Genomic DNA, 461373 nt, shown 5'->3' with positions numbered 1-461373 from the left:
ATCGGGATGCCGTAAATATGCTCCAGCGTTTCGCTTTGCATGATCTCAGCCGGATTTCCCTGGGCAATCATTTCCCCACCGCGCAGCGCCACCAGATGATCACAGTAGCGGGCGGCCATATTGATGTCGTGCAGAACGGCGATCACCGTCAGGCCTCGCTGCTGGCTCAGGCGATGAATCAGCGCCAGCACGTCGACCTGATGGGCAATATCAAGTGCGGAGGTGGGTTCATCCAGCAGCAGGCAGCGGCTGTCCTGGGCGACCAGCATGGCAATCCACGCGCGCTGCCGCTCGCCGCCCGAAAGGCTGTCCACCAGACGGTGGGCAAAAGGCTTAAGGCCAACCAGCGAAATCGCCTCTTCAACAAGCTCGCGGTCCGCCGCGCCAAAGCGCCCTAGCGCCCCGTGCCACGGGTAGCGTCCTATCGCCACCAGCTCACGCACCGTCATGCCTTCTGCGGCAGGCAGCTGCTGCGGAAGATAAGCCACCTGGCGGGCGAACGCCTTGCTGTTCCAGTCGTCCAGAGGCCTATCGTTAAGCAGGATCTCCCCGTCCGACTGCTTCTGGTGGCGGCCAAGCATTTTCAGGAGCGTGGACTTACCGGAACCGTTGTGGCCAATCAGGCCCGTGACTTTCCCCATCGGGAAGGTGAACGAGAGGGGATGGAGCAGCGTACGACCCGGCACGCGGAAGGTGACGTCAGAAAGGCTGAATGTGGTATCGGGATGGGGGTGTTTGTCCTGCATGGGAACCCAACTTGTTGATGGATGCGGCGAACCGCCGCATCCTGAGAGCGATTAGAAGCGGAAGGTCGCGGTTGCAACCACCTGACGTTCTGCACCCCAGTAGCAGGCGTAGTCGCGGTAGCAGCTGGAGACATACTCACGATCGAACAGGTTGTTAACGTTCACCCCAACGGACGAGCCAGGCATACCGAAGCGCGCCAGATCGTATTTCACCATCGCATCCGCTACCGTGTAGCTCGCTACGTTGAAGGCTTCGTTAGTCTGCGGGCCAGTAGTATAGAAGCTGGACGTAGAGCCAACATAGCGCGCACCTGCGCCAAAGGTTAATCCGCTGAGCGCCGTTTCGTGGAAGGTGTAGTCAGCCCACAGGGAGGCCATGTTGCGCGGCACTTCCGCAGGACGCTTGCCTTCATACAGCGTGTCGTGGGTGTACTCGGCGTCGGTAAAGCTGTAGGCCGCGGTCACGTTGATGTTCGCGTTAACGGCCGCTTTCGCTTCCAGCTCAAAGCCGCGGGAGCGAATTTCGCCACCCTGCACGCTGAAGGCGTTGTCAGTAGGATCGACAGTCAGGTTGTTGTCTTTCGTCAGCTGGTACACCGCTGCGGTAATCACAACCGGTAGATCTTTCGGTACGTATTTCACACCCGCTTCGTACTGTTTGCCCATCGAAGGATCGAACGGTTTACCCTGTTTGGTCGCACCCGATACCGGCTCGAAAGATTCGCTGTAGCTGATGTACGGCGCGATACCGTTATCGAACACGTAGTTCAGGCCGCCGCGCCAGGTGAACTGCTCGTCGTTGATTTCCGCAGTAGTATTGCTGGAGCGCGTCAGGGTAGACGTTTTCGCAAAGTCGTAACGACCGCCCAGGGTCAGCACAAATTTGTTCCATTCTGCCTGATCCTGTACGTACAGACCGGTCTGCTCCTGACGGTTCAGGACTTCGTACGGGAAGAAAGTCACCACGTTAGCATTACCATACTGCGGGTTATGCATATCGATTGGGCTGGCAGAGCCATAATCCGCATCGATGTCGTTACGCATACGCATGTAATCCACACCGGTTAACAGGGTGTGGTCGACCGCGCCGGTTGCAAATTTAGCCTGCGCCTGGGTATCAACGGTGAAGTTGTTCAGGTCTTCATCGGAACGCACGTAGGCGCGGCTGATTTTGCCCGGGGAGATATAGCCGTTGCCATACACGGAGTCGTACAGCGTATGAACCTGCGTGTAGCGCAGGTTCTGACGCACAGTCCAGGTATCGTTAAATTCGTGTGCGAAGCTGTAGCCCACCATCTGCTGACGGCGCGCCAGCTTGTTGCTGTCTTCACCTTCGTTGAAATCAGTTGGCAGCTTGTGTTCGTTACCGTTCGCGTCTTTATAGGGCACCACAGTGCCTTCACGCGGTAGCCAGCCGTAGTAACCGGCATGCGGGTCGCTCTGGAAGTTGCTCAGGAAGGTGAAGTCGGTTTTGTCATCCGGACGCCAGCTGAAAGAGGGGGCGATAGCGTAGCGGTTAGACTTCACCATTTCCTGCTGCGCGTTTTCACTGCGGGCAAGGCCGGTCAGACGATAGGAGTACACGCCGTCGTCGTCCAGCGCGTCGCTGAAGTCAAAACCAGTCTGCCACAGGTTATCAGTGCCCATTTTGAACTGGATTTCTTTCAGCGGTTCGGTAGTCGGACGCTTGCTGACCATGCTGACAACGCCACCCGGGTTGCTCTTCCCGTAAAGGACGGATACCGGGCCGCGCAGCAGCTCAACGCGCTCCAGGAAGTAAGGGTCCATGGAGGCTTCGGAGTAGTTATCGCCCTGAAGTTTCATGCCGTCCAGATACTGGTTGGTATTGACGGTCGAAGAGGTCGTGAAGCCACGGATAGACACAACGTCATAGGCAGATGAGCTGCCGCGAGTAGAAAATACGCTCGGCGTATAGCTCAGAGCGTCTTTAACGGTCTGCGGCTGTTTGGTTTCCATCTCTTCACGTGTCACAACAGAAATAGACTGCGGCGTCTTTTCAATTGGCGTGTCGGTTTTGGTGGCGGTCACGGTACGTTTTGCCGCAACGGTAGCAGCAGGGCCCAGCGGATCTTCCTGCGCGACAGGTGCCGCAATAACGGTAATGGTGTCTTCTTTCTTGGTTGCGGTATCCGCGGCGAAGCTCGATACGCTGACGCCGCCCAGGGTGGCCGCAACGAACAGTGCAAGTTGACGAACTGAGGTGTTAACTGTAAGTCCCACGAGTGAACGCGCCATTGTATAATCTCTGATGAAGTGAAGAATGATAACCTAAACGATAATTATTATTATGCCGCAGAATAATAGACGAAACGGAAAGCGCATAGCAAGCGGATCACAACCCTGACGGGGCTGAGGGAATAATAATTAACCAGAGGGATTGTGCGGGGATAGAAAAAAGAAAAGCCCCCGTGGGAAACGAGGGCTTTGCGGGCATATCAGGCCTGATTATTTACTGCCAAACATATCCTTGATCCAGCCGGCAACGCCGTCGCTCTCTTCCTGCTTCTGAGGCTGCTGCTGTTGCTGCTGTTGTGGCTGCTGCTGAGGCTGCTCAGAAGACTGGTCGAACGGGTTGTTCGTCTGCTGCTGTTGCAGGCTCTGCTGGCAAAGCGCATCCGGGTTCGTTGTCCAGACAGGCAGGGTACGCGTCTGACCGCCGCTGCACTGGAAGTTACCCGCGTCATCCACACCCATATCCACAATATCTTCCGGCTGCGTTAGCGTCAGCGGGATCGGCGTTTGCGCCGCGAGATAGCGCTGGTAAAGCGCCATCGCACCGCTTGCGCCGTACAGCTTCGTTGGCTGGTTGTTATCGCGCCCCACCCAGGTGATGGTCACTTCTTTGCCATCAATGCCCGCAAACCAGGTATCCACGTTGTTGTTGGTGGTCCCCGTTTTACCGGCCAGGTGAAGCTTCGGATATTTACCGCCCAGCGCACGCCCTGTACCACGGGCCATAACCTGCTGCATGGTATAGAGCGTCATGTAAGCCGCCTGCGGTGGCACCGCCTGCTCTGCTTGCGGGAAGCTCTGATACAGCACCGTGCCGTCTTCGGCGATAACCGAGCGCAGCGCGGAAAGCGTTGCGCGGCTGCCGCCGCTGGCGATGGTCTGAAACGCCTGTGCGACCTGAATTGGCGTCAGGTTCAGCGCACCCAGAATCATGGCCGGTACCGGGTTCAGATGATCTTTCGGCACGCCCAGTTTAGTCCAGGTATCCGTGATGGCCGGCAGGCCAATCGCCATGCCAAGGTTAACCGTTGGCACGTTCATGGAGCGCGCTAACGCATCCACCAGCATAACCTGGCCGCTGAAACGTTTATCGTCGTTCTGCGGGGACCAGACCTGGCCGTTAGGCTGGCGCAGGGAGATTGGCGCATCCGCAATCCAGGTGTTCAGGCGATAGGTATCCGGCTTGCTTAAGGCGGTCAGATAGGTCGCCGGTTTCGCCAGCGAGCCGATTGAACGGCGCGCCTGCATGGCACGGTTAAAGCCTGCAAACTGCGTTTCCGCCCCGCCGACCATCGCGCGCACTTCACCGGTATAGCGATCAACGATAACCATTGCCGCTTCCAGATCCTTCAGCTTACGGGAGGCACGCAATACCGGTACGCCTTCGCTCACTGCTTTTTCCGCCGCATCCTGAGACACCGAATCGAAGGTGGTGAAGATCTTCACGCCGGAGAGATCTTTCACTTTGTCACCCAGCTTCGCCTGCAGTTCGTTACGCACCATTTGCATAAAGGCTGGCTGCGGTGAAATCACCCCACCGCGCGGCTGCACGCCCAGAGGACGCGCGCTCAGCATGTCGTAAAGCTCCTGATCGATAACCTTCTGCTCCTGCAGCAGGCGCAGCACCAGGTTACGACGCTCAAGCGCCAGCTTCGGATTACGCCACGGGTTATAGATCGACGCCCCTTTCACCATGCCCACCAGCAGCGCCTGCTGATCGAGGCTCAGCTCCTCAACCGGGCGGCCGAAGTAGTAGAGGCTCGCGAGCGGGAAACCACGAATTTCGTTGTCGCCGCTCTGGCCGAGGTAGACCTCGTTCAGGTACAGCTCAAGAATACGATCCTTGCCGTAGCGGGCATCCATGATCAGCGCCATGTACGCTTCGTTCGCCTTACGCCAGTACGTTCTTTTGCTGGAGAGGAACAGGTTCTTCACCAGCTGCTGCGTCAGGGTGCTCGCCCCCTGCACCGTACGGCCTGCCGTCAGGTTCGCCAGCATGGCACGGCCAATAGAATAAAGGCTGATGCCGTCGTGCTCGTAGAAGTGGCGGTCTTCGGTGGCAATCAGCGTATCCACCAGCAGATCCGGGAAGCCCGTACGCGGCACGAACAGACGCTGTTCGCCGTTTGGCGAAGAGAGCATGGTGATCAGGCGCGGATCCAGACGGAAGAAACCGAAGCTGCGGTTGTTATCCATGTTCTGGATCGACTCGAGGCGGTCGCCGTCAAAGACAAGGCGCGCGCGGATCTGTCCTTCTTTGCTGTCCGGGAAATCAAACGGCCGACGGATCATCTCGATGCTGTTGGCCTGCACGGTAAACTCACCCGGCCGCGTCATGCGCGTGACCTGGCGGTACTGCGTGGCTTCCAGCAGGTTCACCATCTCTTTTTTGCTGTACGGCATGTCCGGCTCAAGGTTCACCATGCGGCCATAGACTGCCGCTGGGAGCTGCCAGACTTTACCGTCGATGCGGCTGCGGATCTGCTGGTCCAGATAGACCCCGTAGATCACAAACAGCACCACAAAGACGACGAACAGCTTCAGCAGGAACCATAGCCAGCGGTGTTTCTTCCGTGGCGGACGGCCTTTACCGCCCCCCTTCCCTTTACGTGGTGGCATCGGTTCCTCGTCTTCATAATCATCTTCGTAATCATCGTCATACTCTTCTTCCCTGACCCGACGACGGCTTACTTTTTCTTTCGCGGGACGAGAGGGTTTCCCCTTGCGTCCAATAGGTTCGCGGTCATTCCCCGCCATTGCTTTCTCCACCAAATATAAGGCGCACGGCCTGATTCTCCTTTCTTCCACGGCTTGCGGAAGAAGAAATCTCTCAAAGTCACTGGTACTTTTTGGTACGCCTTGTCGGCAGCGCATCGGCCGGAGAGTCCGGCCATACATGCTTCGGATAGCGCCCTTTCATCTCTTTTTGCACCTCCCTGTATGCCCCGTTCCAGAACGCGGTCAAGTCACGCGTGACCTGTAGCGGGCGCTGCGCGGGAGAGAGCAGCTCAAGCACCAGCGGTACGCGCCCCTCGGCAATCACCGGGGTTTGCGCTTCGCCAAACATTTCCTGCATTCGTACCGCCAGCGCGGGAGGATTGTCCTCATCGTAACGAATGGTAATCTGGCTACCGGTCGGCACAGTGTAATGAGTTGGCAGCACAGTATCCAGACGTTGACGCTGTGACCAGCCGAGCCAGTTTTGTATCGCCCTGGTAAGATCGATATTTTTCAGGGCGCGCAGGGAATGGACGCCGTTCATTTCCGGCAGCAGCCAGTCCTCTAAATCACGCAGCAGCGCCTCGTCGCTCATTTCAGACCATTCTTGCTCAGGCAGCCATTTTGCCGCGCAGGCCAGCCGAATACGCAGCTGCTGCGCCTGCGGCGTCCAGTTCAGCACGCTCAGCCCCCGCTCGCGAATACCGTTGAGCATCGCCCGATGCAGCTCCTCTTCAGACGGTTTCGCCAGCGGCTGCACTTTTACCACCAGCTGGCCAATCTGCTGGCGGCGAAACGCCTTCAGCGTGCCCTGCGTTTCGTCCCACTCCACGGAGTCGCTTTGCCCGAGCAGCGCAGGCACGCTGGCAATGAGCTCGTCGATGTCCAGCGGCAAAGCCTGAAGCATTCGCGCATCCGGCGTCTGGCTGCCCTGTAAAAGCAGCGGCGCTAACAGCCATTCATAGCGGGTGAGCGCATCATCCTGATTTAACATTGCGCCCATGCCGTTCGCCAGCTGGTAGCGACCTTCCTGCCCACGTCTGCGGGCAATGCGGTCGGCAAAGGCGCAGGCGAGCAGCGGCCCTGCCAGCGAGATATCCGCCTGACCGCCACGACTGTTCAGACGCTTCAGAAGCCTGGCGCTGCGCTGCTGCCAGTTATCCTGACGGCGGCTGAAGGCGTTGCGTAAATCGCTGTCCTGACCGCGCGGCGGCTCTTCCAGAATTGCCGCCAGCCTGGCCGCGGTGGCCTGTTCATCGGGTGTTCTGGCGGCAATCAACATTGCCGCTAAACGGGGATCGTTGCCAAGCTGCGCCATTTTCTGGCCCGCCGGGGTCAGGCGATCCTGCTCATCCAGCGCGTTCAGCTGACGTAAAAGCTTCCGTGCCGCATGCAGATTAGCCGCAGGCGGCAGATCCAGCCAGGTAAGCTGCTCCGGCTGCTGACAGCCCCACTGTAAAAGCTCAAGCAGCAGGCCGGAAAGATCGCTTTGCAGGATTTCCGGCTCGCTTTGCGCGGCGGCGCGTTCGGCCTGTTCCGCGCTGGTGAGATGCAGGCAAATACCCGGTTCGAGACGCCCGGCGCGGCCCGCGCGCTGGGTCATGGAGGCCTGGCTGATGCGCTGGGTTACCAGGCGGGTCAGCCCGGTTCGCACGTCAAAACGGGCGACACGCTCCTGCCCGCTGTCCACCACCAGGCGGATACCTTCAATCGTCAGGCTCGTCTCGGCAATGTTGGTTGCCAGCACGACCTTGCGCGTGCCCGACACGGCTGGAAGTATAGCTTTACGCTGTTCGCTTAGCGGCAGCGCACCGTACAGGGGGCAAAGCTGAACGTCGCTGGCTACGCGCTCCCGCAATTGCTCCTGCACGCGCTGGATTTCCCCGACGCCCGGCAAAAACAGAAGCAGCGAACCCGGCTCTTCACGCAGCAGGTTTGCCACCGCGACCGCGACGGCTTCGTCAAAACGTTGATGGGTCGCCAGCGGACTGTAGCGCCGCTCGACAGGATGCGCGCGGCCTTCGGAGCTGATGACGGGCGCGTCCGGCAGGCATTTTTGCAGGCGCTGGTTATCCAGCGTGGCCGACATAATCAGCAGCTTCAAATCTTCACGCAGCCCCTGCTGCACGTCCAGCAGAAGCGCGAGCGCCAGATCGGCCTGCAGGCTGCGCTCGTGGAATTCATCGAGAATAACCAGCGCGATGCCGGTGAGTTCAGGATCGCGCTGGATCAGGCGGGTCAAAATCCCTTCGGTCACCACTTCGAGCTTTGTATCAGGTCCGATACAGGTTTCCGCCCGCATCCGATAGCCGACCGTTTCGCCGGGCTTTTCGCCAAGAAGCTCCGCCAGGCGCTGGGCAACGTTGCGGGCAGCGAGGCGGCGCGGTTCAAGCAGCAGAATTTTTCCGCTCAGCCGGCCCTCTTTGAGGATTTGCAGCGGGAGCCAGGTGGATTTCCCTGCCCCGGTAGGCGCGTTGAGCAGCACCTGCGGCGCGACTTGCAGCGCGCTGAGAACATCGGGTAAGACCGCGGCGACAGGTAATGACGACACAAACAGCTCCAAAGGGTTAACATACGTAATCGCGCATTGTAGCATTCCGTACACACATAACCGAGAGACCCCCATGGCCGACACTCGCCGTCTGTTCTTCGCCCTCGCCATGCCCGCCGGGGTGCAACAGCAGATCGTCAGCTGGCGCGCTGAGAACTTTCCTGGCGATGCGGGCCGCCCCGTTGCGGCAGCGAATCTGCACCTGACGCTCGCCTTTTTGGGTGACGTCAGCGCCGAAAAACAGCGTGCGCTAAGCCGGCTGGCGGGACGTATCCAGCAGTCTGGCTTTACGCTAACGCTCGACGATGCCGGGCTGTGGGCTCGCTCAAAAGTCGTCTGGCTCGGCCCACGCCATGCGTCGCTGGGGCTTATCCAGTTAGCCAATATGCTGCGCGCCCAGGCCGCGCGTAACGGTTGCTACCAAAGCCCGCAGCCTTACCATCCTCACGTTACGCTCTATCGCAACGTGACCCAGGCCGTCGCCATTCCGCAGCCCAACTTCCGCTGGCAGTTTAAAGTTGAGGAGTTTGCGCTTTACGAGTCAATTTTCAGCCAGGGCCGCACCCGTTACCAGCCGCTGGAGCGTTGGCCCTTACATAATAAGGAAGAGTAAATGGAGTTTTCCCCGGCGCTGCAGTCAGCCACTTTAATTCAACGCTATAAGCGCTTTCTGGCGGATGTGGTCACGCCACAGGGCGAATTACTGACCTTACACTGTCCCAATACCGGCGCTATGACCGGCTGCGCCACGCCTGGTGATACCGTCTGGTATTCCACCTCGGCCAATCCGAAGCGTAAATATGCCCATACCTGGGAGATTACCGAAACGCAAAACGGCGATTTTATCTGCGTGAATACGCTGCAGGCCAATAACGTGGTGAAGGAAGCGCTGGTCGGAAATCATTTTTCAGAATTAAGCGGTTACACAAAAATCTACAGCGAAGTGAAGTACGGCGCAGAGCGCAGCCGGATCGATTTTATGTTACAGGCGGATAACAAAGTTAACTGCTATATTGAAGTGAAATCGGTCACGTTATCCGAACAGGGAAGTGGCTTTTTCCCTGATGCTGTGAGCCTTCGCGGGCAGAAACATCTCCGGGAATTGATGAGCGTGGTCAGGCATGGAGAGCGCGCAGTGCTGCTGTTTGCAGTGTTACACTCCGCCATCACTCGTGTCTCTCCGGCACGCCACATCGACGCAAAATATGCGCAATTATTGTGCGAGGCGCAGGAATGCGGGGTAGAAATATTGGCCTTTCGGGCAGAACTTTCTGCCAGAGGGCTGACGCTAACCTCGCCGTTACCTGTCTGTTTATAACATCTCACTTACAAAGAACGGTTAACGCTTTTTGTATGTTTTGTGTTCTGGTCGCTCGCGTAAATACGCTTTTCCTCACAGGGTTGTCAATAGCGAAATTTATATAATTGCCATCCTGAAAAGCATCTGCTATTTATAGCGACCTGATTTTCCCCCAACAGGGGACCGATAGTGCGTGTTAAGGAGAAGCAACATGCAAGAAGGGCAAAAGCGTAAAACATCGTCCCTGAGTATCCTCGCCATCGCTGGGGTGGAACCTTACCAGGAGAAAGCGGGCGAAGAATACATGAACGAAGCCCAGCTGTCGCACTTCAGGCGTATTCTTGAAGCCTGGCGTAACCAACTTATGGACGAAGTTGATCGCACCGTCACGCACATGCAGGATGAAGCTGCTAACTTCCCGGACCCGGTCGACCGTGCCGCCCAGGAAGAGGAGTTCAGCCTGGAGCTGCGCAACCGCGATCGCGAACGTAAGCTGATCAAGAAGATCGAGAAGACGCTCAAGAAAGTAGAAGACGAAGATTTCGGCTACTGCGAATCCTGCGGCGTTGAGATTGGTATTCGTCGTCTTGAAGCGCGTCCGACAGCTGATTTGTGTATCGACTGCAAAACTTTGGCAGAAATTCGCGAAAAACAGATGGCTGGCTAACAGCACGCGATTTCACCACTTTCAAAGGCGGGAGTTTCTCCCGCCTTACTTATTTGTAGACTCATGACAGCTCCCCATTACATCGGGCGATTCGCCCCCTCACCCTCCGGTGAACTTCATTTCGGCTCGCTGATTGCCGCCCTGGGTAGCTATCTGCAGGCCCGGGCTAACCACGGCCGGTGGCTGGTGCGCATCGAAGATATCGATCCGCCCAGAGAAGTGCCGGGGGCTGCCGATACGATTCTGCGCCAGCTTGAACATTATGGTTTGCTGTGGGATGGCGACGTTGTCTGGCAGTCCCGGCGCCATGAGGCCTATCGCGAAGCGCTGGCCTGGCTACGCGACCAGCATCTCAGCTATTTCTGCACCTGTTCCCGCAGCCGTATTCAGCAAATTGGCGGCTTTTACGACGGCCATTGCCGGACGCTCAATCACGGTCCGGAAAACGCAGCCGTGCGCCTGGTGCAACAGCATCCGGTATTAAGTTTTGAAGATAAACTACGCGGCACGCTGCTGGCGGACGAACAGCTTGCGCGGGAAGACTTTATCATTCACCGCCGCGACGGCCTGTTTGCCTATAATCTGGCCGTAGTGGTGGACGATAACTTTCAGGGCGTAACGGAGATTGTACGCGGCGCGGATTTGATCGAGCCCACCGTACGCCAGATTTCGCTGTACCAGCAGTTTGGCTGGCGGGTGCCGCAGTACGTGCATCTGCCGCTGGCAGTCAACGAGCAGGGCAATAAGTTATCCAAGCAAAACCACGCTCCGGCGCTGCCGCAGGGCGACCCACGCCCTGTACTTATCAATGCCTTAGCATTCTTAAATCAGCCGCTTATCCCCCGCTGGCAGGATCTGTCGCTGGACAGCCTGTTAAGCGAAGCGGTAAAAAATTGGGCGCCGGGTGACATTCCACTTAAAGCTGCCGTGAATACGTCATTCTCAAATGCGCCGCACTGAGCTATGATTAGCCGCTGTTTTTTTTGTCCCTAATGATTGACACTGCCGAGGTGGACCATTTTTACCCGAGTCGCTAATTTTTGCCGCAAGGTGCTTAACCGCGATGATGTCGTGGCTGAGGAGAACGAAGATCTCCCGCAAATCACGGTCATTCCGCGTGACCAGCATGCTATCTCCCGCAAAGATATCAGTGAAAACGCCCTGAAGGTGCTCTACCGTTTGAATAAAGCGGGCTACGAGGCATACCTTGTTGGCGGCGGCGTGCGTGACCTCCTGCTGGGCAAAAAACCGAAAGATTTCGACGTCACCACCAGCGCCACGCCGGACCAGGTCCGTAAACTGTTCCGTAACTGCCGTCTGGTTGGCCGCCGCTTCCGCCTGGCTCACGTCATGTTCGGGCCGGAAATCATTGAGGTCGCCACCTTCCGCGGCCATCACGAAGAGCAAAAATCCGATCGCCAGACCTCACAAACCGGTCAGAACGGCATGCTGCTGCGCGATAACATCTTCGGCTCTATAGAAGAAGATGCCCAGCGCCGCGACTTCACCATCAACAGCCTTTATTACAGCGTGGCGGATTTTGCAATCCGTGATTACGTCGGCGGTCTGCGTGACTTGCGTAACGGCGTGATTCGCCTGATTGGCGACCCGGAAACGCGCTACCGTGAAGATCCGGTACGTATGCTTCGCGCCGTGCGCTTTGCCGCCAAGCTGAACATGACCATCAGCCCTGAAACCGGTGAACCTATTCCGCGCCTGGCAACGTTGATTAACGACGTTCCTCCTGCCCGCCTGTTTGAAGAGTCTCTCAAATTGCTGCAGGCAGGCCACGGCTATCCGACCTACGAACTGCTGCGTGAATACCAGCTGTTCCAGCCGCTGTTCCCGAGCATCACCCGCTGCTTTACCGAGCAGGGCGACAGCCCGATGGAGCTGATGATTGCCCAAGTGCTGAAGAATACCGACAACCGTATCCAGAACGATATGCGCGTGAATCCGGCGTTCCTCTTCTCCGCCATGTTCTGGTATCCGCAGCTGGAGATGGCCCAGAAGCTCACCCAGGAAAGCGGCCTTGCCTATATGGACGCCTTCGCCCTGGCAATGAACGAAGTGCTGGATGAAGCCTGCCGTGCGCTGGCGATTCCAAAACGTATTACTACCCTGGTGCGCGATATCTGGACGCTTCAGCTGCGCCTCTCCCGCCGCCAGGGCAAGCGCGCCTGGAAATTAATGGAGCATCCAAAATTCCGGGCCGCCTACGATCTGCTGGCCCTGCGCGCCGAAGTGGAAAATAATCAGGAACTGCTGCGTCTGACCAAATGGTGGGGCGAGTTCCAGGTTGCCGCGCCGCCGCTGCAGAAAGGCATGCTCGACGATCTGGGTGACGAACCGGCAGCACGCCGTCGCCACCGCCGTCCTCGTAAACGAGCGCCACGCAGTGGTGGTACCGCGTGACCCTGGCGTTTATCGCCCTCGGCAGCAACCAGGCGTCGCCGCTTGAGCAGGTCGCTCAGGCACTTGACGCCATTGCAACCATTCCGCACAGCCGGGTGGTTGCCACTTCCTCTTATTATCGTACCCCGCCGCTCGGCCCGCAGGATCAGCCCGATTACCTGAACGCCGCAGTGGCGCTGGAAACTGATCTTTCAGCCGAAGCACTGCTTGATCATACCCAGCGCATCGAGCTGGAGCAGGGGCGCGTTCGCAAAGCTGAACGCTGGGGCCCGCGAACGTTAGACCTGGATCTCATGCTGTTCGGCGCAGAAACGATCGCCACTCCGCGCCTGACCGTCCCCCACTACGATATGAAAAACCGCGCCTTTATGCTGGTTCCCCTGCTGGAAATCGCCCCTGACTGCGCTTTCCCGAACGGCGAAAGAGCCGCAGACGTGCTGGCCACGCTGTCCCGCGCAGGCATTTCATACTGGTAACGCCCAATTTTTTGATAAAGTAGCAATCGATTCCCCCTTCCTTATCCAGGGACCGCCATGAAACCAATCACGATGTCTCAGCTGCGCCAGTGGAAACTGGCCCAGCGTAAATTCGCCACCATCACCGCCTATGACTTCAGCTTCGCCAAACTGTTTGCCGAAGAGGGCATCGGCGTGATGCTGGTTGGCGATTCATTAGGGATGACCGTTCAGGGGCACGACTCCACGCTGCCGGTAACCGTAGAAGATATTGCCTACCACACGCGCGCAGTGCGTCGCGGTGCACCGCACTGCCTGCTGCTGGCCGACCTGCCCTTCATGGCTTATGCCACGCCGGAACAGGCTTTTACCCACTCCGCAGAAGTGATGCGTGCTGGGGCGAACATGGTAAAAATCGAAGGCGGAAAATGGCTGGTTGAAACCGTTAAAATGCTTACCGAGCGTGCCGTGCCGGTTTGTGGTCACCTGGGGCTGACGCCGCAGTCGGTGAATATTTTCGGCGGCTATAAGGTTCAGGGACGCGATGAGCAGGCAGCTCAGACTCTGTTTGACGATGCCGTCGCCCTCGAGGCCGCTGGCGCACAGCTGCTGGTACTGGAATGCGTCCCGGTGGCGCTGGCAAAACGCATCACCGAAGCGCTGACTATTCCGGTCATTGGCATCGGCGCGGGCAACGTCACGGACGGGCAGATTCTGGTGATGCACGACGCGTTCGGTATTACCGGCGGCCATATTCCGAAATTTGCTAAAAACTTCCTGACCGAAGCGGGTGACATGCGCGCCGCCGTGCGCCAGTACGCCGCTGAAGTTGAGTCCGGCAGCTATCCGGGCGAAGAACACAGTTTCCACTGACAGGAGAAAGGTTGTGCTGATAATCGAAACGTTACCGCTGCTCCGCCAGCAAATCCGCCGCTGGCGCCAGGAAGGCAAGCGCATTGCGCTGGTGCCGACCATGGGTAACCTGCACGACGGCCATATGACGCTGGTTGAAGAAGCGAAGGCCGTGGCTGATGTGGTTGTGGTGAGCATTTTTGTTAACCCAATGCAGTTCGACCGTCCGGACGATCTGTCGCGCTATCCGCGCACGCTGCAGGAAGATTGCGAAAAGCTCAATCGTCGTAAGGTCGATCTGGTGTTTGCCCCCGCTCCTGCCGATGTCTATCCGCAGGGCATGGACATCCAGACCTATGTTGACGTGCCGGGCCTATCCACCATGCTGGAAGGTGCAAGCCGTCCGGGCCACTTCCGTGGCGTCTCCACCATCGTCAGCAAGCTGTTCAACCTGGTTCAGCCGGACGTCGCCTGCTTCGGGCAGAAGGACTACCAGCAGCTTCAGCTTATCCGCAAGATGACGGCGGATATGGGCTACGACATTGAGATTATTGGCGTACCAACCGTGCGGGCGAAAGATGGCCTCGCGCTCAGCTCCCGCAATGGTTACCTGACCGCCGAGCAGCGTAAAATTGCCCCAAACCTCAGTAAGGTCATGAACTCCATTGCCGATAAGCTGCGAGCAGGTGAGCGCGATACGGAAGAGCTTCTGGCGATTGCGGCAACCGAGCTTAACGAAAAAGGCCTGCGTTCTGACGATCTGCAAATCCGTGATGCCGACACGCTGCTGGAGCTTAATGACGACAGCAAACGCGCCGTCGTTCTCATGGCCGCATGGCTTGGTCAGGCGCGTCTGATTGATAACATTCAGGTTGATTTAGGGCAGTAGACAGCCCTGTAAAAACGGGCAATACTGCGCCAATATATTCATGGGATCGATGAAAATCGGTCCGGTTTAAGCCCAGACACAAAGGTTTAATTTTATGATTCGCACCATGCTGCAGGGCAAGCTCCACCGCGTGAAAGTGACCCAGGCGGACTTGCATTATGAAGGCTCCTGCGCCATCGATCAGGACTTCCTCGAGGCGGCAGGCATTCTGGAATATGAAGCCATCGATATCTACAACGTGACCAACGGTAAGCGTTTCTCAACTTACGCGATTGCCGGTGAGCGCGGATCGAAAATTATCTCTGTTAACGGCGCGGCTGCACACTGCGCAAGCGTGGGTGACATCCTGATTATCGCCAGCTACGTGACGATGCCGGACGAGCAGGCGCGCAGCTGGCAGCCGAAAGTCGCCTATTTTGACGGTGACAACGAGATGAAACGCCTGGCGAAAGCCGTACCGGTTCAGGTGGCGTAAGAAGTTTTCCCCTCACCCTTACCCTCTCCCCAAAAGGGCGAGGGGATCGATCGAGTTGTTTCCGTTATTCACCCTCTCCTTTTCGGGGTGAGGGTATAAACTCAGGACTCCGGCTGATTCGTTATCAACCGTGACATCGTCTCCAGCGAGTCCGTACGCAGAATATAAAGCCGCTTCAGCAGGAACGGATTATCTCCCGGTTTGACCTTGCCCCTTACCGTGGTGACCGCCATATGGAAACCCGCGTCGTTCGCAGCCTTCACCGCCTTGTCGTCATAGCCGCCAAATGGATAGGACAGATAGAGCACGTGCGGGTTGAACTGCGCCAGCGCGCGTCGGGAATGTTTAAAATCGAACAGGATATTATGGTAGCTGCGGCTCAACAAAATAGGCCGGCGGTAGCCGTCCACGCGGTGGAGGAAGTGGGTGTGGGACTGCACGTCAAACACATCCTGGCTGGCCTGCAGTTCCGAAATACTCATAAACTGCAGTGATTTAGGATTCCACTTCTGCGGATGACGCTTGATGCGCGACGAGATGATAAACGACGTCGCTTTAAAGCCGTACTCTTTCAAAATTGGGTACGCATAGCGGTATACGGACTTCAGCCCGTCATCAAACGTAATCGCTACCGAGCGTGCGGGCAGATTCATGCGGTTGCGCACGTAGCCTTCCAACTGATACATCGTCAGCGTGCTGTAGCCTCTGTCGCGCAGCCAGGTCATCTGATTACTGAACGCCACGACGGAGGTTGTCGTGGAAGTATGACGAAAACGCGTGTTTTCTTCATCGCGCAGGATGTGGTGGTAGGTCAGCACCGGGATGCCGTTATCCTGCTGCGCATCAAGACTGCTGACGTAGCCCAGACGGTTACCGATACGGATCTGGAACCAGGTCTGATTCAGCCGGTCTTTTAGCTTAGCGCTAATGGGATAGCGGATGTTGTCTGCCAGGGTACCAAAGGGCGCGCTGCCGCTGTTCGGCGCGTTATAAACCTGCACATCCCGGAAGGTCAGCAGATTCTGGTTGCTCAGCGGCTTGTTTAAATCCCCTAGTCTGTCCTCTACCCTTTGCTTTCCTGCCACCGGCCCCAGGTGGCTCTTATCGATAAACCCGGTGCCGAAGCCGAATCGGAACTCGTAGTAATCCGCCGCCGTCGGGACCACCGCCAAGATCTGTCCTTCCTCGATGGAGCCAACGGAAATGACTTTATCCCCGACCTGCGCCCAAATATCGGCATCTTCAGTGGTCTGCATATACTGCGCGGGAATTTCATGGCTGCTGAGCAGGCTGGCGTGTGCCTGGGATGCACAAAACAGTGCCATCAGGCAAAACATGAGGCGGGTTAACATAGCGGATTAAATAGCACTTTTTGCACATCCAGTGAGGGAGGCGGCTATTTTAGCATTTACGGCGTCAATACCAACCTTTCAGATCAATATTGATGCAGTAAGACAAATGGCGGGTTTTTACTCTGCTGATGCCAGAGGCTGGTAACCGTCTCTCCGCCCTGCACGACGATGAGCTGGCGAAAGGCTTCGCTGGTCAGCTTATCGCGCTGGTCAAAAATAGCCGTCAGAAGCGGTAGCGTAACGCCGGAAATAACTTCGCAGTGGGAATGAGTGTGGCTCAGCTGGGCGGCGGTACGGTAGGGAGCCGCGCCCGTTTTATCGGTCAGAAAGATGACGCCGTCGCCGGAGTCACAGTTATAAAGCGCGTCGCACAGCATCCGGCTCAGCATATTGGTGCTTAACCCTTTCCAGAAGTTCACCGCGCAGCACTGGGTCTGCGGGCCGAAGCGCTTTTCAAGCGCGTCCAGCATATCCTGAGCATAGTAGTCGTGGCCCGTGATCACCCATCCCAACATCGCGTATCTCCCGTAAACGAGAGGGTAGTCTGCCAGAAAGATCGTCGCGCGTGCTGACGTTCGTCAAATGAGTGCGGGAAATGTCTGAAATGCTTCCCCCGCAGGGGAAGCGAAACGATCAGGTGCGCAGACCGCGACCGCGCTGGATGAGGTACCAACACAGCAGATAGAACGCCGCAATAAACGCAATCAACACCACGACGGTAAACAGCAGCGGAACGTCGCTGATGCCGAGGAAGCCGTAGCGGAAGCCGCTGATCATGTAGACGATCGGGTTCAGGTGTGACAACGCCTGCCAGAACGGCGGCAGCAGGGTCAGAGAGTAGAACACCCCGCCCAGATAGGTCAGCGGCGTCAGCACGAATGTCGGGATCAGGCTGATGTCGTCGAACGTTTTGGCAAACACGGCGTTAAGCAGGCCCGCCAGCGAGAACAGAATCGCCGTTAGCACCAGCGTCAGCGCGACGAACAGCCAGGAGTGAACCTGGAACGGCACGAAGAACAAGGAAATAGCCGTTACCAACACGCCAACGCACAGGCCGCGCGCAACGCCGCCGCCTACGTAACCGGCGATTATCACGTGCGTCGGCACCGGGGCAACCAGCAGCTCTTCAATGTTACGCTGAAATTTGGCGCTGAAGAAAGAGGAGGCAACGTTGGCGTAAGCGTTAGTGATCACCGCCATCATGATCAGACCCGGCACGATGAACTGCATATAGGTGAAGCCATGCATTTCACCGATGCGCGAACCGATCAGGTTACCGAAGATGATGAAGTAGAGCGTCATGGTGATAACCGGCGGCACCAGCGTCTGGATCCAGATGCGGGTGAAGCGGTGGATCTCTTTGGTCCAGATACTTTTTAACGCTACCCAGTAGAGGTGCATCATGCCTGGTCTCCTTGTTTATTTACCAGCGTGACGAACAGCTCTTCCAGACGGTTGGCCTTGTTACGCATACTTAATACCTGAATCCCCTGTGCGCTTAGCTGGCTGAACACGCTGTTAATGCCCTGTTCGCGCAGCACTTCAACCTCAAGCGTCGCGGTGTCCACCAGGCGGTATTGATAGCCATCGAGCTTTGGCAGCGGGCTCTTCGGTGCCAGATCCAGAATGAACGTTTCTGACTTGAGCTTGGAGAGTAGCGACTTCATCGACGTGTTTTCTACCAGCTCACCGCTCTGGATAATGCCGATATTGCGGCAGAGCATTTCTGCTTCTTCCAGATAGTGGGTGGTCAGAATGATGGTGGTGCCCTTGTCGTTCAGGTCTTTTAAGAAGCCCCACATGGAACGACGGAGTTCGATATCCACCCCGGCCGTCGGCTCATCAAGAATCAGCAGCTTGGGCTCATGCATCAGCGCACGGGCGATCATAAGACGACGTTTCATACCGCCGGACAACATCCGCGCTCTTTCGCTACGCTTTTCCCACAGGTCGAGCTGTTTAAGATACTTTTCGCTGCGCGCTATCGCTTCATCGCGCTCAACGCCATAGTAGCCAGCCTGATGAACGACAATCTGCTGCACCGTTTCAAACGGGTTGAAGTTAAACTCCTGCGGGACCAGCCCGAGCTGGCGCTTGGCGTTCACTACATCGCTTTGCAGATCGTAACCGAAGACGCGTACCTTACCGGAGGTTTTGTTTACCAGTGAGCTGATGATGCCGATGGTGGTGGACTTGCCTGCGCCGTTAGGGCCAAGCAGAGCGTAGAAATCTCCCGCCTCGACACTGAGATCGATGCCGCGCAGCGCTTTAACGCCGCCCGCATAGGTCTTGGTGAGTTTTTCCAGTTCTAATGCAATGGTCATTGTTTGGGGTTACCTTTCGCGATGCACTTGTTATCAGTATAAAAATTTTCCGAGTTGCCCTATATTACCTTATCGCATTTCTCCGGTGACAGGTTGTTAGCCTCCATGAATGATATAGATACCCTCATCAGCAATAACCAGATATGGTCAAAACTGATGGAGGATGAAGACCCTGGCTTTTTTGAACGTTTATCCCAGGCACAAAAACCCCGTTATTTGTGGATTGGCTGCTCTGATAGCCGTGTACCGGCAGAACGCCTTACCGGCCTTGAACCCGGCGAGCTTTTTGTTCACCGTAACGTGGCCAACCTCGTTATCCATACTGACTTAAACTGCCTCTCAGTAGTGCAGTACGCGGTGGACGTGCTGGAAGTTGAGCACATCATCATCTGCGGTCATTACGGCTGCGGTGGCGTACAGGCGGCGGTAGAAAACCCGGATTTAGGGCTGATTAATAACTGGCTGCTGCACATCCGTGATATCTGGTTCAAGCATAGTTCGCTGCTGGGAGAGCTTCCGCCGGAACAACGCCTTGATACGCTGTGTGAGCTGAACGTGATGGAACAGGTCTACAACCTGGGCCACTCCACTATTATGCAGTCCGCCTGGAAACGCGGGCAGAAAGTGACCATCCACGGCTGGGCCTACGGCATTCACGATGGCCGCCTGCGCGACCTGGAAGTGACCGCCACCAGCCGCGAATCGCTCGAACAGGGCTACCGCAGCGGGATTTCCAATATGAAGCAGGCCAACACCAGCCACAAGAATAGAACGCCTTCCCAGTAAAACAGATAGCAAAAAGGGCCTTAAAGGCCCTTTTTCAATGGCCTACACCATCCACTACTCATCTAACAGGACGACTTTGCCGACGTACGGCAGATGGCGATAGCGCTGGGCGTAGTCGATGCCGTAGCCCACCACGAATTCATCAGGAATGGAGAATCCCACCCACTCAACGTTGACGTCCACTTCGCGGCGCTCAGGCTTGTCGAGCAGCGTACAGATAGCCAGTGACTTTGGCTGGCGCAGGCTGAGGATTTCACGCACTTTGCTCAGCGTATTGCCGGAATCAATGATGTCTTCGACGATCAGCACGTCTTTGCCGCGAATGTCTTCATCCAGGTCTTTGAGGATTTTCACATCGCGAGTGGTGGACATGCCGCTACCGTAGCTGGAGGCGGTCATAAAATCGACTTCATGGGGCACATGAACTTCACGGCACAGGTCCGCCATAAACATAAACGAGCCGCGCAGCAGGCCTACCAGCACCATATCACTGCCGCTATCACGGTAATGTTCAGTTATTTCACTACCTAATTGCGCGATACGGGCCTTGATCTCCGCTTCCGGGATCATTACTTCTACAGTATGTTTCATATCTATAACCACATGATTTTAAAACAAATCACTTAATGCTGACTCAGCGTCGGCCAGCACAAAATATTCAGGTCAGCAGTATAACAGCAAAACACATTGCTATGCGCTATCGGTAAAAAAGCCATTTATGTGATGCATATCACACTTGTTAATAACTATAATTAATTGCTATCAAACTTTTAAGAGCGTGATAATTGTGAAAACAAATAAATCTGGATCGCGGGTAATCGCGACCTTATCAGCCCTGTTTGCCGTGCTTACAGGACTGTATTTACTTATTGGCGGGATATGGTTAGTCGCAATTGGTGGGTCCTGGTACTACCCAATTGCAGGGGTGGTGATGCTCGTCACCGCATGGTTACTCTGGCAACGTAAAGCGCTGGCACTCTGGATTTACGCCGCGCTGTTGCTCTGCACCGTTTTATGGAGCATCTGGGAAGTCGGTTTCGACTTCTGGGCGTTGACGCCGCGTTTAGATGTTCTGTTCTTCTTCGGCGTGTGGCTGGTGCTGCCGTTTGTTTATCGTCAGTTCATTCTGCCTTCCGCTGGCGCGGCTCCGGCGCTTGGCGTTGTGCTGGCCGCCACCGTGGTGGTGCTGATTTGGGCAGTGTTCAACGATCCGCAGGAAATCAACGGCACCCTGAGCGCCGACGCTTCCGCACCTGCCGCAGCCTCGTCCACCATTCCTGATGCCGATTGGCCTGCCTATGGCCGTAACCAGGAAGGCCAGCGCTGGTCCCCTCTGAAGCAGATCAACGACAAAAACGTTGGCCAGCTGAAAGAGGCCTGGAGATTCCAGACCGGCGATCTTAAGCGTCCTACCGATCCGGGTGAAATCACTAACGAAGTCACCCCGATTAAAATTCGTGACACACTTTACCTCTGCACCGCGCACCAGCAGCTGTTTGCGCTGGATGCGGCTACCGGTAAACAAAAGTGGAAATTCGACCCGCGTCTGGATACCAACCCTTCCTTCCAGCACGTGACCTGCCGTGGCGTTTCGTATCATGAAGCGACAGCAGATAACGCCAGCCCGGATGGGGTAGCCGACTGTCCGCGTCGTATTCTGCTGCCGGTGAACGATGGCCGCCTGTTTGCGCTCAATGCCGATACCGGCAAGCTGTGCGAAAGCTTCGCTAACAAAGGCATTCTGAATCTGCAAACCAACATGCCGGTAACCACTCCGGGCATGTACGAACCAACTTCTCCGCCAATCGTCACCGACAAAGTGATCGTGATTGCGGGGGCGGTAACGGATAACTTCTCAACTCGTGAACCGTCGGGCGTTATTCGTGGTTTTGATGTGAATACCGGCAAGCTGCTGTGGGCCTTCGATCCGGGTGCAAAAGACCCGAATGCGATCCCGAGTGACGAGCATCACTTCACCATCAACTCACCGAACTCCTGGGCACCGGCTGCGTACGATGCCAAGCTGGATATGGTTTATCTGCCGATGGGCGTCACCACGCCGGACATCTGGGGCGGTAACCGTACCCCTGAGCAGGAGCGTTTCGCCAGCAGCATCGTGGCGCTGAACGCAACTACCGGTAAGCTTGCGTGGTCCTATCAGACTGTCCACCACGATTTGTGGGATATGGATATGCCTTCCCAGCCGACGCTTGCGGATATCCAGGATAAAAACGGTAACGTTGTTCCGGTGATTTACGCTCCGGCGAAAACCGGCAACATCTTCGTGCTGGACCGTCGTGACGGCAAGCTGGTTGTCCCTGCTCCGGAAAAACCGGTCCCGCAGGGCGCAGCTAAAGGTGATTACGTCACGCCAACCCAGCCGTTCTCCGATCTGAGCTTCCGTCCGAAGAAAGATCTGAGCGGCGCGGATATGTGGGGTGCGACGCTGTACGACCAGATGGTCTGCCGCATTATCTTCCACAAGCTGCGTTATGAAGGCATCTTCACGCCACCTTCTGAACAGGGCACGCTGGTGTTCCCGGGTAACCTGGGAATGTTCGAGTGGGGCGGTATTTCCGTTGATCCAAGCCGCCAGGTAGCGATTGCTAACCCAATGGCACTGCCGTTTGTCTCTAAACTGATGCCGCGTGGTCCTGGTAATCCTATGGAACCGCCAAAAGACGCGAAAGGTTCAGGCTCCGAGAGTGGCATTCAGCCGCAGTACGGCGTGCCGTATGGCGTAACGCTTAACCCGTTCCTGTCGCCGTTCGGCTTACCTTGTAAGCAGCCGGCATGGGGCTATATCTCCGCGTTGGATCTGAAAACCAACGAAGTGGTATGGAAAAAACGTATCGGTACCGTGCGCGACAGCTCACCGCTTCCGCTGCCGTTCAAAATGGGTATGCCGATGCTGGGCGGTCCGATTTCTACCGCGGGTAACGTGCTGTTTATTGGCGCAACCGCAGATAACTATCTGCGCGCGTACAACATGAGCAACGGTGACAAGCTGTGGGAAGCGCGTCTGCCGGCCGGTGGCCAGGCAACGCCGATGACCTATGAAGCGAACGGCAAGCAGTACGTCGTGATTTCCGCGGGTGGCCACGGCTCCTTCGGGACGAAGATGGGCGACTACATTGTTGCTTACGCTTTGCCGGACGACGCTAAGTAATAAAAAAGCGGGTAACGCATGAATGTTTACCCGCCTGAGAATGTCGGATGACGCTAAGCTTATCCGACCTGACACAGGGCGGATGAGCGAAAGCTTTATCCGCCTTTTTTATGCCACGGTAAAACCAAGCATCATGCCGGTATCTTCATGTTCCAGCAGATGACAGTGGGCCATATAAGCATGTTCTTTCGAGGCTTCGTGATCGAAGCGTACTAATACCTCGCTTCGCGCCCCTTCCACACGAACCGTATCTTTCCAGCCCTGACGATGTGCAGCAACCGGCTGACCGTTCTCGCTCAGAATGCGGAACTGCGTGCCGTGAATGTGGAACGGATGCAGCATCATGTCCCCTTCCCCGGAAATGGTCCATTTCTCGTATTTCCCCTTCTGCGCGGCGAAAGCCGGGGTGGCCATATCAAAAGCCTTGCCATTGATCTTGTTGGCATTGTGGAAGTCGAAACCGTGGCCCATCTGACCATGATGCATCTTGCCGTGATCCATACCGCCATGTTTCATACCGCCCATGTTGCCATGCCCGGCCATGCTCATGCCCGCCATTGCTTTCTCGCCATATTTTTCCATCAGCGCCTGCATGCCCATCATGTCGAGCATCGGGTTCATCATCAGCTGTAACCAGCGTTCGGTCAGGCCATCAAGCGCAGGTAAAGCGGGAAGATCCACCAGCTTATCCGGGAGTTCGCCAGATGAGGCAATACGCACCGGCTGAATACGCACAATCGGCTGCGGCTGGTCGAACGGGGCGATGGTCATGCCCATTTGCTTCACTGGCAGGGTCACGATATCAAACGGCTTACCGTCGCTGGTATCCACCAGCACTTCAAAACGCTCGCCCATCAGCAGCGGTAGCTCAGTGACTTTAACCGGTTCGCCCAGCAGGCCACCGTCACTGGCGATGACATACAGAGGGCGATTGTCGCTGGCGGCAATGTTCAGCGATCGGGCATTGCAGCCGTTCAGTAGACGTAAACGTAGCCAGCCGCGCGGGTTAGCATGCTGCGGATATTTGACCCCGTTGCACAGCAGAGTGTCACCAAACCAGCCAACGGCGGCGCTCATCACGTCCAGCTTGTAATCAATCTCGCCGTCGGCGCCAAAACGCTTATCCTGAATGATCAGCGGTACATCATCGATGCCCCACTGCTTTGGCAGCATAAGCTTGCGGCTTTCGGTGTCCTCAATCAGCACCAGACCCGCGAGGCCCATTGCCACCTGGTGCCCGGTTTTACCGTGCTGATGGGGATGGAACCAGCAGGTGGCTGCACGCTGCTGAGGCGTAAATTTGACGGTGCGTTTTCCCCCGGCGGCAATTACGCTCTGCGGGCCGCCGTCTACGTCGCCGGGCACTTCAAGTCCGTGCCAGTGCACCGTGGTTTCCTCAGCTAGGCTATTATGAATATCTACGGTAACACTTTCTCCCTGGGTAAGCCGCAGTGCAGGTCCCAGCAGGCTGCCATTGTAGCCCCAGGTTGTCGCCGGTTTACCGCCGAAGACGGATTTCCCGGCCTGGGCCGTAAGACGAAGCGTATTCCTGGCATCCGGAAGTAAGAGTTCCGGGACAGGTAAAGCGGGACGATCCGCCGCCAGGGCCGCACGGCTCCAGAGCGGCAGCGCGCTAAACGCGCCAAAAGCAGCGGAATATTTTATAAAATCACGGCGATGCATTTTCAGTTCCTTTTGTTAGCTGTCGTGCCTGAAAGCATAAACCTTTCCCTAACGGGAAGGTCAAGATTGCAGCAAAGAATAAATATCGTCGTGCCCTATTTAACTGTGTTAACGTTTCTTATCTGATAAAAAGTGGTAGGTGTAATGAAGACGGGAGTTAAGGCATTAATGTTGGGTGTTTTGCTGGCATTTTCTACCAGCAGTCAGGCCCTTAGCGAATCTGAAGCGGAAGATATGGCCGATCTTACTGCGGTATTTGTTTTTTTAAAAAATGATTGCGGCTACCAGAATCTCCCAAACGGACAAATTCGCCGCGCGCTGGTCTTTTTTGCTCAGCAGAACCAGTGGGATTTGAGCAACTACGATAGCTTTAATATGAAAGCGCTCGGCGAGGACAGCTACCGAGATTTGAGCGGCATCGCCATCCCGACGGCAAACAAATGCAAATCGCTGGCCCGTGACTCGTTAAGCCTGCTCGCCTACGTTAAGTAACCCGCCTTTCCTGCCTCTTTGATGAAATAACAGCCGTGCACCCACGGCTGTTGTTGGCTATGATGTTGCGCTAATTTTGCAAGAGTGTTACCAACGAGGTGTCCATCATGACCGAGAAAAAAGTGTGGCAGGAAACGCTGCATAACGAGTTTGGTCAGTACTTTGCCGTGAACAACGTCCTGTACCGCGAAAAGACCGATTGCCAGGATCTGGTTATCTTCGAGAATGCAGCTTTTGGCCGCGTGATGGCGCTGGATGGCGTAGTGCAAACCACCGAGCGCGACGAGTTTATCTATCATGAGATGATGACCCACGTACCGCTGCTGGCTCACGGGCAGGCAAAGCATGTGCTGATCATCGGCGGGGGTGACGGTGCGATGCTGCGAGAAGTGACTCGCCATCAGAGCGTTGAATCCATCACGATGGTGGAAATTGATGCTGATGTGGTCTCATTCTGTCGCCAATACCTGCCCAATCATAACGCTGGCAGTTATGACGACCCGCGTTTTAATCTGATCATCGACGACGGCGTTAACTTTGTCAGCCAGACCGCACAAACCTTTGATGTCATTATCTCCGACTGTACGGATCCCATCGGGCCGGGTGAAAGCCTGTTTACCTCCGCGTTTTATGAAGGCTGCAAGCGCTGCCTGAACCCAGGCGGGATTTTTGTGGCGCAGAACGGCGTCTGTTTCCTGCAGCAGGCCGAAGCGCTGGATAGCCACCGTAAACTTAGCCATTACTTTGCCGACGTGAGCTTTTACCAGGCGGCCATTCCGACCTACTTCGGCGGTATCATGACCTTTGCCTGGGCGACCGATAACCCAGCACTGCGCCATCTGCCCACGGAAACGCTCCAGGCGCGATTCCATAAAGCCGGGATAAAGTGCCGCTATTACAATCCGGCAATCCATACGGCAGCCTTTGCTTTGCCGCAGTATCTGCTGGATGCGCTGGTGAACCAGTCATCCTGAGGAGGTGATAAAAATTGAAAAAACTGAAGCTGCACGGCTTTAACAACCTGACTAAAAGCCTGAGTTTTTGTATCTACGACATCTGCTACGTCAAGACCGCCGAGGAGCGGGACGGCTACATCGCCTACATCGACGAGCTGTATAACGCCAATCGTCTGACGGAGATCCTCAGCGAAACCTGCTCGATAATCGGCGCGAATATCCTGAATATCGCCCGCCAGGACTACGAGCCGCAGGGCGCGAGCGTGACCGTGCTGGTGAGCGAAGAACCCGTCGATCCGCAGAGCATTGACCAGTCCGAGCATCCCGGCCCGCTGCCGGACGCCATTGTCGCCCATCTGGATAAAAGTCACATCTGCGTACACACCTATCCGGAAAGCCACCCCGAAGGTGGATTATGTACCTTCCGGGCCGACATAGAGGTGTCAACATGTGGAGTCATTTCACCGCTAAATGCGCTGAACTACCTTATTCATCAACTTGAGTCCGATATCGTGACCGTGGATTACCGCGTACGCGGCTTTACCCGCGACGTGCACGGAAAAAAACACTTTATCGATCATGAGATTAACTCAATTCAGAACTTTATGTCCCGGGACATGAAAGCACTGTACGACATGATGGATGTGAACGTTTATCAGGAGAACATCTTCCACACTAAAATGCTGCTGAAAGAGTTCGATCTGAAGCACTACATGTTCCACACCCGTCCGGAGGATTTGGGCGAAGAGGAACGCAAGGCAATTACGGATATGCTCTGGAAAGAGATGCGCGAAATTTATTACGGACGCAATATTCCGGCAATCTGATTCCTTTGACTACGCTCAAATATCTATAAAAGCCGGCAATAAACTGTCGGTTTTTTTAAGACAATGTCAGCAGAAGGATTCTGAAATAATCCTCCGGGGATATACCCAAAAGCCTAATTTGTTACACTGATATTTATAGGGATAATTTCATCGATCACTGGAATGAACATATTGGACACTAAACCTTTAATTCGACTGCTGCCCGTGGCGATTCTGTTACTGGCTGGATGCAGCCTTATTTCACACAAGAAAACGCCTCCCCCGGCAACGTCAAAGTCAACGTCAACGTCAACGTCAACGTCAACGTCAACGTCAACGTCAACGTCAACGTCAACGTCAACGTCAACACATTCACCGGTACCAGCAGTGCAGTCAGTTGTACAGCCGGAGTCTAATCAGGCAAAAAATAGCGAGCAGGCAAAGATTAACTACTGCAGAAAGGCGTTGGATTCGCTTAAACAGATCAACGCAAAGCAGGCTTACAAATATAACACTAGCTTTAATTCACTGGTCAGCGCCGCATCACAATATAATTCGGTACGCGATCAGGTCGCCACATCGACCCGCCAGGCCGTTGATTCAATGTATCAATTTAAAGCAGCAAAACTCTGTGCTGACATTGATAAAGAGTTAATGGACAGTCTGGTTGCGCGCGGGGAGAACGCCGTACGATGAATGTTCTCGGCAAGCTGAAGCCAACATCTTTTTCTTTATCTGCGATTTTGACAGGTTTGCTGATCGTGTCTTGTGCCGTTGTCGCGCAAGAAGATGATGCGCTTGTGAGTATTACCTCACAGATCAATGATGACAATGCCATTCCAGCCATACTTAATTATGCGCGTAATAATAACATTCATGATGCAACGGAAACAAAACCTGTTGAAAAGAAAAAAAAACCCTTAGTCCGCCAGAATCCCTCCGCTCAACCGGGCAAAAGAGAAAATAGTCAACAGGGTTGGTTAACGCGTAAAGATGAAAAGATCAATCAACTGCAGGCGCAGCTGGAAAATAAATCTGCTGCGGCTGAAGTGGCACTAAAGAAAGAACAAGTATTGCTTGCGAAAATAAGCAGGCTGCAGGCTTCGCTTGATGAACTGATGGCTGACAAGATAAAAATTGCCAATCAGCTTGAAGAAACGAAAGCCCATTTAAGCCAAAACAAAGAAGGCCTGCAGGCCTCAATTAATGCCGTGATGGCCGAGAAGCAAAAATTGGCCGTCGAGCTTGAAGCCATCAAAAACCAGTCAGGTAAGGAAAAAGAAAACCTGCAGACTTCATTCAACGCCGTAACAGCCGAGAAGCAAAAGTTGGCCGCTGAGCTTGAAACAATCAAAAACCAGTCAGGTAAGGAAAAAGAAACTCTGCAGAAATCACTCAACACCGCGATGGCCGAGAAGCAAAAGCTGGCCGCTGAGCTTGAAATAATCAAAAACCAGTCAGGTAAGGAAAAAGAAACTCTGCAGGAATCACTCAACACCGCGATGGCCGAGAAGCAAAAGCTGGCCGCCGATCTAGAGACGCTCAACTCTCTGTTTGCTCGGGAAAAAGAAGCTCTGAAGGTAGAAACCAATAGCGTTGCGACCTTAACGGCAAAACTGGCAGAACTACAAAAAATAGCTGGCAGCCATCCCCCTAAACTCGATCTGGATAAGATCCCGCAGCAGCAGGCTTACTCGGTTGGCGTATCGCTTGGTGATGATGTTTTACAAGAGTTATTAACCCGGGAAATCCAGGGTGTTAAAATGGATCGCGTTGCCGTATTAAAAGGAATTGAAGACGTTTTCGCAGATAACGTAGCGCTGGATGAGCAAACCCGCAAAAAAGCCTTGCTCGCAGCAACCGAAGAAGTTTTTAATAATCTGAATAAACTTGAAAAACAGGCATTAAACGAAGGAAAAAAATACCTCGAAAAGTTTAAAAAACAAAAAAATGTGCAGTTTAAAGAGGGTGTTTACAGTCGAATAGATTATGCCGGTAAAGGGGAAATTAAACCCGACGATACGGTAACGGTAGTAATGAAAGAAACCCTGACTGACGGCACCGTAGTGAGCGATATGGAAGTTGCAGGAAAAGTCTGGTCGCAGCCGCTGAGCGATTATCCAGCTATCTTCCGCGCGCCTCTTGAGCGACTGGAAGACCACGGTAGCGTAACGATCGTTGTGCCACCGGAACTTGCCTATGGTAGCAAAGGCGTGCCGCCTAAAATCCCACCGGGATCTACCATGACCTATAGCGTTCGCATAGTGGAAGTGGGAAAAAAGAAATAATTATCAGGCCCGTCAGGGCCTGATGTAACTTATCTGCCAGCGATAAATTCCCGGTAGGCATTCATGACCTGCAGGAAATCTTCCACTCCGCAGAATGACAGGCTCTCTTCGTCGTAATAGCTCATTCCTTCTTCTATCTCGTCGCCCGAAATCTCCAGCTGGTTGGCGCGGATAATGACTTCTTCGCCGTCAAGCCACAGGGTGTATTCATGCCCGATGGTCTGCCACTGGCGCTCGCTGCCCTTCACCGACGCCATTGCCTGTTCCACTTCATCAAGCAGGCCCGGATTGTCTTTTACTTCCTCGTTGAACCAGTGGCCCACCACTTCGTGGCCCATCGACATACGCACCTTCACAAGTCCTGTGACATCGCGCAAAAATTCATATTCCATGGTGTTTTCCTCTGCCTGCTGAGGGAAAGCCAGCACCCTCGTCGCGTATAGGGTAAGTATCGCAGTAAAGACAACGAAAAACAGCGTGGAAACCTTCAGACCGAGAATAAAAAGGGAGGCCTGAGCCTCCCTCTGTCAGGTTTGTATAAACCTTATACGGCAGTCTGGAAAATCACGCCGTCTGCTTTCTCGGTGTACTGGGAAAGCTGGTCGAAGTTCAGGTAGCGATAGGTATCTACCGCTGTCTTATCGACCTGCGCCATAAAGGTCTGGTATTCCTCAGGCGTTGGCAGTTTCCCCAGCAGTGAGGCGACTGCGGCAAGCTCTGCGGAGGCCAGGAAGACGTTCGCGCCGGTCCCTAAACGGTTCGGGAAGTTACGGGTAGAAGTCGATACTACCGTCGCGCCGTCAGCCACACGCGCCTGGTTACCCATGCACAGTGAACAGCCAGGGATTTCGATACGCGCCCCGCTCTTGCCGAATACGCTGTAGTAGCCTTCTTCGGTGAGCTGTGCCGCATCCATTCGCGTTGGCGGTGCAACCCACAGACGAGTTGGCAGCTGGCCTTTGTGGCTGTCCAGCAGCTTGCCCGCCGCGCGGAAGTGGCCGATGTTGGTCATGCAGGAGCCGATAAACACTTCATCGATTTTCTCGCCCTGAACGTCAGACAGCAGTCGCGCGTCGTCCGGGTCATTCGGTGCGCACAGGATCGGCTCTTTGATATCGTTCAGATCGATTTCGATGATCTCTGCGTATTCCGCGTCTGCGTCAGCTTCCAGCAGCTGCGGATCCGCCAGCCATTTCTCCATGCCCTGGATACGGCGCTCCAGCGTGCGGCGGTCGCCGTAGCCTTCTGCGATCATCCACTTCAGCAGCACGATGTTGGAGTTCAGGTACTCTTCGATCGGCTCGCGATCCAGCTTGATGGTGCAACCCGCAGCGGAACGCTCTGCGGAAGCATCCGTCAGCTCAAACGCCTGCTCGACTTTCAGCGTTGGCAGACCTTCAATTTCCAGAATGCGGCCGGAGAAGATGTTCTTCTTACCTTTCTTCTCAACGGTCAGCAGGCCCTGCTTGATAGCGTACAGCGGGATAGCGTGTACCAGGTCACGCAGGGTGATACCCGGCTGCATTTTACCTTTGAAGCGCACCAGCACCGACTCAGGCATATCCAGCGGCATAACCCCGGTCGCAGCGGCAAACGCCACCAGACCGGAACCAGCCGGGAAGGAGATGCCGATAGGGAAACGGGTGTGGGAGTCACCACCGGTACCTACGGTATCCGGCAGCAGCATGCGGTTCAGCCAGGAGTGGATAACGCCATCGCCCGGACGCAGCGACACGCCGCCACGGTTCATGATGAAGTCAGGCAGAGTGTGGTGTGTGGTCACATCCACAGGCTTAGGATAAGCCGCGGTGTGGCAGAAGGACTGCATCACCAGGTCGGCTGAGAAGCCCAGGCACGCCAGGTCTTTCAGTTCATCACGGGTCATTGGACCGGTGGTGTCCTGAGAGCCGACGGACGTCATTTTTGGTTCGCAATACTGGTTAGGACGGATGCCGTCCACGCCGCAGGCACGGCCAACCATTTTCTGCGCCAGAGAGAAGCCACGGGTGCTGGCCGCCACGTCTTTTGCCTGGACGAAGACTTCGCTGTTCGGCAGGCCGAGCGCTTCACGTGCTTTAGTCGTCAGACCGCGACCAATGATCAGCGGAATACGGCCACCGGCGCGCACTTCATCAAGCAGCACGTCAGTTTTCAGTTCGAAATTAGCGATAATTTCGTTGGTGTCGTGGTTACGCACTTCGCCTTTATACGGATAGATGTCGATAACATCGCCCATGTTCAGGTCGTTAACGTCCACTTCAATCGGCAGCGCACCGGCATCTTCCATGGTGTTGAAGAAGATTGGCGCAATTTTACCGCCCAGAACCACACCGCCGCCGCGCTTATTCGGCACGTTAGGGATGTCGTCACCCATGAACCACAGCACGGAGTTAGTGGCGGATTTACGGGATGAACCGGTACCGACAACATCACCAACATACGCCAGCGGGAAGCCTTTCTCATTCAGGGCTTCGATTTGCTTGATTGGACCGACGCTGCCCGGCTGATCCGGGTCAATGCCTTCACGGGCGTTTTTCAGCATCGCCAGAGCGTGCAGTGGAATGTCCGGACGGGACCAGGCATCCGGCGCAGGAGACAGGTCATCGGTGTTAGTTTCACCGGTCACTTTGAAGACGGTAACGGTGATTTTCTCGGCCAGCTTTGGACGAGACAGGAACCACTCGGCGTCAGCCCAGGATTTCAGAACCCGCTGCGCGTGGGTGTTGCCCGCTTTCGCCTTCTCTTCAACGTCATAAAAGTTGTCGAACATCAGCAGCGTATGAGATAGCGCTTTGGCGGCAATGGCAGCCAGCTTATCGTTGTCCAGCGCGTCAATCAGCGGGTGAATGTTGTATCCGCCCTGCATGGTACCAAGCAGTTCGACTGCTTTTTCAGGGGAGATTAATGGGGAAGTAGCGTCGCCTTTGGCGAGGGCAGCCAAGAAACCGGCTTTAACGTAGGCGGCTTCATCGACGCCTGGTGGAACGCGGTTGGTGATCAGATCTAACAGAAATGCTTCTTCGCCAGCAGGCGGATTCTTCAGCAGCTCAACCAGTGCGGCCATTTGGGTTGCATCTAATGGTTTTGCAACAATCCCCTCGGCGGCACGTTCAGCTACGTGCTTACGGTATTCTTCTAGCACGACGGTTCTCCTCGCTCTCATTGTCATATGGCGCCACCAGGCTAATCTCTTCACGCTCCTGTGAGACAGCAGTTTGTAGGGTAAATGCCCGATACCGCGTCGGGCAGCATAGCAGGATTTTCAGGGGGAGTTAATCTGTTTACAAAAAAGCAACATACTATTTTTGCTGAATCGTTACGGATTAGGTTTACCTTTCCGGAAATGAATTTTGTTCACAAAAAAACCGCCTTTCGGCGGTTCGTTTGTCTCTGCAAAGTGGTAGCACACGATGCGGAGAAATGTTTTGTGGCAAACCTAATACGAAAACTATTTTGCCTCCTGAAATCATCAGGCGCAAGTTAAACTGTTCATTTTGTGCACACCTGCCAAAAAGTGGATGCAACTCTTTGCAAACATTAAAACGCCATATTCAAGCACACCGCTTTTATCTATATTCACCAGCGGCCTGCTTCGCTGGTGTAGCAGCCAGTCACCGGGTCCGGAAGCAGTTCATCCATCCTACGTGGAAAATCTAATACGCTTGCCTGGTTCTGCCTTTCCCGGTGAAGAAAGGATCGCCGTAGTTTTTACGGAAACACGCAATGGAAATGCGTCTGCTTTACGCGCTTATCCTTGTGTTGGGTTCGGTTATCGCGCTGAGTCAGGGTGGCTGGAATATTTCAGACATCACGATTCTGCTGGTGCTGAACCAGGGCAATTAAGCTACTGGCCGCCCGCAAGGGCGGCCTTTTAGCCAAAAAAAACGGCCCCGCAGGGCCGTTTCATCAAACTCGAAAAGTTACTTTTTCTTCGCTTTCGGGTTTGGCAGGTCGGTGATGCTACCTTCGAAGATCTCGGCGGCCAGACCCACTGACTCGTGCAGAGTCGGGTGCGCATGGATGGTGAGCGCGATGTCTTCTGCGTCACAACCCATTTCGATAGCCAGGCCAATCTCGCCTAACAGCTCACCGCCGTTAGTCCCGACAATTGCACCACCGATAACACGGTGAGTCTCTTTGTCGAAGATAAGCTTGGTCATACCGTCTGCGCAGTCGGAAGCGATAGCACGGCCAGAAGCAGCCCACGGGAAGGTGGCAGTTTCGTAGCTGATGCCTTTCTCTTTCGCTTCTTTCTCGGTCAGACCAACCCACGCAACTTCTGGTTCGGTATAAGCAATCGATGGGATCACTTTCGGGTCGAAGTAGTGCTTCATGCCAGCGATAACTTCTGCGGCAACGTGACCTTCGTGAACACCTTTGTGCGCCAGCATCGGCTGACCGACGATATCGCCGATTGCGTAGATGTGTGGCACGTTGGTGCGCATTTGCTTGTCGGTACGGATGAAGCCACGGTCGTCTACTTCAACCCCGGCAGCGCCCGCGTCCAGCAGCTTACCGTTAGGTACGCGGCCGATAGCAACCAGCACCGCATCATAACGCTGCGCTTCTGCCGGGGCTTTTTTGCCTTCCATAGAGACGTAGATACCGTCTTCTTTGGCCTCAACGGCGGTCACTTTGGTTTCCAGCATCAGGTTGAACTGCTTGCTGATACGCTTGGTGAACACCTTAACCACGTCTTTGTCGGCGGCAGGGATAACCTGGTCGAACATCTCAACCACGTCAATCTCTGAACCCAGCGCATGGTAAACGGTACCCATTTCCAGGCCGATGATCCCGCCGCCCATAACCAGCATGCGTTTTGGTACGGATTTCAGTTCCAGAGCGTCGGTGGAATCCCATACGCGCGGATCTTCATGCGGAATGAATGGCAGCTGAATCGGACGGGAACCCGCCGCGATAATCGCGTTATCAAAGTTGATGGTAGTCGGGCCGTTTTCGCCTTCGACAACCAGAGTGTTAGCGCCGGTAAATTTACCCAGACCGTTAACGACCTTAACTTTACGACCTTTCGCCATACCGGACAGGCCACCAGTCAACTGGTTGATAACCTTTTCTTTCCAGGTACGGATTTTATCGATGTCGGTTTTCGGCTCGCCGAAAACGATGCCGTGCTCGGCCAAAGCTTTCGCTTCTTCGATAACTTTAGCAACGTGCAGCAGAGCTTTAGAAGGGATACAGCCAACGTTCAGACAAACACCACCAAGGGTGCTGTAACGTTCAACAATGACGGTCTCCAGACCTAAATCAGCGCAACGGAATGCAGCGGAGTAACCAGCAGGACCAGCCCCAAGTACCACGACCTGAGTTTTGATTTCAGTACTCATCATGACCTCTTAATTTATTTCCGGCGGGTCTGACGTTATTTTTCTGATGTATCACAACGCCCATCATCCACCGGGACGTTCTATCCGCGTGCAGTTTACAAAATTGTTAACAATTTTGAAACAACAAACGGCAAACGTTTTGTCCTATGCAGCAGATAATCCCAAACAGCATCATGAGATTATCAGAAAAAAGCCGACCAGCAGGCCGGCTTTTTGGCTTACATCACCAGGCGACGAATATCTGCCAGGGTGTTGTTGATGATGGTAATAAAGCGCGCACCATCAGCACCGTCAATCACGCGGTGGTCGAAGGAGAGAGACATTGGCATCATCAGACGCGGCACGAACTCTTTACCGTTCCACACAGGCTCCATCGCGGACTTGGAGACACCGAGGATAGCCACTTCCGGCGCGTTAACGATTGGCGCGAAGTGAGTCGTCCCGATACCGCCCAGGCTTGAGATAGTGAAGCAGCCGCCCTGCATTTCGCCAGCGGTCAGCTTACCGTCACGGGCTTTCTTGGAGATAGCCATCAGTTCACGGGACAGCTCGGTGATGCTCTTCTTGTTCACATCTTTGAACACCGGAACCACCAGGCCGTTTGGCGTATCAACCGCCACGCCGACGTTGATGTATTTCTTCAGCGTCAGCTTCTGGCCGTCTTCGGACAGGGAGCTGTTAAAGCGAGGCATCTGCTCAAGTGCAGTTGCAACCGCCTTCATGATGAACACCACAGGAGTGAACTTCACGTCCAGCTTACGCTTAGCCGCTTCTTCGTTCTGCTGCTTACGGAACGCTTCCAGATCGGTGATGTCGGTTTTGTCGAAGTGGGTAACGTGCGGGATCATCACCCAGTTACGGCTCAGGTTGGCACCAGAAATTTTCTGGATGCGGCCCATTTCCACTTCTTCGATTTCACCAAACTTGCTGAAGTCGACTTTCGGCCATGGCAGCATGCCTGGCAGACCGCCGCCCGTCGCTGCCGGAGCAGTTTCAGCGCGTTTAACAGCGTCTTTCACGTAAGCCTGAACGTCTTCGCGCAGGATACGGCCTTTACGGCCAGTGCCCTTCACTTTCGCCAGATTCACACCGAACTCGCGCGCCAGGCGGCGAATCAGCGGAGTCGCGTGGACGTAAGCGTCGTTTTCAGCGAATTCAGTTTTGCCGGAAGCCGCAGCTGATGCAGCCGCTGGTTTTTCAGCTTTTGCCGCAGGAGCCGGAGCTGCCGCTTCTTGCTTAGCCGCCGGAGCTGGCGCTGCGCCTTCAACTTCGAAGACCATGATCGGGGAGCCGGTAGACACTTTGTCACCGGTGCTGATTTTGATCTCTTTAACCACGCCCGCAAACGGAGCCGGCACTTCCATAGAAGCTTTGTCACCTTCAACGGTGATCAACGACTGTTCAGCGGCAACTTTGTCGCCCACTTTCACCATCACTTCGGTGACTTCTACTTCGTCGCCGCCGATATCGGGCACGTTCACTTCTTTCGAGCCGGATGCCGCTGGCGCTGCTGCTGCCGGAGCGGCTTCAGCTTTAGATTCTGTTGCAGCAGGTGCAGCACCCGCCACTTCGAAGACCATAATCAGGGAGCCGGTAGACACTTTGTCGCCGGTATTGATTTTGATCTCTTTCACAACGCCTGCGAACGGCGCCGGGACTTCCATAGAAGCTTTGTCACCTTCAACGGTGATCAGAGACTGCTCTGCTTCTACTTTGTCGCCAACTTTAACCATGATCTCGGTAACTTCTACTTCGTCACCGCCGATATCAGGTACGTTCACTTCTTTTGCTGCCGCAGCTGCAGGAGCAACTGCTGGCGCTGCTTCTTTCTTCTCTTCTGCCTGAGCAGGTGCAGCGGCTGCTGCACCTTCGGCGGAATCGAAAATCATGATCAGTTTGCCAGTTTCGGTTTTGTCGCCAACGGAGACTTTAATCTCTTTAACGACGCCAGCCTGCGGTGACGGAACTTCCATAGAGGCTTTGTCGCCTTCTACGGTGATCAGCGACTGTTCAGCTTCAACTTTGTCGCCCACTTTGACCAGGATCTCGGTGATTTCAACTTCATCAGCCCCGATGTCCGGTACGTTGATTTCGATAGCCATTATCTTCTTTACCTCTTACGCCAGACGCGGGTTAACTTTATCTGCATCGATATTGAATTTAGTGATGGCTTCCGCTACCACTTTCTTATCGATTTCGCCACGTTTAGCCAGCTCGCCCAGCGCGGCAACAACCACGTAGGATGAGTCAACTTCGAAGTGGTGACGCAGGTTTTCGCGGCTGTCTGAACGACCGAAGCCATCAGTGCCCAGTACGCGGTAGTCGCTTGCCGGGATGAAGTTACGGATCTGCTCAGCGAACAGTTTCATATAGTCAGTAGATGCCACCGCAGGCGCATCACTCAGAACCTGAGCAACGTACGGTACGCGTGGTTCTTCAGTTGGGTGCAGCATGTTCCAGCGCTCACAGTCCTGACCGTCACGGGCCAGTTCGGTGAAGGAGGTGACGCTGAATACGTCAGAGCCTACGCCGTAGTCTTTAGCCAGGATCTGCGCTGCTTCACGTACGTGACGCAGGATAGAACCAGAGCCCATCAGCTGAACTTTACCTTTGCTACCTTCAACGGTTTCCAGTTTGTAGATACCTTTACGGATACCTTCTTCCGCACCCTGCGGCATCGCAGGCATGTGGTAGTTTTCATTGAGGGTCGTGATGTAGTAGTAAATGTTCTCTTGCGCTTCACCGTACATACGCTCCAGACCGTCATGCATGATGACAGCCACTTCGTAAGCGTAAGAAGGATCGTAAGAGATACAGTTCGGGATAGTCAGAGATTGAATATGGCTGTGGCCATCTTCGTGCTGCAGACCTTCACCGTTCAGCGTGGTACGACCGGAAGTGCCGCCTACCAGGAAGCCACGTGCCTGCTGGTCACCTGCTGCCCAGCACAGGTCGCCGATACGCTGGAAACCGAACATGGAGTAGTAGATATAGAACGGAATCATCGGCAGGTTGTTGGTGCTGTAAGAGGTCGCAGCAGCCAGCCAGGAAGAACCTGCGCCCAGCTCGTTAATACCTTCCTGCAGGATCTGACCTTTCTCGTCTTCTTTGTAGTAAGCAACCTGCTCACGGTCCTGCGGGGTGTACTGCTGGCCGTTCGGGCTGTAAATACCAATCTGACGGAACAGACCTTCCATACCGAAGGTACGCGCTTCATCGGCGATGATTGGAACCAGACGATCTTTGATAGACGGGTTCTTCAGCATCACGTTCAAAGCACGAACGAAAGCGATAGTGGTGGAGATCTCTTTATTCTGCTCTTCGAGCAGTTGGCTGAAATCTTCAAGCTTAGGTAGCTCAAGTTTCTCGGTGAACTTAGGCATACGAGACGGCAGGTAGCCGTTCAGCTTTTCACGCTGGCCGTGCAGGTATTTGTATTCTTCGCTGCCTTCTTCGAACTTAACGTACGGCAGTTTTTCGATGTCGGCATCAGCCACAGGCACATTGAAACGATCGCGGACATAGCGCACGCCGTCCATGTTCATTTTCTTAACCTGGTGAGCGATGTTTTTCCCTTCAGCGGTGTCACCCATGCCATACCCTTTGATGGTATGAGCCAGGATCACGGTTGCTTTGCCTTTGGTTTCCTGCGCTTTTTTCAGTGCAGCGTAGACTTTCTTCGGATCGTGGCCACCGCGGTTCAGCGCCCAGATCTGCTCGTCAGTCCAGTCAGCAACCAGTGCGGCAGTCTCAGGATATTTACCGAAGAAGTGCTCACGCACGTAAGCGCCGTTCTTGGATTTGAAGGTCTGATAATCGCCGTCAACGGTTTCGTTCATCAGCTGAATCAGTTTACCGCTGGTATCTTTACGCAGCAGCTCGTCCCAGCGGGAACCCCACATGACTTTGATAACGTTCCAGCCGGCGCCCGCGAAGATACCTTCCAGTTCGTTAATGATTTTGCCGTTGCCGGTGACCGGGCCATCAAGACGCTGCAGGTTGCAGTTGATGATGAAGCACAGGTTGTCCAGCTTTTCACGGGTAGCGATAGTGATGGCGCCTTTAGATTCTGGCTCATCCATCTCGCCATCGCCCAGGAACGCGTAAACGCGCTGAGCGGAGGTGTCTTTCAGACCACGGTGTTCCAGGTATTTCTGGAATTTAGCCTGGTAAATCGCACCGATTGGACCCAGACCCATAGAGACGGTCGGGAACTGCCAGAACTCAGGCATCAGTTTCGGGTGCGGGTAAGAAGACAGGCCGTTGCCGTGGACTTCCTGACGGAAGTTGTTCATCTGCTCTTCAGTAAGACGACCTTCCAGGAAGGCACGCGCGTACACGCCCGGAGAGATGTGGCCCTGGAAGTACACCAGATCGCCGCCGTCTTTTTCTGTGCGAGCACGGAAGAAGTGGTTGAAGCACACATCATAGACAGTTGCGGAAGACTGGAAAGATGCCATGTGACCGCCCAGCTCGAGGTCTTTTTTAGACGCACGCAGCACGGTCATGATGGCATTCCAGCGGATAGCAGAACGAATACGACGCTCCAGCTCCAGATTGCCCGGGTATTCCGGTTCATCTTCAACGGCAATAGTGTTTACGTAGTTGGCTGCACCTGTGCCAGCTGCCACTTTAACGCCGCCTTTGCGGGCTTCGGACAGTAGCTGGTCGATGAGATACTGAGCACGCTCAACACCTTCTTCACGGATGACCGATTCGATCGCCTGTTGCCAGTCGCGAGTTTCGATCGGATCCACGTCATTTGGGAAACGTTCTGACATGGGTGGTATTCCTTATCTGTGTCTAATACGTTGATTATCTGGAACCTGTCCCATTGTGCTTTCCCTGAAAAGCACAATAAGACAGGTTCTGCGTTTAGTTGCCGCGCTCTAAGATTGGCGCTTGAGAGCCCAAAATCTGGCTCTTATTCCTTACGTTGCTGAAGGCGGCGCAGAGAACGTTCACGACGGCTCTCCTCACGGCTGCGATCCAGCAATATTTCCTCAATAAACGCCAGGTGACGGTGCGACGCTTCACGCGCCTGCTCCGGCTGACGAGCCATAATCGCCGCAAAAATGCTGGCGCGATGGCTGCTCACTTGCGCCAGCATTTCACGGCGCGCGTAGAGCAATTCAAAATTCTGACGAACGTTTTGTTCGAGCATAGGCGACATGCAGCGCAACAAGTGTAGTAGCACAACGTTGTGTGCGGCTTCAGTTACTGCAATTTGGTACTGCATAACGGCATCGGATTCGGCGTCTAAATCGCCTGATTCCTGGGCCTGCTGAATCGCTAAGTGGCAGTCGCCGATACGCTTGAGGTCTTCGTCCGTCCCACGCAGTGCGGCGTAGTAAGCGGCGATCCCTTCGAGGGCATGGCGGGTTTCAAGCAGGTCAAACTGGGATTCGGGATGGTCAGAAAGCAGTTCTACAAGCGGGTCGCTTAAGCTCTGCCAGAGGCTGTTTTGGACAAAAGTGCCACCGCCCTGACGACGAAGCAGAAGTCCTTTCGCCTCGAGACGCTGGATAGCCTCGCGCAGGGAAGGACGAGAAACGTCAAACTGCTTTGCCAGTTCACGTTCGGGTGGAAGTTTTTCGCCGGGACGCAAGGTGCCCTCAAGGATGAGAAACTCCAACTGCTGCTCAATCACATCGGATAATTTTGGTTGGCGGATTTTGCTGTAGGCCATTCTTCCCTATCTCTGCCATTTAGCCCAGAGTCAATTGGTATGACCAATTTCACATTCGTGACGCTAAAGTAACAAAGTATTCACCTTCTGTCCATCCTGGTTTTGATTGAAATCATTAAAGCGGACACATTTTAACAACATTCCAGAACCGCCGTTTCATACCTGTAACTTTGCACAAATTTTATGTTCACCACGGCGGACGCTATTTAACGTTCCGTAAACGACAAAACTTGCGTTTTTTTGCAGACTGAACCGATTCAATAGCTAAAAAGATGAATATAAATTCAAAAAAAACCACTTATATTCCATAAATAATGGACAGGTGCACTAAGACGCAGACCTCACGCTGCTCTCTTTTTATCCAACCGGTTGCGACAGCTATAGAAAGCAGGTGCAAACACCGCCACTTACCACTATTCTTGGCGCTGCGGTACCCCCTTACTAAAAATATTGAAATTAACAACCGTAAAATAAAGACTACACCTTACGGAACCACAAAATTACACACGCCGTTACGAGCGTATAAGAACAACCACAATCACGAGGTTTATCGATGGATGGTCATCAGCAGGGCGGCGACACGCTAAAGCGCGGCCTTAAAAACCGCCATATTCAGCTCATCGCGTTAGGTGGAGCAATCGGCACAGGCCTGTTTCTGGGCAGCGCATCCGTCATCCAGTCGGCGGGTCCGGGGATTATTCTCGGCTACGCAATCGCAGGATTTATCGCGTTTTTAATTATGCGCCAGCTCGGCGAAATGGTCGTAGAAGAGCCCGTAGCCGGTTCATTCAGCCATTTTGCCTATAAATACTGGGGCGGATTTGCGGGCTTTGCTTCCGGCTGGAACTACTGGGTGCTTTACGTGCTGGTAGCTATGGCTGAGCTGACCGCTGTGGGCAAATACGTGCAGTTCTGGTGGCCTGAAATTCCAACCTGGGCTTCCGCTGCCGCCTTCTTTGTGCTGATCAACGCCATCAACCTCACCAACGTCAAAGTGTTTGGCGAAATGGAGTTCTGGTTTGCAATCATCAAGGTTGTTGCCGTTGTAGCAATGATTCTCTTCGGCGGCTGGCTGCTGTTCAGCGATACCGCTGGACCACAGGCAACAGTGCGCAATTTGTGGGAACAGGGCGGGTTCTTGCCCCACGGCATGACGGGGCTGGTCATGATGATGGCCATTATAATGTTCTCGTTTGGCGGCCTGGAGCTGGTTGGTATTACCGCTGCCGAAGCCGACAACCCTGAGGTCAGCATTCCAAAAGCTACTAACCAGGTTATCTACCGTATCCTGATTTTCTATGTTGGCTCGCTGGCCGTACTGCTGTCCCTGATGCCGTGGACTCGCGTAACCGCAGATACCAGCCCGTTCGTTCTTATCTTCCATGAGTTGGGCGATTCGTTCGTAGCCAACGCGCTGAACATCGTCATTCTGACGGCGGCGCTGTCCGTTTATAACAGCTGCGTCTACTGCAACAGCCGCATGCTGTTCGGCCTGGCACAGCAGGGCAACGCCCCGAAAGCGCTGCTAAAAGTTGACCGCCGCGGCGTACCGGTAACGACGATTCTGGTTTCTGCCATCGCAACCGCCCTGTGCGTGCTGATTAACTATCTGATGCCGGGCGAAGCCTTCGGCCTACTGATGGCGCTGGTGGTTTCCGCGCTGGTGATCAACTGGGCCATGATTAGCCTCGCGCACATCAAGTTCCGCCGTAAGAAAGATCAGCAGGGTGTGAAAACGCGTTTTCCTGCCCTCTTCTATCCGTTGGGGAACTGGGTTTGCCTGATATTCATGGCCGCGATTCTGGTGATTATGGCGATTACGCCGGGGATGGCGATTTCAGTCTGGCTGATCCCGGTTTGGGTACTGATCCTGGCCATCGGCTACTGGATTAAAACTCAACAAAGCCGTAAATCCGTAAGAGCCTGATTTTCAGGCAGTGAAAAGCGCCCGGTCAGTCCGGGCGCTTTGTTATCTGCTTCACACTTTCCCCTTCATGACACGATTGTCCATCCCTTTGACGGTTTCCTGCCGCGCATTTCTGAAGCTTCGGCACAATAATCTTGTCCATATCAAGTTCTGGAGTGGTAGCGATGGAAAACAGTAAATTATCTGTCCGTGAAAAAATCGGCTACGGGATGGGCGATGCCGGATGCAACATGATTGGCGGCGCCATCATGCTGTTTCTTAATTATTTTTATACTGATGTATTTGGGCTGGCCCCGGCGCTGGTCGGCGTGCTGCTGTTATCCGTGCGGGTGATTGATGCCGTAACCGACCCGATTATGGGAGCTATCGCCGATCGTACTACTTCGCGCTGGGGGAGATTTCGTCCCTGGCTGCTGTGGATTTCCCTGCCGTACGTTCTGTTTAGCGTCCTGATGTTCACCACGCCAGAGTGGAGCTACGATAGCAAGGTTGTCTATGCCTTTGTGACCTATTTCCTTATGTCGCTCACCTATACCGCCATCAACATTCCTTACTGCTCGCTGGGCGGTGTGATAACAGCCGATCCGCATGAACGCGTGGCCTGCCAGTCATACCGCTTCTTTATGGTAGGTATTGCGACGCTGATTCTCTCCTCCACCCTGTTGCCGATGGCGGACTGGTTTGGGGGCGCGGATAAGGCCAAAGGGTATCAAATGTCGATGGGCGTGATGGCGATCATCGCTCTCTTCATGTTCCTGTTCTGCTTCGCCACGGTGAAAGAACGTATTAAGCCAGCCATTCCGTCGAAACATGCTCTGAAGGCCGATCTAAAAGATGTTTGGAAAAACGATCAGTGGGTGCGGATCCTCCTGTTAACCTTCTGCAACGTGTGTCCCGGCTTTATTCGTATGGCCGCCACCATGTACTACGTAACATGGGTGATGGAAAAATCCACCTCGTTTGCGAGTATGTTTATCAGCCTTGGCGTGGTCGGCATGATGATTGGTAGTGCGCTTGCAAAACCGCTTACCGATAAATACTGCAAACTCAAAGTGTTCTTCTGGACCAACATCATCCTGACCCTTTTCTCCTGCGGCTTCTATTTCCTTGACCCGCATGCCACGACGCTGATTCTGGTCGCCTATTTCATACTGAACATCCTGCACCAGCTTCCTTCCCCGCTTCACTGGTCACTGATGGCCGACGTAGATGATTACGGTGAGTGGAAAACCGGCAAACGCATCACCGGGATCAGCTTTTCCGGCAACCTGTTCTTCCTTAAATGCGGCCTGGCCGTGGCGGGCGCGATGGTTGGCTTCCTGCTCTCCTGGTATGGTTATGATGCGAGCTTAAAACAACAGGGGCCGGAAGCGCTTAACGGCATCGTGATGCTGTTTACTATTATCCCCGGCGTGGGCTATCTCATCACTGCGGGCGTGGTCCGCCTGCTGAAAGTCGATCGTGAATTAATGAAACAAATTCAGCTGGATCTGGAAAAACGCCGCATCAGCTACCGCGAGCTAAACGATCGCCCGGAGATCCACCCAACTGAAAACCTGAGGAACGTGTAATGAGTAACTGGGCAAATCCTTTTATCGAACAGCGGGCCGATCCGTTTATTCTGCTCCATGACGGCTGGTACTACTTTATTGCTTCGGTACCTGAATACGATCGGCTGGAGATCCGCCGGGCCTCGTCGCTGGAAGCCCTGCCGCAGTCAAACCCGGTGGTGGTATGGCGTAAACATGAAAACGGGCCGATGAGCGAGCTCATCTGGGCACCTGAGCTGCACGTCATCGAAGGCAAGTGGTACATCTATTTCGCGGCAGCCCACACCAAAGCGTTCGATTCTTTGGGGATGTTCCAGCACCGCATGTTTGCGCTGGAATGCGCGGATGCGGACCCGCTGACGGGAAAATGGATTGAGAAGGGCCAGGTAAAAACCCATTTCGACACCTTCTGTCTGGACGCGACGACATTTAACCATCAGGGCAGGCAGTGGTATTTGTGGGCGCAAAAATCCCCGCACATACCGGGCAACTCTAATATTTATCTCGCCGAAATGGACACGCCGTGGTCAATAAAAGGCGAGCCGGTCATGCTGAGTAAACCAGAGCAGGAGTGGGAATGTCGGGGATTTTTGGTTAATGAAGGTCCAGCGGTTATCACGCACGGGGAGAGGCTATTTGTGAGCTATTCCGCCAGCGCCACCGATGAGAACTACTGTATCGGGCTGCTGTGGATTGATATGGCGGCGGACCCCACAAAAGCGGAGAACTGGCACAAATCCCCGCAGCCGGTATTCACCACCAGCTACGAAAACAAGCAGTACGGCCCGGGCCACAATAGTTTTACCAGAACGAAAGACGGTGAGGACGTGCTGGTTTATCACGCAAGAAACTACACGGAAATCGAGGGCGACCCGCTATACGACCCGAATCGCCATACACGCCTGAAAATCATTAGCTGGAATGATGATGGTGTGCCCGTATTTGGCATACCGCCTGCCGACAGTCACTGAATAAAATCATACGACCTCTCTTAAACGAGAGTCCCGTATATTGTCAGCAGAGCCACTACAACCACCACCACGAGCGACGCTTTCTTAGCCATAGAAACCGCCGCTTTTGGCGTTTTGACCTTGTCCAGATGGGGCTCACGAGCCAGCGAATACTGCGCCAGCTGCGTCAGAACCTGATACTGCTGGGTATGGCGGTCCGCAAGAGAAGCAAACCATGCAGGCAGCGCTTTCTCGCCGTGCCCAATCAGTGCGTAGACTACCCCCACCAAACGCACCGGCACCCAGTCAAGCACGTGCAATATCACATCGATGCCAGAAAGCAGACGCTGGTGCGGCGTATGGTGCCGGGCAAGCCATGTTTGCCCGGCGCGCAAAAACGCGTAACCCGCAAGCGTAACCGGCCCCCACACGCCGCCGACGACAAACCAGAACAGCGGTGCAAGGTAATAGCGAAAGTTAATCCACAGCAGGCCGTTTTGTAACTCTTTCAGATACTCGCGTTCGTCACACTCAGGAGGAATGCCGTGAATCAGCGTAAGCTCCCCGGCCATTTTTTCTCTGGCGGGGAGATCGTCATGGCCCGCAGCTTTCAGATACTCATGATAATGCATACGAACCGGGCCTGCGCCGATGCACAGGACACCCAGAGCAATCCAGAACACCAGCAGCGGCACGTTAAAGAACAGCCCCTGCAGGCCCCGAATACACAGGTACACAACCAGCATGCAGAGTGCCGTCATCAGCAGCGTGCGGAACAGCGAAAAGTGCTTCATGCGTCCGAATACCACCTCCAGGCGATGATCCAACTGCCAGTGCTGCCCCATCTTGAACAACCGTTCCCAGATAATGACCAGCAAAAGGGTAAACAGCGTCATCTCATTTCCTTATTCGCCTTAATTTCTACCGACTGGCGAAAACGCGGCCAATCAAAAGAGGGGCCCGGATCGGTTTTTCGTACGGGCGCGATATCGCAGTGGCCTGTCATGTTATCCACCATGGCGGGATAAGAGACGATTAATAGACGGGTAAGCGCAGCAAGCTGCTGATATTGCTCGTCAGTGTAGAGGATGGTATCCGTTCCCTCCAGCTCAATGCCGATGGAAAAATCATTACAGCGTTCGCGTCCCTGATAAACCGAGACTCCCGCATGCCAGGCTCGTTTATCAAACGGAACATACTGCACAATCTCACCGTCGCGGCGAATCAGGCAATGCGCGGAGACGCGCAAATGTGAGATATCGGCAAAATACGGATGTGCGTCAGGATCCAGCGTGCCGGTAAACAGCGCATCAATCCATGGACCACCAAATTCACCCGGTGGCAAACTGATGTTATGCACCACCAGCAGCGAAGGGGATTCATCCTCTGGTCGGCAATCAAAATGGGGGGAAGGGACATGCTTCACGTCCACCAGCCAGCCGTCTAAAAGCTGCATGCGGGGTTCTCCTTTGAGTGGTACTCGACGTCGCATCAGAGTAGCATGTTTCGACCTTAACTTTGCCATTTCGGAGTTTTTATGCCGCCCCGCCGTTATAACCCAGACCGCCGACGTGACGAGCTTCTCGACCGTATAAGCCTTGATATCCCACAGGCCGTTTCCTTCGCCCTGCGCGAAGACCTGGGCGGTGACGTTGACCCCAATAAAGACATTACCGCTCAGCTGCTGCCCGAAGGCCACTTATCCCATGCGGTGGTCATCACCCGCGAAGATGGCATCTTCTGCGGCAAGCGCTGGGTTGAAGAAGTCTTTATCCAGCTCGGCGGCGACGTAACGGTGAAATGGCATGTAAAAGACGGGCAAAAAGTGACGGCAAACCAGCCGCTGTTCGAGCTGGATGGGCCATCGCGCGTGCTGCTTACCGGCGAACGTACCGCGCTGAACTTCGTGCAGACGTTGTCCGGGGTAGCGAGCGAAGTCAGCACTTACGTTGACCTGCTGGAAGGGACGAATACCCAACTGCTGGATACCCGCAAAACCCTACCGGGCCTGCGCACCGCCCTGAAATACGCCGTACTCTGCGGTGGCGGCAGCAACCATCGCCTGGGCCTGTCGGACGCCTTCCTGATTAAAGAGAACCACATCATCTCTTCGGGTTCGATTCGCCAGGCCGTAGAAAAAGCGTTCTGGCTGCATCCCGACGTGCCGGTTGAAGTTGAAGTCGAGTCGCTTGACGAGCTGGAGCAGGCCTTAAAAGCCGGGGCCGATATCATCATGCTGGACAACTTCGACGTTGAGCAAATGCGCCGGGCCGTCGCGCTGACCGCGGGTAAAGCCCGGCTGGAAGTCTCCGGCAACGTCACGAAAGAAACTATTCGTGAGTTCGCCCAGACCGGGGTTGATTTTATCTCCGTTGGTGCGCTCACCAAGCATGTCCGTGCCCTCGACCTTTCCATGCGTTTCCGCTAATGCTTTTCCTTCAGATGGGCCATCTGGCCCGTCTGAACCTCTCGTTTTGCGTAACGCCTCGCACAGTATCTGTCAGTTTCTGCAACTCATGAAAAAAGGCTGGAAGGCCTCTTCCTGAAGTCCCTTTTGCTTCTCGCCAGAGGAGATCACCATTGGCAAAGTGTCATTTCTTTCACAAGGAGCGACATATGCAAAAACAGCAGGGATTTACCCTCATCGAACTGATGGTTGTCATTGGCATCATTGCCATTCTTAGCGCCATCGGCATACCTGCCTACCAGAACTACCTTCGCAAAGCGGCGCTCACCGATATGCTGCAAACCTTCCTCCCTTATCGAACGGCGGTAGAGCTTTGCGCCATCGACCGGGGAAGCGTCACGCCGTGTAATGCAGGCAGCAACAGCATTCCAGCCGTCAGGTCAACGCGTTATGTCAGCAGCCTGACGGTTAATCAGGGCGTGATCGCTTTGAACGGACAGGAAACCCTCAATGGCCTCTCCGTCACGCTGACGCCCGTCTGGTCAAATGCCGAAGGCGTAAAAAGCTGGACCCGCGCCTGCTCCGTGGCGGACGACGGCTCGTTAAAACAAGCCTGTGAAGAAGTCTTCCGTTTTGACAACGAGCCAGCGCCAGCAGGGGAATAACCATGCAGACCAGCCCGCAGATCCTCGCTTTATGCTCGCAGTTCAACGCTGTACTGCTGGCCGAAGAGGAGACTCGCCTGAGGATTGCAGCCGCGCCGAATCCTCCGGCACAGATGTTTGAGGCGCTCCGCTTTGTCAGCGACAAGCATATTGAACTTGAGGTCTGGCCTATGGAGCGGCTGGAGAAGGCCATGCACCTTGCCGCAAGGGTACAACCCGAGGCATCGCCGGAAGGTGGCCTGTCGGTTGTAACCTTACTGAACGAGACGTTGCAAAAGGCCATCTCGCTGCGCGCCTCTGACATTCATTTTGAACCCACGGAGCAGCATTACCGGATCCGTCTGCGTATCGATGGCGTGTTGCAGTTACAGCCTGCTCTGCCCATCCACCTCTCTGCTGCCTTTACGGCCAGGCTTAAGGTGCTCGGTAATCTTGATATTGCTGAACGCCGCCTGCCGCAGGACGGGCAAATGGACATGGACATCGGAGGCAGTAAAGCCTCCTTCCGTATCTCAACCCTTCCGGTTCGCTATGGGGAAAAGGTCGTCCTGCGACTTCTCCAGCAAACCGAACAGCCGCTGGATATTTGTGCGCTGGGCATGTCGTCTCGCGACACAAAACTGTTCCAGTCGGCGCTGGCCTGGCCGCAGGGCATGATCCTGGTGACCGGCCCAACGGGCAGCGGCAAAACAATTACCCTCTACAGCGCTCTCAATGCGTTAAACCAAACAGGTACCAACGTTTGCAGCGTTGAGGATCCAGTAGAGATTCCACTGCCAGGACTCAACCAGACTCAGGTCAATATTAAAGCCGGGCTGAATTTTCAGAACGTGCTTCGCGCCCTACTGCGTCAGGATCCCGATGTCATTATGATTGGGGAGATACGCGATGGCGACACGGCAGAAATAGCGATCAAGGCAGCCCAGACGGGACACCTTGTTCTCTCAACGCTGCATACAAACTCGACAATCGAAACGGTGATTCGCCTTGAACAGATGGGTATCGCCCGCTGGCTGCTGGCCTCCGCACTTAATCTGGTGATTGCCCAGCGTCTGGTGCGCAAACTTTGTCCCTACTGTAAAAGAAGTGGGACACATAAAAACATCCTACCGCCGGGCAGCTGGCCCAATCCTCTTCCAGAATTGCAAGCCGTAGGCTGCGAGCGTTGTTATGGCGGATTTTATGGCCGTACCGCCCTGTTCGAAATCCTGCAGATAGATAACGCGCTGCGTATCGCTATTGCCAGTGGAGCGCCACTGAGCGAACTTGAAAATATCGCCCGCCAGCAGGGCATGGTCAGCCTTTTTGAAAGCGGCTGCCTGGCCGTGTCGCAGGAGCAGACAACCCTGGAAGAGGTCTACCGCGTGCTGGGGGTATCCCATGGCTAAAGTGGTTATCTGGCACTGGAAAGCCGTCGATCAACACGGACAGCTTCAGAAGGGCGCAACGCTTGCAGAGGATCGGGCCGGGCTGGTAATGCAACTGCTGGAACAACAGTTGCAGGTAGTTAGCTTACATAAAAGTGACCACGCGCGACGCGGTTGCTGGCATATCCAGCAGAAAATCCAGCTCTTTCGGCAGCTTGCTACGCTTCTCCAGGCGGGTATCTCGCTTGCCGATGGGCTGGCGCTAATGGCAAACCAGCATCCTTACAGCGAGTGGCGAGTGTTGCTGCAGCGAATTGGGCAGCAGGTCTCTCAGGGAATGTCATTCTCTGATTCACTTCGCCAGTGGCCTGGGATATTTCCTCCACTGTTTATCGCCCTGGTCCATATCGGTGAGCTAACGGGCAGGCTCGATGAATGCACCCGTCGCCTGGCAGAGCAACAGGAGCAGCTTTATCAGCTGCATAAAAAAGTGATGAAAGCATTGCGCTATCCGCTCTTTATTATGGCTGTGGCAATAGCGGTGACGGCGGGCATGATGGGATTTGTACTTCCCGAGTTTGCAACAATATATCGTTCGTTTAACGCACCTCTGCCCGCCATCACGCTCGGGGTAATGGCGATGTCAGAATGGGTGATATCACAGGGTGCATGGTGGCTTGCGGGACTGATACTTCTGGTAACATCCTGGGGGATCCTGCGCCAGCAAAAACCTCACTGGCAGGAGCAAGAGCAAAAGCTATTGCTCAGGCTCCCTCTGGTTGCGCCTTTGTGGCGGGGCCAAATGCTCAGCCAAATCTATACGACGCTTACCCTTTCTCAGCAGGCAGGTATTCCACTCCTCCAGGGACTGGCGGCTGTGGAACAGACCATTCCTGCGATTTTCTGGAAAAACGTAATGAATCAGCTTGGTCGCCACGTCGCGCAGGGCATGCCCTTCTGGCAATTAGTAAGTTCAGCCGGATGCTTTTCCCCCCTGTGCGCACAAATGATACGCATCGGAGAAGAGTCAGGCGCGCTGGATTTAATGCTGGAGAAGCTGGCTATCTGGCACCATGGTCAGACGCAGGAGCTTGCCGACAATCTGGCTGCGGCCCTTGAGCCCGTCATGATGATAGTCATTGGGTTAATTATCGGCACGCTTGTCATCGCTATGTATTTGCCGATATTTCAACTGGGGGATGCAATGAACGGAGGATAATGGCGCAGCGGGCGCTGCGCCATACTTAACTTACAGACTGTTAAATACGCGGTTTTCTTGTTCCGCAACGCGGATAAAGGTGGTGCGTTTAGTCAGCTCTTTCAGACGAGATGCGCCAACATAGGTACAGGCTGAACGCAGGCCGCCCATAATGTCACGTGCCGTGTTTTCAACTGGGCCACGCAGCGGCAGCTTAACAGTTTTACCTTCAGCCGCACGGTACTGCGCAACGCCACCAACGTGACGGGTCATAGCGGACTCAGAGCTCATGCCATAGAACAGCATAAATTTCTCACCGTTCTCCTCAACCACGGTACCGCCGCTTTCTTCGTGGCCAGCCAGCATACCGCCGAGCATCACGAAATCTGCGCCGCCACCGAAGGCTTTTGCCACGTCGCCCGGGACGGTACAACCACCGTCACTGACGATTTGGCCGCCGAGGCCGTGCGCCGCATCCGCACACTCAATGACTGCAGAAAGCTGAGGATAACCGACGCCGGTTTTCACGCGCGTCGTACAGACGGAACCTGGACCGATGCCAACTTTAACGATATCTGCGCCGGAGAGAATCAGCTCTTCACACATCTCGCCTGTCACAACGTTACCCGCGCAGATGGTTTTGTCTGGCCATGCTTCACGCGCTTTGCTGACGAACTGGGTAAAATGCTCAGAGTAGCCGTTAGCCACATCGATACAGATAAAGGTAAGGCCAGGATGCAGCGCCAGAATCTGTTTAGTTTTATTGAAATCGGCTTCAGACGTCCCGGTAGACACCATCACGTGGCGCAGAATATTTTCAGGGACGGATTTAACGAAGCTGCTCCACTGCTCGACGGAGTAGTGCTTGTGTACAGCAGTAAGGATATCGAAGGAGGCCAGCGCTTGCGCCATGCCGAAAGTACCCACAGTATCCATGTTTGCCGCAATAATCGGCACACCAGACCATGCAATACCGGAATGTTTGAAAGTAAACTGGCGCTCAAGTTCTACATCGGAGCGGCTTTTCAACGTGGAACGTTTCGGGCGAATCAGAACGTCTTTAAAACCTAACTTCAAATCTTCTTCAATACGCATGTTGCGGATTCCTGGTAATGGCGATGGACGCGGGAACGTTATCGGCGGTACAACTGCCAACTCCAGTGACGCTATCATACGCACTAATAATGGCTTCGCAAGACTGCGAAAACAGTCTTTTTTACGCTACAATCGTTAAAATTTACCCGTGAAAGAGCAAAAGGATGCCTGGGGAGTCTGAATTTTCATTCATGCATTTTTTTTGCTTTACTCTATCCGGTCATAAAATTTCATATCTTATTGATTAAAAATAGATTTAAGGTCCTGCACATATGGTTTATACGGTGGCATTAACAGGTGGAATAGGCAGCGGAAAAACGACCGTCGCCAATAGTTTTTCACACCTGGGTATCGCCGTAATAGACGCTGACGTCATCGCCCGTCAGGTTGTTGAACCTGGGCAGCCTGCGCTGAGTGAAATTTCAGCACATTTTGGTCACGATATATTACTGCCGGACGGCTCACTTAATCGCCGACTGCTGCGCGAGAAAATCTTTGCTGACGCGCAGGAAAAGCAGTGGATTAATGCCCTTTTACATCCGCTTATCCACCAGCGTACTCAAACAGAACTTCGTAACGCCCGTTCGCCCTATGCGCTATGGGTGGTGCCGCTATTGGTCGAAAATCACCTCCAGCATAAAGCGGACCGTGTGCTGGTGGTAGATGTATCGCCAGAAATACAAATCGCGCGAACCACAGGCCGCGATAAGGTTAGCCGCCAGCATGCCGAGCAGATCATTGCCGCACAGGCAACCCGTGAACAGCGCCTGGCCGTTGCCGATGATGTGATTAATAACGACGGCTCTCCCCATGAGGTTGCCGTACACGTTGACCGTTTGCACCGCCATTACCTGAAGCTGGCGAGTCAGGCCGCACAACTGGACAAAAATAATGCCCACTCAGATCCTTTATGAGCACCCCCTGAATGAAAAAATGCGCACCTGGCTGCGCATTGAATTTCTGATCCAGCAGTTCGAAACTGCTTTGCCCATCACCGACTCTGCCAGCGCCCTGCATTTTTTCCGCAGTATCGGCGAACTGCTTGACGTGTTCGAGCGAGGTGAGATCCGTACCGACATTCTGAAAGAGCTTGAGCGCCAGCAGCGCAAGCTGCTGAACTGGGCAGAGGTACCGGGCGTCGATATGCAGCTTATAGATTCCATGCGCAGCCAGCTGAAAGAACGCGGCAGCATGTTAATGTCAGCGCCGCGCATCGGGCAGTACTTGCGTGAAGACCGCCTTATCGCCCTTGTCCGTCAGCGTCTCAGCATCCCCGGCGGCTGCTGTAGCTTCGACCTACCTACGCTGCATCTCTGGCTGCATCTGCCACAGGCTAAGCGCGACGAGCAAATAGAGCTCTGGCGTAACAGCCTGCAACCGATTAAGAGCTCGCTGGACTTACTGCTTGATATCATTCGTAATTCCGCACCGCTGCGTAAACAGACCAGCCTTAGTGGCTTCTACCAGGACAACGGTGATGACGCCGATCTGCTGCGATTGCGCATGGAACTGGTGGATCAGGTTTACCCGCAGATCTCAGGCCATAAGAGCCGTTTTGCGATCCGTTTTCTGCCGCTGGATAGCGAGCATGGAATTATTCCCGAGCGTCTGGATTTTGATCTGGCGTGCTGTTAAGGAGGCGTAATGTCTGAACAAACCGTTGTAAATTGCCCGGGCTGCGGCCGAGCCGTGATCTGGAACGAAACCAGCCCTTACCGTCCATTCTGCAGCAAGCGCTGCCAGCTGATTGATTTAGGCGAATGGGCTGCAGAAGAAAAACGCATCCCCAGCAGCAGCGACCTTTCCGATAGCGACGGCTGGAGTGAAGAACAGCAGCCTTAAGGCTGCTGAAGTTTTTTAACGACGGGTTCGTTGGCGGGAGGGAATTCGCTGGCGACCAGTTTATTCACCGCAATCCATTGCCCATGCTGGCCTTCTCTGCCCCAGGGCTCACCCTGCCATTTGTCTACCATAAAGAACCACAGGGTGATATTCAGCTCTTCCTTTTCCCAGATAATGGTTTCATAGTGCGAGAAGCTCGTGGCTGTGATGCCAATTTCCTCTTCCAGCTCCCTGACCAGCGCCTGCTCGGGCGTTTCATCGGCTTCAATTTTTCCACCCGGGAATTCCAGTTTATTCGCCATATGCACATCGGCGGGACGTCGCGTGATAAAAACTTCACCCTGAGGATTGCGAATAATCCCGGCGGCAATTTTCAACTGTTTCATTTTTGTTCAGATGATCCCTGTAAAAAAGGCGCAGCAAGCTGCGCCTCGATCAAACACTGCGTGCTTAGCTCAAACGGCCATGACACTGTTTAAATTTCTTACCGGAACCGCATGGGCACGGATCGTTACGGCCCACTTTACGCTCACCGGTTTCCGCTGCCAGTTCCTGTGCTGCCTGTGTATCTGAGTCAACGTGGCTTAGCTGCTGCATCTGAGCCAGGCGCTCAGCTTCTTCGCGGCGCTGCTGCTCCATCGCTTCCACTTCTTCCGGCATGCGAACCTGGACTTTACACAGCGTACTGATCACTTCGTACTTCAGCGATTCAAGCATTGCAGCAAACATCGAGAAGGACTCGCGCTTGTATTCCTGCTTCGGATCCTTCTGCGCATAACCGCGCAGGTGGATGCCCTGACGCAGATAGTCCATTGCCGCCAGGTGCTCTTTCCACAGGGAATCCAGAGTCTGCAGCATGACACCTTTCTCAAAGTGACGCATCATCTCGACGCCGACTACTTCCTCTTTGCGCTGATAAACTTCTATCGCATTATGCAGAATGCGCTCACGTAGCGTCTCTTCATGCAGCTCTGGCTCTTTGTCCAGCCACTCTTTGATTGGCATATCGAGGTCGAAGTCATTTTTCAGACGCTCTTCCAGACCCTGTACGTCCCACATTTCTTCCAGCGACTGCGGCGGGATGTGTGCATCAATCGTGGTTTTGAACACATCTTCACGGATGCTGCTGATGGTTTCGCTGACGTCGCTCACGTCCAGCAGTTCGTTACGCTGGGAATAAATTGCGCGACGCTGGTCGTTTGCCACGTCATCGTATTCCAGCAGCTGCTTACGAATATCGAAGTTACGGCTTTCAACCTTACGCTGGGCGTTAGCAATCGCTTTGGTGACCCATGGGTGTTCAATCGCTTCGCCGGGCTTCATACCCAATTTACGCATCATGCTGGAAACGCGATCTGAGGCGAAAATACGCATCAGGGCGTCCTCCATCGACAGATAGAAACGAGAAGAACCCGCATCCCCCTGACGACCAGCACGGCCGCGAAGCTGGTTATCGATACGGCGGGATTCGTGACGCTCGGTACCAATGATGTGCAGGCCACCGGATGCCAGAACCGCGTCGTGGCGAATCTGCCAGTCGGCTTTGATCTGGGCGATTTGCTCAGGGGTTGGATCTTCAAGCTGAGCAACTTCTTCCTGCCAGCTGCCGCCCAGTACGATATCCGTACCACGACCCGCCATGTTAGTTGCGATAGTCACTGCCGCCGGGTAACCCGCCTGGGCAACGATGCCGGCTTCGTTGGCGTGGAATTTGGCGTTGAGAACGTTGTGCTTGATACCCGCTTTCGTCAGCTCAGCGGAAACCACTTCGGATTTCTCGATGGAGATGGTCCCAACCAACACCGGCTGGCCGTTGGTTGTCCGCTCTTTGATGTCCTCGATGATGGCGCCGATTTTATCCAGCTCGGTCATGTAGACCAAGTCAGGCATGTCCTTACGGATCATCGGACGGTTCGTTGGCACCACGATGGTATCAAGTTTGTAGATCGAGCTGAATTCGAACGCTTCGGTGTCCGCGGTACCGGTCATACCAGCCAGTTTCTCATACAGACGGAAGTAGTTCTGGAAGGTGATGGAGGCCAGCGTCTGGTTTTCGTTCTGGATATCCACACCTTCTTTGGCTTCAACAGCCTGGTGCAGACCGTCAGACCAGCGGCGACCTTGCATAGTACGGCCTGTGTGCTCATCAACGATGATGACTTCGCCATCTTTAACGATGTAGTCAACGTCGCGGGTGAACAACGCGTGGGCGCGCAGCGCAGCGGTGACATGGTGCATCAGCATAATGTTAGTTGGGGAGTACAAAGACTCGCCCTCTTCCATCATGCCTTCGTTCATCAGCAGCTCTTCAATCAGTACCAGACCGCGCTCGGTGAGGTTAACCTGACGAGATTTCTCATCCACAGAGAAGTGGCCTTCACCTTCGAAGGTGTCGGAATCTTCTTTTTCCTGACGGATCAGGTGCGGGATGATTTTATTCACTTTTTTGTACAGCTCGGAGCTGTCTTCGGCCGGGCCGGAGATGATCAGCGGCGTACGGGCCTCATCGATAAGGATTGAGTCAACCTCATCCACCAGCGCGTAATGAAGTTTGCGCTGCACGCGCTCTTCCGGACTAAATGCCATATTGTCGCGAAGGTAGTCAAAACCGTATTCGTTGTTGGTTCCGTAGGTGATATCAGCCGCATAGGCTTCACGCTTCGCCGGTGCTGGCATGCCTGGTAGGTTGATGCCAACGCTAAGGCCGAGGAACTCGAACAGCGGACGGTTCTTTTCGGCATCTCGCTGAGCAAGATAATCGTTCACGGTAATCACATGTACGCCTTTACCGCTTAACGCATTCAGATACGCAGGCAGCGTCGCTGTCAGAGTTTTACCTTCACCCGTCCGCATTTCCGCGATGCAGCGGTCGTTCAGCACCATACCGCCAAGCATCTGCACGTCGAAGTGGCGCATACCGAACACACGCTTACTTGCTTCACGCACAACGGCAAAGGCCTCAGGAATTAAGGTTTCCAGCGCTTCGCCCTTTTCAAGACGGGCGCGAAACTCAACGGTTTTTGCCTTCAGCTCATCGTCGGTGAGCTTTTCCATGGTCGGTTCCAGACCGTTGATCATGGTCACAACTTTACGCATACGACGTAAAGTACGATCGTTCCGACTACCAAAGACTTTAGTTAATATTTTGATAAGCATAATAAATTCTCAAACGCCTGCTCAAAGCAGATCGACAAATAGTGTAATAATTAAAGGAGATTTTGTTTAGCTGAGGCGTTCGGGACCGGCACGGATCCCCTGCACCTGGCTTACCCACAGCGCGGGCATAAATGTCGCGACTGCAGGACGCTGCCAGAGTGAGATGTGGCGGATAATGACCGGTGGCTTGCTTTCCTGGGTAAGCAACGCATTGAGCGTATCCAGCAAAGCGAGATGCTGAGCCTGAAGGGGCAGACTCTCTTCCACTTGTAGCACCTGAGGCGCCATGGCAAAAGAAAGGTGGCGAATAACCGTGCGAATGGCATGCTGATGCCAGTAATCCACAGTAAACGTCGGTCGTCGGGTGCTTTCCTGCAATAATACAAGGCTATTGAAGCTGACCTGGTTAAGATAGTCCTGCGAGCTGGCAGAGGTTTCCGCCGGGGTTGCATGTTCGGTGTTTCCACTGAGCGCAGGCATGCCAAAACTCGCCGCGACCATCCCCAACAGGAGATGCGGCCAGAAATAACGTCTGCCAAATTGTCGCCAACGATTTAGAATACCAATCACTTTTTCCGCCGGAGCTTAATGTATGCGCGATAGTCGCCCGCAATCTTTAGAAAATCTGTTCGACGAGGCCGGTGCTCAGAGCGTTTTACAAAACGTGCAGCAACGCGCGACGGCCTTGCTGCGGCTCAACCAGGCAGTGAGAGGCATATTACCCGCTCAACTGCATCCCTGGTGCCGGATTGCAAACTTCCGACAGGGAGTTCTCGTTATCGAAACGGCGAATGCCAGCTGGTTGATGCGATTACGCTATGAACAATCCACGCTGCTAAGTGCATTACGCGCACAAATATTACCATCATTGACGTCAATCGACATCACGATTAATCCCTCGCTTGCGGCAATTGGCAGTGATTCCGTACAAGAAAACAGCATTCAGATGCCAAATGGGCAGTTTGAGGTCAATCGGGAATTAAGTGAGCAGAGTGCGGAGGCATTACGAGAGGTGGCCAAACGTAGCCCGGAAAAACTGAGAGCAGCGATAGAACGACTGGCTTCATTGGCCGGAGAGAGTACCAATAAAAACCAGTCGTAATCGTGAGCGTTGGCGTTACGCCAGCACCATAGTCGGTGCTTTGAATGCCAGCGGAAGTTCAGCATCGTCTTCGAAGGTTGCCCATTCCCAGGCTTCCTGCTTCGCTAACACTGCCTGCAACAGCTTGTTGTTTAGGGCATGACCCGATTTATAGGCGGTAAACGCGCCGATAATATTGTGGCCACACATAAACAAATCACCGATAGCATCCAGCATTTTGTGACGAACGAATTCATCTTCAAAACGCAGGCCGTCTTCGTTCAGTACGCGATAATCGTCAACAACGATGGCACAATCGAAGCTACCGCCCAGGCACAAACCACGGGACTGCAGATATTCGATATCACGCATAAAACCGAAAGTACGAGCACGGCTGATCTGGCGCATAAAGGCGTCAGCAGAGAAGTTCATGCTGTAACGCTGGGTGCTGGCATCAATCGCCGGATGGTTAAAGTCGATGGTAAAGTCCAACGAGAAACCATTGTACGGTCTGAATTCAGCCCATTTATCGCCATCTTCAACGCGAACCGTCTCTTTGACCCGCACAAATTTCTTCGCGCAGTTCAGTTCGTCAATCCCGGCATCAAGCAGCAGGTAGACAAACGGCGCCGCACTACCGTCCATGATTGGAATTTCTGGTGCATCGACTTCAATAACAATGTTGTCGATGCCCAGCCCAGCCAGGGCGGCGTTAAGGTGCTCAACGGTAGAAATCCGCACATCGTGCTCGTTCACCAGGCAAGTACAGAGCATGGTATCACGCACGGATTTGGCATCTGCCGGAAAATCGACCGGAGGATTCAAGTCAGTGCGACGATAGATGACCCCGGTATTGGCCGGCGCAGGGCGCAACGTCAGTGTGACCTTTTTGCCGGTATGTAAACCGACGCCAGTCGCCTGAACGATACGTTTAAGTGTCCTTTGTTTGATCATCGTTTAATCTCGCCAAATTAACTATCCAACCGAAGTGTATATCACTAACGGTGGGCCAGTTTAGCACAAAGAGCGGAGATGCCCAACTTCCGGTTTATTCTTAATCAGCTTGCTTACGCAGGAATGCTGGAATATCCAAGTAATCAGGTTCTTTCGCAGTCTGTGGCGTATTGTCGTTAACCACTTTCGCAGCTGGTTTTTGCTCCTGAGTCAGGGGCGCCATACCGTGCTGCTGGTAGCGATCCATAACAGGTTGCTGAACCTGCTGCTGCTTGTTGGTTACCAGAGTAATTTCTGGACGCTTGTCCATGCCAATACCGGTAGCAACAACGGTCACGCGCAGTTCATCGTTCATCTCTGGATCCAGAGAGGTACCGATAACCACGGTAGCGTTATCAGAGGCGAACGCACGGATAGTGTTACCCACGGTTTCAAACTCATCCAGACGCAGGTCGAAGCCAGCGGTGATGTTAACCAGCACGCCGCGCGCGCCAGACAGGTCGATATCTTCCAGCAGCGGGCTGGAGATAGCCATTTCGGCCGCTTCCTCTGCACGGTCTTCACCGCTGGCAACACCGGAACCCATCATGGCATAACCCATTTCGGACATCACGGTACGCACGTCAGCGAAGTCGACGTTCATCAGACCCGGACGAGTAATCAGTTCTGCAATACCCTGCACCGCCCCTTTGAGCACGTCGTTTGCCGCACCGAATGCATCCAGCAGAGAGATGCCACGACCCAGCACTTTCAGCAGCTTGTCGTTTGGAATGGTGATCAGTGAGTCCACATGCTTGGAAAGCTCGGCGATACCCTGCTCCGCGAAAGCCATGCGCTTCTTACCTTCAAAGTTGAAAGGCTTGGTCACAACGGCAACGGTCAGGATACCCAAATCTTTTGCTACTTCAGCAACAACAGGTGCTGCACCCGTACCAGTACCACCGCCCATGCCCGCAGCGATAAATACCATGTCAGCCCCTTCGAGAGCTGCACGTAACGCATCACGGTCTTCTTCCGCAGCGGTACGGCCCACTTCAGGGTTGGCTCCAGCGCCCAGACCTTTGGTAACAGCATTACCAATCTGGATAGTCTGGCCTACAGCAGTCTTACGTAACGCCTGAGCATCGGTATTGACTGCGAAGAATTCAACGCCTTCGATGCGCTCGCGCACCATGTGTTCAACGGCATTACCGCCGCCGCCACCGACGCCGATGACTTTAATCACCGCGTCGTTGGTCAGTTCCATAGGTTCAAACATAGTTTCTCTCCGTTTTGTGCCTGTCGCCTGAGACCGCTAATTTTGTCCGGTCTCTTATAAAATTTAAAACTCTTTTCTCAGCCAGCTGTTGAATCGCTTAACCCACGAACTGACGGAGGTGCGTTTTTCCACTTCTGCTTCACCACTGAGATGAGACTCCTTCCCGTAGTGCAGCAAGCCAACGGCAGTCGAGTAATACGACTCCTGGGCGTAATCAGTCAGGCCAGTAATATTTAACGGCTGCCCTATACGCACCTGCGTATGGAACACACGCTGAGCACAGGCCGCAAGGCCTTCAATCTGTGCCGCGCCGCCGGTTAACACAATCCCCGCCGCCAGGTGGTGCTTCACACCCTGCTGGCGAAGCTGTTCTTGTAACTGCAATATCTCTTCATTGACCAGGTTTAACAGCTCGGTATAGCGCGGCTCAATGACTTCAGCAAGCGTCTGACGCTGCAGGCTGCGAGGGGGGCGCCCACCCACGCTTGGCACCTCAACGTTCTCGTCTTTACCAACAATCGACCCCAGCGCACAACCGTGGCGGACTTTAATGGCTTCGGCATCGCTTGGCGGTGTACCGAAGGCATAAGCGATATCACTGGTCACCACGTTTCCTGCATAAGGGATAACTTTGGTATGGCGCAGCGCGCCGCCAGTGTAAACCGCGATATCCATTGTACCACCACCGATATCAACTACGCAGACGCCTAATTCACGTTCGTCTTCCGTTAATACGGCATAGCTCGCTGCCAGTCCGGCGAAAATGAGTTGGTCAACTTTAAGACCACAACGTTCAACGGCTTTAACAATGTTTTTTGCCATGTCGTTATGGCAGGTGATCAAATGCACTTTGGCCTGCATGCGCACACCAGATAACCCTACCGGATTTTTGATCCCTTCTTGATAATCGATAGCGTATTCCTGCGGGATAACATGCAGAACGCGATGTTCGTCACGAACGCGCACCGATTTTGCGGTATGAACGACGTTTTCAACGTCTTCCTGCGTCACCTCTTCTTCAGAGATAGGCACCATACCAATTTCGTTCTGACAGCTGATATGTTTGCCTGACAGCGCCAGATAGACCGAAGAAATCTGGCAGTCCGCCATCAGTTCTGCCTGGTCAATCGCGCGCTGCACGCATTTTACGACCGATTCAAGATCGTTTACGCCACCTTTGTCCATACCACGGGATGGACAGCTACCCACACCGATAATATTGACCATACCGTCGGGCAGAACTTCCCCTACTAAAGCGGCGACCTTCGCGGTCCCGATCTCCAGTCCTACTACCAGTTTTCTGTCCGTCGCCTTGATCATTGTTATTCTGCCTGTGCCTGATTCTGTTGCTGATTAGGATTAGCGTCCTGTACGGGAGCGGGCTGCCAGCCCACTGCCGCGCCAGAGTCATACCGCAAGTCGACGTAGCTTACCTGCTTGCCATCGGCTTGTTCCTGCTGTTGCAGAATGGGATACAATTCTACAAAGCGACTCAGGCGTTTCATCGTATCGCCCCGGCCAAGATTAAGTTTGATGCCGTTGTTCAGCGTCAGCTGCCAGGAACGACGAGCGGTCATTGCCGCTTCTTTCAACGTAAATTTATCCTTTGCCAGCACTTCGCCCATTGCGCGATAGCCCTGCAACACTTCACCTTCACTCCCTTCCGGGCCAGATAACATCGGTAAAGTCTGCTTTCCTGTGCGTTCTGCCGGCACGCTGAAGGAATCACCTTCGGCGTCAATCATATGCTGATCATTCCAGCGCGCGATGGGAACAAATTCAACCAGATGAATCTTCAATTCGTCCGGCCACTGCTTTCTTACGCTCGCCTGTTTAATCCACGGCAAACGTTCGATCTGCTGCTGGATGATATTCACATCCTGGGTCATAAAGGTGCCCGGAGGCCCCAGCGCCAGGATAGACTGGCGAATGTCGTCGTTGCGCGTGTAGTTTCTATCACCCGTGACAACCAGCTTAGAGAGCGGCAGACGCTGAGCATCTTCCATCCAGCCGACCACAATCCAGCCGCCGATAAACACCGTAAACAGCACCGCACTCAAGAAGATTATGCCCGCCAGGCGCCCGCCGTTACTGCGACGGCTGCTGCTGGCTGCTTGTTCTTCCTCGCGGTTACGCGCATTCAGGGCTGCCTGTGACATATCAGTTCGCCAACGCCAGAATACGCACAACCAGCTGCGAAAACGTCATCCCAGCCTCGCGAGCCGCCATCGGCACCAGGCTATGGCTGGTCATGCCCGGAGAGGTGTTCACTTCCAGCAAGTAAAACTGCCCGTCGCTATCGAGCATGACGTCTACCCGGCCCCAGCCGCTACAGCCTAAAACTTGCCATGCCTGCAGCACTAATGCCTGCAATTCTTGCTCTCGCTGCTCGATTAAACCACTCGGGCAGAAATACTGTGTTTCATCAGAGAGATACTTCGCCTCATAATCATAGAAGGTTCCTGACGGTTGAATACGAATTGACGGTAATATTTCCTCACCGAGGATCGCTACCGTGTATTCAGGGCCGCTCAGCCACTTCTCGATCAGCACTTCTTCATCATGTTCAAAGGCCAGCTCCAGCGCAGCGGGCAGCGCTGCCACTTCATTGACCTTAGACATGCCAACGCTTGAACCTTCGCGGCTCGGCTTCACGATAACCGGCAAACCTAACTGCGCGATGCGCTCCACCGTGGTCGCTGTAATGCCCGCTTCCACATCGCGGCGCGTTAACGCAACCCACGGAGCAACCGGCAATTCAGCACCCTGCCAGAGCAATTTGGTACGCAGTTTATCCATGGTGATGGCCGAAGCCATTACGCCGCTGCCGGTATAAGGTAAATCCAGGAACTCTAACAGTCCCTGTAAGGTGCCGTCTTCGCCACCACGCCCATGTAAGGCAATAAATACTTTGTCAAAACCCTGGTTTTTAAGTTCAGTTACGGCCGTCTCTTTAGGGTCGACGCCATGGGCATCGACACCGCCTTCTTTCAGCCCGGCGAGCACCGCGGCCCCCGACTGCAAAGACACGTCACGTTCAGCGGAAGTTCCACCCAGCAAAACAGCAACTTTATCAGCCATGATGGTCCTCCTCTTTAGCCTGTGGCTGTAATTTGATTTCAGCCAGATTTTTAGCCACTTTACCGACGTTACCCGCCCCTTGCACAATGATCAGATCGTTTCCGGTCAATACCGGTGCCAGCATATCGGCAACCTGAAGCGCATCCGGTACCAGAATCGGATCAACTTTACCGCGGCCGCGAATGGTACGACACAGCGAACGGCTGTCAGCCCCCGGAATAGCTGCCTCTCCAGCAGCATAAACGTCCAGCATCAGCAGAGAATCTACCTGAGACAGGACGTTAGCAAAGTCGTCATACAGGTCACGCGTGCGCGTAAAGCGATGCGGCTGGAAGATCATAACCAGATTTTTATCCGGCCAGCCGGCGCGGGCAGCTTTAATCGTCGCATCGACTTCCGTTGGGTGGTGACCGTAGTCGTCCACCAGCATTGCGCTACCGTCTTTGCCATTGACCGGCGCAAGAGGATATTCGCCCAGGAAATCAAAACGACGCCCGGTGCCCTGGAAGCTTTCCAGCGCGCGCTGAATGGCTTCATCTTCAATACCTTCTTCCGTAGCCACAGCAACCGCTGCCGCTGCGTTCAATGCGTTATGGCGTCCCGGTGCGTTCAGCGTTACATGCAGCTCAGGCAAATCCCGTCGCACGAGGGTGAAATGACCCTGCGGGCCTTTCTGCTGGTACGACTCAATGCGCACGTCAGCATCGTCGCTGAAGCCGTAGGTCGTTGTCTGGCGGCCAACGCGTGGCAGCAACTCGCGGATAACCGGGTCATCCACGCACATCACTGCCCGACCATAAAACGGCAGATTGTGCAGGAAATTAATGAATGTCTGCTTTAAGTTTTCGAAGTCGCCCTGGTAGGTATCCATGTGGTCAGCTTCGATATTGGTGACAACAGAGACCATCGGCTGCAGATGAAGGAATGACGCATCGCTCTCATCCGCTTCCGCGATCAAATAACGGCTGTGTCCCAGGCGAGCGTGGGTTCCCGCTGCTTTTACCAGACCGCCGTTAACAAACGTAGGATCCAGGCCTGCTTCTGCATAAATGCTTGAAACCATCGCGGTTGTGGTGGTCTTGCCGTGCGTCCCCGCAATGGCAATGCCATGGCGAAAACGCATCAGTTCGGCCAGCATCTCCGCGCGACGAATCACCGGGATACGGGCTTCATGAGCGGCAACGATTTCCGGGTTATCCTGAGAAATAGCCGTCGAAACCACCACAACGCTCGCATCACGCACGTTCTCCGGGCGATGATTAAAATAAATAGTGGCACCCAGTGCCGACAACTGCTGCGTGACCGGATTCGGCGCAAGGTCGGAACCGCTAATCTGATAGCCTTCATTGGCCAGAACTTCGGCAATACCGCCCATACCGGCGCCGCCGATGCCAATAAAGTGAATGTGCCGGACGCGACGCATCTCGGGCACGATAGAACGCAGTTTCGCCAGTTGTTGTGTATTCATTCTCTAACCTGCAGCGCATTGCGCCATTACATCAAAAATTCACGGGCGGCTTTCCGCCCACAACCTTTAAATCTTTACGCCAGTGCTGCGGCGCTTACTTCTTTGGCTACCCGCTCGGTGGCGTCAGGAATGGAGGCAGCGCGCGCATGTTCGGCCATCGCCAGCAACGTTGCCCTGTCCCATCCTGTGAGCGTTTCGGTAACGGCATCCACGGTAAACTGCGGCTGCTCGAGTATTTTTGCGGCACCAGCCTTTTCCAGCGGCAGCGCGTTCCAGTATTGCTGCCGGTCTTTATGCTGGAAGGGGACAAACAATGCAGGCAAGCCTGCGGCCGCGATCTCGCTGACGGTTAATGCACCGGAGCGGCAAACCACAACGTCTGCCCATGCGTAAGCGGCAGCCATGTCGTCAATAAACTCGGTCACTTTATGCTGGGGCTGTGCGGCCTCGGCATAAGCCTGCTGCACGACAGCCTGAGCGCCTTTGCCACACTGGTGCCAGATAGTGACGGCTCCACCGAGTCGCCCGGCTACCTGTGGCATGGTCTGGTTAAGCACGCGCGCGCCCTGGGAGCCACCGACTACCAGTACGCGTACCGGCCCTTCACGGCCAGCAAAACGCTCCTGCGGCAGTGGGAGCGCCAGCACGTCTGTACGCACCGGGTTCCCAACGACATCCGCATTCGGAAACGCGCCAGGGAATGCCTGCATAACTTTCTTAGCGATTTTTGCCAGCCACTTGTTCGTCAGGCCCGCAATCCCGTTTTGTTCGTGAAGCACAACCGGAATGCCAAGCGACCACGCCGCCAGACCACCCGGGCCTGAAACATAACCGCCCATACCGAGCACAACCTGCGGGCGATAAGCTTTCATGATCGCCCTCGCCTGCCGCCAGGCGTTAAAGATACGCACCGGAGCAAGCACCATCGCTTTCAGCCCTTTCCCGCGCAGGCCTGAAATACGGATAAAGTCGATTTCGATGCCATGTTTCGGCACCAGGTCCGCTTCCATACGATCGGCGGTGCCGAGCCAGCGAACCTGCCAGCCCTGGTCCATCAGATGATGCGCTACCGCAAGCCCAGGGAAAACATGTCCCCCGGTGCCGCCAGCCATCACCATTAACCGCCGGGATTGATTGCTCATCGCACACCCCGCGTAAACGCCTGGGCCTTCGCCAGACGCGTTTCATAATCGATTCGCAGCAACATTACGATTGCCGTAGACATAATTAACAGGCTGGAGCCACCGTAGCTGATGAGCGGCAACGTCAGGCCTTTCGTCGGCAGCATCCCCGCGGCTGCGCCTACGTTCACCAGCGCCTGGAAACTGAACCAGATGCCAATTGAACAGGCCAGAAAGCCCGAGAAACGCTGGTCCATATCGAGGGCGCGTCGCCCGATGGACATCGCGCGAAAAGCGACGAAGAATACCATCATTAATGCCAGTGCCACACCGATATATCCCAGCTCTTCGCCGATAATGGAGAAGATAAAGTCCGTGTGCGCCTCCGGCAGATACTCCAGTTTTTGCACCGAGTTTCCTAAGCCCTGCCCCCAGAGTTCACCGCGTCCGAATGCCATCAGAGACTGCGTCAGCTGGTAGCCGCTGCCAAACGGATCTTCCCACGGGTTCCAGAAGGAGGTCACACGGCGAATACGATACGGCTCGGCAAGGATCAGCAGGATAACTGCTGAGATCCCCATGCCGATGATGGCCAGGAACTGCCAGAGTTTGGCCCCGGCCAGGAACAGCATCGCGAGCGTGGTCACGAACAGCACAACAACGGTACCTAAGTCAGGCTGGGCAAGCAGCAGAACCGCCATTACCAGAATAACGCCCATCGGCTTCAGGAAGCCGCGAAGGTTGTTACGGACTTCGTCCACCTTACGCACCAGGTAGTTTGCCAGGTAACAGAACAGCGACAGCTTGGTAAATTCAGCAGGCTGAATACGCAAAGGGCCAAAGGCAATCCAGCGGGATGCACCGTTAACCGAGCTCCCCACCACCAGAACAATCAGCAGCATGGCGATGGACAGCAACAGCATGGCGGTACTGTGACGCTGCCAGAATTCCATTGGCAGGCGCAGCGTTATCATAGAGAGCGCAAAGGCCAGAATGATGTAAAGCCCGTCACGCTTGGCAAAGAGGAACGGATCGTTAGCAAGGCGCTGACCCACGGGCATGGACGCCGAGGTCACCATGATAAACCCCACGGCTGCCAGACCAAACGTCAGCCACAGCAGGGTGCGGTCATAAAGCACCATGCTGTTGGAGTCGCCCTCGCGGGATCCCATCACCCAGCCTTTTAACGCCGATGACACCCATGCCAGGATGGCATATCCTGGAATACGTGGCATACGCAGGCGAGGGAGTGATAAACGCATCAGCCAAGCTCCTTCGCTAATTGGGTAAAGACGTCGCCGCGCTGCTCAAAGTTTTTGAACTGGTCGAGGCTGGCACAGGCTGGCGACAACAGAACCATATCGCCAGGCTGGACGCGCGGGCCGATAAGCGCCATTGCCTGCGCCATCGTTTCGGTTTGCTCGGCAATATCAGGACGCAATTGCGCCAACTCCGCGCCGTCGCGGCCGAAACAGTAAATACGAACTTTGGAACCTTGCAGATACGGCGCAAGGGAGGAGAAATCAGCAGATTTGCCGTCGCCGCCCAGTAGCAGATGTAGCGTGCCCTCAACGTGGAGGCCGTTCAGCGCCGCTTCGGTGCTGCCAACATTGGTGGCTTTTGAATCGTTAATCCAGCGTACGCCGTTATGCTCCCAGGCCAGCTGGAAGCGATGAGCCAGACCGGTGAAGGTGGTCAGCGCCTTCAGGCTGCTGGAACGCGGGAGCTTCACCGCATCCGCCAGCGCCATCGCTGCCAGCGCGTTAGTGTAGTTATGCTGCCCCACCAACTTCATCTCTTTGGTGTTCAGCACCTTCTCACCCTTCACGCGCAGCCAGGTATCGCCCTGCTGGCGGTTGAGATGATAATCCCCCACGTCCACGCCGAAGCTGATGCAGCGCTCGTCCGCGCCGCGTACCGGCATGGTCAGGGCATCATCCGCATTCACCACGCAAACGGCGGCATTCTCATAAACACGAAGTTTGGCCGCACGGTACTGCTGGAGACCGAACGGGTAGCGATCCATATGATCTTCGGTCACGTTTAGGATCGTGGCCGCCGCCGCCTTCAGGCTGTGGGTTGTTTCCAGCTGGAAGCTGGACAGCTCAAGCACGTACAGCTCGCAGTGTTGCTCGAGGAGCATCAGCGCCGGCAGGCCAATATTGCCCCCGACCCCAACGTTAACCCCTGCGGCTTTCGCCATTTCACCGACCAGCGTTGTCACAGTGCTCTTACCGTTAGAGCCGGTGATAGCGACTATCGGTGCCTGCGCTTCGCGGCAGAACAGCTCAATGTCACCAATGATTTCTACGCCGTTCTCCGCCGCTTTGCTTAATGCCGGGAGTGCCAAAGCCATACCAGGGCTTGCGATGATTAAATCCGCTGCCAGCAGCCAGTCTTCGTTCAGGCTGCCCAGATGGCGCTCGACCGCCGCAGGCAGTTTATCAATGCCTGCCGGAGCGATGCGGGTATCCATCACGCGCGGCGTCACGCCGCGGGCAAGGAAGAAGTCCACGCACGACAGCCCCGTCAATCCTAACCCGATGATGGTGACCTTTTTACCCTGGTAATCAGCCATGATTAACGCACCTTCAGGGTAGCCAGGCCAATAAGGACCAGCATCAGTGAGATAATCCAGAAGCGCACGATGACGCGCGGCTCCGGCCAGCCTTTCAGTTCATAGTGGTGGTGGATAGGCGCCATACGGAAGATGCGCTGACCGCGCAGCTTGAAGGAGCCGACCTGCAGGATGACGGATAGGGTTTCAACCACAAACACGCCGCCCATAATCACCAGCAGGAACTCCTGACGCAGCAGAACTGCAATAGTGCCTAATGCACCGCCCAGGGCCAATGAACCGACATCGCCCATAAAGACCTGAGCCGGATAGGTGTTGAACCACAGGAAGCCAAGACCCGCACCGACAATCGCCGTACAGACGATGACCAGCTCACCCGCATGACGCAGATAAGGGATGTGCAGATATTCAGCAAACTTGATGTTACCCGTTGCCCAGGCGACCAGTGCAAAGCCCCCCGCAACCAGCACGGTTGGCATAATGGCAAGCCCATCCAGCCCGTCGGTAAGGTTCACGGCGTTGCCGGTGCCCACGATGACGAAGTAAGCCAGCAGGACATAGAACAGGCCAAGCTGCGGCATCACGTCCTTAAAGAACGGCACAACCAGCTCAGTGGCCGGCGTTCCTTTTCCGGCAATATACATGGTAAAGGCCACGGCGAGAGCAATGGCGGACATCCAGAAGTATTTCCAGCGCGCAATCAATCCCTTAGTGTCTTTACGCACGACTTTTCGGTAGTCATCCACAAAGCCAATCGCGCCGTAGCCAACCAGCACAAACAGCACACACCAGACATACGGGTTAGAAGGGTATGCCCACATCAGCACGGATATCACAATCGACGTCAGGATCATGATCCCGCCCATTGTCGGCGTCCCGCGCTTGCTGAAGTGCGATTCCGGGCCGTCGTTACGAACGACCTGGCCGAAAGAGAGTTCCTGTAAACGTGCGATCATGCGCGGGCCCATCCACAAAGAGATGAACAGCGCGGTCAGCAGGCTGACGATGGCGCGAAACGTCAGATAGGAAAAGACGTTAAAGCCGGAATAGTATTTGACCAAATGTTCGGCCAGCCAAACTAACATGTACCTTTCTCCTGTAATGCGCGAACCACCTCTTCCATGGCCGCACTACGTGAACCTTTCACTAAAATAGTCATTATCGAATGCTCCGCGAGCAGCGCTTTCAGGCGCTCCACTACGGCCTTTTTATCGGTGAAATGCTCACCAACTTCGGAGGCTTTGCTGATTATTTCGCTCAGCGAGCCAACGCTTAACACACGGTCAATTCCTGCAGCCTTCGCCGCTTCCCCCACCTCACGGTGACAGTCCTGGGCATCTTTGCCCAACTCACCCATGTCGCCGACCACCATCACGCGGAAACCGGGCATTTCAGACAGCACCTGAGCGGCTGCAGTCATCGAGCCTACGTTTGCGTTGTAGCTGTCATCCAGCAGCAGGTGCGTTTCAGCAAGCTGAATCGGATAAAGACGACCCGGTACAGCCTTGAGCTCTGCCAGACCAGCTTTAATCGCTTCCAGAGGCGCGCCCACGGCCATGGCCAGCGAGGCGGCGGCCAGAGCATTAGCAATGTTATGGCGGCCCGGCTGCGGCATAATCACATCCACATCGCCCGTTGGGGTCTGCAGCGTAAACTCTGTGCCGTGAGTGGTGATATGGAGATTGGTCGCGGTGAAATCGCTGTCTGCCGCATTCGGTGAGAAGCGCCAGACTTTGCGTTCGCCAATCACTGCCTGCCAGTTCAGCCAGTCGTTATTGTCGGCGTTAAGGATCGCGATACCTTTAGCGGGCAAACCGGCATAAATTTCGCCTTTCGCTTTTGCCACACCGGCAAGCGAGCCGAAACCTTCCAGGTGTGCAGCCGCCAGATTATTTACCAGTGCGGCTTCAGGGCGGGTCAGCCCTACCGTCCAGGCAATTTCCCCCTGATGGTTTGCGCCGAGTTCAATGACCGCATAGTCATACTCTGGGGTCAGGCGCAGCAGCGTCATTGGCACACCGATGTCGTTATTCAAGTTACCGGCGGTGTACAGCGTGTTTCCGCACTGGCGCAAAATCGCTGCCGTCATCTCTTTTACAGAGGTCTTCCCGGATGAACCGGTCAGGGCAACCACGCGGGTCGGCACCTGTTGACGGACCCACGCGGCCAGCTGGCCAAACGCCAGACGAGTGTCATCAACGACCAGCTGCGGCACGTCGATTGGCAGTTTACGGCTCACCAGCAGTGCACCAGCCCCGCCGTTGACGGCATCCTGCGCGAAATCATGCGCGTCAAAACGTTCGCCTTTCAGCGCCACAAACAGGCAGCCCGGCGTCAGTTTGCGCGTATCGGTGGTGACATCAATAATATCGGCATCTGCTCCATGCAGGTGGCCAGTCAGGATCTCTGACATTTTGCTGAGCGCTACGCGGATCATGCTACGACTCCCAGCAGGCGAGCAGCAGTTACGCGGTCGGAATAGTCGAGACGACGATTGCCTACGATCTGATAATCTTCATGGCCTTTACCCGCTACCAGCACCACATCATTTTCTTTGGCCTGCATGATGGCGTTGGTTACGGCTTCGGCACGGCCAGTAACGACATAAGCGCAGCCTGCATCGAGCATGCCAGCCAGTATATCGTTGACGATGGCTTTCGGTTCTTCTGTTCTTGGGTTGTCATCGGTGACCACAACCACATCGGCATACTGTTCAGCAATGGCACCCATCATAGGGCGTTTGCCCTTGTCCCGGTCCCCGCCGCAGCCAAATACGCACCACAGTTTGCCTGTGCAGTGCAGGCGAGCGGCCTGGAGCGCTTTTTCAAGCGCGTCCGGCGTGTGCGCGTAATCCACCACTACGGTTGTTTTACCCGGTGCGGTGAACACTTCCATACGCCCACAAACGGGCTGTAACCGCTGGGCGGTTTTCATTAGATCTTCAAGCGGATAGCTCAACGCCAGTAGGGTAGCCAGCGCCAGCAGCAGATTGCTGACGTTAAATGCGCCCATCAGGCGGCTTTCAATTTCGCCATCGCCCCAGGAGGAGCTGAACTGGATAGTGGCGCCACCATCGTGGTAATGAACATTGGTCGCTTTGAGCCAGCGCCCGCGGCAGCCGGGCTGAAGGTTATTTTCCATCGTCACCGCTACGGCATCAGGCAGACGAGCCAGCCACTTGCGGCCCACTTCGTCATCAGCGTTAATAATGGCCTGCCCGGATTCGTGTTCGGAGAACAGCAGCCATTTAGCCGCTTCGTAGCCAGCCATATCGCCATGGTAATCGAGGTGATCGCGGCTCAGGTTGGTGAACACGGAGGCCTGGAATTTCAGCGCCGCAACGCGATGCTGCACCAGACCGTGGGAGGAGACTTCCATCGCAGCAAAAGAAGCGCCCTGCTCGTGCAGGTTAGAGAGGATTTGCTGGACGTCCACGGCGGAGCCGGTGGTGTTCTCGGTCGGTATGACCTGACCTAACAGACCGTTGCCCACCGTGCCCATAACGGCACTGGTTTCGCCCAGCAGAGCGGCCCACTGCGCCAGCAGCTGCGAGGTGGTGGTTTTACCGTTAGTGCCGGTCACACCAACCAGCCTCAGTGCGGATGATGGCTCATGGTAAAAACGGCCTGCCAGGGCAGAGAGACGCTGATGAAGCTGGCTGAGGTAAATCACCGGCACGCCGTGCATTTCACGGATTTCGCCGTCCAGGGCAATGCCGTCGGCTTCAGCCACGACGGCAGCTACGCCCTGCGCAATCGCCTGCGGGATATACCGACGCCCGTCCGCCTGATGACCGACCACCGCCACAAAAAGGTCGCCCGAAGCCGCCACGCGGCTGTCGAGTGTCATCTCTCGCAGTGCTCTCTCCGGGGCCACTGGCACCCATGGAGCGAGCAGGTCGCGCAAGTTACGATCTGCCACCTGATCCCTCTTTCTGATTAATTACAAATTCACTTTTTTCACCGGTTGCCAGCGCGTCCGGCTCGATGTTCATGGTGCGCAGTACGCCGCCCATGATGGCACCGAATACCGGCGCGGATACGGCACCACCGTAGTATTTACCCGCCTGCGGATCGTTGATGACCACCACCAGCGCAAAGCGTGGGTTGCTGGCCGGTGCGACGCCCGCGGTGTAGGCAATGTATTTGTTGATGTATTTTCCGTCCGGACCAACCTTCTTCGCCGTACCGGTTTTAATCGCAATACGGTAGCCCTTAATGGCCGCTTTCACGCCGCCGCCGCCCGGCAGGGCCACGCTTTCCATCATGTGGACAACGGTGCGGACTGTGGACTCCTGGAAGATACGTTCGCCGGGCACCGGCGGATCAACTTTGGTTATCGACAGCGGACGGTAAACACCGTAGCTGCCAATTGTTGCGTAGACTCGCGCTAACTGTAACGGCGTTACCATTAGCCCATAGCCGAAAGAGAAGGTGGCCCTCTCTATGTCAGACCACCGTTGTTTTTGAGGATATAAGCCACTGCGTTCCCCGACCAACCCCAAATTGGTCGTTTTTCCCAGTCCAAAACGTGAGTAAGTATCTACTAACGCTGAGGAGGGCATCGCTAACGCCAGTTTGGAAACCCCGACGTTACTCGACTTCTGTAGCACCCCGGTAAGGGTCAATTCGCTGTAGCGCGCCACATCTTTAATCTCATGACCATTGATGCGGTACGGTATGGTGTTCAGCACAGAGTTTTCCTGCACGACGCCGCGCTGGAGCGCGGTCATCACCACCATCGGTTTCACGGTTGAGCCTGGCTCAAATACATCGGTGATGGTGCGGTTACGCATGATGTCTTTCGGCGTGCCGCTAAGGTTGTTCGGGTTGTAGGACGGGCTGTTCGCCATCGCCAGTACTTCGCCGGTATTCACATCCACCAGCACGGCACTGCCCGACTCGGCTTTGTTAAACGCCACGGCGTTGCTGAGCTCGCGGTAAACCAGCGCCTGCAGGCGCTCATCAATGCTTAAAGCCAGGTTATGGGCTGCCTGGCTGTCGGTAGAGGAAATGTCTTCGATAACGCGGCCGTAGCGGTCTTTACGCACGACGCGCTCGCCGGGCTGGCCGGTAAGCCATTTATCGAAGCTCTTCTCAACGCCCTCAATGCCCTGACTGTCGACGTTGGTAAAACCGATGAGGTGAGCAGTTACTTCCCCTGAAGGGTAGTAACGACGCGATTCTTCCCGCAGGTGAATCCCCGGCAGCTTCAGCTTTTTGATGTAATCGCCAATGTCCGGGTTAACCTGACGCGCCAGGTAAATAAAGCGCCCTTTCGGGTTGCTGTTAACGCGGGAGGCAAGCTGGTCGAGCGGGATTTTTAGCGCATCGGCCAGCGCCTTCCAGCGGTTATCAAGAGTGATACCCCCGGCGTCGTGTAGCTCTTTAGGATCTGCCCAAATTGCTTTTACCGGTACGCTGACCGCTAAAGGACGACCGGCGCGATCGCTGATCATGCCGCGTGACGTTGAGACTTCCTGAACGCGCAGGGAGCGCATATCGCCCTGGCGCACCAGCATGTCAGGCGCGATGATCTGCAGCCAGGCAACGCGGCCTAACAGAAACGCCAGCGCTAACAGGATGCAGCCGCAAAGCAACGCAAAACGCCAACCGATAAAGTTGGCCTGCTCTTCCTGGCGTTTTGGTTTAAGCTTTTTTGCCGCTGCTCTCATCTGTCGCGCTAATCCTTATTGCTGAACTACGATGTTTTCCTGCGAAGGATCGACATGCTGCAGCTGCAGCTTTTCCGTCGCGATCCGTTCTACCCGGCTGTGATCGCCGAGCGCGTTTTCTTCCAGGATCAGATTGCGCCACTCAATATCCAGCGCGTCGCGCTCCACCACCATTTGCTCACGCTGAGCGGTGAGCAGACGGGTATGGTGTGCGGTTGTTACCACGGAAATCGCGGTAAAGATAATAGCGATGAATAGGCAGAGTGGCAGTTTGCCGTGGCGAAACAGGTCGCCGCCAATCACCGTTGGCAATGCGTGACGCTCGTTGCTGCCAAGTTGGGTGACTATCCCCAGAGCTTCTGACACTCTGTTGATCATGCAATAGTCCTCTCAGCGATACGCAGCACCGAACTCCGGGCGCGTACGTTTTCCGCCACTTCCGCTTCACCCGGCATCATTTTGCCGAGCGATTTCAGATAGCGGCCACCAAGTTTGTTCAGCTGTGCTTCCGTCATCGGCAAACCAGCCGGTACCTGTGGACCACGGCTGTTCTCACGCATAAAGCGTTTAACGATGCGGTCTTCAAGCGAGTGGAAGCTGATGATTGACAGACGACCGCCCGGTGAAAGGGCTTCGATGGAGCCTTTCAGCGCCTTCTCAATCTCTTCCAGCTCGCTGTTAATCCAGATACGAATCGCCTGGAACGTGCGCGTCGCCGGGTGTTTAAATTTATCTTTAACCGGCATAGCAGCTGCCACAACCGCAGCCAGCTCTTTAGTGCGCGTCATTGGCTCTTCGCGATTGCGTTCGATGATGGCGCGTGCAATGCGTTTACCGAACTTCTCTTCACCGAAGGTTTTAATCACCCAGGCGATGTCGGCTTCGTCAGCGGTCAATAACCACTGGGCGGCGGACTGGCCACGGGTAGGATCCATGCGCATATCCAGCGGACCATCGCGCATAAACGAGAAGCCGCGCTCTGCGTCATCAAGCTGCGGGGAGGAAACGCCAAGGTCGAGAAGAATACCGTCGATTTTACCGGTAAGCCCGCGTTCACTAACGTATTGCGCAAGCTCAGAGAAAGGGCCGTGAATGATGGAGAAACGAGGGTCATCAATGGCTTCGGCGGCAGCGATTGCCTGCGGATCGCGGTCGATAGCCAGCAGACGACCTTCTGCTCCCAGCTGGGAGAGAATCAGTCGTGAGTGGCCACCGCGACCAAACGTGCCATCAATGTAGATGCCATCGTGACGAATATTAAGGCCGTTGACGGCCTCATCAAGCAGCACCGTAGTATGTTTAAAATTTTCCATCATTACTTATAGTGACAAGTCCTGCAGACGGTCCGACAGTTCTGTCGTCATGGCCTGCTCAGCGTCGATGTCTTCCTTAACTTGTAGATGCCAGGTCGCTTCATCCCACAGTTCAAACTTATTGAACTGCCCGACCAGCATGACTTCTTTGGTCAGCCCGGCGTGCTGGCGTAAGACAGGTGCCAACAGTAACCGCCCGGCACTATCCATCTGACATTCACTGGCATGCCCCAGTAACAGACGCTGAGCACGGCGCTCTGCGGGGTTCATGCTCGACAAACGGGCTAGCTTTTGTTCAATAATTTCCCACTCGGGAAGGGTGTAGAGCAGCAGGCAGGGGTGATGGATGTCAATGGTGCAAACCATCTGACCTTCTGAGGTTTCGATCAGCTTTTCCCGATAACGGGTAGGTACGGCAAGCCGCCCCTTGCTGTCGAGATTGACTAATGTTGCCCCACGGAACATGCCAGCCTCACCCTAAGTTGATCCTCTCCACCACTTTACCCCACAAATTCCCACCTAAAGGAGTTTACGGAGCGGAGGAAAACCTTGTCAAGCAAGCCTCGCCGCTGCGGGAAATAAATTTCCTCACCTAAGCGATTGAAAATGGCTGGCGTGAAAAGCGCTGGATCAGCGAGGCAAAAATTAACGTTATGAATATTTGAAAGAAAAGAGACGAATAAACACGTTGTTCGTTAAATCTACTGAAAACTCGATAACAAAAACACCAGGTGCTCAGTTTGCGACGCAGCCGGCATTTTAAGGCATTTCCCTAAAGGTTAACAGCACCAGATACGGGCGGAGCGCAGTCCGGGAGCGGCTTTCAGACATGAGCAGGAATTATTGTTTATTTATCCGACACTTTTTACCCATTGCTATGTAACAAAATAATACATGGGGTGTATTCATTACTTTTTGGCTTTACTTTCTTTACATAAATGCCGACTAAATTAATCGCCTGAAATAATAAGGAAAATTACAGAAGAAAAGTCTCAATTAAAAAAGGCAGTCTGAACTGCCTCAAATTAATGGCCTCAATGACGGCTTAGACTGCCGCGACGATACAAATTACGACGAATGCGCGTCAGCCCGGTCTTGGGCTTGCGCGGCTCGTCCAGGCTGGCAAGCACCAGCTCAAGCACGCGTTCCGCAACGTCGCGATGACGCTGGGCGACAGCCAGCACCGGGCATTGCAGGAAATCCAGCAGTTCGTGATCGCCAAAGGTGGCAATAGCAAGCTCAGAGGGCAGGCGGCCTTCACGGCGTAGCGTCACGTCCATTACCCCCTGCAGCAGGGCAAACGAAGTGGTGAACAGCGCCTGCGGCATCGGATGCATCTCCAGCCATTTTTCAAACAGCTGGGCTGCCGCTTCACGCTCGTAGCTGTTGGCGTACAGGAAATGAACTTCGCGGGGATCATCCTTCCACGCCGTACGGAAGCCTTGCTCGCGTAGATAGCTTACGGAAAGCTCAGGCAGCGCCCCAAGATAGAGAACGGTATCGGCCGGAAATTTGCGTAGCTCTTCGGCCAGCATCTCCGCATCGTCCTGGTCTGCGCCTACCACGCTCGTGAAGTGTTCACGATCCAGCGCACGGTCCAGCGCGATGATAGGGAAAGGATCGTTAGCCCAGCGCTGGTAGAAAGGATGCTCCGGGGGCAACGAAGTTGAAACGATGATGGCATCGACCTGGCGCTGCAGAAGATGTTCGATGCAGCGCATCTCGTTATCAGGCTGGTCTTCCGAACAGGCTATCAGCAACTGGTAGCCGCGCTGACGCGCCTGCCGCTCCAGATAATTGGCGATTCGGGTATAACTGGTGTTTTCCAGGTCCGGGATGACGAGACCTATTGAGCGCGTGCGCCCTGCCCGCAAACCCGCCGCCACCGCATTAGGGTGGTAGTTATGTTCGCGTACAACCGCCATGACTTTCTCAACGGTCTTGTCACTGACGCGATACTGCTTTGCTTTACCGTTGATGACGTAGCTCGCCGTGGTGCGCGATACTCCAGCCAGGCGCGCGATTTCATCCAATTTCACAGAAGCCCCTTAATCAGTAAGTTATCCATAACCATACCCTGGTCATGGTTACAACGTTGACATCTAAGCGCAGAATATTAACTCCAGCAACTGCTTTTACGGGCAGTTGTTGAATGGATTCCAAAAAAAAGCCCGGTAGTGGATACCGGGCGTGTGAACCAGATCACATTTATGCCTAGCGCATGATCCTGTCGCCGCGGGAAACGCCCACGATGCCGGAACGCGCTACCTCAACAATTTTCGCTACTTCACGAATTGTATTGAGGAATGCATCGAGCTTGTCGCTGGTGCCCGCCAGCTGAACCGTATAAAGCGTTGGCGTCACGTCGATGATCTGCCCGCGGAAGATTTCCGCGCTGCGTTTCACCTCTTCGCGACCGTAGCCGCTGGCCTGGACCTTAACGAGCATGATCTCACGTTCGACGTGGGCCCCCTGCCCCAGCTCGCTGACGCGCAACACGTCCACCAGCTTATGCAGCTGCTTCTCGATTTGCTCCAGCACTTTTTCATCGCCGACGGTCTGGATCGTCATGCGCGACAAGGTTGGGTCGTCGGTTGGCGCGACCGTAAGGCTTTCAATATTATAGCCACGCTGGGAGAACAGGCCGATCACGCGCGACAGCGCCCCGGATTCGTTTTCCAGTAAGACAGACAGTATCCGGCGCATATCAGGTTCTCTCCGTTTTGCTTAGCCACATTTCATCCATTCCACCGCCGCGGATCTGCATCGGGTAAACGTGCTCGGTGCCGTCCACCATTACGTCGACGAATACCAGACGCTGGTTTTTAACTGCCTCAAGCGCTTCTACCAGCTTGCTTTCCAGCTCTTCAGGCTGGGTGATGCTGATCCCAACATGCCCGTAGGCTTCGGCAATGCGCACGAAATCAGGCAGGGATTCCATATAGGACTGCGAGTGGCGACCTGAATAGATCATGTCCTGCCACTGTTTGACCATTCCCAGGAAGCGGTTATTGAGATTCAGCACCAGCACCGGCAACCCGTACTGTAGCGCGGTGGACAATTCCTGAATGTTCATCTGGATGCTGCCATCTCCGGTGACACAGACAACCGTTTCATCCGGCAGGGCCATCTTCACGCCCAGTGCCGCCGGCAGGCCGAAGCCCATAGTGCCGAGGCCGCCGGAGTTGATCCAACGACGCGGTTCGTCAAAGGTGTAATAGAGGGCGGCGAACATCTGATGCTGGCCAACGTCCGAGGTGACATACGCCTCGCCGTTAGTCAGCTTATAGATCGTTTCGATGACGGCCTGCGGCTTGATTTTTCCGCTTTCACGGTCGAACTCAAGGCACTGCCTTGCGCGCCAGTTTTCAATGCTCTGCCACCAGTCGCGAATATCATCGCAAGATTGCACTGTCTCCTCCTGGGATAGCAGCTCAAGCATCTGCTGCAGCACCTGACGGGCATCCCCAACGATAGGGATATCCGCGCCAACCGTCTTAGAAATAGAGGTCGGATCGATATCGATGTGCAGCACGGTGGCATTCGGACAGTATTTTGCCAGGTTGTTGGTGGTCCGGTCGTCAAAGCGCACGCCAACGCCGAAGATAACATCGGAGTTGTGCATCACCATATTGGCTTCATAAGTGCCGTGCATTCCCAGCATGCCCAGCGCCTGGCGATGCGTTCCCGGAAACGCCCCCAGCCCCATAAGAGATGAAACAACGGGAATGTTAAGCTGTTCAGCCAGCTCGCGCAGCTCGGCATGGCTAGCAGAGGTAATGGCACCGCCGCCCACATACATCACGGGCTTTTTCGCCGTCAGCAAGGTTTGCAGCGCGCGTTTGATCTGCCCTTTATGGCCCTGAGTCGTTGGGTTATAGGAACGCATACTGACCGTATCTGGATAGCTATACGGGAATTTGTTCGCCGGGCTCATGATATCTTTTGGCAGGTCTACCACCACCGGCCCCGGACGTCCACTTGCCGCCAGCCAGAACGCTTTTTTGATTACGGCAGGAATATCTTCAGCCTGCTTAACCAGGAAACTGTGTTTGACCACCGGTCGGGAAATCCCCACCATGTCGCACTCCTGGAACGCGTCGTAGCCAATCAGGGAAGTCGCTACCTGTCCGGAGAGGATGACCAGGGGAATGGAGTCCATATAGGCAGTGGCAATACCGGTAATGGCATTTGTCGCTCCGGGACCGGAAGTCACCAGCACTACCCCGACCTCTCCCGTTGCACGGGCCAGACCATCGGCCATATGTACCGCCGCCTGTTCATGGCGCACCAGCACATGCTCAATACCACCAATGGTGTGGAGCGCGTCATAGATATCGAGTACCGCGCCTCCGGGATAGCCGAATACATGTTTCACGCCCTGATCGATAAGCGATCGGACGACCATCTCGGCTCCTGACAACATCTCCATGGTTTGCCTCCAGGCTTACGTTTTGACCGCCAGCGGAATGCTTTTTCGCCCGGTCGTTGAAGCAGGTTCTCTGCGCCTGCCTGACTTTTGATTCTGCGAATGCCACCTAACATAACCGTTGAAAATCAGGCACGCAATCTCCTCGCAAAGGCCCGCCAACGGCCAGTTTTTACTTATTTGCTACAAAATATCGCGCAGGCAGCGTTTAGCGCTAAGCACAAGGAAAGATGATGAGTGATTATGTTTCAAAAAGACAAAATGACAGGAGATATCACATTCTTATAACTGGGATCGTCATCCACCGTCAGGGGAAAAAAACGGCACAGCATAAAATACCAGTTTTAAGCCCATAAAAAGAAAAACCGGCGAGTTGCCCTAACCGGTTTTGCTGATTTTTAACTTAAGGCTTATTTCACACAGATGGAGGTCAGTAATTCAGCCATCCACTGATGAGCTTTATCCCTGCCCGCAGCTTCATGCCATGAGAGATAACAGGTTCGCGTATTTTCTTCGAGCGGTAGCGAGAATAAGCTGAGGCGCAGGCTCCTGGAGAATTCCTCTGCTAACCATCGCGGCGCAATGGCCACCAGCTGCGTCTGGGAAACAACATTTAGCACGCTGGTCATAGCCATACCCTGATAAGAAATACAGGCCTGGGTTTGCGAATTCTGATACCAGGGTGCGCTGAACGAAGCAAAACGATCCAATGCCACCACGGCATGCTGTTCGTTATAAATATCTGCCGCAGTCAGTGGGACTGTCAGCCGTGGGTGTTTTTTGCTCGCCACCAGAACCATCTCATCTTTGAATAACGGCACGCAGGTAAATTCCGGGCGGCGGAACGCGTTGTAGCTGATGACAAACTCAGTTTCCTGGTAGCGCAGCTGATGTTCTATATCTTTATTTAAGCATGACTTAAATAATAGCTGAATATGGGGAGCGTGTTTGCGGATGTTATTAAAGATTACCGACGTCAATAAATTATCCAGCGGGCTACTGACGCAGAGATGAAAAATTCTTTCGCTAGCGACCGGTTCAAACTCCGAGCCTGGGAGTTCATTTTGTACCAGTTGCAGTGCCTGACGGATCGTACAAAACAGCTGAAATGCCCGGGCAGTGGGCTGAATGCCTCGGCCATAGCGTACAAAGAGTTCATCATTAAACATGATTTTTAAGCGAGCTACAGCGTTGCTGACCGCGGGTTGAGACATCCCTAATAGCTGGGCCGCCTTGGTGATATTTTGCACCTGCATGACCGCGTCAAATACGGTTAATAAATTTAAATCAACCGTGCGTAACTGCGGTTTAGAGCTGTCAGCCACCGGTGGCAGATCCATGTTATTACCTGACATAAATACTCCATTTGATAGGGCGATTCCCTCTTATATAGACAAGACTGTAGGTCATTCCATTTGTCATTTTCGGAAAACATGCTGACAGAAAATCCTAAAAGGCCGCCCACAATCAATTAACTTCAGCAAGTCTAATTAATCGAGAAGCCCTGCCCCAGAAATAATAAGCACAACAAATACCTCACTTTCACCGGAGCAACTTGTGAATTCATCAGCCTATCTTACGAATCTTGAGAATCACAGCATAAAAGCGCATAACGCACAATAATGGATATAGTGAATAGTATATTTAGCAACAATTAAACATCAATGAGAAGGATAGGGTATTCTAAAGCCAAAAAACATAATAGTTTTATAAAAGAAGATCAAATCATATGAACTACTTATTAATTGCAGTAAATCAAACGGATAGCTTGTAGAAAATTCATTGGATTTAATGAAATTTCATATCGTTAAATGTTATTGTGCTGCAGTTTGGCTGATTCAGCTCACATCTACTGCTTTAGTATATTTTATGGTGTTGCCTTTTTATAGCACAATTCGCTTAAATTCATACTCCCGCTGACGCGTGCAAATTCTTCATGTTGCTTCTGAAAGGTTGACAGTGCAAAGCAGATCAAGTACCAATAAATACAACACAAAAAACATTTGAGGCCTGAAACATGAATCGCTCCCTCCGCCTACTAGTTCTACTACTAAACGCATCTAACTTGCGCGGTAGACTGGTGGGCGACATCAAGCGTTGATTCAAGCCTTCAGACTGAAAAAACCCGCGCCGCTGCGCGGGTTTTTTTATGCTCGCAGTAACGGCCCACAGGACAATAAAAAGGACCCTAACATGAGCCAACAAGTCATTATTTTCGATACAACTTTGCGTGATGGTGAGCAAGCGTTACAGGCAAGCCTGAGTGTTAAAGAGAAGCTGCAAATTGCCATGGCCCTTGAGCGTATGGGTGTGGATGTGATGGAAGTGGGCTTTCCGGTCTCCTCCCCTGGCGATTTCGAATCCGTACAGACCATTGCCCGCAATATCAAAAACAGCCGCGTCTGCGGTCTGGCCCGCTGCGTTGAGAAAGACATTGATGTGGCAGCAGAATCCCTGAAGGTCGCCGAAGCCTTCCGTATTCATACTTTTATTGCCACCTCGCCAATGCACATCGCCACCAAGCTGCGCAGCACGCTGGACGAAGTGATTGAGCGATCGATCTACATGATAAAGCGCGCCCGTAATTACACCGACGACGTTGAGTTCTCCTGTGAAGACGCGGGCCGTACCCCCATCGCCGATTTAGCTCGCGTAGTCGAAGCCGCCATTAAAGCAGGCGCCACCACCATTAACATTCCGGACACCGTCGGCTACACCATGCCGTTTGAGTTCGCCAACATCATCAGCGGCCTGTACGAGCGTGTGCCGAACATTGATAAAGCGATCATTTCCGTACATACCCACGATGACCTGGGTCTGGCCGTAGGCAACGCCATGGCAGCCGTCCATGCGGGTGCGCGTCAGGTTGAAGGCGCGATGAACGGCATCGGTGAACGTGCGGGCAACTGCTCGCTGGAAGAAGTGATCATGGCGATCAAGGTGCGCAAGGACATCATGAACCTGCACACCAACATTAATCACCATGAAATCTGGCGCACCAGCCAGATGGTCAGCCAGATCTGCAATATGCCGGTTCCGGCAAACAAAGCAATTGTCGGCACCGGCGCATTTGCCCACTCCTCCGGCATTCACCAGGACGGCGTGCTGAAAAATCGCGAAAACTACGAAATCATGACCCCGGAATCCATCGGCCTTAATCAGGTGCAGCTGAACCTGACCTCCCGCTCTGGCCGCGCGGCGGTTAAACACCGCATGGACGAGATGGGCTACAAAGAAACCGACTACAACATGGACTCCCTGTACGACGCCTTCCTGAAGCTGGCCGACAAAAAGGGCCAGGTCTTCGATTACGATCTGGAAGCGCTGGCGTTCATCGGCAAACAGCAGGAAGAGCCAGAGCATTTCAGCCTGGAATATTTCAACGTGCAGTCCGGCTCGAGCGTCATCTCCACAGCGTCGGTGCAGCTGAACTGTGGCGAAGAGAAGCACTCCGAAGCCGCAACCGGCAACGGCCCGGTAGATGCCGTCTATCAGGCTATTAACCGCATCACAAATTACGACGTTGAGCTGGTGAAATACCAACTGTCGGCAAAAGGCCAGGGCAAAAACGCGCTGGGCCAGGTGGATATCGTGGTGACACATAAAAGCCGCCGCTTCCACGGCGTAGGTCTGGCGACGGATATCGTTGAATCCTCAGCGAAAGCAATGATCAACGTGCTGAACAACATCTGGCGCGCAGGTGAAGTTGAAAAAGAGTTGCAGCGCAAAGCCAATAATAAAGAAACTCAGGAAACCGTGTGACATGTCAAAATCTCATCATATAGCAGTCTTGCCGGGCGACGGTATTGGCCCGGAAGTTATGGCGCAGGCACTGAAGGTGCTGGAAGCCGTTCGAACGCGCTTTGATATGCGCATTACCACCAGCTCTTATGACGTTGGTGGAATCGCCATCGATCGTCATGGTAACCCGTTGCCACCGGTCACCGTTGAAGGCTGTGAGCAGGCTGATGCCATCCTGTTTGGCTCCGTTGGCGGGCCAAAGTGGGAACATTTGCCTCCGGCCCAGCAGCCAGAGCGCGGGGCGCTTTTACCGCTGCGTAAACACTTCAAACTGTTCAGTAACCTGCGTCCAGCCCGCCTGTATCAGGGCCTGGAAGAGTTTTGCCCGCTGCGTGCCGATATTGCCGCTAACGGCTTCGATATTCTGTGCGTCCGTGAGTTAACTGGCGGGATCTACTTCGGTCAACCAAAGGGTCGTGAAGGCTCAGGTATGCATGAAAAGGCGTTTGATACCGAGGTTTATCACCGTTTCGAAATCGAGCGTATTGCCCGCATCGCCTTTGAGTCCGCCCGCAAACGCCGCAATAAAGTGACCTCAATTGATAAAGCGAACGTGCTGCAAACCTCCGTTCTGTGGCGCGAAATCGTCAACGAAATCGCCAAAGAATATCCGGACGTAGAGCTGTCGCACATGTATATCGACAACGCTACCATGCAGCTGATTAAAGATCCGTCTCAGTTCGACGTGCTGCTGTGCTCCAACCTTTTCGGCGACATCCTGTCGGACGAATGCGCGATGATCACCGGCTCAATGGGCATGCTGCCTTCCGCCAGTCTGAACGAACAAGGCTTCGGCCTTTATGAACCTGCGGGCGGCTCTGCGCCAGACATCGCAGGGAAAAATATCGCCAACCCTATTGCGCAGATCCTCTCTCTGGCTCTGTTACTGCGCTATAGCCTGGACGCTGAAGAAGCAGCCCGGGCCATCGAAAACGCCGTTAACCTCGCTCTGGAAGAAGGCTTCCGTACCGGCGACTTAGCGTGCGATGGCAAAGTAATCAGCACAGACGAAATGGGCGATACCATTGCCCGCTTCGTAGCACAGGGGAAATAATCATGGCGAAGACGTTATATCAAAAGTTGTACGACGCGCACGTCGTGTATGAAGCGGTCGATGAGACGCCGCTGCTGTACATCGACCGTCATCTTGTTCACGAAGTTACTTCGCCACAGGCGTTCGACGGCCTGCGCGCCCACAAACGCCCGGTGCGTCAGCCGGGTAAAACCTTCGCGACCATGGACCACAACGTTTCCACACAGACCAAAGACATTAATGCCTCCGGCGAAATGGCCCGCATTCAGATGCAGGAATTAATGAAGAACTGCAAAGAGTTTGGCGTGGAGCTGTACGACCTGAACCACCCCTATCAGGGTATCGTCCACGTGATGGGGCCAGAGCAGGGTATTACTCTGCCGGGCATGACCATCGTCTGCGGCGATTCCCACACCGCCACCCACGGCGCTTTTGGCGCGCTGGCGTTTGGTATCGGCACTTCAGAAGTTGAGCACGTGCTGGCAACGCAAACCCTGAAGCAGGGCCGCGCCAAAACCATGAAGATTGAAGTGACTGGCAAAGCAGCGCCGGGCATCACTGCAAAAGATATCGTGCTGGCAATTATCGGCAAAACCGGCAGCGCGGGCGGCACCGGCCACGTGGTTGAATTCTGCGGCAGCGCCATTCAGGCTTTGTCGATGGAAGGTCGCATGACGCTGTGCAACATGGCAATCGAGATGGGCGCCAAAGCAGGTATTGTTGCACCGGATGAAACCACCTTTAACTATGTGAAAGGCCGTCTGCATGCACCGAAAGCGGCAGACTGGGACGATGCCGTCGCCTGGTGGAAAACCTTCACCACTGACGAAGGCGCTAAGTTTGATTCCGTCGTCACCCTGGACGCCGCCGATATCGCTCCGCAGGTCACGTGGGGAACCAATCCGGGCCAGGTCATTTCCGTCAACGAAAACATCCCTAATCCAGACTCCTTCACCGATCCGGTTGAGCGTGCATCCGCGGAGAAAGCGCTGGCCTATATGGGCCTGAAGCCGGGTATCCCGCTGACCGAAGTGGCTATCGATAAAGTCTTTATCGGCTCCTGTACCAACTCGCGTATCGAAGATTTGCGAGCCGCTGCAGAAATCGCTAAAGGACGCAAGGTTGCACCAGGCGTGCAGGCACTTGTCGTCCCTGGCTCCGGCCCGGTGAAGGCGCAGGCGGAAGAAGAAGGTCTGGATAAGATCTTTATCGAAGCCGGTTTCGAATGGCGTCTGCCGGGCTGTTCCATGTGCCTGGCAATGAACAACGACCGCCTGGAGCCGGGCGAACGCTGCGCCTCCACAAGCAACCGTAACTTTGAAGGCCGTCAGGGCCGCGGCGGGCGTACCCATCTTGTCAGCCCGGCGATGGCCGCTGCCGCTGCCGTATCCGGCCACTTTGCCGACATCCGCACGCTGAAATAAGGGAAAACACCATGGCAGAAAAATTTATCCAACACACCGGCCTGGTCGTTCCGCTGGATGCCGCAAACGTTGATACCGACGCAATTATTCCGAAGCAGTTTTTGCAGAAGGTCACCCGCACCGGCTTTGGCGCGCACCTGTTTAACGACTGGCGTTTCCTGGACGACGCAGGCCAGCAGCCAAACCCGGAATTCGTGCTGAACTTCCCGGAATTTAAAGGGGCTTCTGTCCTGCTGGCGCGTGAAAACTTTGGCTGCGGCTCTTCCCGTGAGCACGCGCCGTGGGCGCTGACCGACTACGGTTTTAAAGTCGTTATCGCACCAAGCTTCGCAGATATCTTCTACGGTAACTCGTTCAACAACCAGCTGCTGCCAGTAACGCTGAGCGAAGAAGAAGTGGATGAGATGTTCAGGCTGGTGGCGGCAAATCCGGGCATTAAATTTGTTGTCGACCTGGAAGCGCAAACCGTGACGGCAGGCGAAAACACGTATGCCTTCAAGATTGATACTTTCCGCCGCCACTGCATGTTAGAAGGGCTGGACAGCATCGGCCTGACGCTGCAGCACGAGGGCGCGATTTCAACCTACGAGCAGAAACAGCCTGCGTTTATGCGCTGATTCTTTCCCCTCACCCTCTCCCCAAAGGGGAGAGGGTGAAAAGTTTAAATATTCTTCACCCGGCTGGTCAGCCCCAGCGCCACCACCGACAGCCCCGCAATCAGCCAGTACACCGAATAATGTCCGTAGCTCTCCGTCAAAGCGCCCTGTAGCACCCCTGCCAGAATGACCCCGGTTGAGATACTGTTAGTAAATAATGTCGTCGCAGACCCTGGCCGCCCGGGCATCAGGTCCTGGAACCACAACATACCGATCCCCGCCACGATGCCGATAAACACCGCGTTGAAAAGCTGTAAAAGAATAAGAGCCGTGCGGCTGTGGAACAAAATCAGCCCCACGTAAAACAGCACGCCAGCCGCCACGGCAATGACCATCATCCGCCGCTTACCAAACCGTTTTACGTAGTAACCGGCGAGGATCATCGCCGGGATCTCCAGCCCCGCCGCCGTGCCCATCAGCAGCCCTGCCAGCGATTCGGGCAGGCCCAGATCGCTGCTCACCCAAAGCGGCATGTCGATGATATACATGGTGTTGCAGGTCCACATCAGCATCGAGGCGATAAACAGCAGGCGGACGTTTTTATCCTTCCAGCCGCTGACCTCGGTCAACGCCACATCCGCAGGCTGTTCGATGCGCGCCACGCTCGGCAACGCAAAAAAGATAATCGCCAGCGAGATAACGAAGATCCCCGCCGCGATAAGGAACATAGTGGTGAAACCGTAGTTCAGCGCCAGCATAAAAGAGAGCGGCGGGCCGATAACCCAGGCCAGCGAGAGCTGGGCGCGCATCACCGAGCTGAACATCACCACTTCACGCGCCGAGCTGTCGGCGTATTCTCGCGCCAGGGCGAAAATTTGCGGCATGGCGGTATTGGCAATCGAGGCGAACATCACGCCGAGGGTAATTAGCGTCAGATAATGGCGGTTAAAGGCGAAAAGCACGCAGTTGGCGACCGCCATTACGCAGCACACCATAATCAGTTTTCGCCTGTCGCCCCGGCTGTCGGAACGCTTAGCCAGCAGCAGGCTGACAAGAATCCCGGCGATGGCGTTAACGGTGTAAAACAGCCCTACCCAGAATGGGCGAACCTCTACTTCCCGCGATAAAAACAGGCTGAGCGTTGGCGCCTGGAGCGCTCCCGCAATCCCCATCATAAAAGCGACAACCATAAATGCAGCATAGATTGGGTTAAGACGTCGTCCCTGGGTAAGAAACCAAATCATTGAGGATCCTTGAGAAATGCGTGCGTTAAGTGGCGAAATTATATACTAAAAAAGCCAGCAGTTAACCTGCTGGCTGGTGAAAAGCACCAATACTCAGTCACACGATATTAGCGAGGAAGCGGGATATCGGTCGTCGGGGCTGTAACCTCCCACTGCATTAAGTCTTCAAGCATCCTCAGACGTTGCCCTGCTGTCAGGCGAGCCAGCCATCCAGAACCAACGCGCTGCGTTGCGGCAAAGTAACTTCGGTAAAACTCCACAGCTGATAACCGTTTCATATCCCCCTCCTCGCTTTCATCGTTGATGATTATTGACGTAATATAGGGAAAGTTAAATTGATGACTTTTTGCGTGGAGTTCCCCTTTTATGTCCTCTGCTCGTCTGCAACAACAGTTCATCCGCCTGTGGCAGTGCTGCGACGGTAAGCCGCAAGAGACAACGCTTAACGATCTTGCCGATATGCTCAGCTGTTCACGTCGCCATATGCGTACCTTGCTGAGCGCGATGCAGGACAAAGGCTGGCTGAGCTGGAAGGCCGAGGCCGGGCGTGGAAAGCGTTCTCAGCTGGAATTTTTGTATACCGGGCTGGCGCTGCAGCAGCAGCGGGCGGAGGATCTTCTAGAGCAGGATCGCATCGATCAGCTGGTGCAGATCGTCGGCGATAAAGCCGCTGTTCGCCAGATGCTGATCTCCCACCTCGGGCGCAGCTTCCGCCAGGGCCGGCACATTCTGCGCGTGCTCTACTACCGCCCGCTGTTAAACCTGCTGCCCGGCTCGGCGCTGCGCCGTTCGGAAACGCACATTGCCCGGCAAATCTTCAGCGGCCTGACGCGCATAAATGAGGAAAATGGGGAACTGGAGGCGGATATCGCCCACCACTGGCAGCAGATCTCTCCTTTACAGTGGCGTTTTTATCTTCGTCCCGGCATCCATTTTCACCACGGCCGCGAGCTGGATATGCTGGATGTGATGGCGTCACTCCAGCGCATCAACAGCCTTCCCCTTTTTGCGCACATCAGCGAAATCACTTCACCAACCGCATGGACGCTGGATATTCACCTCTCCCAGCCAGACCGCTGGCTTCCCTGGCTGCTGGGCAGCGTCAACGCCATGATCCTCCCCCGCGAATGGGCAACGCTGCCGAAATTTGCCAGCCAGCCCGTCGGTACCGGCCCCTATGCCGTGGTGCGCAACAATAATAACCAGCTGAAAATCCACGCTTACGACGACTATTTCGGCTTCCGTGCCCTGATTGATGAAGTGAACTTCTGGGTGCTGCCGGAAATAGGTGAAGACGTCAGCTGCGCCGTGCAGCTCCAGGGCATGCCGGACAGCGAGAAAGCCATCGAAAGCAGGCTGGAGGAGGGATGCTACTATCTGCTATTCGACAGCCGCTCATCGCGCTGTAGCCACGAGGGCGTGCGCTCATGGCTGAGCCACGTGCTGGCACCTATTCACCTGCTGTATGGTGCCGGGGAACAAAACCAGCAGTACTGGTTCCCGGCGTACGGCCTGCTGCCCCGCTGGCACCACATCCGCCCGCAGCCAATGCTTGATAAGCCCGCAGGCCTTGAAACCATTACGCTGACCTGGTACCGCGCCCACGTTGAGCACCGCATTATCAGCAATATCATGTGCAAACTGCTTGCGGCGCACGGCGTGCATCTTGAGGTGAAGGAGGTAGATTACGAAGAGTGGCACGCGGGGGACGTGGAGAGCGATATCTGGCTCAACAGCGCCAACTTCACCCTGCCGCTGGAGTTTTCGCTCTACTCGCACCTGTATGAAGTTCCGCTGATTCAGAAATGCATCAGCATCGACTGGGAAGCCGACACCCGTAAGTGGCACAGTGGCGAACTGGCGCTGCCGGAGTGGTGTCAGCAACGCGTTGAGAACAATGATATTTTACCGCTGATTCACCACTGGCTACGCATAGAGGGTCAGCGCAGCATGCGCGGCGTGAAGATGAACACCCTTGGCTGGTTCGATTTTAAATCCGCCTGGTTTGCGCCGCCGGAGCCTTAACGCTTCCGAAACATTCAGGAAATACGTACAATCGCTGCTGCTCAACGGGGTGCTGGAAGAAAAGTTCTGGCTGAGATAATACCCGTCGAACCTGATCCGGATAACGCCGGCGAAGGGATTTGAGAGGTTACGCTCAAAGTCCTTTGCCACCCCTACTTCAAGAGGTGCAAAGTGTTCAAAAAGTTACTCCCGCTGCTCATGCTCATCGCCGCCCCCGTTTTGGCGAAACCGCTGCTCACCGTCTATACCTACGATTCTTTCTCCGCCGACTGGGGGCCAGGGCCTGCCGTTAAAAAGGCCTTTGAGGCCGAGTGTAACTGCGAGCTGAAATTCGTCGCGCTGGAAGATGGCGTTTCGCTGTTAAACCGTCTGCGCATGGAAGGTAAAAACAGCAGGGCCGACGTGGTGCTGGGCCTGGATAACAACCTGATTGCCGCCGCCACGCAGACCAAACTTTTTGCCCCGAGCAACATTGATACCAGCGCGCTGAAAGTGCCTGGCGGCTGGCAGGACAAAACCTTCGTCCCGTTCGACTATGGCTACTTCGCTTTCGTCTATGACAAAAACAAGCTGAAAAACCCGCCGAAAAGCCTGAAAGAGCTAGTGGAGAGCGACCAGAACTGGAAGGTGATTTACGAGGATCCGCGCACCAGCACGCCGGGCCTGGGCCTGCTGCTGTGGATGCAAAAAGTGTACGGCGATAAAGCGCCGGAGGCCTGGGCGAAGCTTGCGAAGAAAACGGTGACCGTCACTAAAGGCTGGTCTGAAGCCTACGGCCTGTTCCTGAAGGGCGAAGGCGACCTGGTCCTCAGCTATACCACCTCTCCTGCTTATCACATCATTGAAGAGAAGAAAGATAACTATGCCGCCGCGAACTTCAGCGAAGGCCACTATCTCCAGGTTGAAGTCGCGGCCCGCCTGGCCTCAAGCAAGCAGCCGGAGCTGGCAGCGAAGTTCATGAAGTTTATCACCCAGCCAGGTTTTCAGAACGCTATCCCCACCGGCAACTGGATGTACCCCGTTACGGACGTGAAGTTACCGGAAGGCTTTAGCGGCCTGAATAAACCGCAAACTCCGCTGGAGTTCACACCACAACAAGTGTCCGACCTGCGGGCAAGCTGGATAGCCGCATGGCTTCGCGCCACCAGCCGCTAATTCCCGGCTGGCTGTTTCCGGGCCTCATCGCTGCCACGCTTGTGGTGGCGGTCGCCCTGACGGCCTTTCTGGCGCTGTGGTTCAACGCGCCGCAGACGGATTTCCGCGCGCTAACCCAGGACAGCTATCTGTGGCACGTCCTGCGCTTCTCATTCTGGCAGGCATTTCTCTCAGCCCTGCTGTCGGTGGTCCCGGCGATTTTCCTCGCCCGGGCGCTTTATCGACGCCGCTTCCCTGGCCGTCTCGCGCTGTTACGCTTATGCGCCATGACGCTGGTCCTGCCGGTGCTGGTTGCGGTGTTTGGCATTCTGACCGTTTATGGGCGAGAGGGCTGGCTGGCCTCGCTTTGTGCCTGGCTCGGCGTTGACTGGTCATTTTCGCCGTATGGCCTGCAGGGCATTCTGCTCGCCCACGTCTTCTTTAATATGCCTATGGCAACCCGGCTGCTACTTCAGGCGCTGGAAAACATTCCCGGCGAACAGCGCCAGCTCGCGGCCCAGCTGGGCATGCAGGGCTGGAATTTCTTCCGCCTGGTCGAATGGCCGTGGCTGCGCCGCCAGCTCCTGCCCGCCGGAGCGCTCATCTTTATGCTCTGCTTCGCAAGCTTCGCCACGGTGCTTTCCCTTGGCGGCGGGCCACGGGCAACCACCATCGAGCTCGCTATTTTCCAGGCGCTCAGCTTTGATTATGACCCCGCCCGCGCCGCCCTTCTTGCGCTGATCCAGATGCTTTGCTGCCTCGGCCTCGTTGTGATGAGCCAGCGGCTGAGCAAAGCGATCCCGGTTGGCGTAAGCCAGGTGCAGGGCTGGCGGGATCCACAGGATAACCTGCGCCGCAGGCTGTGCGACGGGGCGCTTATCGGCCTTGCCCTCCTGCTGCTGCTGCCGCCGCTGCTGGCTGTAATCATTGACGGCATCAATACCGGCTTCGCTTCGGTGCTCTCGCAGTCTGCCCTCTGGCAGGCGCTTTTTACCTCTCTGCGCATTGCCGTTGCCGCAGGTGTTCTCTGCGTGGTTATCACGATGATGCTGCTATGGAGTTCGCGGGAGCTGCGGCTACTTAGTCGAGCTTTCGCCGGACAGGCGCTGGAGCTAAGCGGCATGCTAATCCTCGCCATGCCGGGCATCGTGCTGGCGACGGGCTTTTTCCTGCTACTCAACAGCACCGTCGGGCTACCGCAGTCCGCCGACGGCATCGTGATTTTCACCAACGCGCTAATGGCCATCCCCTACGCGTTAAAAGTGCTGGAGAACCCGATGCTGGACGTAGCCGACCGCTACGGAAAACTCTGCCAGTCGCTGGATATCACGGGCCTCAACCGCCTGCGCCTTATCGATCTGCGGGCGTTAAAAATCCCGCTGACTCAGGCACTTGCCTTTTCCTGTGTGCTATCCATCGGCGATTTTGGCGTGGTGGCGCTGTTTGGCAACGAAGATTTCCGCACGCTGCCATTCTATCTCTATCAACAAATTGGCTCTTACCGCAGCCAGGACGGCGCCGTGACCGCGCTCATCCTGCTGATGCTGTGTTTTATTCTGTTCACCCTGATTGAAAAACTTCCGGGACGCCATGCTGACGCTGACTGATGTAACCTGGCTTTATCACCACCTGCCGATGCGCTTTTCCCTAAACGTGGACGCGGGCGAACGCGTTGCGGTGCTCGGGCCAAGCGGCGCGGGCAAAAGCACCTTGCTGAGTTTAATCGCTGGGTTTCTGGAGCCTGCCAGCGGGGAGATCCTTTTAGACGCTCAGGAACATACGCGAACCGCCCCCGCCCAGCGCCCGGTTTCGATGCTGTTTCAGGAGAACAATCTGTTCAACCACCTGAGCGTGCGGGACAACATTGGTCTGGGTATGCATCCGGGATTAAAGCTCGGCCAGCAGCAGCGTCAGCGGCTGCAATCTATTGCAGAGCAGATGGGGATCGGGGAGTTGCTCGACCGCCTGCCGACCCAGCTTTCCGGCGGCCAGCGTCAGCGCGTAGCCCTTGCCCGCTGCCTGGTTCGCCAGCGACCCATCCTGCTGCTGGACGAACCTTTTTCGGCCCTTGACCCGGCGCTGCGCCAGGAAATGCTTCAGCTGCTGGATGATGTCTGCGCGCAGCAGCGGCTCACGCTGCTGATGGTTTCCCACAACATTGAGGACGCGGTGCGCATTGCAAAACGGAGTCTTGTCGTGGTGGAGGGCCGCATCGCCTGGGATGGCGACACGGCAATACTTTTAAGCGGCGAAGCGAGCGCTTCAGCCCTGCTCGGCATCAGGAAGGATCAGGCCTGACCCGAAAGGACTTTCCAGACAATCTTCAGATAGATGGGCATCAGCGGATGCATCGAAAGGGCAGCCAGGCTGGCAATACCTGCGATCGCGGTGAGCGGCGCAAGCCAGTGCAGCCGCCCACGCGGTAAGAATCGCGTTAAGCGATCGCTACCCGACTTGCCGCTGCGCCACCAGCGCCAGCACAGCCAGCCCGCCACCCACAGCAGCAGCGCCACGCCGAGCAGCAGCCATTTGAAGCTGCTGCTTTGCATATCCGCAGGAATATCGATAGCCGCCCCGGCCAGAATGCCCGGCATAAAGTAGAGCGGCGGCCAGAAGATACAGCCGATGATATTGGGCAGTATGAACTTGGAAACCGGCAGATCCAACATGCCCGCCACCATCGGCACCAGCGGGCGGGTCGGGCCGATAAAGCGGCCAATCAGAATGGTGACCATGCTGTGCTGGTGCAGCGCATGCTCGGTTTTATCGAGCAGCGCCTTGTTCTTCTTCATAAAGGACCAGCGATGCAGCGGCCCTTTAAAGCGCCCGCCCAGCCAGAACGAAATCCAGTCGCCCAGCAGGCAGCCAACGATCCCCGCCGCCCAGGCGTGATAAAAATCGACCTGACCGCTGCCGATCAGCGCGCCAAGCCCGGCCATCATCACCGTGCCCGGCAAAATCAGGCCAACCAGAGCCAGCGACTCGAGAAATGCCACCAGCATCACGGCAATAAGCGAATATGCCGCAGACTGGGTTATAAGGTGTTGCAGAAAAGCTTCCATAAAGCATCCGTCGAGAAATCACCAGGCGATTCTCCTGAGTGGCTCATACATCGTCAAGCCATCAATTGTATGAATAGATAATAGCGGCTATCGGACTGATGACCAACCTGACAAGACGGAGAGGCCAACATATCCCATCAAAGATATCATCAGGAAAATCATCGATTTTCGGCTTCTAATTACAAAGAAGGAAAAACTACGCTTCTTGCTTCTTTGTCAGCCATTCCGGCTATTCGCATCCGGCGCGGAATTCGCTCGGGCTCGCCCCGGTACACTTCTTGAAAACGCGGGAAAAGTAGAGCTGATCCTCAAAGCCGACGTTGCGCCCGACGCTGGCAATCGGCATGCGGGTGGTGCTAAGCAGCAGCTTCGCCTGGCTGATTCGCTGATCTTCACGCCAGCTCAGCACGCTGACGCCAAGCTGCTGGCGGAACAGATGCGATAAACGGGAGGGGGAAAGGCAGACATGCTGCGCGACGCCAGCTATATCAAAATGGCTGTCCGCAAGATGGTCGCTGATAAACTGGCAGGCATCCCGCACGCGGTTATCCAGCGGCGGCAGAAGGGAGGCGTTAAGCGCCTCCATGCGGCGCAATAACAGCTGTTCAAGCAGGTTAATCGCCAGCAGTTCGGCATAGCGTCCCTCCGCCTGGCCCGCGTCGATAATCTGCTGAAACAGCTGCGAAAACCCTTCCTGATGCGTATCAAGCGGGCGATAAAACCCCGTGTTGGCGAACAGCGACTCCCAGTTCAGCCACTCCTGCCAGTAGGCGCGGGGGCGGAAGTAAACCCACTGGTGATACCACTCTTTGCTTTCCGGCGAACGGCCATAGTGATGCACCTCCCCCGGCGGAAACAGCAGCAGGTCGCCGGGGCGGCAGATGTAATTCTTGCCCTGGTTGTTAATCACCCCTTCGCCGCGCACGGTGAGATTAAGAATATATCCCTTCATGCCCAGCGGCCGGTCGATGAAAAAATCCAGCGGGCCGTCGGCCTCAATCGGCGTTAAGCCAGCCACCAGATGGGCGTTAAAAGAGTAGCCGGGTAACAGGGGATCGTTTTGCAGTTCTGGCATCGTTGCGCTCACTCTTATGTTGATTTACAGAAACCATTTGTCCATATGACCTTTTTCTGCCCCGCTGCCTTCGCATTGGCTTTCACGAACAGGCTGATTTGTATCATAAAGCCGCAAACAATAAGCACCTACGCTTTTCATCGGCGAGAAGCTGCTTTTTTGAAGCCGACCAAAGTGTCTATAACCGCGACAGAAAAGTCCACATCGATTATTTGCACGGCGTCACACTTCACGCTCTCACAGCAGATTCCTCCATAACTACAGCGAATACGACCTGACTCTTTTGCGCTGAGAAATCTAATGTTCACTGCAAGAGTTTTATTTTATGGAGTGAGAAAAATGTCGATTGCGCTGGGCCTCGATTTTGGCAGCGATTCCGTTCGCGCTTTAGCAGTAGATTGTGAAAACGGCGCTGAGCTTGCCACGAGCGTAGAGTGGTATCCCCGCTGGCAGGAGGGCCGCTTCTGCGATGCCCCCAACAACCGCTTCCGCCACCATCCGCTGGACTACATTGAATCCATGGAGCAGGCGATAAAATCCGTGCTGGCTGAGCTGAGTGCGGAGCAACGCGCCGCCATCTGCGGTATTGGCGTTGACAGCACCGGCTCAACGCCCGCGCCAATCGACGCCAGCGGCAACGTGCTGGCGCTCAATCCTGAATTTGCCGACAACCCGAACGCCATGTTCGTGCTGTGGAAAGATCACACCTCGTTGGAAGAAGCCGAAGCCATCACCCGCCTTTGCCATCAGCCGGGCAAGTCCGACTACTCGCGCTACATCGGCGGCATTTATTCCAGCGAGTGGTTCTGGGCGAAGATCCTCCACGTCACGCGTGAAGATCCAAAAGTCGCTAAAGCTGCCGTGTCCTGGATCGAACTCTGTGACTGGGTTCCCGCGCTGCTTTCCGGCACCACTCGCCCGCAGGATATCCGTCGCGGGCGCTGTAGCGCAGGCCACAAATCCCTGTGGCATGAAGGCTGGGGCGGCCTTCCTCCGGCAAGCTTCTTTGATGAGCTGGATCCCATCATCAATCAGAATCTCGCCTATCCGATGTTTACCGAAACGTGGACCGCCGACATCCCGGTCGGCAATCTTTCCGCAGAATGGGCCGAACGGCTGGGCCTGCCGCAAAGCGTGGTGATTTCCGGCGGCGCGTTTGACTGCCATATGGGCGCAGTTGGCGCAGGCGCCCAGCCGAATACGCTGGTGAAAGTTATCGGTACCTCCACCTGCGACATTCTCATTGCCGATAAGCCAACCGTTGGCGACCGCGCAGTTAAAGGCATCTGTGGCCAGGTCGACGGCAGCGTCATCCCGGATTTTATTGGCCTTGAGGCCGGACAGTCCGCCTTCGGTGATATCTATGCCTGGTTTGGTCGCGTACTCGGCTGGCCGCTTGAGCAGCTGGCGCTGCAGCACCCGGAGCTGCGCGATCAAATCAACGCCAGCAAAAAACAGCTGCTGCCCGCGCTGACCGAAGCCTGGGCAAAAAATCCGTCCCTGGAGCATCTGCCCGTCATCCTCGACTGGTTTAACGGCCGCCGTACGCCGAATGCCAACCAGCGCCTGAAGGGCGTCATCACAGATTTGAATCTGGCAACCGATGCGCCAGCGCTGTTCGGCGGGCTGATTGCCGCCACGGCCTTCGGCGCCCGCGCCATTATGGAATGCTTCACCGAACAGGGTATCCCGGTGAGCAACGTCATGGCGCTGGGCGGCATCGCCCGCAAGTCACCGGTGATCATGCAGGTGTGCTGCGACGTGCTGAACCGTCCGCTGCAAATCGTTGCTTCCGATCAGTGCTGTGCGCTGGGGGCGGCTATCTTCGCCGCCGTAGCCGCAGGTAAGCACGCGGATATCGCCCAGGCACAGATGGCGATGGCCAGCCCGGTCGAAAGTACCCTGCAACCCATTCCGCTACGCGCTGAACGCTTTGAACAGCTCTACCGCCGCTACCAGCAGTGGGCCACCAGCGCCGAACAACATTATCTTCCTTCAGCGCCTGCGGCAGCTTCTGCCGCAAAGCAGGCCGCGACGACTCTTTAAGGACATAACGATGAATATTTTTGAACAGTATGAAGTGTGGTTTGTGATTGGTAGCCAGCATCTGTACGGCCCCGAAACGCTGCGTCAGGTGACGCACAATGCCGAACACGTCGTCAACGCGCTGAATAAAGAAGCTAAGCTGCCGTGCAAGCTGGTGCTGAAACCATTGGGCACTACGCCTGACGAAATCACCGCTATTTGCCGGGATGCGAGCTACGACGATAAATGCGCGGGTATGGTCGTATGGCTGCACACCTTCTCACCGGCCAAAATGTGGATTAACGGCCTGAGCATCCTGACTAAGCCGCTGCTTCAGTTCCACACCCAGTTCAATGCGCAAATCCCGTGGGGCAGCATTGATATGGACTTTATGAACCTGAACCAGACCGCGCACGGCGGCCGCGAGTTCGGCTTTATCGGCGCGCGTATGCGCCAGCAGCATACCGTGGTAACCGGCCACTGGCAGGATCCGCAGGCGCATAAACGTATTGGCGCGTGGATGCGCCAGGCCGTTTCCAAACAGGATACTCGCCAGCTGAAAGTCGTTCGCTTCGGTGACAACATGCGCGAAGTGGCGGTCACCGACGGGGATAAAGTTGCGGCGCAGATGAAGTTCGGCTTCGCCGTGAATACCTACGCGGTGGGCGATCTGGTTTCCGTCGTGAATGCCATCAGCGAAGGCGAGATTAACGCGCTGGTTGATGAATACGAAAGTAGCTATCGCCTGACCGCTGCCGCGCAGATTAACGGTGAAAAGCGCCAGAACGTGCTGGACGCCGCGCGCATCGAGCTGGGCATGAAAAAATTCCTGGTAGACGGCGGTTTCCACGCCTTTACCACGACCTTTGAAGACCTGCATGGTCTGAAGCAATTGCCAGGCCTTGCGGTACAACGTCTGATGCAGCAGGGCTACGGCTTTGCGGGCGAAGGCGACTGGAAAACCGCCGCCCTGCTTCGCATCATGAAGGTGATGTCAACCGGTCTTGCCGGCGGCACCTCCTTTATGGAGGATTACACCTACAACTTCGAAAATGGCAACGACATGGTGCTCGGCTCGCACATGCTCGAGGTCTGCCCGTCCATTTCTACCCCGGAAAAACCGCTGCTGGACGTCCAGTACCTGGGCATTGGCGGTAAAGCCGACCCGGCCCGCCTGATCTTCAATACCAGAACCGGCCCGGCGGTGAACGCCAGCCTGATCGATCTTGGCGATCGCTTCCGCCTGCTGGTGAACTGCGTCGATGCGGTTGAAACACCGCACCAGCTGCCAAAACTGCCGGTGGCGAACGCGCTGTGGAAAGCCCAGCCGGATCTGCCGACCGCTTCCGAAGCTTGGATCCTGGCAGGCGGCGCGCACCATACCGTCTTCAGTCAGTCCCTGACGCTTGACGATATGCGCACCTTCGCAGAGCTGCACGGCATCGAAATCGCCGTTATTGATAACGAAACCCGCCTGCCAGCGTTCAAAGACTCCCTGCGCTGGAACGAGGTTTATTACAGCTTTAAAAGATAACTCTTACCTGACGTGTTTGTAGGGCGGGTAAGCAGTGCGTCATCCGCCGAAACGGTGAAAGCGTTGGATGACGCTTGCGCTTATCCCCCTACAACGTCCAAGGACCTGCTATGTTAGAAGAATTAAAGCGCCAGGTGCTGGAAGCCAATCTGGCCCTGCCGCGGCACAACCTGGTGACCCTGACCTGGGGCAACGTCAGCGCCGTCGACCGCGAGCGCGGCGTGCTGATTATCAAACCTTCGGGCGTTGATTACGGCGTGATGACTGCGGAAGATATGGTAGTAGTGAGCCTGGAAACCGGTGAAGTGGTGGAAGGAACGAAGAAACCTTCTTCCGATACGCCAACCCATCGTCTACTCTACCTGCAGTTCCCGCAGATTGGCGGCATTGTTCACACCCACTCGCGCCACGCCACAATCTGGGCGCAGGCCGGGCAGTCCATCCCCGCCACCGGCACCACGCATGCGGACTACTTCTACGGCACCATTCCCTGCACCCGCAAAATGACCGATGAAGAGATCAACGGTGATTACGAGTGGCAGACCGGCGAAGTGATTGTCAAAACCTTCGCCGAGCGCGGCATCGACGCGCTTCAGATGCCGGGCGTGCTGGTGCATTCCCACGGCCCGTTTGCCTGGGGTAAAGATGCTGTCGATGCGGTGCATAATGCGATCGTGCTCGAAGAAGTCGCCTATATGGGGATCTTCTGCCGCCAGCTCACGCCGGATCTGCCCGATATGCAGCAGGCGCTGCTGGACAAACACTACCTGCGCAAACACGGCGCGAAGGCCTATTACGGTCAGTAACACTGTACATAAAAGCAGTAATTATCGGCGAAGTGGTCTATAATCAGGCCACTTTTTCCGTAATGAGAATGCAGCGTGCCGCAAGTTCGTCAGGGTTTTTTACTAACGCGTCACTGGCGGGACGCCCCGCGTGGAACAGAGGTGGAATTCTGGCTGGCAACGGATAATGGCCCGGTTAAGGTCTGCCTGCCGCACCAGGAGTCCGTCGCTTTTATCCCGCAATCGCAGCAAAGCGAAGCGGCACGAATTCTTGCAGCCGAAAGCAACTATCGGCTTATCCCTCTTTCTCTCAAAGACTTTCACCAGCAGCCCGTCTGCGGCCTTTACTGCCGCCAGCACCGCCAGCTTATGCGCCTGGAAAAGATCCTGCGCGACGGTGGCGTAAAGGTATATGAAGGCGATATTCGTCCCCCGGAGCGCTTCCTGATGGAGCGTTTTATTACCGCACCCGTCTGGTTTAGCGGCGTGGAGCGCAACGGCGAAATTACCGAAGCAAAGCTAAAGCCCGCGCCTGATTATCGTCCGCCGCTGAAATGGGTGTCTCTGGACATCGAAACTAACCGCCACGGCGAGCTGTACTGCATCGGCCTGGAAGGCTGCGGGCAGCGTATTGTCTACATGCTCGGCCCGGAAAACGGCGACGCCAGCGGACTGGACTTCACGCTCGAATACGTCCCCAGCCGCCCCCAGCTAATCGAAAAGCTCAACGCCTGGTTTGAGGAGCACGACCCAGACGTGCTCATCGGCTGGAACGTGGTGCAGTTCGACCTGCGCATGCTGCAAAAGCTGGCGGAACGCTACCAGATTCCGCTGCGGCTTGGCCGCGGGAAGGCGGTGCTGGAGTGGCGCGAGCACGGCTTCAAGCAGGGCGTTTTTTTCGCCCAGGCTGCCGGAAGGGCGATCGTTGATGGGATCGAAGCGCTGAAGTCTGCCTTCTGGAACTTCTCGTCGTTCTCGCTGGAGGCCGTTTCGCAGGAGCTGCTTGGCGAGGGAAAATCGATCGACAACCCATGGGATCGCATGGATGAAATCAACCGCCGCTTCGCCGAAGACAAGCCTGCGCTGGCTAAATACAACCTGAAGGACTGCGAGCTGGTCACGCGGATCTGTCACAAAACGGAGCTGATGCCGTTCCTGCTGGAGCGCGCCACCGTCAACGGCCTGCCGCTGGACAAGCACGGCGGCTCCGTTGCTGCCTTCGGCCACCTTTATATTCCGCGCATGCACCGTGCGGGCTACGTGGCGCCTAATCTGGGCGAGGTACCGCCCCAGGCAAGCCCCGGCGGCTACGTGATGGATTCGCGTCCCGGCCTGTACGACTCCGTGCTGGTGCTGGATTATAAAAGCCTGTATCCGTCGATTATCCGCACTTTTCTCATCGATCCGGTCGGGCTGGTTGAGGGCATGGCACACCCCGAGCCGGAAAGCTCTGTCGAAGGATTTCTTGGCGCGCACTTCTCACGCACAAAGCACTGCCTGCCGGAAATTGTCGGCCAGATCTGGCTCGGACGAGATGAAGCAAAGCGCCACGGCAACAAGCCGCTCTCCCAGGCGCTGAAGATTATCATGAACGCCTTCTATGGCGTGCTCGGCACCAGCGCCTGCCGCTTTTTCGATCCCCGGCTTGCCTCGTCGATCACCATGCGCGGGCATCAGATCATGCTGCAAACCCGGCAGCTCATTGAAGGGCAGGGTTTTGATGTGATCTACGGCGATACGGACTCCACCTTTGTATGGCTTAAAAAACCTCATTCAGAGGAGGAGGCAGCGCGCATCGGTAAGCAGCTGGTGGAGCATGTAAATAGCTGGTGGACGCAGCATCTGCAAGAGACGCAGCAGCTCAGCAGCGCGCTGGAAATCGAGTTTGAAACGCACTTCTGCCGCTTCCTGATGCCGACCATACGCGGCACCGTTGAGGGCAGCAAAAAGCGCTACGCGGGGATGATCCAGGAGGGCGATAAGCAGCGCATGGTGTTCAAAGGGCTGGAGACGGTGCGCACGGACTGGACGCCGCTGGCCCAGCAGTTTCAGCAGACGCTGTATCTGCGCATCTTCCGCAACGAGCCGTACCAGGAGTATATCCGCGAAACCATTGCCAGCCTGATGGCCGGTGAGCTGGATAACCAGCTGGTCTATCGCAAAAGGCTGCGTCGTCCGCTGAGCGAATACCAGAAGAACGTGCCGCCCCACGTGCGGGCCGCGCGCCTTGCGGACGAGCACAATCAGCGCCTGGGTCGCCCTTCCCAGTACCAGAACCGCGGCACGATAAAATACGTGATGACGCTGAGCGGACCGGAACCCATTGATTATCAGCAGTCGCCGCTGGACTACGATCACTACCTCACCCGTCAGCTGCAGCCCGTGGCGGAGGGTATTTTACCTTTCCTCGAGGATGACTTCGCTACACTGATGACAGGGCAATTAGGGCTATTTTGACGGTGACGAACGCGCCTGCTTCCAGTACCATAGCACCCTCCTGAAACATCCTAAAAACCATTTTGTACTACCGCCCTCTTTTACGCGGTCGTAATGCTATTGCCTGCAAATCTTAGTCACTGATAATAGAGCCGAAATCTTATGCCTTTTACACTTGGTCAACGTTGGATCAGCGATACCGAAAGCGAGCTGGGACTGGGAACCGTGGTCGCCATCGACCCCCGCATGGTTACCCTGCTTTTCCCCGCCACCGGTGAAAATCGTCTGTACGCCAGAAATGACTCGCCTATCACCCGCGTGATGTTTAACCCGGGCGATACCGTCACCAGCCATGAAGGCTGGCAACTCAAAGTTGATGAAGTTAAGGAAGAAAACGGCCTGCTCGCCTATGTTGGCACCCGTCTGGACACCGAAGAAGCCGCTACCCTGCTGCGCGAAGTGTTCCTCGACAGCAAGCTGGTCTTCAGCAAGCCTCAGGACCGCCTGTTCGCCGGTCAGATCGACCGCATGGACCGTTTTGCCCTGCGCTACCGCTCCCGCGTCTATCAGAGCGAGCAGTATCGCCAGCCGTGGAGCGGCCTTCGCGGCATGCGCACCAGCCTGATCCCGCACCAGCTGAATATCGCCCACGATGTTGGCCGCCGCCACGCGCCGCGCGTTCTGCTGGCCGATGAAGTTGGCCTGGGCAAAACTATCGAAGCCGGAATGATCCTGCACCAGCAGCTGCTGGCCGGCAGCGCCGAGCGCGTGCTGATCGTGGTACCGGAAACCCTGCAGCACCAGTGGCTGGTAGAGATGCTGCGCCGCTTTAACCTGCGCTTCGCGCTGTTCGACGATGAGCGCTACGCCGAAGCCCAGCACGACAGCGATAACCCGTTCGAAACCGAACAGCTGGTTATCTGCTCCCTCGATTTTGTCCGCCGCAGCAAACAGCGCCTTGAGCACCTGTGCGACGCCGAGTGGGACCTGATGGTGGTCGATGAAGCCCACCACCTGGTGTGGAGCGAAGACGCCCCGAGCCGTGAATACCAGGCCATCGAACAGCTTGCTGAACGTGTACCTGGCGTACTGCTGCTGACCGCCACCCCGGAACAGCTCGGCATGGAGAGCCACTTCGCGCGTCTGCGCCTGCTGGACCCAAGCCGCTTCCACGATTTCGAGCAGTTTGTCGAAGAGCAGCAGAATTATCGCCCGGTGGCCGATGCCGTCGCGCTTCTGCTGGCGGGGGAACCGCTGACCAACGAACAGCTTAATGCCCTGGGCGAGCTGATTGGCGAACAGGACATCGAACCGCTGCTGCAAACCGCCAACAGCGATCGCGACGGCAGCCAGGCCGCACGCCAGGAGCTGATTTCCATGTTGATGGACCGCCACGGCACCAGCCGCGTGCTGTTCCGCAACACCCGTAACGGCGTGAAAGGCTTCCCGAAACGCGAGCTGCACACTATTCGCCTGCCGCTGCCAACGCAGTATCAGACCGCGATTAAAGTCTCCGGCATTATGGCGGCTCGTAAGTCTGTAGAAGACCGCGCCCGCGATATGCTTTACCCGGAGCAGATTTATCAGGAGTTTGAAGGCGACACCGGCACCTGGTGGAACTTCGACCCGCGCGTGGAGTGGCTGATGGGCTACCTGACCAGCCACCGCTCCAAAAAAGTACTGGTGATTTGCGCTAAAGCGGCCACCGCGCTGCAGCTGGAGCAGGTACTGCGAGAGCGCGAAGGCATTCGTGCCGCCGTATTCCACGAAGGCATGTCGATTATCGAACGCGACCGCGCTGCCGCCTGGTTTGCCGAAGAGGACACCGGCGCGCAGGTCCTGCTGTGCTCTGAAATCGGCTCCGAAGGCCGCAACTTCCAGTTCGCCAGCAACCTGGTTATGTTCGACCTGCCGTTCAACCCAGACCTGCTCGAACAGCGTATCGGCCGCCTGGACCGTATCGGCCAGGCGCACGATATTCAGATCCACGTGCCGTACCTCGAAAAAACGGCTCAGTCCGTGCTGGTGAAGTGGTTCCACGAAGGGCTGGATGCGTTCGAGCACACCTGCCCTACGGGCCGTGCAATCTACGACAACGTTTATACCCAGCTGATTGAGTATCTGGCATCGCCTGAAAATACCGACGGCTTCGACACACTCATCAAACAGTGCCGCGAGCAGCACAATGCGCTGAAGCTGCAGCTGGAACAAGGCCGCGACCGCCTGCTGGAGATCCACTCCAACGGCGGCGAGAAGTCCCAGGCGCTGGCGCAGGCGATTTCCGAGCAGGACAATGACACCAACCTGGTGAGCTTCGCCCTGAACCTGTTCGATATCGTGGGCATTAATCAGGACGATCGTGGCGACAATATGGTCGTGCTGACGCCTGGCGATCACATGCTGGTGCCTGACTTCCCCGGCCTGCCGGAAGATGGCTGCACGATTACCTTCGAGCGTGATGTCGCCCTATCCCGCGAAGACGCGCAGTTTGTTACCTGGGAACACCCAATCATCCGCAACGGTCTGGATTTGATCCTGTCCGGCGACACCGGCAGCTGTGCGCTGTCCCTGCTGAAGAACAAAGCATTGCCGGTCGGCACGCTGCTGGTAGAGCTGGTGTACGTCGTTGAAGCAAAAGCGCCGAAGCAGCTCCAGCTCAACCGCTTCCTGCCGCCAACGCCGGTACGCATGCTGGTGGACAAAAACGGCACCAACCTCGCAGCGCAGGTGGAGTTCGAAAGCTTCAACCGCCAGCTAAGCGCGGTTAACCGTCACACCGGCAGCAAGCTGGTTAACGCCGTGCAGCCTGACGTTCACGCCATTTTGCAGCTTGCCGAAGAGAAAGTGGAAGCGGCAGCACAGGTGCTGATTAAAGCGGCACGTGAAGAGGCCAACGAAAAACTCAGCGCTGAACTGTCCCGCCTGGAAGCGCTGAAGGCCGTCAATCCGAACATTCGTGATGACGAGCTCGAAGCCATCGAAAACAACCGCCTGCAGGTGCTGGAAAGCCTCGCGCAGGCCAACTGGCGGCTGGACGCGCTGCGTCTCATCGTGGTGACGCACCAGTAATGATTATGGAACCCTATAACCCGCCAATGGATCCCTGGCTGGTCATCCTTTATCAGGATGAACACATTATGGTCGTCAACAAGCCTTCTGGCCTGCTGTCGGTCCCGGGGCGCCTTGAAGAGCACAAAGACAGCGTGATGACGCGCATTCAGCGCGACTTCCCGCTGGCAGAATCCGTTCATCGTCTGGATATGGCCACCAGCGGCGTGATTACGGTGGCGCTGACCAAGGCCGCCGAGCGCGAGCTGAAACGCCAGTTCCGCGAGCGTGAACCGAAGAAGCAGTATGTGGCGAGGGTATGGGGTCATCCACAGCCGGAAACGGGCACGGTGGATTTACCGCTGATTTGCGACTGGCCGAACCGGCCAAAGCAGAGGGTGTGTCATGAAACCGGCAAGGCGGCGCAGACGGAATATGAAGTGCTGGAGTACGCGGCGGATAACACCGCTCGCGTACTGCTGAAACCGATAACCGGGCGCTCGCATCAGCTTCGCGTTCACATGCTGGCGCTGGGTCATCCGATTCTGGGCGACCGTTTCTACGCTACGCCCGAGGCGCTGGCAATGGCCCCGCGTTTACAGCTGCATGCTGAAATGCTGACCATTACGCATCCCGCTTACGGCACGCCGATGACGTTTCGCGCTCCGGCTGATTTCTAAGATCCCTTCCCCCTGGATCTCCCGATTCAGGGGGAAGGTTCAGCATTACTTAAACCCTTTAGCCGTCTTGATCAGATCGTAAGCTTTCTGAATTTCCTGAGCTTTCTGCTTCGCCATCTGCATCATTTCCGGCGGCAGGCCTTTAGCGACCAGCTTATCCGGGTGATGTTCGCTCATCAGCTTTCGGTAGGCGCGTTTGATAACCGTTGGCTCATCGGTGCTTTTGACCCCTAATACGTTGCAGGCGTCCTCAAGCGTTGGTCCACGCTGCTGCTGGAACCCACCGCCCTGCTGCTGACCGTAGCCGCCACCAAACTGCTGACCGCCTTCCATCATCCGCAGGAACTGATCGAACTGAACGCGGGAGATACCCAGCTCTTCGGCAATGACGTACAACACTTCGCGCTCGTTAGGATGCAAAGAGCCATCGGCGAACGCCGCCTGAATCTGGATTTCCAGAAACATCCTAATCAGATCGAAACGCCCAAAGCAGACGCTTCGCAGCTGACGCATCTTTTCGCGCAGCGGATAACCATTTTCTTTACCAACGCGAAACGCGTGCTGAGCCGCACTTCTTGCATCGCCATGCAGTTGCATACGATCCATCAGTAACGACGCAATCTGGATATCGGCTTCGGTCACGCGACCTTTCGATTTGGTGAGATGCCCCATGACTTCAAATGTGGTGCTGAAGAACAGCGACTGGCGCTGCTGCTGGTTGGAGAACCATGCGCTACGACGGGTGCGTGCTTTATCAATGGCATGACCGATAAGTAAGCCAAATACCACACCCCAGAAGCCACCGCCCATAATAAGTGCTATTGCGACACCGAGAACTTTACCCCAATACTGCATATACTCCCCAAATCGTCATGCTGTCGGCTAGAATTTGCTTTATCATACCCGTCATTGATAGCGGTGCCTAACAGCAGACTGCACAACGGACAGGATTAACACTAGCGCTGCGATGATGAGTAAGTTAGTCTCTGACCGTTTGCCGCGCTAAGCCATTGATGATGGAACAACGAATAACACGTATGAAAAAACGTATTCCCACCTTGCTGGCCACCCTGATTGGCGCAGCGCTTTATAGCCAACAAGGTATGGCTGCCGATCTCGCCTCGCAGTGTATGCTGGGCGTACCAAGCTATAATCGCCCGTTGATCGAAGGCGACACTAATAACCTTCCGGTTACGATTAATGCTGACCACGCAAAAGGGGATTATCCCGACAACGCGGTGTTCACCGGCAACGTAGATATTCAGCAGGGCAATAGTCGTCTGCAATCAGATGAAGTCCAGCTGCACCAGAAACAAGTTGATGGCCAGCCCGACCCGGTGCGCACTGTTGATGCGCTGGGCAACGTTCATTACGACGATAATCAGGTGATCCTCAAAGGCCCTAAAGCCTGGTCAAACCTGAACACCAAAGATACCAACGTCTGGGACGGCAATTACCAGATGGTTGACCGCCAGGGACGCGGTACTGCAAACCTGATGAAACAGCGCGAAAACAACCGCTACACCATTTTAGAGAACGGGACTTTTACCTCCTGTCTGCCGGGTTCCAATACCTGGAGCGTGGTGGGTAGCACCGTTATTCAGGACAGGGAAGAAGAGGTCGCGGAAATCTGGAATGCGCGCTTCAAACTCGGCCCGGTCCCGGTGTTTTACAGCCCCTATTTACAGCTACCGATCGGCGACAAGCGCCGTTCCGGCTTCCTGATGCCTAACGCCAAATACAGCTCCAATAACGGCCTTGAATTTACGCTGCCGTATTACTGGAACATTGCGCCAAACTTTGATGCCACCATTACGCCAAACTATATGGAAGAGCGTGGCATTCAGTGGCAGAACGAATTCCGCTACCTGACCGTAGCCGGCGCGGGCGTGATGGAGTTTGACTACCTGGGCTCAGACGATGAATACAAGAATGAACCCGGCGTAAAACCTGATGATGATGGCCACCGCTGGCTGTTCTACTGGAACCACGGCGGCGTGCTGGACCAGGTGTGGCGCTTCAATGTCGACTACACCAAAGTCAGCGACGATAAGTATTTCAACGACTTCGACTCTGCGTACGGCTCCAGTACCGACGGTTACGCCACGCAAAAATTCAGCGTCGGCTACGCGATTGAAAACTTTGACGCAACGCTGTCCACCAAACAATTCCAGGTGTTTGAATCTCAGCGAGGCAGAAACTCGTACGCTGCTCAGCCTCAGTTGGACATGAACTTCTATCAGAACGATGTGGGTCCTTTTGATACCCGCATTTATGGCCAGGCCGTAAAGTTCACCAACGTGAACGACAATATGCCGGAAGCCACGCGTCTGCATATCGAGCCAACCATCAGCCTGCCGCTTTCTAACGGCTGGGCAAGCCTGAATACCGAAGCAAAACTGCTGGCAACGCATTATCAACAGGATAACCTCGATAAATATAAAGAAAACGTCGATCCGAACAGTAAATACAAAAGCTCAGTGAACCGCACCATGCCGCAGTTTAAGGTTGACGGTAAGCTTATCTTTGACCGGGATATGGACTCCGCAGCAGGCTGGTCGCAAACCCTGGAACCACGCGTGCAGTACCTGTATGTCCCGTACCGTGACCAGAGCTCCATTAACAACTACGACTCATCTTTACTGCAGTCGGACTACAGCGGCCTGTTCCGCGACAGGACCTATGGTGGTCTTGACCGCATCGCTTCTGCGAACCAGGTTACTACCGGCGTCACGACGCGTATTTATGATGACGCATCCGTTGAACGTTTTAACGTATCCGTAGGTCAAATCTACTACTTTACCCAGTCCCGTACCGGGGATGACAACATCAACTGGGAAAAAGACAAGGACACCGGCTCCGTTATCTGGGCTGGCGATACCTACTGGCGTATGACCGACCGCTGGGGTTTGCGCGGCGGCGTTCAATATGATGCGCGTCTGGCAAACGTGGCAACCGGTAACGGTACCGTCGAATACCGGCGCGATAACGACCGCCTGGTGCAGTTGAACTACCGTTATGCCAGCCCGGAATACATTCAGGCCACGCTGCCAAGCTTCGCGACGACAGAGCAGTATAAAGAAGGTATTTCTCAGGTTGGTATGACAGCAAGCTGGCCGATCGTCGATCGCTGGTCCGTGGTAGGAGCATATTACTACGACACCAACGCGAAGCAGGCGGCCGATTCCATGCTGGCCGTGCAGTATAACTCCTGCTGCTATGCGATTCGTGTTGGCTACGAGCGCAAAATCAACGGCTGGGAAAACGATGAAAGCAAATACGACAACGTGTTTGGCTTTAACATCGAGTTACGTGGCCTGAGCTCTAACTATGGCCTGGGCACACAGCAGATGTTGCGTTCCAACATCCTGCCGTATCAGAGCTCGATGTAATTCACTTTGACTGAAAACGTAATCCGCATTGCGGCTAAGTAAAAATGGAAAAAGTATGAAGAACTGGAGAACGCTGCTTCTCGGTGTCGCCCTGGTGGCGAACACTGCCTTCGCAGCGCCACAAGTGGTCGACAAAGTAGCAGCCGTTGTAAACAACGGTGTAGTTCTGGAAAGCGATGTCGATGGCTTGATGCAATCGGTAAAACTTAACGCTCAGCAGGCCGGTCAGCAGTTACCTGATGACAACGCGCTGCGCCACCAGATTCTGGAACGCCTGATCATGGACCAAATCGTCCTGCAGATGGGCACCAAAATGGGCGTAAAGATTACCGACGAGCAGCTTGATAAAGCGATTGCGGATATTGCCGCGCAGAACAAAATGAGTATGGATCAGATGCGCAGCCGTCTGGCCTATGACGGCATCAACTACAATACTTACCGTAGCCAGATCCGTAAAGAGATGACTATTTCGGAAGTGCGTAACAACGAAGTGCGTCGTCGCGTCACCATCCTGCCTCAGGAAGTGGACTCGCTGGCGCAGCAGGTTGGTAGCCAGAACGACAGCAGCACCGAGCTGAACCTGAGCCACATCCTGATTGCCCTGCCGGAAAACCCAACCTCCGCTCAGGTTGACGATGCGGAAAAACAGGCGCGTGACATTGTTTCCCAGGCACAAAGCGGTGCGGACTTCGGCAAGCTTGCTATCACCTATTCTGCCGATCAGCAGGCGCTGAAGGGCGGCCAGATGGGCTGGGGCCGTCTCCAGGAACTGCCGTCCATCTTCGCTCAGGCGCTGGCTACCGCGAAGAAAGGCGACGTTATTGGTCCCGTTCGTTCCGGCGTCGGTTTCCATATCCTGAAGGTTAACGATCTGCGCGGTCAGACCCAGAGCATCTCTGTGACTGAAGTTCACGCACGTCACATCCTGCTTAAGCCATCACCGATCATGACCGATCAGCAGGCGCGCCAGAAGCTTGAGCAAATCGCAGCCGACATCAAGAGTGGTAAAATCACCTTCGAAAAAGCCGCAAAAGAGTTCTCTGACGATCCTGGTTCAGCCAACCAGGGCGGCGATTTGGGCTGGGCTTCTCCGGACATCTACGATCCGGCCTTCCGCGACGCAATCATGAAGCTGAATAAGGGCCAGACCAGCGAGCCGGTGCACTCCTCCTTCGGCTGGCACTTAATCGAGCTGCTGGATACTCGCAAAGTGGATAAAACCGACGCGGCGCAGAAAGATCGTGCTTATCGCATGCTGTTTAACCGTAAGTTCTCTGAAGAAGCGCAGACCTGGATGCAGGAACAGCGTGCCAGCGCTTACGTGAAGATTATCGGCAGCAATGGCTAATATTGCCCGTGTGACCATCACTCCCGGCGAACCCGCCGGGATTGGTCCCGACCTGGCTATCGCGCTGGCAGGCCGCGACTGGCCCGTTGAACTGGTCGTCTGCGCCTCCCCTGAATTACTGCTCGAACGAGCCGCCACGCTGAACCTCCCGTTGACCCTGATTCCTTACCAGCCCGACCAGGCACCACAGCCACAGGCAGCAGGTACGCTAACGATTCTGCCCGTTGCTTTGCATGCTCCAGTGGTACCAGGCCAGCTTGATGTCCGCAACAGCCTCTATGTTGTCGAAACGCTCGCCCGCGCCTGTGACGGTTGCACAAGCGGCGAATTTGCCGCACTGATTACCGGGCCGGTTCACAAGGGCATCATCAACGATGCGGGTATTCCGTTTATCGGTCATACCGAGTTCTTTGAAGCGCGCTCAGACAGCGAAAAAGTTGTGATGATGCTCGCAACCGAAGAACTTCGCGTAGCGCTTGCAACCACGCATTTGCCGCTGAAAGCCATTTCTGAGGCAATTACGCCAGATTTATTACGCCAGATAATCACCATCCTGTATCATGACCTGCAAACCAGGTTTGGTATTCCGCAGCCTCACGTTCTGGTGTGCGGCCTGAACCCTCATGCAGGGGAAGGCGGACACATGGGCACGGAAGAGATCGATACGATAATCCCGGTACTAAACGAGATGCGCGCGCTGGGTATGAATCTGTCCGGTCCGCTGCCTGCTGATACACTCTTTCAGCCAAAGTATCTCAACCACGCCGATGCAGTACTGGCGATGTATCACGACCAGGGATTACCGGTTCTGAAATATCAGGGCTTTGGTCGCGCGGTGAATATCTCGTTAGGCTTACCTTTTATCCGCACTTCGGTTGACCATGGCACAGCGCTAGAGCTGGCAGGCCAGGGGAAAGCCGATGTCGGCAGTTTTACTACGGCGCTTAATCTCGCCATCAAAATGATTACAAATACTCAATGAATACTCGCGTCCACCAGGGCCACTTAGCCCGTAAACGTTTTGGACAAAACTTCCTTAATGACCAGTTCGTTATCGACAGTATTGTCTCCGCTATAAATCCGCAGAAAGGCCAGGCGATGGTTGAAATTGGCCCCGGCCTCGGTGCATTAACCGAGCCTGTGGGTGAACGCCTGGACGAAATGACCGTTATCGAACTCGACCGCGATCTGGCGGCCCGTCTGCAAACGCATCCGTTTCTCGCACCGAAGCTGACTATTTATCAGCAGGATGCCATGACCATGGACTTCGCGGAGCTGTCGAAGAAAATCGGCCAGCCGCTGCGCGTGTTCGGTAACCTGCCGTACAACATCTCTACGCCGTTGATGTTCCATCTCTTTAGCTATACTGATGCCATTGCGGACATGCACTTCATGCTGCAAAAAGAGGTGGTCAACCGTCTGGTTGCAGGACCAAACAGTAAAGCGTATGGTCGTTTATCAGTGATGGCGCAATATTATTGCAACGTGATCCCGGTGCTGGAAGTGCCGCCAACGGCCTTTACGCCTGCGCCGAAAGTGGATTCCGCCGTGGTGCGCCTGGTGCCTCATGCCACCATCCCGCATCCGGTCAAAGAGCTGCGCGTGTTAAGCCGCATCACGACTGAGGCCTTTAACAAGCGCCGCAAAACGATTCGCAACAGCCTTGGCCATCTGTTTAGCGCTGAGGTAATGGCAGAGCTGGGCGTCGACGCGACCCTCCGCGCTGAGAACATCTCAGTCGCCCAGTATTGCCAGCTGGCAAACTATCTGGCTGAACATCCTCAGCCGCAGGAGAGTTAACGATGTTGAATTCGCCCCGCGTATGCGTTCAGGTACAAAGCGTCTATATCGAATCCCAGTCCTCCCCGGAGAACGAACGTTTCGTCTTTGCTTATACCGTAACCATCCGAAACCTGGGGCGAACACCGGTGCAGCTTCTGGGTCGTTACTGGCTAATCACTAACGGCAACGGTCACGAAACCGAAGTGCAGGGCGAAGGCGTGATTGGCGTTCAGCCGCACATCGAGCCGGGCAACGAATATAGCTATACCAGCGGTGCTGTGCTTGAAACGCCGCTGGGCACCATGCAAGGCCATTATGAAATGGTCGATTCTCAGGGCGAGGCATTCCGCGTCGCTATTCCCGTCTTCCGTCTGGCCATTCCAGCCTTCATTCACTGATACGATGTCAACATACCTGATTGGCGATGTTCACGGCTGTTACGATGAACTTATCGCCCTGCTGCAACAGGTTGAATTTACGCCTGGCAAAGATACTTTATGGCTGACGGGCGATTTAGTCGCGCGCGGCCCCGGTTCGCTTGAAGTCCTGCGCTACGTGCGCGGCTTGGGCGACAGCGTGCGCCTGGTGCTCGGCAATCATGACCTGCACCTGCTGGCGGTGTATGCAGGCATTAGCCGGAACAAGCCGAAAGACCGCGTTTCGCAACTGCTTGAAGCTCCGGACGTTGACGAGCTGCTGAACTGGCTGCGCCGCCAGCCGCTAGTCCAGGTGGATAACGAAAAAATGCTGGTGATGGCCCACGCGGGTATTACTCCGCAGTGGGATATCGACACCGCAATAGCCTGCGCCCGCGATGTCGAAGCCGTACTGTCGAGCGACAGCTATCCGCTGTTCCTGGACGCCATGTACGGTGATATGCCGAACAACTGGTCTCCGGAGCTGTCGGGGCTTGCGCGTTTGCGGTTCATCACCAACTCCCTGACCCGTATGCGTTACTGCTTCCCGAACGGCCAACTGGACATGTACTGCAAAGATACGCCGGAAAGCGCGCCTGCGCCGCTCAAGCCGTGGTTTGCGATTCCCGGTCCGGTTACCGCCGCCTATTCTGTAGTCTTCGGCCATTGGGCTTCGCTTGAAGGAAAAGGGACGCCGGAGGGGATCTTCGGGCTGGATACCGGCTGCTGCTGGGGCGGGGATTTAACCTGTCTGCGCTGGGAAGATAAAGCGTATTTTGTGCAGCCCTCAAACCGTAAAGCCGACGTTGGCGGCGGTGATACCGCAATAGCCTCATAAAAAAACCCGGTGAAAACCGGGTTTTTTTACGTTGGTCGGATAAGCAGTCGTAGGTCGGATAAGCGTAGCGTCATCCGACACAACAACCGCTCCAGATTTCCGTTTTAGCGACGTTCCAGAATTTCAAAACAGTAGCCGTGCGAGTTTTGCTCGTCGGCATCGTGGAATTCGCTGAACGTTGACTGCCACTCGTCCGGATCGTAATCCGGGAAGTGCGTATCCCCTTCGACTTCCGCATCAATGTGCGTCAGATACAGGCGCTGCGCTTTCGGCAGGAACTGTTCGTAAACGCGGCCACCGCCGATCACCATCACCTCTTCGGCGTCGCCGCAGGCGCTGATAGCGTCCTCAACCGAGCTGACCCACACAACCCGGTCGTCGGTGCCCGGCTTACTGCTGATGACAATATTTTTACGGCCAGGCAGCGGACGGCCGATAGATTCCCAGGTCAGACGTCCCATCACGACCGGTTTATTTAACGTGTTACGTTTAAACCAGGCCAGATCGGCAGGTATGTCCCAGGGCATGGCGTTTTCCATGCCTATAACGCGATCTACCGCTAATGCAGCAATCAGACTGATCATTCTATTAACCCAAGGGTGGTGAAAAAATTGCCGCCACTATACGGAAAGCGCAATCTTTCGTCGACTGCCCGATCCCCCTGCCGGAAGAAATTTTTTTGTTCTGCAAAGCAGTAACCTCTTCCGTTAGCAGAGGGGGCCAGCGCGAACAATGAGTTAGCGCTATTTGGGCGCAATATCACTCTTCCGGTTTCGCCGGTGGTTCGTCCGCAAGCCTGCCGCTGTGAACGCCCTCTTCCGTGCCCTGCCAGCCGTGTCGCTGAATCACGTTGAGATGGGCGCGGTCTTCGTTAATGACCTCCGTCAGCATCGCGCTGGTACGTTTAAGCACGTCCGCCCGTGCGGGCATATCTGCGGCAATCACCATCTCTTCCACCATCTGGGTATTGAAGCGACGGAAGTGATCGGCACGTTCACGGGCCTCATAGCTGCCAACGCCCAGCGCCTCAAGCGCGCGCCGCCCAACTTTCAGCGAGCTTTCGAAGGTTTCACGCTCCGGCTGTTCAACACCCGCCTGGCGCAGACGAATAAAGTGATCGAGGTCGCGCGCCCTGGCGATAACCCGCAGATTCGGGAAGTGTTCCTGCACCATTTCAGAGAGCTGAAGGTTGGCCTCGGGATCGTCAATGGCGTTGATCAGCACCTCGGCTTTTGCCGCACCCGCTGATTCCAGCAGATCGACCCGCGTCGCATCGCCATAAAACACCTTGGTGCCAAATTTGCGCAGCGTTTCGATATGGTCCGGGTCGTGATCGAGCACCACCATTTTCACTCCGCTGGTCAGCAGCAGGCGCCCGGCGATTTGCCCGAAGCGGCCGAAGCCCGCAATAATCACCCGCGGCTGCTCTTCATCAATTTCATCCGCTTCGCGGGCCTGCTCTTTGCCCGATTTTTCCATGCGGCTGAGCAGCACCAACAGCAGCGGCGTAGCCGCCATTGACAGCGCAACCGCCAGCGTCAGGGATTTTGACCAGCCGTCGTCAAGCACCTCCGCCATTCTGGCGGTGCCGAAAATCACAAAGGCAAATTCGCTGCCCTGCCCCAGCAGCACGGCAAACCAGCGTCGCTGCCTGCGCGGCACCCTCAGGGTTTTCGCGACGAGCCACAGCATCAGACATTTAATCACCAGGAAGCCCATCAGCAGCGTAATGATGCGCAACGGATTATCCATCAACGTACCGAAATCTATCGACATGCCGACGCCGATAAAGAACAGGCCGAGCAGCAGGCCCTTAAACGGTTCGATATCGCTTTCCAGCGCGTGGCGATATTCGGAGCTTGCCAGCAGCACGCCCGCCAGAAATGCTCCCATCGCCATGGATAGCCCCGCCTCTTCAAGCAATAACCCGAAGCCAAATACGAGAAAGAGTGCCACTGCGCTGAAAACTTCGCGCAGGCCGGAGCGGGCCACAAAGCGCAGAACCGGGCGAGTCACGTAGCGCCCCAGAACCACCACCAACGCCAGCGCGCCGACCACCTTTAAGGCTGATATAGAAAAAGCGGCAAGCGTGGTGGTCGCCCCGCTGGTTGCCAGCAGGGGGATCATCGCCACCAGCGGAATGGCGGCGATATCCTGAAACAACAATACGGCGAAGGCGCCGCGCCCCATGACGGAAAGCGTCAGATTACGTTCGTTCATCGCCTGCATGGCGATCGCTGTGGACGATAGCGCAAGGGTCAGGCCTATCAGCATCGCAACCTGCAAGCCGAGCCCCATCAGCATGCAGAACAGCCCGAGGAAAACTCCGCAGGCGATCATTTGTAACGCGCCGCCGCCAAACACCGAGGCGCGCAGCGTCCAGAGTCTACGCGGATCAAGCTCAAGACCGATAACAAACAGCATCAGCACCACGCCGATTTCCGCAAAGTGCATAATTGTCCCGGCGTCCGTGACCAGCCGCAGCCCCCACGGCCCAATAATGCAGCCCGCAATCAGGTAGCCAAGCACCGAACCTAACCCCAGCCGCACGGCGACAGGGACGATTAGCGCGGCGGCACCGAGGTAAATAAGTACCTGAATCATGCTGTGGCTATCCATGGTTCGCCTCCCGCCATTCCGTCAGCCGCTGCTTATACTGTTCGGCCTGCACCTCAAGGGTGTTCTCATCGCAAACAAAAGTGAAATGAATGGCAAAGCCCGGCTGCCAGTTCATGCCGCAATAGAGTGCGGTCGCCTGCAGCGGCTGGCCCAGCACCTGAAAGCCGGGATGGTCCCCTAAATCAAAATGGCCGTCCCCTCCGCCGGTGGTCACCGCCCACATCACATGTTTGCCATGCAGCGCATTGCCACCGTGGCCATAGGCCCAGCCGTGGGCAAGCACTTTATCGATCCACAATTTCATCAGCGGCGGCATGCTGTACCACTGCATCGGATGCTGCCAGATGACCAGATCGGCACGGCTTAGCGCCTCCTGTTCAGCGGCGATATCAATATTGAAGTCAGGATAGAGTTCGTACAGAGAGCGGATTTCGACATCGGGCAGCAGCGATGCCTGTTCAATCATTTTTCGGTTGGCGTGAGAGTGCCGGGGATAGGGGTGCGCATAGATAATTAAAATCATGAATTAGCCTGTTGTTTTACTGCCTTCTTTTCTCAAAGAGTGTAGACAGTAAATCAACGGGCTAATAGTCAATAATGTTGACGGGGTAAGCGATAAAATCTGAATTAGTTATCCAGTTCGCCCATCGACTTCACCTGGTCGCGGTTGATCTGCTCGGTCTTGCCGGTTTCAGCATTTTTATAGGAAACCAGACCCGTGTCGTCATCTACCTGCGGTTTGCCGTCGGTGACGATAGTTTTGCCGTCGCTCGTTTTCACCGCCTGATTAGACGAACAGCCGGCCACGGTAAACAGCGTTGCGGCAGCGAAGATGGAAGCCATCAGAATTTTGTTTTGCATGTTGCTCTCCCTGTTTGTCGTCGTTTCTCACTATGTACCTGAAAACTTTAGCAGGAATTTCCGCCTCCAGCGGAAAATACAGAACACTCTGAAGAAGTGGGGACAATAAAAAAACCCGCCGAAGCTCATTGCCGATCGGTAAGTGTCAATGAAGTCGCAGACCCTGCAGGTGAAGCTGGCAGAACTGAATATCTCGTCTTCACACAGCCGACCGCGTGTGAGCAATGATAATGCGTATGTGGAGTCGTTGTTCCGCACGTTGAAATATGTTCCTCAGTGGCCCTCTTCAGGCGTTCAAAACGCAGGAAGAAGCGCGGATCTGGGTAGATAAGTTTACCCATTGGTATAACGAAGAGCACCGGCACAGTGGCATAGGTTATGTGACGCCGCTACAGCGGCATACAGGTGAGGACAGGGTGCTGTTGTCACAACGAGATAAGGTCTATCAAGCGGCGAGAGCAGCGAACCCCAAAAGTTGGTCACGACAGACGCGAAACTGATCCTACCCACGTAATGTAGACACGGTCCTAAGCGAGATTCAGATTTTCAAATTGTTCCGGGCTGAGTCCGCCACAGGCACTGTGGCGACGCCACCGATTGTAATCACACCCGATATAATTAAACACCGTCGTCCGCATCATTTCCCGGCTGATAAAGCGTTCACCGTGGATACATTCGACTTTCAGTGAGCGGAAGAAGCTTTCTGCACAGGCATTATCGTAACAACAACACTTTGCACTCATGCTACCGCGCAGGTTATGCCGCTTCAGTAGCGCCTGATAATCCGCTGAGCAGTACTGCCCACCACGGTCGGTGTGAACGATGACATTTTCCGGGCGCTTACGTCGCCACAACGCCATCTGTAGCGCATCGCAGGCCAGCTGTGCCGTCATCCGTGATGACATTGACCAGCCGATAACAGCACGTGACCACAGATCGATGACGACAGCCAGATATAGCCAGCCTTCATCAGTACGTAAGTAGGTGATGTCACCCGACCATTTCTGGTTTGGACCGCTGGCGTAAAAATCCTGCTTCAGCAGGTTCTCCGACACCGGCAGGTCATGCTCGCGGTAACTGACCGGACTGAACTTCCGTGAAGCTTTCGCCCGAAGCCCCTGACGACGCAGGCTGGCTGCCACGGTTTTCACGCTGAAGCGGTAACCCTGAGCATGCAGTTCATCGGTCAGGCGCGGTGCGCCGTAGCGCTGTTTTGCCCGGTGAAAAGCCTCGTGCACGGCGCTGTCACTACTCAGACGGAACTGCTGGCGTGAGTTTAGCCTCGCACGCCGCTGAGCCCACGCATACCAGCCGCTGCGGGCCACCCGGAGGACGCGACACATGGCTTTGATGCTGAACTCAGCCTGATGTTTTTCAATAAAGACATACTTCATTTCAGGCGCTTCGCGAAGTATGTCGCGGCCTTTTGGAGAATGGCCAGCTCCTCGTCCCGTTCCGCCAACTGGCGTTTGAGACGAGCATTTTCAGCAGCGAGTTCATTTTCACGCTCAGAGGATGAGAGCTGTTGCTGCTGTTTACTGCGCCAGTTATAAAGTTGTGATTCGTACACGTTGAGTTCACGGGCTGCGGCAGCAACACCGATGCATTCAGCGAGTTTCAGGGCTTCACTGCGAAATTCAGGGGAATGCTGTTTACGGGGCTTTTTGCTGGTTGATACTGTTTTTGTCATGTGAGTCACCTCTGGTTGAGAGTTTACTCACTTAGTCTCGTGTCCACTATTCGCGGGTAGGATCAGTGACCCTATTCCCAACCGGATCGCACCTAAACCACAAACCGACTGTTTAACCAATTGATAGAATTGAATTATTTTTGATGTTCGTCATATCGTTTAAATCGATCTATAAAAAACAAACGATAGCTAAAACCCATCAAACATATGAAATCGATCGATTAAAGCAATTAAATGATCGATCGATAAGCCGTTTCCAATCGACAAAAAACTATCAATAATAAATTATCGATCTTTTATATCAATTGATTGGTGGTGGCGGTGAGCGATGGAAAACCACAGTTGGGGTGCTTTGGCTGGATGTTCTAAGGGATAAGGGACGAAGCAGCACACAAGGTGTGTTGTGCTGCTTATGTTGGATAGATAATTGAAAACGCGCTTTAAAGCGAGGATAACTCTATTTCAGATTTCCCCACCTGATATTTGAAAATCCAAATCTTCTTGGAAAAAGTTTTTATCCAAGATTTTCTCAATTGCCTTGACCTGTTGGCTGGTAAGATCCCATCCACCGATCCCTGCATTAAAGTCACTATAGTCTTCATCCGTCCAAACCATGACTTTAGCTATTTCCGGGAGTTTTTCTTTTGGTATATCGATTTCGAAGACGAGTAGTTCATCTACACGTTCGAAAGCATCAATAGTATAAACAATTGTCATTTTTCAACCTTTCTTGTCGGATCTGCTGGTTTAGTTTGCTCACCTGTTATTGGGTCAAACTCGCCTAAATGATTACGCCCTGAACGATCATAAATTTCGACCGTACCGTGTTGTGAATCCCATTCATAGATACGCCCTTTAGGATCTTTCCATCTTGAACGTAATGATCCCCCGCCCTTAACTGGGGTCCTTTTTTTAGCTGTTTTAGCATCAGGGAAGGCAGGTAATGGAGGATTTCCCTTTGGAGCCACATGATATTTATGATCATCATTCAGATAAATATATATCGGTGGAATATTAGGTAGTGGCAGAACAAGAATGTAATCCGCAAAATTCATTTCCTCCGGCGCAGGGCTGGTTGTTGCCTCAATGCTGGCGTTTTCCGGCAAGGGATCAACAACTACCGGATTTGGTATCCTTACCGGGTTCTGGTTGCCTGTATTTGAAGGAACATTGACACCTGAACCTTCTGGCGTCCAGATGATTGTTATACGCGGATCTTCTTCTGTGGTGAACGTATACGCTTTTCGGCTGCTGTCCCACTCCATTTTGCGCACACGCACCATATCCTTTCCCGGTGGTGTATGCCAGCCATGAGGAGCAGGATGACCTTTATCATCCTGCTCCCATGTATACCGCACGCGGCTTGGAGCTTCACGCATCTGTTCCAGACGCATCCGGTCAATAAAGTCCTGTTCACCGTCATTGAGCTTTCCGGGCATCATTCCCATCACGACTGCTGCGATGGGGGCACCGGGACCGCTGGCGGCTATTTTTCCGAGTCCGGTTGCCATTTCCCCAAACTTTATCGCCCATGTTCCTGACGTAATGGCACTTCCACCTACCAACCCAAGAACGCTGGCACCTTCAACAGCCATCTGGGCGTTAGCAGCACTTGTAGCGGCGGCGGTTGCCCGCTGGTATTTGATTTCTTCATGATCACCATTCAGCCATTTATACAGGGCGCTTCGCTTTTTCGGCTTTGGAATATCTTCAGCAGGTTTCTTTTTCCTGGCGGTCTGAGCATGTTGGGGAACATCAGTATCTGATGCAGGATCGGCAGGAGGAACAGCCTGATAAAATGCCATTGAAGCAAAATTGGTATGCGGCTCCTGCTCTTCCCCGGCATCATTACAGCCCTCACCGCGAAGGCAGGATTTGGCGAACACGCGATTGCGGTCACGTTCTTCCGCCAGTCGTTTTTCCAATGCTTTCTGCTGCTCCTGCTCTTCCCGCAGAGTGACAAGAGCAAGCAATCGCGCCTTTTCTGCCGGCTCTTCGGGCGTATCATCCTTGATATAGCAATCCGGGATTGACTGGATGAACCTTGCCCTGCACGGACAGGAACTTACGCTGTCCAGCGTTCCTGCCAGCCTTCTGCCTTCGTCCCATGTATCAGATGTGCCACCCAGAATATTGTATGTTCCCGGATGTTTGCCGCAAGACACGGCGTCACCCTCCCGTGCTCCCGCCACACCATACCAGCTGAGCGTTTCGTCCCCGGTCAGTATCTTTCCCCCGCAGGTAGTCGAATCACCGACCCGCAGGTAAAAACCCATCGCTCCCATTCGCCCTTTCTCCTGTCCCTTAAGACTTAACTTGCCGAAATCTCCGCAGTAAGCCCAACGGGATATTGACATTTCATATCCCATTTCCTTGTCATATTTATGGTTACGCTGATGCAATATTAAACGATTTCTGATTTAGCTTAAAAGTGATGAATGTCGTAAAATCATGAAAATCAGAATAAGAGCATAATTTGATGGTTTCATTTTCTTTTAATTGTCTTATTTATTATTAATATCACAAGTGAATAGGTTAGAGACAGGAATAAACTGCATTATAATTTTATTAACAAAAATTTACTACAGATATCGATGGAACTCGAGTTCAGTAACAGAAGTCATATTTAGCACAGCCCGTTTAAGGAAAATTAGGCGAGCTTTATGCTTTCAGTCAATTGATATCACTTTCCGGTTCACTATTCGCGGTTAGGGTCAGGGGTGCTTTGACTATATGTTCGAAGGAATAAGGAATGAAGCAGCACACAGAGTATGTTGTGCTGCCTAATTAAATCAGTGTTAATTATTTGACTTTACGTCCTTCAGTATAGGCTTTATGGGCCTCGTTTAAACTCATGACATTAGCTCCACCGCCATAACTTGGATCTTCTTCTTGAACAGGATCATCTTCCCAGTTGCAAACTGGACAAATTTCATAGCTCCCAACTTCCGAAAACTCATATTTATGGCAACAAGGGCATAAATGTATCGAACGATTCATTATTTCATCCAAATGCCCTTTACCTCACTGCTTTACCTTGTTGATAGGTCTCTTTAGCTTCATTGAGGCTCATTTTATTTGCCCCGCCCTTTCTGTCAGGGTTTCTAGATTGAAAAGGATCATCTTCCCAATTACAGTTGGGGCAAATATCGTGTTCACCTAAAGCCTCAAACACCAGTTTCCCGCAGCACGGGCATGGGTAAAATTTATTGATCATTCCAGTAATCCATTTTGTCAGCTGGTTTAAACATCGTTCTTGGAGCACCATCTTGAGATTTGATACCCAACGTATTACTTTCAGGATGATATAAAAGGATATCACCATTACTTCTTGTTTTTTCCAGCGTTCCTTCTGGAGGGTTATTAACAAAATCATGAGTAGCATCAACATACTCTTTAGAGTTGGTTAACTCCGGAAACTCCGAACCATGTTTTTTCCAGTGGTAGTATGCGTTTTCAACTTGTGTAACCTTCTTTCTTTGAGTCCAAATAGGATCTTCGGGCCTTTTATTTAAATAAATATATATTGGTGGAATATCTGATATTGGCAGAACAAGAATATAATCTGCAAATGTCTTCTCTTCCGGTGCAGGGCTGGTTGTAGCCTCAATGCTGGCGTTTTCCGGCAATGGATCAACAACTACCGGATTTGGTATCCTTACCGGGTTCTGGTTGCCTGTATTTGAAAGAACATTGACACCTGAACTTTCTGGCGTCCAGATGATCATTATACGCGGATCTTCCTCTGTAGTGAACGTATACGCCTTCCGGCTGCTGTCCCACTCCATTTTGCGCACACGCACCATATCCTTTCTCGGTGGTGTATGCCAGCCATGAGGAACCGGATGACCTTTATCATCCTGTTTCCACGTATACCGCACGCGGCTTGGGGCTTCACGCATCTGTTCCAGATGCATCCGGTCAATAAAGTCCTGTTCTCCGTCATTGAGCTTTCCGGGCATCATTCCCATCACGACTGCTGCGATGGGGGCTCCGGGGCCACTGGCTGCGACCCTTCCGAGCCCTGCCGCCATTTCCCCAAACTTTACCGCCCATGTTCCTGACGTAATGGCACTTCCACCTACCAACCCAAGAACGCTGGCACCTTCAACAGCCGTCTGAATATTAGCAGCACTCGTCGCTGCAGCCGTTGCCCGCTGGTATTCAGTTTCTTCATGATGACCGAACCGCCATTTATACAGGGCGCTTCGCTTCTTCGGTTTCGGTATATCTTCAACAGGATTCTTTTTCTTCGCTGTCTGGGCGTGCTGGACCACATCTTTCTCTGATGCAGGTTCGGCAGGTGGAACTGCCTGATAAAATGCCATCGCAGCGAAATTAGTATGGGGTTCCTGTTGCTCTCCGGCATCAGTATTCCCGCTTCCACGCATGCTGGACTTGGCAAACACAGGGACGACTGTAGCTGTTAAAGCTGATGCCGCAATGCTACTGGCGGCAGCAACGGCTGCTGCTTTTTGTGTACCAGAAGCTCCCATATTTGAAACCGCGCCACGACGCTCATTTTCATACTTTATTGCCGGATATTTCGTGACAATAAATCTTGAGCGGCAGGGACAGCTACTTACGCTATCCAGCGTTCCGGCTATAGCCCTTCGGGAAGCCCCTTCCACATCAGTCATAAAACTGATGCCACCTATAATTTTGTATTGCCCATCATGTTTACCACAGGTGACAGCATCACCATGACGGGCTATTGGTCTTGAATGCGCTCTCCTGTCCGGATTGCCGCTAATTATCTGACCGCCGCAGGTTGTTTTGTCTCCCAGACATAAAACGTATCCAGTTGCCATAGTCATTCATCCTTGATTGAAGACAGACGTTATCCGAACGATATGAGCCCCTATCACTTTACTAATCATAATCCCTTATTTAGAGTATTGATATTGTTAGCATCATAACCATAGTATGGTTAAAAATAAATCAGCTTACCGTCCAGTGGTCCAGGTAAAAGCCCCCCTTCAGCTTCCTCTTCCGATGCATAAAGCCGCTCTAAGGATCGAAGTCCTCGCTTTAGATCAAAGCCCTGACTTTTCTGGAGTGACCCCATAAAAAAATGCACCTTACTCAGTTGGGTGTCCAACTTTTGGGGTGCAGTCCATTTAAGGCAGGCCTTTGTTATCGGTCAGAACCGCACTGAGCACAGTTCGTAGCCATCTCGCCAAAACCTGGCGAATTATAGGCTTGGTTTATTAGCGCTGATTTGTGGGGATCCCTCAGCGCCGCGGTGGGCTGAGGGATAACTTAGCGTAGCAAAATTACTTCGTGATTTGCGCGTGCATTTCCTGCACTGAAATCACCTTCTCGGTCGCGTCGGCGTTCATCGCCATCGCAGTGGCGAAGCCGCCGTTCAGCGTGGTGTCGTAATGCACTTTATACTGCAGCGCGCTGCGGCGGATGAGCTTGGAATCCTCAATCGCCTGGCGGCCCGCAGTGGTATTGATGATGTAGGTATATTCGCCGTTCTTGATGCGGTCCTGAATGTGCGGACGACCTTCATGCACCTTGTTCACCAGCCGCGGGTTGATGCCCGCTTCGCCCAGCACGATTGCCGTGCCGTGGGTGGCGTCCAGCTCAAAGCCCTGTTTCAGCAGCTTGGCGGCCAGGTCAACGACGCGCTCTTTGTCGCCTTCACGAACGGAGAGCAGCGCACGGCCAGGTTTACGCATGGTGGACTGGCTGCCTAGCATCGCCTTGGAGAAGGCTTCTGCGAAGGTGCGGCCCACGCCCATCACTTCACCGGTAGAGCGCATCTCTGGCCCTAACAGCGGGTCGACGCCCGGGAACTTGTTGAACGGCAGCACCACTTCTTTGACAGAGTAGTACGGCGGGATGATCTCTTTCGTCATGCCCTGCTCAACCAGCGTCTGGCCAACCATTACGCGCGCGGCAACTTTCGCCAGCGCCATACCAGTTGCCTTGGAGACGAACGGTACGGTACGGGCGGCGCGTGGGTTCACTTCAATCAGGTAAACCTCGTTGTCCTTCACCGCAAACTGCACGTTCATCAGGCCGCGAACCTGCAGCTCGAAAGCCAGTTTCTGCACCTGCTGGCGCATCACGTCCTGGATCTCTTTGCTCAGCGTATAGGCTGGCAGGGAACATGCGGAGTCGCCGGAGTGCACGCCCGCCTGCTCAATGTGCTCCATGATGCCGCCAATCAGCACGGTTTCGCCGTCGCAGATAGCGTCGACGTCTACTTCAACCGCGTCGTCCAGGAAGCGGTCCAGCAGCACCGGCGCATCGTTAGAGACGCTAACGGCGGTCTGGAAGTAACGACGCAGGTCGGCTTCGTCATAGACGATTTCCATCGCGCGGCCGCCCAGCACATAAGAAGGACGAACGACCAGCGGATACCCGATATGCGCCGCTTTCTCTACCGCCATTTCGATTGCGGTCACGGTAGCGTTGGCAGGCTGTTTCAGCTTCAGGCGGTCAACCGCGTGCTGGAAGCGCTCGCGGTCTTCGGCGCGGTCGATGGCGTCCGGGCTGGTGCCGATAATCGGCACGCCAGCGGCTTCCAGTTCACGAGCCAGTTTCAGCGGAGTCTGGCCGCCGTACTGCACGATAACGCCTTTTGGCTTTTCAACGCGGACGATTTCCAGCACGTCCTCCAGGGTTACCGGCTCGAAGTACAGGCGGTCGGAGGTGTCGTAGTCGGTAGAAACGGTTTCCGGGTTGCAGTTAACCATGATGGTCTCGTAACCATCTTCACGCAGCGCCAGCGAGGCGTGTACGCAGCAGTAGTCGAACTCGATGCCCTGACCGATACGGTTCGGCCCGCCGCCCAGCACCATAATCTTGTCGCGGTCGCTGTTCGGGTTGGCTTCGCACTCGTCTTCATAAGTGGAGTACATGTAGGCGGTATCGGTAGAAAACTCCGCCGCGCAGGTATCAACGCGCTTATAAACCGGGTGCAGATTATGCTGTTCACGCAGCTTGCGGATTTCAGACTCGCGCACGCCAGCCAGTTTAGCCAGGCGCGCATCGGCGAAGCCTTTACGCTTGAGCATACGCAGGAAGTCGTAGTCCAGGCCGGTGATCCCCAGCTCTTCCACTTTTTCTTCCAGGCGCACCAGCTCTTCAATCTGCACCAGGAACCAGCGGTCGATGTTGGTGAGGTTGAATACGCCGTCGACGGACAGGCCAGCACGGAAGGCGTCGGCCACGTACCAGATACGGTCAGCGCCCGCGTCTTTCAGCTCGCGGCGGATTTTGGTCAGCGCTTCCGGGTCATCCAGATTGACTTTCGGATCAAAACCCGTCGCGCCCACTTCCAGACCGCGCAGCGCTTTTTGCAGGGATTCCTGCTGCGTGCGGCCAATCGCCATCACTTCGCCCACGGATTTCATCTGCGTCGTCAGGCGGTCGTTCGCGCCAACAAACTTCTCGAAGTTGAAGCGAGGGATTTTGGTCACAACGTAGTCGATAGACGGCTCGAACGAGGCCGGGGTTTTGCCGCCGGTGATGTCGTTCATCAGCTCGTCGAGGGTGTAGCCCACCGCCAGCTTCGCCGCCACTTTCGCAATCGGGAAGCCGGTTGCTTTTGAGGCCAGCGCCGAGGAGCGGGAAACGCGCGGGTTCATTTCGATAACAATCAGACGGCCGTTTTTCGGGTTAACCGAGAACTGCACGTTTGAACCGCCGGTTTCTACGCCGATTTCACGCAGCACCGCCATCGAGGCGTTACGCATGATTTGGTATTCTTTGTCGGTCAGGGTCTGGGCCGGGGCCACGGTGATGGAGTCACCGGTGTGGATGCCCATCGGGTCGAAGTTTTCGATAGAGCAGACGATGATGCAGTTGTCGTTTTTATCGCGCACCACTTCCATCTCGTACTCTTTCCAGCCAATCAGCGACTCGTCAATCAGCAGCTCTTTGGTTGGGGAAAGATCCAGACCGCGCTCGCAAATCTCTTCAAACTCTTCGCGGTTGTAGGCGATACCGCCGCCGGTGCCGCCCATGGTGAACGAGGGGCGAATAATGCACGGATAGCCCACGTCGGCGGCAACCGCCAGCGCTTCTTCCATGGTGTGGGCAATGCCGGAGCGTGCGGTGTCGAGACCGATTTTTTTCATTGCCACGTCGAAGCGGCGGCGGTCTTCTGCTTTATCAATCGCATCGGCTGTGGCACCAATCATGGTGACGCCAAACTCGGCGAGCACGCCCTGACGTTCGAGCTCCAGCGCGCAGTTCAGCGCGGTCTGGCCGCCCATGGTTGGCAGCACCGCGTCCGGGCGCTCTTTTTCGATGATTTTGCGCACCACTTCCCAGTGGATAGGCTCAATGTAGGTCGCATCGGCCATTTCCGGGTCGGTCATGATGGTTGCCGGGTTGGAGTTCACCAGGATAACGCGGTAGCCCTCTTCACGCAGCGCTTTACACGCCTGGGCACCGGAGTAGTCGAACTCACACGCCTGGCCGATAACAATCGGGCCTGCACCAAGGATCAGGATGCTTTTTATATCTGTACGTTTTGGCATTTTTAAGGCTCCTGATTCTTACTTGCTGAAAAGAGTGGCTGTAGTGCGGTACTGCTTGATCAAGTCGATAAAGTGGTCGAACAGCGGCGCGGCATCGTGCGGCCCCGGGCTTGCTTCAGGGTGGCCCTGGAAGCTGAACGCTGGCTTATCGGTACGATGAATCCCCTGCAGGGTGCCGTCGAACAGCGACTTGTGGGTCACGCGCAGGTTCGCAGGCAGCGTTGCTTCGTCTACCGCAAAGCCGTGGTTCTGGGCGGTGATCATCACGCAATCGCGATCCAGATCTTTGACCGGGTGGTTGCCGCCATGGTGGCCGAACTTCATCTTCACGGTTTTCGCGCCGCTTGCCAGAGCCAGCAGCTGATGGCCTAAGCAGATGCCGAAGACCGGCACGTCGGTTTCCAGGAAGGCTTTAATGGCGCTGATGGCGTAATCGCATGGCGCCGGGTCACCGGGACCGTTGGAGAGGAAGATGCCGTCCGGGTTCATCTTCAGCACTTCCGCAGCGGAGGTCTGCGCCGGAACAATCGTCAGGCGGCAGCCGCGGTCCACCAGCATGCGCAGAATGTTGCGCTTCACGCCGTAGTCATAGGCCACCACGTGGAAAGGTAAATCTTCTTCTTTCGCTGCTTCCGGCAGGTCGCCCTCAAGCGTCCAGCTACCTTGCTGCCAGGCGTAGGCCTCTTTCGTTGTCACTTCTTTTGCGAGGTCCATGCCGTTCAGGCCAGGAAAAGCCTTTGCTTTCTCATGGGCCAGCGCCGCGTCAACGCTGTCGCCAGCAATGATGCAGCCGTTCTGAGCGCCTTTCTCACGGAGCAAACGGGTCAGCTTACGGGTATCGATATCGGCAATCGCCACGATGTTATGGCGTTTTAAATAAGAAGAGAGGTCTTCGGTATTGCGGTAGTTGCTGGCAATCAGCGGCAGGTCACGAATGACGAGGCCTTGCGCATGTACCTGGGAGGATTCTTCATCAGCGGCGTTGGTGCCGACGTTGCCGATATGGGGATAAGTAAGAGTGACGATTTGGCGGGAGTAGGAAGGATCAGTGAGGATTTCTTGATAACCGGTCAATGAGGTATTGAAAACGACTTCCCCAACGGCGGTACCTGATGCCCCAATGGCGCGACCGTGGAATTGGGTTCCGTCTTCCAGAACCAATATTGCTGACTTAATCAAAACGCCCTCCAGGGAATAAACAGTCAATTCATTTGCATATTAATTCAAAACGAATTCAGGAATCAATGCAAAACAGCCTGTCATTTGGATTTTTGACAAACGGCGGCATTCTAGGGACTGGCCAGGCAAAAGTCTACCATAAAGCGAACTTTTTCTGTCTATTTTGAGGCTCTGATTAAAAATATGCACATTGAGGGGTGAAATGATTAGCTAACTCAGGGTAAGTAAACGGTTGCGAGACAGAAAGAATAGAAATCCATCACCCAGGATTACAAAAAGTGGACCAGATGGTCAAAAATAACATTTACGTAACGCGTTTTGACAGTAAGACATTATGTTTTGCCTATCTGGACAAAAAAATCAATTAAACATGTAAAAATAAAAAGGGCAATAAATTATTGCCCTGTCAATCAAACAATTATGATTGTAATAACCACATCACGATGGGTAATTCTTGCTATAAACTATTGAGGTCCAGCACGTTTCGCATGTCATAGAGACCATTTTTCTTGCCATTCAACCATAAAGCGGAACGAACCGCGCCATTTGCAAAAGTCATCCGGCTTGAGGCCTTATGAGTAATTTCAATGCGCTCGCCGATATCTGCAAACATCGCCGTATGCTCACCCACAATGTCCCCGGCGCGTACGGTGGCGAAACCAATGGTTCCAGGCACTCGCTCACCGGTATAGCCTTCGCGGGAATAAACCGCGCACTCTTTAAGATCTTTGTCCATCGCCTGGGCAATGGCCTCCCCCATCGCCAGCGCGGTGCCGGACGGCGCATCCACTTTATGGCGGTGGTGGGCTTCAATAATTTCGATGTCGGTGTAGTCGCCCATGACCTTGGCCGCTTTCTCGAGCAGCTTGAGCATGACGTTCACGCCAACGCTGAAGTTGGCGGCAAAGACAACGGGGACGTCAGCGGCAGCTTCGTTAATTGCCTGCTTGCCCGCCTCGTCAAAACCGGTTGTACCGATGACCATCCCCTTGCCGTGCTGGCGGCAAAAGGCCAGATGGCTCAGCGTGCCTTCCGGGCGAGTGAAATCGATAAACACGTCAAAATCGTTGACCACGTTTTCAAGGCTATCGCTGACGGTCACACCTGTTTTCGCCACGCCGGCCAGCTCGCCCGCATCGCTGCCGACCAGGGAGGAGCCTTCGCGCTCAAGGGCTGCGCCAAGCTGTACGCCATCCAGCTGCAAAGCCGCCTGAATAAGTTGTCGTCCCATACGACCGCCCGCGCCCGCAATCGCGACGCGGATCTGTGCTTCGTCCATATTCACTCTCTTTAATTAATCTGCTTACAAAACGTTCTCAGGTTACCCAGCGCCGTGACGGGCCGCCAGCCGAAAACACCGATAATTAGAAATTTATGACAAACCGCCGCAGTTATCAGTAAAAGCCTTGATAGGCCCACTGAAATTAAGGATTACCGGAAACCACACGACTCGCGCACCACCAGCGTCGGCGGCAGGATAATGCGCTTTGGCGGTTCATCGTTGCCCTGGATGCGGCTGAACAGCAGCTCTCCCGCCTTGCGGCCTATCTCTTTGGCAGCCACCGAAACCGTGGTCAACGCAGGCTGTACAAGGGCTGCCTCGGTGATGTCGTCAAAGCCCACCAGCGCAAAATCCTTGCCCGGGGTGCGCCCCATTTTGCGTAAAGTCTGCATAACGCCCAGCGCCACAATGTCCTGATAGCAGACGGCGGCGGTGATCTCCGGGTAGCGGCTCAGCAGCGCTTCCGCCGCTCTTGCCCCGTCGCTCTGGCTGGCGGCGGCGGAGACCACCCAGTCGCTGGCTGGCTGTATACGATTTTCCAGCAGCTTGCTGCTGTAGCCGCCGATGCGCTGGGCGCGGCTGATGGAGTTTTCACTGCCGCCAATAAAGGCGATATGCCGGTGGCCCAGCCGTAACAGATGCTGCGTCGCCAGCTGCGTGCCCAGAAAGTTATCCGTGCCGACAAAATCAAAGCTCGCATCGTCCAGCGGACGCACCACCATAATCGCCGGAATATTGCGGCGCTTCAGCGTTTCGAAAAACAGCGGTGGGGTTTCGCGGGCGGCGCACAGCACCATACCGCAGGCGTTATTGCGCATTAAGGAGTCGACGAACTTCTGCTGGCGATCGCCTGACTCTTCGCTGTTGGCGAGAAACAGCAGCAGCTCGTGCCGCTCCATCTCCTGGCTCAGCCCCGCCGTCATCTCGCCGTAAAACGGGTTGGTGATGTCGTGCAGCAGCAGGCCAACCATATTACTGGTGCGGTTGCGCAGGTTAGCGGCGGTCTGGTTGTAGACATAGCCCAGCTCGTCCAGCGCCCGCATCACCCGCTGGCGCGTGGCGTCCGAAATGCGTCCCCGGTTGTGTAAAACCATAGAAACAGTGGCGGTAGAGACGGAGGCCCGCTGCGCCACCTGGGCCAGGGTTACGGTGCTCATGTTCGCTCCTCGATAGAACTCGTCAGAACAGATTAATCGAATAACCTGCGAAATGCATTTCTCCCTGTGAATAGCATCACAGATAACGGCATATCCCGCCGATAAATGCCGGAAATGGCGGGTTAATCGCGTTTACCAACGTGTCCGTACAAGGTTAATCGATTAATCTATAGCTATCGACATCAGGGAGCCATATATGAAGCACGCGACATACGATAAGTATCCCGAGGTACGGATCGCGGGATGGGAGGATCAGGCATGGTCCGGCTGGCAGGCTATCCAGCAGGCGCTGAAAACGCGGCTGGCGGAGGCGGTCAAAACCGTCGTGGTGATTGACTGTTATCCCGGGGTCCGGCTTGAAGAGCTGCGGGAACAGCTGATCGATAAGCTAAGCCCGGCGCTGCTCGTTAATGCCGAAGCAGCCCGCCTGAGCGAAAAGCATCTGCACGATCTTCTGGCGCAGAATCTGACGGACGATCGCGTGTTCGGCGTCCTCTCCTGCCACCAGCTCAATGAATTTTTCTGTCCAGACAGGCTGGACGCGCTCCGTCACGAAGTGGATCAGGCGCAGGGCCTGGTGGTGGTGTACGGCCCCGGCGCTGCGCTGGTGCATGGGGGCGATATTCTGGTGTACGCCGATTTAGCCCGCTGGGAAATCCAGCAGCGTTTCCGCACCGGCGAGCTGGGCAACTGGGGCGCCAGCAACGAAAGCGAAGATATTCTGCGCCGCTACAAGCGGGCCTTTTTCATCGAATGGCGCGTGTTTGACCGCCATAAAACTCCCCTCCTGAAACGTGCCGATTTCCTGCTGGACACCAACGCGGTTGACAGCCCTGCGATGGTAAGCGGTGAAGCGCTGCGTCACGGACTGCAGCAAACTACCCAGCGGCCGTTCCGCGTGGTGCCGTTCTTCGACCCCGGCGTGTGGGGCGGACAATGGATGAAAGACAAATTCGATCTCGATCCCGCAAAGCCAAACTACGCATGGTGTTTTGACTGTGTGCCCGAGGAGAACAGCCTGTTACTGCGTTTTGGTGATGTGCGGATCGAGATCCCCTCTCAGGATCTGGTATTGCTCTACCCTCGCCCGCTGCTGGGCGAAAAGGTTCACTCGCGCTTTGGGGCAGAATTCCCGATCCGCTTCGATTTCCTCGACACCGTGGGCGGCCAGAACCTCAGCTTCCAGGTGCACCCGCTGACCGAATACATCCAGCAGCACTTCGGCATGCACTACACCCAGGACGAAAGCTACTACATGCTTGAAGCCGAGCCGGGGGCGGAAGTTTATCTCGGCACCAGAACGGGTATCGATCCGCAGGAAATGCTCGACGATCTGGCGAGCGCCCAGCGCGGCGTGAAAGCGTTTGACGATGAGAAATTCGTTAACCGTTTCCCGGCGCGCAAACACGATCACTTCCTGATCCCGGCGGGCACCGTTCACTGTTCCGGTTCGGGGGCGATGGTGCTGGAGATCAGCGCCACGCCGTACATCTTCACCTTCAAACTGTGGGACTGGGGCCGCCTGGGGCTGGACGGCCTGCCGCGCCCGGTGCACCTGGAGCACGGCGCGCAGGTTATCGACTGGCAGCGGGATACGGCGTGGGTCACCGAGCATCTGGTCAACCATTTTGAACCCGTTGCCGACGGTGACGGCTGGCGGGAAGAGCGCACCGGGCTGCACGAGCGTGAGTTTATCGAGACGCGCCGCCACTGGTTCAGCAAGCCGGTCGTTCATCACACCCACGGCGGCGTAAACGTGCTTAATCTGGTGGAGGGTAGCGAAGCTCTGGTCGACAGCCCGACTGACGCCTTCGAGCCGTTCATCGTTCACTACGCAGAAACATTCATTATTCCCGCTGCGGTCGGCGAATACCGCATTTCACCTTACGGCAGCGCCGCAGGTCAGCAGCTTGCCACCATGAAAGCCTGGGTAAGAGGATAAAAACATGATCAATATCGTTCTGGCGACACACGGCCCGCTGGCCGACGCGCTGCTGACAAGCTCCCGCATGGTGTACGGCGAGCTGCCCCACGTTTTCCCGGTGGCCCTCAGCGAAACAAAAGGCATCAACAGCTTTAGCGGAGAGTTTACCGCCGTGCTCAAAGAGGCCAGCAAAGGGGCGGACGGGGTGATCGTACTGTGCGATCTACAAAGCGGCACGCCGTGGAACGTCGCCTGCCATCACGCTTTTAACCCGCAAACGCAGCCGCCCGTTGCGGTGCTCGCCGGGGTTAACTTCCCGATGCTGCTGCTCAGCGACGAGATAAAAGACCTTACCTGCCTGACAGAGGCAACCGGGCAGCTGCTGGCACAATCCCGCGACTCGCTGGTTGAGGCCCGCCTGGTCGAAACCGTGCAGTCCGATGATTTTTAAGGAGGAAAAATGAGCATTTCATTTGTGCGTATCGACGACCGGGTTATTCACGGCCAGCTTGTCACCCGCTGGGCGAAAGAGCTGCCGTGCGACGGGATTGTCGCCATCGACGACGCCGTGGCTGCCGATCCCCTGCTCTCGTCGGTCATGAAAGGGGCCGTTCAGGACATCAAGGTCTGGCTATTCGACACCCAGACGGCGATTGAGAAGCTGCCGAAGATTATCGCCAGTGAGAAGCGTTACTTCGTGATTGGCAAATCGCCGGTCACTCTGAAACGTATAGAAGAAGCGGGGATCAGCCTGCAAAACGGCAACCGCAAAATTAACGTCGGGCCGATGAGCGCCCGCGCGGGTACCACCACCATCGGGCCTAACCAGGCGGTGACCCAGCAAGAGGCGGCAGCGTTTGATTTTCTGTCGCAGCAGGACCATCAGATTGAATTTCGTCTGGTGCCGGACGCCAGCTGCTATAGCTGGCAGGACGCACGACAAAAAATCAACCAAGGGAACGCATAATGGCTTTTGAAGCTGCATTAATCGGCATTCTCTGTTACCTCGGCGCGCTGAGCAGCCCCTGGCTGCTGGGGCTTACCGGCGGCTGGTATCTGATTACCCGCCCACTGGTTTCAGGGATGCTGGTCGGGTTTATCCTCGGCGATGTCCAGACCGGGATTATCATCGGCGTCGCCGTGCAGGCGGTGTACATTGCGATGGTAACCCCGGGAGGATCGATGCCCGCCGATCTTAACTTTGTCGCCTTCCCGGCCATCGCGCTGGGGATCTTATCCAATAAGGGGCCGGAAGTTGCGGTTGCGCTGGCGGCAACCATTGGTATTGCGGGAACCGTGCTGTTCAACGCCATGATGGTGCTGAACTCCTGGTGGAACCACCGGGCGGACATCGCGCTGGAAAAAGGGGATGAGCGGGGCGTGTACCTTAACAGCGCCATCTGGCCGCAGTTCACCAACTTCCTGATGCGCTTTATTCCCACCTTTATCGCCGTCTACTTTGGCGCGCAATACATCAACGCCTTCATGGACAGCCTGCCGCACATCGTGCTGTCGACCATGAACGTGCTGGGCGGCATCCTGCCTGCGGTGGGTATCGCCATCCTGCTTAAGCAGATCATTAAAAACTACAGCATGCTGATTTACTTCCTGGTGGGCTTTATCTGCATTGTTTTCCTGAAGCTCAACATGGTGGCGCTGGTTATCGTCGGTAGCCTGCTGGCGCTGATCCACTACAACTACAAGCCGGAACCGCAGACCGCGACCGCGGTAAAACCGGCCGATGACGAGGATGAATTCTGATGGCAGAACGCAAACTTACCCGCCAGGATCTCAGGCGCTGCTGGCGCAGCTGGATGATGTACAACCTCTCTTCGATGAGTTTTGAGCGCCTTGAATCCTTCGGCTTTTGCCTGAGCATGCTGCCGGTGGCGAAGAAGCTCTACCCGGACGAGCAGGAGCGCAAAGAGATGCTCAAGCGCCACGCGTCGTTCTATAACACCGAGCCGCAGCTCGGGGCGATTGTGAACGGCATGGTGCTGGGGCTGGAGGAGAAGCGCGCCAACGGGGAGCCTATCGACGGTGAAACCATTAACACCCTGAAGGTGGGCCTGATGGGGCCGGTCGCCGGGATTGGTGATTCGATGATCCCCGGCATGTTAATCCCCATTCTGCTCAGCATCGGCATGGCGCTGGCGGCGGGCGGCAATATCCTCGGGCCACTGTTTTACTGCGTGGCGTGGCTGGCGATTATCATCCCCGGCTCGTGGTTCCTGTTCTTAAAGGGCTACCGCATGGGGTCAACGTCCGTTGAGATGCTGGTCAGCAGCAAATCAACCCGCCTGCGCGAGGCGCTTTCGCTGCTCGGCGTCTTCGTCATGGGTGGCGTGGCGGCAAGCTACGTGAAGCTGGGCACCGGGTTGGAGTTCATCACCAAAGACGGCGTGAACATTCACCTGCAGCAGATGCTCGACGGCATTTTCCCGAACCTGCTGCCGCTCATCGTGGTCATTGGCACCTGGTATCTGATGGCGAAGCGCGGAGTTTCACCGGTCAAGGCAATGCTTTTGCTACTGGTGCTGGCAGCGGCTGGCGTGGCTGTAGGATTGTTTGCGGGTTGATTAACTCAGTATTTCCTCCTCACCCTGAGAGGGCTGTTTCTTATACAGATCTTTAAAACAGTTACTGGCGAGATCGAGAAGGTTCCGTTCACTTTGCGTCAGGTGGTATATGTTGCTGCCGAACCGGTGAACGACCCATCTCCAGTATCGCTGTAGGTTTCAAAGCGATGAATTATCTGATGTGATTTTTAACTTAAAGCGACACCCTGTTCCCGGCTTAAATCGCTCCGGTTTTTGCCCTTCAGGCGGGGTCACGTTGTCGGGAACGAATCGCGAACGACCCCGCATGTTGGGTAAAAACCGGAGTTTACCGCTTCAGCGGCGATTTATTTGCCGGGCGCCGGGGTCGCCAGGGGATTGGCGTAAATCCCCTGGCACGTTCACCGTTCGCAGCGGTAGCAGAGATAGCCAGACGTACGGGGAACGGAAAACCAGCAGGTTAACAGATCCCACCCTGACGCATGACCGGGGAGAGTTGTGACTAAGAGCCATCCCTGAAAGGGAGAAAATCAAGGATGAAAATTCATCCACTTCTGCGCGGCCATTCCCGGCTTCGAGATAAACTGGAAACGTGCCGGCTCCTCAATAAACTGCTGATAAAGCGGTTCGTCGGTGATGCCAAACTCGCTGTAAATCCTCGGTGACGTCACCTGTAGCCGCCCCGGCATATAGTTCCGGTTATGCTGCCAGGCGATGTGCTCATCCTGCAACAAAGGATACCAGGCCAGCCCTTTATAGGCCCTAACCGCTTCGTATTCAAAGCCGTACTCCCTGTCGCACAAGGCGCCGAACGTCAGCGGTTCATCCGGCGAAGCTGAAATGGTGGCGTGCGCCCAGCCCGGCGGAACCAGCACCTTCTCCCCCGGCCCTGCGCAGACGGCGAAGCAGCGGCCCGGATCGTCCGCCACGAACTCCTGCATATAGATAATCCCTTTGCCCTGCCAGATCTCATACAGCTCCGGCGGCGACCAGCCGCTGTGCCCGCTGATGCGGTGAATATGTCCCTGACTGCGAATCGGCTCGTCCCCCAGCCTCCCGCTGGCGTAGGTCACCACGCCGAACAGCAGCATCCGCTTCTTTAATTCCTCGCGATCTTTCAGGCGGGCCACGTCCATCACAATCGCGTACACATCCTCGGGGCCGTCGCACATCGGATCCCGCAGAGAAGCCCGGATCTGATCCAGCGTGCGGATCTCCGGCACCGGGCCGATCACCTCTTCGCCGTAGCTGAAGCCCATCGGCGAGTGGTGAATCGTCATATCCAGACCAAAACTGCGCGCTGATTCAGCCATTTTGCACCTCCTTCGCCTGGATTTTTCCTTCATGCCCGGTCACGCGCAGCGCGAAGCCACCGGCCAGAGAAAGATAATCGTGCCCGGCAATTGTCGGCCAGACGGCAAGTGCGGAGAGAATTTCAGTACCGGTATTGATGAGACGGTGTGCGGTATTTCCAGGAATGATATGGACGGATCCGGGTGAGACCTGCTCCAGCCTCGCCTCGCCCCGCTCGTTTTGCAGCAGCAGCAGGCCGCTGCCGCGAATGCCGAAATAGACCTCCCCCTGCTCACGCCGCTGATGGAAATGTCCGCGAGTCATGTAGAACTCATCGCCTATCAGGCCAGGATGCAGGTGCGTCATACCGACGTACAGCTCGCCTTCGCCCTGCGGCGAGTCCAGCATTTCAACTTCATAGACTGGCGTATCGGCGGGAATAGCCTGCCAGGCGTTAAGATCGTGGAAGACGCCGCTTAGATCGCCGCAGCGGGTTACTTTTTTAATAACGTTACCGCCCGAGAACTGGCCAGTAAGAAACGCCACGCCCGGAGGCATGCTGATAGATGTACTCATTTACTTTCTCCGGCCCAAGGAGAACTGCATAGCCAGTATAAACGGTTAATCGATTAACCGAAGCCTTCAAGCCGGAGAAAGTCGAGCTACCTCGCATTATTTAAGGTGCCAGCGCCAGCACCTCTGCCACCCAGGCCTGGAATCCCGCAACGTCCAGCCCTAACGCAACCCGGGCGTTGGGCTCGCGCGCAAACCGACCCTCAAGATCCACAACCGTGGTGCCCGCCGTGTATTCGCCATGGGTTTCAACCGCCACAAAGCAGTTCTGCACGCGGAACAATTCTGGTTTTACCAGGAACGCAATCGCGCAGAGATCGTGCATGCGCAGGCCGGTCGCCATGCTGCCGCTACGGTAGTGGCTAAACAGCGCGTGGAGCATCCTGCCGGTTTTATTCAGGCCGGGAAGCTGCTGCAAATATTCAGGGCTAAGCAGCGCCGTATTGGTCACGTCCAGCCCGCACATTACGATATCCAGCCCGCTTTCAAATACCCGCGCGGCGGCTTCGGGATCGATGGCGATATTAAATTCCGCGTTCGGCGTGAAGTTACCGCGCCCGGCGGATCCGCCCATCATCACCAGGCGTTTGATCTTGTCTTTGCAGTCCGGGTACTGCGTGAGCAGCAGAGCGATATTGGTCAGCGGCCCGATAGTGACCAGCGTGACGGGCTCATCACTGGCCTTCAGGCTCTGATAAATAGCTTCAAAAGCAGGCATAGCCAGCGGCCTACGCGCATGCTCCACGAACGCATACCCTTGCATGCCCGACTCACCGTGAACGTAAGCGGCATCCCGCAGTTTACGCACCAGCGGCGTTGCCGCCCCTTTTGCCACAGGGATGTCGCTCTGCCAGAACTCCATTAGCGCCAATGCGTTACGCGTGGTTTTCTCTACCGAAACGTTACCCGCAACGGTCGTCATCAGCGTTAAATCGAGCTGCGGGGCAAACAGCGCCGCGGCAATAGCAACGGCGTCGTCAATACCGGGGTCGGTATCCAGGATGATGGGCATTCTTTCCATAAGTCGCTCTCTCTTTTAAGCTTATTAGGCACATACGCCGCTCTTAGCTTACTATGTAGCTCGTTTCTGTATTTAGTCCTGGCCGGGAAATTACGATGAAAGTCACGCAGGCAAGTATTTCTGAATCCGTTACGCAGCACCTTGCGCGCCGCATCATGCATGGCGATCTCGCGCCGGGGCTTTCGCTGCCGGGCGAAAACGAGCTGGCTCAGGAATATGACGTTTCCCGGACGTCGGTGCGCAACGCCCTGCAGGTGCTGGCGGCAAAGGGCCTGATCTCCATTCAGGCGAAAAAGCGCAGCACGGTTAACGGCCGGGAACAGTGGAGCCTACTGGATATAGACGTGCTGGGCTGGCTCTCCGAGGGCGAAGTCGATCTGCAGGTAGTCGAACAGCTGATGGTCACCCGTCTGATTTTCGAGCCTAACGTCGCCACGCTTGCGGCGCTAAACGCCAACGGCCACGACCTTGCCGCAATGGAAGATGCGCTGCACCTGATGCGCCAGGGCCAGCTTGAAGCGGAGCGCGAGCTGTTTGAAAAAGGCGATTTGGCTTTCCACCAGGCGTTACTGCGCGCCACGCATAATCCTTTCCTGCTCGCCCTCGGCAACGCCCTGTCTGCCGCAATGGAGCTCTCCTTCCGGCAAACGATTGAGAAAGACGTGCGCCAGACGAAAACCGCCATCGATGAACACTTCCGTCTGTTCGACGCCATCCGCCTCAGGCAGGTAGATCAGGCTCGCCAGCAGATGCGCAGCATCGTGCTTAACGCCGCGAAGAAGCGCATCTGGCACGATCGTCCGGAAATGTTCGACCACATCATCTGATCCCCTTCTGACGTAATTTCGATCGTCCTCACAGATCCTGAGTGTTTTTTGCTCTAGCATTCTTGTATTACAAGAATGCTAGGTTTGTATTACTTGACATGAAAAGACACTGGATCGCTATCGACTGGGGCACCACGAACTTCCGCGCATTTTTAATGCAGGACGAGGTTCAGGTTGCCCACATAAATCAGGCCTGCGGGCTGCTGTCCGTAAGGCTGGGGGAGTTTGCCGGCACGCTGCAATGTCTTATTCAGCCGTGGCTTGAGGCCTGTCCTGCCGTGCCGATCGTGCTGGCGGGGATGGTTGGCTCGCAGCAAGGCTGGTTTGAGGTTTCCTACGCCCCGCTTCCCGCCACGGCGCGCAGCCTTATTGAGGGAACGCGAAGAATCGACACCTCATGGGGCAGCCCGGCGTGGATAGTGCCCGGTGTCAGCGGCACCAGCCAGTTTGGCCAGCCAGACGTGATGCGCGGCGAAGAAGTGCAGCTTTTAGGCCTGAGCGTTTTGCATCCGGCGGAGCAGCACTTTGCGCTGTTGCCGGGTACGCACAGCAAGCACGCGCAGATGATCAACGGTGAGATAGCCGCCTTCTCCACGTTTATGAGCGGCGAGCTGTTCGCACTGCTCAGCAAGCATTCAATCCTCGGACGCGCCCTGCCGCAGCAGAAGGAAGATGAAAATGCCTTTTTGCTCGGCGTCTCGACAGCCCTGCACGGTGCGCCCTTCAGCCATTTAATTTTCTCTGCCCGCACCCGCCGCCTTGCCGGCGAGATAGCGGACGCGCACGCCCACAGCTACCTTTCCGGCCTGCTTATCGGCTACGAGCTGCTGGCTTTACCCGGCGCGCAGCGTGCCTGGCTGGTTGGCAGCCCTTCGCTCACCGCCCGCTATCAGTTGGCGGCAGGCCATATCGGTTTAGATCTTGTCCCCGTTAACGGAGATGACTGCTTTATTCGCGGCCTGTGCCACCTCTATTCCCTTCTTCAGGAAAACGCATCATGAACCCGACATCGTTTCTTCAGCGCTGGCAGCAGGAGCCTCTGCCGCTGGTGGCTATTTTGCGCGGCATCACGCCAGACATGGCCGCAGAGGCGGCGGAAGCTCTGCTCGATTGCGGCTTCCGCTATCTTGAAGTGCCGCTCAATAGCCCGTCCCCCTACGAATCAATCAGCCTGATGCGCGAAGCCGCAGGCGATCGTGGCTACGTGGGAGCGGGAACCGTGCTGAGCGTGGAGCAGGTGGATCGGGTTGCCGATTGCGGCGGGCAGCTGATCATCTCCCCGAATTGTGATCCCGACGTGATCGCCCATTCAGTAAGGCGCGCAATGGTCAGCCTGCCGGGCGTGATGACGCCAAGCGAGGCCTTCAGCGCAATCAGCGCCGGGGCCAGCGCGCTGAAGCTCTTCCCGGCGGAGCAGATCACCCCGGCAATCACTAAAGCCTTCCGCGCGGTTATCCCGGCAGAAGTCGCTCTCCTGCCGGTAGGCGGCATCCAGCCCGATGCGGCCCAGATGCGCAGCTACATTCAAGCCGGTGCCAACGGCTTTGGCCTTGGCGGCGGCCTGTACCAGGCAGGCATGGACATCGACACGCTAAGGGACCGGGCTCTCGCATACCAGCAGGCCTGGCGTAAGTGCGCGAAGCAAAATCATCGCTATCTGGCCCAGGCGGCTACCGCACATAGCTCGAAGCAATAACCCTACAGACCCGGGCCGACGAGGCTCGGGCAATTTACACCTCTGGAGAAAGACTATGAACGAGACGCTGGACAGCAAATCATCGGCCAAAGCCGCTGAGTCGCGGGTTTACAGTAAGATCACGCGACGCCTGATTCCCTTTTTAATCCTCTGCTACTTCTTCGCCTATCTGGATCGCGTAAACGTCGGCTTCGCCAAGCTGCACATGCAGGATGCGCTGAGATTCAGCGACACTGTCTACGGGCTGGGGGCCGGGATTTTCTTTATCGGCTACTTCCTGTTTGAGATGCCGAGTAACCTGCTGATGCAGCGCTTCGGCCCCCGCTTCTGGATAGCCAGAATTATGGCAACCTGGGCGGTGCTCTCCGCAGGCATGATGTTTGTCACCACGCCAACGCAGTTCTACGTCGTGCGCTTCCTGCTCGGCGTGGCAGAAGCGGGCTTCTTCCCCGGCATCGTGTTTTACCTCACGCTGTGGTTCCCGTCATGGCGTTCGGCCCGCACGCTCGGGCTGTTTATCCTCGTCACCCCGCTTTCCACCATCATCGGCAGCCCGCTTTCGGGCCTGATCCTCAAGCTGTTTGAGGACGTCGGCGGCCTGCATAACTGGCAGTGGCTGTTCCTGGTGGAAGCCGTTCCGTCGTTCCTGCTGGCCTTCGTGGTGCTGCGCTACCTGGATAACGACGTGAAATCCGCCAAATGGCTGAGCGACGAAGAGAAGCAGATTGTCTTTGACGACCTGCGCAAAGATGCCGTCAACCGCGAACGGGCCAACCGGGGCAAGGTGGACAGCAGCCTGAAGGGCATGCTCGCTAACGGCTACGTCTGGCTGCTGGCGCTGGTGTTTTTCAGCTTCAATATCGGCTATTACGGCATCAACTTCTGGCTGCCGTCGATTATCAAAAGCTCCGGCGTGAACGACGATTTCTACATCGGCCTGCTCGCCGCCCTGCCCTACCTCTTTGGCGCGGCCTTTATGGTGTGGAACAGCCGCCACTCCGACCTGAAGCAGGAGCGCCGCTGGCATATCGCCATTCCGGCACTGATTGGCTGCGTGGGCCTTGCCTTAAGCGCCTATTGCAGCAGCTCCACCTTCTGGATGATGGCGTGGATCTGCGTCGCAATGTCCGGCACCCTGGCGCTGATCCCTACCTATATTAGCCTGCCCGGCGCTCTGCTTTCCGGCACGGCCGCCGCAGCCGGGATTGCCTTCGTTAATTCCGTGGGCAACCTGGCGGGCTTCTTTGGCCCAACGGTGCTGGGCTGGCTGAAAGATGCCACCGGCCGCACCGACCTTGGCCTGTACATTCTGGCGGGCTTCCTGCTGCTCTGCGCCCCGCTGATTCTGGCCCTGCCGGCCCGTCTCGCAAACCCGAAAAAAGTTATCGCTGTCCCTGAACAGAACACCGCGCAGCCTGACGCTGCACACCCTGACAATGCGGCTCTTCGCCGCTAAGAAAAGAGACTGAAATTATGAGTGGATGTGGAGGATGTGCCAGCTGTGGCACACATTTCAACCCAATCCTTGAAGGTGACGACGGCGCGCTGAAACGTGCGCTGTACAAATCAATGGGCCATAGCGATGAGCAGCTTCGCCGCCCGGTGATTGCCGTGGTGAACAGCTACACCAACGCGACGGCGGGACACGTCAATCTTAACGAGCTGACGGCCAAAGTGCTGGAGGGAATTGAAGAGGCGGGCGGCGTCGGCATGGTCTTTGGCACCATTGCCCCGTGCGATGGCATCGCTGAAGGTCACCTTGGCATGCGCTATATTCTCGCCGCTCGCGAGGTTATCACCGCCTCCATTGAAGTGATGATGCGCGCCCACCGTTTCGACGGCATGGTGCTGCTTGGCTCCTGCGACAAAATCGTTCCGGCGATGCTGATGGCCGCCGCGCGGCTGGATATCCCGGCGATTATGGTCAACGGTGGGCCAATGTATCCCGCTGAATACAAAGGTAAACACTGGGACGGCAATATCGTCACCGAGGCCATCGGCTGGAAAAAACGTGGCGAAATCACTGAAGAAGAGTTCGCGCATATCGAGAACATTGCCGAGCCGGGGCCAGGCTCCTGCACCATGTACGGCACCGCTAACACCATGTGCTGCATCGGTGAAGTGCTGGGCATGAGCCTGCCGGGCAGCAGCACCCTGCCCGCCGTCTCGCAGGAGCGTCGCGAATGCGCCGTAGAAACGGGCCGTCAGGCCGTCAGGCTGGTGCTGGACGGGGTTAACGCTCGCCAGATCATCACGCCGGATTCTATCCGCAACGCGATGGTTTATCTGCTGGCGACCGGCGGCTCCACGAACGCGATTCTGCATCTGCAGGCCATTTACTATGAAGCCGAGCTGGGCCATTTGCCGCTCTCTGCGTTTGATGAGCTCAGCCATCATGTGCCGCTGGTTGCCTCACTCTATCCGGCTTCCGAGCACGATATGATCGACTTCTGGGAAGCGGGAGGCGTGCGGGCCGTGGAGTATGAAATCAGTAGGCTGATGAATCTGGATGCGCTGACGGTAGCGGGCAAAACCAAGCGTGAGCTGCTCGCCCAAACGCAGCGAAGCTGCCGCCCGGAAGTCATCCATACGCTTGCTATCCCGGTACGTAACGAAGCGGGCGTAGCCGTACTTCACGGTAATTTATCTCCGCTCGGCTGCGTGGTGAAACCCGCAGCCGTGCCGGAGAATCTAATGGTGTTCCGTGGGCCTGCCGTCGTCTTTAACAGCGAGCAGGAGTCCGTGGACGCGATAATGTCCGGTCAGATCCAGTCGGGCAGCGTGCTGGTGCTGCGCTACGAGGGGCCAAAAGGCGGGCCGGGAATGCCCGAGATGTATAAGCCGATGAAATCACTCGAGGGGATGGGCCTATCCGATACCTGTGCGCTGATCACCGACGGGCGTTTCTCCGGCTCTAACCGCGGCCTGTTCGTCGGGCATATCTCGCCGGAAGCGGTGGACGGCGGCGAGCTGGGCCTCGTGCAAGACGGCGATGAAATCTCCATTGATATCCCCACGCGCCAGCTGACCCTGCACGTCAGCGAAGCCGAGCTGGCGGCCCGCCGCGAAAACTGGAAGCCGGTAAACAAAGAGGTTCCGCGCGGCTTCCTACGGTTATATCGCCGCTGGGCATTACCTGCCGCTCAGGGCGCGGTACTGGCGGACAGGGAGGAAGACTGATGCAAAAGCACTATGCGGCGCAGGATATCATCGGCGTAAACCCGATATCCGCCATGCCGTTTACCGCCAGCGGTGAAATCGATGAGGCGAGCCTGATTCGCCTGCTGGAACACCTGGCAGGCAGCGGCGCGCAGGGCACCACCCTGTTTGGCATCGCCAGCGAATTCCCCAAGCTGGACGACCACGAGCGCGATCGGCTGGCGCAGATTTTTGTCACTACGCTTGCGGGCAGCCCGCTTTACCGTGCGATGTCCGTCACCGACCACAGTACGGAGCTGGCGGTAAAACGCGCTCGCCGGTACGCCAGCCTGGGCGCCGATGCACTGATGCTGCTACCGCCTTTCTTCCTGCAGCCAAACCAGCAGGCGATTCAGGAACACATTTTTGCCGTGCTCGAAGCGGTGGATATTCCGGTAATGGTGCAGTACGCGCCGGGGGAAACTGGCCTGGCTATTACCCCGGAGCAGCTGGCAGCGGTCGCCGCCCGCTATCCCCATGCCGTTTTCAAAATCGAATGTAACCCGCCCGTAGACTACACGCGCGAATTTCTGGCTAAGGCACCGCAGGCCAGCGTGCTTAACGGCTATGCCGGGCTGTATATGCTGCAAATGCTCGAAGCGGGCGGCAAGGGCGTGATGCCGGGCTGCTCGTTTACCGAGGTCTACGTGCGTATTTATCGCCACTGGCTGAAGGGTGAACGACAGCAGGCCGAAGTGCTTCACACCGCGCTGCTGCCGTACATCCAGCGCTGGATGAGCCACTGCGAATACATCATTCAGGCAGAGAAAACGATTCTGATGCGGCGCGGGATCATTGCCAGCGACTACTGCCGCAGGCCGGGCTGGTCGCTCACCGACGAAGACAGCCTACTTATCGATAAATTTATCACCGACTTCCAACTATAATTTTAAGGCTGCGGCCTGCCCGCAGCCACCGAGGTTTCCATAACAAATCAAAACACAGCCAGAGTGGTTATTAACACCGGGCACCAGCCAGGGAATCGGCCACGCTTTTACCACGCTGAAAATTATGTATTTATCCAGCGACAAGACAAATTTTTTTTGAGAACGAAACTTGTAAGGGACGGCGGGCGCAGCGCGATAATGCAGGACGAGGACGACGCTTAGCAAAATGGGGAGCCAAAGCTCTCCATTTAAAACTGGCAAAAAAGGTGGATGACGCTATCGGTACAAACCGGGCACATGGGTAACACTTTAGACCGGCCACATGGGTAACAGTTATAAACGGTATAGCAGAGGAGACTCACTATGCCCTGGACTGAGACCCAACCCATGCAACGTCTTGATTTCATCCGTGCCTGCCAGACGGGCACGGAACCTTTCTCGGCCCTGTGCCGCCGTTTTGGTATCAGCCGCAAAACCGGCTACAAGTGGCTGCAGCGATTTGACCCCGATGACCCGATCTCCCTTTTTGATAAATCCCGTGCCCGCCTCACGCATCCTGACAGACTCCTGCCTGACATTATTCAGCAGCTCATCGATATCCGGCTGACACATCCCGACTGGGGCGCGAAAAAGGTGCGCGGCTGGCTGATTAATCACCGCGTGCCGTTCCCTGTTCCTGCCGCCAGTACCATCGGGGATATCCTTCAGCGTGAGGGGCTGATTACTCCCCGTGTCCACCGTCGTCGTACGCCCGGCAACCGCCAGGCGATGACCTCCATTGAGACGGTTAACCAGGTCTGGAGCGCGGACTTCAAGGGCAAGTTCCGGCTTCTCAGCCGGGCCTACTGCCATCCGTTCACCCTGACCGACAACCACAGCCGTTACCTGCTGGCCTGCCAGGGCACCTTCAGGGAAAGCGAGTCCTTTGTCCGTGGTTGTCTGGAGCAAGCCTTCCTGGAATACGGCCTGCCCGAAGTTCTGAAAACGGATAACGGCCAGCCGTTTGCCGGAACCGGCATCGCGGGGCTGAGTCGTCTTGCTGTCTGGCTGATTAAGCTTGGCATCCGTCCGGAGCGTATTCGTCGGGGACATCCGGAGGAAAACGGACGCCATGAACGCATGCACCGCTCTCTCAAATACAGCCTGGGCTTCGATAACCGGCATTCGACTCTGGAAGCCCAGCAGGCGTGGTTCGACCATTACCGGGAGGAGTTTAACCGGGAACGGCCACATGAGGCACTGGGCGGGCTGACCCCCGGTGGCATCTGGGTGCCGTCGCCCCGGCAATGGGACGGAAAAACGCCGGAGGTGAGTTATCCGGAGGGTGCACGAATTTATCGGGTCGGACCGAAAGGCGTTATACACATCGGTAAACGTGTGTTCCTGAATCAGGCGCTACGGGGGGAATATGTGATGCTGGAGGAACGGGAAGATGGGGTGGATGTCATTATATTTAACCGGATGGACCTTGCTTACTACGACAGACGTAAGCAAAGTATCATCCGGATAGATTAGCCTGAATGTGTTACCTATGTGGCCGGTCTGATCTGTAACCTATGTGACCGGTCGTACACTATCGCTTATCCACCCTACGCCTACACTTCTTTGGCATCGATACGCAGCTCGCGCGGCACTTCAAACACGATGTTTTCTTCGCGTCCGGTCAGCTCGCGGGTTTCGCTGCCGCCAAGCTCACGCAGGCGGGCTAACACGTTTTGTACCAGCACATCCGGGGCGGACGCGCCGGCGGTAACGCCAACGCATTTCGCGCCTGTCACCCACTCTTCCTGAATGTCCGTCGCGTCGTCAATCAGATACGCCGCTTTCCCCATGCGCTGGGCAAGCTCTGCCAGGCGGTTGGAGTTAGAAGAGTTCTTCGAGCCGACCACCAGCACCACGTCCGCCTCGTCCGCCAGGGCACGCACGGCTTCCTGACGGTTAGTCGTGGCGTAGCAGATATCGTCTTTGCGCGGCCCGATGATCTGCGGGAAACGGTTACGCAGCGCGTCAATCACTTCCGAAGTGTCATCGACCGACAGAGTGGTCTGGGTCATAAACGACAGCTTGCCTTCGTTTTTGACGTTCAGCCTGCTGACGTCCTCCGGCGACTCCACCAGGTACATGCCCCCTTTCGGGTTGCTGTACTGGCCCATGGTGCCTTCCACTTCCGGGTGGCCGGCGTGGCCAATCAGAATGGACTCTTCACCACGGCGGCTGGCGCGCGCCACTTCCATATGCACTTTGGTGACCAGCGGGCAGGTCGCATCGAATACCGTTAAATCACGGCCTTTGGCTTCGTTGCGCACCGCCTGGGAAACGCCGTGCGCCGAAAAGATCAGGATCGCGCCGTCCGGCACTTCGCTGATTTGCTCGATGAAAATCGCCCCGCGCTCGCGCAGGCTGTCCACCACGTAGCGGTTATGCACCACTTCATGACGAACGTAAATTGGCGCGCCGTAGATAGCCAGCGCGTTTTCCACAATGCTGATAGCGCGGTCGACCCCGGCACAGAAGCCGCGTGGGTTAGCCAACAGGATCTGCATTCAACGCCTCCAGTACCGGGTTAACTTCCAGTACTTCGATATCAAAATGAAGGGTTTGCCCGGCGAGAGGATGGTTAAAGTCCACGGTGATGGAATCCCCGTTGACTTCGCGCACCACGCCCGGCATCTCGCTGCCATCCATTGCGGTAAAGAGCATAATCGCACCCGGCTCCGGCTCCCCCGCGTCGACGAATTCACGACGGGAGAAATACTGGATCATGTCCGGGCTTGGAATACCAAACGCGGATTCCGGGGCCAGCGAAAACGCCTTTTTGTCGCCAGCCTTCAGGCCGACAAGCTGGTCTTCCATACCCGGCGACAGGGTTTCATCGCCAAGGGTGAAGAGCGCCGGTTTGCCGTTGTTACGGGTGGACTCGGCGGTGGAACCATCTTCGAGTTTCAGCGTGAAATGCACCAAAACGCGGCTGTTAGCTTGTACAGATTCAGACATGCAGTAGAGCCTATTATTGTGGCGGGGGCGCTAACGCCTGCCCGCCCTACAAATCGAACGGCACGCGGGCCGGATTATGCCGCTTTCTTCTTCCCGTCAGAGACGAAGAACCCTTCCAGCACAATCAGCGCCGCGCCGATACAGATTGCCGTATCGGCCAGGTTGAAGGTGGCAAAGTGCCAGTCGCCGACGTAGAAGTCGATCATGTCGACCACGAAGCCGTGCCAGAGCCTGTCGAACAGGTTGCCGAGCGCGCCGCCGATGATCAAAGCATAGGCGATATTGTTCAGCTTCTGGGTGGCTTTCGCGCGGTACATCAGCACCGCCAGCACCACGGAGATACCCACCGCAATGCCCGCGAAGAACCAGCGCTGCCAGCCGCCTTTATCCGCCAGGAAACTAAACGCCGCGCCGTAGTTACGGGCGTAGTGCAGGTTCAGCGACGGGAACAGCGAGACGGTGTCCCCCAGCATGAAATGCTGGAGGATCAGGTACTTGCTGCCCAGATCGATGATTAGCACCACGACCACCAGCCACAGCCAGCGCAGGCCGGTAGAAAGAATCGGTTTACTCATCAGGCGAACTTACGCTTTTCGCCGTCACCGGCTACGTTGCTGACACAGCGGCCGCAAATTTCTGCGTGTTCCGCTACCTGACCGACGTCGGTAGTGTAATGCCAGCAGCGCGGGCACTTCTCACCGTCGGCTTTACGCAAGGCGACTTTCAGGCCTTTAAGGATTTCGCTCGGCTGAGCGTCTTCCGTTGCCTGCGCATAATCGGCAACTTGCGCACCGGAGGTCAACAGGACAAATCGCAATTCATCGCCCAGGGCGTTGAGCTTCGCTGCCAGATCGCTGTCCGCGTACAGGGTGACTGCCGCTTCCAGAGACCCACCAACGCGTTTGTCGGCGCGAGCCTGCTCAATGACCTTGTTCACTTCGCCGCGCACGGTCAGCAGGGTATCCCAGTAGTCGTTGTTCATCTCTTCGGCGTTATCCAGGCCAAACAGACCTTCGTACCACTCGCCGGTGAAGACGTACTGCTCGCGTTTACCCGGCAGGAAGCCCCAGATTTCGTCGGCGGTGAAGGACATGATCGGTGCCATCCAGCGAACCAGCGCTTCTGCAATGTGATACAGAGCGGTCTGGCAGCTGCGGCGCGCCACGCTGTCCGGCTTCGCGGTGTACTGACGATCTTTGATGATGTCGAGATAGAACGAGCCCATTTCAACGGAGCAGAAGCGCATCAGGCGCTGCACAACTTCGTGGAAATCGTAGTTTTCGTAGGAGGCCAGGATATCCGCCTGTGCTTCCTGCGCGCAGCCTACCGCCCAACGGTCCAGCTTCACCATCTCTTCGGGTTTCACCATGTCGGTTTCCGGATTAAAGCCGTTCAGGTTAGCCAGCAGGAAGCGAGCAGTGTTACGGATGCGACGATATGCATCGGCAGCACGCTTGAGGATTTCGTCGGAAACCGCCATTTCGCCGGTGTAGTCGGTAGATGCCACCCACAGGCGCAGGATGTCCGCGCCCAGCTTGTTCATCACGTCCTGCGGAGAAACGGTGTTGCCGATGGATTTGGACATCTTACGGCCCTGACCATCTACGGTGAAGCCGTGGGTCAGCACCTGGCGGTAAGGCGCTTTGCCTTTCATCGCCGTGGAGATCATCAGGGAGGACATGAACCAGCCGCGGTGCTGATCCGACCCTTCCAGATACATGTCCGCCGCGTGGCCGTTGAACTCAGGGCGCACGTCCACAACGGATGAGTGCGTTGAGCCGGAGTCGAACCACACGTCCAGGGTGTCCGGCACTTTGGTGTAGTTGTCTGCGTCGTCACCCATGATGTCGCGCGGATCTAAATCCCACCACGCCTGGATGCCGTCTTGTTCTACGCGCTTCGCAACTTCTTCCATCAGTTCCAGCGTACGCGGGTGAAGCTCTTCCGTCTCTTTATGCACGAACAGGGACATTGGCACGCCCCAGGTGCGCTGACGGGAGATACACCAGTCCGGACGGTTAGCAACCATGGATTCAATGCGCGCCTGGCCCCAGTCCGGGATCCACTGCACGCCTTTAATCTCTTTCAGGGACTGCTCGCGCAGGCCTTTCTGATCCATGCTCACAAACCACTGCGGCGTGGCACGGAAGATGATCGGGGTTTTGTGACGCCAGCAGTGCGGGTAGCTGTGCAGCAGTTTTTCAACGTGCAGCAGAGCGCCTTTATCGCGCAGGATGTTGACGATCAGATCGTTGGCTTTGAAGACCTGGACGCCGTCCAGCCCTTCATAGGTGCCAGGCAGGTAGCAGCCGTCCGGCCCAACCGGGTTGGCAATTTCCAGACCGTATTTCTGGCTGATCACGTAGTCGTCAGGACCGTGGCCGCCTGCGGTATGAACCGCACCGGTACCCGCATCCAGGGTAACGTGGTCGCCAAGAATCACTGGCACATCGTAAGCAAGGAACGGATGCTTAAAGCGCATCAGCTCAAGCTCAGCACCTTTTGTTTCGCCCAGCACTGTCCAGTCGCTGATTGCCGCGCTTTTCATCACGCTTTCAAGCAAATCTTTGGCGACGATCAGCGCCTGGCCATCAACCTGCACCAGCACGTACTCGAAGTCAGCGTTCAAAGAGACCGCACGGTTAGAAGGCAGGGTCCACGGGGTGGTTGTCCAGATAACAAGAGAAACCGGGCCGGTCACCACAGCCGCACCAAACTTCGCCTTTACCGCGTCGGCATCGACCGCATGGAAACTAACAAAGATGGAAGGAGACGTTTTGTCGTAGTACTCAACTTCCGCCTCAGCCAGCGCTGAACGACAGTCGACGCACCAGTGGACTGGCTTAGCACCTTTATGCAGGTGGCCGTTACCGATGATTTTGCTGAGCGCACGGATGATGTTCGCTTCGGTATTGAAATCCATGGTCAGGTACGGACGTGACCAGTCACCCAGCACGCCTAAGCGGATGAAGTCTTCGCGCTGGCCGTCAACCTGCTCGGCCGCATACTTACGGCACGCCGCACGGAATTCCGCCGCAGACACTTTCTCGCCCGGCTTGCCGATCAGCTGTTCTACTTTCAGCTCGATTGGCAGACCGTGACAGTCCCAGCCCGGCACATACGGCGAGTCAAAACCGGAAAGCCCTTTGGACTTAACGATAATATCTTTCAGAATCTTGTTTACGGAGTGACCAATATGAATGCTGCCGTTCGCGTAAGGAGGGCCATCGTGCAAAATAAAGGACTTCTTGCCTTTTTTTGCAGTACGGATGATGCCGTACAGGTCATCATCGTTCCAGCGCGCCAGCATGCCCGGTTCGCGTTTAGCGAGATCGCCACGCATCGGGAACCCTGTTTCCGGCAAGTTCAGGGTAGATTTAAAGTCACTCATTAGATTCTCGGTTCCGTAGTTAGCTTGCTCAGGTATTAGAGCCAAAAAATTCGCGGGCGGTTACTACATCGTTAGCGATCTGCGCTTTCAGTTCATCGAGCGAAGCGAAGCGCTGTTCATTGCGTATTTTTTTACGCAGCACCACATCTATATGGTGTCCATACAGGTCCATTGCAACATCCAGCAAATGAACTTCTAACTGCTGGCGCATCCCCGCCACCGTAGGGCGGGTGCCGATATTGGCAACGCCAGGAAGCAGCTTGTCGCCGAGACCCGCCACTTCTACCGCGTACACCCCTTTTACCGGGGATACCTGACGGCGCAGCGGTATATTCGCCGTCGGAAAACCGATGGTGCGGCCCAGCTCGTCGCCGTGGACAACGCGTCCGGAGATAATAAACGGATGCCCAAGCAGGCTTTTAGCAAGCTCGAGTTTGTCATCAGCTAAGGCCTGGCGGACCGCCGTGCTGCTGATGCGTACGCCACCTTCGCAAAAAGTCTGCGTGCTGGTGACGTTAAAGCCGTATTCCAGGCCTGCCTTCTGTAATAACAAGAAATCCCCCTGGCGACCAGCACCAAAGCGGAAATCATCCCCGACGGCGAGAAACTTCACCCCGAGGCGGTTAACCAGCAGGTCGCTAACAAAGTTTTGGGCCGTTAGTGCGGCAAAGCGGCGGTCAAAACGCACGCAAAGCACGTAGTCCACGCCGCACTCCGCCAGGTAGCGCAATTTTTCACGCAGACGGGTTAAGCGTGCAGGCGCCTGGCCTGCGGCAAAAAGCTCCAGCGGCTGAGGCTCGAAAATCATCACCATGACCGGAAGGTTGCGCGTACGCCCCTCCTCACACAGCCCTTGTAGCAGAGACTTGTGGCCTCGATGCACGCCATCGAAATTACCAATGGTGAGGACACACCCGTGGTGATTCTGGCGTAAATTATGTATGCCGCGTATCAGCTTCATGGCTGGCTCAAAACAGTGGAAATCGGCGGATTATATCAACTACCGCGATGAACGTTAACCAGCGATTGTCCGTTTGACATAAAGCTTTAAGGTTTTCATTACGCTGGGGGACGCTTTTGCGTCGCTTAGCCGTTATTGATGGATTTTTGTTAGCTAAAGGCTGTATTCGCAGGCCCGATGCTGGTAGAATCCGCGCCATCACAACGTAAGAGGTGTCGTAAAGTTAACGGCGCTTATTTGCACAAATCCATTGACAAAAGAAGGCTAACCGGGCATATTCCTCGGCCTTTGAATTGTCCACATAGATCATATTTGGGAGTTGGACCTTGGCTAATATCAAATCAGCTAAGAAACGTGCTGTACAGTCTGAAAAGGCTCGTAAGCACAACGCAAGCCGTCGCTCTATGATGCGTACTTTCCTCAAGAAAGTATACGCAGCGATTGAAACTGGCGACAAAGCTGCTGCACAGAAAGCATTTAACGAAATGCAACCAATCGTGGATCGTCAGGCTAGCAAAGGTCTGATCCACAAAAACAAAGCTGCGCGTCATAAGGCTAACCTTACTGCGCAAATCAACAAACTGGCTTAATCGCCTTTCTGTTGTCAGCTTAAAAAAAACCGGCTCATGCCGGTTTTTTTATGCCTGAAATCCGGTGCTATTTAAACAGCGCCGAGTAATCTCTTTTGCAGACTCGCTGCACCGCGGGGTGCTGAATCATGCGCTCTGCGAAAATCGCGTGGTACTCTTCCATCACACTCTCAATGCGCCCAATCTCAATGATGTTGTCGTCTTTATAGATATCCTGACCGTACAGCGTCGGAGCAACGAATATCGCATTGTGCGCCGCACCAAACGCTTTCATCAGGGCCGCATCGTCAAACTCTCCCAGAATCTCGACCTTCAGCCCCTGGGTGTTAATCCAGTTGAGGATTTTACGCCCCAGCATTGAGCGACGGCCGGGTATTAACAGGCGCCTTGTTTCAAGGCAGGCCGGAAACGGCTGCTCGGGCAAGGGCTCCTGAGTCCAGAAGCTGATGCCGCACTCGCCAATTTTGACCGAGAAAAGCCCTTCCTGCTGCGTGGAGTCAATCGGGCAGTCCGAGATAATCATATCCAGCTTATGCTGGCTGAGCTGCTCGAGCAGCATTTCGTGTGTGGATTCAAAACAGCGTAGGTGGATCTGTTCGTCTTCAACGACGGCGGCATCCAGCACGCCGCTAACCAGCCTTTTCGAGAGCGCGTCCGCAATACCTACGTCGAACAACAGGCTAGACTCTTTGCGGTAGTTCACGATATCCAGCATCTCCTGGCTTAGCGTAAACATGCGGTCCGCGTAGCGAAAGACCAGCTGGCCCAGCTCCGAGGGCTCCAGGCCCCGACCTTTTCGTTTGAACAGCTTGCCGTCCAGACGCTCTTCCAGCGCTTTGATTTGCCCGGTGATGGTCTGCGGCGTCAGGTACAGCGCTTCCGCTGCCCCCACCACCGAACCCTCTTTGCAGACGTGCCAGAAATAATAGAGATGGTTGTAATTGATGTGCGACATGGCGCTTTCACTCCCTGAGAGATTGTCCTTTAGCTGGCAGCGGGAGCTGTCAGCGGTGAAATGAAATCTGGTTACGCCGCCGGTGAAAAACGGCTTCTCAGCATAGTGTATCCGACCACGGCGGAAAGCAACGAGCCGATTAGGATGCCCAGCTTCGCCCAGGTGATGAGCTCAGGATCGACGCTGCTGAAGGCCAGGGACGCAATAAAGATCGACATGGTAAAGCCAATGCCACACAGCACACCCACGGCAAGAATATCCTTGAAGGTCGTTCCCTCCGGCAGGCTGGCAAGCTTAAGCTTCAGGGCCAGCCAGCAGAACAGGCTAATCCCCAGCGGCTTGCCGATAAACAGACCGGCAATAATCCCCATCGGCAGCAGCGACGTCAGCCCTTCCAGCGTGACCCCCTGTAAAGAGACGCCGGCGTTGGCAAAGGCAAACAGCGGCAGGATCAGGAACGCGACCCACGGATGCAGTATGTGCTCCAGCTCCCTTGCCGGGGAGTGTCCGTCTTTCTCTTTAAGCGGGATCAGGAAGCCGATAATCACCCCGGCAAGCGTTGCGTGCACGCCGGATTTAAGCACGGCGGTCCACAGTACCACGCCAACCAGGATATAAATTCCCGTACGGCGCACGTTGAAAAGATTCAACAAGGCCATAACCGCAATTGCCCCCGCCGCAACCGCCAGCGACAGCAGCGAAAGATCGTTGGTATAAAACAGCGCAATGATGACGATGGCACCCAGATCATCAATAATAGCCAGTGCCATCAGGAACACTTTGAGCGCGACGGGCACCCGGTTGCCGAGCAGCGCAAGAATACCCAGCGCGAAGGCAATATCCGTTGCTGCCGGGATTGCCCAACCTTCACGGGTCACCGGATCCTGAAAGTTGAAGATCAGATAGATGGCGGCGGGGATTACCATGCCACCCAGCGCCGCGATCATCGGGAAAGCGGCCTGGCGGCGGCTGGCCAGCGAGCCTTCCACCATTTCCCGCTTCACCTCCAGGCCAATCATCAGAAAGAAGATGGCCATCAGGGCGTCGTTCACCCACAGCAGCATGTTCTTATTAATGTCCAGCGCGCCAATGCGCACCTCGACGGGCGTGGCAAGAAACGCCTGGTACAGGCTGCTGGTGGCATCCATGTTCGCCAGAAGCATTGCCAGAGATGCAGCGATAATCAGCAAAATGCCGCCAGCAGCGTCATTCCTGAAAAAGTTATGCAGTGTTTTCGTCATTGTTCCCTCCCTTTGTTCGGCAGCCAGCCAGTGAAGCCACCAATGTGGGCGCGAGGATAACAGCATCGATACATCGTTAAAAGCAGATTAAATAGCGCAGTTAAATCGAAAAATCCGATCAATAACAATTTAGCGCTCATCCTTCCAGGAAAAAAAAACCTGAATCAGCATCAGCCGATTCAGGTTTTAAGCGTAGCAGTCCTGCGGGATGATTTATTTGGTTAAATCATCAAAGAACTTTTTCACGCCGTCGAAGAAGCTTTTGGAACGCGGGCTGTTATGCTCGCCGGTCGGTCCACCAAAGCTTTCTTCCAGATCGCGGAGCAGCTGTTTCTGTTTTTCGTTCAGGCTAACCGGTGTTTCGACAACCACACGGCACAACAGGTCGCCCTGTGCTCCACCCCGTACGGATTTCACACCTTTGCCACGCATCCTGAACAGCTTGCCGGTCTGGGTTTCACCCGGAACTTTCAGCTTCACGCGGCCATCAAGCGTCGGCACTTCAATTTCACCGCCCAGCGCTGCCATCGCAAAGTTGATTGGCACTTCGCAGTAAAGGTTGTTGCCTTCACGCTCGAAGATTGGGTGCTGCTTCACCTGCACCTGAACGTACAGATCGCCTGCTGGCGCACCGTGTTCACCTGCTTCACCTTCACCGGTCAGACGAATGCGATCGCCGGTATCCACGCCAGCCGGGATTTTCACCGACAGGGTTTTGGTTTTCTCTACGCGGCCATGGCCATGACAGGTGTTGCACGGATCTTTAATAATTGAACCGCGGCCCTGGCAGTGCGGGCAGCTCTGCTGCACGGTAAAGAAGCCCTGACGCATCTGCACCTGCCCTGCACCGTGGCAGGTTGGACAGGTTTGCGGCTTCGAGCCGGATTTTGCGCCGCTGCCGTGGCAAACGTCACACTCTTCCAGCGTCGGGATGCGGATCTCTTTGGTTACGCCGCGAACGGCTTCTTCCAGAGAAAGATCCATGTTGTAGCGCAGGTCAGCACCGCGTGAAGCACGCTGACGGCGACCGCCGCCAAAGATATCGCCAAACACATCGCCAAAGATATCGCTGAAGTCAGCACCGCCGCCGCCAAAGCCACCGCCGCCACCCATACCGCCCTGCTCGAACGCGGCGTGACCGTACTGGTCATATGCGGCACGTTTTTGCTCGTCGGTGAGAATTTCGTAGGCTTCTTTGATCTCTTTAAACTTACCTTCGGCCTCTTTGTCACCCTGGTTACGGTCCGGGTGGAATTTCATCGCCAGGCGCTTGTAAGCTTTTTTGATTTCACGCTCGTCTGCGGATTTCGAGACGCCTAAAACCTCGTAATAGTCTTTCTTCGCCATGTTTTTATCTGCCCCTAACATGCGGACACGGGCGGAGAGGAAACCCTCTACGCCCGTGTCAGTGTTTTACCCAATCAAAGGGCGATTATTTTTTGTCTTTAACTTCTTCGAACTCGGCGTCAACCACGTCGTCTTCTTTGCCAGCGTTGGTTGCATCAGCCGCGTTCCCCGCCTGCTGCTCAGCGTGTTGTGCCTGAGCCAGCTCCATCAGCTTCTGGGAAACCTGAGCCAGTTCCTGCATCTTCGCTTCGATATCTGCTTTGTCTTCGCCTTTCAGGGAACCTTCCAGCGCGGTCAGAGCAGATTCGATGGCAGTTTTGTCATCAGCTGGCAGTTTATCGCCTGCTTCTTCAACCTGCTTGCGAGTGCTGTGCACCAGGTGATCTGCCTGGTTACGGGTCTGGACCAGCTCTTCGAACTTACGGTCAGCATCGGCGTTAGCTTCTGCTTCACGCACCATTTTCTGGATCTCTTCTTCGTTCAGACCAGAAGAGGCCTTGATAGTGATCTTCTGCTCTTTACCGCTGTTTTTGTCCTTCGCGGAAACGTGCAGGATGCCATCAGCATCGATATCGAAGGTGACTTCGATCTGCGGCATGCCGCGCGGTGCCGGGCTGATCCCGTCCAGGTTAAACTGGCCCAGATCTTTGTTATCCGCAGCACGTTTACGTTCACCCTGCAGCACATGGATGGTTACCGCAGACTGGTTGTCTTCAGCGGTAGAGAACACCTGGCTGTGCTTGGTCGGGATAGTGGTGTTTTTGTTGATAAGCGCAGTCATCACGCCGCCCATGGTTTCGATACCCAAAGACAGTGGGGTAACGTCCAGTAGCAGTACGTCTTTCACTTCGCCAGTCAGAACACCGCCCTGAACGGCTGCGCCAACGGCAACGGCTTCGTCCGGGTTAACGTCTTTACGTGGCTCTTTACCAAAGAACTCAGCAACTTTTTTCTGCACCATTGGCATACGGGTCTGACCGCCAACCAGCAGCACGTCCTGGATGTCGGATACGGACAGGCCAGCATCCTGCAGCGCAACTTTCAGTGGCTCGATAGAACGGTTGACCAGGTCTTCGACCAGGGATTCCAGTTTTGCACGAGTCACTTTAATGTTCATGTGTTTAGGACCCGTCGCGTCTGCTGTGACGTACGGCAGGTTCACGTCGGTCTGCTGCGCAGAAGAGAGTTCGATCTTCGCTTTTTCAGCAGCTTCTTTCAGACGCTGCATCGCCAGCGGATCGTTACGCAGATCGATACCCTGATCTTTCTTGAACTCTTCTACCAGGTAGTTGATCAGACGGCTGTCGAAGTCTTCACCACCCAGGTGGGTATCCCCGTTGGTAGCCAGTACTTCAAAGGTCTTCTCACCATCAACTTCGTCGATTTCGATAATAGAGATATCGAAGGTACCGCCACCCAGGTCGTAAACGGCGATGGTGCGGTTGCCAACTTCTTTATCCAGACCGTAGGCCAGCGCCGCTGCGGTTGGTTCGTTGATGATACGTTTCACTTCCAGACCTGCGATACGGCCAGCGTCTTTGGTTGCCTGACGCTGAGCATCGTTGAAGTAGGCAGGTACGGTGATAACCGCTTCGGTTACCGGTTCACCCAGGTAATCTTCGGCCGTCTTCTTCATTTTCTTCAGCACTTCAGCAGAGATCTGCGGCGGTGCCATTTTCTGACCTTTCACGTCAATCCATGCGTCGCCGTTGTCAGCGCCGATGATTTTGTACGGCATGATGGCTTCATCACGCTGCACTTCTTCGTCCTGGAAACGACGGCCAATCAGGCGCTTGATCGCGAACAGGGTGTTCTGCGGGTTAGTCACTGCCTGACGCTTAGCCGGCTGACCAACCAGAGTTTCGCCATCCTGGGTATAAGCAATAATGGAAGGTGTGGTGCGGTCGCCCTCGGCGTTCTCCAGCACACGTGCAGTGGTACCATCCATAACTGCTACACAAGAGTTGGTTGTACCCAGGTCGATACCAATAATTTTACCCATCTAAACGTCTCCACTTAAAATTTGTTCGTCATGTGGTTGTGAACCTGTTATGCGGGCAAACAAGAGTGTTTCAACTGCCCAAACGTGTTTTTTTACAGGTCCGCCAACTGCGGTTGCATACAAGATGGGGTCGGCTGGCCCGCCATCAAGGGGCAACGCAAAAAAAATTTTCATCTTCACACCTGTTTAGATCATGGACTCCACCCCTGCCCCCCATTATGATGCCGCGCCCCGCTGCCCTTTCACGGCTGTTGGGCCATTTACTAATAAACTTTTACAGACGAATTTTTCAGAGGAACTATGGGCAACACTAAGTTGGCTAATCCAGCTCCCCTGGGCTTAATGGGCTTCGGCATGACCACCATTTTGCTCAACTTGACCAACAGCGGGCTATTTGGTTTTGATATCACGATCCTGAGCATGGGGATCTTCTACGGTGGCATCGCGCAAATCTTTGCTGGCCTGCTTGAGTACAAAAAGGGAAATACCTTTGGCCTGACCGCATTCACCTCTTACGGTGCATTCTGGTTATCTCTGGTTGCTATCTTCCTGATGCCTAAAATGGGCCTGGGCGATGCGGCGAATGCGCATTTCCTGGGGGCCTATCTCGGCCTGTGGGGCGTGTTCACGCTGTTCATGTTCATCGCCACGCTGAAGGGTTCACGCATGCAGCAGTTTATTTTCTGCAGCCTGACCGTCCTGTTTGCCCTGCTGTCTATCGGCCACTTTGCCGATAGCGAAAGCATCATCCATGTAGCGGGCTGGGTTGGCCTGGTATGTGGCGCAAGCGCCATTTACACTGCGATGGGCGAAGTGATCAACGAACAGTTTGGCCGCACCGTGCTGCCGCTGGGCGAAAAGCACTGATTCTCGCCACCTGAAAGAAACAAAAATGCGGAGCCAGGCTCCGCATTTTTTTATGAATGCTGCAGCGGTCTTTCCACTACCCCATCCTCATGATTCAAATCTTTTCGCAGCCAGATACCTACCGCCAGCCCAACCAACGCCAGCGCCAGCACGTACCAGGCAGGAGCCATCGGAGAGACGCCCATTAGCATGGTGACGAGGATTGGCGTCAGCCCGCCAAAGATCGCGTAGGAGACATTGTAGGAAAATGAGATACCGGTAAACCGGACCTCCGCCGGGAACGCCCGCACCAGGACAAACGGCACTGCGCCCACTACACCCACGCTCAGGCCGACCAGCCCATATAAGAAGAACAAATATTCCGGGTGACTGGCCATCTGGTGATAGAACATCCAGCTGCATACCGCCAGCAGCAGGCTGCCGAAGATAAAGGTTCTGCTGGCACCGATGCGGTCGACAACCAGCCCCGCCACAACGCAGCCTACGCACAGCATAATAGTGGCGATGCTATTGGCCTGTAACGTAAGCGCTGGAGCGATACCCAGCTGTTTTTGCAGCCAGGTCGGCGACATCAGGATCACCACGACAATACCCGCCGACAGCAGCCAGGTCAGAAGCATTGAAATGACGACGGCCTTTTTATGCTTCATTACCACCGATTTCAAGGGCAGCTCTTCCGCCAGCGCCTTGCGATTCTGCATCTCGATAAAGATCGGCGTTTCCTGCAGCCAGCGGCGCAGGTACATCGCTACCAGCCCGAAAATCCCGCCAAGCAAGAACGGAATACGCCAGCCACCGTTATGAATGGCCTCCGGCGTCATCACCATATTGATAATCGTGGCCACCACCGATCCCAGCAAAATACCTACTGTCAGCCCAGCGGTCAGCGTTCCGCAGGCAATGCCGATGCGGTTATAAGGTACGTGCTCAGCGACGAAAACCCATGCGCCCGGCACTTCACCACCAATGGCGGCACCTTGCAGCACACGCATAAGAAGAAGCAGGATGGGAGCTGCGATGCCCAGCGTGGCGTAAGTCGGCAACAGGCCAATGGCGAGCGTCGGCAGCGCCATCAGCAGGATGCTCAGGGTGAACATCTTCTTGCGGCCAACCAGATCGCCAAAGTGCGCCATCACGATGCCGCCCAGCGGACGGGCAAGGTAACCGGCGGCAAAAATGCCAAAGGTCTGCACCTGGCGCAGCCACTCGGGAATATCAGCCGGGAAGAACAGCGCGCCGACGACGGTGGCAAAAAAGACGAAAATAATAAAATCGTAGAATTCAAGGGCGCCGCCCAAAGCGGCAAGCGTCAGGGTTTTGTAGTCCTGACGGTTCAGAGGTCTTGTCTGTTGTTGTATTGACATAGTAAACCGTGCGTATAAATGAAGCGTAAGGGTGAGTGACCGTTTTGCTGTAAAGCAAAGCTTACTATAACGGCTAACCCTCAACACTCCACAGGCACTGCATCTTATGTCACAAACGGCCTATCTTCAGGATTTTGTCTCGCGACGCGCGCTCTTCGGGCGAAATGCTGCTACAACCTGGCCATCGGTTTCGATATAAGGGCCGCCCAGCAGCTGTACACAATACGGTACACTCGCAAAAATCCCCGCTACCACAACCTTACCGTTTTCGTCTTTCACCCCTTCCAGCGTCTCCTGTATCGACTTCGGTTGGCCCGGCAGGTTAAGAATCAGCGCCTGCTTGCGGATGACGCCAACCTGGCGGGAAAGAATCGCCGTTGGCACATAGTGCAGGCTTATCTGGCGCATCTGCTCGCCAAAGCCCGGTATCAGGCGATCGGCAACAGCAAGGGTAGCATCCGGTGTCACGTCGCGGCGCGACGGCCCGGTACCGCCGGTGGTCAGCACCAGATGGCAGGCCATTTCATCCACCAGCTCGCACAGCGTCTGTTCGATGATCGGCTGCTCGTCGGGAATAAGGCGGGTTTCAATCTGAAACGGGGTGGTAAGGGTGCGCTCCAGCCACTCAACGAGCGACGGAATGCCTTTGTCCTGATAAACACCGCTGGAAGCGCGGTCAGAGATGGAAACTAAGCCAATGCGTAAGGTATTCATATCGATTCCGGGAATTCAGTAAACTTGAGCGGAATGATACACGGCAGGGGGATTTGCAGACAGGGTATAACGTTAAAAAGCGTGACCGGGATGCCCGGCCACGCCAATGATTACAGCAGGTCGCCGATCATTTTTTCCAGCTTTTCCTGGTCTACAGCAAACTTACGGATACCGTCAGCCAGTTTATCAACGGCCATTGGATCCTGGTTGTGCTGCCACAGGAACTGGGATTCAGTAATACGTTCCGGACGCGCTTTCACTTCGCCGGTGTAGCTAAGCTTGCGCTCAACCGCGCCTTCGCTTTCGGCCAGCTCTTTAAGCAGTGCCGGCGCGATAGTCAGACGGTCGCAGCCTGCCAGCTCAAGGATTTCGCCAACGTTACGGAAGCTTGCACCCATCACTACGGTCTCGTAGCCATGCTGTTTGTAGTACTGATAAATCTCAGCCACGGACACCACGCCTGGGTCTTCCTGCGGTGCGTACTCTTTCTGGTCGGTGTTAGCTTTGTACCAGTCGAGGATACGGCCAACAAACGGAGAGATCAGGAACACGCCAGCTTCAGCACAGGCACGGGCCTGGGCGAAGGAGAACAGCAGGGTCAGGTTACAGTTGATGCCTTCTTTTTCCAGCTGCTCGGCGGCACGGATGCCCTGCCAGGTAGAAGCCAGTTTGATCAGGATACGGTCGTTGCTGATGCCCGCGTCGTTATAGAGTTTGATCAGGCGTTTTGCTTTGGTGATGCTGGCTTCGGTGTCGTAAGACAGACGAGCATCAACTTCGGTAGAGATGCGACCAGGGATCAGCTTGAGGATTTCCAGACCAATGTTTACCGCCAGTTTATCCGTGGCGTCCACAACCTGCTGAGCACGATCGCTGCTCTGCTCACGCGCCCACGTTACCGCATCGTCAATCAGTTTACGGTACTCAGGGATTTGTGCTGCGTTCAGAATCAGAGATGGGTTGGTCGTTGCATCCTGCGGCTGGTACAGCTTCATTGCCGCGATATCCCCGGTGTCAGCAACCACTGTGGTCAGCTGACGCAGGGAGGTCAATTTATCCGTCATGATAGTGTTTCTCGTCAGGTGTAGCTTGTTAGGGAGATGTAACCGGTCTTACCTGATGATATCACGACGCAACTCAGGTGCAACCGTGGCAATCGTCCATCCGGAAGGTAAGATAAACATGATAAACTTCCTATAATATTCGCCTGCGATGTAATGGACTACGGGTCGGAATCGCCCCCCGGCCACTTTCGTGAAACATTGACAAGAGGGACGTTAATGATCGGTTTTCTGCATTTTATCAACGAGATACTTTGGGGCTCGCTGTTGATTTACCTGCTGATCGGCACAGGTATCTGGTTTACCCTCCGCTGCAGTTTCGTGCAGTTCCGCTATTTCACCCAGTTTCGCGCCCTGCTCGCGCCTGGAAAAAGCGCCGACAAAACCGGAATTTCGCCACTCCAGGCGCTGTTTACCAGCCTTGCTGCCCGCGTCGGCAGCGGAAACCTCTCCGGGGTGGCTTTGGCGCTGACCATCGGCGGCCCCGGCGCCATCTTCTGGATGTGGGTAATCGCCCTCGTCGGCATGGCAACTTCCTATGCCGAATGCTCTCTCGCCCAACTCTATAAAACCCGCGACAGCGAAGGCCACTATCGCGGTGGGCCAGCCTGGTATATGGAACGGGGACTGGGCATGCGCTGGATGGGCGTCCTGTTCTCACTATTTTTAATGATCGCCTTTGGCCTGATTTTCAACGCGGTGCAGGCAAACGCTATCGCAAATGCGGTTCATTTTGCTTTTAACGTGCCGAGAGAGTGGATAGGCATTTTGCTAATCTTCCTGACTGGCGGCGTGATATGGGGGGGAATGCGCGGAGCAGCGAAGCTTTCCCAATATCTGGTGCCTTTTATGGGGCTAATCTGGGTAATGATGGCGCTCTACGTCGTCGTGCTGCATATCGACCGTATTCCGGACGTCATTACGCTGGTGATAAAAAGCGCTTTCGGCTGGCGCGAAGCGGCCTCTGGCACGGTGGCCTATACGTTAAGTCAGGCTATTACTACCGGCTTCCAACGCGGTATGTTCTCAAACGAAGCGGGTATGGGTTCAACCCCGAATGCCGCCGCGGCTGCTTCAGCGTGGCCCCCTCACCCAGCCGCGCAGGGTCTGGTACAAATGTTCGGCGTCTTTACTGATACGATTGTTATCTGTACAGCCACTGCAGCCATCGTACTGGTTTCCGGCATGCTGGACAGCACAAAGAGCGGCATGGATGGTATCCAACTTGTCCAGATGGCGTTAAGCAGCATGGTAGGCAGCTGGGCCACAGCGTTTATTGCTTTTATCATCTTCCTGTTCGGCTTTACCTCCATCGTTGCCAACTACGCCTACGCGGAAAACAACCTGCTGTTTCTGCAGAAAAAAAGTGCCGTTTCGCAGATATCTTTCCGCTGCCTGGCGCTGATTATGGTGCTCTTCGGTACGCTTTCACCGCTGCCGCTGGTCTGGCAGCTCGCCGATGTGGCAATGGCGCTAATGGCGATAACCAACCTCAGCGCTATCCTGCTGCTCTCCCCGGTGGTGCGGGAATTAACTGCGGACTACCTACGCCAACAGCGGCTGGGCCTCACGCCCGTGTTTAACCCCGACCGTTTCCCGGAAATAAAAAGCCAGCTGGAACCGGGCGTGTGGGACGGGCAGAAGGAAAAGCAAAGCGGCAGTTAATCACAACCATTGGCGGATACTTTCAGGAAATTTGCTACAGTAGCCCGCAAAGACCTGTAAGGATCCAACATGCTAATCGTCATTTCACCTGCCAAAACTCTTGATTATCAAAGCGATCTACCAACCGACCGCTATACTCAGCCGGAGCTGCTGGAGCATTCCCAGCAGCTCATCGGTATTGCTCGCGGGCTCAGCGCGCCGCAAATTGCCTCGCTGATGCATATCAGCGACAAGCTGGCATCCCTTAATGAGACCCGCTTCCACGAATGGCATCCGGATTTCACCCCGCGCAACGCACGTCAGGCGATTTTGGCTTTTAAAGGCGATGTCTATGCCGGACTGCAGGCAGAAACATTTAGCGATGCGGAATTTGATTTTGCCCAGCAGCATTTACGCATGCTGTCCGGCCTGTACGGCGTACTGCGCCCGCTGGATTTGATGCAGCCGTATCGGCTGGAGATGGGTATTCGCCTGGAAAACCCGAAGGGCAAAGATCTGTATCAGTTCTGGGGCGAAACGATTACCGATAAGCTGAACGAGACGCTGGCGGCACAGGGGGATAACATCCTGATAAACCTGGCGTCTGACGAATATTTTAAATCGGTGAAGCCGAAGAAGCTTAATGCGGAGATTATCAAACCTGTCTTCCTCGACGAGAAAAACGGCAAGTTTAAAGTGATCAGCTTCTACGCCAAGAAAGCACGCGGTTTAATGAGCCGCTACATCATTGAAAATCGCCTCACAAAGCCTGAGCAGCTTAAAGCGTTTAATACGGACGGCTACGTATACGACGAAGCGGCATCAATGAAAAACGAACTGGTGTTTAAACGCCACGAACAGTGACACGTTCCCAGGGTGGATAAGCGTCAGCGTCATCCACCAAATTTTCTTGTTATGTAGACTGGCAATGCCGGATAGCGCAAAGCTTATCCGGCCTGCAAATTAGTGATGCTTGTGCTGGCCGTAGTGGTTACCGTTGTCATGATGTTCATGGCGATCGTCATGCCGATGGTCATCATGATGGTCCGGACGACCGTGTGGACGCCAGTGATTGTCATGCCACTCATAGTGATTTCCCCACCAGCCATGATCGCGCCACTGGCCGCCATCCCAGTAGTTCCCACGATTATCCTGATCACCAATCTGCAGCTTCACCGCCGGAACCAGCGTGATTTCGGAAGCCTGTACGGCCAGAGGAGTCACCACCAGAATCGATAACGCCAGAACGATAGATTTCAACATAAGTTACTCCTTACAACTGTTCCCGATATGGGCTGTTGGGAACAGCTTATGCCGAACGGCACAGGGTGATAATACTGTGCAATCCTAATATCTAAGTGCCCGCATTTTATGGGAATTCCTCCGTTTTCCCTCCACTTTACCTGCGTAATTCCTCCATAATTCAGTCGTAAAAAAGCCACCCTGTTGGGTGGCCGAAATCGCAGGGTGGATGAGCGCCAGCGCCATCCACCGGTATGCCGTTAAGCCTTTGCCATCATCAGCTTACGCAGAGCAGCGAAGTCCGCAGGCAGGTTGTGCGACAGCAGCGGCAAGTCGGCACGCGATGCTAATTCTTCCGGCAGCGCCAGCGGCTCTCCAAGGATCTCTTCCACGCTCTCTTTGAACTTCGCCGGATGTGCCGTCCCCAGGAACAGGCCATATTCGCCAGGCTGAAGCCGATCGCGAAGCGCACGGTAGGCTATCGCCGCATGCGGTTCAGAGACATAGCCCACGGCTTTCAGCTCGTGCATAGTCGCTTTCGTGGTTTCATCGGTGACAGCGGCATAGCCCAGGTCCGTCAGACGCCAGATTTTGCGGCGGAACAGCTCTTCCACGCGCGGCCAGTTGTTCGGCTGGCTGACGTCCATTGCGTTAGAGAGCGTGGCAACGGTAGTTTTCGGCGACCATTTACCGTCGGCCAGGAAACGCGGAACGGTATCGTTGGCATTGGTGGCGGCGATAAAGCGCTTGATCGGCAGGCCAAGGGATTTTGCCAGCAGACCAGCAGTGAGATCGCCGAAGTTACCGCTAGGGACAGAGACCACCAGCTGATTACGGGCTTCCTGCGGCAGCTGCGCTACGGCTTCAAAGTAGTAGCAAATCTGCGCCAGCAGACGGCTGATATTAATCGAATTGGCTGAGTTTAGCCCCAACGCCACCTTCAGTTCTTCATCGTCGAAGGCCTGTTTAACCAGTGCCTGACACGCATCGAAATCGCCGTCGATTGCCACGGTTTCAATATTGCCACCCAGGGTACAGAACAGTTTTTCCTGCAGCGGACTGATTTTGCCGCGCGGATAAAGAATCACGACGCGCACATTCTTCAGGCCATAAAAGGCATGTGCTACAGCGGCGCCGGTATCACCCGATGTTGCAGTCAGAATAGTAACAGGCTTGTCACCGCTGATGTGCGTCAGCATTTGCGCCATAAAGCGTCCGCCGAAATCCTTAAACGCAAGCGTAGGGCCGTGGAACAGTTCGAGGCAGCCGATATCCGGTTCGACGCTTTTCACCGGCGCAGGGAAGGTGAAAGCCGCGCGCACGCGCTGTTCCAGCTGTTCCTGCGGGATCTCATCACCGATGAAAGCAGACAGGATTTTGCTGCTGCGGGATACGAAATCCATTTTTAGCATTTCGTCGATTTCGGTCAGCTCAAACTCCGGCAAATCGTGCGGGAAAAACAGCCCCTGTTGTTTGCCTAAGCCCTGGGTAATCGCCTGGGCAAAGTTGACCTGCTCGTTATGATCTTTAAGGTTATACAGTTTCATGCGTTATCCCAAAACTCGTGCGCCAGCCGTATCCAGACGGCAGATATGTACAAAACCTTCCTGGTTTTGCAAATAGTGTTGGCCTAACCAGTCGGCCACGCGCTGTGCGGTATCGGTGTTATCACACAGCGCAAATAAGGTTGGGCCGGAGCCCGAAATGCCGCTTGCCAGCGCGCCGATATCGGCTACTGCCTGACGCGCTTCGTTAAAGCGTGGCAGCAGTTTTGCGCGATAGGGTTCGGCAATGACGTCACGCATCAGCTTCGCCGCCAGCAGCGGCTGGCGGGTATGGCAGGCGTGAATGAAGCCCGCCAGATGACGACCGTGGCTGATACAGTCCTGACGACGATACTGTGCAGGAAGAATGGCGCGCGCTTCCGCAGTCGACACCTTGATGCCCGGATAGGCCAGCACCCATAGCCATTCGTCAAAGCCCGGTACGGGCTGGCTGATAATGCCGTCCTCTTCGATCATCAGCTGCATGCCGCCAAGGTAGCACGGCGCAACGTTGTCATAATGCACGCTGCCGGAAATACGCCCTTCCAGCTCGCCCATCAGCGTGAGCATTTTAGTTTCGTTCAGTGGCCTGCCGCAGAACTCGTTCATCGCCATTAAACCTGCCACCACGGAGCAGGCGCTGGATCCCAACCCCGAGCCAATCGGCATGCTTTTTTCCAGCGTCATCGCCACAGGAATGGTTTTACCAATTTCCTGGCAGAAGCGTTCCCAGCATTGATAGACGATGTTCTCACGCGGTTCGGACGGCAGCTTGCTGGCAAATCGCCCGACGTTGTTCAGGCTGAAGGAATCTGCCGCTTCGACCGTAACGTAATCCCCTAAAAGAGACCCATCAACGGGCGTAACGGCGGCCCCGAGCACGTCAAAGCCGACGCTCATGTTGGCACTGGAAGCCGGTGCAAATACTTTAACCATCTTAAACTCCTAACTTCCATGACAGGGTGCGAAGCAAGTCCGCAAAGACACCGGCAGCAGTGACGTCGTTGCCCGCGCCGTAGCCGCGCAGCACAAGGGGCAGCGGCTGATAATAGTGGCTGTAGAAGGCCAGGGCATTCTCACCGTTTTTCACTTTATACAGTGGATCGTTACCGTCCACGGCGTCAATTTTAACTTTGCAGCTGCCGTCTTCTTCAATTGCCCCGACAAGGCGCAGCACTTTACCCTCGTCGCGGGCTTTCGCGACGCGGGCCGCAAACTCATCATCCAGCTGCGGCAAGCGGGCCATGAAAGATTCCACATCGCCCGTTGAATCGAAGGATCCCGGCAGCAGCGGCTCGATGATGATGTCGGAAAGCTCAAGATTTCGGCCCGTTTCGCGAGCCAGGATCAGCAGCTTGCGCGCCACGTCCATGCCGGACAGATCGTCACGCGGATCGGGTTCGGTATAACCCAGCTCACGAGCAACGCGGGTGGCTTCAGACAGGCTCATACCTTCATCCAGCTTGCCGAAGATAAACGACAGCGAACCGGACAAAATACCGGAGAAGCGTTGCAGCTCATCCCCTGCGTTGAGCAGATTTTGCAGGTTTTCGATAACCGGCAGGCCCGCGCCTACGTTGGTGTCATAAAGGAATTTACGACGGGATTTCGCCGCCGCATTGCGCATCTGATGGTAGTAATTCATCGTAGAGGTGTTCGCCTTTTTATTTGGCGTCACCACGTGGAACCCTTCGCTAAGAAAGTCAGCGTACTGATCGGCAACCGCCTGGCTGGAAGTACAGTCGACGATAACCGGGTTCAGCAGGTGGTACTCTTTCGCCAGGCGAATCAGGCGGCCCAGGTTAAAGGGCTCTTTGGCTTCCGCCAGCTCTGCCTGCCAGTTTTCCAGATCGAGGCCGTGAACGTTGGTCAGCAGCGCTCTGGAGTTCGCCACGCCGCATACGCGCAGGTCGATGTGCTTTTGCTTAAGCCAGGTCTGCTGACGCTTAACCTGCTCGAGCAGTGCCGCCCCCACGCCGCCGACGCCAATCAGGAACAGCTCGATAACCTGGTCGGTATTAAACAGCATCTGATGAGTGACGCGCACGCCGGTCACAGCATCGTCATTACTGACCACAACGGAGATAGAACGCTCGGACGAGCCTTGCGCAATGGCTACGATGTTGATATTTGCGCGGGCCAGCGCCGCAAAGAATTTAGCGGAAATGCCGCGCAGGGTGCGCATGCCGTCGCCGACTACGGAAATAATGGCCAGATGCTCCATGATGGCCAGCGGCTCCAGCAGGCCTTCCTTCAGCTCAAGGTAGAACTCTTCTTCCATCGCACGGCGGGCACGATGGCAGTCGCCCTGCGGCACGCAGAAGCTGATGCTGTATTCAGAGGAGGACTGGGTGATCAGCACAACGGAGATCCCCGCTCCGGACATGGCTGCAAAAACACGAGCCGCCATGCCTACCATTCCCTTCATGCCGGGGCCGGAGACATTAAACATCGCCATATTATTTAGGTTGGTGATGCCCTTCACCGGCAGGCCGTCCTCGTCGCCTTCTGCACCAATCAGGGTACCGGGCGCCTGCGGGTTACCGGTATTTTTGATGAGGCAAGGGATCTGGAACTGGGCGATGGGGGTAATAGTGCGGGGATGAAGAACTTTAGCGCCGAAGTAGGAAAGCTCCATGGCTTCCTGATACGACATCGACCTTAGCAGCCTGGCGTCGGGCACCTGGCGCGGGTCGCAGGTGTAAACGCCGTCGACATCGGTCCAGATTTCACAACAGTCTGCCCGCAGACAGGCGGCCAGCACCGCGGCAGAGTAATCGGAGCCGTTACGGCCCAGCACGACCAGTTCACCTTTATCGTTACCGGCGGTGAAACCTGCCATTAACACCATGTGATCGGCGGGAATACGGCTGGCGGCAATGCGGCGGGTGGACTCAGTGATATCTACGGTAGAGTCGAGGTAATGCCCAACGGCGAGGAGTTTTTCAACGGGATCGATAACGGTCACTTTATGGCCGCGTGCTTCCAGCAGGCCCGCCATGATGGCGATTGAGAGCTTTTCGCCCCGGCAGATGATGGTCGCGTTGATGCTGTCCGGGCATTGCCCCAGCAGGCTGATGCCGTGCAGGACATGTTTAAGCTGGGCAAACTCCTGAGCAACAAAGGCTTTCAGCTGCGCCAGCGGGAAGCCCGCCTGTACATCAGCAAGGCCGTTAAGCAGCTCGCTGAAAATACGCTCCGCGTCGTTGATATTCGGCAGTGCGTCCTGGCCACCAATGGTTTTCTCAATCATCGCCACAAGGTGGTTAGTAATTTTTGCCGGGGCAGACAGCACCGTTGCCACCTGACTCTGTTTGGCATTACTTTCCAGAATATCGGCAACGCGAAGAAAACGCTCCGCATTTGCCACCGAAGTACCGCCGAATTTCAACACTCGCATAAGATATTACCCTTTGATTTTTAGTCGAAAAAAAAGCCCGCACTGTTCAGGTGCGGGCTTTTTTCGTTATTCCTGTATGCGTCAGCCCGCACCGTTACCTGTGGTAATGGTGGTTGTAATAATTGTGGTCATCGGGCTGATGCGGATCATGGATGTTGTGTGCTCTTCATTTGATTTACCTATATTGGTTAAAGTATCCGCCTGGTGAAGTCAATTTATTTTTATTTTTGTCACCTGAAGTTACTATCCCGGACCGCGCTAAGAATGTGCTACGCAAAGCGCTTTTACACTACCAGAACCGGGGTTCCACCCCGACTTTCACTGGCAGATTACTTATTGTCGGAATTATCCACTGGCAGATTTATTTCGATGTCGTGCAGCAATCGGTGCAGCATTGCGGTGTCCCGCTGGGTTAAACGCCCCAGGCGCTGCTGCAGCCAGTCGGCCATTTTCTGGTCATCGTCCACATGCAGACGAGCGGTCAGGGCCGAAACGCGCTGGCGTAAAGCGCTCAATTGTTGAGCATCCGCCTCTTTTATCTCCACCACGGGGAGCTGCATCAGCGAAGAAAGCTGATAGCAATACACCATCACCGCCTGGCCTAAGTTCAGCGAGGGATAATCCGCCGCCATCGGCGCGCCGGTAAGCACGTCGGCCAGTTCCAGCTCTTCGTTGGTCAGGCCGGAATCTTCACGCCCGAAAACCAGCGCGGCCTTGCCCACCCATTCGCGCTTCTCTTCCAGCATCGGCACCAGCTCCTGCGGCGTGGCGTAATAATGGAATCTGGCTCGACTGCGGGCGGTGGTGGCAATGGTAAAATTCACGTCGTGGAGCGCGCCGGCAAGCGTAGGGAAATGCTGTACGTTATCAAGGATATCCCCAGCCCCATGAGCAACCCAGCGCGCTTCAGGTTTCAAATGAGCATCACTTGCAACGATACGGAGCTCAGAAAACCCCATAGTTTTCATCGCGCGGGCGGCAGCACCGATATTTTCGGCTCTCGCCGGGGAGACCAGAATGATGGGAAATTGCATAAACACTCTCTTAAAAAATCCGATTAGGCTCATAACCGGTACAAAAAAATGATAATGCGCGTCACAAATTTACTTTAATGCAACATGCGTTATGGAAATATAAGTTATAAAAACAGAAATGATTTGCATATGTATTCAGCAAACCAACAACTAAAAAGCATTCACTATAGTTATATGTAACTGTTTAGTCTCGCGAAACTCAGCAGGAATATCATAAGTAAATTGGATGGTGTAAATTCACAGCAGGTTTCACGTAACTCCCTTGTTTATTAAAAAATTGTGACGCCAGATAACAATTCGCTACGATGATTTCATCAAACTGTTAACGTGCTACAATTGGAATTGATATATGTCAACGAAGCGTAGTTTTATCAGATGTCTAAAGCGGTCGTGCCTGTTATGTTGCTGTTAAAATGGTTAGGATAACAGCCGTTTTTGACACCGTCGGGTCCAGAGGGAATGCACCCACGACCAAGCTAATGATGTTGTTGACGTTGATGGAAAGTGCATCAAGAACGCAATTACGTACTTTAGTCATGTTTAGCCCGACATGTTAATTTATGGCATGTGGCAGGTCAGGGACTTTTGTACTTCCTGTTTCGATTTAGTTGGCAATTTAGGTAGCAAACATGCAGACCCCGCACATTCTTATCGTCGAAGACGAGTTAGTAACACGCAACACGTTAAAAAGCATTTTCGAAGCTGAAGGCTACGATGTCTTTGAAGCGACTGATGGCGCAGAAATGCATCAAATCCTGTCAGACAATGACATTAACCTGGTCATTATGGACATCAACCTGCCGGGCAAAAATGGCCTGCTGCTGGCCCGAGAGCTGCGTGAGCAGGCTAACGTGGCGCTGATGTTCCTGACTGGCCGCGACAACGAAGTGGATAAGATCCTCGGTCTTGAAATCGGCGCTGATGATTACATCACCAAGCCATTCAACCCGCGTGAACTGACCATCCGTGCGCGCAATCTGCTGTCCCGCACCATGAACCTGGGTGCGATCGGTGAAGAACGCCGCTCTGTTGAAAGCTACAAGTTCAACGGTTGGGAGCTGGATATTAACAGCCGTTCTCTGGTCAGCCCGAACGGTGAGCAGTATAAGCTGCCGCGCAGTGAATTCCGCGCCATGCTGCACTTCTGCGAAAACCCGGGCAAGATTCAGTCACGCGCCGAGCTGCTGAAGAAAATGACCGGCCGCGAGCTGAAGCCGCACGATCGTACCGTTGACGTGACCATCCGCCGCATTCGTAAACATTTCGAATCCACGCCGGACACCCCAGAAATTATTGCAACCATCCACGGTGAAGGTTACCGTTTCTGCGGCGACCTGCAGGAATAATTTCCGGTTAACAACGGTTTTTTCATGAGAAAGGGCGGATAATCCGCCCTTTCTCTTTTGTCCTTTTAGTCCTATTTCCACAGCCTGAAGCGGTCCGCATCCGCTGCCGTGGTTTTCTCAAAGCCTTTCTTACTAACGCTGTACCAGTCTAAGTTGCGGGTGAGCAGCATGATAGCCGACAGCGCTGCTAACAGAATTCCCGTACCCAGCAGCAGAGCGCTGTCTTCGGACTGGAGCAGCTGCCAGAGGATCGCCTCAAGCAGCAGTAGCCCCGACGTAAACATCAGGCTAATCTTCCAGCCGTTCAACACCGCCTTCATATAAAAACCATTGATGCCCGCGCAGACCAGACTTGCCAGCAGCCATGCCGCGTTGAAACCGATATGTTCGGAGAGCGCTAATAGCACAAGATAGAACATAACCAGCGACAGCCCCACCAGCAGATACTGCATCGGGTGAACGCGCAGCCCGGTCAGCGTTTCCAGCAGGAAAAAGCTCATAAACGTCAGGCCAATCAGCAGGATGGCATACTTTACGGCCCGATCAGTGAGCTGATATTGATCGACGGGATTAGCGACCGTCACGCTGAATGCGGGAAGCTGCTCCACCGCGATCCGGCTTCCCTCAGCAAAGCTCAGGTTCAGGTTGTTGGCAAACCAGGTGCTCTGCCAGCCGGCGGAAAATCCTTTCGGCGTAAGCACGCGCTCCTGCGGCAGGAAATCCCCCACGAAGTTCGGATGCGGCCAGCTGCTGGTTAATCCAAACTGGCTATTGCGCCCAAGCGGCACGACCGCGAGCTGTTTCGTCCCCATCAGCCCGAGAGTAAAGCGCAGATTAAGCTTGTCGCTATCAAGCAGCGCCAGGGGAACTTCGGCGTGCAGCCCTTGTTCAAGTCCCCGCAGATTGCCGCCTGGCTCAAGCGGGAAGGCTTTGCCGTTTATTTCAAGTTCACCGACTTTACCAATGCCGCGGGAGTCGCCCACCGACAGCACAACGTAAGGCTTACCCGTATGCGTTTCCACGCCTTCACTGTTGCCCTCCAGCATCTCTCGGTTAAACGTGGCGCTGAACGTCAGATCGGTCCGCCAGATCTGTCCTTCATAAATCCCAATGCGGCGCGGCTCAACGGCCTGCTTTCCCGACACGACCAAGTTTTCCGGCAGATAATAGCGGATGAAGCGGCGCTCTTTCTTGACCTCTTTGTTATCTTCCAGCACGGTTGTCAGCTCCGTCACCGGGATAGCGATCAGCGGCCCCACCAGCGTTTGCGGCCCACTGGTGCTCTGGCGTAAAGACTGCTCGACGTCATCCCGATAGCTGCTGCGCTCGGCAATCAGCGAGCTGAGCATGCTCAGCGGGATTAACAGCAGCAGCATACAGCCCACCAGCGTCATAACTTTCCAGAACAGCGTAGATTTCATCATAGTCCCCTCCATTTTTGATATGGCGAGGTTAGCGGGCGTATGTGGGGGATAAATGAAGTTATGTGAAGGGACGGTGAAGTGGGTGAATTATTTTTCCGGCAGCGCCAGGCGGGCCTGCGCCCCGCCCTCCGGGCGATTAACGAGCGATACAGTTCCGCGATGCAGGCGGGCCACTTCCTGAACGAAGGCCAGCCCCAGCCCGCTGCTCTTCTGCCCGTTGCTGCGCGGCAGGGAATAGAAGCGTTCAAATACGCGATCCTGCGCATAATCCGGGATCCCGCTGCCATTATCCGCAACCGTAATCACCGTTTGTCCGGAAAGCTGTTTTGCTGAAAGCGTTATCTCTCCTCCGGCAGGCGTGAAATCCAGCGCGTTATCAAGCAGGTTGCCGATTGCCTGCTCAAGCAGCGCCGCATCGCCCCACAGAAGGAAGTCATTCGACTCTACGTGTAAAGCGACCTGCCTGCTGCTGGCGGTAGCCTCACGCTGCTCGCAGAGCGTTTTAAACAGCAGAGCGCTATCAACGGCCTGCAGCACAATTTCGGCACGGCTTTCAAGTTTGGCCTGCTGCAGCAGATTATCTACCAGCCGCTGCATGCGGAGATTTTGCTGGAGGATACTGGCAGAGAATTTTTCTACGACGGGCGGTGGCGGCCCCTCTCGTAGAATTTCCGCCGCGCCCCGAATGGCGGCCAGGGGGCTTTTTAGCTCGTGGGTAAGAGCATGCACATATTGTTCGATGTAGCTCTTTCCTTCGAGCTTTAGCCGCATGCTTTCCAGAGCGAGCGCCAGCCTGCGCAGCTCGCTGCTGCCGGGCTTTGGCAGCGGCAGAGGATGTTCATCGGTAACGGAATCCGCGTAGCGCACCAGCCCGCCGATTGAACGGTTGATCCACAGCACAACCCCGAGGCCAATCAGCAGGGCGATCCCCAGCAGCGCCACGCCAGCCCCCAGTATGCGGCGCTCGCTGCGGCGGATAACCGGCTCCATTGCGCTGTTTGGTTTGCCGACGCTGAGCACGCCAAGCAGCGCGCTGCCGTCGCGAACGGGGGCCGCGACGTACATGACGGTGCTCTCAGGGTTGTTGGCATCCTGCGGTGAACTGCGCGCGCCGTATTTTCCCTGCAGCGTCAGCCAGACATCGTTCCAGCGCGAGTAGTCCTGCCCGACAGCCGCCCCGCTGGAGTCGAATAAAACGATACCTTTGGCATCCGTCAGATAGACCCGGTACTCGTTTCTGGTTTTGGTGATGCCGCTGATGCTGGCCTGAAAAGGCTGCTGGTTGAGGCGGGAAAAAGCCTGCGCCAGCTGCCCGTGCCGTGGGTTGCCGGCTTTGATGTCGGCCTGAGCAAATTCGGCCAGCAGCGTGGCGGTGTCGATTAGCGTCCCTTCGGTGGCGCGCCGCACGCCGGGTTTCACCTCCTGAACGAATATCGATACCACAAACCAGGCGGCAATCGCGACGATCAGAAAGTAGCCCAGCAGCAGACGCATGCCGATACGCATTATCCGGCTCCCAGACTGTAGCCCAGCCCCCGGAGCGTACTGATGGGGGAAAGAGCGGGATTGATAGCCCGCAGCTTGGCGCGCAGGGTTTTAATATGGGTATCGACGGTTCTGTCGACGCTCTCTTCGGCGTTGCTCCACACCAGCTCCATCAGCTGCTGGCGCGAAAATACCCTGCCCGGCGACAGCAGAAACGTTTTCAGCAGCAGATATTCATAGCGCGTCAGCTGCAAAGGCTGCTGACACCAGCTTACCTGCGCCGCCATTTCGTTCAGTTCAAACTGGCCGACGCGCAGCACGCCGCCGGTCTGGTTCTGCTGCTGTTTTTGCAGACGGCGCAGCACGGTGCGGACCCTGGCGCAAACCTCCCGAGGGGAGAAAGGCTTAGCGATGTAATCATCCGCACCGATTTCCAGGCCAATCAGCCTGTCCACCTCTTCGCTACGCGCCGTCAGAAACAGCAGCGGCAGCTGTGGATGCTCTGTTATCAGGCGTCTGCAAAGCTCAAAGCCGTTAATATCCGGCAGGCCAACATCAAGAATGGCGAGGTCCGGTCGCGCCCGGCGTGCCGCATCAAGGACAGGCAGGCCTCGGTCAAAACTGCGGACGATAAAGCCTTCCTGCTCGAGGGTGTAAATGAGCGTATCGGCGATGCTGGCTTCATCCTCAACCAGCCAGATAGTGGCCTGGCTCATCTGCTATCTCCAGGGGATGATCGGCACGGCGCTCAGCGCGTTCTTCGGTGAACCGTCGACCACTTTGTCTGAATAGGCCAGATACGCCAGCGTGTTGCGTTTTTCATCGTAGAAACGCACAACCTGAAGCTTTTTGAATACCAGTGAGGTGCGTTTCTGGAACACCACTTCACCGTCTTTTTTACCCTGTTTGATTTTATCGCTCAGTTCAACCGGGCCAACCTGCTGGCATGAAATAGCCGCATCTGAAGTATCTTCAGCCAGCCCTAAGCCGCCTTTGATGCCGCCAGTTTTGGCACGGCTGATATAACAGGTGACGTTTTTAACATCCGGATCGTCAAAGGCTTCAACGACAATTTTGTGGTCCGGGCCAAACATTTTAAACACGGTATCCACTGAACCGATCTGCTCGGCAAAAGCACCGTGAGAAAGCATAAGCAAAGCACCTGCCGCCGCGAAAACTTTATATTTCATATTGTTACCATTAATGAAGATTACTCTGATTGATTATTCAGGCTTAGAAGAAAAAATCGTTTAATATCACATTATTAACAAATTTCTCCGCTCAGCGCGCTGATTTTGGCACAACTTGTTAAAAAAAACTCTGAATGTCTCAGGAGCAAAAAGTGCTATTATCCGACCATAATTACAGCACTTGCTGATCAGGATGAGGAAATTATATGGATCAGGCTGGGATCATTCGCGATCTGCTTACCTGGCTGGAAAGCCATTTGGATCAGCCCCTTGCTTTAGACAATGTTGCGGCAAAGGCAGGCTATTCCAAGTGGCATCTACAAAGGATGTTCAAAGAAGTTACGGGACATGCCATCGGCGCTTATATTCGCGCTCGTCGTTTGTCTAAATCTGCCGTGGCTCTGCGCCTTACGGCACGCCCTATTCTTGATATCGCGCTGCAGTACCGTTTTGACTCGCAGCAGACATTTACACGCGCTTTTAAAAAACAGTTTACGCAGACGCCAGCGCTGTATCGCCGCGCACCAGACTGGAGTGCGTTCGGCATGCGCCCACCGCTGCGCTTAGGCGAGTTTACGCCGCCGCTGGCAACCTTCGTCACCCTGCCAGAAACGCATCTGGTCGGCGTCACGCAGAGCTATAGCTGCACCCTGGAGCAAATTTCTGATTTCCGTAACGAAATGCGCATTCAGTTCTGGACGCATTTCCTTGGCAACGCGCCTACGCTGCCGCGCGTGCTATACGGCCTGCATGAGCCACGCCCGAGCATTGAGAAAGATGATGAGCAGGAGGTGTTCTATACCACCGCACTGACGCCTGAAATGGCTAACGGGTTCCTGCCTGATTCGCATCCGGTGACGCTGGAAGGCGGTGATTACGTTCAGTTTGATTACGAAGGGCCGGGTACCGGGCTGCAGGACTTTATCCTGACCATCTACGGCACCTGTATGCCATCGCTCAACCTGACCCGTCGTAAGGGCCAGGATATTGAACGTTTCTTCCCGCAGGATGAAGCCAGAACGCAGGACAGGCCGATGCAAATCCGCTGCGAGTACCTGATCCCGGTTCGTCGTTAACGCTGCAGCTCGTCTAACGCAGGGGCGTCCAGATGCGAGATGTCCCCTGCCGTTTCAACCACCCAGCCGGGCGCAAGCCACGGGCTTTCCTGATGATCGACCCGCGAGATAGAGCAGTTGCGCAGCCGCAGGCGACGTTCCGCCCATGCCGGTAAGCCCAGAATCGTACTCACCAGACAGCCCAGCGCCATCCCGTGGCTCACCAGCAGAGGACGGCTGCCCGCAGGCAGTTCGCGGCAGGCGTTAAGCGCCGCATGCATGCGTTCGCTCATCTCCAGCATCGACTCACCTTCAGGAATACGCCCGTCCGGCGTGCCGTTGACCAGCAGCCGACGCCAGCCCTCTTCTTCCTCGCTCAGCGTGTCCAGATGGCGGCGTTCAAGCACGCCCATGTCCAGCTCACGCAGTCGCTCGTCGAGCGTGATATCACATCCACAGGCATCAGCAATGATCTCAGCTGTACGACGCGTACGGCCCAGATCGCTGGCAATGACGTGAGTAATGCCAAGGGCTTTTACACGCTCAGCCACCTGCCAGGCCTGGCGCTCCCCTTTTTCAGTCAGCGCGCTGTCTGACTGGCCCTGAATGCGGCGCTCCGCATTCCACTGCGTTTCACCATGGCGAACAAGGTATACCTGTAACATGCGTTTTATCCGTTATACTGCGGCAACAAAAATGCTAATGAGTTTCAGTGATTATGTACCATGTCGTGTGCGCTACAACCAATCCTTCCAAAATTCAGGCGATTCTGCAGGCCTTCCACGAGATCTTTGGGGAAGGATCCTGCCATATAGAGTCCGTCGTCGTCGATAGCGGCGTGCCTGAACAACCGTTCGGAAGCATTGAAACGCGAACTGGCGCACGTCAGCGCATTATGAACTCCCGCCAGGTTCGCCAGGAGGCCGATTTTTGGGTCGCTATCGAGGCGGGGATAGATGAGGGCAGCACCTTTAGCTGGGTGGTCATCGAAAATCAGAATCAGCGCGGGGAAGCCCGTTCGGCAACGCTGCCGCTACCGGAAGTCATTCTGGAGAAGGTTAAAGCAGGCGAAGCCCTGGGGCCGGTAATGTCTGAATACACGGGTATTGAGGAGATAGGGCGTAAAGAGGGGGCGATTGGCATATTTACCGCCGGTAAGCTCACGCGCAGCAGCGTTTATTACCAGGCGGTGGTTCTGGCGTTAAGCCCGTTTCACAATGCGATTTATCGCGCCTGAAGCAGCACCTGCTCAAGCCATTTGGTTAGTTCCGGCGGGGCAGATTTCAGGCTGTTTGAGCCGCGGGTAATCGTCGCGATGCCCGCGCCCAGCTCATTTTTCAGCTCGCGCTGGCTCATCTCGCCCCGCAGAAGCTCTTCAATAATTCTTACACGTGTCCCCAGCGCGGTGCGTTCATCCGGCGTCAAAAATAGCGCCAGCAGCGGCAGGTGCAGCTGCTTATCAAACGAACTTTGCAGCAGCTCCACGAAGCGGAGCCACTCCTGATTACTTTGTTCGGCCTGTTCCGCCGAGTACTGGGAGAGCTGGGTCATGTCAGGCCACCATACTATTTAACTAGTACAGCAGCATAACATAATCTCCCGCAAATCAATAACGACGCTGCCACTCGGCATCCGTCAGCAACGGCGCGGTTTTCCCCATGAAATACTTGTAGTACGCGTCATATGCCAGCACGTTCTTCACATATCCACGCGTTTCGGAGAACGGAATGCTTTCCACGAAGGCCACTGCGTCTATGCGTCCGGCGCTGCTGCCAAGCCAGGTTCTGACACGTCCAGGTCCAGCGTTGTAAGCCGCAGAGGCAAAAATACGGTTGTTCTCAAACTGCTGGGAGACGTACTGCAGGTAGCTGGTGCCGATATTGATATTGGTTTCCGGATCGAGCAGCTGGCTGCTACTTGTGTAGCCCGGAATATTGAACATTTTCACGGTATGGGTCGCCGTACCCGGCATGATTTGCATTAACCCGCTGGCCCCCACGGGCGATCGCACTTTCGGATTCCAGGCGCTCTCCTGGCGGGCTATTGCCATGGCGTAGCTCTGGGAGATATCTTTGCCGCTCACGTAGCGGGCAAAGGTCTCTTTATAGGCCAGCGGGAAGCGCTCTTCCAGGTGATTCCACAGCTTGCCGGCGATGGTTGCCTGGACGCTCAGATCCCACCAGTTCTGATCGAACGCGTAGCGCGCCAGACCTTCCTGTTCAGACTTGCTGCGGCTGGTGACCAGGTTCGCCCACTCGCTGCGTGCCGTGTTATCCAGACTCCAGTACATCAGCTCACGCACACGCGCCATTTCCGGCCCCTGCACCAGCGCCTGATTGACCGCCACGGCTTTGTCTACGCGCAAGGGGTACTCTTCCCCCAGACGCTGGGCCGCGATCATCGGATAGAACCCGCGCTGTTGCATCAGGGAGTGAAGGATCTCTTTAGCTTCCGCTTCACGACCGCGCTCCAGCAAAAGATCTGCCTGCCAGTAACGCCACTCGTCTTTCTCTTTCGCATCCATTGGCAGGCGCGCAAGCCAGGTATTTAATCCGGCGCGATCCCCAGCCCCCAGCGCAATACGTACGCGCCTTTCCACAAGCGTAGTGGACTGGGAACGCATGATCACATCGTCGCGCCAGCTGGCCTGTTCAGCGGTAATATCGTTGCCCATCAGACGCCAGGCGACCGTCTCTTTCAGTTCCTGCGCCTGCTCGTCGTTAAGCTGCTGGGCCTGTACCAATGACGGGATCATCAGGCGGGCATTTTCCACGTCCTGGCGGGCGATGCGCGTGAAGGCAACAGCCGCAGCCTGACGCGTAAAGTCTGTCGCCCCAACGGTGCGCGCGAACGTCAATACCGTATTGGGATCGTTTTGCAGACTAATGATCGAACTGGCAATTGTCTGATAGTCCGCAGGCATCTGGTTCGCCAGGCTGGTGACCAGCGAGGTATTCCCCTCTCTCATCGCCAATCGGATGCGCTCCAGATAAGCAAGCGGATCCTGGGTGCCGGACGAGCGCCAGGCGGAGAACAGGCGATCGCAGCTTGAAGGTAAATTCTTGCCGCTCAACCACAGCGCTTTCGCCCCGCTCCAGGCGGCGTCTGCCTGGCCGGTATTCCACTTCGCGTAGTAGTAGTTACATTTTGACTCTGTGGTGCCCGGAGGCTCCGGGCTGAACGCCAGCAGGCCTCGCCAGTCTTCACGACGCGCCAGCTCATTTACAAAGCGGGATTTCAGCGAACGCGCTGGCGGTAAGGTTGGGTTTGCCTGGATGAACTGGCTGACGGCCACCGTCGGCTCATTCATTAAATCATCGGTGAGCTGCCGGTATTCGAGGTAAGGATAGAGCGGATAGTCGCGCAGGGTGGGCATCAGCTGCTGCACCACGTCCATTTGCTTGTTGTCCCATGCCTGTTTGATCTGTGCATAACGGCTACGCTGTTCGTCGAGCGAATCCGCCCGGGCCACACCGGCTAATGTTGCCAGGCAAACGCCTGCTGCAAGCATGCGCCATACGACTTGTCTGGTCTTCCCCACAAGTACTCCTCGTCAGTTTGCTGGCGGCATCATGCCGCCGCGATATGTTCATGCTAACCAGGGGGCGCAGGATGCGCCACGCCGAAAGCTGATATTTTGCGATTAACTGCGTTTTGACCGTCCGGCTTAACACAACCCGCGCGCCCTGCTGGGATTAGCAGCTGAAAACGGCTACACTTCGCCTCTGAAAAGCATCATCTTACATCACGAAAAAGAGGCGAAGTCGCACTGTGGCTCAATTCGTTTATACCATGCATCGTGTCGGCAAAGTTGTTCCGCCGAAACGCCATATTCTTAAAAATATCTCGCTCAGCTTCTTCCCCGGCGCCAAAATCGGCGTACTGGGTCTGAACGGTGCGGGTAAATCTACTCTGCTGCGCATCATGGCCGGCATTGACACCGACATTGAAGGCGAAGCCCGCCCGCAGCCAGGCCTGAAAATTGGCTATCTGCCTCAGGAACCGCAGCTCAACCTTGAGCACACGGTCCGCGAGTCCGTTGAAGAAGCCGTTGCCGAAGTGGTTAACGCGCTGAAAGGACTGGATGAGGTCTACGCGAAGTATGCCGAACCGGATGCCGACTTCGATAAGCTGGCCGCCCAGCAGGGTAAATTTGAAGAGATTATCCAGGCGCACGACGGCCATAACCTGAACGTGCAGCTTGAGCGCGCCGCCGACGCCCTGCGTCTGCCAGACTGGGATGCGAAGATCGCCAACCTGTCCGGTGGTGAACGCCGCCGCGTGGCGCTGTGCCGACTGCTGCTCGAAAAACCAGACATGCTGCTGCTCGACGAACCAACGAACCACCTGGATGCCGAATCCGTGGCCTGGCTGGAACGCTTCCTGCACGACTTCGAAGGCACCGTTGTGGCGATCACCCACGACCGTTACTTCCTGGACAACGTAGCGGGCTGGATCCTGGAGCTGGACCGCGGCGAAGGTATCCCGTGGGAAGGCAACTACTCCTCCTGGCTTGAGCAGAAAGACCAGCGTCTGGCTCAGGAAGCCTCTCAGGAAGCGGCCCGCCGCAAATCCATTGAGAAAGAGCTTGAGTGGGTACGTCAGGGCGCTAAGGGCCGTCAGTCGAAAGGCAAGGCGCGTCTGGCTCGCTTTGAGGAACTTAACAGCACCGAATACCAGAAACGTAACGAAACCAACGAACTGTTTATTCCACCGGGCGCACGTCTGGGCGATAAGGTCGTTGAGGTTACCAACCTGCGTAAATCCTACAGTGACCGTCTGCTGATCGAAGACCTGTCCTTCTCCGTACCGAAAGGGGCGATTGTCGGCATCATCGGTCCGAACGGCGCGGGTAAATCTACCCTGTTCCGTATGATGTCCGGTCAGGAACAGCCTGACAGCGGCACCATCGAACTGGGCGAAACCGTCAAGCTGGCGTCGGTTGATCAGTTCCGTGATGCCATGGACAACAGCAAAACCGTGTGGGAAGAAGTCTCCGGCGGCCAGGATATCATGCGTATCGGCAACACCGAGATGCCAAGCCGCGCCTACGTGGGCCGCTTTAACTTCAAAGGCGTTGACCAGGGCAAGCGCGTGGGCGAACTGTCCGGCGGTGAGCGAGGTCGTCTGCACCTGGCGAAGCTGTTACAGGTTGGCGGCAACATGCTGCTGCTCGATGAACCCACCAACGACCTGGATATCGAAACCCTGCGCGCGTTAGAAAACGCCCTGCTGGAGTTCCCGGGCTGCGCAATGGTCATCTCCCACGACCGCTGGTTCCTTGACCGTATCGCCACCCACATTCTGGATTACCAGGATGAAGGCAAAGTTGAATTCTTCGAAGGCAACTTTACCGAATACGAAGAGTACAAAAAACGCACCCTGGGTGCGGATGCGCTGGAGCCTAAGCGTATTAAGTACAAGCGTATTACTAAGTGATAACAGCGGGGCGCATAGAGCGCCCCGTTGTTAAGACGAGAAACGGGTTCATGAGTTGTTCGCCCGGCTTATAAAATCGCCGGGCGACAATCATTATCGTGTTTCATCAAACTGCAGCAGACGTCCAGTATTTCCCAACACCATCAGTGTGCTCAAATTATGCAGCAAGGCGGCGATAAGCGCCCCCGCGCCGCCTAACCAACCGAGCGCCGCCGCAGCGACAATCAGGATGGTCCAGCCCAGGCCTATAAACACATTGATCATCAGCGTTTTTCTGCACTTACGGCTCAACCGAATAGCCGTTGAGATACGCCGTAGATCGCTTCCCGTCAGCACCACGTCGGCAGAGACCAGCGCAATATCCGCCCCGTTTGCGCCCATTGCCATACCGACCGCCCCTGCTTTAAGCGCCAGAGCATCGTTGATGCCATCCCCGACAACAAGAGGCCGCCAACCCTCGCGAACTGCTTTTTGTACTTCTTGCAGTTTGGTTGCAGGCAAGGCCTGGGCGACTACGTCCTTGATACCCAACATTTGCGCAATACCGTTGGCCGCCTGAAGGCGATCTCCCGTAAGCAGAAGCTGTTTATCAATGCCTATCGAGGATAATTCCCTCAGCGCATCTGGCGCTTCAGGGCGTAGGGTATCCGCCAACAATAACCATCCCAGGAATTCACCATTGAGTGCCACACCGACAATGGGTCCTTGATGATCAGGTTGGGGCAACGTGGCGACAGCGTATTCCGTAAACAAATCGGCGCGCCCCAGCAGGGCCAGGCCTTGCTCAGTCCGTGCCACGATCCCAAGCCCTTGCCTCTCTTCAACATCTTGTACAACTAGCCCGTTACCGGCAGTAGCATATTCCGCGAGGGCGTGACTAACAGGATGACTGCTGGTAGCCCCCAGGGTTGCGGCGAGCTGCAAAACACATTCATATTCACACCCCGTCATCAGCACCGCGTCGGCCAAACGTAAACGACCTTGAGTCAGGGTGCCTGTTTTATCAATAATCAACGCATCGACATCCGCCAGTTCTTCAAGGAAGGCGGCGTTACGAATCAATATACCGTGACGAGCAGCGACAGCGATCCCGGCCATGGCGGTGGCCGGGGCGGAGAGCACCAGAGCACACGGGCAGGCCGCAACCAGAACCGCTAGCATCGCCTGGCTGTCGTAGGTTAAGAACCAGGTACTGGCAGCGATGAGCAGCACCAGTACCAGGTAATGCGAAGCGTAGCGTTCAAGTAAACGCGTAATCGGCGGCTTGGCCTGCTCTGCATCCTTCATGAGAGCAATGACTTTACCCAGCGTTGATTGCTCCCCGGAATGTGTCACCTCCATCCGCAGCAAACCGTTGAGATTAATTGATCCACCAAAAATCAGGCTGCCCGGTCCAGCTTCCTGTGGCACTGACTCTCCGGTGATGGACGCGACGTCAAGGCTTGCATAGCCACTGAGGATTTTACCGTCAGCCGGAACATTATCCCCGGCGCGAATTTCAACAATATCACCCGGCCCTACAACGCTGCTGTCTACCTCTTCCAGCCCCCCATCAGCGCGTACCCGGCGCGCCTTGCTGCGTGTAAGTTTTGTCAGGCCGGCAATCGCCTGCCGGGTCCCCATCACGCTGCGTTCTTCAAGAATATGACCAAAAATCATTAGTACAGGTAAGAGTGCGGCAGTAATTAAGTCCCCCAGAGCCCACGCGCCAAGCATAGCCAGTACTATTAATAAATCCGTTACGCCATGTAGATCCGGGTGGCGCAGACTATGCCAACCTGCACGGAAGACGGGAACTGCGACAATTAGCCACGCAACCCCCGCCAGCAGATCGCTGATAGCAGGCTGCTGTGGGGCAAGTGAACGCCATAATAAACTTAGTAATATCAGGCCAATAGTGGTCATTGCCAGCGTAAGTTGCAAGGTCATTTTACGCCGCTCTTCCGGCGTAAGAAGAGCCTGACTGAAGTTAGGATGAATATGTCCGTGACTACATTGATGACTCATGGGATCCCCCCAAACCATTGTCCTGAAGCTGGTTGATCAACCTGTTGGGTTGGACCAGGTAAAATAAGCTTACTTTTATCGTCTGGCGTAACGGTAATAACCTGTCCGGCATGGGACAGTACCGCCGCGATCTTTTCTCGCCAGATCCTCGAAAGCATACCGGCATCGGTACCTGTCGCTCTGGCCTGTGCCAACTTGACGATCGTCTGGGTCGCCACTTCGGCTCGGGCATGCATTTCACTGCTGCTGGCTTTAGCTTGCTGAATGACCCGATCGGCCTGCTGCTGTGCTTTCTGCATACTCAGAGTGGCATCATTTTGCGCCTGGGCAATATTCTGTTCCGCGCGCTGGCTTGCAGTCAGTACAGCGTTAAAGGCATCAACGGCATTATCAGGTAGCGAGGAGGCGATATCGACACGTTCAATCGTAATGCCCGGATCGTTATCACCCCCTTTCAGCTTCTCGATATCGCCCGCAATCATCTGTTTCAAATCGCTGCGCAGCCGTGAGCGCTCCTGGGCCGCCTGGCTGTCGTTGCGCAGCGTTTCCGGTCGAGCGACCAAAATAGTATCCAGATCGCGTCCAGCGCTTACCAGCGTGGCGGCTCGTAGCGCCAGCCGGTCAATCATCGCATCAATATGAGATTGCTGAAGCACATACCGTAGCGGTGAATTGATTCGGTAGAAAATCTGCATATTTAATTGGACAACGCCTGAATCTCCCGTCAACAAATAGCCTGCACCGGCGCCGGCATCACTGGTGTACTGATCGCCGGTAAGCTGCTTGAGCTGCTCTTGTCGCTTCAAGGGAGATACGTCGTGTTGCAATATACGCGCAGGGCCAGGGATTATTTCGACCCTATCCACGGGTTTTGGCCATGCGAATAGCATTCCCGAGTTTTCAACTTTTATCGGCTTGCCGAACCGAAAAACCACCGCCTGGGTATCCGGAGTTATTTGATGAAAACTGGAAAATACCCACACCAGAGCCGCCAGGATCGTCGCACCGTAGAGACTAAAAAATGCAATCCGGTATGCCTGCCCCCAAGGGGATGTCGCTAAGGGCTGTTTTCTCATGGATTCGCCTTTTCAGCATTGTCAGGTTTCTGCACCAGCGCCTTAAACGGGGCAGCATCGGTGCTAAGCACAATGCGCGTGCTTTTATTAACGACATCATTAAGCGTATCTAGCGAACGCAGTAAATTGTATAGCTCAGGGTCAAGCGCGTAGGCTTTGGCATAGATAGCTGCGGAGTCCTGCTGCGCCTGTGCAGTAATGGTTGCTGCTTTAATTGAGGCATTGGCCTCGGTTATACGTGCATCCCTGTCAGCTTTCGAATGAATTTCTGCTGCCTGACGATTGCCTTCGGCAGTACGCTCGGTGGCAATGGTTTCTCGTTCCGCGCGCATTCTGTCAACGGTGGCATTCAGCGTAACCGCTGGCAAGGTCAGGCGCTCAATTCCGACATCAATCAACTCTATGCCATAGCTGTTAAGCAGTTGGGTTTTCAATTGCGCCTTAATTTGCTGTTCCAACTGAGGAATTTTGACCTTTGAACCGTCAGTGTTGACGATTTCGGACAGGGCATAATTACTGGTGGTGGTTTCCAGTGAGGAACCAATAAATGTCCGAATCTGCCGGGCGGCTTCATCCGGCTGGTTTTGAACAGCCCGTAGAAAACGCAAGACGTGCTGCTGTTCTGGGCTGACTTTCCAGATAGCCCAGGCCTGCACAATCACCCGCAGACCATCGCGAGTACCGACATCCTGCAATCCACTGGATGTTGAACGACTACGTAAATCGACTTCGACCGGCGTTTCAAATGGGGCTGGCAAACGCCATGCCAGGCCTGGAGACAATATAACGCGAGCCGGGCTGCCAAAGCGGGTGATGATAGTGGCATTACCGGCATGCACTTGAACCAGGCAGGCGGTCAGAAACGCCAGTAACACCAGCAAGGCAGCGATGCTATAACGCAGCCAACGTTTTACAGGCGCGATGCGCGATGGGCGCCTCACTTCGGGAGTTAATCCAACTTTTCCGACGGTTGCGGCGGTGGATATAGTACGGATTTTCATTGTTCAGGCTGACCTTATTCTTTCAGTGCTATCGTGAAGGTTGAGAAAATTGACGCAGGTCGAGCATCGGCTCGTTCGTTGCAGTCAGCTGGCTGTCAATGATCAGTAACGGCGTGCCGGACAACGCTCTGCTGTAGGTCTGGTAGCGCCGCTCGTTCAGATAGGCATCAGGATTGATTTTCCAGGCATTATGTTCAGCGCTATAGCGCGTCATTGCATTGTTAGCCTTAGCCTGCAATTCATTCGCGGATGCTTCAGCTGAATTAATGGCCGTTGTCGCTTTACGCTGCGCGTCATTTGCTAAAGAGAACGAATATCCCTTTTCACGGGCTATTTGTGCACTTGCCGCGATTTGTGCTGCCTGAACCCCATGGTAGGCGTTGGCTGCTCCCGCCGGAGGGTGAATTGATTCAACCCGTGTATACAATAATTCCACCCCGGAATTGAGCCGATTAAGACGTTTTTGAATTTCTTGATTCAGTGCAACGGACATGGTGGCACGCTGCTCATTGAGCAAAGAATCCAGCTGTTGATGCGCAAAATACTGGGTCAACACCTGTCGGGCGATACGCTGTATCGTAGTGGGAAGATCGTCAGTCTGGTAAAGGCTATTCATGGCGTCAGCATCTTTCATACCCACACGCCAGATTATTCGAATATCCATATTCACGATCTGGAAACTCTGCTTATCTCCCAAAGCACTGGCGATAACCTGAGCCTGGTCCGTGGTATGGGTATTATCCCATAATCGCCAGCTTTCCTGAGGCGCAGGACCTTCAATAGGATCGGTTATTTTAAAAGCGGCTTCCTCTTGTGTGGGCGCGTTATCACTCAGCTGTAGCTCATGAACAGCACCGTAATCTACCGGGATGACCCGCCCAAAAGGCCACGGCAACCCCACATGCAACCCTGAGGATAAGACAGCAACAGGACGGCCGAAACGTTCATATACACCTCGCTGGTTGGCAGAGACCTCATTCAGACAGCTGGCTAACCAGCCTGTAATAGCGATCCCGCAAACAACGGGCAATAGGATCTTGCCCATCAACCTGAAAGCTTGAATTTGGCCGACATCCACTCCGAAATGTTGCATGATTTTTTTTCGCAGCATCAATAGAGGATGAAGCGGCCAGCGATATTGTTCAGCAATAAAACTTTGCGTCACAAAAACTGGCTTTCGGTTGTTGGTCGGCATTACACAGGCTGCAGCTATCGTGCGTAGAAGAAACTCAGCGGCAATGAGCAGGACAATACCGTCAGCGATAACCATCACCCAGTATGCCAACGTTGCGGAAAACATGGAGACGAACAGCGCCAGCATGACCAGAAGACAGATGCTCAGTAATGCCCGGAGAAGCCCGACGGCAGCCATCTGTTCTGACCATTGACGGATTCGGCGAAAACTGAGCATGCGCTCACACACCAGCAATATGAAACAGAGTGCCAATAATAAAGATACGGCCAGAATGTGCCCATTTTCTGGCGCTATAAAGGAAGTGGATGCAGAAAAATTCCCTGCTACCACTTTGATAGCCAGTAGTGTAGTTAATGCGGTTAACCCGAGCTGAGTGAGATGCGTTAACCAGCTTACCGTTCTGGCAGAAAGCAGGAATTTCCAGCGTAGAAATTTTCTTTCTTTGTCTTCGCGAGTATTCGTCTCACTGCTGTTTGCAATGCATTTTTCTGACGTAAACTGCCACAATATGTTTTCAATGACGATACATGTCAGAAGTAATGAGGCGAGTATTGGACGCCCATAATTTCCCCATATATTTTGGCTCTCCGTCAGCTCGAGGGTAAACCAGGCAATACCCGCCCCCCCCAGCAACACACACACAATAGCTCTGCACCACAGTAAACGCGATCGTAAACGGGATTCCAGAGCAGAGTTTTCACTTTTTAAGTCGGGCACCATTAGCTCCAGCGACATGACAGAATAAAAAACCTGCAAAACAGGTGATTGGGCACACACCGCTAAATGTTATAACATACCAACCATGCATTAAGCTATGCGATGTACACATTTGGATAATATTTATTTGTTATTTTATTAATTCTAAATCTTTTAGATTAAAAAGGAGGAGGTTGTGTGCGCACCGCTGAGAACAATATGTTGAAAAACGTGGATTTCACTAACTCGATGTTTTACAGGGAAAATAATAAATACAAGTATAAATGATTCAAAGCCTGCTTTCAGGCAAGCAAAAAGTTAATTAAAAATAAATAACACAAATAGATTATGATTTAAAACCAGAATGCACCGTTAGTGAGTGAGTAAGTCGTCTTTTTTGATACAGGGTCGTTAAATTTCACATCACCTCTATCCATTTTTCTCGAGCGGGGATTCCGCTTTCAGCACGATATGGTCCAGCGTCGCATGGGATAAGAACAATAAAATTTTAATGGGCATTGAAAAATCGGGGTTGTCAGAGACAAGGTAGTCAGCCTCTCGGCAAGCGCCATCCCTGTAGCGATAGCACTCAGGCTTATACTCTAAGGCCACATAATGTATATAAAAACAACACCAACCAGATGGTAAACTTTTATGCTCTGTATTAATGCGTTTGATGGGCCTCCCCCGTTTCTCAACTAGTTTAGAGGGCCGTCTATCTGATGAGGCGCAAAGCGCGCCCCATTTTATTATCACCCCCTGAGCTACCCCTGCCCGCCCAGCATCTCTTTCACCAGATCCACGCAGCGTAAGAAACGCGAATCATAGTCTGAATCTTCGACGTGTACGTAGCTGATGTTGTTCTCTTCCAGCATGGATACCAGCAGGTTCTGGAACGATTTCCTGTCCGCGTCGCTGCCCAGGCTGCGCAACCCGTCCGCCACCCACGGCGTATTGTTTTCCAGCAGGATCACCAGGTCGAAACGGTACTCGTCGATCAGGGCCTGGACGAACGGATGTTCACGCCCTTCATATTTCTTGCAGAATGCCTGAGTAGTGACAAAGTCCGTATCGATAAAGGCGACCTTGTTGGCGTACTTAATTGCAAAATCAATGTACTGCGCGTGGCCGAGGGCAATTTTATCGTAGTCTGAATACTGCAGCGCCATCTCATCGCCGCCAAGATGAGAGAAGACGTAATCACGCCCGAACTCCCACGCGCTGGTGGTATTGAAGATGTTGGCAAGCTTATTCACCATCCACGACTTGCCGCTCGACTCGCCGCCCAACACCGCCACCGTACGCACAAAGAACGGCTTAACTTCTGTGGGGATGTACTCCCAGTAGCGAAACGGGTTTTCTCGGATCTGTCCGCCGCTGATGTTCATGAAAGTACGCTGCGGATCGATAAGTACGGTTTCAATACCGAGGTGTTCAGTGAATTGCGGCGCATCGCTCTCTTCGGAGGTATAGATGCGGTCGGCGTTAATGCCGTTGCTTTCCATAAAGGCTTTGATGCCGCGGCTCCAGACGTCCCAGCCGTGCGGGTACGGCTCCATTCTCTCTTCGTTAAATGAATGAATACGGATGTTTTTCTGGTATTTAAATGTCTGCAGCAGCCAACGCAGGCGGTCACCCGTGGTCGGCTGCTGGGACATGGCGCTGTCTTCAAACAGGGCGCGATCGCGGGTTTCGTCGTAGCCCATAATAATATGCAGCTCATCGACCTGGCTTGCCGCACGCTGGATCAGGTAGATATGCCCGGTGTGCAGCGGATAGAATTTGCCGAACACCACGCCGACCGTTTTCTCCCGGCGCGGGAACTCCAGCCCCAGGAAACGGTGTAATGCTTCCAGCTTCTGGGCACTCGGGCTTTTGATTTTGGCGTTCAGCAGCTGGCTGAGGTAGCCCTTAGTCATGTCACAGGCTTCCGCCACCTGCTGCAACGTAACGCTCTGCTGACGAATTGCGGTCTTCAGGTATTCGAAAGACGACATGCTCCCTGCTCCTGCAAAATAGGATTAATAATCAATGATATTGCTGACAAAGAAGGAAAAAGCGTGGTTTTTCCTTCTTTGTGGTTAGCAGCCGAAAACCAATGAATTGATTTTCCTGGTTATTTTTGGTGAGAAAGTTTCGACACTCAATCGTATTAAATTTGTCATCAGTGTGAATTATAAATCGTCGAACACCGACAGCGCATCCGAGAGTTTTTTCACGCCGAAAACCTGCATCCCTTCCGGCAATTTTTTCGGCACGTTGGCCTGCGGGACAATCGCGCGTTTGAAGCCATGTTTCGCCGCTTCGGAGATACGTTCCTGCCCGCTTGGCACCGGGCGAATTTCACCGGCCAGGCCAACTTCACCGAAGACCACTAAATCCTGCGGCAGCGCTCTGTTACGCAGGCTGGAGACCATCGCCAGCAGCAGGGCTAAATCCGCGCTGGTTTCGGTGACCTTCACGCCGCCTACGACGTTAACGAACACATCCTGATCCGCCATCTGCAACCCGCCGTGGCGATGCAGCACGGCAAGCAGGATTGCCAGACGGTTTTGTTCCAGCCCCACTGCTACGCGGCGCGGGTTTGACATCATGGACTGATCCACCAGCGCCTGGATTTCAACCAGCAGCGGGCGCGTACCTTCCCAGACCACCATCACCGAGCTGCCCGGAGTGATCTCTTCGCCCCGGCTTAAAAAGATTGCGGACGGGTTGCTGACCTCGCGTAAACCTTGTTCCGTCATCGCAAACACGCCCAGCTCGTTCACCGCACCGAAACGGTTTTTATGGCTGCGCAAGGTACGGAAGCGGGAGTCCGCGTCGCCATCCAGCATGACCGAACAGTCTATACAGTGCTCAAGCACTTTTGGCCCGGCCAGGGAACCGTCTTTAGTGACGTGGCCGACCATAATAATCGCCACGCCGCGCGTCTTGGCAAAGCGGGTCAGATAAGCGGCAGATTCACGCACCTGCGCCACACTGCCGGGAGAGGACTGCACATCCGCCATATGCATGACCTGGATGGAGTCGATGACCATTAGCTTCGGCGCTTCTTCTTCAGCAATCATGCAGATCTGCTCGATGCCGGTTTCCGAAAGCATATTCAGGTTAGCGGTTGGCAAACCCAGACGATGGGCGCGCATGGCGACCTGTTGCAAGGACTCTTCGCCGGTGACATATAGCGTTTTCATCTGTTCGCTGAGTTTGCACAGGGTTTGCAGCAGCAGGGTAGATTTACCGGCGCCAGGGTTACCGCCAATCAGAATGGCGCTGCCCGGCACCACGCCGCCGCCCAGCACGCGGTCGAACTCTTTAAAACCGGTGGAGAAACGCGGCAGCTCTTCCAGGCTGATATCTGAAAGCTTCTGCACTTTGCTGACGCCCGCGCTGCCCGCATAGCCGGACAGGCGCTCGTTGCGCGCAACGGTTGGCGAGGCGGCGATGCGCACTTCGGTGATGGTATTCCAGGCATGACAGGCGCTGCACTGCCCCTGCCAGCGCGGATAATCCGCACCGCATTCGTTACAAACGAATGCGCGTTTTGGAGCTTTCGCCACCTTAATATCCTCTTATCTTTCTTCCTGAATCAGGCTGCCGGAGAGAATGCAGAAGACGCCCATCAGGTCGGCATGACGAATGGTGACCTCTGTTTTTTCATTCACCTTCGGCTTGGCATGAAAAGCAATGCCCAGCCCGGCGGCCTGAATCATCGGTAAATCATTGGCCCCGTCGCCAATCGCAACGGTCTGCTCGACGGGGATCTCGTATTTGGTTGCCAGACGTTTTAACGTCTCGGCTTTGAACTTAGCATCGACGATCTGGCCGATCACTTCGCCAGTCAGCTTACCGTCGCAGATTTCCAATTCGTTAGCCACGACGGTGGTCAGATGCAGCTTGTCACGCAGGTATTCCGCGAAGAAGGTGAAGCCACCGGAGGCTATTGCCACCTTCCAGCCCAGGGATTCCAGCTTCAGCACCAGCGACGTCAGCCCCGGCATCAGCGGCAGCTCATCGCGTACCTGGCGTAATATAGAAGCGTTAGCACCTTTCAGGGTTGCCACGCGCTGTTTCAGGCTGGCGGTAAAATCCAGCTCGCCGCGCATGGCGCGCTCGGTAACTTCCGCCACCATTTCGCCCGTACCGGCGAGCTTCGCGATTTCATCAATACATTCGATTTGAATTGCGGTGGAGTCCATATCCATCACCAGCAGGCCAGGCGTGCGCAGGTGAGGGATTTTGCCCAGCGGCGCAACGTCCAGCCCGGCTTCGTGGGCAAGTTTTGTTGCCCTTGGTGTCAGGGAGCCTGCCAGACGAATAACCTGATAATCTTCCACACACCAGGCCGTCACGATAACCATCGCGGCGCCCAGCTTGCGCTGATAGCGGTTCAGACATGCTTTGTCGAGGTTCCGGCCATACAGGAGCCAGCCGCTGCGGCCAGCACGGTAATCCAGCGGCATCACTTCATCGCCGCTGAGGGACAGCGGCAATCCTGGCCAGAGAGCAACATCGTTCGGCAGATCGCACCAGGTCAGACTATTTGGCATTACGGCTCCTGAATAAGTTTATTATACCCTTTAGCATTCGAATTTCAGGCAGGCAGCAAGGGAGCTTATCCTCAGGAGCTTACTGAAGTAAGTGACTGGGGTAAGGGAGTGCAGCCAACACCCCTGCAATTTGAAGGATGGAGGGTATCCAGAACAAACAACGCATGAGGCTACCCTGTCCACGCCGCTTCTGGCAACATTAAAGTAAGCAATTTATCGAAGGTGCAAAATGGCTCGGGCAAAAATGAAATTCAGGCTCCATCGTGCGGTGATTGTGCTTATCTGTCTCGCACTTTTGGTCGCCTTAATGCAGGGAGCGTCGTGGTTCAGCCAGGGCCATCAGCAGGCCCGTAACGTGCAGCTTGAAGAGCTGGCACGTACGCTGGCGCGCCAGGTCAGTTATACTTTGATTCCGCTGATGAAATCAGAAAATCCCGATGAAAAGCGCATCAATACCCTGCTGACTTTACTAACCCATGACAGCCGGGTGCTGGATGCCGCCGTCTATAACGACGAAGGCGATCAGGTTGCTCGCGCGGGCGAAGGGGTTGGCGTACGGGATCGACTGGCGCTGGACGGTAAAAAAGCAGGCGGCTATTTTAATCAGCAAATCGTTGAGCCTATCGTTGATAAGGACAGCCCAATTGGCTACCTGCGTATTACGCTGGATACCCACAGCCTGCCAACCGAGGCTAAACAGGTCGATAACACCACCAATATTCTGCGCCTGATGATGCTTCTTGCGCTGGCGATTGGCATCGTCCTCACACGCACGTTGTTACAGGGTAAACGTACCCGCTGGCAGCAGTCCCCCTTCCTGCTGACTGCCAATACCGAAGTGAAAGAAGATGAAGAAAAGGGATCCTGATATGTCGACGCTACGCCTGCTGATTTCTGATTCATACGATCCCTGGTTTAACCTGGCCGTTGAAGAGTGTATTTTCCGCCAGATGCCCGCCACTCAACGGGTGCTGTTCCTGTGGCGCAATGCCGATACGGTGGTGATTGGCCGCGCGCAAAACCCGTGGAAAGAGTGCAACACCAGACGTATGGAAGAAGATAACGTGCGGCTGGCAAGGCGCAGCAGCGGCGGCGGTGCGGTCTTCCACGATCTGGGCAATACCTGCTTTACTTTTATGGCCGGGAAGCCGGAATACGACAAAAGCGTCTCCACGGCGATTGTCGTCAACGCGCTGAACTCGCTTGGCATCAAAGCGGCGGCCTCCGGGCGGAACGATCTGGAAGTGTCAACGCCTGACGGCGCGCGCAAAGTATCAGGGTCGGCTTATAAAGAGACGATGGATCGCGGTTTTCACCACGGCACGCTGCTGCTCAGTGCCGATTTAAGCCGCCTGGCGAACTACCTGAACCCGGACAAGAAAAAGCTCCAGGCTAAAGGGATTACTTCCGTGCGCGGGCGGGTTGCCAACCTCAGCGATTTACTGCCGGGCGTGACCCACGAACAAATCAGCGATGCGGTACGCGAGGCTTTCTTTACTTATTATGGTGAACGCGTAGAAGCCGAACACATCTCGCCAGATGCGCTGCCGGACCTGCCGGGCTTTACGGAGACCTTCGCCAGGCAAAGCAGCTGGGAGTGGAACTTCGGCCAGGCGCCCGCGTTCAGCCACATGCTGGATCAGCGTTTCACCTGGGGCGGCATCGAGCTGCACTTCGACATAGAGAAAGGCCACATAACCCGTACGCAGATTTTCACCGACAGCCTGAATCCCGCCCCTCTGGAAGCCCTCGCTGCCCGCCTGCAAGGCTGTCTGTACCGCAGCGACATGCTGCAAGAGCAGTGCGAAACGCTGATCGTAGATTTCCCCGAGCAGGAGATGGAGCTGCGGGAGGTCAGCGCGTGGATTGCTCAGACGGTGCGCTGATTTCCCGCCAGCTCCGCCCTCTTTTCCCAGGCGCGAGAAATAGACTTAAGAATAAATATTGAAAACAACAAAGGCGCCCTCAGGCGCCTTTTTCACTAAGAGCAAAACTTACTCTTTGTCACCCAGCAGCACGGATTCAAGGGCAATCTTGATCATGTCGTTGAAGGTGGTCTGACGCTCGGCGGCGGTGGTCTGCTCGTGCGTGCGGATATGGTCGGAGACGGTGCAGATGGTCAGCGCTTTTGCGCCGTATTCTGCCGCCACGCCGTAGATACCGGCCGCTTCCATTTCCACGCCCAGGATACCGTATTTTTCCATCACGTCGAACATCTGCGGATCCGGAGTGTAGAACAAATCGGCAGAGAAGATGTTGCCCACGCGAGCGTCAACACCCAGCGCCTTCGCTGCGTCAACCGCGTTACGCACCATGTCGAAGTCGGCGATAGCTGCAAAGTCATGGTCTTTGAAACGCAGGCGGTTCACTTTGGAATCCGTACATGCGCCCATACCGATAACCACATCGCGCAGTTTCACATCAGCACGTACCGCGCCGCAGGAGCCCACGCGGATGATTTTCTTTACGCCGAAATCGGTGATCAGCTCTTTGGTGTAGATAGAGCAGGATGGGATGCCCATGCCGTGGCCCATCACGGACACTTTACGGCCTTTATAGGTTCCGGTGTAACCCAGCATGCCGCGCACGTTGTTCACTTCGCGTACGTCGTCGAAGAAAGTCTCCGCAATGTGTTTTGCACGCAGCGGGTCGCCCGGCATCAGCACGACGTCTGCGAAATCACCCATCTCTGCGTTAATGTGTGGCGTTGCCATTATTCTGTCCTTTTAATTTATTTTTGCCTGACGGCGGCTGTGCGTTATCAGGCCTGCAAACGGTTTCACGTAGGCCGGATAAACGTAGCGCCATCCGGCAACGCTTATCACAGCATGTTTTTGCCGTAGTCCATGTCGGACAGGCCAAAGTATTTCGCCACGGTCTGACCGATATCCGCGAAGGTTTCACGGTGGCCAAGAGAGCCGGCTTTTACTTTCGGGCCGTAAACCAGTACCGGGATGTGCTCACGGGTATGGTCGGTGCCTTTCCAGGTCGGGTCGCAGCCGTGGTCCGCGGTGAGGATCAGGATATCGTCCTCTTTCAGCAGGTCCATCAGCTCCGGCAGGCGGCGGTCGAACAGCTCCAGACCACCGGCATAACCGGCAACATCGCGGCGGTGGCCCCAGGAAGAGTCAAAATCAACGAAGTTGGTGAAGACGATGGTGTCGTCCCCTGCTTCTTTCATCTCTTTGACGGTGGCGTCGAACAGCGCGTCCAGACCGGTCGCCTTCACTTTCTTGGTGATGCCGACGTTAGCGTAGATATCCGCGATTTTACCCACGGAAACCACCTGCCCGTTTTGCTCTTCGACCAGTTTTTTCAGTACGGTTGGCGCCGGTGGCTCAACGGCCAGGTCGTGACGGTTACCGGTACGCTGGAAGTTGCCCGGCTTGTCGCCGATAAACGGACGAGCGATAACGCGGCCGATGTTGTAGCCGCCTTCGGTCAGCTCAACACGTGCGATTTCACACAGCTCGTAAAGCTTATCCAGACCGAAGGTCTCTTCGTGGCAGGCAATCTGGAATACGGAGTCGGCGGAGGTATAGAAAATCGGCTTGCCGGTTTTCATGTGCTCTTCGCCCAGCTCGTCCAGGATCACGGTGCCGGAGGAGTGGCAGTTACCGAGATAGCCCGGCAGGTTAGCGCGCTCAACCAGCTTGTCGAGCAGCGCCTGCGGGAAGCTGTTCTGCACGTCGGAGAAGTATCCCCAGTCGAACAGCACGGGTACGCCCGCAATTTCCCAGTGGCCTGACGGAGTATCTTTACCGGATGAGAGCTCATGCGCCCAGCCGTAAGCACCGATAACTTCTGCGTCACCGTCCATGCCCGCCGGGATTTTACCGGTAGAGCCTTCAGCGGCTTTAACCAGGCCCAGACGAGTCAGGTTAGGCAGGTTCAGCGGCCCTTTACGACCGTTATCCGCTTCGCCTTTAGCACAGGCTTCCGCGATGTGCCCGAATGTATCAGAACCGACGTCGCCGAAGCGGTCAGCGTCTTCTGTAGCACCGATGCCGAAGGAGTCCAGCACCATAATAAATGCACGTTTCATATTATTCTCCGTACCTTGTGCTCTGTAAAAAAGCGATCGGATCAGTATACCGCTATTGGGTGATTCGGCGATAGACTTCTGGCGTTTCTGTCGGCTGGGTATCGTTAACTTTGATTGCCGCTTTCACGGCGCGCGCTGCTTCCTGCCACTGCGCTTCGCTTGCCGCATGGATCACTGCCAGCGGACGAGTGGTATCTACGCTATCCCCCAGGCGAGCCATGTCGGTGAAGCCGACGCTGTAATCAATATTATCGGATGCCTGACGACGGCCACCGCCCATGGAAACCACCGCCATGCCTAACGCACGGGTGTCCATTTCGCCGACAAAACCGGTGCGGTCCGCATAAACGGCTTTGCTGAGCACGGCGGTTGGCAGGTATTTCGCATAGTTTTCCACGAAGTCGGCTGGGCCTTTCTGAGCGGCAACCATGCGGCCAAAGACTTCCGCCGCTTTGCCGTTATCCAACACGGATTGCAGCTTAGCGCGGGCTTCAGTATCGTCTTTGGCAAGCTTGCCGGAAATCAGCATTTCTACGCACAGCGCCATGGTCACTTCATGCAGACGCGGATTAACGTATTCGCCAGTCAGGAACTGGACGGCTTCACGTACTTCTACTGCGTTACCCGCGCTGGATGCCAGCACCTGGTTCATGTCGGTCAACAGCGCCGTGGTTTTGACACCCGAACCGTTGGCAACGCCGACAATCGCTTCCGCCAGCAGTTCAGAGAGTTCGTAAGTTGGCATGAATGCGCCGCTGCCCACCTTCACGTCCATCACCAGCGCGTCCAGACCTTCGGCCAGCTTTTTCGCAAGAATGGAAGCGGTGATCAACGGAATGGAATCTACGGTCGCGGTAATGTCACGCGTGGCGTAGAAACGCTTGTCCGCAGGGGCCAGCGAGTTAGTCTGGCCGATAATCGCCACGCCGACATTTTTAATGATGTCGCGGAAGCGATTATCGTCCGGGAAAATATCAAAGCCGGGGATCGCTTCGAGCTTGTCGAGCGTGCCGCCGGTGTGGCCAAGACCACGGCCAGAAATCATCGGAATGAAGCCGCCGCAGGCCGCGACCATCGGGCCGAGCATCAGGGAGGTCACGTCGCCCACGCCGCCGGTGGAGTGTTTATCAACGATCGGGCCGCCCAGATCCAGACTCTTCCAGTCCAGCACCGTCCCGGAATCACGCATGGCCATGGTCAGCGACACGCGCTCCGGCATGGTCATGTCATGGAAGAAGATGGTCATTGCCAGCGCGGCAATCTGCCCTTCGGAAATGGTATTGTCGCGAATGCCGTTAATAAAGAAACGAATCTCTTCGTCGCTTAACATCAGACCGTCACGTTTTTTACGAATAATTTCTTGAGCGAGGAACAAGGTAACCCCCTGAGGTGAGCAGGTAAAAGCGGCGATCGGACAGATCGCCGTCAGAAGTGATTAGTAGCCGCTGGCGCTTTTGCCGTCGCCATGGCCCAGCGCTTTTAACAGGCTGGCCAGCAGGCTGGAGGCGCCGAAACGATAGTGACGGGAGTCAGCCCAGTCGGCGCCAAACAGATCGTCCGCGATAGACAGGAACAGTGCAGCATCTTCAGCGCTACGCACGCCGCCAGCCGGTTTGAAACCAACGGTTTTTTCAACGCCCATATCACGGATAACTTCCATCATGATGCGCGCGCTTTCAGGCGTGGCGTTCACCGGCACTTTACCGGTAGAAGTCTTGATGAAATCTGCACCAGCTTTGATTGAGATTTCAGACGCTTTACGAATAAGCCGCTCTTCTTTCAACTCGCCGGTTTCGATGATCACTTTCAGCCAGACGTTGGCCGCTGCACAAGCTTCTTTACAGGCTTTCACCAGGTCAAAACCAACCTGTTCATTGCCGGCAATCAGCGCGCGGTACGGGAAAACGACGTCCACTTCGTCTGCGCCGTAGGCGATAGCAGCGCGGGTTTCCGCCAGCGCGATGCCGATATCATCGTTGCCGTGTGGGAAGTTGGTCACGGTGGCGATACGGATATCCGGCGTGCCCTGCTCATTCAGCGTCTTACGCGCAATCGGAATAAAACGTGGGTAGATGCAGATAGCCGCAGTGTTGCCTACTGGCGTTTTCGCCTGATGGCACAGGGCGATGACTTTTTCATTGGTGTCATCGTCGTTCAGGGTGGTGAGGTCCATCAGTTTCAGCGCGCGCAGGCTGCTTGCAGTTAAATCGGTCATAACACTCTCCGTAAAAAAACAATGTTAAAATTATAACACTGACAGGACAGGTTAAATTGCGTCGTAATTCACAAAAAACAAAGTAACCATTTCAATACTGCGCCAGATCTTGCCATAACAGGCAAAAACTGGCGGGTAATGAACCCGCCATCATTCGGTTGAATGTTAGAATTATAACATTACTGATGTTTTTATTACAGCGCGAGGAATACACCTGCAATCGTAGCGCTCATCAGGTTTGAAAGCGTACCCGCCGCCACGGCCTTCAGGCCAAGCTGAGCAATTTCATGGCGGCGATTTGGCGCCATGCTGCCCAGGCCACCAATCAAAATGGCTATTGAAGAAAGGTTAGCAAATCCACACAGCGCGAAGGAGATAATTGCTTTGGTGTGGTCAGAAAGTACCTGCAAACCAGCTGCCGCAACGGTTGCGTCATCTTTGAGATACTCGCCGAAGTTCAGGTAAGCCACGAACTCGTTGATGATCAGCTTCTGGCCGATAAACGAGCCGGCAACGTTCGCTTCGCTCCACGGCACGCCGATGATCCACGCCAGCGGCGAGAACACCCAGCCCAGAATCAGCTCCATTGAAAGCTGCGGATAGTTAAACCAGCCGCCAATCCCGGAGAGCATCCCGTTCAGCAAGGCAATCAGAGCAACGAATGCCAACAGCATTGCACCGACGTTCAGCGCCAGCTGCATACCGGAAGCCGCGCCGGAAGCAGCAGCGTCCAGCACGTTGGCCGGGCGATCCGGATCGTTTTTCATCGATTCCAGCTCGGGCGCATCGTTTGGCACTTCTGTCTCAGGCAGGATCAGCTTGGCGAACAGCAGGCCTCCCGGGGCCGCCATGAACGATGCGGCAATCAGGTATTCCAGCGGCACGCCCATCTGCGCGTAGCCCGCAAGCACGGAGCCCGCCACGGAAGCGAGACCACCACACATCACCGCAAACAGCTCGGAGCGGGTCATGGTCGCAATGTAAGGACGCACAACCAGCGGCGCTTCAGTCTGCCCGACGAAAATATTCGCAGTTGCAGAGAGGGATTCGGTGCGGGAAGTCTTTAGCACCTTACGCAGGCCGCCGCCAAGGACGCGGATAACCAGCTGCATGATGCCGAGATAGTAGAGCACCGCAATCAGAGAGGAGAAGAAGACGATGATCGGCAATACGCGCAGCGCGAAAACAAATCCGCCGCCGCCGAACACTTCAAACATCTTGTCAGAGACCAGCCCGCCAAACAGGAATGAGATCCCCGCGTTGCCGTAAGCAATGACGTTCGCCACTCCTTCGGACATGGCTAGCAGGACTTTACGTCCGACAGGTACATAGAGGATCAGCGCACCGATACCCACCTGAATAATCCATGCGCCGAGAACGGTACGCAGATTAATGGCTTTACGGTTGCTGGAAAGAAGAACAGCGATCAGCAGCAGAACTATCATGCCGACCAGACCCATGAGGATTTGCATACATATTCCCTGTGCATAGTAGAAAACAGGAAAAGCCATAAGGGCTTTCCCCCAACGCGCGGATTATAGCGGCAGAATCAGGGCAGGTTGCCATGGCCATCACGTATTTCTACAAATGTAAGCAAACGATTGTCTTATATAGTGACGTGGATCACATCAATTTACTGAATAGTTACCAGAGAAATAATTTGTCTGCATTGTAAATCAGCGCTCTGGCAATGTCGGAGGGGGGTTCGCAGCGCAGTTCGCAGAGTGCGTTAAACACATCAGCGACGCGTTCGGGACGATTAGGCTGGCCCTGGAAACCATTAAGCGGCATATCCGGCGCATCCGTTTCCAGCAGCAAAGACGAGAGGGGCAGCTGGGCCATCACGTCCCGTGTTTTGCTCGCTCTTGGATAGGTTATGGTCCCGCCCACGCCAATGTAATAGCCCAGATCGATGAACCGTTGCGCCTGCTGCAGGCTGCCCGCGAAGCCGTGCACAACGCCGGTACGGGGCAAAGCATGGCGCTTTAGATGCATGGCGAGTTTGTCGTGGGTACGGCGCGAATGGAGAATAACCGGCAGACCGTAGCGCTTTGCCAGTTTTAGCTGCGCGTCGAGGATCGTCTGCTGACGGTCAAACAACGGATCGTCCATATAGAGATCCAGCCCGATCTCCCCTATGGCTACCAGCTTATCCGGCTGCTGCTGCAGGTGATGTTCTAGCAGCGTAAGGGACGCCTCGTTATGCTTATGGATGACGATGGGGTGCAGCCCAACTGCGGCATAGAGCGCAGAATGCTGCGCGGCCAACGTCAGTACCGTAGCGAAACGTCCGGCTTCGATCGCCGGAACGACGATCTTCTCCACCCCGGCCCTTTTTGCCGTCTCCAGGCTATCAGCCTCCCTGCCGGTAAAGGGAGGGAAATCGAAATGGCAGTGGGTATCGTAGAATCTGTTCGTCACGCGCTGTCCTCGCTGGTAAACGAAGCGTCGTTGGCCTCCGTAGCGCCGATGACGGGCTTTATCAACGGCTCATTGGCGACGGCTGCAGGCGGCACCACCAGCGGCCCCGTCGTGACGATGCGCGGACGATGGCGCTTGATGGGTGGCTTATCGGCCAGCAGCCTGCCGACGGTGGCCAGGAAGTACCTGCCACACATACGCCCGGTTTTATAGTCGGCGTTCAGCGACGGCAGACGGCTGCCAAGGGCGATACTCTGCAATGGTTTCGGCGGAAAGATCTCAAAGATGCGCAGTTTACCCGGCGGCTTTTCAATAAAGCTCTGGATCTCGCGATAGCTGGCTTCGTGGTGCTGCACCAGATTCAGCAGCGGCTGCAGGCTGCTGTCACCCAGCCAGCGTTCCATACGTTTAAACCACTGCGGGGTGTAATACATCTGGGAAGGTACGGTGCGGATCACCACCAGCGTCTCTGCGCCAAGGCGAACGGCCTCCCGCACCGGGATCGCATCGCTTATCCCGCCGTCCTGGTAGCTAATGCCATCGATATCTACGCCCGTACGGTAAAAACCAGGTATGGCGCTGGAAGCTTTGATGATGTTAAGCCAGGTCTCATCCGTCGGCGAAAAATACCCCGGCGTATAGTCATCGCTGCGGCAGGCGCACATATAAAATTGTTTGCCCGTCTCGAAAAGCTTGTCCGCATGGGACATGGAAAGCGGAATTTTTGCCGCTGTCGCTTCAACGAGCCAGTCCAGATCGATAAGGTTACCCCCGCGCACGAAGCGCAGCGGATCGAAGAAATCTCGGGTTGTGGTAAAGCGGGTGATGACGCGGCGAGCATATCCGGGCTGGTTACAGACGTAGGCGGAAAGGTTTTGCGCACCGGCAGAGGTACCAAGGAAAAAATCGAACGGGTTAAATTCCGCCCGCATGAATTCATCCAGAACCCCGGCGGTGAATATCCCACGCTGCCCTCCACCCTCACAAATGATGGCAAGCTTGCCGGGACTAAACGGTTTTGACGCAAGCGGCGCGATATTGCCGAGCGTAACGGGTATACGTAGTCCCACCCTGCTTTCCTTTTCTAACCTTCATCTTTCAAGCTGCAGGGGTGTTGGCTGCACTCCTTCCCCCCAGTCACTTACTTTAGTAAGCTCCTGGGGACTCACTCCCTTGCCGCCTACCTGCAACTCGAAATTTAAAGGTTATAAATTATTATTTGGCCTTTTGAAAAACTTATCTGACAAAATGCGAGAGCCAGTCAATTGACTGGCTCTCTGGTCGGTCTCTAACTGTTATAGCACGCTATGGGCGTCTGCGGCCCATAAACAGGCTGACCAGGAACAGAATAATACCTACCACGAAGACGATTTTTGCAGCACCTGCTGCGGTACCAGCAAGGCCACCAAAGCCCAACGCTGCTGCAATCAACGCGATAACCAGAAAAATAATGCCCCAACGAAACATAAGCCTCTCCTTAAACCATAGTGAACTCTAATCGCTTCTTAATGGGTGCCCTTCAGGCTTTCCCACTGGCGATGTATGAGTAGCGGTAGTGCTGACTGCTTCCCCCGGACACCCCCGAGGGAAAGAGTTTTTGGTATGCTGTAATTACTGAACTTTCAGGTCGTTTTTAACGCTTTTTACGCCATCAACGGCCTTGGCAATGCTCTCAGCACGCTCGGACTGAGCGTTAGATTTCACATGGCCTGAAAGCTGAACAACACCATCGGTGGTTTCTACTTTCACGTTACGAGACGGAACGATGTCGTCTGCTAACAGTTTAGCTTTGATTTCGCTTGTGGTTGCGGTATCGCCCGCATAACCGCTTACGGATTTGTCTTTGCCATCGCGTACATGAAGTTTATCGCTCACGGAAGAGACGCCTTCCACGCCTTTGGCAACGGTAACCGCCTGCTCGGCCTGGGCCTGGCTTTCAACGAAGCCGCTCAGCGTCACCACTTTCTTATCGGTCTTCACCGAAATATCGGTGCTTTTAATGTTCTCATCATCAACCAGCGCCGCTTTCACTTTCGCAGTGATGGAGCTGTCGTCCATGAAGTTACCGACCTGATTCATTGAGCTATCGATTTTTTTCCCTGCGCTATCAGCCGTTGATTCAGTTTTGTTCATCATGGTGTCTTCCGCAAGGGCCGTGCCGCTTGCCAGAACAGAACCCAGAACTACTGCCAGCAGAGTTTTCGAAATCTTAGTCGTAGTCATCGATTTATTCCTGTAGGTTTGCTCATAATTTGAGCTCTAAGCCACAACGTGGCAGCTTTGCTGAAAAGGCCCGTCTGGCCTAAGCTTGCTCTCAGTCAGCGGCTTTGTTGATTACCAAACTTATTGGCTACTGCCGTGTTCGATATCTCGCCCTTTATGAGTTAAAGCAGTTATTAATATCGCAATAGAAAAATTAACCTTAAAAACATCCCGCCATATTGCTTATCTGAGGGATATTTATCGGTGTAACTTGTCATCACAATGTTAAATATAGACAACAATCGCAAAATTGCATGGTCTGAACGGCTGAAAAAGCGGCAAACGAGGGCGAAAGAGGGGTAATTAAGAGTATTCCGTAAGGGGTTAATAAGACTGGAAAAGTAGCGGGACGCGGCGGCTGCCGCGCCCTGCGAGGGGATCAGTGCTCGCGTGTTTTGCGGAACACAACTTCCGGGTAACGATCCTGCGTCAGGTTGAGGTTAACCATCGTCGGCGCGATATAGGCCAGATTATCGCCACCATCTAACGCCAGCTGCATTTCGTTTTTACGTTTGAACTCTTCAAACTTCTTCACATCAGTGCTTTCAACCCAGCGGGCGGTAGAGACGTTCACCGATTCGTAAATCGCCTCCACGTTGTATTCACTCTTAAGACGAGCCACAACCACGTCGAACTGCAGCACGCCAACCGCACCTACGATCAGATCGTTATTGGCGATTGGGCGGAAGACCTGTACCGCGCCCTCTTCGGAAAGCTGAACCAGGCCCTTAAGCAGCTGCTTCTGTTTCAAAGGATCGCGCAAACGGATGCGGCGGAACAGTTCAGGAGCGAAGTTCGGGATGCCGGTGAATTTCATCATCTCGCCCTGGGTGAAGGTATCGCCAATCTGGATGGTGCCGTGGTTGTGCAGGCCGATGATATCGCCCGGATAGGCTTCTTCTACATGGGAACGGTCCCCCGCCATAAAGGTCAGCGCGTCAGAGATGACCACGTCTTTACCGGTACGAACCTGGCGCAGCTTCATACCCTTTTCGTATTTGCCGGACACCACGCGCATAAAGGCCACGCGGTCGCGGTGTTTCGGATCCATGTTGGCTTGAATTTTAAAGACGAAGCCGGAGAACTTCTCTTCCGCAGCTTCAACTTCGCGGCTGTCGGTCTTGCGCGGCATCGGCGCAGGCGCCCACTCCACCAGGCCATCCAGCATATGATCCACGCCGAAGTTACCCAGTGCGGTGCCGAAGAAGACAGGAGTCAGCTCGCCTTCAAGGAACAGCTCACGATCGAACTCGTGGGAAGCTCCCTGTACCAGCTCAAGTTCGTCACGCAGCTGCGCGGCCAGGTCTTCACCTACGGCAGCTTCCAGCTCAGGGTTGTTCAACCCTTTAACGATGCGAACATCCTGGATAGTGTGACCTTTACCGGTCTGGTAAAGATAGGTTTCGTCTTTATAGAGGTGGTAAACCCCTTTGAACAGCTTGCCGCAGCCAATTGGCCAGGTGATCGGCGAACAGGCGATTTTCAGCTCGCGTTCAACTTCATCCAGCACTTCCATCGGATCGCGGATGTCACGGTCCAGCTTGTTCATAAAGGTGAGGATTGGCGTGTCGCGCAGGCGGGTAACTTCCATCAGCTTACGGGTACGATCCTCTACACCTTTTGCGGCGTCGATAACCATCAGACAGCAGTCCACCGCCGTCAGGGTACGGTAGGTATCTTCAGAGAAGTCTTCGTGCCCAGGGGTATCGAGCAGGTTAACCAGGCTGTCGCGGTACGGGAACTGCATCACGGACGTGGTGATGGAGATACCACGCTGCTTTTCCATTTCCATCCAGTCAGATTTTGCGTGCTGGCTTGAGCCACGGCCCTTAACGGTACCGGCGGTCTGAATGGCCTGTCCAAACAGCAGCACTTTTTCAGTGATGGTCGTTTTACCGGCATCCGGGTGGGAAATGATCGCAAAGGTGCGGCGTTTCGACACCTCTTGCAGGAAAGGAGACAAAGTCATAATTGTATCTTCTGTGAATGCGCGCGGCTCCAGGCCACGCGACGAATGAACGTTTCTGGCGGCTATTTTACCCATCAGTGTGGGTTTAACAATCAACAATCATGGCTTACACAACAGTTGCTCCAGTTCACTGAGGGAGGATACCTGCCACGTCGGGTGAATGCCCTCCGGCAGGCTGCGCCCGTGGGCGTTTAGCCAGCAGGTCGCAATGCCTGCGCTGTTGCCGCCCAGAATGTCTGATTCGGCGGTGTCTCCCACCATCATCACGCGGTCGCGCGGCGGATTGCCCATCTTCTCAAAAGCATAATCGAAAATGCGGGGATCCGGCTTGGCGACGCCAACCTGCTCGGAGATAACCAGCAGGTCGAAAGCATCCCGCAGGCCGGTACGTTCAAGGCGGATTTGCTGCAGTGCCGTGAAGCCGTTAGTGATAATGCCGATCTTCGTTTTGCCTTTCAGAGCGTTAAGCAGGGATACGGCACCCGGCAGCGGGGTACAAATCTCGGCCATCGCTTTAAGAAACGCGGCATTGAGATCGCCCGCGGGCACATTCAGTCTTTCCGACCAGCCCTGGAAACGCTGGTGTTGCAGATGTAAGGCAGTGATGGCACCGTTCTGGTAATCCACCCACAGAGGCTTGTTGACCGCCTGGTAATCCTGGAAATCTTCAGCGGTAAAGGTCACGCTGTAGTCGAGAAACATCCGCTGTAAGCCGCCGAAAGCGTCAAAGGTAAACAGCGTTTCGTCGGCATCAAATAAAATCCAGTCCCAGTTCATCAACACACCTTTCTTTTCGTTTCAACCAAGCGGTAACGCCATGATAATGGCGTCTTCCCGACCCTCTTTTGTGGGGTAATAGTTGCGGCGAATCGTCGCCTCGTTGAAGCCCAGGCTCTCGTAGAGAGCGATGGCTGCCGCATTCGAGGCGCGCACTTCAAGCCACAGGGTAAAAACATCTTTCGCTTCCAGCTCGCTGATTAAATGCTCCAGCAGCTGGCGGCCTAATCCTTTGCGCTGCCATGCGGGATCGACCGCGATATTAAATAGTGTCGCCTCGTCGAGGACGACCTGGGTGACAGCAAAGGCCGCCATCTGACCGTCGACATCAAGCCGCAAATTGAAATAGCGCTCGCCCTGGTTGCTGGCGAGGGTCTTTTCAGTCCATGGGAAGGCATGGCTGCGCTGCTCAATGGCGTACGCCGCCGGTAAATCATCCGGCGTCAGGGAAGAAATCATGTTCATGTTTGCAAATTTGCTGCCACAGCGCCCGGCGGGCGGTGCCATTGTGATAAAGCTCGTTTAAGGCAGGCGTTGATAACTGCACGCCGGGAAGTGACAGCGGTGCATCAACGCCCAGACGCCAGCTGTTGCAGGGCAAGTCTGCGGGCAGCATCGCCGCACGATCCGGCGTCAGCTGCAAAACCTGTGCGGGCGCCAGCGCCAGGGTGCGCAGGACGTCGCAGACCAGCGGATCGTTAAGGGCCGGAAGCGCGTCGGCCACCATCACCAGCCGGGTATCCGCCTGTAACGAGACGGCAATTTCGCCCTGCAACACCAGCGGTCGTCGCAGCTGCCACTGGGTGATGCCCAGTTGCTGTAACAGCCAGTCGCGTCGCGAAGTCATAGCGAAACCTTTAGAGAGTGCCAATTGGGGCGCAAATATAGCAAATACATCGAATGTGCGCCATTAAAGCTCTATAATCCCGGATCTGATTTTCCAGGAGTAATTTGATGACTGCGTTAACCCCGGCAAGCGAAGTGCTGCTGCGCCACAGCGATGATTTTACCGAAAGCCGCGTGCTGTTTGCCGGTGACTTACAGGACGATTTACCAGCCCGCTATGAGACCGCGTCAAGTCGTGTTCATACGCAGCAGTTCCACCACTGGCAGGTGCTTAGCGCCCAGATGGGTGAAGACGCACGTTACGGCCTGGTCGCTGACGCGGACATCGTCGGCGACAGCAATACGCTGATTTACTACTGGCCGAAGAACAAGCCGGAAGCGCAATTCCAGCTGATGAATATTCTCTCCCTGATGCCGGTTGGCTGCGACGTTTTCGTTGTGGGTGAAAACCGCAGCGGCGTGCGGAGCGCGGAACAAATCCTTGAAGACTATTGCCCGCTGACCAAAATCGACAGCGCGCGCCGCTGCGGTCTGTACCACGGCCGCCTCGAATCGCAGCCTAAGTTTGACGAACAGGCCTGGTGGGATGAGTACAACCACGAAGGCATGACGGTAAAAACTCTGCCGGGCGTATTTAGCCGCGATGGCCTGGACACCGGCAGCAAGCTGCTGCTTTCCACCCTGACCGCGCATACCAAAGGTAAAGTGCTGGACGTAGGCTGCGGCGCGGGCGTGCTGGCCATTACGCTGAAAAGCCATTCTCCGAAGGTGCGTCTGACGCTGTGCGACGTGAGCGCCCCGGCGGTGGAAGCCAGCCGTGCAACGCTTGCCGCAAACGAAATCGAAGGTGAAGTGATCGCCAGCAACGTCTATTCAGAAATCAATGGCCGTTTCGACATGATTATCTCCAACCCACCGTTCCATGATGGCATGCAGACCAGCCTGGATGCAGCCCACCAGCTGATCCGCGGGGCGGCTCGTCATCTGAACATGGGTGGCGAACTCCGCATCGTTGCCAACGCCTTCCTGGCCTATCCGAACGTGCTGGACGAAGTGTTTGGCAGCCATGAGGTCATCGCACAAACAGGTCGTTTTAAAGTTTACCGCGCCGTACTGGCCCGTGCAGCCAAGGCGAAGAAGCGCTAAACACGCCCCAGCGCCGCTTTTTGCAGCAATTGCGAAAGCGGTGCCAAATTAACTGTTGACGAAGCTCAGAAAACATCTAGAATGCGCCTCCGTGGTTGTGATACTTCGGTATTACAGGTATGCGAAGGTGGCGGAATTGGTAGACGCGCTAGCTTCAGGTGTTAGTGTTCTTACGGACGTGAGGGTTCAAGTCCCTCTCTTCGCACCACCAACAACCACGCAAGATATCGTTCGCACTGCGCGAAGGTGGCGGAATTGGTAGACGCGCTAGCTTCAGGTGTTAGTGTTCTTACGGACGTGAGGGTTCAAGTCCCTCTCTTCGCACCATGCGAAGGCGATATCTGACCTTTAGGCGCAAGCCTGGAAAAACTGTGCGAAGGTGGCGGAATTGGTAGACGCGCTAGCTTCAGGTGTTAGTGTCCTAACGGACGTGAGGGTTCAAGTCCCTCTCTTCGCACCACTTTCTGGTTGTTTCCCAGAAGTGATTCAGTAATTCCTCAGTCGTTTCCTGCATAAATTTTACCTCGTTTTTCTTATCTCCAGATAGTCATCATCACCAGAGCGATCCCGCTGGCGAACGCAATGCCCGATGGCAGCAGTACGTAATGGCGCAACCGCTTGTGATACAACATGCCCGCCGAAGCTACCAGCCCCAGCACAACCAGCACCCGCCACTGGCTGAATGACAGATCCATCCAAATCAGCACGGCGACAATTAAACCCGGCACGATAACTCCCCAGGCACTTCCAAGCTGTCGATGTAACATACCGATCGTCTCACCAATTAGTAATGGCAAGCATTATCATATGATAAAATTTCTCATTTGTCAGCAAGAGCAGCGTGAGCCGTGCTCATCATCGGATGACATACATTCATGAAGGTGATAGATTGAGCGATAACGTTAATAAAATTCACCAATAGATAACGGATGACGTTAATCAGTTAGCCGTCAAAATAACGTTTAACCATCGCAAACAGTTAACACAGACATCTGGCCGAAAGAATCTATTATTTTATGAGTGCAAAAACCTGGCGGGCATTACTGAAAGGTAAGCATCAGCTTTCTTTACGTTTATTCCTGTTACTGAACGCAATTTCCGCCAGTTTTAGTATGGCAAGCCCCATTTACCACACGCAGCCGTTCACCGTGCCTGCTGTGCTGGTGTTGTTCGGCAGCAGCCTGCTGCTCATCTGGCAATTAATTGATAAACAAAGACTAATTAATATTAACCTGGTCTCTTTTTCGCTGGGAATATTATGGGCGTGGCATATCATTATTAAAAATGACGCTATTCCCAATACCGATGCTTCCTATTTGATTATTGCGTTATTGACCATTCTTTTTATCGGTTCTATCTCGTTTATCAATAATTTACGCCCTTTCATACTGCACTGTCTGCCGGTGACGTTAACCATCCTCTGGCTCGATCAGGGGGAGCACTGGCTGCGGGTTTTATATTCCATTGCGCTTCCGGGGGTTGGCATCACCATCCAGCATATTATTCAGCGCAGAAATGATAACTTCACCCAGCGGTTAATGAACAAGCTGCTGGAGGAGAAAGAGCAGCTGACCGATCTCAGCATGATCGACCCGCTCACCGGCCTGTATAACCGCCGGGGCTTCCAGAATCGTCTGGAGAACATCCTGGCCGCGGGCAGCGGCAATCACTTTGTGTTACTGCTGGATATCGACCACTTTAAGGCCTACAACGATAACTACGGCCACAGCATGGGGGATCAGGCGCTGATTCGCGTGTCCGCCGCCATTCGCGACGCGGTCCGCTCCAGGGACGTCGTAACCCGCTACGGCGGCGAAGAATTTATGGTTTTGCTGACAAACAGCGATGCTGATACGGCGCTGGAAACCGCCGAACGTATCCGCCTGCGGGTATTCGATCTGAAAATCCTGCACCTGTTCAATGAACAGGTCGCCACAAACGTCACTGTAAGTATTGGTCTTGCGCCTTTAGTAGACGACGGTATTGATGACGCGCTGGTCATGGCTGATAAAGCGCTCTACCGGGCAAAGAACCAGGGTCGTAACACTATCCTCACCAGCAACGCGCTGCAGGCTGCCTGATCCCAATTTGAGTTTTCTTCTACAGGACGCACAAATTCATCTTGCTAACGCTTTTGGCTAAAGCTAGGATTGGCAATCATTCTCATTTAGATTCCCGGTCGTATCAGGCAATGGCGCTTCAGTCCCAGAGATTTATTGATGACATGCTATGGCAAACGCCGCTTACGTGCGCGCTGCCCGCCTTTGCCGACGATCTGCGCGACCATTTCACCCTCCATCGTGCCTGGTTCAACGACTTTATCAAGCTCAACGAAGGCGCGCCGGATAACGCCCTCACTTTTTATCAGTGGGCACAGCCCGCCACGCTTACGACGCTGATGGCCTGCTATGCGGACCATATTTATCGCAATCACCCGCAGCAGGCGCGTGAAGGCAAGCCGCTGAAGTCACTCTGGGCGCAATGGTATCTGGGGCTGCTGGTTCCGCCGCTGCTGATGGCGCTGGTCACGTACCCTCGCGCGCTTAATATTAGCCCGGAGCATATCCAGGTAAAATTTCACGAAACGGGCCGGGCGGAAAGCTTCTGGCTGGACGTAAAAGAAGACGGCGCCGCAACGGACTTACCGCTGCGCCTGCGGGTGGAAAAACTGATAAGTGAAGGAGTGAAGCCGGTTGTGGATGCACTCGAGGCGAGTGGTGATATCAACGGCAAGCTTATCTGGGCGAATACAGGCTATCTTATCAATTGGTTCCTCGGGGAGATCAAAGGCCTGCTGAACGATGAGACACTGGCCGACCTGCGCCACGCCTGCTTCTTTGAAAAGCAGCTGTCGGACGGGCAGGATAACCCGCTCTACCGCACCGTGGTGCCGCGTGATGGTTTGCTGGTACGCCGCACCTGCTGCCAGCGCTATAAGCTGCCGGGCGTTCAGGGCTGCGGTGACTGCACCTTAAAATAGCCTCTAACAACTCCCGGTGGATGGCGCTGACGCTTATCCCCTCCTACAAAAAAGCATCTAAAATAAACGGCGGGTTTCCCCGCCGTTTTCACATCCTGTCTTACGCTGCCTGCTGGCTCTCTTCGCCAGAAGCTTTCTGCGCCTCTTCGGCTTCCTGCTCCAGCAGCTGCTTCTCGTACACCTTGAAGAACGGGAAGTAGATGATGGCGGACACCACGGCCAGCACCACCACCAGAATCGCCGCGCGGAAATCCCAGCCCAGCGCCCAGGCCGCGCCGATTGGCGCAGGGGCTGTCCATGGCACGACTGAAATCACGCGGCCAATCAGATCCATTTTCATCGCGCCCCATGCCAGCACCGCGTTCACCATTGGTGCCAGCAGGAAAGGAATGAAGAACACCGGGTTCATGACGATTGGCGTCCCGAAAATAACCGGTTCGTTGATGTTAAAGAAGCTTGGCACCACGCTCAGTCGCCCAATGGAACGCAGATGCGCCGAGCGGCTGCGCAGGTAGCAGATGACCAGGCCCATGGTGGCACCGGAACCGCCGATAACAATAAAGAAGGTCCAGAATGCTTCCATAAAGATATGCGGCAGCGGCGCACCCGTCGCCAGCGCGCTCTGGTTCATGCCGAGGTTAGTCAGCCAGAACATTTGCAGCATGCCGGAGATGATTGCCGCACCGTGGATGCCCGCAAACCACAGCAGGTGGCCAATCAGCACCGCCAGAAGAATCGCCGGCAGCGAATCCGCCGCGGAAACCAGAGGCTTAAATACGGACATGATGGCCTGCGGGATCAGCATATCGAACTGAGACTGGATCAGCAGGCTCAGGGGATAAAGCGTCAGCACCACGACCAGCACCGGGATCAGCAGATCAAACGAGTTTTTGATCATCGGCGGCACCTGGTCCGGCAGCTTGATCCCGATATTGTGCGCCTTGAGGAACCTCATCAGCTCCACGCAGTACACCGCAACCAGAATCGCCGTAAAGATCCCCGTCCCGCCAAGGCTGTCGACCGGCATGGCGCCTTTGGTTTTCGGGGCGGCAACCAGCAGGAAAGCCATCAGCGACAGCATCGCGCACATGAAAGGATCCAGCGCGTGCGACTTCACGTAATGCTTGCCGAGGTTATAGGCGATTGCCATACAGATATAGATAGACATGATGCCCATCGTCATATCAAACGGCGTCAGGATCTGCCCCTCGAACTGTTTTGCCATATCCAGCCAGGCACGGGCGAAGCCCCAGGTGGTGGTTGGCGAGAAGGGTGGATAAGCAAAGACCAGCAGGAATGAGCCGACAATCATAAACGGCATGGCGGAGATAAATCCGTCACGAATCGCCATGACGTGACGCTGGGAAGAAATACGCCCGGCAACCGGACTCACGTAGTTTTCAACAAAGCGGAAAATCAAATTAAAGGCGGCGTGGTTAGAAGACATCACAATTCTCCTGTCAGGCTGTCAACGCGAGTGCGTCAGCGAGAATTTTGTCGCCGCGCATCATTCCGTAATCCATAGGGTTGATCACCGTGACCGGGATCTGTTTGGGTGCTGCCTGTGCTTTAAAATCCTCCAGACGAGAGTTGATTTGTGGACCAGGCAAACAGCAATCGTAACCGGACATCACGTCCGTGAATGCTTCAATACCGACAGCTTTAATTTCTACATCAATCCGTTGCGCTAAAGCGGCTTGCTTCATCCTGTTCACGACCATGCTGGTAGACTGACCTGCGGCACAACATAAAAGGATACGTTTCATAGACAGCTCTTATTATGGGGTACAGGGGGAGTTACGAATTTAGTATTCCCTGCTCTGAAGCACACTGCAACCGGTTACAGTAACCGGTTGCAGTGATTGTGAAGGAGATCCACAATTGAATAAAATAAACCCGGGCGAGACGGAGAAGCAATTTGCGAAAAGGCCGACCTTATGCGAAATTATTTGCAGCTAAATCAGGAGAAACACATGAGTCTGCAGTCCGTTCGGCAATTCTTTGCTGACCACGCCCCCGATATTGATATTATCGAGCTTAATCAAAGTACCGCCACCGTTGCACTTGCTGCTGCCGCGCATCAGGTTGAGCCGGGCCAGATAGCCAAAACGCTGTCGCTGAAAGTCAAAAATGCTGTGATTCTCGTTGTCGCCAAAGGGGATGCCAGGCTGGATAACCAGAAGCTCAAAACCGCCTTTGGGGCAAAAGCACGCATGCTAAGCAGCGACGAGGTCGTGACCTGGACGGGCCACCCTGTCGGCGGCGTCTGCCCGTTCGGTCTTGAAAATCCCCTCACCGTGTACTGCGATGTCTCACTCAAAAATTACGCAGAAGTCCTGCCCGCCGCGGGCGCTACCCATAGCGCGGTGCGTATCACCCCAGATCGTCTGGCCGAGCTGACCGAAGCTACGTGGGTGGACGTCTGCCTGTAATATACCGTCGAGGACCACTCTATGCGGTCCTCGATGAATCACGCCTTTCACTATCTTCTGCCGGTAACGGCTTAATAGATTAAAAAACCGTTACCGGTTCATTTAAAGAAAATATGATGGTCATTGACTTACAGTACTACTAGTGAGCCTGGGTGAGGCGAGCAGAATTTGCGTCATCATTTATTAGTAAAAAAACGCCTTATATGACATTAGGTGCTTTCGGAAGGGCTGGCATTGCAGAATAAATAATATTTCATACAGCCATTACCATAATAAATAACCGAAAGGTAATATTAAAATAAATATTAGCAACCGCTCATAAAATAATGGTTTTAGAAAAAGGCGCTTATTTTTTACTAAAAATGGACAATTATTCGCTCTTCATCACGACGGAATGCTTTTGGCGAGGTGCCCGTATAGCGTCGAAAAAACCGGGAGAAATAGGTCGCGTCGCTGAAGCCAAGATAGTCTGAAATCTGACTTATCGTCATGCTGGTATAGTGCAGGCTACGTTTCGCCTCCAGCAGCAAACGCTGGTTGATAACGTTCAGCGCGCTCTGTCCATGGAGCTGCTGACAGAGATTATTGAGGTGGACGCTGGACAGCCCAATGACGCTCGCATAATGCGATACCGGCAGATGCTCGCGATAATGCCTCTCAAGCAGTTTATTAAAAGAACGTATCACGGCCCGCTTGCGTTCGACTCGCCCACCGGCTGCGGGAAGAGGCGCACTCTGGCGGTTAAGCCAGACGAGAAGCGCGCCAGTCAGCGAGTGAATCATCATGTCCCGCGCTTCTCCGTCCCCTTCGTACTCGCTCTGCAGGGTACGAAACAGGGTGTTAATCTGGCCGCGTGAGGCGTTAACGGGTAAACATGCCGCCCTGGATAATACCTGCAACGGCCGCCCAAACTGCTGTTCGAACTGGGCCACCAGCGGGGCAGAAAAAGAGAGCGAATATCCCTGGGTGCCGGGCGAAAAACGAAAGCCGTGAACGCAAAGCGCGGGAACCACCTGCAGACAGGCCTGTTCCACGTGATGCACGCTACCTTCAATTTCTATCTCTGCCTGGCCCTTATGCAGGTACAGGAGCTGCACCAGATCCGCATGCTGATGCACGCGGATATGCCATTCATACAGGCTGCTGCGGCTGTGAATAGATTCGCAGTGCAGCAAATCTCGCGTCGGCCAGTTCAGGTTTTCGCCGTACAGTTTAAAGACGGGGATAGATTGGCTCAGGCTCATCTCTCGCTCGCGATCGTGTCAGGGCGGGAAAGAGCCGCCCTGAATAAGTGTAGTTCATTCAACAGGTTTGCAAGGCTGCCGCCGTGGGTCCCTCAGCGAACCTCCTCAAAAGGCAGACCAACATAATTCTCGGCTATCGTCGTCATTCCCGCCTGCGAACCTAAGTAGTATTCCCGGTCAGCCTGCTGCATTTTGCGGTCAAAATCGTTCTGCCCGGCAAAGTCATGCAGCAGATTAGTCATAAACCAGCTGAACCGCTCTCCCTTCCATACGCGCCGGAGCGCCATTGGCGAATAGGTTTCTAAAAGATCGGTGCGGCCTTCGTGATACACCTTACGCAATATGCGATAAAGATAGTTCACGTCCGAAGCGGCCAGATTCAGCCCTTTCGCCCCGGTTGGCGGGACGATGTGTGCCGCGTCCCCCACCAGGAACAGCCTGCCGAACTGCATCGGCTCGACGACAAAACTGCGCAGCGGGGCGATGCTTTTCTCAAGTGAGTGACCAGTCACTAACTTCTCGCCCAGCTCGGCGGGCAGACGGCTTTTCAGTTCAGTCCAGAAGCGCTCGTCGGGCCAGGCCTCCACGGTATCGGTCAGCGGCACCTGCAAATAGTAGCGGCTTCTAGTTAGTGAGCGCTGACTACACAACACAAAACCACGCTCATGGTGGGCATATATCAGCTCGTGATTTACCGGTGGGGTATCCGCCAGCAGCCCTAACCAGCCGAAGGGATAGACCCGCTCGTATTCACGCAGGATATCTTTAGGAATAGCGTGTCGGGATACGCCGTGGAAACCATCGCACCCCGCGATGTAGTCGCAGTCGATGCGGAAGGTTTCACCCTGCTTTTCAAAAGTGACGTAAGGTAAGTCCCCTTTTATTTCAAAAAGCTGCACGTTACTGACGCCATAGATGGAACAGCCCCGGCTCTCCTCGCGTGCCGCCATTAAATCGCGAGTTACTTCGGTCTGCCCATAAACCATCACCGTTTTGCCCCCCGTCAGCTCCTTGAGTGGAACAGGAATACGCCTGCCGTCGAACAGGAATTCTACGCCGTGGTGCACCAGCCCTTCGGCATCCATACGCTGGTTCACGCCAGCTTCGCGGAGCAGATCGACAGTACCCTGCTCGAGTATGCCCGCCCGAATGCGCCCCAGTACATAGTCCGGAGATTGTCTTTCGAGGATCACACTGCTGATGCCCGCCTGGTGCAGTAGCTGGCCTAGCAGCAGGCCTGACGGCCCGGCGCCAATAATCACCACCTGAGTTTCCATAGGGTACGCTCGCTCACGATTATGTTTGTAGTTTGTTGTTATTGTGTTTTTAAAATGTTTCATATGCATTTTTGCCACCCAGTCGGGCAAAAAGAAGGCCGATAAACGACTAAAACCTGCACTTTTCGAAAATTAACCAGAACTGCGAGCGACCTCAAATTTTACTGTAATAGCGCTCGCCGGCGTTTATTCGTACAAAGTTTGATCTGGCACGTCGGAGCGCGAGGGGGTGGGTATGTTACTAATGGAAAGTCCTTTTTTTGCGCGATACGCGCTTACTTTTCCTCCAGGGTCAGGCATGCAAACAGAAGTCAGCATTCAACGGGAAGTGACCCGTTTATGCATACAGTGCGCGCTTTTTTTATTGCAGCACGGGGCAGAAAGCGCGCTGGTAGAAGAACTTTCTACCCGCTTAGGCCTCGCGCTGGGCATGGACAGCGTGGAAAGCTCCATTTCAGCCAATGCCATCGTCCTGAGCACGATTAAAGAGAACCAGTGCCTGACAACCACGCGTAAAAATGTCGATCGCGGCATCAACATGCACGTCGTCACCGAGGTGCAGCACATTGTCATCATGACCGAGCATAAGCTGCTGGACTATAAGGACGTGCAGAAGCGCTTCGCGCATATCAAGCCGCTACGCTATCCGCGCTGGCTGGTCGTGCTGATGGTCGGCATTTCCTGCGGCTGCTTCTGCAAACTCAACGGCGGAGGCTGGGACGGGGCGTTCGTCACTTTTATTGCCAGCACGGTGGCCATGTACGTCCGCCAGCTGCTGACCCAGCGCCACCTGCACCCGCAAATTAATTTCTGCATCACGGCTTTTGTGGCAACCACCCTCTCCGGCCTGCTAATTGCTAAAGGCCCGTTTGCCAGCACCTCTAATATTGCGATGGCGGCAAGCGTGCTGCTGCTGGTGCCCGGCTTTCCGCTCATTAACGCCGTAGCCGACATGTTCAAAGGACACGTGAATACCGGCCTTGCGCGCTGGGCAATGGCGAGCCTGCTGACGCTTGCCACCTGTATCGGCGTGATCATGGCGATGGCGATCTGGGGGCTACGCGGATGGGCATAATTGATTTTGTTCTGGCGCTGCTACATGACATGGCGCTGGCGGCCATTCCGGCGGCTGGCTTCGCACTGGTATTCAACGTGCCGCAACGGGCGCTGCCCTGGTGTGCCCTGCTGGGGGCAGTAGGCCACGGTTCGCGCATGGCGCTGATGGCGGCGGGCGTAAATATCGAGTGGAGTTCATTCGTTGCCGCAATCGTGATCGGCATGATTGGCATTCAGTGGTCGCGCTGGTATCTGGCCCACCCGAAGGTATTTACCGTCGCGGCGGTGATCCCGATGTTCCCGGGGATCTCCGCCTATACGGCAATGATTTCCGCCGTGAAGATGAGCCACTTTGGCTACAGCGAAGACCTTATGATCCTGCTGATGACCAACTTCCTGAAGGCCTCTTTCATCGTAGGCGCGCTGTCCATCGGCCTGTCGCTGCCGGGCCTGTGGCTCTACCGCAAGCACCCGCGGGTGTAGCCCTTTTTACTCCCTTTCCACCATAGAGAGGGCCGGGGTAAGGGGAGGTTCCTGAGGGGAAGGGCTCCTCTCGGCCGCCCGCCTGCCCTTGGCAAAAATAGCCAGCGCGGTAATTATTGCCGGGACGGCGAGAATAAAGAAAACCGTCTGGAACGCCAGGCTGAGCGACATCATTTCCGCGCCGGCAAAGGCGCTAAGGATTGCGCCGATGCGCCCGACGCCGTGCATCCAGCTCGAACCGGTTGCGCGGGCTTCCGTCGGGTAGTAGCTGGCGGAAAGCGCGTTCATGCCGGTGTTTGCCCCGTTCAGGCAGGAGCCGCAGAAAAAGGCCAGCGCGCCGAGCAGCGTGAAACTCTCTCCAGCCAGGCCGATGACAATCGTCATGCCGCCGCCGGTGGCATACATCAGCCCCAGCGCCCGGTGAGGGTTAATCCGATCCATCAGCCAGCCGGCAAACAGCGAACCGAGGGTGCCGCCGGCCTGGTAGAGTGCGGCAATCACCGCCGCCTGCGCCACCGTCATGCCGATGCCTTTGACCATCGACGGCAGCCAGCTGCCGAGCACGTAAACCAGAAAAAGCCCCATAAAATAGGCCAGCCACAGCATCAGGGTGCCAAAACGGTACTCTGCCGAAACCACGATTTCTATTGCGCCTTTCTTCACTGCGGACGGCGGAGGGATCACAAACTCTGTTGCCGCGTCTACGGCTTTGGGATAAAGCTTCGCCACGATCTGGCGGATGCGCCGCTGCTCGGCACGCTTGCTCACCAGAAAGCGCACGGACTCGGGCAGTTTCCACATCAGCAGCGGAACGAAAAGCAGTGGCAAAACGCCGCCCAGCACCATCAGCGAATGCCAGCCCAGGTTCGGCATCATCCACGATGCCGCAAATCCGCCGCTCGCCGCGCCAAAGGTAAAGCCGCAAAAAATCACCGTAATAATAAACGAGCGTTTTTTCTCGGGCGCATACTCCGACACCAGTGTCCCCATGTTTGGCATCGCCGCGCCCAGTCCCAGCCCGGTCAAGAAGCGGAAGATCATCATCTGATCGATGTTCTGCGAGAAGGCGGTGGCACAGGTCCAGAAGCCGAAGAAAAAGACGCTGTTAATAATGATTTTCTTACGCCCGAGCCGGTCGGCCAGTGGCCCGGATAGCATCGCCCCCAGGGCAAGACCGATAAGCGCCGCGCTGATAACAAAGCCCAGCTCGTGGTTTGTCACTCCCCAGCTCTCTTTCAGCACGGGGGCGATAAAGCCCATAATGGCGATATCAAAGCCGTCCAGCGCAATCACGCAAAACCCCAGCAGCACGATGAGCTTCTGGTAGCCTCCCAGCGGGCTGTGGTCGATTAATTCTCTTACATCCATGACTTTTGCATCTGACATTAAGATTCTCCGCGCCGTGGAAAGGCGCCACGTCAGTGATAATATTCGCAACGGGGCGCCTGGGAACAGTAGAAGTTAGTGTATAAGGTGCGTTATCGCCCGGTATGAGATCACATTTTTTAAACAATTTATTCACAAAACGAACCTAATGATTCAATAACCGAAATCAGGTTATAGAATAACTTTTTGGATCCACTCACGAGGAGCCCGCATGGAAAGCCACGAGATCTATCTCCCGGAACGCTTTGAAGAGGCGAGCCTGAAAGAGAAAATCTTCTTTAGCGCCATTGAGCTGTTTGCCGAATTTGGCCTTAACGGCGCGCGTATGGAGCAAATCGCCGAGAAAGCAGGCACCACCAAACGTATGGTGGTTTACCACTTCAAGAGCAAAGAGCTGCTGTATGTGCAGGTGCTGGAATATGTCTACACCCAAATCCGCAGCTCGGAGCGCAGGCTCAACCTGGCCGACCAGCCGCCGGTTGAGGCCATGGTGCAGCTGGTGGAGTGGACGTTTGATTTCCACGCCGGCAACCCGGATTTCATTCGTATTATCTGCATGGAGAACATGCAGCGCGGGCGCTTTGTGAAAGAGTCCACCTACCTGCGAGAGGTGAACCGCAGTGCGTTAACGCTGCTGGAAGACGTGTTGAGTCGCGGCCAGGCCCTGCACCTGTTCAGCAAATCGATTAACGCCAAAGACGTTCACCGTCTGATCAGCAGCTTCAGCTTCCACCACGTCGCTAACAGCTATACCTTTTCGAACCTTTTTGAAGAGGGGGCCGACCCGGCGCAGAACACGGCCCACTACCGTGAGATGGCGGTGAAGGTGGTGCTGCGCTACATCGGGCCGTAGGTATTAGGAACACTCCGTCTGCGCCCGCCAGCAGCGAGGGGTTATACTCAGGGGCTACATGCTCCTGCGCAGCAGGAAATAACAGGGAATGAGAAGATGAAAGCAAACAAATTACTCTGCGCTATGGCGCTGGCATCATCGGTATTCGCAGGCCAGGCGCTGGCGGCCAGCTGGCAGGATCAGCTCTCCAGCGCGGCGAGCGAACTGAGCAAAAGCGGCACAGCCTCTACTGCGGACACCGCAAGCAGCGGCTTGTCCCTCTCTACGCTGACCGGGCTGCTGAACGGCGGCAACCAGGCGCTTAGCGCCAACAGCATGACCAACGCGGCGGGCGTGATGGAGTACTGCGCGAAGAACAAGCTTGCTTCCGTGACCAGCACTGAAAACCTGAAAAGCCAGTTGATGAACAAGCTCGGCATGGAAGACACCGCTAAGGCGGTTGAAAAACCGGACTACAACCAGGGCCTGATGGGCCTGCTGAATACCGGCAAAGGCCAGCAGTTGGATCTGACCACTATCGGCAGCTCGCCGTTGGCGGAAAAGGTGAAAACCAAAGCGTGCGATATGGTCCTGAAGCAGGCCGCTAACTTCGTTTCATAATCCGTTTTGCGCATAAAAGGGTGGATGGCGCTGCCGCTTTTCCACCCCACTTGATTCGTAGGTCGGATAAGCGCAGCGTCATCCGACAGGGCTTTTAATAGTCGAACTGACGGTAATAGCGTCGGATGTCCAGGCTGTGCCCGGTGTAATGTTCAAAATGAGCGGCCAGCCTGTCCACCAGCAGGGTGGATGCCACGCACGGCGCCATTATCCAGCGGAACTCATCGTCAATGCCGTTAAGCGCAAATTCACGAGGATCGATAACCACCAGATCGTCGGTGATCTTGCTGGCAAAGGCCTCCACGCGATCGTCGAGCGCGCGGCACTTCCCTTCTCCCTTCACCAGAAATAGCGGCACGTCTTTTTCCAGCAGCTCCAGCGTGCCGTGGAAAAACTCCGCCGAACTGACCGATTTGGTTCGTTTCCACTGCATCTCTTCCAGTATACACATCGAGAACAGATAGACCTCGCCCCACATCTCGGCCCCACCGATCCACATCATGTACTCCGCGTTATGGTAGCGGCTGGCAATCTCGTCGGCGCGATCGTTGAACTGGTGTTTAGCCTGTAACAGATTTTCCGGCAGCAGCTCCAGCTGGCCTGCAAAGCGATCGTAGCCGCTGAACTCCCCGTTGAGCGCGACCAGACGGAAGAACAGCCAGTACAGCAGCATGTATTCAAACTCCACGCCGTTTTTGTGCTGCATCGGGATGTGCCAGGTTGCCGCTTCGGCCAGCGGTGAGTCCGCATTTTTAGTGATAGCCACCACGCGAATGCCCTGCTCCTTGCACCAGCGGGCAATCGCCACCGACTCTTTGGTATCACCCGATTTTGAAAGCGTAATCACCACCGAGTCTTTAGTGAGCTTTTTATTTCCCTTAGAGATTAACTCTGCCGCCTGCTCGGTATAAACCGGCAGCGCGGTCACCTCTTTGGCAAACTCCTGCATGGCCATCATCGGTGCCAGCGAACCGCCCACCGAGGCAAAAAATATATTATTAAACCCGGCATCGTGAATATTCCCGGCTACCTGCTCGGCAACTTTACGCGCAGAGATAATATCGCGAGCACTGGTCAGGTACTCGTCCTGATTAAAACCTAACATAGTTTTTCTCCTGAAAAGGAATTAAATTTTGCTTTTAAGCACTCTGTCAAAATCGTCAAAAATACGCACACTCAGATCTGTACCCTTCGCCATGGCGATATTAAAAGCCAGCAGCTGGAAGGGAACTATTAATAATAAAGGCGCAAAGTTATGGCTTGCTGAATAATCCAGCGCCAGCGTATCTTCGTCATTACTTTTCGCAGCCAGGGTAACGGTAAATGCGCCACCCAGCGCGGGCCGCATATAGTCCCGTAACGCAGCGCTGCGCGCATGGGGCTGGTCTTCAATGAAGAAGATTGTGTGCTTTGCGCTGGCCTCAAGGTACGGGCCGTGCATGTAGGCCTCCAGCTCGAAGCCGCTGGAGGGCAGCCGCACCGTTTCGGTAAACTTCGTTTCGAACTCCTTCGCCACGCCAACCAGCGCGCCATAGCCAGTCGCCACAAAGCGCTGCGCCCCGATGAAATGCTGCCGATGGCGAGCGATGAAGGCGTTGGTTTTGTCTATAACGCCCGGTATCGCCAGCGCTATATCCTTCAGCTCTGCCAGCGCCCGCTCCTTTTCTCCGGCCTCAAGCTGACCGCCGTGTTCGGCAACGGTCAGGGCGATAAGCAGCAGGTTCAGCACCGTGGCGCTGAAGCCCAGCGTCACGAAACCGACGCTTTCTATGCCGGTGTTAATATCCAGCACGCCGTCGGCCTGCTGCGCCACCGGGCTTGCGGGATTAGAGGTCAGGCAAAAGACCGGAATATGCCGTGCCTGCACTTTCTTAACGGCTTCCAGCGTCGACGCGCTTTTACCGCTCTGCGACACCGCAATAACCAAACTCGTAGTCGGATCCAGCCGTTCATAATGGGTGAAATTATACGGTTCTTTAATATCTACCAGAATCCCGAAGCGATCTTCGAAATAATACTTCGCGCAAAGCACCGCGTTATATGACGATCCCGTTGCCAGAATCATTATTTTATTTACAGTTTTGTTAGTCAGGTACTCTTTTAGCGGCGCAAGCTTAGCCTCGTATTCATTAAGAATAACCCCCAGCGCCTCTGACTCCCGGCCGATATAATCCAGCATGGTTGACATTGTATAATCCTCAGAATAAACCAATCCATGAACCTACTATCCCCACCACCGCCATGCCGCCCAGAATAGCCAGCGGTTTAACCTTTCTGCCCAGCAGCCAGTAGACGACGCCAAAGCTCAGCAGCGGGAGTAAAGCAGGCATGACGTCGTTGATAATGTCCTGCACGTGGGTTTTCGCATCCCCCGTCCCGAAGGTAATGGGGATGGTGATATCAATCATTGAGGCGGTCATTGCCCCCACCACCATCAGGCCGATTATCGATGCGCCATAGGTCAGGCTCTCCATCATCCCGCTCTTCTGGATACGCTGCAGCACGCCGGTTCCCAGCACGTACCCCCAGCGGGTAAACAGGAAACGCACGGCCAGGTGCGGGATGTTAAACACCAGCAGGAACAGAATAGGGCCAAGAATGCTGCCCTTAAGCGCGAGGCTTGTACCAATCCCCGTGGCAATCAGACGCAGCGTGCCCCAGAAGAACGAGTCGCCAAGCCCGGCCAGCGGCCCCATCAGCGAGGCCTTCACACTGTCCACGGAGGCCGCGTCCATGCCCTTCGACTGGCTGTTTTTCTCTTCCATCGCTGCCGTAATGCCCAGAATCAGCGTGACAATGTGAGGCGTGGTGTTGAAGAACGCCAGGTGGCGTTTGAGCGCGCAGGCCAGATCCTCTTTGCGGGTGTAGAGCTTTTTCAGCACCGGGATCATCGCGTAGACAAACGCCAGGTTCATCTGCCGCTCATAGTTCCAGGAGAATTCCATCTGGAACGAACGCCAGAAAACGCTGCGCAGCTCTTTATCGGTAATGCCGCCGGTCTCCTCTTCTGCCGCCTGAGTTTCCTCAGAAATCATCTTCATCGTCATTCTGGACTCCTTGTGCCGCCGTCGGGCGCGGGGAATTAAGTTGCGTGACGTTCACCATTACCACAGCGGTAATCGCACCGAGGATGGCTATGCCGGTTACCGGGATTTTCAGATAGGCCATCAACACGAAGCCGAGGAAGAAGTAAGGCGCAACCTTCCTGTTAATCAGCAAACGAGCCAGCATCGCAAAGCCCAGCGCGGGAATAATCCCCGTTGCCACGCTCAGCCCGTGCTTGATGAACTCCGGAATGGCATCCAGCAGGCTCTTCACCGCGCCGCTGCCGACCATAAAGGAGACGGTCACCACCGTCGCCAGCATCAGCGAAAGACCGAACCCGGCGATGAGGTGCATCCGCTCAATGCCCCGCGTATCCGCCTGCTCCGCATAGGCGTCCGCCTTCTGGTTCAGGGTCGGGATAAACAGCCCGAGATAGACGTTTTTCAGCACCAGCGTCAGCGTGGCTATCGGCAGGCCCAGCAACAGGGCCGTTTCCGTCCCCGCCCCGGACGTAATCGCAAAAGCAACGCCCAGAATGCCGCCGGTGACCACGTCTGGCGGAATGGAGGCCCCCACCGAAAACGAACCGATGAACGCCAGCTCCAGCGTCGCGCCCATCATCACGCCGGTTTGCACATCACCCAACACCAGCCCGGTGAGCAGGCCGGTGACAATCGGCCTGGAAATTAACGACGTGCCTAATGCATATTCGGACTGGGCAATAAAGGCCACCAGACCGAGCAGTAATGCTTCTACCATGATGCTTCCCTCACTATTCAACGCATTCGGTGAATAATAATTTCCTGTCGTTAGGCACCTGCCGGATTTCCACTTCCGTACCCGCTTTAACCAGTTCGTTCAGCAAATTAATTTCCTCTGGCAGGACATTAATCGCTTTTGAAATATTCTGGCTTCCCTCTTTGGCTTTAATACCGCCTAAGTTAATGCTTTTTATTTCTGGAATTTCGCTGGCCAGCCGCCATGCATCCTCAATGGATTCCACGACGATAAATAATTTATATTTGTCGGTGACACCGCTTTTTATTGCCGCAATCGAATCGGCGATGTTTTTCATCACCAGCTTCACCGCAGGCGGTTTGGCAAGTTTAATGGTGGTTTTACGCAGCTCATCGTCCATCACCGCATCGTTGGCAATCAGGATGCAGTCGGCGCTGATGTACTGGGTCCAGGAGAAGGCAACCTGGCCGTGGAGCAGGCGGTGGTCAACGCGCAGGAGTGTTATCATTTTTCTGGTCCTCGGTTAAAAGTCTTTATCCGTCACCAGCGCCGTATTCAGCGTCTGGTTGCAGTACTGGATGCTCTGGCGGGCGCTCGCCAGCGATTCGCTAATCAGCAGCGTCGTCTCTTCATCCTGCGGGGAAATAAGCATTTCGATGATTAACGGCAGATTCAGCCCGGCCAGCAGATGAAAGCCGGGGCGGTGAATAAAGCGGATAAATTCATTGTTTACGCTGCCGGCAAAAATATCCGTTAATACCACCAGCTCGTCCTGAGCCGGAAAAGAAGCCATCAGGTTATTCACCTGCTCGGTCAGATCCTCGCCCTCGTGAATATAGGCACAAAGCGTATGGATATTATTTTGCTTGCCCAGAATCAGCTCAACCGAGTTGAGGATACCGCTAGCGAAGGTGCCGTGGCTGGCAAAAATATAGTGTCGTTTCATCCTGTCCTCGAAAATAAATCCCGCTGTCTGAGCTTTAATTTGCAACTGCCGTGCCAGCATTAGTGGCACGGCGGTGGGTGGCGGGGATGAAGCGGGAGAAAAAGCCTAAAACTCTTGATCGTACTGAAGAAATTCAGTTTCCAGATGCAGAATATCGTGGATATAAAACAGCTCGGCCTCGGGGATTTTGACACTGTAGCTGGACTCAATGACACTAAAGGCCTCCCGCAGCGCGGCGAGGTGATTTCTTTGACACTGAGCGCGCCGTCCGGCGTAGACCTGAATCGCCGCCTGGCGGATCAGCCGCTCAATCAGGCAGCTTACGTGAACGTAGAGCGCAACCTTGCGATCGTTGGGCACGGAGATTGTGGCCAGGTGCTGATAGCGCGTCAGAAACTGCTCTACCTTATTAATCACCTTGCCGGTATCGAGAATGGTGACGGACTCAATCACCCGCCGCAGCGAGAAGTTCTTCACGATGCGCTCGTTAATCTGCTTCACCTCCTCCGGACCGGTCAGCGCCCCGAACAGCCCCAGCAGCGTCTCGTTGCCCTGCCCGGAGATCAGCGTATCCAGCGGGATATAGGGCACCTCGGGGATGTTGGGATCGAGCGTCCCCACCAGCGCCAGCACGTCGAAGCGGGAAAAGATCGGCTCGCGGCGCTTGTTTTCCGCCAGCGTCTCGTACTCATAGGCGACCACCTCGATCCCCAGCTCCTGGGGAATGCTCGCTTTCAGCAGGCTGCAAAGATTGCTGGCGGCGCCGATACCCGTCGCGCAGGTGGTAATAATCGCCTTCGGTTTATTCCGCTCGGGCCAGATGATTTTATGCTCGACGGGCAAATCTGTCGCGATGTCGCTGGCGATATTTTCCAGATAGTCCCCCTGCAAAATCCGCTCGCCGACGTACAGCGCCATCCGCGTGGACACGTTATTAATGATGGCCACCGGCATCGTCACCCGGTGGCTGAAATACTGGTGGATATCGTTAAGCGAGCCCATATCCACCAGAATCACCAGGCTGCTGGCCTGCGCGTTACGCTCGACGTACTGCGTCACCTGCTGAGCGATGGCCTCGGGCGTCACGTCCAGCGGCATATCGAACGACTCGTAAACCGTCTGCTTCAAAAGCCGGTTCGCCACGTTGGCAATGCTGCTCGCCGTGGCATAGCCGTGCGCCAGGATCACCGCTTTGGTCACCAGCTGGCTGGTCTGCACGCCGGTTTTATTCAGCCAGAGCAGTAACAGCACGCGGTCCATCGCCTGAATGTTCAAATCCAGCCTGCGGGTCAGCGACGTCAGCACCTCGTCGCAAAACAGGTAGAGCAGCGGGTACTTTTGCTCTAAAAAGCGGTCGAGCTGTTTGCACACTTCGGCGTTAAGTTTTGAGGGCTCGACGTTCGAGCGATGCACCAGGTAATGCCCGATGGCGTAAATACAGTTGCCGTTAAACTGGACGCTGTAGCTTTTTTCCAGCCGGTAAAACTCCTCCCGCACCTGGCTCGTCACCAGCAGCAGCATCTGCGAGCTGGCTTTGTCCTGGCTGTCGAAAATCAGCCGGTCAAACAGCTCTTCAATTTCGTTGCCGATACGCAGTTCGATATCATCCCAGGCGTGGTGAGCGCTGCGGTATTTCTCATACAGGGCCAGCACACTGAGCTGGAGATCGTGGATCAGCATGCGGGCCGCATCCTGGCTTTGCAGCAGCCACGGCAGGCACGTTTTCTCGTCGAGCAGGATATCATCCTGGCGGTCGGTCACGGCTTCGCTGAGCGCGGGCAGCTGGGCCATCACCGGTTCAGGAAGATCGTGGATCGTCACGCTTAACGTCGGCCCCGCCCCCTGTTTAGCAAACGCAGAGGCCACCACGTATTTGATAACGTTTTTCAACTCCCCTACGTTGCCGCGAAAAACATAGTGCGACAGCACGGAGAGCAGCCGCGGGCTGAGGCTTAAGCCAAGGCCGACTTTTTTTGCCTCCATCCAGAAGAACTGCAGGATCAGCGCCTCTTTCTCTTTGCGGCTGCGGCTTTCAAGTTCCGGCAGGACAACCTGAATGGGGATACGGCGAATAAACGTGGTCAGGAAAGTGCTGTGAATGTCCTCGGTGGTGGCGAAAATCAGCCGAACCGAAACGGCGTGGCCGCTGGCGGTCTCGCCCAGCCGGTAAATCTCCCCCCGGTCGAGCCAGGTGAAGAGTTTCTCCTGCCCTTCGGCATGCAGCCGGTGAACTTCATCCAGAAACAGAATGCCGCCGTCCGCCGCTTCGAACGCGCCGGCTCTGTCAGTGCTGGCTCCCGTAAAAGCCCCTTTAACATAGCCGAACAGGTTTGCCGCCAGCAGCTCCGGGTTGCTGGCGTACTGGGCGCAGTTGAACGTGACAAAAGGGGCATCTGCCCCAATCAGCCGCTGCGCGATGGCGTATTCATGCATCAGCTGCGCAAGGTAGCTTTTACCTGTGCCGCTGTCGCCGGTGATCAGCAGCGGCAGGCCGCCGTCGGGATAAAAGAGCGCGGTTTTCAGCTGCTCAATCGGCTTCCTGAGCGAACCTTCATGGCCGATCAGCAGGGAAAAGTGGTCATGCTGCTGTTTCCCGCCGTCGCTTTCTGCCAGCAGCTCGTCGACGCTGGCAAACTCGGTGCGCGACAGGCGATAAAACTGCTGCTCGAAGCTCGCTTTATGCAGGAAGTAAACGGGGCGGGTGTTAATTTTTATCAGCACGCCCTGCGCCACCAGCTGGTTGAGATAGTGGCTCGCGGTATTGCGCCGTAGTTCAAAACGCCCGGCAAGGTGGCCGGCAGTGAAGATGTCACTGACGTCATGAGGGTCGAAAAAGTCGGTCTGGTTTTTCAGGAAGGTGAGCAAATCGTCTTTACGCATGGGGCGTTCCTTACGCTGCGGTATACGCTTGCCCCAATGATGCAGTGAAAGATCGCGCCGTGACCAAAAGCCTGCCGGGGATTTTCGATTTTGTGGACGGCAGCACAAAAGGCGCCGCCCATCGTTCATGCTAATTTTGCAGCGCGCAGCCGTAATCGAGTATTTCCCCGGCGGTGCCCAGATTCATGTCCTTCACCTTCAGCCGGTTTGCCAGCAGCACAAACTCACCCTGCTCGTTAACGGTCACCGCCAGGCCATATTTCGCAATGTCGTCGCCGTGCACCTGAACGTAGCGGTTCAGCAGCGCAAAGGGGCTTTGCTGCGCAAACGTGTCGGCAGGGATTTTCATCGCCAGATAATCATGGCCCTTGAGCTTCACGGCCAGCGGCTGCCAGCTGGTGCTGATAAGCCCTTCCTGCTGGCTAAGTTCCCGATAAACCTCCGGGCGCAGGCAGGCAAGATGGATATGCAGCTGGTTCTGGGAGCGGCCGTACCAGGCGTTGACCGCCAGCCCCAGATAACGCTCGTCCACGGACCCCGCCCCCCACTGCTTTAAGCGACCGCGCTCCTGCCAGGCGTAATAAAAGTAGTTGGGCGTATCCGCCTTCTGGAGTTCAGGGCTTTCAATGCCGGTAATTTCCTCGGTCGGCATCACCAGCATGTGCAGCGGGCCTTTAGCGTCTTTGAACACCACGAAATGGTTATCCAGATCAACCTCTAAACAAGGGGCAGGATCCTGCTGCTGCTGCTGGCCGGGCACGCACTGCTGGCTGACAATCTTCCACAGCGCGTCGCTGTTGGCGTGGATATACAGCAGCCATCCGGCAGCGGCCAGCAGCACAAGAAGCATCAGGAATAAAACGGCGCGGAGGGTCTTCTTCATGAAAAACGATCGTCCTTGAGAGTAAATTATGCGGTTAGTTTAGCTTCCTTTGCTGAAATGCTTTAGCAATCAGCTGGAAACAGTCGTCGATGACGGGTGGGAACGCCTGCTGCGTGCTGCGCATCAGCGCCACCGTTCGGCTCAGAGAGGGCTGCTGAAGATGCACCACCACCAGCTCTTTGTCCTGTAAATGCGTGGTGTAAAGCTCCGGCAGGATCGCGATAGCCAGGCGGGAGCGCACCAGCCCGTACAGGGTTTCGATATAGTCGACCTGATAGCGCGCGGTGAGATTAAGCCGCTGGCTTTCTGCCATAGCGGCCACCAGGCGGCTGATATTCCCTTTTGAAAATACGCCGATATCGCGGCGGGAGAGGTGCCGCCACGGGATTTGGCTGGAGGCAGCCAGCGGATCGTCGCGGTGCATCACGGCGACAAACGGATCGTCCTGCAGCGGGTGGATCTCCAGCGTTTCGGGCACCGAGCTGTCCAGCGCGCCGATGCCAAAGTCCAGCTGGCCGTTTTCCAGCTGGCTAATCAGGGAATCATTGGTTTGATCGTGAAACTCAACGCGCAGACGAGGGTAATGCTCCGCCAGCAGCTCCGGGAGGGAGTGTTAGAAATTCTGTGTCATTCCAGTAATATATAATCAAAAGGAATGACACATGTCCCAACCCTTCGATTTCGATAAAGCCCTGAAAGCACTTCAGGATGGTCAGGCGCTGACTGGCAAAGATGGCATCTTAACGCCGTTAATCAAACAGTTAACTGAGGCTGTGCTGGCTGCTGAGCTGGACTCTCATCTGGCTCAGGATATTGCCGCTAACCTGAAAAATGGTTCGTCCAAAAAAACGCTCAAAACGCCAACCGGTGCCTTTGAACTCGCCACGCCCCGCGATCGTAACGGCTCTTTTGAGCCTCAATTGGTCAAAAAGCATCAGACCACACTTTCCGATGAGATTGAGCGCAAGATCATCCGCATGTTCGCGCTGGGCATGAGTTACAAAGATATCAGCCAGGAAATTGAAGACCTGTATGCTTTCAGCGTCTCCAGCGCCACCATCAGCGCGGTTACGGATAAAGTCATCCCTGAATTAAAACAGTGGCAGCTGCGCCCGCTGGAGAAGGTTTATCCCTTCGTCTGGCTGAACGCTATTCATTATAAAATTCGTGAGGATGAGCGTTACCAGAGCAAAGCCGTGTACACCGTTCTTGCACTGAATCTCGAAGGCAAGAAAGAGATCCTGGGCCTTTATCTGTCTGAAAGCGAAGGGGCTAACTTCTTGCTGTCAGTACTGACCGATCTGCAAAACCGCGGCGTGAACGACATTCTGATTGCCTGTGTGGATGGCCTGACGGGGTTCCCGGAAGCGATAAACAGCATTTACCCGGATACCGAAGTTCAGCTCTGTGTTATCCATCAGATCCGCAACTCGATTAAATATGTCGCCTCAAAGCACCATAAGGCGTTCATGGCCGACCTGAAGCCCGTTTATCGTGCAGTCTCGAAAGAGGCGGCAGAGGTGGCTCTGGATGAACTGGAGGAGAAATGGGGCCAGCAGTACCCGGTGGTTATTCAGTCATGGCGGAGAAAATGGGAGAATCTGTCCCATTACTTCCGGTATCCGGCGACGATCCGTAAGGTGATTTACACCACAAACGCCATTGAATCAGTGCACCGCCAGTTCAGAAAACTGACGAAAACGAAAGGTGCATTCCCGAATGAAAACAGTCTGTTGAAGCTGCTTTATCTGGGGTTAATGAATGCGCAGGAAAAATGGACAATGCCGATCCAGAGCTGGAATTTGACATTGTCGCAGCTGGCGATTTATTTTGAAGGCCGCCTCGATAAAGTGATGACGTTGTAGTGATTTTTAACGTGACACAGAATTATGAATGCTCTCCCGCGTATTTGTCAGAAACACCATCATAAACAACAAGTGTCCGAAAATTATACCTCATAGAGTCTTTAGGTAATAAATTTACGACATCACAAAGAGCGAAAGCGAATCAACTATCTGAAATCAGGAGCTGCGAAGCAAGTGAACTGTTTCAGGTAGTTAATGAGAGTGCTCACGCAGTGAGGACTCCTCATCTATAGTCCACGGGAGCAAACCAGCAAACAATCTTCATTAAGGATAATACTATGGCAACTGGTCATTTTCTGCGTATTGGCGACAAAACAACGTGCGGCGGTAGTATTCTTTCAGGCTCCCCAAATCACAGCTTTGGGGGGATTGCGACTGCGAGAAACGGAGATTCCGTATCATGTGGAAAAGATAGCAAAATCTATCACATCGCGGGTGGTATCCCCACTTACACGATTCACGGCGTAGCAGCCGCAGGTACTTTGCATAGCCGCAGTACATGCCCCTGTAACGCAAGTTTCATTTCGTCATTCCCAAATGCTTCCTATTGGGTCGAGGAAAAGAAAGCAGTTAAGGCTGCCCCTGTAGTTACTGCTGCCCCTTTAGCTGTTCCTGCACCAACAAAAGCGGAAGAACCCGTACAGCACGCCCAGACAGCTAAAAAACCACATAAGGAAGAAACTAAACGTGAACCAGTAGATGCTGGCTTCTGTGTACTTCCTTACGGTGCTGAAACGAGGGCCTATGAGCCCTGGTTGTTCGAAAGTGAACCACCAGCAGGAACACGCGAACTTTACCGCTCATTGAATGGAGAAGGTAAGGAATACAAAGCTGGTTCTATCCTGCTTGTTGTTGATCCAGAAAAACAGGACAGTGATCAGATCGCACATATGCAGGTCGCTAAACAACGTATTGATACAGCATTAGAGCCGCTTACGCATAAAGAAGCTAATTTCTTACACGATCACTATGCAACAATAGCTAACTTTAGCAACATCGCCGATAAAGGAATCGGGCTTGCTGCTGAACCTGTTGGGAAGTATTTCGAAAATATAGAGAAAATCCTGAAAGAGATTCAGGAAACGTACAAGAATACATACATCACAAGAGGGGCTTTGATTGGTGAGCAGTTCTATGTAAGACGAGCTCAACTATTCAAGGAACTTGATCATGTCCTTAAAGTCGGCTTCCTTAATAAAGGTATGAAACTTGGTGAGCACAACAACCTAAAAAGTGCTCTTGGTTTATCAACTAAATCGATAACTCATAAATGGAATGAAACGGGAATAAGTGATATTGATGGCTACGCTACACATATAGAGCGAGCGGCAAAATATGTAGCAGCTATGCGATATGTTGGTTATGTCGGGATCGGCTTTAGTGCTTTGCATTCTATCAATGAAATAAATGAGGCTTGTTCTATTGGTCGTGAAAGCGAATGTACTAAAAAGAAATACACGGAAATAGGTAGCTTTGCAGGGGGGCTTGCTGGTAGTTATGCTGGCGGTGCTGCTGGTGTTGGCCTCTGTTCTGTTATTTTGGGGGCTTTAACAATAGAAGCTGCCGGAGCAGGTGCATTAGCTTGTGGTGTAATTCTTGGTACTGGTGGGGGGTATGTAGGCGGAGAGTATCTCTCAGACAAAGGTGAAGAATATGGTGAAATAATTTATAACGCAGTAGGAAAATGATGAAAATTATATCTGCTATCATTTTCATATTGTTTGTCTTATCGACAATTGTAGCATGTGCATATTCGGTGACGAAGAATAAACAACATCTTTTATTGTGCGATATTTTTAAAGAACGATTTGGATACGTACCCGCGGGTATAATCCTTGCACAAGCAGGGGGGATATTTTTAGCTTTTCAAAAAGATATGTACTTCATCTTCCCATTTGCTTTTAAAAAGGGAAGTTTTCCTGTGAGAAATATGAACCCCGAACATTATGATTTCATCAAAAATTTACCTAAAGAGGAAGTATCTTGGCTAAAAATTAAGTTCACTTTATTCTTAGTAATGATTGTTATGTTTTGTACAACCATCATGACATCTTACTTATTTCTCTAAGTCTATTTTATAAAGCCGCTAAAGCGGCTTTTCTTGTACGTGAATACGAAAGCGATTAGGTTACTGGCCTTTAGTGCAAAAAATAATCAAATCCCAGGCATCCTGATTTTTGGCAAAAAACCTTAAGTAATCTTTTACTTAGGAAAAAGTACCGTCTGTATTTTTCCGCCTGATTTAAAATCTCGTTCACCTGATCAGCTTTAACCCCGCCGACAAAATGCCTTGTACTCAGATCTCAGTACCGAACTTTTCACCAACCCGGAATCGACTAAAAACGAACGATAAGAAATCTTGACCTGCCCCCAGGATTAGATACAACACTCAGTTAGTAACGTCGGATTCTTCATTCTCAGAATGACCCTTTCTCCAGCCCGCCGCAAATTCAGACGGTGTCTGATAATTCAGCGTGGAGTGATCCTACCCGCGAATAGTGGACACGCGACTAAGTGAGTAAACTCTCAATCAGAGGTGACTCATGACAAAACCAGTATCAACCAGTAAGAAGCCCCGCAAACAGCACACGCCTGAATTCCGCAACGAAGCCCTGAAGCTTGCGGAACGTGTCGGTATTGCTGCCGCTGCCCGGGAACTCAGCCTGTATGAATCCCAGCTCTATGCATGGCGCAGTAAGATTAACAATGCCCGCTGCTCTTCCGAACGTGAGCAGGAAATGTCCGTTGAAATTGCCCGCCTTAAACGCCAGCTGGCTGAACGGGACGAGGAGCTGGCCATTCTCCAAAAGGCCGCGACATACTTCGCGAAGCGCCCGAAATGAAGTATGTCTTTATTGAAAAACATCGGGCTGAGTTCAGCGTCAAAGCCATGTGTCGGGTTCTGCGGGTTGCCCGCAGTGGCTGGTATGCCTGGCGCCTGCGTCGTCATCAGATAACCCCTCGACAGCAGTTCCGGCTTGTCTGCGATGCTGCTGTCCGAAAGGCATTCACTGACGCAAAACAGCGTTATGGTGCGCCTCGTCTCACTGACGAACTGCCTGAGTACAACGTCAAAACGATTGCCGCCAGCCTGCGACGTCAGGGACTTCGTGCAAAGGCTGCCCGGAAGTTCAGCCCGGTCAGCTACAGAGAACATGGCCTGCCGGTGTCTGAAAATCTGCTGAAACAGGATTTTTACGCGAGTGGCCCGAATCAGAAGTGGGCAGGAGACATCACGTATCTTCGCACCGACGAGGGCTGGTTGTACCTCGCGGTGGTGATTGACCTGTGGTCGCGGGCTGTCATCGGCTGGTCAATGTCGTCGCGGATGACAGCGCAGCTGGCCTGCGATGCGCTGCAGATGGCACTCTGGCGACGTAAGCGACCGGGAAATGTCATTGTCCATACAGATCGCGGTGGGCAATACTGTTCGGCGGACTATCAGGCGCTGCTGAAGCGGCATAATCTGCACGGTAGCATGAGTGCGAAAGGGTGTTGTTACGACAATGCCTGCGCGGAAAGCTTCTTCCACTCGCTGAAGGTGGAATGTATCCACGGGGAACGTTTTATCAGCCGGGAAATCATGCGGACGACAGTGTTTAATTATATCGAGTGTGATTACAATCGGTGGCGCCGCCACAGTGCCTGTGGCGGTCTCAGTCCCGAACAGTTTGAAAACCAGAACCTCGCTTAGGGCCGTGTCCACATTACGTGGGTAGGATCAGAGATCCCCGTGGGGCTGTATCTGCTGGCGATCCCGCTGATCTATTACTTCGCCACGCTGGTCCATCACTGATCCGCTTCGTGCCTTCGGTTTCGGGGGCGCAAATCTTACCAGAGCGGTAAGAGCAAAGTGCTGGGCTGCAGGCCTGACTCAATAAATCCAAAGCGCTGATAAAACGCCTTTGCGTTGTCAGACAGGGCGTGAACCAGCAGCGCCCGCATGCCAACGTGCTGCGAGACCTGGCGGGTTCGCAGCACCGCGTCCTTCAGCAGGGCCACGCCAATTTTTTGTCCGTGAAAACTGGCATCTACGGCCAGCCTGCCAAGCACGCATACGGGTACCGGGTCGGGCATATTACGTCTTACCAGGCCGGGAACCGACGCGCGTTCTACGCTGCCGGTCGCTAATGCATAGAAGCCAACGACCCTTTTGTTTCCCGCTTCACAAACGACGAAGGTGCGGGAAGCACCGATAACCTAATTCTTAAGCGCCTTGCGTTTAAGCCATACATCCAGCGTATTTTCACTGCAATAAAATTCTGCCGTTACGTGCTCAGCCCTGAGCAGTTCTGGCGCTGTTATTCCCACGGAGCTCTCCTGCTCAGCAGATCGGCCAGGCCGACGTTTTCGGAAACGGGGGCTTCTAAGGCTTTCAGGAAGGCGTTGAACTGATTTTCGTCCGCCATGAAGAGCCGCTGATCGAGAAGGATATCCTCTGCTTCACGACACGCGGCCTCCAGCACAAAGTCAGTGCGGGACTTAGAGACCAGCTCCGCCGCGCGATCGATCAGATCGCGCTGGGCGGCCTTCGCTCGTATGTTGATTGGGGTTTCTTTCGGCTGGGTTCTCATGACATTTCTCGTGTATTCATTCGTTATACAGTGTAGCAAATGAATACACAAAGTGTTAGCCACAACGGCGCCAGGGCGGATAAGCGCAGCGTCATCCGCCGTAAAAAACTAACGTAAATAGGCCTCGGTGAGCTTCACCCAGTAGGTCGCGCCGATGGAAATACACTCGTCGTTAAACTGATACAGAGGGTGATGCACGGAATAATCATCTTTGCCTTTGCCGGTGCCCAGCCAGACGTAGCAGCCCGGCACCTCTTCGAGCATGAACGCGAAATCTTCGCTGCCCATCGCGCTTTTCACCTCCTGCGGATCCGCAACCCATTCTGCGCCAAACGCGTCGCGGGCCACCTGCAGGGCGAACTCGGTCTGCGCCGGATCGTTAATCGTTACCGGATAGCCAAAGTCCGGCTCGATAGAAGCTTTCACGCCAAAGCTTTCCGCCTGGCCCTGCACGATGGCCTGAATACGTGTTTTCACCGCATCTCGCACTTCAGGTTTGAACGTGCGCATATTCAGCTTAAGCACCGCATTGTGCGGAATGATGTTGTGGGTTGTTCCGCTTTGCAGGCTGCCCACGGTCACCACTGCGGCATCCTGCGGGTCGACGTTGCGGGAAACAATGGTTTGCAGCGCCATGACGATCGCAGCTCCCGCGACGGTAGGATCGATGCTGTTTTCCGGCATCGACCCGTGACCGCCTTTGCCTTCAAGGTGAACGGTCATGCTGTCGGACGAGGCCATCAGCGCGCCCGGCTTAGTCATGATCTGCCCTGCCGGGATCAGCGGGAAGTTGTGCAGGCCGAAGATCGCATCGCAGGGGAAAAGGGTAAACAGCCCGTCGTCTATCATGCGTTTTGCGCCGCCGACGGACTCTTCCGACGGCTGGAAAATAAGATGCAGCGTACCGCTAAATGGCCGATGTTCAGCCAGATAGCGCGCCGCGGACAGCAGAATTGCGCAGTGGCCGTCGTGGCCGCAGGCGTGCATCTTGCCTTCCACCGCGCTCGCCCACGGCAGCCCGGTCTGTTCCTGCATGGGCAGCGCGTCCATATCGGCACGAATGCCAAGCCGCCTGCCGCCGCTGCCAACCCGTAGCGTCCCCACTACGCCGGTGCCGCCTAACCCGCGATGCACCTCATAGCCCCAGCTGGTCAGCAGCTCCGCGATGCGATCGCTGGTGCGGAACTCTTCAAAGCCCAGCTCCGGATGCTGATGGAAGTCGCGGCGAATGGCGATCATCTCCGCTTCATGGTCGAGAATTTCTTTGATTAGCATAGGTTTTCCTTTTATTCATCTTATTCGTCGTGATCGAGGTGACGTTCGCGCCAGGCCATCAGCGCGGCCAGGGAAACGAGAGAGCAAAACATCAGGTACCAGGCCGGGGCCATCGGCGCATTCGTGACTTTCAGCAGCCAGGTAACGTTAAACTGTGCGAAGCCGCCGAACAGTGAAACACCTACCGCATAAACCATCGCCATACCGCAGGCGCGTACCGCTTTCGGGAAGGTCTCGAGCACCAGCAGGAACATTGCTACGGCGCTGATGTTGGCGAGGATCTGATCTACGGCGATCAGCGCGATGGTGTAGCCGAGCGGAACGCCATACAGAATTGTGGCAAAGATCGGCCAGATCAGCAGGAAAGAGACGATCGCGCAGCCGATCAGTATCGGTTTACGCTTCGGCAGCCGGTCTGCAAGCCTGCCGCCCCAGAAGGGGATCAGCAGCGTCAGCAGCGCCGCCGTCAGGCTTATCCAGTAGGAGATGCTGGTGGGCATGTGCAGGGTATTCACCATGTAGGCGGGCATGTAATAGATAATGATGTAGAACGTCGTGGTGCCTTTCATCACCAGCAGGATCCCCAGCACCAGCGCCCGACGATGCTCGCGCCAGAGCGTCAGGGCCGGATTGGCAACGGTGCTGTCCGCCGTCGTGCTGTGGGTTTCCGGCAGCTGGCGACGGATATACAGCCCAACCGGCATAATTAACAACCCGAAGATAAATGGAACTCGCCAGCCCCAGTCATACAGCTGCTGCTCGCTCAGCACGTGGCTTAGTCCGGCTCCCATCGCAGCCCCCAGTAACGCAGCCCCGCCCTGGCTGGTCATCTGCCAGCTTACGCGTACGCCACGCCGGGAATGCCCGCCAGCCTCCATCAGCCAGGTGGTCGCCGCACCGACTTCACCGCCCGCCGAAAACCCCTGCAGCAGGCGTCCGGCAATCAGGACTATCGGTGCGAAAATTCCCACGTCTTTGTAGGTCGGGGCAAAAGCCACCATCAGAACGCCCAGCGACATGAGGCCCATGATCAGCGTCATGGCGGCTTTGCGTCCGTGCCGATCGGCATAATTGCCTAAGACCATGCTGCCCAGCGGGCGCATGATAAAGCCGACGCCGAAGGTCGCGACGGCGAGAAGCAGGGAAACGTAATCGTTGCTGGCCGGAAAAAACAGGTGGCCAATAATCACGGAGAAAAAGCTGTACACGGCAAAATCGTAGATCTCAAGGCCATTGCCCAGCGTCACGGCAACCAGCGATGTTACGCTGGGCCCGTTCGACGTTGAGGACGCGGCAACCGCAGGCGAGCCCGTGAAGTCGGCCCGGCTCGGGACATAGCTGACTGACTCTTTCATGCTCATTTCCTTTCTGTTGCGAAGATGTGAAAAATGGGCGCCTTTTGCACTATCTGCATAAAAAAAGAACATCGCAATCATAAAAATTCGTTATGCCTTTGGTTATATTCTTTGTATTGTTGCTGGGCAAAATTTGCACCACTGCGGTGAATCTCGCGAAGGCATCCAATGAAATTAAAGCTAAATCAATTAGATATTCTGTTGGAAGTTGCGGCACAGGGCAGCATTGGCAAAGCGGCGAAGGCGCTGAACCTGACGCAGCCCGCCATTTCGAAAACCATTCAGGAGATGGAGGCGGAAATCGGCCTGCCAATTCTGCAACGCTCGTCACGCGGCGTGACGTTAAACGAATATGGCCAGGTGCTGCTGCGCCATGCCCGTGACATCGATCGTTCGCTGCACCAGGCCCGTGAAGAGATTGACCACCTGCTCGGCAAGGCCATGCGCCAGCTGCGGGTAGGCTTCACCTCTGCCGCCTCCTACGGGCCGTTTACCAACACGATGATTGAGTTTCAGTCCCGCTATCCCGGCGTCAAGCTGGTAGCGATGGAGGGTCGGCCGCATCAGATCCTCGACGCGCTGCAAAACCAGCGGCTGGATATCGCGGTGCTGACCGCGGGTACCAGCATCGTTCAGTCAGGAATGTATTACGAACCGCTGTACGCCCTGAGCAATACGATCATCGCAGGCGACCAGCATCCGATCACCCACACCACCTCGTTAAAAAGCCTGATGAACTATCCCTGGCTGGACTGGGACGAGCCGGGGGAGCACTCCATTCTGGCGCAGGTATTCCGCCGCTATAACCTGCCACAGCCGCAGAATATCGTGCATTGCTCCTCGCCGTGGGTGATGGCGCGCATGATGGAGCAGGCGGACATGGTGAGCATGTGGACGTCGGTGCGCCTGCGCTTTCCGGGCTATAACGTTAACCTGCGTCCGCTGGCGCTGCGCGAAGTGCTGCCCGCCACCAGCATCGGCGTGCTGTGCCCGAACATTGGCCGCCTCTCCACCGCAGGCAACACCTTTCTGGAGATGCTGAGGATTAACGCTCGCGACTGGCTCCGGCAAAGCGACGCGGCGGATATGGTGGTGCGCTTATAGCAAATTCCTCCCGACAGCGTTCGGGTATGCCAGGAAATAGCCTGGCAATAACTCATCCCGCACGCCGGGGGAATTAAGTCGCAAGTGATTCTTAATTCGATAAATTTTATCTATGATCCTGTTCCGGTTTCGACTGCCACAAGGATCCTTATGCTTACCATTGCCCTGCGGGAAAAAAATCGCCCCTTTGCCCACGGAATAAAAATCATTGTTGAACAAATATGCAGCCGACGGCACGAAGCTTTTCAGTTTTTATCCGCTGAGCATCATGACGCCGCCGACGTGGCTTTTATTTCTCTTGATGACAGCTGGATTACCGCCGACTGCTATAAAATTCCCCAAACCACGCGAACCCAGCGGGTGATCCTTATTTGCCGCCGCCTGGAACATGAAAGGCTGATGTTCCGCCCCTGTCTATATATGCTGCCGGTTATTTATCGCGAAGAAGAAATCGATCAAATAGCCGCCAAGATCGCCCACTGGACGGAGTTATCCAGACGGGGCAAACATACGCTTGCCGTGCCCGCCGCCGTTTGTAAATTCTGCACCACGCGCCATTTCTCCATTACCGAGCGTGAACTGCTGAAATATATCGCCTGCGGGCATTCGCTCTCAAACGCGGCGTTACTGATGAAAATTGACGAGTCGCAGGCCGTGCAGCATCGTAAGGCGATCATGAAAAAACTCAGCATCAATAATAATCAGGGGCTGATTAGATTCATCCGAGTCAACCTACATTTCTTATTCCCCTGATTGCGGACGCGTTAAATAAAGTGCAAAAGTCCGTTGGTTTTATTTTCTTGCCGACTACATTCACTTTTCAGCCTTACCATTAAGATTTTTCCTTACGCTCTTTAGGCCACCACTAATATCCGCCAATTTTCTCTACTGACAAAATAGCTTCAACTTCAACATTATCAGAAACTGCCACGGTTCCGGTTTCTGATTATTTTAACTCTCCTTAAGTGAAATTAGCCGGGCAGAGGGATTGTTCGCCACAAACAGCGCTGATGCGCCCGGCGATTCAGTATTAATCTAAGGCATTCTGAAGTATCCAGCGTCGGGCACTATCTCTGAAAACAAACCCGATCGGTCAGCCAGTGAGTGAGCATTTGCAATTAGCCGCACGTAAAAGAAAATACCGCCGCATCAGCATCGATGGTCCCGTTAATCCGATTAGCCTGAGCAAGCCGATGATTTTCGACAGGCTAGAGTATTTGCAGCAGCAGCTGCGAACGGGAAGCCCACAACCGGCCGTCGAACTGCTGCTGGTCAGTCATGACGCCTATCTTTCCCTGGCCCTCACCCGCTACATTTTCCGCCACATCCGAACGCATCTCTGCTCTACCCTCGAAGAGGTGACGTGGTTTTTCGAGCAGAAGCCCATACCGCGAATCGTTATCGATCTCGACGGCATTGCCGCTTCCGCCATCAGCGTACTCAATACCCTGCGCCAGTGGCACCAGGCTTATCCCGGCATCATCATCATTCTGCTTACTGCCGGTCGCAATCCCGCCGCGTCCTGCCTGATTGTCGCGGCGGCAAACTGTAGCGTCATTGAACGCAGGCTACCTCCGGGCATTTTGTCACTTTTATTGATGCAGCAACCTTGTTCGCAGCCGTCCGTTCAGGCTAACTATACGCGGCAGAATGATGCGCTCACCCGCAGGGAGTGGCGCCTGCTGATGGCGCTGGCACAGGGGGATTCGCTAAAAACCGTTGCCGCCTCGCTGAATAAGCCCTACCACTCGGTGGTCTACACCCTCGGGCGGCTGGCCAAACGCATTGGCCTGGCAAGTAGAAAGGCATTGATTCATTTGCTTAATGAATTATCGACCCCCGCATCAGAGCGCAGGGTATAAGCGTAACCTACTGACTTGCGGATGAAAGTTAAGAAACTACTTATTTTCAATGTTTATAAGTTGTTAAATTAGATCATTCAATTAACACTTATAAAAATTCCTGGAGTGCGATAATCCCGGTAAAAGTACAGCCAGGGTGATCAAACGATTGTTTTCGCCAGCAAACTGTTAACAACTTTTAAACATTAGGTGTTTACTACTATTTTTGATAATTAAAACAAACTTTCCATCCATTCGCCAGGTGAGAAGTGGTATGTTTATCTGGATTGTAGAAATAACCGCCAGCCATTTAGAACTTAATAACGCTTCCGGCCCCCGCTGGAAACAGCAGACTTTCTCTCAAATATTATGACTGTATAATCAGCCCATCTATTTCAGCACCATGAAAATGAATCTCTGGCAACCTTCAGATAATTTTTCATGACGCCCATCACTTATCAAAAATATATAACATCACGGAATCATTATTCTAATCAGGGAGTGTGCCAGACATATATTTTCAAAATCAGCCAGTTAACATTTCATAACTTTCGCTGCCATTGACCCTGCGTCAACGCGATGTTTACCTCAAACAATCCGAGGCAAAAAAAATGAAACCTGCATCCGTAATCATTATGGACGAGCACCCTATTGTCCGCATGTCGATAGAAGTGCTGTTACAGAAAAATAAAGATATCAGTGTCGTGCTAAAAACGGACAGTGGCCGGGAGGTCATTGAGTATATGCGCAGCCATCCTGTCGATCTGGTGATCCTGGATATTGAACTTCCGGGCGTTGATGGCTTCTCTTTACTGAAGAGAATAAAGGGAATACAACAAGATACAAAAATATTATTCCTCTCCTCCAAGTCTGAACGCTTCTATGCCGGGCGCGCCATTCAGGCGGGCGCCAACGGTTTTGTCAGCAAAAGAAAAGAGCAGGAAGATATCTATAACGCGGTGGAAATGCTGCTTTCGGGCTACTCCTTCTTCCCGTCGGACACGCTGAATTTTATCAGCAATGCTAAATCACAGCAGGGTACGGTTGACGATATGCCGCTCTCGAATCGTGAAGTGACGGTATTACGCTATCTGGCTAACGGTTTATCCAATAAGGAAATCGCCGAGCAGCTATTGTTGAGTAACAAAACGATCAGCGCCCACAAAGCAAATATTTTCTCCAAGCTGCGCGTCAGTTCCATCGTTGAGCTTATCGATTACGCCCGCGTCAAAGAATTATTATAAAGTCGTAACCTGCAAAAAATCCGGGAGTTGTTGGCCCCCGGACTTTTTTAATGCCCCAAGAATCATCCTGGACACTCAATAATAATTAATCATAAATGTCGCATCTGCGTCCGCCTTGCCGGGCTGTGGGTTATCCGTCAACGCGATATAATTAGCGTAAAATCTTAGCGTCGCGTTACCGTCCGCATCCACAGCCACGTCCTGGCTGGCCTGCTCCAGCGGCAGCTGCACCTTATCTTTATCCCGCAGCTGCACCGCAACATTCTTCGCGCTGCTGCTGCCGTTTAGCGCCAGCAGGCTCGGGTTGCCGCTGGCCGTTTTACCAGAAAACGTAATGGAGGCGGATCCAGGCGGACAGCCGTTTAGCTTCACCGTGAAGGGCATGCTCTGGGTGGTGCTGCCGACCGTACTCAGCTGTTTGGTCGGCCACGTGCCCAGCTGCACGGTTTTATTATCTTCCCCGGCTTCCACATAGCAGCTGTAGTCCACGACGTTGCCGCGCAGTTCGATGTTGATTTCCCCGAGAGAAGTGTTCGCTCCGGCGCTGGCGGATAACGCTGCGAGCGTAAGCGCCAGCAGGCTGCTGATGCGTATATCAGTCATAATCCACCCGTAAATAGCCGCGTGAGGTGAAGGGCCCTTCGGCGGGCTTATTCCCCGTCACGCTCACCGGCCAGGCGCGGACCCCCACCCGGGCCGCGGCGGCGTCGTCGAGACGGAAATTAATTTTGCTGCCCAGATTGTTCGGCGTCAGCGGCACGCCGCTGCTGTCGGAAACGATAAAGCCAAGATCGCTGTTGTCGGAAACCATCATGTTACCGGACTGCTTTTCCGCCTCAAGCCGCAGGGTCAGGTACGACTGCGCGTCGACGTTAGTGCATTTTATGCCGATGGTTTTGCTCTGCGGCGTGACTCCCTGCGGGCGGTTTCCGGCGCCCGCCTGGCTAAAGAGCGCCGCGCCGATATCGCCAAAATCGAACTCGATGACCTGTCCGGCGTTGATTTCACAGGTCTGCGGCACCTCGACTTTGCCGCTGTAGCTGATGGTGTAAACCGCCGTGGTCAGCGGGTCGGATTTGCTGGTCGTGACATAGACGCGGAACATGGTCTGCCGGGGGATCGGCACCATATTGATAAACTTACGCGTCACCTTGAGGCGAAAGATTAGGTTGGAGTCCTTAACCGGAAAGGGCTTCTGCTTGGGAACGTTCGGGTGCGACCCCATCTGGATATATCTGACCGGCGGATAAAAAACGCCGGCGTAGCTGTCGGTGATCCGCATGCCGCCGTTCAGGTAGTCATTTATCTTCAGATATTTATAACCGTCCAGGGTTTCCTGAATGGGCAGGTCGGTCTCGTAGCTGCGCATCGTGGTTTTGCCGCTCGTCCCGGCGGGACAGGTGGCGTTAACCCCTACCCAACCGGATTTCTCCGCGAGCGTGACTATCTGCCCGACGTTGTTATTGGAGCTATTAAACTTGTCGGACAGGTCATAGCTCACCTCTTTTGGCACGCCGTCGGTGTTATGGCAGACCGTGGCATGCGTCTGGGTCGAAATGGTCAGCAGCGCGAGGGCAGCAAGAGATGTCTTTAGTTTCATTTTCAATTCCTTAACGGCGCTATGAGCAGGTGGCGGTGGCAACCACCACGGCCTGCTTCAGGCTCGCTTCTGGCAGCGCGTAAGGGGCGGTACACCGCGATCCTTTGCCGTCGCCCCACTGAATAAGCAGCTTCCCGGCAAGCGGCAGACCGCTGAGGTAAATTTGCCCGTCGTCGCCGACCATGCTGGTTGCCCCGCCGGTCTCTTCACGCACCACCGAACCAAACGGCACCGGCCTGCCTGCGCGTTTTACGGTGATGATGGCCCGCACGCCGATCCGCGCGTTAAACGCCGCCCGCACCAGCGCGCCTTCGGTTGGCACTACGCTGCTGACGTTGTTGTCGATATCCGTGTGGTTATCCATGGAATTGGTATCCAGCGCGATGCGGTTGTAGCGGTAGACGGTGGCGTAAGGCATAACGGCATAGCCCCGCCAGTCGGTTTTCACCCCCGTCTGGTTTTCCACGCTCACGCCCGACGCGCCCGGCGCCTTAATTAGCACGTTGGTGTCCCCGAGCGGCTGGCTGAAGGTGACACCGTCGGCATGCCCTACCACCCCACCGGCGGCCTGCCAGTTAAACTCACGCTGATCGCGGTCATAGTTGTAGCCCAGCCCCAGGGTGCCGTAGGTCGCCTGCCAGTTAGCCGTGGCGCTACCGCTGTAGCCGTTTGAACTGCTGTGGCCCTGTGTCACGCTGTAGCTCAGGTTGCGGTCCTCCAGCAGCGTGCCGCCGACGCCCGCCTGCACGGTACTCTGCCCGTCGGAATTACGGCTGGTCACAAAGGTGGCGTAGGCGCGATCGATTGCCCTGTCCCGCGAATAGCCGTTCCCCAGAAACGCGCTGAACGGTACCGACAGGTTGAACGCCACGATGCGATCGGTGCCCGCGAGGCCAATCGACTTGCTCCACGACGTAGAAACCGAATAGCTGATTCCCTTCCAGCCGCTGGCGTAGCCCGCCTGATACCAGGTATTGTCGTCGTCCGTGCCCCAGTAGGTCTGCTGGCTGCCGGAGACGTAAAGCGAACCGTAATCCCCCATCGCCTGGGAGATATTCACCTGAAAACGCCCGCGCTTGCTGTAGCGCAGGTTGTGGTAGCTCTGGGCGACCGGCACCTTGTTGTGGCTGCCGTCGTCCTCCAGCTCGTACTCGTAGCCCTCTATGTTTTTGTAGGCCACTTCATCAAGGGTATAAAACCCTTTCGTTGAGTAGCGATACCCCAGAAGCTGGAAGTTGGTGCCGTAGCCGCTCAGGGATTTGGCGTACAAAAAACGCAGGGACTGACCCTGATGATCGCTGTCGTCCGCCAGGGTGCTACGGGCATGGGTAATGTCCATGGAGACGGCCCCCCAATCCCCGAGGTTTTTGCCCACGCCGAGCACTGCGGCGGTGTAACGCTCCGCCAGCTGCGTCCCGCCGTAGGCGGTGTAGCCGTGTGGCAGCCCGGCAATCAGCGTTCCCTGGGCGAAAAACGGCGTCTCCTGCTGGCTGTTGCCGCTGCGGAAATCCCCGGCCACAAGATCGTACTTATAGCGCCCTTCGCGCTGCAGCAGCGGAACGGTGGAGTAAGGCACGGAGTAGTTCTGCTGGCTGCCGTCTTTCTCTTCGACGGTGACGTCAAGGTCGCCGCTGGAAGAGGTCGGGTTGAGGTCGCTTATCGCAAACGCCCCCGGCGATACGTAGCTTTGATAAATCACATAGCCGTTCTGCCGAACGGTGACTTTGGCATTGGTCCGCGCAATCCCACGCACCGTCGGCGCGTAGCCTTGCAGGCTGTCGGGATACATACTGTCGGACGAATAGAGGCGCGCGCCGCGAAAGCCAACGCTGTCGAATACGTCGCTGCCGGTATTACTGTCGCCCATTACCAGCTCGCCCTTGAGCGGAATAACCGTGCGCTGCACGTAGGTGCTGATGTTCTTCCAGGTATTGCTGTGGTAGCCGTCCCCGCTGGTATAGCTCCAGGCCCCGCTGTTACGCAGGCGCCACGCTCCCCAGTTAAGGCCGCTTTGCAGGCTGAGATAATAGCTGTCGTCGTTGCTGCCGCGGTTGCCGGTAAAGGTGTAGTTCACCAGCGCCGCGGGGATCCCCTCGTCCCACTGGTCCGGCGGAATATAGCCGCGTGCGCTGTTGTTCAGCGACGCCTGGGGCAGGCTGATATCCAGGCGCAGCTTGTTAAAATCAAACGCAGTAGTCGCGCCGGGTATGGCTTGCGGCAGCGGTATGCACTCCCCCGCCTTCACTTTCGCTAATGCCGGATACGCCTGCATATTCAGCCCGAGCCGCTTCAGCCAGTCGCCGTCCAGGCACGGTGTAAGGCCGCCGTTCGTCGCCTGGTCCGCCGCCTGCTTGCCCGCATCGACAAAATGCAGGTCTTCGGTGGCGATAAACTCGTCGTTGCGCCAGATATCCACGCGGTAGCTGCCGGGCGCCTGCTGGCTGCCTTTTTCAAAGCGCGACAAATCCGCCACGGCGCCATCATCGTCAGACAAAAAGCGGGGGTTAAAATAGCTTTCAGCGTGGCCTGCCCCTGAGCAGAGCGCGGTGAGGATCGCCACCACCAGTGGCGCGAGCGGCTTAATCATCATTTGCGGAATTCCCTTTTGCGGCCCGCCAGCATCACTGCATCTGGCCTGCTTGCATCGGCGTCACCGCACCGTAATCGTTCACCGTCTGAAAGGTGATCTTTCCCTGCATGCCGGTCGCAACGGCCACCTGCGCCACGCTTTTCGGCGCAACCATCGTGTTGGGCAGCTTATCGTTACCTATCTTCAGGTTGACCGTGGAAACGTAGTACGGGGAAGGATTATGGATGCTCAGATGCGCGCCGCTGCGCGTAAAACGCAGCTGCTTCAGCGCGTCTTCCGGCTTCATTGGCAGGTTTTTAGGGCGTACGAACAGCTTGATGCGCGACATGATTGCCAGCTGGAGCACGTTGCGGTTCTCCACGCTGTTTTTATCCACTGAAGGGATCGCCTTCACGTTCATCCAGAAAATAGATTCGCGATCCGTCGGCAGCGGCTGGCCGACATAAATAATGCGCAGGGTATTTTCGCTTTTCGGCTCGCTGACGAACAGCGGTGGCGTCACGATAAAGCTCTTATCTTTTGCGCCGAGATTATTCTCGACCCAGGAGTTCACCAGATATCTTTCCGTTTTGTCGCTGTTGGTAATAGAAAGGGACGTTTGTTTTGCATCGGCAGGATAGATCACCCGCGTGGCACCAAGACCAATTCCGCCGGCGGCCTGAACCGTAAACGAGAAAAGTAACCATCCTAATAAGACAGCGCCTGACTTAATTACATTATTCATCACGACAGATACCATAGACTTTTATTAAACGGCGAATCAGGGATAGACCAGCGTAAACCAGACATCAGAGTGGAGTTTTCCTGGCTTAACGCTTTCTGACACCGAGCGATAACGAGCGGTGAAATGAAAAATCATTTCGCGAGTTTTTATGGCGGCGAAATAGCCCGGTTCCGTATTCGGAATAATAAGCTGCTGCTGGCTGTCAAATAACGCCAGCCCCACGCCCGAACTCGCGTCGTTACCACTGGCGCTGGTGGCGGCAAGAAACACCTGCGGATCCTCTGCGGGCGTCACCCCCTGAAAGGCAATGCCAACCCGTTCGGACACTTCGGCGAGGCAGTCTGTAAGACGAATGGCAAACGGCACGCTGACCGGCGCATAGCTGCCGACGGCCGGAAACAGAGAGCTGCGGTACTGCCCCATCTGCACGGTCATTTCCTGACTTTCCGTTGCGACGGTGCAGGCACCGTTAACCAGCGAGCCCCGCATATGCACCTTGCCGCCATCAATCACCACCACCCGCTTTGCCAGCGCCGGGCTTCCCGCAACGGTAAGCAGGAGGAACGGTATTATCCTTTTCATGCGCGCCTTCGATTAACGTGAAAATTGCCTCCTCCGTGAGGCAAACCTCATCCTTGTGGAGGGGCTTATTCGTATTTCATAACGAAAGTAGCGTCTGCGTTGGCCTGGCCCGCAGTCGCGGTGGCAGCCGTTGCTTTATAACGCGCGGTGAACGGCAGGGTATTAGCACCGTCGTTCAGCGTCTGGGCGGTAGAGAAAGATGTCCCGTCCGGAGTCAGCACTTTAGAGGTGCGGTCGAGGATCTGGATACCCACGCCGGAAGCGGTAGTGGCGTTGCCACCGGAGTTGATCGCCAGCAGCGTCGGGTCAGTCCCGTCAGTCTGGCCGGTGAAGGCCGCAGAAGCGGTTGCCGCAACGGTGCTGTCGCAATCGGTCAGAACGATGGTGAAAGGCACCTGTGCAGAGGTGTCGCCAACTTTAGAGAAAGCCGCGGTACGGTACTGGCCCATATGCACGGTTTTATCAGCGGATTCAGTGCTGACGGCACAGGCGGCGTTAACTAATTCCCCTTCGAAGTGAACGCTACCGCCGTTAACGGTAACCGGCGTAGGATCTTCTGCATGGGCAGCACCGCTCATCAGTACAAGGCCAGCAACCAGAGAGGAAGCAATTTTGCTGAATTTCATGGATATTCCTTAAAATAAAAAAAGCACAACGAAATAAAGCGTCCCTGAATATTTCGCTTGATTCGTTAACGGCTGTAACAGCCCCTGCGGCACTTCTCATTCCCTGAGGAGATATTTATCTTCGTCCTGCGGCCATAATTAATAAATTATTTAACGCGGTTCAGATGAGTAGCATAATTTAATGAATACGGCGGATAATTAATACGCGATGAATCCTTATGTCCTCTAAGTCCGGGCCTAATAAAGCCTAAGAAATAACCCTGTTGATATTTTCCCGAAAGGGTCAGCGCCGCTTCGCGAAGCGCGGCGCTAAAAGTTGTCAAAACGTTAAATTCGTCACATTTATGATGCTAAACTAGCGCGCTTTATGACAAGCACGCCAGGTGAAGAAATGAGTGAACATATCCAACAGACAGCGAAACCGGAGCCGATTGTTCGGCCCAACTGGTCCGCCGTCTTTGCCGTGGCGTTTTGCGTAGCGTGCCTGATTACCGTCGAGTTTTTACCCGTCAGCCTGCTGACGCCGATGGCGCAGGACCTGGGGATTTCGGAAGGCGTGGCCGGACAGTCGGTGACCGTGACGGCATTTGTCGCTATGTTCGCCAGCCTGTTTGTGACGACCCTTATCGGCAAAACCGACCGTCGCCACGTCGTGCTGCTGTTTTCGGTACTGCTGACCGCCTCCTGCCTGATGGTGTCGTTTGCACAAAACTTCACGCTGTTGCTGCTGGGCCGCGCCTGTCTGGGGCTGGCGCTGGGTGGCTTCTGGGCGATGTCCGCCTCGCTGACAATGCGGCTGGTGCCAGCCCGCACGGTGCCAAAAGCGCTGTCGGTGATTTTTGGTGCGGTCTCTATCGCGCTGGTTATCGCCGCGCCGCTGGGGAGCTTCCTGGGTGGGATAATCGGCTGGCGCAACGTCTTTAACGGCGCGGCGCTGATGGGGGTGGGCTGTATTCTCTGGGTCTGGAAAGTGCTGCCGTCCCTGCCGGGAGAAGCGGCACACCTGAAACAGAATATGTTTGGCCTGCTGAAACGCCCGGGCGTGCTGGCGGGCATGGCGGCCATCTTCCTGGCCTTTGCCGGGCAGTTCGCCTTCTTCACCTATATTCGCCCGATCTATATGACGCTGGCCGGCTTCGATGTGGACGGCCTGACGCTGGTGCTGCTGAGCTTCGGCATCGCAAGCTTCGTGGGTACTTCGCTTTCTGCGGTGTTCCTTAAACGCTCGCTGAAAATGGCGCTGACGCTCTCCCCACTGATACTGGCCCTGAGCGCATTAACGCTGGTGCTGTGGGGAACGGATAAGATTGTCGCCTCCGCCATCGCCATCATCTGGGGCTTTGCGTTCGCCTTAATCCCGGTAGGCTGGTCAACGTGGATCACCCGCTCGCTGGCCGATCAGGCGGAAAAAGCAGGCTCCATTCAGGTTGCCGTTATTCAGCTGGCAAACACCTGCGGCGCAGCCGTCGGCGGCTACGCGCTGGACAACCTCGGCCTGCTCTCCCCGCTGATCCTCTCCGGCAGCCTGATGCTGCTGACGGCGGCCCTGGTCGCGGTTAAGGTGCGGGTTAAATAGGTTTTAGCGAATATTTGTCGGATGACGCTGGCGCTTATCCGACCTGGCTGTTTCGTAGGGGGATAAACGCCAGTTTCATCCACCGGGGTTTCATTCACCCCCGCCAGAAAGGCCTATCCCCCAGTATTGTTGCGCGGTGCATAATCCGTCGGGCGGGCAGGTAATCTGCGTTGGCGTAATGCTGGGTGACGCGATTGTCCCAGATGGCAATGTCGTTTTCCTGCCAGCGCCAGCGGACCTGGAACTCTGGTTTAGTGACGTGGGCGAACAGGAACGCCAGCAGCGCGTCGCTCTCTTTCTGCGTCAGATCGACAATCCGCGTCGTGAATCCTTCATTCACAAACAGCGCCTGCCTGCCGCTTACCGGATGGGTGCGCACAACGGGGTGATTGAGCGGAGGGTTTTTGATAACGGCCTCGCGCCAGCGCTGGTGCTCCGCTTCGCTGCCGGTATGTTTATATTCCGGGAATGACTTCCTGAAATCGTGCTCCGCCTCCAGCCCGGACAGCAGGCGTTTGAACGGTTCGGACAGCGCCTCGTAAGCCGCGATGCCGCTGGTCCACAGCGTATCGCCTCCCGTTTCCGGCAGCGTTTTCGCCGCCAGAATCGCTCCGGCAGGCGGCGTCTCGATGAAGGTGACGTCGGTGTGCCAGTTGTCGTTATCCGGCGGGTTATCGTCGTGGGTATCCAGCACGATGATCTCCTCCACGCCCTCCGCGTGCGGATAAACCGGGTGAATGTGTAAATCCCCGAAGCGCATCGCCAGCGCCCGCTGCTGCTGCGGCGTAATCGCCTGGTCGCGGAAGAACAGCACCTGATGGCGGATCAGCGCGTGATAGAGCTGCTCGAACTGGTTATCGCTCAGGCTGCGCGTTAAGTCCACCCCGCTCACCAGCCCGCCGATGTACGGCCCCAGCGGCACAATATTCACTTTTTCACTCATTGTCCTTCTCCATGCCATGGGGTCAACCGACGCTGCAGCGCGCGTAAACCCAGTTCTAAACAGAATGCGATGACGGCAATCACGCCGATGCCCGCGAGCACCACGTCCGTTGCCAGGAATTCACCTGCGGACTGCACCATAAAGCCCAGCCCGCGGGTTGCCGCAATAAGCTCCGCAGCAACCAACGTTGACCAGCCCACGCCCAGCCCGATGCGGAACCCGGTAAGAATTTCCGGCAATGCGCCCGGCAGAATCACATGCCAGACAACCTGCGAACGTGTTGCGCCCAGCGCCCGCGCTGCCCGAATGCGCACCTGCGAGGCGCTTCGCACGCCAGCCATCGTCGACATGGCGACAGGGGCAAATATCGCCAGATAAATCAGCAGGATTTTCGAGGTTTCGCCGATGCCAAACCAGATCACCATCAGCGGCAGATAGGCCAGCGGCGGCACCGGGCGATACAGTTCGATCAGCGGGTCGAGAATGCCGCGCACGGTCGGGCTAAGCCCCATCGCAATCCCGACGGGGATCCCGATCAGCACGGCGGCAGCGAGCGCGGTCAGAATACGCAGCAGGCTGGCGGCCAGATGCTGCCACAGCGTGGCGTCCATAAAGCCCTGCGGCCCGGCGATGCTAATCAGCTTGCTCAGCACCTGCCCCGGCGGCGGCAGAAACAGCGGGCTGACCCACTGTTCGGCGGCAACCCACCACCACAGCAGAACGATGGCGGTGAGCGTAGTCAGGCTTAGCGTAACGTGGCGCGAGAAGGGCCAGCGCCAGGCCAGGCGGCGGCGCTGCGTTTTATCCGTGATGACGATGCTCATAGAAAGCCCTCGCGCTGTTCAAATACACGGCTAAGCACGTATTCGCGCTTAGCGATAAATTCCGGGTCGGACTTGATGCTGCGGCAAGGTTCGCCAGCGGCAAAGCGGCGGCCAAAATCAAGCGGCAGGCGCTCCAGCACGCGTCCTGGCCCCGGCGACAGCAGCACTAGCTCGGTGGCAAGAAACACGGCCTCTTCGATATCGTGGGTAATCAGCAGCACCTGACGGCGGCTCTCGTGCCACAGCTTCAACAGCAGGGTCTGCATCTGTTCGCGGGTGAACGCGTCCAGCGCGCCAAAAGGTTCATCGAGCAGCAGAAGCTGCGGTTTTGTCGCCAGCGCGCGGGCGATACCCACCCGCTGCCGCTGCCCGCCGGAAAGCTGCCAGATGGCGCGCTTAGCCTTATCTTCCAGGCCAACCTTGCGCAGCATGTCGAGGGCGATTTCATCCCGCTGCTCTTTCGGCTGCCCGGCAAGCTGCAGCCCGAAGGCCACGTTATCCAGCACCGTGCGCCACGGCAGCAGCCCTTCATTCTGAAAGACCACACCGCGCTCGGCACCCGGCCCGGTTACCTGCCTGCCCTGCAGCGTGATGCTGCCGGTATCGTAAGGAACAAAGCCGGCAATCAGGTTCAGCAGGGTAGTTTTGCCGCAGCCGGACGGGCCGAGCACCACCAGCAGTTCGCCTTCATCCACCGTCAGATTAATGTCGTTAAGGACGGTTTTGCCGCCGTAATCCGCGCTAAGCCCTGATACCTGCAACATAACTCCCCCTTACTGCGCCAGCGGTTTCACGAAGCGATCGGTGACGAACTGGCTGTAGTCCGTTGCCACCGCCGGGACTTTGCCCTGCGCCTTCAGGAACTGCGCGGTGTCCACTATCGCCTTGTTCACCGGGCCGGTAAGCTGCTCGGTTTGCTGGCTCGCGGTGAGGTAGGTATTGCCCTTCACCAGGCCCGGCACGTCGCTTTCCGGTACGCCGCTCAGGCGGGAAAGTTTACTGAGGTTATCCGGTTGCTTAAGCCACGCGTCCGGGTTATCGATGTAGCCCTTCTGGGCCGCGAGCGCGCTTTTGGCAAAGGCTGCCACCACTTCAGGATGCTGCCGGGCGAAGTCTTTACGAACGACCCAGACGTCAAGCGTAGGCGCGCCCCACTTGCCGACCTGCGCGGAATCCGTCAGCACTTTGCCGTCTTTTTCCAGCTCGTTAACGGCAGGCGCCCAGACGTAAGCACCGTCGATATCGCCGCGCTGCCAGGCGGCAATAATTGCCGGGGGCTGTAAGTTGAGGATTTGTACCTGGCCCGGCTTGATGCCCCAGTGTTTCAGGGCGGCCAGCAGGCTGTAATGGGTGGTCGAGATAAACGGCACGGCGATGCGCTTGCCGATCAGATCCTGCGGGCCGGAGATGCCTTTCTTCACCACCAGCGCTTCGGAATTACCGAGCTGAGACGCCAGCAGGAACACCTCAATCGGCACCTTCTGGCTGGCGGCGACGGCGAGCGGGCTGGAGCCGATATTGCCAATCTGTACGTCGCCGGAGGCCAGGGCACGCACCACGGAAGCGCCGCTGTCGAACTTGCGCCACTCGACCTTCGCGCCGCTGTCTTTGGCAAAGGCGTTATCGGCCTGCGCAACTTTGGCGGGTTCGGCAGAAGTCTGATAAGCCACGGTGACGTCCACCGCAAACGCCGGGGCGGCGATAAGGGCCAGCGCTGCCAGCCAAAAAGTACGTTTCGTTCCTGCCATGATCTCTGCTCCGCTCAAAGGTGAGATCGCAGTATTCCTGGCAAGCGCCCGGACATAAAAGAATTAAAAATTATCGCTAATGCTTTTATGTCCTTAGATGAAATTCGGGGAAGGATAGTCGGGGGATGGGAATAAAAGGAAAGCAAAAAAACGTTGGTTTGGTCAGCGCCAACAAACTACTCGGCGGGGGCGCTAACGCTTGCCCGCCCTACGGATCGTAGTCCTAACTCAAATCAACATTCTTGCTACCGAAGAACCAGGTGAGCACGAAGCCCGCGAAGTAAGAAATCAAAATTCCCGCAACGTAGACCGCCATGCCCGCGAATATGCCCTGGCCCGAAGTCATCAGCGGAATGGAGACCAGCCCGGACGGGCCGAACACGGTGTTCAGACCTACCGGCAGGCCCAGCCAGGCGACCAGGCCGATAAAGAAGCCGCCCACGCCGCCGCCGATGCAGGCGGTGATAAACGGTTTCAGGCGCGGCAGCGTGACGCCGTAGATCAGCGGTTCACCAATGCCCAGCAGGCCAGGGAAAATCGCCCCTTTGATCTGCGTGCGCAGCGTGGAGCCTTTTGGCGAGCGGGCGAACAGCGCGAGCGCGGCACCCACCTGCCCTGCTCCGGCCATTGCCAGAATCGGGAACAGGGAGTTAAAGCCCTGCACGTCCATCAGCGCGAAGTAGACCGGGACAAAGCCCTGGTGGATGCCGAACACCACGGCTATCAGGAACAGCCCGGCCAGCAGCGCGGTGCCGAACGGGTTGCCGTTCAGATGCAGGAACAGCCAGGACATGCCCTTAAACAGCTCGCCGCCTATCGGCATAATCGCCACGAAGGTGATTGCGCCGGTGATCAGCAGCGTGATGGTCGAAGTAAGGATCATGTCCAGATTATCCGGGATCGCCCGCCGCACCTGGCGTTCAATCCACGCGCCTAAAATACAGGCCAGCAGCACGCCGATAATATTGCCGCGCGGGTCGATGGCCATGCCGAAGAAGTTATCCATCCCCGCGTAGTAGCCCACCGTCCCTTCCGGCACGTAGCGCAGGATAAACAGCGAGGCAATAATCGCGCCGTTCACCCCGGTGCCGCCGAAGGCTTTCTGGGTGTTGTAGCCGATCAGGATGCTCAGGAAAGTAAACAGGCCGATGCTGAACACCTTCATATAGGCAATCAGCTGCGTCAGCCAGGCGGCAGTGGTAACGCCGTCGACAACCAGCGTTTGTTGCAGCAGCGTGGCGATGCCCAGCAGCAGGCCCGCGGCGATAAACCCCGGAATAAGCGGCGTAAAGATGGTGGCAAACTTCGTCAAAAAGTTATGCACCGCGCTGTTCTGCTTCGCCTTCATCTGCTGCTTGTTCTGGCGAGCGGTCGCCTGGAGATCGGCGTTCTCTTCCCCTGACGGCCGGGTGCCGTCGGCAAGCTTCGCATTCATCATCTCGCTGGCCGTTTGCGCCTTGCCCGGGCCAAGAATGATTTGCAGCTGGTCGTCGCGGTTCACCACGCCCATCACGCCGGGGATCTTCTTCAGCTCGTCCAACCGGATAAGCTGACGATCCTTAAGCGTTAAGCGCAGGCGAGTCATGCAGTTGCCGCAGATCAGAATATTTTCGCCACCGCCCGTCAGGCGCAGGATCTGATCGATCATCGGGCCGGTAATTTTTGCCATGTTATGGTGTATTCCCCTGCAGCGCTTTACGGATGAAGCCCTGATGTTTGGCTAACAGCGCGCCCGCATCGGTAGCCGACAGGCCGCTTAGCATCATCAGAATGGCGGTTTTGCAGTGGCGGTTGCATTCGCCGAGCGCCTTCTGCGCCTCTTCCGACGTGCAGTCGGTGGCTTCTACCACGATATTGACCTGGCGCTGAAGCAGCTTGGCGTTGGTCGCCTCCACGTCCACCATCAGGTTGCCGTAAACCTTGCCGCTGCGGATCATCGCCCCGGTGGTGATCATATTCAGGATCAGCTTCTGGGCCGTGCCCGCCTTCATGCGCGAAGAGCCGGTCACCACTTCCGCACCAACTACCGGCTCGATGGCGATATCCGCCGCCTCGCTCATTTCGCTGCCGGGGTTACAGGATATAGCCGCGACGGTTGCGCCAACGCTTTTCGCATAGGCCATTGCGCCCAGCACGTACGGCGTGCGCCCGCTGGCGGCGATCCCGACCAGCACATCCCGATCGTTAAAATTAAGATCCCGCAGATCCTGCTCGCCCATTTCGCGGCTGTCTTCGGCGTTTTCTACCGCCTGTAAAATAGCGGGATGCCCGCCCGCAATCAGCCCAACGACCTGCTCGCGCGGGGTGCCGTAAGTTGGCGGGCACTCGCTCGCATCCAGAATACCCAGACGCCCGGACGTACCCGCGCCGCAGTAAATCAGCCTGCCGCCGCGGCCGAACGCCTCAACAACCTTATCAACCACCTGCGCGATCTGCGGCAGCGTTGCCTCCACGGCAACCGGCACCAGCTTGTCCTGCTGGTTGATGACGGCGAGCATGTCGAGAGTCGGCAGAGTGTCGATTTCTGCGCTTGCCGGGTTGCGGCTTTCGGTAACCAGTTTGTTTAAGTTGATCTTCATGGATGGAACGTCCGTTGGGTTGCGATGGCTGCATGATAAGGAATAAATTATTCAATTACAGTGACGTTTATCACGCAGACCCGGCCATGTGACAGAATAAGATTGCATTCCCCGCCCCATAACAAGCATAAGAATTTAATAAATAAGAAATAATCATTGTTGATGGATGGAATTTTTTATTACATCAGATGCGAAGAAAAGAGCCGCGAGGTGAATTCGTAGGTCGGGAAAGCGCAGCGTCTCCCCTACAAAACCAGATTACAGAGAATGAAAAACGGGCCCGAAGGCCCGTTGGGTGAAGTGATTAATGTTCCAGCTCAAGCGCGCTGGTTGCCTGGCGGCAGTACTGCTTATAACGCTCGCAAAACCAGATTTTTTGCTCTTCATTCATATTGCCGGTAACGGCCTGGATATCGACGGACTGCCCTAATGCCTGCATGCGGGCAAAGCTGCGGGCCAGAAAGTCGAAGTTTTTTACTGCCTGTAGGTTCGTTTGATTCATCGCATATCCCTCCGGTGATTTATTTTCTTTTCAGGTCATATGCTTTACTGACTTCAGTATTCGCCTGTCCCGAATTGTTTTTTGAGGGATTGATGCGGGTATTGCCATAAACAGAACAGCGATCTCTCAGGCTTTGAACAACCTCACAAAAATGAAGGTTAAACGCCGCCTGAGGCTTTAGCTATCAGGGTCGCGTCAGGCTCACCGGAGCAGGCGCGGCTACCTCCACGGCTGGCGTATCGAAGATTTTGCGGCATACCTTGCTGTTGCCCCAGCACGCTTCATACGGATAGCCGATCAGCTCTTCCATCACCGCGCGAACGTCCGGTTCGATATCAGCTATCTGCCCGCCCGCCTTGATTCTGGCGACTTCGCCCAGCACCACCAGGTGCGTTTTGCGGTTCAGCTTCATCTGCGCGCTGAACACCATCGCCATTAACGCCAGCGCCACCACGCCCACGCAGAACACCACGGCAATGGCGGTGACCGCGCTTTCCGGCTGGGTGTGGGATTTGGACTGGAAGCCGTAGAAGCTGAGGATGGCCCCCATCACGAAGACGATAACCGAGCGCATCAGCTTGCCGGAGAAGGTCATGGCCCCCGCGTAAATACCCTCGCGGCGGCGGCCCGTAAAGGCCTCGTCAATATCCGCCAGGAAGGTGTAGACCGTCCACGGGATGTAATACACGCCGCCGGTGCCGATGCCGAACACCACCGTAATGGTCAGCATCGCCGCCGTGGCGTACTGCTGCGGCAGATGCAGGAAGTGCAGCAGGCTGTAGCAGATCACCGTGAACACCACGATCCCCAGCGCCAGGATATACGGCTTGCTGAAGCCGTGCTTCACGCAGATACCGATAAAGATCGCCGTGGAGCAAAGCTGCAGGATCGAGTTCAGGCTGCTCAGCCCCGCCACCATCGCCGGATCGTACTGCAGCACGAAGATAATGAAGTAGGTAAAGATCGACGCGAACAGCCACTCCGCCCCGAAGCCGCACAGGTACATGCCCAGATGCTTGCGGAACACACGCAGATGGAAGGTCGATTTCATGTCGCGCAGCAGCGTCAGCATGGTTTTGCCGAGCGTCATTTTCTTCTCGTCCACAGGCGTCGTCTCTTCCACCGGCCGCTCCCAGGAAGAGAGGTAAAGCATGCCTATCGCCACGAACAGGATCGCGCCGTAGGTGAGCGCCGTATAGAAGAAGGGCTGCGCGGAGTCTTTGCCATAAAGAAGAATGAACTGGCCGGGAATGATCGCGGCGAGGAAGTTGGCGATTTTACCGAAGATGGCCTTATAGCCGGTGAGCTTTGAGCGCGCCGAGAAGTCGGTGGTCATTTCCGTGGCGAGCGTTTCGTACGGCACCATCACCGACGTGTAAATCAGCTCGAACAGCACGTAGGTGGAAAGGTAGTACCAGAAGCCAAAGCCCTCGACCCACAGCAGCGGGTAAACCAGCATCAGCGGGATGCCGAGCAGGATAAAGAAGCGGCGGCGGCCAAAGCGTTTACCGAGGCGGGTTTTGCCAAAGTTATCCGACAGATAGCCCATCAGCGGATTGCTGATGGCGTCGATGATGCTGGCGACGGAGAAGATGGCCGACGCTTCCAGCAGCGTCAGGCCGCAGAAGGTCGTGTAAAAATAGAGTAGCCAGATGCCGGCGATGGCTAACGCGCCGCTCCCCAGCAAGTTGCCGCCGCCATAGGCCAGCTGATGTCTGAATAAAATGGGTTTTTCCGCTGTCATCGTTACCCCTGAGGTAAATTAAACCGTTGTTTTATTTTTGTGGACCCTGCGTTTTATAGGATGCAATGACCGGCATTGTTGTGAATTTGCTCACAGTTAAACCGGTTGGCGATGGTTTTTTATCCGTTTTTGCAACGCGGGTAACAGATTAATCGCCGGGAGAAGGACGGGATAAAATTTTGGTGGTAGCGTGTTTTTATATAAATGAAATGATATTTCAGTTAATGAATGACGGAGGGGCAATGGCAAAGGGTTCTGAGATCCAGTTTAATTTCCACAGCGTAAAGGATGCGCAAACCGGCGCAAAAGTTACACGCCTGACACCAGCGGACGTGCTGTGCCACCGCAACTATTTCTACCAGAAATGCTTTACCCGCGACGGCAGCCACCTGCTGTTTGCCGGGGAGTTCGACGGCAGCCGCAACTATTACCTGCTGGATCTAACCACCCAGAAGGCGGTGCAGCTGACGGAGGGGCCGGGCGATAACACCTTTGGCGGCTTCCTCTCGCCGGACGACCAGCATCTGTATTACGTTAAAAACGAACGCAGCCTCCAGCGCGTTTCGCTGGCGGATTTCAGCGAACAGACGGTTTACCGGGTCCCCGAAGAGTGGGTCGGCTACGGCACCTGGGTCGCCAACAGCGAATGCACCAGCCTGGTCGGTATCGAGATCGCCCGCGAAGACTGGACGCCGCTCTCGGACTGGAAAATCTTCCAGGCGTTCTATCACCGCAGGCCGCACTGCCGCCTGCTGCGCGTCGACCTGCACAGCGGCAAATCCCGCGTTATTCACGAAGAGAACGGCTGGCTGGGCCACCCGATTTATCGCCCGTTCGACGACGGTACCGTCGCCTTCTGCCACGAAGGCCCGCACGACCTGGTGGACGCCCGCATGTGGCTTGTGAATGAAGACGGCAGCAACGTGCGCAAGGTGAAAGAGCACGCGGAAGGAGAAAGCTGCACGCACGAATTCTGGGTGCCGGACGGCTCGGCGCTGATTTACGTCTCGTACCAGAAAGGCCGCAGCGACCGCTGCATCCGCCGCTTCGACCCGCAGACGGGCGAAGACAGCGCGATGATGACCATGCCCAGCTGCTCGCACCTGATGAGCAACGAAGACGGCACGCTACTGGTCGGCGACGGCTCCGGCACGCCGGTAGACGTTAAGGACACCGCCAGCCACACCATTGAAAACGATCCGTGGCTCTACATCTTAGACGCGAAAACCAGCAAATACGCCCCGCTGGCCGCGCACAACAGCTCGTGGAAAGTACTCGACGGCGACCGCCAGGTCACGCACCCACATCCGTCATTCACACCGGACAACCGCCACGTGTTATTCACATCGGACTTCGAGGGGCTGCCTGCTTTATATCTGGCTGAGGTATCTGAAGAGGTGCTTGATACTTTGCGTTCTTAGTGTGTGGGGCGCGCAATGCGCCCTTTCCCGGCTTTCAGCCATAAGCGGTCGGAAACAGCCATTTTGGAACGTCTTTTTCATCATTACTTCGATGTCAGTCACCCGATGCGATCTTCTTTCCTGGCTATCATGTTGTAGGTGTTCACCGCCTCAAAAACGATTTGGGCCACATCCCCGGCAAGCATCCCCCACCCCACAACGGGAACCCATCGGCCAATAAAAGCCTCCAGATTAGTGACGTACTTTGATTTGAGCCTTTCGATACTCCCATGAGTCAACGTCGCCAATCTCATGGGTAGCTCAGTGTCGAGAGCCTGGCGCAGAGAGCTGGAGGCGATGGGCGTACCAGGCGTAGCGCCATAGGGCTTACCTCTTGTCTTTGGCAATGGCAGCCCAAGAATGGTGCTGCTCATCGCTATCACGTCGGTGATGCCGCCAAACTGCTCATCAATTTTATCGAGAAAGGCTGATTGCTGAGGCACTGGGCGTGCATCCCTATTCAGAAAAGCAGGGAGGTGACACGATTATCATGAAGAGTTCTTCCCGAAAAGTCAGAATGCTCGTCTACCGCACTGAAATCTGACTTTCCGGGAATAGATTGAATAAAATGTAGGTAAATTCGGGAGGTAATTAAGATAAGATGAAAATGTAGCAGATACCTTTCAGTCAGCTGGCCCGGAGTGAGTACAATGGCAGATAAAAATTACCCACGGCTACCGGATAATCCATACATGTGCCGTAGCTATGATAAGCATACCAAAAGCCCTCTGGCGCTGTATTCAGAATCACAAAGGATGGAGATTGAGCTCCGTGCTCCCCTGGCAATGTCTTATAGCCACTGGCATGGACAGGTAGAAATAAATATACCGTTTGACGACAATGTTAATTACCTGATAAATGATGAATCCGTGCAGTTCCGGCAAGGGCATGTGACATTATTCTGGGCATGTACTCCCCATCAGTTAACCGATCCGGGAAATTGCCAGAAGATGGCTATTATTAACCTGCCTATGCATCTTTTTTTATCATGGCCCCTGGAAAGGGAGTTAATTAATCATATAACTCACGGAAAGGTTGTACGCTCCCAAAACATACAACCGCTGAGCATTATTGAGATCCAGCGCTGGCAGCTGGAACTCCAAAGTCCTAACCCGCACGTGCGACAACTAGCAATTGATGAAGTTGCACTGATGCTTAAACGCTTTAGCATGTCGGGATGGTCTGCGGTGTCTGTGCAGAAAATATCCTCATCTACTCTCAAGCCCACGTCTCGTCATGCGAAATTTTATGTCAGCCAGATGCTTGAATTTATTGCCGCAAACAGTGATAAACCGCTTGCGATTAACGATATAGCTGAACATGTCAAATTAAATACGCACTACGCCATGAGTATTTTTAAAGAATCAATGCAAATGTCGATCAAGCAATACATTATGTCATTACGCATTAATCATGTTCGGGCACTGCTGAGCGATACCGACAAACCGATTATGGATATTGCAACGCTGGCTGGTTTTACATCCAGCAGTAGATTTTACAGCATTTTCAAAAATCATGTCGGCATACCGCCGAAAGAGTACCGAAGATTGAGTCATGAACGCATTCTGCATACTTCGTTACCAGAAGAAAGATAAATCACCTAATAAACAAGCCAATGAAAACAACAAATACTTGCAAAGCTATTCTACTCCATAAGATCAGGAATAATTAAAATGAACAGCATTCCAAATACGGATAAGCAGAGGCCCTCTTTTTTCTGGTCCCTGTTCCCGATGATTATTATGTTAACTGCAATCAGCATCGGATATTTCGCATTTAATATCCGCGCTGAACCCATGATAATTTTAGGTACAGCAACAGCGTCCTTTGTCGCGATTGCCCATGGTTATACCTGGGATGACATTTTGAAAGCTATATGTACAAAAATATCAGAAGCCTTACCTGTAATTTTAATTGTAGCAAGCATTGGTTTTCTTATTGGCGCATGGATGGTGTCTGGCACCATTCCTATGATAATTTATTATGGTCTTAAAGTCATAAACCCACAGTACTACTATATTTCCGCCTTCCTTCTGGGGGCTCTTATTTCTGTTTGCACTGGCACCTCATGGGGATCTATCGGAACCATAGGCATTGCCATGATAGGCGTCGCTATCGGGCTGAATATTCCCCTGGCGATTGCTGCGGGCGCCATTGTGTCTGGATGCTGGTTTGGGGACAAGCTTTCTCCAGTCTCCGATTCGACGAATATGGCAGCATTAGCGGCAGGCGTGAATTTGTACTCTCATATAGGCCATTTGCTATGGACAACGGGCCCCGGATTCATCCTCTGCTGTATTGTCTATTCTTACATGGGTTTAAATATTGACGTTTCAGCAACAACCCCGGAGACAATTACTCGGCTAATGACATCCATTGATGAAATATACAATTTCAATATTCTTCTGATATTGCCACCAATGATTGTACTTTATGGCTCCTTAAGCAAAAAACCACCTATTCCAATGCTATTTCTGTCTACGCTGGTTTCTGTCGTTTTGGCAATTCTTTTGCAGTCATTTACGCCCGCATCTGTTGGCGAGTCCATAGTAAGCGGTTTCAGGTTAAATATGGCTGATGGCGTCGATATTTCAGTGCTGTCTCCAGATATGCCACGCCTGCTGGAGCGCGGTGGTGCCATCTCTATGTTCAGCAGTTTCGTTACCGTTTTCAGCGCATTCAGCTTTGCAGGTGCCATGAGTGCAACGGGCTCTTTACATACGGTTATTCATAGAATGACTGAAGGGGTAAAATCCACTTTCAGGTTAATATTTACAACGATTCTGTGTGCTTTCACTATATGCGCCTGTACGGCAAATGGCACACTGCCACTGTTACTGTGCGGAGATGCATTTAAAGACGAATATAAAAGAAGAGGGCTCGCTGCTAAAAACCTGTCCAGAACCACAGAAGATGCGGGCACGGTAGTTGAGCCCATAATCCCGTGGTCGGCCTCGGGAGTATATTGTGCCACAATGCTGGGCGTCGCGACCCTTGATTATCTTCCCTGGGCCATTCTATGTTATAGCGGTGTATTCTTTGCTCTCCTGTGGGCGGCAACGGGTATAGGTATTGCCCCTTATGAAAAGGAAGACGACCCTGAAAATCTGACTGTATCCTGAATGAAAGAAAATCTATTTTAATATCAATGCGACGGTAAAAAATGTCTTTATTTGATCTTATTGTTTCCAGAGACCGCACTTCCCGCAAAACGGGGCAGATGAAAAAAATGTTCGGCACAGAAACGGTTATACCTTTATGGATTGCAGATATGGATTTCAACACGCCTGATGCAATTTTATCTGAAATGAATTCCGTTGCTTCACAGCCGATTCAGGGATATAACATCGACTATCCATGCTGGAAGAAGGCTGTGATTCAATGGTATAAAAAAAGGTATAACTGTGAGGTAAAAGATGAGTGGATACATTTTGTCCCTGGGGTAATTAAGTCAGTTGTTTTATCCTTGTTGGCGCTGACTCAACGGGGGGATAATATTCTGACGCTAACGCCGATATACGACCCATACCGGGATTTAGTTCCAGGGTGTGAACGCAATCTCATCCAGTCCCGGCTAATTGAAAAGGGCGGCACTTTTGAGATTGACTGGATCGATTTCAGAGAAAAGCTGAAACAATGCCGGGTATTTTTATTGGTTTCCCCTCATAATCCAGGAGGAGTGGTATGGAGAAAGGAAACGCTATCAAAAATACAGCGTTGCTGCCATGATGAAAACGTCGTGATAATATCAGATGAAGTGCATTGTGATTTGGTTTTTTCTGAGGAAGCACACACGCCATTTTTTAATATTGATAGAGATACAGCCAACCAATCGGTGATTCTGCACTCCCCAGGAAAAACATTTAATGTTCCGGGCGTACAGGGGGGCTTTATGATTATTACGAATCCACGATTACGTGAAAAGCTATTTGGATTCCTTGAACAATGCCATCTTGCCGAAACAAATTATCTTCAGCAGGCGGTTATTTATTCTTCATTCACCTATTGTGAAGATTGGTATCAGAAATTACTACACTATCTCGCGGATAATGTAAATTTTGTGAAGGAGGCAATTAGCAAAGATTGTCCAGACATTTCAGTTGTGCACGGGGGAGCGTCTTATTTACTATTTCTTAATGCTACAAAGCTGGGCATGAATGACGAACAACTAGCCGACTTTTTTATCAAGGATGCCGGATTAGGGTTATCTCCGGGTAAACAGTACGGTCCTGGGGGAGAACAGCATATGAGGTTAAATGTTGCGGCCCCACGTCATGTACTGAATCTGGCCATGGAAAAGCTTAAGGCGGCCTATAAAAAACGCCATTTTCCCCCTTATGAAAAGTAGCTGCTGGTAGACAGGGCTGATCCCGGAGAGGATCAGCCATTTGTTATGCCGCGACCGTCGGGCGTTCGTTCCATGCATCGTGGGCCAACAAATTTCCGTCTTTATACAGATGAGTAATCTTCTCGTAGTTCAGCGCCACCTCTTCCATGTGGCCCGTTCCCGGACAGCCTCGTGTGTCGTGCATAACAGGGCTGACTGAAATCACTTTCCAGCGTGATGCGGTAATACTCCACCTCTTGCCCCGCGTAATTAATGTTGTAGAAGCGGAATTCAGCAGATTTTAGCGTCTGGCCTGTCGCCGCTGCCTTGAAGAGATACGGCGAAGCGCTATCAAGCTCTTTAGTAAACTGAAACGGTGAGTGCTGACGCGTGCCAGTCACTTTCCCGGTCATCGGGTCTGTAGGGATGGTCAGACAATGGTGCAAACCTCGTAATTCAATACTCCCTTCCCTGTCCATAACGTCGCAAGAACCGAGAATCATCGCGCCGCCATCATCAGTTAAAAATAAGTGTACAGGTACAGCCATTTTTATCGCTCCTTGCTTGTGATTAGTCGTATAACCATTTCCCGGCTTTAGCTGACTCGATCAACATACCGATAGTAAAATCGGGCACAGGAATAGGCGGGAATTTTTTGAAAGGATTCCAGGAGAAAGGCTCATCAGGATAATAGGTTTCAATCCTAAAATTCGCCCTATCCACTTGGAATTCTTTAAAAAATTCATCCATTAGGTCTTCAGCTTCGCCAATATCCAGCTGCATATCCGTGTCAAAATCGGTTTCTGCATTCAATAACCGTTGTTTCTTTTCGTTATTGAATAGATAGATACCGTTGTAGCGTCTCGCCAGTGCAAAAATACGTTCTTCAATGTCGCCTACCATAATTTATCGTTACCCCGCGCTATTCGGTTGTAATCGCGTATTGAGCACCAGGTGATTTGTGATACATCAGCGAGAAGAATCACCTCACCTATAAGGGGAATAGTTCGCCCTGTGAAGGTACTTATTTTCGCAACCATACGCCGTTCTACCGTCCAGGGCGTGTATCCACCAATCCAGGTAGGTAGTTGTATCCCAAAGGGGAATTTGGCAGTTTTAAAATACTTTCGCATTGCCATGGAAGCCCGTGAAGTTCCCTCTTTGGCTCCTTTGGGCTTAGCCCTTGTTTTCTGATTGTTCGCGCCACCGTAAAGCGCCGCTACGGCTAACACATCATCAATTCCGAAATGATCTGCCGTAGTTTCACAAAAAACCATGAAAAACAGCTCTGAGGCGGTAAGGTTAGATCGCCCTGCATAAAAGTATGTTCCGTTAAGTTCCTCTACCGTATCCATTTCATAATCCTTTATGATTCATGTACCTAATTCATTAAAGCCTGCCAAACCCCTCCTTACCTAAAGTGAATCACCACCACCAACTGCTCCAATCAGTAATAAATGAACAGGTATAGCCATTTTGAAACTCCTTTTTCTTCAGTCGTATAACCAGTATCCAGCCTTAGCTGATTCTGCGAACATACGAATAGTTAAGGGCTTTGAAACTTGTCTTATCGGTTCTTTATTGAACCATTTACGCCAGAAAGTTTCTATTTCCCACGGGTAATAAAAATCGAAGTCAATTACCGAAACATCAACGTTGAATTTCTCACCGAAATCCTCAATTGCATAAGGTAGCTCATCCCATTCAGCGTAATCCTGGAGCGGTGTATCAAGCTCAACGGGGATAGGCTTGAAAGTGAACGTGACATGAAGCGACAGTTCACCCCGGAAAAACTCCAATACTTCAATATCAGTCACTTTCCTGTATCCATTTCATAATCCCTTACCTGGAGGTAAATCTTTGTCCTCGTTTTGAGAGTGACTGTTGACCAGCTCCTTTTTGCTGGCGATTTTTTATAACACCAAAAGCCTTTAATATCAATTACTTGAAAGTGTAATTGGTTGGGGTAATAGAAGGAGTTTTATGCCGCCAGGCTACGTTATACGTAGTATCCAGACGCCGAAAATATTTCTAAATTAGTTAATGAAATAACTGAAATCATTATTAGTTCGCCAGGAGGGAATCATGACTGAAGGCTGGCACAAAGCAGATATCATCGCCGGACTACGCAAGAAAGGCACATCACTGGCAGCGCTGTCGCGCTCCGCTGGGTTGAGCTCCGCAACGCTCGCAAATGCCCTTGTGCGCCCATGGCCTAAGGGGGAGTTTTTGATTGCCGAGGCGCTTGGGGTGCATCCTTCTGAGATTTGGCCTGAGCGGTATTTTAGGGAGGATGGAACTTTAGTTGACCGAGCAAAATTAATACGATGATGTTTCTAAAGTTAGGGGCTACGCCCCTTAACTTTAAAATTACGTTAATTATCCATCTGGCGATCAAAAGCCTGAGCGACGATGGACATAACGTAGGGGAGATCCTCTAATTTGTCGAAGCCTAATTCTACGTTACCATTTCCCCATCGACCCAGGGCTGATACATCACGACAGAGGCCTTTAGGATCATTGAGTTCCGAAAAAGGCATATTCAATGAGAGCAATAATCTTTTTGCCTGGGGAATAATGTCCACGAAATTAACTTCAGCCTTGTAAGCAATATAGAGTTTTAAAAAGACCTCTGATACGCAAGGATCTAGCGCAAACGTGGCTTTGCGAAATGCTTCAAACAAAATATTTATATGCTTTTTTGCAAGATGGGGATGATCTTCAAAACCATAGATGACGTTAACATCACTTTTAGGCAGATAACGCTTCAGTAAATCTTCTGGAAGTTTAGCGCCAGGCCAGACCTGGCTTGCCTGCTCGGCCATTTTCTTTGCCCTGGCCGTCAGGGTCTCTTCATTCCATGTTTCCAGTGACGCTAACCCATCATTCAGACGCAGATGACTGTATTTAAAGCCGCCGTCCATATCACGTTTCTCAGCGAAAGAACGGTTACTGTATTCAGAGTTATAGCCCGTCAGCGTTAAATTACCCAAGGTATGGCGCCAGGTTTCCCAGACCTGCTCCCACTCATCGCCCAAGGATGCTCGCCACTCTGCTGGCACCTTTTCCGGCTGGTTATCACACTGCGGCATAATGTGTTCGATAGTATATTCATCAAGCGGGATTGGTTCTTTATGCTTATGATTTTCAAGTCTTCTTAGCCAATAGCTACGGCTGCGAAAATTATAAAGATCGCGAGTCTGGATATCCCTTTTGAATTCCTCGTCGGTAGGAAAACGACGATAGGACGGAAGCAGCATAAAGGCAGCTTTCAAGCTCTCCAGATAATGATTTTTATCTACATTCTTACTCAACCCCGCAAAAGTTTTGTTCAGGGAGTTAGTTGGAATGGCGCATACGGCCCGTCGGAAGACGTAGCTTTCCATCAGACGCAAAGCTTCGGCAAAGTCATTAGTCTCTAAAATGCCATGCTGATAGTCATCGTAAAGCTCCAGCATTAACGGATAGGCCACATCCATTCTTAATTCGCGTATATCACGAAATATCTCTTTAAGCGTTTTATTTTTTTCAAGACCTAACGCGATTGCGCAAAAATAGATCGCATATTTATGGATATCCGCCACTGCCGATTCAACGGATTCATTTTGACGATAAAAATACTGCTTAAAGGCCTCATAAATATCATCAATTTTTGGAATGTCGCCGGTTTTCACCGTCAGATAATGGCGCATGAAAGCATCAAATTGCTCCGAGTATGCTTCCTGGCCGAACAGCAGCTCCATCTTGCGCCAGTAATCATTATATAGCGCCGTCTGACGATCGTTTTCTAACCCCATCAGAATGTAGTTACGAATGAGATCGGCCTGACTCAGCTTTTTACCCGTTGAGTTCATGCTTTCAAAAATAAGTTGTGGATTATCATGACCACGCTGCAAAGAGATATCGACAACAATCAGCTTGCTAAGCCCTTTGCAAACCGTTTCCAGAATTGCTTCGTCACGCAGTTTCTCCTGGAAGAATTCAAAATTCTCTTTCACCCGCACGGAGTTATTTTCTGGAAGCGCTTTGCGATCGACGATCGCACGAAGTGTTTCATTATCCGTTAGCGAGAGGATGAGCTTGTAACGCTTCTCCCCTGACAGAAGCGGATTTGTTAAGTAAAACCCGCGTAGCTGGGTCTGGTTAAAGCCTTCGATAAACTCTTGCTCCCCCACCGCCTCCGCCAGTGCTGCTATCAGCAGTGAAACCGTGGTTACGCGCTGCTGCCCGTCAATGATCAACAGCGGTGACTGTGACGTTACCGAATAAAGCCCGTTTTCAATATAAACAACCGATCCGATAAAATGGCCTTGGTTATCTTCATCCCTCCCACAGCGGATAATATCTTCCCATAGCTGTTCGCACTCCTTCAGGCTCCAGGAATAAATTCGCTGGTAAATGGGAATAATCAGCTGTGGCGCTGTCTGTAAAAAGTTTAGCAACTTGGCTTCTTTAGCCTTCATCCTTAAATCCTTGTTAACTAGCGGTATTCCAATGCGATAAGTCTAATTTACCCCTTTACGCCTACTTTGACTAAGGCTGATTCGCAAAAGTGTGTGTCCAGATCATAAATCCTTGCAGAGGAACGTCAGCGCCTGCGACAGAACACAAAAGCCATTGCTACTTCATGTATAATCAGCCCACTTTTTGTAATTCCTTGGGCACTTCAATGACTAACACAAACTTCTCTCAAACGGCTGCCTTTATCTGGTCGGTTGCCGATCTGTTACGCGGTGATTTCAAGCAGTCCCAGTACGGGCGCGTGATCCTGCCCTTTACGCTGCTGCGCCGCCTTGAATGTGTGTTAGCGCCGACCAAAGATGCCGTGGTTGCGGAAGCTGAAAAGCTGAAGGCCAGCCCGCTGCCCGAGGAAGGCAGAGAGAAGTTTCTGTTACGCGCCACCAAAGGGCTTTCGTTCTTCAACACCTCGCCGATGGACCTCGGCAAGATGGGACAGAACGACATCAAAGACAACCTGGAGAATTACGTTCAGTGCTTCTCAAAGGATGCGCGTGAAATCTTTGACCATTTCAAATTCAGCGAATTTGTTGGCCTGCTGGATGACGCCAACCTGCTCTTCAAAATCGTTAAGAAATTTGCCACCACCGACCTAAGCCCGCGGGCAATTTCTAACCATGAGATGGGCCTGGTGTTTGAAGAGCTTATCCGCCGTTTCGCGGAAAGTTCGAATGAGACTGCCGGTGAGCACTTTACCCCGCGCGATATCGTGCGCTTAACCACTTCGCTGGTATTTATGGAAGATGATGCGGCGCTGTCGAAAGATGGCATCATCCGCACGATTTACGATCCAACGGCGGGCACGGGTGGCTTCCTTTCCTCCGGGATGGAATATGTGCATGAGCTGAACCCAAACGCGGTAATGCGCGCTTTTGGTCAGGAGCTTAACCCTGAGTCATACGCCATCTGTAAAGCCGACATGCTGATCAAAGGCCAGGACGTCAGCCGCATCAAGCTGGGGAACACGCTTTCCAACGACCAGCTCCCGCAGGACCAGTTCGACTACATGCTATCTAACCCACCGTTTGGCGTGGACTGGAAAAAGATTGAAGGCGAGATTAACGACGAGCATACGCAGAAAGGTTTTAACGGGCGTTTTGGCCCAGGCCTGCCGCGCGTGTCCGATGGCTCGCTGCTGTTCCTGATGCACCTGATCAGCAAAATGCGCGATAGTAATAAAGTGGATGGCTCGGTCAGCAACGGCGGGCGCATTGGCATTATCCTGAACGGTTCACCGCTGTTTACCGGCGGAGCAGGCAGCGGCGAGAGTGAAATTCGCCGCTACATCCTGGAAGCGGATCTGCTGGAAGGGATTGTCGCGCTGCCGACAGATATGTTCTACAACACCGGCATTGCGACTTACGTATGGATCCTGTCGAATAAGAAAGCCCCAGAGCGTAAGGGCAAAGTGCAGCTGATTGACGGCACCAACCTCTGCGGCAAGATGCGTAAATCTTTAGGCTCCAAGCGCAACCTGATGGGCGAGGAAGATATCAAGCTCATCACCCGCACCTTCGGTGAGTTTGAAGTAGTGGACGCGACTTCTCTTGAAGAGTTTGGTCTGGATAAAGCACCCGAGCAAAAATCCAGCCGAGGCCGCCAGTCTACCACGGCCAAAACCGAAACGCCGAAAACCTTCGCCAGCAAAATCTTTAGCAGCTCCGATTTTGGCTACCGCCGCCTGACCATTGAACGCCCGCTGCGTTTATCCGCCCAGGTTACCGATGAAGCCGTTGCGGGCCTGCGCTTTGCGCTGAAGCCGTTTAATGCGCCGATGGAACGCCTGTACGAAGAGTTCGCGGCCCAGTGGCAGGAAAACGGCTACGGCGATTTTTCATCAATCGAGGTTGAAGCCCGCGCGATCATCAAAGCAGAGTTTGCCGAGCTGAAAGAGAAGCAGATTAAAGACCTGCTGGACGGCAAACTGTGGCTGGCGCAGCGTGCGCTGAAGGATAAAGCAAAGCTGATCCAGACTGCGCTAGGTTCTAAAGCAGGCGGCAAAGAACGGGTTAGCGATGACTTTAATGAGTTCCAGCTAACGCTGAAAGGTGCCATCAAAGCAGCCGGTGTAAAGCTGGATGCCAAAGAGAACAAACAGTTTATCGATGCCATCACCACCAAAAACCCTGCCGCCGAACCGGTTGTTAAAAAGGTGCTCAAAGAAGCTGCCCAGCCGCTGTACGGCGCGTTTGAATACAAAGGTAAAGTGGTGGAGTTCGAGCAGGATGGCGAGCTGCGTGATAACGAAAACGTCCCGTTAAATCCATCGATGGCTACCAGCGACCTGATTGAAAACTACTTTAAAGCCGAAGTGCTACCGCACGTTGCCGATGCCTGGGTTAATGCCGATAAGCGCGACGCCAAGGACAATGAGGTGGGGATTGTCGGTTACGAAATTCCATTTAACCGCCACTTCTACGTTTACCAGCCACCGCGCCCGCTGGAAGAGATTGACGCCGATCTGGATGCCGTCAGCGCCGAGATTATGAAGCTGCTGCAGGAGGTGCATTCCTGATGAGTAAGTATAAGGCGTATCCGGAGTATAAGGATTCTTGGGTTGAGTCTTTAGACAATATCCCTAAGATGTGGTCTATAAAAAAACTTAAATATATATTTGAAATTAAGAAAAAAATTGCAGGTAAAATAGGCTATGATGTTCTATCTGTAACCCAAAAAGGGATAAAGATAAAAGATATTGAAAGTGGTGAAGGTCAACTTTCTATGGATTACTCAAAATATCAAAGGGTATATCCTGGTGAGTTTGCAATGAACCATATGGACTTACTAACAGGTTATGTAGATATTTCAAATTATGATGGTGTAACTAGTCCAGACTATCGTGTCTTTGCTGTACGAAATAAACATAGTTTTTATAGCCGCTACTATCTTTATTTACTGCAAGATGGTTATAAACAGCGTCGATTTTTTCATCTTGGACAAGGAAGTGCTCATTTAGGTCGGTGGCGTTTGCCTACCGAAGCTTTCAATGAAATTGTCTACCCATGCCCTTCGCTGAAAGAACAAATTAAAATCGCTTCTTTCCTCGACCACGAAACCGCAAAAATCGATAACTTGATCGAGAAGCAGCAGCAACTGATTGAACTACTAAAAGAAAAGCGTCAGGCAGTGATTAGCCATGCCGTTACCAAAGGGCTAAACCCTGATGTGCCGATGAAAGATTCTGGCGTTGAGTGGTTGGGGGAAGTGCCAGAGCACTGGGAACTAGTACCACTTAAATACTTATGCAATTTTAGTGGGGGTGGGACTCCGACAAAAGATAACTTATCTTATTGGCAAGGGGGGACTGTTCCATGGGTTTCGCCGAAAGATATGAAGTCTTTTTGGATTTCAGAAACTCAAGATTATGTTACACCAAAAGCAGTAAGTGAATCTTCAACAAACTATGTTGAAGAAGGTTCATTGCTCATGGTAGTTCGTTCTGGAATTCTTCAACGAAATATTCCTGTGGCTATAAATATCGTAAAAATTACGATAAATCAGGATATGAAAGCGTTAAGATTCAATGAAAGAATGAAAGCTCATTATGCTGCGTATTTTATCAACGGGAATGTCAAATCTTTGTTGTTAGAGTGGACAAAAGAAGGGGCTACAGTAGAAAGTATTGAGCATGAGTTTCTTGCAAATGGTTTGATCCCGGTCCCCCCTATTGATGAGCAGCATTCGATAATTAAGCGCATTTCAGATCAAATGAAACGCTTTGAGTCATTGGAAGAAAACGCGTTAACAGGTATCCGTCTTCTCCAGGAACGCCGCACCGCCCTTATCTCCGCCGCCGTCACCGGCAAAATCGACGTGCGCGACTGGGTTGCACCAGAAACCAGCGAATCCGAGGTATCACAGGAGGCCACCGCATGAGTATGGACACCACCAAAGAGCTGATTTTCCAGGCTGAGATGATCGCCCAGATGCTTGCCTCTGGCTGGCAACGGGGTACATCGGACGGTTACGACCGCGAACGTGCGCTGTACACGCAGGATGCAGTGGCCTTTGTGCAAAACACTCAGCCGCTGGAGTGGGAGAAGTTTACGAAGATTTATCCCACCGATACCGAACGTCATTTCCTCGATGCGCTGGTGGTGCAGCTCAAAAAAGCGGATATCAACGCTACGGATAAACTGTCACGCACCTACGGGACGTTAGGCGTGCTGCGTAATGAGCTTAAAATCCGCAATGCACGCTTTTCGCTATGCCAGTTTAAGCCGGAGCATAATCTCAACCCGGAAACCCTGGCGCGCTATAAGCAGAATATCTGCCGCGTGGTGCCGGAGCTGGTTTATAGCCCCTATGCCACCAAAACAGCCTTTGACGCAAGCGGTGTAAAGGCCAAAAAGTGGCGGATCGACCTGGTGCTGTTTGTTAACGGACTGCCGATGGCAACCCTTGAGCTGAAATCCGAGTTCAAGCAGGCGGTGCATAACGCGATCAAACAATATAAGAAAACGCGTTTGCCGAAAGACCCGGTAACCAACAAGCCTGAACCGCTGCTTACCTTCAAACGTGGTGCCCTGGTGCACTTTGCCGTCAGCCAGTATGAAGTGTTTATGGCGACCAAACTTGCTGGCGACGACACCTTCTTCCTGCCGTTTAACAAAGGTACCAAAGAAGGCGGTGCAGGCAATGAAATCCCCGAGAATGAAAACGAATACGCGACAAGCTATCTGTGGAATGAGGTTCTGCTGCCGGACAACCTGCTGAAGATCCTCGCAAGCTTTGTGCACCTGCAGATTGAAGAAAAAGAAGACTGGAACGGCTTAAAGATTAAAAAAGAAAGCTTAATCTTCCCGCGCTACCACCAGTGGGACGTGGTGAATAAGCTGATTAACGCGGCCACGGTTGAAGGCACCGGTAATAAGTACCTTATTCAGCACAGCGCAGGCTCCGGTAAATCCAATTCCATCGCCTGGACCGCTCACCAGCTCTCGACGCTCTACGATGAGAAAGGCGAAAAGCAGTTCCACTCGGTGATTGTCGTCACTGACCGCACCGTGCTGGACGATCAGCTGCAGGACACCATCTACCAGTTCGAACATGCGGATGGCGTTGTCGGGCGCATTAATAATAAAGAAGGCGATGGGTCGAAATCAGAAAAGCTCGCCAGCGCGCTGGAAAACTCGCAGCCGATTATTATCGTCACCATTCAAACCTTCCCTCACGTTTTAAAAGCCATCGAAAGCAGCGTCAGCCTTAAGCTACGCAAATATGCGGTCATTGCCGATGAGGCTCACTCATCGCAAAGCGGCTCGACGGCGCGCCAGCTGAAAGAAGTGCTGATGACAGAAGAGGCGGATGATGAAGTGGTGCTGTCGTCCGAGGATATTCTCGATGCCACCGTCGCCGCACGCAGAGGCAGCAGTAACCTGAATTATTATGCGTTTACCGCTACGCCAAAAGCTAAAACGCTGGAGCTGTTTGGCCGCCGCCCCAACCCCCTTGAACCCGCATCCAAAACCAATAAACCCGAAGCTTTCCATGTTTACTCGATGCGTCAGGCAATCGAAGAGGGCTTTATTCTTGATGTGCTGAAGAATTATACCAACTATAAAGTGGCCTATAAGCTGCTGCAAAAGCTTGACGATCCCGATCGGGAAGTGGACAGCAAGAAAGCCAAGATCAAGCTGAATCAGTGGGTTGCGCTGCACGAACATAACGTCTCGCAAAAAGTAAAAGTCATCGTTGAACATTACCGTAAACACGTGATGCACTTACTTGGCGGGCAGGCCAAGGCAATGGTCGTCACCAGCTCGCGTAAAGCCGCCGTGCGCTACAAGCTGGCGTTTGATAAATACATCGCAGAAAATAAATACGAAAAAATCAATGCTATGGTGGCGTTTTCCAGCGAGGTAGAGTTTAACGAGAAAGACCCGAATAGCTTCGCGCTGCTGAATCAGAAATTTACGGAAATGAATATGAACCCGGGCCTGAAGGGCCGGGATATGCGTAAGGCATTTGATAGCGATGATTATCAGGTCATGCTGGTCGCCAATAAATTCCAGACAGGTTTTGATCAGCCCAAACTGTGTGCAATGTATGTAGACAAAGCTTTGGGCGGTGTGGAATGCGTACAGACTCTCTCGCGCCTGAACCGCACCTATCCGGGTAAAGCACAGTCCGGCACCTTTGTCCTCGATTTCTATAACGAACCAGACGACATTCTGCAGGCCTTCCAGCCTTATTATCAGACGGCAGAACTGACGGATGTCAGCGATCCGCAGCTGGTCTTTGAGCTGTTCCAGAAGCTTCGCGCCAGCAGCATCTTCCTGTGGACGGAAGTCGAGCAATTTTGCGAGGCCTTCTTTACCAAAAACAAATCTAATGCGGCAATTAGCAATATCTGCAAGCCAGCCGTTGAACGCTGGAAGAAGCGTTATACCTCCGCCGTTGAGGCTTACAAGCTGGCAAAAGAAATCTTTGAACGCACGAAAAAAACCAACGACGTGGTGCTTATCACCAACGCAGAAAATAGCTTCAAGGACTGCAAGCAGGAAAAAGACAAGCTGGATATCTTTAAGAAAGATCTCGGCAGCTTTGTCCGCTTCTACGAGTTTATGTCGCAGATCGTTGAATACGATGACAAAGAGCTGGAGAAACTAAGCCTGTTTGCCCGCCATCTACGACCCCTGCTCCATGAGCAGCGCGTTGAGGAAGACGAGGTCGATCTAAGCAACGTGGAGATGAGCCATTACCGCCTATCGAAGCTTCACGAACAGCATCTCAAGCTTCAGGAGGATGCGGAAGAGTATAAAATTGAGCCGGGTAATGACATCGGCACAGCCAAACCGAAGGACAAAAAAGAGGAATTTCTGTCTAACATCCTGGCTCGTCTGAACGATCTGTTTGTCACCGATAATCTTAGCGATAAGGACATGATTAACTATGCCTTCACCGTGCGTGATAAATTATCTGAAAACCAGGCCGTGATGACGCAAATTGCCAACAACACTCGTGAACAGGCCATGCTCGGGGATTTCCCTAAAGCCATCGATGACGCCGTAATGGACAGCAGCGAAGCCCAGCAAGACATGATGATGCAATACCTTTCAAATCCTGAGTTGGCTAAGGGGTTTGCTCGCGTTGTGTTTGATATGTTGAAAGGGGCTTAATACATAAAATGGCTGGAAGTGTAAACTAACAGCCATTTTAATATTTTTATTTTGTTGGGCAGTCTACTCTGACCATATTTCCATTTTTAAACCTGAGCCCTGCTTTGTTAATCGAGTGATCGGCAAGAGACAAATAGTAAATATCACCAATATTTGCAACCACAGAGAGCTTATAAACATCCCTGGCTATTGCCTCTCCTAAATATTTATCTGGAAGCTCCAGTACAGATTTGTCTTTTATAAAGTAGCAACGTTGCTCGTTACCCAGGCCTGTCAATTTCGCTACTTTCCCTGTCATATCGACTGTGGTTTTGTCATTGCAAATCACACTAGAACGTGAAACCTGGCGAAAGAATCGTGGCGGTAGCCATCATTATCGCTCGCGAGGATGATGAACCGGTTACTCTCTGGAATAATAAGCTTTCATCGTTCGAATAAACTGGCAGGAAACTATAGCTACCTGCGCCCCAGAACGTTCAGTTGATACGTAAACCGAACATCTTTGTTTAAAAATAAACAAATTAATGGTTTTCAATAGCCATTAATCGCACTTTTTCTCAACCGTGAGGTTTTTTTTTCTGTTAAACCTGATGTTGCGTTAACAAGGGGTTAACGGATTTTATTAGGAGATTTAAGCATGTATCGAAAAAAGATGTTCTGCTTAGCTATGTTTAGCAGTGCGCTAATGTTAGTCGGCTGTACTTCAAAGCTAGCTGAGCCAGAAAAATACTCAGGTTTCCTTGGTGATTATTCAAACCTCAAAGAGATGAAGACTCCCTCCGGTGAACCCGAACTTCGCTGGGTTGATCCAAATTTCAATCCGGCAAATTATGATAATATTGTCTATAACCCTATAACCTACTATCCGAAGCCGAAGGTAAATACTCAGGTTGGCCAGCTAGCACTGGATCGCATCCGCAATTATACTGATTTGAAAATAAAGAGTGCCATCTCTGAAAGGAAACCGCTGGCCACTATGGCAGGCCCACGTAGTTTGATATTTAAGGGAGCAATTACCGGTGTAGATTTGAGCAAAGAAGGGTTGCAGTTTTACGAGGTTGTACCTGCCGCGCTGCTTGTTGCCGGTCTTGAAAACATAACGGGTCACCGTACTGCTGATACTCATCTTTATTTCGAAGCTGAGCTGATCGACGCGAAAACCAATAAGCCAGTATTTAAAGCTGTGCGTAAGGGTGAGGGGAAGATGATACCTAACCAATCAACACCGTTAACGGCTGAGTCAGTTAAAGCATTAATCGATAAAATGGCCAGCGATATAGTGAAATTTGATCCCAAAGCTAAATATCAGTAAATAGATTGTCGGATAATAAGATAGCTAGTCTGGATACAGAATTAACCGCTCCGATTTTCATGGAGAGTATTTTTCCTGAGCGATCAGGCTGCAATATCTCTGCTATTCAATAAAACGTAATAAAAAAGAGGCATACTCTCGTATGCAGTACATGCCTGAGCAAGGAATGTTAGAAATTCTGTGTCATTCCTTTTTGATTATATATTACTGGAATGACACAGAATTTATAACACTACCTCAATGAGAGGAATAATAATCAGCCCTACCCGGTACGCCTCGTTCTGTAAAAAGTTTTTTCATCGGGGTGAATCTTTATGATTCGTCCACTCTGAATGTCATCTAATAGCATACAAAGCACCACATCATTCTGATTTTTATCGCTCACATTAATCCCTCTATTTTATCAAGCTGTAGGGCGCTCGTTCCATGCATCAGTAAAATGAATATTCCCGTCGTGAATCCGGGTCTATTCAATCATCAGCCTTGATGACCCATAAAACTAAATCCAGTTCGGGTAGGATGCGGCGATACAGTGCAGTGTATTCTTCATCGCGTTGCTCGCTTTCACCCACACCAGGTAAATCAACAATCATCAGGCTGTGATTGCCATTGCGGAGCCTGAAGCGCAGCACATCGCGGGTGCAGGCCTCCACATCGCTGACCGACGTGACTTCTCCCTGGAACAGGGAATTGCAGAGTGAATCGCCACGGATAATCTAGACACTTCCGAGCCGTTGATAATACTGGTTTTAATATTCTGTCGGTGACATCTGATCGCTAGAACCATGCCGACGCTTACTGTTATAAAACATTTCGATGTAATCAAAAATATCGCTGCGGGCTTCTTCCCGCGTTCCGTACATCTTTTTCTTTATCCGTTCACGTTTCAACAACTGGAAAAAGCTTTCTGCAACCGCATTATCATGGCAGTTACCGCGACGGCTCATGCTGCCCTCCAGGCCGTGTGATTTCAGGAACGACTGCCACTCATGGCTTGTGTACTGACTGCCCTGATCCGAATGAACCAGCACCTGTTTTTGGGGATTACGCCGCCATACAGCCATCAGCAGTGCGTTCAGGACAATGTCCTTTGTCATCCGGGATTGCATGGACCAGCCGATAATTTTGCGTGAGAACAGATCAACAACCACGGCAAGATACAGCCAGCCTTCGTGGGTCCTGATGTAGGTTATGTCCGTTACCCAACGCTCATCCGGAGCATCCGGATTGAACTGTCGCTGGAGCCTGTTGGGCGACACGATACTGGCCTCGCCTTTACGTGCCCGCGGGCTCCGGTATCCGACCTGAGCCTTTATCCCGACACGTTTCATCAGTCGCCAGACTCTGTTCACTCCGCACTGTTGCCCGCTGTCCCGCAGATCCAAATGGATTTTGCGATAACCATAGACGCATCCCGATTCCAGCCAGAACTGTTTAATCTGCCCTGTCAGCCTCAGGTCTGCCTGATGGCGTTGTGAATGCGGCTGCTGAAGCCAGGCGTAAAAACCACTGGGATGAACATCCAGCACCCGACAGAGCAGGCGAACAGGCCAGCAACAGGTGTTGTCACGGATAAAGGCGTACCTCAGTCGGACAGCTTTGCGAAGTACGCCGCGGCTTTTTTTAATATGTCCCGTTCGTCGGTAACCCGCTTCAGCTCTTTCTGGAGACGGCGGATCTCGGCCTGAGCATCTGACTCTTCTTTATTAGTGGAAGAATCTGAACCGTACTTCTTTATCCAGGCGTAAAGGCTGTGGGTGGTGATATCGAGACGTGTTGCAACGCTGGCAACAGAATAACCGCGATCAACAACCTGTTTGACTGCTTCAATTTTAAACTCTTCGGGATAACGCTTACCGCTCATGGGCACCTCTCTTTAAGCCATCTTAAATGACTCTGAGGTGTCTGTTAAACCCGTGGCGATTCACAGGCTTGGCCGTACGAACCTTCACATCACTCAGAGCCATGTTGAGTATCCTTTCAAGGGTTCTGTGTGGGTACAAACATTATCGAACCGGGATATACCCGCATTTGTACCCACATCAGTAAGTTGATGTAGATTGAATCAGGTTGACTTATGTTGACTGAAAAAGCGAGGGAAGCCTTGCGGGGACTGGATTTTAGACATAAAAAAAGACCTCAGTTGAGGTCTATTTACATACTAATGGTGCGAAGGCCGGACTCGCACATAATGACTAATCCTTTGATTTAAAATCAATAAAAAATAACATTTAGATAATATACCAACATCGATACCAACACATTAAATCGTTGATTTTGGGACTCGAATCGGGGAAAGAGTTGCCTAGAAGATGACGAACTTCAGCGATCCTCTCTGGTATGCCAAAGGTCAACAATATAAATAGTATCGCGCTGAATTTCATAGTGAACGTCATAATCATCAAACAAAATTTTCCTCACTTCTCGTGGTTCATATCTTATCTGAGATACACCGATTCTTGGATGGTCGGCGAGCCCTGAGGTTCCGATGATCAAACGCTCTAACACATTGTCAGCATGTTGCCGACTGTACTGACAGGCAAACCTATAAATACGCTCCAGGTCATCCTGGGCCTTTTGGGTCCACTGTATTTCCATGGGTTATGATTTTTTCAGTTTGTTAGCGAAGTCAACCACATCCGCATGGCTAACCACCCTTCCCGCATCGACATCAGCAAGCCCTTTCAAAATCTGCTGATGCCGCCGCTCTCTCTCTTCAATCATGGCGGTCAACGCTTCTTTAATAACCCAGCTTTTGGATCTATCCAGTTCAATAGCCAGGTTTTCAACCGCAGCTGCAAGCTCTGCTGGGATCTGAGCGCTGATCGTCTGTTTCGCGTGTTGTCTCATGACCGCCACCTTTTAATAAAAGTTAATAACACTTATTAAAATAGCATATTTGTGTTCGCGTAACTACCTGCGGCGAAAACAACATCAGTCCCCCATCATCTCGAAGCCAGCATTCCCGGAAAGTGTTTAGCAATGATGTCATTCATTCGCTCAATCAACTCCAGACGCTTGAAGGTCAAGTGCGCCGTGCCTTTTTGATAGTAACGAATGCTGAAGAACTCATCTTCGTAAACATCCTTAGCCGGATTATCCCGGATATGATCCATCAATCGGGTAGAAATATCGCCACGGTTGTCAGGGATGGGTTTTCCATCCAGCAAAAATAGCATTCGCTCCAGGTCCGCAAGTTGATCCCGCCGCCAACCCCAGTTCAGACTAAATCCCCAGCGATTGTGACTTACCAGATTATTGATGATGATCTTCTTACCAAAGCTGCAGGGACTGTTGGTTTTGTAATCCCACGACAGGCCTTTGAAGACGTTGATGATGCCACGTTCAAAGACATCCATTTTGTTGAGATGTAACTGTTCAAAGGTGCTGAGGATATTCGCCTCGCTGATTGCAGGAAGGTCGCCCTCATCCAGGTTCTTATGCCACTGGTCGCGAGCCTGTGCATCCATCAAGGCCATCATGCCGGACTTCAGCATCAGGTCTCGCCAGATGCTGCGATCTATATTGCGGGTGACGGCAGGCATCGCTTTGTCAGTCTTCTCAGTCAGCCAGCTATCGTAGCGGTGCCCGGATTTCATCGCCCAGTCTTGCGCTGTACCACCACCGATTTCTGAGGTTAGTCGTGAAATGGTATCAAGCTGCTCAATGAGTTGTTCAATCTGTTTAAGTGCGGAATCGCGGCAAGAGACTACTCGTTCGATACTGGTCGAACAGATGAGTTCATTGTGTTCCGTTAACACGTCGGGTTCTGTTTGCATCGTTAATCGTCCATTAAAGCAAACACGCCTGCCGGGAGTGGCAGGCGCATTATGCGATGAATAAAAAAGGTTGGAAGTTCAGAGGTAAAAATCAGGAATGAGGCTCGAAGAATTCAGGTATTTATTAATCCTGTAGCTCGCCTGGCTCTGAGAATATCGGTGGCGGTCAAGAATGGCGTCTGCTCCTGCCATGTAAATCCTTTGCGGTCGATGCGTACCAGTTCATAACGTTCCACCAGAAAATTAACAGCATCGGCGAGCGTGATTCCTGCGTCGATATGCTCCTCAATGGCCGCGTCGTCGTGGAATGGCGTGTCGTTAAGTGTCAGGCCGTAATGGTGCTCCAGCAGATACGTTAACAGTTGCTGCCAGACCTGTACGGGCGACAGGCGTGACAAAACCGGCACCGTGGCCGGTACAGATGAAATTTGCATGAGTTGAATCCTGATAAAAGAGAAGAGAGAAGGTGTTACTGGGTTGGATAGATAGAAATGTAAACGTAGCCACAGCTACCACGGGTATCAGCTATACAGGTTAAACTCGCACGTTGAATGGTCACCTGATGTTGCTGATGTGGATTTAGTTCGCCAGCACGCAGCATATTTTCCAGTTGTTCTACAAACAGCGGGAAAACCAGATCCAGTTTCTGCAATTGCTCCGGGGTAAAGTTACCCGTCAATCCAGCCCTGTCAGCCAGGTAGTACAGTCGATTGCCTTCCTGAACTAATCTCGCGCCAAATCGTGGGGTGATATCGCTTTGTAGACCCCATTCATGAGGTGGTGTGATTGACATGAAAACCTCCGTTTAAAGCAAACCCTGCTCAGCAAAAGACACCTCTTCGTTCCCAACAACCAAATGATCCAGCACTCGCACTTCTACCAGTGCTAACGCTTTCACTATCCGCTGAGTGATGTGTTTATCCTGCTGACTGATTTCTGTCGTACCTGACGGATGGTTATGCGCCAGAATTACCGCAGCGGCATTGTGTTTCAGAGCCAATTTAACCACTTCGCGGGGATGCACTTCGGTATGGCTAAGTGTGCCGGTAAACAGTGTTTCGCATCCCAGCAGGCAGTGCTGATTGTCGAGATACATCACGATAAAAACTTCACGCTCCTGATGAGCCATCTGTAATTGCAGCCAGGTCTTAGTGAAGCTGGTGGAGGTAAATGGCTCACTCGGTTGACGCTGATATTTCTCCAGCAGGCGTAATGCCCGACGAATGACGCGTTGCTCGTTTGCAGGAAATACCGGGGATAAATTAAATACAGACATATTTGTTCCTTAAAACAAAAAGCCTCGCCGGTTTATTGGCAAGGCCTGAGGGAAGGGATAATAAAAAGGTTCATGAGGCAAGCTGCAGCATATTCTCAGCCATCACCCACAGAGCACGGTTAAGCTTTACATCACCGTCGATACCTTTAACAGCGCGTGTATGAGCGCGTTTACCTTTGGTGGTTCGTCCAGACAGACCGCCTTTAATCAGGTTTTCCTGAATGCGCTGATAAGTGGTCCACAGGTCGTTACTTTCATCCTGCCAGCGGCGTGGGGATAGGATTTGTGATTCCGTCACCGGCTGATGCTCTTCGCCAAAGCGGTAGGTTAATGCTGCTTTTGCCATTGCCAGTTGGGCTGGTGGCGGTAACAGCAACGACTGCATGGCATCGCGTTTCTCTTCCACTCGGTCAAATATCCCCAGTACTTCGTAAGCCCCTTCAATGACTTTCTCCACCACATTGCCTTTATGCGGTACGCGCACCTCACCAAAACTCTCACCGCAAATCAGTCCATTTTGGCAAACCGATCTAAATAGCCCCGGCAGCATCTGGTATGAGCTGGAGCCGTCATGGCTGTTAAGCAGAATAATTTCTGGCACCTGCTTGCCGGTAATTTGGCCTTCGCGGCGCAGGCGCAGCATGTGTTTGGTGTGTTCACGCTTGCTCTGGTCCCGCACACGGGTCTGACAGGCAAAGAACGGCTGGAAGCCTTCACGCTTCAGGTTATCGAGCAGGGTTATGGTCGGGATGTAAGTGTATCGGTCGCTGCGTGATTCATGCTTTTCTTCACTAAATACACTCGGTACGTAATGCGCCAGTTCATCACGGGTTAATGGGCGATCGCGGCGAACGAGGTTCACCGATCCAAAGCGAGAAGCTAATCGGGTCATGGCTATTCCTTATTTAGAGATTAAAAACGAAAAGGCCATGCTTCCCGAAGGAGGCATGGCCTGATGTGTAGTGAAGGATTGTGCTAAGTTGATGTTTGGTAGATGCAAAGCTAAGCCAGTTATGATGCCTTATTCCCGGCAACCGATATCGGCAATGGCTGGTAATACTGTGGGTCGAAAACGGACAGTGGCAGCCTAACCTGATGGCCATTGCGCTCTTCGGTCGCCTTCATGATTTCAACAGCGTTGACGTTTTCAACACATTCATGCTCCAGAAAAACCTCCTGAGAACGGGTAGCGTCGCTATCACCAAAGGGGGCTACGTCCATGGTACCTGTCGCCAGTGTGTTGCCTGCTTTGTCTTTCAAACGCAGTGAAACAGCCAGTTGGCCGAAACCCACTCCGCTACCACCATTATCCAGGCGGAACTGATACACGCAGATATTACCGGGCGTCCACATGGTATCGGTGTTGCGGATGCTGATATAGCGTTGTTCATCAGCATAAGCGGATGACAGGTGGCACAGTATTAAACCGGCGATGACAGGTAAGGCTTTAACAAATTGGCTCATGGGTGGCGCGATTTTGCGGTAAATAGGCTTTGCCCATACCCTTGCCGTCGTGAGAGTCGGTATCGCAATAACCTTCTGATAATCCTTTTCCATCGATCTTTGCCTTTAGTGGTATTGAGAAGAGATCAGCAGTTTCCTGTGCGGCGACATAATTCAGCGAGACTTTGCTGTGCCACCCATTGCTGGAGCTTTCGGTCTTCTTCCGAACGTTTAGCAGCCAAAACGGCCTGCTGCTGTTTATTCACACAGTTATCCGGCATGACCATAACTACCTGTGGGCTGAATTGCTGCCTGATTTTAGCCAGCTCGTTTTCCACATTATCGACGCGAGGATAGCCATAGAGAACATTCTGCTCGGCCTCGTCTCTTGCCCAGAATTTATTATCAATAATGGCGAAATAACATCCATTTCCGTTATTCTCTCCCTGGTAGACCGTTTCAATATCGTTGTAATTACCGCTAAGTGGATTCAGTTTTAGTTGGCGAATGGTGTGGGTTTTCTTGTCGGCCAGGAAAATGGCACCGCCACCACGGACACGTAGCAGAAACTGTTTCGTCCACGGGTAGTTATCAATCACGCTGGCTTGATAGAGCATGTTGTGCAGCTTATTGTCATCCATACCATCGGCGGATTTCCAGCCGTCAGCCTGCATGTATTGCCAGGCTTTGACTGTGCCGACAGTGTTTCCAGCGTCAGCCGGAAACACAACACCAAAGCAAAAACTGGCGGCCAGCACTGTAGTGGTAAGCAATTTCATTGTGATTATTCCTTCTGAGGTATAAGCCCGCCGTCAGTTGCGACAAGCAATGAGTGGAAAAAGCGAAAGTGGGGTAAAGCCTGAAGAAAATCCGGGTGAGAGAGGATGTCGCGCATCGCTATATCTGGAACGAAGCTGCCGTTGTGGAGCGTGACCGCCCGAATATCAGTCAGGGGAAAAACGGCAATCCGGGCCTGATGCTCACCCGTCAGATACCATTCTCCCTCACGCAGAACCAAGCGATAGGGAGCAAGGTCTGTGCAACGACAGCCGCTTCCCAGTAGCGTCACCTTCCGGTGTTCCGATACCGCGCTCACCAGTCGCGTGAACACGCCCGAGTCTGGGGATGACACTTGGGCCACTCCCTGCCAGATAAGGCAGGGAGACTCACCGGGACCGCTCAACAGTGAAGCAACCAAATGGTTATCCATATCAGGAAACAGCGCTTCAACACCCGACTGGCGAGCAAACGTCATCACCGCCAACTCTCTCTGTCGACCTCCGGACAGCAAGCGACACTGACCTTTGTGATACTCCAGATCCAGATACATCAGACGTTCCCGAAAGTCCCTGCGCAGGGTACGAACCGACACACCGAATTCAGTTGCCAGCTTTCGCAAATCCAGAGTTTCACCCGCCACCAGGCGGCTGATAATTAACGACAGCCTGACGGCAAGCCGGTCATGACGGCGTTCAGCCTGAGTCATGAGACAGGTTCTCCAGTGAGATAATTAGCTGAAAATTAAAAAGTTATTTTAACGAAGGGGTGGGGCAGGGAGTGGACACAAGAAGACGTATTTTTTACTGTTGCTGAAATCAACCGTGACGGGGCGTAAAGGGGAAAGTTTCGAAATTCAGCAGATTATAAAACATCAGAACGGACAGGGTATGTCCCGAAGATAATGGCAGGTAAGCCAGCTCAGAAGAAAATCCAGTCCCAAACGGCACGGGCAACGGATACTACGGCATCGCGGACAGTACGAATAATCGCTTTTAATGGCGCAGGAATAAATGATGCCGCTTCCGCAGAATCAAACACCTCTCCTACTGCGTTGCCAAAGCCCTCACGAGCCTGCTTTTTTATCGGTTCACCGCATAACCTCCCGTGCAGTTGTGTCGCCAATGGGCTGGTGGCTCGGTCTGGCAGGCAGCACATCATGGTTTCTACCATTGATGGCAGATTCCATTCTGTTCTCGCAGAGACAGCGCACACCGGATGGAGTGGTGAAAATAACTGACGAATGGATGCCAGCCTGGCCTCAATATTCACCAACTGGTGCGGTGATGGTGCATTGCCGGTGACATACCACTCATGGCTGGGTTCTATTTTGTCAGCCTGGTTAACGATAAAAAGTATCCACTGCTGGTGGTCAGTCATCACCCGACGGTAGAAGCGTTCATCCACAGAGAAGGCTCGATCATCGGCTTTGATAACCCACAAGATGAGATCTAGCTCAGGGAGAATATTGCGATATAGAGATTCATATTCTTTATCCCGTTGCTCGCTCTCGCCTACTCCAGGCAGGTCTACTAGTATCAGGCTATGGTCACCACTGCTCAGACGCAATCGCAGTACGTCACGGGTGCAGGCGTGGACATCACTGATGGGCGTAACCTCCCCCTGGAAAATCGCATTACACAGAGATGATTTTCCCGCGCCTGTTTTGCCCATGATCCCAATGACTGGTTCGTAGTGAGTGAGCTTTTGAATATGCTCAAGAATATGTTTGCCAATGGCATGGGGGAGCGACGCCAGCGGCTTTTCGATGGCCTGCAGACCTTCTGATTTTTTCATTAAACGACCTCAGACAGAAAAACAAAACCCCCGAGCCAAGATAGTTTCGGGGGTGATTCATGGAGATAATATCTGTCTGAAATTATTTGGAATGATGTGTAGATGTGTGTCCTGCACCGCATCTGATTTTATACTATCTAGCCTTCAACATGCTCACACGTAATAACTCATTGTCGATGAGACATTTGAGTGTCTCATCCAACGTCATGTGTTTACCTTCAGCAATCTGGTTCAGCCTTTTTTGGTATATTTTATTCAGTTTTAAAGTTGGGGCAGTATCTTTTATCTTTTTCCTACGGGATTTTTGCTCCCAAGCCTTACCCAGTTCTTCGAGCAATATTTCTTTGTGATTTAATGAACTTGCACTTCCCAAACCATGAGAAATTAATTTCTCGCCCTTCCTTCTTTTATTTTCCTTCAGATAACCCAGTTGCTCGTTACTCCAGCCTTTCCAGTTATCAAATACGGCAATAATGAAATGGTAACGTTGTTCACAGGAAATAGGTTTGGTATCAATAGAAATATATTTTTTCCTCATTTGCTCCCAAACCCACAAACATTGTTCTTCGTTATTCTTGTCCAGCCATGAAAATGCACTAGGGAATTGATTGCTGGCATTAGCCCAAGCTACCACCACTTCCGTAATCACTTGGTCCGCCAGTCTTGGCGATTGATACATATTCAAAATAACATCGATTATTTTTTCCATTACATCTGGAATGACATCCGTGTTTGTTATCCTTGAGAAGTCTAATCCATTAGCCTGATCACATTTTGGTAGAACCAAACTTATATCTAACTCCTCTAAGCCCAGGTCTAAATCCTGAAAATTTATCTCGCTTTTATTATTCATTTCTCCCGTATTCTGAGGGGACATGACCACTTTTGGATCATGGACATGAAGCTTCGGCACATCGGGAGTAGTTCGGATGTTCGCACTAGCAAGTGCTACGGTTTTCTTTGTTAGTAAATGAAAGAGAAAGAAATGCCTTGCCCTGGGGTTTGTCCTTAACCACTTCAGGCGACTTGCCAGCCTCTGTGTCTTTTTTCGCATTTCCCGTTCATCGAATTCATCCCCCTCCACGATACATCTCCTACTCCAGAATGGTTGTTTTCAATCATTTCACTCAAGAGTAAAAGAACACAACCCAGATGTAAACCATACTTTTTTTGAAGAAAATAATGATATAAAAACAGTGTATTACTGTAGTAAAAGTGTAGTGCTAAATTTCAGATACAACATAAAATATCAATAAGTTAGGTATGGCACCTAGCCTTTTTCGCATCAAGGATACAGTATTCTACTTACAACCCATGAAAAAACTTACCCCATTGTGTTCTGCACAAAAATCGTAGCCAAATTCAGCAGTCACGTCCCTCTGCCATTAACTCGATTGACTGCTCAGTAACTACAAGGAAAGAAGTGGATGCTTTATTCACTCCCGCAGTAAGCGACCTTATGACATTTAATGAAAAAATTTCCCTTAGCACAGTGCTCAATGGCAGCCAAGAAATTGGTATGGAGTGGCGTTCAGGGAACTCGGTAGCTGATAGCTGGCGGATCGTTATGAGGTAACACTAAGCAATTCAATTTGCCTGTAGGCCCGTAGTGGCATAGAGGTCAATGACCTTCAACTTTTTTTACAGATTACCGGGTTGGTATGCCGAAGCACGTGGTCGTTATCAAACATCACGAGTCCGGCTTACCTTTCTTAACCGGAGAAACGAACAATGAATACCCATCCATCTCTTTTAGAAGACCAGTTTGTCAATATGGCATTTATCACCAACCTGACAGGTTTAACGGACAAGTGGTTCTATAAGCTAATTAAAGATGATGTTTTCCCAAAACCAATAAAAATGGGTCGTAGCTCCCGCTGGTTAAAAAGTGAAGTTGAAACCTGGCTTCAGGAACGCATTAACCAGTCACGCAAATAGGCCTCTCCCCTAACTAAACCCGCAGCATGAAAATAATTATCCGGCTACCCGGAGATTTTCTGTTTCCTGTAATTTAAGCCAGAAGGAATATGAACCATGAAAGACTATAAACCGCGTTACGAAGAACTTCATAAATGCTACCAGACTTGGTTGACGGATTTTACGAAGCTGACTGTCCGGCAGGGAATGTGTCATCAAAACATATATCACTATCATAGCCTGACGGTTGGCTGTCTTAATTTACCAGGGAAAGAACCTGTTATTGCTATTGTGCCTCACTGGCTACATCGGCTTATTTATGGAAAGGCAGCGGCAGCATCATTATCGATAGATGATGACCTGAGTGTAAGCTTATTAACGCAGGAACACCTGCTGGCCCACCATCCCATGCTTGAAGGCGTTCTGCTTTCCGAATGTGTCCGTTTAAAACAGCGTTCACTGGCAAATAAGCTCACCAGCCTGTTTCAGCAGTTTAGAGGGACTGAACTTCGTCTAAAGCTTGTCTGGCTGTGCTGGTACGATTTGATGTTGGGGAATTGTCTTGCTGATTGGATTGAAAGTCTAAAGTTCAAAACAAGCGAGGAAGTAAATAACTGGGTTAATGACCGGCAGACTGAGAACCACATGCTTACCAGCATGATGGATGAATACGTCTGCTTTGCCTACCGCACTGTACTCGATCCGCTGATTTGAGCCGCTCGAAATGCGACGGATACATAACCATTCCAGGGCAAATACATATTTTATGGAACTGCTAACTTCGGAGTAATTATTGTCATTGAAACAATAAGTTAAGCCTTGCCACAAAAGGTTCCGCTAAGCGGAACTAATGTCGGATAGGTAGTATTTACCTGTGGGGTAAGAGCCTAAAAACCTGTCAATGACCATATAATACAAACACTTAAATAAACCTCTGCAGGGCATAAGGCTGTAATCATCTGAGCCATATGCTGAACAACTAGCAACGCCTGTAATCAATATCCCTATCAGCGTTACTCCCTGAATCTCCCAATCACTATGCCTGTCTGTGTTTCAGGAAGGCAGCACTATACCTGCTGTTTCCCTACAGGTGGAGGAAACTATTATGTTTTTGTTCGATGACATCATCCACCCAATGGTAGTGGACCAACGCCATGAACCTTTCAACGAGAAATATCTACAGCGTATCGAAGGGGTACTCTGTAACGCACTGCAGGACCATCCACAAACCACGGTTATCAGGGTGGATTTACACTTACCGGAAGCCGGAGATGTGGGTGACAGTATTGTCAGTGATGCAGACTTAAGCCCGGGGCTAATGTCCCGCTTTATCGACTCACTGAAAGCTCAGATAGCCGCTTACCGACAAAGAAAAGCCAGGGAAGGTAAACGCTGCCATCGCTCTTCAGTTCGCTACGTCTGGGTGCTGGAGCAACCAGAGCTGGGTGGCAAGAAGCATTACCACATGGCACTTTTCGTCAATACCGACACGTTCAATGCTCTGGGAGGCTACGGCGAACAGGGGAAAGGTCTGGCCTCTCTTGTTCAGAACGCGTGGCTAAGTGCAATGAAGAAGCGTGACTGGCCTGAATATCTGACGCTAGTGCACTTTGTTGATAATCCTATGGCTTTCCTGGAGCTCAATAAGCCGGAATTCATGGATAAACTGGATGCACTTACTTTCCGTCTGAGTTACATGGCAAAGCATCGAACCAAACGCTATAGCAGTATTGAACGCTCATTTGGTTGTAGTCAGGGCTGATATTTCATACATCGTTTTTGCTGATGGTTGTTAATTTACGCCATAACTCCATAGTGTGACAACCACACCGCTGTGCCCTTCTCAATCCTTTTAATCCATTCATCAGCATGGCGTCTGTCTGCCCTTCAGGGATGGCATACGCCTGCCTGTAAGAGTCCGATTATCAAGGTAAACTCCATTTAACGACCTGCCACATCGGTCATTTTAATCATGAGATCCCGCAAGTGTAATTTAGTCAGGCTGGCAGCTATAGTGTCATATCGGGGCTTTAGTGCCCATATGTACACCGGATAATAGATCTTCATCACAGTGCGTCAAAGCATAGCCAGCACTCGTATCAAATCCCCAGTCTTTGCATTAGATTAGTATAAAGTGTTAGATAATTGCTTTGTGAGTCTTAAAAACATTTCCGCGACCATGGTGGAGAAATTAATTGCTGAACTGTTAGTTCCGGAGACGAGTGAACACACGGCGAGCGCCAGTCAGGTGCCAGTGTGCAAGCACATCCCCGACTGGGAATAATTATCAAGGCGCAGTATGTTGGATTTTTCACTAACACAAAAGGGGTGGGTCTTGCCGATTGTCCTGAATGCGTTTCCACTGAAAGTCCCTGAATTGGAGTTGAAATTTGTCCAGATACCCTACGACAAGACAACTCTAGATAGCCTCCGCTCCTCCCATAAAGTGACGCACGTCTTCCGGCGTCATGGTGAAAATATTCAGATCTTTTCGAGTGATGGTACGTTCCCCAAATCTGGTACACCGCAGACACTGCAACTAAAGGATAATTTGGGAACCTTTTGCTCTCTGGTTAAAGATGGTCTGCTCAAGCACTTCGCTGGATTGGGCCGAACTCCTTGCGGCTTCAATCCTATCGAGGTGGTAAGTGCCAAACCAAAAGACAATCTTTTAGCCTCAATTCTTGGTGAGGCTTATCCCTTAAAAGTTTGTGCCAAATATTCAATCAACACCCGTACTGTTCAGGGCCAACCGTGTCTTATAATTGATTGCACAACACGTCGTGTAGTAAAAGAGAACTGCCTGTTTTTCCTAAAAACCGGATTCAATGTTATTGGTCGCTACGTCGTCACCGAGCAGGACGACGGATTTAGAAAACTTTTAGGGTTTGTAGAAAGCTGCTACGAAGGGAGAACTTTGAGTGTCATTCGTCCCGACGGCCAAGCTGTTCATGCTGAGGCGAAAGACGTTTATCTCGAAGCTAGCCGAGCGAATTTTGACGACTACATCCTTCATACGCATGGTACGAAGAAAGACTCCATTGTCGAACATATTCGGCAGTCCGTTTCCATTTTCAACGGAGGCGAGAATAAAAAAGACCGAATCGACGCCCTTAAGAGGTATATCCAAGCGACAAACATCTCACTGCTCGATGGAACGCGTATCGAAATCGAGGATCCATCCGACATTCAAAAAGATTGTGTACAAATGCAAAAGCCGGTGTTCGTCTTCAACGATAACGGTGAAGCAGATTGGGCGGAGAAGGGTCTTACACAAAATGGCCCCTATACAAAACGTACCTTCGATAGGAACGATCCGTCAATCTGCGTGATCTGCGCCCAACATGACAAAGGACGAGTCGAGCAGTTCATCCGTAAGCTACTGAAAGGTATGTCTAATAGCAAATATTTTAGAAATGGCCTTGAGGGTAAATTTGCACTTGGAACCAGTCGTGTTGAAGTGTTCGAAACATCCACAGACAGCGTCGATGCATACAAAAGTGCCATCGAAGCTGCAATACGCAAAAAAGCCGATGACGGAGGACGTTGGGATCTGGCCCTCGTACAGGTGCGGCAGTCATTTAAAAAACTTAAAGTTGCTGATAATCCTTACTATCTTGGTAAAAGCCTATTTTACTTGCACCAAGTTCCTGTACAGGATTTCACAATAGAGCTGCTAGCGCAGTCTGATTATTCACTCGGCTACTCGCTTAATAACATGTCACTGGCCTGCTATGCGAAGATGGGTGGAATCCCGTGGCTGCTAAAATCATCGCCAACGCTATCCCATGAACTTGTGATCGGTATTGGCAGTGCAAATATCGTCCAAGAGCGTGGTGCCCATAATCAGCGCATTATGGGAATCACCACCGTATTTTCGGGAGACGGTAGTTACATTGTCTCGAGTACGTCCAAAGCCGTTGTACCGGAAGCTTACTGCGGCGCTCTAACCTCTGTTCTAGCCGAGAATATAGAAAAAATACAAAGGCGAATGAACTGGCAGAAAGGCGATACGATTCGCTTAATTTTCCATGTACAAGTCAAAAAGTTCAATAAGGAAGAGATTCAGGCAGTCCGTGCGGTAATCGACAAGTATAGAGATTACCAGATCGAGTATGCCTTCGTAAAAATCTCAGAGAATCACGGACTCCACATGTTCGACTCTTCAACGGCGACCATGCCGAAAGGACGCCTGGCGACACATCGCGGAAAAACGTTTAAGCTTTCTAAAAACGAAATGCTTGTTTACCTGATTGGCCAACGTGAATTACGACAAGAAACGGACGGTCATCCACGTGGTGTGATCGTCAACGTTCATAAAGACTCGACCTTCAAAGATATTAAGTATTTGAGTGCTCAGCTCTACAGTTTCGCATCACACTCCTGGCGTAGTTACTTCCCCAATCCCATGCCAGTTACCATCACTTATTCCGATCTTATCGCCCATAATTTAGGATGGTTGAATCAGCTACCGGGCTGGAGTGACTCAGTCATGATTGGAAAAATAGGGCATTCACAATGGTTCCTATAGAGAAAGAAAACGTTTATCAGCTACGCGACTATTTTCACAGTAAGGTGATCGAATCCGCTCACATTGATCCATTTAAGTCCTGCTTTTTTAATCTTCTGGAAGGAGTTAAAAGCTGCATTACGAATTTTAGCTTTGCGGACCTATCTTTATACCAACGCTGTGCAATTTCAGGTTTAGGTATTCTGGATGAAACTGTCTCGGTCCAGGATGTTTCTCGCCTGCTCGGGCAAGCTCCCAAGATCGACTCAACACCGAGACCTTGGGTATCGGACATGTTCGGTGTAATGGCAGTAAAATGGCTAACCGCAAAGATTCAAGATGAGAGTATAGATCACGAGTTCGAACAGTGGATTTCAGGGTTTCTGGCTCAGCAGATTGAAAGCAACCATCTCAGTATCTTCGAGAAAGATATCGCGACATATGTCAGTAACAGCGAATCAGCCACCTTTAGTAGTGCTTGCATACCACTCTTCCTTCATTATAGAAAGTTACTGAAGATCAATAGCCATCAGAACCGACTTTCTCTTGTCGGACGTTTTATGAGTGAATTTCAAGCACAAGCTACAGAAAATCCTTCAGTGACTCTCTTATGCGTAATGCTTTACGTTTTTAATCAAATTAATCAGGAAATTGCCATTGCTCCACCGTCTGGATGGACACTGGATGACCTGCTAGGATTTCTGGAACATATCCCTGCTGGGTTAAAAAGGTGGACATGGGAGGACTCAGGTCGAACCAGAGGCGCAGAGCCCGTAAAGTGGCAAGTTGAAAATGAATATCATGTTCAGAATCTGCTTTATATCCTACTTGCACCAATATTCAACGATATTGCAGATGAGGTGAATCTTCAGCCTGTCGGGCAAAAAAACCCCCGCATTGACCTTTATCTGCCATCACTGCACACAATTATTGAAGTAAAATACCGAAAAGATACAAAGAAATCGTTTCCTGCACTAATAGGAGAAATTGCAGAAGATGCATCACTTTATCGTGTCGACGAAAAATATAAGGATTCAAGTATCATCAGTTTCCTGTGGGATTGCACGCGTGCAACGCAAGAACATACGAAATTCAAGGAGGGGGTGTTGAAGATAAATGGCATTGATGGTTGCGTCGTAATAAACGCCCCCTCCACAATGAATTTAAAAAAACAGTATGACAATATTCATCACCGGTTGAAATGATATTCAACATTAATCAAAAGTGTCAGCCATATCAGCATCATTTGATAGCCTTAACTTCCAGTCAATTAATACCCAAACATCTTGTAGATAGGCTTCATTTTGACTAGATAAAAACTCATAAACTTTATGCCACCAAAACCTCCACTCCGATTTTTTATAGTCTATTGGCATTTGTCTTGAATATCTATCTAATTGCCCACAGAAATCATCAAAACTTACTGGTCGCAAATCTGTAGCTATACGCTCGATAAAGTGAGTTTTAAGATGCTGTTCTACTCTTTCTGTAACTTTGTAAACTTCTTTCCAGACATCTATTTTACTTACTATGTCTACTGGAGCTCTTGGGAATAAAACAGATGCTGAGTCCAAGGGCGCTTCCCAGTTATTCTCAATTAAGTCTCTACGATCACTTAGATGAAGTGACACCGCTGCAAATTGTTCACATGACTCTTGAGATGGGGGAAGTGGATAAAATGCTATTCTTCGTTGGTTCACATTATCTCTGAGAACATCTTTAGCTCCTTTTGCTTTACTGTTGCAAATGTGGCAAGTCGGAATGAAATTACCAGGATGAACACTGTAAACGGGATATTTATCTTTGCAAAGAACATGATCGTAGTCTGAACGATACTGTTTTTCATCTGCTACATTCGCTCTATTTTGAGAGAGAAGTGCAGTACCACAAATAGAACAAAGATGGCTGTGATTATTTTCCCTTACAAAGTTTTGATAATGATTTTCTATAGAACTTTGAGATTGTAGCTTTGCTTTAGCAAGATCTTTTGTGCATGTAAAGAGATGAGTTGTTAATGACTTACACGCTTCAAATAAGGAGGTCGGCACTAATTCTGGCAATCTAGCTTGAGTGTCATTAAAAAAATTTTGGATATTCTGGGACTCACTTATCTGATCTGATAATTCCTGACGTTTGACTATTGTATCTGGGAGCTCTAACCAGAGTTTATGAAATTTTTCTCTTGTTGGTTTATTACTCCAACAAACACTTGGGACTGTTCTTTGTCTACCTCGACTTGTTTCCGTAAAGGTACGAAATAATCTCTCTGAATAAACATCTGCATTAACACTAGATTGCAGAAAATGAAGAAACTCAGCGTTAAGTAATGAAAATACAGAGCATTGAGGAGTCTGTGGGTTGAGTGAGAATAACATTAGTTCTCTAATTTCCTTAGAAGATAAGCCTTTTCCATTGACTCTCCCAAATTGTCCTCAATCCAGCGTCGCGCAGCTATAACTGCTTCAGGATTATTATCTTCTGGTAATCGATTTTTAACATCCTCTACCACTGTCTGTGAAATAAGGGAACGCAAACCGTAGTGGTTCTTAACCAAGATATCAAATGAGGTACCATAAGTCTGGCTGGACACCGGTTCCATACTGATACAACCCATATCACTACGCTCGAAGAAAAATACATTCTCGCGTTTGAGCGAGGAAATCATGAATGGTGAGTGAGTAGATAAAAAGAACTGCGATTGACCTTTTCTCTCTTTTTCAGGTGTAAATGCTTCGGTTAAACGCTGGTGAAAATAGGTACGCCAAGATGGATTAAGATGTGTCTCGGGCTCATCAAAAAGAAATATAGCCTGAGCCTGACTAAATATTCGCGTAGCCGCGATAACCTGAATCAATTGAGCTTCACCGTCAGATAAATCATCAAATTTGACGGTGTCACCTTGTTCATTAGCCATTAATAACTCAACAACAGATAAAGGTAATCTTGACTGCAGAGGTTTTTTTACCGTACCTATAAAATCATCTTTCATCAATTTCAAACGAGATGTACGATCCCAGTTCTTTATGCCAAGCTGTTGAATATTATTAAGTCTTTTAAATAATGCGAAAGAATCATAGTAGTTATCTTCACGAAGTCGGTTTAAAACAGCCTCATCACTTAATTCAAGAGTGATTTCTCCAGAAAGATACTCTAACTCATAAAGCTCATACTGGTTATCTGTCGTTCGGCCTCCCGTTGGCCTAACATGATCGGAGCCTGCTATACGGATCAACATTTTCACATCACGAATGGCATCATCTTCTATGATACCTGAGCGAAAGTCGTAATGAAGCACTGCTTTGACAGGATGTTTGTATGTTATTTCATCAAACAGTTGTAATACTGTTTCTGTCGGAAGTACCGAAAGCGATAGAACCAATAGCCCAACATTATCGTAATCAAGGTAGTTAAAATTACTAGCAAATGAGTTAACTTCTCTTAACTCTAAATAGCCATCTTGTACGAAACCCTCTTCAGATAATTGACTAAAAATATGTGGATATTTTTTTATATACTGATGATTAATATCGACTTGTTGTTCCTGGTCAATTTTCTGCGAAAGTCTTTTATGTCTTTGGGCGCTAACACGACGTACTTCAAAATGTTGAACAGCATTCTTCATAAAGCTGCGCTGTAAATTTTCGTTTAGCCCCGATGCATAACCAACTACTACCGGAATAGGAAATTGATGTTCACCAGCCTCTAATGTATGCCACTCATCAGCATTGCGAATACTTAAAACCACATCACCATTAAGCTCAATCGTTACCTTTAACTCAACAATACCATCACGGGTAATGGGCATGTCAGGATATAAAAGAGCATCATTATCATGTCTAAGATCCCATTGATAATGTACTGTAACGGCAAAACCTAGCGACGTTTTAGTTTTGAATTCTTCACGTTGCCATCGTTCCAGATAAGAAAAAGTTTCTCCTATTAACTCAAGCAATTGAGATTTACCTGACCCATTGAGGCCAATCAAGGCAAATACATTGTCTTGAGCATAACTAAAATCAAAGACTTGATCTTTTAAGCCTTTGTAGCTGCCGCGTAAACTTAAGGAGAGTAATCGCATTAACTATTACCTTTGCCGCATTTGATATTTTTTGTGCTTGCGCGTTGCTGTTGAATTTTTTCCAATAAGGCTTGGGCGCTATTTTCACCACGAACTAAGTCAGGGTTTTCAGCCCGCCACTGCGCCGTGAGTTCTCCGCGAAATGCTTTAGCTAGAATCGATTGCGTGAGGTTGTTGACGCGCTCAAGGGCGTTTTGTACCTGCTTTTCGATGCCGTCAGCGTAGGCGAAAAGTTGTTCTACGCGGTGAACAATTTCGGTTTGTTCTGAAAGTAGAGGGAGAGGTAATTCAAGTGAAGCAAGTTCCTTACTGTTGATATTGTTAACACCAGAAGTGGAGCGAGCAATATTTTCAATGACTTGCCTTAATTGCGGGCTCTGCAAACAAAAGGAAATATAGTGAGGTATAGCTTTTTCTTGATCAAGTCTTATGCGGATAAGATATCCTGCAAAAAGATATTTAATATCATTTTCTGAAATTACAGCTACTTTGCCAACTAAATCTACGCTTCCATTTGAACGAATTAAAAGCAAATCACCTTTCTCCAAAGAAAGCGAGAGTAGCTCTTTTGAATCAAAATCAGCATATTTAAGATTATGATTAATTATATAACCCATCCCAATGTTGGGGATCCGTAACACAGCCACATTACCTTTATCCTCAGAACATTTTTTAGATGTTCCATATCTAATATCTTTGGCAATTTTACCAAGTCTAGTTAATTTATTTACTTCACTATTTGTAGAGATCAATTTCCCACTCACCGCGGCCGCCAGCACCGCCTGACGAAAACGTTTTAGGATTTGTGGTATTTGCTCAAGGCGTGCTTTGGCGCTATCAGCCTGTGCTAGCAGAGTGTCGAGTTTATCGGCGATGATTTTTTGTTCGGTTAGGGGGGGGAGCAATATAGTTATTTGCTCAATACCTTTACCAGATATATTAGGCTGAGCTCCTCCATAAGCAATTTCCAATATAGTGTCAGATAGCGAAGATATTAGGAGGTCTCGATATTTAGCATTACCATATTTAGTGGAATGAAGAATGATATTTCCAACGCGTTGATTTTGATACGCAGGTGTTCGCCCTGAGTATACTCCTATTTTTCCCGTCGTTGCGCCAGACATAGCAATTAATAAATCACCACTGTTAATTTCAAAACCACTCTCTCCAGCTAATACATGAACAGCATTTCGGTCTGAAGTCTGAGCCCCATTTAAATCTGATATTCTGATTACTGGATATGTATGCTCACTCGCATTTACATAACTAGTACTTTTGAAAGCAAAACCATTTTTCAAATAAAGATAGTCGCCAACACATGCGTAGCACCACCCTTCAGGCAATTTACCCTCGCTCATCACTTAACCCCACCCAACATCTCATTCAGCAACGTCTTTTGCGCATCGGCTTCATCGCTAGCGCCCAGCTCACGCATCAGCGTATCCAGCTCCCCCAGTGCCTGCACCAGTTCGCCCATCGCTTCGGCAGCCAGCACCGATGGTTCAGGTAGGTTAGCCGCATCAACGCTGTTGTTATCTTTCAGCCATGAGATATCTAATGAATCACCTTTAACATCGCGGATCCATTCGCGGCTGAATGTGCGCCAGCGGCTGGTCGCCATGCGGTCGTCAACGTGCTGATTTTCGGCGTTATCGGGCGCGTCGAGCTCGTCGGAGTTAAAGCTCCATTCCCCTTCGCTGCGCGGGCTTTGGCCGTAGGCATCGTCACCGTAAACCGCTTCAAAGGGTTTTAAATGTTGCTCACCAAACGGGGTGCGTTTGCCAAAGCTTGGCATGTTACTGCGCAGATCATAGACCCAGACGTTTTCGGTACAGTTTTCATCCTGATATTTGTTGTTGGCGCTACCTTTGGTGAAGAACAAAACGTTGGTTTTCACCCCTTGGGCGTAAAAAATCCCGGTGGGTAAACGTAAAATGGTGTGCAGGTTGCATTTGTTCATAAGGTCGCGACGTACATCGGTGCCAACGCCCGCTTCAAACAAGACGTTGTCGGGCAGCACCACGGCTGCACGGCCACCCGGTTTTAAGTTACGGTAGATATGCTGTAAAAACGCTAGCTGTTTGTTACTGGTTGGGTAGGTTAAGTCATCACGGGTAATGCTAGCTTCACCGCCCTTCGCCGTACCGAACGGAGGGTTAGCAAGAATGATATCGGCTTTGGGCAAGCTAGCGCCCGCCATGCCCAGCGCGTTGCCCTGATGCACGACGCCTTCGTCATCCCCTTCCATGCCGTGCAGCAGGCAGTTCATCAGTGCCAAGCGGCGCGTAGACGGAACCAGTTCCACACCAACAAAGGCTTTATTTTTTTGAAAGGTTCTCGCTTTGGCCGTCAGGTCGTAGAGGTTGTCGGTTTGTTGCTTGATGTATTGATCGGCGGCAATCAAAAATCCTGCGGTGCCCGCAGCGGGATCTTGGATCACTTCTCCAGGCTGTGGCTTAATGCAGCGTACCATGCTGTTAATTAAAGCTCGCGGCGTAAAATATTGTCCTGCGCCAGATTTTGTTTCTCCGGCGTTTTTCTCCAGCAGACCTTCATAAAGATCGCCGAGACCGTCTTTTTTAGCACTAAACCAGTCAATTTGGTCGAGGGTGCGGATCATCTGTTCGAGATGACGAGGCTCACGCAGGCGAGTTTGCGCATCGGCATAAATGGCGCTAATCAGCGGGTCAGCATGAACCGAATTACCTTCAGCGTCTTTGCCACTGGAGAGCTTCAACAGCATTTGTTTGTAATAGTTGAGCAGGTTGAGGCCCGATAAACTGTTGAGATCGCCCCAGCGGCAGCCCTGCGGTAAGGTGTGCTGATCTAATAATTCTGCTTCGGTATTTTCATGCACCATTTTGATAAACAGCAGTAGCACTAGTTCGGTGACGTAATCGCTGTAGTTGATGCCGTCGTCACGCAGTACATCACACAGGTTCCACAGTTTTTGTACGATATCGTTATTATTACTCATTATTTTTCCTGCATTCGCTCACAAAATATGCCGCAAGCGCGATTAAAAAGGCGAGTTTCGCCAGCGAATTTTACCAGAATCAGGCGCTTTGTTGTGGCCAGATCGCACCGTTAAGTTCATCCAGCACGCTGTCCAGTTGGTCTACCAATATCTTATTAAGCTGTTTTACGCCGCCGTCATCAGCAAAACGACTGTTAATAAATTGGTGGTCAATGATCACTTCATGAACCAGCTGTTTTGCCAGACGATCCAGCCATTTTCGTTGCTGGGTTGTCCATGCGTGGCTGTTATAAATGTTGATCATTGCCTGTGATACGCGCTGCGCAAAAGGCATAAGCGGTTCCCCTAGTGCAGCACGGCGAATATGGCCGACAATACTGGCGGCGATATCCTGATTGGTTTGATTACGCACGGCGGTTTGTAGTTTAGCTTCGGAATAGCCCGCACCGTCTAATAATAAGCGGATCTCTTTAAGCTGTTCACGAGTGAGGTCGCGGGGTTTGTTGACAACCACGGCCAGCGCAGTGGATTGGTTAAGCTGCTGCTGAATAAAATCCGCAAAGCTTTCCAAGTAATCTTCTGGCCGTTGATGGCTACCGTAGCTCTGGTTACGTTCCTCTAGTTGGTCATGATGCTCAGAAATAATCGGCCGGTATTCACTGCCGAGTAATGTAGCTATCTCGTTGAGCTGACTGATTAACCCTTGCTGTTGTTGGATGAAGGCAGCCGCCTGACGCGGCCCTAAATGATGCAGGTGTTGATGCAGTTGTTTAGGTTCTACACCCCAAATCTGGTGAAGGTCAGCCAACTTTTGTTTCACCGCCGGACGACTTTCTGCGCGTTTTTCCGCTTTACGCAAAATACGCATCACCTTTTGGCTTAACTGGCTGAGTACCACATCAGCTTGAGTTTCCCCGGCCTGTTCGCCGGGACTATTAAGCGCTTTTTCAAGCTGTTTAGTATCTGTTAGCTCGCTGACCAATTGTTCAAGCGTGATATTGGGGTCTTTGACCAGCGGTTTCATGGTGTTGACGTCGCTGAGGGCCTCATAAATATCCACCGGATCGTAAATACGGAAGACCGTTTTGCCAATATCATCACAGCGGCGCGTTGCGCGACCGATCATTTGTTCAAATAAAATACGTGACTTCACCCTACGCATGAAAACCAGATTACAAATCTTCGGCACGTCAATGCCGGTGCTGAGCAAATCAACGGTGACGGCAATATTCGGGTAGCGCTCATTTTTATACTGTTTGATCAGCTGTTTGACTTTGTCACTTTCACCGGTGATTTTCTCGACGGCCGCTTGATTATAGTTTTCATATTCGGCAGAGAACGCTTCATCCAGCAGGCGTTTGACCATGTCGGCATGTTTGTCCGTGACGCAGAAAACCAGTGTTTTCTCTTCGCCAAAGGGGTCGAGCTCTTTCACGAGCTGTTGGCAAATAACCCGGTTAAAGTTTTCACTGATGACGCCACGGTTAAATGCATCGACGTTGAAATCCACCTCGTCTTCTAGCTGGTCAATCTCAACCTCTCCGGTGTGGATATTAATGGCATGCACCTGGCTCCCTTTGTCAAAGTGGATGCCATTTTGCGTCAGCAGCGTTTCATAACGGATCGGGGGTTCATGATCGATGAGCCAATCATCCGCCACGGCTTCACGGTAGGAGTAGATGTAAATCGGTTTGCCGAAGATATCGCTGGTGTGTTTCGCCGGTGTGGCGGTAAGGCCGATTTTTACCGCGTCGAAATAATCGAGCACTCGACGGTAGCTGGAGAGGTATTGGCTGGCGTCGCGGGTCGAGAGCTCCCCTTCCGTCATTTCCTGATCTAAGGTGTAGCCTCGGTGGGCTTCATCAACGATGATGCAGTCAAATTCATCCACCGGCGGTGGTGTGTCCGAGGAAAAAATGCGGCTAACCATGGCCTGTACCGTCGCGACCTGTACTCGGGTTTCTGCCTGTGTAGCCATATCGCCGAGCTCAGCGATATTGTAAATCTGAGACAGCGTCTGGTTTTGCTCCAGCGGCGCTTCTTTGAAGGTGTCCGTGGCTTGGTCGCCCAAAGCCGTGCGGTCAACCAGAAACAGGATGCGCTTGAAGCGTTCAGTTTTCAGAAAACGGTACATCAGGCCAACAATGGTGCGTGTTTTCCCGGTGCCGGTTGCCATCGCCAGCAGGGCATTGCGGATGTTTTGCGCCAATGTGCTTTCAACGGCGAGAATGGCCTTTTGCTGATAATCGCGTAACCGGAGGTAAGCGAAGCCTTCTTGCTTTAGCTTCTGTTCGGCGCTGTCTTTGCTGCGTTCGAGTTTATCCAGCAAGCCTTGCGGGGTATGAAACTTTTGCAGCGCACGGCGGATGTTGGACGGTTCGCGCACGTCCCTGAACCAAGTTCCTGATGACTCGGCCAACTGTGGCACGTAGGGGCGACCGTTGCAGGAGTATACAAACGGGATAATGTAATGCCCGTCAGTTTCATCCGCCCATGCAATGGTTCGGCCTTCACGCTCCCATGCGCCGATCATGGGGGAAGTGATTTTGAAGCCTTTGCTATAGCGTTCTGCCTGCGGAATTTTTCCCGCAACATCGGTGTTTTCTTTTTTGGCTTCGACCGTGGCCAGCGGAGTTAAGCCGCAAAACAGAACGTAATCAGCGCGACCTTTTTTACCCTGATGCTCCGTAGGCCATTCGGCAATGGCTTTGTTTATCCCCTTTTCAGGGCGAGTTCCGTTAGCCCAGGTCAGTTCCTGACTGTCAGCAAGCCAGCCCGCATCATTTAAGTTTTGGTCAATCAGTATACGGGTGAGTTCTTCATTTAACGCGATATGTTGGCTAGCACGGCGGCTCTTCTGGGCAAACTCTTGCCGTTGTGTTCGGGCCTGCTTTTCATCTTTTTCGGTCAGCTGCGCTTGCAGGATTTTTAATTTTTCTTCGTATTGCTGTCGAAGCTGTTCGAGTGCAATTTCCTGCTCTTTCGCCTGCGATGCTAACACCTTAGTTTCATCATCCATGGCTAGCGCCAGCGTTTCATATTCACTCTTTTCCTGCACCAGCAAATTTTGCAGCTGTTGGCTGGAATCTAGCTGTATGTTGGCGGTAGTGAGCTCACTTTTGAGGCGATCGATTTCCGTTTGGAGTTGCCTGAGCTGATTGCTCGGGTCTGGGGGAGCAATAAAAGCGCCGGGTTTAAAGGCCGCTCCCTGCTTGCCGAAAGATTGGTGGAACCAGATAGCTAGCGCTCGCGCCACTTTTAAGCCATCCAGCGCCTCTTTGTGCTTGGTTTTGAACTGGTGAGTGGCCTTGTTGCCCTCTATCCGCAATAGATGAAATAGCTCGCGTACCGTTGGTTCAAATTTTAGCTCGCGATTGAGGCGGTAGAGTAAATCAGCCTGAGTGGGCGGTTCATCAAACGTGAGCCCGACCAGCGCAGCAATATGTTGTGCTAAGGCTTCACCTAGTTGGCGCAACTTAATCAAGGTGGTGTTGGGATCGCCTGAGAAGGCATTTTCTGCAGCAGTGGCGATTTGTAGAAACAGCGGGTCATGTTCAGCGAGAAAACTGAAATTTGTCGATGTAGTAGCACTTAATGCATCCATTCAATCGCCCCTCGATTATAAAGCACCTTTGCTTAGAATTAGTTACATACTTGGTAGCATTGTATCGCGAAACCGTTCAGAACAGATAAGTAAACACCCTCCTTAAATCAATATCTTTTTCGGTTCTTCATTGTGGCAGACTGGCCCTATCGATATTTAACACAGGGTTACTCTTGAGAGACATAACGCATATTGCAAAATAGACAAAAAATAAGCAGCGTCATTAACTAGCAGCACCAGCATCACTGCTGGCACTGTTGGTCTCCTTTGGATAGACCGCTTTAACTTATGCAAAGTCCCCACTCCGCATGTTGTGGGAGAAACCGCGGCTAATCACCGCCCAAACTTGGCAAAGTCAAACGGACTCACCGCCTTATCCCTATTCGCATCCAGAAAATCAGCCCACCATTGCAGCATCAGTTTGCGCTCATCAAGATGCTCGGCTTTGTGAATGTAAGCCGCTCGCACAGAGTTACGCTCCATATGGCTCATCTGCCGTTCCACTGCATCTCTCGACCACAACCCTGACTCAATCAACGAACTACACGCCATTGTCCTGAAACCGTGACCGCAGACTTCAACCTGTGTGTCATATCCCATCACTCGCAAAGATTTGTTCACCGTGTTTTCACTCATCGGTTTGCGAGGGTTATGATCGCCAATAAAGATCAGTTCATGATCCCCACTGAACGTCTTTATCTGCTCGAGAATCGCCAGAGCTTGACGGGAAAGTGGAACCAGATGAGGTGTCCGCATTTTCGAACCTCGCTGTGAGTGCTTTACTCCTTCGATAACTTCCCGCTCGGCTGGAATCGTCCACATTGATGTTTCAAAATCGATCTCGGACCAACGAGCAAAACGCAATTCACTGGAACGAATGAAGACAAGGAGGGTTAGCTCAACGGCAAGGCGAGTCAGCGGCCTACCGGTATAGCTGCCTATGCGCTGAAGCAGTTCGGGTGTCCGTTTCAATTCAAGAGCTGGTCGATGTTGCCGGTTACCTGAAGCAACGGCACCGACCATCTCCTGCGCGGGATTGTAGTCGAGCAAACCGCTCTGTACGGCATAACGCATTATTGCCGTGGTTCGCTGTTGCAGACGGGAAGCCACTTCAAGTCGTCCAGAAAGTTCTACGGCTTTTATAGGAGCTAACAAATCCCGCGTTTTTAGCTCGGCAATGTTGCGTTTACCAATGGCAGGAAAGAGGTTGTCCTCCAGGCTTTTGAGCACTCGTCGGCTATGTTCTTCCGACCACTTTTTATTTGTGGCATGCCACTCAACAGCAAGCTCCTCAAAAGTGCGCGCTTCTTCTTGTTCAACCTTATCACTTTTCTTTTTGTCTCCCGGGTCGATGCCGTTTGCCAAAAGCTTCCGAGCATCATCACGACGCGATCTGGCATCTGCAAGAGACACATCAGGATATACGCCTAAAGCCAGCATCTTTTGCTTCCCGCCAAAGCGGTACTGCAGACGCCAGTATCTTGAACCATTGGGGTGGACGAGAAGATGCATACCGTTGCCATCGGTCAGCTTATATTGCTTATCCGTTGGCTTCGCTGTTCTGACTTTGATATCTGTTAGAGCCATGCTTATCCCCTCCCTGTTGGTACAAGCATTATCGAACCGGAAATACCATCATCTGTACCAACATGTGTTGGTAGATGTACGTTGAAGCCGGTTGACCTTGAGAGAGTTAATATAGCGAGAAAGGTAGATAAATGCTGGATTTTAGACATAAAAAAAGACCTCAGTTGAGGTCTATTTACATACTGTTGGTGCCGAAGGCCGGAATCGAACCGGCACGCCTTGCGGCGGTTGATTTTGAATCAACTGCGTCTACCGATTTCGCCACTTCGGCACGAAGAGGTATGCGGATAACGCTGTGGATTATACCTGTCGTTTGCTGCCTTGCAAGCGCCGCTCTGTTCTTCCCTTGCTGAACGCTGAAAAAAACAGCGTATCTTCATATCGTTGCCCGGTCTTGCAGGATCGCAGAAGCCTGGCCCCACCTGATCCCGGTGGAAGGCACATTCGCTTTTCCCCCTACAAAGGCGTCGTGTTGTTATCCCCCTCGACACCCAACAAATTCCGAATCCTCCAGACAGCACGTTACGTGATCGCCCTCGGCGCTCCCGATGTTCTACACTTCCAGACTGAACCTTCGCTTAAGGAAACCACATGTCCATTATTAAAAGTTACGCGGCAGCGCAGGCCGGTGCCGAACTGGAACTTCATGAGTTCGACGCAGGCGAACTGCTGCCAGAGGACGTTGAAGTCAAGGTGGAGTACTGCGGTGTCTGCCACTCCGATCTGTCGATGATCGATAACGAATGGGGCTTCTCCCAGTATCCGCTGGTGCCGGGCCACGAGGTGATTGGCCGCGTGCATGCGCTGGGCAGCGCCGCACAGGATAAGGGGCTGAAGGTCGGGCAGCGCGTGGGTATTGGCTGGACGGCGCGCAGCTGCGGGCACTGCGATGCCTGTATCAGCGGTAACCAGGTTAACTGCCAGGAAGGCAGCGTGCCGACAATCATGAACCGCGGTGGCTTCGCCGATAAAATCCGCGCCAACTGGCAGTGGGCCATTCCGCTGCCGGAATCCATTGATATCGAATCCGCCGGTCCGCTGCTGTGCGGCGGCATTACCGTGTTCAAACCGCTGCTGATGCACCACGTTACCGCCACCAGCCGCGTGGGCGTGATTGGTATCGGCGGGCTGGGGCACATCGCCATCAAGCTGCTGCACGCCATGGGCTGCGAGGTGACGGCGTTCAGCTCTAATCCTTCCAAAAAAGAAGAAGTGCTGAAGATGGGCGCGGATAAAGTGGTGAACAGCCGCGATCCGGAAGCGTTAAACGCGCTGGCGGGCCAGTTCGACCTGATCATCAACACCGTTAACGTCGATTTAGACTGGATGCCGTACTTCCAGGCGCTGGCCTACGGCGGCAACTTCCACAGCGTCGGCGCGGTGATGAAGCCGTTCCAGGTGCCTGCCTTTACGCTGATCTCCGGCGACCGCAGCATCTCCGGCTCGGCAACCGGCTCCCCGCACGAGCTGCGTTCGCTGATGAAGCTGGCGGGCCGCGCGAAGGTGCAGCCGCAGATCGAGCTGTTCCCGATGTCGAAAATCAAAGAGGCGATTCAGCACGTGCGTGACGGCAAGGCGCGTTACCGCGTGGTGTTAAAAGCGGATTTTTGATGTGATAAGGCCCCGTAAGGGGCCTTTTGTATTGAGCTATTCGCCGGATGGCGCTGCGCTTATCCGGCCTACAAGTTTTTGAAAACTTCAGCCACGGCTACCGCGCCAGGATCTTTCACTCCGTCCAGGCTGTTGCTGTTCACGTACGACGAGCGGCCCGCGTTTGCTTTCTGCATCTTCGCGGTGTCGTCCGCACCTTTTGCTGCGGCCTTCGCGGCAGCCTTCAGGTCTTTACTCTGCAACGCTTCCAGCGCCGGCTGCAGCGCATCGATTAACGTTCTGTCTCCCAGGTCCGCTCCGCCATAACGCTTCATCTGCTCCAGCCCGAACAGCAGGGACTCCGGCAGCGGTTTCTTCTCGCTCACCTTCTGCCCGGCGGCGGTGAAGAAGATGGACATCAGCACGCCGCTCGAGCCGCCCATCACCGTTGCCAGCCGTTCACCCACCAGCTCCAGCAGCGCCGCCGTGTCGTTCAGCGGCAGTTTGCCCTTGTCGTTGAGCTGCGCGATATCGCGCGCCCCTTCCGCAAACGTCGACCCCGTGTCGCCGTCGCCCACCTTCGCATCCAGCGCGTTGAGGTGGCTCTCCTGGTCGATAAGCGTTTTGGTTATGCTCGCCACCAGCGCCTTCGCAGCTTCATTTTCAGAGGCTTTCGGCTCCCCGCTTTTGCTAAGCACCTTGTGTTTCTGCAGCGGCATGGTCTGGAGTTTAACCAGCGGCTGCCAGCCTGCCGTCTCTACATCCGCCTGCAACGCTTTGATAAATTTGTCGTTCAGCACGATGGCCGAAAGAGAGAAGCCTTTCATGTCCAGCGCGCTCACCAGCGGCGCGGGGCCAATCAGGTACTCCAGCTGATCTTTCAGCGCGGAGTGCGCCAGCTCTTTGGTCAGCAGCGCCATCTCCAGCGATGACACACCGCCGAGGTTATTGACCAGCACCGCCAGCTTCGCCTCTTTGCCCGTCTTTTTACGCAGCGGCTTCACCAGCGCGGCGATAATCTCTTTGCTGTTCTGCGTGTCGACCGTGCTGGCCCCCGGCTCCCCGTGGATGCCCAGCCCCAGCTCGACGTGGCCGCCTTTGATGCGCCCTTCTTCTTCGTCGCTGCCCGGCAGGTTGCAGGTCTGCATAGCCACGCCGATGCTGGCGATGTTGTCGCAGGCTTCCTGCGCAATGGCTTTAACGTCGCTGAGGGACTTGCTCTTTTCTGCGGCGTAGCCCGCAATTTTATGCACCAGCGCCGTTCCGGCGATGCCGCGCGGCTGCTTGTTGTCCGGCAGCGAGATGTCGTCGCCGACAATCACCATCTCGACCTTCAGGCCGTGCTTTTTCGCTTTTTCCGCCGCGAGGCCGAAGTTCAGGCGGTCGCCGGTGTAGTTTTTCACAATCAGCAGGCAGCCCCGGTCGCCGGTTACCGCCACTATCGCGTTCAGCACCGCGTCCACGCTCGGCGAGGCGAACAGATCACCACATACCGCAGCGGTCAGCATCCCTTTGCCTACAAAGCCGACGTGAGCAGGTTCATGGCCGGAGCCGCCGCCGGAAATAATCGCCACTTTGCTTTTGTCCCAGTCGTTGCGGACGACCACGCGGATGGCCGGGTCGATATCCAGCCGCGTCAGATTGCGGAATCGGGAACTGATGATAACGCCTTCAATGGCGTCGTTGACCAGCTGTTTGCGGTCGTTATAGAAGAATCTGGACATAGGTTCCTTAGAATCTGAAAAACGTATGCAAAGCATAGTTCTTCCTTCGAGGGCTGCCGCAAACATGGGAATATGCTGATGACGTAATTTATCTGCTTGCTATGCTTATGGAAAATAGCTGAGGAAAACCACAAATGACCGCGCCACTGCTGATTGCCCGCACCACAGAAACTGAACTTAACCTGCTGCCGAATATGGCCAACCGCCATGGGCTGATCACCGGTGCAACCGGCACGGGTAAGACCGTCACGCTGCAGAAGCTGGCGGAATCCTTCTCTGAAATCGGCGTGCCGGTGTTTATGGCGGACGTAAAAGGCGATCTGACCGGCGTTGCTGAAGAGGGCGCTGAGTCGGAAAAACTGCTCGCCAGGCTCAATAAAATCGGCGTTTCGGGCTGGTCACCGCACGGCAACCCGGTGGTACTGTGGGACATCTTCGGTGAGAAAGGCCACCCGGTGCGTGCAACGGTGTCGGACCTCGGGCCGCTGTTGCTTTCCCGCCTGCTTAATCTGAACGACGTGCAGTCCGGCGTGCTGCAAATCATCTTCCGCATCGCGGACGACCAGGGCCTGTTACTGCTGGACTTCAAAGATCTGCGCGCCGCCACGCAGTATATCGGCGACAACGCGAAATCCTTCCAGAACCAGTACGGCAACATCAGCAGCGCCTCCGTGGGGGCTATCCAGCGCGGGCTGCTCCAGCTTGAGCAGCAGGGGGCGGAATACTTCTTCGGCGAGCCGATGCTGGACATTAAAGACTGGATGCGCACCGATGCCAGCGGCAAGGGCATCATTAATATCCTTTCCGCGGAGAAGCTTTACCAGATGCCGAAGCTTTACGCCGCCAGCCTGCTGTGGATGCTCTCCGAGGTTTACGAACAGCTGCCGGAAGCGGGCGACCAGGACAAACCTAAGCTGGTGTTCTTCTTTGATGAGGCCCACCTGCTGTTTAACGATGCTCCACAGGTGCTGCTGGATAAAATCGAGCAGGTCATCCGCCTGATCCGTTCCAAAGGCGTGGGCGTTTACTTCGTTTCCCAGAACCCGTCGGATATTCCGGATACGGTGCTCGGCCAGCTGGGTAACCGCGTGCAGCATGCCCTGCGCGCCTTTACGCCAAAAGATCAGAAGGCCGTTAAAACCGCCGCCCAAACCATGCGGGCGAACCCGGCGTTCGACACCGAAAAAGCCATTCAGGAGCTGGGCACAGGCGAAGCGCTGGTCTCCTTCCTGGATGAAAAGGGCAGCCCGACGATGGTCGAGCGCGCCATGGTTATCGCGCCCTGCTCACGCATGGGGCCGGTCACGGACGACGAACGTAATGGCTTGCTGAACCACTCGCCGCTGTACGGGAAGTACGACGAGACGGTGGACAGGGAGTCGGCCTACGAGCGCCTGCAAAAAGGCGTCCAGGCGGCGGGTGAAAAGCAGGACGCCCCTCCGGCGAAAGGCGCAGCGGTTGCGGTAGACGACGGCATCATCGGCGGGCTGAAAGACATTCTCTTCGGCACCACCGGCCCGCGTGGCGGCAAGAAAGACGGCGTGGTGCAGACCATGGCGAAGAGCGCCGCCCGCCAGGTCACCAACCAGATTATCCGCGGCGTGCTCGGCAGCATTATGGGCGGCCGCAAACGTTAGTTTTGCGTGCGGATAAGCCTGCGCCACCCTCCCTGGGTTAAAACATCATTGGTAGATGACGCTGCGCTTATCCACCCTACAAATCGGCATCCTGCCTGGCGTTGGGTGCCGTTCTTTGAATCCCGTCACAATCGCCGGATCCCTTTTTTCCATTCCCGGCACGTCAGGCTAAATTACTAACTCATCCGACCACATAATAATAACGACCTCCCAGGAAGAGAATATGAGCTATCCGTCGCTGTTCGCCCCGCTAGATCTCGGCTTTATCACCCTGAAAAATCGCGTGCTGATGGGTTCCATGCACACCGGCCTTGAAGAGCACCCGGACGGTGCCGAGCGGCTGGCGGCGTTTTATGCCGAGCGCGCCCGGCACAGCGTGGCGCTGATTGTTACCGGCGGCGTTGCCCCCTCACCTTCCGGCGTTGGCGTGGAGAGCGGCGCGGTGCTGAACAATGCCAGCCAGCTTGCCCATCACAAAGTGGTAACGGACGCGGTTCACCGTGAAGGCGGCAAAATCGCGCTGCAAATCCTGCATACCGGACGCTACAGCTACCAGCCACATCCTGTCGCTCCCTCGGCTATTCAGGCGCCGATCAACCGCTTTAAGCCCCATGCGCTGAGCCACGACGAGATCCTGACACTTATCGAAGAATTCGCCCAGTGCGCCAGCCTCGCCAAAGAGGCCGGGTACGACGGCGTGGAGATCATGGGCTCCGAAGGCTATCTGATTAACCAGTTTCTGGCCGCCCGCACCAACCAGCGGGATGACGAATGGGGCGGCGACTATTTACGCCGCATGCGCTTTGCCGTGGAAGTTGTCCGGGCGGTGCGTGAAAGAGTAGGCGCTGATTTCATCATTATTTATCGCCTTTCTATGCTCGACCTGGTCGAAGGGGGCGGCACGTTCGATGAAGCAGTCCTGCTGGCGAAGGCCGTTGAGCAAGCCGGGGCTACGCTGATTAACACCGGCATCGGCTGGCACGAAGCGCGCATTCCAACCATCGCCACAACGGTTCCTCGCGGTGCGTTCAGCTGGGTGACGCGCAAGCTCAAAGGCGTAGTTTCCATCCCCTTGATTACCACAAACCGTATTAACGATCCGCAGACCGCCGAAGCGATCCTCGCGGCTGGCGATGCGGATATGGTGTCGATGGCGCGTCCGTTCCTGGCGGATGCCGAGCTGGTGTCGAAGGCGCAGCAGGGTCGCGAAGACGAAATTAATACCTGCATCGGCTGCAACCAGGCGTGCCTGGACCAAATCTTCGTCGGTAAGGTGACCTCCTGCCTGGTCAACCCCCGTGCCTGCCATGAAACCAAAATGCCCATTGTGCCTGCACAGAAAAGTAAAAACCTGGCGGTGGTCGGCGCAGGCCCTGCAGGGCTGGCATTTGCGGTTAACGCGGCGGCTCGGGGACACAAGGTCACGCTGTTTGACGCGGCGGCAGAAATCGGCGGCCAGTTTAATATCGCCAAACAGATACCCGGCAAAGAAGAGTTTTACGAAACGCTGCGCTATTACCGCCGCATGCTGGCCCTGACCGGTGTGGACGTTCGCTTGAACCAGTACGTTACGGCCCCCATGCTGGCAGCGTTCGATGAGGTGATTCTGGCCTGCGGCATCGTCCCGCGCATGCCGCCGATTGAGGGGATTAATCATGAAAAAGTCCTGAGCTATGTCGATGTGCTGCGGGAAAAGGCTCCGGTCGGCAAACGCGTCGCCATTATCGGCGCGGGCGGCATTGGCTTTGACGCGGCGATGTATCTCAGCCAGCAGGGGGAGTCCACCAGCCAGAATATCGCCGAGTTCTGCGTGGAATGGGGGATTGATACCAGCCTGCAAAACGCGGGCGGCCTGCGCCCGGAGGGCGTGCATCTGTCCAAAAGCCCGCGCCAGATAATGATGCTGCAGCGCAAAACCAGCAAGCCGGGCGAAAATCTTGGCAAAACAACGGGGTGGATACATCGCACCACCCTGCTGGCGCGCGGCGTGAAAATGCTGGCGGGCGTCAGCTACGAGCGCATTGACGATGCAGGGCTGCACATTACCGTGGATGGCGAACCCCAGCTGCTGGAAGTGGATAACGTGGTTATCTGCGCAGGTCAGGATCCGCGCCGCGAATTAGCCGAGCCGCTGCGCGAGCAGGGTAAACCGTTGCATCTGATTGGCGGTGCGGATGTGGCGATGGAGCTGGACGCCCGGCGCGCGATTGCGCAGGGCACCCGTTTAGCGCTGGAGATTTAGCGGGTGCGGCCTAACTTCACCGCTTTAAGCACAACAAACTTATTATTACCGATAATCGTTTCGCAGTTGCCAAAGATTTTTTTCAGCTTGCGGAAGTAGTCCAGGTGACGGTTAGCCACGATGTACAGCGCGCCATTGTTTACAAGGCAGCGGCGCGCATGGTGAAACATCTCCCACGCCACCTGATCGGTCAGCGCGTGCTGCTGGTGAAACGGCGGGTTGCACAGAATGGTATTGAAGCGGTAAGGCTCCACGCCGGACAGCGCGTTGTTGATCATGAACTCGCAGCGATCGAGGTTTTCCGGCATGTTTACTTCAACGTTCATGCGGCTTGACGCCACCGCCATCGGGGATTCATCCACGAACACCACGTTCGCTTCCGGGTTCTGGTCCAGCAGGTGAAGACCGACCACGCCGTTGCCGCAGCCCAGATCGACAATCTCACCTTCCAGACCGGTCGGCAGGTTTTCGATGAAGAAACGCGCGCCGATGTCCAGGCCCGTGCGGGAGAAGACGTTGGCGTGGTTGTGAATCGTCCACGGCGTGCCTGCCAGCTTCCAGCTAAGGGTTTCCGGGGCATCTTTCAGCTCTGGATTCGTAAAGGTGCCATTGATCAGGCGCGCCTTTTTCCAGGCCAGTGTGGTGGTGGTTGGGCCGAGAATTTTTTCGAACAGCTCAAGCGTCGAGTTGTGGATATCACGCGCTTTGGCACCGGCAATAATACGGGTTTCAGGCGTCACAACTTTACGCAGCGCGCGCAGCTGTTGTTCCAGCAGCGCCAGCGTTTTCGGCACTTTGATCAGCACCACGCCTGGGGCATCCGGGTAGTTAGCCGTGCTGTCCAGGAAGGTGACATTTGATTCAATAATGTCGTTCAGGCTCAGGTTCTGGCGGGTGGCCAGCTCGCTCAGGTAGGAGTCGCTGATGCTGTACGGCTTGTGCTCGGCAAGCACGGTGGCCAGCGTGCCGAAGGTGTCGTTAAAAATCAGGACCGGGCCGCTGATTTCGGTGTCGTCCAGCTGTTGCAGCAGATAGTCATCCGCCGCTTCCCACGCCTGCAGCGGGTTGACGTCGTCCGTTTCCGGGAAACGTTTTAGTGTCAGTGAACGGAAACCGTTGTCTGATTGGCTCATCGGCCCTCCTGGATGGTAAAATTTGGTGTGATCCCCTGAATGGGGGCGTGAGTATACCCTTTTTTCCTTCCGAAGAGCGTGTGAATGAGTGAACTGACTTACTTAAGCGGCTACCCCGAGCACCTGCTCGCCCAGGTTCGTACGCTAATTGCGGAGCAACGTCTCGGCGAGGTGCTGCAAAAGCGCTATCCCCGCAGCCACAACATCGCTACCGACAAAGCGCTCTATTCCTATACCCAGGATCTGAAAAGTCAGTACCTGCGCAACGCGCCGCCGATCAATAAGGTCGCCTACGACAATAAAATTCACGTCCTGAATAATGCGCTGGGGTTACACACCGCCATTTCCCGCGTGCAGGGCGGTAAGCTCAAAGCGAAAGCAGAGATCCGCGTAGCAACGGTGTTCCGCCAGGCGCCCGAAGCGTTTTTGCGGATGATCGTGGTGCATGAGCTGGCGCACCTGAAAGAGAAGGATCACAACAAACAGTTTTATTCGCTGTGCTGCCATATGGAACCGCAGTACCACCAGCTGGAGTTTGATACGCGCTTGTGGTTGACCGAGATGGCGCTAAAAGGATCCGGTGGATGACGCTGGCGCTTATCCACCCTACAAAACCAGGCCATAGGTGGGATATGCAACAGCGCCATCCGGCAAATCCAGCACCGAACATGCAAATCACGCAGGTCGGATAAGCGTCAGCACCATCCGGCAAATCCGACACCGAACATGCAAATCACGTAGGTCGGATAAGCGCCAGCGCCATCCGGCAAATCCAGCACCGAACATGCAAATCGCGTAGGTCGGATAAGCGCCAGCGCCATACGACAGATCCGACACCATAATAAAGAATGGCGCTTGCCTTGCTCCCCCCTCCAAAGCCTATAGTAAAGGCTGTTTAATTCGGAGATAACAACGCTCATGATCAGATTCGCCGTGGTTGGAACAAACTGGATCACCCGTCAGTTCGTTGATGCCGCCCACGAAAGTGGCCACTACAAACTCACCGCCGTTTATTCCCGTACTCTTGAACAGGCCCAGACCTTTGCCAGTGACTATATGGTGGAACATCTGTTTACCGATCTGGAGGCGATGGCAAAAAGCGATGCTATTGATGCGGTGTATATTGCCAGCCCGAACGCCCTGCACGCGCAGCAAAGCATTCTCTTCTTAAGCAACAAAAAGCACGTGATATGCGAAAAGCCGCTCGCGTCTAACATTCATGAGGTGGAGGCGGCCATAGCCTGCGCGCGTGAAAATCAGGTCGTCCTTTTCGAAGCGTTCAAAACCGCCAGCCTGCCAAATTTTATCGCCCTGCAACAGGCGCTGCCGAAGGTGGGCAAAGTTCGCAAGGTGCTGCTCAACTACTGCCAGTATTCCTCCCGCTACCAGCGCTATCTGAACGGCGAGAATCCGAACACCTTTAATCCTGCCTGGTCGAACGGCTCGATTATGGATATCGGCTTTTACGTGCTGGCCTCCGCCGTAGCACTATGGGGCCAACCGCACTCGGTACACGCCACCGCAAGCCTGCTGGAAAGCGGCGTCGACGCTCACGGTTCAGTGCAGATGAACTATGGCGATTTTGACGTGAACCTGCTGCACTCCAAGGTCAGCGACTCGGCGATCCCTAGCGAAATTCAGGGCGAAGAAGGTTCGCTGGTTATCGATAAAATCTCCGAATGCCAGCGCATTACCTTCGTGCCGCGCGGCGGCACGCCGCAGGATCTTTCGCAACCGCAGCACATCAATACTATGCTTTACGAAGCCGAAACGTTCGCCCGTCTGGTGACGGCAAACGAAGTGAATCACCCAGGACTTGTGACTTCGCGCATCACTTCTGCGTTAGCCACGGAAATCCGGGCGCAGACCGGGGTGAAGTTCCCGGCAGACGATGACCTGGCGTCCGCCACGGCGTAAAGCTGTGTAAAACAGGGGTAGCATGATATTGACCGGAGTAATGGTTCGTAATATTTTGTTACTCGCAAAGGGGAGTAACTTCATTGCCGGTTAATCGTCATTACGGTGCGAAAGCACCCGGTTACCGGGCAATGCGAATGGCTTTTTATCAAAAAGGCTATTCCGCGTTGTAAGTGAGACCTTGCCGGAAGGCGAGATCCCTGTTGCAAGCATTAGCGGCTGGCGTCTTCCGACGTTGGCCGTTTTTGTTTTTCAAGGAATCACTTTTATGAATAGTGTCGGCACACCATTATTGTGGGGCGGTTTCGCCGTCGTCGTCGTCATCATGCTGGCAATCGACCTGCTGCTGCAGGGGCGAAAAGGCTCGCACACCATGTCCATGAAGCAGGCTGCGGCCTGGTCACTGGTGTGGGTTTCACTTTCTCTGCTGTTTAACGCCGCTTTCTGGTGGTACCTCACCGGCACCTCCGGGCGCGAAGTGGCCGACACCCAGGCCCTTGCCTTCCTCACCGGCTACCTGATAGAAAAAGCGCTGGCGGTGGATAACGTCTTCGTCTGGCTGATGCTGTTCAGCTACTTCTCTGTGCCTGCTGCATTGCAGCGCCGCGTGCTGGTTTACGGCGTGCTGGGTGCGATTGTGCTGCGTACTATCATGATCTTCGCGGGCAGCTGGCTGATAACCCAGTTCGAATGGCTGCTGTACGTCTTCGGCGCGTTCCTGCTGTTCACCGGTATCAAGATGGCGCTGGCGAAAGAAGATGAGGCGGGCATTGGCGACAAACCGCTGGTGCGCTGGCTGCGTGGTCATCTGCGTATGACGGACAAAATCGAAGGCGAGCATTTCTTCGTGCGCAAGAACGGCCTGCTGTTCGCCACGCCGCTGCTGCTGGTCCTGATTCTGGTCGAGCTGAGCGACGTGATTTTCGCGGTCGACAGTATTCCGGCTATCTTCGCCGTGACCACCGACCCGTTCATCGTGCTGACCTCTAACCTGTTCGCGATTCTGGGCCTGCGCGCCATGTACTTCCTGCTGGCGGGCGTGGCCGAGCGTTTCACAATGCTGAAGTACGGCCTGTCGATCATCCTGGTGTTTATCGGCGTGAAGATGCTGATTGTCGACTTCTATCATATTCCGATCGCGATTTCGCTGGGCGTGGTGGGCGGCATTCTGGCGCTGACGCTGATTATCAACTCGGTGGTTAACTACCGGAACGACCAGAAGAAACTGGCTAAATAAACTTGTCGGATGACGCTGCGCTTATCTGCCCTGTCAAACCCTCTGGTGACGCAGGTCGGATAAGCAACTGCGTCATCCGCCATTTTTGACAACTGCCGACAATGTCACAATATTGTTAATTGATAGTTATAAAATCTGAATGACCGCTAAGTTTTTAGTGATAAACACTTCCTGCCCCGCCACTTTTCCTTATACTCGACCTGGCAAACACATTTTATTACATCCGATCGTATAAGTGCCTCAGAGTACAGATTCGGGATGGGACGACACACAATAGGAAGGTATGACATGGCAACACAATCTCCAGGACTACTCAGGCGTCTTGCGCAGGGCAGTCTGGTCAAGCAAATTCTCGTCGGTCTGGTGCTGGGTATCGCGCTGGCGCTGATTTCTAAGGACGCGGCTATCGCCACCGGATTATTAGGCACGCTGTTCGTCGGCGCGCTGAAAGCCGTGGCCCCGGTGCTGGTACTGATGCTGGTTATGGCGTCCATTGCTAACCACCAGCACGGGCAGAAAACCAGTATCCGCCCTATTTTGTTCCTTTATCTGCTGGGCACCTTCTCCGCTGCGTTAACCGCCGTTGTTGTCAGCTTTATCTTCCCCTCAACGCTGCATCTGACCACGGGTGCCACGGATATCGTGCCGCCGTCAGGTATTGTTGAAGTGCTGCGTGGCCTGCTGATGAGCATGGTATCCAACCCAATCGATGCGCTGCTGAACGCAAACTATATCGGTATTCTGGTGTGGGCCGTGGGCCTGGGCTTTGCGCTGCGCCACGGTAACGAAACCACGAAAAACCTGATTAACGACGTTTCCAACGCCGTGACCTTTATCGTGAAGGTGGTCATTCGCTTCGCGCCGATTGGTATTTTCGGCCTGGTCGCCTCTACCCTTGCCACCACTGGTTTCGCCACGCTGTGGAGCTATGCGCAGCTGCTGCTGGTGCTGATTGGCTGTATGCTGGGCGTGGCGCTTATCGTCAACCCGCTGCTGGTCTTGTACAAAATCCGCCGTAACCCGTACCCGCTGGTGCTGACCTGCCTGCGTGAGAGCGGCGTTTATGCCTTCTTCACCCGCAGCTCTGCCGCGAACATTCCGGTGAATATGAGCCTCTGCGAGAAGCTGAACCTGGATCGTGATACCTATTCCGTGTCGATCCCGCTGGGTGCAACCATCAACATGGCCGGTGCGGCCATCACCATTACCGTGCTGACCCTGGCGGCGGTAAATACGCTCGGTATCGCAGTAGATCTGCCGACGGCGCTGCTGCTTAGCGTAGTGGCTGCGGTTTGCGCCTGCGGTGCGTCCGGCGTGGCGGGTGGTTCACTGCTGCTGATCCCGCTGGCGTGCGGCATGTTTGGTATTCCGAACGAGATTGCCATGCAGGTTGTCGCGGTTGGCTTTATCATCGGCGTCCTGCAGGATTCTGCCGAAACGGCGCTGAATTCTTCAACGGATGTGCTGTTCACCGCTGCGGCCTGTCAGGCCGAAGACGCGCGACTGGCAAACAAAGACCCGCTGCGCGGCTAACTCTTCCCCTCCCCGTCGCTAACGGCGGGGAGCTTTACTCCTGCCCCTGCACTTTCTTCTCTACCAGGAACGGATCAATCCCCCGCTTCTGCATTCGCCAGAACCGAATAATATTCAGCCCGTTCATGATCAAAAAGCTGCCCTCAATGAGGGTGCCGCCAATCGATCCCAGCCAGAAGTTATGCGTCACCCAGCACGCTGTGGAACACCACATGACGCAGCGCGTGGTAAGCCCCTTGCAGCGGAACAGCGCCCAGGTACTCGCCACGGTGCCGACAATCGGCAGCAGCTCCATCAGATGGGTGAACTTCGCAAGCCCGAGGCCCAGCGTCAGCGCGATAAACAGGGACATCACCCAGACGCTGCGGGTTCGCAGCGAGATCACGGTACGCACGGCATTAAGTTCGGCGCTGAAGCCTGCCGGCGTGGCGCCCATAAGAAAGAAGTGCAGCCCAATGATAGCGCTGTAGCCTGCCAGCTGGAGCTTGAAACGTCGCTCGTCGCGGTTGATGAACGTCGTGATGCCAACCACAAAGGCGAGAACACCGACGCCCTGGGCAATCCAATACGCGGTCATGACCTGTCCCTTTTATCTGACACATAAAAAAACGGCGCCTGCTGAAAAACAGAACGCCGTTTTACTTTAACAGCTAAACCAGAACTTACAACGTGACGCCGCTTTTAAAGATAGCCAGCTCACGGAAGTCATTGCGTTCATTGCAGGTTTTTTTGCCGTTGGCGATGTCAACGATACGGTCGATGAATTGATTAAGCAGCGTCGGCATGTCACTGCCGTGCAGCAGCTGCCCCGCGTCAAAATCAATCCAGTGCGGTTTTTTCACCGCGAGCTCGCTGTTGGTGGCGATTTTCACCGTTGGCACAAAGCCGCCGTACGGCGTGCCGCGTCCGGTGCTGAACAGCACCATATGGCACCCTGCCCCGGCCAGCGCGCTGGTCGCTACCGCATCGTTACCGGGCGCACTCAGCAGGTTCAGGCCCGGCGTTTTCAGCCGTTCGCCGTAGCGTAGCACGTCCACCACTTCGCTCTCGCCCGCCTTTTGCGTACAGCCGAGGGATTTCTCTTCAAGCGTGGTGATGCCGCCGGCCTTGTTACCCGGCGACGGGTTTTCATAAATCGGCTGGTTGTGGGCAATAAAGTACTGTTTGAAGTCGTTGACCATGGCGACGGTTTTATCAAACGTTGCTTCGTCGCGGCAGTGGCTCATCAGGATGCGTTCGGCACCGAACATTTCCGGCACTTCCGTCAGCACCGTGGTGCCGCCGTTCGCCACCATATAGTCCGAGAAGCGCCCGAGCATAGGGTTGGCAGTGATGCCGGACAGACCGTCGGAGCCGCCGCATTCCAGACCGAATTTCAGCTCGCTGAGCTTGCCCGCTTCGCGCCTGTCGTGGCGCATCACTTCGTACAGCGCCTGCAGCTGCTCCAGCCCCGCCTCAACCTCATCGTCCTGCTGCTGGCAAATCATAAAGCGAACGCGCTCGGCGTCGTATTCACCCAGCGTTTCGCGGAAGGCGTTCACCTGGTTGTTCTCACAGCCCAGGCCGATAACCAGCACCGCGCCCGCATTCGGGTGATGCACCATGTTTTGCAGCATGGTGCGGGTGTTGATGTGGTCTTCCCCCAGCTGCGAACAGCCGAACGGATGGCTGAACAGGAACACGCCGTCGATATCTTCCGCGTCGTTGTTCTGCTTCAGGAAGCGATTCTGGATCTGCCGCGCAATGCCGTTCACGCAGCCGACGGTCGGCAGGATCCACAGCTCGTTACGCACCCCGACCGCGCCATCGGCACGGCGGTAAATATTTACGTCACGATCTGCGGCCTGCTCCGCAAGCGCCAGCACGTCAGGCTGATAGCGATATTCATCCAGATCGCTGAGGTTGGTACGCGCATTGTGGGAATGAATATGCTCGCCCGCTTCAATGGCCGCCAGCGCATGACCAATCGGCAGGCCATATTTAATTACGTTTTCGCCCTGGGCTATGGCCCCCAGCGCAAACTTATGGCCGCGCGCGACCGGCTGGCACAGGGTAATTTCCGCGCCCTCGACGGCAATCACTTCGCCTTCTGCCAGGTCCACTAACGCGACGGCGACGTTGTCCTGCGCATGGATCTTGATGTATTGCATATCAGCCTCGGTCCCGACTAGTTCAGTTCAATGCCGAAGTATTCTTTGGCATTGTTAAAGCAGATGTTTTTCACCATGCCGCCCAGCAGCTGAATGTCCGCTGGTGCTTCGCCCGCGGCAACCCAGCGGCCAATCATCTGGCACAGTATGCGGCGGAAGTATTCATGGCGGGTGTAAGACAGGAAGCTGCGGCTGTCGGTCAGCATGCCGACAAAGCGGCTCAGCAGGCCGAGCTGCGCGAGCTGGGTCATCTGGCGCTCCATGCCGTCTTTCTGATCGTTAAACCACCAGCCGGAGCCAAACTGCATCTTGCCCGGCATCCCCTCGCCCTGGAAGTTACCGACCATGGTGCCGATCACTTCGTTATCGCGCGGGTTCAGGCAGTAAAGGATGGTTTTTGGCAGTTCGTTGTTTTCATTCTGCTTGCTCAGCAAGCGGGAAAGTTCGATCGCCAGCGGGCGGTCGTTGATGGAGTCAAAGCCCACGTCCGCGCCCAGCAGTTTGAACTGGCGCTGGTTGTTATTGCGCAGCGCGCCGATGTGGTACTGCTGCACCCAGCCGCGACGGCTGTACTGTGACCCCAGCCAGACCAGAACTGCAGTTTTGAACTGCGCGACTTCGTATTCGCTCAGCTCGTTTCCAGCGAGGCGGCTTGCCAGGATACCGTCCAGCGTGGCTTCGTCCGCTTCGGCAAACAGCACAACGTCCAGCGCGTGGTCGGACACTTTACAGCCGTGGGCGGCGAAGTGGTCCAGACGTTTGTTCAGCGCCGTCAGCAGATCGCTGAAGCGACGAATGTCGGTGTCGGAGACTTCCGCCAGCTTGTTCATGTAGTCGGCAAAGGTTGCCTGCTCGATGTTAAACGCTTTGTCCGGGCGCCAGCTTGGCAGCACTTTCACGTCGAAGCCGTCTTCGGCAATCTGACGGTGGTAGCGCAGATCGTCGATCGGATCGTCGGTCGTACCCGCCATCTTCACGTTCATCTGCTTCATGATGCCGCGTGCGCTGAAGGCCTCCTGCGCCAGCAGGTCGTTGCACTCATTCCAGATTTCATCGGCGGTAGCAGGCGAAAGCAGTTTTCCTGTGATGCCGAACGGACGGCGCAGTTCAAGGTGGGTCCAGTGGTAGAGCGGGTTACCGATGCAGTGCGGCACGGTGGCAGCCCATGCATCAAACTTTTCGCGGTCGCTGGCATCGCCGGTACACAGGCGCTCAGCAACGCCGTTGGTACGCATGGCGCGCCATTTGTAATGATCGCCTTTTAGCCAGATGTCATACAGGTTTTTAAAACGGTAGTCCCCGGCAACCTGCTGCGGCGGAAGGTGGCAGTGATAGTCAAAAATCGGCTCATCTTTCGCGTAGTCATGATACAGACGACGGGCGAATTCGGTATCCAGAAGAAAATCTTCAGTCATAAACGGGGTCATGGTAGGGATTCCTCAGTACATAGCAGTTCGATGCTTGCGCATAATGATGTCAAAGTTATCACACCAATTTGCCCGGACGGAGCGGATTTTTGTGGGATCTATCACAAAAACCATACTTTTATTGTTAATACTCTGTACAAAATCAGCCCAAAACCCGCATCAATGCTGGCTCACAAGCCGCCCCTGCCCTGAAATAGCTAAAAAACTTTTTTGTGATGTCACTCAACTTTTAAAGCTGTATGACAAGTTATCTTGCAGCCGTCGCAATACCTCTTAATAGGGACAGATTAAGACGCGGGCAAAAGAGCCGCGCACAGCGGAAAGGAGACCGGGTTTGCCAAAGGCACTTTTTATTTCTGGCAGGGTACGGGTCTTATCGGGTAGCACCCCGGCATGTACCCCTTTAATAAGACTCACGTTCAGGCACGAGCCTGACGTCAGCCGCGCTCGCGGGGCTGCAAAAAGACGGGATGAGGATCGAAATGCGAAAGATTAAAGGCTTGCGCTGGTACATGATTGCACTGGTTACGCTGGGTACGGTGCTGGGCTATCTGACTCGTAACACCGTGGCGGCTGCCGCACCGACTCTGATGGAGGAGCTGCACATTTCGACGCAGCAATATTCCTATATTATCGCGGCCTATTCGGCATGCTATACCATCATGCAGCCCGTTGCGGGCTACGTGCTTGACGTTCTGGGTACCAAAATTGGCTATGCTTTCTTCGCCATCGCCTGGGCGATTTTCTGCGGTGCGACCGCACTGGCTGGAAGCTGGGGTGGCCTGGCCGTTGCCCGTGGTGCGGTAGGGGCTGCGGAAGCGGCAATGATCCCGGCGGGTCTGAAAGCCAGCAGCGAATGGTTCCCGGCGAAAGAGCGCTCCATCGCGGTGGGGTACTTTAACGTGGGTTCTTCAATCGGTGCGATGGTTGCGCCACCGCTGGTGGTGTGGGCCATCCTGATGCACAGCTGGCAGATGGCGTTTATTATCTCCGGCGTACTGAGCTTCGCCTGGGCCATGGCGTGGCTGATTTTCTACAAGCACCCACGCGATCAGAAGAAGCTGACCGAAGAAGAACGCGAGTACATCATTGGCGGTCAGGAAGCTCATCACCAGACCAACAACAGCAAGAAAATGTCCGCCTGGCAGATCGTGCAGAACCGCCAGTTCTGGGGTATTGCCCTGCCGCGCTTCCTGGCAGAACCGGCCTGGGGTACCTTCAACGCCTGGATCCCGCTGTTTATGTTCAAGGTGTATGGCTTTGATTTAAAACACATCGCCATGTTTGCCTGGATGCCAATGCTGTTCGCCGATCTCGGCTGCATTCTTGGCGGCTACCTGCCACCGCTATTCCAGCGCTGGTTCGGCGTAAATCTCATCGTTTCCCGCAAGATGGTGGTAACCATGGGCGCTGTACTGATGATTGGTCCAGGCACCATTGGCCTGTTCACCAGTCCGTATGCGGCTATTGCGCTGCTGTGCGTGGGGGGTTTTGCTCACCAGGCACTTTCCGGCGCGCTGATTACCCTTTCTTCTGACGTGTTCGGTCGTAATGAAGTGGCAACGGCAAACGGTCTGACAGGCATGGCAGCATGGACTGCGAGTACTCTGTTTGCGCTGGTCGTTGGCGCGCTGGCGGATACGCTGGGCTTCAGCCCGCTGTTCGCTGCTCTGGCCGTCTTCGATCTGCTCGGCGCACTGGTTATCTGGACCGTGCTGAAGAACCAGCCGATTAGCGAACTCAATACGCCGTCAAAAACGGGGCCAGCCGTTCCTCAGTCGTGATTATTGATCGTTCTCTCAAAAGCCGCCGAAAGGCGGCTTTTGCATTTTTGAGCATGGGGACAAAGTAGAGCGAATATCAGAAAAGTGGTATAACAGATCATGTCACTTGCCGTATCCCCCGGAGCCTTAAATGGAAGTCATGGAACCCCGCCGCCTGTATCAGCAGCTGGCCGCTGAGCTAAAACACCGCATTGAAAGCGGCGTCTATCACGTGGGTGAAAAACTCCCCGCCGAACGCTTTATCGCTGAGGAAAAGAACGTCAGCCGCACGGTGGTGCGCGAAGCGATAATCATGCTGGAAGTAGAAGGCTATGTCGAAGTTCGTAAAGGCTCCGGCATTCACGTTATCTCGAACCAGGCGAAGCACACCGCAATCCCCGATGAACGTTTCGAATTTGCCAGCTTCGGGCCTTTTGAGCTGCTGCAGGCACGCCAGCTTATCGAAAGTAACATTGCCGAATTTGCCGCCACCCAGGTGACCAAGCAGGATATTGTGAAGCTGATGGAAATTCAGGAGATGGCCCGCAAAGAGATGAGCTTCCGGGATTCAGAGTGGGATTTGCATTTTCATATTCAGGTTGCCCTTGCCTCGCAGAACAGCGCGCTGGCGGCCATCGTGGAAAAAATGTGGAGCCAGCGTATCCATAACCCGTACTGGCAGAAGCTCCATGAACACATTGATATGCGCACGGTGGATAACTGGTGCGACGACCACGACAATATTCTTAAAGCGTTGATCCGCAAAGACCCGCACGCGGCTAAGCTTGCCATGTGGCAGCATCTTGAAAACACGAAGCAAATGCTGTTTAACGCCACCAGCGACGATTTCGAATTTAACGCTGACCGCTACCTGTTTGCGGAAAATCCTGTCGTTCATCTGGAAACGGCGTCAAACGGTCAAAAATAGTCATTTCACCCGGCGGGGGTAAGCAAACCAACCAATAGTGTCAGCGTTTGTAAATACCCTCGCCAGCCCCCTCCCCGGTAAGCAAAATCAATCCTCAATAAACCACAAATTGTCTGACGCTTTACCCGTGGCTTTGTTACAATTAGATGCAATTTCACAGCCCCTGAAGCGCTTTGTCTTCCAGCGGTTAATTCGCTCACACAAGGAGCGGTGGCGAGTGACCTGAGCGGGCTGTTTTGCAGGCGGCTAAATAAAATCAACTCCAGTGCCGCTTTATTATCCGACCCGATTCATACCGGCGACCTTAATCGATGTGCCAGGAACACTGAATGGAACTTTTGACCCAACTGCTTAACGCTCTGTGGAGCCAGGATTTCGAAACGCTCGCCAATCCCGGGATGATCGGCATGCTCTATTTTGTCCTGTTCATGATCCTCTTTCTTGAAAATGGTTTATTGCCCGCCGCTTTCCTGCCGGGCGACAGCCTGCTGGTGCTGGTTGGCGTCCTGATTGCCAAAGGGGCAATGGGCTTCCCGCAAACCGTTTTATTATTGACTACCGCCGCCAGCCTCGGCTGCTGGCTGAGTTATATTCAGGGCCGCTGGCTGGGTAATACGCGTATCGTACAGAACTGGCTTTCGCATCTGCCGGCCCATTATCACCAGCGGGCGCACAACCTTTTCCATAAACACGGCCTCTCCGCCCTGCTAATCGGCAGATTTATTGCGTTTGTCCGCACATTATTACCCACTATTGCCGGAATCTCGGGTCTGAGTAATGCCCGCTTCCAGTTCTTTAACTGGATGAGCGGCCTGCTGTGGGTGTTAATTCTCACCTCCCTGGGCTACCTGCTGGGTAAAACGCCGGTATTCCTGAAATATGAAGATGCATTGATGTCCTGCCTGATGCTGCTGCCCGTCGTACTGCTGGTGTTTGGCCTGATCGGTTCGTTAATTGTGCTTTGGCGTAAGAAATACGGTAACCGCGGTTAGAGGGATAACGATGAAACCAGAATTACTGCGTCGCCTGCGGGCGGCGTTACTGATCGCCGGGCTATTCGCGAGCGTACTGCTCGTGTGGTCCGGTATGCAGCGAACAGAGTCCACCCTGCAAATCAGCAGTAACCAGCAGGGTATCAGCATGCCGGACGGTTTTTTTGTCTGGCATCACCTGGATGCTAACGGCATCCGCTTTAAAAGCATCACTCCGGAAAACAACTCGCTGTTGATTAAGTTTGATTCCAGCGCGCAAAGCGAAGCCGCTAAAGCAGTGCTCTATAAGACGCTGCCCCATGGCTATGTTATTGCCCAGCAGGAAGATAACGACAGCGCCAGCAGCTGGCTCTCCCGCCTGCGTAATCACGGCGACCGCATCGGCTGAAGCGGTTGAATATTCTTAATTCATGGTCAAAAAATTGGGTTTTTGTCCGCTTTTTGACTATGCTTAAGTTGGATTTAATCGCGCTAAATCAGCGTCTTTAATCAGCATTTTTGGACATAGGCAACCGCAGTTTTGCGGACATGCCCGATTTCACAATGGAAGGTCACAACCATGAATTATCGTACCGTACTGGCTATTGCTCTCTTATCCCTGACGTCTGCAACTCAGGCTGCTTCTTTATGCAGCGAAAAAGAGGCGGATATTCAGCGTGAAATTGGCTATGCGGAAAAGCATCAGAACCAGCATCGTATTGACGGGCTGAATAAAGCGCTGAAAGAAGTTCGCGCGAACTGTACGGACAGCAGCCTGCGTGCCGAGCACCAGAAGAAAATCGACGAACAAAAAGAAGAGATCGCTGAACGTAAAGCGGATCTTCAGGAAGCCCGCCAGAAAGGCGACGCGAACAAGATCACCAAACGTGAAGAAAAACTGTCTGAAGCGGAACATGAGCTAAAAGATCTCGAAGCTCGCGATTACTAGCATCGAAGGACCAACCTCAAACACCTGGAGAGAACCATGTCAAAAGATACTACATCAGAACATTTGCGCGCTGAGTTGAAATCCCTGGCAGATACGCTCGAAGAGGTGCTTAGCGCATCGTCGGACAAATCGAAATCCGAGCTGGAAAAGCTTCGCGGTAAGGCAGAAAAAGCGCTTAAAGAGAGCCGTTCACGCCTGGGCGACACCAGCGATGTGATTGCCAAACAAACGCGCGAGGCGGCGGCGAAAGCTGACGACTACGTGCGTGAAAATCCATGGACTGGCGTAGGTATTGGTGCGGCGATTGGCGTCGTGCTGGGCGTTCTGATGACGCGACGCTAATTATGGCTGAATCTCGTCAACCTCAAGGGCCGGGTAAAGGCGTCCTCGGTATCGGTCAGCGTCTGGTCACCATCCTCGTCGGGATGGTAGAAACACGCGTTCGTCTGGCAGTCGTGGAACTTGAAGAGGAGAAAGCCCATCTCGTTCAGCTGCTGCTGATGCTTGGCTTAACCATGCTGTTTGCCGCCTTTGGGCTGATGAGTCTGATGGTGCTGGTTATCTGGGCCGTTGATCCGCAGTATCGTCTGAACGCCATGATCGCGACCACCGTTGTGCTGCTGGCTCTGGCGTTGATAGGTGGTGTCTGGACGCTTTATAAATCGCGTCAGTCAACCCTGCTACGCCATACGCGCCGCGAGCTTGAGAACGACCGTGAGCTGCTGGAGGACGATAAGTCATGAGCGACCGCGAACGTGACAAGCGTAAAGCGTTGTTGCTGAGTCGCATTCAGCAGCAAAGGCTGGATCTGAGCGCGGGCAAACGCGACTGGCTGGAGGCAACCGGCGCTTACGATCGCGGCTGGCTGACCATAATGAGCCTGCGCAGCTATGCCATTATCGCCAGCAGCGTGATGGCCATCTGGAGCGTTCGACACCCCAGCTTCCTGATGCGCTGGGGCAGACGCGGCTTCGGGGCCTGGAGCGCCTGGCGGCTGATCCGCAATACGGTTCAGCAGCAAACTCATCATTGATCGTACCGCCCTTCGGGGCGGTATTTTTTTAACTGTCACTCTTGCTCAATATATTTGAAGAACAATGACAGTATTCCTTGCTAACAATCTTTTTTCGCCCCGTCTATTATCCTCTCCATCGACAGCGACCGCCGGTAACCACCGGAAATAGCTAAGACATAAATCGCCGGGCCGATAGCACCCGAATAAAAAACGTAGGAGAATAAAATGAAAAAATTAGATGATGCTGGTGTTCTGTTAGCACGTATCCTGATGCCAGTTCTGTTTATCGTGGCGGGCTGGGGAAAAATTACAGGCTATGCTGGCACCCAGCAATACATGGACTCCATGGGCGTTCCGGGCTTCCTGCTGCCGCTGACCATTTTGCTTGAATTCGGCGGCGGCCTGGCGATTCTTTTCGGTTTCCTGACCCGCACCACGGCGCTGATCACCGCGGTCTTCACCCTGCTGACGGCGTTCCTGTTCCACAGCGACTTCGCTCAGGGTGCGAACTCCATTATGTTTATGAAGAACTTCACCATTGCGGGCGGTTACCTGCTGCTGGCAGTCTTCGGCCCGGGCGCGTACAGCATTGACCGCGTGCTGAATAAAAAGTGGTAAGCGATCTATACTGAATCAATGAAAGCGAAGGCTAATCCCTTCGCTTTTTTTATATCTGCATGACGAGGAGAAAAGCATGGGACAGTTAATTGACGGCGTCTGGCACGACGTGTGGTACGACACTAAATCTACCGGCGGCAGCTTTAAGCGCTCTGAGTCAGCCTTCCGTAACTGGCTGACCGCCAACGGCGAAGCCGGTCCTTCCGGAAAAGAGGGGTTCGCCGCGGAGAAAGGGCGCTATCATCTTTATGTTTCTCTCGCCTGCCCATGGGCGCACCGCACCCTGATTATGCGCGCGCTGAAGGGCCTGGAGTCGTTTATTTCGGTGTCGGTCGTCAGTCCGCTGATGTTTGAAAACGGCTGGACGTTCGACGACGATTTCCCGGACGCCACCGGCGACGGGCTTTATCAGCACGACTATCTCTATCAGCTTTATCTGCAGGCCGACCCGCACTATTCCGGGCGCGTGACCGTTCCCGTGCTGTGGGATAAGAAAACGCAGACCGTGGTCAGCAACGAGTCAGCTGAAATCATCCGCATGCTCAATTCCGCTTTTGACGCACAGGGCGCGCGGGCAGGGGATTACTATCCACCGGAGCTGCGCGGCCAGATTGACGAGCTGAACGGCTGGATTTACGACACGGTTAACAACGGCGTATATAAAGCCGGTTTCGCCACTTCCCAGGAAGCCTATGACGAAGCGGTCGTTAAAGTTTTTGAGTCCCTGGCGCGCCTTGAGCAGATCCTTGATAAGCATCGCTATCTGACGGGCAATACCTTAACCGAAGCAGATATCCGCCTGTGGACCACGCTGGTGCGCTTCGATCCGGTGTATGTCACCCACTTCAAGTGCGATAAGCACCGTATCAGCGACTATCCAAATCTTTATGGCTTCCTGCGCGACATCTATCAGATGCCTGGCGTGGCAGAAACCGTTAACTTCCCGCACATCCGCAGCCACTATTACCGCAGCCACAAGACCATCAACCCGACCGGGATTATCTCCATAGGCCCCGCGCAGGATTTGAACGAGCCGCACGGTCGCGACGTCCGGTTTAGCAAAGGTTGATAACATTCATCATTCATATGATTTACGCATAATCCATTCACGGCTATTCTTGAAGAGATCGCTTACAGATCAAGTGATTGACCGACTACTCAAGGCAGGCCGCAAATGGATTGGTATTTCAAAGTTTTAAGAAACTATGTTGGCTTTCGCGGACGTGCGCGCCGCAAAGAATACTGGATGTTTATTCTCGTCAACCTGGTGTTGACCGGGGTTCTGAGCACTCTGGATAAAATGCTGGGGCTGAAAATCGCCGCCGATGAAGGGATGCTCACCACGATTTACGGTTTGCTGATCATGTTACCGTCTTGGGCCGTTCAGTTCCGCCGCCTGCACGATACCGATCGTTCAGCATGGTGGCTGCTGCTGGTGCTGATCCCAATTATCGGCTGGATCGTGATCCTGATTTTCAACTGTCAGAACGGCACGCCGGGCGAGAACCGCTTTGGCAGCGATCCTAAGCAGATGGATGCAAGGTTGGTGAGCGACTGAGGATTGCTGGCGGATGACGCTTTGTTCATCCGCCCTAAAGGTTCACAATATGCAGTGTGGATAAATGAAGGCGTCTTCCAGCTTTTATTTCAGAAGCTTAGGTATCTCGCGCAGGCACCACGCTTTCGCTTCCCCCATGCTGTCACGCCGCCACGCCATAATTATATCAATTTCCCTGATGTACTCCGGGCTGACCACGCGTAAGCGCCCTTCAGCGATATCCTGCTCCACCAGCGGGTACGGCATGGTCGCCACGCCCAGGCCCGCCAGCAGCGCCAGACGTTTATCTGCCATCGAGCTGACGGTTAAACGCGGCTGCTTATCCAGAAGCTGAACGGTTAACACAGGCCGTTCGCGGGCCGTATCCGCCACCGCAATGCCGCGATACTTCACGCGGGTGACTTCGGACAGCGGTTCTGGCTCGCTGTGGATAGGGTGATCCGGTGCGGCGACATACACGCTCATCACCGAATAGAGCTTGCGCGAGTTGATCTCTGAGGACGAACGGAAGTGCATATCTGGGGCAATGACGATATCTGCCCTGCCCTGCTCAAGCCGCTCCCATGCTCCTGCCAGCACTTCCGTGATCACGGAAAGCTGGGTATCCGCCTTCTGCGCGAGCTTATCGACAAGCGGGAACAGTTTGACGGAGGGGATCAGGGCTTCTGTGACAATCGTCAGATGGGTTTCCCAGCCGCGCGCCAGCGCCTCTGCGTCAGTCGTGAGTTTGTCCGCCGCTTCCAGCAGGACGCGCCCGCGCTCCAGCAGCATTCGTCCGACGTTGGTGAATTTGGTGCGATGGCCAGAGCGGTCAAACAGCACAACATCCAGTTCTTCTTCTAATTTTTGCATGGTGTAGCTAAGGGCTGACGGTACACGTCCCAGCTCGTCCGCAGCGGCGGCAAAGCTGCCACGACGGTCGATCGCGTCCATCACCCTCAGTGCCTCAAGCGTCAATGCTCTCTCTTTAGCCATCTCGTTCTCATTCAGGAAATTTGAACATAGCGAGCAGATTAACTGGCTAACAATGCACCGTCCAGACCTTTACCATGGGTTGAGTGTAAAAAGAGGTCAAAATATTATGATTACGCCAAGAACCGCCAAACAATGTGGGAATGCGGACTACGGATGGCTGCAGGCTCGCTATACGTTCTCCTTCGGTCACTACTTCGACCCCAAATTGCTGGGCTATGCCTCCTTGCGCGTTCTCAACCAGGAAGTGCTGGCACCGGGGGCTTCTTTCCAGCCGCGGACCTACCCGAAAGTAGACATTTTAAATCTGATTCTGGAAGGTGAAGCCGAATACCGCGACAGTGAAGGTAACCACGTACAGGCAAAAGCGGGGGAAGCCCTGCTGCTTTCCACCCAGCCGGACGTCAGCTACAGCGAGCACAACCTCAGCAAAGAACGTTCGCTGACGCGCCTGCAAATCTGGCTGGACGCCTGCCCTGAAAGGGAGAATCCTCAGGTACAGAAGCTGACAATTGCGGACCAGGCCCAGCAGCTGCTTGCCTCGCCAGACGGCAGTCAGGGTAGCCTTCAGCTTCGCCAGCAGGTCTGGCTGCACCATATCGAGCTGCAGAAAGGGGAACAGCTCAGCTTCCAGCTGCACGGCCCAAGGGCCTATCTGCAATCCATTCACGGTACCGTTCACGCCGTAACGCATACCAAAGAGCAGGAAGGATTGGCCTGCGGCGACGGTGCGTTTATCCGCGACGAGGCAAACATCACGTTGGTTGCCGACTCGCCGCTGCGCGCGCTGCTGATCGACCTGCCGGTTTAACATTACGTCAGCCGGTTTACCCGCGTTTCACCGTTTTCGATGCCCAGTTCGTAAAGCGTAAATGCCGTGTGTTTCTCGATAAGCTGCGCCAGCTCGCGGGAGTGGCTGGTCAGCCAGATTTGCGTATATCGGCTGGCTTCGGCGATTAAACGCGCCAGGGCCGGAAGCATCTGCGGATGAAGGCTGTTTTCCGGCTCGTTGAGGGCAATGAAACCCGGCGGGCGCGGGCTTAGCAACGCCACGGCCAGGCACAGGAAGCGCAACGTCCCGTCGGAAAATTCGGCCGACTCAAGCGGACGGTTGATTCCCCGACGGTTCATCATCATCTGGAAGCGGCCAGTGCCGTTATCGCAGAAAAAAGCGCACTCCGGGAAAGCTTCTTCCAGCACCGTAAACAGCAGATCGCTGTCCCCTATTTCCACAATCGTCTGAAACGCCGCCGCCAGGTTTAATCCATCGCCGCTGAGTATCGGTGAACGATAGCCAACCTGCGGCAATCGCAGGCCGGCCCCCTTCGAGATATCAAACTCATGATAAAAGCGCCAGTTGCGCAGCGTTTCCCGCGCGCTCGAGACTTCAGGGTAGAGATGCGGTTCACCGAGCTGGCCGAACAGCGATTCATTTTCATAGAGCGTGGCGGCGTGGGTGATCTTTTCACCGTTAACATTATTTAGGAATACCGTCTGGTTACGCCGCTGCATGATGCTGGACGAAGGGCGGCGTAGAAAACCACTTAGCCAGATCTGCTCTTCTTTAACAATAGGATCGAGGCCGAACATGGTCGGATAAGGCAGCTTCTCCGGAAAGCCGACCTGCAGTTCATATTCGAAGCTGTCCGTCTCTACGCCAAGCGTGACGCGACGGGGCGAGCTGGCGTAGCCCTTTGCACGATCCCCGGCCCACATCGCCTTATGAATACCGCCCTCGTCGGATAACCAGTGCGACAGCTCCCCGGTGGCCGCCCCGTGGATCAGATGAATTGCCTTATAGATATTGGATTTACCGCAGCCGTTTGGCCCGAATACGACGTTAAGACGTTCCAGATCGATGGAGAGTTTGCGGACGGAGCGGTAGTTGTCGATATAAAGGGATTTAATCATCGCGATAGCTGTTCTGAAGTTCTGCTTTGATTATGGCAAAAAAAAACCGGGGATTGATAAACCCCCGGTCTCTTAGACTGCGAAATTATTCGCCGCCGCTGCCTTTCACGCGTTCGATATTCGCACCCAGCGCCTGAAGCTTGGCTTCAATGCACTCATAGCCGCGATCGATGTGGTAGATACGGTCAACGATGGTTGTTCCTTCAGCGATACAACCCGCCAGCACCAGGCTTGCGGAAGCACGTAAATCCGTCGCCATGACCTGCGCGCCGGACAGTTTTTCGGTGCCGTGGCAGATAACGGTGTTGCTTTCGATTTCAGCGTGCGCACCCATACGAATCAGTTCCGGCACGTGCATGAAGCGGTTTTCGAAGATGGTTTCGGTGATCACACCGGTCCCTTCCGCAACAAGGTTCAGCAATGTGAACTGGGCCTGCATATCGGTCGGGAACCCCGGGTGCGGCGCAGTACGGAAAGTGACGGCTTTCGGGCGCTTACCGTGCATATCCAGACTAATCCAGTCTTCGCCTATCTCAATGTCGGCACCTGCTTCACGCAGCTTCGCCAGCACGGCATCAAGCGTGTCCGGCTGTGCTTTATGACAAACGATTTTTCCGCGGGAGATAGCAGCCGCGATCAGGAAAGTACCGGTTTCGATACGGTCTGGCAGTACGCGGTAAACGCCGCCGCCCAGCCGCTTAACGCCTTCGATAGTAATACGGTCGCTGCCTGCGCCGGTGATTTTTGCACCCAACGTATTCAGGAAGTTTGCGGTATCAACGATTTCCGGCTCGCGCGCGGCATTTTCGATGATGGTGGTGCCTTCAGCGAGTGTTGCTGCGCTCATGATGGTAACGGTGGCGCCAACGCTCACTTTATCCATCACGATGTGCGCCCCCTTCAGGCGGCCATTTACGGAAGCTTTAACGTAACCTTCTTCCAGTTTGATTTCTGCACCCAGCTGTTCCAGACCGGTAATGTGTAAATCAACCGGACGCGCGCCGATAGCGCAGCCGCCGGGCAGAGAAACCTGGCCCTGGCCGAAACGTGCAACCAAAGGACCCAAAGCCCAGATAGAAGCACGCATGGTTTTCACCAGATCGTACGGCGCACAGAAGATGTTCACCTGGCTTGCGTCAATGAAGACGGAGCCGTTGCGCTCAACTTTGGTGCCCAGCTGGCTGAGCAGCTTCATGGTAGTGTCGATGTCTTTCAGCTTAGGGACGTTCTGGATCTCAACCGGCTCTTCCGCCAGCAGGGCGGCGAACAGGATCGGCAGCGCGGCGTTCTTCGCCCCGCCGATGGTGACTTCACCGCTTAGCTGAGTGGGACCTTGTACACGAAATTTATCCATTGCAAAAATTCTCTATTGAATTCAAGTATTACAACCCGCTATGGCGAATTGCTCAAAGACCATTTAGCTTGCGATCGCGGGCCCACTCCTGGGGAGTAAAGGTTTTGATCGACACGGCGTGAATACGGTTATCGGCGATGAGTTCCATCAGCGGCGCATAGACCGTTTGCTGTTTTTTCACGCGACTTAACTCGCCGAACAGCTCTCCCACCGCAATCACCTGAAAGTGGCTACCGTCGCCGGTGACGTGAACTTCCTGGAGGGGCAGCGCGTTCATCAGCACTGTCTGAATTTCATGATTTTCCATGGGATATATATTCGTCGGTTAGTGAATTAGCCACACATCTTAGAGGAAAGTGGCGTCAGCTTAAATAAGCAAAAAGCCCCCGGGTCGGGCAGACCTGAGGGCGCGGGGAGTAACGCTATGAAATTATTGGTTTGCAAAGGCAGGCAGCAGGCCTTGCGGCAGGTTATAAAGTTGCACCAGCGTTTGCAGCTTGTCGCTGGCACCGTGCAGCATGACCTCATTACCCTGCATGCGGGCCTGGGCAATCAAATGGATGAGCAGGGCAACCCCTGCGGTATCCACCCGAGATAAATCTGAAAGATCGAGCGACTGCACGCTGCCCATCACTTTATGACGATCTGCCCACAGCGTCTGGACCGTTTCGCTGTCCAGCTCACCAGCAAGCCTCAGCGTACTGCCCTCACGGGTCCAGCTCAGCTGTTCGCTCATTACTTTTTGTTTTCCAGGGTGATCGGCTGCTGTGAGATAGACTTCAGCTGCGCGGTCAGGCCTTCGATACCTTTGGTACGCAGAATATCGCTCCACTCATTTTGCTTGGTGGTGATCATGCTGACGCCTTCGGCAATCATGTCGAACGCCTGCCAGTTACCGGTCTGACTGTTCTTACGCCACTGGAAGTCCAGGCGCACCGGCGGGCGGCCGTTTGGATCGATGATGGTTACGCGGATAGGGATGATGGTCGCATCGCCAAGCGGCTTTTCCGGGGCAATTTGATAAGACTGGCCGTTATACATTGCCAGCGCCTGACCGTAGGCCTGTTTCAGGTACTCTTCGAACGCCTTAAAATAGGCGTCACGTTGTGCCGGGGTCGCATCTTTGTAGTAGCGGCCTAACACCAGCGCACCGGCGTATTTGATTTGCACGTATGGCAGCAGCTCCTGGCCCACGATATCGCGCAGATAGTTCGGATTCTGGCGAATTTTCGGCTGCTCGGTTTTCAGACGATCGAAGGTTTTCTGCGCCGCTTCGTTCATCAGCTTATAAGGATTAGTCTGGTCTGCCGACGCCATAGCGAACGGTGCAATCACCAGCATGGCGATCATCACAAAACGTTTAAACATAATAACTTTCCTCGTTGATTAGTTCGTGGTGTCTGGCTGCGCTGAAGCTGCCTCAGGCTGCCCGGTATCCCCGGATTTCTTTTCGTCACCGTTCCCGCTCTTGTACAGGAACTGGCCGATCAGATCTTCGAGAACTAAGGCTGATTTGGTGTCCTGAATGGTGCCCCCGTCTTTAAGGATAGACGAGCCGAGTTCCGGGTCGTCAAAACCCAAGTTCAGCGCCAGGAACTGCTCCCCCAGCAGGCCAGAGGTCCTGATCGCCAGCGAGCTAGTATCGGGAATGTGGTTGTAGCGTTGTTCAATTTCCATGGTTACGCGGGGAAGATAGGTCTTCTCATCAAGCGCGATGCTTTCAACACGCCCGATAACCACGCCGCCCAGACGAACCGGGGAACCGGTATTCAGGCCGCCAATATTGTCGAAGGTCGCATAGACGCGATAAGTCGGCTCGCTGCGTAACGAGGTGACATTCGCCACTTTCAGACACAGGAAGATAATGGCCACCAGCGCCACAATCAGAAACGCCCCCACTCCAGTTTCAAATTTCTTAGTTTGCATGAACTCAATTCCCAAACATCAGTGCTGTGAGCACAAAATCAAGGCCAAGAACGGCCAGTGAAGCATGCACAACGGTACGTGTCGTTGCCCGGCTTATCCCTGCGGACGTCGGAATAGCATCGTAACCATTAAATAACGCAATCCACGTTACGGTAATGGCAAACACCACGCTTTTAATGACACAGTTAAGTAAATCGAGACGCCAGTTAACGGCGTTCTGCATCGCGGACCAGAAGAAACCGGCATCAATGCCCTTCCAGTTAACCCCGACCAACGCGCCGCCCCAGACGCCCACCGCGACAAAAATCAGCGTCAACAGCGGCAGAGAGATAACGCCCGCCCAGAAGCGCGGGGAGACGACCCGCCTGAGGGGGTCAACGGCCATCATCTCCATGCTGGAGAGCTGCTCGGTGGCTTTCATCAGGCCGATTTCTGCGGTCAGCGCCGATCCTGCCCGTCCGGCAAACAGCAGCGCGGCAACGACCGGCCCCAGCTCGCGGAGCAGAGAGAGCGCCACCAGCATGCCCAGGCTAGACTCAGCACTGTAGGTGGTGAGTACCAGATAACCCTGTAAACCCAGAACCATACCGATAAACAGGCCGGAGACGACGATAATCACCAGCGAGAGCACGCCAACGTTATAGAGCTGGCGCACCAGCAGCGGCGCGTGTTTACGGAATTCCGGTTTCCCAACCACGGCGTTAAAGAGCATCAACCCGGCACGCCCGAACGACGCACAGGTTTTTAAGCCTCGCCGCCCGAACGATGCCAGTGCATTAAAGAGCATAGTCCGCTAACTCCCTGTTTCAGATAATAGATCGGATTGGTAATCCGCCGCTGGATAGCGGAATGGCACCGGCCCGTCCGCTATCCCGTCGAGGAACTGACGCACTCGAGGCTCCGTGTTGTCGCGAAGCGTTTCCGGGCTGCCCTCGGCCACGATGTGCTGGTCGGCAACGATATAGGCGTAGTCGGCAATGCTCAGCACTTCCGGCACGTCGTGGGAGACCACGATGCAGGTAACGCCTAAGGCGCTGTTTAGTTCTGAGATGAGTTTTACCAGCACGCCCATGGTGATAGGATCCTGGCCGACGAAAGGCTCGTCAAACATGATCAGGTCTGGCTCAAGCGCAATCGCACGGGCAAGCGCGGCGCGGCGGGCCATACCGCCGGACAGTTCAGACGGCATTAAATTCGCAGCGCCCCGTAGTCCAACAGCCTCAAGCTTCATCATGACCGTACTGCGCAGCAGCGGCTCCGGCAGACGACGATGTTCGCGCAGCGGGTAAGCGACATTTTCAAAGACGTTGAGATCGGTAAACAGCGCACCGGACTGGAACAGCATGCTCATGCGTTTACGCACGGTGAACAGGCGCGAGCGCGACATCTCCGGCACGTTTTCACCGTCGAAGAGAATTTCGCCGCGTTCAGGGGCGATTTGCCCGCCAATCAGGCGCAGCAGCGTTGTTTTCCCTATGCCGGATGGGCCCATAATGGCAGTGATCTTGCCTCGCGGCACGGTCAGCGAAATGTTGTCGAATATCTGTCGACTCCCCCGTGAGAAACTCACTCCGCGAATGTCGACCAGATTCGCCTCTGTCTGGCTCATCATCCTTCCTTTTAAAGAGTGTATGGGTAAAGCCTGATGCTAAACGCAGTGGAAACCCATTATTTATACAGAATATTACCCGCTGCGATTAGCGAAAGCTGGCATTTGTTTTACTTTTAGGGCGCTTAAAGTCAGAATTGAGGATTACTGTATACCCTTCAGATCTGCGCGCCCCGCCGGATATTTTCAGGCCCAGGACCGGCGATTATACCTGAATAAAGGATTTTGCATGCTGTTAGCTACGGCTCTGTTAATTATCGGTTTACTTCTGGTGGTCTATGGTGCCGACCGTCTGGTGTTTGCCGCTTCTATACTTTGCCGCAATTTGGGAATTCCGCCCCTGATTATTGGTATGACCGTCGTCAGCATCGGGACGTCCCTTCCGGAGATGATCGTTGCAGGCTCGGCAGCCCTGCACGGCCAGCTGGATCTGGCGGTTGGCACGGCGATAGGGTCGAATATCACTAATATTATGCTGATTCTGGGGCTGGCGGCGCTCCTGCACCCTTTTACCGTCAATTCCGATATCCTGCGCCGCGAATTGCCCCTAATGTTAGTCTTCAGCGGCATTGTGGGTTTTCTTCTTTACGATAATAATTTGAGCAGGCTAAACGGCGCGCTGCTTATCGCGACGGCGGTGCTCTATTTGCTGTTTATCGTTAAGCTGGCGCGGCTGGCTGAAAAGCAGGGGCACGACAGCCTGACCAGAGAGCAAATAGCCGAGCTCCCCAGGGAGGGTAGCCTGTCCGTAGCATTTCTGTGGCTCGCCGTGGCGCTGATTATTTTGCCAATGGCGACGCGCATGGTTATCGATAACGCCACCGTGCTGGCCAATTTCTTTGGCGTGAGCGAGCTGGTCATCGGCCTGACGGTGATAGCCATCGGTACCAGCCTGCCGGAACTGGCCACCACCATTGCCGGTGCGCGTAAAGGCGAAGATGACATTGCTATTGGTAGTATCATCGGGTCGAATATATTTAATATTGTGTTCGTGCTGGGCATCCCGGCGCTCATCGCCCCGGGCGATATTGACCCGCTGGCCTTTGCCCGTGACTACTGGGTGATGTTAGCGGTTAGTGCCATTTTCGCCCTGCTTTGCTGGCGTAAGCCACGCTCTATCGGCAAGGCGGCAGGCGCTCTGTTAACATGTGCCTTTATCGTATGGATCGTGATGCTGTGGTTTTTGGCCTCACCAGTCGTTGGATAAATCGGAAACGGAAAATATGTCACACATAGCACTACAGCCGGGCTTTGACTTTCAACAGGCGGGAAAAGACGTCCTTAATATTGAACGTGAAGGTCTGGCGCAGCTCGATCAGTACATCAACGCTGATTTCTCTGCCGCCTGCGAAAAGATTTTCTACTGCCCCGGCAAAGTCGTCGTGATGGGCATGGGCAAATCTGGCCATATCGGCAAAAAAATGGCGGCGACATTTGCCAGCACCGGGACGCCTGCGTTCTTTGTTCATCCAGGTGAGGCGAGCCACGGCGATCTGGGTATGGTTTCTCCTCAGGACGTGGTGATTGCCATATCCAACTCCGGTGAATCTAACGAAATTCTCGCGCTGATCCCCGTGCTGAAACGTCTTCAGGTGCCGCTAATCTGCATGACTGGCCGCCCTGAGAGTGCCATGGGCCGCGCGGCGGATATTCATCTGTGCATTAAAGTGCCACAGGAAGCCTGCCCGCTTGGTCTGGCACCGACCACCAGCACCACGGCGACGCTGGTTATGGGCGATGCCCTGGCGGTGGCGTTGCTGAAAGCGCGCGGCTTTACGCAGGAAGATTTTGCTCTCTCTCATCCGGGCGGCGCGCTGGGGCGTAAACTGTTACTGCGCGTCAACGATATCATGCACACTGGCGACGAAATTCCCCACGTAAGCAAAGACGCAACCCTGCGTGATGCGCTGCTGGAGATCACCCGTAAAAATATGGGCATGACAGTGATCTGCAACGACCTGATGAAGATCGAAGGGATTTTCACCGATGGTGACCTGCGCCGCGTCTTCGATATGGGTGTCGACTTGCACACCCTGAACATCGCCGACGTAATGACCACAGGCGGTATCCGGGTGCGCCCGGGAACGCTTGCCGTCGATGCCCTCAACCTGATGCAGTCCCGCCATATCACCTCTGTGCTGGTCGCCGATGGCGACCAGCTGATTGGTGTGGTACATATGCATGACATGCTGCGCGCAGGCGTGGTTTAACAAAGGATTAGAATGAATGAGTAACCCTGAAGCGTCACTCGATACCTGCTATGGGCCAGTGAGTGCGCGCGTGATGGAGCGGGCAGCAAACGTGCGCTTGCTCATACTGGATGTGGACGGCGTCATGTCCGACGGCCTGATCTACATGGGCAACAGCGGCGAAGAGCTGAAGGCCTTTAACGTGCGGGATGGCTACGGCATCCGCTGCGCCCTCACTTCCAGTATTGAAGTCGCTATTATTACCGGTCGTAAGGCGAAGCTCCTTGAAGACCGCTGCGAGACGTTAGGCATTACCCATCTTTATCAGGGACAATCCGATAAGCTGCTGGCTTTTCGTGACCTGTTGGCTAAACTCGCGCTCTCGCCTGAACAGGTAGCCTATGTCGGTGACGACCTTATCGACTGGCCGGTAATGGCGGAAGTGGGGCTGAGCGTGGCGGTTGCCGATGCCCATCCCCTGCTCATTCCCCGCGCGGATTACGTAACCCGCATTTCGGGCGGACGCGGCGCGGTGCGTGAAGTCTGCGACCTGCTGTTACTGGCACAAGGAAAGCTTGATGAAGCCAAAGGGCTGTCCATATGAGTAAAACCAGGCGTTGGGTTATTATCCTGTTGTCGCTTGTAGCGCTGGTGCTGATTGGTGTTAACCTGGTGGACAAAGACGACGTCACCGCACCGACTGTAGCCACCAACGAGCCGACTTACCAGAGCGAGCACTCCTCTACGGTTGTCTACAACCCTGAAGGGGCGCTGAATTATCGTCTGATTGCCGCGCACGTCGAGTACTTCTCCGACACGGCTATTTCGTGGTTCACGAAGCCGGTAATGACGCAGTACGATGAAAATAAAGTGGCAACCTGGTCATTAACTGCAGATCGCGCCAAACTAACCAATGACAGGATGCTTTATCTGTACGGGAACGTCGTGCTGACAGCCCTGACGCCGGATTCCCAGTTACGTAAAATTACCACAGACAACGCGCAGGTTAACTTAATCACTCAGGATGTCGCCTCTGATGATTTGGTGACGCTGTATGGCACGAGCTTTAACTCCAGCGGCATGAAAATGCGCGGAAACTTACGCAGCAAAAACGCCGAGCTGATTGAAAAGGTTAGAACATCCTATGAAATCCAGAATAAACAAACTAAGCCTTAGTTTAGCCCTGAGCAGTACACTTTTGGCCGCCAGCTTTTCGGCCTTTGCGCTGACCGGTGATACCGAGCAGCCCATTCACATTGAATCTGACCAGCAGTCTCTGGATATGCAGGGCAACGTCGTCACCTTCACCGGTAACGTCATCGTCACGCAGGGCAGCATCAAGATTAACGCCGACAAGGTTGTGGTCACCCGTCCGGGCGGCGAGCAGGGCAAAGAAGTGATTGACGGCTTCGGTAAGCCCGCCACGTTTTACCAGATGCAGGACAGCGGCAAGCCGGTTAAGGGCCACGCCTCTACCATGCATTACGAACTGCAAAACGACTTTGTGGTGCTGACGGGCGATGCGTTCCTTGAGCAGCTCGACAGTAATATCAAAGGCGACAAAATTACCTATCTCGTGAAAGAGCAGAAAATGCAGGCCTTCAGCGAGAAAGGCAAGCGCGTGACCACCGTTCTGGTGCCTTCACAGCTGCAGAAAAAAGACGGCAAGGCGGCCCAGGCGCCCGCTCCGGCCCCTAAAAAGAGTAACTAATTCGTTATGGCAACTTTAATTGCGAAGAACCTCGCCAAGGCCTATAAAGGCCGCCGCGTGGTGGAAGACGTTAGCCTGACTGTAAAATCAGGTGAAATTGTCGGCCTGCTCGGCCCGAACGGTGCGGGGAAAACCACGACGTTTTATATGGTTGTAGGTATCGTGCCGCGCGACGCGGGTAACATCATCATTGATGACGAAGATATCAGTATGCTGCCGCTGCACGCTCGAGCACGCCGCGGCATCGGCTATCTTCCGCAGGAAGCGTCTATTTTCCGCCGCCTGAGCGTGTTTGATAACCTGATGGCCGTTCTGCAAATCCGGGACGATCTGACCAGCGAACAGCGCGATGACCGTGCGAACGAGCTGATGGAAGAGTTCCACATTGAACATCTGCGCAATAACCTCGGCCAGTCCCTGTCCGGCGGTGAGCGCCGTCGTGTGGAAATCGCCCGCGCGCTGGCCGCTAACCCAAAATTTATTCTGCTGGATGAACCTTTTGCCGGCGTTGACCCAATTTCCGTTATCGACATCAAGCGAATCATCGAGCATTTACGCGACAGCGGCCTCGGTGTGCTGATAACTGACCACAACGTACGTGAAACCCTCGCGGTTTGTGAACGCGCTTACATCGTCAGCCAGGGCCATTTAATCGCCCACGGCACGCCGGGTGAAATCCTTGAGGACGAGCATGTTAAGCGCGTCTATCTGGGCGAAGAGTTCAGACTCTGATAGGGTAGGACGCATACACCTAAACATGTGGGGAAGTTCGCTCTGAATATGAAGCAAGGTTTGCAGTTACGGCTCAGCCAACAACTTGCTATGACTCCTCAGCTGCAGCAGGCTATTCGTCTGCTGCAATTGTCGACGCTGGAGCTACAGCAGGAACTTCAACAGGCGCTGGAGAATAATCCGCTGCTTGAGCAAACCGACCCGCATGAGGAAATCGACGCGCAGGAAGCCCGTGAAGACGAAGCGCTGGATATTCGCGATGCGCTTGAACAAAAAGAGATGCCCGAAGAGCTCCCGCTGGATACCAGCTGGGACGAAATTTACACGGCCGGCTCCCCTTCCGGCGCGGGATCTGACTACAGCGACGATGAGCTCCCGGTCTACCAGGGCGAAACGACCCAGTCTCTCCAGGATTACCTGATGTGGCAGGTGGATCTGACGCCGTTCTCCGACACCGACACCGCTATTGCCACCTCTATCGTCGACGCCGTTGATGAAACGGGTTATCTCACCGTTTCCCTCGAAGAAATTCTTGAAAGCATGGGCGATGAAGAAATCACCCTCGATGAGGTTGAGGCCGTCCTCAAACGCATCCAGCGTTTTGATCCCATCGGCGTTGCGGCGCGCGATCTGCGCGATTGTCTGCTGGTGCAGCTTTCCCAGTACGCCAAAGAAACGCCGTGGCTTAGCGAAGCGCGCCTGATTGTCAGCGAGCATCTCGACCTGCTGGCGAACCACGATTTCCGTAGTCTGATGCGCGTCACTCGCCTGAAAGAGGACGTGCTGAAAGAGGCCATGTGCCTGATCCAGTCCCTCGACCCGCGCCCTGGCCATTCCATTCAGACCGGCGAGCCGGAGTACGTTATTCCCGACGTGCTGGTGCGTAAGCTCCAGGGGCATTGGACCGTCGAACTCAATTCAGATAGCATTCCACGCCTGAAAATAAACCAGCAGTACGCAGCGCTGGGCAACAGCGGACGTAGCGACAGCGATTCGCAGTACATCCGCAGTAATCTGCAGGAAGCGAAGTGGCTGATTAAAAGCCTTGAGAGCCGTAACGATACCCTGCTGCGCGTCAGCCGCTGTATCGTCGAGCAGCAGCAAGGTTTTTTCGAGCATGGCGAAGAACACATGCGGCCAATGGTGCTGGCGGATATCGCCCAGGCCGTAGAAATGCACGAATCCACTATTTCACGCGTGACTACGCAGAAGTATTTGCACAGCCCGCGCGGCATTTTTGAACTGAAATATTTCTTCTCCAGCCATGTGAACACCGAGGGCGGCGGCGAAGCCTCCTCCACGGCCATCCGTGCGCTGGTGAAGAAGTTAATTGCGGCGGAAAACCCTGCGAAACCTCTGAGTGATAGCAAGTTAACGACTATGCTTTCAGATCAAGGCATTATGGTTGCACGCCGCACCGTTGCGAAGTACCGAGAGTCTTTATCCATACCACCGTCAAACCAGCGTAAACAGCTTGTCTGACTCTACTGATAAGGAAGACACTATGCAGCTCAACATTACCGGACAAAACGTCGAGATCACGGACGCACTGCGCGATTTTGTGAATGCGAAGTTTGCCAAACTGGAGCAGTACTTCGAACGCATCAATCAGGTCTATATTGTTTTAAAAGTAGAAAAGGTCACCCATCTGGCGGATGCTACGCTCCATGTTAACGGGGGCGAATTACATGCCAGCGCCGAAGGGCAGGACATGTATGCGGCCATTGACGGCCTGATCGATAAACTGGCTCGCCAGTTAACTAAACATAAAGATAAACTAAAACAACACTGATAATCCGGGTATCTGTTTGCGCCTCGACGGCTCGTTATCCCGTGGTAACGGGCCGTTAGCATTACAGGGTGCTTAGGTGAACTTATGATGAACAACGATTCCGCTCTACAACTTAGTCAGGTCCTTAACCAGGAATGTACCCGCAGCGGTGTACATTGCCAGAGCAAGAAGCGCGCTCTGGAAATCATCAGCGAACTGGCTGCTAAGCAGCTTGGTCTGCCGCCGCAGGTCGTCTTTGAAGCCGTACTTACCCGCGAACGTATGGGCAGTACCGGTATCGGCAACGGCATTGCCATTCCGCACGGTAAGCTTGAGGAAGATACCCTGCGCGCCGTTGGGGTGTTTATACAGCTGGAAACGCCTATCGCGTTCGATGCGATAGACAATCAGCCGGTCGATCTGCTCTTTGCCCTGCTGGTGCCAGCCGATCAGACCAAAACGCATCTGCATACGCTTTCGCTGGTAGCCAAACGCCTGGCGGATAAGACCATCTGCCGCCGTCTGCGGGCGGCGCTTAGCGACGAAGAGCTTTATCAGATCATTACCGAGTCAGAACAGGGTAGTGAAAGTGAATAATCCGGCGGAGCTGACGCTGTCGTTACCGCTAGATACCTCGGGAGAATAAATACATGGTGCTGATGATTGTCAGCGGCCGCTCAGGTTCAGGGAAGTCTGTAGCCTTGCGTGCACTGGAAGATATGGGATTCTACTGTGTCGATAACCTGCCAGTGGTGTTACTGCCGGATCTTGCGAAAACCCTCGCGGAGCGGCAAATCTCGGCGGCTGTTAGCATTGACGTGCGAAACATGCCGGAGAACCCGGAGATTTTCGAACAGGCGATGACTAACCTGCCGGACGCCTTCTCCCCGCAGCTGTTGTTCCTTGATGCGGACCGCAACACGCTGATTCGCCGCTACAGCGACACGCGCCGCCTGCATCCTCTTTCCAGCAAAAACCTCTCGCTTGAAAGTGCTATCGACGAAGAGAGCGCCCTGTTAGAGCCGCTTAAATCCCGTGCCGACCTGATCATCGACACGTCTGAGATGTCGGTGCACGAGCTGGCCGAAATGCTGCGTACCCGCCTGCTGGGCAAACGCGAGCGTGAGCTGACGATGGTTTTCGAATCCTTCGGCTTCAAGCACGGCATTCCCATCGATGCCGACTATGTATTTGACGTGCGCTTCCTGCCGAACCCACACTGGGATCCGAAGCTGCGCCCGATGACCGGCCTGGACCGCCCGGTTGCGGCATTCCTCGACCGGCACACAGAAGTACACAATTTTATTTACCAGACCCGTAGCTACCTTGAGCTATGGTTACCGATGCTGGAAACCAACAACCGCAGCTACCTGACCGTAGCTATCGGCTGTACCGGAGGTAAGCACCGCTCGGTCTACATTGCCGAGCAGCTGGCCGACTACTTCCGCTCGCGCGGTAAGAACGTTCAGTCTCGTCATCGTACGCTGGAAAAACGTAAAACATGACCGTAAAACATACCGTTGAAATCACCAATAAGCTGGGCATGCACGCGCGTCCGGCGATGAAACTGTTTGAGCTGGTGCAGAGCTTTGATGCGGAAGTGATGCTACGTAATGAAGCGGGCACCGAGGCCGAGGCCAGCAGCGTGATTGCGCTGCTGATGCTGGATTCGGCCAAGGGCGGGCAGATCGAAGTGGAGGTCACCGGCCCGCAGGAAGAACAGGCGCTGGCAGCGGTGGTTGCGCTGTTCAACGCCGGTTTTGACGAAGACTAACTTATTTCAAATCAAGCTGCGCCAGGAACGATTCCCCACCCAGCTGGCGCATCTGCCTTAGAATCCACTGCTGGCGCTGTCCCACATAGCCGGAAGGCGCATTCGCTTTAAAGCGAATTGGATTAGGCAGCACGGCGGCAAGCAGAGCGGCTTCCGAGGCCGTTAAACGGCTCGCTGGCTTGTGGAAATAACGCTGCGCGGCGGCTTCAACGCCAAACGTCCCTTCGCCAAATTCCGCGATATTCAGGTAGACGGTCAGTATTCGGCGTTTCGTCCATACCACCTCCATTCCCAGCGTCAGCCCGGCCTCCAGGCCTTTGCGCACCCAGCTGCGCCCGTCCCACAAAAAGAGATTCTTCGCGGTTTGCTGGGAGAGCGTTGACGCGCCGCGAATGCGGGTTTCATTGCGCTCGTTGTGCGAAATTGCTTTTTCGATAGAGTCCATATCAAAGCCCCAGTGCTCCGGGAACTTCTGGTCTTCGGCGGCCATTACCGCCAGCGGCATCCACGGGGAGATTTCGTCCATGCTCACCCAGTCGGAATGGGCAACGTAGCTGAAATCGCCCGTCAGCCAGGCGCCAAGCTGTCGCTCGACCATCACCGCCGAAAACGGCACCGGCAGGAAGCTGAAAAGCAGAATACCTGCTATCCATACGCCGATAACGGCCAGCACGGCGCGCAGGGCCCAGCGCTTTATCTGCATCCAGGTGGAAAATCGTCCTTTCCTCATGCGTTCAGATCCAGCACGCGGACAGCGAATTTACCGTCGTCAAAGTGGCCTGCCGCCACGCCTGTTTTCGTCATTAGTACGTCCCTTTTTCGTCATGCGCCCACCATTATTAGCCTGAATAATTTGGCCGCTGTGGCTCACACATTTTACTGATTCATGTAACAAAGTTTGTAGGGTTTGCTATCTTAAATGCTGAGCATCCCGCGAATTGCAGGCTGCGCAGCCTGATTCCCACCTATAAAAACTCAGCGCAGCCTCCAGGTTTCCCTGGTGTTGGCGCAGTATTCGCGCACCCCGGTCTATCCGGGGTCATTTTTTGCCGTTCACGGCGACCCATGCCCTGAGTACGTCCACGTCGTGCTGCCACTCCTGCTTCAGCTCTTCAATCCATTCACCCACGTTATCAGACCAGGCGGGTAAATCCGGCGACTGGATCTGCTGGGCAACCTGCTGAAGATGACGCAGGCCCACGGAGCCTGCCGCGCCTTTGATTTTATGCCCCTCCTCCACGACACCTTTCTGGTCACGGGCGGTCATATTGGAGTCCAGGATGCTTAAATAGCCTGGCATCATCTTCTCAAACATCGCCAGCCCGTCGGTGATGAGCTTCGGTCCGACCAGCTCCATATATTGTTCGAGCATGGGTATATCGAGTAACGCCTGCTGCTTGCTGCTGTCAACTTGAGTCATTACAGGTTCCTTCTCAGGGTCAGACTGTTGGTTATCCCAGAATTTCTGGATGACCGCCATCAGCGCCGGCACCGCCAGCGGCTTGCTGAGCACGTCATCCATGCCAGCGTTCAGATACTCTTTTTTGTCCTTCAGCACGTTTGCCGTCAGCGCCACCAGCGGCGGCAAATCCTCTTTGGCAAAGCGGAAGTTAAGTTCGCGGGAGATATCCAGCCCGGTCATGTCCGGCAGCTGAATATCCAGCAGGACGAGGTCGTATTCACCGGGCGTAAACTTCTCCAGCGCTTCTTTGCCCGTCATTGCCACGTCAACGCTGTTGCCGAGTTTTTCCAGCACCGAGCGGGCAACAATCACGTTCAGCTCGATATCTTCCACCAGCAGTACGTGCAGCGCGGGCAGCGGCATCTCGTCGTCGTCCAGCGTGTCTTCCACTTCTTCCGCCACGCGCGGAGCCAGCACGGTGAGGGTGAACAGCGCCCCTTCGCCCGGCTCGCTGCTGACGGTAATATCGCCGCCCATGCTTTTCGCCAGGCGGCGGGACACCGCAAGGCCTATCCCGGTGCCTGTGGCAGGCTTGCCGCCCTTGCTGTCTTTCACCTGGTAATACATGGCGAAGATCTTGTCCTGCTCGTTCTGCGGGATGCCAATCCCGGAATCCTGCACCTCAAAACGCAGCTGATTTTCGTTTTCATAGCGTACGCGCACCGTGACCTGCCCGTCTTTCGGGGTAAATTTCACGGCGTTGCTGATGAGATTCCAGAGGATCTGGCGCAGACGGGTGCCGTCGGTCACCACTTTATGCGGCAGCGGAAGAGCAGGCTCCATAACGAAACGCAGGCCTTTCTGCTGCGCCTGCAGCCCGGAGAGGTTTTCCAGGTCCGCCAGGAAGCTGGTGAAGTCCACCTGCTGGTTGTCCAGCTGCACTTTGTGACGCTCAAGCTTATCCATATCGATAATATCGTTGAAGATATTACCCAGCGTGATGGCCGAGACGTGAATTGTTTTCAGATAGTTGGTCTGCTCGGCGTTCAACTCGGTATCAAGCAGGATACGGCTTAAGCCGACGATGCCGTTAAGCGGCGTGCGCAGCTCGTGGCTGATGGTAGAAATGAAGGTGGTCTTATCCCGACTGGCGCGCTCTAACGCGTCCTGGTAGCGCTTACGCTCGGTAATATCGCGTCCAAAGCCCATCAGGCCGTGGCGCTTACCCACGCGGTCGTAATAAGGCACTTTGCGGATTTCAAAGCAGGCTTTGCGCCCGTCCGGGTAATCCAGCCACTGTTCATAGGTCAGAGAAACGTTGTGGCGGAAGACTTTCTCGTCGGTTTCAATGACCTTCTGCGCCGCCTCCGGCGAGTAGACGTCCTGCGGCTTCAGGTTGACCAGCTGCTTTTCGCTTTTGCCGGTCAGCAGCTCCATGGCGCGGTTACAGCCCGAGAACTCTTTGTCTTCGTTGCGATAGAAGACCAAGTCCGGCGAGGCGTCCAGGAAGGAGCGCAGGAAGGAGGACTGCTGCTCCAGCAGGATTTGGGTCTCTTCACGCTCCTGCATCTCCACCTTGAGCTGCTCGAGCATGGTCTGACGCTCGTCCTCCGCCTTCACGCGGTCGGCAATCTCCTGGTTAAGCTGGGCGATGTTGTCCTTGAGCTGCACGTTGAGCTTCAGGTCGCGCTTGCGCATCTCCTCAAGCTTTTCAACCAGCTTTGACAGCCGTTGCCGCGACTCTTCGAGCTGCTCGACAACCACGGAGAGGAAGTAAACGGCCCAGGGCGTGATCAGCAGGCCAAAGAAAATTGAACGCACGACATCAATGCTTTCGACTTCGCCGCGCAGCAGCATGGTGACCGCCATCTGCACAATAATTGCCAGCACCACCAGGGCCGAGGCCAACAGCAGGGAGAAGCGAACCAGCCCCAGCTTCACCATTAAATCAACGTAGTATTGCGCCAGTAACCGGATTTGCTTCATGGATCGTTTCCTTCGCCAACAATCCGCTAAATATACCGCAAAAAGACGTGGCGCTCAGGAATTACGAGACGAGAGTGGGATCCCAGGGGGTATTGAGACCGGAGCCCTGGGGGCCGAACGCCTGCAAATATTTATCGATGGCCGCCATGCCAGCCCAGCGGTTCTCGCACCACAGGGGCGCCAGCAGGGTCGGACGGCGCGCATTGGCGGAAATTCGATGATAGACGACGTCCAGCGGCGTGTGGCGGATCATCTCTCCTGCCGTCACAGCATATTCTTGCAGTTCGATCCCCTGCAAACGCCCCGCCTGCCAGCTCTTCGCCATAGTGCTGCCCTCAACAATGTGCAGCGGATGAAGCTTGATGCCGTCCACGCCCGTCTCCACCACGCGCTGCAGCGTATCCATGCAGTGCTGCTGCCCTTCGCCCGGCAGCCCGACGATAAGATGACTGCATACTTTCAGGCCGCGCAGGCGGGCGCGGCGCGTTGTTTCCTGGTAGCAGGCGAAATCGTGACCGCGATTAATGCGGCGCAGGGTTTTGTCGTGCGCCGTCTGCAGCCCCAGCTCCAGCCAGACCTCATAGCCACGCTCGTGGTATTCACTTAATAAATCCAGAACGCTTTCCGGCACACAGTCCGGGCGGGTACCTACGCACAGCCCGACGATGTTGGTCTGCGCCACCGCTTCCTGATACATCGAGCGCAGCACCTGAACTTCCGCCCATGTGCTGGTATAGGCCTGGAAATAGGCCAGATAGTGCTGGGCGCGGTCCGCGAGCTTCGCCTGATGGGCCAGCTGGTCGGTGATCGACTTATGCTGCTGGGTTTCATCGGCAAAAGAGGCCACGTTGCAGAAAGTGCATCCGCCGCGTCCGATGGTGCCGTCGCGGTTCGGGCAGCTGAAGCCGCCGTGGAGGGAGAGCTTATGGACTTTGTGCCCGTAGCGGCGGGTAAGATCGCCGCCAAACATATTGACTAATTTCTGTAACTGCATAATCTGTTGGGCCGGCCCGAGAAAGGGACGTAGCCTGCCATTTTCTGCACCACGACGCGATGACCTGGATCAAGCGTACTGGCGCAGCTTTAGCTATTGAATAACCATTCACAATTAGTGCAATTCTACGCACGATGCAGATGATTACTTTTCCTTATACTGCGACCTTCTTTTTAAAGAATATGCCCGCCGGTGAAAAACAGTGTCATGCAGTACGCCCACGCCCATTAGCAGCATAACGTGCTGGTAAAATTACTGCTGCCAGCACGGACTGTAATTTCGTTGCCTTTCAGACAGTGAGAGAGATCACAGAACCCGCCTCGTTTACGGGTGCGCCACGCGTGCCAAAACGCTTCGAAAAATCTTTATATTCAACATGATAAGCATCGTTTAGCACAATTACGCATAAATAAGAATGACATTTGACCTGTGTACGCTTTCCCGATAAGTTGGAAATCCGCTGGAAGCTTTCTGGATGGGCCCTGTGCCCGTCATATTTATGCAGTAATTTAGATTCCCTCTAAAGCAAGTCCTCAACGCTTGTGAAACCGATGCAAAGGTCAATTAAGAGGGCGACACGCGAGGTGAGCGTATGACACGCGAAACCCCGTCGCCATGCCCTTTTTACGCCCGTGCGCAGCGGTCCTGGAGTGAGTCACGTAGAGCCTGGGGAGGTTCACTGATATGTTGTACGATAAATCCCTTGAGAAGGATAACTGTGGTTTCGGCCTGATCGCCCACATAGAAGGCGAACCTAGCCACAAGGTAGTGCGTACTGCTATTCACGCACTGGCCCGAATGCAGCACCGTGGCGCGATCCTTGCCGATGGCAAAACCGGTGACGGTTGCGGCCTGCTGTTACAGAAACCTGACCGTTTCTTCCGTATTGTTGCCCAGGAGCGCGGCTGGCGCCTGGCAAAGAACTATGCCGTAGGCATGATTTTCTTAAATAAGGACGATGCCCTGGCTTCTGCCAGCCGCCGCATCGTTGAAGAAGAGCTGCAAAACGAGACCCTGTCGATCGTCGGCTGGCGCGAAGTGCCAACCAATGAAGACGTGCTCGGTGAAATCGCCCTCTCCTCTAAGCCTCGCATCGAACAAATCTTTGTTAATGCTCCGGCTGGCTGGCGCCCGCGCGATATGGAACGCCGCCTGTTCATCGCCCGCCGCCGCATTGAGAAACGCATCCAGGATAAAGACTTCTACGTTTGCAGCCTGTCAAACCTGGTGAACATCTATAAAGGTCTCTGTATGCCGGCTGACCTGCCGCGCTTCTACCTCGACCTGGCGGACCTGCGTCTGGAATCGGCCATCTGCCTGTTCCACCAGCGCTTCTCCACCAACACCGTACCCCGCTGGCCGCTGGCTCAGCCGTTCCGCTACCTGGCGCACAACGGCGAGATCAACACCATTACCGGTAACCGCCAGTGGGCGCGCGCCCGTACCTATAAGTTCCAGACCCCGCTGATCCCGGATCTGCACGATGCCGCGCCGTTTGTTAACGAAACCGGCTCCGATTCAAGCTCGATGGATAACATGCTTGAACTGCTGCTGGCAGGCGGTATGGATATCGTGCGCGCCATGCGCCTGCTTGTTCCACCGGCCTGGCAGAACAACCCGAACATGGACCCGGAGCTGCGCGCGTTCTTCGACTTTAACTCCATGCACATGGAGCCGTGGGACGGCCCGGCGGGTATCGTTATGTCCGACGGACGTTTCGCTGCCTGTAACCTGGACCGTAACGGCCTGCGCCCTGCCCGCTACGTCATTACTAAAGACAAGCTCATCACCTGCGCCTCGGAAGTCGGCATCTGGGATTACCAGCCGGACGAAGTGGTGGAGAAGGGCCGCGTAGGCCCGGGCGAACTGATGGTAATCGACACCCGCGTTGGCCGCATCCTGCACTCTGCGGAAACCGATGAAGAGCTGAAAAGCCGTCATCCGTACAAAGAGTGGATGGAAAACAACGTGCGCCGCCTGGTGCCATTTGAAGACCTGCCGGATGAAGAAGTGGGTACCCGCGAGCTGGATGACGATACGCTGGCGAGCTATCAGAAACAGTTTAACTACAGCGCGGAAGAGCTGGATTCCATCCTGCACGTGCTGGGTGAAAACGGCCAGGAAGCGGTCGGCTCAATGGGTGATGATACCCCGTTTGCCGTGCTTTCAAGCCAGCCACGCATTATTTACGACTACTTCCGTCAGCAGTTTGCGCAGGTCACCAACCCGCCAATCGATCCGCTGCGTGAAGCCCACGTGATGTCGCTGGCCACCAGCATCGGCCGTGAAATGAACGTCTTCTGTGAAGCGGAAGGCCAGGCGCACCGCCTGAGCTTCAAATCGCCGATTCTGCTGTGGTCTGATTTCCAACAGCTGACCAGCCTGGGCGAAGAGTACTACCGCGCCGACACGCTGGACATCACCTACGATGTCACCGAAAAGTCGCTGCACGAAACCGTCAGCGCCCTGTGCGATGAAGCAGAGCGCATGGTGCGTAACGGTACCGTCCTGCTGGTGCTGTCTGACCGCAACATCGCCAAAAATCGTCTGCCGGTTCCGGCACCGATGGCGGTAGGCGCGATCCAGACTCGCCTGGTCGAGAAAAACCTGCGCTGCGACGCCAACATCATTGTTGAAACTGCAAGCGCCCGCGACCCGCACCACTTCGCGGTGCTGCTGGGCTTCGGTGCAACGGCTATCTACCCTTATCTGGCGTACGAATCGCTGGCTCGTCTGGTCGATACCCGCGCGCTGGACAAGAGCTACCGTACCGTGATGCAGAACTATCGCAACGGCATCAACAAGGGTCTGTACAAGATCATGTCCAAAATGGGCATCTCGACTATCGCCTCTTATCGTTGCTCGAAGCTGTTTGAAGCGGTCGGTCTGCACAAAGAAGTTTCTGAGCTGTGCTTCCAGGGCGTTGTCAGCCGTATCGGCGGCGCGGGCTTCAACGACTTCCAGCAGGATCTGCTCAACCTCTCCAAACGCGCGTGGCTGGTCCGCAAGCCGCTGGATCAGGGCGGCCAGCTGAAGTTCGTCCACGGCGGCGAATATCATGCTTACAACCCGGACGTGGTGCAGACGCTGCAAAAAGCGGTGAACAGCGGCGAGTACAAAGATTATCAGGACTACGCCAAGCTGGTTAACGAACGTCCTGTGGCTACGCTGCGCGATATGCTGGCGCTGGCCCCTCAGGGTGAGAGCGTCCGCATTGAAGACGTGGAGCCGGCAACCGAGCTGTTCAAACGCTTCGATACTGCCGCCATGTCTATCGGCGCGTTAAGTCCGGAAGCGCATGAATCTCTGGCCGAGGCGATGAACAGCATCGGCGGAAACTCCAACTCGGGCGAAGGCGGTGAAGATCCGGCGCGTTACGGCACTAACAAAGTATCCCGTATCAAGCAGGTTGCTTCGGGTCGCTTTGGCGTGACTCCGGCTTATCTTGTCAACGCCGACGTTATCCAGATTAAAGTCGCCCAGGGTGCGAAGCCTGGCGAAGGCGGTCAGTTACCGGGTGACAAAGTGACCCCGTACATCGCCAAGCTGCGTTACTCCGTCCCTGGCGTGACGCTGATTTCGCCTCCGCCGCATCACGATATCTACTCTATCGAAGATCTGGCGCAGCTGATTTTTGACCTCAAACAGGTCAACCCGAAAGCGATGATCTCCGTGAAGCTGGTTTCAGAACCGGGCGTCGGCACTATCGCAACCGGCGTGGCGAAAGCCTACGCGGACCTGATCACCATCGCAGGCTACGACGGCGGCACAGGCGCAAGCCCGCTCTCCTCCGTGAAATACGCGGGCTGCCCGTGGGAGCTGGGCCTGGTGGAAACCCAGCAGGCGCTGGTGGCTAACGGTCTGCGTCATAAGATCCGTCTGCAGGTGGACGGCGGTCTGAAAACCGGCCTCGATATCATCAAAGCGGCGATTCTGGGCGCGGAAAGCTTCGGCTTCGGCACCGGGCCGATGGTTGCTTTAGGCTGTAAATACCTGCGTATTTGCCATCTGAACAACTGCGCGACGGGCGTTGCAACCCAGGACGAGAAGCTGCGTAAAAACCACTACCATGGCCTGCCGTTCAAGGTAACGAACTACTTTGAGTTCATCGCCCGCGAAACCCGCGAGCTGATGGCGCAGCTCGGCGTGAAGCGTCTGGTGGATCTGATTGGCCGTACCGACCTGCTCAAAGAGCTCGACGGATTCACCGCCAAACAGCAGAACCTGGATCTCTCTAACCTGCTGAAAACGGCTGAACCCATGCCGGGCAAAGCGGTGTTCTGCACCGAACACAACCCGCCGTTTGATAAAGGCGATTTGAACGCCCAGCTGTTGGGCCAGGCAAAGCAGTACGTGGACGACAAGCAAAGCAAAACGTTCTGGTTCGACATCCGCAACACTGACCGTTCAGTGGGGGCGATGCTCTCCGGCTACATCGCACAGCACCATGGCGATCAGGGACTGGCGGCAGATCCGATTAAAGCACACTTCAGCGGGACCGCAGGCCAGAGCTTCGGCGTCTGGAACGCGGGCGGCGTTGAGCTGCACCTGACCGGCGATGCCAACGACTACGTCGGCAAAGGCATGGCGGGCGGGCTTATCTCCATTCGTCCTCCGGTCGGCTCCGCATTCCGCAGCCATGAAGCGACTATTATCGGCAACACCTGCCTGTACGGCGCAACCGGCGGCAAGCTGTATGCTTCGGGCCACGCTGGCGAGCGTTTCGCGGTGCGTAACTCCGGTGCAATCACCGTGGTTGAAGGCATTGGCGATAACGGTTGTGAATACATGACGGGCGGCATCGTCTGCATCATCGGTAAAACCGGGGTGAACTTCGGCGCAGGGATGACGGGCGGTTTCGCCTACGTGCTCGACGAAGACGGCGATTTCCGCAAGCGTGTTAACCCAGAACTGGTCGAGCTGCTCAACGTTGAAGAGCTGCCGATTCATGAAGAGCACCTGCGCGGCATGATTACCGAGCATGTGCAGCTGACGGGTTCACAGCGCGGCGAAGAGATTCTGGCGAACTGGCCGGCCTTTGCACCAAAATTCACGTTGGTTAAACCGAAGTCCAGTGATGTCAAAGCATTGTTGGGTCACCGCAGTCGTTCCGCAGCCGAGCTGCGGGTGCAGGCGCAGTAAGAGGTCACGATGAGTCAAAACGTTTATCAATTTATCGACTTACAGCGCGTTGATCCGCCAAAGAAACCGCTCAAGATCCGTAAAATTGAATTTGTGGAAATTTACGAGCCGTTCTCAGAAGGCCAGGCCAAGGCGCAGGCAGACCGCTGCCTGTCCTGCGGCAACCCTTACTGCGAATGGAAATGCCCGGTTCATAACTACATTCCAAACTGGCTGAAGCTGGCCAACGAAGGGCGCATCATTGAAGCGGCTGAGCTGTCTCACCAGACCAACAGCCTGCCGGAAGTGTGCGGTCGCGTATGCCCACAGGACCGCCTGTGCGAAGGTTCCTGCACCCTGAACGACGAGTTCGGTGCCGTCACCATCGGCAACATCGAACGCTATATCAACGATAAAGCGATAGAGATGGGCTGGAAGCCGGACCTGACCGGCGTGAAGCAAACCGGCAAGCGCGTCGCTGTGATCGGTGCTGGCCCTGCCGGGCTGGCCTGTGCGGACGTGCTGGCACGCAACGGCGTGAAGGCGGTGGTTTACGATCGTCATCCGGAGATCGGCGGCCTGCTGACCTTCGGCATCCCGGCCTTCAAGCTGGAAAAAGACGTTATGATCAAGCGCCGCGAAATCTTCAGCGGCATGGGCATCGAATTTAAACTGAACACCGAAGTGGGCCGCGATGTGCAAATCGACGACCTGCTGAGCGAGTTTGATTCCGTCTTCCTGGGCGTGGGCACCTACCAGTCCATGCGCGGCGGTTTAGAGAATGAAGATGCGCCAGGCGTTTACGACGCCCTGCCGTTCCTCATTGCCAACACCAAGCAAATGATGGGCTTCGGTGAAACCGTTGAAGAGCCGTATGTGAATATGGAAGGTAAACGCGTGGTGGTTCTTGGCGGTGGTGATACCGCGATGGACTGCGTGCGGACCTCCGTGCGTCAGGGCGCATCGCACGTTATCTGTGCTTATCGTCGCGACGAAGAGAACATGCCTGGCTCCAGACGCGAAGTGAAAAACGCGCGTGAAGAAGGCGTTGAGTTCCAGTTCAACGCGCAGCCGCTGGGCGTGGAGATCAACGCCAACGGTCGCGTCTCCGGCGTGAAGTTCGCTCGCACGGAGCTGGGCGCTCCGGATGCCAACGGGCGCCGGCGCCCGGAAATCGTTGCCGGTTCAGAACATGTTGTTCCGGCAGATGCGGTGGTCATGGCGTTTGGCTTCCGTCCGCACAGCATGCAGTGGCTGGAAAAGCACAGCGTGGAGCTGGACAGCCAGGGCCGCATTCTGGCACCGGAAGGCAGCGATAACCCGTTCCAGACCAGCAACCCAAAAATCTTCGCCGGTGGCGATGCGGTTCGTGGTTCAGACCTGGTGGTAACGGCGATTGCTGAAGGCCGTAAAGCGGCTGACGGGATCCTGAACTACCTGGAAGTGTAATGGCCGTGTCGGATGGCGCTAACGCTTATCCGACCTGCTGACAAAAAGGCCGGAGGACACGTTGCCTCCGGTTTTTTTATGCCGTGAGCAGGCTGCGGTGCACCTTGATAACGACTTTCTTGATGGCGGCGGGCCGCGTGTTGGTATCTGGCAGGGTCAGGGGATAGTTTCGATCGATAAACCTTTGGCTCTTCAAAAGAAAAGTCTCGACTAAAGATGTGTATTCTTCGCTGAGGCCGACGCCTATCACGACGCGCTGACAGTAGGTTGCCGCTTTCACATCGGCAATCAGCCGCGCCAATGTTTGGGCAGTAAAAAGCCAGTCATAAGACTGGCTTCATCGTTACTTCACTACGCGTAGCGCCGGGCGGCCACCGCGCGGAGGTGGCTCATCATCCGGGCCATTATCATCTTCATCGTGATCCGGGCGATCGCCATCAATCACCTGCATGACCATTTCTGGCTCAGCGGGGACCGGGCCCTGCTCGTCGTTATGACTGGCAGCTTCGCCGTCATAGCTGGCTTCAGGCTCAAACATGGTGCCGGCACCATTTTCACGCGCGTAAACCGCCAGCACCGCTGCCATAGGAACAAACACCTGACGAGGAACGCCGCCGAAACGGGCGTTAAAGGTCACGTCGTTGTTGCCCAGCTCCAGGTTTCCTACCGCACGCGGTGCGATATTCAGAACAATTTGCCCGTCGCGCGCATATTCCATCGGCACATGCACGCCTGGCAATGTCACATCCACAACCAGGTGCGGTGTGAGCTGGTTATCCAATAGCCACTCGTAAAAAGCACGGAGCAGATAGGGACGACGCGGTGACAATTGCGACATATCCATCCATTAGCCTCGGGTATGCAGACGCATTTCGCGCTCAGGTTCGGTCAGAGAGGCCAGGAAGGAGTCACGCTCAAACACGCGAGTCATATAGCCTTTCATCTCTTTAGAGCCTGCACCAGTCAGCTCAATACCCATCTGCGGTAAACGCCACAGCAGAGGAGCCAGGTAGCAATCCACCAGGCTGAACTCATCGCTCAGGAAGAAAGGCTTCTGGGTGAAGACTGGCGCGATCGCCAGCAGCTCTTCGCGCAGCTGTTTGCGTGCCGCGTCAGCTTCCTGAGCAGAACCGTTCACCACTATGTTCATCAGGGTGTACCAGTCTTTCTCGATGCGGTGCATGTACAGACGACTTTCACCACGAGCAACAGGGTATACCGGCATCAACGGCGGGTGCGGGAAACGCTCATCAAGATATTCCATGATGATGCGGGATTCCCACAGGGTAAGTTCGCGGTCAACCAGGGTCGGTACGCTGTGATTTGGGTTGAGGTCAATCAGATCCTGAGGCAGGTTATCCGTTTCCACATGCTCAATTTCAACGCTAACACCCTTTTCGGCCAGCACGATACGTACCTGATGGCTATAGATGTCAGTAGGACCGGAAAACAGCGTCATTACCGAACGTTTGTTGGCAGCGACAGCCATGAAAACCTCCAAGTTTATTCAGAAAATTACTGCTAATAGCCGCAAGCGGCGACTAACCTGACTGTTAATTACCCAACTCACGCCGGACTGCCATCAGTTGCCATAAACCATGGCGAAAACAGACTGATGCCGACATTTGGGCAGAAAATTGGTTGATAGTTTACCAGATTTTAGCAGTTTTGTGGGGAGCGGTTCCTGACTTTGGGGAAATGTACCTTATTATCAGGGGGTTGAAAGCAATAATATAAATTTCAGACATAAAAAAACCCGGTACTGGACCGGGTTTTTGCCAATTGCCTTTCTGCGTAAGCAGAGAACAATTAACGCTTGGAGAACTGAGGACGACGACGTGCTTTACGCAGGCCGACTTTCTTACGTTCAACTTCACGAGCATCACGAGTAACGAAGCCAGCTTTACGCAGTTCGCCACGCAGGGACTCGTCGTACTCCATCAGAGCGCGTGTGATACCGTGACGGATCGCACCAGCCTGACCGGAAGAACCACCACCTTTAACAGTGATGTACAGATCGAATTTCTCAACCATATCAACCAGTTCCAGCGGCTGACGAACTACCATGCGGGCAGTTTCACGACCGAAGTACTGTTCCAGAGAACGTTGGTTGATAACGATTTTGCCGCTGCCCGGTTTGATAAACACGCGAGCTGCGGAGCTTTTGCGGCGACCAGTGCCGTAGTATTGATTTTCAGCCATTGCCTATAATCCCGATTAAATGTCCAGAACTTGCGGTTGCTGTGCCGCGTGGTTGTGCTCGGTGCCCGCGTAAACTTTCAGTTTACGGAACATAGCACGACCCAGCGGGCCCTTTGGCAGCATGCCTTTAACCGCGATTTCAATCACACGCTCAGGACGGCGGGCAATCATCTCTTCAAAGGTCGCTTGTTTGATACCACCGATGTGGCCGGTGTGATGGTAATACACTTTGTCAGTACGCTTGTTGCCGGTTACAGCAACTTTTTCTGCGTTCAGAACGATGATGTAATCACCAGTATCAACGTGCGGAGTGTATTCCGCTTTGTGCTTACCGCGCAGACGGCGAGCCAGTTCAGTAGCCAGGCGACCTAAGGTCTTACCTTCAGCGTCAACAACATACCAGTCGCGCTGTACGGTTTCTGGTTTAGCTGTAAAAGTTTTCATTAAAAGCTTACCCAATATATAGTTACACGTTGGTGAACACCCAAACGTTTAAAATCAGTTGAGGTTCACGCGACATTGTCCAGCAAACCTACCCCTTCGAATAGCCTATGCCGGCACGACAAAAGTTTTGGGAAAAAAACTTTGGTTGTAACGTGGGGTCGCAAGATTATAGAGAAGTCACCTTCAAAGGTCGACCCTTTTTATGACTCAATCCACATTATCTGCCTTATGGCATGTGCGGCAGGCGTAAATACTCCTCGCTTTGCATTTCCTGCAGTCGGGAAAGGCAGCGCTGGAATTCAAACTTGAGCCTTTCACCTTGATAAATATTAAATAATTCTGTCTGCGCTGAAACCACCAGCTTGACGTGGCGTTCATAAAACTCATCCACCAGCGCGATGAAGCGCCGGGCTTCGTTTTCCGAAGTGACCGTCATCACCGGGACGTTAGACAGTAAAACGGTATGGAAAAGGCGCGACAGGGCAATATAGTCGTGCTGGCTACGGGCATCTACACACAGCGTTTTGTAGTCAACGGCCAACGTCTGGTTAGCCGTGCCCAGCGTCTGGAGCGGACGATGGTTAACTTCCAGCACGGGTTCCCCTGCTCGTGGTACACCAGCAAGCGCGGTGTAAAGCTGTTCCATTTGCGAGGCTGTTGCTTCATCCAGCGGAGAGAGCCAAAGATGCGCCTGGGTGAGGGTGCGGAGGCGATAATCAATGCCCGCATCCACATTCAACACGTCGCAATGACTCTTTAGCGCTTCGATAGCCGGGATAAACCGCGCGCGCTGTAATCCGTTGCGGTAAAGCTCATTAGGCGGAATGTTCGACGTTGCGACCAGCGTAATACCGCGGGCAAAGAGCGCTTTCATTAATGTACCGAGCAGCATGGCATCGGTAATATCCGTGACAAAAAACTCATCGAAGCACAGTACATCCGCTTCGGCCTTAAATCCATCGGCAACAATTTCCAGCGGGTCGGGCTGGCCCTGCAGCTGGGTCAGCTCTTCGTGGACCCGAAGCATAAAGCGATGGAAATGCAGGCGCAGTTTGCGTTCGCCCGGCAGGCTCTGGAAAAACATATCCATCAGCCAGGTTTTTCCTCGCCCCACTCCTCCCCACATATACAGGCCACGTACCGGTTCACCGCTACCAGCCGCCGCCCGTTTGCCTAACAGCCTGCCAAATTTGGCCATAATCCCGCCGGCCGGTGCTGTTTCGGAACATTTACTTCTCAACTCCTGATAGATGGCATCAAGGCGGGTGACCGCTTCGCGCTGGACGTCGTCAGGTTGATGGCTTCCTTCGGTGAGGGCCTGTTGGTAGCGCGATGCAGGGGAGTGATTTTGCATGGTATTATGTTCTTCCCTTAATAATCTTATTGCCGTTTGCAGGTGTTTTGATGGACGGATGGCAAAAAAAAGGTCGTTCTACCCTAAGCGATGCTGCGTCAGGATTCCACTTCTCTTAGGTTAGCGGTTATAGTGGCTACATTGCCCTTACGGATTCACAAGATAACGGGAGAAGTTCATGACCTGGGAATATGCGCTAATTGGGTTAGTTGTCGGTATTATTATCGGTGCCGTCGCCATGCGATTTGGCAACCGCAAACTTCGCCAGCAGCAGGCAATGCAGTACGAGCTGGAGAAAAACAAAGCGGAGCTTGAGGATTACCGTGAGGAGCTGGTCAGCCACTTTGCCCATAGCGCAGAGCTGCTCGACAATATGGCGCACGACTATCGTCAGCTTTATCAGCACATGGCGAAGAGCTCCAGCAGCCTGCTGCCTGAGCTTTCTGCGGAAGCCAACCCGTTCCGCAACCGTCTGGCTGAATCTGAAGCCAGCAACGATCAGGCGCCGGTGCAGATGCCGCGTGACTACTCAGACGGTGCATCTGGTTTGCTCCGTACCGAGCGCGCCAAACGCGATTAATCACAGTTAGAAGATTTTTTTGCAGGGGCATGGCGTCATGCCCCAAATCTCCCTTCTCCCCAGCTATCATTTAAGTATCTCCACGCTATAACAGCGACATTGTTACCCGGCTGATATTTCAATAACATCGAGCGTTATCGGGTTTACCTTTATCCAGGCCACGAGAGCAAGCCATCAATGAAGAAACAAACACGGTTATTGAGTGCATTAGCATTAAGTGTCGGGTTAGCTCTGGGCGCGTCGCCCCTTGCTGTTGCCTCTATCCCTTCACAGGTACCTGGACAACCGGCGCTGCCAAGCCTTGCGCCAATGCTTGCAAAAGTGCTGCCTGCAGTGGTTAGCGTACAGGTTGAAGGTACGGCTGCCGCGCCAACTCAGAAAGTCCCGGAAGAGTTAAAGAAATATTTTGGCGACGATCTACCGCCTTCCGGAGCGCAGCCTTTTGAAGGGCTGGGCTCCGGCGTAATCATCAACGCGGAGAAAGGTTACGTATTGACCAATAACCACGTGATTAGCCACGCGGAAAAAATCAGCGTACAGCTAAATGATGGCCGCGAGTTCGACGCTAAACTGATCGGTGGCGACGACCAGAGTGATATCGCGTTAATCCAGCTGCAGAATGCGACAGGGCTTACACAGATCGCCGTTGCTGACTCCGATAAACTCCGCGTGGGCGACTTTGCCGTTGCGGTCGGCAACCCGTTCGGGCTTGGGCAGACCGCAACATCAGGTATCGTTTCGGCCCTGGGCCGCAGCGGGCTGAACCTGGAAGGGCTGGAAAACTTCATTCAGACCGATGCCTCCATCAACCGGGGTAACTCCGGCGGCGCGCTGCTTAATCTCAACGGCGAGCTAATTGGCATAAACACCGCCATTCTCGCGCAAGGGGGCGGCAGCGTTGGTATCGGTTTTGCTATTCCCAGCAATATGGCCCAGACGCTCGCAAAACAGCTGATGGAGTTTGGTGAAATCAAACGCGGCCTGTTGGGCATTAAAGGCATGGAAATGAACGCGGATATAGCCAAAGCGTTCAAACTTTCCACCCAGCGCGGGGCATTTGTCAGCGAAGTACTGCCGCAATCAGGCTCGGCGAAGGCGGGCGTGAAAGCGGGCGACGTGATTACCAGCCTTAACGGTAATCCACTTAACAGCTTCGCAGAGCTACGGGCCAAAATCGCCACCACAGAACCTGGCACGGTCGTGAAGCTCGGCCTGCTGCGTGAGGGCAAACCGCTGGAAGTCAGCGTTACGCTGGATAAGAGTACCGCGTCATCGGCCAACGCAGAGCTGATTGCACCTGCGCTACAGGGGGCATCACTCAGTGATGGGCAGCTGAAAGACGGCGCTAAGGGCGTGAGGCTCGACAGCGTAGAAAAAGGGACGCCAGCCGCCCAGGTCGGCCTGCATAAAGATGATGTGATCATCGGCATCAACCGTGAGCGGATCCGCACCATCGCCGAAATGCGCAAGGTGCTGGAATCCAAGCCGCCGGTCATCGCCCTGCAGGTGGTGCGCGGCGAAGACAGCCTCTATTTGTTATTGCATTAATTTTGTCCGGTAATCGGGCATCGCGAGTACGATGTCCGATTAACTCATGTTATTCTGCGTTCGTTTTCTCACTGATTAAATTAAACCCATGTTTCTGAAGATTTTACGATCGGTGGCGATCGGGTTGGTTGTGGCAGCAATACTGTTGGTTTCGCTACCTTCGCTGCGCCAGAAGATCGCCCCGCTCGCGCCATCCAAGTTTGACAGTGCCGACGAAACACCGCTGAGCTATAACATCGCGGTGCGCCGGGCTGCGCCTGCCGTAGTGAACGTCTATAACCGCAGCGTGGGAAGCAATGCCCAGAACCAGCTGGAGATTAAAACTCTCGGTTCAGGCGTGATCATGGATGACCGCGGTTACATCATTACCAACAAGCACGTGATCAACGATGCGGAACAGATCATCGTTGCCTTACAGGATGGCAGGGTCTTCGAAGCCCTGCTGGTCGGCTCGGATAACCTCACTGATTTAGCCGTATTAAAAATTAACGCCACCGGCCTGCCTATCATCCCTATCAATAGCAAGCGTCAGCCGCACATTGGCGACGTGGTCATGGCTATTGGTAACCCCTATAACCTGGGCCAGACGATTACTCAGGGTATTATCAGCGCCACGGGCCGTATTGGCCTTAGCCCATCCGGACGCCAGTCTTTCCTGCAAACCGATGCTTCTATCAACCACGGCAACTCCGGCGGCGCGCTGGTGAACTCGCTGGGTGAGCTGATGGGGATCAACACCCTCTCCTTTGATAAGAGCAACGACGGTGAAACGCCGGAAGGGATCGGCTTCGCTATCCCAACCCAGCTGGCGACAAAAATTATGGATAAGCTGATCCGCGATGGTCGCGTGATCCGTGGTTTTATCGGTATCGGCGGGCGTGAGATCACACCTCTGCACGGCCCGGCAACGGGTATCGATCAGATTCAGGGCATTATCGTTAACGAAGTGTCACCGGACGGCCCGGCGGCAAAAGCGGGTATTCAGGTGAATGACGTGATTGTCTCCGTGAACAATAAGCCAGCCATTTCGGCGCTGGAGACGATGGACCAGGTTGCAGAGATTCGCCCAGGCTCAGTGATCCCGGTAGAAGTGATGCGCGAAGACAAAAAGCTCACGCTGCAGGTCACTATCCAGGAGTATCCCGCGGGAGGCTAAGAATCTTCAGGCATAAAAAAACCGGAACTGATGTTCCGGTTTTTTTTTATCACTTAGACGATCACTTGTTAACGAATTCTTCGCCCAGGGTGATGTCTTTCTTCAGCGTGTCCAGCATGCCTTCCAACGCCTGATGCTCGAAAGCACTCAGTTTGCCGTAGGATTTATGTTCGGCAATGCCGTTTTTACCCAGCAGCAGCGGCTGAGAGAAGAAACGAGCGTGCTCGCCGTTGCCTTCCACATAAGCACACTCAACTACATTGCTTTCGCCCTGCAGCGCACGTACCAGCGACAGACCAAAGCGTGCTGCGGCCTGGCCCATAGACAGCGTGGCGGACCCGCCGCCGGCTTTCGCTTCAACGACTTCGGTGCCGGCGTTCTGAATACGTTTGGTCAGATCGGCAACTTCCTGCTCGGTGAAGCTGACGCCAGGGATCTGGGACAGCAGCGGCAGAATAGTGACGCCTGAGTGGCCGCCAATCACCGGGACTTCGATCTCGGTTGGCTTTTTGCCCTTCAGCTCGCCCACAAAGGTGTTGGAGCGGATGATGTCCAGCGTGGTCACGCCAAACAGTTTGTTCTTGTCGTATACACCTGCTTTTTTCAGCACTTCAGCAGCGATAGCAACGGTGGTGTTCACCGGATTAGTGATGATACCGATGCAGGCTTTCGGACAGGTTTTCGCAACCTGCTCGATGAGGTTTTTCACGATACCGGCGTTGACGTTAAACAGGTCAGAGCGATCCATACCTGGTTTACGAGCCACGCCTGCGGAGATCAGCACCACGTCAGCACCAACCAGTGCCGGGGTAGCGTCTTCGCCGCTGAAACCTTTAATTTTTACATCTGTAGGGATATGACTGAGGTCAACCGCTACCCCTGGGGTAACCGGTGCGATGTCATACAGTGAGAGTTCTGAACCTGAAGGCAGTTGGGTCTTGAGTAGAAGGGCAAGCGCCTGGCCGATACCGCCTGCCGCGCCGAGGACTGCAACTTTCATCCTAAACTCCTTATTATGGTTAGCAAATACGTGCCGTAACTCCATGCGGTGGCGACCATAATCCAGAGAGGGGGTAATTACAATCTTCCCGCCCTCAGAGTGCGACGTTACGCATTCCTCGAACGTTACTGCTGCATTTACTCGCCGGGTGGAACGACGCCTGAGCGCCCGGTCACAACCTGATGTTGTCACATCAACGGCGGTTACATTACACCTTAGCGATGCATCAAAACAACATCATTTTGATAACATTTAATTCACTTTGCGGCTTATTTCCGAGTCGTGACACAGGCATGTTCCTGGATAACGAAATTTGATAAAATCCGCCTCTTACATAACATTAATTCAGGCTTAATTTTTAGCTCGCATTTGCATAAAAATGCAATTAAATGCATAGTAATGTTATTCGTTTCCCTGCCTCAAGGTGATTCATGCGTAATTCCTCAAAACAAGAAGAACTGATCAAGGCCTTTAAGGCGCTTTTAAAAGAAGAAAAATTCAGCTCGCAGGGTGAAATTGTTCATGCGCTGCAGAACGATGGCTTTGAAAATATCAACCAGTCCAAAGTTTCCCGTATGCTGACCAAGTTCGGTGCGGTGCGCACCCGCAACGCGAAAATGGAAATGGTTTACTGCCTTCCTGCTGAACTTGGCGTGCCGACAACCTCCAGCCCGCTGAAAAACCTGGTGCTGGATATCGACTATAACGATGCCGTTGTCGTTATCCACACGAGCCCTGGCGCCGCGCAATTGATTGCACGTCTTCTGGACTCACTAGGTAAAGCAGAAGGCATTCTTGGCACCATCGCGGGGGATGACACAATCTTCACGACGCCTGCCAATGACTTCACGGTCAAAGAGCTTTACGAAGCGATTCTGGCGCTGTTCGAACAGGAACTTTAGCCTCCTCGCTGGCCCGCTCTCTATGGTGGGCCTCCCCCCACGGTCCGCCGCCTTCTTTATTCTCTTCCCCGTTGGAAAACTGCCTCCCCCTTCCTTGCCATAATAATTTCCTCTAAAAATTGTAGGCTATGTTTAATACCGCACAAATTATCAAAGCCATCCATCCTTATGATTTTACTTATATTTAACATTTTATTGGCGATAAAAACGCCGTTTTAATAACCAGAGGTAATAAAAAAAGCTTCTGTTAACGTAAAGTTTCATTGGGAATTGTTAGCATGGTATTAATTTTCCACGTTACTAGTGTATACTTGATTTTGTGATGAGGGTCACGAAACAAGGACCCCAACAAAAGAATACGACGAGGAAAAAAATCATGAACATGAAAAACACTTTATTAGCTGCAGGCCTGCTTTCAATGCTGTCATTCGGCGCTTTCGCCGCCACATCCGTTAACGCTGAACAGGCTCAAAACCTTCAGCCGGTAGGCACCGTTTCCATCAGCGGTATCGCCAGCTCGCCAATGGATATGCACCAAAAGCTGGAGCAAAAAGCCGAGCAGGAAGGGGCTTCTTCCTACCGCATCATCGAAGCGCGCTCTGGCGACCAGTGGCACGCAACGGCTGAGCTGTATAAATAAACCCGCAGCGTTATAAGCCAGACCAGTAATAAACGAGTAAATGAAATCAACAGTCGACGGCCCCAAGAACAATAAAAGCCGTATAGCCCTTCCGGCCGTCGTGAACCTTATTCAGGAGTAGACATCATGAAAACCACATTAACCATCGCAGCCGTCAGCCTTCTTTCCGTGCTCTCTTTCGGTGCCAGCGCAGCAGCGCAGCAAATCTCCAGCGAACAGGCTCAGGGCATGCAGTCTATGGGGAGCATTTCTGTCAGCCAGGTTGGCAGTGCGCCGATGGATATGCGTCAGGAGCTGTCGCAAAAAGCGACTGAAAAAGGGGCTTCAGCGTATCGCATTACCGAAGCCCGTTCTGGCGATACCCGCCACGCAACGGCTGAGCTGTACAAATAAACCCTCGTCGTCACGTCCGACGACTTTGCCCCCGCTCGCGGGGGCTTTTTTATGCCTGTACGTTGAAGCGTAGCTGGCCCTCCAGTTCCTCCTCTGCCTCATCAAACAGCAGAATCAGCGCGCCATAGCGGCGTCTTTGCATCTCCGGTAGGTTAACAAATTCGATTTCCGCCGGGAGCGGCAGACGTCCTCCAATTACTACATCCCAAAGGCTGTCCAGATCGCGAACCTGTTTTTTCTCCAGCGCAAAAGTCTGGATAAAGCGGCGATAGAATGCTGGCTGGTCCTCTATCTGGCTAAAATCAAAGGTATATTTTTTCATCTCCTGTCACCCCGCCGGAACACGCTCCGCATATCAACACTCACAGTCCGCCAATATGCAGGGTTTTCACTTCCAGAAACTCATCCAGCCCCAGCACCGAACCTTCCCGGCCAAGACCAGATTCTTTTACGCCGCCAAACGGCCCAAGCTCCGTTGACACCGCGCATTCGTTAATCCCAATCATGCCGCTTTCCAGCGCCTGCGAAACGCGGAAAACGCGCTTAAGATCCTGAGTATAGAAGTATGCCGCCAGGCCAAATGGGGTATTGTTGGCGCGCTCAATGACCTCTTCTTCCGTCTTAAAGCTGAAGCATGCGGCCAGCGGGCCGAACGTCTCCTCCTGCGCCAGCTTCATGTCATCGCTGGCGTTAACAATTACCGTAGGCTGCCAGAAGTTGCCGCCCAGCTGGTGGCTTTTACCGCCCACCAGCGCCTTGCCGCCTTTCTCCAGCGCATCTTCGACATGCTCTCGCACCTTGTCGACGGCAGATTTTTCAATCAGCGGCCCAACGATAACGCCCTCTTCAAGACCGTTTCCGACTTTCAGCGTTTTAACCGCATCCGCCAGTTTACTGACGAATTCGTCATACACCCCTTCCTGGATAAAGAACCGGTTTACGCTGACGCAAACCTGGCCCGCATTACGGAACTTATTGGCGATGGCTCCTTTCACGGCTTCGTCGATATCCGCATCGTCGAAGACGATATATGGCGCGTTGCCACCCAGCTCCATAGACACTTTTTTCATGGTTTCAGCCGCGTTACGTACCAGCGTTTTACCTACCGCCGTGGAACCCGTGAAGGAGATTTTGCGAACATCGCGACTTGCCATAATGGCGTCACTGATTTCCTGCGTGTTACCGGCAACGGCATTCAGCACACCGTCCGGGACGCCAGCTTTTTTCGCCAGCGTCAGCAGGGCAAAAGCGGACAGAGGCGTGTTATTAGCCGGTTTGATTACGCCAGTACAGCCCGCTGCCAGAGCAGGCCCCAGCTTGCGGGTCAGCATCGCCATCGGAAAGTTCCAGGGGGTGATAGCAGCAACCACGCCGATAGGTTCGCGGGTGGCAAGAATGCGGGAGCCAGGCTTAGCGGGCGGGATAATTTCGCCGTTCGCACGCTTGGCCTGTTCAGCGAACCACTGGATAAAGCTTGCGGCGTATTCCACCTCTCCCTCGGCTTCTTTTAGCGGCTTGCCCTGCTCGGTCGTCATTAAACGCCCAAGCCAGCTCTTGTTTTCGATCATCAGCTGATACCAGCGATAGAGGATGGTTGAACGTTCTTTGGCGGTTTTCGCGCGCCAGGAAGGGAAAGCTTTCGTGGCCGCAGCAATGGCCTGTTCGGTTTCTTTCTTACCCGCTTTGGCAACCTGCGCAATGGTCTCGCCGGTCGCAGGGTTGATCACGTCAAAGGTCTTATCAAGTTTGCGCCATTCGCCGTTGACCAGATATCCGGTGTTGAATAGTTCACTGTCCTGGAGTGCCTGATTTGTCATAATTTTCTCCTCTTTTAAAAAGCACATCAGGTAAGTATAGATACAAAAAAGCCGACGCAGGGCGTCGGCTAAGTTTGCTGACAAAGAAGTAAAAAGCGTGGTTTTTCCTTCTTTGTGAATTAAAGCTGAAAATCAATAAATTGATTTTTTTGTTTATTTTAATAGCGTCATCTTTTCGTATGGCATTTCCAGACGCTTATTAACCCTTTTAAAGCCGACGCAGGGCGTCGGCTCGGGAACTCAGACTAAGCATCAATCAGCGCATGTTGATAGCGATGCAGAACGTCGGCAAGCCGTTTGACCGGCTCGGTCACCTGAAGCGGTGCTTCCCAGACCTTGAGCTTTTCCTGGTAAACCTCCAGCTCGCCGAGCAGCTGCTGGAAATATTTACGCCGTTTGTCATCGTTTGAAGCCGAGATCACTTTGTCAGCCGTATTACGAAGCTGCCGGTGAAATGCAGAGAGATCGGCATTGATCGGTATCGGAGCATCGCGCAGCCGCTGGTGCGCAATAATGAGGATCAGCGCCAGCCGGTAACGTGCAATGTCGCCCGGAAACAGATTCAGCAGCAGGTAGAGCTGCTGATAAAGTGCGGGCAGGTGATTTTCTTTACGGCGCGCTTTATTGGTAGTCAGCGCCGAAACGGCGGCCGAAACAAACTGGTTGAGCAGCATGCGCCCGGTACGCTCTTTCGAGTTGTCCCGCACCAACAGTATCACCATCATGGCCAGGAAACAGCCGACAATCTGCCCCAGCGCGCTGTCCAGGAAGGAGCTGAAGTGGAATGTCATCGGGTTATCCAGCACGATGACGTTAATCGTCCCGGCAAGTGCTCCCATTGAACCCAGGCGCCGTTTTTGCACTTCGATACCAATGAAAAAGCCGAGCAGCGCAAGACTGATACACAGCAGCAGCATGCTTTGCTGGGTTGAGGGAATGATAACCAGAAAATAGAGCGCCCCCAGCGGCAGAGCCACCAGCATACCGTAAAGAAAATCCAGCGAGACCATACGAGGGTTTGGCAGGCGCATGGCAAGTGAGGTAACCACCGCAATCATCACCATCGCCCCGCTGCCGGAAGTCCAGCCGGTCCACAGCCAGAACAGGCTTCCCAGGCCACAGGATATCGTTGTGCGCCAGAAGTTAATCATCGCATGATGCCGCTCGGCGGACTGCACCTTAACAACGGTTTCACCGCTGAGGATTTCTTCTTCTACGGCACTGATCCTGGTGTTGCTGGCAACGCCCCGCTTCAGCAGCAGGAAACGCGTAGCGGCCCCAACCCAGCTACTGATAGTAACGGGGGTATGTTTTTCACCGCTGGATGAGATGAATCTCCTCAGAATTTTCAATTGCTTGTGAACGTCGGCGGCCGTCTCAACCGGCATCTCGAACAGCATTTTAAATTCCGGCGTGACGAATTCCGGACGTGTGTTCTGAATCAGGTAGGTTTCGCCAGCCTGGGTAATCAGCGTCAGAGAGAGCGTATTGATGGCTTTCAGGCGACGGTTTGCCAACCCCCAGCGTGAGGATTCAATTTTCAGGTTCGCACGCATGCCCTCCAGTGCGGTGGTACGCCGCACCAGGTTTGCCCAGGATTTATCGACCTCTTCTTTTTCACCGTGGGCGATACAAAGCTGCATCAGGCGATATTGATCCACCAGCACGTTGTCCAGCTCGCGGTCGATTTCCTGCTTGATGGAGCGCGGGGAGAAGAGCAAGTCAGCAAGGATGGCGCAGACGATACCGATAACGATTTCGCTACAGCGCTCGACGGCAAACTGCGGGGCCGTAACCGGGTCTGCCTGAATGGTGACGATAATAATCAGCGCCGTATAACCCGACAGGCCCCATGCGTAGGAGTTCTCGACCTTCACCAGCGAGGAGACCCAGGTGCAGAACCCTGCCCAGACGCAGCAGACCAGCAGCATAACGATCGGCGCGCGGATCAGGGTCGTGATAATAACCAGCGCCGCGATACAGCCGATAAAGGTACCTATGATGCGGAGCATACCGCGGTAGCGTATCGCGCCGGAGTATGGCTCGCCACCCGCGGCAAATGCCGGGCCAGCCGCAACGATGGCGGCAGTTAAGACCGCCCAGCGCGGCGTTTCGAGCTCAAAGTGAAAGCCAACAAACAGCGCCAGCACGATGGCAAACGCCAGCTTGAAGGCGAAGCGTAGGTGAAAGGGTGAGATGGAGTACATATCAGCCGCGCTTAACCAAATTCACGCAGACGATGCATGAACTTGATAAATACGGAATCCTGGCTGATATCCCGGTCTTTTTCACCGGTGACAACAACCGTTGCCGTGGTCCCCGCCGGGAAAAGGTTGCCCCGCTGCTGATCGAGACGAATACGCACCGGCACGCGCTGCGCCAGACGAACCCATTCCAGATTGGAGTCAACCGTAGCCAGGCCTTTTGAGTCACTGGTACTGCTGGCATTGGTGACGCCTGCGGAAATACTGTCAACCGTACCGCGCAGCACGCGGTTGCTGCCAAGCGGGGTGATCTGCACGCGATAACCCGGACGAATGCCCTCGAGCTTGGTTTCTTCCATATAGGCAAGAATGTAGAAGGTGTGCTGCTTCACCAGCGCCACAGCCGTAGAGCCACGGGTAATAAATTCCCCACCGTGCACATTAAGGTTGGTCACCCAGCCATCTGCCGGAGCACGAATGACGGTACGTTGCAGATCCAGCTGCGCCAGGTCACGCGTGGCTTCAGACTTTGCAAGCTGGTGCAGCACTGTTTGCAGCAGGTTATTGGACTGGTCAATCTCTTCACGAGACATAGCCTGGGTGCCGAGCTGGTTACGACGTCCTGCCTCGCGCCGCTTTTCACTGGCTAACGCTTTGTAGTAGGCAACATCAGCTTCGGCCTCTTCCAGCGCTTTCTGATACCGTGGCTGATCGATGGTGAATAGCACCTGATCTTTCTTCACGAGCTGGTTGTCATGAACCGGAACGGCAGTGATCAGGCCTGAGACGTCCGGGGCGATGGCGACAACATCCGCAGTAAAGCGGGCGTCACGCGTCCAGGGTGATTCGGTGTAAAACACCCAGGCACGGAATATGGCAATAAAAGCCAGCAGCACAAGAATGAGCGTGATGGCGGTGCGGGTTATTTTTCTTGTAAGTGTTTTCACATCAACCTCAAACGAACAGCTGCGAGATGAGCCAGAACAGGCAGCAGTAAAGCGCTGTATTGAACAATGCCGGATGCCAGACGAAATCATAGATGCCCGTAGGGGTCAGCAACCTGCGTACCAGCCAGAACGCGGCCAGCGACAAAATCAGCTCAAAGAATATCGGTGGAAAGGACAGCCCGAATACCACGATAACCGGAAATAAAGTCATGTTAACCTTGTCTGAATAGTACTTGCGACACGACGCCTGATAGTGAATCCGCGAAAGAGTTGCCGGGAACGGCAGGCGAGAACGCGGTAGGGGTCGTGTTAATAATAATATATTAACGTAACTGTTACCCTGTTATCTATAATATGTGATCTAAATCACTTTTAAACCAGAGTGAACAATCAGAGTAAATAATGGAAAGACTTAAACGCATGTCGGTGTTTGCCAAAGTTGTCGATCTCGGCTCGTTTACCGCCGCCGCAAGGCAATTACAGATGAGCGTTTCGTCCATCAGTCAGACGGTTTCGAAACTTGAAGACGAGCTTCAGGTAAAGCTCCTGAACCGCAGCACCCGCAGTATTGGCCTGACCGAAGCCGGGAAAATTTACTATCTTGGCTGCCGTAAAATGTTGTATGAAGCGCAGGAAGTACACGAGCAGCTTTACGCTTTTAACAATACGCCAATCGGCACACTACGCATTGGCAGCTCTTCAACCATGGCACAGAATGTCCTCGCCAATATGACAGCAGAGATGCTTAAAGAATATCCTGGGCTGACGGTGAATCTGGTGACAGGCATTCCAGCTCCCGACCTGATTGCCGATGGCCTGGACGTAGTGATCCGCGTCGGCGCACTTCAGGATTCCAGCCTCTTTTCGAAGCGGCTTGGGTCGATGCCGATGGTCATCTGCGCGTCGAAAACCTATCTCCAGCAAAACGGCGTGCCCGAAAAACCGGCCGACCTGGCTAATCATTCATGGCTGGAGTATAGCGTACGTCCCGATAATGAATTTGAGCTGATTGCACCGGAAGGTCTGCCGACGAAGATCATCCCGCAGGGACGCTTTGTGACTAACGATCCCATGACGCTCTCACGCTGGCTGAAAGCCGGTGCCGGGATCGCATACGTGCCGATCATGTGGGTGATCGATGAAATCAACAGCGGCGACCTGGAGATCTTATTCTCGCGCTACCAGTCCGATCCTCGTCCGGTGTACGCGCTGTATACCGAAAAGGATAAGCTGCCGCTGAAGGTGCAGGTGTGCATTAACTATCTGACTGAGTATTTTGTGAAGGTCGCGCAGCTGTATCAGGGGATGCGGGAAAGGAATGGCAGAGGTTCAGAAAACAGCCGGGGCTAGCCCCGGCCGTAGATTAAGGCTTAAGCGGTGCCGCCAACCGTCAGGTTATCGACTTTAAGCGTTGGCTGGCCTACGCCAACCGGCAGGCTCTGGCCCTCTTTGCCGCAGACGCCGACGCCGTTATCCAGCGCCAGGTCGTTACCGACCATCGAGATTTGCTGCATGGTTTCAATGCCCGAGCCAATCAGCGTCGCGCCTTTCACCGGTTTGGTCACTTTACCGTTCTCGATGAGGTACGCTTCTGAAGTAGAGAAGACAAACTTACCGGAGGTGATATCCACCTGGCCGCCGCCGAAGTTAGGTGCATAGATGCCGTACTCGACGGATTCGATGATTTCCTGCGGCGTGGATTTCCCCGCAAGCATATAGGTATTGGTCATACGCGGCATTGGCAGGTGCGCGTAAGATTCACGACGCCCGTTACCTGTTGGCGCAACGCCCATCAGTCGTGCATTCAGCTTGTCCTGCATGTAGCCTTTCAGAATGCCGTTTTCGATCAACACATTGTACTGGCCCGGTACGCCTTCGTCGTCGATGGCAACAGAACCACGGCGGTTTGCCATCGTGCCGTCGTCCACCACGGTACACAGCTCAGAGGCGACAAGCTGGCCCATCTGACCGCTGAATACGGAAGTGCCACGACGGTTAAAATCGCCTTCCAGACCGTGCCCCACGGCTTCATGCAGCAGCACGCCCGGCCAGCCTGCACCTAGCACCACCGGGAACATACCGGCAGGTGCCGCAACGGCAGAAAGCGTAATCAGGGCCATGCGCACGGCTTCTTTCGCCCAGGCGTCGGCACGCACTTCACCGCCCACGGTTTCGAGGAAATAGTCATAGCCAAAACGGCCACCGCCGCCGCTCGATCCTCGCTCGCGCTTGCCGTCTTCTTCCACCTGTACGCTGACGGACAGACGCACCAGCGGACGAACGTCTGCCGCCAGGGTGCCATCGGTCGCCGCGACCAGAATTAATTCATAGACACCGGTCAGGCTCGCCGTCACTTCTTGAACACGTTTGTCCGCGGCTCGCGCCACGCTATCAACGCGCTTGAGGATGTCGAGCTTTTCTTCACGGGTCATGCTCTGCAAAGGATCGGCGCTGGTATACAGCGCGCTGTGCTGTACCGCACCCAAGGTACGCGCACGGCCATCGCCCTGTTCACGCACGATGCTACGGGCTGCATGAGCACTTTGCTCAAGAGCCAGCAGGCTTATCTGGTCCGCATAGGCGAAACCGGTCTTTTCCCCACTCACGGCACGCACACCGACACCCTGGTCAATGTTGTACGAGCCGTCTTTAATAATGCGGTCTTCTAATACCCAGGATTCGTGATAACTGGACTGGAAATAGAGATCGCCATAGTCGAGTCGACGCTCGGACAGCTGTCCAAGAATGGAAAACAGATCTTGATGGTTTAAGCCATTCGCAGACAGCAACTGCTCACTTACCAGGTTCAGACTCATCGTTTGGCTACTCTTGTTTCATACAATTGGAGGTGCCCTAAATAGTTCAGGTCACGGAAAGGCGGCAAGCTCGCAATTCCCCAGAAGCATATTTTTACTATGTGACTGGGGTGAGCGAGCGCCGCCAACGCATCTGTGGCCTGAATATAACGGGCATATCTATTGAGCTTGCGGCAATTAGCTCCTCGCGTCAAATCACTTAACGTCCTTGACACGAGGCTGGCGCAGCACTTCGTTGATTTTTGGATCGTCTATCGGACCGGTGATGTGGTAGCGCAGCACGGAGATTTTACTCCACAACGGCCCCAGCACCTTACTGGCGGCAAACACGGCGGCCCCGACGATCGGGTTGATGACGAAGGCCGTCGCGACGCCCACCGTGGCGGAGATTTCCGGTGCTACGACGGCTTCCATGTTGAGCTGGTGGCGGACCAGATCGACGGAGCCTTTCATCGCGATGTCTGCTTCCAGGCCGTCCACCAGCGTGTCATCGGTGTGCATCACGCCATCTTTAATCCAGGCGGTGCTGCGGATGGAGTCGAAGTAGAACCCGTTCCCGAAGGTATCGCTGAAATCAAAGCGCAGTTTGCGCAGCAGCGTATCGAAGCTGACCAGGCGCAGCAGTTGGCCCGCGTGTCCCGTGCCGAGTTCGGAAATCTGTCCTTTGCCCAGATGGGTATGAAGAATGCCGTTCAGGGAAGAGACTTCCGGCTTCCACGGCTCAGCGCGCCAGTGCAGGTCGTAATCCACATTGAACGGGGAATCCTGGATTGGCGTTTTGGCGCCGAAGAAGTTGGTCGCCGCATCCAGTTTTTTGCCTTTCAGTTTGCCTTTCAGAGAAGTGCGCACTTCGCTCGGGCTGTTCACCCACTCACCGTTGCCCGTGAGGCGCGCAAAGCCATTGTCCACCAGCCCGTTGCTGAGTTTTAGCGTGCCGCCCTTAATGGCGATATCGCCGTCAATGCGGCCATATTTCTGCCCCCACAACCAGCAATCGGCGCAGCGTAGCTGCAGATCCGGCCAGTCCCGGAAGCTTATTGCGTCATTTTTCGGGGTGGAAGTACCGCTCGGCAGCGCGGACGAATTAGCGATGCTCCAGGCCGGGTTGAAGTAAAGATACTTAATCTCCGCCTGCCACGGTGCGCTATCGCGAATATTGAGCGTGCCGTTAATTTCCCGCCCCTGGGCATTGATTTGCGCCCCTCCCGGCAGCTGCTTCGATACCAGGCTCAGGTTATTCCAGACCTGACCACCCATAGTCAGCGCTGGCGTGCGCAGCGTAATGTCAGAGGGGAACTGAGCGGAGTTGCTGACCTGCTCCGTTGCCCCCTGACTAAACAGGGCCAGCCACTGGGCGCCATCCATCGCAGGCAAATCCAGCTCCAGCCCCTGCCGATCCGGCAACGGCGGCACCGTACGGCTGTTGGTTGCCCAGATGGCGCGATCGAGGGTCAGCTTTTTATTCAGCAGCCAGCGGCTCGAGAAGTGGTTGTTGCCCGCAGCGCTGCCCGTCAGGGTAAAACTATTAAGATCGCCCTTCACGGCGACTTTCAGCGGCAGTGGCTCTCCCGCAGATGTATTGACCGGCGCAGGTAAGTGACTACTTACACTCTTCAGATCGGCTTCAACGTCGACGCTGTAGGTCGGTTTCCCTTTATAAGGCAGGGTGATCCCAACGTTGCTTTTCCATGCCGCGCTGCCGCTCAGTGCTTTGTTAATCTGCTCCGGCAACACGCCCATTTTGTTCGGGCGCCAGTTACCGTTAAGGTTAACGCCAATCTGGTAATCCGTGTCTCCCGTTCTGGTATCAAAATTGATTTCCAGCGGCTGGTTAAACCAGGTTGCACGAAGCGGCTCGCTTTGCAGGTCGCCGTTTACAAAGCTGAATTTACCGCTGAGGTTTTTCAGCGTGCTGGAGAGCGGTTTGATCAGCAGCGTGTTGTTGTTTAGCACCACGTCGCCTTTGGCGGTGGTCATCTTGCCGTCAAACGGGATATCAAGATGTAAGCGAGCATTCACATTGCCGCCAATCTGGAGCTCATCCAACGCCGCGCCCAGCGAATCCTCAAGCGGCGTCTCTTTGAAATAGGGACCAACCGCGCTGCCCGGCCCGCTGATATCGGCATCAATCAGCATCTTCTCTTTCGAATAATCAGGAATGATGGCGGTCAGGTTGCGGGCCGTGACCCCGCCGAGCTTCACTTCCGGCGTTTTCATCCACAGCCCGTCATTAAGGAAATCGAGCTCAATGTTGAGATTTTCAAGCGCGGGCCAGTCCGGCTGGAAGGCGTACTTCGCGTTACGCAGCGGCACCAGCACTTCAAACTGCCCTTCGTTGTGCTTATAAGGGAAGAGCTGCGGGTTGCCGCCGTACACCAACGTGGCGCTGTCGGCCTGGCCGCCCTGAATCGCCCCGCTCAGGTAATCAACCAGCTCTTTGCCCATCAGGTTTTCCGGGAAATAGCGCCAGGCGTCCGCCCCGTTGCTGGTGCTGATACCGGCCAGAATGCTCAGCCATGGATCACCATCCGTGGGCTGGTAGTAGCGGAAATCGCCTCTCGCCCACAGCGAGCGGGCTTTAACATCGATTTTCTTACCGTCGAGCTGGAAACCATTGGCATTCTTTTGCCACTCAAGCGTAGCGGCCCCTTTCTCTACTTCCAGCGGTGCACGGAATACCGTCTCGTACGGCATTTTAGCCTGGTTCACCAGGGCGTTAAGCTGACCGTGTTCCACGCTGCCGGTAACAGAACCGGAGAAATTCTCCATGCCCGGCAGCATTTTCCACTGGTGCCAGCTGACGTCTTTCCAACGCCCTTGCAGGCGGGTTTTTTCCGTTTGCCGTAGGGGAATATCCGCAGCCAGCACGTCGATGTGGCCGCGCGGCTGCATGATATTCCAGATTTCGCCAAGGTCAGGAGAGATCTTCGCGGCAATCGGCAGCAGGCCGTTGAAGCTTTCCAGCTCAATATTGGTGGCGCGAACGTGCAGCTCTTCGCTGCGCTTGCCTTCTTTACCCCCGACGTCCTGCGGACCAATCCAGGCCAGCGACAGCGAGCCTTCCAGCCACGTTTTTCCATCGAGGGTAATATTGGTCGACGGGATAGTCAGATTCCAGCCGGCCTGGTCGCGGTTAACCCGGGCCATCAGGTTATCGACGGAAAGCGTGTGGTCGCTCTTATTGCCTTTCCAGCTCGTACCGCCCTGTTTGAGCCAAATATTGCCGCCTGCGACATCCCCTTTTCGAATATCCACCCAGGCTTCAAGGCTGAACTCAGCATTCTTTAGATCGATATTGTCCTGCATCCAGCGGCCCAGCCAGGGCTTAACGTCAACGCGGTCCGCCTGCAGCCAGATTTTACCGTTGTTCAGGATGCCGTTATCGTCACGCAGGTCCATCCTCACGTTAGCCAGGCCATGCTGCCCGGTAAAGCTGGAAAGGCTGACCTGCCCTTCGGCGCGGTGACGATTTTTTGTGTTCAGCCAGTTCAGCTGCGGGATGGTCAGTTCGGCGCGCTGGCCTGAAATGGTGAGGAAGCTAAGGGAGCTGTCGCGAAGATCGAAGTGATCGAACTGGCGAAAGAAAAGATCGCTGATTTTTCCCGGCTTAAACTTTCCTTCGCCGCGGTTCTGGCTAAGCGGTGTGTTGCTGCGCATGTGAAGCTGATAGAAGGTGAGATCGCGGAACTGCCAGCGAGCGTGGATCATGCTTTGCCAGATGTCCAGCGCCAGCGTCACGCGTTTGATGCGCATTTCGCCGCCGTCTTTCAGACCCGCTTTGATATCGCGAACGTCCAGCGTAGGACCGAAATTTTCCCAGCTGGCTTTAATTTGGCTTGCGTCCACCGGCGTGCCAGTCATAGCCTCAATTTTGTCCAGCAGTGCCGGGCGCCAGGCATCCAGGTGCGGCAAAACGAGCCGCAGGCCACTGACCAGCAGTGCGACGATAACAATCAGCGTTGCGCCTGTGATCACCAAAATGCCGGGCAGTCGCCTCATATCTCTCCTTGTCAGCCTTGCGGCCATGTCACCCTGTACAGTCCATCCGTCAGGATAAACTACATCATTACGACGTCGAACTGCTCCTGATTATAGAGCGGTTCAATCTGGACTTTTACCTGCTTGCCGACAAAGATTTCTACCTCTGCCAGCGCGTGAGATTCTTCGCTTTTCAGCGCTTCGCCAACCGCCGGAGACGCGTAAACCAGGAAACGGTCAGACTCGTAGGCATGGTGCACGCGGACGATTTCACGCATGATCTCATAGCAGACGGTTTCGACGGTTTTCACCGTTCCGCGCCCGTGGCAGGTTGGGCAACCGGCGCACAGCACATGTTCTACGCTTTCGCGGGTGCGCTTACGGGTCATTTCCACCAGCCCCAGCTGAGAGAAACCATTAACGCTGGTTTTCACCCGATCTTTACTTAGCGCCTGTTCAAGCGAGTGCAGCACGCGGCGGCGGTGGTCCTCGTTATTCATATCGATGAAATCGATAATGATAATGCCGCCGAGGTTACGCAGGCGCAGCTGCCGGGCAATCGCCTGGGTCGCTTCGATGTTGGTGTTGAAAATGGTATCGTCGAGGTTGCGGTGGCCCACAAACGCGCCGGTATTAATGTCCACGGTAGTCATCGCTTCGGTCTGATCGATAACCAGATAACCGCCGGACTTAAGCTCGACCTTACGCTCAAGGGCTCGCTGTATTTCATTTTCCACGTCAAACAGATCGAAAATGGGCTGGCGGCCCGTGTAGTGTTCGATGTTGCCGTGCACTTCCGGCATATACTCTTCGGTAAACTCAAGCAGCATGTCGTAGGTCAATCGCGAGTCAACCCTGATACGATCCAGCGCAGCGTCTGCGAAATCGCGCAGCACGCGCTGCGCTAACGCCAGTTCGCCATAAAGTTCACAGCGAGTTTTATTGCGCTTTTTACGCTCGCTGACTTTGGTCCAGACACGCTTGAGGTAGGCTGCATCAGATGCCAGATCCTCTTCACAAACCCCTTCCGCCGCGGTGCGAATTATGAATCCGCCCTGCTCGTCACAGTAAGCGTTAACTACACGCTTTAAACGCTCCCGCTCTTGTTCGCTTTCAATACGCTGAGAAACGCCAACGTGGGAAGCCCCGGGCATAAATACAAGGTAGCGGGATGGCAGGGTAATGTCGGTTGTCAGGCGGGCACCTTTGGTTCCCAACGGATCCTTCACCACCTGCACCATTAAATCCTGGCCCTGGCGCACCAGCTCAGAGATATCGCGGACCGTGAAGTTTTTACGCTCTTCTCCTGCCACGCATTCGGTGTGCGGCATGATGTCGGAGGCGTGAAGAAACGCTGCCTTTTCAAGGCCAATATCTACAAATGCCGCCTGCATGCCCGGTAGCACCCGGCTGACACGACCTTTGTAGATATTCCCTACAATTCCTCGGCGCGCTTCACGCTCGATGTGGATTTCCTGCAGTATTCCGCCGTCAATATAGGCCACCCGCGTTTCTGAAGGGGTAACATTGACCAGTAATTCAGCCGTCATCTTTTCCTCGTCCATCACGCAGTGCGTGAAAATTACTCAGCAACTCATAGGTTTCAACCAGCGGCAGACCGACAACCGCATGGTAACTGCCATTAATTTTTCTGACGAAACAGCCACCCCGGCCCTGAATGCCGTAAGCACCCGCTTTATCCATGGGCTCACCGCAGGCAACGTATTCGGCAATATCCTGCTCGGATAAGCTGCGAAAAGTCACGTCCGTCACCACCAGGCAGTCGAGCACCGTCTGGCTGTCCGCCAGCGCAACAGCCGTCATCACCTGATGCTGATGACCAGAGAGTAATCGTAGCATCTGAACAGCATGTTGTTGATCGCGAGGCTTTTCCAGCACTTCTCCATTGTAGATAACAATGGTGTCCGCACCTAATACCGGCAAATCACCTGGAGCCAGCGCTACACCCGCCAGCGCTTTGTCCCGCGCCAGGCGTCGAACATACTGCTCCGCACTTTCGTGCGCCAGACGCTGCTCTTCAACATTCGTGACAATACGTTCGAAGCTGACACCAAGCTGGGTCAGTAACTCCTGGCGACGCGGCGAACCGGAGGCGAGATACAAAGCTGTCATGATTACCCTTACTGCACGGCAAATTGCTGACGAATTTTACGCATCAGCAGGAAGATCCACGGCCAGAGCACGCCGTTCACCACGCTGCTCCAGAAGATTTCAGGTCGGAAAGAGACGTTGATAACCAAAAATTCTGACCAGAAGACGATGACGTCAGTTACCAGCGACAGCAGCATGACCACAAGAGCCTGCTGCCACAGCGCGAGGTTACGGAACAGCTGGAATTTTAGGGCTGCCAGATAGGCGACGATACTCAATGACAGGGCGCGAACGCCCAGCGTGGAGCCACTAATCAGATCCAGTATGGCACCCACCACAAAACCTGTGCCCACATTTACGCGGTGGGGCAAGGCCAGGATCCAGTAGAGCAGGATCAACAGCACCCAGTCCGGACGATAAACTTTCAGTTCGTCCGGCCAGGGCATGACCTGCAATAACAGGGCAACCAAAAATGAGAGCAAGATAACCCAACGTCCCTGGCTACGATAGCTCCCCACTACTGTCCCCCTCTGGTCACAGCTGCAGAAGGAGCCTTCGCTGCCGGTGCGGGCTGGGTAATCCCCGTGGCTGGTGGGGGCACGGGTGCCGGCGGCCCAACGGAATCAGCGGAAGGGAGAACCTGCGGCATCATCTGCATCAGACGCTCGTTTGCTACGCGATGAACCTCATCAGGTGGCATCGGGGTTTTGCCTTCGCGGTCCGCCCCCCACAATAGCAGCAGGTAACGCAGACGTTGCAGACCAGCCGTTGGGCGGGCCTGAATAACCGTGTACGCACGCTGCGTATCGAGTTTGACGGATGACACCACGCCGACCGGATAACCTTCCGGGAAGCGACCGCCCAGTCCTGAAGTCACCAGTACGTCACCCACACGGATATCCGTATTGGCTGGCAGGTGTTCTAGTTGCAGATCGTCAGTGCAGCTGTTACCGGCAGCAATCACACGGATATCATTTCGCAGTACCTGAATCGGCAGCGCATGAGTGGCATCGCAAATCAGCAGGACGCGGCTGGTAAGCTTGGCTACCGCAACAACCTGGCCGACCACACCTTTATCACTAATAACCGGCTGGCCTTCGTAAACCCCATTGACGCTGCCTTTATCGATAACGACCTGGTCGCTGTAGGGATCGCTGACGGTAGAGATCACCTGGGTGACCATCTTTTGCTCATCCTGGCGCAGCGGCGAGCCGAGCAGCTCACGCAGACGTGCGTTTTCCTGACGGAACTGGCCCATCATCAGTAATTCGCTGTTTTTCAGGATGAGTTCCTGACGCAACGCACGGTTTTCAAGTTCCAGCTGGTCACGTGACGCCAGCGTTTGCGACACGCTATCAAGCAGTTCACGGGGACCGTTTGAGACAAAATAGAAAGGACTGACAGCAGTATCCATGTACGTTCGGATCTGGCTGAACGCACCGAGTCGGCTGTCGGCAACAATGACGCCAATCGCCACTAATAGCGCCAGGATAAGGCGAATCTGTAGCGACGGGCCACGGCTAAAAATGGGCTTCATAGGCTATGCGTATTCCGAGGCCAACAAGAAGGGGCAGTACAGGACTGCCCTAACGTGCGGCTGATTACTCTTCGCTGAACAAGTCGCCGCCGTGCATGTCGATCATTTCCAGCGCCTTGCCACCGCCGCGGGCTACGCAAGTCAATGGATCTTCTGCAACTACTACAGGAATACCGGTTTCTTCCATCAGCAGACGGTCGAGGTTACGCAGCAGTGCGCCACCGCCGGTCAGTACCATACCGCGTTCGGAGATATCGGAAGCCAGCTCTGGCGGGCACTGTTCCAGTGCAACCATCACCGCGCTCACGATGCCGGTCAGCGGCTCTTGCAGCGCTTCGAGAATTTCGTTGGAGTTCAGGGTGAAACCACGCGGTACACCTTCTGCCAGGTTACGGCCACGCACTTCGATTTCACGGACTTCGTCGCCCGGGTAGGCAGAGCCAATTTCGTGCTTAATACGTTCCGCGGTCGCTTCACCAATCAGGGAGCCGTAGTTACGACGCACATAATTAATGATGGCTTCGTCGAAACGATCACCGCCGATACGTACGGATGAGGAGTAAACCACGCCGTTCAGTGAGATAACAGCAACTTCAGTGGTACCACCACCGATATCAACCACCATAGAACCGGTTGCTTCAGAAACTGGCAGGCCTGCACCAATTGCCGCAGCCATTGGCTCTTCAATCAGGAACACTTCACGCGCGCCCGCACCCTGAGCGGACTCACGGATAGCTCGACGTTCAACCTGCGTTGCACCGACTGGCACACAAACCAGCACGCGCGGGCTTGGGCGCATGAAGCTGTTGCTGTGGACCTGCTTGATGAAGTGCTGCAGCATTTTTTCAGTCACGAAGAAGTCAGCGATTACGCCGTCTTTCATTGGACGGATAGCCGCGATATTGCCAGGTGTACGACCCAGCATCTGCTTTGCGTCATGACCTACAGCAGCAACGCTTTTCGGTGAACCGGCACGATCCTGGCGAATGGCCACGACGGAGGGCTCATTCAGTACGATGCCTTGTCCTTTTACATAAATCAGGGTATTCGCGGTACCCAGGTCAATGGACAGGTCATTGGAAAACATGCCACGAAATTTTTTCAACATACTAAGGGATAATCCTGAAAGCTGGGGCGGAAACAAAATCCGCTTACTTTACCAACCACACGTTGCAGCGACAAGGCGCTTAAATGTTCTGCAGCGGTGAAAAATTGTGCTGTTTGCTTCAACTGTAACATCTACCCTTAGCGGCGCTTCATCCGTAGAGGAAGTAAACAGATGCTGTAGGTTAAACGAACAGTGCAAAGTAGCAAACCGATACCTTGCATGCTGCGATATTCTGGCCGGCAGGCGTATTTGCCCCCTTGAGATACAGCGCGCGTTATTCTACGTGGAAAACTTGATAAACGGCAGGTTAAACCGAGTATCTTTGTGAATATTTTTTCACGTTGCTGTCCAGCGGCGCGGAAGAGGCAAAAAAATCACCCTGAGCGCCGCTTATACCCTTCTCGGTCAGCGTCTGCCACTCTCCCCGCGTCCTTACGCCCGTGGCAAAGACCTGAATTTTCGTACCGTGACAGGTCTCGACGAGGCTCTGAACAAACAGCTGATTTTCGGTGCGCTTCTGGATGTTTCGCACAAGACCTGGATGCAGTTTAATTAACTCTACGTCCAGCTCCTTGATGTAGCTGGTGCTGACCACAGTTAAACCGGCCTGAACAATCGCCACTTGAGCACCAAGAACCTTGATTAACCTTATCACCGGTTGTAGGCGGCTGATGTGTTGACACACATCAGCCTCTGCAAGTTCAAAAATAATTCGCGCTCGTAGCGATTTTTCACATTGCATTAACGTATCCCTTAACCAGCGCTGGAAAGGAATGCGAATTAGCGAATCAACCGTTATCTGCACGGCGAGCGTCTCTTCAGGCCAGAACCCCACCAGCCGCAGGGCCCGGGCGATGATTTTGCGATCATATTGCTCAAACAGGCCGAACTGTTTCACCATCGGCATATACTCGGCCGACAGTACCTCTTCTTCACCGTCAAAGATACGGCACATGATTTCGCGATGATGAACGTTTCCGCTGCGGGTCACCGCCGGCTTTTGGTAGAAGCGCGGTCCACCACGGTGCAACGACTGCTCAATGAGAGTACGCCACTTAACGTTTCCGCGCCCCTTTTCCGGCAGCTTATCGTCATATATCGACCAGCTATTGGTGCCCTGCAGAGAAGCATTGCGGGTCGCAACCTCAGCATGTTCCATTACCTGCTCTTTCGTATGCCCACTTCGCCAGGCGCAAATACCGATGTGCAGCATGTCGTTACGGTCAAGAATTCGCGTTGGCGGCAGAGCATCCACAGCGGTCAGAAGCTGGCTGGCGAAACTGTCCGCTTCTTTTAAGGTGCGATGGGGCAGCAGGACGGCAAAATCGCTGCGAAAATAGCGGGCAAGCAAAGCGCCCGGATAGCGCATCACAAAGGTGGACAGCAAGTTAATCAGCGTAAAGAGATATTCTTCTACGGCCGCACGCCCCCAGGTATCATGGAGGGTGTCAAAATCTGGCAGGCGGATAATCATCACCACGCCGTGGGCGCCGACCTGTTCCTGATCTTCCAGCAGCATCGCCAGTTGGTTATCAAAAAACAGGCGGTTATTAAGCCCCGTTTTGCCATCCTGAGCAGCAAAGGCTCGAATTAAAGTATCCATGCGGCTGCGCTGTTCGCTGGCATTCTGAAGATCGGATAACAGCAGGTCCATCGCGCTACTGGCGCGGGTTGGCCACTCCAGCACAGACCCTCTGACGCCAGCACTTCGGTCACCGTTCAGGATGCGGGTAGCGCGTTTTTCCAGCAGCTCCTGTCCGGCCAGCTGTTTCTTCATCCACTGCATAGCAAGCAGCAGCACCAGCAACATAAGGCCGATGGCTATAGAAAGCGGCACGGTAGTGAATAAAGAGTGGTAGTAACTGGCAACGGGATCGCGGTAGGTCAAGCTGACGGACATACCCGGGTGTTTCATGAGGTCAACAGCCGCCTGTCTGAAGCCATATGCCGTGGCCTCCGGCTCGTAACCCTGCGCAAGCTTCTGGGTATAAACAACGTTGTTACCCATTTTCAGACGAATTTCAGTAATGTCGATCGGCACCATTACATCGTTAAGGCGCGTGGAGAGCATTTCTGGGGAGGAGGTGACAAGCTCGCTGTCAATAATAGTGGCAACGGCCAGCATCCGTTGATGCACTTTGTCATGAGTGGCATTGAAGAAGCTAAGCGAGCAGCCAATAAGCGTTACAAAGATGGCTAAGCCGGTTAGCAACGTCATAAATGCTGAAAGCTTCGTCGTTAATCGCATCCCTGAGTTAACTCCGTCTGCTGAAGAAATCGCCACCTTAACCGGGCCTGGTTGATGCGGCATTACATAGTAAAAGGCTATGCCTGGCAAACCCCGTAAGCCAAAACATCGCCATTTGTTGCGGCAAAAGGGCATAAGGCGTCCTTAAGCGAGTATAGTCGGCAACTTTTTTTTGCCAATGGTAAGCAGCGGTAACAGCCGGACTTTACCGTAAATTTCAATTTTTTGTGAGATATTCGCCGGGAGGCCACTTCTCCGTCATGCTTAGTTAAAAGCATTTCAGGAGATCGCCATGAAAAAGGTTACCCGTTTTACCGATGCCGACGTCACGCCAGAATCCGTTTTTATGCTCAAGCGGCGCCAGGTGCTTAAAGCACTTGGCATTACTGCCGCCGCGCTTTCCGTTCCGCAAACGGCCAATGCTGATATCCTTTCATGGTTTAAAGGCAACGATCGCCCACCGGCCCCCTCGGGTAAACCGCTCCAGTTCAGCAAACCCGCTCAGTGGCAGACGAAACTGCCCATGACCCCGGAAGACAAAGTCACGGGCTATAACAATTTCTATGAGTTTGGGCTGGATAAAGCCGACCCGGCGGCCAATGCCGGTAGCCTGAAAACCGATCCCTGGCACCTGAAAATCAGCGGCGAAGTCGCAAAGCCAGTAACGCTCGACCTCGATGACCTCTATAAACGTTTCCCTCTGGAGGAGCGAATTTACCGCATGCGCTGCGTGGAGGCCTGGTCGATGGTGGTGCCGTGGATTGGCTTCCCGCTCAGCAAGCTGCTGGCCCTGGTCGAACCGAACAGCAACGCGAAGTACGTGGCCTTTGAAACGCTCTACGATCCGGAGCAGATGCCCGGCCAGAAAGATCGCTTTATCGGCGGCGGCCTGCAGTATCCCTACGTGGAAGGCCTGCGCCTCGACGAAGCGATGCATCCCCTAACGATGCTGACGGTAGGTGTTTACGGTAAAGCCCTGCCGCCGCAGAACGGCGCGCCGATCCGGCTGACCGTGCCATGGAAGTATGGCTTTAAAGGAATTAAGTCTATCGTCAGCATCAAGCTGGTTCGTGAGATCCCGCCCACCACCTGGAATATGGCCGGGCCGAACGAGTACGGTTTTTATGCCAACGTAAACCCAAATGTCGATCATCCGCGCTGGTCGCAGGCGTCCGAAAGATTTATCGGGTCCGGCGGCATACTGGACGTGAAACGTCAGCCAACTCTGCTGTTCAACGGCTATGCCGATCAGGTCGCTTCGCTGTATCGAGGCCTCAATCTTAAGGAGAACTACTGAGTGCGTCTGACTGCGAAGCAAATCACATGGCTGAAAGTGGCGCTGCATCTCGCGGCGTTTCTCCCCTTTGTATGGTTATTCTATGCGGCAAGCCAGGGGCTGTTCAGCGCTGATCCGGCTAAAGACATCCAGCATTTTACCGGCAGGATGGCGCTGAAGTTACTGCTGGCGAGTCTGCTGATCACGCCGCTTGCCCGCTATGCGAAGCAGCCGCTGTTGATCCGCACTCGCCGTCTGCTGGGCGTCTGGTGTTTCGTCTGGGCTTCCATCCACTTGACCAGCTATTCCCTGCTGGAGTTGGGGATCAGCAATATTGGCCTTTTGGGCAAAGAATTAGTGACCCGTCCTTACCTCATGCTGGGCATCGTGAGCTGGATTATTCTGCTTGCTCTGGCGGTAACCTCTACGCAAAGCGCGCAGCGTAAGCTAGGTAAACGCTGGCAAAAACTGCATAACTGCGTCTATCTGGTGGCTATCCTTGCCCCCATTCATTACCTGTGGTCAGTGAAGATTCTCTCTCCCCAACCCTTGCTTTATGCTCTGGGTGCCCTCACCCTCCTCGCCCTGCGCTACAAGAAGATCCGTCAATGGTGGCGATAACGCGAGAATTTTGCCATTTATCCCAAAACTAAAGCCCTGACGAGCATTGAAAGCAATAGGGGTTGATCATCTTCCCTGATAAGACCAGTATTTAGCTGCCAAATGCTACGAAATCGTTATAATGTGCGACTTTGGTTTTTCTGACAGGCCATTTTCAGGGTCTGAAGGTGACAACCGAGCAACTTAGGTATATTTTGTAAAATACCTACAAATTGCGGGAGATGGCAGCACGATGTCGGGTAATTTTCACATTTTGCTTTTGAACGGTCCTAATCTGAACATGCTGGGCACACGTGAGCCGGACAAGTACGGCGACCAGACCCTGGCACAGATTGTTAACGCGCTTGAGAACGAAGCGAAAAGCCTTAACGTGTCGCTCAGCCACCTGCAGTCGAATGCGGAATATGCGCTAATCGACCGAATTCATCAGGCGAAAGACAACGTCGACTTTATCCTGATTAATCCGGCCGCGTTTACGCATACGAGCGTTGCGCTGCGTGATGCCTTGTTGGCGGTGAGTATCCCGTTTATCGAGATCCACCTGAGCAATGTGCATGCGCGCGAACCGTTCCGCCACCATTCGTATCTTTCTGATAAAGCTGTCGGTGTGATCTGCGGATTTGGCGCCGACGGTTATTCATATGCACTACAGACGGCGGTCAAACGCCTGTCAAAATCCATCTAACAAGAGTACGGAACCCACTCATGGATATTCGTAAGATTAAAAAACTGATCGAGCTGGTTGAAGAATCAGGCATCTCCGAACTGGAAATTTCTGAAGGCGAAGAGTCTGTTCGCATCAGCCGTAGCGCGCCTAACGCGGGTTACCCGATGATGCAGCAAGCTTTTGCTGCACCAATGTACCAGCCACAGCCGCAACCTGGTCTGTCTAACGCTGTTGCTCCTGCCGCTACCCCGGCCATGGAAGCGCCAGCCGCTGCTGAAGTCAGTGGTCACATCGTACGTTCCCCGATGGTCGGTACTTTCTACCGTACCCCAAGCCCAGATGCGAAAGCGTTTATTGAAGTTGGCCAGAAAGTTAACGCCGGCGACACTCTGTGCATCGTTGAAGCAATGAAAATGATGAACCAGATCGAAGCTGACAAATCAGGTGTGGTGAAAGCCATTCTGGTTGAAAACGGCCAACCGGTAGAATTTGACGAGCCGCTGGTCGTCATCGAGTAACGAGGCGAACATGCTGGATAAAATTGTTATCGCTAACCGTGGTGAGATCGCCCTGCGTATTCTTCGTGCCTGTAAAGAACTGGGCATCAAGACTGTCGCCGTGCACTCCACCGCGGACCGCGACTTAAAACACGTACTGCTGGCGGATGAGACGGTCTGTATCGGCCCGGCTCCGTCCGTAAAAAGTTATCTGAACATTCCGGCAATCATCTCTGCGGCAGAAATCACCGGCGCAGTGGCGATTCACCCGGGCTACGGCTTCCTGTCTGAAAACGCCAACTTTGCCGAGCAGGTTGAGCGTTCAGGCTTCATCTTCATTGGCCCGCGCGCCGAGACTATTCGCCTGATGGGCGATAAAGTTTCTGCGATCAACGCGATGAAGAAAGCTGGCGTACCTTGTGTACCAGGCTCAGACGGCCCACTGGATGGCGATATGGATAAAAACCGTGCCCATGCGAAACGCATCGGCTACCCGGTTATTATCAAAGCCTCCGGCGGCGGCGGCGGTCGTGGTATGCGCGTTGTGCGTAACGATGCGGAGCTGGAACAATCCATCAATATGACCCGTGCGGAAGCAAAAGCTGCTTTCAACAACGACATGGTCTATATGGAGAAGTACCTCGAGAACCCACGCCATATCGAAATTCAGGTACTGGCAGACGGTCAGGGCAACGCAATCTATCTGGCTGAACGTGACTGCTCCATGCAGCGCCGTCACCAGAAAGTCGTCGAAGAAGCGCCAGCGCCGGGCATCACGCCTGAGCTGCGTAAGTTCATTGGCGAGCGCTGTGCGAAAGCCTGTGTGGATATCAACTATCGCGGCGCGGGTACCTTCGAGTTCCTGTTCGAAAACGGTGAGTTCTACTTCATTGAAATGAACACCCGTATTCAGGTTGAGCACCCGGTAACAGAAATGATCACCGGCGTTGACCTGATCAAAGAGCAGCTACGCATTGCGGCCGGTCAGCCACTGTCCATCAAGCAGGATGAAGTTCACGTTAAAGGCCACGCGGTGGAGTGCCGTATCAACGCCGAAGATCCGAACACCTTCCTGCCAAGCCCGGGCAAAATCACCCGCTTCCATGCACCAGGTGGTTTTGGCGTGCGTTGGGAATCTCACATTTATGCCGGCTATACAGTGCCGCCGTATTACGATTCCATGATTGGCAAACTGATCTGCTACGGCGAAACCCGTGAAGTGGCTATCTCTCGCATGAAGAATGCCCTGGCGGAGCTGATCATCGACGGTATAAAAACCAACGTTGAGCTGCAGACCCGTATCATGAATGACGAATACTTCCAGCAGGGTGGCACCAACATCCACTATCTGGAGAAGAAGCTGGGTCTTCAGGACTAGGTTTTTTTACGTCACGCTGTTCAGAAGGCCGGATAATCCGGCCTTTTTCTTTTTTTATTCCCCAATTCAGGTGATGCGTTACAATCGCCGCTTTATACGAACTCAAGGGACAATATGGACAAGCGTTTTGTTCAGGCAAATAAAGAAGCGCGCTGGGCGCTCGGGCTAACCCTGGCCTACCTTGCAGCTTGGTTAGTGTCTGCTTACTTACCTGGAAATGAGGTCGGTCTGACGGGCCTGCCGCACTGGTTTGAAATGGCCTGTCTGCTGGTACCTCTGGTCTTTATTGTGCTGTGCTGGATGATGGTGAAATTCATCTTCCGCGATATCCCGCTGGAGGATGACAATGCAGCTTGAAGTGATTTTGCCGCTGGTCGCCTATTTGCTGGTGGTGTTCGGCCTGTCCGTTTACGCCATGCGCCGCCGCAGCACCGGCAACTTCCTTAATGAATATTTTCTCGGCAGCCGCTCAATGGGCGGCTTCGTGCTGGCGATGACCCTTACCGCCACCTATATCAGCGCCAGTTCGTTTATCGGGGGGCCAGGGGCAGCCTATAAATACGGCCTGGGATGGGTGCTGCTGGCGGTGATTCAGTTGCCCGCTGTCTGGCTGTCGCTGGGCATCTTAGGTAAGAAATTTGCCATTCTGGCACGTCGCTACAACGCGGTGACGCTTAACGACATGCTGTACGCCCGCTACCAGAGTCGTCTACTGATCTGGCTGGCGAGCCTGAGCCTGCTGGTTGCCTTTATCGGTGCGATGACGGTGCAGTTCATCGGCGGAGCCCGCCTGCTGGAAACCGCAGCAGGTATCCCTTACGAAACCGGATTGCTGATTTTCGGCGTCAGCATTGCGCTGTACACCGCGTTCGGCGGCTTCAGAGCGAGTGTGCTTAACGACGCCATGCAGGGGATGGTGATGCTCGTCGGCACCGTTTTACTGCTGATAGGGGTGATTCATGCCGCGGGTGGTCTGCACAGCGCGGTGGACAAGCTGCAGCACATCGACCCGAAGCTGGTCTCTCCGCAGGGCGCCGATAACATTCTGTCGCCTGCGTTTATGACCTCGTTCTGGGTGCTGGTCTGCTTTGGGGTAATTGGCCTGCCGCACACCGCCGTGCGTTGCATCTCCTATAAAGACAGCAAAGCCGTTCACCGTGGCATTATTATTGGCACCATCGTGGTGGCAATTTTAATGTTTGGTATGCATCTGGCGGGTGCGCTGGGCCGGGCGGTATTACCCGACCTGAACGTGCCGGATCTGGTGATCCCAACGCTGATGGTGACCGTGCTGCCGCCTGTTGCCGCCGGGATTTTCCTCGCCGCGCCAATGGCCGCGATTATGTCGACCATTAACGCCCAGCTGCTGCAGTCCTCGGCGACAATCGTTAAAGATCTCTACCTCAATATGCGCCCGGAGCAAATCCACAACGAGAAGCGCCTCAAGCTGATGTCCTCGGTGATTACCCTGGTGCTGGGAGCACTGCTGCTGCTGGCGGCGTGGCGTCCACCTGAGATGATCATCTGGCTTAATCTGCTGGCCTTCGGCGGTCTGGAAGCCGTATTCCTGTGGCCGCTGGTGCTGGGTCTCTACTGGGAACGTGCGAACGCGGCGGGCGCGCTGAGCGGCATGATCGTCGGCGGCGTGCTGTACGCGGTGCTGGCGAGCTTTAATATCCAACTGTTCAGCTTCCACCCTATCGTTCCTTCACTACTATTAAGTTTGCTGGCCTTCCTGATTGGGAACCGCTTCGGTCATAGCGTCCACGCGCCAGCGCTTGTTTCAACTACTGATAAATAAAGAGTTTCGCCATGCCATGGATCCAACTGAAGATTAATACCACCGGTGCCAACGCAGAAGAGCTGGGTGACGCGCTGATTGAAAGCGGTTCGGTGTCCGTAACGTTCCAGGATACTCACGACACGCCGGTATTTGAACCTCTGCCGGGTGAAACACGCCTGTGGGGCGATACCAACGTAACGGGCCTGTTTGACGCGGAAGCGGACATGAAAGAGGTGGTCACCATTCTCGAGAATCACCCGCTGCTGGGTCAGGGCTTCCCTCATAAAATCGAGCAGCTCGAGGATAAAGACTGGGAGCGCGAGTGGATGGATAATTTTCACCCGATGCGCTTTGGCGAGCGCCTGTGGATTTGCCCAAGCTGGCGTGATGTGCCTGATGAGCATGCGGTAAACGTCATGCTCGACCCTGGGCTGGCTTTCGGTACCGGCACTCACCCGACTACCTCGCTGTGTCTTGAGTGGCTCGACGGACTGGACCTGGCTGGCAAGACCGTCATTGATTTCGGTTGCGGTTCCGGCATCCTTGCCATTGCTGCGCTGAAGCTGGGCGCGGCGAAAGCCATCGGCATCGACATCGATCCTCAGGCAATTCAGGCCAGCCGCGATAACGCCCAGCGCAACGGCGTCTCCGAGCGCCTCGAACTTTACCTCCCGCAGGATCAGCCAGAGGCCATGAGCGCCGACGTAGTGGTCGCAAACATCCTGGCCGGCCCGCTGCGTGAGCTTGCGCCATTAATCAGCGTGCTGCCTGTTCAGGGCGGTTTCCTGGGGCTGTCCGGCGTGCTGGCCAGCCAGGCAGAAGGCGTTTGCGAAGCCTATGCGGACAAATTCACGCTCGATCCTGTTGCCGAAAAAGAAGAGTGGTGCCGCATTACGGGTATCAAACGCTGATTTAATTCTTACTGCAGCGTGGTCGTCCGGCCGCGCTGCATATTCCGAATCTTTTCCCTCGCCATCTTTCGCCCCTGCTTCCCGCCGCATCTGGATTTATAATAAATCGCTTTAATTCATTGAATTAAAATATACAAAAACATAAGTCCAATCAGGGAATGAATCTATGAAAACACAGTTACGCCTTGCTGCTCTTCTTATTGCAGGTTTGCTGCCGGCGTTTGCCATGGCTTCGCACTGGAGCTATGAGGGCAAGGATTCTCCGGAGCACTGGAGCGAGATTGACGCGAACAACCAGCTTTGCCGGCAGGGTATGAATCAGTCACCCATTGATATTAATAAGGCCATGCAGGCCCATCTTCGCCCATTAAACACAGCCTACGCCGACTCGCCGATTAGCATCATTAACAACGGCCATACTATCCAGGCGGGGTTTGCTGAGAAGGCGAAGGATATCGTCACAATTGACGATGTTCCCTTCCAGTTACAGCAGGTACACTTCCACGCTCCGAGCGAAAACACGCTGCACGGGAAGCACTACGCGATGGAAATGCATATGGTGCATAAGAATGCCGACGGTGAAATAGCCGTCGTGGCGGTGATGTTCGAAACCGGTGCCGCAAATGATGAGCTGGCGAAGCTTTGGCAGGCCATGCCTGCGAAGGCAGATGAGTCTTCCGCACTTAAGCAGAAAATTGATGTGAATAAGCTGCTGCCCGATGATTTAACCCACTATCGCTTCAGCGGTTCACTAACGACGCCGCCTTGTTCTGAAGGGGTCCGCTGGCTGGTGATGAAGCATCCCGTCACCCTGTCGGCGCAGCAGCTCAAACAATTCACGGAAGTTATGCATCATGACAATAACCGACCGGTACAGCCGCTGCACGGCCGGGTAATTGTTGAATAATTAATCGCTTAGCGGGGCGCGTGCCCCGTATTTCATCTGCGGTTCACGGGGCAAAATCCTGAACTAAAAGCCCGAAAAATTGCGACCTTCATCGCATAAAAGTACTAAAACAGCCTATTTATGCAGCAGTTTATCTCGCTCGCGGGCGGTAAATAGTGGTTAATCGCTGCTGATTTTTCGCTAAATTCAAAAGAGCACAAATTAATCAATTACGGTTAAATACATGATATTTAAATAAATTAAAATTCCGTTTATCGGAAGCTTAATGATTCATTGATCCACAACAGCGGATTGCTCAAAGTTTGTCCTTTCATCTCGTGTAAAAAATGCGTAATATACGCCGCCTTGCAGGTACAGTATGGTCATTTCTTAACTCATGCGCATCGGACACCACCAGCTCAGAAATTGCCTTATCGCAGCACCTATGGCTGGCATTACCGACAGACCATTCAGGACCCTGTGCTACGAGATGGGAGCAGGTTTAACCGTTTCCGAGATGATGTCCTCCAACCCTGAAGTTTGGGCGAGCGACAAATCCCGTTTACGGATGGTGCATGTGGATGAACCAGGTATTCGCACCGTGCAAATTGCCGGCAGCGATCCTGAAGAGATGGCAGAAGCCGCACGCATTAACGTGGCAAATGGCGCCCAGATTATTGATATCAATATGGGATGCCCGGCCAAAAAGGTGAATCGCAAGCTGGCAGGTTCAGCGCTGCTGCAGTACCCGAGTCTGGTGAAGTCTATCGTGACGACGGTGGTGAAGGCAGTGGATGTTCCTGTGACCTTAAAGATTCGCACCGGCTGGGATACGGCGCACCGTAACTGTGTAGAGATTGCCCAACTGGCTGAAGACTGTGGCATTCAGGCCCTGACAATTCATGGACGCACCCGCGCCTGTTTATTCCAGGGAGACGCTGAGTACGACAGCATTCGGGCAGTTAAGCAGAAAGTTTCCATTCCGATTATCGCGAATGGTGACATTACTGACCCGCTTAAAGCCAGAGCTGTGCTCGACTATACAGGGGCAGATGCTCTGATGATAGGACGTGCAGCTCAGGGAAGACCCTGGATCTTTCGGGAAATCCAGCACTATCTGGACACTGGAGAGTTGCTTGCTCCCCTGCCTCTGGTAGAGGTAAAGCGCTTACTTTGTGCACATATTCGGGAACTTCATGACTTTTATGGTCATGTTAAGGGATACCGGATTGCGCGCAAACACGTATCCTGGTATCTCCAGGAACACGCTCCAGATGACCAGTTTCGGCGCACATTCAACGCCATTGAAGATGCAGGTGAACAGCTTGCGGCGTTGGAGGCATACTTCGAAAATTTTGCGTAATAGAAATAAAGAGCTGACAGAACTATGTTCGAACAACGCGTAAATTCTGACGTACTGACCGTTTCTACCGTTAACTCTCAGGACCAGGTTACCCAAAAACCCCTGCGTGACTCCGTGAAACAGGCACTGAAGAACTATTTTGCTCAACTGAATGGTCAAGATGTAAACGATCTGTATGAGCTGGTACTGGCTGAAGTAGAGCAACCATTGTTGGACATGGTGATGCAATACACCCGTGGCAACCAGACCCGCGCGGCCCTGATGATGGGCATCAACCGTGGTACGCTGCGCAAAAAATTGAAAAAATACGGCATGAACTGATACTAGTCAGTTAAGTCATTGATTAAAAAGGCGCTAACCGGCATGGGGAAGCGCCTTTTTTATTGTTTAAATCTCGCCTCCCTCCTTTTTCTCTCCATAATTTTCCCGCCCTGCGGCTTTTTCTCCACTTTGTTTACACAGCACACGAATTGCAATTATAGCCCTCTGCGTACTGCGTTATGGCGGTGATAAAATAAGCATATTCACACCGAGGCGGACTTTGTGAGGACACAGTGCGAACACCACGCACCAGCGAGAGTCTTCCCTGCTTCGGATTGGTATCAATGAGGTTGAAAATGAAAAAGCTAATCGCGGCAGCGCTGCTCTAGACACTTCTCGCTGGTTGTGCGACTAACTCCCCCTGTGTGCCGGTCTATGACGACCAGGGGCGTCTGGTGCACACCAACACCTGCATGAAAGGAACAACCCAGGATAACTGGGAAACGGCAGGGGCTATTGCCGGAGGCGCAGCGGCCCTGGCAGGTTTGACCCTGGGTATCGTTGCCCTGACCAAATAACATAGAGAGTTTGAGAAAAGCGCGGGTTAACTCCGCGCTTTTTTTTGCTCTGCATTCTTTAAGTGCAGCAATGTTGTATATGTAAACTTTTAGCCTCTCCCCGGAACGTCTCTTCCCAGGCAAAACGTGAAACAAATCACTCGAAACGTGACTGCTACATTCATTTGCAGCGCACTGCGTGATAATTCTCACAACTCCGCACGAACCCTATCATTGCTACTATTAACGCCAGAAATTAGTTCTTTCCGCACGATCAAATCCTGAAACTATTTTGCTCTGAAATGTGGCGCAGGTTTCAGTTTTGCACCGCGACGGGGCGTTGAGCGCTCCTTTTCCTGTCTACACTCAGCTTACTGCGCGCGGCCGTACACGCATATTGCCCAGCGCAAACCTGGCACTTCCTTTGCTTTATTGAGACTGGCTGATGCCACAGACAGGTAACGGCGCCTCCGGGACGCCACAAAATATAACGATAATTTCGCCACACAGGATGCATTATGAAAAAGATGATACTCGCCACGCTGGTCGCAGCCGGATCCGTGTTAGCGGTTGCGGGTCAGGCTCATGCCGGGACCTCGCTTGATGCAGTAAAAAAGAAAGGCTTTGTGCAATGCGGGATTAGTGACGGTTTGCCAGGTTTCTCTTATGCCGATGCGAGCGGCAAATTTTCCGGTATTGATGTGGACGTTTGCCGAGGCGTTGCCGCTGCGGTATTTGGAGATGCCTCTAAAGTTAAATACACGCCGCTGACCGCCAAAGAACGCTTCACGGCGCTGCAATCTGGTGAAGTAGACATTCTTTCTCGTAATACCACCTGGACTTCATCCCGCGATGGCGGCATGGGCATGATCTTTACCGGCGTTACCTATTACGACGGCATTGGCTTCCTGACCCATAACAAAGCAGGCCTGAAGAGCGCTAAAGAATTGGACGGCGCTACGGTCTGCATCCAGGCCGGTACGGATACCGAACTCAACGTCGCCGACTATTTCAAAGCGAACAACATGAAGTACACCCCGGTGACCTTTGACCGTTCCGATGAATCTGCGAAAGCGCTGGAATCGGGCCGCTGCGACACGCTCGCGTCTGACCAGTCTCAGCTGTACGCACTGCGCATCAAACTGAGCAATCCAGCTGAATGGATTGTCCTGCCAGAAGTTATCTCTAAAGAACCGCTGGGCCCGGTAGTTCGCCGTGGTGATGAAGACTGGTTAGCCATCGTGCGCTGGACGCTGTTCGCCATGCTGAACGCCGAAGAGATGGGCGTCGACTCCAAAAACGTCGACCAGATGGCCGCTAACCCAACCACGCCGGATATGGCTCACCTGCTAGGTAAAGAGGGTGACTTTGGGAAAGATCTGAAGCTCGATAATAAATGGGCTTATAACATCGTTAAGCAGGTTGGTAACTACGCTGAGATCTTCGACCATAACGTCGGCGCGGAAAGCCCGCTGAAAATCAAACGCGGGCAGAACAACCTGTGGAATAAAGGTGGCATTCAGTACGCTCCGCCAGTTCGCTAAGCGAAACGTCAGAAACGGGCGCTGCGAAGGTAGCGCCCAGAGTCAGATTTTATGTTACTGAGGTTTGCTTATGTTCCATCGCCGCCCCGCCGTAAAAGGAGATATCTCCTTATCTAATCCCGCGGTTCGTGCCTGGCTGTTTCAGATTATCGCGGTGGCCATTGTCGTCGGCATCGCGGTTTACCTGATACACAACACCGTCACCAACCTTAATCATCGTGGCATCACCTCAGGCTTTGCATTTCTCGACCGGGCCGCCGGCTTTGGCATCGTCCAGCATCTTATCGACTATGAGCAGGGCGATACCTATGGCCGGGTGTTCGTGGTCGGGCTACTGAATACCCTGCTGGTTTCCGCTCTGTGTATCATGTTTGCGTCGTTTATCGGCTTTTTCCTCGGCCTTGCGCGCCTGTCGGAAAACTGGCTGCTGCGCAAACTCTCCACCCTCTACATTGAGACGTTCCGTAATATTCCGCCGCTGCTGCAAATCTTCTTCTGGTACTTTGCCGTGCTGCGTAATCTGCCCGGGCCGCGCCAGGCCGTTAGCGCCTTCGATCTGCTGTTTCTCAGCAATCGCGGACTGTATATCCCTTCTCCGCAAATGGGTGAAGGTGCCGTCGCTTTTGTCGTAGCCGTCGCTGCGGCGCTGGTTGTGTCCGCCGGGCTTTATCGCTTCAATAAGATGCATCAGGTTAAAACCGGCCAGCTTCGCCGTACCTGGCCTATTGCGCTTGCGCTACTGATAGCCTTACCAATGCTCACTCAGTGGAGCTTCGGTGCGGCTCTGCACTGGGATGTTCCAGCCCTGCGTGGTTTTAACTTCCGCGGTGGGATGGTGCTGATCCCGGAGCTGGCTGCTCTGACGTTGGCGCTGTCGGTTTATACCTCCGCGTTTATTGCCGAGATCATCCGCTCGGGTATTCAGTCGGTGCCGTACGGCCAGCGCGAGGCTGCGCGTTCGCTTGCGCTGCCGAATCAGGTCACGCTGCGCCAGGTCATCATTCCACAGGCGATGCGGGTCATCATCCCACCGCTAACCAGCCAGTATCTCAACATCGTCAAGAACTCCTCGCTGGCAGCCGCCATCGGCTACCCGGATATGGTGTCGCTGTTTGCCGGGTCGGTGCTCAACCAGACCGGACAGGCCATCGAAACCATCGCCATTACGATGTCGGTCTACCTGATTATCAGCCTGACTATCTCCCTGCTGATGAATATCTACAACCGCCGTATCGCCCTGGTCGAACGCTAAGGAACCATGATGACGAAAGTATTAATCTCCCATCAGGCGCCCCCAAAGGTCGTTCGCTCGGGCGCGATACAGTGGGCCCGTAAAAACCTGTTCTCCAGCTGGACCAACAGCCTGCTAACGCTGTTCTGTATCTGGATGATGTGGGAACTGATCCCGCCACTGCTGAACTGGACAATCTTCCAGGCGAACTGGATAGGTGAGACACGAGCCGACTGCACCAAAGAAGGTGCCTGCTGGGTCTTCATTCACGCCCGCTTCGGGCAGTTCATGTATGGGCTTTATCCCCATGACCAGCGCTGGCGCATCAACCTCGCGTTAATCATCGGTCTGGTGTCTATCGTCCCTATGTTCTGGAGCGTCATGCCGCGCCGCGGTCGTTATATCGCTGTGTGGGCCGTTATCTACCCGCTGGTTGTGTGGATCTTGCTCTACGGCGGCTTTCTTGGTCTGGAACGAGTGGAAACTCGCCAGTGGGGCGGACTGACATTAACGCTGATCATTGCCTCCGTCGGGATTGCAGGAGCGTTACCGTTGGGGATCTTACTGGCACTTGGACGACGTTCAACGATGCCGGTGGTAAGGATCCTTTCCGTCGTGTTTATCGAGTTCTGGCGGGGCGTTCCGCTGATTACCGTCCTGTTTATGTCATCGGTCATGCTGCCGCTGTTTCTGGCGGAAGGAACAAGCATCGATAAGCTAATACGTGCGCTGGTAGGGGTGATCCTGTTCCAGTCAGCCTATGTCGCAGAGGTTGTGCGCGGTGGGCTACAGGCACTGCCTAAAGGGCAATACGAAGCGGCGGAGTCTTTAGCTTTAGGCTACTGGAAAACTCAGGGTCTGGTGATTTTGCCTCAGGCACTGAAGATGGTGATCCCGGGCCTTGTGAACACCATTATCGCCCTGTTCAAGGACACCAGTCTGGTGATCATCATTGGCCTGTTCGATCTGTTCAGCAGCGTGCAGCAGGCCACGGTAGATCCCGCATGGCTGGGGATGTCTACGGAAGGTTATGTTTTTGCAGCCCTGATCTACTGGGCTTTCTGTTTCAGTATGTCGCGCTACAGCCAGCATCTGGAAAAGCGCTTTAACACCGGACGGGCACCGCACTGAGGATGAATATGAGTCAAATTACACTGCAACCCGCTGACGCGATGATCATGTTGGAAAATGTGAACAAGTGGTACGGACAGTTTCACGTGCTCAAGGATATCAATCTGAAGGTAAAACAAGGAGAACGCATCGTGCTCTGCGGGCCGTCAGGTTCAGGAAAATCCACGACCATACGCTGCATTAACCATCTGGAAGAGCATCAGCAAGGGCGAATCGTCGTTGACGGAACAGAGCTGAATGACGATCTCCGCAATATTGAAAAGGTCAGGACAGAGGTGGGGATGGTTTTCCAGCACTTCAATCTTTTCCCTCATCTTACCGTTTTGCAGAACTGTACTTTGGCCCCCATTTGGGTCAAAAAGATGCCAAAAAAAGAGGCTGAGGCACTGGGCATGCACTATCTGGAACGAGTGCGTATTGCTGAACACGCACATAAATTTCCAGGACAGATCTCCGGTGGACAGCAGCAGCGCGTGGCCATTGCGCGTTCGTTATGCATGAAACCGAAGATCATGCTGTTTGATGAGCCAACATCCGCACTCGATCCAGAGATGGTTAAGGAAGTGCTGGATACAATGATTGGCCTTGCCCAGTCAGGTATGACAATGCTGTGCGTAACCCACGAGATGGGCTTCGCCAGAACGGTGGCGGATAGAGTGATCTTTATGGATCGAGGAGAGATAGTGGAGCAGGCATCGCCCGATGAGTTCTTTGCTCACCCTAAATCTGAGCGAACCCGCTCTTTCCTGTCTCAGGTTATTCATTGATAACAAAGCAAAGGCCGCTTTCGCGGCCTTTTTAGTCGGAATATAGTGAATTCCCCATAGCAAAAAGGCCATCCTTTCGGATGGCCTTCTTTTATTTGAAGCCTGGCAGTTCCCTACTCTCGCATGGGGAGACCCCACACTACCATCGGCGCTACGGCGTTTCACTTCTGAGTTCGGCATGGGGTCAGGTGGGACCACCGCGCTAGTGCCGCCAGGCAAATTCTTTATAAAATCGCCGAACTTTAACCTAAAAACTGGTGCTGATACCCAGAGTCGAACTGGGGACCTCACCCTTACCAAGGGTGCGCTCTACCAACTGAGCCATATCAGCACGCTAAATTTGGAGCCTGGCAGTTCCCTACTCTCGCATGGGGAGACCCCACACTACCATCGGCGCTACGGCGTTTCACTTCTGAGTTCGGCATGGGGTCAGGTGGGACCACCGCGCTAGTGCCGCCAGGCATATTCTGTGTATTGACCGTTATACTTCCGTATAACCATCAACTTAAATCTGGAACATTCAGCTGAAAATCAAATCTCTCACCAAAACACCTTCGGTGTTGTAAGGTTAAGCCTCACGGATCATTAGTACTGGTTAGCTCAACGTATCGCTACGCTTACACACCCAGCCTATCAACGTCGTAGTCTTCAACGTTCCTTCAGGACTCTCAAGGAGTCAGGGAGAATTCATCTCGGGGCAAGTTTCGCGCTTAGATGCTTTCAGCGCTTATCTTTTCCGCATTTAGCTACCGGGCAATGCCATTGGCATGACAACCCGAACACCAGTGATGCGTCCACTCCGGTCCTCTCGTACTAGGAGCAGCCCCCCTCAATTCTCCAGCGCCCACGGCAGATAGGGACCGAACTGTCTCACGACGTTCTAAACCCAGCTCGCGTACCACTTTAAATGGCGAACAGCCATACCCTTGGGACCTACTTCAGCCCCAGGATGTGATGAGCCGACATCGAGGTGCCAAACACCGCCGTCGATATGAACTCTTGGGCGGTATCAGCCTGTTATCCCCGGAGTACCTTTTATCCGTTGAGCGATGGCCCTTCCATTCAGAACCACCGGATCACTAAGACCTGCTTTCGCACCTGCTCGAGCCGTCACTCTCGCAGTCAAGCTAGCTTATGCCTTTGCACTAACCTCACGATGTCCGACCGTGATTAGCTAACCTTCGTGCTCCTCCGTTACGCTTTAGGAGGAGACCGCCCCAGTCAAACTACCCACCAGACACTGTCCGCAACCCGGATTACGGGTCTACGTTAGAACACCAGCCATTAAAGGGTGGTATTTCAAGGTTGGCTCCACAAGAACTGGCGTCCTCGCTTCAAAGCCTCCCACCTATCCTACACATCAAGGACCAGTGTTCAGTGTCAAGCTATAGTAAAGGTTCACGGGGTCTTTCCGTCTTGCCGCGGGTACACTGCATCTTCACAGCGAGTTCAATTTCACTGAGTCTCGGGTGGAGACAGCCTGGCCATCATTACGCCATTCGTGCAGGTCGGAACTTACCCGACAAGGAATTTCGCTACCTTAGGACCGTTATAGTTACGGCCGCCGTTTACCGGGGCTTCGATCAAGAGCTTCAGCTTGCGCTTAACCCCATCAATTAACCTTCCGGCACCGGGCAGGCGTCACACCGTATACGTCCACTTTCGTGTTTGCACAGTGCTGTGTTTTTAATAAACAGTTGCAGCCAGCTGGTATCTTCGACTGCCTTCAGCTCCAGGAGCAAGTCCCTTCACCTACCAGCAGCGTGCCTTCTCCCGAAGTTACGGCACCATTTTGCCTAGTTCCTTCACCCGAGTTCTCTCAAGCGCCTTGGTATTCTCTACCTGACCACCTGTGTCGGTTTGGGGTACGATTTGATGTTACCTGATGCTTAGAGGCTTTTCCTGGAAGTGCGGCATTTGTTACTTCAGCACCGTAGTGCCTCGTCATCACACCTCAGCGTTAGATAGAGTTCCGGATTTACCTAAAACTCCCGCCTACATGCTTAAACCGGGACAACCGTCGCCCGGCTAACATAGCCCTCTCCGTCCCCCCTTCGCAGTAACACCGAGTACAGGAATATTAACCTGTTTCCCATCGACTACGCCTTTCGGCCTCGCCTTAGGGGTCGACTCACCCTGCCCCGATTAACGTTGGACAGGAACCCTTGGTCTTCCGGCGAGCGGGTTTTTCACCCGCTTTATCGTTACTTATGTCAGCATTCGCACTTCTGATACCTCCAGCAGACCTCACAGTCCACCTTCGACGGCTTACAGAACGCTCCCCTACCCAACAACGCATAAGCGTCGCTGCCGCAGCTTCGGTGCATGGTTTAGCCCCGTTACATCTTCCGCGCAGGCCGACTCGACCAGTGAGCTATTACGCTTTCTTTAAATGATGGCTGCTTCTAAGCCAACATCCTGGCTGTCTGTGCCTTCCCACATCGTTTCCCACTTAACCATGACTTTGGGACCTTAGCTGGCGGTCTGGGTTGTTTCCCTCTTCACGACGGACGTTAGCACCCGCCGTGTGTCTCCCGTGATAACATTCTTCGGTATTCGTAGTTTGCATCGGGTTGGTAAGCCGGGATGGCCCCCTAGCCGAAACAGTGCTCTACCCCCGAAGATGAGTTCACGAGGCGCTACCTAAATAGCTTTCGGGGAGAACCAGCTATCTCCCGGTTTGATTGGCCTTTCACCCCCAGCCACAAGTCATCCGCTAATTTTTCAACATTAGTCGGTTCGGTCCTCCAGTTAGTGTTACCCAACCTTCAACCTGCCCATGGCTAGATCACCGGGTTTCGGGTCTATACCCTGCAACTTAACGCCCAGTTAAGACTCGGTTTCCCTGCGGCTCCCCTATACGGTTAACCTTGCTACAGAATATAAGTCGCTGACCCATTATACAAAAGGTACGCAGTCACCCCATAAAAGAGGCTCCCACTGCTTGTACGTACACGGTTTCAGGTTCTGTTTCACTCCCCTCGCCGGGGTTCTTTTCGCCTTTCCCTCACGGTACTGGTTCACTATCGGTCAGTCAGGAGTATTTAGCCTTGGAGGATGGTCCCCCCATATTCAGACAGGATACCACGTGTCCCGCCCTACTCTTCGAACTCACAGTATGTGCATTTTAGTGTACGGGAGTATCACCCTGTACCCTGCGACTTTCCAGACGCTTCCACTAACACACAAACTGATTCAGGTTCTGGGCTGTTCCCCGTTCGCTCGCCGCTACTGGGGGAATCTCGGTTGATTTCTTTTCCTCGGGGTACTTAGATGTTTCAGTTCCCCCGGTTCGCTTCGTTAAGCTATGTATTCACTTAACGATAGTGTGTCGAAACACACTGGGTTTCCCCATTCGGAAATCGCCGGTTATAACGGTTCATATCACCTTACCGACGCTTATCGCAGATTAGCACGTCCTTCATCGCCTCTGACTGCCAGGGCATCCACCGTGTACGCTTAGTCGCTTAACCTCACAACCCGAAGGTGTCTCGTAAGACACAATCGTATGTTGTGAAAATTTGAGAGACTCGAACATATCGTATTCCCATTCCTTATTACGGAGGAATGAGACGACATGTCGTTTCAATTTTCAGCTTGTTCCGGATTTTTAAAGAGCAAATATCTCAAACATAACTCAGAGAGTCAGTTTTGAGATATTGAGGTCGGCGACTTTCACTCACAAACCAGCAAGTGGCGTCCCCTAGGGGATTCGAACCCCTGTTACCGCCGTGAAAGGGCGGTGTCCTGGGCCTCTAGACGAAGGGGACACTGAAGTCTCAATCGCAAGACGCCTTGCTTCTTTACTTTCATCAGACAATCTGTGTGAGCACTACGCAAGTTCGTATCTTTCAGGTAAGGAGGTGATCCAACCGCAGGTTCCCCTACGGTTACCTTGTTACGACTTCACCCCAGTCATGAATCACAAAGTGGTAAGCGCCCTCCCGAAGGTTAAGCTACCTACTTCTTTTGCAACCCACTCCCATGGTGTGACGGGCGGTGTGTACAAGGCCCGGGAACGTATTCACCGTAGCATTCTGATCTACGATTACTAGCGATTCCGACTTCACGGAGTCGAGTTGCAGACTCCGATCCGGACTACGACGCACTTTATGAGGTCCGCTTGCTCTCGCGAGGTCGCTTCTCTTTGTATGCGCCATTGTAGCACGTGTGTAGCCCTACTCGTAAGGGCCATGATGACTTGACGTCATCCCCACCTTCCTCCAGTTTATCACTGGCAGTCTCCTTTGAGTTCCCGGCCGAACCGCTGGCAACAAAGGATAAGGGTTGCGCTCGTTGCGGGACTTAACCCAACATTTCACAACACGAGCTGACGACAGCCATGCAGCACCTGTCTCAGAGTTCCCGAAGGCACCAATCCATCTCTGGAAAGTTCTCTGGATGTCAAGAGTAGGTAAGGTTCTTCGCGTTGCATCGAATTAAACCACATGCTCCACCGCTTGTGCGGGCCCCCGTCAATTCATTTGAGTTTTAACCTTGCGGCCGTACTCCCCAGGCGGTCGACTTAACGCGTTAGCTCCGGAAGCCACTCCTCAAGGGAACAACCTCCAAGTCGACATCGTTTACGGCGTGGACTACCAGGGTATCTAATCCTGTTTGCTCCCCACGCTTTCGCACCTGAGCGTCAGTCTTTGTCCAGGGGGCCGCCTTCGCCACCGGTATTCCTCCAGATCTCTACGCATTTCACCGCTACACCTGGAATTCTACCCCCCTCTACAAGACTCAAGCTTGCCAGTTTCAAATGCAGTTCCCAGGTTGAGCCCGGGGATTTCACATCTGACTTAACAAACCGCCTGCGTGCGCTTTACGCCCAGTAATTCCGATTAACGCTTGCACCCTCCGTATTACCGCGGCTGCTGGCACGGAGTTAGCCGGTGCTTCTTCTGCGAGTAACGTCAATCACAAAGCGTATTAAGCTTTATGCCTTCCTCCTCGCTGAAAGTACTTTACAACCCGAAGGCCTTCTTCATACACGCGGCATGGCTGCATCAGGCTTGCGCCCATTGTGCAATATTCCCCACTGCTGCCTCCCGTAGGAGTCTGGACCGTGTCTCAGTTCCAGTGTGGCTGGTCATCCTCTCAGACCAGCTAGGGATCGTCGCCTAGGTGAGCCATTACCCCACCTACTAGCTAATCCCATCTGGGCACATCTGATGGCAAGAGGCCCGAAGGTCCCCCTCTTTGGTCTTGCGACGTTATGCGGTATTAGCTACCGTTTCCAGTAGTTATCCCCCTCCATCAGGCAGTTTCCCAGACATTACTCACCCGTCCGCCGCTCGTCACCCAGGAGCAAGCTCCCTGTGCTACCGCTCGACTTGCATGTGTTAGGCCTGCCGCCAGCGTTCAATCTGAGCCATGATCAAACTCTTCAATTAAAAGCTTGATTTGCTTCAACTCGTGAAGCGGTGCTCAAAAATTAACTTTCGTAATAATTCAACTAAATGAATTACTGCTTGGTCACTCTTCAAGACTTGATATTTTTTTTGCATCCGAAGATGCTGAGATATCAATCCTGCGAGTGCCCACACAGATTGTCTGATAAATTGTTAAAGAGCAGTGAGTTACGCGCTTTCGCTTGCTAACTCGAGGTGGCGTATATTACGCTTTCCTCTTTCAGAGTCAACCCTTAATTTCAGGATTTTTAACTCTCATCGCCGCCGTTACTCTGTGATGTTGTTCACATGTTCCGTGTCGATGGAGGCGCATTATAGGGATCCCGTTTTATTGCACAAGTGTTTTTTCGATCTTTTTATCTAAGTGTTTAGTTTTCACCCTCTTCGCTGAGATCCTGCGCGATCGCCCCTATTTATGACGGTTTACCCGCTTGCCAATGCTCATAAAAGCAGCCAGAGTTGATCTACGAAATGAATTTCCTGAGGTCGCTATGTCCGCAGTATTACGCCCCTTCCATAAAATCTCTCCAAAAACAGGCCAACGGGTCATGCTGGATCCTTCTGGCGTGGTAATAGGTGATGTCACGCTGGGTGACGACGCCAGCATTTGGCCGTTGGTTGTTATTCGCGGTGATGTAAACCATGTTGTTATAGGCGCTCGCAGCAATATCCAGGACGGCAGCGTTCTGCACGTCACTCATAAGTCTTCTTATAAACCTGAAGGTAACCCGCTGATCGTGGGGGAGGATGTAACCGTCGGGCATAAAGTGATGCTGCATGGCTGTACGATAGGCGATCGCGTTCTAGTGGGGATGGGATCGATTCTGCTGGATGGGGTAATAGTAGAGGATGACGTCATGATCGGTGCCGGTAGCCTGATACCACAAAACAAACGTCTTGAAAGTGGGTTCTTATATCTGGGGAGCCCAGTGAAACAGGTGCGTCCTTTAACGGAGGCGGAGCTTGAAGGCCTGAAGTACTCCGCGAATAACTATGTGCGCTGGAAAGATGAGTATCTTGCTCAGGACAGCCAGTACCATCCCTGATCGTCTTCTTGCTCATCAAAGATTAGATCCTGTACTTCTTCTTCTAAATCCCAACGATGGAGGCGGAAAGCCTCCATCCACTGCTTCACTCCGTCGCCGCCAAACCGGCCGGCAAGAGTTATCCCGGCGATGGCGCAGTTAACCTGAAAACCATTTACCAACGCCGGGAAGCAGATCGCGCAGCGTTTCTCATCCCACACTTCACGATCCGGAAATTGGATCGACTGATTCATTCGTCCATTTCCTTCTGGAGCTGTTCAATTACTGGTGTGATTGCCGGGAGCACGCCATGCCATAATAAGAAAGCATGCGCCGCCTGCCCTACCAGCATTCCTAATCCATCTGCATAATGTTGTACACCGTGTTCTATGCTCCAGCCCAGGAACGGCGTTAGTCCCTTTTGATAAAACATGTCGTAGCAGCGAACGTTATGTGAAAGCAAAGATACCGGGATAGCCGGGACTTCGCCACCGACACCGCTTGAGGTAGCGTTGATAATCAAGTCAAACTCATGGCCAGCCAGCTGCTGTTGTTCAATGGCCTGAACGCTCCCGGTATGGCTGAACAGTGTTGCCAGCTCTTCCGCCCGGGTAAATGTACGGTTGGTGATGGTGACAGCGCAGTCAAGAGACAGCAGAGGAAGCAATACGCCTCTGGCCGCTCCACCAGCCCCTAAAAGAAGAACACGATCGCCCGGTTTAACCAGGGACAAACGTTCAAGGTCACTCAATAAGCCAATGCCATCGGTGTTATCACCCACCAGTCGGCCATCATCCAGACGCTTCAGCGTATTAACCGCACCGGCAAGCGCGGCGCGTTCCGTAAGCTCGTCTGCTCGGGCAAACGCCAGCTCTTTAAACGGCATCGTGACGTTGGCACCCTTACCACCAGCGGCAAAGAAAGCTTCCAGCGTCTCAATGAAGGCATCCACCGGAGCAAGAATACGACCATACGGATGCTCGATATTCAGCTGCTCAGCAAAAAGCTTGTGAATCTGCGGTGATTTGCTGTGTTGAATCGGATTACCGAAAACGGCAAAGGTGTCCATCATTTTATCCCTGGCGGAAAAGTTCGCCGGTTAAGGCATCGCGGATTTCAGAAGGGTTCTGGCGGCCACCGGTTTCACCACGTAAAACAGGGAAATCGGTACCGAACTGCTGCAAAACTTCTTCAGCGGTGCGGCATGGCGGTAAGCCAGTCAGATTGGCGCTTGTTGAAACCAGCGGTTTGCCGTATTCAAGACAGAGTGTTTTAACCAGCGGATGGTCCGTCACTCTGACAGCCAGGGAATCGAAACGGCCCGTCAGCCAGCGTGGCGTTGAGGGCAGAGCCGGGAAGACAAACGTTACCGGCCCGGGCCAGCGAGAGAAAACCGCTTCACGCTGCGCGGTGGTTAACGCCTGCTCATTCACATAAGGTTTTAGTTGTTCAAAATCCGCCGCGATGAGAATCAAACCTTTATCAACGGGGCGCTGTTTTAAAGCGAGCAGACGGGAAACCGCCAGCTCGCTGTCAGGATCGCAACCGACGCCAAAAACAGCCTCTGTTGGATAAGCGATGACATTATTATTTTTCAGAGCCGCGACGATCTGTGCGATGGGCTCTTGTTGCAGGCTATTGTTCACAATCTTATTCCGCCGTAACCGGCTTTCCACATTGTTTACTGGCACAAAGACACTTAACGCCCTGCGCCGTTTTCTTTTCTATTAATAACGGATAGTGGCATTCAGGACAAACCCCAGCGATGGGTTTGAAATTGATGACAAACTGGCATGCAGGGTAGCGATCGCACGACCAGAAGGTTTTGCCATAGCGAGAACGACGCTGCACCAGCTGGCCCTGTTGGCATTGCGGACAGGTGATTGCCGTCTCGTCAGGCTTGTCGATCACTTGAGTATGTTCGCATTCGGGATAATTGCTGCAGCCGATAAACATACCGAACCGCCCCTGGCGCAGGACAAGCGTTGCCTGGCATTCCGGACACGCCTGTCCATCCAGCACTTTAACAACATGGCCATCGGCCTGGCCTTTTAGCGGGCGCACGTAATCACATTCCGGGTAATGGGAGCAGCCCAGAAACGGGCCGTGCTTGCCGGAACGAATCGCTAACTCTGCCCCGCATTGGGGGCAGGGTTCATTTTTAGGCACCGTGAATAGTGCTGATTTGGTCATAGCTTCTCTTGCTGCACAGAAATTTAGTGCAGCATACCGTCATTTACTTCGAAGAGTAATTCTTCCATCTGCTGATAGGCATTTTCGCATCCCGGAATGTTGAACAGCACCATTAATATCACCCACTTTAAGTCTTCTAACTCAAATTCAGCGGTATCCAGCGCCAGCACGCGTTCAATGACCATTTCGCGAGTTTCGAGGTTTAGCACCTGAATCTGCTCAAGGAAAAGTAAGAATCCCCGGCAGCTGGCATCCAGACGCATGCTTTCTTCTTCCGTGTAGACCCGCATGGAAAGTGGATCGGCGGCCAGTTGCATCGGCTCGGTGAGCCCTTCCTGATAATCAGCCAGCTTTTCAAGCCATACCAACGCATTGTAAATATCTTCGCGATCAAAACCGGCATCGGTGAGATCGCGCGTCAATTTGTCCTGATCTACGCGCATTTCAGCTTCGTTATGGATGTAGGTTTCAAATAAGTACATTAGTACGTCGAACATGGCATGCCCTCCTCAATCGGACATAGCCGCCGGGTACAGCTGCGATCCATCCTGCTAACTCCAGTTCGAGCAGTTGGGCTACCGTCTCTGGCACAGGTTGGCCGGCACGTTCAGCGACGACGTCAACAGGTGTAACCTCATCTCCTACGTTAGCCAACAGCTCGGGAAATGGCAATGTGTGAACGCCTTCATCGGCAGAATATATTAGGGTTTTGTGCGATGGAGTCAGCCATTGCAGTTCGCTTTTAAGATGGTCAAGGATATCGGCGGGATGGCTGACCAGCGTGGCACCCTGTTTTATCAGCCAGTGCGGCCCTTCACTCCCCGGGCTGCCAATTGGCCCCGGTAGCGCAAAGACCTCTCTTCCTTGTTCCACAGCCAGTTTCGCTGTGACTAACGAGCCGCTGCGTTCAGAGGCCTCCACAACAAATACGGCCCGGCTCAGGCCGCTAATAATACGATTGCGACGAGGAAAGTTTGCAGGCCAGGGTGTGGTGGCTAACGGAAATTCGGAAACCAGTGCGCCACCAGCTTCAACAATGCTTTGTGCGAGCTGCCGATGACGTTTAGGGTAAATGTCATGCAAACCATTGCCCAACACGGCCACGGTTTTCCCTCCTGCCTGCAACGTAGCGCGATGGGCCACGCCATCAATGCCCAATGCCAGGCCGCTGGTTATGGTCAGCCCGGCGGCGGCCAGTGGCTCGCAGAACAAGCGGCACCATCTTTCACCATACATTGAGAGATTGCGGCTACCGACCACGGCCAGCTGATTCTTGGCGAGCAGCGGCAGGTTGCCTGCTATCAACAGGGCCGCAGGGAAATCCTCCGTAGCGCGGAGCTGTTCAGGATAGAGAGGACTGTCTACCGTGAGCAGATGATGTCCGGTTTGCTCAAGCCATAAATAGCTATTTTCAAGCTCACGCTCGCTAAAGCCAATAAATTGCTTAATCTGCCGGGAGGTGAGACCCGCAGCGGCAAGCGAGCCGGGGGAAAACTGCGTGCCGGACAGCAGGTATTGGGCGATTTCCAGCATCTTATCGCCGCTCAGGCTGTTCACTGCCATAAGGCGCAACCAAATCTCCGTTGGTAACACTGTTTCCCCCTGCCATAAGCCATAAAAGCAATCCTTGCGATTGGTCACTGATGCTGTCAATCAAAGGGGGTTTTGTCTAGAATAGAGAGAAGAATCCTTCTATCAATTGAACACAGCTCTGGATAAATATGTCAGTTTTACAAGTATTACATTTTCCGGACGAGCGCCTTCGCACTGTGGCGGCTCCGGTCAAAGAGGTGAATGCTGAGATTCAGCGTATTGTTGACGACATGTTCGAGACAATGTACGCAGAGGAAGGTATTGGCCTTGCGGCAACACAGGTAGATATCCATCAGCGCATTATTGTCATTGATGTGTCGGAAAACCGTGATGAACGCCTGGTACTTATCAACCCGGAAATGCTGGAACAAAGCGGTGAAACGGGTATTGAGGAAGGCTGCCTTTCTATCCCTGAACAGCGTGCTCTCGTGCCCCGTGCGGAAACCGTTAAAATTCGCGCGCTGGATCGTGAAGGCAAGCCGTACGAATTAGAGGCAGATGGCCTGCTGGCTATCTGTATTCAGCATGAGATGGACCACCTGATCGGCAAACTGTTTGTTGATTACCTCTCGCCGATGAAGCGTCAGCGCATTCGTCAGAAACTGGAAAAAATGGCTCGTCTGAACAAGAGCGCTTAATCCACTACGAAAGGGAATAATGTGTCTGATTCATTGCGTATTATTTTCGCCGGCACCCCCGATTTTGCAGCGCGTCACTTAGACGCGCTGCTGTCGTCTGGGCATCAGGTTGTCGGCGTTTTCACCCAGCCCGATCGCCCGGCAGGCCGTGGTAAGAAGCTTATGCCCAGCCCGGTTAAGGTGCTGGCCTGCGAAAAAGAGATCCCTGTGTTCCAGCCCGCTTCATTGCGCCCGGCTGAAAATCAGCAGCTTATTGCTGACCTGAACGCGGATGTCATGGTCGTCGTTGCCTATGGTTTAATCCTGCCAAAAGCGGTGCTTGATATGCCGCGTTTGGGCTGTATTAACGTGCATGGATCCCTGCTGCCGCGCTGGCGCGGAGCGGCACCAATCCAACGCTCTTTATGGGCTGGCGATGCTCAAACGGGCGTCACTATCATGCAAATGGATGTGGGCCTGGATACCGGCGACATGCTGTTTAAGCTTGCCTGTGACATCACCCCGCAAGATACCAGCGCATCACTTTACGACAAACTTGCCGATCTTGGCCCACAGGGGTTACTGGAAACGTTAGGCCAGCTGGCTGCGGGCAAGGCTAAGCCTGAAGTTCAGGATGAGTCACTTGTCACCTACGCCGAGAAGCTGAGCAAAGAAGAGGCCCGTATCGACTGGTCCCTTTCGGCAGTTCAGCTCGAGCGTTGTATTCGCGCCTTCAATCCATGGCCGATGAGCTGGCTGGAAATCGACGAGCAGCCAGTTAAAGTGTGGCGTGCCACGGCCATAGATCGGCAAACGAATGCCAAACCCGGCACTATTCTGGAAGCCACTAAACAGGGGATTCAGGTAGCGACGACCGAGGGCATTTTGAATCTTGAAGAGCTGCAGCCTGCTGGTAAAAAAGCAATGAAAGCGCAGGATTTGCTGAACTCACGTCGTGAATGGTTCGAACCAGGTACCTTACTCGCCTGAATGAAAAACGTTACTACGCCCGGGTAAGCCTGGGCATTTTTGTTTTTAAGCGCCGTAAACAGAGCGTAGCTATGAAAAAATCATTAAATCTTCGTAGTCTGGCAGCCCAGACTATTGAGCAGGTTGTCGAAAAAGGACAATCGCTGAGCAACGTGCTGCCACCGATGCAGCAAAAAGTATCTGATAAAGACAAAGCGCTACTTCAGGAACTGTGCTTCGGCGTGCTACGCACGCTACCTCAGCTGGAGTGGCTGGTGAGCAAGCTAATGTCCCGTCCAATGACCGGCAAACAGCGCACCATCCACTACCTGATCATGGTAGGTTTTTATCAGCTGCTTTATACCCGTATCCCCGCCCATGCAGCGCTTGCGGAAACCGTAGAAGGCGCCGTTGCAATAAAACGTCAGTCTTTAAAAGGTTTGATTAACGGCGTCTTACGCCAGTTCCAGCGTCAGCAGGACGAGCTGATGGCGGAAGCGGCAAAGCATGAGAGCCGTTTCCTCCATCCCGGCTGGTTGCTACAGCGCATCAGAAAAGCTTATCCAGGCCAATGGCAGGAAATCATTGCTGCCAATAATCAGCGCCCGCCAATGTGGCTGCGCGTGAACCGTCAGCATCACACTCGGGATGAGTGGCTTAAACTTCTGTCAGAAGCTGGCCTGGAAGGACAGCCGCATCTGCATTATCGCGATGCCGTCCGCCTGGACACGCCTGTGCCAGTTCATGTGCTGCCGGGCTTTGACCAGGGCTGGGTGACCGTTCAGGATGCTTCAGCCCAGGGTTGCGTTGATCTGCTCGATCCGCAGGATGGCGAAACGATCCTGGACCTGTGCGCCGCGCCAGGAGGCAAAACTACGCATATTCTGGAAGCGGCCCCGGCGGCTAAAGTTATGGCTGTAGATGTCGATCCAGCGCGGCTTAAACGCGTTTATGAAAACTTACAGCGTCTGGGCATGAATGCCGAGGTAAAACAGGGCGACGGTCGTTTCCCCGCGCAGTGGTGCGGCAAACAGCAGTTCGACAGAATTTTACTGGATGCCCCCTGCTCGGCGACGGGCGTCATTCGCCGTCACCCGGACATTAAGTGGCTGCGCCGCGATCGGGATATTGCGGAACTTGCGGAGCTGCAAAAAGAGATCCTCGAAGCTATCTGGCCACACCTGAAATCTGGAGGCACGCTGCTTTATGCAACTTGCTCAATCCTGCCGGAAGAAAACAGCCTTCAGGTCGCCGATTTCCTGAGTCGCCATCCTGAAGCGAAGCTGGTGGAAACGGGAACGCCAGAATTGCCGGGCATCCAGAATCTGCCGGCAGAGTACGAAGGCGACGGCTTCTTTTACGCTAAGCTTATTAAAAACTGACTCGCACATTACTGAGTCGTCAGTTTCATCCTTAATGAAGCTATAAATATGAAAATAATTATTCTGGGTGCGGGCCAGGTCGGTGGCACCCTTGCAGAAAACCTGGTCGGTGAGAATAACGACATTACCGTTGTCGACACCAATCAGGATCGCCTACGCAGCTTACAGGATAAGTTTGACCTGCGCGTCGTCCAGGGCCATGGCTCACACCCACGCGTTTTGCGAGAGGCAGGGGCGGATGACGCCGATATGCTTGTGGCCGTTACCAGCTCTGACGAAACGAATATGATTGCCTGTCAGGTCGCGTATTCGTTGTTTAACACGCCGAACCGGATTGCACGTATCCGGGCGCCAGATTACGTGCGCGATGCAGACCGTCTGTTCAACGCAGAAGCTGTGCCTATTGACCACCTCATCGCACCTGAGCAGCTGGTTATCGACAGTATCTATCGCCTTATCGAGTACCCAGGCGCGCTGCAGGTTGTGAATTTTGCTGAGGGTAAGGTAAGCCTCGCGGTAGTAAAGGCTTACTATGGTGGCCCGCTGATAGGCAACGCGCTTTCAACGATGCGCGAACATATGCCGCATATTGAAACGCGTGTTGCGGCGATATTTCGCCATGACCATCCTATTCGCCCACAAGGTTCTACTATTGTTGAGGCCGGGGATGAAGTGTTCTTTATTGCGGCCTCGCAGAATATTCGCGCGGTGATGAGCGAGCTTCAGCGCCTCGAAAAACCTTACAAGCGCATTATGGTGGTTGGTGGCGGTAACATCGGTGCTGGCCTGGCGCAGCGCCTTGAAAAAGATTATAGCGTTAAGCTTATCGAACGCGATCCGCAACGCGCTGCGGAACTGGCGGAGATGCTGCAAAACACCATCGTCTTCTATGGCGATGCATCTGACCAGGAGCTGCTGGCAGAAGAGCACATCGAACAGGTAGATTTGTTTATTGCCGTCACCAACGATGACGAAGCGAATATAATGTCCGCCATGCTAGCCAAGAAGATGGGCGCGAAGAAAGTCATGGTGCTGATCCAGCGTCGCGCATACGTCGATCTTGTTCAAGGCAGCGTCATAGATATTGCGATATCTCCCCAGCAGGCGACCATTTCGGCGCTTCTTGGACATGTGCGTAAAGCGGATATTGTCGGCGTATCTTCACTTCGCCGCGGCGTAGCGGAAGCAATCGAAGCTGTTGCGCACGGTGATGAAAGTACCTCACGTGTTGTTGGTCGCGTTATCGATGATATTAAGCTGCCGCCGGGCACTATAATCGGTGCGGTCGTGCGTGGTAACGACGTCATGATAGCTAATGACAATCTCCGCATTGAGCAAGGCGACCATGTGATTATGTTCCTCACTGATAAGAAATTTGTCAGCGACGTTGAGCGCCTGTTCCAGCCAAGTCCATTCTTCCTTTAAGCCATGCGGGCAGCCCTGAAGGCAGCCCGCTTGCAACCTGAATTCGATAAACCATTCTTAAATTAAGGGATTAGCGAAGGACTCTTATTTCCTTGCGTTATGGCAATCGGGTCATCATTTGTTAGACTTATTGACGTCAGCCGGAACAAGGAGAGAAAAATGAGCATGTTAAAAGAATTCCGCGAATTTGCGATGCGCGGAAACGTTGTAGATTTGGCAGTGGGTGTGATTATTGGTGCAGCATTCGGGAAAATCGTTTCTTCACTGGTCGCAGATATCATTATGCCGCCGCTTGGGTTGCTGATTGGCGGGGTGGATTTCAAGCAGTTCGCTTTAACGTTAAGGCCTGCAGCAGGGGATATCCCGGCTGTTGTGATGCATTATGGCGTGTTTATCCAGAATATCTTTGATTTTGTGATCGTGGCTTTCGCCATCTTTATGGCAATTAAAGTTATCAATAAACTCAACCGTAAGAAAGTTGAAGAGCCTGCGGCACCGCCTGCGCCAAGCAAAGAGGAAGTGCTGCTCAGCGAAATTCGCGACCTGCTTAAGCAGCAGAACGAACGAATCTAATAGCCTTATCTGAAAGAAGAAGGCCAGTGGTAAAAAAGCACTCTGCTTGTTTGCCACTGGCCTCCCAGTTACCCCTCTTGCCGTGTTTCGCGCTACGCTGATAGCTTCCCTTCCCTTTCTTGTTTTGTTCAACTCTCTGACGAAACAGTGGGTCATGTAATAACGCCTCGATAGCGTTGTCCTTTATAACCCCTTTATTATGCTGGTACTTGCTCATATAAACTCCAGTATGGTTAAATTTAACGGCGCGATTTTATGCCTGTGTCAGGTAAGCTACAAGCGTTATTTGACGGACGGCTTCTTCCTTAAATTCAGGTGTAAATCGTGGTGTGCCCATACGCTCCCCCTATGCTCAAACTATAGGGCAGGATCGTCTACCGGGGCGGGGTCAGTCCAATTTTGAGGTACTGGCTCCCTGCTCAAGGGCTTCAAGGATCGAGCAGTAAACGCTGCTGTGCGCAGTCCCACAGCAGGCATCGTTGAGTCGCTGTAATGATTTACGCATATGTGCAAGCTCGTTAATCTTTGAATCAACTTCTTTTAAACGGCTCTGTACAATGCCTTTTGATTCCAGGCAGGTATGATGCTCAGGATCGACACGGATCGAAAGCAGTTCACGTATAGTTTCAAGGGTAAACCCCAACTGCTTGGCATAGCGAATAAACTTAAGTCGCTGCAGATCGGTCTCGCTGTATAGCCGGAAGCCCCCCTCCGTTCGAATCTCATGTTCCATCATCTGCTGTTTTTCATAATAGCGAATGGTGTCGGGTGTCACATCAGCCAGTCTGGCCAGCTCTCCAATACGGTACATCCTTACTCCTCGACTTTATGGTGCAATTTAACGGCATATTCACCGTGCAGGAAATCGGTATTCAGGCCAGCCTCTCTTAGCTTAAGTTCGAGCAGCATCAGTTTTTTACTGATGGCCTGATAGTCAGGATGCTCCTGATTGATGGAGTTAAGCAAGTCATTAAGCTCCAGTGTTTCCTTACGCTGCTGGAGCTCAGTTGGAAGACAACCTGCATTCTTCAGCAGCCGGAAGGCCGTGCGTAACTCCGCCGGGACACTGGAATCATCATCCAATACCAGCGGGTGGCCCGCTCCTGGCAAATTTTCAAACTCACCTTTACGTTGAGCCTCGGCAATATGACGCTCAGCCCACTGATCGAGTAACCACATATCGTTAAATAACAGGGAAGGATTTGCATAAAGAATACGATGGAACAAACAGGAATGGGAAATTGCAGATATAAAAAAACCGGGCAAGCCCGGTTTTTTCATGCTACTACAGATTACTCTGCAGCAGCTTCTGTTTGAGTCTCGGCGCGGTCAACCAGCTCGATGTAAGCCATCGGAGCATTATCACCAGCACGGAAGCCACACTTAAGAATACGAGTGTAACCACCGGTACGCGCTGCAAAACGCGGACCCAGTTCATTAAACAGTTTTGCCACGATCTCGTTATCACGAGTGCGGGCGAATGCCAGACGACGATTAGCAACGCTATCAGTCTTGGCAAGAGTAATCAGCGGCTCAACTACGCGACGCAGCTCTTTCGCTTTAGGCAGGGTCGTCTTGATGATCTCATGACGAACCAGTGAACCTGCCATATTGCGGAACATAGCCTGGCGATGGCTGCTGTTGCGGTTCAGTTGACGACCACTCTTACGATGGCGCATGACCTTATCCTTCTCAGTAAAACCTTAACCTGTGATCCGGTTACTCGTCAGCGATGCTTGCCGGTGGCCAGTTTTCCAGGCGCATGCCCAGAGACAGTCCACGGGAAGCCAGCACGTCTTTAATCTCTGTAAGAGATTTTTTACCAAGGTTAGGCGTCTTAAGAAGCTCAACCTCGGTACGCTGTACCAGATCACCGATATAGTGGATAGCTTCTGCCTTAAGGCAGTTAGCAGAGCGGACAGTCAATTCCAGATCGTCAACAGGGCGCAGCAGGATCGGATCGAATTCTGGTTTCTCTTCTTTAACTTCCGGCTGACGAACATCACGTAAGTCAACGAAAGCTTCAAGTTGTTCTGCCAGGATGGTTGCCGCACGACGAATCGCCTCTTCAGGATCGATTGTGCCGTTGGTTTCCATTTCGATGACCAGCTTGTCCAGGTCGGTACGCTGTTCAACACGAGCTGCTTCAACATTGTAGGCAATACGCTCTACAGGGCTGTAACATGCGTCGACTAACAGACGGCCGATTGGGCGCTCATCTTCTTCCGAATGAATTCGGGCAGAGGCCGGCACATAACCACGACCACGCTGAACTTTGATACGCATGCTAATAGATGCATTCTCATCGGTCAGGTGGCAGATCACGTGCTGAGGCTTGACGATTTCGACATCACCATCATGGGTGATATCGGCTGCAGTCACAGGGCCAATGCCAGATTTGTTCAGGGTAAGAATAACTTCATCTTTTCCTTGAACTCTCACCGCCAGCCCTTTCAGGTTGAGCAGGATCTCCAGGATATCTTCCTGAACGCCTTCTTTGGTGCTGTACTCATGTAGTACACCATCAATCTCAACCTCGGTCACCGCGCAACCCGGCATCGAAGAAAGCAGAATACGGCGCAGCGCGTTACCAAGAGTGTGGCCAAAGCCACGCTCTAAAGGCTCAAGGGTCACCTTGGCGTGCGTCGAACTCACTTGCTCGATATCTACCAGGCGCGGTTTTAGAAACTCTGTCACAGAACCCTGCATTGTGTCCTCTCTTTGGTACTAAGCTTTACTTGGAGTAAAGCTCGACGATCAGGTGTTCGTTAATGTCCGCGGACAGATCAGTACGCTCAGGCTTACGCTTGAACACACCTTCCATCTTGGCAGCATCAACTTCCAGCCAGGTTGGCTTTTCACGCTGCTCAGCCAGCTCCAGAGCGGCCTTCACGCGAGATTGCTTTTTGGCTTTCTCACGGATGCTGACTACGTCATTCGGAGTTACCTGATAAGAAGCGATGTTAACAACGCGACCGTTTACCATTACTGACTTGTGGCTAACCAGCTGACGTGCTTCTGCACGAGTGGCACCAAAGCCCATACGGTAAACAACGTTGTCCAGACGACCTTCCAGCAGAGCCAACAGGTTTTCACCGGTGTTGCCTTTCAGACGAGCTGCTTCTTTATAATAGTTACGGAACTGACGCTCCAGCACACCGTAGATACGGCGAACTTTTTGCTTTTCACGCAACTGCACACCATAGTCAGACAGACGCGGTTTACGCGCACCGTGCTGGCCAGGAGCTTGTTCAATTTTACACTTGGTATCGATCGCGCGAACGCCAGACTTAAGGAATAAGTCGGTGCCCTCACGACGGCTCAGCTTGAGCTTAGGACCCAAATATCTTGCCATTTTCTTTCTCCAACAAACCTAAAAAAACGGGGCGTTATACGCGACGTTTTTTCGGCGGACGACAACCGTTGTGAGGGATCGGAGTCACATCAGTAATATTAGTGATGCGGAAACCAGCGGCGTTCAGAGCACGAATAGTAGATTCGCGGCCTGGACCCGGTCCCTTAACCATAACTTCCAGGTTCTTGATACCGTATTCTTTCACGGCTTCTGCGCAACGCTCTGCTGCAACCTGAGCTGCGAACGGAGTTGATTTGCGAGAACCACGGAAACCGGAACCACCGGCAGTTGCCCAACCCAAAGCGTTACCTTGACGATCGGTAATAGTAACGATTGTGTTGTTGAAAGAAGCATGGACATGAGCCACGCCGTCAGAGACTTGTTTTCTTACACGCTTACGTGCACGAACTGGTGCCTTTGCCATTATTCAATCACCCCGATTATTTCTTGATCGGTTTGCGCGGACCCTTACGGGTACGGGCGTTGGTCTTGGTACGCTGACCGCGTACTGGAAGACCACGACGATGACGCAAACCGCGATAGCAACCAAGGTCCATCAGACGCTTGATGCTCATGCTAACTTCACGGCGCAGATCACCTTCAACAACAAATTTGGCAACTTCGTCACGCAGCGTGTCGATTTGTTCTTCAGACAGCTCACTGATCTTCACATCTTCAGCGATACCCGCAGAGGCGCAAATGGCCTTGGAGCGAGTCTTGCCGACACCGTAAATCGAAGTCAATGCGATTACGGTATGCTTCTGATCAGGAATGTTAATGCCTGCTATACGGGCCACTATGCACTCCTACTATTTAGATTATGCGTTCCATACCGAAAAGCCCGTTTTCAGGATACTCAAATGGAAACGCATAGACATACAAAAGATTGGCTGGCTAATCTAGCCAGCTCAACCCAACTTTGCAAGAAAAATATGCGAGATAATCAGCCTTGACGCTGTTTATGCTTCGGCTCGGCACTGCAAATCACGCGAATAACACCGTCACGCTTAACGATTTTGCAGTTACGACATAATTTCTTGACGGAAGCACGAACTTTCATTTTTACTCTCCGTAACTTCTCAAGCGACAATTAACGGCCGTAGCCTTTCAGGTTCGCTTTCTTCAATGCAGACTCATACTGACTGGACATCATCAGAGTTTGCACTTGAGCCATAAAGTCCATGATGACCACGACGACAATTAACAGTGAGGTCCCACCGAAGTAGAACGGCACTTTCATTGCATCACGCATGAACTCCGGGATTAGGCAGATAAAGGTAATGTACAGCGCACCAACCAAAGTCAGGCGGGTCATTACTTTATCAATATACTTCGCCGTTTGTTCTCCCGGACGAATTCCTGGTACAAATGCACCGGACTTCTTCAGGTTATCTGCTGTTTCACGAGGGTTGAAAACCAACGCCGTATAGAAGAAACAGAAGAAGATGATTGCAGACGCATAGAGTAACACATAAAGCGGTTGCCCAGGCTGCAAATACAGCGAAATTGTTGTCAGCCAGTTCCAACCGGTTCCGCCCCCGAACCATGACGCAATGGTCGCAGGGAACAGAATAATGCTGGAAGCAAAGATAGCCGGGATAACCCCTGCCATATTCACTTTCAACGGTAAATGTGTGCTCTGCGCAGCATAAACGCGGCGACCTTGTTGACGTTTTGCGTAGTTAACCACGATGCGGCGTTGGCCACGCTCAACAAAAACAACAAAGAAGGTCACTGCGAATACTAATACTGCAACCAACAGCAACAGGAGGAAGTGCAGGTCGCCTTGCCGTGCTTGTTCGATAGTATGGCCGATGGCCGGCGGTAAACCCGCAACGATACCAGCGAAAATTATGATTGAGATACCGTTACCGATACCACGTTCAGTAATTTGTTCGCCAAGCCACATCAGGAACATCGTCCCGGTGACAAGACTCACAACAGCGGTGAAATAGAATGCAAAGCTTGGGTTTAACACCAAGCCTTGCATACCAGGCATATTCGGCAAACCGGTAGCAATACCGATAGACTGAAATATGGCCAACACCAGAGTACCGTAGCGGGTGTACTGGCTGATCTTACGACGACCAGACTCCCCTTCTTTCTTCAACTCTGCTAACGCTGGATGAACCACCGTCAGCAGCTGGATAATAATCGATGCCGAAATGTACGGCATGATACCCAATGCAAAGATTGAAGCACGGCTGAGTGCACCACCAGAGAACATGTTAAACATTTCAATGATAGTGCCTCGCTGTTGTTCAAGCAGTTTGGCAAGTACAGCGGCATCAATACCAGGGATCGGAATAAAAGAGCCAATGCGGAACACAATGAGCGCACCGATAACAAACATCAGTCTGCGTTTCAGCTCGCCAAGCCCACCTTTAGCACTTTGAAAATCTAATCCTGGTTGCTTTGCCATCTGCTACTTATTCCTCGATTTTACCGCCAGCAGCTTCGATAGCAGCACGAGCGCCTTTAGTGACACGCAGGCCGTTAACAGTTACCGGACGAGATACCTCGCCAGACAGGATCACTTTCGCGAACTCAATCTGAATACCGATAATGTTAGCTGCTTTCAGCGTGTTCAGGTCAACTACGTCGCCTTCAACTTTCGCCAGATCAGACAGACGAATCTCTGCGGTGATCATTGCTTTGCGAGAGGTGAAACCGAATTTCGGCAGACGACGATACAACGGCATCTGACCACCTTCGAACCCACGACGTACGCCACCGCCAGAACGAGAGTTCTGACCTTTGTGACCACGACCGCCGGTTTTACCGAGGCCAGAACCGATACCGCGACCCAGACGCTTGGAAGCGTGCTTAGACCCTTCGGCCGGAGACAGAGTATTTAAACGCATCTCTTACTCCTCAACTTTAACCATGTAGGAAACCGCGTTGACCATACCACGTACAGCAGCAGTATCTTCGCGCTCTACAGTGTGGCCAATACGACGCAGACCCAGGCCAAGCAGCGTTGCCTTGTGCTTAGGCAGACGACCGATTGCACTGCGGGTTTGTGTAATTTTAATAGTCTTTGCCATGGTCAATTACCCCAGAATTTCTTCAACGGATTTACCACGCTTGGCAGCGACCATTTCCGGAGATTTCATATTCGCCAGGCCATCAATAGTTGCACGAACCACGTTAATCGGGTTGGTGGAACCATATGCTTTAGCCAGAACGTTATGAACTCCAGCGACTTCCAGAACGGCGCGCATTGCACCACCGGCGATGATACCGGTACCTTCGGAAGCCGGCTGCATGAACACACGAGAACCTGTGTGCACACCTTTAACAGGGTGCTGCAGGGTGCCGTGGTTCAGCGCGACGTTAATCATGTTGCGACGGGCTTTTTCCATCGCTTTCTGGATCGCTGCTGGAACTTCACGCGCTTTACCGTAACCAAAACCAATGCGACCGTTACCATCACCAACCACTGTCAGAGCAGTGAAGGAGAAAATACGACCACCTTTAACGGTTTTAGATACGCGATTTACCGCGATCAGCTTTTCCTGCAGTTCGCCAGCTTGTTTTTCGATGTGAGCCATCTTACACCTCTACCTTAGAACTGAAGGCCAGCATCACGGGCAGCATCTGCCAGTGCCTGGACACGACCATGATATTGGAAACCAGCACGGTCAAAAGCAACAACAGTGATGCCTTTTTCCAATGCGCGCTCTGCAACAGCTTTACCCACAGCTGCAGCGGCGTCTTTGTTTCCAGTGTACTTCAATTGCTCAGTGATAGCTTTTTCTACAGTAGATGCAGCTACCAGGACTTCTGAACCGTTTGGTGCGATAACCTGTGCGTAAATATGACGCGGGGTACGATGTACCACCAGACGAGTCGCACCCAGTTCTTTAAGCTTGTGACGTGCGCGGGTCGCACGACGGATACGAGCAGATTTCTTATCCATAGTGTTACCTTACTTCTTCTTAGCCTCTTTGGTACGCACGACTTCGTCGGCGTAACGAACACCCTTGCCTTTATATGGCTCAGGACGACGGTAGGCACGCAGGTCAGCAGCTACTTGGCCAATCGCCTGCTTATCAGCGCCTTTCAGCACGATTTCAGTTTGAGTTGGACATTCAGCAGTGATACCCGCAGGCAGCTTATGCTCAACAGGGTGAGAGAAGCCCAGGGCTAAATTCACCACGTCGCCTTTAACAGCCGCACGATAACCTACACCAACCAGCTGCAGCTTCTTAGTGAAGCCTTCGGTAACACCGATAACCATTGCATTCAACAACGCACGAGTGGTACCCGCTTGGGCCCACGCGTTTGCAAAACCTTCGCGCGGAGCGAAAGTAAGAGCATTTTCAGCGTGTTTAATTTCAACAGCATCGTTGATAGTACGAGTCAGCTCGCCGTTCTTACCTTTGATCGAAATAACCTGACCGTTGAGTTTTACCTCTACGCCAGCAGGAATAACGACCGGTGCTTTAGCAACACGAGACATTTTATTCCTCCAATTAGGCTACGTAGCAGATAATTTCGCCACCAAGACCAGCCTGGCGCGCTGCACGATCAGTCATAACACCTTTAGAGGTAGAAACGACAGCAATACCCATACCGGCCATAACTTTAGGCAGCTCATCTTTTTTCTTATAGATGCGCAGACCTGGGCGGCTGACTCGCTGAATGCTCTCTACCACAGCCTTGCCCTGGAAATACTTAAGAGTAAGTTCCAGTTCAGGCTTAGTGTCGCCTTCAATTTTAAAATCTTCGATATAGCCTTCTTCTTTCAGCACGTTGGCAATTGCCAATTTCAGCTTGGAGGAAGGCATGGTGACCGCAACTTTATTCGCGGATTGACCGTTACGGATACGGGTCAGCATATCCGCGATCGGATCTTGCATGCTCATCTGTCTTTACTCCCGTGATTCAATTGGATATTACCAGCTAGCCTTTTTCAAGCCAGGTACTTCACCGCGCATTGCGGCTTCACGAAGCTTAATACGGCTCAACCCGAATTTGCCCACATAACCATGTGGACGGCCAGTTTGGCGGCAGCGTTTACGCTGACGGGACGGGCTGGAATCACGCGGCAGAGACTGTAGCTTAAGAACAGCATTCCAACGATCTTCGTCGGATGAGTTCACACCAGAGATGATAGCTTTCAATTCCTCACGCTTAGCGCGGTACTTGTCAGCCAGTTTTACGCGAACGACTTCGCGTGCTTTCATGGATTGCTTAGCCATTAGTAACCCTACCTTACTTGCGGAATGGGAAGTTAAAGGCAGCCAGCAGAGCACGGCCTTCATCATCAGATTTCGCAGTAGTGGTAATGGTAATATCCAAACCACGAACGCGATCGACTTTGTCATAGTCGATTTCTGGGAAGATGATCTGCTCACGGACACCCATGCTGTAGTTACCACGGCCATCGAATGACTTAGCGGACAAGCCACGGAAGTCACGGATACGTGGTACAGCAATGGTGATCAGGCGCTCAAGGAACTCCCACATGCGTTCGCCACGCAGAGTTACTTTACAGCCGATCGGATAGCCCTGACGGATTTTGAAGCCTGCAACAGATTTGCGTGCTTTGGTGATCAACGGCTTTTGACCGGAGATTGCTGTCAGGTCAGCTGCTGCGTTATCCAGCAGTTTCTTGTCAGCGATCGCTTCACCAACACCCATATTCAGGGTGATCTTCTCGACCCGAGGGACTTGCATGACAGAATTGTAGCTAAACTCAGTCATGAGTTTTTTAACTACTTCGTCTTTGTAGTAATCATGCAGTTTCGCCATCGTACTACTCCAAATTACTTGATAGTTTCGCTGTTAGACTTGAAGAAACGGACTTTTTTGCCGTCTTCGAATCTAAAGCCTACACGGTCAGCCTTGCCGGTTGCCGCATTGAAGAGCGCAACGTTAGAAACCTGAATTGCAGCTTCTTTTTCAACGATGCCACCTGGTTGGTTCAGGGCCGGAACCGGCTTCTGATGTTTCTTAACCAGGTTGATACCTTCAACGATGAGCTTGCCGGAAGACAAGACATTCTTAACTTTACCGCGCTTACCTTTATCTTTACCGGTTAACACGATAACTTCGTCATCACGACGGATTTTAGCTGCCATGATTCGCTCCTTAGAGTACTTCTGGTGCCAGAGAGATAATTTTCATGAACTTCTCATTACGCAGTTCACGAGTTACCGGCCCAAAAATACGCGTGCCGATTGGCTGCTCGCTGTTATTGTTTAAAATAACGCATGCATTACCATCGAAGCGAATGACAGAACCGTCCGGGCGACGAACACCCTTCCTGGTGCGCACCACTACCGCTTTCAGGACATCGCCTTTCTTCACCTTACCGCGAGGAATTGCTTCCTTGATGGTAATTTTGATGATGTCGCCGACGCCTGCGTAGCGACGGTGCGAGCCACCCAGAACCTTGATACACATTACGCGACGCGCGCCGGAGTTGTCGGCTACCGTCAGCATAGTCTGTTCTTGGATCATTTCAGTGCTCCGCTAATGTCAACTACTACTTCGGGACCTAAGTATTAGGTCGTTAAAAAGCCCCATAAACGAGGGCGCGGCATTATAACACCGGTTCCAGGATATGGGTAGAAAAAATAAACGGCCCACTACTGAGCCGTTTATTAGTTTGAGAACGCGTACTGTATTACAGAACAGCTTTCTCTACAACGCGAACAAGTGTCCAGGATTTATTCTTGGACAGTGGACGGCATTCGCGGATTTCAACCACGTCACCGATGCCACATTCGTTGTTCTCGTCATGTACGTGCAGTTTGGTCGTACGCTTGATGAATTTCCCGTAGATTGGGTGCTTCACGAAACGTTCGATGGCAACAACAATGGATTTCTCCATTTTGTCGCTGACAACGCGACCTTGCAGAGTACGGATTTTATCGGTCATTACGCACCCGCCTTCTGAGTCAATAAAGTCTTAACACGTGCAACATCACGACGCACTTGCTTCAGCAGGTGAGTCTGTTGCAACTGGCCACTTGCAGCTTGCATACGCAGGTTGAACTGCTCACGCAGCAGATTCAGCAGCTCGGTGTTCAGCTCTTCAACACTCTTTTCACGCAGCTCTTTTGCTTTCATTACATCACCGTCTTAGTTACAAAGGTGGTTTTAATCGGCAGTTTCGCTGCTGCCAGCTTGAAGGCTTCACGGGCCAGCTCTTCAGGTACACCGTCCATTTCGTACAGGACTTTACCTGGCTGAATCAAGGCAACCCAATACTCCACGTTACCTTTACCTTTACCCATACGCACTTCAAGCGGCTTTTCAGTAATAGGTTTGTCTGGGAACACACGGATCCAGATTTTACCTTGACGCTTAACTGCACGGGTCATTGCACGACGTGCTGCTTCGATCTGACGTGCAGTCAGACGACCACGGCCAACAGCTTTCAGACCGAAAGTGCCGAAGCTAACATCCGTTCCTGCAGCCAGACCACGGTTGCGGCCTTTGTGCACTTTACGGAATTTTGTACGCTTTGGTTGTAACACAGCGACTCTCCTTACTTACGGCCTTTACGCTGCTGCTTTTTAGGTTGAGCAGCCGGTTTTTCCGGTTGTTCAACAGCAGCCATCCCACCCAGGATCTCACCTTTGAAGATCCACACTTTAACGCCGATTACACCATATGTGGTGTGCGCTTCAGAGGTGTTATAGTCGATGTCAGCACGCAGTGTGTGCAATGGCACGCGACCTTCACGGTACCATTCGGTACGTGCGATCTCGGCACCGCCCAGACGACCACTAACTTCAACTTTGATACCTTTTGCGCCCAGACGCATGGCATTCTGTACCGCACGCTTCATAGCACGACGGAACATAACACGACGTTCCAGCTGTGAAGTGATGCTGTCAGCAACCAGTTTTGCATCCAGTTCAGGCTTACGCACTTCGGCGATATTGATCTGTGCAGGAACGCCAGCGATATCCGCTACGTACTTGCGCAGTTTTTCTACGTCTTCGCCTTTCTTACCGATAACGATGCCCGGGCGAGCAGTGTGAATAGTCACACGGATGCTCTTAGCTGGACGCTCGATAACGATACGAGATACAGACGCCTTCGCCAGTTCCTTTGTCAGGTACTGACGAACTTTAAAATCGCTGTCCAGGTTGTCAGCGAATTCTTTGGTGTTCGCAAACCAAGTAGAGTTCCAAGGTTTTACAATACCCAGGCGAATACCATTAGGATGTACTTTCTGACCCATTGCTAGTCTCCAGAGTCTCAGCGATCGGACACAACCACAGTAATGTGGCTGGTGCGCTTCAGGATGCGATCTGCACGACCTTTTGCACGAGGCATAATGCGCTTCATGCTAGGGCCTTCGTCTACGAAGATTTTCGCGACTTTCAGATCGTCAATGTCAGCGCCATCGTTGTGTTCAGCGTTAGCAATGGCAGATTCCAGTACTTTCTTAACCAATACAGCCGCTTTCTTATTGGTGTAGGTCAGAATATCCAGAGCCTGCGACACTTTCTTACCGCGAATCAGGTCAGCAACAAGGCGAACCTTCTGAGCAGAAGAACGAGCATGGCGATGTTGAGCTAAAGTTTCCATCTCTTCCTCCTACCTTATTTCTTCTTCGCTTTTTTATCAGCAGCGTGGCCGCGATAAGTACGAGTCGGTGCGAATTCACCCAGTTTGTGACCGACCATTTCATCGGAAACAAAGACTGGAACGTGCTGACGACCATTATGGACAGCGATGGTCAAACCGATCATGTTAGGAAAGATCGTTGAACGACGGGACCAAGTGCGCAGGGGCTTCTTGTCACCGCTTTCCACCGCTTTCTCTACCTTCTTCAGCAAGTGCAGGTCAATAAAAGGACCTTTCTTGAGAGAACGTGGCATGGCTTATCCTCTAAAATTATTTGCTACGGCGACGTACGATAAATTTATCAGTACGCTTGTTGCTGCGGGTCTTCTTACCTTTGGTCTGAACGCCCCACGGAGATACCGGGTGCTTACCAAAGTTACGACCTTCACCACCACCATGTGGGTGATCGACTGGGTTCATCGCAGTACCGCGAACGGTAGGACGAACACCACGCCAGCGTGCGGCACCAGCTTTACCCAGAACGCGCAGCATGTGCTCAGCGTTGCCGACTTCGCCCAGTGTTGCGCGGCAGTCAGCTTCGACTTTACGCATTTCACCAGAACGCAGACGCAGGGTAACGTAAGCACCATCACGTGCAACGATCTGCACATAGGTACCTGCGGAACGTGCCAGCTGACCGCCTTTACCTGGTTTCATTTCTACGTTATGAACAGTAGAACCAACCGGGATGTTGCGCATCGGCAGGGTGTTACCAGCTTTGATTGCAGCATCAACGCCAGATTGAATCTGGTCGCCAGCTTTCAGGCCTTTAGGGGCCAGGATGTAACGGCGTTCGCCATCTTTGTACAGAACCAGTGCGATGTTCGCAGAACGGTTCGGATCGTACTCAAGACGCTCAACAACTGCCGGGATACCGTCTTTGTTGCGTTTAAAGTCAACAATACGATAAGCCTGCTTGTGACCACCACCGATGTGACGAGTAGTGATACGACCATTGTTGTTACGGCCACCGGATTTGCTGTTTTTTTCAACCAGCGGAGCAAACGGTTTGCCCTTATGCAGCTCAGGGTTAACCACTTTAACTACGTGGCGACGACCCGGAGATGTCGGTTTACATTTAACAACTGCCATTGTCTTTCTCCTCCGACTTACTCAGCGCCGCCGACGAAGTCCAGATTCTGGCCTTCCTTCAGGGTGACGTAAGCTTTTTTCCAGTCGCTACGACGACCAATACGCTGTCCGTGACGCTTTGTCTTGCCTTTAACAACAAGAGTATTTACGCCTTTAACTTCTACTTCGAACAGTTTCTCAACAGCAGCAACGATCTCTGCTTTGGTCGCGTCTTTAGCAACTTTGAGAACGATGGTGTTGGTTTTTTCCATCGCCATGGATGCTTTTTCAGATACGTGCGGCGCGCGCAGTACTTTCAGCAGACGTTCTTCACGGATCATGCCAGCATCTCCTCAACTTGCTTAACTGCTTCCGCAGTCATAACGACTTTGTCGAAGGCGATCAGGCTAACTGGGTCGATAGCTGCTACATCGCGCACGTCAACCTTATGCAGGTTACGCGCAGCCAGGAACAGATTCTCATCCAGTTCGCCGGTTACGATCAGCACATCTTCCAGGGCCATGTCTTTCAGTTTCTGAGCAAGCAGCTTAGTTTTAGGTGCTTCAACAGAGAACTGTTCGACAACGATCAGACGATCCTGACGTACCAGTTCGGACAGAATGCTTTTCAGCGCTCCGCGGTACATCTTTTTGTTAACTTTTTGACTGTGGTCCTGCGGGCGAGCAGCGAAGGTTACGCCACCGGAACGCCAGATCGGGCTCTTTACAGAACCTGCGCGCGCACGGCCGGTACCTTTCTGGCGCCACGGCTTTTTACCGGAACCAGTTACTTCAGCACGGGTCTTCTGAGCACGAGTACCTTGACGGGCACCAGCTGCATAAGCAACTACAACCTGGTGTACCAGCGCTTCGTTGAAATCACGACCGAAGGTAGTTTCGGAAACAGTCAGCGCGCTTTGCGCGTCTTTCAATACTAATTCCATTGCTATCTCCTCACGCCTTCACAGCTGGTTTAACAATAAGGTCGCTACCGGTTGCGCCCGGAACTGCACCTTTAACCAGCAGCAGGTTGCGCTCAGCGTCAACGCGTACTACATCCAGACTCTGAACGGTTACACGTTCGTTGCCCAGTTGGCCTGCCATTTTCTTGCCTTTGAACACTTTGCCCGGAGTCTGGTTCTGACCGATAGAACCCGGAACGCGGTGGGACAAGGAGTTACCGTGTGTAGCGTCCTGGGTACGGAAGTTCCAGCGCTTAACGGTACCTGCGAAACCTTTACCTTTAGAGGTGCCAGTTACGTCAACTTTTTTGACTTCTGCAAACAGCTCAACGCTAATGTCCTGACCTACGGTGAACTCTTCGCCTTCAGCAAGACGGAATTCCCACAGACCACGGCCAGCTTCTACGCCAGCTTTAGCGAAGTGACCAGCTTCCGGCTTAGTTACACGGTTAGCTTTTTTAGCGCCAGTGGTAACTTGAACAGCACGGTAGCCGTCGTTAGCCAGGTCTTTAACCTGAGTAACACGGTTTGCTTCAACTTCAATTACGGTTACAGGGATAGAAACGCCGTCTTCTGTGAAGATACGGGTCATACCCACTTTTTTACCGACTAAACCAATCATTGTTTCAACCTCTCAATCGTCAATGACCTGATTAACCCAGGCTGATCTGCACGTCTACACCAGCAGCCAGATCCAGACGCATCAGAGCATCAACGGTTTTCTCAGTTGGCTCAACGATGTCAACCAGACGCTTGTGAGTGCGAATTTCGTACTGATCGCGCGCGTCTTTGTTGACGTGCGGGGAAATCAGAACGGTAAAGCGCTCTTTGCGGGTCGGCAGCGGGATCGGACCACGGACTTGCGCACCAGTGCGCTTAGCAGTCTCGACGATTTCCGCAGTTGATTGATCGATCAGACGATGATCAAACGCTTTAAGGCGGATACGGATTCTTTGGTTCTGCATGAGACCAGAGCTCCAATTATTTTATAGACGAAAAAAATTACTACTCGCACCCATTACGATTGATGGGAGAGTGTAATCGTTCATACATAGTTCCCCAATTGGGAACATTGTTGGCAGCAAACTGCACTACCGGGTTCTTATCGAACCAGCCGTCAATTAAGACAGGCCCGCGCATTATACGTAAATCCAGCCACTAAGCAAGCCATGCTTACGATTTAAACAGTATTTTCCTTCGGTGAGGTGATTAAAGCGGTTTAAAGAATGAACGAAGGGTCGGTGAGATTGAAGGCAAAGAAGCAAAGCCCTCACCACACCGCTACCTTTTGGCGCTCACCTTCAGATAGCGGGTGGTGTTACGTGATACATTAACGAACATAGGTTAACGATGAATGAAATTAGCTTTGTTCTTTAATCTGCGACTGAAGGTAGTTCTGTAGACCAATTTTAGAAATCAAATCCAGCTCTGTTTCCAGCCAGTCAATGTGATGCTCTTCTTCCGCGAGGATTTGAATCATCATGTCCCGACTAACGTAGTCGTGGATGGTATCTGCATATGCGATGGCTTCGCGCAGATCTTTGGCCCCTTCCATTTCGAGATTGAGATCTGACTGGAGCATCTCTTCGACGTCTTCACCGATATGAAGCTTGCCTAAATCCTGCAGGTTGGGAATGCCTTCAAGAAAGAGAATACGCTCGATGTACTTATCGGCGTGTTTCATTTCATCGATGGATTCATGGTATTCGACTTCATTGAGGCGCATCAGGCCCCAGTTTTTGAACATTCTCGCATGGAGAAAATACTGATTGATCGCGACAAGCTCGTTTCCCAATAATTTATTGAGATAATTTATTATCTTAATATCACCTTTCATTTTTTACTCCCTCCGCTTCCACTACATGAAGCGTAGATGTAGCACGGAGTAAGTCAAAAAAAAGTGACGAGCTTAAGCGATCTCTTTAAATTCCGGGATCTGCAGCAACTCTTCCTGCATGATTTCCCGCGCGGCTCTGATGCACTTGCCACACTGGTTCCCTACCGGGATAAACTTGCGGAGCTGCTGGAAAGACTGAGGCTGAAACTGGCGAACTGCCTGACGAATTTTTTTATCACTCACACCATTACACAAGCAAACGTACATAAGCACTCCCGTTCAAATTCTGCGCAAAGTGTAAATGAGAATAGTTATGATTACAATAGCACAGAGCCGATGAGTGAAAGCCAGCCGCGATAAAAAAAGTAAAAAAAAGAGCGCCGAAGCGCTCTTTTTTATACAAAGGTATCAGCGATTAAGCGATAACTTTAGCAACAACGCCAGCACCAACAGTACGGCCGCCTTCACGGATTGCGAAACGCAGACCGTCGTCCATCGCGATTGGGTGGATCAGGGTAACAACCATTTTGATGTTGTCGCCCGGCATAACCATCTCTACGCCTTCTGGCAGTTCGATGGTACCCGTCACGTCAGTTGTACGGAAATAGAACTGTGGACGGTAGCCTTTGAAGAACGGAGTATGACGGCCGCCTTCGTCTTTGGACAGGATATAAACTTCAGATTCGAACTGAGTGTGCGGCTTGATAGAGCCTGGCTTAGCCAGTACCTGACCACGTTCGATTTCTTCACGTTTGATACCACGCAGCAGAACACCAACGTTCTCACCAGCACGGCCTTCGTCCAGCAATTTGCGGAACATTTCAACGCCGGTACAGGTAGACTTAGCAGTCTCTTTGATACCAACGATTTCAACTTCTTCGCCAACTTTAACGATACCGCGCTCTACACGACCGGTAACAACAGTACCACGGCCGGAGATGGAGAATACGTCTTCGATAGGCAGCAGGAATGGCTTGTCGATAGCACGCTCTGGCTCTGGGATGTAAGAATCCAGGTAGCCTGCCAGTTCAACAATCTTCGCTTCCCACTCTGCTTCGCCTTCCAGCGCTTTCAGAGCAGAACCACGTACGATAGGCGTATCGTCACCCGGGAAGTCGTACTGGGACAGAAGTTCACGAACTTCCATTTCTACCAGTTCCAGCAGCTCTTCATCATCAACCATGTCGCACTTGTTCAGGAACACGATGATGAATGGAACGCCAACCTGACGACCCAGCAGGATGTGCTCACGGGTCTGAGGCATTGGGCCGTCAGTCGCAGCAACAACCAAGATAGCGCCGTCCATCTGAGCAGCACCGGTGATCATGTTCTTAACGTAGTCGGCGTGCCCTGGGCAGTCAACGTGCGCGTAGTGGCGAGTCGGGGTGTCATATTCAACGTGGGAAGTGTTGATGGTGATACCACGAGCTTTTTCTTCTGGTGCGTTATCGATCTGGTCGAATGCACGAGCAGAACCACCGAAGGTTTTAGCCAGAACGGTAGTGATTGCAGCAGTCAGAGTAGTTTTACCATGGTCAACGTGGCCGATTGTGCCGACGTTGACGTGTGGTTTTGTACGTTCAAATTTTTCTTTAGACACGGCTATATTCCTTACTGTTGTGCTCTCCCCTCAAGGAGAGAGCACGGGATCATTGTTTTAAAAACCTGGGCTTATTTACCACGGGCTTCGATTACGGCCTGAGCAACGTTGTTTGGCGCGTCATCATACTTCAGGAATTCCATGGAGTAAGATGCACGACCTTTGGTCAGAGAACGCAGCTGAGTTGCGTACCCGAACATTTCTGACAACGGAACTTCGGCATGAATCTGTACGCCAGTAGCGTTAGATTCCTGACCTTTCAGCTGACCACGACGACGGCTAAGATCACCGATAACGTCACCGGTGTTCTCTTCCGGAGTCTCTACTTCAACCTTCATGATAGGTTCAAGCAGAACTGGTTTCGCTTTCTTAAAGCCATCTTTGAAGGCGATAGAAGCGGCCAGTTTAAACGCCAGTTCAGAGGAGTCAACGTCGTGGTAAGAACCGAAGTGCAGACGCACGCCGAGATCTACTACCGGGTAACCAGCCAGTGGGCCAGACTTCAGCTGCTCCTGGATACCTTTATCAACGGCTGGGATGTATTCGCCAGGAATCACACCACCTTTGATGTCGTTGATGAACTCGTAGCCTTTCGGATTTGAGCCCGGCTCCAGTGGGTACATGTCGATCACAACGTGACCATACTGACCGCGACCACCAGACTGCTTAGCGTGTTTACCTTCAATATCGGTAACTTTCGCGCGAATCGCTTCACGGTAAGCAACCTGAGGTTTACCCACGTTCGCTTCAACGTTGAATTCACGCTTCATGCGGTCAACGATGATGTCGAGGTGAAGTTCACCCATACCAGCGATGATAGTCTGGTTAGATTCTTCATCAGTCCATACGCGGAATGATGGATCTTCTTTCGCCAGACGACCCAGAGCCAGACCCATTTTTTCCTGGTCAGCTTTGGTTTTTGGTTCTACTGCGATGGAGATTACCGGCTCCGGGAATTCCATACGTTCCAGAATGATCACGTTGTCTGGGTCACAGATGGTGTCACCAGTCGTCACGTCTTTCAGACCGATTGCAGCAGCGATATCGCCCGCGCGAACTTCTTTGATCTCTTCACGTTTGTTAGCGTGCATCTGTACGATACGGCCAAAACGCTCACGAGCAGATTTCACTGGGTTATATACGGTATCACCGGAGTTAACCACGCCAGAGTACACGCGGAAGAACGTCAGGTTACCCACGAACGGGTCAGTAGCGATTTTGAATGCCAGTGCAGCAAACGGCTCATCATCACTAGCGTGACGCTCGGAAGGGGTGTCCTTACCGTCGTCCAGCATACCGTTGATAGCCGGTACGTCTGTAGGTGCTGGCAGGTAATCAATTACCGCATCCAGCATTGCCTGTACGCCTTTGTTCTTGAACGCAGAACCACAGGTCACGAGAATGATCTCGTTGTTCAGAACGCGCTGACGAAGAGCAGTCTTGATTTCTTCCTCGGTCAGGTCTTCGCCGCCCAGGTATTTTTCCATCAGCTCTTCAGATGCTTCAGCTGCAGACTCGATCAGATTCTGGTGCCATTCTTCAGCCAGTTCGACCATGTCTGCTGGGATGTCTTCGTATTCGAAGGTCACGCCAGCATCAGCTTCGTTCCAGTTGATAGCTTTCATTTTCACCAGGTCAACAACACCGGTGAAGCCTTCTTCGGCACCAATCGCCAGCTGAAGCGGAACAGGGTTCGCGCCCAGACGGGATTTAATCTGGCCTACAACTTTCAGGAAGTTAGCACCCATGCGGTCCATTTTGTTAACGAACGCGATGCGTGGAACTTTGTATTTGTTAGCCTGACGCCATACGGTCTCAGACTGTGGCTGAACACCACCAACTGCGCAGTAAACCATTACCGCACCGTCAAGCACACGCATGGAACGTTCAACTTCGATGGTGAAGTCAACGTGCCCTGGGGTGTCGATGATGTTTACGCGGTGTGGTTCATACTGCTTAGCCATACCAGACCAGAATGCAGTAGTCGCTGCGGATGTGATAGTGATACCACGCTCCTGCTCCTGCTCCATCCAGTCCATGGTTGCTGCGCCGTCATGAACTTCACCGATTTTGTGGTTTACACCGGTGTAGAACAGAATACGTTCGGTAGTAGTGGTTTTACCGGCGTCGATGTGTGCACTGATACCAATGTTACGGTAGCGTGCAATGGGTGTTGTACGAGCCATTTGATTCCTCTATATCCTGGGACGTTCAGTTAAGTAACCCAAAGCGGGCAGCTTGTATGAAGCGCCCGCCTGGTGACTAATACTCCGAAGGGATTACCAACGGTAGTGTGCGAACGCCTTGTTGGCTTCTGCCATACGGTGAACGTCTTCACGTTTCTTAACTGCAGTGCCTTTGTTTTCTGCAGCATCAGAAAGTTCGTTCGCCAGGCGCAGAGCCATGGATTTATCACCGCGTTTACGAGCAGCTTCTACGATCCAACGCATTGCCAGGGCATTACGACGAACCGGACGGACTTCTACTGGAACCTGATAAGTAGAACCACCTACGCGGCGGGACTTAACTTCGACAGTCGGACGAACGTTGTCCAGAGCGACTTCGAAAGCTTCCAGCTCGTTTTTACCAGAACGCTGAGCCAGGGTCTCCAGCGCGGTATAGACGATTGCTTCTGCAGTAGATTTCTTACCATCTACCATCAGAATGTTTACAAATTTGGCCAGCAGTTCTGATCCGAACTTAGGATCCGGCAGAATTTTACGCTGACCTATGACGCGACGACGTGGCATGGGAATACTCCGTTGTTAATTCAGGATTGTCCAAAACTCAAAGAGTTAAGTTTGACATTAATATAAAACGTTTGGCCTTACTTAACGGAGAACCATTAAGCCTTAGGACGCTTCACGCCGTACTTAGAACGAGATTGCTTACGGTCTTTAACGCCGGAGCAGTCAAGTGCACCACGAACGGTGTGGTAACGAACACCTGGCAAGTCTTTTACACGACCACCACGGATCAGGATCACGGAGTGCTCCTGCAGGTTGTGACCTTCACCGCCGATGTAGGAGGTAACTTCAAAACCGTTAGTCAGACGAACACGGCAAACTTTACGCAGTGCGGAGTTCGGTTTTTTAGGAGTGGTAGTATATACACGAGTACATACGCCACGTTTTTGCGGGCAGGCTTCCAGCGCAGGCACGTTGCTTTTTGCAACTTTGCGTGCGCGTGGTTTGCGAACCAGCTGGTTAACTGTTGCCATTAAATAGCTCCTGGTTTTAGCTTTAGCTTCGTAAACACGTAATAAAATCGACCTCATATAATATGAGGACGCAGAATTTTAGGGCTGAGCCGAAAAGGTGTCAAGAAATATACAGCGATCCTGGTCTACCAGGTGATCTGCCGTTCGTGTTTAACCGTCATTCTGACGAAGTCATTATAGCTTACCGCGTCGATTTTGGTTGAAATTTGAGCAGTCAGGCCGCGAGCTTCAAGATCTTCATGCAGCGCGTAAAGTGATATGGGGGCAGCGAGCAGCAATTCAAGCTGACGGCAGCCTTCTACGGCCGCTGTCACGCCGTCCTGAATGAGCAGGAGCTCGTCTCCTGTACTGAGATAGCGCAGCAGCATGTTGATATCAATTGCAAAAGGCGAGCAGGACAGAATATGCAGCATGGGGCCTCAGAAAGTTAATAGTACGTCAAATTGATGCAGTTTCTCCCGCAGCGCATCCGCTGCGAGTACCTCAACGTCAACCACCCACGCACTGTTTTCGGCCACACCGCGCTCACGAGCGGACTCTACACACAGATAGCATTGCTCAATATCGTATAGAGGCAATACCCGGAACGTAGCGATGTAATCGCGTGAAAGAATTTTTCCAGGCTGCTGGTCAGGTAAAATCTGAAATACGCCGTCGCCGATAAAAAACACGCCAATATCTTCCGACAGTGCCGAGGTGGCAAGTAAGGCATCCAACCCTTCCCGCCCAGCGGAACTGCCGTGCGGCGCCGAGGTAAATACAAAGGCCACTCGTTTCATCAGAACTGCACCGTTCTGTCACAGGTCAGGGAAGCTTCAGCAAGCGCACCTAGCCCGCTCAGGCTGAAACCAGGCTGCAGGTTGCTTGCGCTAAGCCCGTTTTGTTTTGCTTCCGTCTCATCCACAACGCCACGACGCAAGGCAGCAGCAACGCAGATATGAAGCGCAACGCCATGCTGGTTATGAAGCTTCTGCCAGGCGCGCACAACGTCCACCTCATCGCTGGCAGGCGTCGTAAATTGATTAGCGTTCAGCACGCCTTCGCGGTAGAAGAATACGCTGCTGAGCGTATGACCTTCACTGATAACGGCCCGAGCAAACTGCAGCGCACTGCTGGCCTGCTGCGTTCCATAAGCCGGACCGGTGACCATGATTGCAAAACGCATTACCTTTCCTGTCCCATGAAATCCCCGTTTTTGAACTGGCGGATATAGAGATAGACGGTGTGCTTGGAGATGTTCAGACGGTCGGCCACCTGGTTGATAGCATCTTTGATATCAAAGATCCCTTTCTCATAGAGGTTAAGCACTATCTGACGATTCTTGGCATTATTGGAGACGTTGCGGTCAGCATTCACCTCTTCAATAGTGAACTCCAGCGTCTGGGTGACCAGATCTTCAACCGAGGACGCAAAGTTGACCGACGAAGGCACCTCTTGCGTTTCAGGTTGTACAAACGTCGCCATAATCTGCGAGAACGGCACATCCAGGTTGATATTGATACACAACAGGCCGATGACGCGCTCGTCACGGTTACGGATGGCAATAGTCTCAGACTTCATCAGCACGCCGCTTTTAGCCCTCGTGAAGTAGCATTTAGAGACACTACTGTCGGCGCCGGTCATGTCGTGGAGCATTCGCAAAGCAAGGTCGGTAATCGGCGAGCCAATTTTTCGCCCGGTGTGCTCACCGTTAGCAATACGAATGGCTGAACACTTTAAATCCTGAAGAGAATGCAGCACGATTTCGCAATGGGAACCAATCAGCATCGCCAGCCCGTCGACCACCGCCTCGTAGGATTTTAAGATTTCAAAGTCGGTTGGTTCAAAAGGACGCTGGTCCAGCAGGTCAAGCTCGCTGGTTTCGTTGGTCAAAAGCGAATTGGACATTAAAAGATACCACCCTCTAAAGAGAGCCTGTCGCGCTTTATTGGTGTCAGGGCAGACTCATACTCAGTTGCAATGCTGGCTGTTAAGGTAATACAGCGAGAGACCCGCTTTCCAGTCTTTATTATTATATGGCGCGACAAATAAAAAACCGCCGCCCCTGGGGGCGGCGGCTTATGGCTGAGATTACTTGCTTTTCGCAGCGTCGTCAGCTTTTGCATCCGGCGCGGCTTCTGCTGCCTGCGCTTCTGCTTTAGGGTCTGCCTTCGGTGCCGGTTTGATATCCAGCAGCTCTACGTCGAAGACCAGGGTAGAGTTAGCAGGGATCCCCGGAACGCCGGTTTTACCGTATGCCAGTTCTGGTGGGATAACCATTTTGATCTTGCCGCCTTTCTTAATGTTTTTCAGGCCTTCGGTCCAGCCTGGGATAACACCGTCAAGACGGAAGGAAAGAGGCTCGCCGCGAGTATAAGAGTTATCGAACTCTTTACCGTCAATCAGCGTGCCTTTGTAGTTAACAACAACCGTATCGCTGTCTTTTGGCGCTTCACCAGAACCCGCTTTTTCTACCTGATACATCAGGCCGGTAGAGGAAGTTTTAACACCTTTCTCTTTAGCGAAAGCATCACGGAAGGTTTTACCTTTATCAGCATTCTCTTTCGCGTCTTTTTCCATCTTCGCCTGGGCGGAGGTTTTCACACGGGCTTCGAATGCCTGCAGAGTTTGCTCGATTTCCTGGTCAGACAGTTTGCTCTTGTCTGCAAACGCGTCCTGAACGCCGGCAATCAGCTGAGTTTTATCCAGCTTGATGCCCAGCTTCTCTTGTTCTTTCAGAGAATTTTCCATGTAACGGCCCAGTGAAGCACCCAGCGCATAGGCTGATTTCTGGTCGTCATTTTTGAATGACGCGTTGCTTGCAGGGGCAGCGGCGGCATCTTTGGCAGGGGCTGCCGCGGTAGCTGGAGCAGCGAACGCCGGTGCGCTCAGGGCAACAACCATCGTGGTCGCCAGTAACGTTACTTTAAAAAGTGATTTCATCCATTTCTCCAGGGCCGGGGCCTCTAACCCCAAGGTTATTTTAAATAAGAGACGTACTATAACGTCGCGAGAGAAAACTACACAATCTCCGTGCTCGTTATCGAGTCAAATTCAGACTCTTTTTGTATGCAGAAGTTTCGTCTAAGGGCAAATGACGCTGTCACCGAGGCTGTTTTTCAGTAAAATCCCTGGAAATTGTCCATCCGCAGGCCTGCAAGAGGTGAGCCATGCAACAAAAAACGACCGAACAACGACTGGAAGAACTTGAGAGTCGTCTCGCATTTCAGGAGATAACCATCGAGGAGTTAAACCAGACAGTCACGGCACACGAGCTGGAGATGGTCAGGCTGCGCGAGCATTTTCGTCTGCTGGTCGACAAGCTTAAAGCCAGCCAGCCGTCGATGATCGCCTCCCAGGCCGAAGAGACTCCCCCACCGCATTATTAACTGTCGGAAAAGAAAAAGGCGCGTCATTCGACACGCCTTTTTTTATCGCTTTACGCTTAGTGGCAGCCGCAGCCGCCATTACCACCGCAACCACCTTTTCCGTGGTCATGGTCGTGGTCGTGACCACCGCAGCAACCACCTTCGTGGTCGTGGTGGTGATCGTGCTCGCCGTGAACGTGGCCGTGCGCCAGCTCTTCAGCCGTTGCTTCACGAATCGCGATAACTTCAACGTTGAAGTTCAGGTTCTGGCCAGCCAGCATGTGGTTACCGTCAACGACAACGTGGTCGTCTTCAACTTCGGTGATTTCAACCGGCACTGGCCCCTGGTCGGTTTCAGCCATGAAGCGCATGCCAACCTGCAGTTCATCAACGCCCATGAACACGTCTTTAGGAACGCGCTGCACCAGGTTGTCATCGTACTGACCGTAAGCGTCGTTTGCACCAACGGAGACGTCAAACTTGTCGCCAACAACGTGGCCGTCAAGCGCGGTTTCCAGCCCTGAAATCAGGGAGCCGTGACCATGCAGATAGTCCAGCGGCGCACTCACCGGAGACTCATCAACCAACACACCGTCTTCTGTACGTACCTGATAGGCCAGGCTGACCACCAGGTCTTTTGCTACTTTCATGATATCTCCTGAGCGTGGGAAAAAAACTGGCGACGATTGTAGCGGAAATCGACGCCGCTGTACCCTTAAGCTTAAAAAAACTCGGGGGATCGCGCTAGTCCGGATGGAAAATGCCGATCACCTGCTCTTGCTCGCGCACGTGTTCGCGGGCCTGCTTATCGGCTTCGCGCATCTGGTGGCCGCACTTAACACATTCAACGATATCAATATTATTCTCGCGCCACATCGCAAGAGAATCCTGCGCCTGGCACTGGGGGCAGACGGCCCCGGCAATAAAACGTTTACGCACTGACATTGGCTTCACCTTTTATTCAAATTCGTCCCAGCCATCAAGCTGGCGGCGCTCCTGTTGCATCTCACGCTCGAAAATCTCTTCCAGCTCCCGGCGGGCTTCCTTCACTCTGGAGATTTGCACCGTATCCGTATGAATGGGCATCAGTTCTCGCAGCATACGCATATCCAGGCGGCGGAAGTGTAGCTGGGCGCGATGGGCCTGGTGGGGATGCATTCCCAGGGTCATCAGGGCCTTACGGCCAAGCTCCAGCGCGCTGGAGAATGTCTCACGGGAGAACTGCTTCACCCCGGCCTGCAACAGCTCATGTGCCTCCACGCGCCCTCTGGCTCGCGCCAGAATTGCCAGATGCGGAAAGTGTTGCTGACACAGATGGACGATTTTCATCGTGTCTTCCGGTTCGTTGCAGGTAACCACGATGGATTTTGCCGCTTCGGCCCCCGCCGAACGCAGAAGTTCCACCTCGGTCGCGTCGCCGTAATAGACCTTATAGCCATACTTGCGCATCAGGCTGACCGAGCTGATATCCCGCTCCAGCACCGTGATACGCATTTTATTCGCCATCAGCAGACGGCCTATTACCTGCCCGAAACGCCCGAAGCCGACGATAATCACCTGCGGCTGGTCATCTTCAACATACGGCTTCTCATCGCTCTCTTCGACCGTGTTAAAACGCCGGGCGAGGATGGCATCCACTCCCTTCATCAATAACGGCGTGGTCATCATTGAAAGCGTGACGGCCACCAGCAGGAGCGGCATCTGGTCGCCCTGGAAAAGCTTCTGGGACGAGGCCGCAGAGAACAGCACAAACGCAAACTCCCCGCTCTGGCTCAGCACGCCCGAAAACTGCAGGCGCTCGGAGCTGCGCAAGCCGTAAACGTAGGATATACCGTAGAGCACGGCAAACTTAAGCGCGACCAGTACAACAACGCCGCTGATAACCAGCAGCAGATGGGTATAGAGCACGCCAAGGTTTAATGCCATCCCCACGGAGATAAAGAACAGCCCGAGCAATAATCCTTTGAACGGATCGATCGCGATTTCCAGTTCGTGCCGGTATTCGCTTTCCGCCAGCAGCACGCCCGCAATAAACGTCCCCAGCGCCATCGACAGCCCCAGCGCGTCCATAAACAGCGCCGAACCGAGCACCAGCAGCAGCGCGGCGGCAGTGAAGACCTCACGCACGCCGGACCCGGCGATAAAGCGGAACAAAGGCCGCAGCAGATAGCGTCCACCAATCAACATGCCCGCAAATGCCAGCACCTTAAAGCCGACTTTAATCCAGTCGGTGTGTCCGTCGTCGCTGCCCGCCAGCAGCGGCACCAGCGCCAGCGCCGGGATCACGGCTAAGTCCTGGAACAGCAGCACCGAAAACCCAAGCTGCCCCGCTTCATTGCGGTTCATCCCCTTGTCACGCATCAGCTGTAAAGCCATCGCGGTCGAGGACATGGCAAGGCCAATTCCGCCAATCACCGCCGCCTGCCACGAAAACTTCGTCAGCATAAGCAGCCCGGCAAGCACCGCGGCGCTCAGCACTACCTGAGCCGCACCCACGCCAAATATCGACCGCCGCAGCGCCCAAAGCTTCGACGGATTCAGTTCCAGCCCGATGATAAACATCAGGAACACCACGCCCAGCTCGGAGAAGTGTAGAATTTCGTCCACGTCACTGATAAAGCCCAGGCCCCACGGTCCGATGGCAATGCCCGCCAGCAGATAGCCAAGCACGGCGCCAATGCCCAGACGGGCGGCAATCGGCACGGCAACCACCGCGGCAAACAGGAACAGCACGCCCGCCAGCAATAAATCAGAACCTTCCATCAGCGACCTCCCGGCAACAGCGGTGCGGCCAGCCAGTCGCCATAGGCCCTGGCATGGCTTGCCAGCTCCTGGGATGTCTGACGGCGCGCCCAGTAAACAATCATCGGGTTGAGCCAGTGCATCCGGCACATCGCCGCAGTCAGCTCAAAGGGCCGTAAAATATCGGTCAGCGGGAAACGGTTAAAGCCATCGAGACGGTAGGCACCCTCCGGTTCGCCGGTTGTTATCACGCTGCGCCAGTACTTTCCCGCCAGCGCGTTTCCTCCCACGCCGCTGGCAAAACCACGGCTCAACACGCGATCCAGCCACTCTTTGAGCAAGGCCGGACAGCTGTAGGTATAAAGCGGGTGTTGAAAGACGATGACATCGTGTTCTTGCAGCAGGGCCTGCTCGTGGTAGATATCAATAAAAAAGTCAGGATAATGCGCGTAAAGGTCATGCACGGTGACATTTGCGAGCTGCTGAGCCGGCTGAAGCAACACCCGGTTAGCGACCGAGTCCTGTGATTCCGGATGGGCATACAGCAGCAAAACTTTCGGCGGCTGCGACATCATTACCCTCCAGGGCGTCGTCATAGTGATTATTTTGGGCTACCATGCAGCCCGACGTGATGCCTGGCACCACGTTCCCCAAATATAATGACAATTTAACATACTCTGAACATACGGCGCTTTATGATTGTTTTCTCCTCGTTACAAATTCGTCGCGGCACCCGCGTCCTGCTGGACAACGCGACCGCCACCATTAACCCAGGCCAGAAAGTGGGTCTTGTGGGTAAAAACGGCTGCGGTAAATCCACGCTGCTGGCGCTTTTAAAGAACGAGATAAGCGCCGATGGTGGCAGCATGACCTTCCCGTCTAACTGGGCGCTGGCCTGGGTGAATCAGGAAACCCCAGCGCTGGAAATGCCGGCCATTGAGTACGTGATTGACGGCGATCGTGAATTCCGCCTGTTGGAAGCGGAGCTGGCGCAGGCAAACGTTCGCAACGACGGCCACGCCATCGCGCTGGTACACGGCAAGCTTGATGCGGTCGATGCGTGGACCATCCGCTCCCGCGCCTCAAGCCTGCTGCACGGCCTGGGCTTCAGCAATGAGGAACTCGAACGTCCGGTGAGCGACTTCTCGGGCGGCTGGCGCATGCGTTTGAACCTGGCGCAGGCGCTTATCTGCCGCTCCGACCTGCTGCTGCTCGATGAACCAACCAACCACCTGGATCTGGACGCGGTTATCTGGCTGGAAAGGTGGCTGAAAAACTATTCGGGCACGCTAATTCTGATTTCCCACGACCGCGACTTCCTTGATCCGGTTGTCGGCAAAATCATTCATATCGAACAGCAAAGCATGTACGAATACACCGGCAACTACTCATCGTTTGAGGGCCAGCGCGCGACTCGCCTTGCCCAGCAGCAATCGATGTATGAAAGCCAGCAGGAGCGCGTGGCGCATCTGCAAAGCTTTATCGACCGCTTTAAGGCTAAAGCTACGAAGGCGAAGCAAGCCCAAAGCCGCGTGAAGATGCTCGAGCGCATGGAGCTGATTGCCCCTGCGCACGTGGACAACCCGTTCCACTTTAGCTTCCGCGCTCCGGAAAGCCTGCCGAACCCGCTGCTGCGGATGGAAAAAGTCAGCGCCGGTTATGGTGACCGCGTGATCCTCAACTCGATTAAGTTGAACCTGGTGCCGGGTTCGCGCATCGGTCTTTTGGGTCGCAACGGCGCGGGTAAATCAACGCTGATCAAGCTACTGGCGGGCGAACTTGCCCCGCTGCAGGGCGACATTGGTCTGGCAAAGGGCATTAAGCTCGGTTACTTTGCCCAGCATCAGCTTGAATACCTGCGCGCGGACGAATCACCCATTCAGCATCTTGCGCGCATTGCACCGAAAGAGCCTGAACAGCAGCTACGGGACTACCTGGGCGGCTTTGGTTTCCAGGGCGATAAGGTCACCGAACGCACCGAGTGCTTCTCCGGCGGCGAAAAAGCCCGCCTGGTGCTTGCGCTGGTCGTCTGGCAGCGCCCTAACCTGCTGCTGCTCGATGAACCAACGAACCATCTCGATCTCGACATGCGTCAGGCGTTAACCGAAGCGCTGATCGACTTCGAAGGCGCGCTGGTTGTCGTTTCCCACGACCGTCACCTGCTGCGCTCAACTACCGATGACCTCTATCTGGTGCACGACGGCAAAGTTGAAGCCTTCGATGGTGATTTGGAAGATTACCAGCAGTGGCTGAGCGACCTGCAAAAGCAGGATAACCAGCCGGACGATGCCGCTAAAGACAACGCCAACAGCGCTCAGAACCGCAAAGACCAGAAGCGCCGCGAAGCAGAGTTAAGGACCCAGACCCAGCCGCTGCGCAAGCAGATCACCACGCTTGAAAAGCAGATGGAAAAGCTCAACAAACAGCTGGCAGAAGTCGAAGAGAAGCTGGCCGATAGCGCCATCTACGAGCAGAGCCGTAAAGCGGAAATGACCGAATGCCTGCAAACGCAGGTGAAGGTGAAGTCGGCGCTTGAAGAGTGCGAAATGGAATGGCTGGACGCCCATGAACAGCTAGAGCAGATGATGCAGGCTGAATAAGAATTTGTAGGTCGGTTAAGCGTAGCGTCATCCGAAGGGTAAATGGCGGGAGCGCTTCGCTTTCCCGCCTTACAGTGTCACCGCCAGATCAGCAGCACGCAGGCCGCGGTCAGCAGCCCCATAAAGATATTGAAGATTGCCCACGCCCGGCGGCTGCGCAGCAGTTTTCCAATCAGGCTGCCGAAGGCAATCCAGATAACACCGGCCACAATGTTAACCAGCGCTATGCCAATACTGATTAACACAACGGAATGCAGGTACTGGGAACCCGCGAGGCTAAAGCTGGCAACCGCGCCCAGCGCCATCAGCCAGGCTTTTGGGTTGATAACCTGTAGCAAACCGCCCTGCCAGAAAGGGATGGGCGCAGGCGGCGGGGCATCGGTTTCCAGCCGCTCATAGGTGGCCGTGCCAATTTTCCATGCCAGCCACAAAAGGTAAATACTGCCGGCAATCTTCAGGATAAGGTGCAGCGCCGGGTAAAGCAGAATCAGGCTGCCCACGCCACAGGCCACCAGCAGCAAAATACACTGCATGCCAAGCATGATGCCGATCATCAGCGGTAAGCTGCGGACAAATCCGTAGTTGGCTCCAGATGAGGTAAGTAACGTATTATTAGGACCCGGGGTTATCGCTGCGACCCAGAGAAAGCCCAGCATTGATAAGAAAAGCGTTTCCATGACGTGGGTGCTCCACACCCAAAAGTAATAATTAGCAACTGAATGAAACTAACAGTGTGATATGGATCAGACAAGCCCCGCAGAATTGAATTTTAATCATGATGATGGCCAGGAATTCCGCCCGATGCGCGGTATGACCAACCCTCACCTGCAAACCATGCTGCCGCGTGTGATCCGCCGTCGCGTCAAATTTAAGCCCCACTGGCAGCGTCTGGATATGCCGGACGGGGATTTCGTCGATCTTGCCTGGAGCGAAGACCCGCGTGAGGCGATGCATAAGCCGCGTCTGGTGGTGTTTCATGGCCTCGAAGGAAGCCTGCACAGCCCCTATGCCCACGGTCTCATTGAAGCCGCGCAAAAGCGCGGTTGGCTGGGCGTGGTCATGCACTTTCGCGGCTGTAGCGGCGTGCCGAACCGCATGGGGCGAATCTACCATTCCGGGGAAACCGAAGACGGCAGCTATTTTCTGAACTGGCTCACGCTGCGCTACGGGGCTGTTCCCACCGCGGCGGTAGGCTTTTCACTTGGGGGCAACATGCTCGCCTGCCTGATGGCGAAACAGGGCACAGACTGCACGCTGAAGGCTGGCGTCATCGTCTCTGCGCCGCTGATGCTGGAGCAGTGCTGCTACCATATGGAACAAGGCTTCTCGCGGTTCTATCAGCGCTATCTGCTAAATCTGTTAAAAAAGAACGCCGCCCGCAAATTGAGAAGCTATCCGGGAACGCTGCCGGTAGATCTTCGTCAGCTCAAAGGCGTACGCCGTATCCGCGACTTTGACGACCTTGTCACCTCAAAAATCCACGGCTTTGCTGATGCGCTGGATTACTACCGCCAGTGCAGCGCTATGCCGCTGCTGCCGGACATCGCCCAGCCAACGTTGATTATCCATGCCAAGGACGATCCGTTTATGGATCATCACGTTATTCCTGATAAAGCCACGTTACCGGCTAATATTGAATATCAGCTCACCACCCACGGCGGCCACGTTGGCTTCGTTGGTGGCACATTACGCAGGCCGGAGATGTGGCTCGAACAGCGCATTCCCGACTGGCTAACGCAGTATCTGGACAACTAATATGTTACTTCCCTGGCAGGATATAGATCCCGAGACGCTGGATAATCTCATCGAATCCTTTGTGTTACGCGAAGGGACAGATTATGGTGAACAGGAGCGCTCGCTGGCGGCAAAGGTCGCAGACGTGAAGCGCCAGCTGCAAAGCCGGGAGGCGGTGCTGGTCTGGTCTGAACTTCATGAGACGGTGAATATTATGCCGCGCGGCCAGTTCCGCGGCTGATTAACACTACTCCCGACTCTGACCGTCGTAGGGTGGATAAGCTCCAGCGCCATCCACCACTGCGCCTGAGTCTGAGTCTGATGACGCAAAGCTAACCCGCCCAACGAAAACGCTCCGTTCGGTTAACCTTACACTGAATTCACCCATGGAGTTGTAGCCCTATGTCAGCCAAACATCCGGTCATCGCCGTCACCGGTTCCAGCGGTGCAGGAACAACGACCACCAGCCTTGCCTTTCGTAAAATTTTCCAGCAGCTGAACCTGCATGCCGCAGAGGTTGAGGGCGACAGCTTCCATCGCTATACCCGCCCGGAAATGGACATGGCCATCCGCAAGGCTCGCGATTTGGGACGACATATCAGCTATTTTGGCCCGGAGGCCAACGACTTTGGCCTGCTGGAGCAGACATTCGCAGAATACGGCCGCAGCGGCCAGGGAAAATCCCGAAAATACCTCCATACCTACGATGAAGCCGTTCCCTGGAATCAAATTCCCGGAACCTTCACTCCCTGGCAGCCGCTGCCGGAACCAACGGACGTCCTCTTTTATGAAGGGTTACATGGCGGTGTCGTTACCCCCCAGCATGACGTCGCAAACTTCGTGGATTTACTGGTTGGCGTGGTGCCGATTGTTAACCTGGAGTGGATTCAGAAGCTGGTGCGCGATACCAGCGAGCGCGGCCACTCCCGTGAAGCGGTGATGGATTCTGTTGTCCGCTCAATGGATGACTACATCAACTTTATTACGCCACAGTTCTCGCGCACCCATATCAACTTCCAGCGCGTACCGACGGTAGATACCTCGAATCCCTTTGCCGCACGCGGCATCCCCTCGCTGGACGAAAGCTTTGTCGTGATTCACTTTCGGGGCCTGGACGATATTGACTTCCCTTACCTGCTGGCCATGCTGCAGGGGTCATTTATTTCCCACATCAATACGTTGGTGGTGCCGGGCGGCAAAATGGGGCTGGCAATGGAGCTAATTATGACGCCGCTGGTGAAACGGCTGGCGGAAGGCAGGGAGATCGTTTAGGGCGGCAGGCACCGCCCTGACAGGCTTTATGCTTCAATCACTTCGTAGCTGTGCGTGATATTTGCCGCTTTCTCCAGCATCAGCGCAACGGAACAGTATTTTTCAGCAGACAGGTCAACCGCGCGCGAGACGGCGTTGTCCTTCAGGTCTTTGCCGGTCACGATAAAGTGCAGGTTGATGTGCGTAAACAGACGCGGTGCTTCTTCGCGGCGCTCGGAGGTCAGCTTCACCTCACAGTCGGTCACATCGTGGCGGCCCTTTTGCAAAATCGACACCACGTCAATGGCGCTACAGCCGCCTGCCGCCATCAGCAGCATCTCCATCGGGCTTGGAGCTTTATCACCGGCATTCCCGTCCATCAGGATCTGGTGGCCGGAAGCGGATTCACCCAGGAAGGTTAACCCCTCAACCCATTTCACTCTTGCCTGCATGTTGCTTACTCCAGTTGAAGAAATTTCTTTCCAGAGTACGCGGATGCGGCAGATCTCGCAACGGAAGGCGACCTGCGTCATGCTGAAACGAGACAATAGGAGACACCTGCCTAAAGCTATGCTAAAACAATCCGGATGCGGCATTGTTACATTGATTAATTGACGTAGCGGATGTGTGCAGAGGAGATCACAAATTACAGGCGGCAAGAGTGACTTGCAGGCCATTTCCCCCGAGTGGGAAGAATTCTAATGATTGCAACGCCAGACAGGGGTTCGCATCCTGTCTTTGGTAGCCAGTTTATAACAGAGGATAATCGCGCATGGTGCTTGGCAAACCGCAAACAGACCCGACTCTCGAATGGTTCTTGTCCCATTGCCATATTCATAAGTATCCATCGAAGAGCACGCTGATTCACCAGGGCGAAAAAGCAGAGACGCTGTACTACATCGTCAAAGGCTCGGTGGCAGTTCTGATCAAAGATGAAGAAGGTAAGGAAATGATCCTCTCCTACCTGAATCAGGGCGACTTCATCGGTGAACTAGGCCTGTTTGAAGAAGGCCAGGAGCGTAGCGCCTGGGTTCGTGCAAAAACAGCGTGTGAAGTTGCTGAAATTTCTTATAAAAAATTCCGTCAGCTTATCCAGGTGAACCCGGATATTCTGATGCGCCTCTCCTCCCAAATGGCGCGCCGCCTGCAGGTCACCTCAGAGAAAGTCGGCAACCTGGCCTTCCTGGACGTGACGGGCCGTATCGCCCAGACGCTGCTGAGCCTGGCAAAACAGCCGGATGCCATGACCCACCCGGACGGGATGCAGATCAAAATCACCCGCCAGGAAATCGGCCAAATCGTGGGCTGCTCCCGTGAAACCGTAGGTCGCATCCTGAAAATGCTCGAAGATCAGAGTCTGATCTCCGCCCACGGTAAAACCATCGTCGTTTACGGCACGCGTTAATTACCGCTTCAAAAATGGCGTGTCGCTTTTGCATCACGCCTTTTTTGTCTCTGAAGTCCTTCCGCCTTCTAAATAATGCAAGTTGCAGGTAGGCGGAAAGGGAGCTCATCCCCAGAAGCTTATATAACAAAGTGACAGGGGTGAGGGAGCGCAGCCAACCCCCCTGCGACTGGAAGTATGACGAGGAATGTGGCGCCGACTGATTTATCACCCCGAGGTTAACTACGCACTGCGTCAGACGCTGGTGTTATGTCTGCCGGTGGCGGTTGGCCTGGTGCTGGGCGATTTGCAGTCCGGCCTGCTGTTATCGTTAGTTCCCGCCTGCTGTAATATCGCTGGCCTGGATACCCCTCATAAACGCTTCTTTAAACGCCTGATTATCGGCGGCAGCCTCTTTGCTATCAGCAGCCTGATCATGCAGCTCATGCTGCTCTATACCGCCGTGCCGCTGCCCGTCATTCTGTTTGGTATGGCGATGCTGCTCGGCGTGACCGCTGAAATCAGCACGCTTCACGCCCGTCTGCTGCCCGCTTCGCTGATCGCCGCCATCTTTACGCTGAGCATGGCGGGAAACATGCCGATGTGGAAACCAATGCTGCTCTATGTCTCCGGCACGATCTGGTACGGCGTCTTTAACTGGTTCTGGTTCTGGATGTGGCGGGAGCAGCCGCTGCGGGAATCGTTAAGCCTGCTCTATCGCCAGCTGGCGGAATACTGCGAGGCGAAATACAGCATGCTGACCCAGCATACCGATCCGGAAAAAGCACTGCCGCCGCTGCTTGCCCGCCAGCAGAAAGCGGTGGACCTGATTACCGTCTGCTATCAGCAGCTCCATATGCTGGCAGCCAGTCAGCAGAACGGCTACAAGCGCCTGCTGCGCGCCTTCCAGGTCGCGCTGGATTTACAGGAGCACATTTCCGTCAGCCTGCACCAGCCGGAGGAAGTGCAGAAGCTGATGGAGAAAAGCCACGCCGAAGCGGTGATCCGCTGGAACGCCCGAACCATCTCCACCCGGCTGCGGGTGCTGGCGGACGACATTCTTTATCACCGCTATCCCCGCCGTTTCGTCATGGACAAACAGATTGAAGCGCTGGAGAAAATCGCCCGTCAGAATCCGGATAACCCCGTCGGGCAGTTCTGCCATTACCATTTCAGCCGTATTGCCCGCGTGCTGCGAACCCAGCGCCCGCTGTATGTTCGCGACCTGATGGAAGATCGCCAGCGCCGTCTGCCGCTGTGGCCCGCGCTCAAGAGCTATCTCTCGTTTAAGTCCGCCGCCTTACGCAACGCCGGGCGGCTCGGGGTGATGCTGGTCGTCGCCAGCCTGCTGGGCGCGTCCCTGCATCTGCCCAAGCCCTACTGGATTTTGATGACGGTAATGTTCGTAACGCAAAACGGCTACGGTGCCACACGGGTGCGCATCCTCCACCGTTCTGCGGGAACCATCGCGGGGCTGGGCATCGCCGGTATCGCCCTGCACTTCCACTTCCCGCAGTACATCGCGCTGACGGCCATGTTAATCATCACGCTGGTGAGCTACCTGTTTATCCGCAAAAGCTACGGCTGGGCGACCATCGGCTTTACCGTCACGGCGGTATACACCCTGCAGTTGATAACCCTGAGCGCCGAGCAGTACATCGTTCCCCGGCTGATAGACACGCTGCTGGGCTGCCTGATCGCCTTCGGCGGCATGGTTTGGCTCTGGCCCCAATGGCAAAGCGGCCTGCTGCGCCAGAACGCCCACGATGCCCTGGAAATGGACCAGGAAGCTATCCGGCTGATCCTGAGCAGCGATCCCGAGCCGACCCCGCTGGCTTATCAGCGCATGAAGGTTAACCAGGCCCACAACGCGCTGTTTAACTCTCTGAACCAGGCAATGCAGGAGCCTGGCTTTAACTCCCATTACCTGGCGGATATGAAGCTGTGGGTGACGCACAGCCAGTTTATCGTCGAGCACATCAACGCCATGACCACGCTTGCGCGGGAACATAATATGCTGACGCCCGATCTCGCCCAGCGCTATCTTCAGTCGTGCGAAATTGCGCTGCAGCGGTGCCAGCAGCGGCTGGAATATGACGGGCCGGGGGAAACTAAAGACGCGACGATTCTGGATGCCGAAGCGCTGCCTACCGGGCCGCTAAGCACCATGGAACAGCATTTACATCGGGTCCTTGGCCATCTCAACACCATGCACACCATTTCATCGGTGGCGTGGCGTCAGCGGCCTCATCATGGGATCTGGCTGAACCGCCGGTTAGGGCGATCCAGCAAGTAGAGGGAGAGCGGGCACTAAGCGTCGGATGGCGCGGGCTTATCCTGTCTACAGCGCCTTAACGATGTTGGCAACGGCCTGAGCAAAACGCTGCATGCCGTCATTGATGTCAGCCTCTTCTACGATAAGCGATGGCGCAAAGCGCATCACATCCGGCCCCGCGTTCAACACCATTACCCCTTCATGCGCGGCGGCGTAAAGGAAGTCACGGGCGCGGCCTTTAAACTGCGGCTGCAGCTCGGCGCCAATCAGCAGCCCCATGCCGCGAATATCGCTGAACAGGTCAAACTGTTCGTCAATCTGCTGTAAATGCTGCACAAACAGGTCGCGCTTCTGCGACACGCCGTTCAGCACCTGCGGGGTATTGATGATGTCAAATGCTGCGCCAGCCACGGCACAGGCTAACGGGTTACCGCCGTAGGTCGATCCGTGGGTGCCGACGTGAAATGCAGAGGCTATCTCCTGGGTAGTCAGCATTACGCTTACCGGGAAGCCGCCACCGAGGGCCTTGGCGCTGGTCAGAATATCCGGCGTCACGCCGTAGTGCATATAGGCAAACAAATCGCCGGTGCGCCCCATGCCGCACTGAACTTCATCAAAGACCAGCAGCGCTTTATGTTCATCGCACAGTTCGCGTAGCCCTTTAAGAAACTCAGGGGTGGCTGCAGTCACGCCGCCCTCGCCCTGAATGGGCTCAACCACAATGGCACAGGTATGGTCGTCCATTACGGCTTTCACCGCGTTGAGATCGTTAAACGGCACGTGAATGATATCAGCGGGCTTCGGCCCAAAACCGTCGGAATACTTCGGCTGCCCGCCAACCGAAACGGTGAATAGCGAGCGGCCGTGGAAAGCGTTATGGAAGGCGATGATTTTGGTTTTGTACGGGCTATGACGGGTTGAAGCATAATAGCGTGCCAGCTTGAACGCAGTTTCGTTAGCTTCGGTGCCGGAATTCATGAACAGCACACGTTCGGCAAAGGTGGCGTCAATCAGCCTGCGGCCCAGGCGCAGCGCAGGCTCATTCGTGAAAACGTTGCTGGTGTGCCACAGGGTTTCGCCCTGGGTTTTCAGCGCGTCCACCAGGGCGGGATGGCAGTGGCCTAAAGCCGTTACCGCAATGCCGCCCGCGAAATCTACGTATTCTTTCCCCTGCTGATCCCACACCCGGCTGCCTTTCCCCTTCACCGGGATAAACTCCGCTGGTGTATAAATCGGCAGGATCACTTCGTCGAAGGTTGCGCGGGTAATTGCTGATTGATCGGTTGCCATGTATTCCCCATCCATTTTATGCGAAAAGCCATATGAAAATATAATCACAAAATATGCATAAAAAATCATTCAATGGCAAACGAAAATCAACGATTCAGGAAATTGGCCAGCAGCTGGTGCCCTTCCTCGCTGAGAATACTTTCCGGGTGAAACTGCACCCCTTCAAGATCCAGCTCACGATGGCGAATCCCCATGATCTCCTGCTTATCTGTCCAGGCGGTTACGTCGAAGCAGTCAGGAAGCGTGGCGGGGTCGATTAAGAGCGAGTGGTAACGCGTGACGGTGAGCGGGTTGTTCAGCCCTTTAAACACACCGCTGTTGGTATGAGTGATGACCGAAGTCTTACCATGCATGACCTTTTCGGCGCGGACAATCGTCGCCCCGAAGGCCTGGGCAATGGCCTGGTGTCCGAGGCAGACCCCGAGCAACGGAATGTTTCCGGCAAACTTTTCGATAGCGGCAAGGGAAATGCCCGCAACGTCCGGCGTGCAGGGGCCGGGTGAAATCACGAGCTTTGCCGGAGCCATCTCCGCTATTTGCTCAAGCGTAATTTCATCATTACGCTTCACCCTCACCTCCGCCCCCAGCTCGCAAAAATACTGGTAGAGATTCCAGGTGAAAGAGTCGTAGTTATCGATCAACAGCAGCATGGCGGCTCCGGGCAAAAGAAGAACCGCGCTATTCTATTCGCTTTCCCGCGCTTCGCTCACCACTTTAGTGAAAATCTCCACCAGCGGCTGCAGATCCCCCAGCGCGCCCGCCTGGTTAGCGACCTGCCACTCTTCCCGTTCCGTTTCGCTCCAGTCCAGCATGAAGCCCGCGTGTATCGCCAGCTGTTCAAAGAAGACCCGCTGCGCCCGGCCGCTACCGACGAAAAACGGATGCAGTACGTTAATTTCGCAGTAGTAATGCGCCAGTCGTTCGATGAAGGCCTGCTTCGGGAGATCCAGCAGATATCGTTCATCTTCCAGCTCCTGCATCAGGTCGTTGCCTTCATTTTCGATGTACTCGAAATGGCAGAAACGGATATCGCCGCGGGAAATATCCTCTTCACGGAGTTCGCCTGCCCAGTCGAAGGCATCCTGGAAGAGCTGCTGATGAATGGAGCACAGCCAGGGCAAACCACGGTGCAGTGGACCCAGCTCAACAGACTCAACCCGCCGGGCAATAAGCTCATCCTGCGCGTGAGGCTCAGGCACATCCAGCCGGCTACTGGCTGCAAACGAGCTGCTGCGCTGCTGCTGCCAGAGCCGGGATTTTTGCTTGTCGGTGAGTTTCTTGCTCATATCGCCTCCCTTACTGCGTGACGGATTTTGCCACAAGTATAAGCGGCATTTTGCACGGTTGCCGGGGAGGAAACGTTGCGCGGGTAGTTACAACCCGCGCGGGGGGAATTACGGCAGGATCTTAGCGGAGAGGATAACTACCGGTTTTGACGGAACATTCTGGTACGGACCCACATCGTGAGACTGGACCTGAGAAATTTTGTCAGCCACGTCCATCCCTTTCACAACTTTACCAAATACCGCATAGCCGAAGTCACGCTGGCCATGGTCAAGGAAGGCGTTATCCGCCACGTTGATAAAGAACTGGCTGGTTGCGCTGTCTTTATCTGCGGTACGAGCCATTGCCACGGTGCCGCGGGTGTTGCGCAGGCCATTGTCAGCTTCGTTCTTGATCGGTGGATTTGGCTGCTTCTGGTTCATATCTTCAGTGAAGCCGCCACCCTGAATCATAAAGCCCGGGATCACGCGGTGGAAAGTGGTGTTGTTATAGAAACCGCTGTTGACGTAATCAACGAAGTTTTTCACCGATACAGGGGCTTTTTGGCTATTTAATTCAAGCTCAATATTACCGGCGGAAGTCGTCAATAAGACGTGTGGATCGCTGTTTGCCGCAAGAGCAGCAGGGGAGATAGCCGAGATGGCGAATACAGCTGCAACAGCCGCCAGTGTCGATTTGAGCATCAGGAATTCCTTACGAAGGCAGTGAATAAAGCAAGTTGCTAGATTGTAAAGAGGTGCCGCCAGCGGCGCCAGCCCTTTACGGTTTTTTACTTTTCAACAAAACAATAACTTGCGTGAATGAATCGGTTTTACACGAGTAAATATGTGACCTGACGCATGAAACGAATGGCAATAACCGAACATAATTACAATGAATGTTTAATTGGGTCACATTCAAGGCTAGAATTCATCCGCCCACTGCGCTGTCAACGCGCTTTACACTTCTATTCACAGGCCAGATATGACTAACAGCAACCGTACCAAGCTGCTTTGGATCAGCTTTTTCTCCTACGCCCTGACCGGTGCGTTGGTGATCGTCACCGGGATGGTGATGGGAAACATCGCAGAATATTTCCAGCTGCCGGTTTCCAGTATGAGCAATACCTTCACTTTCCTGAATGCGGGCATTCTCATCTCTATCTTCCTGAACGCCTGGCTGATGGAAATCGTGCCGCTGAAAACCCAGCTGCGCTTTGGCTTCCTGCTGATGGTGCTGGCGATGCTCGGCCTGATCTTCGGCCATAGCCTGACGCTTTTCTCCGCCTCCATGTTTGTGCTGGGACTGGTCAGCGGGATCACCATGTCTATAGGTACCTTCCTGATTACCCATATGTATGAAGGCCGTCAGCGCGGTTCACGCCTGCTGTTTACCGACTCTTTCTTCAGCATGGCCGGGATGATTTTCCCAATGGTGGCCGCAATTCTGCTGGCACGCAGCATCAACTGGTACTGGGTCTACGTCTGTATCGGCCTGGTGTATGTTGCCATCTTCCTGCTGACCCTGGGCTGCGAATTCCCGGCACTTGGCAAACACGCAAAGCAGAATGACGCGCAGCCCGTGGCGAAAGAGAAATGGGGTATCGGCGTGCTGTTCCTGTCCGTTGCCGCACTGTGCTACATCCTCGGCCAGCTGGGCTTTATCTCATGGGTGCCGGAATACGCCAAAAGCCTGGGCATGAGCATTAACGATGCGGGCACGCTGGTCAGCGATTTCTGGATGTCCTATATGGTCGGCATGTGGATTTTTAGCTTCATCCTGCGCTTCTTCGATCTGCAACGCATACTGATGGTGCTGGCGGGTGCCGCCACCGTGCTGATGTATTTCTTCAATACCGGCGAACCGGCGCATCTGGCCTGGTTTATCCTCGCTCTGGGCTTCTTCTCCAGCGCGATTTACACCACTATCATTACACTCGGCTCGCTGCAAACCAAAGTGGCTTCGCCAAAACTGGTTAACTTCGTGCTGACCTGCGGCACCATCGGCACCATGCTGACCTTCGTGGTCACCGGCCCGATTGTGGCGAGCAGCGGCCCGCACGCGGCGCTCCAGACCGCAAACGGCCTCTACGCGGTAGTCTTCATTATGTGCCTGGCGCTGGGTCTTGTAACCAAACACCGCCAGCACAATACGGCGGCTGCGGAGCATTAATAGCACCGGATGACGCTTCGCTTACCCCACCTACAGGACGAATGTTGTAGGGTGGATAAGCGCCAGCGTCATCCACCAAAGAAGATCTCTTCGCTGTCGTCCAGCATCACCCAGGTCTGGGCCAGCTGCGTTGTCGCAATTACTCTCCCTTCCCTTACCGACCAGCGTACCGGAACCTGCCGCCGCACCGCATCAAACCCATTTTCAGCGGGCAGAATAATCAGGCTGGCTTCCCGACTTCAATGCCATACTCGGCCACGCCGAACGTCCGCGCGCTGTTATCCGTAATCAGCTTCAGGCTCTCATCTATTTGCTGATAGCCCATCATCTGACAGACGTGCAGCCCCATATGCAACACCTGCAGCATGTTCGCGGTGCCGAGCGGATACCACGGGTCAACTACATCGTCATGACCAAAGCAGACGTTAATTCCCGCCTCCAGCAGCTCCTTTACACGCGTTACGCCACGGCGCTTCGGGTAATCGTCAAAGCGGCCCTGCAGGTGGATATTAACCAGCGGATTAGCCACAAAGTTGATGCCAGACATTTTTAGCAGCCGGAAGAGCCGCGAGGTGTAAGCGCCGTTATAGGAGTGCATGGCAGTGGTATGGCTTGCGGTCACCCGTTCGCCCATGCCTTCCCTGTGGGCCAGCATGGCGACCGTTTCCAGAAACCGAGACTGCTCGTCGTCTATTTCGTCGCAGTGGATGTCCAGCGGGCGGTCGTATTTTTTAGCCAGCGCGAACGCCCTATGCAGCGACTCGACGCCGTACTCGCGGGTGAATTCAAAATGGGGAATTGCTCCGACCACATCGGCGCCAAGCTGAAGTGCTTCTTCCAGCAGCGCCTCACCGTTGGGATAAGAGAGAATACCCTCCTGCGGGAAAGCGACAATTTGCAGTTCGACCCACGGGGCCACTTCCTGCTTCACCTCCAGCATTGCTTTAAGCGCCGTCAGCGTGGGATCGGACACATCAACATGGGTACGCACATACTGAACGCCGTTGGCTATCTGCCATTTCAGCGTCTGCCACGCCCGCGACTTCACATCATCGTGGCTCAGCAACGCCTTGCGCTCGGCCCAGCGCTCAATGCCTTCGAACAGCGTACCGGACTGGTTCCAGCTCGGCTGCCCGGCGGTCTGGGTAGTGTCCAGATGGATATGAGGCTCGATAAACGGCCCCACGGCAAGGCCACCGCGCCCGTTCAGGCGCTCCAGCGTCTCGGCCTGGGTTCCCAGCTCCCCCATTGGCTCGATGGTTTTAAAGCGCCCCTCTCCTATAGTGAGCTGCCACAGGCCGGGCCGATCGGCAAGGCGGACATTCTGGATGAGTTTCAGGGGGGGATTACGCATTGTGCCTCCGAGGCGAAAGGGCCTTTGCTCCTTTTTAGCATAAACTTTCCCCAGCGGGCCGTTTAAATGGCCAGTGGCGAAAAACCAGCCAATTCCATAACTTAGAAAATTCCTCTTAAATCAACTATATACCCATTAATGGGTATATAAAGGCGTATTTGATTTGCATCAATAATTACCACAGCTGAATCGTTAAGGTAGGTGTTAATAGAAAAGAAATTGAGGCAATTATGAGCAAAGTCAAAATCGCAATTATCGGTAATGGCATGGTTGGCCATCGCTTTATCGAGGACTTACTTGATAAAGCTCAGCCAGGCCAGTTTGAGATTACCGTCTTTTGTGAAGAGCCGCGCAAAGCCTATGACCGCGTGCACCTTTCATCCTATTTTTCCCACCATACCGCCGAAGAGTTATCTCTGGTTCGCGAAGGCTTCTACGAGAAGCACGGCGTTAACGTGCTGATTGGCGAACGTGCCATCACCATTAACCGCCAGGAAAAAGTGATTCACTCCAATACAGGCCGAACTGTTTATTACGACAAGCTGGTAATGGCCACGGGCTCATACCCGTGGATCCCGCCAATCAAAGGTTCTGAAACGCAGGACTGCTTCGTCTACCGCACCATCGAAGATCTGAACGCCATTGAAGCCTGCGCCCACCGCAGCAAGCGCGGCGCGGTAGTCGGTGGTGGCCTGCTGGGTCTTGAAGCTGCAGGCGCGCTGAAAAACCTCGGCGTGGAAACTCACGTTATTGAATTTGCCCCAATGCTGATGGCCGAGCAGCTCGACCAGATGGGCGGCGAGCAGCTGCGCAACAAAATTGAAAGCATGGGCGTGCGGGTTCACACCGGCAAAAACACCCAGGAGATCGTACAGGAAGGGAAAGAAGCGCGTAAAACCATGCGCTTTGCCGACGGCAGCGATCTGGAAATCGACTTCATTGTCTTCTCAACCGGTATCCGCCCACGCGACAAACTGGCCACCCAGTGCGGCCTGGAAACGGCCCCGCGCGGCGGCATTACCATCAACGACAGCTGCCAGACTTCAGACCCGGATATCTACGCTATCGGCGAGTGCGCCAGCTGGAACAACCGCGTCTTCGGACTGGTAGCGCCTGGCTACAAAATGGCCCAGGTCACCGCTGACCATCTGCTGGGCAGCGCGAACGCCTTTGAAGGCGCAGACATGAGCGCCAAGCTCAAGCTGCTGGGCGTGGACGTTGGTGGTATCGGCGACGCCCATGGCCGTACGCCGAACTGCCGCAGCTATGTTTATCTGGACGAAAGCAAAGAAGTTTATAAGCGCCTGGTCGTCAGCGAAGACAACAAAACCCTGCTGGGCGCGGTGCTGGTCGGTGACACCACTAACTTCGGCAACCTGCTCCAGCTGGTGCTGAACGCCATTGAACTGCCGGAAAACCCGGACTCGCTGATCCTCCCGGCTCACGCGGGCAGCGGCAAACCATCCATCGGCGTGGATAAACTGCCGGACAGCGCGCAGATCTGCTCCTGCTTCGACGTCACCAAGGGCGATCTGGTAAAAGCCATTAACAGCGGCTGCCATACCGTAGCGGCCCTGAAGGCAGAAACCAAAGCCGGTACAGGCTGCGGCGGCTGTATCCCGCTTGTCACCCAGGTGCTGAACGCCGAGCTGTCTAAACAGGGTATCGAAGTTAACAACAACCTCTGTGAGCATTTCGCGTTCTCCCGTCAGGAGCTGTTCCACCTGATCCGCGTCGAGCAGATCAAATCCTTCGACGAGCTGCTTAACAAATACGGTAAAGGCTACGGCTGTGAAGTCTGTAAGCCAACCGTGGGTTCCCTGCTGGCCTCCTGCTGGAACGACTACGTGCTGGAACCGCAGCACACGCCGTTGCAGGACACCAACGACAACTTCCTCGGCAACATCCAGAAGGACGGTACCTACTCGGTGATCCCACGTTCTGCCGGCGGTGAAATTACCCCGGAAGGGCTAATGGAAGTGGGCCGCATCGCCCGCGAATATAACCTCTACACTAAGATCACCGGCTCCCAGCGTATCGGCCTGTTCGGCGCGCAGAAAGACGATCTGCCGGACATCTGGCGTCAGCTGATTGAAGCTGGTTTCGAAACCGGCCACGCGTACGCCAAAGCGCTGCGTATGGCGAAAACCTGCGTGGGCAGCACCTGGTGCCGCTACGGCGTGGGCGATAGCGTGGGCTTCGGCGTTGAGCTGGAACACCGCTACAAAGGCATCCGTACCCCGCACAAAATGAAGTTCGGCGTGTCCGGCTGTACCCGTGAATGTGCGGAAGCACAGGGTAAAGACGTGGGAATTATCGCCACCGAGAAAGGCTGGAACCTGTATGTCTGTGGTAACGGCGGCATGAAGCCGCGCCATGCGGACCTGCTGGCGGCGGACCTTGATAGCGACACCGTGATCAAATACCTCGACCGCTTCATGATGTTCTATATCCGCACCGCCGACAAACTGACGCGTACGGCCTCCTGGCTGGACAACCTGGAAGGCGGCATCGATTACCTGAAGAGCGTGATCATCGACGACAAGCTGGGCCTCAACGAACAGCTTGAGTCGGAGCTTGCGCGCCTGCGTGAGAAAGTGATCTGCGAGTGGACTGAAACGGTGAACACGCCGGAAACCCAGGTTCGCTTCAGACACTTTATCAACAGCCCGCAGCGCGACCCGAACGTACAGGTCGTGCCAGAGCGCGAGCAGCACCGTCCGGCCACGCCGTATGAGCGTATTCCAGTCACCATGGTAGAAGCGGAGGAGATCGTATGAGCCAGTGGACTACCGTTTGTCAGTTAAACGACATCCTGCCAGCAACCGGCGTCTGCGCGCTGCTGGGTGACCAGCAGGTTGCAATCTTCCGCCCGCGTAACGACGAGCAGGTGTACGCCATCAGCAATATCGACCCTTTCTTTGAGTCGAGCGTCCTGTCTCGCGGGTTAATTGCCGAGCACCAGAATGAACTGTGGGTCGCCAGCCCGCTGAAAAAACAGCGCTTCCGCCTGCGTGACGGCCTGTGCATGGAGGATGAAAGTCACTCTATCGCGCACTTCGAAGCACGCGTGCAGGACGGCATGGTACAGATAAAAGCCTAAGCCCCGGAGAGGGTTTCAGCTTCCCCCTCTTCCTGAAGGGAGAGGGGACAAACCAATTAAATCATCGAACTACACGAGAGTTCCTTTATTTTTTACCTTTAGGGATAGCAAAATGTTCACCGATACCATTAACAAATGTGCTGCTAACGCCGCGCGCATTGCCCGCCTGTCGAAAAGTAATCCGCTCGGCTTTTGGGTTAGCTCTGCGATGGCAGGGGCCTACGTTGGCCTTGGCATCATTTTAATCTTCACGCTGGGCAACCTGCTCGATCCGTCTATTCGTCCTTTAGTGATGGGCGCCACCTTTGGTATCGCCCTGACGCTGGTGATTATCGCTGGATCCGAACTGTTCACCGGCCACACCATGTTCCTGACCTTTGGCGTCAAAGCGGGCACCCTTTCCCACGTTCAGATGTGGGCCATTCTGCCGCAGACCTGGCTGGGTAACCTGGTAGGTTCCGTTTTCGTTGCCCTGCTTTACAGCTGGGGCGGCGGCAGCCTGCTGCCGGTAGATACCAGCATCGTACACGCG

Annotated in this window: 433 protein-coding genes, 6 tRNA genes, 4 rRNA genes, 8 pseudogenes, 1 riboswitch and 1 other annotated feature (2 of these 453 cut by a window edge); of the genes and pseudogenes, 177 read left to right on the top strand and 274 right to left on the bottom strand. The window is 54.0% G+C overall.

Features of this window, described 5'->3' with window-relative positions:
• The 4 genes from fhuC to hrpB all read right to left on the bottom strand — a co-directional run.
• On the bottom strand, positions 1-746 hold the 5' portion of the coding sequence (gene fhuC, locus ACA108_03850) for a Fe3+-hydroxamate ABC transporter ATP-binding protein FhuC (GenBank protein ID XEX96690.1). 52 nt of this gene lie to the left of the window's left edge; 746 of the gene's 798 nt are visible here — the first part of the coding sequence; its start codon is at positions 744-746; its stop codon lies beyond the left edge, outside the window.
• 51 nt (positions 747-797) lie between these two features.
• Positions 798-3002, bottom strand: a complete 2205-nt coding sequence (gene fhuA, locus ACA108_03845) for a ferrichrome porin FhuA (GenBank protein XEX96689.1) — start codon at positions 3000-3002, stop codon at positions 798-800.
• A gap of 210 nt (positions 3003-3212) precedes the next feature.
• Positions 3213-5756: a bifunctional glycosyl transferase/transpeptidase gene (gene mrcB / locus ACA108_03840; protein ID XEX96688.1), complete on the bottom strand. Its 2544-nt coding sequence runs from the start codon at positions 5754-5756 to the stop codon at positions 3213-3215.
• Positions 5757-5835: 79 nt separating this feature from the next.
• A complete protein-coding gene (hrpB, locus tag ACA108_03835; GenBank protein XEX96687.1) occupies positions 5836-8268 on the bottom strand; it encodes an ATP-dependent helicase HrpB in 2433 nt (810 codons plus the stop codon).
• Positions 8269-8341: 73 nt separating this feature from the next.
• On the opposite strand from hrpB, the gene thpR reads away from it, so the two are divergent.
• The 9 genes from thpR (at position 8342) to panD (ending at position 15321) form a co-directional block, all read left to right on the top strand.
• Entirely contained in the window at positions 8342-8881 is a 540-nt protein-coding gene (gene thpR, locus ACA108_03830; protein ID XEX96686.1) for an RNA 2',3'-cyclic phosphodiesterase, read from the top strand.
• Positions 8882-9586, top strand: a complete 705-nt coding sequence (sfsA, locus tag ACA108_03825; GenBank protein ID XEX96685.1) for a DNA/RNA nuclease SfsA — start codon at positions 8882-8884, stop codon at positions 9584-9586.
• A gap of 193 nt (positions 9587-9779) precedes the next feature.
• On the top strand, positions 9780-10235 hold the full coding sequence (dksA, locus tag ACA108_03820; protein XEX96684.1) for an RNA polymerase-binding protein DksA: 456 nt from the start codon (positions 9780-9782) through the stop codon (positions 10233-10235).
• Between the two features lie 63 nt (positions 10236-10298).
• Complete coding sequence (gene gluQRS, locus ACA108_03815; GenBank protein XEX96683.1) at positions 10299-11195, top strand: tRNA glutamyl-Q(34) synthetase GluQRS; 897 nt, start codon at positions 10299-10301, stop codon at positions 11193-11195.
• 57 nt (positions 11196-11252) lie between these two features.
• Positions 11253-12650 carry a polynucleotide adenylyltransferase PcnB gene (pcnB, locus tag ACA108_03810; GenBank protein ID XEX98011.1) on the top strand — a complete coding sequence of 466 codons (1398 nt, stop codon included), beginning with the start codon at positions 11253-11255 and terminating at the stop codon, positions 12648-12650.
• Complete coding sequence (gene folK, locus ACA108_03805) at positions 12647-13126, top strand: 2-amino-4-hydroxy-6-hydroxymethyldihydropteridine diphosphokinase (GenBank protein ID XEX96682.1); 480 nt, start codon at positions 12647-12649, stop codon at positions 13124-13126. Before pcnB ends, folK begins: the two co-directional genes overlap by 4 nt.
• Positions 13127-13183: 57 nt before the next feature.
• On the top strand, positions 13184-13978 hold the full coding sequence (panB, locus tag ACA108_03800; GenBank protein XEX96681.1) for a 3-methyl-2-oxobutanoate hydroxymethyltransferase: 795 nt from the start codon (positions 13184-13186) through the stop codon (positions 13976-13978).
• A 13-nt stretch (positions 13979-13991) separates the two neighbouring features.
• Positions 13992-14846 (top strand): pantoate--beta-alanine ligase, encoded by an 855-nt coding sequence (gene panC / locus ACA108_03795; GenBank protein ID XEX96680.1) that lies wholly within the window; start codon positions 13992-13994, stop codon positions 14844-14846.
• A gap of 94 nt (positions 14847-14940) precedes the next feature.
• Positions 14941-15321, top strand: coding sequence for an aspartate 1-decarboxylase (gene panD / locus ACA108_03790; GenBank protein XEX96679.1), 381 nt, complete (start codon positions 14941-14943; stop codon positions 15319-15321).
• A gap of 101 nt (positions 15322-15422) precedes the next feature.
• Here panD and ACA108_03785 read toward each other — a convergent pair whose 3' ends face one another.
• From ACA108_03785 to ACA108_03770, 4 genes are all read right to left on the bottom strand, one after another.
• Complete coding sequence (locus ACA108_03785; protein ID XEX96678.1) at positions 15423-16673, bottom strand: polysaccharide deacetylase family protein; 1251 nt, start codon at positions 16671-16673, stop codon at positions 15423-15425.
• 83 nt (positions 16674-16756) lie between these two features.
• On the bottom strand, positions 16757-17188 hold the full coding sequence (locus tag ACA108_03780; protein ID XEX96677.1) for a PTS sugar transporter subunit IIA: 432 nt from the start codon (positions 17186-17188) through the stop codon (positions 16757-16759).
• A gap of 118 nt (positions 17189-17306) precedes the next feature.
• Positions 17307-18077: an ABC transporter permease gene (locus ACA108_03775; GenBank protein ID XEX96676.1), complete on the bottom strand. Its 771-nt coding sequence runs from the start codon at positions 18075-18077 to the stop codon at positions 17307-17309.
• Positions 18074-18997 (bottom strand): ABC transporter ATP-binding protein, encoded by a 924-nt coding sequence (locus tag ACA108_03770; GenBank protein XEX96675.1) that lies wholly within the window; start codon positions 18995-18997, stop codon positions 18074-18076. The genes ACA108_03775 and ACA108_03770 overlap by 4 nt, the downstream gene beginning before the upstream one ends.
• Positions 18998-19102: 105 nt before the next feature.
• Between ACA108_03770 and can the strand changes: the two genes are divergently transcribed.
• Positions 19103-19783, top strand: a complete 681-nt coding sequence (can, locus tag ACA108_03765) for a carbonate dehydratase (protein ID XEX96674.1) — start codon at positions 19103-19105, stop codon at positions 19781-19783.
• A gap of 54 nt (positions 19784-19837) precedes the next feature.
• Here the strand turns inward: can and hpt are convergent, their stop codons facing one another.
• Positions 19838-20374, bottom strand: a complete 537-nt coding sequence (gene hpt, locus ACA108_03760) for a hypoxanthine phosphoribosyltransferase (protein XEX96673.1) — start codon at positions 20372-20374, stop codon at positions 19838-19840.
• A gap of 193 nt (positions 20375-20567) precedes the next feature.
• On the opposite strand from hpt, the gene ACA108_03755 reads away from it, so the two are divergent.
• Positions 20568-22952: a glucose/quinate/shikimate family membrane-bound PQQ-dependent dehydrogenase gene (locus tag ACA108_03755; protein ID XEX98010.1), complete on the top strand. Its 2385-nt coding sequence runs from the start codon at positions 20568-20570 to the stop codon at positions 22950-22952.
• A gap of 108 nt (positions 22953-23060) precedes the next feature.
• Here ACA108_03755 and cueO read toward each other — a convergent pair whose 3' ends face one another.
• Positions 23061-24635: a multicopper oxidase CueO gene (cueO, locus tag ACA108_03750; protein XEX96672.1), complete on the bottom strand. Its 1575-nt coding sequence runs from the start codon at positions 24633-24635 to the stop codon at positions 23061-23063.
• Positions 24636-24779: 144 nt separating this feature from the next.
• Between cueO and ACA108_03745 the strand changes: the two genes are divergently transcribed.
• The 6 genes from ACA108_03745 (at position 24780) to ACA108_03720 (ending at position 29177) form a co-directional block, all read left to right on the top strand.
• A complete protein-coding gene (locus tag ACA108_03745; GenBank protein ID XEX96671.1) occupies positions 24780-25127 on the top strand; it encodes a YacC family pilotin-like protein in 348 nt (115 codons plus the stop codon).
• A 107-nt stretch (positions 25128-25234) separates the two neighbouring features.
• The gene (gene speE / locus ACA108_03740) at positions 25235-26101 is read left to right on the top strand and encodes a polyamine aminopropyltransferase (GenBank protein XEX96670.1); all 867 of its coding nucleotides are present in this window, start codon (positions 25235-25237) and stop codon (positions 26099-26101) included.
• Positions 26102-26115: 14 nt separating this feature from the next.
• Positions 26116-26910, top strand: coding sequence for an adenosylmethionine decarboxylase (gene speD / locus ACA108_03735; protein XEX96669.1), 795 nt, complete (start codon positions 26116-26118; stop codon positions 26908-26910).
• Between the two features lie 227 nt (positions 26911-27137).
• A complete protein-coding gene (locus ACA108_03730) occupies positions 27138-27305 on the top strand; it encodes a hypothetical protein (protein XEX96668.1) in 168 nt (55 codons plus the stop codon).
• Complete coding sequence (locus tag ACA108_03725) at positions 27277-27585, top strand: permease (protein XEX96667.1); 309 nt, start codon at positions 27277-27279, stop codon at positions 27583-27585. Before ACA108_03730 ends, ACA108_03725 begins: the two co-directional genes overlap by 29 nt.
• A complete protein-coding gene (locus ACA108_03720) occupies positions 27582-29177 on the top strand; it encodes an FKBP-type peptidyl-prolyl cis-trans isomerase N-terminal domain-containing protein (GenBank protein ID XEX96666.1) in 1596 nt (531 codons plus the stop codon). The genes ACA108_03725 and ACA108_03720 overlap by 4 nt, the downstream gene beginning before the upstream one ends.
• A 29-nt stretch (positions 29178-29206) precedes the next feature.
• Here the strand turns inward: ACA108_03720 and yacL are convergent, their stop codons facing one another.
• From yacL to pdhR, 6 genes are all read right to left on the bottom strand, one after another.
• On the bottom strand, positions 29207-29569 hold the full coding sequence (yacL, locus tag ACA108_03715; GenBank protein ID XEX96665.1) for a protein YacL: 363 nt from the start codon (positions 29567-29569) through the stop codon (positions 29207-29209).
• Between the two features lie 152 nt (positions 29570-29721).
• The gene (gene acnB, locus ACA108_03710; protein ID XEX96664.1) at positions 29722-32319 is read right to left on the bottom strand and encodes a bifunctional aconitate hydratase 2/2-methylisocitrate dehydratase; all 2598 of its coding nucleotides are present in this window, start codon (positions 32317-32319) and stop codon (positions 29722-29724) included.
• Positions 32320-33097: 778 nt separating this feature from the next.
• On the bottom strand, positions 33098-34522 hold the full coding sequence (lpdA, locus tag ACA108_03705) for a dihydrolipoyl dehydrogenase (GenBank protein ID XEX98009.1): 1425 nt from the start codon (positions 34520-34522) through the stop codon (positions 33098-33100).
• A 218-nt stretch (positions 34523-34740) separates the two neighbouring features.
• Positions 34741-36624 carry a pyruvate dehydrogenase complex dihydrolipoyllysine-residue acetyltransferase gene (gene aceF / locus ACA108_03700; protein XEX96663.1) on the bottom strand — a complete coding sequence of 628 codons (1884 nt, stop codon included), beginning with the start codon at positions 36622-36624 and terminating at the stop codon, positions 34741-34743.
• 15 nt (positions 36625-36639) lie between these two features.
• Positions 36640-39303 carry a pyruvate dehydrogenase (acetyl-transferring), homodimeric type gene (gene aceE, locus ACA108_03695; protein XEX96662.1) on the bottom strand — a complete coding sequence of 888 codons (2664 nt, stop codon included), beginning with the start codon at positions 39301-39303 and terminating at the stop codon, positions 36640-36642.
• A 143-nt stretch (positions 39304-39446) separates the two neighbouring features.
• The gene (gene pdhR / locus ACA108_03690; protein XEX96661.1) at positions 39447-40211 is read right to left on the bottom strand and encodes a pyruvate dehydrogenase complex transcriptional repressor PdhR; all 765 of its coding nucleotides are present in this window, start codon (positions 40209-40211) and stop codon (positions 39447-39449) included.
• A gap of 553 nt (positions 40212-40764) precedes the next feature.
• Here pdhR and aroP point away from each other — a divergent pair.
• From aroP to ACA108_03675, 3 genes are all read left to right on the top strand, one after another.
• Positions 40765-42138: an aromatic amino acid transporter AroP gene (gene aroP / locus ACA108_03685; GenBank protein ID XEX96660.1), complete on the top strand. Its 1374-nt coding sequence runs from the start codon at positions 40765-40767 to the stop codon at positions 42136-42138.
• Between the two features lie 164 nt (positions 42139-42302).
• Positions 42303-43709 carry a glycoside-pentoside-hexuronide (GPH):cation symporter gene (locus ACA108_03680; protein XEX96659.1) on the top strand — a complete coding sequence of 469 codons (1407 nt, stop codon included), beginning with the start codon at positions 42303-42305 and terminating at the stop codon, positions 43707-43709.
• Entirely contained in the window at positions 43709-44659 is a 951-nt protein-coding gene (locus ACA108_03675; protein ID XEX96658.1) for a family 43 glycosylhydrolase, read from the top strand. The genes ACA108_03680 and ACA108_03675 overlap by 1 nt, the downstream gene beginning before the upstream one ends.
• 20 nt (positions 44660-44679) lie before the next feature.
• Here the strand turns inward: ACA108_03675 and ampE are convergent, their stop codons facing one another.
• Together ampE and ampD are read right to left on the bottom strand one after the other, a co-directional pair.
• Positions 44680-45534 carry a beta-lactamase regulator AmpE gene (ampE, locus tag ACA108_03670; GenBank protein XEX96657.1) on the bottom strand — a complete coding sequence of 285 codons (855 nt, stop codon included), beginning with the start codon at positions 45532-45534 and terminating at the stop codon, positions 44680-44682.
• Complete coding sequence (ampD, locus tag ACA108_03665; protein ID XEX96656.1) at positions 45531-46094, bottom strand: 1,6-anhydro-N-acetylmuramyl-L-alanine amidase AmpD; 564 nt, start codon at positions 46092-46094, stop codon at positions 45531-45533. Before ampD ends, ampE begins: the two co-directional genes overlap by 4 nt.
• An 81-nt stretch (positions 46095-46175) precedes the next feature.
• Here ampD and nadC point away from each other — a divergent pair, with 81 nt between their 5' ends.
• The 4 genes from nadC (at position 46176) to hofC (ending at position 50296) form a co-directional block, all read left to right on the top strand.
• Positions 46176-47066 (top strand): carboxylating nicotinate-nucleotide diphosphorylase, encoded by an 891-nt coding sequence (gene nadC / locus ACA108_03660; GenBank protein XEX96655.1) that lies wholly within the window; start codon positions 46176-46178, stop codon positions 47064-47066.
• A 188-nt stretch (positions 47067-47254) separates the two neighbouring features.
• Positions 47255-47710 carry a prepilin peptidase-dependent pilin gene (gene ppdD, locus ACA108_03655; protein ID XEX96654.1) on the top strand — a complete coding sequence of 152 codons (456 nt, stop codon included), beginning with the start codon at positions 47255-47257 and terminating at the stop codon, positions 47708-47710.
• Between the two features lie 2 nt (positions 47711-47712).
• On the top strand, positions 47713-49098 hold the full coding sequence (gene gspE / locus ACA108_03650; protein ID XEX96653.1) for a type II secretion system protein GspE: 1386 nt from the start codon (positions 47713-47715) through the stop codon (positions 49096-49098).
• Entirely contained in the window at positions 49091-50296 is a 1206-nt protein-coding gene (gene hofC, locus ACA108_03645) for a protein transport protein HofC (GenBank protein ID XEX96652.1), read from the top strand. Before gspE ends, hofC begins: the two co-directional genes overlap by 8 nt.
• 30 nt (positions 50297-50326) lie before the next feature.
• Here hofC and ACA108_03640 read toward each other — a convergent pair whose 3' ends face one another.
• Positions 50327-51370, bottom strand: a complete 1044-nt coding sequence (locus ACA108_03640; GenBank protein ID XEX96651.1) for a GMP reductase — start codon at positions 51368-51370, stop codon at positions 50327-50329.
• Between the two features lie 272 nt (positions 51371-51642).
• Between ACA108_03640 and coaE the strand changes: the two genes are divergently transcribed.
• Genes coaE through yacG form a run of 3 tightly spaced genes read left to right on the top strand, consistent with a single transcriptional unit; the run spans position 51643 to position 53212 of the window.
• Complete coding sequence (gene coaE / locus ACA108_03635; GenBank protein ID XEX96650.1) at positions 51643-52284, top strand: dephospho-CoA kinase; 642 nt, start codon at positions 51643-51645, stop codon at positions 52282-52284.
• The gene (zapD, locus tag ACA108_03630) at positions 52262-53005 is read left to right on the top strand and encodes a cell division protein ZapD (GenBank protein XEX96649.1); all 744 of its coding nucleotides are present in this window, start codon (positions 52262-52264) and stop codon (positions 53003-53005) included. Before coaE ends, zapD begins: the two co-directional genes overlap by 23 nt.
• 9 nt (positions 53006-53014) lie before the next feature.
• Positions 53015-53212 (top strand): DNA gyrase inhibitor YacG, encoded by a 198-nt coding sequence (yacG, locus tag ACA108_03625; GenBank protein ID XEX96648.1) that lies wholly within the window; start codon positions 53015-53017, stop codon positions 53210-53212.
• Here the strand turns inward: yacG and mutT are convergent.
• The 3 genes from mutT to secM form a co-directional block, all read right to left on the bottom strand.
• Positions 53209-53598, bottom strand: coding sequence for an 8-oxo-dGTP diphosphatase MutT (mutT, locus tag ACA108_03620; GenBank protein ID XEX96647.1), 390 nt, complete (start codon positions 53596-53598; stop codon positions 53209-53211). The two genes, yacG and mutT, sit on opposite strands and share 4 nt — an antisense overlap.
• A gap of 64 nt (positions 53599-53662) precedes the next feature.
• On the bottom strand, positions 53663-56368 hold the full coding sequence (gene secA / locus ACA108_03615) for a preprotein translocase subunit SecA (protein XEX96646.1): 2706 nt from the start codon (positions 56366-56368) through the stop codon (positions 53663-53665).
• Positions 56369-56434: 66 nt separating this feature from the next.
• Positions 56435-56938 (bottom strand): secA translation cis-regulator SecM, encoded by a 504-nt coding sequence (secM, locus tag ACA108_03610; GenBank protein XEX96645.1) that lies wholly within the window; start codon positions 56936-56938, stop codon positions 56435-56437.
• Positions 56939-56960: 22 nt separating this feature from the next.
• Here secM and ACA108_03605 point away from each other — a divergent pair, with 22 nt between their 5' ends.
• Positions 56961-57470, top strand: a complete 510-nt coding sequence (locus ACA108_03605; GenBank protein XEX96644.1) for a DUF721 domain-containing protein — start codon at positions 56961-56963, stop codon at positions 57468-57470.
• A 15-nt stretch (positions 57471-57485) separates the two neighbouring features.
• Here ACA108_03605 and lpxC read toward each other — a convergent pair whose 3' ends face one another.
• The 20 genes from lpxC to leuO all read right to left on the bottom strand — a co-directional run bounded on the left by lpxC (position 57486) and on the right by leuO (position 80680).
• Complete coding sequence (gene lpxC, locus ACA108_03600; protein ID XEX96643.1) at positions 57486-58403, bottom strand: UDP-3-O-acyl-N-acetylglucosamine deacetylase; 918 nt, start codon at positions 58401-58403, stop codon at positions 57486-57488.
• 100 nt (positions 58404-58503) lie between these two features.
• The gene (gene ftsZ / locus ACA108_03595; GenBank protein XEX96642.1) at positions 58504-59661 is read right to left on the bottom strand and encodes a cell division protein FtsZ; all 1158 of its coding nucleotides are present in this window, start codon (positions 59659-59661) and stop codon (positions 58504-58506) included.
• A gap of 63 nt (positions 59662-59724) precedes the next feature.
• A complete protein-coding gene (ftsA, locus tag ACA108_03590; protein XEX96641.1) occupies positions 59725-60981 on the bottom strand; it encodes a cell division protein FtsA in 1257 nt (418 codons plus the stop codon).
• Between the two features lie 2 nt (positions 60982-60983).
• Positions 60984-61820: a cell division protein FtsQ gene (gene ftsQ / locus ACA108_03585; protein ID XEX96640.1), complete on the bottom strand. Its 837-nt coding sequence runs from the start codon at positions 61818-61820 to the stop codon at positions 60984-60986.
• A 1-nt stretch (position 61821) separates the two neighbouring features.
• Positions 61822-62742 carry a D-alanine--D-alanine ligase gene (locus ACA108_03580; GenBank protein XEX96639.1) on the bottom strand — a complete coding sequence of 307 codons (921 nt, stop codon included), beginning with the start codon at positions 62740-62742 and terminating at the stop codon, positions 61822-61824.
• Positions 62735-64210: a UDP-N-acetylmuramate--L-alanine ligase gene (gene murC / locus ACA108_03575; protein ID XEX96638.1), complete on the bottom strand. Its 1476-nt coding sequence runs from the start codon at positions 64208-64210 to the stop codon at positions 62735-62737. The genes ACA108_03580 and murC overlap by 8 nt, the downstream gene beginning before the upstream one ends.
• Positions 64211-64284: 74 nt before the next feature.
• Entirely contained in the window at positions 64285-65352 is a 1068-nt protein-coding gene (gene murG / locus ACA108_03570) for an undecaprenyldiphospho-muramoylpentapeptide beta-N-acetylglucosaminyltransferase (protein XEX96637.1), read from the bottom strand.
• Positions 65349-66593, bottom strand: coding sequence for a cell division protein FtsW (gene ftsW, locus ACA108_03565; protein XEX96636.1), 1245 nt, complete (start codon positions 66591-66593; stop codon positions 65349-65351). The genes murG and ftsW overlap by 4 nt, the downstream gene beginning before the upstream one ends.
• Positions 66593-67909 carry a UDP-N-acetylmuramoyl-L-alanine--D-glutamate ligase gene (gene murD, locus ACA108_03560; protein ID XEX96635.1) on the bottom strand — a complete coding sequence of 439 codons (1317 nt, stop codon included), beginning with the start codon at positions 67907-67909 and terminating at the stop codon, positions 66593-66595. The genes ftsW and murD overlap by 1 nt, the downstream gene beginning before the upstream one ends.
• A gap of 2 nt (positions 67910-67911) precedes the next feature.
• The gene (gene mraY, locus ACA108_03555) at positions 67912-68994 is read right to left on the bottom strand and encodes a phospho-N-acetylmuramoyl-pentapeptide-transferase (GenBank protein XEX96634.1); all 1083 of its coding nucleotides are present in this window, start codon (positions 68992-68994) and stop codon (positions 67912-67914) included.
• Complete coding sequence (gene murF, locus ACA108_03550; protein XEX96633.1) at positions 68988-70346, bottom strand: UDP-N-acetylmuramoyl-tripeptide--D-alanyl-D-alanine ligase; 1359 nt, start codon at positions 70344-70346, stop codon at positions 68988-68990. The genes mraY and murF overlap by 7 nt, the downstream gene beginning before the upstream one ends.
• The gene (gene murE, locus ACA108_03545) at positions 70343-71830 is read right to left on the bottom strand and encodes a UDP-N-acetylmuramoyl-L-alanyl-D-glutamate--2,6-diaminopimelate ligase (GenBank protein ID XEX96632.1); all 1488 of its coding nucleotides are present in this window, start codon (positions 71828-71830) and stop codon (positions 70343-70345) included. Before murE ends, murF begins: the two co-directional genes overlap by 4 nt.
• A complete protein-coding gene (locus tag ACA108_03540; protein ID XEX96631.1) occupies positions 71817-73583 on the bottom strand; it encodes a peptidoglycan glycosyltransferase FtsI in 1767 nt (588 codons plus the stop codon). The genes murE and ACA108_03540 overlap by 14 nt, the downstream gene beginning before the upstream one ends.
• Positions 73584-73598: 15 nt before the next feature.
• A complete protein-coding gene (ftsL, locus tag ACA108_03535; protein XEX96630.1) occupies positions 73599-73961 on the bottom strand; it encodes a cell division protein FtsL in 363 nt (120 codons plus the stop codon).
• Positions 73958-74899, bottom strand: coding sequence for a 16S rRNA (cytosine(1402)-N(4))-methyltransferase RsmH (gene rsmH / locus ACA108_03530; protein ID XEX96629.1), 942 nt, complete (start codon positions 74897-74899; stop codon positions 73958-73960). The genes ftsL and rsmH overlap by 4 nt, the downstream gene beginning before the upstream one ends.
• Positions 74900-74902: 3 nt before the next feature.
• Positions 74903-75361 (bottom strand): division/cell wall cluster transcriptional repressor MraZ, encoded by a 459-nt coding sequence (gene mraZ / locus ACA108_03525; protein ID XEX96628.1) that lies wholly within the window; start codon positions 75359-75361, stop codon positions 74903-74905.
• A 569-nt stretch (positions 75362-75930) separates the two neighbouring features.
• Positions 75931-76935, bottom strand: a complete 1005-nt coding sequence (gene cra, locus ACA108_03520) for a catabolite repressor/activator (protein ID XEX96627.1) — start codon at positions 76933-76935, stop codon at positions 75931-75933.
• A 175-nt stretch (positions 76936-77110) separates the two neighbouring features.
• Complete coding sequence (gene ilvN, locus ACA108_03515) at positions 77111-77602, bottom strand: acetolactate synthase small subunit (GenBank protein ID XEX96626.1); 492 nt, start codon at positions 77600-77602, stop codon at positions 77111-77113.
• 1 nt (position 77603) lies between these two features.
• Positions 77604-79328: an acetolactate synthase 3 large subunit gene (ilvI, locus tag ACA108_03510; GenBank protein XEX96625.1), complete on the bottom strand. Its 1725-nt coding sequence runs from the start codon at positions 79326-79328 to the stop codon at positions 77604-77606.
• Positions 79329-79735: 407 nt separating this feature from the next.
• Positions 79736-80680 carry a transcriptional regulator LeuO gene (gene leuO / locus ACA108_03505; protein ID XEX96624.1) on the bottom strand — a complete coding sequence of 315 codons (945 nt, stop codon included), beginning with the start codon at positions 80678-80680 and terminating at the stop codon, positions 79736-79738.
• Between the two features lie 838 nt (positions 80681-81518).
• On the opposite strand from leuO, the gene leuA reads away from it, so the two are divergent.
• Genes leuA through leuD form a run of 4 tightly spaced genes read left to right on the top strand, consistent with a single transcriptional unit; the run spans position 81519 to position 86200 of the window.
• A complete protein-coding gene (leuA, locus tag ACA108_03500) occupies positions 81519-83087 on the top strand; it encodes a 2-isopropylmalate synthase (GenBank protein ID XEX96623.1) in 1569 nt (522 codons plus the stop codon).
• Position 83088: 1 nt separating this feature from the next.
• Positions 83089-84180: a 3-isopropylmalate dehydrogenase gene (gene leuB / locus ACA108_03495; GenBank protein XEX96622.1), complete on the top strand. Its 1092-nt coding sequence runs from the start codon at positions 83089-83091 to the stop codon at positions 84178-84180.
• A 2-nt stretch (positions 84181-84182) separates the two neighbouring features.
• Positions 84183-85583, top strand: coding sequence for a 3-isopropylmalate dehydratase large subunit (gene leuC, locus ACA108_03490; protein XEX96621.1), 1401 nt, complete (start codon positions 84183-84185; stop codon positions 85581-85583).
• 11 nt (positions 85584-85594) lie between these two features.
• The gene (leuD, locus tag ACA108_03485) at positions 85595-86200 is read left to right on the top strand and encodes a 3-isopropylmalate dehydratase small subunit (protein XEX96620.1); all 606 of its coding nucleotides are present in this window, start codon (positions 85595-85597) and stop codon (positions 86198-86200) included.
• Between the two features lie 44 nt (positions 86201-86244).
• Here the strand turns inward: leuD and ACA108_03480 are convergent, their stop codons facing one another.
• Positions 86245-87423, bottom strand: coding sequence for a sugar efflux transporter (locus ACA108_03480; protein XEX96619.1), 1179 nt, complete (start codon positions 87421-87423; stop codon positions 86245-86247).
• A gap of 107 nt (positions 87424-87530) precedes the next feature.
• Entirely contained in the window at positions 87531-87701 is a 171-nt protein-coding gene (sgrT, locus tag ACA108_03475) for a glucose uptake inhibitor SgrT (GenBank protein XEX96618.1), read from the bottom strand.
• Positions 87702-87789: 88 nt separating this feature from the next.
• Between sgrT and sgrR the strand changes: the two genes are divergently transcribed.
• The 4 genes from sgrR to thiQ all read left to right on the top strand — a co-directional run bounded on the left by sgrR (position 87790) and on the right by thiQ (position 92880).
• Positions 87790-89448, top strand: a complete 1659-nt coding sequence (gene sgrR, locus ACA108_03470) for an HTH-type transcriptional regulator SgrR (protein ID XEX96617.1) — start codon at positions 87790-87792, stop codon at positions 89446-89448.
• Positions 89449-89483: 35 nt separating this feature from the next.
• A riboswitch (TPP riboswitch) is annotated at positions 89484-89584 on the top strand.
• 35 nt (positions 89585-89619) lie between these two features.
• Positions 89620-90603 carry a thiamine ABC transporter substrate binding subunit gene (gene thiB, locus ACA108_03465; protein XEX96616.1) on the top strand — a complete coding sequence of 328 codons (984 nt, stop codon included), beginning with the start codon at positions 89620-89622 and terminating at the stop codon, positions 90601-90603.
• A complete protein-coding gene (thiP, locus tag ACA108_03460; protein XEX96615.1) occupies positions 90579-92189 on the top strand; it encodes a thiamine/thiamine pyrophosphate ABC transporter permease ThiP in 1611 nt (536 codons plus the stop codon). The genes thiB and thiP overlap by 25 nt, the downstream gene beginning before the upstream one ends.
• Complete coding sequence (gene thiQ, locus ACA108_03455) at positions 92173-92880, top strand: thiamine ABC transporter ATP-binding protein ThiQ (protein XEX96614.1); 708 nt, start codon at positions 92173-92175, stop codon at positions 92878-92880. The genes thiP and thiQ overlap by 17 nt, the downstream gene beginning before the upstream one ends.
• Here thiQ and ACA108_03450 read toward each other — a convergent pair.
• Positions 92871-93644 (bottom strand): DedA family protein, encoded by a 774-nt coding sequence (locus ACA108_03450; GenBank protein XEX96613.1) that lies wholly within the window; start codon positions 93642-93644, stop codon positions 92871-92873. The genes thiQ and ACA108_03450 overlap by 10 nt on opposite strands.
• A gap of 229 nt (positions 93645-93873) precedes the next feature.
• Complete coding sequence (araC, locus tag ACA108_03445; GenBank protein XEX96612.1) at positions 93874-94719, bottom strand: arabinose operon transcriptional regulator AraC; 846 nt, start codon at positions 94717-94719, stop codon at positions 93874-93876.
• 339 nt (positions 94720-95058) lie between these two features.
• Between araC and araB the strand changes: the two genes are divergently transcribed.
• The 6 genes from araB to rluA all read left to right on the top strand — a co-directional run bounded on the left by araB (position 95059) and on the right by rluA (position 105227).
• Positions 95059-96765, top strand: a complete 1707-nt coding sequence (gene araB / locus ACA108_03440) for a ribulokinase (protein XEX96611.1) — start codon at positions 95059-95061, stop codon at positions 96763-96765.
• Positions 96766-96775: 10 nt separating this feature from the next.
• Positions 96776-98278, top strand: coding sequence for an L-arabinose isomerase (gene araA, locus ACA108_03435; GenBank protein ID XEX96610.1), 1503 nt, complete (start codon positions 96776-96778; stop codon positions 98276-98278).
• A gap of 110 nt (positions 98279-98388) precedes the next feature.
• Positions 98389-99084, top strand: a complete 696-nt coding sequence (gene araD, locus ACA108_03430; GenBank protein ID XEX96609.1) for an L-ribulose-5-phosphate 4-epimerase — start codon at positions 98389-98391, stop codon at positions 99082-99084.
• Positions 99085-99159: 75 nt separating this feature from the next.
• On the top strand, positions 99160-101520 hold the full coding sequence (gene polB / locus ACA108_03425; GenBank protein XEX96608.1) for a DNA polymerase II: 2361 nt from the start codon (positions 99160-99162) through the stop codon (positions 101518-101520).
• Between the two features lie 141 nt (positions 101521-101661).
• The gene (gene rapA / locus ACA108_03420) at positions 101662-104568 is read left to right on the top strand and encodes an RNA polymerase-associated protein RapA (protein ID XEX96607.1); all 2907 of its coding nucleotides are present in this window, start codon (positions 101662-101664) and stop codon (positions 104566-104568) included.
• Positions 104568-105227 (top strand): bifunctional tRNA pseudouridine(32) synthase/23S rRNA pseudouridine(746) synthase RluA, encoded by a 660-nt coding sequence (rluA, locus tag ACA108_03415; protein ID XEX96606.1) that lies wholly within the window; start codon positions 104568-104570, stop codon positions 105225-105227. Before rapA ends, rluA begins: the two co-directional genes overlap by 1 nt.
• A 45-nt stretch (positions 105228-105272) precedes the next feature.
• Here the strand turns inward: rluA and djlA are convergent, their stop codons facing one another.
• Positions 105273-106082 (bottom strand): co-chaperone DjlA, encoded by an 810-nt coding sequence (gene djlA / locus ACA108_03410; protein XEX96605.1) that lies wholly within the window; start codon positions 106080-106082, stop codon positions 105273-105275.
• Positions 106083-106264: 182 nt separating this feature from the next.
• Between djlA and lptD the strand changes: the two genes are divergently transcribed.
• The 6 genes from lptD to apaH are packed head-to-tail and all read left to right on the top strand — an operon-like array spanning position 106265 to position 113003.
• Positions 106265-108619, top strand: a complete 2355-nt coding sequence (lptD, locus tag ACA108_03405; protein XEX96604.1) for an LPS assembly protein LptD — start codon at positions 106265-106267, stop codon at positions 108617-108619.
• 55 nt (positions 108620-108674) lie between these two features.
• Entirely contained in the window at positions 108675-109967 is a 1293-nt protein-coding gene (gene surA, locus ACA108_03400) for a peptidylprolyl isomerase SurA (protein ID XEX96603.1), read from the top strand.
• Positions 109960-110949, top strand: a complete 990-nt coding sequence (pdxA, locus tag ACA108_03395; protein XEX96602.1) for a 4-hydroxythreonine-4-phosphate dehydrogenase PdxA — start codon at positions 109960-109962, stop codon at positions 110947-110949. Before surA ends, pdxA begins: the two co-directional genes overlap by 8 nt.
• A complete protein-coding gene (gene rsmA, locus ACA108_03390; GenBank protein XEX96601.1) occupies positions 110946-111767 on the top strand; it encodes a 16S rRNA (adenine(1518)-N(6)/adenine(1519)-N(6))-dimethyltransferase RsmA in 822 nt (273 codons plus the stop codon). The genes pdxA and rsmA overlap by 4 nt, the downstream gene beginning before the upstream one ends.
• A gap of 2 nt (positions 111768-111769) precedes the next feature.
• Complete coding sequence (gene apaG / locus ACA108_03385; GenBank protein XEX96600.1) at positions 111770-112147, top strand: Co2+/Mg2+ efflux protein ApaG; 378 nt, start codon at positions 111770-111772, stop codon at positions 112145-112147.
• A 4-nt stretch (positions 112148-112151) separates the two neighbouring features.
• Complete coding sequence (gene apaH, locus ACA108_03380) at positions 112152-113003, top strand: bis(5'-nucleosyl)-tetraphosphatase (symmetrical) ApaH (GenBank protein ID XEX96599.1); 852 nt, start codon at positions 112152-112154, stop codon at positions 113001-113003.
• Between the two features lie 104 nt (positions 113004-113107).
• Here the strand turns inward: apaH and folA are convergent, their stop codons facing one another.
• From folA to ACA108_03360, 4 genes are all read right to left on the bottom strand, one after another.
• On the bottom strand, positions 113108-113587 hold the full coding sequence (gene folA / locus ACA108_03375; protein XEX96598.1) for a type 3 dihydrofolate reductase: 480 nt from the start codon (positions 113585-113587) through the stop codon (positions 113108-113110).
• A gap of 175 nt (positions 113588-113762) precedes the next feature.
• Positions 113763-115622, bottom strand: a complete 1860-nt coding sequence (kefC, locus tag ACA108_03370; protein ID XEX96597.1) for a glutathione-regulated potassium-efflux system protein KefC — start codon at positions 115620-115622, stop codon at positions 113763-113765.
• Positions 115615-116145, bottom strand: coding sequence for a glutathione-regulated potassium-efflux system oxidoreductase KefF (gene kefF, locus ACA108_03365; protein ID XEX96596.1), 531 nt, complete (start codon positions 116143-116145; stop codon positions 115615-115617). Before kefF ends, kefC begins: the two co-directional genes overlap by 8 nt.
• Before the next feature lie 104 nt (positions 116146-116249).
• Positions 116250-116483, bottom strand: a complete 234-nt coding sequence (locus ACA108_03360; protein ID XEX96595.1) for a YgdI/YgdR family lipoprotein — start codon at positions 116481-116483, stop codon at positions 116250-116252.
• A 148-nt stretch (positions 116484-116631) separates the two neighbouring features.
• Between ACA108_03360 and ACA108_03355 the strand changes: the two are divergent.
• A pseudogene (locus ACA108_03355) lies at positions 116632-116983 on the top strand (integrase core domain-containing protein).
• A 27-nt stretch (positions 116984-117010) separates the two neighbouring features.
• Here the strand turns inward: ACA108_03355 and ACA108_03350 are convergent.
• The 10 genes from ACA108_03350 to ACA108_03305 form a co-directional block, all read right to left on the bottom strand.
• Positions 117011-118173 (bottom strand): IS3 family transposase gene (locus ACA108_03350; GenBank protein XEX96594.1). Its coding sequence is split into 2 segments (ribosomal slippage): positions 117011-117912 and positions 117912-118173, totalling 1164 coding nucleotides; the frame shifts between segments, so codons are not numbered across the junction.
• 462 nt (positions 118174-118635) lie between these two features.
• On the bottom strand, positions 118636-118890 hold the full coding sequence (locus ACA108_03345; protein ID XEX96593.1) for a pyocin S6 family toxin immunity protein: 255 nt from the start codon (positions 118888-118890) through the stop codon (positions 118636-118638).
• Positions 118887-120575, bottom strand: a complete 1689-nt coding sequence (locus ACA108_03340) for a colicin E3/pyocin S6 family cytotoxin (protein ID XEX96592.1) — start codon at positions 120573-120575, stop codon at positions 118887-118889. The genes ACA108_03345 and ACA108_03340 overlap by 4 nt, the downstream gene beginning before the upstream one ends.
• A gap of 400 nt (positions 120576-120975) precedes the next feature.
• Positions 120976-121173 carry a CPCC family cysteine-rich protein gene (locus tag ACA108_03335; protein XEX96591.1) on the bottom strand — a complete coding sequence of 66 codons (198 nt, stop codon included), beginning with the start codon at positions 121171-121173 and terminating at the stop codon, positions 120976-120978.
• Positions 121174-121192: 19 nt separating this feature from the next.
• Complete coding sequence (locus tag ACA108_03330; GenBank protein XEX96590.1) at positions 121193-121390, bottom strand: CPCC family cysteine-rich protein; 198 nt, start codon at positions 121388-121390, stop codon at positions 121193-121195.
• The gene (locus ACA108_03325; GenBank protein ID XEX96589.1) at positions 121380-122984 is read right to left on the bottom strand and encodes an S-type pyocin domain-containing protein; all 1605 of its coding nucleotides are present in this window, start codon (positions 122982-122984) and stop codon (positions 121380-121382) included. The genes ACA108_03330 and ACA108_03325 overlap by 11 nt, the downstream gene beginning before the upstream one ends.
• Before the next feature lie 465 nt (positions 122985-123449).
• The gene (carB, locus tag ACA108_03320) at positions 123450-126674 is read right to left on the bottom strand and encodes a carbamoyl-phosphate synthase large subunit (GenBank protein ID XEX96588.1); all 3225 of its coding nucleotides are present in this window, start codon (positions 126672-126674) and stop codon (positions 123450-123452) included.
• Positions 126675-126692: 18 nt separating this feature from the next.
• On the bottom strand, positions 126693-127853 hold the full coding sequence (gene carA, locus ACA108_03315) for a glutamine-hydrolyzing carbamoyl-phosphate synthase small subunit (protein ID XEX96587.1): 1161 nt from the start codon (positions 127851-127853) through the stop codon (positions 126693-126695).
• Positions 127854-128310: 457 nt separating this feature from the next.
• Positions 128311-129132, bottom strand: a complete 822-nt coding sequence (dapB, locus tag ACA108_03310; GenBank protein XEX96586.1) for a 4-hydroxy-tetrahydrodipicolinate reductase — start codon at positions 129130-129132, stop codon at positions 128311-128313.
• Positions 129133-129284: 152 nt separating this feature from the next.
• Positions 129285-130292 (bottom strand): LacI family DNA-binding transcriptional regulator, encoded by a 1008-nt coding sequence (locus ACA108_03305; protein ID XEX96585.1) that lies wholly within the window; start codon positions 130290-130292, stop codon positions 129285-129287.
• A gap of 196 nt (positions 130293-130488) precedes the next feature.
• On the opposite strand from ACA108_03305, the gene ACA108_03300 reads away from it, so the two are divergent.
• The 5 genes from ACA108_03300 to ACA108_03280 are packed head-to-tail and all read left to right on the top strand — an operon-like array spanning position 130489 to position 134795.
• A complete protein-coding gene (locus ACA108_03300; protein ID XEX96584.1) occupies positions 130489-132234 on the top strand; it encodes a class I mannose-6-phosphate isomerase in 1746 nt (581 codons plus the stop codon).
• 4 nt (positions 132235-132238) lie between these two features.
• Entirely contained in the window at positions 132239-132667 is a 429-nt protein-coding gene (locus ACA108_03295; protein XEX96583.1) for a PTS sugar transporter subunit IIA, read from the top strand.
• Between the two features lie 9 nt (positions 132668-132676).
• The gene (locus ACA108_03290; GenBank protein ID XEX96582.1) at positions 132677-133183 is read left to right on the top strand and encodes a PTS system mannose/fructose/N-acetylgalactosamine-transporter subunit IIB; all 507 of its coding nucleotides are present in this window, start codon (positions 132677-132679) and stop codon (positions 133181-133183) included.
• Positions 133183-133977, top strand: coding sequence for a PTS mannose/fructose/sorbose/N-acetylgalactosamine transporter subunit IIC (locus ACA108_03285; GenBank protein XEX96581.1), 795 nt, complete (start codon positions 133183-133185; stop codon positions 133975-133977). Before ACA108_03290 ends, ACA108_03285 begins: the two co-directional genes overlap by 1 nt.
• Positions 133977-134795 (top strand): PTS system mannose/fructose/sorbose family transporter subunit IID, encoded by an 819-nt coding sequence (locus ACA108_03280; protein ID XEX96580.1) that lies wholly within the window; start codon positions 133977-133979, stop codon positions 134793-134795. Before ACA108_03285 ends, ACA108_03280 begins: the two co-directional genes overlap by 1 nt.
• A 509-nt stretch (positions 134796-135304) precedes the next feature.
• Here the strand turns inward: ACA108_03280 and ACA108_03275 are convergent.
• From ACA108_03275 to rihC, 3 genes are all read right to left on the bottom strand, one after another.
• On the bottom strand, positions 135305-136087 hold the full coding sequence (locus ACA108_03275) for a glucose-6-phosphate isomerase family protein (GenBank protein XEX96579.1): 783 nt from the start codon (positions 136085-136087) through the stop codon (positions 135305-135307).
• Positions 136080-136643 carry a glucose-6-phosphate isomerase family protein gene (locus ACA108_03270; protein ID XEX96578.1) on the bottom strand — a complete coding sequence of 188 codons (564 nt, stop codon included), beginning with the start codon at positions 136641-136643 and terminating at the stop codon, positions 136080-136082. Before ACA108_03270 ends, ACA108_03275 begins: the two co-directional genes overlap by 8 nt.
• 100 nt (positions 136644-136743) lie before the next feature.
• Positions 136744-137661: a ribonucleoside hydrolase RihC gene (gene rihC / locus ACA108_03265; protein XEX96577.1), complete on the bottom strand. Its 918-nt coding sequence runs from the start codon at positions 137659-137661 to the stop codon at positions 136744-136746.
• Positions 137662-137756: 95 nt separating this feature from the next.
• On the opposite strand from rihC, the gene ACA108_03260 reads away from it, so the two are divergent.
• From ACA108_03260 to ACA108_03230, 7 genes are all read left to right on the top strand, one after another.
• Positions 137757-138488, top strand: a complete 732-nt coding sequence (locus ACA108_03260; protein XEX96576.1) for a FadR/GntR family transcriptional regulator — start codon at positions 137757-137759, stop codon at positions 138486-138488.
• Between the two features lie 98 nt (positions 138489-138586).
• Positions 138587-139489: a 2-dehydro-3-deoxygalactonokinase gene (locus ACA108_03255; GenBank protein ID XEX96575.1), complete on the top strand. Its 903-nt coding sequence runs from the start codon at positions 138587-138589 to the stop codon at positions 139487-139489.
• Positions 139486-140184: a 2-dehydro-3-deoxy-6-phosphogalactonate aldolase gene (locus ACA108_03250; GenBank protein ID XEX96574.1), complete on the top strand. Its 699-nt coding sequence runs from the start codon at positions 139486-139488 to the stop codon at positions 140182-140184. The genes ACA108_03255 and ACA108_03250 overlap by 4 nt, the downstream gene beginning before the upstream one ends.
• A 55-nt stretch (positions 140185-140239) precedes the next feature.
• Positions 140240-141640 (top strand): MFS transporter, encoded by a 1401-nt coding sequence (locus tag ACA108_03245; protein XEX96573.1) that lies wholly within the window; start codon positions 140240-140242, stop codon positions 141638-141640.
• Between the two features lie 17 nt (positions 141641-141657).
• Positions 141658-143364, top strand: a complete 1707-nt coding sequence (gene ilvD, locus ACA108_03240) for a dihydroxy-acid dehydratase (protein XEX96572.1) — start codon at positions 141658-141660, stop codon at positions 143362-143364.
• Positions 143364-144269, top strand: coding sequence for a dihydrodipicolinate synthase family protein (locus tag ACA108_03235; protein XEX96571.1), 906 nt, complete (start codon positions 143364-143366; stop codon positions 144267-144269). The genes ilvD and ACA108_03235 overlap by 1 nt, the downstream gene beginning before the upstream one ends.
• A 363-nt stretch (positions 144270-144632) precedes the next feature.
• Complete coding sequence (locus tag ACA108_03230) at positions 144633-145784, top strand: integrase core domain-containing protein (protein ID XEX96570.1); 1152 nt, start codon at positions 144633-144635, stop codon at positions 145782-145784.
• 80 nt (positions 145785-145864) lie between these two features.
• Here ACA108_03230 and ispH read toward each other — a convergent pair whose 3' ends face one another.
• The 5 genes from ispH to ribF form a co-directional block, all read right to left on the bottom strand.
• Complete coding sequence (gene ispH / locus ACA108_03225; GenBank protein XEX96569.1) at positions 145865-146812, bottom strand: 4-hydroxy-3-methylbut-2-enyl diphosphate reductase; 948 nt, start codon at positions 146810-146812, stop codon at positions 145865-145867.
• Entirely contained in the window at positions 146793-147263 is a 471-nt protein-coding gene (gene fkpB, locus ACA108_03220) for an FKBP-type peptidyl-prolyl cis-trans isomerase (GenBank protein XEX96568.1), read from the bottom strand. The genes ispH and fkpB overlap by 20 nt, the downstream gene beginning before the upstream one ends.
• A 74-nt stretch (positions 147264-147337) precedes the next feature.
• Entirely contained in the window at positions 147338-147838 is a 501-nt protein-coding gene (gene lspA, locus ACA108_03215) for a signal peptidase II (GenBank protein ID XEX96567.1), read from the bottom strand.
• The gene (gene ileS / locus ACA108_03210) at positions 147838-150654 is read right to left on the bottom strand and encodes an isoleucine--tRNA ligase (GenBank protein XEX96566.1); all 2817 of its coding nucleotides are present in this window, start codon (positions 150652-150654) and stop codon (positions 147838-147840) included. Before ileS ends, lspA begins: the two co-directional genes overlap by 1 nt.
• A 28-nt stretch (positions 150655-150682) precedes the next feature.
• On the bottom strand, positions 150683-151615 hold the full coding sequence (ribF, locus tag ACA108_03205) for a bifunctional riboflavin kinase/FAD synthetase (GenBank protein XEX96565.1): 933 nt from the start codon (positions 151613-151615) through the stop codon (positions 150683-150685).
• A gap of 326 nt (positions 151616-151941) precedes the next feature.
• On the opposite strand from ribF, the gene rpsT reads away from it, so the two are divergent.
• Positions 151942-152205: a 30S ribosomal protein S20 gene (gene rpsT, locus ACA108_03200; GenBank protein ID XEX96564.1), complete on the top strand. Its 264-nt coding sequence runs from the start codon at positions 151942-151944 to the stop codon at positions 152203-152205.
• Positions 152206-152272: 67 nt separating this feature from the next.
• Here the strand turns inward: rpsT and nhaR are convergent, their stop codons facing one another.
• The 5 genes from nhaR to ACA108_03175 form a co-directional block, all read right to left on the bottom strand.
• Positions 152273-153160: a transcriptional activator NhaR gene (gene nhaR, locus ACA108_03195; protein ID XEX96563.1), complete on the bottom strand. Its 888-nt coding sequence runs from the start codon at positions 153158-153160 to the stop codon at positions 152273-152275.
• A gap of 71 nt (positions 153161-153231) precedes the next feature.
• Positions 153232-154401, bottom strand: a complete 1170-nt coding sequence (gene nhaA, locus ACA108_03190) for a Na+/H+ antiporter NhaA (GenBank protein XEX96562.1) — start codon at positions 154399-154401, stop codon at positions 153232-153234.
• Between the two features lie 213 nt (positions 154402-154614).
• Entirely contained in the window at positions 154615-155748 is a 1134-nt protein-coding gene (gene dnaJ / locus ACA108_03185) for a molecular chaperone DnaJ (GenBank protein XEX96561.1), read from the bottom strand.
• An 85-nt stretch (positions 155749-155833) separates the two neighbouring features.
• Complete coding sequence (gene dnaK, locus ACA108_03180; protein XEX96560.1) at positions 155834-157750, bottom strand: molecular chaperone DnaK; 1917 nt, start codon at positions 157748-157750, stop codon at positions 155834-155836.
• Positions 157751-157924 (bottom strand): hypothetical protein, encoded by a 174-nt coding sequence (locus ACA108_03175; GenBank protein ID XEX96559.1) that lies wholly within the window; start codon positions 157922-157924, stop codon positions 157751-157753.
• A gap of 126 nt (positions 157925-158050) precedes the next feature.
• Between ACA108_03175 and satP the strand changes: the two genes are divergently transcribed.
• Positions 158051-158617 carry an acetate uptake transporter gene (satP, locus tag ACA108_03170; GenBank protein ID XEX96558.1) on the top strand — a complete coding sequence of 189 codons (567 nt, stop codon included), beginning with the start codon at positions 158051-158053 and terminating at the stop codon, positions 158615-158617.
• A gap of 50 nt (positions 158618-158667) precedes the next feature.
• Here satP and ACA108_03165 read toward each other — a convergent pair whose 3' ends face one another.
• From ACA108_03165 to tal, 3 genes are all read right to left on the bottom strand, one after another.
• A complete protein-coding gene (locus tag ACA108_03165; protein XEX96557.1) occupies positions 158668-159981 on the bottom strand; it encodes an MFS transporter in 1314 nt (437 codons plus the stop codon).
• Between the two features lie 126 nt (positions 159982-160107).
• On the bottom strand, positions 160108-160695 hold the full coding sequence (gene mog / locus ACA108_03160; GenBank protein ID XEX96556.1) for a molybdopterin adenylyltransferase: 588 nt from the start codon (positions 160693-160695) through the stop codon (positions 160108-160110).
• Between the two features lie 110 nt (positions 160696-160805).
• Positions 160806-161759 carry a transaldolase gene (tal, locus tag ACA108_03155; protein XEX96555.1) on the bottom strand — a complete coding sequence of 318 codons (954 nt, stop codon included), beginning with the start codon at positions 161757-161759 and terminating at the stop codon, positions 160806-160808.
• Between the two features lie 216 nt (positions 161760-161975).
• Here tal and ACA108_03150 point away from each other — a divergent pair, with 216 nt between their 5' ends.
• A complete protein-coding gene (locus ACA108_03150) occupies positions 161976-163421 on the top strand; it encodes an alanine/glycine:cation symporter family protein (protein XEX96554.1) in 1446 nt (481 codons plus the stop codon).
• 69 nt (positions 163422-163490) lie between these two features.
• Positions 163491-164264: a peroxide stress protein YaaA gene (gene yaaA, locus ACA108_03145; GenBank protein XEX96553.1), complete on the top strand. Its 774-nt coding sequence runs from the start codon at positions 163491-163493 to the stop codon at positions 164262-164264.
• 99 nt (positions 164265-164363) lie between these two features.
• Here yaaA and ACA108_03140 read toward each other — a convergent pair whose 3' ends face one another.
• The 7 genes from ACA108_03140 to yjjY all read right to left on the bottom strand — a co-directional run bounded on the left by ACA108_03140 (position 164364) and on the right by yjjY (position 171158).
• The gene (locus ACA108_03140; protein ID XEX96552.1) at positions 164364-164663 is read right to left on the bottom strand and encodes a DUF2502 domain-containing protein; all 300 of its coding nucleotides are present in this window, start codon (positions 164661-164663) and stop codon (positions 164364-164366) included.
• A gap of 239 nt (positions 164664-164902) precedes the next feature.
• Entirely contained in the window at positions 164903-166189 is a 1287-nt protein-coding gene (gene thrC, locus ACA108_03135; GenBank protein ID XEX96551.1) for a threonine synthase, read from the bottom strand.
• 3 nt (positions 166190-166192) lie between these two features.
• A complete protein-coding gene (gene thrB, locus ACA108_03130; GenBank protein XEX96550.1) occupies positions 166193-167122 on the bottom strand; it encodes a homoserine kinase in 930 nt (309 codons plus the stop codon).
• 1 nt (position 167123) lies between these two features.
• Entirely contained in the window at positions 167124-169586 is a 2463-nt protein-coding gene (gene thrA, locus ACA108_03125) for a bifunctional aspartate kinase/homoserine dehydrogenase I (GenBank protein ID XEX96549.1), read from the bottom strand.
• A gap of 26 nt (positions 169587-169612) precedes the next feature.
• Positions 169613-169729, bottom strand: a sequence feature (Thr leader region).
• Positions 169668-169736 carry a thr operon leader peptide gene (gene thrL, locus ACA108_03120; GenBank protein XEX98008.1) on the bottom strand — a complete coding sequence of 23 codons (69 nt, stop codon included), beginning with the start codon at positions 169734-169736 and terminating at the stop codon, positions 169668-169670. It overlaps the preceding feature by 62 nt.
• A 179-nt stretch (positions 169737-169915) precedes the next feature.
• Positions 169916-170620: a tRNA/rRNA methyltransferase gene (locus ACA108_03115; GenBank protein ID XEX96548.1), complete on the bottom strand. Its 705-nt coding sequence runs from the start codon at positions 170618-170620 to the stop codon at positions 169916-169918.
• Between the two features lie 397 nt (positions 170621-171017).
• Positions 171018-171158 carry a protein YjjY gene (gene yjjY, locus ACA108_03110; GenBank protein XEX96547.1) on the bottom strand — a complete coding sequence of 47 codons (141 nt, stop codon included), beginning with the start codon at positions 171156-171158 and terminating at the stop codon, positions 171018-171020.
• A 91-nt stretch (positions 171159-171249) separates the two neighbouring features.
• Between yjjY and arcA the strand changes: the two genes are divergently transcribed.
• On the top strand, positions 171250-171966 hold the full coding sequence (arcA, locus tag ACA108_03105; GenBank protein ID XEX96546.1) for a two-component system response regulator ArcA: 717 nt from the start codon (positions 171250-171252) through the stop codon (positions 171964-171966).
• Between the two features lie 71 nt (positions 171967-172037).
• Here arcA and creD read toward each other — a convergent pair whose 3' ends face one another.
• The 4 genes from creD to creA all read right to left on the bottom strand — a co-directional run bounded on the left by creD (position 172038) and on the right by creA (position 176065).
• On the bottom strand, positions 172038-173390 hold the full coding sequence (gene creD / locus ACA108_03100; GenBank protein ID XEX96545.1) for a cell envelope integrity protein CreD: 1353 nt from the start codon (positions 173388-173390) through the stop codon (positions 172038-172040).
• Positions 173391-173477: 87 nt separating this feature from the next.
• Positions 173478-174896 carry a two-component system sensor histidine kinase CreC gene (creC, locus tag ACA108_03095; GenBank protein ID XEX96544.1) on the bottom strand — a complete coding sequence of 473 codons (1419 nt, stop codon included), beginning with the start codon at positions 174894-174896 and terminating at the stop codon, positions 173478-173480.
• A complete protein-coding gene (gene creB, locus ACA108_03090; protein ID XEX96543.1) occupies positions 174896-175591 on the bottom strand; it encodes a two-component system response regulator CreB in 696 nt (231 codons plus the stop codon). The genes creC and creB overlap by 1 nt, the downstream gene beginning before the upstream one ends.
• A gap of 3 nt (positions 175592-175594) precedes the next feature.
• Positions 175595-176065: a protein CreA gene (gene creA / locus ACA108_03085; GenBank protein XEX96542.1), complete on the bottom strand. Its 471-nt coding sequence runs from the start codon at positions 176063-176065 to the stop codon at positions 175595-175597.
• Positions 176066-176271: 206 nt separating this feature from the next.
• On the opposite strand from creA, the gene robA reads away from it, so the two are divergent.
• Positions 176272-177141 (top strand): MDR efflux pump AcrAB transcriptional activator RobA, encoded by an 870-nt coding sequence (gene robA, locus ACA108_03080; GenBank protein XEX96541.1) that lies wholly within the window; start codon positions 176272-176274, stop codon positions 177139-177141.
• Here the strand turns inward: robA and gpmB are convergent.
• Positions 177138-177785 (bottom strand): 2,3-diphosphoglycerate-dependent phosphoglycerate mutase GpmB, encoded by a 648-nt coding sequence (gene gpmB, locus ACA108_03075; protein ID XEX96540.1) that lies wholly within the window; start codon positions 177783-177785, stop codon positions 177138-177140. The genes robA and gpmB overlap by 4 nt on opposite strands.
• 53 nt (positions 177786-177838) lie before the next feature.
• On the opposite strand from gpmB, the gene yjjX reads away from it, so the two are divergent.
• Positions 177839-178357 (top strand): inosine/xanthosine triphosphatase, encoded by a 519-nt coding sequence (yjjX, locus tag ACA108_03070; protein XEX98007.1) that lies wholly within the window; start codon positions 177839-177841, stop codon positions 178355-178357.
• Here the strand turns inward: yjjX and trpR are convergent.
• A complete protein-coding gene (gene trpR, locus ACA108_03065; protein XEX96539.1) occupies positions 178345-178671 on the bottom strand; it encodes a trp operon repressor in 327 nt (108 codons plus the stop codon). The genes yjjX and trpR overlap by 13 nt on opposite strands.
• Before the next feature lie 55 nt (positions 178672-178726).
• A complete protein-coding gene (gene sltY, locus ACA108_03060; protein XEX96538.1) occupies positions 178727-180661 on the bottom strand; it encodes a murein transglycosylase in 1935 nt (644 codons plus the stop codon).
• Positions 180662-180891: 230 nt separating this feature from the next.
• Here sltY and ettA point away from each other — a divergent pair, with 230 nt between their 5' ends.
• Positions 180892-182559: an energy-dependent translational throttle protein EttA gene (gene ettA / locus ACA108_03055; protein XEX96537.1), complete on the top strand. Its 1668-nt coding sequence runs from the start codon at positions 180892-180894 to the stop codon at positions 182557-182559.
• Between the two features lie 93 nt (positions 182560-182652).
• Here ettA and ACA108_03050 read toward each other — a convergent pair whose 3' ends face one another.
• The 7 genes from ACA108_03050 to serB all read right to left on the bottom strand — a co-directional run bounded on the left by ACA108_03050 (position 182653) and on the right by serB (position 193081).
• Positions 182653-184566, bottom strand: a complete 1914-nt coding sequence (locus tag ACA108_03050; GenBank protein XEX96536.1) for a heavy metal translocating P-type ATPase — start codon at positions 184564-184566, stop codon at positions 182653-182655.
• Positions 184563-185642, bottom strand: coding sequence for a protease modulator HflK (hflK, locus tag ACA108_03045; protein XEX96535.1), 1080 nt, complete (start codon positions 185640-185642; stop codon positions 184563-184565). The genes ACA108_03050 and hflK (ACA108_03045) overlap by 4 nt, the downstream gene beginning before the upstream one ends.
• Positions 185639-186643 (bottom strand): protease modulator HflC, encoded by a 1005-nt coding sequence (gene hflC, locus ACA108_03040; GenBank protein XEX96534.1) that lies wholly within the window; start codon positions 186641-186643, stop codon positions 185639-185641. Before hflC ends, hflK (ACA108_03045) begins: the two co-directional genes overlap by 4 nt.
• 28 nt (positions 186644-186671) lie before the next feature.
• Positions 186672-188573 carry a protease modulator HflK gene (gene hflK / locus ACA108_03035; protein XEX96533.1) on the bottom strand — a complete coding sequence of 634 codons (1902 nt, stop codon included), beginning with the start codon at positions 188571-188573 and terminating at the stop codon, positions 186672-186674.
• 725 nt (positions 188574-189298) lie between these two features.
• Positions 189299-190531 carry a multifunctional transcriptional regulator/nicotinamide-nucleotide adenylyltransferase/ribosylnicotinamide kinase NadR gene (gene nadR, locus ACA108_03030; GenBank protein XEX96532.1) on the bottom strand — a complete coding sequence of 411 codons (1233 nt, stop codon included), beginning with the start codon at positions 190529-190531 and terminating at the stop codon, positions 189299-189301.
• Between the two features lie 177 nt (positions 190532-190708).
• Positions 190709-192091 carry a DNA repair protein RadA gene (radA, locus tag ACA108_03025; GenBank protein ID XEX96531.1) on the bottom strand — a complete coding sequence of 461 codons (1383 nt, stop codon included), beginning with the start codon at positions 192089-192091 and terminating at the stop codon, positions 190709-190711.
• Between the two features lie 12 nt (positions 192092-192103).
• Positions 192104-193081 (bottom strand): phosphoserine phosphatase, encoded by a 978-nt coding sequence (gene serB, locus ACA108_03020; protein XEX96530.1) that lies wholly within the window; start codon positions 193079-193081, stop codon positions 192104-192106.
• Positions 193082-193310: 229 nt separating this feature from the next.
• Here serB and ACA108_03015 point away from each other — a divergent pair, with 229 nt between their 5' ends.
• Positions 193311-193949, top strand: a complete 639-nt coding sequence (locus ACA108_03015) for a YtjB family periplasmic protein (protein XEX96529.1) — start codon at positions 193311-193313, stop codon at positions 193947-193949.
• Position 193950: 1 nt separating this feature from the next.
• On the top strand, positions 193951-194967 hold the full coding sequence (gene lplA, locus ACA108_03010; GenBank protein ID XEX96528.1) for a lipoate--protein ligase LplA: 1017 nt from the start codon (positions 193951-193953) through the stop codon (positions 194965-194967).
• Positions 194968-195075: 108 nt separating this feature from the next.
• On the opposite strand, the gene deoD is transcribed toward lplA, so the two are convergent.
• The 13 genes from deoD to ACA108_02945 form a co-directional block, all read right to left on the bottom strand.
• Positions 195076-195795 carry a purine-nucleoside phosphorylase gene (gene deoD / locus ACA108_03005; protein XEX96527.1) on the bottom strand — a complete coding sequence of 240 codons (720 nt, stop codon included), beginning with the start codon at positions 195793-195795 and terminating at the stop codon, positions 195076-195078.
• A gap of 107 nt (positions 195796-195902) precedes the next feature.
• The gene (deoB, locus tag ACA108_03000; protein ID XEX96526.1) at positions 195903-197126 is read right to left on the bottom strand and encodes a phosphopentomutase; all 1224 of its coding nucleotides are present in this window, start codon (positions 197124-197126) and stop codon (positions 195903-195905) included.
• A gap of 52 nt (positions 197127-197178) precedes the next feature.
• Complete coding sequence (gene deoA, locus ACA108_02995; GenBank protein XEX96525.1) at positions 197179-198501, bottom strand: thymidine phosphorylase; 1323 nt, start codon at positions 198499-198501, stop codon at positions 197179-197181.
• A gap of 60 nt (positions 198502-198561) precedes the next feature.
• On the bottom strand, positions 198562-199341 hold the full coding sequence (gene deoC, locus ACA108_02990) for a deoxyribose-phosphate aldolase (GenBank protein XEX96524.1): 780 nt from the start codon (positions 199339-199341) through the stop codon (positions 198562-198564).
• A gap of 194 nt (positions 199342-199535) precedes the next feature.
• Positions 199536-200813 carry a NupC/NupG family nucleoside CNT transporter gene (locus ACA108_02985; GenBank protein ID XEX96523.1) on the bottom strand — a complete coding sequence of 426 codons (1278 nt, stop codon included), beginning with the start codon at positions 200811-200813 and terminating at the stop codon, positions 199536-199538.
• 172 nt (positions 200814-200985) lie between these two features.
• On the bottom strand, positions 200986-201762 hold the full coding sequence (locus ACA108_02980) for a TatD family hydrolase (protein XEX96522.1): 777 nt from the start codon (positions 201760-201762) through the stop codon (positions 200986-200988).
• Complete coding sequence (locus ACA108_02975; GenBank protein XEX96521.1) at positions 201759-202832, bottom strand: patatin family protein; 1074 nt, start codon at positions 202830-202832, stop codon at positions 201759-201761. Before ACA108_02975 ends, ACA108_02980 begins: the two co-directional genes overlap by 4 nt.
• Positions 202833-203067: 235 nt before the next feature.
• A complete protein-coding gene (locus tag ACA108_02970; GenBank protein XEX96520.1) occupies positions 203068-203229 on the bottom strand; it encodes a DUF1328 domain-containing protein in 162 nt (53 codons plus the stop codon).
• 144 nt (positions 203230-203373) lie between these two features.
• Positions 203374-203985 carry a molecular chaperone OsmY gene (osmY, locus tag ACA108_02965; protein XEX96519.1) on the bottom strand — a complete coding sequence of 204 codons (612 nt, stop codon included), beginning with the start codon at positions 203983-203985 and terminating at the stop codon, positions 203374-203376.
• A gap of 418 nt (positions 203986-204403) precedes the next feature.
• Positions 204404-205993, bottom strand: a complete 1590-nt coding sequence (prfC, locus tag ACA108_02960) for a peptide chain release factor 3 (GenBank protein ID XEX96518.1) — start codon at positions 205991-205993, stop codon at positions 204404-204406.
• Positions 205994-206092: 99 nt separating this feature from the next.
• Entirely contained in the window at positions 206093-206770 is a 678-nt protein-coding gene (yjjG, locus tag ACA108_02955; protein ID XEX96517.1) for a pyrimidine 5'-nucleotidase, read from the bottom strand.
• 21 nt (positions 206771-206791) lie between these two features.
• On the bottom strand, positions 206792-207235 hold the full coding sequence (gene rimI, locus ACA108_02950) for a ribosomal protein S18-alanine N-acetyltransferase (GenBank protein XEX96516.1): 444 nt from the start codon (positions 207233-207235) through the stop codon (positions 206792-206794).
• A complete protein-coding gene (locus tag ACA108_02945) occupies positions 207204-207617 on the bottom strand; it encodes a DNA polymerase III subunit psi (protein ID XEX96515.1) in 414 nt (137 codons plus the stop codon). Before ACA108_02945 ends, rimI begins: the two co-directional genes overlap by 32 nt.
• Before the next feature lie 107 nt (positions 207618-207724).
• On the opposite strand from ACA108_02945, the gene rsmC reads away from it, so the two are divergent.
• The 4 genes from rsmC (at position 207725) to ACA108_02925 (ending at position 209222) form a co-directional block, all read left to right on the top strand.
• Entirely contained in the window at positions 207725-208762 is a 1038-nt protein-coding gene (gene rsmC, locus ACA108_02940; GenBank protein ID XEX96514.1) for a 16S rRNA (guanine(1207)-N(2))-methyltransferase RsmC, read from the top strand.
• A 121-nt stretch (positions 208763-208883) separates the two neighbouring features.
• Positions 208884-208970: transfer RNA gene (locus tag ACA108_02935), tRNA-Leu, on the top strand.
• Between the two features lie 32 nt (positions 208971-209002).
• A tRNA-Leu gene (locus ACA108_02930) sits at positions 209003-209089 on the top strand.
• Positions 209090-209135: 46 nt separating this feature from the next.
• A tRNA-Leu gene (locus ACA108_02925) sits at positions 209136-209222 on the top strand.
• 73 nt (positions 209223-209295) lie between these two features.
• Here the strand turns inward: ACA108_02925 and ACA108_02920 are convergent.
• Positions 209296-209529 carry a DUF1435 domain-containing protein gene (locus tag ACA108_02920; GenBank protein ID XEX96513.1) on the bottom strand — a complete coding sequence of 78 codons (234 nt, stop codon included), beginning with the start codon at positions 209527-209529 and terminating at the stop codon, positions 209296-209298.
• Positions 209530-209778: 249 nt separating this feature from the next.
• Here ACA108_02920 and ACA108_02915 point away from each other — a divergent pair, with 249 nt between their 5' ends.
• A complete protein-coding gene (locus tag ACA108_02915; protein ID XEX96512.1) occupies positions 209779-210843 on the top strand; it encodes a GGDEF domain-containing protein in 1065 nt (354 codons plus the stop codon).
• A gap of 110 nt (positions 210844-210953) precedes the next feature.
• The gene (gene fhuF, locus ACA108_02910; GenBank protein XEX96511.1) at positions 210954-211742 is read left to right on the top strand and encodes a siderophore-iron reductase FhuF; all 789 of its coding nucleotides are present in this window, start codon (positions 210954-210956) and stop codon (positions 211740-211742) included.
• Positions 211743-211842: 100 nt separating this feature from the next.
• Here the strand turns inward: fhuF and ACA108_02905 are convergent, their stop codons facing one another.
• Positions 211843-213189, bottom strand: coding sequence for a PTS sugar transporter subunit IIC (locus tag ACA108_02905; GenBank protein ID XEX96510.1), 1347 nt, complete (start codon positions 213187-213189; stop codon positions 211843-211845).
• 13 nt (positions 213190-213202) lie between these two features.
• The gene (locus tag ACA108_02900; GenBank protein XEX96509.1) at positions 213203-213508 is read right to left on the bottom strand and encodes a PTS sugar transporter subunit IIB; all 306 of its coding nucleotides are present in this window, start codon (positions 213506-213508) and stop codon (positions 213203-213205) included.
• 207 nt (positions 213509-213715) lie between these two features.
• On the opposite strand from ACA108_02900, the gene ACA108_02895 reads away from it, so the two are divergent.
• Positions 213716-214174 (top strand): YbaK/EbsC family protein, encoded by a 459-nt coding sequence (locus tag ACA108_02895; GenBank protein XEX96508.1) that lies wholly within the window; start codon positions 213716-213718, stop codon positions 214172-214174.
• 356 nt (positions 214175-214530) lie between these two features.
• Here the strand turns inward: ACA108_02895 and ACA108_02890 are convergent, their stop codons facing one another.
• A complete protein-coding gene (locus ACA108_02890) occupies positions 214531-215418 on the bottom strand; it encodes a helix-turn-helix domain-containing protein (GenBank protein XEX96507.1) in 888 nt (295 codons plus the stop codon).
• A gap of 92 nt (positions 215419-215510) precedes the next feature.
• The gene (pobA, locus tag ACA108_02885) at positions 215511-216695 is read right to left on the bottom strand and encodes a 4-hydroxybenzoate 3-monooxygenase (protein XEX96506.1); all 1185 of its coding nucleotides are present in this window, start codon (positions 216693-216695) and stop codon (positions 215511-215513) included.
• 298 nt (positions 216696-216993) lie between these two features.
• On the opposite strand from pobA, the gene ACA108_02880 reads away from it, so the two are divergent.
• Both ACA108_02880 and ACA108_02875 read left to right on the top strand, forming a co-directional pair.
• Positions 216994-217770 carry a threonine/serine exporter ThrE family protein gene (locus tag ACA108_02880; GenBank protein XEX96505.1) on the top strand — a complete coding sequence of 259 codons (777 nt, stop codon included), beginning with the start codon at positions 216994-216996 and terminating at the stop codon, positions 217768-217770.
• On the top strand, positions 217761-218234 hold the full coding sequence (locus ACA108_02875) for a threonine/serine exporter (protein XEX96504.1): 474 nt from the start codon (positions 217761-217763) through the stop codon (positions 218232-218234). Before ACA108_02880 ends, ACA108_02875 begins: the two co-directional genes overlap by 10 nt.
• A 6-nt stretch (positions 218235-218240) precedes the next feature.
• Here the strand turns inward: ACA108_02875 and ACA108_02870 are convergent, their stop codons facing one another.
• A complete protein-coding gene (locus ACA108_02870; GenBank protein XEX96503.1) occupies positions 218241-219620 on the bottom strand; it encodes an MFS transporter in 1380 nt (459 codons plus the stop codon).
• Between the two features lie 211 nt (positions 219621-219831).
• Here ACA108_02870 and ACA108_02865 point away from each other — a divergent pair, with 211 nt between their 5' ends.
• Together ACA108_02865 and ACA108_02860 are read left to right on the top strand one after the other, a co-directional pair.
• Positions 219832-220473: a TetR family transcriptional regulator gene (locus ACA108_02865; protein ID XEX96502.1), complete on the top strand. Its 642-nt coding sequence runs from the start codon at positions 219832-219834 to the stop codon at positions 220471-220473.
• 96 nt (positions 220474-220569) lie between these two features.
• Positions 220570-221073, top strand: coding sequence for a DUF2501 domain-containing protein (locus ACA108_02860; GenBank protein ID XEX96501.1), 504 nt, complete (start codon positions 220570-220572; stop codon positions 221071-221073).
• A gap of 94 nt (positions 221074-221167) precedes the next feature.
• Here ACA108_02860 and ACA108_02855 read toward each other — a convergent pair whose 3' ends face one another.
• The 9 genes and pseudogenes from ACA108_02855 to ACA108_02815 form a co-directional block, all read right to left on the bottom strand.
• Complete coding sequence (locus ACA108_02855) at positions 221168-222178, bottom strand: SIS domain-containing protein (GenBank protein XEX96500.1); 1011 nt, start codon at positions 222176-222178, stop codon at positions 221168-221170.
• A 21-nt stretch (positions 222179-222199) separates the two neighbouring features.
• A complete protein-coding gene (locus tag ACA108_02850; GenBank protein ID XEX96499.1) occupies positions 222200-223261 on the bottom strand; it encodes an SIS domain-containing protein in 1062 nt (353 codons plus the stop codon).
• Between the two features lie 10 nt (positions 223262-223271).
• Positions 223272-224120, bottom strand: coding sequence for a PTS system mannose/fructose/sorbose family transporter subunit IID (locus tag ACA108_02845; GenBank protein XEX96498.1), 849 nt, complete (start codon positions 224118-224120; stop codon positions 223272-223274).
• Positions 224098-224877, bottom strand: a complete 780-nt coding sequence (locus ACA108_02840) for a PTS mannose/fructose/sorbose/N-acetylgalactosamine transporter subunit IIC (GenBank protein XEX96497.1) — start codon at positions 224875-224877, stop codon at positions 224098-224100. Before ACA108_02840 ends, ACA108_02845 begins: the two co-directional genes overlap by 23 nt.
• Positions 224878-224890: 13 nt before the next feature.
• Positions 224891-225364 carry a PTS sugar transporter subunit IIB gene (locus ACA108_02835; GenBank protein XEX96496.1) on the bottom strand — a complete coding sequence of 158 codons (474 nt, stop codon included), beginning with the start codon at positions 225362-225364 and terminating at the stop codon, positions 224891-224893.
• 15 nt (positions 225365-225379) lie between these two features.
• Complete coding sequence (locus ACA108_02830; protein ID XEX96495.1) at positions 225380-225802, bottom strand: PTS sugar transporter subunit IIA; 423 nt, start codon at positions 225800-225802, stop codon at positions 225380-225382.
• Positions 225803-225907: 105 nt separating this feature from the next.
• A complete protein-coding gene (locus ACA108_02825) occupies positions 225908-228682 on the bottom strand; it encodes a sigma 54-interacting transcriptional regulator (protein ID XEX96494.1) in 2775 nt (924 codons plus the stop codon).
• A 130-nt stretch (positions 228683-228812) separates the two neighbouring features.
• Entirely contained in the window at positions 228813-229565 is a 753-nt protein-coding gene (locus ACA108_02820; GenBank protein ID XEX96493.1) for a CDP-diacylglycerol diphosphatase, read from the bottom strand.
• A 34-nt stretch (positions 229566-229599) separates the two neighbouring features.
• Positions 229600-230172, bottom strand: a pseudogene (locus tag ACA108_02815) (LysR family transcriptional regulator substrate-binding protein).
• A gap of 55 nt (positions 230173-230227) precedes the next feature.
• Here ACA108_02815 and ACA108_02810 point away from each other — a divergent pair.
• The 4 genes from ACA108_02810 (at position 230228) to ACA108_02795 (ending at position 235124) form a co-directional block, all read left to right on the top strand.
• Positions 230228-231430, top strand: a complete 1203-nt coding sequence (locus tag ACA108_02810; protein XEX96492.1) for an IS256 family transposase — start codon at positions 230228-230230, stop codon at positions 231428-231430.
• Between the two features lie 278 nt (positions 231431-231708).
• Positions 231709-233118: a PAAR domain-containing protein gene (locus tag ACA108_02805; GenBank protein ID XEX96491.1), complete on the top strand. Its 1410-nt coding sequence runs from the start codon at positions 231709-231711 to the stop codon at positions 233116-233118.
• Between the two features lie 68 nt (positions 233119-233186).
• Complete coding sequence (locus ACA108_02800; GenBank protein ID XEX96490.1) at positions 233187-233498, top strand: hypothetical protein; 312 nt, start codon at positions 233187-233189, stop codon at positions 233496-233498.
• A 475-nt stretch (positions 233499-233973) separates the two neighbouring features.
• Positions 233974-235124 (top strand): IS3 family transposase gene (locus ACA108_02795; GenBank protein ID XEX96489.1). Its coding sequence is split into 2 segments (ribosomal slippage): positions 233974-234232 and positions 234232-235124, totalling 1152 coding nucleotides; the frame shifts between segments, so codons are not numbered across the junction.
• Positions 235125-235261: 137 nt separating this feature from the next.
• Here the strand turns inward: ACA108_02795 and ACA108_02790 are convergent.
• From ACA108_02790 to ACA108_02775, 4 genes and pseudogenes are all read right to left on the bottom strand, one after another.
• Positions 235262-235741: pseudogene (locus ACA108_02790) on the bottom strand (GNAT family N-acetyltransferase).
• Complete coding sequence (locus tag ACA108_02785; GenBank protein ID XEX96488.1) at positions 235732-236004, bottom strand: DUF1778 domain-containing protein; 273 nt, start codon at positions 236002-236004, stop codon at positions 235732-235734. Before ACA108_02785 ends, ACA108_02790 begins: the two are co-directional and overlap by 10 nt.
• A gap of 108 nt (positions 236005-236112) precedes the next feature.
• Complete coding sequence (locus ACA108_02780) at positions 236113-237279, bottom strand: M20 aminoacylase family protein (protein XEX96487.1); 1167 nt, start codon at positions 237277-237279, stop codon at positions 236113-236115.
• Between the two features lie 20 nt (positions 237280-237299).
• Positions 237300-238634 carry an MFS transporter gene (locus ACA108_02775; GenBank protein XEX96486.1) on the bottom strand — a complete coding sequence of 445 codons (1335 nt, stop codon included), beginning with the start codon at positions 238632-238634 and terminating at the stop codon, positions 237300-237302.
• A gap of 168 nt (positions 238635-238802) precedes the next feature.
• Here ACA108_02775 and ACA108_02770 point away from each other — a divergent pair, with 168 nt between their 5' ends.
• The 4 genes from ACA108_02770 to fimZ all read left to right on the top strand — a co-directional run bounded on the left by ACA108_02770 (position 238803) and on the right by fimZ (position 242823).
• Entirely contained in the window at positions 238803-239738 is a 936-nt protein-coding gene (locus ACA108_02770; protein ID XEX96485.1) for a LysR family transcriptional regulator, read from the top strand.
• Between the two features lie 84 nt (positions 239739-239822).
• Positions 239823-240491 (top strand): fimbriae biosynthesis transcriptional regulator FimW, encoded by a 669-nt coding sequence (locus ACA108_02765; GenBank protein ID XEX96484.1) that lies wholly within the window; start codon positions 239823-239825, stop codon positions 240489-240491.
• 347 nt (positions 240492-240838) lie between these two features.
• Positions 240839-241600, top strand: coding sequence for a helix-turn-helix transcriptional regulator (locus ACA108_02760; protein XEX96483.1), 762 nt, complete (start codon positions 240839-240841; stop codon positions 241598-241600).
• A 590-nt stretch (positions 241601-242190) separates the two neighbouring features.
• Positions 242191-242823 (top strand): fimbria biosynthesis transcriptional regulator FimZ, encoded by a 633-nt coding sequence (fimZ, locus tag ACA108_02755; GenBank protein ID XEX96482.1) that lies wholly within the window; start codon positions 242191-242193, stop codon positions 242821-242823.
• Between the two features lie 75 nt (positions 242824-242898).
• Here fimZ and sfmF read toward each other — a convergent pair whose 3' ends face one another.
• The 6 genes from sfmF to fimA form a co-directional block, all read right to left on the bottom strand.
• Positions 242899-243426 carry a fimbria assembly protein gene (gene sfmF, locus ACA108_02750; GenBank protein XEX96481.1) on the bottom strand — a complete coding sequence of 176 codons (528 nt, stop codon included), beginning with the start codon at positions 243424-243426 and terminating at the stop codon, positions 242899-242901.
• Positions 243419-244423: a type 1 fimbria D-mannose specific adhesin FimH gene (gene fimH, locus ACA108_02745; protein ID XEX96480.1), complete on the bottom strand. Its 1005-nt coding sequence runs from the start codon at positions 244421-244423 to the stop codon at positions 243419-243421. The genes sfmF and fimH overlap by 8 nt, the downstream gene beginning before the upstream one ends.
• A 19-nt stretch (positions 244424-244442) precedes the next feature.
• Entirely contained in the window at positions 244443-247010 is a 2568-nt protein-coding gene (locus ACA108_02740; GenBank protein XEX98006.1) for a fimbrial biogenesis usher protein, read from the bottom strand.
• Between the two features lie 34 nt (positions 247011-247044).
• Entirely contained in the window at positions 247045-247737 is a 693-nt protein-coding gene (gene fimC / locus ACA108_02735) for a type 1 fimbria chaperone FimC (GenBank protein XEX96479.1), read from the bottom strand.
• Positions 247738-247773: 36 nt separating this feature from the next.
• Complete coding sequence (gene fimI, locus ACA108_02730; GenBank protein XEX96478.1) at positions 247774-248319, bottom strand: type 1 fimbrial protein subunit FimI; 546 nt, start codon at positions 248317-248319, stop codon at positions 247774-247776.
• A 65-nt stretch (positions 248320-248384) separates the two neighbouring features.
• Positions 248385-248945 (bottom strand): type 1 fimbrial major subunit FimA, encoded by a 561-nt coding sequence (fimA, locus tag ACA108_02725; GenBank protein XEX96477.1) that lies wholly within the window; start codon positions 248943-248945, stop codon positions 248385-248387.
• A gap of 391 nt (positions 248946-249336) precedes the next feature.
• Between fimA and nepI the strand changes: the two genes are divergently transcribed.
• Positions 249337-250521, top strand: a complete 1185-nt coding sequence (gene nepI / locus ACA108_02720) for a purine ribonucleoside efflux pump NepI (protein XEX96476.1) — start codon at positions 249337-249339, stop codon at positions 250519-250521.
• Between the two features lie 94 nt (positions 250522-250615).
• Here the strand turns inward: nepI and tauD are convergent, their stop codons facing one another.
• The 8 genes from tauD to ACA108_02680 form a co-directional block, all read right to left on the bottom strand.
• Positions 250616-251464 (bottom strand): taurine dioxygenase, encoded by an 849-nt coding sequence (gene tauD, locus ACA108_02715; GenBank protein XEX96475.1) that lies wholly within the window; start codon positions 251462-251464, stop codon positions 250616-250618.
• The gene (tauC, locus tag ACA108_02710; GenBank protein ID XEX96474.1) at positions 251461-252288 is read right to left on the bottom strand and encodes a taurine ABC transporter permease TauC; all 828 of its coding nucleotides are present in this window, start codon (positions 252286-252288) and stop codon (positions 251461-251463) included. Before tauC ends, tauD begins: the two co-directional genes overlap by 4 nt.
• Positions 252285-253052 carry a taurine ABC transporter ATP-binding subunit gene (gene tauB, locus ACA108_02705; protein XEX96473.1) on the bottom strand — a complete coding sequence of 256 codons (768 nt, stop codon included), beginning with the start codon at positions 253050-253052 and terminating at the stop codon, positions 252285-252287. Before tauB ends, tauC begins: the two co-directional genes overlap by 4 nt.
• Before the next feature lie 9 nt (positions 253053-253061).
• Positions 253062-254036 carry a taurine ABC transporter substrate-binding protein gene (gene tauA / locus ACA108_02700; protein ID XEX96472.1) on the bottom strand — a complete coding sequence of 325 codons (975 nt, stop codon included), beginning with the start codon at positions 254034-254036 and terminating at the stop codon, positions 253062-253064.
• 223 nt (positions 254037-254259) lie between these two features.
• Positions 254260-255705 (bottom strand): PTS N-acetylmuramic acid transporter subunit IIBC, encoded by a 1446-nt coding sequence (gene murP, locus ACA108_02695; GenBank protein XEX96471.1) that lies wholly within the window; start codon positions 255703-255705, stop codon positions 254260-254262.
• A gap of 1 nt (position 255706) precedes the next feature.
• Complete coding sequence (gene murQ / locus ACA108_02690; GenBank protein XEX96470.1) at positions 255707-256615, bottom strand: N-acetylmuramic acid 6-phosphate etherase; 909 nt, start codon at positions 256613-256615, stop codon at positions 255707-255709.
• Positions 256616-256919: 304 nt separating this feature from the next.
• Complete coding sequence (gene glgS / locus ACA108_02685; protein XEX96469.1) at positions 256920-257117, bottom strand: cell surface composition regulator GlgS; 198 nt, start codon at positions 257115-257117, stop codon at positions 256920-256922.
• 184 nt (positions 257118-257301) lie between these two features.
• Positions 257302-258861: an MFS transporter gene (locus tag ACA108_02680; GenBank protein XEX96468.1), complete on the bottom strand. Its 1560-nt coding sequence runs from the start codon at positions 258859-258861 to the stop codon at positions 257302-257304.
• Between the two features lie 242 nt (positions 258862-259103).
• Between ACA108_02680 and ACA108_02675 the strand changes: the two genes are divergently transcribed.
• Positions 259104-260282, top strand: coding sequence for an oligogalacturonate lyase family protein (locus ACA108_02675; GenBank protein ID XEX96467.1), 1179 nt, complete (start codon positions 259104-259106; stop codon positions 260280-260282).
• Positions 260283-260380: 98 nt separating this feature from the next.
• Here ACA108_02675 and ACA108_02670 read toward each other — a convergent pair whose 3' ends face one another.
• The gene (locus ACA108_02670) at positions 260381-260764 is read right to left on the bottom strand and encodes an STM2901 family protein (GenBank protein XEX96466.1); all 384 of its coding nucleotides are present in this window, start codon (positions 260762-260764) and stop codon (positions 260381-260383) included.
• A 207-nt stretch (positions 260765-260971) separates the two neighbouring features.
• On the opposite strand from ACA108_02670, the gene melR reads away from it, so the two are divergent.
• From melR to ACA108_02655, 3 genes are all read left to right on the top strand, one after another.
• Positions 260972-261916, top strand: coding sequence for a transcriptional regulator MelR (gene melR, locus ACA108_02665; protein ID XEX96465.1), 945 nt, complete (start codon positions 260972-260974; stop codon positions 261914-261916).
• Between the two features lie 78 nt (positions 261917-261994).
• A complete protein-coding gene (gene nhaC, locus ACA108_02660; GenBank protein XEX96464.1) occupies positions 261995-263443 on the top strand; it encodes a Na+/H+ antiporter NhaC in 1449 nt (482 codons plus the stop codon).
• Between the two features lie 41 nt (positions 263444-263484).
• Positions 263485-264669 carry a MalY/PatB family protein gene (locus ACA108_02655; GenBank protein XEX96463.1) on the top strand — a complete coding sequence of 395 codons (1185 nt, stop codon included), beginning with the start codon at positions 263485-263487 and terminating at the stop codon, positions 264667-264669.
• Between the two features lie 43 nt (positions 264670-264712).
• Here ACA108_02655 and ACA108_02650 read toward each other — a convergent pair.
• From ACA108_02650 to ACA108_02635, 4 genes and pseudogenes are all read right to left on the bottom strand, one after another.
• Positions 264713-265196: pseudogene (locus tag ACA108_02650) on the bottom strand (Hcp family type VI secretion system effector).
• Between the two features lie 22 nt (positions 265197-265218).
• Entirely contained in the window at positions 265219-265551 is a 333-nt protein-coding gene (locus tag ACA108_02645; GenBank protein ID XEX96462.1) for a DUF1493 family protein, read from the bottom strand.
• Positions 265545-266003 (bottom strand): STM2901 family protein, encoded by a 459-nt coding sequence (locus ACA108_02640; GenBank protein ID XEX96461.1) that lies wholly within the window; start codon positions 266001-266003, stop codon positions 265545-265547. The genes ACA108_02645 and ACA108_02640 overlap by 7 nt, the downstream gene beginning before the upstream one ends.
• A gap of 138 nt (positions 266004-266141) precedes the next feature.
• Positions 266142-266465 (bottom strand): DUF1493 family protein, encoded by a 324-nt coding sequence (locus tag ACA108_02635; protein ID XEX96460.1) that lies wholly within the window; start codon positions 266463-266465, stop codon positions 266142-266144.
• Positions 266466-266733: 268 nt separating this feature from the next.
• Between ACA108_02635 and ACA108_02630 the strand changes: the two genes are divergently transcribed.
• On the top strand, positions 266734-266979 hold the full coding sequence (locus tag ACA108_02630; GenBank protein ID XEX96459.1) for a helix-turn-helix domain-containing protein: 246 nt from the start codon (positions 266734-266736) through the stop codon (positions 266977-266979).
• A gap of 44 nt (positions 266980-267023) precedes the next feature.
• Here the strand turns inward: ACA108_02630 and ACA108_02625 are convergent, their stop codons facing one another.
• Positions 267024-269111 (bottom strand): DUF262 domain-containing protein, encoded by a 2088-nt coding sequence (locus ACA108_02625; protein XEX96458.1) that lies wholly within the window; start codon positions 269109-269111, stop codon positions 267024-267026.
• Positions 269112-269317: 206 nt separating this feature from the next.
• Between ACA108_02625 and ACA108_02620 the strand changes: the two genes are divergently transcribed.
• From ACA108_02620 to ACA108_02610, 3 genes are read left to right on the top strand one after another with little or no spacing between them, the layout of a single operon-like run.
• The gene (locus ACA108_02620; protein ID XEX96457.1) at positions 269318-271681 is read left to right on the top strand and encodes an N-6 DNA methylase; all 2364 of its coding nucleotides are present in this window, start codon (positions 269318-269320) and stop codon (positions 271679-271681) included.
• Entirely contained in the window at positions 271681-273042 is a 1362-nt protein-coding gene (locus ACA108_02615) for a restriction endonuclease subunit S (protein XEX96456.1), read from the top strand. The genes ACA108_02620 and ACA108_02615 overlap by 1 nt, the downstream gene beginning before the upstream one ends.
• On the top strand, positions 273039-276287 hold the full coding sequence (locus ACA108_02610) for a type I restriction endonuclease subunit R (protein XEX96455.1): 3249 nt from the start codon (positions 273039-273041) through the stop codon (positions 276285-276287). Before ACA108_02615 ends, ACA108_02610 begins: the two co-directional genes overlap by 4 nt.
• A 46-nt stretch (positions 276288-276333) precedes the next feature.
• On the opposite strand, the gene ACA108_02605 is transcribed toward ACA108_02610, so the two are convergent.
• Positions 276334-276615 (bottom strand): hypothetical protein, encoded by a 282-nt coding sequence (locus ACA108_02605; GenBank protein ID XEX96454.1) that lies wholly within the window; start codon positions 276613-276615, stop codon positions 276334-276336.
• Between the two features lie 309 nt (positions 276616-276924).
• On the opposite strand from ACA108_02605, the gene ACA108_02600 reads away from it, so the two are divergent.
• A complete protein-coding gene (locus ACA108_02600) occupies positions 276925-277599 on the top strand; it encodes a DUF3313 domain-containing protein (GenBank protein XEX96453.1) in 675 nt (224 codons plus the stop codon).
• Positions 277600-278072: 473 nt separating this feature from the next.
• Here the strand turns inward: ACA108_02600 and ACA108_02595 are convergent.
• The 14 genes and pseudogenes from ACA108_02595 to ACA108_02530 all read right to left on the bottom strand — a co-directional run bounded on the left by ACA108_02595 (position 278073) and on the right by ACA108_02530 (position 287755).
• Positions 278073-278300, bottom strand: a pseudogene (locus ACA108_02595) (GTPase).
• 48 nt (positions 278301-278348) lie between these two features.
• A protein-coding gene (locus ACA108_02590) for an IS3 family transposase (protein XEX96452.1) occupies positions 278349-279463 on the bottom strand; the annotation gives its coding sequence in 2 pieces (ribosomal slippage) (positions 278349-279226 and positions 279226-279463; 1116 coding nt in all).
• Positions 279464-279921: 458 nt separating this feature from the next.
• Positions 279922-280197 carry a type II toxin-antitoxin system RelE/ParE family toxin gene (locus ACA108_02585; GenBank protein ID XEX96451.1) on the bottom strand — a complete coding sequence of 92 codons (276 nt, stop codon included), beginning with the start codon at positions 280195-280197 and terminating at the stop codon, positions 279922-279924.
• Positions 280198-280200: 3 nt separating this feature from the next.
• Positions 280201-280449 carry a CopG family ribbon-helix-helix protein gene (locus ACA108_02580; GenBank protein ID XEX96450.1) on the bottom strand — a complete coding sequence of 83 codons (249 nt, stop codon included), beginning with the start codon at positions 280447-280449 and terminating at the stop codon, positions 280201-280203.
• Between the two features lie 95 nt (positions 280450-280544).
• Positions 280545-281378, bottom strand: a complete 834-nt coding sequence (locus ACA108_02575) for a DUF4942 domain-containing protein (protein XEX96449.1) — start codon at positions 281376-281378, stop codon at positions 280545-280547.
• 113 nt (positions 281379-281491) lie between these two features.
• Positions 281492-281812, bottom strand: a complete 321-nt coding sequence (locus ACA108_02570; protein XEX96448.1) for a TA system toxin CbtA family protein — start codon at positions 281810-281812, stop codon at positions 281492-281494.
• Between the two features lie 35 nt (positions 281813-281847).
• Positions 281848-282171, bottom strand: a complete 324-nt coding sequence (locus tag ACA108_02565; GenBank protein XEX96447.1) for a type IV toxin-antitoxin system YeeU family antitoxin — start codon at positions 282169-282171, stop codon at positions 281848-281850.
• A 12-nt stretch (positions 282172-282183) separates the two neighbouring features.
• On the bottom strand, positions 282184-282654 hold the full coding sequence (gene radC, locus ACA108_02560) for a DNA repair protein RadC (GenBank protein ID XEX96446.1): 471 nt from the start codon (positions 282652-282654) through the stop codon (positions 282184-282186).
• 70 nt (positions 282655-282724) lie between these two features.
• Complete coding sequence (locus ACA108_02555) at positions 282725-283546, bottom strand: DUF932 domain-containing protein (protein ID XEX96445.1); 822 nt, start codon at positions 283544-283546, stop codon at positions 282725-282727.
• 119 nt (positions 283547-283665) lie between these two features.
• Entirely contained in the window at positions 283666-284118 is a 453-nt protein-coding gene (locus tag ACA108_02550) for an IrmA family protein (protein XEX98005.1), read from the bottom strand.
• Positions 284119-284243: 125 nt separating this feature from the next.
• Positions 284244-284876 carry a hypothetical protein gene (locus ACA108_02545; GenBank protein XEX96444.1) on the bottom strand — a complete coding sequence of 211 codons (633 nt, stop codon included), beginning with the start codon at positions 284874-284876 and terminating at the stop codon, positions 284244-284246.
• Between the two features lie 5 nt (positions 284877-284881).
• Complete coding sequence (locus ACA108_02540; protein ID XEX96443.1) at positions 284882-285583, bottom strand: helix-turn-helix transcriptional regulator; 702 nt, start codon at positions 285581-285583, stop codon at positions 284882-284884.
• A 212-nt stretch (positions 285584-285795) separates the two neighbouring features.
• Positions 285796-286671, bottom strand: a complete 876-nt coding sequence (locus tag ACA108_02535; protein XEX96442.1) for a GTPase family protein — start codon at positions 286669-286671, stop codon at positions 285796-285798.
• Positions 286672-286804: 133 nt separating this feature from the next.
• On the bottom strand, positions 286805-287755 hold the full coding sequence (locus tag ACA108_02530; GenBank protein ID XEX96441.1) for a hypothetical protein: 951 nt from the start codon (positions 287753-287755) through the stop codon (positions 286805-286807).
• A 647-nt stretch (positions 287756-288402) separates the two neighbouring features.
• On the opposite strand from ACA108_02530, the gene ACA108_02525 reads away from it, so the two are divergent.
• The 5 genes from ACA108_02525 to ACA108_02505 all read left to right on the top strand — a co-directional run bounded on the left by ACA108_02525 (position 288403) and on the right by ACA108_02505 (position 294303).
• On the top strand, positions 288403-288609 hold the full coding sequence (locus tag ACA108_02525) for a helix-turn-helix transcriptional regulator (protein XEX96440.1): 207 nt from the start codon (positions 288403-288405) through the stop codon (positions 288607-288609).
• A gap of 96 nt (positions 288610-288705) precedes the next feature.
• A complete protein-coding gene (locus ACA108_02520) occupies positions 288706-289302 on the top strand; it encodes a hypothetical protein (protein ID XEX96439.1) in 597 nt (198 codons plus the stop codon).
• A gap of 391 nt (positions 289303-289693) precedes the next feature.
• The gene (locus ACA108_02515; GenBank protein XEX96438.1) at positions 289694-290350 is read left to right on the top strand and encodes an inovirus Gp2 family protein; all 657 of its coding nucleotides are present in this window, start codon (positions 289694-289696) and stop codon (positions 290348-290350) included.
• 537 nt (positions 290351-290887) lie between these two features.
• Positions 290888-293119, top strand: a complete 2232-nt coding sequence (locus tag ACA108_02510; GenBank protein ID XEX96437.1) for a Piwi domain-containing protein — start codon at positions 290888-290890, stop codon at positions 293117-293119.
• Positions 293107-294303, top strand: a complete 1197-nt coding sequence (locus tag ACA108_02505; protein XEX96436.1) for a hypothetical protein — start codon at positions 293107-293109, stop codon at positions 294301-294303. The genes ACA108_02510 and ACA108_02505 overlap by 13 nt, the downstream gene beginning before the upstream one ends.
• Positions 294304-294312: 9 nt before the next feature.
• On the opposite strand, the gene ACA108_02500 is transcribed toward ACA108_02505, so the two are convergent.
• The 7 genes from ACA108_02500 to ACA108_02470 form a co-directional block, all read right to left on the bottom strand.
• On the bottom strand, positions 294313-295473 hold the full coding sequence (locus ACA108_02500; protein ID XEX96435.1) for a hypothetical protein: 1161 nt from the start codon (positions 295471-295473) through the stop codon (positions 294313-294315).
• Positions 295473-297176 carry an AAA family ATPase gene (locus tag ACA108_02495; GenBank protein ID XEX96434.1) on the bottom strand — a complete coding sequence of 568 codons (1704 nt, stop codon included), beginning with the start codon at positions 297174-297176 and terminating at the stop codon, positions 295473-295475. The genes ACA108_02500 and ACA108_02495 overlap by 1 nt, the downstream gene beginning before the upstream one ends.
• Positions 297176-298534 carry a restriction endonuclease subunit S gene (locus ACA108_02490; GenBank protein ID XEX96433.1) on the bottom strand — a complete coding sequence of 453 codons (1359 nt, stop codon included), beginning with the start codon at positions 298532-298534 and terminating at the stop codon, positions 297176-297178. The genes ACA108_02495 and ACA108_02490 overlap by 1 nt, the downstream gene beginning before the upstream one ends.
• Positions 298534-300153, bottom strand: a complete 1620-nt coding sequence (locus ACA108_02485; protein XEX96432.1) for an N-6 DNA methylase — start codon at positions 300151-300153, stop codon at positions 298534-298536. Before ACA108_02485 ends, ACA108_02490 begins: the two co-directional genes overlap by 1 nt.
• Before the next feature lie 79 nt (positions 300154-300232).
• On the bottom strand, positions 300233-303757 hold the full coding sequence (gene hsdR, locus ACA108_02480) for a type I restriction-modification system endonuclease (GenBank protein ID XEX96431.1): 3525 nt from the start codon (positions 303755-303757) through the stop codon (positions 300233-300235).
• Positions 303758-304090: 333 nt separating this feature from the next.
• A complete protein-coding gene (locus ACA108_02475; protein XEX96430.1) occupies positions 304091-305344 on the bottom strand; it encodes a tyrosine-type recombinase/integrase in 1254 nt (417 codons plus the stop codon).
• A 186-nt stretch (positions 305345-305530) separates the two neighbouring features.
• A tRNA-Leu gene (locus tag ACA108_02470) sits at positions 305531-305615 on the bottom strand.
• Positions 305616-305935: 320 nt separating this feature from the next.
• Here ACA108_02470 and ACA108_02465 point away from each other — a divergent pair.
• Positions 305936-306955, top strand: coding sequence for an NAD(P)-dependent alcohol dehydrogenase (locus tag ACA108_02465; protein XEX96429.1), 1020 nt, complete (start codon positions 305936-305938; stop codon positions 306953-306955).
• Between the two features lie 68 nt (positions 306956-307023).
• Here ACA108_02465 and ACA108_02460 read toward each other — a convergent pair whose 3' ends face one another.
• Positions 307024-308658 carry a dihydroxyacetone kinase subunit DhaK gene (locus ACA108_02460; protein XEX96428.1) on the bottom strand — a complete coding sequence of 545 codons (1635 nt, stop codon included), beginning with the start codon at positions 308656-308658 and terminating at the stop codon, positions 307024-307026.
• Positions 308659-308792: 134 nt separating this feature from the next.
• On the opposite strand from ACA108_02460, the gene ACA108_02455 reads away from it, so the two are divergent.
• The gene (locus ACA108_02455; protein ID XEX96427.1) at positions 308793-310295 is read left to right on the top strand and encodes a helicase HerA-like C-terminal domain-containing protein; all 1503 of its coding nucleotides are present in this window, start codon (positions 308793-308795) and stop codon (positions 310293-310295) included.
• A gap of 223 nt (positions 310296-310518) precedes the next feature.
• Entirely contained in the window at positions 310519-312537 is a 2019-nt protein-coding gene (locus ACA108_02450) for an FAD-dependent oxidoreductase (protein ID XEX96426.1), read from the top strand.
• Here ACA108_02450 and rlmG read toward each other — a convergent pair.
• Positions 312534-313670 (bottom strand): 23S rRNA (guanine(1835)-N(2))-methyltransferase RlmG, encoded by a 1137-nt coding sequence (gene rlmG, locus ACA108_02445; GenBank protein XEX96425.1) that lies wholly within the window; start codon positions 313668-313670, stop codon positions 312534-312536. The genes ACA108_02450 and rlmG overlap by 4 nt on opposite strands.
• A gap of 84 nt (positions 313671-313754) precedes the next feature.
• On the opposite strand from rlmG, the gene ACA108_02440 reads away from it, so the two are divergent.
• The 4 genes from ACA108_02440 to sstT all read left to right on the top strand — a co-directional run bounded on the left by ACA108_02440 (position 313755) and on the right by sstT (position 318357).
• Positions 313755-314258, top strand: a complete 504-nt coding sequence (locus tag ACA108_02440; protein ID XEX96424.1) for a M48 family metallopeptidase — start codon at positions 313755-313757, stop codon at positions 314256-314258.
• 330 nt (positions 314259-314588) lie between these two features.
• Positions 314589-315587, top strand: a complete 999-nt coding sequence (locus ACA108_02435) for a Gfo/Idh/MocA family protein (protein XEX96423.1) — start codon at positions 314589-314591, stop codon at positions 315585-315587.
• 268 nt (positions 315588-315855) lie between these two features.
• On the top strand, positions 315856-316824 hold the full coding sequence (locus tag ACA108_02430) for a TerC family protein (GenBank protein XEX96422.1): 969 nt from the start codon (positions 315856-315858) through the stop codon (positions 316822-316824).
• A gap of 288 nt (positions 316825-317112) precedes the next feature.
• Positions 317113-318357 (top strand): serine/threonine transporter SstT, encoded by a 1245-nt coding sequence (sstT, locus tag ACA108_02425; GenBank protein XEX96421.1) that lies wholly within the window; start codon positions 317113-317115, stop codon positions 318355-318357.
• A gap of 34 nt (positions 318358-318391) precedes the next feature.
• Here the strand turns inward: sstT and ACA108_02420 are convergent, their stop codons facing one another.
• The 3 genes from ACA108_02420 to uxaC form a co-directional block, all read right to left on the bottom strand.
• Positions 318392-318934 carry a YgjV family protein gene (locus tag ACA108_02420; protein XEX96420.1) on the bottom strand — a complete coding sequence of 181 codons (543 nt, stop codon included), beginning with the start codon at positions 318932-318934 and terminating at the stop codon, positions 318392-318394.
• A gap of 85 nt (positions 318935-319019) precedes the next feature.
• Entirely contained in the window at positions 319020-320507 is a 1488-nt protein-coding gene (locus tag ACA108_02415) for a UxaA family hydrolase (GenBank protein XEX96419.1), read from the bottom strand.
• A gap of 17 nt (positions 320508-320524) precedes the next feature.
• A complete protein-coding gene (gene uxaC, locus ACA108_02410) occupies positions 320525-321934 on the bottom strand; it encodes a glucuronate isomerase (protein XEX96418.1) in 1410 nt (469 codons plus the stop codon).
• 482 nt (positions 321935-322416) lie between these two features.
• On the opposite strand from uxaC, the gene ACA108_02405 reads away from it, so the two are divergent.
• The 11 genes from ACA108_02405 to ACA108_02355 all read left to right on the top strand — a co-directional run bounded on the left by ACA108_02405 (position 322417) and on the right by ACA108_02355 (position 329736).
• The gene (locus ACA108_02405) at positions 322417-323718 is read left to right on the top strand and encodes an MFS transporter (protein XEX96417.1); all 1302 of its coding nucleotides are present in this window, start codon (positions 322417-322419) and stop codon (positions 323716-323718) included.
• 130 nt (positions 323719-323848) lie between these two features.
• Positions 323849-324625 carry a transcriptional regulator ExuR gene (exuR, locus tag ACA108_02400; GenBank protein ID XEX96416.1) on the top strand — a complete coding sequence of 259 codons (777 nt, stop codon included), beginning with the start codon at positions 323849-323851 and terminating at the stop codon, positions 324623-324625.
• Between the two features lie 329 nt (positions 324626-324954).
• Positions 324955-325617: a DedA family general envelope maintenance protein YqjA gene (yqjA, locus tag ACA108_02395; GenBank protein XEX96415.1), complete on the top strand. Its 663-nt coding sequence runs from the start codon at positions 324955-324957 to the stop codon at positions 325615-325617.
• Between the two features lie 10 nt (positions 325618-325627).
• Positions 325628-326005, top strand: a complete 378-nt coding sequence (gene mzrA, locus ACA108_02390; GenBank protein ID XEX96414.1) for an EnvZ/OmpR regulon moderator MzrA — start codon at positions 325628-325630, stop codon at positions 326003-326005.
• A gap of 171 nt (positions 326006-326176) precedes the next feature.
• A complete protein-coding gene (locus ACA108_02385) occupies positions 326177-326545 on the top strand; it encodes a DUF1090 domain-containing protein (GenBank protein XEX96413.1) in 369 nt (122 codons plus the stop codon).
• Between the two features lie 36 nt (positions 326546-326581).
• Positions 326582-326887, top strand: coding sequence for a YqjD family protein (locus ACA108_02380; protein XEX96412.1), 306 nt, complete (start codon positions 326582-326584; stop codon positions 326885-326887).
• Between the two features lie 2 nt (positions 326888-326889).
• Positions 326890-327288, top strand: a complete 399-nt coding sequence (locus tag ACA108_02375; GenBank protein XEX96411.1) for a phage holin family protein — start codon at positions 326890-326892, stop codon at positions 327286-327288.
• A complete protein-coding gene (locus ACA108_02370) occupies positions 327285-327578 on the top strand; it encodes a YqjK-like family protein (GenBank protein XEX96410.1) in 294 nt (97 codons plus the stop codon). The genes ACA108_02375 and ACA108_02370 overlap by 4 nt, the downstream gene beginning before the upstream one ends.
• Positions 327579-327785: 207 nt before the next feature.
• Positions 327786-328178 (top strand): DoxX family protein, encoded by a 393-nt coding sequence (locus ACA108_02365; GenBank protein XEX96409.1) that lies wholly within the window; start codon positions 327786-327788, stop codon positions 328176-328178.
• Between the two features lie 76 nt (positions 328179-328254).
• Complete coding sequence (locus ACA108_02360; protein ID XEX96408.1) at positions 328255-329247, top strand: glutathione S-transferase family protein; 993 nt, start codon at positions 328255-328257, stop codon at positions 329245-329247.
• Positions 329248-329352: 105 nt separating this feature from the next.
• Entirely contained in the window at positions 329353-329736 is a 384-nt protein-coding gene (locus tag ACA108_02355; GenBank protein ID XEX96407.1) for a DUF805 domain-containing protein, read from the top strand.
• Positions 329737-329820: 84 nt separating this feature from the next.
• Here the strand turns inward: ACA108_02355 and ACA108_02350 are convergent, their stop codons facing one another.
• Positions 329821-330711 (bottom strand): LysR family transcriptional regulator, encoded by an 891-nt coding sequence (locus tag ACA108_02350; GenBank protein XEX96406.1) that lies wholly within the window; start codon positions 330709-330711, stop codon positions 329821-329823.
• Positions 330712-330817: 106 nt separating this feature from the next.
• Between ACA108_02350 and ACA108_02345 the strand changes: the two genes are divergently transcribed.
• Entirely contained in the window at positions 330818-331519 is a 702-nt protein-coding gene (locus ACA108_02345) for a pirin family protein (protein XEX96405.1), read from the top strand.
• A 2-nt stretch (positions 331520-331521) separates the two neighbouring features.
• Here ACA108_02345 and ACA108_02340 read toward each other — a convergent pair whose 3' ends face one another.
• From ACA108_02340 to mlaF, 8 genes are all read right to left on the bottom strand, one after another.
• Positions 331522-332619 carry an AAA family ATPase gene (locus tag ACA108_02340; protein XEX96404.1) on the bottom strand — a complete coding sequence of 366 codons (1098 nt, stop codon included), beginning with the start codon at positions 332617-332619 and terminating at the stop codon, positions 331522-331524.
• A gap of 85 nt (positions 332620-332704) precedes the next feature.
• A complete protein-coding gene (gene murA / locus ACA108_02335; protein ID XEX96403.1) occupies positions 332705-333973 on the bottom strand; it encodes a UDP-N-acetylglucosamine 1-carboxyvinyltransferase in 1269 nt (422 codons plus the stop codon).
• A gap of 52 nt (positions 333974-334025) precedes the next feature.
• Entirely contained in the window at positions 334026-334280 is a 255-nt protein-coding gene (gene ibaG / locus ACA108_02330) for a BolA family iron metabolism protein IbaG (protein ID XEX96402.1), read from the bottom strand.
• Between the two features lie 123 nt (positions 334281-334403).
• A complete protein-coding gene (mlaB, locus tag ACA108_02325; protein ID XEX96401.1) occupies positions 334404-334709 on the bottom strand; it encodes a lipid asymmetry maintenance protein MlaB in 306 nt (101 codons plus the stop codon).
• Complete coding sequence (gene mlaC / locus ACA108_02320) at positions 334709-335341, bottom strand: phospholipid-binding protein MlaC (GenBank protein XEX96400.1); 633 nt, start codon at positions 335339-335341, stop codon at positions 334709-334711. The genes mlaB and mlaC overlap by 1 nt, the downstream gene beginning before the upstream one ends.
• Positions 335342-335359: 18 nt before the next feature.
• Positions 335360-335899 carry an outer membrane lipid asymmetry maintenance protein MlaD gene (gene mlaD, locus ACA108_02315; protein ID XEX96399.1) on the bottom strand — a complete coding sequence of 180 codons (540 nt, stop codon included), beginning with the start codon at positions 335897-335899 and terminating at the stop codon, positions 335360-335362.
• 4 nt (positions 335900-335903) lie between these two features.
• The gene (mlaE, locus tag ACA108_02310) at positions 335904-336686 is read right to left on the bottom strand and encodes a lipid asymmetry maintenance ABC transporter permease subunit MlaE (GenBank protein XEX96398.1); all 783 of its coding nucleotides are present in this window, start codon (positions 336684-336686) and stop codon (positions 335904-335906) included.
• A 6-nt stretch (positions 336687-336692) separates the two neighbouring features.
• Positions 336693-337508, bottom strand: coding sequence for a phospholipid ABC transporter ATP-binding protein MlaF (gene mlaF / locus ACA108_02305; protein XEX98004.1), 816 nt, complete (start codon positions 337506-337508; stop codon positions 336693-336695).
• A 229-nt stretch (positions 337509-337737) separates the two neighbouring features.
• On the opposite strand from mlaF, the gene ACA108_02300 reads away from it, so the two are divergent.
• From ACA108_02300 to npr, 11 genes are all read left to right on the top strand, one after another.
• A complete protein-coding gene (locus ACA108_02300) occupies positions 337738-338715 on the top strand; it encodes a calcium/sodium antiporter (GenBank protein ID XEX96397.1) in 978 nt (325 codons plus the stop codon).
• A gap of 16 nt (positions 338716-338731) precedes the next feature.
• Complete coding sequence (kdsD, locus tag ACA108_02295) at positions 338732-339718, top strand: arabinose-5-phosphate isomerase KdsD (protein ID XEX96396.1); 987 nt, start codon at positions 338732-338734, stop codon at positions 339716-339718.
• A 16-nt stretch (positions 339719-339734) separates the two neighbouring features.
• Entirely contained in the window at positions 339735-340301 is a 567-nt protein-coding gene (gene kdsC / locus ACA108_02290) for a 3-deoxy-manno-octulosonate-8-phosphatase KdsC (protein ID XEX96395.1), read from the top strand.
• A complete protein-coding gene (gene lptC, locus ACA108_02285) occupies positions 340298-340873 on the top strand; it encodes an LPS export ABC transporter periplasmic protein LptC (GenBank protein XEX96394.1) in 576 nt (191 codons plus the stop codon). Before kdsC ends, lptC begins: the two co-directional genes overlap by 4 nt.
• Positions 340842-341408 (top strand): lipopolysaccharide ABC transporter substrate-binding protein LptA, encoded by a 567-nt coding sequence (gene lptA, locus ACA108_02280; GenBank protein XEX96393.1) that lies wholly within the window; start codon positions 340842-340844, stop codon positions 341406-341408. The genes lptC and lptA overlap by 32 nt, the downstream gene beginning before the upstream one ends.
• A gap of 6 nt (positions 341409-341414) precedes the next feature.
• Positions 341415-342140 carry an LPS export ABC transporter ATP-binding protein gene (gene lptB / locus ACA108_02275; GenBank protein XEX96392.1) on the top strand — a complete coding sequence of 242 codons (726 nt, stop codon included), beginning with the start codon at positions 341415-341417 and terminating at the stop codon, positions 342138-342140.
• 48 nt (positions 342141-342188) lie between these two features.
• The gene (rpoN, locus tag ACA108_02270) at positions 342189-343622 is read left to right on the top strand and encodes an RNA polymerase factor sigma-54 (protein XEX96391.1); all 1434 of its coding nucleotides are present in this window, start codon (positions 342189-342191) and stop codon (positions 343620-343622) included.
• Between the two features lie 22 nt (positions 343623-343644).
• Complete coding sequence (gene hpf, locus ACA108_02265; protein ID XEX96390.1) at positions 343645-343932, top strand: ribosome hibernation promoting factor; 288 nt, start codon at positions 343645-343647, stop codon at positions 343930-343932.
• 84 nt (positions 343933-344016) lie between these two features.
• Positions 344017-344508 (top strand): PTS IIA-like nitrogen regulatory protein PtsN, encoded by a 492-nt coding sequence (gene ptsN / locus ACA108_02260; GenBank protein XEX96389.1) that lies wholly within the window; start codon positions 344017-344019, stop codon positions 344506-344508.
• Between the two features lie 53 nt (positions 344509-344561).
• Complete coding sequence (gene rapZ, locus ACA108_02255; GenBank protein XEX96388.1) at positions 344562-345416, top strand: RNase adapter RapZ; 855 nt, start codon at positions 344562-344564, stop codon at positions 345414-345416.
• Positions 345413-345685, top strand: a complete 273-nt coding sequence (npr, locus tag ACA108_02250) for a PTS phosphocarrier protein NPr (protein XEX96387.1) — start codon at positions 345413-345415, stop codon at positions 345683-345685. Before rapZ ends, npr begins: the two co-directional genes overlap by 4 nt.
• Position 345686: 1 nt before the next feature.
• On the opposite strand, the gene mtgA is transcribed toward npr, so the two are convergent.
• From mtgA to ACA108_02235, 3 genes are all read right to left on the bottom strand, one after another.
• The gene (mtgA, locus tag ACA108_02245; GenBank protein XEX96386.1) at positions 345687-346415 is read right to left on the bottom strand and encodes a monofunctional biosynthetic peptidoglycan transglycosylase; all 729 of its coding nucleotides are present in this window, start codon (positions 346413-346415) and stop codon (positions 345687-345689) included.
• Positions 346416-346724: 309 nt separating this feature from the next.
• A complete protein-coding gene (gene arcB, locus ACA108_02240; GenBank protein ID XEX96385.1) occupies positions 346725-349073 on the bottom strand; it encodes an aerobic respiration two-component sensor histidine kinase ArcB in 2349 nt (782 codons plus the stop codon).
• A gap of 61 nt (positions 349074-349134) precedes the next feature.
• On the bottom strand, positions 349135-350067 hold the full coding sequence (locus tag ACA108_02235; GenBank protein ID XEX96384.1) for a TIGR01212 family radical SAM protein: 933 nt from the start codon (positions 350065-350067) through the stop codon (positions 349135-349137).
• A 684-nt stretch (positions 350068-350751) separates the two neighbouring features.
• On the opposite strand from ACA108_02235, the gene gltB reads away from it, so the two are divergent.
• Both gltB and ACA108_02225 read left to right on the top strand, forming a co-directional pair.
• Entirely contained in the window at positions 350752-355209 is a 4458-nt protein-coding gene (gene gltB, locus ACA108_02230; GenBank protein ID XEX96383.1) for a glutamate synthase large subunit, read from the top strand.
• Between the two features lie 9 nt (positions 355210-355218).
• The gene (locus tag ACA108_02225; protein XEX96382.1) at positions 355219-356637 is read left to right on the top strand and encodes a glutamate synthase small subunit; all 1419 of its coding nucleotides are present in this window, start codon (positions 355219-355221) and stop codon (positions 356635-356637) included.
• A 196-nt stretch (positions 356638-356833) separates the two neighbouring features.
• Here ACA108_02225 and ACA108_02220 read toward each other — a convergent pair.
• The 6 genes and pseudogenes from ACA108_02220 to zapE form a co-directional block, all read right to left on the bottom strand.
• A pseudogene (locus ACA108_02220) lies at positions 356834-356950 on the bottom strand (N-acetylmannosamine kinase).
• A 30-nt stretch (positions 356951-356980) separates the two neighbouring features.
• Positions 356981-357481, bottom strand: coding sequence for a ClpXP protease specificity-enhancing factor (gene sspB, locus ACA108_02215; GenBank protein ID XEX96381.1), 501 nt, complete (start codon positions 357479-357481; stop codon positions 356981-356983).
• 3 nt (positions 357482-357484) lie between these two features.
• Positions 357485-358126, bottom strand: a complete 642-nt coding sequence (gene sspA / locus ACA108_02210) for a stringent starvation protein SspA (GenBank protein XEX96380.1) — start codon at positions 358124-358126, stop codon at positions 357485-357487.
• 320 nt (positions 358127-358446) lie between these two features.
• Positions 358447-358839 carry a 30S ribosomal protein S9 gene (gene rpsI / locus ACA108_02205; protein ID XEX96379.1) on the bottom strand — a complete coding sequence of 131 codons (393 nt, stop codon included), beginning with the start codon at positions 358837-358839 and terminating at the stop codon, positions 358447-358449.
• A 15-nt stretch (positions 358840-358854) separates the two neighbouring features.
• Positions 358855-359283, bottom strand: coding sequence for a 50S ribosomal protein L13 (gene rplM / locus ACA108_02200; GenBank protein ID XEX96378.1), 429 nt, complete (start codon positions 359281-359283; stop codon positions 358855-358857).
• Positions 359284-359509: 226 nt separating this feature from the next.
• Positions 359510-360637: a cell division protein ZapE gene (gene zapE, locus ACA108_02195; GenBank protein XEX96377.1), complete on the bottom strand. Its 1128-nt coding sequence runs from the start codon at positions 360635-360637 to the stop codon at positions 359510-359512.
• Between the two features lie 178 nt (positions 360638-360815).
• Here zapE and zapG point away from each other — a divergent pair, with 178 nt between their 5' ends.
• From zapG to degS, 3 genes are all read left to right on the top strand, one after another.
• Positions 360816-361217, top strand: a complete 402-nt coding sequence (zapG, locus tag ACA108_02190) for a Z-ring associated protein ZapG (GenBank protein ID XEX96376.1) — start codon at positions 360816-360818, stop codon at positions 361215-361217.
• Positions 361218-361394: 177 nt separating this feature from the next.
• Positions 361395-362765 (top strand): serine endoprotease DegQ, encoded by a 1371-nt coding sequence (gene degQ / locus ACA108_02185; protein ID XEX96375.1) that lies wholly within the window; start codon positions 361395-361397, stop codon positions 362763-362765.
• Positions 362766-362853: 88 nt separating this feature from the next.
• Positions 362854-363921, top strand: coding sequence for an outer membrane-stress sensor serine endopeptidase DegS (gene degS / locus ACA108_02180; protein XEX96374.1), 1068 nt, complete (start codon positions 362854-362856; stop codon positions 363919-363921).
• A gap of 61 nt (positions 363922-363982) precedes the next feature.
• On the opposite strand, the gene mdh is transcribed toward degS, so the two are convergent.
• A complete protein-coding gene (gene mdh / locus ACA108_02175; protein ID XEX96373.1) occupies positions 363983-364921 on the bottom strand; it encodes a malate dehydrogenase in 939 nt (312 codons plus the stop codon).
• Positions 364922-365352: 431 nt separating this feature from the next.
• Here mdh and argR point away from each other — a divergent pair, with 431 nt between their 5' ends.
• The 3 genes from argR (at position 365353) to yhcN (ACA108_02160) (ending at position 366856) form a co-directional block, all read left to right on the top strand.
• A complete protein-coding gene (gene argR, locus ACA108_02170) occupies positions 365353-365823 on the top strand; it encodes a transcriptional regulator ArgR (GenBank protein XEX96372.1) in 471 nt (156 codons plus the stop codon).
• Positions 365824-366199: 376 nt separating this feature from the next.
• Entirely contained in the window at positions 366200-366463 is a 264-nt protein-coding gene (gene yhcN, locus ACA108_02165; protein XEX96371.1) for a peroxide/acid stress response protein YhcN, read from the top strand.
• Between the two features lie 126 nt (positions 366464-366589).
• The gene (gene yhcN, locus ACA108_02160) at positions 366590-366856 is read left to right on the top strand and encodes a peroxide/acid stress response protein YhcN (GenBank protein ID XEX96370.1); all 267 of its coding nucleotides are present in this window, start codon (positions 366590-366592) and stop codon (positions 366854-366856) included.
• 49 nt (positions 366857-366905) lie between these two features.
• On the opposite strand, the gene ACA108_02155 is transcribed toward yhcN (ACA108_02160), so the two are convergent.
• From ACA108_02155 to aaeX, 5 genes are all read right to left on the bottom strand, one after another.
• Positions 366906-367178: a hypothetical protein gene (locus tag ACA108_02155; GenBank protein XEX96369.1), complete on the bottom strand. Its 273-nt coding sequence runs from the start codon at positions 367176-367178 to the stop codon at positions 366906-366908.
• A gap of 40 nt (positions 367179-367218) precedes the next feature.
• Positions 367219-368673: an NAD-dependent succinate-semialdehyde dehydrogenase gene (locus tag ACA108_02150; GenBank protein ID XEX96368.1), complete on the bottom strand. Its 1455-nt coding sequence runs from the start codon at positions 368671-368673 to the stop codon at positions 367219-367221.
• A gap of 245 nt (positions 368674-368918) precedes the next feature.
• On the bottom strand, positions 368919-370880 hold the full coding sequence (gene aaeB, locus ACA108_02145) for a p-hydroxybenzoic acid efflux pump subunit AaeB (protein XEX96367.1): 1962 nt from the start codon (positions 370878-370880) through the stop codon (positions 368919-368921).
• 11 nt (positions 370881-370891) lie between these two features.
• Positions 370892-371824 carry a p-hydroxybenzoic acid efflux pump subunit AaeA gene (gene aaeA, locus ACA108_02140; GenBank protein XEX96366.1) on the bottom strand — a complete coding sequence of 311 codons (933 nt, stop codon included), beginning with the start codon at positions 371822-371824 and terminating at the stop codon, positions 370892-370894.
• A gap of 7 nt (positions 371825-371831) precedes the next feature.
• Positions 371832-372035 (bottom strand): p-hydroxybenzoic acid efflux pump operon protein AaeX, encoded by a 204-nt coding sequence (aaeX, locus tag ACA108_02135; protein XEX96365.1) that lies wholly within the window; start codon positions 372033-372035, stop codon positions 371832-371834.
• A 191-nt stretch (positions 372036-372226) separates the two neighbouring features.
• Between aaeX and aaeR the strand changes: the two genes are divergently transcribed.
• On the top strand, positions 372227-373174 hold the full coding sequence (aaeR, locus tag ACA108_02130; protein ID XEX96364.1) for an HTH-type transcriptional activator AaeR: 948 nt from the start codon (positions 372227-372229) through the stop codon (positions 373172-373174).
• A gap of 20 nt (positions 373175-373194) precedes the next feature.
• Here the strand turns inward: aaeR and tldD are convergent, their stop codons facing one another.
• From tldD to csrD, 8 genes are all read right to left on the bottom strand, one after another.
• Complete coding sequence (tldD, locus tag ACA108_02125) at positions 373195-374640, bottom strand: metalloprotease TldD (GenBank protein ID XEX96363.1); 1446 nt, start codon at positions 374638-374640, stop codon at positions 373195-373197.
• 195 nt (positions 374641-374835) lie between these two features.
• Positions 374836-378639: an AsmA2 domain-containing protein YhdP gene (yhdP, locus tag ACA108_02120; GenBank protein ID XEX96362.1), complete on the bottom strand. Its 3804-nt coding sequence runs from the start codon at positions 378637-378639 to the stop codon at positions 374836-374838.
• 59 nt (positions 378640-378698) lie between these two features.
• Positions 378699-380168, bottom strand: coding sequence for a ribonuclease G (gene rng / locus ACA108_02115; GenBank protein ID XEX96361.1), 1470 nt, complete (start codon positions 380166-380168; stop codon positions 378699-378701).
• On the bottom strand, positions 380158-380751 hold the full coding sequence (locus ACA108_02110) for a nucleoside triphosphate pyrophosphatase (GenBank protein XEX96360.1): 594 nt from the start codon (positions 380749-380751) through the stop codon (positions 380158-380160). The genes rng and ACA108_02110 overlap by 11 nt, the downstream gene beginning before the upstream one ends.
• Positions 380752-380759: 8 nt before the next feature.
• Positions 380760-381248, bottom strand: coding sequence for a rod shape-determining protein MreD (mreD, locus tag ACA108_02105; GenBank protein XEX96359.1), 489 nt, complete (start codon positions 381246-381248; stop codon positions 380760-380762).
• Positions 381248-382267 carry a rod shape-determining protein MreC gene (gene mreC, locus ACA108_02100; protein ID XEX96358.1) on the bottom strand — a complete coding sequence of 340 codons (1020 nt, stop codon included), beginning with the start codon at positions 382265-382267 and terminating at the stop codon, positions 381248-381250. Before mreC ends, mreD begins: the two co-directional genes overlap by 1 nt.
• Before the next feature lie 64 nt (positions 382268-382331).
• Positions 382332-383375, bottom strand: coding sequence for a rod shape-determining protein MreB (mreB, locus tag ACA108_02095; protein ID XEX96357.1), 1044 nt, complete (start codon positions 383373-383375; stop codon positions 382332-382334).
• A gap of 307 nt (positions 383376-383682) precedes the next feature.
• Positions 383683-385623: an RNase E specificity factor CsrD gene (gene csrD, locus ACA108_02090; protein XEX96356.1), complete on the bottom strand. Its 1941-nt coding sequence runs from the start codon at positions 385621-385623 to the stop codon at positions 383683-383685.
• Positions 385624-385915: 292 nt separating this feature from the next.
• On the opposite strand from csrD, the gene msrP reads away from it, so the two are divergent.
• From msrP to ACA108_02010, 16 genes and pseudogenes are all read left to right on the top strand, one after another.
• Positions 385916-386920 (top strand): protein-methionine-sulfoxide reductase catalytic subunit MsrP, encoded by a 1005-nt coding sequence (gene msrP, locus ACA108_02085; protein XEX96355.1) that lies wholly within the window; start codon positions 385916-385918, stop codon positions 386918-386920.
• Complete coding sequence (msrQ, locus tag ACA108_02080; protein XEX96354.1) at positions 386921-387520, top strand: protein-methionine-sulfoxide reductase heme-binding subunit MsrQ; 600 nt, start codon at positions 386921-386923, stop codon at positions 387518-387520.
• 232 nt (positions 387521-387752) lie between these two features.
• Entirely contained in the window at positions 387753-388205 is a 453-nt protein-coding gene (gene aroQ / locus ACA108_02075) for a type II 3-dehydroquinate dehydratase (protein XEX96353.1), read from the top strand.
• Positions 388206-388225: 20 nt separating this feature from the next.
• The gene (accB, locus tag ACA108_02070) at positions 388226-388705 is read left to right on the top strand and encodes an acetyl-CoA carboxylase biotin carboxyl carrier protein (GenBank protein ID XEX96352.1); all 480 of its coding nucleotides are present in this window, start codon (positions 388226-388228) and stop codon (positions 388703-388705) included.
• A 10-nt stretch (positions 388706-388715) separates the two neighbouring features.
• Positions 388716-390062 carry an acetyl-CoA carboxylase biotin carboxylase subunit gene (gene accC, locus ACA108_02065; protein XEX96351.1) on the top strand — a complete coding sequence of 449 codons (1347 nt, stop codon included), beginning with the start codon at positions 388716-388718 and terminating at the stop codon, positions 390060-390062.
• A gap of 114 nt (positions 390063-390176) precedes the next feature.
• Positions 390177-390419: a YhdT family protein gene (locus ACA108_02060; protein ID XEX96350.1), complete on the top strand. Its 243-nt coding sequence runs from the start codon at positions 390177-390179 to the stop codon at positions 390417-390419.
• Entirely contained in the window at positions 390409-391863 is a 1455-nt protein-coding gene (panF, locus tag ACA108_02055) for a sodium/pantothenate symporter (protein XEX96349.1), read from the top strand. The genes ACA108_02060 and panF overlap by 11 nt, the downstream gene beginning before the upstream one ends.
• A gap of 11 nt (positions 391864-391874) precedes the next feature.
• Entirely contained in the window at positions 391875-392756 is an 882-nt protein-coding gene (prmA, locus tag ACA108_02050) for a 50S ribosomal protein L11 methyltransferase (protein XEX96348.1), read from the top strand.
• Positions 392757-392922: 166 nt separating this feature from the next.
• The gene (locus ACA108_02045; protein XEX96347.1) at positions 392923-393663 is read left to right on the top strand and encodes a carbonic anhydrase; all 741 of its coding nucleotides are present in this window, start codon (positions 392923-392925) and stop codon (positions 393661-393663) included.
• 376 nt (positions 393664-394039) lie between these two features.
• Positions 394040-395005: a tRNA dihydrouridine synthase DusB gene (gene dusB / locus ACA108_02040; protein ID XEX96346.1), complete on the top strand. Its 966-nt coding sequence runs from the start codon at positions 394040-394042 to the stop codon at positions 395003-395005.
• 24 nt (positions 395006-395029) lie between these two features.
• The gene (gene fis, locus ACA108_02035) at positions 395030-395326 is read left to right on the top strand and encodes a DNA-binding transcriptional regulator Fis (protein XEX96345.1); all 297 of its coding nucleotides are present in this window, start codon (positions 395030-395032) and stop codon (positions 395324-395326) included.
• Positions 395327-395622: 296 nt separating this feature from the next.
• Positions 395623-395844: pseudogene (locus ACA108_02030) on the top strand (hypothetical protein).
• 497 nt (positions 395845-396341) lie between these two features.
• Complete coding sequence (locus tag ACA108_02025; GenBank protein XEX96344.1) at positions 396342-397367, top strand: amino acid ABC transporter substrate-binding protein; 1026 nt, start codon at positions 396342-396344, stop codon at positions 397365-397367.
• A gap of 70 nt (positions 397368-397437) precedes the next feature.
• Entirely contained in the window at positions 397438-398619 is a 1182-nt protein-coding gene (locus tag ACA108_02020) for an amino acid ABC transporter permease (GenBank protein XEX96343.1), read from the top strand.
• 9 nt (positions 398620-398628) lie between these two features.
• Positions 398629-399729: an amino acid ABC transporter permease gene (locus ACA108_02015; protein ID XEX98003.1), complete on the top strand. Its 1101-nt coding sequence runs from the start codon at positions 398629-398631 to the stop codon at positions 399727-399729.
• An 8-nt stretch (positions 399730-399737) separates the two neighbouring features.
• Positions 399738-400496, top strand: coding sequence for an amino acid ABC transporter ATP-binding protein (locus ACA108_02010; protein ID XEX96342.1), 759 nt, complete (start codon positions 399738-399740; stop codon positions 400494-400496).
• Between the two features lie 100 nt (positions 400497-400596).
• Here the strand turns inward: ACA108_02010 and rrf (ACA108_02005) are convergent.
• From rrf (ACA108_02005) to ACA108_01980, 6 genes are all read right to left on the bottom strand, one after another.
• Positions 400597-400712 (bottom strand): 5S ribosomal RNA (gene rrf, locus ACA108_02005).
• 39 nt (positions 400713-400751) lie between these two features.
• Positions 400752-400827, bottom strand: a tRNA-Thr gene (locus ACA108_02000).
• Positions 400828-400841: 14 nt separating this feature from the next.
• A 5S ribosomal RNA gene (gene rrf, locus ACA108_01995) occupies positions 400842-400957 on the bottom strand.
• 103 nt (positions 400958-401060) lie between these two features.
• Positions 401061-403969 (bottom strand): 23S ribosomal RNA (locus ACA108_01990).
• 221 nt (positions 403970-404190) lie between these two features.
• Positions 404191-404266: transfer RNA gene (locus ACA108_01985), tRNA-Glu, on the bottom strand.
• Between the two features lie 86 nt (positions 404267-404352).
• Positions 404353-405892, bottom strand: a 16S ribosomal RNA gene (locus tag ACA108_01980).
• Together the 16S, 23S and 5S rRNA genes with 2 tRNA genes alongside form the textbook arrangement of a ribosomal RNA operon.
• A gap of 509 nt (positions 405893-406401) precedes the next feature.
• Here ACA108_01980 and ACA108_01975 point away from each other — a divergent pair.
• Positions 406402-406956 (top strand): gamma carbonic anhydrase family protein, encoded by a 555-nt coding sequence (locus tag ACA108_01975; GenBank protein ID XEX96341.1) that lies wholly within the window; start codon positions 406402-406404, stop codon positions 406954-406956.
• Here the strand turns inward: ACA108_01975 and ACA108_01970 are convergent.
• From ACA108_01970 to dprA, 6 genes are read right to left on the bottom strand one after another with little or no spacing between them, the layout of a single operon-like run.
• Positions 406932-407189, bottom strand: coding sequence for a DUF1488 domain-containing protein (locus tag ACA108_01970; GenBank protein XEX96340.1), 258 nt, complete (start codon positions 407187-407189; stop codon positions 406932-406934). The two genes, ACA108_01975 and ACA108_01970, sit on opposite strands and share 25 nt — an antisense overlap.
• Positions 407186-408004 carry a shikimate dehydrogenase gene (gene aroE, locus ACA108_01965; GenBank protein ID XEX98002.1) on the bottom strand — a complete coding sequence of 273 codons (819 nt, stop codon included), beginning with the start codon at positions 408002-408004 and terminating at the stop codon, positions 407186-407188. Before aroE ends, ACA108_01970 begins: the two co-directional genes overlap by 4 nt.
• 4 nt (positions 408005-408008) lie before the next feature.
• The gene (tsaC, locus tag ACA108_01960; protein ID XEX96339.1) at positions 408009-408581 is read right to left on the bottom strand and encodes an L-threonylcarbamoyladenylate synthase type 1 TsaC; all 573 of its coding nucleotides are present in this window, start codon (positions 408579-408581) and stop codon (positions 408009-408011) included.
• Between the two features lie 4 nt (positions 408582-408585).
• On the bottom strand, positions 408586-409128 hold the full coding sequence (locus ACA108_01955; protein XEX96338.1) for a type I DNA topoisomerase: 543 nt from the start codon (positions 409126-409128) through the stop codon (positions 408586-408588).
• A gap of 23 nt (positions 409129-409151) precedes the next feature.
• Positions 409152-409625, bottom strand: coding sequence for a DUF494 family protein Smg (gene smg, locus ACA108_01950; protein XEX96337.1), 474 nt, complete (start codon positions 409623-409625; stop codon positions 409152-409154).
• Positions 409597-410721: a DNA-protecting protein DprA gene (gene dprA / locus ACA108_01945; GenBank protein ID XEX96336.1), complete on the bottom strand. Its 1125-nt coding sequence runs from the start codon at positions 410719-410721 to the stop codon at positions 409597-409599. Before dprA ends, smg begins: the two co-directional genes overlap by 29 nt.
• A 128-nt stretch (positions 410722-410849) precedes the next feature.
• Here dprA and def point away from each other — a divergent pair, with 128 nt between their 5' ends.
• From def to mscL, 5 genes are all read left to right on the top strand, one after another.
• Entirely contained in the window at positions 410850-411359 is a 510-nt protein-coding gene (gene def, locus ACA108_01940) for a peptide deformylase (protein XEX96335.1), read from the top strand.
• A gap of 21 nt (positions 411360-411380) precedes the next feature.
• Positions 411381-412328 (top strand): methionyl-tRNA formyltransferase, encoded by a 948-nt coding sequence (fmt, locus tag ACA108_01935; GenBank protein ID XEX96334.1) that lies wholly within the window; start codon positions 411381-411383, stop codon positions 412326-412328.
• Positions 412329-412399: 71 nt separating this feature from the next.
• On the top strand, positions 412400-413689 hold the full coding sequence (gene rsmB, locus ACA108_01930; GenBank protein XEX96333.1) for a 16S rRNA (cytosine(967)-C(5))-methyltransferase RsmB: 1290 nt from the start codon (positions 412400-412402) through the stop codon (positions 413687-413689).
• A 48-nt stretch (positions 413690-413737) separates the two neighbouring features.
• Positions 413738-415114 carry a Trk system potassium transporter TrkA gene (gene trkA, locus ACA108_01925; protein XEX96332.1) on the top strand — a complete coding sequence of 459 codons (1377 nt, stop codon included), beginning with the start codon at positions 413738-413740 and terminating at the stop codon, positions 415112-415114.
• 159 nt (positions 415115-415273) lie between these two features.
• A complete protein-coding gene (mscL, locus tag ACA108_01920) occupies positions 415274-415687 on the top strand; it encodes a large-conductance mechanosensitive channel protein MscL (GenBank protein XEX96331.1) in 414 nt (137 codons plus the stop codon).
• Here the strand turns inward: mscL and ACA108_01915 are convergent.
• The 42 genes from ACA108_01915 to fkpA all read right to left on the bottom strand — a co-directional run bounded on the left by ACA108_01915 (position 415662) and on the right by fkpA (position 439248).
• The gene (locus ACA108_01915) at positions 415662-415904 is read right to left on the bottom strand and encodes an alternative ribosome-rescue factor A (protein XEX96330.1); all 243 of its coding nucleotides are present in this window, start codon (positions 415902-415904) and stop codon (positions 415662-415664) included. The genes mscL and ACA108_01915 overlap by 26 nt on opposite strands.
• A 171-nt stretch (positions 415905-416075) precedes the next feature.
• A complete protein-coding gene (gene zntR, locus ACA108_01910; protein ID XEX96329.1) occupies positions 416076-416498 on the bottom strand; it encodes a Zn(2+)-responsive transcriptional regulator in 423 nt (140 codons plus the stop codon).
• A gap of 2 nt (positions 416499-416500) precedes the next feature.
• A complete protein-coding gene (locus ACA108_01905) occupies positions 416501-416866 on the bottom strand; it encodes a DUF1992 domain-containing protein (GenBank protein XEX98001.1) in 366 nt (121 codons plus the stop codon).
• Between the two features lie 113 nt (positions 416867-416979).
• Entirely contained in the window at positions 416980-417366 is a 387-nt protein-coding gene (gene rplQ / locus ACA108_01900; protein ID XEX96328.1) for a 50S ribosomal protein L17, read from the bottom strand.
• 40 nt (positions 417367-417406) lie between these two features.
• Entirely contained in the window at positions 417407-418396 is a 990-nt protein-coding gene (rpoA, locus tag ACA108_01895) for a DNA-directed RNA polymerase subunit alpha (GenBank protein XEX96327.1), read from the bottom strand.
• A gap of 25 nt (positions 418397-418421) precedes the next feature.
• Positions 418422-419042: a 30S ribosomal protein S4 gene (rpsD, locus tag ACA108_01890; protein XEX96326.1), complete on the bottom strand. Its 621-nt coding sequence runs from the start codon at positions 419040-419042 to the stop codon at positions 418422-418424.
• 34 nt (positions 419043-419076) lie between these two features.
• Positions 419077-419466, bottom strand: coding sequence for a 30S ribosomal protein S11 (gene rpsK / locus ACA108_01885; protein XEX96325.1), 390 nt, complete (start codon positions 419464-419466; stop codon positions 419077-419079).
• A gap of 16 nt (positions 419467-419482) precedes the next feature.
• On the bottom strand, positions 419483-419839 hold the full coding sequence (gene rpsM / locus ACA108_01880) for a 30S ribosomal protein S13 (protein ID XEX96324.1): 357 nt from the start codon (positions 419837-419839) through the stop codon (positions 419483-419485).
• A 146-nt stretch (positions 419840-419985) separates the two neighbouring features.
• On the bottom strand, positions 419986-420102 hold the full coding sequence (gene rpmJ, locus ACA108_01875) for a 50S ribosomal protein L36 (protein ID XEX96323.1): 117 nt from the start codon (positions 420100-420102) through the stop codon (positions 419986-419988).
• 30 nt (positions 420103-420132) lie between these two features.
• Complete coding sequence (gene secY / locus ACA108_01870) at positions 420133-421464, bottom strand: preprotein translocase subunit SecY (GenBank protein ID XEX96322.1); 1332 nt, start codon at positions 421462-421464, stop codon at positions 420133-420135.
• 7 nt (positions 421465-421471) lie between these two features.
• Positions 421472-421906: a 50S ribosomal protein L15 gene (gene rplO / locus ACA108_01865; protein XEX96321.1), complete on the bottom strand. Its 435-nt coding sequence runs from the start codon at positions 421904-421906 to the stop codon at positions 421472-421474.
• Between the two features lie 3 nt (positions 421907-421909).
• Positions 421910-422089, bottom strand: a complete 180-nt coding sequence (gene rpmD, locus ACA108_01860) for a 50S ribosomal protein L30 (protein XEX96320.1) — start codon at positions 422087-422089, stop codon at positions 421910-421912.
• Positions 422090-422095: 6 nt separating this feature from the next.
• Entirely contained in the window at positions 422096-422596 is a 501-nt protein-coding gene (rpsE, locus tag ACA108_01855; GenBank protein XEX96319.1) for a 30S ribosomal protein S5, read from the bottom strand.
• Positions 422597-422610: 14 nt separating this feature from the next.
• Entirely contained in the window at positions 422611-422964 is a 354-nt protein-coding gene (gene rplR / locus ACA108_01850; protein ID XEX96318.1) for a 50S ribosomal protein L18, read from the bottom strand.
• 9 nt (positions 422965-422973) lie between these two features.
• Complete coding sequence (rplF, locus tag ACA108_01845; GenBank protein XEX96317.1) at positions 422974-423507, bottom strand: 50S ribosomal protein L6; 534 nt, start codon at positions 423505-423507, stop codon at positions 422974-422976.
• A gap of 13 nt (positions 423508-423520) precedes the next feature.
• Positions 423521-423913, bottom strand: coding sequence for a 30S ribosomal protein S8 (rpsH, locus tag ACA108_01840; GenBank protein ID XEX96316.1), 393 nt, complete (start codon positions 423911-423913; stop codon positions 423521-423523).
• A gap of 30 nt (positions 423914-423943) precedes the next feature.
• Entirely contained in the window at positions 423944-424249 is a 306-nt protein-coding gene (rpsN, locus tag ACA108_01835; GenBank protein ID XEX96315.1) for a 30S ribosomal protein S14, read from the bottom strand.
• A 13-nt stretch (positions 424250-424262) separates the two neighbouring features.
• Positions 424263-424802 carry a 50S ribosomal protein L5 gene (gene rplE / locus ACA108_01830; protein XEX96314.1) on the bottom strand — a complete coding sequence of 180 codons (540 nt, stop codon included), beginning with the start codon at positions 424800-424802 and terminating at the stop codon, positions 424263-424265.
• A 14-nt stretch (positions 424803-424816) separates the two neighbouring features.
• On the bottom strand, positions 424817-425131 hold the full coding sequence (rplX, locus tag ACA108_01825; protein XEX96313.1) for a 50S ribosomal protein L24: 315 nt from the start codon (positions 425129-425131) through the stop codon (positions 424817-424819).
• A 10-nt stretch (positions 425132-425141) separates the two neighbouring features.
• Positions 425142-425513, bottom strand: a complete 372-nt coding sequence (gene rplN, locus ACA108_01820; protein XEX96312.1) for a 50S ribosomal protein L14 — start codon at positions 425511-425513, stop codon at positions 425142-425144.
• A gap of 166 nt (positions 425514-425679) precedes the next feature.
• Positions 425680-425934 (bottom strand): 30S ribosomal protein S17, encoded by a 255-nt coding sequence (gene rpsQ, locus ACA108_01815; protein ID XEX96311.1) that lies wholly within the window; start codon positions 425932-425934, stop codon positions 425680-425682.
• Entirely contained in the window at positions 425934-426125 is a 192-nt protein-coding gene (gene rpmC, locus ACA108_01810; protein ID XEX96310.1) for a 50S ribosomal protein L29, read from the bottom strand. Before rpmC ends, rpsQ begins: the two co-directional genes overlap by 1 nt.
• Positions 426125-426535 (bottom strand): 50S ribosomal protein L16, encoded by a 411-nt coding sequence (gene rplP / locus ACA108_01805; protein ID XEX96309.1) that lies wholly within the window; start codon positions 426533-426535, stop codon positions 426125-426127. The genes rpmC and rplP overlap by 1 nt, the downstream gene beginning before the upstream one ends.
• An 11-nt stretch (positions 426536-426546) precedes the next feature.
• Positions 426547-427248, bottom strand: a complete 702-nt coding sequence (gene rpsC / locus ACA108_01800; GenBank protein ID XEX96308.1) for a 30S ribosomal protein S3 — start codon at positions 427246-427248, stop codon at positions 426547-426549.
• A gap of 17 nt (positions 427249-427265) precedes the next feature.
• On the bottom strand, positions 427266-427598 hold the full coding sequence (rplV, locus tag ACA108_01795; protein ID XEX96307.1) for a 50S ribosomal protein L22: 333 nt from the start codon (positions 427596-427598) through the stop codon (positions 427266-427268).
• Between the two features lie 14 nt (positions 427599-427612).
• Positions 427613-427891 carry a 30S ribosomal protein S19 gene (gene rpsS, locus ACA108_01790; GenBank protein XEX96306.1) on the bottom strand — a complete coding sequence of 93 codons (279 nt, stop codon included), beginning with the start codon at positions 427889-427891 and terminating at the stop codon, positions 427613-427615.
• 16 nt (positions 427892-427907) lie between these two features.
• Positions 427908-428729, bottom strand: coding sequence for a 50S ribosomal protein L2 (gene rplB, locus ACA108_01785; GenBank protein ID XEX96305.1), 822 nt, complete (start codon positions 428727-428729; stop codon positions 427908-427910).
• A gap of 17 nt (positions 428730-428746) precedes the next feature.
• Positions 428747-429049 carry a 50S ribosomal protein L23 gene (gene rplW / locus ACA108_01780; protein ID XEX96304.1) on the bottom strand — a complete coding sequence of 101 codons (303 nt, stop codon included), beginning with the start codon at positions 429047-429049 and terminating at the stop codon, positions 428747-428749.
• On the bottom strand, positions 429046-429651 hold the full coding sequence (rplD, locus tag ACA108_01775) for a 50S ribosomal protein L4 (GenBank protein ID XEX96303.1): 606 nt from the start codon (positions 429649-429651) through the stop codon (positions 429046-429048). Before rplD ends, rplW begins: the two co-directional genes overlap by 4 nt.
• A gap of 10 nt (positions 429652-429661) precedes the next feature.
• Positions 429662-430291 (bottom strand): 50S ribosomal protein L3, encoded by a 630-nt coding sequence (gene rplC / locus ACA108_01770; GenBank protein XEX96302.1) that lies wholly within the window; start codon positions 430289-430291, stop codon positions 429662-429664.
• Positions 430292-430322: 31 nt separating this feature from the next.
• Entirely contained in the window at positions 430323-430634 is a 312-nt protein-coding gene (rpsJ, locus tag ACA108_01765; protein XEX96301.1) for a 30S ribosomal protein S10, read from the bottom strand.
• A 395-nt stretch (positions 430635-431029) separates the two neighbouring features.
• The gene (bfr, locus tag ACA108_01760) at positions 431030-431506 is read right to left on the bottom strand and encodes a bacterioferritin (GenBank protein XEX96300.1); all 477 of its coding nucleotides are present in this window, start codon (positions 431504-431506) and stop codon (positions 431030-431032) included.
• 72 nt (positions 431507-431578) lie between these two features.
• Positions 431579-431773 (bottom strand): bacterioferritin-associated ferredoxin, encoded by a 195-nt coding sequence (gene bfd / locus ACA108_01755; GenBank protein ID XEX96299.1) that lies wholly within the window; start codon positions 431771-431773, stop codon positions 431579-431581.
• A 148-nt stretch (positions 431774-431921) separates the two neighbouring features.
• Entirely contained in the window at positions 431922-433106 is a 1185-nt protein-coding gene (tuf, locus tag ACA108_01750; GenBank protein XEX96298.1) for an elongation factor Tu, read from the bottom strand.
• Positions 433107-433177: 71 nt separating this feature from the next.
• Entirely contained in the window at positions 433178-435292 is a 2115-nt protein-coding gene (gene fusA, locus ACA108_01745) for an elongation factor G (GenBank protein ID XEX96297.1), read from the bottom strand.
• 93 nt (positions 435293-435385) lie between these two features.
• Positions 435386-435856 (bottom strand): 30S ribosomal protein S7, encoded by a 471-nt coding sequence (rpsG, locus tag ACA108_01740; GenBank protein ID XEX96296.1) that lies wholly within the window; start codon positions 435854-435856, stop codon positions 435386-435388.
• 95 nt (positions 435857-435951) lie between these two features.
• Entirely contained in the window at positions 435952-436326 is a 375-nt protein-coding gene (gene rpsL, locus ACA108_01735) for a 30S ribosomal protein S12 (GenBank protein ID XEX96295.1), read from the bottom strand.
• A gap of 125 nt (positions 436327-436451) precedes the next feature.
• Entirely contained in the window at positions 436452-436739 is a 288-nt protein-coding gene (gene tusB / locus ACA108_01730; GenBank protein XEX96294.1) for a sulfurtransferase complex subunit TusB, read from the bottom strand.
• A 6-nt stretch (positions 436740-436745) separates the two neighbouring features.
• A complete protein-coding gene (tusC, locus tag ACA108_01725; protein ID XEX96293.1) occupies positions 436746-437105 on the bottom strand; it encodes a sulfurtransferase complex subunit TusC in 360 nt (119 codons plus the stop codon).
• Entirely contained in the window at positions 437105-437491 is a 387-nt protein-coding gene (tusD, locus tag ACA108_01720) for a sulfurtransferase complex subunit TusD (protein ID XEX96292.1), read from the bottom strand. Before tusD ends, tusC begins: the two co-directional genes overlap by 1 nt.
• Complete coding sequence (locus tag ACA108_01715; GenBank protein ID XEX96291.1) at positions 437491-438213, bottom strand: transcriptional regulator; 723 nt, start codon at positions 438211-438213, stop codon at positions 437491-437493. The genes tusD and ACA108_01715 overlap by 1 nt, the downstream gene beginning before the upstream one ends.
• 183 nt (positions 438214-438396) lie before the next feature.
• Positions 438397-439248 (bottom strand): FKBP-type peptidyl-prolyl cis-trans isomerase, encoded by an 852-nt coding sequence (fkpA, locus tag ACA108_01710; GenBank protein XEX96290.1) that lies wholly within the window; start codon positions 439246-439248, stop codon positions 438397-438399.
• A gap of 227 nt (positions 439249-439475) precedes the next feature.
• On the opposite strand from fkpA, the gene ACA108_01705 reads away from it, so the two are divergent.
• Complete coding sequence (locus tag ACA108_01705) at positions 439476-439694, top strand: protein SlyX (protein XEX96289.1); 219 nt, start codon at positions 439476-439478, stop codon at positions 439692-439694.
• A 56-nt stretch (positions 439695-439750) separates the two neighbouring features.
• On the opposite strand, the gene slyD is transcribed toward ACA108_01705, so the two are convergent.
• The 4 genes from slyD to kefG form a co-directional block, all read right to left on the bottom strand.
• Positions 439751-440323, bottom strand: coding sequence for a peptidylprolyl isomerase (gene slyD, locus ACA108_01700; protein ID XEX96288.1), 573 nt, complete (start codon positions 440321-440323; stop codon positions 439751-439753).
• A 94-nt stretch (positions 440324-440417) separates the two neighbouring features.
• Positions 440418-440618, bottom strand: a complete 201-nt coding sequence (locus tag ACA108_01695; protein ID XEX96287.1) for a YheV family putative zinc ribbon protein — start codon at positions 440616-440618, stop codon at positions 440418-440420.
• A gap of 12 nt (positions 440619-440630) precedes the next feature.
• Positions 440631-442436, bottom strand: coding sequence for a glutathione-regulated potassium-efflux system protein KefB (gene kefB, locus ACA108_01690; GenBank protein XEX96286.1), 1806 nt, complete (start codon positions 442434-442436; stop codon positions 440631-440633).
• Complete coding sequence (kefG, locus tag ACA108_01685; protein XEX98000.1) at positions 442436-442987, bottom strand: glutathione-regulated potassium-efflux system ancillary protein KefG; 552 nt, start codon at positions 442985-442987, stop codon at positions 442436-442438. The genes kefB and kefG overlap by 1 nt, the downstream gene beginning before the upstream one ends.
• Before the next feature lie 123 nt (positions 442988-443110).
• On the opposite strand from kefG, the gene ACA108_01680 reads away from it, so the two are divergent.
• A complete protein-coding gene (locus ACA108_01680) occupies positions 443111-445015 on the top strand; it encodes an ABC transporter ATP-binding protein (protein ID XEX96285.1) in 1905 nt (634 codons plus the stop codon).
• Between the two features lie 77 nt (positions 445016-445092).
• On the opposite strand, the gene ACA108_01675 is transcribed toward ACA108_01680, so the two are convergent.
• Positions 445093-445692, bottom strand: a complete 600-nt coding sequence (locus tag ACA108_01675) for a LysE family translocator (GenBank protein XEX96284.1) — start codon at positions 445690-445692, stop codon at positions 445093-445095.
• Positions 445693-445753: 61 nt separating this feature from the next.
• Here ACA108_01675 and ACA108_01670 point away from each other — a divergent pair, with 61 nt between their 5' ends.
• The 3 genes from ACA108_01670 to ACA108_01660 all read left to right on the top strand — a co-directional run bounded on the left by ACA108_01670 (position 445754) and on the right by ACA108_01660 (position 448021).
• Positions 445754-446770, top strand: coding sequence for a hydrolase (locus ACA108_01670; protein XEX96283.1), 1017 nt, complete (start codon positions 445754-445756; stop codon positions 446768-446770).
• A 1-nt stretch (position 446771) separates the two neighbouring features.
• On the top strand, positions 446772-446990 hold the full coding sequence (locus ACA108_01665) for a YheU family protein (protein XEX96282.1): 219 nt from the start codon (positions 446772-446774) through the stop codon (positions 446988-446990).
• A 161-nt stretch (positions 446991-447151) separates the two neighbouring features.
• Positions 447152-448021 (top strand): phosphoribulokinase, encoded by an 870-nt coding sequence (locus ACA108_01660; GenBank protein ID XEX96281.1) that lies wholly within the window; start codon positions 447152-447154, stop codon positions 448019-448021.
• Between the two features lie 26 nt (positions 448022-448047).
• Here ACA108_01660 and ACA108_01655 read toward each other — a convergent pair whose 3' ends face one another.
• A complete protein-coding gene (locus ACA108_01655) occupies positions 448048-448452 on the bottom strand; it encodes an OsmC family protein (GenBank protein ID XEX97999.1) in 405 nt (134 codons plus the stop codon).
• A gap of 320 nt (positions 448453-448772) precedes the next feature.
• On the opposite strand from ACA108_01655, the gene crp reads away from it, so the two are divergent.
• Positions 448773-449405 (top strand): cAMP-activated global transcriptional regulator CRP, encoded by a 633-nt coding sequence (gene crp / locus ACA108_01650; GenBank protein XEX96280.1) that lies wholly within the window; start codon positions 448773-448775, stop codon positions 449403-449405.
• A 187-nt stretch (positions 449406-449592) separates the two neighbouring features.
• A complete protein-coding gene (locus ACA108_01645) occupies positions 449593-451680 on the top strand; it encodes a YccS/YhfK family putative transporter (GenBank protein XEX96279.1) in 2088 nt (695 codons plus the stop codon).
• A gap of 45 nt (positions 451681-451725) precedes the next feature.
• Here ACA108_01645 and ACA108_01640 read toward each other — a convergent pair whose 3' ends face one another.
• The 4 genes from ACA108_01640 to ppiA all read right to left on the bottom strand — a co-directional run bounded on the left by ACA108_01640 (position 451726) and on the right by ppiA (position 454916).
• The gene (locus ACA108_01640) at positions 451726-452949 is read right to left on the bottom strand and encodes an aspartate aminotransferase family protein (GenBank protein ID XEX96278.1); all 1224 of its coding nucleotides are present in this window, start codon (positions 452947-452949) and stop codon (positions 451726-451728) included.
• A gap of 86 nt (positions 452950-453035) precedes the next feature.
• Positions 453036-453599, bottom strand: coding sequence for an aminodeoxychorismate synthase component 2 (gene pabA / locus ACA108_01635; protein ID XEX96277.1), 564 nt, complete (start codon positions 453597-453599; stop codon positions 453036-453038).
• Positions 453600-453632: 33 nt separating this feature from the next.
• Positions 453633-454235: a putative adenosine monophosphate-protein transferase Fic gene (locus tag ACA108_01630; GenBank protein XEX96276.1), complete on the bottom strand. Its 603-nt coding sequence runs from the start codon at positions 454233-454235 to the stop codon at positions 453633-453635.
• Positions 454236-454343: 108 nt separating this feature from the next.
• The gene (gene ppiA, locus ACA108_01625; GenBank protein ID XEX96275.1) at positions 454344-454916 is read right to left on the bottom strand and encodes a peptidylprolyl isomerase A; all 573 of its coding nucleotides are present in this window, start codon (positions 454914-454916) and stop codon (positions 454344-454346) included.
• A gap of 280 nt (positions 454917-455196) precedes the next feature.
• Between ppiA and tsgA the strand changes: the two genes are divergently transcribed.
• Positions 455197-456384, top strand: coding sequence for an MFS transporter TsgA (gene tsgA, locus ACA108_01620; GenBank protein ID XEX96274.1), 1188 nt, complete (start codon positions 455197-455199; stop codon positions 456382-456384).
• 68 nt (positions 456385-456452) lie between these two features.
• Here tsgA and ACA108_01615 read toward each other — a convergent pair.
• Positions 456453-457738: pseudogene (locus tag ACA108_01615) on the bottom strand (cytosine deaminase).
• 230 nt (positions 457739-457968) lie between these two features.
• Here ACA108_01615 and nirB point away from each other — a divergent pair.
• The 3 genes from nirB to nirC all read left to right on the top strand — a co-directional run.
• Complete coding sequence (gene nirB, locus ACA108_01610) at positions 457969-460518, top strand: nitrite reductase large subunit NirB (protein ID XEX96273.1); 2550 nt, start codon at positions 457969-457971, stop codon at positions 460516-460518.
• Positions 460515-460841, top strand: coding sequence for a nitrite reductase small subunit NirD (gene nirD / locus ACA108_01605; protein XEX96272.1), 327 nt, complete (start codon positions 460515-460517; stop codon positions 460839-460841). Before nirB ends, nirD begins: the two co-directional genes overlap by 4 nt.
• Before the next feature lie 112 nt (positions 460842-460953).
• A protein-coding gene (nirC, locus tag ACA108_01600) for a nitrite transporter NirC (protein ID XEX96271.1) crosses the window boundary here: on the top strand, positions 460954-461373 show its 5' portion. 387 nt of this gene lie beyond the right edge of the window; the window shows 420 of its 807 coding nt (coding positions 1-420); it begins with the start codon at positions 460954-460956; the stop codon falls past the right edge of the window.

Origin of the sequence: Dryocola sp. LX212 (assembly GCA_041504365.1) — a bacterium.
In the GTDB taxonomy this organism is placed as follows: Bacteria; Pseudomonadota; Gammaproteobacteria; order Enterobacterales; family Enterobacteriaceae; genus Dryocola.
Note: the sequence above shows the minus strand (reverse complement) of the source record. Positions and strands in the feature narration are given on the sequence as shown.

Excerpts from the sequence above, each read along its gene's own strand:
- fhuA (XEX96689.1), bottom strand. The coding sequence starts at position 3,002 with ATGGCGCGTTCACTCGTGGGACTTACAGTTAACACCTCAGTTCGTCAA.
- mrcB (XEX96688.1), bottom strand. The coding sequence starts at position 5,756 with ATGGCGGGGAATGACCGCGAACCTATTGGACGCAAGGGGAAACCCTCT.
- thpR (XEX96686.1), top strand. The coding sequence starts at position 8,342 with ATGGCCGACACTCGCCGTCTGTTCTTCGCCCTCGCCATGCCCGCCGGG.
- sfsA (XEX96685.1), top strand. The coding sequence starts at position 8,882 with ATGGAGTTTTCCCCGGCGCTGCAGTCAGCCACTTTAATTCAACGCTAT.
- dksA (XEX96684.1), top strand. The coding sequence starts at position 9,780 with ATGCAAGAAGGGCAAAAGCGTAAAACATCGTCCCTGAGTATCCTCGCC.
- gluQRS (XEX96683.1), top strand. The coding sequence starts at position 10,299 with ATGACAGCTCCCCATTACATCGGGCGATTCGCCCCCTCACCCTCCGGT.
- panB (XEX96681.1), top strand. The coding sequence starts at position 13,184 with ATGAAACCAATCACGATGTCTCAGCTGCGCCAGTGGAAACTGGCCCAG.
- panD (XEX96679.1), top strand. The coding sequence starts at position 14,941 with ATGATTCGCACCATGCTGCAGGGCAAGCTCCACCGCGTGAAAGTGACC.
- ACA108_03785 (XEX96678.1), bottom strand. The coding sequence starts at position 16,673 with ATGTTAACCCGCCTCATGTTTTGCCTGATGGCACTGTTTTGTGCATCC.
- ACA108_03780 (XEX96677.1), bottom strand. The coding sequence starts at position 17,188 with ATGTTGGGATGGGTGATCACGGGCCACGACTACTATGCTCAGGATATG.
- ACA108_03775 (XEX96676.1), bottom strand. The coding sequence starts at position 18,077 with ATGATGCACCTCTACTGGGTAGCGTTAAAAAGTATCTGGACCAAAGAG.
- ACA108_03770 (XEX96675.1), bottom strand. The coding sequence starts at position 18,997 with ATGACCATTGCATTAGAACTGGAAAAACTCACCAAGACCTATGCGGGC.
- can (XEX96674.1), top strand. The coding sequence starts at position 19,103 with ATGAATGATATAGATACCCTCATCAGCAATAACCAGATATGGTCAAAA.
- hpt (XEX96673.1), bottom strand. The coding sequence starts at position 20,374 with ATGAAACATACTGTAGAAGTAATGATCCCGGAAGCGGAGATCAAGGCC.
- cueO (XEX96672.1), bottom strand. The coding sequence starts at position 24,635 with ATGCATCGCCGTGATTTTATAAAATATTCCGCTGCTTTTGGCGCGTTT.
- ACA108_03745 (XEX96671.1), top strand. The coding sequence starts at position 24,780 with ATGAAGACGGGAGTTAAGGCATTAATGTTGGGTGTTTTGCTGGCATTT.
- speE (XEX96670.1), top strand. The coding sequence starts at position 25,235 with ATGACCGAGAAAAAAGTGTGGCAGGAAACGCTGCATAACGAGTTTGGT.
- ACA108_03730 (XEX96668.1), top strand. The coding sequence starts at position 27,138 with ATGCAGCCTTATTTCACACAAGAAAACGCCTCCCCCGGCAACGTCAAA.
- ACA108_03720 (XEX96666.1), top strand. The coding sequence starts at position 27,582 with ATGAATGTTCTCGGCAAGCTGAAGCCAACATCTTTTTCTTTATCTGCG.
- yacL (XEX96665.1), bottom strand. The coding sequence starts at position 29,569 with ATGGAATATGAATTTTTGCGCGATGTCACAGGACTTGTGAAGGTGCGT.
- lpdA (XEX98009.1), bottom strand. The coding sequence starts at position 34,522 with ATGAGTACTGAAATCAAAACTCAGGTCGTGGTACTTGGGGCTGGTCCT.
- aceF (XEX96663.1), bottom strand. The coding sequence starts at position 36,624 with ATGGCTATCGAAATCAACGTACCGGACATCGGGGCTGATGAAGTTGAA.
- aceE (XEX96662.1), bottom strand. The coding sequence starts at position 39,303 with ATGTCAGAACGTTTCCCAAATGACGTGGATCCGATCGAAACTCGCGAC.
- pdhR (XEX96661.1), bottom strand. The coding sequence starts at position 40,211 with ATGGCCTACAGCAAAATCCGCCAACCAAAATTATCCGATGTGATTGAG.
- aroP (XEX96660.1), top strand. The coding sequence starts at position 40,765 with ATGGATGGTCATCAGCAGGGCGGCGACACGCTAAAGCGCGGCCTTAAA.
- ACA108_03680 (XEX96659.1), top strand. The coding sequence starts at position 42,303 with ATGGAAAACAGTAAATTATCTGTCCGTGAAAAAATCGGCTACGGGATG.
- ACA108_03675 (XEX96658.1), top strand. The coding sequence starts at position 43,709 with ATGAGTAACTGGGCAAATCCTTTTATCGAACAGCGGGCCGATCCGTTT.
- ampE (XEX96657.1), bottom strand. The coding sequence starts at position 45,534 with ATGACGCTGTTTACCCTTTTGCTGGTCATTATCTGGGAACGGTTGTTC.
- ampD (XEX96656.1), bottom strand. The coding sequence starts at position 46,094 with ATGCAGCTTTTAGACGGCTGGCTGGTGGACGTGAAGCATGTCCCTTCC.
- nadC (XEX96655.1), top strand. The coding sequence starts at position 46,176 with ATGCCGCCCCGCCGTTATAACCCAGACCGCCGACGTGACGAGCTTCTC.
- ppdD (XEX96654.1), top strand. The coding sequence starts at position 47,255 with ATGCAAAAACAGCAGGGATTTACCCTCATCGAACTGATGGTTGTCATT.
- gspE (XEX96653.1), top strand. The coding sequence starts at position 47,713 with ATGCAGACCAGCCCGCAGATCCTCGCTTTATGCTCGCAGTTCAACGCT.
- hofC (XEX96652.1), top strand. The coding sequence starts at position 49,091 with ATGGCTAAAGTGGTTATCTGGCACTGGAAAGCCGTCGATCAACACGGA.
- ACA108_03640 (XEX96651.1), bottom strand. The coding sequence starts at position 51,370 with ATGCGTATTGAAGAAGATTTGAAGTTAGGTTTTAAAGACGTTCTGATT.
- coaE (XEX96650.1), top strand. The coding sequence starts at position 51,643 with ATGGTTTATACGGTGGCATTAACAGGTGGAATAGGCAGCGGAAAAACG.
- zapD (XEX96649.1), top strand. The coding sequence starts at position 52,262 with ATGCCCACTCAGATCCTTTATGAGCACCCCCTGAATGAAAAAATGCGC.
- yacG (XEX96648.1), top strand. The coding sequence starts at position 53,015 with ATGTCTGAACAAACCGTTGTAAATTGCCCGGGCTGCGGCCGAGCCGTG.
- mutT (XEX96647.1), bottom strand. The coding sequence starts at position 53,598 with ATGAAACAGTTGAAAATTGCCGCCGGGATTATTCGCAATCCTCAGGGT.
- secA (XEX96646.1), bottom strand. The coding sequence starts at position 56,368 with ATGCTTATCAAAATATTAACTAAAGTCTTTGGTAGTCGGAACGATCGT.
- ACA108_03605 (XEX96644.1), top strand. The coding sequence starts at position 56,961 with ATGCGCGATAGTCGCCCGCAATCTTTAGAAAATCTGTTCGACGAGGCC.
- lpxC (XEX96643.1), bottom strand. The coding sequence starts at position 58,403 with ATGATCAAACAAAGGACACTTAAACGTATCGTTCAGGCGACTGGCGTC.
- ftsZ (XEX96642.1), bottom strand. The coding sequence starts at position 59,661 with ATGTTTGAACCTATGGAACTGACCAACGACGCGGTGATTAAAGTCATC.
- ftsA (XEX96641.1), bottom strand. The coding sequence starts at position 60,981 with ATGATCAAGGCGACGGACAGAAAACTGGTAGTAGGACTGGAGATCGGG.
- ftsQ (XEX96640.1), bottom strand. The coding sequence starts at position 61,820 with ATGTCACAGGCAGCCCTGAATGCGCGTAACCGCGAGGAAGAACAAGCA.
- ACA108_03580 (XEX96639.1), bottom strand. The coding sequence starts at position 62,742 with ATGGCTGATAAAGTTGCTGTTTTGCTGGGTGGAACTTCCGCTGAACGT.
- murC (XEX96638.1), bottom strand. The coding sequence starts at position 64,210 with ATGAATACACAACAACTGGCGAAACTGCGTTCTATCGTGCCCGAGATG.
- murG (XEX96637.1), bottom strand. The coding sequence starts at position 65,352 with ATGAGCAATCAATCCCGGCGGTTAATGGTGATGGCTGGCGGCACCGGG.
- ftsW (XEX96636.1), bottom strand. The coding sequence starts at position 66,593 with ATGCGTTTATCACTCCCTCGCCTGCGTATGCCACGTATTCCAGGATAT.
- murD (XEX96635.1), bottom strand. The coding sequence starts at position 67,909 with ATGGCTGATTACCAGGGTAAAAAGGTCACCATCATCGGGTTAGGATTG.
- mraY (XEX96634.1), bottom strand. The coding sequence starts at position 68,994 with ATGTTAGTTTGGCTGGCCGAACATTTGGTCAAATACTATTCCGGCTTT.
- murF (XEX96633.1), bottom strand. The coding sequence starts at position 70,346 with ATGATCCGCGTAGCGCTCAGCAAAATGTCAGAGATCCTGACTGGCCAC.
- ACA108_03540 (XEX96631.1), bottom strand. The coding sequence starts at position 73,583 with ATGAGAGCAGCGGCAAAAAAGCTTAAACCAAAACGCCAGGAAGAGCAG.
- ftsL (XEX96630.1), bottom strand. The coding sequence starts at position 73,961 with ATGATCAACAGAGTGTCAGAAGCTCTGGGGATAGTCACCCAACTTGGC.
- rsmH (XEX96629.1), bottom strand. The coding sequence starts at position 74,899 with ATGATGGAAAATTTTAAACATACTACGGTGCTGCTTGATGAGGCCGTC.
- mraZ (XEX96628.1), bottom strand. The coding sequence starts at position 75,361 with ATGTTCCGTGGGGCAACATTAGTCAATCTCGACAGCAAGGGGCGGCTT.
- ilvN (XEX96626.1), bottom strand. The coding sequence starts at position 77,602 with ATGCGCCGGATACTGTCTGTCTTACTGGAAAACGAATCCGGGGCGCTG.
- ilvI (XEX96625.1), bottom strand. The coding sequence starts at position 79,328 with ATGGAGATGTTGTCAGGAGCCGAGATGGTCGTCCGATCGCTTATCGAT.
- leuO (XEX96624.1), bottom strand. The coding sequence starts at position 80,680 with ATGTCAGGTAATAACATGGATCTGCCACCGGTGGCTGACAGCTCTAAA.
- leuA (XEX96623.1), top strand. The coding sequence starts at position 81,519 with ATGAGCCAACAAGTCATTATTTTCGATACAACTTTGCGTGATGGTGAG.
- leuB (XEX96622.1), top strand. The coding sequence starts at position 83,089 with ATGTCAAAATCTCATCATATAGCAGTCTTGCCGGGCGACGGTATTGGC.
- leuC (XEX96621.1), top strand. The coding sequence starts at position 84,183 with ATGGCGAAGACGTTATATCAAAAGTTGTACGACGCGCACGTCGTGTAT.
- leuD (XEX96620.1), top strand. The coding sequence starts at position 85,595 with ATGGCAGAAAAATTTATCCAACACACCGGCCTGGTCGTTCCGCTGGAT.
- ACA108_03480 (XEX96619.1), bottom strand. The coding sequence starts at position 87,423 with ATGATTTGGTTTCTTACCCAGGGACGACGTCTTAACCCAATCTATGCT.
- sgrT (XEX96618.1), bottom strand. The coding sequence starts at position 87,701 with ATGAAACGGTTATCAGCTGTGGAGTTTTACCGAAGTTACTTTGCCGCA.
- sgrR (XEX96617.1), top strand. The coding sequence starts at position 87,790 with ATGTCCTCTGCTCGTCTGCAACAACAGTTCATCCGCCTGTGGCAGTGC.
- thiP (XEX96615.1), top strand. The coding sequence starts at position 90,579 with ATGGCTTCGCGCCACCAGCCGCTAATTCCCGGCTGGCTGTTTCCGGGC.
- thiQ (XEX96614.1), top strand. The coding sequence starts at position 92,173 with ATGCTGACGCTGACTGATGTAACCTGGCTTTATCACCACCTGCCGATG.
- ACA108_03450 (XEX96613.1), bottom strand. The coding sequence starts at position 93,644 with ATGGAAGCTTTTCTGCAACACCTTATAACCCAGTCTGCGGCATATTCG.
- araC (XEX96612.1), bottom strand. The coding sequence starts at position 94,719 with ATGCCAGAACTGCAAAACGATCCCCTGTTACCCGGCTACTCTTTTAAC.
- araB (XEX96611.1), top strand. The coding sequence starts at position 95,059 with ATGTCGATTGCGCTGGGCCTCGATTTTGGCAGCGATTCCGTTCGCGCT.
- araA (XEX96610.1), top strand. The coding sequence starts at position 96,776 with ATGAATATTTTTGAACAGTATGAAGTGTGGTTTGTGATTGGTAGCCAG.
- araD (XEX96609.1), top strand. The coding sequence starts at position 98,389 with ATGTTAGAAGAATTAAAGCGCCAGGTGCTGGAAGCCAATCTGGCCCTG.
- rapA (XEX96607.1), top strand. The coding sequence starts at position 101,662 with ATGCCTTTTACACTTGGTCAACGTTGGATCAGCGATACCGAAAGCGAG.
- rluA (XEX96606.1), top strand. The coding sequence starts at position 104,568 with ATGATTATGGAACCCTATAACCCGCCAATGGATCCCTGGCTGGTCATC.
- djlA (XEX96605.1), bottom strand. The coding sequence starts at position 106,082 with ATGCAGTATTGGGGTAAAGTTCTCGGTGTCGCAATAGCACTTATTATG.
- lptD (XEX96604.1), top strand. The coding sequence starts at position 106,265 with ATGAAAAAACGTATTCCCACCTTGCTGGCCACCCTGATTGGCGCAGCG.
- surA (XEX96603.1), top strand. The coding sequence starts at position 108,675 with ATGAAGAACTGGAGAACGCTGCTTCTCGGTGTCGCCCTGGTGGCGAAC.
- pdxA (XEX96602.1), top strand. The coding sequence starts at position 109,960 with ATGGCTAATATTGCCCGTGTGACCATCACTCCCGGCGAACCCGCCGGG.
- rsmA (XEX96601.1), top strand. The coding sequence starts at position 110,946 with ATGAATACTCGCGTCCACCAGGGCCACTTAGCCCGTAAACGTTTTGGA.
- apaG (XEX96600.1), top strand. The coding sequence starts at position 111,770 with ATGTTGAATTCGCCCCGCGTATGCGTTCAGGTACAAAGCGTCTATATC.
- apaH (XEX96599.1), top strand. The coding sequence starts at position 112,152 with ATGTCAACATACCTGATTGGCGATGTTCACGGCTGTTACGATGAACTT.
- folA (XEX96598.1), bottom strand. The coding sequence starts at position 113,587 with ATGATCAGTCTGATTGCTGCATTAGCGGTAGATCGCGTTATAGGCATG.
- kefC (XEX96597.1), bottom strand. The coding sequence starts at position 115,622 with ATGGATAGCCACAGCATGATTCAGGTACTTATTTACCTCGGTGCCGCC.
- kefF (XEX96596.1), bottom strand. The coding sequence starts at position 116,145 with ATGATTTTAATTATCTATGCGCACCCCTATCCCCGGCACTCTCACGCC.
- ACA108_03360 (XEX96595.1), bottom strand. The coding sequence starts at position 116,483 with ATGCAAAACAAAATTCTGATGGCTTCCATCTTCGCTGCCGCAACGCTG.
- ACA108_03345 (XEX96593.1), bottom strand. The coding sequence starts at position 118,890 with ATGACAATTGTTTATACTATTGATGCTTTCGAACGTGTAGATGAACTA.
- ACA108_03335 (XEX96591.1), bottom strand. The coding sequence starts at position 121,173 with ATGAATCGTTCGATACATTTATGCCCTTGTTGCCATAAATATGAGTTT.
- ACA108_03330 (XEX96590.1), bottom strand. The coding sequence starts at position 121,390 with ATGATCAATAAATTTTACCCATGCCCGTGCTGCGGGAAACTGGTGTTT.
- ACA108_03325 (XEX96589.1), bottom strand. The coding sequence starts at position 122,984 with ATGGCAACTGGATACGTTTTATGTCTGGGAGACAAAACAACCTGCGGC.
- carB (XEX96588.1), bottom strand. The coding sequence starts at position 126,674 with ATGCCAAAACGTACAGATATAAAAAGCATCCTGATCCTTGGTGCAGGC.
- dapB (XEX96586.1), bottom strand. The coding sequence starts at position 129,132 with ATGGACGAAGCACAGATCCGCGTCGCGATTGCGGGCGCGGGCGGTCGT.
- ACA108_03305 (XEX96585.1), bottom strand. The coding sequence starts at position 130,292 with ATGAGCACCGTAACCCTGGCCCAGGTGGCGCAGCGGGCCTCCGTCTCT.
- ACA108_03300 (XEX96584.1), top strand. The coding sequence starts at position 130,489 with ATGAAGCACGCGACATACGATAAGTATCCCGAGGTACGGATCGCGGGA.
- ACA108_03295 (XEX96583.1), top strand. The coding sequence starts at position 132,239 with ATGATCAATATCGTTCTGGCGACACACGGCCCGCTGGCCGACGCGCTG.
- ACA108_03290 (XEX96582.1), top strand. The coding sequence starts at position 132,677 with ATGAGCATTTCATTTGTGCGTATCGACGACCGGGTTATTCACGGCCAG.
- ACA108_03285 (XEX96581.1), top strand. The coding sequence starts at position 133,183 with ATGGCTTTTGAAGCTGCATTAATCGGCATTCTCTGTTACCTCGGCGCG.
- ACA108_03280 (XEX96580.1), top strand. The coding sequence starts at position 133,977 with ATGGCAGAACGCAAACTTACCCGCCAGGATCTCAGGCGCTGCTGGCGC.
- ACA108_03275 (XEX96579.1), bottom strand. The coding sequence starts at position 136,087 with ATGGCTGAATCAGCGCGCAGTTTTGGTCTGGATATGACGATTCACCAC.
- ACA108_03270 (XEX96578.1), bottom strand. The coding sequence starts at position 136,643 with ATGAGTACATCTATCAGCATGCCTCCGGGCGTGGCGTTTCTTACTGGC.
- rihC (XEX96577.1), bottom strand. The coding sequence starts at position 137,661 with ATGGAAAGAATGCCCATCATCCTGGATACCGACCCCGGTATTGACGAC.
- ACA108_03260 (XEX96576.1), top strand. The coding sequence starts at position 137,757 with ATGAAAGTCACGCAGGCAAGTATTTCTGAATCCGTTACGCAGCACCTT.
- ACA108_03255 (XEX96575.1), top strand. The coding sequence starts at position 138,587 with ATGAAAAGACACTGGATCGCTATCGACTGGGGCACCACGAACTTCCGC.
- ACA108_03250 (XEX96574.1), top strand. The coding sequence starts at position 139,486 with ATGAACCCGACATCGTTTCTTCAGCGCTGGCAGCAGGAGCCTCTGCCG.
- ACA108_03245 (XEX96573.1), top strand. The coding sequence starts at position 140,240 with ATGAACGAGACGCTGGACAGCAAATCATCGGCCAAAGCCGCTGAGTCG.
- ilvD (XEX96572.1), top strand. The coding sequence starts at position 141,658 with ATGAGTGGATGTGGAGGATGTGCCAGCTGTGGCACACATTTCAACCCA.
- ACA108_03235 (XEX96571.1), top strand. The coding sequence starts at position 143,364 with ATGCAAAAGCACTATGCGGCGCAGGATATCATCGGCGTAAACCCGATA.
- ACA108_03230 (XEX96570.1), top strand. The coding sequence starts at position 144,633 with ATGCCCTGGACTGAGACCCAACCCATGCAACGTCTTGATTTCATCCGT.
- ispH (XEX96569.1), bottom strand. The coding sequence starts at position 146,812 with ATGCAGATCCTGTTGGCTAACCCACGCGGCTTCTGTGCCGGGGTCGAC.
- fkpB (XEX96568.1), bottom strand. The coding sequence starts at position 147,263 with ATGTCTGAATCTGTACAAGCTAACAGCCGCGTTTTGGTGCATTTCACG.
- lspA (XEX96567.1), bottom strand. The coding sequence starts at position 147,838 with ATGAGTAAACCGATTCTTTCTACCGGCCTGCGCTGGCTGTGGCTGGTG.
- ileS (XEX96566.1), bottom strand. The coding sequence starts at position 150,654 with ATGAGTGACTTTAAATCTACCCTGAACTTGCCGGAAACAGGGTTCCCG.
- ribF (XEX96565.1), bottom strand. The coding sequence starts at position 151,615 with ATGAAGCTGATACGCGGCATACATAATTTACGCCAGAATCACCACGGG.
- nhaR (XEX96563.1), bottom strand. The coding sequence starts at position 153,160 with ATGTCGCACATCAATTACAACCATCTCTATTATTTCTGGCACGTCTGC.
- nhaA (XEX96562.1), bottom strand. The coding sequence starts at position 154,401 with ATGACGAAAACACTGCATAACTTTTTCAGGAATGACGCTGCTGGCGGC.
- dnaJ (XEX96561.1), bottom strand. The coding sequence starts at position 155,748 with ATGGCGAAGAAAGACTATTACGAGGTTTTAGGCGTCTCGAAATCCGCA.
- dnaK (XEX96560.1), bottom strand. The coding sequence starts at position 157,750 with ATGGGTAAAATTATTGGTATCGACCTGGGTACAACCAACTCTTGTGTA.
- ACA108_03175 (XEX96559.1), bottom strand. The coding sequence starts at position 157,924 with ATGAAAATTTTTTTTGCGTTGCCCCTTGATGGCGGGCCAGCCGACCCC.
- satP (XEX96558.1), top strand. The coding sequence starts at position 158,051 with ATGGGCAACACTAAGTTGGCTAATCCAGCTCCCCTGGGCTTAATGGGC.
- ACA108_03165 (XEX96557.1), bottom strand. The coding sequence starts at position 159,981 with ATGTCAATACAACAACAGACAAGACCTCTGAACCGTCAGGACTACAAA.
- mog (XEX96556.1), bottom strand. The coding sequence starts at position 160,695 with ATGAATACCTTACGCATTGGCTTAGTTTCCATCTCTGACCGCGCTTCC.
- tal (XEX96555.1), bottom strand. The coding sequence starts at position 161,759 with ATGACGGATAAATTGACCTCCCTGCGTCAGCTGACCACAGTGGTTGCT.
- ACA108_03150 (XEX96554.1), top strand. The coding sequence starts at position 161,976 with ATGATCGGTTTTCTGCATTTTATCAACGAGATACTTTGGGGCTCGCTG.
- yaaA (XEX96553.1), top strand. The coding sequence starts at position 163,491 with ATGCTAATCGTCATTTCACCTGCCAAAACTCTTGATTATCAAAGCGAT.
- ACA108_03140 (XEX96552.1), bottom strand. The coding sequence starts at position 164,663 with ATGTTGAAATCTATCGTTCTGGCGTTATCGATTCTGGTGGTGACTCCT.
- thrC (XEX96551.1), bottom strand. The coding sequence starts at position 166,189 with ATGAAACTGTATAACCTTAAAGATCATAACGAGCAGGTCAACTTTGCC.
- thrB (XEX96550.1), bottom strand. The coding sequence starts at position 167,122 with ATGGTTAAAGTATTTGCACCGGCTTCCAGTGCCAACATGAGCGTCGGC.
- thrA (XEX96549.1), bottom strand. The coding sequence starts at position 169,586 with ATGCGAGTGTTGAAATTCGGCGGTACTTCGGTGGCAAATGCGGAGCGT.
- ACA108_03115 (XEX96548.1), bottom strand. The coding sequence starts at position 170,620 with ATGCAATTTCCCATCATTCTGGTCTCCCCGGCGAGAGCCGAAAATATC.
- yjjY (XEX96547.1), bottom strand. The coding sequence starts at position 171,158 with ATGACTAAAGTACGTAATTGCGTTCTTGATGCACTTTCCATCAACGTC.
- arcA (XEX96546.1), top strand. The coding sequence starts at position 171,250 with ATGCAGACCCCGCACATTCTTATCGTCGAAGACGAGTTAGTAACACGC.
- creD (XEX96545.1), bottom strand. The coding sequence starts at position 173,390 with ATGATGAAATCTACGCTGTTCTGGAAAGTTATGACGCTGGTGGGCTGT.
- creC (XEX96544.1), bottom strand. The coding sequence starts at position 174,896 with ATGCGTATCGGCATGCGTCTGCTGCTGGGCTACTTTCTGATCGTCGCG.
- creB (XEX96543.1), bottom strand. The coding sequence starts at position 175,591 with ATGAGCCAGGCCACTATCTGGCTGGTTGAGGATGAAGCCAGCATCGCC.
- creA (XEX96542.1), bottom strand. The coding sequence starts at position 176,065 with ATGAAATATAAAGTTTTCGCGGCGGCAGGTGCTTTGCTTATGCTTTCT.
- robA (XEX96541.1), top strand. The coding sequence starts at position 176,272 with ATGGATCAGGCTGGGATCATTCGCGATCTGCTTACCTGGCTGGAAAGC.
- gpmB (XEX96540.1), bottom strand. The coding sequence starts at position 177,785 with ATGTTACAGGTATACCTTGTTCGCCATGGTGAAACGCAGTGGAATGCG.
- yjjX (XEX98007.1), top strand. The coding sequence starts at position 177,839 with ATGTACCATGTCGTGTGCGCTACAACCAATCCTTCCAAAATTCAGGCG.
- trpR (XEX96539.1), bottom strand. The coding sequence starts at position 178,671 with ATGACCCAGCTCTCCCAGTACTCGGCGGAACAGGCCGAACAAAGTAAT.
- ACA108_03050 (XEX96536.1), bottom strand. The coding sequence starts at position 184,566 with ATGAGTCATCAATGTAGTCACGGACATATTCATCCTAACTTCAGTCAG.
- hflK (XEX96535.1), bottom strand. The coding sequence starts at position 185,642 with ATGAGAAAACAGCCCTTAGCGACATCCCCTTGGGGGCAGGCATACCGG.
- hflC (XEX96534.1), bottom strand. The coding sequence starts at position 186,643 with ATGAAAATCCGTACTATATCCACCGCCGCAACCGTCGGAAAAGTTGGA.
- hflK (XEX96533.1), bottom strand. The coding sequence starts at position 188,573 with ATGTCGCTGGAGCTAATGGTGCCCGACTTAAAAAGTGAAAACTCTGCT.
- nadR (XEX96532.1), bottom strand. The coding sequence starts at position 190,531 with ATGTCGTCTTTCGAATACCTGAAGACCGCAATTCGTCAGCAGAGCGTT.
- serB (XEX96530.1), bottom strand. The coding sequence starts at position 193,081 with ATGCCAAATAGTCTGACCTGGTGCGATCTGCCGAACGATGTTGCTCTC.
- ACA108_03015 (XEX96529.1), top strand. The coding sequence starts at position 193,311 with ATGGCTCGGGCAAAAATGAAATTCAGGCTCCATCGTGCGGTGATTGTG.
- lplA (XEX96528.1), top strand. The coding sequence starts at position 193,951 with ATGTCGACGCTACGCCTGCTGATTTCTGATTCATACGATCCCTGGTTT.
- deoD (XEX96527.1), bottom strand. The coding sequence starts at position 195,795 with ATGGCAACGCCACACATTAACGCAGAGATGGGTGATTTCGCAGACGTC.
- deoB (XEX96526.1), bottom strand. The coding sequence starts at position 197,126 with ATGAAACGTGCATTTATTATGGTGCTGGACTCCTTCGGCATCGGTGCT.
- deoC (XEX96524.1), bottom strand. The coding sequence starts at position 199,341 with ATGACCGATTTAACTGCAAGCAGCCTGCGCGCGCTGAAACTGATGGAC.
- ACA108_02985 (XEX96523.1), bottom strand. The coding sequence starts at position 200,813 with ATGCAAATCCTCATGGGTCTGGTCGGCATGATAGTTCTGCTGCTGATC.
- ACA108_02970 (XEX96520.1), bottom strand. The coding sequence starts at position 203,229 with ATGTTTCGTTGGGGCATTATTTTTCTGGTTATCGCGTTGATTGCAGCA.
- osmY (XEX96519.1), bottom strand. The coding sequence starts at position 203,985 with ATGACTACGACTAAGATTTCGAAAACTCTGCTGGCAGTAGTTCTGGGT.
- prfC (XEX96518.1), bottom strand. The coding sequence starts at position 205,993 with ATGACTTTGTCTCCTTTCCTGCAAGAGGTGTCGAAACGCCGCACCTTT.
- yjjG (XEX96517.1), bottom strand. The coding sequence starts at position 206,770 with ATGAACTGGGACTGGATTTTATTTGATGCCGACGAAACGCTGTTTACC.
- rimI (XEX96516.1), bottom strand. The coding sequence starts at position 207,235 with ATGAACATGATTTCTTCCCTGACGCCGGATGATTTACCGGCGGCGTAC.
- ACA108_02945 (XEX96515.1), bottom strand. The coding sequence starts at position 207,617 with ATGACTTCGCGACGCGACTGGCTGTTACAGCAACTGGGCATCACCCAG.
- rsmC (XEX96514.1), top strand. The coding sequence starts at position 207,725 with ATGACTGCGTTAACCCCGGCAAGCGAAGTGCTGCTGCGCCACAGCGAT.
- ACA108_02920 (XEX96513.1), bottom strand. The coding sequence starts at position 209,529 with ATGTTACATCGACAGCTTGGAAGTGCCTGGGGAGTTATCGTGCCGGGT.
- ACA108_02915 (XEX96512.1), top strand. The coding sequence starts at position 209,779 with ATGAGTGCAAAAACCTGGCGGGCATTACTGAAAGGTAAGCATCAGCTT.
- fhuF (XEX96511.1), top strand. The coding sequence starts at position 210,954 with ATGGCGCTTCAGTCCCAGAGATTTATTGATGACATGCTATGGCAAACG.
- ACA108_02905 (XEX96510.1), bottom strand. The coding sequence starts at position 213,189 with ATGTCTTCTAACCACGCCGCCTTTAATTTGATTTTCCGCTTTGTTGAA.
- ACA108_02900 (XEX96509.1), bottom strand. The coding sequence starts at position 213,508 with ATGAAACGTATCCTTTTATGTTGTGCCGCAGGTCAGTCTACCAGCATG.
- ACA108_02895 (XEX96508.1), top strand. The coding sequence starts at position 213,716 with ATGAGTCTGCAGTCCGTTCGGCAATTCTTTGCTGACCACGCCCCCGAT.
- ACA108_02890 (XEX96507.1), bottom strand. The coding sequence starts at position 215,418 with ATGAGCCTGAGCCAATCTATCCCCGTCTTTAAACTGTACGGCGAAAAC.
- pobA (XEX96506.1), bottom strand. The coding sequence starts at position 216,695 with ATGGAAACTCAGGTGGTGATTATTGGCGCCGGGCCGTCAGGCCTGCTG.
- ACA108_02880 (XEX96505.1), top strand. The coding sequence starts at position 216,994 with ATGCAAACAGAAGTCAGCATTCAACGGGAAGTGACCCGTTTATGCATA.
- ACA108_02875 (XEX96504.1), top strand. The coding sequence starts at position 217,761 with ATGGGCATAATTGATTTTGTTCTGGCGCTGCTACATGACATGGCGCTG.
- ACA108_02870 (XEX96503.1), bottom strand. The coding sequence starts at position 219,620 with ATGTCAGATGCAAAAGTCATGGATGTAAGAGAATTAATCGACCACAGC.
- ACA108_02865 (XEX96502.1), top strand. The coding sequence starts at position 219,832 with ATGGAAAGCCACGAGATCTATCTCCCGGAACGCTTTGAAGAGGCGAGC.
- ACA108_02860 (XEX96501.1), top strand. The coding sequence starts at position 220,570 with ATGAAAGCAAACAAATTACTCTGCGCTATGGCGCTGGCATCATCGGTA.
- ACA108_02855 (XEX96500.1), bottom strand. The coding sequence starts at position 222,178 with ATGTTAGGTTTTAATCAGGACGAGTACCTGACCAGTGCTCGCGATATT.
- ACA108_02850 (XEX96499.1), bottom strand. The coding sequence starts at position 223,261 with ATGTCAACCATGCTGGATTATATCGGCCGGGAGTCAGAGGCGCTGGGG.
- ACA108_02845 (XEX96498.1), bottom strand. The coding sequence starts at position 224,120 with ATGACGATGAAGATGATTTCTGAGGAAACTCAGGCGGCAGAAGAGGAG.
- ACA108_02840 (XEX96497.1), bottom strand. The coding sequence starts at position 224,877 with ATGGTAGAAGCATTACTGCTCGGTCTGGTGGCCTTTATTGCCCAGTCC.
- ACA108_02835 (XEX96496.1), bottom strand. The coding sequence starts at position 225,364 with ATGATAACACTCCTGCGCGTTGACCACCGCCTGCTCCACGGCCAGGTT.
- ACA108_02830 (XEX96495.1), bottom strand. The coding sequence starts at position 225,802 with ATGAAACGACACTATATTTTTGCCAGCCACGGCACCTTCGCTAGCGGT.
- ACA108_02825 (XEX96494.1), bottom strand. The coding sequence starts at position 228,682 with ATGCGTAAAGACGATTTGCTCACCTTCCTGAAAAACCAGACCGACTTT.
- ACA108_02820 (XEX96493.1), bottom strand. The coding sequence starts at position 229,565 with ATGAAGAAGACCCTCCGCGCCGTTTTATTCCTGATGCTTCTTGTGCTG.
- ACA108_02810 (XEX96492.1), top strand. The coding sequence starts at position 230,228 with ATGTCCCAACCCTTCGATTTCGATAAAGCCCTGAAAGCACTTCAGGAT.
- ACA108_02805 (XEX96491.1), top strand. The coding sequence starts at position 231,709 with ATGGCAACTGGTCATTTTCTGCGTATTGGCGACAAAACAACGTGCGGC.
- ACA108_02785 (XEX96488.1), bottom strand. The coding sequence starts at position 236,004 with ATGAGAACCCAGCCGAAAGAAACCCCAATCAACATACGAGCGAAGGCC.
- ACA108_02780 (XEX96487.1), bottom strand. The coding sequence starts at position 237,279 with ATGCTAATCAAAGAAATTCTCGACCATGAAGCGGAGATGATCGCCATT.
- ACA108_02775 (XEX96486.1), bottom strand. The coding sequence starts at position 238,634 with ATGAAAGAGTCAGTCAGCTATGTCCCGAGCCGGGCCGACTTCACGGGC.
- ACA108_02770 (XEX96485.1), top strand. The coding sequence starts at position 238,803 with ATGAAATTAAAGCTAAATCAATTAGATATTCTGTTGGAAGTTGCGGCA.
- fimZ (XEX96482.1), top strand. The coding sequence starts at position 242,191 with ATGAAACCTGCATCCGTAATCATTATGGACGAGCACCCTATTGTCCGC.
- sfmF (XEX96481.1), bottom strand. The coding sequence starts at position 243,426 with ATGACTGATATACGCATCAGCAGCCTGCTGGCGCTTACGCTCGCAGCG.
- fimH (XEX96480.1), bottom strand. The coding sequence starts at position 244,423 with ATGAAACTAAAGACATCTCTTGCTGCCCTCGCGCTGCTGACCATTTCG.
- ACA108_02740 (XEX98006.1), bottom strand. The coding sequence starts at position 247,010 with ATGATTAAGCCGCTCGCGCCACTGGTGGTGGCGATCCTCACCGCGCTC.
- fimC (XEX96479.1), bottom strand. The coding sequence starts at position 247,737 with ATGAATAATGTAATTAAGTCAGGCGCTGTCTTATTAGGATGGTTACTT.
- fimI (XEX96478.1), bottom strand. The coding sequence starts at position 248,319 with ATGAAAAGGATAATACCGTTCCTCCTGCTTACCGTTGCGGGAAGCCCG.
- fimA (XEX96477.1), bottom strand. The coding sequence starts at position 248,945 with ATGAAATTCAGCAAAATTGCTTCCTCTCTGGTTGCTGGCCTTGTACTG.
- nepI (XEX96476.1), top strand. The coding sequence starts at position 249,337 with ATGAGTGAACATATCCAACAGACAGCGAAACCGGAGCCGATTGTTCGG.
- tauD (XEX96475.1), bottom strand. The coding sequence starts at position 251,464 with ATGAGTGAAAAAGTGAATATTGTGCCGCTGGGGCCGTACATCGGCGGG.
- tauC (XEX96474.1), bottom strand. The coding sequence starts at position 252,288 with ATGAGCATCGTCATCACGGATAAAACGCAGCGCCGCCGCCTGGCCTGG.
- tauB (XEX96473.1), bottom strand. The coding sequence starts at position 253,052 with ATGTTGCAGGTATCAGGGCTTAGCGCGGATTACGGCGGCAAAACCGTC.
- tauA (XEX96472.1), bottom strand. The coding sequence starts at position 254,036 with ATGGCAGGAACGAAACGTACTTTTTGGCTGGCAGCGCTGGCCCTTATC.
- murP (XEX96471.1), bottom strand. The coding sequence starts at position 255,705 with ATGGCAAAAATTACCGGCCCGATGATCGATCAGATCCTGCGCCTGACG.
- murQ (XEX96470.1), bottom strand. The coding sequence starts at position 256,615 with ATGAAGATCAACTTAAACAAACTGGTTACCGAAAGCCGCAACCCGGCA.
- glgS (XEX96469.1), bottom strand. The coding sequence starts at position 257,117 with ATGAATCAAACGAACCTACAGGCAGTAAAAAACTTCGACTTTCTGGCC.
- ACA108_02680 (XEX96468.1), bottom strand. The coding sequence starts at position 258,861 with ATGACAGCGGAAAAACCCATTTTATTCAGACATCAGCTGGCCTATGGC.
- ACA108_02675 (XEX96467.1), top strand. The coding sequence starts at position 259,104 with ATGGCAAAGGGTTCTGAGATCCAGTTTAATTTCCACAGCGTAAAGGAT.
- melR (XEX96465.1), top strand. The coding sequence starts at position 260,972 with ATGGCAGATAAAAATTACCCACGGCTACCGGATAATCCATACATGTGC.
- nhaC (XEX96464.1), top strand. The coding sequence starts at position 261,995 with ATGAACAGCATTCCAAATACGGATAAGCAGAGGCCCTCTTTTTTCTGG.
- ACA108_02655 (XEX96463.1), top strand. The coding sequence starts at position 263,485 with ATGTCTTTATTTGATCTTATTGTTTCCAGAGACCGCACTTCCCGCAAA.
- ACA108_02645 (XEX96462.1), bottom strand. The coding sequence starts at position 265,551 with ATGGTAGGCGACATTGAAGAACGTATTTTTGCACTGGCGAGACGCTAC.
- ACA108_02640 (XEX96461.1), bottom strand. The coding sequence starts at position 266,003 with ATGGATACGGTAGAGGAACTTAACGGAACATACTTTTATGCAGGGCGA.
- ACA108_02630 (XEX96459.1), top strand. The coding sequence starts at position 266,734 with ATGACTGAAGGCTGGCACAAAGCAGATATCATCGCCGGACTACGCAAG.
- ACA108_02625 (XEX96458.1), bottom strand. The coding sequence starts at position 269,111 with ATGAAGGCTAAAGAAGCCAAGTTGCTAAACTTTTTACAGACAGCGCCA.
- ACA108_02620 (XEX96457.1), top strand. The coding sequence starts at position 269,318 with ATGACTAACACAAACTTCTCTCAAACGGCTGCCTTTATCTGGTCGGTT.
- ACA108_02615 (XEX96456.1), top strand. The coding sequence starts at position 271,681 with ATGAGTAAGTATAAGGCGTATCCGGAGTATAAGGATTCTTGGGTTGAG.
- ACA108_02610 (XEX96455.1), top strand. The coding sequence starts at position 273,039 with ATGAGTATGGACACCACCAAAGAGCTGATTTTCCAGGCTGAGATGATC.
- ACA108_02600 (XEX96453.1), top strand. The coding sequence starts at position 276,925 with ATGTATCGAAAAAAGATGTTCTGCTTAGCTATGTTTAGCAGTGCGCTA.
- ACA108_02585 (XEX96451.1), bottom strand. The coding sequence starts at position 280,197 with ATGGAAATACAGTGGACCCAAAAGGCCCAGGATGACCTGGAGCGTATT.
- ACA108_02580 (XEX96450.1), bottom strand. The coding sequence starts at position 280,449 with ATGAGACAACACGCGAAACAGACGATCAGCGCTCAGATCCCAGCAGAG.
- ACA108_02575 (XEX96449.1), bottom strand. The coding sequence starts at position 281,378 with ATGCAAACAGAACCCGACGTGTTAACGGAACACAATGAACTCATCTGT.
- ACA108_02570 (XEX96448.1), bottom strand. The coding sequence starts at position 281,812 with ATGCAAATTTCATCTGTACCGGCCACGGTGCCGGTTTTGTCACGCCTG.
- ACA108_02565 (XEX96447.1), bottom strand. The coding sequence starts at position 282,171 with ATGTCAATCACACCACCTCATGAATGGGGTCTACAAAGCGATATCACC.
- radC (XEX96446.1), bottom strand. The coding sequence starts at position 282,654 with ATGTCTGTATTTAATTTATCCCCGGTATTTCCTGCAAACGAGCAACGC.
- ACA108_02555 (XEX96445.1), bottom strand. The coding sequence starts at position 283,546 with ATGACCCGATTAGCTTCTCGCTTTGGATCGGTGAACCTCGTTCGCCGC.
- ACA108_02550 (XEX98005.1), bottom strand. The coding sequence starts at position 284,118 with ATGAGCCAATTTGTTAAAGCCTTACCTGTCATCGCCGGTTTAATACTG.
- ACA108_02545 (XEX96444.1), bottom strand. The coding sequence starts at position 284,876 with ATGAAATTGCTTACCACTACAGTGCTGGCCGCCAGTTTTTGCTTTGGT.
- ACA108_02540 (XEX96443.1), bottom strand. The coding sequence starts at position 285,583 with ATGACTCAGGCTGAACGCCGTCATGACCGGCTTGCCGTCAGGCTGTCG.
- ACA108_02535 (XEX96442.1), bottom strand. The coding sequence starts at position 286,671 with ATGAAAAAATCAGAAGGTCTGCAGGCCATCGAAAAGCCGCTGGCGTCG.
- ACA108_02525 (XEX96440.1), top strand. The coding sequence starts at position 288,403 with ATGAATACCCATCCATCTCTTTTAGAAGACCAGTTTGTCAATATGGCA.
- ACA108_02520 (XEX96439.1), top strand. The coding sequence starts at position 288,706 with ATGAAAGACTATAAACCGCGTTACGAAGAACTTCATAAATGCTACCAG.
- ACA108_02515 (XEX96438.1), top strand. The coding sequence starts at position 289,694 with ATGTTTTTGTTCGATGACATCATCCACCCAATGGTAGTGGACCAACGC.
- ACA108_02510 (XEX96437.1), top strand. The coding sequence starts at position 290,888 with ATGTTGGATTTTTCACTAACACAAAAGGGGTGGGTCTTGCCGATTGTC.
- ACA108_02505 (XEX96436.1), top strand. The coding sequence starts at position 293,107 with ATGGTTCCTATAGAGAAAGAAAACGTTTATCAGCTACGCGACTATTTT.
- ACA108_02500 (XEX96435.1), bottom strand. The coding sequence starts at position 295,473 with ATGTTATTCTCACTCAACCCACAGACTCCTCAATGCTCTGTATTTTCA.
- ACA108_02495 (XEX96434.1), bottom strand. The coding sequence starts at position 297,176 with ATGCGATTACTCTCCTTAAGTTTACGCGGCAGCTACAAAGGCTTAAAA.
- ACA108_02490 (XEX96433.1), bottom strand. The coding sequence starts at position 298,534 with ATGAGCGAGGGTAAATTGCCTGAAGGGTGGTGCTACGCATGTGTTGGC.
- ACA108_02485 (XEX96432.1), bottom strand. The coding sequence starts at position 300,153 with ATGAGTAATAATAACGATATCGTACAAAAACTGTGGAACCTGTGTGAT.
- hsdR (XEX96431.1), bottom strand. The coding sequence starts at position 303,757 with ATGGATGCATTAAGTGCTACTACATCGACAAATTTCAGTTTTCTCGCT.
- ACA108_02475 (XEX96430.1), bottom strand. The coding sequence starts at position 305,344 with ATGGCTCTAACAGATATCAAAGTCAGAACAGCGAAGCCAACGGATAAG.
- ACA108_02465 (XEX96429.1), top strand. The coding sequence starts at position 305,936 with ATGTCCATTATTAAAAGTTACGCGGCAGCGCAGGCCGGTGCCGAACTG.
- ACA108_02460 (XEX96428.1), bottom strand. The coding sequence starts at position 308,658 with ATGTCCAGATTCTTCTATAACGACCGCAAACAGCTGGTCAACGACGCC.
- ACA108_02455 (XEX96427.1), top strand. The coding sequence starts at position 308,793 with ATGACCGCGCCACTGCTGATTGCCCGCACCACAGAAACTGAACTTAAC.
- ACA108_02450 (XEX96426.1), top strand. The coding sequence starts at position 310,519 with ATGAGCTATCCGTCGCTGTTCGCCCCGCTAGATCTCGGCTTTATCACC.
- rlmG (XEX96425.1), bottom strand. The coding sequence starts at position 313,670 with ATGAGCCAATCAGACAACGGTTTCCGTTCACTGACACTAAAACGTTTC.
- ACA108_02440 (XEX96424.1), top strand. The coding sequence starts at position 313,755 with ATGAGTGAACTGACTTACTTAAGCGGCTACCCCGAGCACCTGCTCGCC.
- ACA108_02435 (XEX96423.1), top strand. The coding sequence starts at position 314,589 with ATGATCAGATTCGCCGTGGTTGGAACAAACTGGATCACCCGTCAGTTC.
- ACA108_02430 (XEX96422.1), top strand. The coding sequence starts at position 315,856 with ATGAATAGTGTCGGCACACCATTATTGTGGGGCGGTTTCGCCGTCGTC.
- sstT (XEX96421.1), top strand. The coding sequence starts at position 317,113 with ATGGCAACACAATCTCCAGGACTACTCAGGCGTCTTGCGCAGGGCAGT.
- ACA108_02420 (XEX96420.1), bottom strand. The coding sequence starts at position 318,934 with ATGACCGCGTATTGGATTGCCCAGGGCGTCGGTGTTCTCGCCTTTGTG.
- ACA108_02415 (XEX96419.1), bottom strand. The coding sequence starts at position 320,507 with ATGCAATACATCAAGATCCATGCGCAGGACAACGTCGCCGTCGCGTTA.
- uxaC (XEX96418.1), bottom strand. The coding sequence starts at position 321,934 with ATGACCCCGTTTATGACTGAAGATTTTCTTCTGGATACCGAATTCGCC.
- ACA108_02405 (XEX96417.1), top strand. The coding sequence starts at position 322,417 with ATGCGAAAGATTAAAGGCTTGCGCTGGTACATGATTGCACTGGTTACG.
- exuR (XEX96416.1), top strand. The coding sequence starts at position 323,849 with ATGGAAGTCATGGAACCCCGCCGCCTGTATCAGCAGCTGGCCGCTGAG.
- yqjA (XEX96415.1), top strand. The coding sequence starts at position 324,955 with ATGGAACTTTTGACCCAACTGCTTAACGCTCTGTGGAGCCAGGATTTC.
- mzrA (XEX96414.1), top strand. The coding sequence starts at position 325,628 with ATGAAACCAGAATTACTGCGTCGCCTGCGGGCGGCGTTACTGATCGCC.
- ACA108_02385 (XEX96413.1), top strand. The coding sequence starts at position 326,177 with ATGAATTATCGTACCGTACTGGCTATTGCTCTCTTATCCCTGACGTCT.
- ACA108_02380 (XEX96412.1), top strand. The coding sequence starts at position 326,582 with ATGTCAAAAGATACTACATCAGAACATTTGCGCGCTGAGTTGAAATCC.
- ACA108_02375 (XEX96411.1), top strand. The coding sequence starts at position 326,890 with ATGGCTGAATCTCGTCAACCTCAAGGGCCGGGTAAAGGCGTCCTCGGT.
- ACA108_02370 (XEX96410.1), top strand. The coding sequence starts at position 327,285 with ATGAGCGACCGCGAACGTGACAAGCGTAAAGCGTTGTTGCTGAGTCGC.
- ACA108_02365 (XEX96409.1), top strand. The coding sequence starts at position 327,786 with ATGAAAAAATTAGATGATGCTGGTGTTCTGTTAGCACGTATCCTGATG.
- ACA108_02360 (XEX96408.1), top strand. The coding sequence starts at position 328,255 with ATGGGACAGTTAATTGACGGCGTCTGGCACGACGTGTGGTACGACACT.
- ACA108_02355 (XEX96407.1), top strand. The coding sequence starts at position 329,353 with ATGGATTGGTATTTCAAAGTTTTAAGAAACTATGTTGGCTTTCGCGGA.
- ACA108_02350 (XEX96406.1), bottom strand. The coding sequence starts at position 330,711 with ATGGCTAAAGAGAGAGCATTGACGCTTGAGGCACTGAGGGTGATGGAC.
- ACA108_02345 (XEX96405.1), top strand. The coding sequence starts at position 330,818 with ATGATTACGCCAAGAACCGCCAAACAATGTGGGAATGCGGACTACGGA.
- ACA108_02340 (XEX96404.1), bottom strand. The coding sequence starts at position 332,619 with ATGATTAAATCCCTTTATATCGACAACTACCGCTCCGTCCGCAAACTC.
- murA (XEX96403.1), bottom strand. The coding sequence starts at position 333,973 with ATGGATAAATTTCGTGTACAAGGTCCCACTCAGCTAAGCGGTGAAGTC.
- ibaG (XEX96402.1), bottom strand. The coding sequence starts at position 334,280 with ATGGAAAATCATGAAATTCAGACAGTGCTGATGAACGCGCTGCCCCTC.
- mlaB (XEX96401.1), bottom strand. The coding sequence starts at position 334,709 with ATGAGCGAACAGCTGAGCTGGACCCGTGAGGGCAGTACGCTGAGGCTT.
- mlaC (XEX96400.1), bottom strand. The coding sequence starts at position 335,341 with ATGTTTAAACGTTTTGTGATGATCGCCATGCTGGTGATTGCACCGTTC.
- mlaD (XEX96399.1), bottom strand. The coding sequence starts at position 335,899 with ATGCAAACTAAGAAATTTGAAACTGGAGTGGGGGCGTTTCTGATTGTG.
- mlaE (XEX96398.1), bottom strand. The coding sequence starts at position 336,686 with ATGCTCTTTAATGCACTGGCATCGTTCGGGCGGCGAGGCTTAAAAACC.
- mlaF (XEX98004.1), bottom strand. The coding sequence starts at position 337,508 with ATGAGCCAGACAGAGGCGAATCTGGTCGACATTCGCGGAGTGAGTTTC.
- ACA108_02300 (XEX96397.1), top strand. The coding sequence starts at position 337,738 with ATGCTGTTAGCTACGGCTCTGTTAATTATCGGTTTACTTCTGGTGGTC.
- kdsD (XEX96396.1), top strand. The coding sequence starts at position 338,732 with ATGTCACACATAGCACTACAGCCGGGCTTTGACTTTCAACAGGCGGGA.
- kdsC (XEX96395.1), top strand. The coding sequence starts at position 339,735 with ATGAGTAACCCTGAAGCGTCACTCGATACCTGCTATGGGCCAGTGAGT.
- lptC (XEX96394.1), top strand. The coding sequence starts at position 340,298 with ATGAGTAAAACCAGGCGTTGGGTTATTATCCTGTTGTCGCTTGTAGCG.
- lptA (XEX96393.1), top strand. The coding sequence starts at position 340,842 with ATGAAATCCAGAATAAACAAACTAAGCCTTAGTTTAGCCCTGAGCAGT.
- lptB (XEX96392.1), top strand. The coding sequence starts at position 341,415 with ATGGCAACTTTAATTGCGAAGAACCTCGCCAAGGCCTATAAAGGCCGC.
- rpoN (XEX96391.1), top strand. The coding sequence starts at position 342,189 with ATGAAGCAAGGTTTGCAGTTACGGCTCAGCCAACAACTTGCTATGACT.
- hpf (XEX96390.1), top strand. The coding sequence starts at position 343,645 with ATGCAGCTCAACATTACCGGACAAAACGTCGAGATCACGGACGCACTG.
- ptsN (XEX96389.1), top strand. The coding sequence starts at position 344,017 with ATGATGAACAACGATTCCGCTCTACAACTTAGTCAGGTCCTTAACCAG.
- rapZ (XEX96388.1), top strand. The coding sequence starts at position 344,562 with ATGGTGCTGATGATTGTCAGCGGCCGCTCAGGTTCAGGGAAGTCTGTA.
- npr (XEX96387.1), top strand. The coding sequence starts at position 345,413 with ATGACCGTAAAACATACCGTTGAAATCACCAATAAGCTGGGCATGCAC.
- mtgA (XEX96386.1), bottom strand. The coding sequence starts at position 346,415 with ATGAGGAAAGGACGATTTTCCACCTGGATGCAGATAAAGCGCTGGGCC.
- arcB (XEX96385.1), bottom strand. The coding sequence starts at position 349,073 with ATGAAGCAAATCCGGTTACTGGCGCAATACTACGTTGATTTAATGGTG.
- ACA108_02235 (XEX96384.1), bottom strand. The coding sequence starts at position 350,067 with ATGCAGTTACAGAAATTAGTCAATATGTTTGGCGGCGATCTTACCCGC.
- gltB (XEX96383.1), top strand. The coding sequence starts at position 350,752 with ATGTTGTACGATAAATCCCTTGAGAAGGATAACTGTGGTTTCGGCCTG.
- ACA108_02225 (XEX96382.1), top strand. The coding sequence starts at position 355,219 with ATGAGTCAAAACGTTTATCAATTTATCGACTTACAGCGCGTTGATCCG.
- sspB (XEX96381.1), bottom strand. The coding sequence starts at position 357,481 with ATGGATATGTCGCAATTGTCACCGCGTCGTCCCTATCTGCTCCGTGCT.
- sspA (XEX96380.1), bottom strand. The coding sequence starts at position 358,126 with ATGGCTGTCGCTGCCAACAAACGTTCGGTAATGACGCTGTTTTCCGGT.
- rpsI (XEX96379.1), bottom strand. The coding sequence starts at position 358,839 with ATGGCTGAAAATCAATACTACGGCACTGGTCGCCGCAAAAGCTCCGCA.
- rplM (XEX96378.1), bottom strand. The coding sequence starts at position 359,283 with ATGAAAACTTTTACAGCTAAACCAGAAACCGTACAGCGCGACTGGTAT.
- zapE (XEX96377.1), bottom strand. The coding sequence starts at position 360,637 with ATGCAAAATCACTCCCCTGCATCGCGCTACCAACAGGCCCTCACCGAA.
- zapG (XEX96376.1), top strand. The coding sequence starts at position 360,816 with ATGACCTGGGAATATGCGCTAATTGGGTTAGTTGTCGGTATTATTATC.
- degQ (XEX96375.1), top strand. The coding sequence starts at position 361,395 with ATGAAGAAACAAACACGGTTATTGAGTGCATTAGCATTAAGTGTCGGG.
- degS (XEX96374.1), top strand. The coding sequence starts at position 362,854 with ATGTTTCTGAAGATTTTACGATCGGTGGCGATCGGGTTGGTTGTGGCA.
- mdh (XEX96373.1), bottom strand. The coding sequence starts at position 364,921 with ATGAAAGTTGCAGTCCTCGGCGCGGCAGGCGGTATCGGCCAGGCGCTT.
- argR (XEX96372.1), top strand. The coding sequence starts at position 365,353 with ATGCGTAATTCCTCAAAACAAGAAGAACTGATCAAGGCCTTTAAGGCG.
- yhcN (XEX96371.1), top strand. The coding sequence starts at position 366,200 with ATGAACATGAAAAACACTTTATTAGCTGCAGGCCTGCTTTCAATGCTG.
- yhcN (XEX96370.1), top strand. The coding sequence starts at position 366,590 with ATGAAAACCACATTAACCATCGCAGCCGTCAGCCTTCTTTCCGTGCTC.
- ACA108_02155 (XEX96369.1), bottom strand. The coding sequence starts at position 367,178 with ATGAAAAAATATACCTTTGATTTTAGCCAGATAGAGGACCAGCCAGCA.
- ACA108_02150 (XEX96368.1), bottom strand. The coding sequence starts at position 368,673 with ATGACAAATCAGGCACTCCAGGACAGTGAACTATTCAACACCGGATAT.
- aaeB (XEX96367.1), bottom strand. The coding sequence starts at position 370,880 with ATGTACTCCATCTCACCCTTTCACCTACGCTTCGCCTTCAAGCTGGCG.
- aaeX (XEX96365.1), bottom strand. The coding sequence starts at position 372,035 with ATGACTTTATTTCCGGTTATCGTGGTATTCGGGCTGTCCTTTCCACCG.
- aaeR (XEX96364.1), top strand. The coding sequence starts at position 372,227 with ATGGAAAGACTTAAACGCATGTCGGTGTTTGCCAAAGTTGTCGATCTC.
- tldD (XEX96363.1), bottom strand. The coding sequence starts at position 374,640 with ATGAGTCTGAACCTGGTAAGTGAGCAGTTGCTGTCTGCGAATGGCTTA.
- yhdP (XEX96362.1), bottom strand. The coding sequence starts at position 378,639 with ATGAGGCGACTGCCCGGCATTTTGGTGATCACAGGCGCAACGCTGATT.
- rng (XEX96361.1), bottom strand. The coding sequence starts at position 380,168 with ATGACGGCTGAATTACTGGTCAATGTTACCCCTTCAGAAACGCGGGTG.
- ACA108_02110 (XEX96360.1), bottom strand. The coding sequence starts at position 380,751 with ATGACAGCTTTGTATCTCGCCTCCGGTTCGCCGCGTCGCCAGGAGTTA.
- mreC (XEX96358.1), bottom strand. The coding sequence starts at position 382,267 with ATGAAGCCCATTTTTAGCCGTGGCCCGTCGCTACAGATTCGCCTTATC.
- mreB (XEX96357.1), bottom strand. The coding sequence starts at position 383,375 with ATGTTGAAAAAATTTCGTGGCATGTTTTCCAATGACCTGTCCATTGAC.
- csrD (XEX96356.1), bottom strand. The coding sequence starts at position 385,623 with ATGCGATTAACGACGAAGCTTTCAGCATTTATGACGTTGCTAACCGGC.
- msrP (XEX96355.1), top strand. The coding sequence starts at position 385,916 with ATGAAAAAGGTTACCCGTTTTACCGATGCCGACGTCACGCCAGAATCC.
- aroQ (XEX96353.1), top strand. The coding sequence starts at position 387,753 with ATGTCGGGTAATTTTCACATTTTGCTTTTGAACGGTCCTAATCTGAAC.
- accB (XEX96352.1), top strand. The coding sequence starts at position 388,226 with ATGGATATTCGTAAGATTAAAAAACTGATCGAGCTGGTTGAAGAATCA.
- accC (XEX96351.1), top strand. The coding sequence starts at position 388,716 with ATGCTGGATAAAATTGTTATCGCTAACCGTGGTGAGATCGCCCTGCGT.
- ACA108_02060 (XEX96350.1), top strand. The coding sequence starts at position 390,177 with ATGGACAAGCGTTTTGTTCAGGCAAATAAAGAAGCGCGCTGGGCGCTC.
- panF (XEX96349.1), top strand. The coding sequence starts at position 390,409 with ATGCAGCTTGAAGTGATTTTGCCGCTGGTCGCCTATTTGCTGGTGGTG.
- prmA (XEX96348.1), top strand. The coding sequence starts at position 391,875 with ATGCCATGGATCCAACTGAAGATTAATACCACCGGTGCCAACGCAGAA.
- ACA108_02045 (XEX96347.1), top strand. The coding sequence starts at position 392,923 with ATGAAAACACAGTTACGCCTTGCTGCTCTTCTTATTGCAGGTTTGCTG.
- dusB (XEX96346.1), top strand. The coding sequence starts at position 394,040 with ATGCGCATCGGACACCACCAGCTCAGAAATTGCCTTATCGCAGCACCT.
- fis (XEX96345.1), top strand. The coding sequence starts at position 395,030 with ATGTTCGAACAACGCGTAAATTCTGACGTACTGACCGTTTCTACCGTT.
- ACA108_02025 (XEX96344.1), top strand. The coding sequence starts at position 396,342 with ATGAAAAAGATGATACTCGCCACGCTGGTCGCAGCCGGATCCGTGTTA.
- ACA108_02020 (XEX96343.1), top strand. The coding sequence starts at position 397,438 with ATGTTCCATCGCCGCCCCGCCGTAAAAGGAGATATCTCCTTATCTAAT.
- ACA108_02015 (XEX98003.1), top strand. The coding sequence starts at position 398,629 with ATGACGAAAGTATTAATCTCCCATCAGGCGCCCCCAAAGGTCGTTCGC.
- ACA108_02010 (XEX96342.1), top strand. The coding sequence starts at position 399,738 with ATGAGTCAAATTACACTGCAACCCGCTGACGCGATGATCATGTTGGAA.
- ACA108_01975 (XEX96341.1), top strand. The coding sequence starts at position 406,402 with ATGTCCGCAGTATTACGCCCCTTCCATAAAATCTCTCCAAAAACAGGC.
- ACA108_01970 (XEX96340.1), bottom strand. The coding sequence starts at position 407,189 with ATGAATCAGTCGATCCAATTTCCGGATCGTGAAGTGTGGGATGAGAAA.
- aroE (XEX98002.1), bottom strand. The coding sequence starts at position 408,004 with ATGGACACCTTTGCCGTTTTCGGTAATCCGATTCAACACAGCAAATCA.
- ACA108_01955 (XEX96338.1), bottom strand. The coding sequence starts at position 409,128 with ATGACCAAATCAGCACTATTCACGGTGCCTAAAAATGAACCCTGCCCC.
- smg (XEX96337.1), bottom strand. The coding sequence starts at position 409,625 with ATGTTCGACGTACTAATGTACTTATTTGAAACCTACATCCATAACGAA.
- def (XEX96335.1), top strand. The coding sequence starts at position 410,850 with ATGTCAGTTTTACAAGTATTACATTTTCCGGACGAGCGCCTTCGCACT.
- rsmB (XEX96333.1), top strand. The coding sequence starts at position 412,400 with ATGAAAAAATCATTAAATCTTCGTAGTCTGGCAGCCCAGACTATTGAG.
- trkA (XEX96332.1), top strand. The coding sequence starts at position 413,738 with ATGAAAATAATTATTCTGGGTGCGGGCCAGGTCGGTGGCACCCTTGCA.
- mscL (XEX96331.1), top strand. The coding sequence starts at position 415,274 with ATGAGCATGTTAAAAGAATTCCGCGAATTTGCGATGCGCGGAAACGTT.
- ACA108_01915 (XEX96330.1), bottom strand. The coding sequence starts at position 415,904 with ATGAGCAAGTACCAGCATAATAAAGGGGTTATAAAGGACAACGCTATC.
- zntR (XEX96329.1), bottom strand. The coding sequence starts at position 416,498 with ATGTACCGTATTGGAGAGCTGGCCAGACTGGCTGATGTGACACCCGAC.
- ACA108_01905 (XEX98001.1), bottom strand. The coding sequence starts at position 416,866 with ATGTGGTTACTCGATCAGTGGGCTGAGCGTCATATTGCCGAGGCTCAA.
- rplQ (XEX96328.1), bottom strand. The coding sequence starts at position 417,366 with ATGCGCCATCGTAAGAGTGGTCGTCAACTGAACCGCAACAGCAGCCAT.
- rpoA (XEX96327.1), bottom strand. The coding sequence starts at position 418,396 with ATGCAGGGTTCTGTGACAGAGTTTCTAAAACCGCGCCTGGTAGATATC.
- rpsD (XEX96326.1), bottom strand. The coding sequence starts at position 419,042 with ATGGCAAGATATTTGGGTCCTAAGCTCAAGCTGAGCCGTCGTGAGGGC.
- rpsK (XEX96325.1), bottom strand. The coding sequence starts at position 419,466 with ATGGCAAAGGCACCAGTTCGTGCACGTAAGCGTGTAAGAAAACAAGTC.
- rpmJ (XEX96323.1), bottom strand. The coding sequence starts at position 420,102 with ATGAAAGTTCGTGCTTCCGTCAAGAAATTATGTCGTAACTGCAAAATC.
- secY (XEX96322.1), bottom strand. The coding sequence starts at position 421,464 with ATGGCAAAGCAACCAGGATTAGATTTTCAAAGTGCTAAAGGTGGGCTT.
- rplO (XEX96321.1), bottom strand. The coding sequence starts at position 421,906 with ATGCGTTTAAATACTCTGTCTCCGGCCGAAGGGTCTAAGCACGCTTCC.
- rpmD (XEX96320.1), bottom strand. The coding sequence starts at position 422,089 with ATGGCAAAGACTATTAAAATTACACAAACCCGCAGTGCAATCGGTCGT.
- rpsE (XEX96319.1), bottom strand. The coding sequence starts at position 422,596 with ATGGCTCACATCGAAAAACAAGCTGGCGAACTGCAGGAAAAGCTGATC.
- rplR (XEX96318.1), bottom strand. The coding sequence starts at position 422,964 with ATGGATAAGAAATCTGCTCGTATCCGTCGTGCGACCCGCGCACGTCAC.
- rplF (XEX96317.1), bottom strand. The coding sequence starts at position 423,507 with ATGTCTCGTGTTGCTAAAGCACCGGTCGTTATTCCTGCTGGCGTAGAG.
- rpsH (XEX96316.1), bottom strand. The coding sequence starts at position 423,913 with ATGAGCATGCAAGATCCGATCGCGGATATGCTGACCCGTATCCGTAAC.
- rpsN (XEX96315.1), bottom strand. The coding sequence starts at position 424,249 with ATGGCTAAGCAATCCATGAAAGCACGCGAAGTCGTTCGCGTAAAACTG.
- rplE (XEX96314.1), bottom strand. The coding sequence starts at position 424,802 with ATGGCGAAACTGCATGATTACTACAAAGACGAAGTAGTTAAAAAACTC.
- rplX (XEX96313.1), bottom strand. The coding sequence starts at position 425,131 with ATGGCAGCTAAAATCCGTCGTGATGACGAAGTTATCGTGTTAACCGGT.
- rplN (XEX96312.1), bottom strand. The coding sequence starts at position 425,513 with ATGATCCAAGAACAGACTATGCTGACGGTAGCCGACAACTCCGGCGCG.
- rpsQ (XEX96311.1), bottom strand. The coding sequence starts at position 425,934 with ATGACCGATAAAATCCGTACTCTGCAAGGTCGCGTTGTCAGCGACAAA.
- rpmC (XEX96310.1), bottom strand. The coding sequence starts at position 426,125 with ATGAAAGCAAAAGAGCTGCGTGAAAAGAGTGTTGAAGAGCTGAACACC.
- rpsC (XEX96308.1), bottom strand. The coding sequence starts at position 427,248 with ATGGGTCAGAAAGTACATCCTAATGGTATTCGCCTGGGTATTGTAAAA.
- rplV (XEX96307.1), bottom strand. The coding sequence starts at position 427,598 with ATGGAAACTTTAGCTCAACATCGCCATGCTCGTTCTTCTGCTCAGAAG.
- rpsS (XEX96306.1), bottom strand. The coding sequence starts at position 427,891 with ATGCCACGTTCTCTCAAGAAAGGTCCTTTTATTGACCTGCACTTGCTG.
- rplB (XEX96305.1), bottom strand. The coding sequence starts at position 428,729 with ATGGCAGTTGTTAAATGTAAACCGACATCTCCGGGTCGTCGCCACGTA.
- rplW (XEX96304.1), bottom strand. The coding sequence starts at position 429,049 with ATGATCCGTGAAGAACGTCTGCTGAAAGTACTGCGCGCGCCGCACGTA.
- rplD (XEX96303.1), bottom strand. The coding sequence starts at position 429,651 with ATGGAATTAGTATTGAAAGACGCGCAAAGCGCGCTGACTGTTTCCGAA.
- rplC (XEX96302.1), bottom strand. The coding sequence starts at position 430,291 with ATGATTGGTTTAGTCGGTAAAAAAGTGGGTATGACCCGTATCTTCACA.
- rpsJ (XEX96301.1), bottom strand. The coding sequence starts at position 430,634 with ATGCAGAACCAAAGAATCCGTATCCGCCTTAAAGCGTTTGATCATCGT.
- bfr (XEX96300.1), bottom strand. The coding sequence starts at position 431,506 with ATGAAAGGTGATATTAAGATAATAAATTATCTCAATAAATTATTGGGA.
- bfd (XEX96299.1), bottom strand. The coding sequence starts at position 431,773 with ATGTACGTTTGCTTGTGTAATGGTGTGAGTGATAAAAAAATTCGTCAG.
- fusA (XEX96297.1), bottom strand. The coding sequence starts at position 435,292 with ATGGCTCGTACAACACCCATTGCACGCTACCGTAACATTGGTATCAGT.
- rpsG (XEX96296.1), bottom strand. The coding sequence starts at position 435,856 with ATGCCACGTCGTCGCGTCATAGGTCAGCGTAAAATTCTGCCGGATCCT.
- rpsL (XEX96295.1), bottom strand. The coding sequence starts at position 436,326 with ATGGCAACAGTTAACCAGCTGGTTCGCAAACCACGCGCACGCAAAGTT.
- tusB (XEX96294.1), bottom strand. The coding sequence starts at position 436,739 with ATGCTGCATATTCTGTCCTGCTCGCCTTTTGCAATTGATATCAACATG.
- tusC (XEX96293.1), bottom strand. The coding sequence starts at position 437,105 with ATGAAACGAGTGGCCTTTGTATTTACCTCGGCGCCGCACGGCAGTTCC.
- tusD (XEX96292.1), bottom strand. The coding sequence starts at position 437,491 with ATGCGTTTTGCAATCATGGTCACCGGTCCGGCTTATGGAACGCAGCAG.
- ACA108_01715 (XEX96291.1), bottom strand. The coding sequence starts at position 438,213 with ATGTCCAATTCGCTTTTGACCAACGAAACCAGCGAGCTTGACCTGCTG.
- fkpA (XEX96290.1), bottom strand. The coding sequence starts at position 439,248 with ATGAAATCACTTTTTAAAGTAACGTTACTGGCGACCACGATGGTTGTT.
- ACA108_01705 (XEX96289.1), top strand. The coding sequence starts at position 439,476 with ATGCAACAAAAAACGACCGAACAACGACTGGAAGAACTTGAGAGTCGT.
- slyD (XEX96288.1), bottom strand. The coding sequence starts at position 440,323 with ATGAAAGTAGCAAAAGACCTGGTGGTCAGCCTGGCCTATCAGGTACGT.
- ACA108_01695 (XEX96287.1), bottom strand. The coding sequence starts at position 440,618 with ATGTCAGTGCGTAAACGTTTTATTGCCGGGGCCGTCTGCCCCCAGTGC.
- kefB (XEX96286.1), bottom strand. The coding sequence starts at position 442,436 with ATGGAAGGTTCTGATTTATTGCTGGCGGGCGTGCTGTTCCTGTTTGCC.
- kefG (XEX98000.1), bottom strand. The coding sequence starts at position 442,987 with ATGTCGCAGCCGCCGAAAGTTTTGCTGCTGTATGCCCATCCGGAATCA.
- ACA108_01680 (XEX96285.1), top strand. The coding sequence starts at position 443,111 with ATGATTGTTTTCTCCTCGTTACAAATTCGTCGCGGCACCCGCGTCCTG.
- ACA108_01675 (XEX96284.1), bottom strand. The coding sequence starts at position 445,692 with ATGGAAACGCTTTTCTTATCAATGCTGGGCTTTCTCTGGGTCGCAGCG.
- ACA108_01670 (XEX96283.1), top strand. The coding sequence starts at position 445,754 with ATGGATCAGACAAGCCCCGCAGAATTGAATTTTAATCATGATGATGGC.
- ACA108_01665 (XEX96282.1), top strand. The coding sequence starts at position 446,772 with ATGTTACTTCCCTGGCAGGATATAGATCCCGAGACGCTGGATAATCTC.
- ACA108_01660 (XEX96281.1), top strand. The coding sequence starts at position 447,152 with ATGTCAGCCAAACATCCGGTCATCGCCGTCACCGGTTCCAGCGGTGCA.
- ACA108_01655 (XEX97999.1), bottom strand. The coding sequence starts at position 448,452 with ATGCAGGCAAGAGTGAAATGGGTTGAGGGGTTAACCTTCCTGGGTGAA.
- crp (XEX96280.1), top strand. The coding sequence starts at position 448,773 with ATGGTGCTTGGCAAACCGCAAACAGACCCGACTCTCGAATGGTTCTTG.
- ACA108_01645 (XEX96279.1), top strand. The coding sequence starts at position 449,593 with ATGTGGCGCCGACTGATTTATCACCCCGAGGTTAACTACGCACTGCGT.
- ACA108_01640 (XEX96278.1), bottom strand. The coding sequence starts at position 452,949 with ATGGCAACCGATCAATCAGCAATTACCCGCGCAACCTTCGACGAAGTG.
- pabA (XEX96277.1), bottom strand. The coding sequence starts at position 453,599 with ATGCTGCTGTTGATCGATAACTACGACTCTTTCACCTGGAATCTCTAC.
- ACA108_01630 (XEX96276.1), bottom strand. The coding sequence starts at position 454,235 with ATGAGCAAGAAACTCACCGACAAGCAAAAATCCCGGCTCTGGCAGCAG.
- ppiA (XEX96275.1), bottom strand. The coding sequence starts at position 454,916 with ATGCTCAAATCGACACTGGCGGCTGTTGCAGCTGTATTCGCCATCTCG.
- tsgA (XEX96274.1), top strand. The coding sequence starts at position 455,197 with ATGACTAACAGCAACCGTACCAAGCTGCTTTGGATCAGCTTTTTCTCC.
- nirB (XEX96273.1), top strand. The coding sequence starts at position 457,969 with ATGAGCAAAGTCAAAATCGCAATTATCGGTAATGGCATGGTTGGCCAT.
- nirD (XEX96272.1), top strand. The coding sequence starts at position 460,515 with ATGAGCCAGTGGACTACCGTTTGTCAGTTAAACGACATCCTGCCAGCA.